The organism is Bacillus sp. EKM208B, from assembly GCF_011800725.1.
Taxonomy (GTDB): Bacteria; Bacillota; Bacilli; order Bacillales; family Bacillaceae; genus Bacillus; species Bacillus velezensis.
Genome location: NZ_JAANHO010000003.1, coordinates 1 through 457,477, shown reverse-complemented (window position 1 = coordinate 457,477; position 457,477 = coordinate 1). Strand labels below are relative to the sequence as shown.

Below are 457,477 nucleotides of genomic sequence, written 5' to 3'. Positions count from 1 at the left end.
GACGGTAAGATACACCCAAATAATCACAGACCGTTACGTGCTTCTCTTTATAAACCCCTTCATAAGCCGTCTGCAAAATAAAATCAGCAAGCCGGTTTTCAAGCGGGAACGCCAGACTTTGTGAATATTTCGAAGCCATAAGCGTTGCCTTAGCACTTAAAAACTTAGCCAATTCACGCAGGAATTTCGCATCCTGCAGCAATTGCGCGCGGCAGCGGTAAATAGGCAGAGCAAAACAAACAGTCTTCGCTGAGGCTTGAATTCCTTTTGTGTAATACACTTCATGTAATAGTTCCATCTCTCCGATGTAATCATTTTTGTTGATAAAATTAATTAAAGAAACTTTCCCGTTTTGATGGGTTACATATATTTTCGCTTTTCCTTCAATCACGTAAAACAGGAAGTCAGGCCTCCTGCCCTCTTGAATCATCCATTCGTCCCGCTCATATTCGCGCACTTCCATAAACTTTTCAGCGGGGAAAGAGAATAAATGCGCGATTGAGTGTTTTTCTAACTGATGCCGCTTTTTCTCGCCTTTATAAATTTCCATCGTCCACCCCAAAAATATGAGATATCTCATATTGTCTTTATGTCTTTACATGATAACATGCCAATTAAAGGAGGAACGGGAATGAAAGCATATCGCTGGATGAGTCTGCATTTTTTTAGTTTTTTTATGACATGGGGTGTTTTTCTGCCCTATTGGACGGGATGGATGGTGCATATAAAAGGGGTTTCCGTATCCGAAGCCAGTTTCATTATGAGCCTGGGCTTGGCGGCAAGAGGGATTTCCACATTATTTTTCTTCCCTTATTTATCAGGAAAATTCAGCAGCAAAGCCTTATTAAACGGCGCCAGAATCGGGACGCTTCTCGCACTTTTATGTTATATTTCCGCTGATTCTTTTCAAAGCCTGCTTCTTGTCACATTAGTGCTGCATGTGTTTTACCCTGCTTTAATGCCTGCTTTAGACAGCGCTTGCGGCGTCCTTGTACAGCATAACGAATTAAAGGCTTATGGGACAAGCCGCCAGTGGGGGTCCGCGGGTTTTGTTTCAGCCGGCGTCATCCTGTCCGTCTTTACAGGTATATTCGGAGATCAAGCGATTTTATGGGCACTGCTTTTGGGCACCCTGATATTCGCATGTCTCAGCTTTATGCATGCGCCAGCTGTTCTTTCAAAACGGCCGGAAACAGACCGCGCAAGAAAAGAGGGTATGTTTGCCTTATTCCGCATCAAATATTTCGGTCTGGTGCTCGCAATCGTTATCTTACTGCAAGCGGCACATGCATCTTACTACAATTACGGTTATCTCTTTTTGCAGGAAATCGATGCGCCCGCATATGCCATCGGAATCATCATCAACATCGCCGTTATCGCGGAGATTATCTTCTTTGCAATCGCTGACCGATACTTTCATCAATTTACGGCAGGCTCTTTGCTCGCCTTGGCGGCGCTTGGTGCTACCGTACGCTGGATACTCGTATTTGCCTTTCCGCATGTCATCATTTTCTGTATTGCGCAGACGCTGCATGCCTGTTCATTCGCGATGGGACACTATGCATTTATGAAATACTTAATTAAGAATATTTCACCGGCGCAAATCCCGAAAGCCCAAGGCATATATTCAGCGCTTGCTCTCAGCTGGAGCACTGCGGTATTTACTATTTTCGGAGGTTTTTTATATGAAATTGAACCCCGGTATGCCTTTATCGGAATGATTGTTTGTACGATCCCATCCATGCTTCTCGCCCTTTTATACAGAAAACTTGAAATGAAAAAGAGAGTTTTTGCTGGAAACGCTCAAGATATGTAGCCATCGCTTTATAGACGATCACATGTCCCGCTGTCATTTTGACCGATTTGCGAATGCTGTGCGATGTATTTTCTCTATATTTAAAGTATTTCCTTCATATATGATGAATTTAATGCGGGAATTCGTTCAGAAACTTGGACAGAGTCAGTGAATATACTGATACAGTACTGCTTACGCTTATTTCGGGGAACTTTGTTCGTAATAAAATGATTTTCAGCCAACTCATAAGGAGGGACATTGTGTCACAGCCTAATTTGCCTAATATCACCCCTGTCGTTACACTTTCCAGAGACGATACCATTAACCTTCTTCTTTCGTCAATTGCTATGGAAGAGCTGGGAATGGCACATATTCTGAATGCGGAAGGGGAAAAAATCCAATACGCGCTCGGAACGATTCCCGGATTAACAGGGCCCCCGTCAAGTCTTGCGGATATTCTGAACCTGAATGAGAGCGTCCGGGATACGCTTGACAGCTTAATGAAACAGGAGCTTCTTCTCGGTTCAAAATTGGACAGTATCTCAAATATCCCTACACTGGCGGGACCGACTGGTGCTACGGGGCCGACGGGACCAGCCGGAGGGCCCGCAGGACCTACGGGAGCAATCGGCCCGGCCGGAGCGACAGGGCCAACCGGACCGACCGGGCCGACGGGGGTCACCGGTGCGGGTCTTCAAGGGATTGTTGCTTTTAATCCGCTGATTGCTCCCACTTATACACCCGGACAGGTTGTATTGTATAACGGAAGCTCCTATGTCGTGAACACACCTTCGCCGGCAGGGATTCCGGATACGTCTGCCGATTATACGCTTTTAGCTGCCGCAGGATCAACCGGGCCGATCGGACCAACAGGCGCTACAGGAGCCGGATTGACAGGATTGACAGATTTTGATCCCGCTGCTGCACCTTTTTATACAGCGGGGCAGGTTGTATTGTATGAGGGTGCTTCTTATGTCGTAAATATCAATAACCCTTCAGGCATTCCCGGGACATCGCCGGATTATACACTGCTTGCCGCCGCGGGGCCGACAGGGCCGACAGGGGTCACGGGCGCCGGACTGCAAGGCATCGTACCGTTTGATCCCCTCGCCGCCGCTGCCTATACCGCCGGACAGCCAGTTACTTTCAACGGCAGCTCTTACGTCGCAAACGTAAACAGCCCGGCGGGAACCCCTGGAGCCTCAGCTGACTATACACTTTTAGCTGCGGCGGGAATCACCGGCGCTACTGGCGGCACCGGACCGACCGGAAGCACCGGCGCTACTGGCGAAAACGGACCGACCGGAAGCACCGGCGCTACTGGCGGCACCGGACCGACCGGATTTACCGGTGCTACTGGCGTTACCGGACCGACCGGATTTACCGGCGCTACTGGCGGCACCGGACCGACCGGAAGCACCGGCGCTACTGGCGACACCGGACCGACCGGAAGCACCGGCGCTACTGGCGTTACTGGACCGACCGGAAGCACCGGCGCTATTGGCGAAACCGGACCGACCGGATTTACCGGTGCTACTGGCGTTACCGGACCGACTGGAATTACCGGCGCTACTGGCGACACCGGACCGACTGGAAGCACTGGCGCTACTGGCGGCACCGGACCGACCGGAAGCACCGGAACAAGTCTGACAGCAACTTCCGGCTATGCAAGCAATACGGGCGGCGGTGTTGTCGCAGTTATTGTCGGCGGCACGACCATTTCTTTACCGAATGAACAAAACCTTTCGGCGGATATAACGGCTAATGCCGCAAATACCGTATTCACCGTTGCTCCGGCGGGACGTTACTATATCTCCTACCATATTAATTTAACGGCCGGCTTGCTTGTAAGTTCGCGTATTTTAATCAACGGCACTCCTCCTGCAAGTTCGATTATCGCCCCGGTCGCGTCTTTGGCAAACTTTAATAACTCCTTTATTGTGACTTTGCCAGCAGGCAGCACCATCCAGCTTCAGCTGTTCGGATTATTGGGTGCGGCCACATTGCTTGGAGGAAGCGTCGGTGCAGCTTTAAACATTATTCGATTATCTTAATGAAACATGCAAAAAAAAGGATCAGGCGTTTGTCCGCTGATCCTTTTTTAATTGAGACAGAAGCTCTTGCGCGGGTTTAAATTGAGGATTGAACTTCACGGATTTTTTGGCGTAAGCGATGGCCGTCATATCATGGTTTAATTCAGCATGGCATTTCGCCATATAATAAAAAGCTCTGAAATCGGCGGCACCTTTTAAAATTAAGTGATCAGCGTTTTCTCCTTCAACCTGCGTTCCGTTTTCAAATGCTTTGATTGCCGCTCTGTACTTTTCCAAATGATATAATACAAGGCCTTTATAATAATGAAGATTGCTGTAATCAGGATATAGCTTGAGCACTTTTTCAATCCCTTGTTCGGCTTCTTCATACCGTTTGAGCTCAAGCAATATTGTATATTTCAAATAATACAGGAGAGACGGAGGCATTCGTTTTTCGCTTAAAAATTGAAAAATTGAGCCGTTGACAAGATGTAATGCTTTTTCATAGTCTTTTATTCTGTAGCATTCACTTGCCAAATGATAGACAAGCCACGGATCAGGGTTTTCCTCTGAAAGCTCTTCATTTAAAATGCTGATATTCCGTTTATGTTTTTGCTTGATCTTTTCTTCCTGCTCCAAGTAGCCGTAGTGATGAATCACACATGGGAGCGTGAAAAAAGCATTGTTTTCTTCCTCATTGGAAGCCGAGATATTCTCGTGAATTCTGCCTTGATACAGAAGGCCGTTATGATTGCGGAACAGTCTCGGCTGCATGCTTTCAAACGCTTCGTTTTCATCGAGCTGCTTCCCCGTATAATTGATGATTTTCAAAAGGCCCCGGCTCGGTAATCCGTCATGAAGCAGCGAAGTTAAAAAGCGGCCCGTCTCCTGATCGAGCTCTTCATCCGCGTCAAGCATTAAAATCCAATCCCCTTCGGCATGCTGCAGGGCGTAATTTCTGGCCTTTGCGAAATCATTCTCCCATTCGAAATCAAACACTCTTGCCTGAAAGCTTTTGCAGATATCTTTTGTATTATCTTGTGATCCGGTGTCTGCGATGACGATCTCATCAACGATGTCTTGTACACTTGATAAACAACGGGAGATGTATCTCTCCTCGTTTTTCACAATCATGCAAAGAGTCAGTTTACATTCAGCATTTCCGCTCATTTTCTCACCTTTCCCGATTTTGGAGTTGTTGATTGAACCAAGGCCGTTCAGGAGTGCCGTTCATCGTTATGATGACAGGCCGCACCCATCTGACGGCAGGTTCGGCAGTTGATTCTGCATCCCATTCCTGAAGCTGCCTGACAGCCCGCTTCGTAATGGGATGCGCCCGGAATTCGCGCGGGCTTTCAAAAATGAATTTTTTCGTTCGTTCCGTCACTGTCTTCATTTCATGAAAGTGCCGCTCATACATCTGCTTCTGCTCTTCTTCCAGGCTGACCATTAAAAACAGACGGCCGCCAGTTTCCATCTGCCAGCGGCACAATGCGGAGAACAGCCTGATTTCTTCTTTGTAATCTGAATCCCTTCTTTTATCCACGGTCACAGATAATATATTTAACAGCGCAATCGTGAGGCAATGCATGGCTTCAAAAGATGTCTGTTTCGCTTTTGAGATGCTTGGATACGGCATATGCTTCACCCGTCTCTTTTTTTATGAACGCTCCCCGCCTTTTTTCTTCCAACCGCAGTCCTCACAATCCCCGCACTCACAGCAGCCAATGCGGCCGTAAAACAGGCCGTCACACGGATCTTCAGGATGCGGATTCGGAAAGCACGGGTCGCATGGATCTTCCGGATCTTCCGGATCATCCGGATCACTGGGATCGTCCGGATTCCACGGGTCATCAGGATCGCCCGGATCACTCGGATTACTTGGGTCGTCCGGATTCCACGGGTCATCAGGATCGCCCGGATTACTCGGATTGCTTGGGTCGTCCGGGTCCATACAGGCTTCAGAATCCTGTAAGAAGATAATGTCCTCAAGCTTCGTCTGCAAAAGGAGTTGTGATTTCATGACGGTGCGCAGGAGCCGTTCAGTGCTTCTATTGATTGATGACAATTCCTCCAAGGAGGGATCGCCGGAAGCGCCGAGAAACATTTGAATCCTTTCCGCTTCCGCCTGCAGAATATGGGATAGTCCGATTTCTTCCATAGCCACGGATGAAAGAAGGAGGTTCAGGGTCTCACATCTGGAGAGTGTAATGTCGGGGGTGATGTTCGGTATGTTTGGAAGAGACATCGATTTCTCCCTCTTTTCTCTTGGTGTCATTATGCAAAAGTGCTATATCGTATTCTTATTCCGGGAGAGAAGAGATCATTACTGATGTTTTCGTTAATAAAATATCCCGGATATAAAATCCGGGATATTCGTTCGTTGATTTATTTTAATTCAAGTTTGACGTCTACATTTCCTCTTGTTGCTTTTGAATACGGACAGAACTCGTGAGCGGCGTGCACTAGCTTCTCCGCCGTTTCTTTGTCAAGATCTTTTGTATCAATGACGAGCGTTACGCCGATTTTGTAACCTCCGTCACTCTCATCTTTTAAAAGGCTGACCTGTCCTTCAATTTCAGAGGTCATGTCGATTTTTTGTTTTTGGGCGGCAAGCTCAAGCGCTCCCCCGAAGCAGGCAGCATACCCTGCCGCAAAGAGCTGTTCAGGGTTTGTGCCGGTTTCTCCGTCTTTTTTTGCATTCGGCATGATGATGTCAAAATCCAGCACCCCGTCTTCGGATTTAATATGTCCTGCTCGTCCGCCGACTGCGGTCGCTTTTGAAGTAAATAATGCCATTATTATCAGCCTCCTCATTGTACTTACTGTATATATTGCCCCTGCTCATATTTTTAAACATGAGGAATAGGAAATGGACCGTTTTTCGGCTACAATAGGGGTAACGTTAACAAACAAAGAGTTGGTGAAAGAAGTAATGGCAGAAAAAGATTTTGAACATATGAAACTGGAGAATCAGCTTTGTTTTTTGCTGTACGCAAGCTCAAGGGAAATGACGAAACGGTACAAACCGCTGCTTGATAAGCTCAACGTAACTTATCCCCAGTATTTGGCGCTGCTTTTATTATGGGAGCACGAAGAACTGAATGTGAAACGGATGGGTGAGCTTTTGTACCTGGATTCCGGAACGCTGACACCGATGCTGAAACGGATGGAGCAGCACGGAATCATCATGAGAAAGCGGTCGGCTGAAGACGAGCGATCCGTGACGATCAGGCTCACAGATGAAGGACGGGCCTTGCAGAAAACAGCGGCGGATATTCCCATTGCCATGCTGGAACAGACGGGACGGTCAAAAGAGGAATTAAAGCAGTTAAAGCAGTCGCTTTATGAGGTTTTGAATACGCTGCACGGCAAAAAATAAGGATGCCCCAAATGGGCATCCTTATTTTTATTCTGCTGCCAGAAGCTTCACTTCAATATTTCCCGCTGTCGCTTTTGAATACGGGCAGACACCGTGCGCTTTTTGAATAAGGGCTTCAAGCTCCTGTTTATCAATGCCGGATGCTTTGACCTCAAGCGTAACGCCTAGTTTATATCCTTGGTCTGCTTCATCTTTCAGCAGACTGACATGCGCAGTGACCTCTGTTTCAATACTCAGACGCTCTTTTCTCGCTACGAGCTGAAGAGCGCTGTCAAAGCAGGCTGAATATCCTGCGGCAAACAGCTGCTCAGGGTTTGTGGCATGTTCGAGCTTTTTTGCTCTTGGCGTTCCCGGCATGGCAACATCAAGATTCAGCACTCCGTCAGAAGACGTGACTTTCCCTTCACGTCCGCCGGCGGCTGATACGGTTGCAGTAAATAATGGTTTTGTCATGTGAATTCACCTCTATTATATTGTGTGCAATTTAATCTTACACAATATAATAGAAACCGTCAATCTTTCCGCATAAAAAAAGCCTACCCTTTTTGAAGGATAAGCTTAAAAGATTATACGCGGATTTGTCCGTTTCCTTTGATGATGATTTTTGTAGATGTTAACGCCGGAAGCCCCATTGGCCCTCTCGCGTGAAGCTTTTGCGTGCTGATGCCGATTTCGGCTCCGTATCCGAATTCAAAACCGTCCGTAAACCGGGTTGAAGCATTATGATACACGGCGGCGGCGTCAACGGCGGTCTGGAAGTAAGCCGCATGCTCGGCGTTCTCCGTCAGAATGGCTTCTGAATGGTTTGTGCCGTACTGCTGAATGTGGCGGACCGCCTCCTGTACGTCCTGCACCGTTTTCACACTGAGAATCGGCGCCAGGTACTCCGCTCCCCAATCGGCTTCTTCTGCTTGTTTCGCTTGAGGCTCCAGTCTGCAAATCACCTGGTCTCCTCGGAGCTCCACCCCTTTTTCTGTCAGCTGATTCAGCAGCTTTCGTCCGTGTTCTTCGGCCCATTTTTCATGAATCAAAAGAGATTCAATCGCGTTGCAGACCGAAGGACGCTGTGTTTTGGCATTGATGACGACCTCGCTTGCCATTTGAGGATCTGCTGACTCATCTATGTACACGTGGCAATTGCCCGCTCCGGTTTCTAAAACGGGTACGGTTGATTCCCTGACCACAAGATCAATTAAATTTTTACCGCCGCGCGGGATCAATACATCCAGCCCGTCATTTAATGTAAAGAGCTGTTTGGCGGTTTCTTTGCTTGTATCTTCTATGAGCTGAACGGCATCAATCGGAAGCTTTGACAGCCCCAGTGCGCGTTTCATCACACTGACAAGCGCTATGTTGCTGTGGATGGCGGAAGAACTTCCTCTGAGCACAACCGCGTTTCCGGTTTTCAGGCAGAGTGTGGCCGCGTCTACGGTAACGTTCGGTCTGGCCTCATAGATCATGCCCACTACTCCGAGGGGCACGCGGATTTTTTCAATAGATAATCCATTCTCTTTTTGAATGGTCTCCAGCGATTCACCGACGGGATCTTCAAGACCGATTAATAGTTCCACGGCGTCCGCGATATCGAGCAGGCGTTTTTCATCAAGAGTCAGCCTGTCAATAATGTCAGGTGTCAGTCCTCTGTTCCGTCCCGCTTCAATATCTTTCTGATTCTCTGTTAAAATCAGCCGGCGTTCATTTCTGAGTCCGTCTGCAATACATTGGAGCGCTTCGTTTTTTTCAGCCGTCGTTTTCATGACCATTTCGGCAGCCGCTTCTTTTGCCAAAGCCGCTTTTTGCAATACTTCACTCATTTGTGTTCCCCCTCGTCAAATAAATTCACCCAATCATCTCTGTGAATCACTTCCACCTGCTTCGTTCCTGAAAGCTGGTCGCTCCGCTTCCCTTTGGCTTCTAAAATTTCATCGGATGAGTACTGCGTCTGCCCTTTGCCGATAATGCCGCCGGGCCCTCTGACTTCCACTACAGCCCCTTTCGGAAAACTGCCGCAGACATCGGCGACACCGGCCGGGAGGAGACTTGACCCGTTATGGATCATCGCCTGCTCCGCTCCCCCATCAATGATGATTTCCCCTGATATCGGAGAATGAAACATGATCCATTGCCGTGTATTATTCACTGAGGACAGGTCTTTATCGCCGATATAAGTGCCGTCGCCTTTTCCGTCTAAAATTCCCATCAGTTTTTCCCGTCCGGAGCCGGTTCCGATAAATACCTTCACCCCGAGCGACAATGCGGTCTGGGCGGCGAGAAGTTTTGACTTCATGCCTCCGGTGCCGACCTTTGAGCCTGCTGATCCGGCATACCCGAGCAATTCTGGCGTAATGTCATTCAGATAGTCGAACCGATTTGCGTCCGGGTTTTCATTCGGATTGGCATCGTACAGCCCGTTAATGTCTGTGAGAATCATTAATTGGTCTGCATGAATCAACCCGCTCACAAGCGCCGACAGCATGTCGTTATCACCGAACGTCAGCTCTTCGACTGATGTGGAATCATTCTCGTTAATAATCGGCACGACGCCACGCTCCAACAGTTCCATTACAGTGGCATAGGCATTTCTGTACCGCTCTCTTTTTGAGAAATCATTTCTTGTTAATAAAATTTGTGCCGGCGTCAGACCGTATCTTTTTAAATGGTCCATATATTGCTGCATTAAAAGCGTCTGGCCGACTGCGGCAGCGGCCTGCTTTCCTTTTATCGTAACGGGTCGCGACGGATAGCCGAGAGCGGAAAAACCCGCTGCCACCGCGCCTGAGGTAATGAGGATCACTTCATGCCCGTTTTCTTTTAATAAAGAAATGGCTTCCGTATGTTCCTTGATTTTTGCTTCATCAATACTTCCGTTACTGTTGGTGAGCGAGCTGCTCCCGATTTTCACAACAATTCTTTGTTTTTTCATCATTTCTCCTCCGTGGCAATCAATCCAAACCGGCTCTCGTCAATAAAAAAAGCCCATTCCGTCCTGAAAAATAAGGACGAAATGGGCTTTCCGTGGTACCACCTTGTTTGAACGCGTTTTTCACGCGTCCCGCTTTCCTGTAACGCCAGGTTATCGCGCCTGAGTTTTCCCCTCAGGACTCCAAGGCAGGTTCGGCAGGTTTCATGCGGCAAAATGTTTCAGCGGGCCATTTTGCTCTCTGTCACAGAAAGTTCTGCGTACTGATCCTCTTCAACGCTCAATGATTTTTTTATATTATGCAAAGAAAACAGGTTCTTGTCAAGACATTTTCATCCATAAAAAACAGTCCGCCTCCCCGGCGGACCGTCATTAATTAAATACAATCGTTTTGTTTCCGTGAACGATGACACGGTCTTCCAGATGCCATTTTACGGCTCTTGCCAACACGCTCCGCTCAATCGTTCTGCCGATATTCTTCAGATCCTCTGCGTGATCTCTGTGATCGACTCGTTCAATATCCTGTTCAATAATCGGCCCTTCGTCAAGATCGTCCGTCACATAGTGAGAAGTCGCGCCGATTAATTTCACTCCGCGCTCATAAGCCCGTTTATACGGATTAGCGCCGATAAAGGCCGGCAGAAATGAATGGTGGATGTTAATAATCCGATTCGGATGGGCAGATACAAAATCAGACGTCAAAATCTGCATGTAGCGGGCAAGAACGATCACATCAATCTTATACTGCTCCAGCAGCTCAAGCTGGCGCCGCTCCACTTCGGCGCGGATGTCTTTGTTAGCTTTCATGTAATGGAACGGAATATTCAGCGGTTCGACCACTTCTTTGGCCTCTTCGTGGTTGCTGATGACGACCGCAATTTCGGCCATCATATTGCCGCTTTGCCATTCCCAAATCAGTTCATGAAGGCAGTGCAGCTCCTTCGATACAAAGATCGCCACTCGCTTCAGCTCACTTGCCAGAGACAGGCTCCATGTCATGCCGAATGTCTGAGCGATTGAGGCGAACGCCTGCTGTAAGTCCTCTTTTTTCTCACGAATGCCCTTGCAGTCGAATTCGATCCTAAGAAAAAACCGTCCGCCTTCAGGGTCAGTCGTGTATTGATTTGATTCAATAATGTTTGCGCCATGTTCAAACAAAAACGCCGACACGGCCGATACAATTCCCGGCTGGTCGGGGCAGCTGACGAGCAGGCGCCCTTTTTCCTCATTCCCGCGGCGGTATTCTTTCAGCCGCTGTGTCATATATGAATTCATCTGTTTTAATCCCTCGTATCTTCATAATTCGTAACTTACTAATAGATTATACTGAAGATTTGATAAAAATCAATTTACGAAAGAATTTTCAGCCCTACGGCAGCGCATAAAATAAGCGCAATGAAAAAGATGCGCTTCGCATCCTTCTGCTCGCCGTAGAAAAGAATGCCGGCTAATGCTCCGCCCGCTGTGCCGATACCGGTCCAGATCGCATAGGCCGTGCCCATCGCGATCGTCTCCATCGCATAAGAAAGCAGGGAAAAAGAAGCCGCAAATCCGGCGATAATGAAAAGAATCCACTTGACTTTCTTTTCTTTTTGAAATTGATTCATTAAAATGACCCCGAGCATTTCACAAAGACCCGCGGCTATCAGGCTGATCCAATGCATTACGCCTTCTCCTCCTTCGTCTCAGGCTTATCCTGTGTGACCAGCTTTAATCCGATGACACCGATCAGCAAAACGCCGATCAGCACGATTTTCACCGGATCGGCCTGTTCTTTGAAAAGCAGGATTTCACTGAGCACGGTGCCCGCTGTCCCGAGCCCGGTAAAGACCGCATATACCGTTCCTACGGGCAGGCTGTCTGTCGCCTTGATTAATAGATAAAAACTGATAATGATTCCCGTAATCGTGCCGCTCCACGCCAGTGCCGAATCAGCATGTTTCAGGCCGGTGACCCACACCACTTCAAATACGGCCGCTATGACCACTAAACCCCATTTCATGTTCTTCACCCTTTCTGTATCCGGACAATACAAAAAAGCCCGGATAGTCGTCTCACATGAGATTGACTCTCCCGGGCTTTTTTCCCTCCGTGTGCATATGCGGGATATGTCCGCATATGTGTCTTCTCTCGGACCAGGCCATGTATGAACATGCGGAACCCTAGAAAACATGTCTGTTCGTATCATACTACATTTCGCCGAAACGTTCAACGTCAGATGTGATGTCAAAAACCGTCAGCTGCCTCTCCCATTTGGTAACGGTCTCACCGGGCACCATGCCGATTTTTTCCGCGACACGGACGGAGGCAGCGTTTTCCGGATCAATCAGCGCCGCTATGCGTCCGTATTGCTGCGTATGAAAACCGTAGTCCAGACAGGCGTTCGCCGCCTCTGTCGCATAGCCGCAGCCCCAGCGGCGGCGGGCAAACATATAGCCGATTTCCATCAAAGTGTTTCCGTTTACCGTCTGCGGAACGATTCCGCATTGACCGAGAAATGCGCCCGTCTCTTTATCCTCTGCGATCCAAAGACTGACGCCGTATCCTGCGGTCAATCGTTTGTTCCAGGCAATCCATTCCTTCGTTTCCCGTCTGCTTTTGAGAGAAGGATAATATTTCATGACCTCTCTGTCGGTAAACAGCCCGTACAAATTTTCTTCATCGTCATCCCGCATAGTCCGCAGACGGATACGCCCGGTTGTCAGGATGGTGCCGGAAGACTTATGTTTCATCATGCACGCCACGTCTCCTTTCCCTGTTATAGATTATGGATCCGGCAGGAAAAGTCCTTTCTCAGCATAAAAAAACCGCTTTTTTAAAAAGCGGTTTGACGATTACCAAGGTTTATCTGTTCCGAGCGCCTCGGCCAGGGCCTTGCTATGTTTTAAGCGGTTTTTTCGTTCTCCGGCGCGCTGAACTGCCGTATTGTGAAGCATGACTTCTTCCTCGGTTTCCGGCACGATCCGCGGAACGGGTACCGATTTCCCGTTTGAATCAAGCGCGACAAAGGTCAGAAACGACGTTGCCGCAAGCTCGCGTTCGCCCGTCATCAGATGCTCTTTAATGACTTTGACAAACACCTCCATAGACGATGTGCCGACCCATGTGACGTAAGATTCAAGGCATACGGAATCCTGTTGGCCGATGGGGCGCAAAAAATCTACAGAATCCATTGAGGCCGTGACTGTTTCACACCGGCAGTGGCGGGCCGCGGAAATTGAAGCGATATCATCAATGTAGCTCATCAGCTTTCCGCCAAACAGCGTATTGTGATTATTCGTATCAAGCGGAAAAACCCTGCTTGTTTTAACAACCCTTGTTTCTTTGCAAAATCTTGATTCTGGCAACTTCATATTATTTAAACTCCCCTTTGGTGTCTGGTCGTTTTGACTCATTCATCTGTACCCTATTAAACAATACTTTGACCGTTTTGTCTAAAATTTTAAATATTAAGTTGGTTAGATATTCTCTCAGAAATGTTTCATTATTCACCACATCCGGGAATAATAAACGCACATTGAATACCGATAGGAGGATATCACATGGACGTATCCATTCCCAAATCCACGCGGAAACCGGCTTGCCGCAGTGAGTTTGATGCTTTGCAGACAGTCATCTTATGCCGGCCGGAACACATGGCCATCAAGGATATTATTAACGGAACGCAGAAACATTTCAAACAAGAAAATATTAACATACCCGTTGCCCTCAAACAGCATAGTGAGTTTATTGACATTTTAAGATCTCATCAGATTGAAGTCGTCCTGCTGCCTGCCGATTCCGCATTGCCTGAGCAGGTATTCACCCGGGATATCGGATTTGTCTTAGGCGAGACGGCGTTTATTTCAAACATGGCGGCTTCAGTCCGGCAGGGAGAAGAAACAGTGTTTCAAGACCTGCTTGACAATAAGAAAATCCCTTATACGCGACTGAAAAAAGCGAACATTGAAGGCGGCGACATCTTGATCGCAGACGGCACCGTTTACGCCGGGCTGAGCAAGCGCACGGATAAAGCGGCTGTCCGGGAGCTGCAGGAGGCGCTGCCGGAGATGACGGTTGTGCCGATCCCTCTCAAGGAGGATTTCTTACATTTGGACTGTGTATTTAATATGATCTCGGAAACGGAAGCGCTATACTGCAAAAATGGCTTGCGGCAGAAAGAAATTGATCTTCTCACCGAACGTTTTGAGATGATAGAAGTGCCTGAAGAAGAGCAATTCACGCTCGGCCCGAATATCCTGTCAATCGGCAATCAGACAATTATCAGCCTGCCGCAGCACCGTCATACGAACCGCGAGCTCAGAAAAAGAGGTTATACGGTCATTGAAACCGAGTTTTCCGAAATTATTAAATCAGGCGGTTCCTTCCGCTGCTGCACCTTGCCGCTTGTCAGAACATCTTAAACATTTACAAGGCAGTTTCCTTCAAGATACGTTAATATAGAGAAGACAAGACTCTAAAGGGGGAAACCGAATGGCTAAGTACATAGGATACGCGGGAACATATACAAAAGGCGGAAGCGAAGGCATTTATTGTTTTGAACTTGATACAGAAGCGAAACGGCTCAGCCGGCCGAAGCTGGCAGCAAAGCTCGGCAACCCGACATACGTCACTCCGAATTCTGATAACAGCATGCTGTATTCCATTGAAAAGACAGACGGAAAAGGCGGCGTCGCAGCCTATCAGATTCATCAGAACAGCGGGGAATTAACTTTTGTGAACCATCAGCTGATTGAAGGCCCGTCTCCATGCCACGTCAGCATTGATGATAAACATGAATATGTGTTAACCGCTAATTACCACAGCGGAAAAGTGCACGCCTTTCCCGTCAATGAGGACGGAAGTCTGCGGGAGCCGGCTGCCGAAGCCGCTCATACGGGAACAGGTCCTCATGAAAGACAAGAGAAACCGCATACCCATTTCGCAGGCTATACACCTGAGCATAACTACATTGCAGCCGTCGATTTAGGGACGGATACGCTGTATACTTACCAAATGAAAAACGGTTCGCTCACAGAGGTGAAAACTCATTCTTTCGCACCGGGTTCAGGGCCGCGCCACATCGTTTTCCATCCGGCGGAAAAATACGCCTATGTCATGACGGAAATCAGTAATGAAGTCATCGCGCTTGAATACAACCCGACCTTAGGTGAATTCAGAGAGCTGCAGGTCATTTCCGCTTTGCCTGAAGGCTTTACGGACAAATCGCAAGGCAGCGCGATCCGCATATCTAAAGACGGCAGATTTCTTTATGCCGCCAACCGCGGACATGACAGCATCGCCATCTATAAGATCAACCAATATTCCGGTGAATTGTCTCTGATTGAATGGGTGCCGACAGAAGGAAACTGGCCGCGTGATTTCGCGTTTGACCCTTCCGAGACATTCCTTGTCGCGTCAAACGAAGAAACGGGAAATCTGGTTTTGTTTGAACGTGATCCGGAAACAGGCAAATTGACTCTGCTTCAATCTGACATTCCGGTTCCGTATCCGGTCTGCGTGTCATTTCTGCATCAGGTTTAATCAAAAAAGAAAGCTGACTTTATATTGTCAGCTTTCTTTTTTGTATAAATGGCAGGCGACAAAACGCCCCGCCTTCACTTCTTCAAGCTCAGGCGTTATCTTACCGCAGAGCTCCATCGCTTCAGGACACCGCGTCCTGAATACACAGCCGCTCGGCGGGTTAAGGGGGCTCGGGAGCTCCCCTTTCAGAATAATCCGTTCACGCTTGTCCTCAAGAAGCGGATCAGGAATCGGGATTGAGGATAAAAGCGCCTTCGTATAAGGATGAAGCGGTTCCCGGTAAAGCGCAGCGCTTTCTGTAATTTCCATCATGCGGCCCAAATACATCACGCCGATCCGGTCGCTGATATGCTTGACCATTGATAAATCGTGGGCGATAAATAAAAATGTCAGCCCTTTCTCTTTCTGAAGCCTTTTTAAAAGGTTGACGACCTGAGCCTGTACCGACACATCCAGCGCTGAAATCGGCTCATCCGCCACGATAAATTCGGGATGCAGAGAGAGCGCTCTGGCAATCCCGATTCTCTGCCTCTGTCCGCCGCTGAATTCGTGAGGATACCGGCTGCCGAAATCCGGATGGAGCCCGACAGCTTCAAGCAGTTCATCCGCCATCATCAGACGGGCTTTTCTTGTATTGTAAAGATTGTGGATTTCCATCGGCTCCATAATAATTTCCCTTACGGTCAGGCGCGGATTTAACGAGGCGTAAGGGTCTTGGAAAATCATCTGCAGCTTGCGGAAGAAGACAGACCGCTGTTCTGCCGCGGCACGGTGTATATCCGTCCCTTCATATGATACCGAACCGGCCGTCGGGTCATACAGACGGAGAATAACCCTTCCGAGCGTCGATTTACCGCATCCCGATTCTCCGACAAGTCCGAATGTTTCCCCTCTTTTAATGTGAAAACTGACACCGTCGACTGCTTTTACGGCTTTCTTTCTTCCTGCGTCAAAATGCATTTTCAGCCCGCTGACTTCAAGGAGCGGAGATGCCGTCATTTTCTATTCCCCCTTTTCGCTTATACAGCGGCGTACGGTACATAATTCTTTTTCATAGACGGTTCCTTCTAAAGACAGCACTTCGATTGTTTTTCCCGTTTTCGGGGAGTGCAGCATTCGGCCGTCTCCCAGCGCCAAACCGACATGGTGGATCGCGCCTTTTCCTTCTTCATAGGCGAAAAACAAAAGGTCAGCCGGCCGGATATCGTTTACCGCCGCGCCGCACCCGGCTTTTGCTTGGTCCTTTGCATCACGGGGAAGGGTATAGCCGTTTGCTTTAAATATCGAATACATAAACCCGGAACAGTCAAACCCGAAACCGCTCAGTCCTCCCCATAAATACGGAAGCCCGAGAAACATCATGCCCGTTTCGATGACATCGGCCGCCCGTCCTTCCGTATGCCGGCACTCGTCTGCGTCAGCTTCATTTACGAACCGTTCTCCGAGGGGCGTCACCACCCGGAAAAAACCTTTTTCACGTCCTGGAGCCGGAAGACGCGTTAAGAAACTTACTTCCAAGTCCGGTTCGCCGTTTGTGTGATATAAAAAAGCTGTCGGTTTGGTAATCCATACGGCGGGGGAAGATGTATGAAAGCCGTCTTTTGAAAGCTGGCTTTTTTTCATCCAGCCCGGATATCCGCGCGCGTCCTTGTTTGAAGGCTGGCCGGGAACGGCGACAAAAGCCCATTCCCCTTCCTCTTTGAGAATGATCACTTCTTCTCCGAAAAGCACTTGCGTTTGGACAAGGTTGTCTGTGCATAATTGCAGCCGCTCTTCATATCCCATAGACACTAACCATTTTCTGATCTGCGGCGGGTTTTCGAGCATCGGCGCATCATCCGAACGGGGAGATGACGGCAGCGTCCATACGTTGGCTGCCGCCGCTGTAACGGCTGCTCTCATCCTTTCGCCTCCTCTTGTATCGACACACCGGTAATGCCGAGACCCGGTTCATCGGGAATCGTAATCTGACTGCCGCTGTATGTGATGCCGCCTTGAATCAAATCATCTTTCAGCATAAGCGGCGCATCAAAATCAAACCTTGTCACATTCCGTTTGCCCGCGGCAAAATGAGCCGCGGCGGTGATGCCGAGCTTGGTCTCAATCATGCTGCCGACCATGCATTCCACGCCGCACGTTTCGGCCATCGCATTGATTGTTTCCGCCTGCTTTATGCCGCCCGCTTTCATCAGCTTAATATTGATTAAATCGGCGCTTCTCGTCTGCAGCACGTGAAAGGCCTGACGGGGGGTAAAGACGCTCTCATCCGCCATAATCGGCGTGTCTACGGCATCTGTGACCTGCTTCAGCCCGGCGATATCGTCTTTATGAACAGGCTGCTCGACCAGCTCAATGCCCAGGCCGGCGTCTTCCATCTTTCGGATCGCAGTCACGGCTTCTTTCGGCGTCCAGCCTTGGTTGGCGTCCAATCTCAGTTTGACGTTTCCGCCGACACGTGATCTGATCGCCTGAATCCGGGCAACATCGTCCGATATGTCACCTATGCCGACTTTTATTTTTAAAATATGAAATCCTTTGTTCACATAACGGTCTGCATCCCCCGCCATCTCCTCAGGAGAATTGACGCTGACGGTAAAATCTGTTTCCAGTGTATTCCGATAGCCTCCGAGAAGCCGGTAAAGCGGCTGTCCGTGCATTTGCGCCCATCCGTCATATACAGCCATATCCACCGCGGCTTTTGCGCTTTGATTTCTTTCCAACAGCCGGCTGATATCATACAGAACAGCTTCCGTGCCGAAAAGGCTCCGCCCCAAGAGAACGGGCTTCAGCACATCGTGGACGGCGCTTTCAATACCGGCCGTGCTGTCGCCTGTAATGACAACCGTCGGCGGCGCCTCCCCCCAGCCGGTCAGACCGTTGTCAAAAGTGAGCTTCACAATGACCGATTCAGCATTGTAAACCGTGCGCAAAGCGGTCTTAAACGGCTTTTTCAGCGGCACGGACATCCGTCCCGTTTGAATATCTGTAATCTTCACGCCTGATCACTCCCTTCCGGAAACCCCCGATTCAATCGTTACCGCTTTGGCCGCCGTATCCATAACCGCGCGGACTCCGATCGGAACGGCGAAGCTCGGTGAACAATGGCCGATTTTAAAGCCTTTAAGCGCGGGCTTCCCTGATTTGACAATGTAATCATTCAGCACTTGCTCTAAGGTAAGGGACTTTTCTTTGTTTTTCGGTTCGCATTGGTGAAAGTCACAGACCAGGATTCCGGCTGCATCTGACAGTTTTCCTGCCATCTTTAATTGATTCAGCATTTTGTCGATTTGATACGGCTCCTCATCAATATCCTCGATAAACAGCAATTTGTCTTTCGTATCGATTTCAAACGGCGTGCCGAGCGTGGACGTAATGAGCGACAGATTGCCGCCCGCAAGCTCTCCCTCGGCCCTTCCGCCTGTCAGCACCTCTAAGGGAGAAATGTCCTCCGTATAGGTGAATTCCGTTTCTGCAAAAAGCTGATGATACGACGCTTTTGTCAGGGGATCAGCGTCTTCAAGCCCGACATCCGTGCTCAGCATCGGGCCGTGAAATGTGACGAGCCCCGTATTTTGATGAATGGCGGTATGTAAAAACGTAATATCGCTGTATCCCCAGAAAATTTTCGGATTGCGGCGGATTAAGCCGAAATCGATGTCGGCGGCAATGCGGCCCGTGCCGAATCCTCCGCACGCGCATATCACCGCTTTGACATTCTGATCACTAAACATGTCATGGAGATCATCGAGACGCGCCCGGTCCTCTCCCGCCAAATAGCCGTGACGAGTCTTCAGCGCCCGGCCGAGTTTCACTTGAAGGCCAAGCTCATTCTCTAAAAAACGCAGCGCGGTTTGCAGCGTCCCGCTCTCAGGCGGGCTTGCGGGCGCAATCACACCGACCGTGTCGCCTTTTTGCAGTGCTTTCGGTTTATGGTTCATGACTTTTTCAATCTCCTTTCCGGATTGAAAAGTGAAACACGCCGCTCCTTTAATGGATAAAGAGCGGCATATGTTTCCGCTGTAAGATCAGGACTTTTCCGCCCATTTCAGATCAATGTAACCGACGGGGTGCCGGACAATGCCCTTCACGCCGCTGTTCTGCAGATGCACCTGATTGTAAAAGTAAATCGGAATGATCGGAGCCTCATTCATGAGCAGCTTTTCCGCTTTATGCATGAGCGCAAAACGTTTTTTGGCATCGGCCTCCTGTTTTGCCTGCTTGATGCAGCCGTCGTATGCCGCGCTGCCCCAGCCGGTGCGGTTCATGGAATTACCCGTTTGAAAAGCCTCAAGAAAACTGATCGGATCTGCGTAATCCGGTAAAAATGAGCTTTGAGAGAACTGGAACTTCAGTCCTTTCTGCTCTTCTAAAAAGACGTTCCATTCCATATTGGCGAGCTTAACGTCTATACCGAGCACACTTTTGAGCTTCTGCTGAACCGCTTCCGCTATTTTCTTATGCTCCGGTTTTGTGCTGTATGTCAATGTAACGGCGGGCAGCTTGTCATAATGCTCTTCCGCCATGCCTTTTTCCAGCAGTTTTTTGGCTTCTGATTCATCCGGATTTAATAAACTGCCGCCCGCTTCGCGGAAATCTTTCCCGTCAGGCTGAGTAAATCCCGGGGATACAAAGGCATGTGCCGGCTTTTCACTGTTTTTGGTCACATAATCCGTGATTTCTTTCTGATCAATCGCTGCGGCGAACGCTTTTCTGATCTTCTCATTTTGAAACGGCTCCATTTTTACGTTAAAACGATAGAAATAGAGTCCGGCCTGATCCCACGTGCGGACATTTTTTCCTCCCATCAGCTGCTCGCTCAGCTCTGCCGGCACAAAGGCGGTATCCAAATCCCCCGACTGGAACATCTGATAGTCGGTATTCCGGTCACTGACCATCGCCCAGGTGACTTTATCCAGTTTCACCGTCTTTTTATCCCAATACGTCTCGTTTTTGACCATCGTCATGCTGTCGTCATGCTTCCATTCCGTCAGTTTGAACGGCCCGTTGCCGACAAAGGTTTTTGCTTCAGTGAACCATTTCGGATCAGCCTTGGCGACCTTCTCATTAATCGGGAAATACGCCGGATTGGACACGACGCTCAGAAAATAATCCTGCGGTGCCGCCAATGTGACGACAAGCGTTTTTTTATCTTTTGCCGTGATTTTCACGTCTTCTTTTTTGCCTTTTCCGCTGTTAAATTCTTCCCCGCCTTTGATCATATAGCCGAGAAATGCGGAAGATGCGCCCGTTTTCGGATCGAGCATCCGTTTCCAGGCGTACACGAAGTCTTCCGCCGTAACGGGATCGCCATTTGTCCATTCGGCGTTATCACGGATATTGAAGGTATATGTCAGCTTATCAGCGGACACCTTCCAGCTTTCCGCCATGGCCGGTTCGGGTTTATTATCTTTTCCGAGCCTCGTCAATCCTTCCATGATGTTATTCAGCGGCTGCCAGGAAACATTATTAAATCCGATCGGCGGATCAAGTGAGGTCGGCTCATTTTCGTTATTGAGCCGCAGCACCGTTTCACCCCCCTGTTCTTTTGCTTTGCCGGGTTCTGTCCCCGCCTGTTCATTGGCTGTACAGCCCATCAGAGCAAACGAAACAACAGCAATCACACCGATCGCCCATCTCTTTTTCATTTCAATCCCCCTTTTTCCTCTGCTGCCGTCAGCTGCTGCTTCAGCCGCTCTGCACGGTGATCCTGAAGCCAGCAATTAACGATATGGCTTTTGGATTTCACGGTTGTTGCCGGGTATACCTTTTCACAGACGATCATCCTGTCCGGGCAGCGGGCGGCAAACGGGCAGCCCGGCGGCGGATCGAATAAATCAGGCGGCGTCCCGTCAATCGGCGACAGCTCACTATCCTCCATATCCAGCCGCGGCACTGAACGAAGCAGCCCCTTTGTGTATGGATGAGCCGGACGGTAAAAAATATCATGCCTCGTGCCGATTTCGGCGATTTTCCCCGCATACATGACGGCGACTCTGTCGGCGGTCTGAGCGACGACGCCGAGATCGTGTGTGATCAGAATAATAGACACGCCTGTTTTTCTTTGAATCTTCTTAAATAATTCAAGGATTTGTGCTTGAATCGTCACATCAAGAGCCGTTGTCGGTTCATCGGCGATCATAATTTCCGGCTCGCAGATCAGAGCCATCGCGATCACGATCCGCTGCCGCATGCCCCCGCTTAATTGGTGGGGGTACTGCTTCAGGCGGGATTTCGAGTCCGGGATACCGACCAGATCCAGCATGGCGAGAACTTCGGATTCAGCTTGTTTTCTTGTCATGGCGCGGTGTTCCAACAGCGCTTCTGAGAGCTGATCCCCTATGGTCAAAGTCGGATTGAGCGCCGTCATCGGGTCCTGAAAGATCATAGAAATATCGCGCCCCCGGATTCCCCGCATTTCCCGATCCGACATTTGGCAAAGGTCTTTCTGTTTAAATTGTATGCTTCCGGATTCAATCTTTGCCGAATGTTTCGGAAGAAGACCCATCACGGCTTGTGACGTCACGCTTTTTCCGCAGCCCGATTCACCGACGATCGCAAACGTTTCACCTTTATATAAATCGAAGCTGACGCCTCTTACGGCTTTTACAGTGCCTCCGTATGTTGAAAAAGTAACATGCAGATTTTGAACGGAAAGAACTTGCTGCGCCATTTTTCCTACCTCCTCAGTTTCGGGTCTAACGCGTCCTGCAAGCCGTCTCCAAGTACGTTAAACGCGTACATCGTTAAGGAAATGAAAAAAGCGGGAAAAAACAGCCGCCACCAATGGCCTGATAAAATCGCCGGCAGCCCGTCGTTTGCCATGACGCCCCAGCTTGCAAACGGCGCCTGAATGCCGAGTCCGAGAAAACTTAAAAATGATTCCGCAAAAATCGCCGCCGGCACTGTAAGCGTCATTTGGACAATAATGGCTCCCATCGTATTCGGCAGCAGATTTTTCTTAATGATCCGAAATGTTTTCGCTCCAAACGTTTTCGAAGCCAATACGTGTTCATCATGCTTCATCCTCAGCACCTGCCCTCTGACAATCCGCGCCATGCCGACCCATCCCGTCACGGTCAGAGCGACGATAATGGAACTGAGCCCCGGCCCCATCAGCACCATTAACAAAATGACAACGAGCAGATACGGCAATCCGTAGAGAACCTCGATGATTCTCATCATGGCGCTGTCTGTCCGGCCCCCTTTGTATCCGGCGACCCCTCCGTAGATAACGCCGATCAAAAAGTCGATCAGCGCCGCCATCACACCGACAAATAAAGAGATCCTCGCTCCGTACCACGTTCTTGTAAACACGTCCCGGCCAAGTTCATCGGTTCCGAACCAGTGTGAAAAAGAAGGCGGAAGATTCTGCTCGGCGAGCGTCTGCCTTGTCACGCTGTGCGGTGATATCAGCGGACCGAACACAGCCGATAGAAACAGGCAGCATAAAATCACAAGCCCGGCCATCGCCAATTTGTTCTTTTTAAGCCGCCGCCACGCATCCTGAGTGTAAGACAGGCTCGGACGCTTGACCGACTCGGTTTCACCCTTTCTTTCCGCGCCCGGCTGAAACCAGTCATCAGGCACTTCTGTGTGTTTTACCGTTTCTTGCGGGAGATTCATCAGGATCACCCTTTCTTATGAAGTTTTATGCGCGGGTCTAACAGGCCGTATGCCAAATCAACCAGAAACAGCAGGACGATCAGAATCACACTGTAAAATACGGTCGTTCCCATGATGACCGGGTAATCACGCTGATTGATGCTTTCTACGAAATATTTGCCCATTCCCGGTATGGCAAAAATTTTCTCGATGACGAAACTGCCCGTTAAAATACTTGCGGCAAGCGTCCCGAGTACTGTCACAACAGGCATAAGAGCGTTTTTTAATGCGTGTTTGATCACAATTTTGACGGGAGAAAGCCCCTTTGCTTTTGCCGTGCGGATGTAATCCTGAGTCAGCACTTCGGCCATGCTCGATCTTGTCAGCCTCGCGATAATGGCCATGGGACCGACGGCAAGCGCAACAGTCGGCAGGACCATGTGAACGGGACTCGTCCAGGTAGCTGCCGGAAACCATTTCAGATGAACCGCAAATTGCTGAATCAGCAGCGTAGCCATAATAAAATTCGGAATAGAAATCCCGAGCACCGCAAGGCTCATGGCCGCATAATCGAGAAAGCCGCCGCGCCTGAGAGCGGCCATTATGCCGAGCGCGAGCCCGGAAATAACAGCGATGATGATCGCCGTTATCCCAAGCTCAAATGAGACCGGAAACCCGCGTTCAAGCATGGCGTTTACACTGTCTGACGGTTTTTTAATTGAAGGACCGAAATCAAAGGTAAGAATGGATTTTAGATAGATGGCGTATTGAGTGATAAGAGGTTCGTTCAGATGGTAGTAGGATTCGAGATTTCGCTGGACCGCTTCGTTTGTGCCCCGCTCTTCGTTAAAAGGCGAGCCGGGTATCACTTTCATCATGACAAATGTCAGAGTGGTGATGACGAGGACGGTCATAATCATGGCGATAAAACGTTTGATAAAATACCGCAGCAATGCCGTTCACCCCTTTAACAGAATGTTGTTCTCATGGCGAGTTCTGTCATGACGAGCATGGCCTGATAGGCTTCCGGCATGTCTTTTGCCTGAAATTGAACGATTGTCGTTCCCGGGATGATTTCTGTGCCCGGCATTAAATGGGCCCATTCAGCCTGTCCGTAGTTGGCAAATTCAATGCCTAATACAGGTCTTTCAGGCGGAGTCAGCGGTTTGACCTTATCTTTATTTTTGAGCGCATAGGCTGTTTTTTCCGTCAGGAGCCGTCCGGCTTTTTGAGGGGACAGGCATTTGACCGCGGTTCTTGAAATGGTTTGTTTGACGGCGGCAGTCGTTACATTCGGGATCAGCTCCTCCGCTTCTTTTGCGGCGCAATCGTCTCCGGCAGCCATGATGACAGGGACATCGTAAAATCCGGCGAGATAGGCATTTAACCCCAGTTCACCGACCGGCTTATCATTTATGTAAAAGTGGCGGACGCCGAATATCATGCTGTGCGACATGACGCCCGGCATCGACGCTCTCGCATGATAGCCGATAAACATCACACCTGAATACGATTCATCAAGCCCCTGCATCATGGAAAACGGCTTGACATCCCCCGTAATCAGCTCTGCCTCAGGGTGAAGTTTTTCCGCGAGCAGATTATTCATCTTTGAGTGGCTGTCATTCACGGTCACTTCCGTGCATCCGTTATTAAACGCTTCTGCGATGCACCAGTTTGCTTCTTCGGTCATCAGAACTCTGCCGCGCTCATAATTGTGCATGCGGGAATTGACAAATGTTTCATCAGGCAGTCCGGAAATCCCTTCCATATCCACAGATAGATACAGTTTCATGTAATGCCTCCTTTTTTACTTAAAATTTCGATATTAAATTATGAATATTCTAACAAATTATATTAAAAAAGGATGAAACATGCAATATACCATTCTGCTATTATGGGAAAAAACAAACCCTTTTCACCGGGAAAAGGGTTTGCTGATAGAAAAAGTTACATACCGTTTTTGCTTATATGATGACGCTGAAACTGTCTGACCGCACTTCTGTATTCACGATCGGGAATGACCTGATGCCTGATCGGTTCAGGAGCCTGCGGCGAAGGCTCTTCAGCCGCCTGCTTACGGACGGCATGCGGTTTATGCGCCAGCTTATGTCCCATGCCGGTCGCATTCATGACAAATGATAAACACACTAAAAGCAAGCTTAAGATGAAAGCAATAAGAAACAAATCGCTGTATGTTCCCATCAGCAGGTCATGCGGCGATTGTGTGCCGCGCGCGCCCCGAAGCATGCCGGAAACATCTCTTTTCGTAAAATACCCTATTAAAACAGGTGCGCCCATATAAATGAACAGCCTTAAAAACTGAACTGCCGTCATGCGTTTCACCAGTTCCGGAAGCGGTCCGCCTAACGCGGCTCCCATCAGTCCGGCTGCCACAATAAGCCCTGTCCCGGCCGCCAGCATCACGAAAAGCCCCGCAAATAGAATAAGCGGTATATGATGATCTGTCGTTATCCATTGGAAATTCACGAACACCAGTATAACAGAGCCTGTTATGCCGAGCATGCCCGGACCGACTTTATCATATGCTAATGCACTGATGACAGCGGCGATGGCCACGCCTCCCAAAAGGCTCGCATATAGGAATATCAGTTGAGTTTGTGACATATGATATGCGGTCTGAAGCTCCCCGTGAAATGCAGAAAGACTGACCGCTATGGAAATACTGCCCGCAGCGATCATGAAAACACCCAGAATCGGCTTTGGAATCAGCATAAGTTTAATCGAAATCAGCGCATGTTCGTTTCTGTACTGCATGATCAGCAAGATCAGAAGAATGACGATGCTTCCTCCAAATCCCGCCAATGTCTGCCATGATGAAAAGCCCCATTTCGGCAGATGAATAAATGTATAGGCGGTCAGCACGGCTGATACACCCGCTAACAGAAAACCGATGCCGTCAAATGGAGATTTTTCAGCATTTTTATGAGCGTCATCCCGCAGCCACATATAACTGAAAATGAGGCCGAAAAAAGACAGCAGGCCAAAAATGCCGAACAGCCAATGCCAATGGCCGGCGCTTGCCGCCGCCGTGCCTAAAACGGTCCCCATAATGACGGACCCGTAAAATCCGCCGATTAACACAAATAATGCGTAATTCCGGCGCTCAATCGGAAACGAAAGCACCAGCATCGGGATCATAATCATCAGCATAGTGCCCGCCGCAGCTCCCTGTAAAAAACGGCCCGCGGCGAGCGGATAAATATCATTTGTCACAGCAGCAAGGAGCGCTCCGATGACACCCGCGGCCATCGAAATCATATAGACAGGCCGGGAGCCGAATCTTTTTCTTAAATACGGCCCCGCCGGCACGAATAAGGCAAATGCCATATTACCGATAATAATCGGATGAAAAGAGTCAAAGTTTTCCCCGCCGACCGTCTGCCGGACAAGGCTTTGGACAGCCGAAAGTGCGGTATTCGACATCAGCCCCGGCCCGACCGCCAATACAGCGAGCAGAGAAATAATCCAATGATGTTTTTCTTTCATTTGACAACTCCTTTCTGACTATTTGACAAAGTGAAAAAGCTAACAGATTTCCCCCATTAGCTTGACAGAATTTTTCATATCTTTTCATGTGAAGGATTGAACATAATTTCTCATTTATTATTTCAAATCCGATGGAAATTGTCAATATAAAGCGCCTCCGTCCGATTACGCCTTTTTCACAATTTCCCACAATCTTTTCATTATTATCCCACACTTTTTGTTTAAGATGGAGTCAGTAATAATAGGCAAATCATGCTATGATGAAAATAGAGAAACGGAGTGAACATGATGGATAACTATCGTGATGAAAATCGGACAGACCAAAAAGAACAGGAAGTCCTTTTAGTAAAAGAAAACCCGCAGCCGGCCAGATATTCCGCGCCGGACGAGGACAAGAAAAAACGAAGCTTCGGCTGGTTCAGACCGCTTCTCGGCGGAGTGATCGGCGGAGGGCTCGCCCTCGGCATCTATACATTTACGCCGCTTGGAGACCATCAGACTCAAGATACTTCCAATACGGCTCCCGCTCAGGAAACGTCATCGGTAACCGCCAAGCAGACATCTTCTGATTCCGGCAGCAGCAAATCGGCAAACAGCTCATCGGCAAATTCAAGCAGCATTTCGAATATGGTGGAAAACATTTCACCGGCGATCGTCGGAATCACCAATCTGCAGAAGCAGCAAAGCAGTTCCGATTTATTCGGATTCGGATCAAGCTCAGATTCAAACTCAAATTCATCGGGTGAAGATGCGGAAACGGGATCGGGTTCAGGCGTTATTTTTAAGAAAGCAAACGGCAAAGCGTATATCATTACGAATAACCACGTGGTCGAAGGCGCCTCTTCCCTTAAAGTGTCATTATATGACGGCACCGATGTAACAGCTAAACTCGTCGGCAGCGACTCTCTGACAGACTTGGCCGTTTTAGAAATCAGTGATAAACACGTGACAAAAACGGCAAGCTTCGGCAGCTCATCCGCTCTCAGAACGGGTGAATCCGTCATCGCCATCGGTGATCCGCTCGGAAAAGACCTTTCCCGCACCGTCACACAGGGCATCGTGAGCGGCTTAAACAGAACCGTCTCGATCTCTACGTCAGCCGGTGAGTCAAGCATCAACGTCATCCAAACCGATGCCGCCATCAATCCCGGAAACAGCGGCGGACCGCTCTTGAATACAGACGGCAAAATCATCGGCATCAACAGCATGAAAATCAGCGAAAGTGATGTAGAAGGCATCGGCTTTGCCATCCCGAGCAACGATGTAAAACCGATCGCCGAAGAGCTTCTCACGAAAGGACAGGTGGAGCGCCCTTATATCGGCGTGAGCATGATCGACTTGGAACAAGTGCCGCAAAACTATCAGGAAGGCACACTCGGGCTTTTCGGCAAACAGCTGAATAAAGGCGTTTATATTCGCGAAGTGGCGCAGGGCTCACCTGCAGCCAAAGCCGGATTAAAAGCAGAAGACATCATTATCAGCTTAAAAGGGAAAGAAACCGACACGGGCAGCGAACTTCGCAATATTCTCTACAAGAATACGAAAGTCGGCAGCACCGTTGACGTGAAGATTATCAGAAACGGCAAGGAAATGACGAAAAAAATGAAACTGACTCAAAAAGAAGAAACATCTTCTTAACAAAAATCCAAGGCAGCCGCCTTGGATTTTTTATATACGGATGAAACTTTAGGCCTGGATCAGCCGTATGACTTAGTGTACAAAGGAGGATACATACACATGAAACAAACCGGACTTTTGCTGGTCGTTACCGGTCTGATCTTGCTGCAGCTGAGCATTCAGCTTCCTCAGCAAAACGCTGCTTGGGGAATGACGCTTGGTGCAAGCATTTTACTGAACCTTTCGGGAACCGGACTGATCATGCGCTCTCTGCACACGCAGACCGGCCGCAGATGAATAAAAAAAGCCGCGGGACATTCTGTCATCCCGCGGCTTTTATTTCTGATATAAAAACACCCTGTCCGCTGGCCGGACAGGGTGCTTCGGTTAAGACATGTGCTGGTCCCGATAAATCTTTTCGTTTTTAATGCCGTACGCTTTTTGCACGATATAGAGCGGACGGTCTTTTGCTTCGTCATAAATCCTTCCGATATATTCGCCGATCATTCCGAGCATTAATAGAACGATGCCGCTGAATAACAGCTGTATCACAATCAGAGAGGACCAGCCCGTAATGGTGCTGTTCGTAAACAGCTTCATGTATAAAACGATAAACATATAGAGAAAACCCGCTCCGGACATGATCATTCCCGCATAACTTGCCGCCTTAAGCGGTTTATGAGAGAACGTTGTGATCCCGTCCATGGAAAGCTTCAGCATTTTTTTAAGCGGGTATTTCGTTTCCCCCGCAAGCCGCTCATCTCGTTCATATTCTACAGCAGTCTGCTTAAAGCCGACCCAGCTGACGAGCCCTCTGACAAAAGGATTTTTTTCTTTTAATTTTTTCATCTCATCACAGACTTTTCTGTCCAGCAGGCGGAAATCTCCGGTGTCGAGCGGAATATCAATATCAGTCACGTTCCGCAGCAGCCGGTAAAACATAGAGGCCGTCTGTTTCTTGAAAAAGGTTTCTCCCTTTCGTTTCGTTCTGACGGCGTACACCACATCGTAGCCTTCTTTCCACTGCTCAATCATATCAAGGATTAATTCAGGAGGGTCCTGCAAATCGGCGTCAATGACGACGATTGCATTCCCCTCTGCATAATCCATACCCGCTGTGATCGCGATCTGATGTCCGAAGTTTCTGGAAAAATCAATAATTTTCACTCTCGGATCAATCAGACTTTGCTCTCTTAAAATCTCAATACTGCGGTCTTTGCTTCCATCATTGACAAAGATCAATTCATAATGCTCTTTTGTTTGATCCATCACTTCTTTCAGACGCTGATAGGTTGTCTGAATGACGAGTTCCTCGTTATAAACCGGGACGACTATTGAATATTGAATATGTCTGCTCATGTTTTTTCCTCCTATTCATCAGATTGAAGTTTGTATAGTGAAGCTGATTGATTCATTCCGCCCGGCCCGCCGCTCATTCGGCTGTTTTTACCTGCGGCCTTGCTGCTTTTTTTATCAGCTGCATCACTATTTTTCGTTTTCTGATCTGTGTTTGATTGCCATTTATCTGAAGATACTTTCTTTCCGTTTTTCTCAACCCACTGCACAATATCGTTATTTCCGCCTTTGCCCATTCCGGATGCTAAGAAGTATTTTACTTTCCCTTCTTTTACGAGCTTTTTAAATTGGGCCAGCGTAATGGCCGGGTCAGACCCGCTGTATCCGCCGATCGCCATGACCGCTTTTTTCGTTTTAATAATGTAAGGCGCCGCAGTGTTGGAATCGGTTGTTGCAAATAGATAGTCCGCTCCGGCGTTGTGTTTCTCTAAATAGTTGATCAGTTTTGTATTGACAGATGCGTTATCCATTCCCATGCCTTTTCCGCTTGTTGAAGCGAGCTGAGGGCCTGTTTCAGGCAATGAGCTGTTGCCTCCGTACAGAAGCGGTGTGCTCGCCCAATAAATCGGCATGACCATCAAGACGAGAAGGGCTGCAAGTGAAACATAGTAACTGAGCGGTTTTTGGCGCTGTTTGAATACGAACAGAGCGATTGCTGCCACTGCGCCGATAACGCCTACTCCGATGCTCCAGCCTGCGCCGATTTGATCATTGTAGTTTCTGAGGATAAACAGCTCAAATCCGGTTGTCACAAGAATAGCGGCCGGCAATAGCCAAGTTTTCCATCCCGCCTGCTTGCGGTACAGATGAACGAGGGCGACCCATCCCGCACCGACAAGTGCCGCGATCGGAGGCGCCAGCATAATGAGATAATAATGGTGGAAAAATTCTGCGACACTGAAGAATCCGGCAATCGGCACAAGCCACGCTGCCCAAAAGATCGTTTCCTTCTGTTCTGCTGATAATCGTCTTCTTTCTCTCGCCCCGGCGATCAATAAACCGGCCATTCCAAAAATCGCAAACGGCAGGAGCCAGCTGATCTGATCAGATAATTCCGTTTGGAAAAGGCGCAGCGGACCAGGGGTTCCCGTACCGAACATTCCTGAACCTGATTGCATTTTCGAGCCGGTGCCTGCACCGCTTTTTCCTCCGCCGCCGGGACCGCCTCCGCCGCCATCTCCGCCGCTTGGAGGGCCTCCTTGACCGCCGCTTGGCATTTCGCCGCCGCTTGGCATTTTCCCGTTAGATGGAGGTGCCGTCATACTGCCGTTTTGTGATTTGTCTCCGCTTGCTGAACTGCTGCTTGAAGACTGGCCAGGCGGTTTTTGCATTTGTGAAGAACCGCCGGAAGAAGACATCTCTTTCGATGCATTTCCGTCCGGCCCGCCCTGGCCGCCGCCGGAACTTTGCCCTGTCAGCCGCTGAATCCCGTTATATCCGAAGGCCAATTCCAATACGGAGTTTGTCTGGCTGCTTCCGACATATGGCCTTTTGCTGGCAGGAATATTGTCAACAATGAGCGGCCATGACAATGAAACGGCTGCTAAAACGGCTAACGCGCTTACCAATGAAATGATTTTTTTCTTAATCGTGGTGTTTGCCGCAATCATATAGAACAGCAAGAAGGCCGGCAAAATCATATAAGCCTGAAGCATTTTTGTGTTAAAGCCTGCTCCGACGACAAAAAATGCCGCCAAAAGCCAAATCAGTCTGCCTTTTCTGATTGCTTTAAAGAGAAGCCATGTGGCGAACAAGAGGAAAAAGACCAGTAAAGCATCGACATTGTTCGTCCGCGCGACCGCTACTGCGATCGGTGTACACGCCATGACAAATGAGGCGATGCGCGCCGCCGTTTTTCCGAACGTCGGCTTTATTAATAAGTACATGAATAGAACTGAACCTACACCCGCCAATGCCTGAGGCAGGATGACGCTCCACCCGTGCATACCGAATATCAGCGCGCTGATCGTTTGAATCTGGTATGTAACAGGCGGTTTATCTACCGTGATAAACCCGGCTGCGTCAAATGAAGCGTAAAAGAAATTATGAAAGCTTTGAAGCATACTCGTTACCGCCGCGGTGTAATAAGGATTCACCGTATCGTCATTCCAGATGTTGTACATATTCAAGAATGCGGAAGCGAGTAAAATGAGAATTAAGACTGCGTCTATCTCGCGTTTTTTCATTTTCACTTGTGTTTTCACTCCTTTTGTTTAACTTTGAACAAGTGTAACAACCAAATGTGAAAAATTTATTAATAAACAAAGACAATTATTTTGCCGTTTACAAATAGGTAAAAAGAATGACAAAACGGGTAAAAAAGCAAAAAAAAGATGCCCCCGTCAAGCCGGGAGGCATCTGTCATGATTTCTGATTTACTGAATCGGTTTCAGCCGTGCTTCTATTTCAGAACGGCGGTGTTCGAGATAAGGCGGGAGCGCAACCGTTTTGCCCAGCTCTTCAGGTTTTTCATCAACCATAAATCCCGGACCGTCCGTTGACAATTCAAACAGAATTCCGTTCGGCTCCCGGAAGTACAGCGCTTTGAAATAATAACGCTCTACAATGCCTGAGTTGCTGAAACCTTCTTTCGTAATGATGCGGTGCCATAAAGCAAGCTCCTCTTCATTCTGAACGCGAAAGGCCACATGGTGCACGCTGCCTTTTCCAGGACGCTCGCGCGGAAGATCGTTTCTTTCAATGAGATGGACTTCTGTGCGCGCGCCTCCGTTTCCGGATTCGAGCACCGTAACCGTGCCCCGGTCTTCATGCGTTTCTTTCCCGATTTCAGTGAAGCCCAGCACATCGGTTAACACACGCAGCGTCTGTTCTGCATACGGGACGGTCAATTCAACGGGACCAAGACCGCGGAAAGAATATTCTTCCGGTATGCCGCTTTGCTTCACCGCTTCACCGATGTCTTTTCCTTTTTCGTCAGCTGTCAGCACAAGCCGCTGTCCTTCATGATCCTGAAAAGCGAGTGTGTCCCTGCCCGCTATTTTCACGATCTCACTGTGAGAGACCTGATGCTCTTCAAATCGTTTTTTCCAATATTGGAGCGCTTGTGCATCCGGGACACGCAGGCCGATTGAAGAAATACTGTTTGTTCCCGCATGAAACGGCGCAATCCGCGGAATCTCGAAAAACGTCAATTCAGATCCCGGATTGGCTGTTTCATCACCGTAAAACAAATGATACATCGTCGGTTCATCTTGGTTTACGGACTTTTTCACAAGCTTCAGTCCCAGGATGTTCCGATAGAAATCTAAATTTTTCTGCGCATCAGCCGTCAATGCTGATACATGGTGTATTCCATTAACTTTCATTATGTTATCCTCCAGTCAATTATCTCGATTTCGAGATATTTATATATACAATTTATGTTATCCGGATCGTAAAGTCAACCCATCTGCTTCACAGACGGTCTGCAGACTGCCGCTCCCTAAATAACGAACCTTTGATATAAAAAAAACATTAATGTTCGCTTTTAAAACGGTATTTTTTCCTTCTCAAAAGCAGAAACCTTTATCTTTTAGGGAAAACAACAAAATCAGAAAATTTATTTTATTCGTGTTTCAGCAATTAGGGTTTACAATATGGAAAATAGTTTTTTCATCATGACGATTTTACATCTGGAGGGAAAGGATATGCAGATTGAAGAGAACGGACTTAAAAAAGAGATCGGCCTTACCATCGCCCTCTCACTTGTTATCGGCACCATCATCGGTTCCGGCGTATTTATGAAACCAGGCGCCGTGCTTGCCTACTCCGGTGATGCGAAAACTGCGCTTATCGCGTGGCTGTTAGGAGGTATTTTGACGCTTGCAGGCGGATTGACCGTTGCGGAAATCGGCACTCAGATTCCGAAAACGGGCGGACTTTATACATATCTCGAAGAAGTGTACGGCGAATTTTGGGGCTTTTTGTGCGGATGGGTTCAAATTATCATTTACGGCCCCGCCATTATCGGAGCAATCGGCTTGTATTTCGGCTCTTTGATGGCGCACTTGTTCAATTGGGATTCCGGCTGGTCTAAATTGATCGGGATTTCAGCCGTTTTGTTTTTAAGCATCATTAATATTATCGGAACGAAATATGGCGGCATCGTCCAGGGAATTACGACTGTCGGCAAATTGATTCCGATTATCTGCATGATCGTGTTCGGCCTTTGGAAAGGCGATCAGCATATTTTTACAGCCGTTACAAGCAGCATGTCGGACATGAATTTCGGCGCTGCCATACTGGCCACCTTGTTTGCTTATGACGGCTGGATTCTGCTTGCGGCACTCGGCGGCGAGATGAAAAATCCGGAAAAGCTGCTCCCGAGAGCGATGACGGGCGGACTGCTGGTCGTCACCGCCATTTATCTTTTCATTAACTTTGCGCTGCTGCACATTCTTCCTGCGACCGACATCGTCAAACTCGGTGAAAATGCGACCGGCACCGCTGCCGGAATGCTGTTTGGCGACATCGGAGGAAAATTGATCAGCGTCGGAATCATCGTCAGCATCTTCGGCTGTTTAAACGGAAAGATTCTCGCTTTTCCGCGTGTCTCGTTTGCGATGGCGGAACGGAAACAGCTGCCGTTTGCCGGACAGATTTCGCGGGTTCATCCGACGTTCCGCACCCCGTGGATTGCCGTGTCATTTCAGATCGCGCTGGCCATTATTTTTATGATCGCCAGCAATCCCGATAAGCTGTCTGAAATCTCTATTTTCATGATTTATATTTTTTACGTCATGGCCTTTTTCGCCGTGTTTATCCTCAGAAAAAAAAGCGGCGGAAAACCGCGCGCCTACAGCGTGCCTTTGTATCCGATCATTCCTGTTTTGGCCATCGCGGGTTCACTGTTTGTGCTGATCAGCACGATCATTACAGATACACTGAGCTGCGCGCTGTCCCTCTTGATCGGCCTCGCCGGGCTGCCGCTTTATTTTTGGCTGAAAAACGGCAGAAAAAACTGATAAAAACGGTTCCTTTTACGGGAGCCGTTTTTTTTCTGGCAAAATCACGTGCAAAAGTTGACAGCAAATTCACATCTTTTGTTATACTTTTTAAGCAAGATGTCTGAATTCGAAGTATGTTACGTTTTTTTGGCGAAGTGGGTAACATAAGAAAAACAGGATGAGACACGTTTTTACGAAAAAATCAAGAGGCGTTTTTTTCGACTTTATCTGTTTTTTTTCGACAAAAGGCTATATAATAATTTGATGTGTGCATTGTCTCATTCAAACAATGGAGGGTTTTTAATGATAAAAAGAAAAAAAGATAAGTTCTCACTCCTTTTAACAGAAATCGCAAAAAACATAGACGAAACCGCAGAATACTTTGTCAACTTTAAAGTGACGAACCAGACGACTTTAAAGGAATTTGCCGATACGTTAAAAGAGTTTGAAACAAAAGGAGATAATCATGTTCATGTCATGATTAAAGAGCTGAACAAAGCTTTTATCACTCCCATTGAACGTGAAGACATCCTTGAGCTGACAAACAGCCTCGATGACGTGCTTGACGGAATCGAACATTTTTCAGCAATGATGGAGATTTTCTCGATCACTTCTTCCGATGAGCATATCGATAAGTTCAGCGGATACATCAGAGAGTGCGCGAAGGAAATTTTAATCACGATTGAGCTGCTTGCAGAAAACCGATTGAAGGACATTCACCCTCACGCCATTAAAATTAAGGAATACGAGCACAGCTGTGATAACCTGCACCGTAAATCATTAAAAAATCTGTTCGGCACAGAAACCGATCCGATTAAAGTGATTCAGTACCGCGAGATTTACGAAACGCTTGAGGAAATTGCCGACTCTTGCCAAAGCGTTGCCAATAACCTTGAAACCATTATTATGAAAAACGCGTAACGAGGGGTTATAATGGATACTCTATTACTTTTAACGATATTAATTGTCATATGCGCTTTGGTATTTGACTTCATTAACGGATTTCACGATACCGCAAACGCAATCGCCACCTCAGTTTCGACAAAAGCGCTGAAGCCGCGGCACGCAATCGTCATGGCCGCCATCATGAACTTTCTCGGAGCGATGACATTTACCGGTGTGGCGAAAACCATTACAAAGGACATTGTGAATCCTTATACATTAGACAATGGGTCAGTTGTCATTCTGGCGGCTCTACTCGCCGCAATCGCCTGGAACTTGATCACATGGTATTTCGGCATTCCGAGCAGCTCTTCACATGCGATTATCGGAGCGATCGCCGGAGCGGCCATTGCAGCGTCAGGTTTTGCGACGCTTAATTATAAAGGGTTCATTAAAATTATCGAAGCACTTATTTTATCACCGATCATCGCCTTTGTTCTCGGCTTTATCGTATATTCGATCGTGAAGCTGATTTTTAAAGACAGCAATCTGGCGAAAACAAATAAACGCTTCCGCAGAGTGCAGATTTTGACGGCTGCCATTCAGTCCTATACACACGGAACGAACGACGCGCAAAAAGCGATGGGTATCATTACGATGGCGCTTATGACTGCCAATTTACATAAAAGTGATGCCATTCCTTTTTGGGTGCAGCTCTCTTGTGCCCTGGCAATGGGTCTCGGCACATCCATCGGCGGCTGGAAAATCATTAAAACCGTCGGCGGGAAAATTATGAAAATCCGTCCGGTAAACGGCGTATCTGCCGACTTAACCGGCGCAGCCATTATTTTCGGGGCCACGTTTATTCATCTCCCTGTCAGCACGACACACGTCATTTCGTCTTCCATTCTCGGTGTGGGCGCTTCCCACCGCGTAAAAGGCGTAAACTGGGGAACGGCTAAACGGATGCTCATTACATGGGTCATCACCCTGCCGATTGCAGGTACACTCGGCGCCATCGCCTTTTTCATCTTAGATCTGTTTTTCTGATGACATCCGCTTCTTTACAGAAGCGGTTTTTTTTGTGACAGGAAAATGATGTCATGACATAGAATGAACATAGCAGACCATTTTTCAAATTGTGAGGGATGCTCATGCTTTTGTTTTTTCAGATTATGGTGTGGACGATGGCGGCCGCACTCATTTTATATGTGTACGCATCCTGGCGGTATGAGGCAAAGGTAAAAGAAAAAATGTTTGCCATCCGTAAAACGTGGTATTTACTATTTGTACTGGGCTCCATGGTCTATTGGACATATGATCCCGAATCGCTCTTTGCCGCATGGAGACAATATTTGATTGTTGCCGTCTGCTTTGCCCTTATTGATGCGTTTATCTTTTTGAGCGCGTATATCAAAAAGCTCGCCGGCAATGAATTAGAGACGGATACGCGGGAAATTTTAGAAGAAAATAACGAAATGCTTCACTCCTATCTTGAAAAACTGAAAACCTATCAATATCTGTTGAAAAATGAACCGATCCATGTATATTATGGAAGTACAGAAGCTTATGCGGAAGGCATCAGCAGACTGCTGGCCGCTTATGCCGAAAAAATGAATGTCACGGCTTCCTTGTGCGACTATTCCGCACAATCGGATAAGGACCGCTTGACGGAGCATATGCCTGATGCGGCAGACGTTCAGTCCCGTCTTAACCGTAAAGACGTCTACTATGATCAAAAAGGCAGGCTTGTGCTTATTCCGTTTACAGTCCAGAACCGCCATTACGTGATCAAACTCACGTCGGAAAACCTGTTGACGGAATTCGATTATTTGCTTTTCACATCGCTAACGAGCATTTATGATTTAATGCTGCCAATAGAAGAGGAAGGTGACGGTTAAATGGAGCAGGCATTTCAAAACGGGCAGCCGGAACAAAGAGCGAAACCGTTCAAAATGTTTAAAAAACGTTCAATGACAAGTATCGCAAGTTACCAGGTCAGCCCTCATACCGCCAGAATTTTTAAAGAAAACGAGCGGCTGATTGACAAGTATAAACAAAAAAAAGCTTGATTACACTAAGGACAGGAGACACGGCTCTTGTCCTTATTCCTTTTTTTCTTATCTTTCATATAATAAAACCAACAAAGAGATGCGACAGGTGATGATGTGAAGAAAATTGTCAGGCGCGTAAAGTTTGTGGATTACGGACGCTTCGGGCTTTCCGCTTATTCGCTGAGGATGCGGGCGAGGAATCTCGGGCTATTGAACCGGTTAAAAAAGAAAAAAGGCTGAATCCCGCAATGTGAACGGGACTCAGCCTTTTTTGTTAAAGCTGCATCAGAATTTTCGCTTTTACAGCGGGACCGTAGACGCCGTCAGACGTCAGTACGTTTACAGATTGGAAGCGGGCCACGGCATCTGCGGTTTTCGGGCCGTAGATACCGTCAATGCCGTTATTGACAGCTCCTTTTTCAGGATAGAAATAAAGCGCGGCGAGCGCGTTTTGCACCTGGTATACCTTTTCACCGGACGTGTACGGCTCTGTCAGCTGAATCACCTCGTCCGGAAGAGAATACAGTGCTTCAACCGGCGGGCTGACGATCAGTACTTGTCCGACTTTAATCAGGTTCGGGTCAGCGATGTTATTCCATTTCTGCAGATCGGCCACGCTGACGCCGAATTTCCGCGCGATCGCTGACAGCGTATCTCCTTTTTGGACGGTATACGTCTGTCTTTCCCCAGAACCGATTCCCGCTTTAAACTCATCCCATGTATCCAACAGTCTTCTCGGACAAAGCTTTCCTGACCAATGCTTGTGTGCAACGACATTCGCAAGCGGGATGCCGTGCGACGTCATTAATGTGCGGATGAGCCATTGGGCGTTTGCCACGGCCTGTGAAAAGTTGCCGTCTGCGTTTTCACAAATTTCAATACCGATGGATTTACGATTGCCGTCCCCGTTTCCGTCACCGGCATGCCAGCCGTTTTCGTTCAGCGGAAGATGCTGATAAATTTCCGTATCATCGACTGTGAAATGCCAGCTTGTCGGTGTATCGGGATTTTTCACATAGCTTGCGTGACTTTTGGCGTTAGCTCCGACTGCGGTATTGGCTGTATTGTGCACCGTAATGTAAATCGGTGTCATTGCATAGCCTGGGCGGTTATTGTTTCCTGCCGGGATAAAATCCTGTGTGATTTTTACCATATTCTCATCTCTCCTATTTCGATAAATTGTTTATTTTTAATAAAGCCTGCTGTTTTTTCCCTTTTGCTGTAACGTAATTGTTTTTAAACCAGGCGGCGGCAGTCGTTATGATTGTAAAAACGGCCGACCCGGCGGCATACAGCGTATCTGCAAGCTGATTGACCTGGTCCTCCTGAATATTCAGCGGCGATTTGCCGAACATCAGCAAAGTTTGATTCAATAAAGCAAGCAAAAGAAGCACCGTCCTGACGACCGTGCCTTTGTCCGCGAATTTCATATCGGTTTCCCCCCTACTTTTGCAGCAGATTGTACATGATGGCGATGGCTCCGCCAATGACGCCCGTGCAGATTGCTGTCACGATCGCTCCTGTAATGGTCCGCTTAATCCATGTTGTGTTTTCGTCAATTTTATTCAGTTTTTCATTCAGCGTCATGATTTGCTGATCGTGCCGGTCGGATACCCGCTCTAATACGGCCACCCGCTGTTCAAGCACCTTTTGTTCACCTTTGATTCCTGCGAATTCTTTTTGCACCGCTTGTTCATCCAGAAGCACTTCCGCTCCCCCCTCTTACATTGTTCTCACCTCCCTTCGGAAGTTTCATTCTTACGAAAATGCCGTGCCTTTGACAGAAAGGCTCCCGCCGGAAATGCTTTTGATTTCCATGACGATTTCCTTAAAGCCGGCAATATCAAATAACCACACTTCGTCTGTGCCTGATGTACCGGCGGCTGATGTTCCGTCTTCAGACCTGATTCCTCTGATCGGCACATTTCTTCCCGAGATGGATCTCCCCCAAAACGCGATATGGCCCGACTCAGCCGTGCCGGTGATTTCGACGAGAAGTTTTTTCCAAGCGCCCGCTGAGAAGATGCTTCCCTCGCCCGCCTCTGCTGCATTTTCATGAAAAATCACGTCTGTATATGAAAACGCCATATCACCGCCCGTACCGACAGATTGGTATAAAACAAATTCGGACTGCTTTTGATTTCCATTTTCAAAACGGAACCGGTAATATCTTTTTGTCAGACTGACCCACCCCGAAGCGGTCAGCACTCCGCCTTTGACTGCGACAGAATGTGAAGCCGTCCACGAATTGTTATCCTCGCTCTCTTCGATAAAAAGAGTTCCGCTGCGGTCCGAATAAGCCCACCCCTGTGCTCTGTCTATTAAGACGGCTCCTAAACGGTCTTGTCCGAATTGGCTGTATACTTCAATCGCTTCTAGCGGCGTATTGGTAAGAAGCTCTCCCATTCCGGACAAATCAGCAACCGGTGTGACATAATCGTTTTTGTTACCGCGATAAGCTTTTACTGCGCCGGGCCTGCCAAGTTGATCGGCGGGAAATTCAAATGAATGCTTTTTCATCGGCCGTCCTCCTTTTCTGATTTATTAAAAATGACAAATAAAAAAAGCCGTTCGGCTTATGACACAGCATTTTTATAGTTTTCGTATGTTTCACCCGTTATTTCTTGAAATTCCTCAGGCGTGATATACTTCGCGGCCACACCTTCCGCCAGATCTTCGGCAGAACAGTCATCATAGCCCATAGCCTGTTTTACCATTTCTATTGAGGCCCACTTATAAAACAAAGCGTAAACCCAAAAGTTAAGTCTCTTCATTTTTTCATTCTCCTTTTATGTTTAATAATTCTAATTTTAAAGATACTAATTGTTCACCTAAAGCTTTATTCAGCATCTCTGTTTTCTCCCTTGCCACCACTTCGGCAGACAATTGTACACCTAAAGCATTTTGAGCTTGTTCTGCTTGTTTTCTCACAAGTTTTTCATCTGCCAGTTGCTGTCCGATTTCTTTCAACTGTTCCACGATGGGATCCGGCTCCACCACATCCTGATACTTGTTTTTTTGATTTTCCTTATATTCTTTATCAGCAGATTCGTTCCAAATTTTATTTACTTCATCAAACTGCGGTCTCCATAAGCCGTCCGGAGGTTTTATGGTTGTTGAGTTTTGCGGCATTGAACTTGATGTACTGTTTAAGATTTCAGGCCTTTGAAAATAAAAATTCTCATCATACAAAAAGACTTGCATATTCATCCCCCATTACAAAGTGAAATTATTATCTATTGAAATCCCTGTAATATTCCCCTCTATTTTGGCGTATTTTCCGTTAATTCTCAGTTCTCCCGTTGGTTCGGCATAATATTTTGTTATCCCGGTTGTTCCAAAGAGTGGGGCAGCCATTGATTTCTGTGTTGAAGGGTGAGCTTCAGAAGGAAGTACAGCGAAAATGCTGTCGAAATCTGGAGGAACCACTTCACCACGAGTGAATACCTGGTTGCCCCACACTGCATACTGAGGATTTCTTGCGCCAGCCTTATGCCCATTAATTAGTGTTAAATCATACCAGGTCATTTTATTAAATTCTTCTTCAGTAAATAGACGTTTCCACCCCTTAAAAACACCGTCTGTATGAACAGTCGCAATCCATACATTATTATCGTAACTTCTCCAAGCCAAAATCGACTTTCTACCTGACTCACTCTCAATCACATCATAGTTAAAAAAGGAATTATCATTTTCAACCGGATTGTTTTTCAGCTGAGCACCCATTCCATAATAAAATCCCGAGCTCAGTGCCAGTATGTCTGATCCGCTTTCTAAGCGTGTCCGTTTCCCATCATCCTTTGTCAATTTCGCCAACTGGCCGCCGTTCCATTTGTCTCTTTCGATAGGACTTATATGAATTGATGAATCTATCGCATGTGCATCGACCTTTGACTGCGCTCCAGCTATGGATTCAATTGGATACCAATTGATTGCTGTTTGATTAGAGTTATAGTAAAACCACCATGCGTTACCCTTTACGTCTACAGCATAACCATTACCTATTCCCGGCTGCCCCACTAACTGCATACCGCGCAGACTCGTATTTGACGGGTTGTCTGTTACTGCATTGGTTCCGTAAAATGTTACAGAACCAACGTCTTTTAACGAGTCATAAAACGAGCCGGAAGTTAAATTGATTTTTTGGGTGCCATTATCGGCGGTGATTTTAAACAGCTGGCCTGCGTTCCATGTATCCTTCTCAGCTTTCGTTACATGGATATCAGTCTGCTTTGTGTGGGCATCGACTTTTTTTTGGGCGCCTTCCGAAGTTTCTAACTGAACCCAATCAGTCCAGCCGGAAGCTTTAAGGGTTTTTCTCCATGTGCCGCCTTCATAATCCATCGCCAGAGCCTCACCATAAGACTTGAATCCGATATATAAACCTCTGGCGGATAGCGGGGGAGTATGAACTCCCGTGTTATTTGTGTAAAAGAAAAAAGATTGATTAAGCTGATCTACAATTTGATGAAAATCCAAGCCATCTTGTATACTTATTAAATATTTCCCTGAATCATCCGTCAGCTTTGTTAATTGCCCGTTATTCCACTTCTGGCGCTCTTCCTTCGTCACATGCCGGTCCAGATCTTGATTGTGCCGGTCGAAATCTTTTTTTGCTGCCTGCTGGACGTTGTCCACGTTTCCGAGGCCGATTTGGGCCTTTGTCGTTTTGTGCGGGTTGTTCATGTCGTTTTTATGGGCCGCCAGATCCGTGTGGGCGTCTTTTATGCCTTTTTCCCAGCGGTTGACGTCATCTTCGTTAATCGGATCGTCCGGAAGCCAGTCTGTTTTTTCTTCGTAAGCCATCGTTACACCACCTCAAAGGTAAATCTTAAATCAAGCGTTCTGTTATTGCTGAGATCTAAATTTGTTTTTCGTTCTGTGATAACGCTTCCTGTTTCGTCAAGCATCTGCACGGTTTCAATGTGTTTGACGTCTTCTTCCCTGCGTGTCAGAACGGTGACTGCGGCATCTTTTACGGAAATATCCGCAATCGGAGTTTCTTTGCCGTTTAACAGCACTTTTGTGATCCTGTTTTTCAGATCGGCTGCGGCACGCTGTCTGTAAGCGGCTGATATCATGGTAAGACCACCTCGTTATTGTTGAGTGTGACGGAATAACCGACCTTCAGTTCACTGACTTTTCGGTATCTCCGATTGTTGAGAATGACCCGGTCTTTGATTTCCAGTGTTTCGTTTAATGCGGCTCTCAGTGTATACGCCAAATGAGCGGGTTTGATTTTTTCAAGCGTTTCAATCAGCTCGTTCATGTGCTGCAGGTCATCAAGCCCGATATCGGCATAAAAACGATACTGCCCCGGAAACATCCGAACGTAAGCTGACGGATGTTTTAAAAAACGGTTTAGCGCCTGCTCGATCGCTTGATGTGTGATGGGCGGAATATTCGACATCTTCGAAATCAGCCTGAGCCGTCTCATATCCTCCGTGTCACCTGATTCCCGCGGTATTTTTAATATTTTTTCCCAGCGGTCAAGCCCCCACGTCGCCGTCGTGATAAAGAGCTGATCCGTTAAATCGAAAATATCGTTATTCTGCCGCTCAAACTCAGGAACTTCCGCCTCAAGCAGTTGTGCCATCTCCTTTAATCGGGTTAAAAACGGCGGGAGGTACGCCGTCATCTCATCGAGTCTGCTCAAGGATTGTCACCTCTTTGAGTTTAGGGATTTCCACATCACTGAGCACGAGGTTTTCCGCCGCACCGTTCATTTTGATATCGGCGTAGTCACTGACGGATGCCGAGTTATAAACGATGTTGTTTATTTGTGATAAACGGACGGTGTTTTCTTCGAAGGCCATTTTCTTAAATAAATTCAGGACGCCTTTTTCAATCTCCGCTTTTACGTCATCGATCGAGCTGTTCAGCTCAGGCAGCACGGAAGCGGAGATTTCGATTTCCTTCCATACGGCGCTTTCCACCGTTACTGCCGCTCCGATCGGCGCCTGTCCTTCTCCCTGCCCTTCGTCCGGATCAATATAATCCTTTACTTTCTTGATCAGAATATCTGATGCCGGTTCCAAATTCGCATTTGTGATGACAACCTTCACCGTTCCGGCTCCGTTCCAAAGCGGGAAGATTTTCGCCCTGCCGACGCCGTCAACCTCTTCGGCCCATTGTTTATAATGCTGTTTATTTGCGCTGACTGCCTCCCGGCGGACACGGGTAAAATAGCGCGCCCTTAAGCTGTTGTCGTCTTCTTCCTCACGGCCGGGAATTAATATATCGCGCATGACTGCTTTCTCAAGCCCGGGTATCGTATCAAGCGGCAGCAGGTTCTGCCCTGAAATGCCGGCATTGCCCGCTTCACCGGCTGTTTCACATTCAAGCGTTCCATCCCCCGTATATTGAAAATACAGGTTATCAACGAAGAAACGGGAGCCTGGCGGAATGGTGATGCCCGCTGTGAATTCTCCGGCTCTGACCGCTTTTGTGGCAGGTGTTCGTTCAATTCCCGCTTCAGCAGCACGCCTGTCCAGAAATTCTCCCTGAGCCGTATCGGAAAACACGAGCTCCAGCACGGTATCAAGCCAAATATAAGACTTTGCGAGCTCAGCGGCCGCAGGCGCGAGCGCATTGTAAATGACGCTGCCTTCTCTCGTATCAATATCTGCCGTAATGCGCGCCAGCATTCTGTCCATAATGTCGTCAAACGTCTGAGCTTCAAACATCCTCACCCAGCACCTCCTCTATCTCAAGCATGCCCTCATCAGTTTCAACGGTAAAAGAGACGGTGAAGGCATCATCTTTTTTCTCAATCTCAAAATTGGTAACGGCCAAAATACGGTCATCATACAGCAAGGCTTCTTCTATCAGTCTTGGAATCTCCATTTTTTTATAAGCATCCGTCGTGTTCTGATCTGAAAGCACTTCCTGCAGTTCATTTCCGATATCATGACTGAAAACCGAATATGAATACCGTTCTGTGTGAAGAGCGATATAGACGAATTGTCTGATTGCGTCCAGTCCGTTTATCAGTTCATTGGTAATCCGGTTGTTTTCAAAATCAATTCGGTAGGTTTGTGAAGTTTCAACGGCCTCACTCGCATCCTCCAAATCTTCAAATTCGATTTCCGGTGTCAGGGCCATTGCACCCGCTCCTTTTAGATTTGATCATGTAAAAAGCCCTCTTCGGATGATGAAGCGGCTTTAATAGGCTGATATTCTGGTAGATTTCCGTCCGGATGCCGGTTAAATTTTGTCCAGTATAAAGAAAGACTGTCCTCCTGTTAAAGCGGCGGTCATCACCCGATCTCCCGCTTGGAGCTGATCATCTTCTCCGGATCTCAGCCGCTTCGGCACAATAAGTGCATCAGACGGAATCAAAAGTTTGTCGTGATCTTTCAGTTTCAGCTCGAGCGGCGAAACGGAGGTCACTTCGGCCGGCATCAGCTCCAACGGCGCTTCGGCGTCAACCGCTCCAACGGCTAAATGTTTAATGGCATCACTTAATCTCATCAGGATGTCCCCTCCGGAAGTGAATTTTTCTCCGTGACGTCAATCGTCATGGTATGTTTTGTTCCTTGGAATTCATGGCGGTCCGTATCTACATAATAGGTTTTCTTCAGCCCGATTTCCGGAATTGAAATATAGACAGGCAATCCGCTTTCCAACCCAGGAATACCGATCGCCTGTATATTTTTCAGCTCTTTCTTAAGACCTTTTTTCTCAGCCTGCTTCACTTTTGCGCGCTGTTTCAGCTGGGCTTCATTAATGTCGTCAGAAACCGTTTCGGTATACTGCAAAACGCCGAATGTTTTCATGCCCGCGCTGTCTGACGCGGAAGCCTTCACGGTTTTATTGTCTTTTTGCAGCCGCATGACGACACGGGTTGCGGTGTCATCAATTGAGGTGCTGTATTGATACCCTGTGATATTAACTCCTGTTTCCAGCACCCATATGTCAGACGGCTCCGGCCATTCACGCAAGCCGAGCCTGCCTTTTTCTGAATAGAGCTGATAATTGCGCCCCGTCTGGCTTTTTGTCTGCTTTAAAGCTTTTAGCATCATATCGTAAAGGCTTGTATCATTTTTAAAAACGAGTGATTTAATGGTATGGCCTGTGTTGGCAATGGATGTGACGGGAATTTGAAAATCGCTGGCGATCCTTTTTAATATTTGATCGGCGCGCTTGTTGGAAAACACGTAAACGTCCTGGTTTTTCACAAGGTATTGAAGCATATCGTATGCGGTGAAGGCGACGGTATGCTCATCGGGCGTTCTTGCAAAAACAACGCCGCGGAACAGCTCTTTTCCGTTCCATTTGAACAAAACCGTGTCCCCTTCTGATACGCCGTAATACGTCTGGCTGCCCTGCTTTACGACAATCTTCGCTTCGATGGAGCGGGGCGCCTGATATCTGTGTCCTTCCAGCGTGACGCTTTCTGTGACAAGCTCGAGCCACTCCGTTTCTTTTATGACAAATAGTTCAATCATCTTTTCACCCGTTTCATTGCGGTATCTTCAGCTTCTGCCCCGGGAAGATCCAATGCCCCGGCTGCCGGATATTCCGTTTGCTGCGCTTAATCATGGCGGTTTTATTCGCGTTCCAGATTTTCCGCCACTCCGTGTGTTTTCCGTAAAACTTGCCGGCGATGTCCCAAAGCGTATCCCCTTTTTTGACGGTATATGTTTTGGGTGAAGCTTTGGACGGGCGCTTCGCTTTCGTTTTTTTCTTTTGTTTGATTTTTCTTGGCGAAGCGGTTTTATATTCTTTCAGTACGATATCAAAATTCCGGTCGCCGATTTCATTGTCACCTTCGCTGTAATTAAAGCTTTCAATGCTGCATGTGACATTGATTTTTGTCCCTGTAATCAAAAACTGAACGGGTTTTTTCGCTTTCATCCATGCTTCAATGGCTGAAATGGCTTTTTCCGGCGAAGGGATGCTTTGATATTCGGCAATCGGGCTGTACCGTTTCGGAAAAAAAGAAGAGAACGAAATTTCTTTCGCTCCCGGTTCTTCGATAAACGTCACCTCTCCAAGTCCGGTGACTTTCACGGAATCATTCTGCACGCTGTTTGCGATATCAATCGCTTCAGGGAGAACGGGAAGCCGGAGCTTGTCCTTTCCCTGAGACAGCCAAAATTCGTAAACAGATTTAGTCAAAAGCAACGGCCCCCTTTGCTCCGGTATACATGTCTTTTTGCAGTTCATCAATCAGCGCCTGTTTGATTTTGGCGGCGAGGCTGTCGGCGTCCTGTCCGTTATGGAAATGCTGATCGCCGCTGAATTCGATTTTAATCTCTTTTGTTCCCGTTTTTTGAACGGTTTGTCCGCCGCCTTTAACGGCTGCGGAAACCGTGCCGGCTGAAAGCGCCGCCGGTTCCGTCTGTGACGGGTCGGACACTTCCATGCCGAGCGCTTGAGCCGCTTTTTGCAGCAGATAACGGCCGCGGATGCCCCGCTCTTCAGGGATGATCCACTCCCGTTTGTTCCCTTCGCCGACACGGGCGATCTGCTCCTTGGTAATCAGACCCCCATTGGCATAACCGACGTAAGGGCCTCCATGAGCCATACTTTTAATCCCGGGGACATTGCTGATCGAGCCGTATCGGCTTTTAATATAGCCGATAGCGGCAGCGGCGTTGTGAATTGGATTTCTGATATCATTCATGCCCGGCGCTTTGTGATCTTCAAAGGTGCTCGGAATCGTCTGCATAAGCCCCTGTGACGGGTGTCCGGCTTTGGCGTTGCTGTCCCATAGATTAATGGAATTAGGGTTGCCGCCTGACTCATGCTGTGCGATCGTCATTAATCCCGGAAGCCAGCTGATCGGCGTATTGGTTGCTTTCATTGCGGCCAAAAGCCACTCTTTGACGCTTCCTCCCGCTGCACCCATGCCGGAAAAGGCTGCTGCAAGCGAGCCTGCCTGTTTTTCGGCGTATTTTTTCACGTCAACTGAGCCGAGACCTTTGACGACGCCGACTGAAGCAAAGCGTCCGAGACTCATCATGACACGGGAAGGAGAGTGAATATCAAGCTCTTCCCTGAATGCGTCCTCGACTTTTTTGGCCATATCTTTGGCCGCCTGTTTGACTTCGCTTCCTTTTGCAGTCATCCCTGATACAAAGTGTCCGATCAGGCCTGACCCCCAGCCGTTCGCGGAATCTCTTGATTGCACAAACGGTTTATTGATATGTGTGCTTACGTATTGCGACGTTCCCGTATCTTTTGCATTCTGTCCGGCCGAATATCCTTTCACCGTTGCGGCGCCCCATGATGACGATTGATTAACCGCCGATTGATAAGGTGTTTTCACCTTTGTTTTTAAAAATGAATCGGTGCCCGTCGGCGAAGTATTCTGACCTTTGGCATAGCCCGCAACGACTTGCTTTCCGTAACCGGATGAAGACGAAATGAGGGCATTGAACGGCGTTCCGATGTTTTTTTCCTTCCAGCCGTCCATATCCACCGCTTTTTTGCTGATTCCGCTGTCAAAGCCTTCAGTAAACTGTTTGCCGAGTGATGAAGCCGTACCGCCAAGTCCGGATGCCTCTACAGACGCCGCGGCCGATACAGATGCAGAAGAAGAAACACCGCCCGCTCCCGCCGGCACAGCAGAAGACTGAGCCGAAGCCGCGCCCATATCATCGACAACACGCATGCCGAGCTTAGACGCAGCTTGTGAAAGCAGCATCTTCCCGCGGCCGCGATTGTTGTCGACGGGGATGACAAATTCTTTACCGGCTTCACCGATCCAGGAAATGGTCGGCTTTGTAATGTAGCCGCCCGTGGCGTTTTTGTCCGTTTTTTTCTTTTTATCTCCGCCGCCTCCTGTGACAAAGTTCATTATGCCTGAAATCATTTTGCCGCCGGTTTTATCCCAAATCTTTTTCACCCAGTCGAATGCTGCAGAAAAAGCATCTGATATGGCCGTTCCCACTTTTACAAGAGGTTCTTTTATATGTTTCTCAAACCAGCCGCTTAACCCTTTCCATATATCCTTTACCGTATCTAAAGCAGTCTGGAAAGCATCTGATATTCCTTTACCGACATTTTTCACCATGTCTTTCACCGGATTCCAGACAGTATCCATGAACCAGCCGGAAACCGTACTGAAAACCGATTTAATTTTATCCCAAGCTCCTGTGATTTTACTCCAAATGGACGTCGCCACTCCGACGACAGCCGATTTTACGGGGGTCCACACGGTGCTCATAAACCAGCCGGATACTGTGCTGAAGACACCTTGAATCGTCGTCCACGCATTCACGATATTTGACCAGATGCTGGTTGCCACTCCGACGACAGCCGATGAAACCGGCGTCCATACATTCTCCATGAACCAGGATGACACCGTGCTGAAAATCCCTTGAATCGTCGTCCACGCATTCACGATATTTGACCAAATGCTTGTCGCCACTCCGACGACAGCCGTTGAAACCGGCGTCCATACATTTTCCATGAACCAGGATGAAACGCTTCCCCAAGTATCTTGTATTGTTGTCCAAGCACTTTGCGCCGCTTTGGAAATATCATTCCACGTGTCTTTCAAAGCCCCTGAATCAAAGGCCTCTCCCAAGCTGGAACCGCCTAAACTGCCGGCGATGCCGCCTACCGCGCCGCCGATTAATGTGCCCACTCCGGGAACAACGCTGCCGATTGCCGCTCCGGCCGCAGCTCCGGCAAGACCGCCGCCTGCTGAGCCGACCTTCTCTCCTGCATTATCTTTATTGATGCCGGCTAAATCAGTAAGTGATAACAATTCACCTATGCCGGGAATTCCTTTAGCGGCACCTTTTAACCCTTTCAAACCGCCTTTTAGCGCCTTTGAATCTCCTAAGCCTTTCAAAAGCGCGCCGATGCCTTTACCTGCCCCTTTTGTTTTCGGCGTGTTTACGGATGCCTGTTTGCTTTCCTTTACGGAGGAACCTCTTTTCGAGGATTTATTTCGCCCTTCGACTTTACTGCTTTTGCCCCTCGTCACTCCGGTACAGCAGCAGCAGCCCCCCAAAGCCCCGCCGGTTTTTTTGGCTGACTTTCCTGAAGATTTTGGCGCTGTTACCGTGCGCTGCGGACCTTTTGTCAGATCAGGACGCTTCGGGCTGTTGGAGCCGCCGGCAGTAAGGCTGCCCTTACTCTTTTCTTTTTTCGTGCCGCCTCCTAATAATCCGCCGATATTGAGTTTGCCTAATTTTTCAGCGATTCCTGAAAATATTTTTTCTATTAATTCCCCGGCTTTTTCGATGATTTTGTCCGGGCTGAATTTCTCAAATTTCTTGGCAATCTTGCTGACAATTTTATCAACAAATGCCTCGGCTTTTTCGATGATCGCATCAGGACTGAATTTGCCGAACTTTTTATCAATGCCTCCGAACAGTGAGGATGTAAACTGCTCCACTTTTTCCAAAATCTTATCCGGATTGAGAAAATCGAATTTCTCAGAAATCCGGTCAATCGTGTCATTTACAAATTGTTCGGCGCGGTCGATTAGCTTATCAGGACTGAATTTACCGACAACGTCGTCGACTTTCTTCATAAACGAATCAGTAAAATGATCCAGCTCTTTCAATATGGTCTCCGGACTGAATTTGCTGACAACGTCATCTATCTTTTTCATAAATGAATCAGTGAATTTATCCAGTTCTTTCAATATGGCTTCCGGACTGAATTTACTCACGACCCCGTCTACTTTTTTCATAAACGAATCAGCGAATTTGTCCAGCTCTGCTAAGATTGTTGCCGGGCTGAATTTGCTCGCGATTTCGTCCACTTTCCCCATGAATGAGGTCGTGAACTTATCCAGTTCGGTTAATATCGTTGCCGGGCTGAATTTGCTTGCGATTTCGTCCACTTTCCCCATGAATGACGTTGTGAACTTATCTAGCTCTGCTAAAATCGTTGCCGGGCTGAATTTGCTTGCGATTTCATCCACTTTCCCCATGAATGAGGTCGTGAACTTATCCAGTTCGGCTAATATCGTCTCCGGGCTGAATTTGCTCGCGATTTCGTCTACTTTTCCCATGAATGAGGTCGTGAACTTATCCAGCTCTGTTAAAATCGTCTCCGGGCTGAATTTGCTTGCGATTTCATCCGCTTTCTTCATAAAGCTTGCAGCGAATTTATCCAGTTCCGCTATGATTGTTTCCGGATAAAATTTGGATGCGATGTCATTGACTTTTTTCATGAAGGTGTCTGCAATGGAGTCAAGCATTGAAAAATCGTTTTTCGGCGAAGCAGGAGCAGCAGATGCAGAAGCTTTTCCGACGTCCGGCATATTCTTTTGCATTGCAGCCAGCTGTGCTGTCACCTTTTCGTTTAACGATAATTGAATGACATTGTTTTTTCCCGTCAGCGAATCAATGCCCGCTGAAATTCGGCCGACTGTTGTCATGACGTGATCTATGACGCGTATAGTGACAGAGTACCCGTTCTTTAACGCAGATTGCATATAGCGTTTGATGCGTTCCATGGCAGGGGTCACTTCGTCTGACGCATACAGTGAAACGGTAAATCCTTTAAAACCGGCAGCCAGATCCCGCAATCTCTCAAATGCCGCTGTCGCGCTGTCTTTTGCTCCTATTTTAATGGTTAAAGACGCAGGCAGACCCGCTAATTGGGTTTGCACCTTTTGAATGACGGCACTGGCTCCGTCTTCAGCTGAAATAGAGATCATTTGTGCGCCCAGCTTTCTTTTCATAGAGCGCTGGATGCGGTCAATTGTTCTTAAAACAGATTTACTCTCTTTGCGTATATCAATTTCACTTTGGCGTTTTGTCATTTTCCTGTATTTCTCAAGCGCTCTGAAGCCATTTTGGATTTTCCTTATTTTCTTTGAAACCCGATCTTCCAATTCAAAACGGGCGGTCAGCTTTGCCATGATGTCGCTCCCCCTTTCTTCGCTTGTTTTTCAAGAATGTCCAGCTTGTAACCGATTAAACCGTACAACAGCGCCTTAAAATGTCTCGGTGCTTCATATAACTCTTTCAGTTCTGATGGAGAATAATGAAGCTCATGCATCGCGTAATAGAGATACACGGCTTCCTTATTCCCATCTTTTATCAGTTTTTTGCTTCTTGCTCCAGATCTTCTAATTCATCTTCAAAACCGTTGATCTCAATCGCTTTATTCAGCCAATTTGCATACTCACCGCCGACTGAAAGAACGCGTTTTGCCACCTCGACCGGATCTGCCGTTTTGTAAGCGTCGCGGAGCTCCTTAGAACGGAAATCAGGGTAAATCGTAGATTCAACCGCGATCCGCGCATAAAAGCGCTGGCTGTCTAAGTCTTTTACGCGGCCTCTGCCCTTCACATTTTTATATGTCGTGCTTTCCTTCTCCAGTTCGTCAATGCGCTCAGTCGTAATGGCTTTAAAAATAAAAGGCACGATGTTTCCTTTTTTATCGACAAAACGCTTTGAAAGCGGAACCCGAATCTCCTCAGCCTCGACTGTTTTACCCGGCATAAAGAATGACAGATCATATACTTGTTCGTTTTTTTCGCTCATGATGAAAACTCCCTTACTTTTTTTTATAAAAAACAGGCCTGTAAAAAGGCCTGTTTCACTCATACCGATCTTAATTAAAACGTTTCAGAAAGCTTTTCCGGCACATCGAAATCTTCAAAGGTAAACGGCACTTCTTCTTCGAGTGCTTCTGAGTCTACGTCCAGTCCGGCGATTTTTGCAGAATCAAAGTTGACGTCATACAGAGTGACGCGTTCTGTTCCGCGGCCCGATGATTTGTCATCAAGAACGGCTTGCAGCGTAAAATACGGGTCGCTGCCTTTTTTGACATAATCCATCATAAGAACGGCGAATTTGGATGTGACCTTGTAGAATGTTGCCGTGCCCGTTCCGTTGGCGCCTGTTGTTTTATGTCCCGTCATGCGGCGGCCCATGATGTTTACTTCTGATTTGTTTTTTTCCACGTTTGCTTCAAACGTTTTAATATGCGCCATCTCTTCTCCGTCAAGAAATAAACGGCCTTCTTTTCCTGAAATCGTGTTTTGCGCTTTTAATGCCATCTTAGTTTACCTCCACGTTAAAGTAGAATTTTTCTGCCGCATCCACAGGCTGTACGGCGAGATCGATTAAAAAGCCGTCGCGGTCTTCATTCAGCCCGATTGTAATGTCTTTGTCTGAATCAAAATTTGCGATGCCGCCCGCATCCTGAAGCGTAGTCAAATATTGAATGATCATCGTTTTGACGAATTGAAGGCCGTCATTTGTCGCAGGAAGATCGCTGCCCGTGCCTTTTTTCGATTTAATTAAGGCTTTCAGTTCACGTGTCAAATCGTTATTCACCGCATCAAGCACACGGACGATTTTGTTTTTCGCGAACTTTTTGTTTTTCTCTGCCGTAAATGTCACCAATGAGTTGATATCTTTTTCAACGCTGACTGACTTATCACGGGCATCATAAGAGAAAAGGAATTCACCTTTAGAAAGACGTTCGATCACTTCATCATGAGTCAGGCGGTGCAGCACATCGACGGCGCCTTCGTATTCAACGAATGTTAAGGATTGATTAAATGCGGCGCTGGCACTTGCGCCTGCCACCCAGGCGGTCGCATCTTCAGCTTTAATCTCGGTTCCGTCTTCCAGCAGCACACCTTCAGTAACATTGATAATGCCTTCATAATCCCCGCTGTAATGGGCGGTCACCCCTTGCACTTTCTGTCCCTGCGCATCGCGAAGGCGTTTAATGAATGCGGCAAATGTCGCTTTCAGCTGATCGTTTTCCGCGACAGGAAGAGCGATGACATCAAAATTCTCCGTTTCAGCCGCAGCTAAAAAATCCGTATAGTCTGAGTTGACCGGTGCTTTATCAGTTCCTCCCGCAAGACGGATGCCTGCCTGCGGGTTTAACGTTTCCCCGGATTCTTCCTCAGTGCCTGTCAGCGGGATGGAAGCCGACAGTTCGCCGGTTCCCGTGAATGTGACATAGCCGTTTGCTTTTAATTCTTCGGCTTTTTTCACCGTTTGTTTGTCAACTTCCGCTTCATCCATGTAAGTGGTCACATCGAAAGCGGTCTGATCAAGGACGTTTTCACTGATGCGGATGATGATGTCATTTCCTTTTGACCCGCCGTACAAAGCGGTTGCTTTAACACCTTGCGAAAGATCGGCGCTCGCTCTGATTCCCTCTGTCAGACGGTACATCAAAACGGTTTTTGCTTTCTTTTTCGCCTCACGAAGCAGAATCAGTGACGGATCTTCAATACTGAGCCCCACTTTTTTATTCAAATCTTCAATGCTTGAAATGGAAACGAATGTTTTCGCTTCCCCCCAGCCGGATGCGACGGGAAGGGCGACAATCCCGCGTTCACCGATCGATACCCGCTCCTGGGCGGTTGTTTTAAAGTTAAAATAGATTCCGGCACGTTCTTTTTCTTTTCCTTGCGTAAATGTTCCGCCGTTCATTATTGCATGACCTCCTTGGTTAAAAATGCTTCAATGTAAGACTTGGCTTGCGCTTTCGTCATTTGTTTTTGCTTCACGCCGAATAAAGCCCCCTGGAGAATCTCAGGTTTTACGCCGAAAAGCTCCTTCGCGTGCTTTGTTAAATCCGCCGTGTCATAAAGAACCGCTCGTTCCGCCGCTGCGGCGTTTTTCTTTTTATGTTGTTTCACTTTTGTTTCACCCCGCTGTTAATGTCCACATCCCGCAGTGCGGGAGATGTTTGTTTCTGATAGTAGTAGCGGCTCGTCCAGCGGATTGTGATCACTGCCTCGCCTTTGTCTCCGACTCTTGTTTCGATACGGCTGATGCGGACGAAATCACCGGTATCCTCCCCTGATTCCGTTAGCAGCGGAATCAGCTGTCTTGATTCTCTCACCGCATCGGCGATCCGGTCGGCTGCATAGAGCGCCTGCACCGAGTCGGCATGGAACAGCTTCACATTCAGACTGTACGTTTTCTTATAAGTGGAGACTGTGTCATTTTCGTCAAAAACAAATGGGGGCGGAATGTATAGTGACGGCACCTGAAATTGTTCAGGCAGTTCATTTTCATATACGGGCACGCCGCACTGCTGATACAAAAAAGCGGCGATTGAACCGGTTTCGCGATTCATCCGATATCTCCCCCCAACGTGTTAAGCCACTGATTGAAACGCTTGTCCAGCGATTCGGCGAAGAGTGTTTCATACAAAAGAAGGGCTTTGTCCCAAAATCCATTCCCGCTGATCCACTGTTTTTTGAGCGCCATTCCGGTTGAAGCTGACGGATCATAGATGAACCGGGAGCCTTGAAAATACCCGGGCACCCATCTGACATTTTCATCTGAGACGGTCCAATGTCCGTCATTTATGAATGAGGCGTACTCTGCATTGGTGCCGATTTCAAGGGTCAGTCCCCCGTTTTCAATGATCCATATATGATCCTGCGCTCCTTTTCGGAAAGAAGACAGCAGGTTTTCTGTATCAATCCCTCCCGAATGAATAAGCTCCTCCCGTACCAAGTCGAGAAAATCCTTCCCTGACTGCTCCAGCCATTCGCATGCCTGACGGGCAAATTCTCCGGATGATGCCTTTTGCAGCGACCGATTCCATTGTTCAAGGTTTTTTATGCTCATAGTCTGTCATCTCTCACAGCGATAACCTCCCAATGGTGCTGTCTTGCTTTCTTCGGCATTTCCAGAATATACGCCTGTCCTTCCCAAATGATTTTGTCATTGACACGCACAATGGCCTCTTTCGGAAAATGAACGAGAAACCGCTGATATACCTTATGATCAGGATCAAGCTGAATAAGCTGCTGCTGTTTTTCAACAAACAGACACGGCACGTCTTCAGCATCGGGAACTTCCCGATAAGAAAAGACAGGCTGGAGCTTTTCGGCGGGAATCCCGAAGCGTCCGGCCTTCGGAACTGACACCGTCTCATGATAAATATCGCATCTGTCAGTGAGCAGCCGTTCGTAGCTCATAATGGTCTCACCTTTGCGTTTGCAGAAACCGGGGAATAACCCGGCGCGATATATTCACAGAGAAGATGGCGCACAGCCGGTTTTCTGATCCCGCCTTCACCTGCCACCGTATAGGAATAGTCACCTATCTTTTCAGATTGATAGGCGGAAGCGGCCGCTTCATTCTGGTTGATCAGCGCAAAATATTGAGAAAGCTTTAATAACGCAAGCTTAATCTTTTCGGGAAGCGGTGAGTAAATAGGGTCAGTGAACGAATGCCCCGCCATTCTGGCCGCTTCCGCCTCCGCCTCCAGAATGTCCTGTATAAGAAGCGGCTCCGGCCTGTTTTTGACTTGATCATAAACTGAATATGAAACAACGTCAGACGGCTGAATTAACATAACTGCCACCCCCGTCTTATTCTTTAACGTTTACGATTTTGGCGCTTGCATCTTCTTCTTCAAATTTGCTGTCAAGTTTAGCCGTCAGTACGATAATAAATTTGCGGCTGCGAATATCTTTATCTACTTCGATTCGGATATTCCGTGAAAAACCGAGAATGATATTTTTCGGGTGAGTCAAAATGATGTCAGACGCATCGTACTGGGAGTCACCTTCTCCGACCGAGTACGGCTGCAGATTGGACACTCCTTTGACCGGAACGCCGAATGCTGAAGACAAACCGCCCTGCACCGCAAGATCCCCCAGATTGGTCTGACGATCAGCCACACGGTCTTTCCATTCAATCTCCATGCCTTGAGATGTGTAAAATCTGAATTCCTGAGGCAGGCGCAAATATTTTGCCGGAATGGCTTTTAAGCCCTTTTTAAATGTGGCTCTGGACAGCTCTTCCCCGTTTCCGTCAATGACGTGAGATACAGTCTGCTTACGGATTCCGTCAAGCTGTGCCAAGTACGGATCAGAAGAAGATGTATCGCCGTTTACGACAAGCTCCTCAATATCGACTGCCGCCCGCTCCGCCAAAATCTGCATGATCGTCTGCTGCAGGCCGTCTTTTTCAATATTGTTTTCAAGCGTGTCATAGGTGATATTAATTTCCGCAATGACTTCTTTCGTATTCAGCTGCACCGTACTTGTTGCCGGGACGGTCAGCTGATCGTCAGTTAAGGCTTTTCCTTCCTCAGCGGCACGCAGAATACGCTGGCCGAAACCGATTTTTTCAAATTTCTGCGAGTCATTTTCCATTTGAATCACACGCGATTCGCTGAAAATGGTCGGCGTGTTCTGCACCATGCGGATAAATGCTGAAGCTTGTGCGGGGTTCATTAAACCGCCGCTTTTTAAAGCGGAAAGTGACATTTCCGCCTTTCTGATGATATCTTGATTTCTCACTCTACAGTTCCTCCTTCTGACTGGGCTTAAAGCAGTCCGCTCCAAATGGATTTTTTAACAGGCTCTTGGCCGCCCGTCTCTTCTTCCGGCTGTTTTGATGCGCCTCTTACTTTTTCAAGCGCTTCAATGCGTTTAATAATCGGCGCGAGCATGTCGTCGACAAGCGTTTTCAGCTTTTCTTCATCAGACGGCGCAGCCGCCCCGTCTTTGTCTTCCGTGTTTTGGTCCAAACTTTCAAGGCGCTTTAAAAGCGGGTGCAGCGCGTGTTCAATTGATTCTCTTACGTCTTCTTTTCTCATCTTGTTCAAGTCCTCTCCCTTGCGGTTTCTTGATTTGCGGTCACGGTCGAGAAATTGCTTGACCGCGCCGAATAAGCCGGCTTGCTTTTCTGCCGGCTCTTCGTAAACGTCAGCGGTTCCCGCCATGCTGTAGCCCGTAATGATACCGGCTTTAATCTGATCCCATACTTCATCGGAAGCTTTGGTGACAAGCACCCAAGATCCTTTCCGGATCACAGCATTCCCGATTTCAAAGTCATCCGGGGCAACGTACGACTCCACCACCTCGCCGGTCCCGCCTTCAAAATTATGATTTGTATCGATGTTGCGGGCGTCCGCCAAAAAACCGTGAGCGGCCTTTTCAATTTCTTCAGCCGTCATATAATCGCCATGTGCATCCGGGACATCCGGCTCGTAAACGATGCCGTAAACAAGCTTCTGCTCATCCGATTCGCTTTTTGTAAACACCTGCACCTTTTTTTCAAATGACGGAAGGCCTCCGGCTGATTTTGTAAAAAAGAATTCCGTTTGGTTCGCCGCCTTATCGACATAGCTCACAAAACTGATGACGGCATTTCTCAATTCTCTCGGCACGAGATGTTTTCACCCCCTTTCAGGATTGCTCCTTTTTCCCTTTCAGCACCGGCCGGCTGTAGTACTCTTCAGGCCATTCCTCAAGCGTCTTCCCGAGCACTCTTCCGGCCAGATCACGGAGGTCATTAGGAGAGACCGCGCCGGCGGAAATAAATGGCGTAAGCACCTTCGCAATTTCAAGCGGATCGCGAAAATCAGGCCCTTTTAATGTGAGCTGTACATCGTGGAGACCCAGTTCAGGCAAAAATAACGTGTTGAGCTTATTAATCAGCGTTTTCCGCTCCGGCTGAAACACCTGCTCCTCCGTTATTTTCCGTGCCGTATCGGCGGTGGCTTTGTTGTATTCCTGCGCCTCGCCCGTGTAAAGCGGCGGGAGACGGAAAGCGGAACGGAGTTTATTTCTGCTCTTGTCGTCATATTCAAGAAACAGCGCATCATCCTGCAGAATTTCCGCAAGTGATTTAATTTCCACAGACACGGGCGTAATGTCTTCGCCTCCGTGAAGGTCTTTTTCCTTCGCAATGCCTTCCGCCTCAATCAGCAGAAATTTGTGGGCGTTTTCCACCCCTTCCAGGTCATTCATGTAATCCTGGAGCTCTTTGTACGAGGTTTCTGACAGCATGCCGTTTTCAACCGTAATGGCGGCCGGCACGTGACGGCCCTGCTTGAAATACATAAAATTCAGTTCTTCCGCTTTCCGGGCGCCGTACAGATTGACAATATTGCCGACCCAGCGCGGAATTCCGTAAGTGCCGCTGCCGATTTTTAAGTGAATGGCTTCATTTGCCCGGTATTCTTCAGACAGGGTCTTTACGTATTCGCCGGTTCTCATGTCCATCATGCGGGGATCGCCGTATTCTTTAAAAAACACTTTTCGTCCGTTCAGCATCTGAACATATTTACGGAACCGTTTTTGCCTTTTAATCGTTTTGGATGCGCCGTTTTCTTCATATGAAAATGTGACTTCAACGGGATCAGTCACACCGCAGACTCGCATATGTTTCACATCCAGATATTCAATCCCCGCCGGTTTTCCCGCCCCGTCCCGAAGCACTTCGAGAAAACCGTTGCCCGTTTTTTCGCGGTCTTCTATCGCATATCCGAGGATCGTCTCGGCCGATTCATCAAAATGAAGACATTTGTAAAAGCTCTCCAGCTTCATCCAGTTTTTTTCGGCCCGCGCCTTTTTTGTCGGAGAGCAATCTGAGCTATTTACATCAAAGGTATATTCCACATCAAACCCAAAACCCGTAATATTGACCCGATACGCGTCAATGCACTGCTGAAGAATCGTCGAATATTCGGCGATTGTTTTCAGTTCAATGAGATTATAGGGCGGTGAAATGATGTCTTCGCCGTACAGATCGGCAAATTGATCTTCATTCATCTGCCTTGCCTGCGGCGCGGCCATTTTTGATTTAAAGACGGTGGCTCTAACGTTTTGATAGTTCGGCAACACCTACCTCCTCCTTTCCCGATTCGGACGTCTCCGTTTTTGTGATGCATCTTTCAGATCCGCCGCGTCATAGTCATCCAGCGCATACCAAATGGCTGAAAGTGTGTGGGGATCAATTGAAAACTCATCTTCCGACAGAACGCCGTTTTTGTTTTTTGCGTACGTTAAGTTCTGCAATTCGCGGATCGTATGTTGACAGCTGTCTGAGCAATAGATATGTTTGAACCGTTTCAGCTTTTTTGTATACTGAAGTCTTGAGCCCGGAAACTTTTTGGCCGCAACCATGCAAAAGCCCTGCCTGCGGAAATATTGGATGCTTTTCGGCTCAGCCGAATCCGCTTTGATCAGCTCTTTTTGATCCGCCAATTCCTGAAGCTCCTCAGCTGTCTGATCATCGGTCATTTTGTTTTTGTAATACTCCCAGAAAATATAAAGGTCTTTTTGATCCGGATCGACGGCAAGCCGGATGACCGCATTGTATGACTCTTCAAAACCGAAATCCATGCCCGTCCGAAACAGGGGGCGTCTGATGGAAGCAATCCGCTCCGTTACTTCGTTGTGCTCCATGACCTGAAACTGCGGAAACACGCGGATGCCGTTAACGCCGAACTGTCCTTTGCGGGCGATCCGGTATAAATCGGGATCGTAATGCCGTAAGCTGTCCAGCTGCTTAATATAGCTTTTCGGCAAAAACAGATTATCGCACGCTGTGGAATGGTGGTAATACGTATCTCCCTTAACGACGGTGCCTTTTTCATACAGCGTCTGATCATCCAATACGAGCCGTTTTTTTTGGTCATCACGGAAAAAATGCCGGTACGTCCAATTGGAGGTGCCGACGGGATTTGTGGTGCATATCATATGAAGCGAAAGCTCGGGATGGCGCAGACGGCCGATCAGCTCCTTAAAGCCTTCATACTTCACTTCAGAGCATTCTTCAATCCAAATCAGTGAAATATGATGAATGGATTTCAATTTGGCCGGGTTGTCCATCCCTTTAAACATAATCCGGCTTCCGTTTGAAAATCTCAGCTGCATCGGCGAAGACACGGCCTTTACGGCATGTTCCAGCTCAAGCTCCCCGATAATATCTTCAAACAAGGCAAAAGTAGAATCTCTGTGCGTATCGAAAACTTCCCGCACGACAAGCGCCGTCCGCTTTTCACGAAGCAGCTTCAGGATGATTTTCAGCGCGGTATGATAGCTTTTTGACGAGCCGTAGCCTCCGACGAGAAATTGGTACGTTTCATTCCAATTGAACAAATAATCTTCAAAGCGCGGGTTGACCGCTTTTTCAATCATGACCGTTCCTCTTTCCGCGTAATGACAATGTCAATCGGCTTTTGGCTGTCTTCTGTTTTTTCCATCTTCTGCTGTGCCAGCTTTAATTTTTCATTTTCGATTTTTTGTTTAAATTGATCGGGGAAAAGATCAAAGTACAAGGACAGCTTTTCAAGAGCCTTCATCTTGTCGGCAAGCTTTATTGCAATGCCCTCTTTTCCGAGTTTTGCTTCCGTGACGATGGTTCCGTCCAGAAGGTGCGAATCTTTAACGTCAACGTAGCTGATCTCCTGCATAATCGGATTATCATTTTCGTCAAAGAGCGGCCCTGATTTTCCGAAGGCCTGAACCTCTTTTTTTCCGAAGGTTACATAATCGGTAATGTCGGCGAAAGCGATTTTCACATAGACTTGAAGAACGTCCATCGCTTCGACAAACACTTTATTGACCATTTCCTTTTTCATGCGGCTGATTTCTTTGGCGACTTTTCCGTTTTTCAACAGCCTGCTTCCCGTCACATGCGCGCTTTCCGGTGAATACCCGGCTTTTATCGCAGATTGGGTGGCGTTAAAGCTTTTCACATAATAAAGACAAAACAGCCGCTGGCGTTCGTTTAACTCATCACCTTCGCCCGGGTTGTTTTTTCCGCCGCTTTCCGCGTTCTTATGGAGCGCCTCGTCCCAGCGCCCTTCTTTTTTCCATCTGCCGATCGTTCTTGCGGATACGCCTGATTTGCCGGCAAGGGCGCGATTTGTGATGCGGCCTTTATGAGACTGATAGATTGTAAATGCCTGTTCTCTTTTTGCGTTTTTCATGCTACGGCATCACCGCCACCTCCGACATGATTGTCTATAATAAAAAGCGGCTTCTAATCGGGCCGCTTTTTGTGATCGTCTGTTCACTTCTAGGTGGCAAACGTATGACAACTTATGAAGCAGGCGATTGATTTCTTTGTTCCTGCTGTTTTTGAATTTTTAGAAGCGCCCGTTTGACCGTCGTCTGTACGGTTGATTTCTTTACATTCAGCAAGGCGGCGATCCGTTCATATGAAAAGCATTCCGCTTTGTGGAGCAGCAGCATTTCTTTTTCTCTATCCGTTAAAACGGCTAATGCGTCCCGCAGTCTGATTCTGTCTTCTTCAGTCACATTCCCGGAAGGTTCAAACATCAGCGCCTGTGAATAGGTTTCTATAATTCTCGGATCTTTAATCAGCATTCTCTGATAAGCGTCTCTGCGGTCTATCGCTCTTCTTATGCCGGGCTGCCGGCCTTTTTCAAGCCATTCGATGACATATTCCACATCTGTAATGATTGTTCTGATGATTTTTTTATCTTTCAGTTCTTCTGAAGTAAGCACCGTTTCATCGGCTTCCTCCAGCTGCTTGTACCACTTTTTCGTCTCTTTCAGCGTGCGTTTATATTCAAATAGTAAGTCTTCCATGTAGATCCTCCTCTTTTTCGGAACAAAAAAAGGACACCAACCAATGCGCAGCATGTGCGCGATTGATCAGTGTCCGCAGGCTTTCCGTCTTGGACGTATTCTGTTTTTAATTCAATTTAAAGCCGATTTCATATTCGATCCGGGCCAGATCCCCTTTTCGCGTTTCGACAAGCGTTTTGCCGTGCTCCGGCGCTTCGGCGAGCCATGCTTCCTTCTTCAGTCCGTCTACAATAATCACCCGAACCTTGCCTTCTTCCAGCTGGCTTTTTAATGTTGTATGTTCAATGTCAGTCAGTTTTTTAGGATTCATGTTTTACGTCCTCCGTCTTTTTCAGGATGTTTACTTCATGTATGAGGCTTTCGAGCTGATTTATAAACGCTTCTTTTTCTTCAGAACTTTCTCCCCGGAGCAGGCGGAGAGCCGTTTCGGCCGCCTCAAAAAGTTCCGGGGCTTTCGCCATCAATGCCGCGTTGATCTGCTGAGAGTATGAACTTAAGTTGAAAACGGCCGCGATGAGCCTTCCGTTTGAATAAGGGAACTTCTCTTTATCCGCTTCGCTGTAAGCGGAATAAATGTAAATGGGTTTTTCTTCTCCGCTGTGTACGGCCCGCCATGGAGCGGGGCTGTGTTTTTCTTGCAATGGTTATCCTCACTTTCCATCAGCCTCATGCCATGCTTCAATTTGCTTTTCTATCCGTTTCGCCCTGAACAGCAGGCAAAAAAGCCATTTAATATATTTGCACACGTGCATCAAGCCTCACTTTTGCGTCTTGAACCATTCGCTCAAGACGTTTAATGACCGGCGTTAAATCAGTGCCTGTTTTGCAGTTCGGGCAAGGGTGAAAGACAGCGCCGAAACCCGTTTCCGTCACAATGACCTTCTTCGGCCCGCACAGCTTACACATTATCTCGCCCCCTCTAATCTGTGGTTTACGTCAAATGAATTGCCATTAATGATGACTAAATAATCGCTGCACATCTCATAAATTCTTGTGCCCAAGGCTTCATCAACCTGCACCAGTCCGTCACAGGCCAGCTCGCTCGAGATAAGAACCGGCTTATGATTTAAATAGCGGTAATTCACGACGGCGTACATTTGTTCAATCTGCCAATCGGTCGCCCGGGGTTTTCCGTTCAGCGGTTTGAACAGATCGTCAATAAAAAGCACATCCGCCTGTTTCATACGGCCAAGCTTTGCATCAAGCAGATCAAAATCATTTTTTAAATCCGTAAAGCCCTCCACAAAAGGAAAATACAGCACCGGTGTCTGCTTCTGTCTCATGACATAATTGCTGAGAGCGGTCAAAAGATGGGTTTTTCCCGATCCCGGACGCCCTAAAAGGGCAATGCTGTTTTTCCGGCAGTTTTTAATCTTGTCGAAGTTTTCAACATATTCAAGGGCGCACTCATATGCGTCGACGACTGCCTGAGGCTTGCCCCGCGTGATAAATCCTTTGAAATCCAGCTTCCGAAAGGCGCCTGTAATCTCACTTGCGCTGAGGATGCGCTCTGCTTTTCGTTCGGCGGCGCAGCGGCACTTCACCCACACATCCATTCCCAGCTGGTTTTTGAGATAACCGCCCTGATCTTTACAGAGCGGACAGTCAAAGCGGCTTTCGTCTGATTCTTCCGGTCTGTCCGCCAGTAATGGACGTTTTCCGTTTTTCAGGTCGGCCAGTATCTGCTCGATCGTTCGTTTTGTCATGTATCGTATTCCTCTCTTTTTTTGTTGTGATTGTCCTTCCCGCAATTCGTGCATTCAAGCGGTCTTCCATATACTTGGCGCAATAGCTGAAAGCCTTGATCGTTTCAGCTGAAGAGGTGCGCCGCTGTTCAAAAGCGGTAAAGCATTCGCCGAGCCATTTGATTGCTTCTTGTGCTGACGCACCGAGGGAAACAATACGGGCGATGGCCTGATAATCCCGGGGCGAGGGGTATACGCTCCGCCCCTCCTGTGCAGACCTTAATCTGATAAAATGGGCGGCAATGTCGTTAATCGCTTCTTCAGCAGTATGATTTTTTGTTATATCTATTTCTCTCCGGACATTTTTGTCCCGGTGATCCGCCGATATTGTCCGGTCTGTGACTTCCGGACGGGTCAATGTCTTTTTCGGCGTGAATCTTTTCGAGTGCTTTACGGAGACGATGAGTCCGTAAGGGGCGCGGACGGTTTTGATATATTCATGCTGTTCCAAGCTCTCGAGCCACCGTCTGACGGTTTTTTCGCTGACGGCAAATACGTCGGCCATTTCTTTTGCTTTTACGGGTTTATGACCGAGGACGATCCCCCACTTTACGCCGTCTTTTACGTGTTCCTTTGTCGTTGAGCTGATGAACCATAAAAACAGCCATATGGCGGACCCTATTTTTTCATAATGTTCTGAATTCAATAATCCGGAATAGATGAAAAACGGGTAGCTTTTACGATTCATATTGGACGTCTCCGTTTTTCTTCAGACTTATATAGCGTTCATACTGCAATCGGTTATCAAATCGGAAGACCGGAAGTCCGCAAGCGGTAAAAGATATCGAACCGCCTGCTTTCCCTAAACATCTCTGGTCAGCCGGATTGCTGCTGAAACGGATGATTATCGGCTGCATCTCTCACCCTCCTGATCAATTTCTTATCGTGTTTTGATACATTTTGTATCCTTATGATGTTGATTATATACGATACATTTCGTATCATCAAGACCTTTTTGATACTTTTTTTATCATCTCTTTATTTTGATACATTTTGTATCTATAATCATAAGTAACTTAGGGTGTTGAAAAAAGAGAGGTCATTCGGATGATAGGCGGAAGATTAAAGAGTCTCAGAGGAAAGAAAACGCAGGAAGAAGTCGCAAATCATATCGGTGTCTCGCGCGCCAGATATTCTCATTATGAAAACGGCCGATCTGAACCCGATTACGACACGCTGCAAAAGCTTGCGGATTATTTCAAAGTGTCGACTGATTATTTGTTAACCGGAAAAGAACCTTCAGATGAAGACATGTTTGCCGATCCCGACCTGCAGATAGCATATCGGGACATGCAGGACTTTTCGCCGGAAAGCAAGCAGCAGGCCATTGAATTCATTAATTATTTAAAAGAAAAAGAGAAAAACCGCAGGCCGAAACATAAATAATCCGCTCTTTTCCTTTAAACTGCTTAACGTTCAGCCGATATAAAAGCTGAATGTTTATTTTTAAAAGAAAAGGGAATTGATTCAAAGTCCGATCAGGGCTTTTCTTTCTCGCTAAAAAAGAACATATGTTCGAAAGGGTGTATTCAATTGGGCGATTTTTTAACACATCTTGAGGAATACGTCAAAAACTTATATTGCCGCATGGGAATGACCGCCCCTCTCCATATTGATATGCAGATGATTGCCAAGGAGCTTGACATTTGGATTCATTTTGAAGATACGCACAGTATGATGCTGAAGCGGGACGGCATGTACAGCATCGTCCTGAATCAAAAAAAGTCACCCGAAGAGCAATGGCAGGATTTTGCGCACGAACTGTGCCATGTGCTGAAGCATACCGGCAACCATTTTCATATGAACAAGCTGTTCAGGGAACTGCAGGAATTTCAGGCCAACCATTTTATGTACCACTTCTGTGTGCCGACCTTTATGCTGTTAAACATGGAGCTTCCCCAGCGGAGAAGCCATGCCGTTATTTTAATCGCAGCCGCTTTCCGGGTGACGGCATCATTTGCGGAAAAAAGGCTGGAGCTGTTTGAACGGCGTAAAGCAGGTATTCAATTTCAGAAGCGGCTCGCTTGTCTGTTATCCGACAAGCGGCCGAATGGGTATTATGAAAGCGGACAGACACACTTGCATGCCGCTGAAGAAAAAACGCCGTATTTTATTGAAAACTAGCGGCACTCTGCGGGCAGAGTGTCAGCATTTTGACATCGGAAGAAGTGTATTGTGAAGCCACATTGGCGCCGGTTTAAGATGAGGCGCAGATGCGAACGCGACCGGGACCGAAATATACCTGAACTCGCCCCGTCCGTCAAAGGCTTCACCGCGGGCCCATCTTCCTTGTGAACTCTCATCTCCTCTGGAAAAGTTAAACAGGTCATACGACACTTCCTGCTTTTCGAGTTCACGCGGAAACGTCGCAGGCACGACAATGTCCCGTTCTCTTTCTTCCAGCTCTTTTATCGCCGCGTACCACATATTTTGATGATACGTATCTCTTGCAATTAAAAAGGACAGCATATCCCTGACACCCGGATCGTCAGTCATCGCATACAGCCGGGTCACCTGAAGGCGTCCCTGGGATTCCGCATTTAAATTTGCCCGAAAATCTGCAAGTAAATTCCCGCTGGAAATAATGTATTTCGCATTCCAAGGGTATCCTTCAGCGTCAGCCGCCATTGCGCCTAAACCTGCAACAATGGCGTGCTGCGGATTCATTCCCCCCATAACAGCCGCGACGGCCGGGTCACTTTTATAGGCATTTTCCTGCACATCAGCCGGCGCATCGTCCAAAAGCCTTGAAATCATCGTCGCAAGCATTTCCACATGTCCGATCTCTTCCGTTCCGACATCATGCAGCAAATCTCTATATTTTTCATCGGCACGGCAGTTAAAGCCTTGAAACAAATATTGCATCATGACGCTGATCTCACCGTACTGCCCTCCAAGTACTTCTTGAAGCTTTTTCGCGTAAGCCGGATCAGGACAAGACGGCTTTGCGCGGTATTGAAGCTCTTTAATATGATAAAACATACTATTCCCCCATTCTTTCAAACAATCTTAGTGTATGAAAGAATGGGCAGGCGGTGCGAGTCCGTTTTCTTTACTCATAAAAACCGGCCTTCACGGCTTCTACATACCGAAAAAACAGATCGGTTGGCGTATATTTTTCTCCCCGGCAGCCAAAATTGCTGAAAAGCGCGTGTCTCTGCGCCGTGCTCACTTCCAATTGCAGCCCCATTTTCCTTTTTGTCCGATTGACAATGTTGCCGGGATTTACACCTGCCAGCCGATCATTCTTCTCTGTCAGCTCGGCATCAAATCCCGCTTCACGCAGCAGATCACAAATCAGTCTTGCTTTTTCCAGATCCGCGCCCCCGACGAGTGTATTTGCCTTTTTCAGATCATGATACCCGTGAAAAGCCAATCCGTAATGATGGGCGGTCACTTTTTCTAAAGCCAGGGGTTCGTCAAAGCGTGTGCTTGTCAAGTGGAGAGAACGGTTATTGCACCGCTTCGTCCCTTCAAATAAGTAAATTGAGCTTTGGTCAGAAAATGCCCGCACCAGCTCACTGACACCCGGTTCAATTCTCCCGCCGTGGGGAGCGAGGACGATACATTTACTTCCCTCTTTTTCTTCATAAATAATTCTGTATTCCGATTCAGCAGCAGAAAGGGCTGCGAAATTGTCATATCTATCTTTCATGTGTAACATGCTCTCCTTTTCCAGTCAGCATCAGTTTACTCTACTCATCTGGGAATGGAAACCTTTTTATAGTATGATTTGATAGAATACGTATCAGGGGGGATATATCATGGGGTTCATCAATGGATTGCTGGGCAATGCGTCGACAATATCGACGGCTGAAGCAAAAGCAGAACTGGCTCGTATTCTGCTGGAAGGTGAGAATGTCAACGCCGCATTTAAGCTCGTCCGAGATATCATTGTCTTTACGGATAAGCGTCTTATTCTTGTTGATAAACAGGGACTCACGGGGAAGAAAACGGAGATTCAATCCATTCCGTACAAGAGCATTTCCAGATTCAGCGTAGAAACCGCCGGCCGCTTTGACCTTGATTCAGAGCTGAAAATTTGGATTTCAGGAGCGGAACTTCCCGCTGTCTCAAAGCAGTTTAAAAAAGATGAAAGCATTTATGATATTCAAAAGGCCCTTGCCGCAGTTTGTATGTAAGAAGAAACGGAAGCCCGGGGAGCTTCCGTTTTATTGATTACAGTTTTTCTTCAATTTTCGCCTTCGTTTTCGGGCCGTAAATTCCGTCTGCCGTTAATCCGCTGACGGATTGAAAACGCTTTACGGCATTTGCCGTTTTCGGACCGTAAACGCCGTCCGCCCCATGATTTTTTGCTCCTTTATCGGGATAAAAATAAAGAGCGGATAAAGCGTTTTGCACTTGTTTTACGTTTGTCCCTTTCGTCAGCGGTTTCGTCACTTTGATCACACCGGATGGAAGCGGATAGGAAGACACAGCCTGACTTTTTGAAGAAGAACCCGTCTGAGCGAGCTTGATCACTTGTCCGACTGTAATGTGATTCGGATCGGTGATATGGTTGATGCTTTGCAGCGATTTTACGCTGACACCGTGCGATGCGGCGATTTCCGATAAGGTGTCGCCTTTTTTCACATGGTATTCAGAGGCGGAAGAAGAAATAGAGGCTTTTTTCGCCGGCATACTTCCGCTTAATTTCTTTGCAATCTTCGCCTTCACTTCATCCCAGCGGCCTTCAGACAAAATGCGGTGCGGGCAGTACTTTCCGTTCCAGTCCTGATGCTTTCTGATTCTGTCAATCCCCCAGCCCCGTTCTTTCAAAAGCTGCGCCGCGAACGCAATCGCCAGTTCTTCTGCGGCTCTGTACCGTTCGCCGCCTGACTTGCTGTAACAGATTTCTATAGCAATCGACTTTCGGTTTCCGGTACCGTTCGTGCCGTCTCCCGAATGCCAGGCATTCCGGTCCAACGGAATTCCCTGGATCACTTCTTTGTCATCAACCGCAAAATGATAGCTCGTTGATTCGCTGTTTCCCGTCATATAGCTGATTTCATTAGCGGCGGATGCGTCGTTTGCCGTGTTATGAATGGTAATATACTCCGGCGTCATCGGATTCGGACATTTTAACGCATATTTATCAGCCGATACGAGCCGTTTTTTCACTTCAATCCCCACTCTTCATCTCTCCTTATGCCTTTTTCATCAATAGGTGGCATTCGTAGGACAGATAACTTGAGCATATAGACCCTGCATTCGGATAAAAATGGAATGGATACGCATGCAAAAAATAAGACCCTTCCAAAGAAGGGTCTTTATGTTATGTTTGGTTGCGCGCGGCAATATGGAATGTGCCGTCCGCTTGGTTTTCCAAATGGCTTTCATGGCCGATCACCTGTGTAAAGCTGAACCCGACAGCAACAAGCAGCAATCCTGACAACAGTTTAGATTTCATATAGACAATCTCCTCTCTGGATTTGTTTTTGGGCGTGCACCATTTTTTCATAAAACGTGAGCGCTTTTTCAGGCTGTCCGTGTTTCATGTAAAATTTGGCAGCATCATGCGCCAATTCTTCCACATACGGATACAGCATGTGTTCTTCCAGAAAATCAAACGTGTGCCTGACGGATGCGTTATCCATTTCCTTGCCGTATAACGCATGTAAAAATTGGAACAGATTCACAAACAATTCATCATTGTATTCGCGGGCGATACTGAGCCCGAGGCGGTATTGCTTCTCTGCTTCGGCTGTAGTGTTCTGTTTATAAAGAACCTGTGTTAATGAGTAAATAGAATGCGGAAGATTATCGAACTTTTCTGACCTGCAAATGGAAACGGATGTCTCAAAATATTCGGCTGCTTTAGAGAGGTCTCCCATTTTTTCGTAACAGTTTCCGAGATTATATAAGGCTGAACTGATAAGACGGGGATTGCCTTCTTGTTTTGCAAGATCTAAAGCAAGTTCTAAGTGGGGCAATGCTCTTTCTGGATACTGCATGTCATCATAATTCCCTGCAATAACGAATTCACATTGGATTCTGCGGACGTTGTACGTCTCATACGATTGGTACGTTTCAAGGGCTTGAACGGCATAACTCATGGAGACGTAGGTTTGTTTCAGGTTGTAAAATATCTCGGCCATTTTAAAAGCAAACTCAGCTTTCTCGATGTCATCAGAAACGAGTGCAAGGTTTTTTTCAGCCCGTTTGTAATACATCATGGCGTTTAGGAACATTTTCTGTTTAAATTCGTACATTCCTCGAAAAAAATTAAAGTAGTAATCAAGCAGTCCTGTCAGTTTATACTGGTTGCCTTCAATGTCTTCCAATAATTCTGAAAACTCAGGCTGAGAAGGGTCCTCCTTTAAGGGCTTGATGTAATCCAGCATGACACGGTGTCTGAATTCCATTAATGAATAATACAGCAGCAGATCCTGATCTTCTTCCATATCCTCGATCTCTCTCTCTACTTCACGTTTGACGCGCTCCGCCTCAAGGACGTGAAACTGCCGGATATGGGTATACCATTCATTAATTTTGAGCCCGACAAAAGAGGACGGAATAGTCTGCTTCATCCTCAATAAATCCCCCCTTTTGGAATGACCGAGATATGTCATATTTTATCATATTTGCTAGAAAAAGAAGAACGCAAAAAGACCGCAATTGTCGAATTTCGGATATCCGCAACGATTTATCTCCGTCACAAGCTTATTGCTTGTTTCTTCCGTGCCGTTGATATAGCATATCCTTGCAGCTTTTATTCTGTATTAAATGGGGGTTTTCACATGACAGCACAAAATCAATTGGTCAGCCACTTTCTGTCACATCGAAACGTGACGATTGAACTGGCGGAAAAAATCAGCCGCGAGCATTACGACTACAAACCGGCAGAGACATCAATGTCCGCTCAGGAACTTGTAAAACACATCGTTTATTCTTTTCTTATGTTTGCAAACGTCATTAACGACGGAAACGGATCAGCCATCCAGAACAAACCGAAAGAAGAAGCGGAAACAGACCTCGTCAAACTGGCGGAAGCATGTACTGAAAAAACGACAGACATCCTGTCACAGCTGACTGAAGAGCAGCTGAACCGCGAAATTGACCTGACCGCCTCTTTCGGCAGAAAAGTGACCGGCGCTGCTCTCCTTCAGCTTGCCATGGAGCATGAAATTCATCATAAAGGCAACCTTTTCGTGTATGTCAGAGAAATGGGCCACACGGAACTTCCGTTTTATCAGCAAAAATCATAATCCGGCCATCCGCCGGTCTGCGACATAACAGCAGGCTGGCGGATTTTTTTGTACTGTATAAAATTTTCCGAAAATTTAATTGATTACCGCCTCTTAATCATATATAATCTGATAAAAATAGTAGGATTATTCAGGAGGCACACAGATGACTGTAAGCATTGTGTTTATGGGTTTCTTTGTCGGAACGCTTGTCGGATTGACGGGTGTGGGAGGAGCGGCGCTTTTGACTCCTTTACTGATCGTTTTGGGGATCAACCCCTCAATCGCCGTCGGCACTGACCTTTTATATAACTCCATCACCAAACTGTTCGGTGTCGTTTCTCATTGGAAGCAGCGCACCGTTCAATTTAAACTTGTCGGCTACTTGGCGCTCGGGAGCATTCCCAGCGCAACAGCCGCCATCGGTGTTCTTCACTTGTTTCCCGCTTTTCACCAGCATCAGGAGCAGATTATCAAACAGGCGCTCGGCTACGTGCTGACCCTTGTCGCCATTTCCATTATCGCCCGCCTTTTTTTCGATAAAAAACTGCGGCCGAACCGCTGGCAGCAAAAAACGCTTGAAGAAAAGCGGACACTCATGATATTGATCGGCGTCATTTTCGGCTTCATCGTCGGCCTGACATCTATTGGGTCCGGCTCGTTATTTGCGATCGCCATGCTATACCTGTTCAGAATGAAAACGGCAGAAGTGGTGGGAACGGATATCGCACATGCCTTTCTGCTCGTAACTGCTGCCGGTCTGTTAAACGCAAGCTTCGGAAGCGTCGATTACCTGCTTGTATTGAATCTGTTGATCGGCTCTGTGCCGGGTGTGCTTCTCGGCAGCTTCTTTTCGCCGAAATTCTCACCGCGCCCGCTGCAGTTTGTGATGGCGGCGATTATTTTAATCAGCGGAATAAAATTAATATAAAAAAGGCGGTCTGTTGTCAGATCGCCTTTTCCCTTATAACGTCACACCGGACTTAAAGATTGCAAGCTCCCGAAAATCGTTTTTTTCGTTATTGACGCATTCTCCGCTTGCAACTTTAATAATGTATTGAATAAAATCTCTTACAATGTGATCTTCTGTTGTTTGGTCTTCCGCCAATCTGCCCGCGTTGTAATCAATCCAATGAGGCTTTGATTGAAATAAATCGGTATTTGTTGATACTTTCACAGTCGGGACAAATGTGCCGAACGGCGTGCCTCTTCCGGTTGTAAACAAAACGATGTGACAGCCCGCCGCGGCGAGCGCTGAAGAAGCGATTAAATCATTGCCGGGCGCACTGAGCAGTGTCAATCCCTTTGTTTTCAGGGTTTCACCGTATGTCAGCACATCAGAAACCGGTGCAAGACCGGCTTTTTGGGTGCAGCCGAGCGACTTGTCTTCGAGCGTTGAAATGCCGCCTTCCTTATTCCCTGGTGACGGGTTTTCATAAATCGGCTGCTCGTGCTTCATAAAATATTGCTTGAAATCATTGATCAATCGGATTGTTTTATGAAACACTTCTTCGCTCGCCGCACGCTGCATGAGAATCGTCTCAGCGCCGAACATCTCAGGCACCTCCGTTAAGACCGTGCTCCCTCCCTGTGCAATCAAGTAATCTGAAAATCTCCCTAATAAAGGGTTTGCGGTGATGCCGGAAAAACCGTCCGACCCGCCGCACTTCAATCCGATGCTCAATTCTGACAGCGGAATCTCCTCACGTTTATCTCCCTTTGCCGCAAGGTGTATCTCTTTAAGTAGCGCAGTCCCTGCTTCAATTTCATCTGTGACAGCCTGTGATTCGAGAAATTTCACCCGATCTCCGTTCACTTCAGAAAGCGTTTCCTTAATCGCCGCCAGCTCATTATTTTCACAGCCGAGCCCTAAAACCAGCACACCGCCCGCATTTGGATGACGGATGGCGTTTATCAGCATTTGTTTCGTATTCTCATGATCATCGCCAAGCTGGGAGCAGCCGTATTGGTGCTTTAAAACCAGCACATTGTCAAAGGGCGCAATGTCTTTCGCCTCTTTTACGAAGCACTGCAGGATTTTCTCAGCGACGCCGTTTACGCAGCCGACTGTAGGCACGATCCACAGTTCATTCCGGACGCCGGATGTACCGTTTTCTCTTTTGTAGCCTTTAAATGTCCGGTTCTCATTTGTAAAAGGATTGTCCTCGAAGCGCGGTGAATACGTGTATTCTTGCACATCGGATAAATTCGTTTGCAGATTATGGGTATGAATATGCTCGCCGGCCGAAATCCGCCTTGTCGCACGCCCGATCGAAAAACCGTATTTAATGATGCTGCCGTTTTCTTCAATGGTTTGCAGCGCGATTTTATGCCCCCGCTTTACAGGGTCCTTCACTTCAATCGTCAGTCCGTCTGTATGCAGCCGCTCCCCTTTGTTAAAATGGCGCATGGCGAGAAGCACGTTATCGTTTTTATGGATTTTTATGACCTCTTTCATTTTACTTCCCCCTTTTTGCCTCAGCATTCATGTAACGCATGCTTCATACCCCGCTTATGAATGACAGACAGAAAATAAGCCGTTCGTTCAGTCAGCCCCGGAAGATGATTCAGGTTCTTCCCCCACAGTCGCTCTTCTCCTAATATAGAAGATGCCGCTTGAAACATATCATCTTTGCAACGGGACCGCGCCATTTGAAAACGGTTAAGAACCTCCTCGCCGTCAGCCGGTTTGTTCGGTCCGTTCCAGTATGAATAGATCATGGAGCTGAACGAAAATACCAGCTTCTCAGGTAGCCGGCCCTCCTGTTCGATATAAGCCTTCAGCGTCGGCAGGTTTCTTGTTTTGAATTTCGCGGCGGCGTTAAGGGTAATGCTTTGCAGATAATGTTGGATATAAGGGTTTTTAAACCGCTGTAACACATCTGCCGCGTATTGGGTGACACCCTCCATTTGCAGCACAGGGAGGATTTCTTCATTGATCAGCTCTTCGATGAATCTGCCCGTCACCTCGTGCTCAGCCGCTTCCCGGACGGTTTGCAGTCCGTATAGTAAAGCCACTGGCGCCAATGCCGTGTGAGCGCCGTTTAAGATTCTCACCTTTTTTGTCCTGTAAGGCGTAAGGTCAGACGTGATCAGTGCGTTCAGCCCGGCCTCAGCAAAAGGAAGCTCATTCTGAAGCTGTTCCGGCCCTTCTATCACCCACAAATAATAATGCTCACCGACCACAAGCAGACGGTCTTCGTATCCGAGAAAATCGGTAAGTTCTTCCGCGGTATCAATAGGAAATCCGGGAACAATCCGATCCACGAGAGTATTGCAGAAGATGTTCGCGTCATGAATCCATTGAGTAAAATCAGGCTCCAGCTCCCACAGCCCGGCATATTGAAGCACGGCAGCCTTCAGTTTCCGTCCGTTTTCTTCGACCAGTTCACATGGAAGCACAATGCACCCTTTCTCGGCGTCACCCGTAAATGCCTTATAGCGGAAATAAAGGAACGCCGCTAATTTCCCGGGGAATGTTTTTTGAGGCCTATCTTCAAGCCGGTCGCCTTTCTCAAACGTAATTCCCGCTTCCGTCGTATTGGAAATGATAAAACGAAGCTCCTCTTGTGCTGCCAGCCGTTTAAAGGAATCATAGTCAGAAAAAAGATCAATGCCGCGGCTGATAGATTTGACGATCATGTGTTCTTCAGCCGGTTTTCCGTCCTTTATCCCCTGCAAAAAAAGCGTAAACAAACCGTCCTGCTCGTTTAAACGTTTGATTTTCTCAGAGCCTCTCGGCTGTACAGCGACAACGCTTCCATTAAAATCCGTCAATTGATTCATTTGATCGATCTGCCAGTCTGCGAAGGCCCGCAAAAAGTTGCCTTCGCCGAACTGAAGGACTTTTTCAGGATATTGAATGTATTCACCGCACATCTTTTTATTCAGCTGACGCAAGCTGTCCGCCTCCTTCTGCATTTATGCACACGCTAACATTTTTCTGTACGAAAACCCGGATAATCAGACGGGCCGTTATGTGAGTTTTTTAATTGAATCTCTTATCATCACCTCGGTGTTTTCGTATATTTTTTCCGCCGCCGTATCCGGGTCGGCGATTAGCGCCAAAATCTTCTCTGCGCCGAGTATGCTGATGTTTTCAACCGGGCGTTTTACTGTCGAAAGCCTCGGCGTCATGTATTGGGAAATGCCGATGTCATCAAACCCGATAACGGATATATCTTCCGGAACGTTCAGGCCTTTGGCGAAAATGGCATTCATCGCCCCGATCGCCATATCATCGTTTGAACAAAAAACAGCCGTAGGCGGTGATTGAAGCGCCAAGAGTTTTTCCATCGCCTGACTGCCGCTTTCCATATCATAGCGGCCTTTTACACTGTATTCATGCTTAATCGGGATAGAATGATCAATTAAAGATGTCAAATAGCCTTCTTTCCGCTGAGAAGTTGACCTGAATCCTTCCTTTCCCTCAATGATCGCAATATCTCTGTGTCCGTTTGCGATCAGGCAGTCGACCGCCTGTCTGGAGCCTTCTTTATCGTTTGACAGGATATTCGTGATGCTCCGGTCATCAATGTCCCGGTTCAGCACGACGAGCGGGATGTTTTTCTCGCGGATATGATAAATAAATGAATTATCACTGTCGCTTTGGCTCATTAAAATGATTCCGTCATATCTCATGGGCGTAATGGTTTCAAAGCTTTTCAGGTCGTCAATCGCGCGGACGAACAAATTGTATTCCTCACTGATTGTGCGGTTTACACCTTTGATGGTATCGGAAAAAAAGCTGTGTGAGGTTCCGTTTGTGATGCTTGTAAAAAACAGTCCGATCGTATGGGACTTTTGCATGGCAAGGCTTTTTGCATTTACATTCGGTGTGTAATTCAGCTGTGAAGCGAGCTCTAATATTTTCTGTTTTGTATGCTCTTTAATGTAGGGGCTGCCGTTAAGTGCCCGGGATACGGTGGTGTGGGATACGTTGGCGAGTTTTGCGATATCTTTTATGGTTACCATCGTTTTTCCTTTCTTTCTGTATGCTGTCATTTATTTCTATTGTACCATTAACGGACAGTCCATAAAATCACTAAAGTTGAGGTTTTGCATGATGTAAGTCCTGAACGAGCTCGGCATGCTGCCGGTCCGTCAGTTTATACATCAAACCGATAATCAGCATGGCGCACGCTAAAGCGAAAGCTGGGTACAGCAGCAGAAGCCCTTTAATCCCGATTAACGTGCCTTTTGTCTGAGATGCATTCGGGATATAGCCGATAACGCTCAGCCCGATGCCTGAAAGAAAACCTGATAAAGATTGGGCGAGTTTTCTGGAGAAGTTGAAAAGCGAATATGTCGTCGCCTCCTTCCGTTCACCCGTCTTCCATTCTCCGTAATCAATAATGTCCGACACAAGCGCCCACGTAATGCCGTTTGGTATGCTGATCCCGATAAAAGCAATGCTCGCTAACGCCGTAAAGATATATACATTTGACGGGAGACAGAAATTCAGCGCATCAGCCGCGGCGCTGACGGCAAAACCGATCATCACCGTTTGCTTTTTTCCGAAGCGTTTGACGAGTTTCGGCATAAACAAAACACCTAAAAATGAAGAACCGATGATGATAAAACTCATGTAGGACATCAGCTCCGCATTGTTGAGATTGTACTGGGCGAAGTAAACAAGCATAGCGGATTTAATGTTATATGCCGATATTGAGAAAATCGTCATGAAAACGACGGTCAGAAGCGGTTTGTTGCCGATAAAGCATTTGAAAACCGACATGACGGACAGCTTTTCTTTCGGCGCTTCACGGACGATAATTCTTTCTTTGCAGTTTCGGTAGCAGATCATAAATCCCGCGATTCCGATTACGGCCATCATTCCCATGACTGCCGGGTAGCCGATATGAACGTTATCAAAATGAACGAGAATCGGGATGACGATGACACTTGTAATGAGCAGCGCGCCGAGGGAGCCGATCTGGCGGAATGCAGAAAGCGCCGTTCTGTCCTCCGCATCCTGTGTAATGGCCGCGCCGAGGGAGCCGTACGGAATATTGACGAAAGAATAAGCGACCCCCCACAGCATGTAAGAAGCATAGGCGTACACAAGCTTCCAGGTGACGCTCACGTCCGGTGACACAAAAATCAATACGGTCATGATCGCAAGAATAATACTTCCGAATAATAAGTACGGCCTGAATTTCCCCCGGGGTCCGATCTTTTTTCTGTAGTCAATGGCCGAGCCGACAATCGGATCAGTCACAGCCGCAAACAGCTTGCTGACCAAAAAAATACTGCCGGCGAACGCTGCCGGAATGCCTGCGACATCTGTGAAAAACTTCAGCAAATAGATCTGCCCGAGATCAAACATAAATCCGTTCCCAAAATCTCCAAAACCATAGGATACTTTTTCTTTCAGACTCAGCTTATGCTCCTTCACTTTTGCGGCAGGTGCTGTCACGACAGGCACATTACTCATAGGCCACCTCTTTCATTCCATTTTTTAAAAGCGGAAATATTCCTCAGCATTCCGGTAACAAATCCCCTCGACAATCTTTCCTAAAAGCTCCATATCGTAAGGCGCTTCGCCTTGTTCCGCCCAGCCGCCGATCAGCGTGCAGACAAGCCGCCTGAAGTATTCATGGCGGGGATAGGACAGGAAACTTCTTGAATCCGTCAGCATCCCGATAAAACGGCTGAACAGGCCCATGTTTGATAACGCTTTCATTTGCTGGAGCATTCCATCTTTCGTGTCATTGAACCACCAGGCTGTGCCGAATTGAATTTTCCCCGGTGTTTTCCCATCCTGAAAGCTGTTGATCATGCTGGCGATAATATAGTTGTCATTCGGATTCAAAGAATACAAAATCGTTTTAGGCAACTGCCGCTTTTTTTCGGCGGAATCTAACAGCCGGGCAAGCGGTTTTGCGATACGTTCATCATTAATTGAGTCATATCCTGTATCAGGACCGAGGCTGCTGAACTTATTTGTATTGGTATTTCTTAACGCGTTAATATGGAACTGCATCGCCCAGTCCAGTTCGGCGTAAAGACCGCAAAGATATTGCAGCGTCCGTGTTTTGAATTTCTTTTCATCTTCAAAAGACACATGCTCTCCGCTTAATCCGGCTGCAAAAATCCGGGCCGCTTCCTCTTCGGTCGTCTCGGCATAAACCATTTGATCTAACGCATGATCCGACACTCTTCCCCCGGCATTGTGAAAAAAGCGGACGCGGGATTCTAACGCATCTAAATACGATTGGTAGGTGGTGACAGCTATTCCGGAAGCACTCTCCAGCGAACGGACCCAATCGGCAAAACCCGGTCTGCTGATGTCCAGTCCTTTGTCAGGCCGAAATCCGGGCAGCACTTGAACCGGAAAATCACTTTCTTTCAACAGTTCGTGGTATGTCAGCGCATCGGCAGGATCGTCGGTTGTGCAAATGACTTTGACATTTGATTTCAGAATGAGATCTCTTGCGCCAAACCCGTCTCCCTGCAGGAGCTCATTCGTTTTTTTCCAAATGGCCGCGGCCGTTTTTTCATTCAATACGTCATAAATGCCGAACCAGCGCTGCAGCTCTAAATGCGTCCAGCTGTACAGCGGATTGCCTATCGCCATCGGCACCGTTTTTGCCCAGGCGAAAAACTTCTCTTCATCTGAAGCGTTTCCGGTAATGCAGCGCTCTTCAATGCCGTTGGCCCTCATAATCCGCCACTTGTAGTGGTCACCGTAAAGCCATGCCTCCGTAATGGTTGCGAAGGTTTTATTTTCATAGATTTCCTTTGGGCTTAAGTGACAGTGATAATCAATGATCGGCATGTTTTCAGCGTATTCCCGGTACAGCTTTACGGCCGTTTTACTATCCAGTAAAAAATCATCACCCATAAAAGCTTTCACACTTTCATCCTCCCTCTTAAAAATGTTAACGTTAACAAAATGGTTCTTTTTTATTTTATCTTCCTCTTTCTCACATATCAATCATTTTTATTTTATTTTTCAGAAAATTGTATCCGTTAACATTTTCATACAAAAAAAGACACTGCCGAGAAAGTCCGGCAATGTCTTCTGTGTGATCTTAAGGATTAGTAAGCGAGGCTGAATAATCCTTTGATATGTGTTAAATAACGTACGTTACTTGCTTCTTTCATTAAAGATGCCGGAAGACCTTTCAGCGGAGTAGAGTTCGCTCCGATGATGGCAACCGCGTCTTTACGTCCGAGGCTTGCAAGCGTACCAGAGTTTACAGGCTTGAATGTTTCAAGCGTTTTTCCTTCTAAGTAAGCGAACAGGTTGTAACCGACAAGTTCACCCATCTGCCAAGCGATTTGCGCTGTCGGCGGGTACGGACGGCCGTCCGGCGCAAAGTATACAGCGCTGTCTCCGACAACGAATACATCTTCGTGAGAAGTAGATTGTAAGAAATCGTTAACCGTCGCACGGCCGCGGTTCACTTCAAGGCCGGATTCGCCGACTAACGGGTTGCCTTGTACGCCGCCTGTCCATACAAATGTGTTGGCAACGACTTTTGAACCGTCTTTCAGATCAATAACGTTTCCTTCAACATTTGTAACAGGAAGACCTGTTAAGAACTCAACGCCGCGTTTTTCAAGACTTTTTGTCGCGCGTTCGATAAGGTCATCAGGAAGAACAGGAAGAATTTTCGGACCTGCTTCTACTAATTTCAGTTTGATTTCTTTCGGATCTACGCCGTATTTTTTCGTAAGGTTCGGCATGATGTCAGCAAGCTCACCGACAAGCTCGACGCCTGTTAAGCCGCCGCCGCCGATAAGGATCGTTGCATCAGCTTCGTTTTTCGTTTTAGCGTATTCACGCACACGGTCTTCCACGTGTTTGTATACTTTGTTGGCATCAGCAGCAGATTTCAGCACCATGCTGTTTTCTTCGAGTCCAGGAATGCCGAAATAAGCCGTAACAGAACCAAGTCCGACAACAAGCGCGTCATAAGTCAGCTTAGAACCGTCAGAAAGGGCAACTTCTTTCTTATCAACTGAGAAAGAATTGACTTCTGCGATTTTAATGTCGACGTCTTTTCCTTTCAGAAGTTTTTCAAGCGGCATAGCAACAGCCTGTTCAGACACGTTGCCTGCTGCAAGGCGGTGCAGTTCCGTAATGATTTGGTGAGTCGGGTATTTGTTCACAACGGTTACGCGTGCTTCATCTTTACTGTAATGTTTGCGAACGGTTAAAGCAGAAAGAACTCCGCCGTAACCAGCGCCTAAAATGACAATATGTTTTGACATCGTATATCCTCCGTCCTTTATATCAATTTGAATCTGAGATTATTTTTGTTTTTCGTTCATGATTTCAAGATAGCTGTTAGCAAAACGGAACAGCTTTTGAGCTTGAGGATCTTTCAGCATGCGCAGCAGGCCGAAAAGTCCGATCGTTTCATTGCTTGCATCCGCGCGGTCTTTTGCTTCGATCGCAGTAGCCGCCACTTCTTTCGCTGTTTCTTTCACCGGCTCAAGAATTTCTGTAAGCGCACCCACTGTATCGCTCTTCAATACTTCGTCTGTCGCTACAGACTGTGCAAAATCATAAGACTTCGTTAAAATATTTACTAACTCAGTCAGTTTTGGAAGCTGATCCACTAAAACAGTCAGTGATTCTTGAACTTCAGGTTTTAGCAGCTGATCAATAAGATCGCGTTGGCCTTGGCTGACAGATGCATTTGTTTGATCGATTGTTTCTGGCATATCCGATTCTCCTTTACTATAAGCAGTATGCTGATTTTTTTGGAAAGGGTAGCCTTTCCCCCTTCATGCAGAAAAGCATGAAAAAGCAAGATTGTGAATTCATGCACAATCATTTACAAAAATAAATGTTTACTACCCAGTTTTTCACTTTGCCATATCCAGTATTATTTTTATATCAACAAAAACAATTGAATAAGTCAAAATTTCTTTTTCCTCTCTGAAAATAGCAAACATAAAAAACCCCAATTTGATTTACTCTTATATAATAACACTTTTTGAACAAAATTTGAACGTGAATTGTTTCGTTTATGAAATTATTTATATGGCGGGGGTGTAATAACGTTTCTTTTAGGCTATTTTTTTACAGACCATCCGCTTTTCCCCTGTCATTTTTCCCACAATTTTAAAAGCGGGCCCGATTTTCCCGTAAAGGGGTCGCATTCCGGGAGCGGGACACGGCTGATTTCTTCTGAAGTTCTATCATTTTTCTCCGTTTTTGTATCGTACTGCCGGCCGCCCGGATAAGCCCCGATCACGGTAAAATCAGAACTGCCCGACAGTTTTTTATGTCCGGTGCCGGCCGGAATGACCGCTGCGTCTCCCATTTGAAGAACGGCGTCCGCTCCTTGTTCCCCGCCGAACCTCAAAACCGCGTTTCCTTTTACCGCGACAAGAACTTCGTGCGTGGTGCTGTGAAAATGGTGATACGGAAATACTCCGCCCGTCCAGCTGTTCGACCAATCGTGCCGGCGGAGGACGGACTCTGCTTTTTGTACCGTTTCTTCATTAAATACCGCTTTATAAATAACAAGCGGAAGATTCGGGTTATTCGGAATGCGGCCGTCATCTTCGAAATAAAGCACTTGAATATCCTCTTTCTGCACTGTTTTCACCTCCGTATATGTCTGTTTCCCATTCATCATTTGTTAAAACGCTATTTTCTCATATTCCATTGCGAAGCCTGCCGGTGAATAGTATAGTATAAAAAAATATGTGTCAAAATGAGGGATTTAATGAAAGCCATCGTGATCGGAATATTGGCATCTCTGTTTTTTGCAGTCACCTTTATTTTAAACAGGGCGATGGAGCTTTCCGGCGGAAGCTGGATGTGGAGCTCTTCCCTGCGTTTTCTTTTTATGGTTCCGTTTTTATTTTTGATCGTTTATGCGAAAGGAAAATGGGCGCCGCTCTGGCATGAAATCCGGAAAAAACCGTTTTTTTGGCTGAAGTGGAGTTTTACCGGGTTCGTGCTGTTTTATGCCCCGATTACGTTTGCGGCGGCATATGGGCCGGGCTGGCTGATCGCCGGCACGTGGCAGATTACAATTGTCGCGGGTGTGCTTCTGTCGCCGTTTTTCTACGAAACAAAACATTCACCGGCGGGCCCGGTTTCCGCCAGACAAAAGATCCCGCTGATTTCGCTGGTTACTTCCGTCATCATCCTGATCGGAGCCGGTCTGATTCAGCTTCAGCATGCGGGTTCTCTGTCCGGCCGCACGATACTATTCAGCGTGGTGCCGGTCGTCATCGCCGCTTTTGCCTATCCGCTCGGCAACCGCAAAATGCTGGAACAATACGGCGGAAAACTCGATACGTTTCAGCGGGTGCTCGGCATGACGCTCACAAGCCTTCCGTTTTGGCTTTTGATCGCCGCTTTCGGCTGGCATAGAGACGGGCTTCCGTCAATGGGACAGACATTCCAATCCTTTATCGTCGCACTCAGTTCTGGCGTTATCGCAACAGTATTATTTTTCCGCGCCACCGATATGGTGAGGAATGAGCCGCAGAAGCTCGCTGCTGTTGAGGCGACGCAGTCCGGAGAGGTTCTTTTTGCACTGATCGGCGAAATCGTCTTTTTATCCGCGGCGTTTCCGTCACTTCTTTCATTTGCCGGACTGTTCATTATTATTGCGGGAATGGTCATGCATACATTCGCTTCCCGGCAGACAGACCAGAAAACGGCTGAGCAAACGTCAGCCAATCTCACCGGTTCCTGATTTTTTTACGAAAGGTGTCATCCTGTATGAAAGAAGAAATTCCGGCAATATCTTTTCTGTCAGCCGGCAAACGCTTTGAACAAAACAATACGTCTTTTGATGTCCTAAGCCGTGTAACCGGACATATTCAAAAAGGTTCTATCACGGCGTTGATAGGGCCTTCCGGCGCGGGAAAAAGCACATTGCTGTCACTGTGCAATCTGATGAATACACCTGATGAAGGGGAAGTGCTTGTATTCGGAAAAGAAATAAGACACTGGGACATCAGAGAGCTCAGAAAAACCGCGGGCCTTGCATTTCAATCAGCTCCCGTCATGGACGGCACGGTGCGGGACAACCTTCTGCTCGCAGAAAAACTCCACGGGGCGCAGCACTATACCCCTGAAGAGCTCGCAGATTTTACAGACCTTCCGCGCGGGCTTCTGGATCGAAATGCAAAAGAATTATCCGGAGGTCAGCGGCAGAAGCTCTCATTAGCGCGAACTCTCGCCGGACTGCCGTCCATCCTGCTGCTTGATGAAATTACATCGGCGCTGGACCCGTCATCCGTTCTCACCATTGAGAAACTGATTACGAAACTCCATCGGCAAAAACAGCTGACGATCCTGTGGATCACCCATAACCTTGAACAAGCGGAACGGTTATCCGATACGGTATGGTTTATGGCTGAGGGACGGCTTTTAGAGACCGCGGAAACGAAAACGTTCTTTAAGGAACCGAAACACGAAAAGGCCCGGGCGCTTTTACAAGGGAGCGGGTGCTGATATGGATTACCTTTCTCTGTTACTAACAAGTATATTTGTCATTATCGCTTTATTCCTGTCTAAATCTTTTAAAGCCGGCGTCGAAAAGGATATGATCGTCGCAACCGTCAGGGCCGTCATTCAGCTGCTTATCATCGGCTATGTGCTGTCGCTGATTTTTCGCGGTGATCACCCGATATTTATCATATTAATGGTGCTTCTCATGCTCACGGCCGCTTCGCACAATGTCTCCAAACGGAAAAAAATGCGGATCGGCTCATTTTGGCGCGTTTTTCTGACACTGGCGATCGTGGAAGTTGTGACGCAGGGACTTTTACTGACCCTGCATATCATTCCGTTCACTTCAAGATATGTCATTCCGATAAGCGGCATGGTCATCGGAAACTCCATGGTGCTCTCAAGCCTGTTTTTAAACAAGCTCAGTTCGGAAGCGGATCTGCGGAAAGAAGAAATCCAGCTGATTCTCTCTCTCGGAGGAACGCCTAAGCAGGCCGTCCGGCAGATATTGACGTCCAGTATGAAGCTCAGTATGATCCCGACGCTTGAAAGCCAGAAAACATTGGGTCTGGTTCAGCTTCCCGGCATGATGACGGGGCAGATTTTAGCGGGGGCTGATCCGATACAGGCGGTGCGCTTTCAGCTGCTGATCGTTTTTACAACGATGGCCTCCGCTCTTCTTACATGTATCATACTCAGCGCCTTGACATATCCTTCCCTTTTCACGAAACACTGGCAATTAAAAAAATTCAGCAGGGAAGCGTAGGCTTTTTCCCTGCTGAATGATGGTTTATGACAAGGTCAGAGATTCATAGTAACGGGATAATTCAATAATCATCGCTCCCATCCGCTCAATGTCCGGAGCAAGGACCCTCTTTACCCCTTCATCCCGGATCGCTTCAGCCGTCACTTTGCCGACTGCGGCGGCAAGCACATGTTTTTCGAATGCCTGCTGCAATTCTTTTGTGAACCCTTTTTCTTTTGCATAATCAAAGAGAGAGCGCACTTGAATGGCTGTCGTAAAACATACGGCATCGACCTCTCCGTTTAACAGCTCTCCCAGCAGTTTATCGACCGTCTCCCTTTCAGGCGGAATATGCTTATACGGCAGAACAGGGAAAACCTCCGCTCCGTTTTTCTCAAGGAACTCCGTTAAGACCGGCGCTTTTTCGCCATGAAGCTGTATCATGACTTTTTTATCTTTAAAGTCAAATCGTTCCAAGGAGCGGATCAGCCCTCTTGTTGTACCGTCTTCATCTGAGGCATGCGGCGTGATGCCGAGCTTTTTTAAGGCCGCATATGTTTTATAGCCTCTGCAGCCGATTTTCGCTTCATGAACGGCCGCTAAAAATTCTTCTTTCAGACCGATTTTTTCCGATACCGACAATAACGTTTCCGTACCGATGCCTGTGGTGAATATCACCCAGTCGGCTTTTTGCCCGGCAAATGTTCTTACGTCGGGTTCAATTTGATCCTCCGCCAGGTATACGGTTCCTTGGAGGGAACGGACGACTGCCGTTCCGCCCTGCTTTTCTATTAATTTTGTGATCTCTTCTGTTTTCCGCGAACCGCCGATGGCAATCCGTTTCCCGTTCAATCCTTTTCCCATCGCTGTTTTCTTCTTCCCTTCAGATGCCGGGCGCCCTATGGCAGGCCGTCATTTATTTCTATTATTGTTACGCAATCAGCCGGGAAAATCAAGCTATGCTCCCGTTGAATCCCCCGTGCAGTTGCTGTATCATTAACCGGGCAGAACGATTTGATTCGCGGAGGGACTTTCAATCATGGAAACAAAAAAAGAGTTCGAGACAAAAGGATACGATACTTCGGTCATTTATGAGTTCAATGAATATCCTGATGTTCACAGCGGCCGATGTGACAATTGCGACTACACGCTGTTTAAAAGTTCAGTGAAGGGCGGAAAATTTTTGAGGGAATGCCGGAGATGCGGCATGAAGAAAAACATATAACAAAACAGGCAGCCGTCTTCCGGTGCGCTGCCTGTTTCTCAATCAATTTTCGACGGCCGCCGTTTTCAAAAATTCTTCAATGGCGCAAACAGCCTGTTTGGGGCCGCCGGTTTCTTCTATTTTCTGCTGCATGCTTTTCACGCGGCTGAGGATGTTCTTATCGCCGTATACGTTCTGAACGTCTTTTTGCAAACGGGCCGCAGTGACTTCTTTCGGCGGCAGATGCACGCCAAGCCCCAATTCATCCACACGCTTTGCGGTGACCTCTTGTTCGTGCATTTGCGGAACGACAACGAGCGGGACACCCGCATTCATCGCCTCCATTGTACTGTTCATCCCGCCGTGAGATACGAACAGCTTTGCTTTCTCCAGCACATCAAGCTGAGGAACGTGCTGGCGGATGATAAAGTGATCGGGGACATCCGAAAAACTTTCCGGATCAATTGTTGTGCCGACTGACATAATAACCCGCCAGTCCGAGTCCCGAAACGCGTCAATACACATCCGGTAAAATTCAGGCCAGGCGTTAAACGCCGTTCCCAGTGAGATGAGCATAAGCGGACGGTCATCGGCTGCATCAATTTCCAGACTTCCCGTATTTGTGCGTTCTCCAAGAGACGGACCCACAAAACAGAATCGTTCATCAAAGGTTTCCTGTTTCGGCTGAAAGTCCCTTGGCATAAAGACAATATTCAGTTTTTCAGGCATAAAAAATTCTTCCATTGTCATCCGTTTCAATTGTTCATTTTCAATCTGCTCCTGATATTCTTCTATCGCCTGTTTGGCCGCTTCCAGTGTTTCTTCGTCTCTTCCTAATTGAAAATACTCATTCATTGCATAGCTCGGGCAGAACTTTACGGCCGGGATGCCGCCATTATCCGCAAACAATTTTCCGGCAAGAGCTAAAAAATCAAACAGGACGATGTCAGGAAGGTCGTCTTTGTACAGCTCTTCCAACTGCGGAAGCACTTCAACCGCTTCTTCCAGAAACATCACAAACGCGTCATTTTTATTTACCCGTTCTTTTATCGTCTCCGGGTCCGCCTTTATGCTTGTGCGGTATAAAACGGGAATGGCGCCCGTTTTGGCAACGGAAGCTTCAAATTCCTCAGTCGTAGCGAATGTCACTTTATACCCGCGATTGACAAGTTCCTCGGCTACAGGCAGCGTGGGATTGACATGACCGTGAGCGGCCACATTAATAATGGCGATGTGTGTTTTTCTCATCTTTTTTCTTCTCCCTCACTTTCGTTTATCTCCGCTTCTAAAGACTCCAGCCCGTACATGACACTGTTTCGGATCGGCTCAATCCCGACGGGCTCAAGGTGTGAAAAGGTTTTTACAATTCCTTTCAGCGCGGCTTCCGCTTCAAGTCTGGCAAGCGGTGCGCCTAAGCAGAAGTGTACGCCGAATCCGAAGGAAAGGTGCGGATTCGATTGGCGATGAATATCAAATACGCCCGCCTTCTCAAATTTGTTTTCATCACGGTTGGCAGATGCAACGTAGCAGAGAACGATCTCCCCGCTTTTCAAGCGGCGTCCGCGCAGTTCAGTGTCGTGCCGGACCGTCCTTCTGACAAACGGAGCGGGAGCGCGAAAACGCAGCGTTTCTTCCACCGTTTGCGCGATGAGAGAAGGGTCCTGTCTCAGCTCTTCATAAAGGCCGGGCGTTTCTAATATGCTGTAAACCGCATTTGAAATGAGATTAGTCGTTGTTTCATTTCCCGCCACTAAAAGCAGGTTGCAAAACGGGATCAGATCTTCTGCCGTGAGCTTCTCTCCCTCTTCTTCCTCTTTTATCAAAATAGAAATAATGTCTTGGCCGGGCTTTTTTCGTTTGCTTTCTATTATTTCCGCAAAAAACGCCGCCAGCTCCGCCTCACATTGGTCACGTTCCTGCTGATTTTTCTCCGCCGCTTCAGGACTCGCATCTTTCGGCATGCTGACGAGAATGTCCGACCATTTTTTAAACTGATCCATACGTTCGGACGGAACGCCTAATAATTCTGAAATCACCATGACCGGCAAAGGGTAAGAGAGATCTTTAACGATATCAATCCGCCCTTTGTTCTTTGCCTGTTTCAGGAGATGATCGGTAATGTCTTTAATTCTCGGCTCCCATTCCTTCAAGACGCGGGGAGTGAAAGCGCGATTGACGGCAGATCTGATTTGGGTATGCTTCGGCGGGTCCATATTCAGCATGGACTTTGCAATCGAGCTTTTCACATCAGTCATGAGGCTTGAGAACGTCTCTTTATCACTGATGACTTTTTTGACATCATCGTATAAAAACACACTCCAAACCTTCGTTTCTTCATCAAAGTGTATAGGGCTTTCCCGTCTCATTTTTTCGTACCAAGGAAAAGGGTTGTATACGTCCAGGCCGTTTTTTCCTTTCATCAGGGTTCTTTGGATGGCTTGTCTCGTGCTCCTCAGCTTACTCATGTTTCATCACTCCTGATTGTTTCATATTTGAATAGTTGACGTACCTTGAATTTTATCCTAGCACATATTTTCAATTTTTTTCTATTCATAACCTGAACTATTAACATAACACAACAAAAGTCATAAATCCGGAGGTGAAATTTCTCCCAAGAAAACAGCAGAAGCGCACAAAAAACCCGAGCCTTCGGCCAGGCTCGGGAGATATGTTCACTCATTCGTCTGCGGTTTCTGGTGCTGCTTTTGGTCTTCAGGAGGCTGCGTATTTCTTTCCATATCGTCCGTATCAGCGCCCATGCCTTTCAGGAAAGAAAACAGCAGAGTGACGGCCTTGTTGATTTCCGGGTCTTTTAAAGCGCGGACGATATCAAAATACCCCGTCTTCCTGCCGCTGTCTTTTTCCTCGACGGCCTTTGTGACGCCCGCATTGATTTTAACGATAAACGGCTCAAGCTGTTTTACATCGAGCATGCCGAGAACGCCGCTTAACAGCAGGAGATTTTTCAGCATATTGGCCGTTTCCGGAGTATTCGCCTTCTTCACGAGGATATCCATCACTTTGTCTCCCTGGCCGAAGAGCCCGCGCAGAAGCGCCAAAACGCCGCGCTCGTTCATGTGCTGAAGAATGTGCAGAGATTCCAAAATCGCGTCTTTATTTCGTAAAAGAGCCGTCTCGATCTCTTCTAAGTCCTTTTTTCGTTTGTCTTCTTCTGTGACGGTCTGTTTTCGGATGCCGCTGATTGCTTTAGCCATTTTGCTGTTTCCCCCTTTTTACGGCGTCTCCCGGAAATACATAATCTTTACGCGCCCATTTCCGCTCAACCCGGACACCGATCTGCGGCTGCGGGTTTCCGTAACGGAAATTGATTTTCGGAAGCGGATTAACGCCTTCTTTTTTCAAAATCTCCATCTTCGCTGATGTTTCTTTATAAGCCGGTGTATCGGTATCCTTATCCGCATAGCTGCTTGTCAAAAGGTTAATGGCGGCGTCTTTTGAATCGTTCATCGGGAGATAGACTTGTTTGCCTTTTACCCTGTCTGTGATGACGCATTTGACTTTCACATTTCCGTACGGTGATGTTAGACGGACAAGCGTTCCGTCTTCCAGCCCTCTTTCTTCGGCGAGTTCGGGCGAGACCTCAAGGAACACACTCGGTGTTTTTTCGGATATTCCTTTTGATCGGTAAGTCAGATTTCCTTCGTGAAAATGCTCGAGCAGCCGCCCGTTATTCACATGGATATCATATTCTTCACCAAATTCTTTCGGCTCGGTCCACTGAACGGGATATAAAATCGCTTTGCCGTCTGAAAACGGGAACTTATCCGTAAATAAAAGCGGTGAATCGGTTCCGTCCGCTGCAACCGGCCATTGCAGTGAATTGTAGCCTTCGAGACGTTCGTAAGTGACGCCTGCATAGAGCGGCGAAAGCATTGCCGCTTCTTCCATAATGTCTGCCGGATGTTCATAGTGCCAATCAGCGCCCAGACGGTTGGCGATGTCCGTAATGATCTGCCAATCAGGCTTTGAATCTCCCAGCGGTTCAAACACTTCGTAAAGGCGCTGCACCCTTCGTTCCGTATTCGTAAACGTCCCTTCTTTTTCAAGGCTCGGGCTTGCCGGAAGCACGACATCGGCGAACTCGGCCGTACGCGAAAGAAAGATATCCTGCACAACGAAGAAATCCAGCTTTTCAAATGCGGCATGAACATGGTTAATATTGGAGTCGACAAGCCCCATTTCTTCTCCTTTTAAGTACATGGACTTCAGTTTTCCTGAGTGGATGCCTTCGATCATTTCATGATTTGTCATTCCGATTTCTTTCGGCAGGTCTGTTCCCCAGCCCTGTTCATACTTTTTGCGGGCTTTTTCATCCGTTACTTTTTCATAGCCGGGGAAGCTGTCAGGCATACTGCCGAAATCACTGGCTCCCTGCACGTTATTATGGCCACGAAGCGGATATGAGCCTGCGCCGGGCTTGCCGTAATTTCCGGTCACAAGGAGCATGTTGGAAATGGCCGTGCTCGTATCACTTCCTCCGATATGCTGGGTGACCCCCATCGCCCACAGTGCGCACACGCTGCCGGCTTCATGAATCATCCGGGCCACTTTGATTAGGGTATCCTTGTCCACACCGGTATGTTTTTCCGCATATTCCATTGTATAAGGTTCAAGACTTTTCACGAATTCATCTAATCCGTTCACTCTCTCATTCAGAAATGCAGTATCCGCCAAATCGTGATCAAGCAGATATTTCGATACGGCATTCAGCCAGACAATATCTGATCCGGCACGCGGCTGGAAAAACACATCGGAGCGCTCGGCCATTTCATGTTTTCGCAAGTCAGCGACGACGAGCTTCTGTCCGTGCAGCTTATGAGAACGTTTAATGCGTGTGGACAGGACGGGGTGAGACTCAGACGTATTTGAACCGATTATCAGAACGAGCTCAGCTTTTTCTATATCTGTAATCGACCCTGAATCACCGCCGTATCCGACCGTTCTGAACAATCCGGCCGTGGCGGGAGACTGGCAGTAGCGTGAGCAGTTGTCGACATTATTTGTGCCGATCACAGCTCTTGCAAGCTTCTGCATCACGTATGATTCTTCATTCGTGCATTTGGAAGATGTGATAAAGGCAAGTGCATCCGGGCCGAAATGTTCTTTTATATCGGTAAATTTATCAGCGATCAGCTGCAGCGCTTCATCCCATTCCGCCTCCCGAAACGAGTCTCCTTCCCGGATAAGCGGTTTGGTAAGGCGCTTTTCACTATTGACGAAATCCCAGCCGAATTTCCCTTTCACACACGTCGAAATGCCATTTGCGGGCGCCTCGGCCTGAGGCTCAACCTTTAAAATGTCTCTTCCTTTCGTCCATATATCAAAACTGCAGCCGACACCGCAGTAAGTGCATACGGTTTTCGTTTTTTTGATTCTTTCATCCCTCATGGCCGATTCCATGTCCGATATGGCCAAAATCGATCCGTACCCGGTTTCGACCCCTTTTGTGATGTCAATCATCGGCCGAAGCGTCTCTTGGTTAATGCCTGTTAAATACCCCGCTTCGCCTTCCATGCCTTTTTCCATCATGGCATTGCACGGACATACCGTCGAGCAATGTCCGCAGGAAACACATGATGATTCATTGATCGGCACATCCTGATCCCAAATGACCCGCGGGCGTTTCCGCTCCCAATCAATGCTTAAGGTTTCGGTTACCTGTACGTCCTGACAGGCTTCGACGCAGCGGCCGCATAGGATGCACTGGTCGGGATCATATCGGTAAAACGGATTTGATTCATCTTTAGGATACGGTTTTTGATCGAACGGAATGCTTTGATGATTGATTTTCATTTCCTTTACGGTATTATGTACTTCGCAGCTCCCATTGTTGTAATCACAGACCGTGCAGTACAATTCATGGTTGTGCAAAATGTTGTCCATGCCGATAATCTGCGCTTTTTTTACATCGGACGAAAGCGTATCGATGACATCTCCGTCCTTTATTTGCGCGGAACACGAACGCACCAGTTCCCCGTTAACATTGACGATACAGGTATCGCACGTTTCAATCGGCCCGAGACTCGGATGATAACACACGTGCGGCACGTCAATTGAACTATTGTTCAAAAGCTGCAAAACGGTTTGGCCGTCCGGCGCTTCCATTTCAACCCCATTGATTGTAACTTTCTTTGTATCAGCCATTTTCTTTTCCCCTTTCTGTCCCCCTCTATACATCCTCTATGATTCCCAACCGGCCTTTCACTAAAACATCTCGTTTATCTCAGGAAACATACGGGTATGAGCGGTAAAAAGGAGGCGTTCACATATGTTGAAGAAAAAAACACTCGCCACGGGATTATCGGCAGTGATGCTCACGGGATGCGCATTCGGCGCAGAAGCATTTTCAGATACACAGCCCGTCCATGCCGCAGCCGCTTCAAAAACGGAAAACCAACGTGCACAAGAACTGGTGAACAGCCTTTACCAATCGGCGTTTAAAGGGGAAATGCCGCAACATGTGAAAGGCCTGAAAATCAACCAAAGCACAAGACTGGACGTTTACAATAAAATCGGCAAGCCGGAACAAAAAGCAGACAGCCGCAACCCATTTGATTTATACAGCTGGAACATGGGAAACCCCGGTTATGGATTTTCCTATCATAAAAACGGAAAAATCTCGGAAATACGCTATTTCGGAACAGGGGTCGAGCGGCGCTTAAACCTCGGAAGCGTCACACCTGACGTCTTAAGCAAACAAATCGGCAGCGCTGACAAAATCCTGACAGTGCCAAAAACGGGCGAAACAGATTACGTCTACCATACGGGGCAGTATGAGCTCCGCTTCGTCATCGGCAGTGACCAAAAAGCAGACCACGTCAACCTAAAAGCCAGATAACGCAAAAAAAGCGGCCTCCCGGGCCGTTTTTTTCATAGACAGCTTCTCCGTCGTTCCTTACAATACATGGGAGTACAAAAAAAAGGGGAACAATGTGAAGTGATTAGACATCCATTGACATACGGAATATGTACCGTTTTTATCATCGCCCTCGGTTTGCTGTCCAGAACCGCATACATCACCGCCCTATTGCCCGGCATCATAAACGCTTATTTAGGAGATGCCTTGTGGGCGGCAATGATTTTTACAGGATTCGGGCTTTTCTTTCGGCACATCCGGACGGAAACAGCCGCATTTTTGAGCCTCTCGTTTTGCTGTCTGATTGAATGCAGCCAGCTGTATCATGCGCCTTGGATTGACGCAATCAGAAGCAGCACGCTCGGCGGGCTGATCCTCGGCTGGCAATTTGTCTGGAGTGACATTTTTGCCTATACTCTCGGGGTATGCGCTGCCGCACTTTTAGAATGGGCCGTAAAAAGAAACCGCCAGTCCCCTTCATAATCGGAGCACGCCGCCGATATGAAGGGATAAGGAGGTGGAAGCTATGGATATCCCTGCGTTATCAATCGCTATGCACCAGGCATCTCTGGCGCAGAATGTAAATATCGCTTTAACAAAAACGGTCATGCAGCATGCACAGGCTGCGGCGGAAGAAACAGTGAAAATGCTGCCGTCCCAGCACCCGACTGCCGGACATTCAATTGATGTGAAAGTGTAAAAAAAGATGCCGGATGATAACCGGCGTCTTTTTTTTTGCCCGTTGTACGTACACCATACCGGGCATACAGGAATAAGGTAAACGGAACCAACATTTGAAAAGGAGGTTTTCCTCTTGTACGATCCTTTCTATCATGAATACACAGCTGAGAGCCACGAACGGGTGCCATATCATTATCCGCGGCCGCCTTATTATTTCCCCAGACCATATCCATACTATCCGCGGCCGCCTTATTATTTCCCCAGACCGTATCCATACTATCCGCGGCCGTATATCCCGTTCTATCCTTGGTATTAATGTTTGAAAAGAAATGACTGCAGACAGGAGGCTTCTCCTGTCTGCTATTCAACTTTGACCGACAGAATATACGGGAGAGCTTGAACTTTTTCCATTACCGCCGCTTTCCCGCTTTTGCTTTTCACCCTTCCCTTCACTTCAAGCACCGCCTTATTCAATTCATAGGACGTAATAAGAATTCCTTTTTCCTCAAGAGAAGTTAAAATATCATGCATGACGGCTTTCTCCTCAATCCTGAAACTGACAGACAAAGAATGCGCCGCCGGTTTAAACAGAAAATTTAACAGTTCAAGCCCGATTAACGCCAAAATCGTGCCGCTGATGCCGATGACATACATACCCGCCCCGATCGTCAGCCCGATCCCCGACGTAGCCCAAATCCCCGCGGCCGTCGTAAGCCCCCGCACGACATGCCGCTGCAAAATAATCGTGCCGGCTCCTAAAAATCCGACGCCGCTGACGACCTGCGCCGCCACCCGGCTCGGATCAAAGGACGTATGGCTGTTGGATAACAAATCAAAAAAGCCGTATTTGGAAACGATCATCATCAAGGCGCTGCCGACGGCCACTAAAAAATGCGTCCTCAAACCGGCTTCCTTCGCCCTGAATTCTCTCTCCAATCCAATAAGAGCCCCAAGCAGACCCGCAACCGCCAGACGAATCACAAAATCAAGTTCCATCCGTCTCTCTCCTTTCCTTATCTTCTTACCCGCTTTTTATCCCCCGTATCTTTTTCAATCAGCACAGGACTGCCCAGCTGAAAAAAACTGCATTTGAATATATACTTTGGTTCTTTATCATATTGTCAGTGCTCTTATTTATATGCGGAAGGTATCAAGCTGAAGTTTCCGAAATAAGGGAAATAACTTATTGAGAGTATATTCAACAAGTTTATTCGTTGAAGCTGCGGCCGCTTGTCTCTTCCAATCTTCTAAAAACAGAACGAATGCCGCTCCCTCATGCTCAAAAATTGCTTTCAATCCGCAAAAATATATCGTATTATAAGATATAATCTTAATAAACGATAGAAGGTGGATGATGATGTCAAACGAAATCATGCGATTAAATGACCTCTGGACAGATATTTACTACCGGCTCCGTAATCAGCACCATGAAAAAATCACTCACCAAGGTGTACGGATTCTGCAAGTCATTCAAAAAGAGAAGGCAGTCGGAATAAAAGACATTGCCGAAGCGATTCAAGTATCACATAATACCGCTTCGGAACATATAAAGCGGTTACTGCAGAAAAAGTACGTTTATAAAACCAGAAGTGTTGAGGATGAGCGGAAAGTCATTTTAAAACTTACCAGTTTGGGGGCGGATGTCCTTTACCGGCATTCCGGTCTTGATGAAGAAAAGCTTAAACAGCTTCTTTTTGACAGCATGAATCATGAAGAACGAACACTTGTCTTAAAAGCATTCAGTTTGATGAAGGAGCGTGCTGAAGATGTTTACGATCGTTAAAATCATTGTCTCCGCTGCTATTATTGGGATTATCACTGAAATATCAAGAAGAAGCCCGAGTTATGGAGGTATTATAGCGGCATTACCAATTGTCAGTATGCTGAGCATGGTTTGGCTGTACATCCAAGGCGAAACGAAGGAGACATTAAGTCATTTTGCATTCAGCGTGGCTTCCGGCATCCCCTCCACAGTCATTATGCTGGTCATTATCGGCATCGCCCTTCGCCATTCACTGTCTTTCATTGCCGCATCAGGGCTTGGACTTACAGGATGGCTGGTTTTCTTGTATGCTCAGGATTTTATCGTAAAACATATAAACAGTCAGCAATAAGCACCTTAGCGCTTCTTTGTAAATACGAGGAATTAAAAAAACAGGGATACCCCTGTCTTAAAAGTGACTCCGATTAAAAAGCGAAGCCCCTTTCTTCACGAAGCAGACACCGCCGAACACAAAAACATCCCGTGTTGCGAACGGAGTCCGCAGCCTGTACAGCCATATCGGCATAAAAAACCGGCTGATCTCTCAAACAGAATGTCCGGCAATCACCTCAAAAAACGAGGTGAAATCTGTCAGTATCCCGTCACCCGCCAGCTGTTTTTCTTCAAATAACGCGCGGTTTTTTCCGAGCGGGTCAATGGCCATAATCTTGCCTGCACCTGCTTTTTTCGCCGCTGTGAGCCCCGAAAAGGCATCTTCAATGACTAAGCAATCTTCAGGTCTGAGGCCTAACTTTTCCGATGCGATGAGAAAAATATCCGGCGCCGGTTTTCCGGGGAAGCTCCCGTCATCAAACGTGACTTTGTCAAAATCAAACCACCGATCCAACTGAAAGACGTCAAAGTAAAACTCGACATTTTCCTTTACCGTAGCCGTGGCAATGGTCATTGGCGTTTCTGATTTTTTCAGATGGTTCAATACGCCGGTCAGTCCCTTCGTCAGCTTTAACTCATCTTTGTTTTCAAGGCATAATTCTCTGTAGTAGGCTTCTTTTTCAAAAGACAGCTTCTCGATTTCTTCATTTGTTAAATCGCCGGAAATAAAATACGTCAGGATTTCACTGTTTGTTCTCCCATGAATGTTAACGAAAATGTCTTCATCAGAAATGGTTTTCGGCGCGTATTTTTTCACCATGAAAAACCATGCTTTTTCGTGCAGATGCGAATCTTGAAACATCGTGCCGTTGAAATCAAAAATAACCCCTTTCATCGAACCGCCCGCCTTTTTTATTTTTTTGCGATTTTGACATCTACATATTGCTCGTAATGAATTTGAACATCTTTCATCACTTTATCATCCGTAATCAGATAATCCATATCATGCAAGTTATAGAACACGTAAAAATCTTCCCGGTTGAATTTTTTATTATCCGCCAGCAAAAATTTCGTCCGCGAATTATTCAGCGCGATTTGATGGGCTTCCCCTTCTTCAATGCTGTAAGAAGAAATCTCATCATTATGTATGCCATTGGCGCTGATGAAGGCTTTCGTAAAATTGAATTTCTGCAGATTGCCGTTCACGATGGGCCCGACGAAGGCACCGGTATTTTTTCGGAAATCGCCGCCAATCAGGATGGTATCCGCAGTGTCACCATGCTTTAAAATATCAAATACGGGATAGTTGTTTGTGATAATCCTGATTCGCTTATGCAGCAGGTGTTTGGCTAAAAGTTCAATCGTCGTGCCGGGCCCTAAAAAAACGGTATCGCCGTCATTTACATATGAAGCTGCGAGTTCCGCGATTTTCTCCTTCTCATCCATTTGAACACCCAGTTTTTCATTATGCGATAATTCGTGATCAATGGAATAAGATATGCTCTGTGCGCCTCCGTGAATACGTACGATTTTTCCGGCCTTATCCAGCTCGTCCAGATCTCTTCTCACTGTCATATCAGAAACATCCAGTTCATCGATAATATCACTCACCGTAATAAACCCCCGAGAGTTTACGATATCGATGATTTTTAAAAGACGCTCTTTTTTTAACATGTTCAATCATCCCCTCAACTTTACACACAATCTAACACATTGCGGCAATCCGGTCAACAAAAACAAACACTAACAAACAACATAATTAACATATAAAACAACGAAAAACTTATATAATCCCTATAAAAACAGATGTTATTTCTTTATGAAGCTATTGACAACAAAAATGTATGCGTTTACTATTAAACAAAAGATAACAATTATGAACATTAACAAACTCCAATTCACACATTGGCGAAGGAGGATTCAGTAATGCTCAAATTACCTCATGACTTTATTTTCGGCGGGGCGACTGCGGCATATCAAGCAGAAGGCGCCACAAAAGAAGGCGGCAAAGGGCCTGTAGCCTGGGATGAATTTCTTGAAAAACAGGGAAGATTCAGCCCTGATCCGGCAAGTGATTTTTACCGTCAGTTTCCGGAAGATATTAAACTATGTGAAAAATTCGGAATAAACGGCATCCGCCTTTCTATAGCCTGGACGAGAATTTTCCCTGACGGCACGGGCAAAATCAATCAGGAAGGTGTTGATTACTATCATCGTATTTTCTCAGAGTGCCATAAACGCAACGTCACCCCTTTTGTCACGCTGCATCATTTCGATACACCGAAAGGATTATTTGATCAGGGAGATTTCCTCAACCGCGCTGCAATAGAAGCGTTTGTCAGCTATGCGGAATTTTGCTTTAAAGAATTCAGCGAAATCAGATATTGGAGCACGTTTAACGAAATTTATCCCACAGCCACCAACCAGTATTTACTTGGGGTTTTTCCGCCATCTGTTAAAAGTGATATCACAAAAGTCATTCAATGCCTCCATCACATGATGGTAGCGCATGCGATGACCGTCAACCTTTTTAAAGACGGCGGCTATCCGGGAGAAATCGGTGTCGTTCACTCATTAGAAACAAAATATCCCGCCAGCGACTCAGAAGATGACCGCCACGCCTGTTTTCTGGATGACGCGTTATCAGTGAGATTCCTCCTCGACGCCACCTACCTCGGCTATTATTCTGAGGAAACCATGCGGGCTCTGGATGAAATCTGTGAGGCAAACGGCGCTTCCTACGAGTTTTCAGACAGTGACTTTGACGTGATGAAAAAAGCTTCAACGCGCAATGATTATCTCGGCATCAATCATTATCAATGCCATTTCGTCAAAGCGTACGACGGAGAAACCGTTATTCACCATAACGGAACGGGCGATAAGGGCACTTCGGTCTATAAAGTAAAAGGAATCGGCGAAAGAATTTACAAAGAAGGCCTGAAGCGGACTGATTGGGACTGGCTCATTTATCCTGAAGGCATGTATGACATGCTGATGCGCATCAAACGGGACTATCCGCAATATAACAAAATTTACATTACCGAAAACGGCATGGGCTATAAAGATGAGTTTGAAGACGGCATCATTATGGATAAGGCAAGAATCGACTATTTAAAAGTCTATTTAGAAGCCGTCAGTAAAGCGATTAGCGACGGGGTCAACGTAAAGGGATATTTCTTATGGTCCTTAATGGATTTATTTTCATGGACCAACGGCTACAACAAACGTTACGGTCTTTTTTACGTCGACTTCGACACCCAAAAACGGTATCCGAAAGAATCGGCCTACTGGTACAAACTTGTAAGTGAAACAAAAACAATCATTTAACGATCATACATGGTGAAAAGAGTCTCTTTTCATCATGTGTGCCGTCTTTAGGAGGTTTTTTTCATGACAAAGGAAGAATTGCAGATGCTCGGTTTTGAAATCGTCGCCTATGCCGGCGACGCCAGAAGCACTTTATTGAAAGTCCTGAAAGAAGTCCGTGCCGGAAACTTCGAAAACACGGAAGCAGCATTGAAAAGCGCCGATGAAAATTTAACCCTCGCCCACAATGCGCAAACGAAAATGTTAGCTGAAGAAGCTGACGGCAAGGACATGGAATTAGGATTTATTTTCGTTCACGGTCAGGACCACTTGATGACAACCCTTTTGCTCCGTGATCTTATTCAGGATTTTATAGAACTCTACCGAAGCCGCCGATAAGGAGTGGAAAAATGAACGGTATCATCAAGCAAATCGAAAAGGGAAAACCGTTTTTTGAAAAAATCTCAAGAAACATTTATTTAGGCGCGATCCGCGACGGCTTCTTAACTGCCATGCCTGTTATTTTATTCGCCAGCATTTTCATCCTCACCGCCGCTGTGCCGGAAGTGTTGGGCTTCACTTGGCCTAAAAGTGTTTCTGAATGGCTTTGGAAAGTTTATAACTATTCAATGGGCGCCCTCGGTCTGATCGTTGCGGCAACAAGTGCGAAATGCCTGAGTGAATCAATGAACCGAAAAATGCCTAAAAACAAAGGGATCAACCCCGTTTCAGCGATGCTTGCTTCAGTCGTCGGGTTTCTCATTTTAAGCGTCACTCAAATCGATGGCGGATTCTCGACGGAATACCTCGGCACAAAAGGTCTTTTAGCCGCTTTTGTATCCGCTTTCATAACAGTGAACGTTTACAGATTCTGCGTGCTGAAAAATATTACGATTAAAATGCCTAAAGAAGTACCGGGTACCATTTCACAAACATTTAAAGATGTTTTTCCGTTCGCTTTTTCCGTTTTGGCCATGGTGATCGTTGATTTATTGATCAGGAACACGCTGAACGTATCGTTTGCGGAGGCTCTCTCCTCTCTCTTATCGCCGTTTTTTACCGCCGCAGACGGTTATCTTGGGATTTGTATCATTTGGGGAATGATGGCGCTGTTCTGGTTTGTCGGCGTTCACGGGCCTTCTATTGTGGAACCTGCCATCGCAGCTATTATTTACGCAAATGTGGAGGCGAATCTTCAGCTTCATAATGCCGGCGAGCAAGCGTCCAACGTGCTGACCGTCGGACTCGGGAACTTCGTCGGCACAATGGGAGGGACCGGCGCAACCCTTGTTGTTCCGTTTATCTTTCTTCTTTTCGCGAAATCCAAGCAATTGAAAGCAGTCGGAAAAGCATCCGCGATTCCGGTGTCTTTCGCAGTAAACGAACCTCTTCTCTTTGCTGCGCCGATTATTTTAAATCCTTATTTTTTCATTCCGTTTGTTGTAACGCCGATGGTGAATGTCTGTCTGTTTAAATTTTTCGTGGATGTCATCGGAATGAACAGTTTTATGTATGTTCTTCCGTGGGCCACTCCGGCGCCCGCCGGCTTGATTCTCGGAACCGGCATGGGGCTCTCGGCTTTTGTGCTGACGGTTGTATTAATCATCGTCGATTTCCTGATATACCTGCCATTCTGTAAAGCTTATGACAAAGTATTAGCGGCGAAAGAAGCCCAACACACCGAACCTGAAAGCGCGCCGCAAACATTACAGCCCGCCATGGCCGGCGCCTCCGAAGACGCGTCCTCCGTCATCAGCACAAATCTTCAGGAATCCTCATCCGCCTTGGAACACAGCACCAATGTGTTAGTGCTGTGCGCCGGAGCGGGAACGAGCGCCATGCTTGCGAACGCACTGACAGAAGGAGCCGAAGAATACAACGTGCCGATTACCGCCTCAGCAGGCGCCTACGGTTCCCATTACGACATCATGAAAGACTTCGATATGATCATTTTGGCTCCGCAAGTCGGCTCTTATTACGATGACATTAAAGAAGATGCGGACCGCCTGCATGTGAAACTCATCGCAACGAAAGGAGCGGAATATATCAGCCTCACCAGAAATTCACAAAAAGCCATTCAGTTCATACTGGAGCATACCTCAAAATAGAATCGGGGGTTTATCATGGATGCAAAACTTTTGAAATTAAGATTCGAAGACGTTTTCAAGAGAAGTAACGGAGAACTGTTTTTCGCACCCGGCCGGATCAACCTGATCGGGGAACATACGGATTATATAGGCGGCCACGTTCTCCCCTGCGCGATTACGATCGGAACATATGCCGTATGCGCAAAACGCGGAGATCATCAGATCCGGTTATACTCAGAAAACTTTCCTGACAGCGGCATTGTCTGCCTTGATCTTTCCGCCACAGCATACAAAAAAGAAGACGGCTGGGCCAATTATCCGAAGGGGATGATCCATTACCTTCTTAAAGCCGGCGGCCAAATAGACAGCGGAATGGATATTCTTTTTCACGGTACGATTCCAAACGGAGCCGGTTTAAGCTCCTCCGCTTCTATTGAAATGTTAACCGGCTCCATTTTAAGAAAGTTATTCAGCCTGGATGTTTCCGATACTGAACTGGCGCTTATCGGAAAAAGAGTCGAAAATGAATTTATCGGCGTGAATTCAGGCATTATGGATCAATTCGCAGTGCAAAAAGGCAAAAAGAACATGGCCATTCTGTTAAACTGCGATAAGCTTGAGCACGAAATGATTCCGGCTGCTTTTAACGGATATAAAATCGTCATTATGAATACGAACAAGCGCCGGGAGCTGGCGGCTTCAAAATATAATGAACGCCGCAGCGAATGCGACGAGGCTCTCTCGGAACTGCGGCAATATCGGAATATCGCATCACTTGCGGAATTGACGGCAGAAGAATTCAACGAACTCGAATCCCTTCTCTCCTGTGAAACGTTGCGTAAAAGAGCCCGGCACGCGGTCAATGAAAACGAGCGGACCCTCTCAGCCGCGGAAGCTCTCAAATCGAATGATTTGAAAACGTTCGGCGAGCTGATGAATGCGTCCCACCGTTCGTTACGCGATGATTATGAAGTGACCGGTGACGAATTAGACGCGCTCGCTGAAGCAGCCTGGAAAGAAGGAGCACTCGGAGCGCGGATGACGGGCGCGGGGTTCGGCGGCTGCGCCATAGCCATTGTGGAAAGTGAAGAAACCGCCGGCTTTATCCGGGCCGTTTCATCTCACTACCGCAGCAGGACAGGTCTTGAGGCTTCTTTCTACATCGCGGATATAAGCGATGGCGCGGCTGAATGGAGGGAAAACTAAATCATGGCGATTCTCGTTCTCGGCGGAGCCGGCTATATCGGTTCTCATGCGGTTGATCAATTATTAAACAAAGGATTTAAAACGATAGCTGTGGATCATCTGCAGACAGGCCACCGGAAAGCTGTTCATGAAAAAGCAGTTTTTTACTATGGAGATATCCGTGACAAACCGTTTCTTCGCTCTGTGTTCGCGAAGGAGAACGTAACAGGCGTTCTCCATTTTGCCGCTCAATCCCTTGTCGGCGAATCAATGAAAGACCCTCTTTCATATTTCAATAATAATGTGTACGGTACACAAATTACGCTGGAGGTCATGCAGGAATTCGGGGTGAAACACATTGTGTTTTCTTCATCCGCCGCTGTATACGGCGAACCTGAAAAAGTGCCCATCACAGAAGACATGCCGGAAAAGCCGGAAAGCGCATACGGCGAATCAAAACTCATGGCAGAAAAAATGCTGAAGTGGTGTGAAACCGCCTGCGGCATAAAATATGTCTCGCTTCGGTATTTTAACGTTGCCGGCGCGAAAACGGACGGTTCCATCGGAGAAGATCATCATCCGGAAACCCATCTTATCCCTATCCTTTTACAAACCGCGCTCGGTCAGCGCGAGGAGGTTTTTATATTCGGCACTGACTATGATACAAAAGACGGCACGTGCATCCGCGATTATGTTCATGTTTCCGATTTAATCGATGCCCATATTCTCGCTCTGGAATATTTGCAAAACGGCGGAGACAGCGGCATTTTCAATTTAGGATCAAGCAGCGGGTTTTCCGTATCAGAAATGGCGGAAGCGGCCCGGCAAGTGACCGAAAGAGACATAAAAGTAAGAGCGGCCGCAAGAAGACCCGGTGATCCAAGCACCCTCATCGCTTCCAGCGATAAAGCACGGAACATTCTGGGCTGGAACCCGAAACAAACGGACATATCGGAAATCATTGCGTCAGCATGGAATTGGCATCGGCATCATCCAAACGGATACAAGGACAAATGAAATGGAGGCGGCGGTCATTGACGTTTTTGAATCAGTGGCAGGGTTTCTGAAAGAAAGCACTGTCTTAGGCGACATAAATGAAACAGATGTGATTTACACAAGAAACAGACTTCTCGATCTGCTCGGACTGACGGATTATGCAGAACCGAAACATATCAAGAAACAAAACAGGCTTCACTATTTGGACGAAATGGTGAAAGACGCGGTAAAACGGTCAATCATAAACGATACGCCGGCTGAAAGAGACATGCTGGGAAGCAGAATCATGGACGTGATCACACCGGCCCCTTCTCTGATCAATGCCGCATTCAGCGAATTGTTATCAGATTGCCCGAAAAAAGCAACAGATTATTTTTATAGATTGAGTCAAAACAACGACTATATTAAGACGCGGGCCATCCGAAAAAATATCGTATACCGCTCACCAACACCTTTTGGAGAATTGGACATCACCATTAATTTATCAAAGCCCGAAAAAGACCCTAAAGACATCGCCGCGGTAAAAAACAGTCCGGAAAACCGGTATCCGACATGCCTGCTCTGTATGGAAAACGAGGGGTATGCCGGAACACCGCATTACCCTGCCCGTTCAAATCACCGCATCATCAGGCTTGACTTAGCGGGAGAACAGTGGGGTTTTCAATACTCTCCTTATGCGTATTACAGCGAGCATGCTATCTTTCTTTCAAGCGTGCACAAGCCGATGAAAATCAGCTGCGACAGCTTCAGAAGGCTTCTGGCCATTACGGAAATTTTCCCGCATTATTTCGCGGGATCAAACGCTGACCTGCCGATCGTAGGAGGTTCCATTCTTTCACACGATCATTATCAAGGCGGCGCCCATGAGTTTCCGATGGCAAAAGCGGGTTCCCTCTACCCTTTTCATATGCGTCATTTTCCAGACGTTCAGGCCGAAGCCGTGAAGTGGCCGGTATCAGTGATCCGCCTTCGCGCAAAAGATCCGGATTTGCTGACAGATGCCGCTGCGTATGTTTTTGAAAAGTGGCGGGAATATTCAGACGAAACCGTCAGCATCATCGCAAAGACAAATGAACCCCATAATACCGTCACCCCAATTGCCAGACGCAGGGGAACGGATTTTGAAATCGATCTCGCTCTCAGAAACAACCGCACCTCCGAAGATTATCCGGATGGCATTTTTCACCCGCATCAAGATGTCCATCACATCAAAAAAGAAAATATCGGTCTGATTGAAGTGATGGGACTCGCCGTTTTACCTCCCCGCCTGAAAGATGAGCTGGCAGAAGTGAAAAAGTATTTACTGAATGAACCTCATGACATCAAAGACATTCATCTTCCGTGGGCTGAAAATATCAAAGCGGATAAAGACGTGACACCGGAAAATGCAGCCGCTGTTTTACAAAAAGAAACAGCGAATGTATTTTTACGCGCGCTGACCGATGCAGGCGTTTTTAAAATGACACCCGAAGGAATTCAGGCGTTTCAGCGTTTCACGACATTATTGGAGAATGGCAGCTGAAACATTCAGAGTGAAATCAATCAACAATCTTTTTTATCAGGAGGTATTGTGATGTTCAAAAACCGATTGAAACGTGTATTTGTAAACGCAATCTGTCTTTCTCTCATTTTCACTGCTTTTACATTCTTTGAGAAGTCTCCTAAAGCAAAAGCGGATGCCCCGTTTGCCTATGGCGCTGATATAGGATGGCTGAAACAAATGGAGGACGAAGGTGTGCGCTGGCTGGATGACGGCGGAAAACAGAAAGATGCCTTGCAGATTCTTAAAGATCACGGAATAAATGCCGTGAGACTGAGAGTGTTTGTGAATCCGCCAAGCAGCTATTATTGGCTGAAAGACGGCACAACATGGACCATGCTCGGCTATAGTGACAAAGCGGGCGTACTTGCGGCGGCCAAAAGGGCAAAAGCGTTAGGAATGAAGGTAATGGTTGACTTCCATTACAGTGATGTGTTCGCTGATCCCGGCCACCAGATCAAGCCGAACCAATGGACCGGCTATTCAAGCAGCCAGCTGCAGGCAGCCGTGTATAACCATACGTACGATGTCATGAAAGAACTTAAAAATCACGGCATCTCCCCTGATTGGGTGCAAGTAGGGAATGAAATGAATTCAGGAATTTTACTGCCCGACGGCAGCACGAACGATTTCAGCAAATTGACCGCCTTACTGAACAAAGGCTATGACGCCGTGAAATCCGTCAGCCCGGCCACCAAGGTCATCAGCCATTTGGCACACGGCACGGACAACAGCCTATTCAGATGGTGGTTTGATCAATTCTTTAAAAACGGAGGAAAAACCGACATCATCGGCGTTTCATTCTATCCCTATTGGGAAGGTAAGCCGTACTGGGAGCTCACCGGCCAATTATCATCTAATTTGAATGACATCGCCTCACGCTACAACAAGGAAGTCATGGTGGTTGAACTGGGCGGAGATGAAAATAATCCGAAAGATTCCTACTGGACCATAAAAGACACCATAAAACTGGTGAAAGCGGTTCCGAACGGCAAAGGAACCGGCGTATTTTACTGGGAGCCCGAGGCTCACTCCAGCGTTCTGTCAGACGCGTATCCATTAGGCGCAACCGCCAAAGTGTCTAAAAACGTCTTGAAATACACAACCGCAATCGACGCTTTTCATGACACCGCAACAGGAAAATGATTGATGCGAATCTCAAGCAGGCTCATTTCGCAGCCTGCTTTTTTATAAGGCTGTAGTGTTGGCCTGTTATGAAAAAGAGCAAGTAACGAATACGGAAAGAAAAATACCCGAAAAACCACGTTTCGGTTAAAAAGCCGCTTTTTAAATAGAATACTTCTTCTGTTCCCCCTCCTTCTTATTTCTGCGCACTATCTCTCAGTTCCTAAATAATAACTTTACGATTGTTGAAAAAGAAACAAAAATTTTATAATATTGTGTAAGCACCACCGAGCAGGAGGACGGGACATGGACAAAAAAGAACAGCTCCTCACGGATTTCAGGGACTTTTTTAACAAGATGGTGTGGCTGAATAGGCTGAAGATGGAAGAAAGCCTTAAGGGGCATAAACCTTCTGAAGTGCATTGCATCGAATTCATCGAAAAAATTGAAGACGCCAATGTGACAAAACTTGCGGAGTCTCTTTATATGACAAGAGGCGCCATAAGTAAATTAACGAAGAAGCTTATCAATAAAGGCCTTATCGAAAGCTATCAGAAGCCGCTTAACAAGAAAGAAATCTATTTCAGGCTTACCGAGCAAGGAAAAGTCATTTATAAAGTTCACGAGGAATTGCACAAAGAGTTTCAAGAACGCGACAAAATCGTGTTTGAACAAGTAACTGATGAACAATTTGACACAATGCTGAACTTCGTGGAAACATACAGCAGGCATTTAGATTCAGAAATAAAGAAACTTGGTGCAGACATGAAATCGGAATAAATATGAATAAAACCATAGGCAGCCCTGCTCCATGAAAACGGGCTGCCTTTTTATATCCCTCTTATTGTTGACAAAGAAACAAAATCACTCTATTATTTTGTTGACAAGGAAACAAAGACAGCGATTTTGAGAGGAGAATAATATGTCAACACATAAAAGAAAGGAACTTCGGCTGCCAAAAGAAGTTCTCACAGCCGCCTGGGCTATTGCACTGGGAGCAATCGCTCCAATGCTTGACTCTACGATGGTAAACATCGCCATCGACAAACTGACCAAAGACTTCAACACGACATTGGATACCATTCAGTGGTCCGTTACAGGCTATGTCTTAGCACTTGCAATTGCAGTACCCGTATCCGGCTGGCTTATGAATAAATATAACGGTAAGAAAATCTTCATCGGCTCAGTCATCGCCTTTGGTGTCATTTCTGTTTTTGCGGGAATGAGCCGTGACGTTTCCAGCTTCATCGTCTTCCGTTTGCTTCAAGGATTCAGCGCCGGTATTATGACTCCGCTTATGTCAACACTCTTGGTTAAAACGGCAGGTCCGGAAAACCTGGGAAAAGTGATGGCAATCGTCAGCACCCCTATGATCTTCGGCCCGATCTTAGGACCTGTCATCGGAGGCTTCATCGTCCAAGGCGCTTCATGGCATTGGATTTTTTACATCAACGTGTTCATCGTTTTGATTGCCGCACCGCTTATGATGAAAACCATTCCAGACTTTGAACCATTCAACAAAGATCGTAAACTCGATATTTTCGGGATTATCAATTTGTCATTAATGAGCGCGGCATTGATTTACGGTATTACGAAAGCGGCGGATCATGCATCATTTAACAATAGCGACACCATTTTATGGGCGGGCATCGGTCTTGTTTCAGCAGCCATTTATCTTGTATATAATCTGATCAAGAAAAACCAAACCGTGCTGCCTATGAATTTGTTTGCAAACAAAAGCTTCTTAGCATCTTCGATCGGGTTGTTCTTAGCGAATGTTGCCATCATGGGGCCGATGTTAATACTTCCGCTGTTTTTTCAAAACATTCGTCAGTTCACGGCAGTCGGAGCAGCACTCGCTTTAATCCCTCAAGGAATCGGAATGCTCGTGACTCGTCCGCTGATCGGAAAAATGATTGATAAGATCGGTGCGAAATACGTGGTTACGGTCAGTCTTGTTCTTTCGCTGATCGGATCTATCCCGCTTATTTTTATCACCGATAACACAAGTATGATTTGGATTTCCGTCGTATTATTTATCCGCGGCACCAGTTTTGGAGGAATTATGCTCCCATTAATGAGTGACGCTTATACAGGCCTTGACAGCAAACAGCTTCCGGAAGCGGGTGTCGGTATTCATATGATTGAAAACCTCGGTTCCAGCTTTGGGTCAGCTGTGATCGCAACCGTTACCGCAACTGTCATACAAGGATTGCAGCCGACGATTCCGAACAGTTTAAAAGGCTACCATGCCGGGTTCTTAGTATCCGTCATCATCCTTGCGGCCATCTTCATTCCAAGTCTGTTCCTTACCCATAAAAAGACTGCGATATAAAGAACTTTTTAAAGTAAAAAAACCTTGCGCAGCAAGGGTTTTAGTGAACGAAACTGATGATTGTTGTTGACAGAGTCGGCCAACAATAGACAAAGCCTTTTACTCATTCACATTGCTTTTCATTAACCATTCTACTTCCGTTAATTCTTGTTTTTGAACGTCTTTTGTATGTTTTTTCGTAAAATGGACTTTAACAGCTTCTTCGTTTTCCCAAATCTCCCAAAGCATGATTTTGCGTTCTGATGGTTCGAGCGGATGAGCATGGAACTGAATACAGCCTTCTTCTTTGTTCGTTTCTTCCTCAAGTTTTTTGAATTCCTTCATTATTTCATTAAGGTCTTTATCACTGATAATATTTAAGCATGCCGTTATGTAATGCATCGAAACTCCCCCTCTTCCCATCTTTTTATGGCTTTACATTATAACATTTATCGAAAAACGAAACCGGCATACCGCATTCTCAACATATAAAAAACCGTCCATAAAAAATGAACGGCAATGTTTATTTAAGGGCATTAAGAGCGACTTTTGCAGCCTCAGCGATAAGAGCATTATTATAATTGGCATCTTCCGTAAACCGGTTTGACAGGATTGCCAAAACAATTGGGGCTCTGTCAGGCGGCCAAACGATCGCAATGTCGTTTCGTGTGCCGTAGCTTCCGGCTCCAGATTTATCGCCGACTTCCCATCCTGAAGGAGCGCCTGCCCGAATCAGTTCGTCGCCGGTAGCGTTGCCCTGCATCCAATCCGTTAAGATCGTGCGCTTGTCAGTCGTTAGAGTGTTACCCAAAGCGAAAGTCTTAAGATCAGTTGCCAGTGCTTTTGCGGTGCTTGTGTCACGACGATCCCCGGGAATCGCCGAGTTTAGATCCGTCTCGAATCGATCAGCTTTTGTTACATGATCCCCGATCTGTTTCAATGACTTTTCAAAACCTTTAGGGCCGCCAAGCTGCTGCAGCAATAGGTTCCCGGCGGTATTATCGCTGTAACGGACAGCGGCTTCTGAGATTTCTTTCAGGCTCATGCCTGTATCCAGATGTTTTTCTGTGATTGGAGAATATGTAACTAAATCGTCTTTGCTGTAGCGGATGATGGCATTAAGTTTTTCATTTGAGCTTTTCTTCAGAACAGCAGCCGCGGCCAGAACTTTATAGGTTGATGCGTAAGCAAACCGTTCATTCGGCCGATAGGCGATTGTCTTGTTTGAACCTGTATCAATCGCATAAACCCCAAGCCTGGCATCAAATTTTTTCTCAAGCTGAACAAATTTCTGATTCGTTATACAGCTTGTCATTTTTGTGTCTTCTATAGACTTCGCTTCAGCATGCGCTGAGCCGAATAAAGGATTGAAACCGGTAAAGCTTAAACATAAAAGTCCAATGCATATTCCAAATTGTATTCCCGCTTTATTTTTCACGTTCATCAGGCCTCCTCATTAAAATGATTTTGTATACATCTTCTAATTAACATTACAAACAGGATGAAAGTCAATATATTTCCTGTGAGATGTTGTCCATGACAGTTAGGAAATCAGCTGAAAATTTAATTGAAAACACCCCTGAATCTCTTTAATGGATAGTATTTCTTCCGGCAGATATTTCGAGAAAAACCCGTGTGATACAGCGTTTGGTTTCTTGCCGGAGCCGCCCTGCGGCACCAGATTCGTATCATTCAGCCCGCCGCCGCTGTGCTTCTTGTATACGCCGGCCGTGTATGTCGCGGCATTCGTAAAACACCCAGCCGCTCTACCCGAATTCATTTTGCCAGCCGGACCATACGGCGGAAGCAGGCGGCGCAACGGCCGCCGCTCCCATAAGTAACACAACTGATAAATGATTGACTGAATCGTTTTTTCACCGTCATTGCTTCCCCTGCTTTTTATATTCTGCGATTTCCTTAGGGGTAGCCTTCCGCACTCCGTCTGCGTCTGTCCTGTTTGCCACTTGAACGCCTTCCATGTTTTTTATCTCGCTGACTATTCCCAAATGCTCTAAATACACATGATCACCAATCTTGAAACGATTCTGTTTGGCCCGCTCCTCGGTCATGCTCCTGTATTCAGTCGCGGCTTTCATTTTTAATTCAGCCAGACACATTTGACAAAGTGTTACTGTTACAGAATTGCCGTTAAAATCAGTAAACGAAACCGATCTGACAGATTCCTTTTCCGGGTGCATCGTGCATGTTTTCTTCATAGGTGATAGCCGTGTAAATTCAATCATTCCGCTTCCTCCTCAAAAAAAGTCTTTTCGTCCCCTGACATAACTCCGGATGAATGGGAAGTTCCATACACCCGCATTCGAACTGTCACGACACCGCCATCTGACGGATATTCATACATCCTTCATAGCTGTAAGCCTATATTCCTTTATATTCCCAATGCTTGCCGCACTTCCCTGTTAAGATGAAGTTTCTAAAGCTGTTGACCAGTTGCCCATGTTGGTTCCATGCGGAAAGCCGTTTGGGCATCCATATCCCAATTCATATGGGTAAATTTCAGCCCTCTCATATGTGTGTATGCTTTTTAAAGGAGGTGCATCACATGATGTTCTAACAACCGATTCAACCTGAACAAAGTGATTTAGTCGACAAAAAGATTGTCGAGAGAAAAATGAACGGTGAATCTAAAAACAATTGATCTTTCTGAATATGAATTGCTGGTCAACGCATATTCCAAATTAATAAGATAAATAAAAATAGACCCCCTCAAAGTTAATGGTGAGGGGGTCTTGAGTATGCGGCCGATATTTCTTTATTGAACTCCAAACGAAGAGATGCAAAAATGGATTGAAGAGGTGATGATTTTGCCGCCATGTTAATGTACAAATATTTAATTAATACTGTATCAGTTTATTCAATATGTTAATTTTACTTTGATCTTTATTACTCTTCTTTGTTCTTCTATATCCATCTAATAAAGACATATTATAAACCTTGAGGTAATCATCAATAGTCAGCAAATGATATTTCGCTCCGTCATCTTCAAAAACCCCTAGGTTATGATAGTCTACATCTGCAAATGGTTTTAAATCCTCAATGTAAGCAATGCCTATTTTAGTATTCGTTTTCCTAAATTCATGCTCATGTAAATCAACCAATTTATATCCTTGCAGTTCCATAATTTTTTTAAGTTTTTCCCACTTTTCCTCTAAAAATATTAAAGGAATAAGGATGTCAATATCTTCTGGTGAAAAGTTCAACCCAGTTACCTTTTCAAGACCTAAAGAGCCATATAATAATGGAGTAATGTCTAACTCTTTATTAAGAGTTTTAGCTATATTTATAAATTCATTATACAATTTCATTTTATATCCTCAATTTTTGGCTATTTAGAATCAACTGCTCCTTGGAGTCCACTTTAAAAGGATTCTTTTATCTCAATGGGTCTCCTGAAGCTATATGCCAATGCAGATGCTTTGAATCCTGATAATCTCCTAAGTTTGTAAGCACCCTGCAAGAACCACTTTCTTTTGTCACCTTCGCCGCAACCTTTTTGATCACACCCAGCAACTCGAGTAAAAGTTCATTGTAGTCTTCTTCCAAAGTGATTAAAGAAGAGATATGTTTTTTAGGAATAGCAACAATATGCACCGGCCAAAAAGGTCTTGTATGATGATACGCCAATACATTCTCGGTTTCTAAAACTTTATTTACTTTTGTTTTTCCGCTTAATACTTCATCGCAATAAAAATCTTCTGTCATCATTAATCCCCCCCTTACTTTTTAGCGTTGATCTTCATAGTCAATATACAAATTCACTCAATGCTCTGCTTTATTTTTCACCTTTATCATTAAAATAAGAGAACCACAATAAACTTATGAACCCAGCAGCTCCTATAATTGTAGATATAATGTAAGTCCAATTAAGTAAATCCATAAGCTTTCTCCTCTAAGGAAAATTCAGATCCCTCTAAATAAAATTAATTAAATACAATGAGGAATAGCTCCTCATTGTACAAAGTTAATTCCACCTTTAAACGCCATGTTTTAGATTGTAATAAACCTCTTCTCGGATATCTTTTACAAATTTGTCGCAGATTTCTCTAGCAAAATTCCTTAAACACTTAGCAAAGTAAAGTATATTTTGCACGTGGTCATAACAATTAGTCATGACTAATATAGTTGCTAAAGAAATTAACAATTCTTTGTAGTTTATGCTTCCTGCTAATCCTTTGTAAATTACATGTTGATTATCAGTAAACACTGGATTATCCTCACATAAAATAAAATCGCATTTTGCAGCAACATCTTCACGTTCTTCATAAATCAATTCTTTTATTAATTCTGCAAGTTCCTTTACAGACAAATTAGAGTAACTGACTTTAAGAAGATTGAAAGAATCAACACCTATTTAACCGTGTAGGCCTTCCCGCCTAATATATAAAAATGTATTTTTTATATTAACTCCTTAAAACAATTATTTTGATTTTCACCATAGCTCTCCATCTTCAAGTTTTAAATTGAACACGTCTAAAAAGAGGTTTAATAAATATTCACACTCCTTTTCACCACCACAAAATTCTGGTGATAAAGCTACAGTTATCATGTCCCAATTCCACATTTTCTCTTTCATGTTTAATAATTGAGTCCTTATGGCTTCTTCAGGTAATAACAAAGAATTTGAGTTATAATCTAAATAGTTTTTATTAAAATAATCTAAGTCCAAATCAAGAATCAAACTTGTACCTTCTGTTTCCTTGTACCAATTTTCTCTCAAAACTTGTTCATAATGATTGTATGTATATGCTCGTCGGAAATTTTCAGATTGTTCAATATATACTGTATCATCGCTAATTGTAAAACAACCTTTTAATGTGCCATTTTTTTGTGCTGGTATTATAAATTCTACAATATTTAATTGGTTAGCGATTTCAACTGCCTGACTTTCCTCTTTTATATCCGAAGTATCTATTGGATTGTTACAGTAATCTAAATGCGAATCAATTGAATTAGGGATGCCCCAGGTTGTATGTATCCCCTTAATCTTCCTATTTCCCAAGCTGCAAAAGCGAAATTATGGTCTCTTGAAATAAAAATTCTTTTGTTTGGAAAACAAATACGTAAATTATCATGTAACATTTTTTCAATCATTTTTTAACCTCTTCTGCTATTTTAAATTATACCTTTTTAAATCTTCTAAGACTCTATAATGATAATCAGGATCCTCTTCTAAAACATCATAAATGATCTTTGTTTTGATGAAATCCTCTGCCCAAGACATATCAATTGTATCTTGCGAACTCACTAATAAAATTTTTTTAATATTTTTAAAGAAAGTAATATCCTTTAATAACTCTTCTCTAAGCTTCTGTTTTGTCAGAGGCATAAGAGGGTAAATAATTGCAAAATCCAAATCACTTGGTGTCTTATCCCATGTGCTTCTAGTAACAGTGTCAATATAAACTGTACTTCCGTTCAAATTATAAGGGACTCCTGTTTTTAAAGTTCCAGTTGCCTTCATAAACACCTTTGCATTATCTAAGCTGCTAGTTCTAAGTAAAATTCTTGATCCAACAAAATTCTCAGTTATGGTTTTAAACACAAGTTCATGTTTCTTAAACATGTTTGTTCCAGTCATTAAAGCAACTTTTTCATTTGATTCAATAAAAGATAGAATTTTTTCAATTGCTTGATCTTTGTTATTGCTCATACTTTTCACCTTCATTTTTAATTTTTAAAACGTAACACAATTAACAATGCAGATTACCATAAAACAACTATGTTAATTTAGCGATTAATAGTATAGTAATATCAAACGCTAGATGCACTATGTATCCAATAAAAAAGTTTCCTGACCGGAAAAACAAAAAAACTTGCATTAATGTAAAAGGTAAGCTGATTAAAAAAACGCATTGAAGAACATTACCGTTATATACTGCCATATGCGCTAGGCCAAAAATTAAACTGGCAGGGATTAAAGATATTATAACGACAATTTCATTGTTAAGTTTCAGTTTTAAAAACAATAAAAAGAAAAAGTAATACACAGAAAAGAACAGAATTTGCTCTGCTATAAGACTAATCGATAAACTATAAATAGTGATACCGATTGGATCCTCAACTGCAGGATTTGCACTTGGCTTTATTCCTTTTAGTAAGAGGCCTATGTTTACCGATAGTATAATCTCCGTTAATACTCCCAAAATTATATAAATCAATATTCTTGAAAATTTCACTTTAAAGAATAAAGCTCGGTAATTGCCTTTAAAAACATAGATAAAACTTAGAAGCAAGGGAAACGTCTGAAATATAGGCAACACCAAATTTGCTATTAAGATATTCCCTTGAGATATTCTCAGTATAAAATTGCCAACATGCTCAAAATAAATTACATAGGTGATCCATGTTAATGATACAGAAAAAAGCAAAAGAAGCTTCAAAAAACCTACTTTGTTTAATAATTGCTCAGTTTCAATTAATGTCCTCTTAATCGAGTTTATATTGTACTTAATAAATTCTCTAAATGAATCAGTATTTTTTTGATAAGAAGTTGAAGTTTGATTTACTTTCAATTTACACGTTCCCCTCAGATCCGCTCTATTAGTGTTCCTCTCTCATCTTTTTGTTTAGCTTGAACCCAATTAAGACATTGACTATCGCAGCTGGAAAATATAAAATTCCTGCATCCATTATTCCTAACTCGGTACCTGCCCCCACTGTAAACTACATTTCTGCATTTCTATGTTTCTTGACTTCAAGCTAAGTAATGCTAGAAGGCCAGCAAAACCCATAAGCCGTGCAATACCAGGAATAAAGAAATCTGTTAGGACTCCAAATAATTGCCCTACCTAATTGATAGCACAATCCCTAAAAAGCTGGACAATAAAACTAAATTTTAAATGGCATTTCACCCCTTTTCAAAGCCGCTTCGATTCAACATAATCAAACCGCTTCTGATACAGACCTTCAAGTATAGCAGCCCATTCAACCCACCCTTCAGCAACAATGCTTTTCTACGATTTGAATTTCCCTAACCTCACATTGCACATTACACTTTGTTTTGAGCTCACTTGCTATCTCAATGACTTCATACATTGTTTGCAATTTAGAAGCGCCGTGGAGCTCGCTAGATGTCAAATAACCGTCCTCATCTAACTTAAATGAAATGATTTGAAGTATTCCTTGTTTTCAAACTGCAGTACATAAAGATAATCAATCAAAGGCATTAATCAACCTCTTTAAATAAATTTGTAATCCTCATTACTAATGGCAGCAAACCAATTAACATGAAGAAGGCATTGGCGTTAAGCTTACTTTTGAAAAACAGGCTGGCCAAATTCCTTTCCATGCCCGCTGCTGTTTCTTTATCCATGAGTTCTTTAAACTCTTCATCATAGACCTGATCAACAAAAATAAACTTAATGCCAGTAAATAATCCAACTCCAAGCCAAATAATTAAAAAATAAGCTAATCCAATCATTTGTTCCCTCCCTATATCAAACGGAATTAGGTATTCTTGAGTATGTTGAATAAATTATGGGTGATCTTGTGGAAGAGAAATACGAAACAAACGGGTAGGATACTTCAATCGTTTATGGTTACAAAGAGTATCCTAATGTAAAATATGGTCACTGCGATAATCGCGATTACACTTTGTTCAAAAGCTCTGTGAAGAGTGGAATATTCTTACGTGAATGCCAGCGTTGCGGTATGAAAAAGAGCATTTAGTTTAATGCTCTTTAGCCTGTCTAATCTTCTTCTGTACCAACCTCATATACTTTAATTACTGAAACTGTAGTTGATTTTTCATTTATCTTTAGTGTTTCGGTTCCAACCTTTACCCCTTTAGCCGCTATAAAAACGGATTTCTTCGCAGATGGATTATTTTCGAGTTTATTTCTTATTTCCCAGGTTAAATCCTTAACAGCGCGTCCAACAGTGTTTATACCTGTATAACATTTTATAATGTCTCTATTTGCACCCCTCAAGAAAAAATAAGGATTTTCTAAAGATTTGAGGTTCTTCCATTCTGACATCCAAAGATATCCTAATACATAGAATGCGTTATCTACCTTTTTATTTTGTATATCAATTAAAAGTTTATCGTATGATTTAGTATTATAGAGAACGCACTGATCTTTTAATTCACTATATGTTTTCACTTGTGTTTCTTTGTCAAACTCTTTAAGCTCATTTCGTAATGCAAATAGAGATCTAACGCTAGCCAATTTTTCAATATTAGGTTTTATGGTAAATTTATTTGTTCTATTTAATTTTATTGAAGAATTTTTTTGATCTGTATAGGGGGAGAGACCATCTACATTGGGGCTCTCTAATTCGAATAATGGAACTCTCCATTCGACCCCGTGATATTTGATTCTCTTTTTGTTAGCAGTTTTAATGTTAACGTATTCATTTATATAGTCGCAATTTACATGGTTATTAAGCTCACCTTTTGGGAGCTTACGAAGGAAAAAATATGGTTTGGGATTCTTTCCACGTCCTTTATTATGACTTAACTTAGCCTTACAATTAGAAGTTGGACAATAAAAAATTTCACTTCTATCCTTCATTTCTTTAGTAACTTCTGTTGCCTTAATCGGTTCCAATTTACCCTTTGATCCTTTAACTAAAGCTTTATAAATAGCAGTCCCTCTCCCCATAAAACAAGCCTCCATTTAATTTTTCGCTCACTTTCATACGAATAGGCATAAGAAAAGTTTCAATTCTCTATAAACACTTCTTTTATTAGCAACATAACTTCCACTTACTTATCCCATCCCGTTAAGAAAAGAAGCTGTTAATATTAGAGATTAAATTTTGTAATTCATCTTTTGCATTCTCACTTAATTGAAAATAAAATGAAGCTGCAGCAATTGCTGTGGCAATAATAGAGAATATCACCGTCGTGATTGTGAGAAAAAAAGTGAAAGCTCTTAATGAATTATTTGTTTTAATTTCTAATAATTTAGTTGCTTCGTCTATCATCTTAGCGAAATATTGTGAGTGGTTAAATGTTTTTTCAACTAGATAGCTTGTATTATCAACAATCATATCAGTTACTGCCTTTTCTCTATATTGGGGTCTAGAAGGCTCAAATTCATTTGTCTTTTTTAATGTGGATTTAACGTTATCAAAATAGTTATCACCAATTTCATTTTTGAAACGTTTAAGTATTTGCAAATCTCGTTCTAACTCATGCCTTACATTTATTAGTCTATTATAATTTGGATTTTCTTTTTTTATAGATAAAAAGGTTTTATTCTGTTGAATAGCTACTTTTTTACTTACATCAAAAGCATATTCTCTAATAGCTAATATCGGAAGTAGCCTTTTAGTGAATTCTAGTAATGAATACACAATTTGAAAATCATTATAATGGTACATAGATTGCTTTTGTATTTCCGTGTTGCAAGTAACTTTCAAGGAGCAATCTAAAAAGTGAGGGCTTGTCTCCTCTGAGAATAACTGCAAATATCCATCCTTAGATACATCATAAAAATTATCCATGCCAACAGAACGCCAAAAATCATTATTTAAGCCTTTTTTCTCTCCCTTAATTTCACAAGAAAGTTGCTTTAATTTATAAACCTCAATGCTTGGTGGAATTATTCTGTTATTTGTGAAATACAAATCAAAATATCTGCTGATTTCGTTCATTGTTATCCATTTTAATTCGATTATTAAGTCTTCTAACATTTGATTCTTGATGATTGATTCAGCTAATCCTTTTGCACCCCAAAATTTAAAAAATTTCTTGAGAGACGGAGTGAAAACACTGCTTCCTTTTATGTTCTTCGTTACTAAGCTTTTATATTCATTTAGAAATTCATCCGAAGGCTTTATTAAAAATTGTAAAATAACGGATGAAGAAGTAACATGTGAAGCTTCCACATATATATTATCAACAAACCTTGATAGGCTTGGTTCTATTCCAATATCAATAAAACCAAAGTTACTCCAACGCCCACTATGAATACTTTGTTTTACTTCACTGCAAAAATTATCGATCCGTTCAAATTGTCCATATTCATGTTTTGAAGGAAATTTTTTTATAAGTTTCTTTAGTCCTTTGTTTAAATTATCTAGATTCTCAGTTGGTATATATTCCGCTACATATAAAGATAGTAAATCCAACTCAATGTTATTCGGTTTTTCATTTCTCCAAAAATTTCTGTCCCACCCTTCAATACTTTTCCTTGCATTTTTCAAGACTCGAGGAATGTACTTTGATTTAATGCTCCAATCCTCTTCTAAACGTATTTTTTTAATATACGGTACAAGTAAGTCAGTAAATTTTTTATTGAATTTATCTTTATAACTTAATCTCTTACTACTATATGGGTTTTTTATTTTTATCATGTGGCTCCCTCTTAAAATGTTGATTTTAAATAAAAGTACGATTTTATGTAGACCTAGAAAATTTGTAAGTATTTACTGTTCTTGTAACCTTAGCATAATTCGATCACTTTAAGTGTTCAATATCTTTTTAATCTTTTTTGTAAATCAACAGCTCATGCAGCTCAATGTCTAAATATGTACAGACTTTATCAAGCAGATCCCTTGGATACCGCTCCATTTCATCATGATAAAGCTTCCTAACTGTGTTAAAACCATGGTCAATATCATTGGACAGCTTTCGAATACTGATATTCCTTTCGTCTATTATCGGCTTTAAATTTGATTTAATCAATTTAACTACCCCACATTCATTATGTATGATCACTTTAAATTATCATCATATGCATAAAAAAGGTCAAGGATATACCTTGACAATGTACTAAACTTACCAGTCAAATGAATCTTCATGTTCAAATCCATAAATACCTTTAATCCACACATCTCCACAGCCTGGATTCTTTGTAATCTTTAACACATGATTGCGATTGGCATCTCCTTCTACTCGATCTGCAGCAGTATAGTCGGCATAGTTCCCTACAAACTGCTTTTCACTACGTGGGAATACCCAGCCAGCAAGAGTTATCCTACTGATTTTCATATTTAGAGTACACCCCTCAGCATTGCTAATTGTGAATTTGTAGAAGAGCCAAGTGCGATCATAAGTCCGATCAAAATAATCTGCCATTGAAAAACTCTCTGAATCCTCACTCATGTGAAAATTCACGTTTTTGTAGTCTAATGTAAGCTTCGCCTCAGCACTTGGTGTGTTAAAACTCAATATAAAACCAATGCAAATCACAACCAAAAAGATTAGCTTTTTCATTTCCTCTCCCCCTTTTTCCAAAATTATACTATATTTGAAATAAAGGTGAAAGAACAGGCAGAAGCTTCTTGATTTCCCTATATTCTCTATGATATAGCTAGATATACACGTATCTATGAATATCTACATGTATTTATAAGTATCTATACCTCCCTGTACCACACAAATATACCTTATTGAGAACAAAAATATTAATTTTAGTTCATTTTTAAGAACAAATCTTCCATTTTTATGATATAATCATCACTGCTTATAAGCAACCTTACTGCTTATTCGCCATATGGTATAGGAAAGAGGTTCTTTTAATGAACGTAAAACATTCTAACTGTTTCTTTGTTATCAGGCTGTTTGCTGCTCTTTGTGTGTTGATTGGTCATGCTACAAGAGATCTAAATATTTCTGTCTTTGGTTATACCCCAGAGAGCAAAGCAATATTTCACACCGGCATATCAATCTTCTTTTTTCTAAGTGCATTTTTTCTTTTCACTTCCTATGAAAGATCCAGGCTTAAAGGGAATAATGTAACTGATTTTTATTGGAGCAGAATCACCATCAGAATCGCACCCGCTATATACACCTATGCTATCGTCTCCACCATCCTGTTAATTGTTCTAGGAGCTCTTTCATTAACAGTATTCACTACTAAAGAGTACTGGACATGGCTTCACTGAACCGGTTAAACGATATCAGTATGGGAATTTTCATATGGCACATGGTGATTATCAACATCTTCTTGTAGGCCGAAATTGATAAAACATTGTCTGATTACCCGCTGTTGACAATTGCTGTTACTGCTGCCATCGCATTTCTTTATACAGAATAGTGAAAAAATCCGGTCTTAAATTACGCAATATAAAGACAAACAAGCCAGTCAAAACGAAGATTGCCAGATGATGGAAAAGAGCTGTTCTTATGTAGGCAGCCCGAATCCCGTTTAGCATGAAATGGCGTTTTTATTCTGAGTGCTCAGCTACTTAACCCGCAACTTCCTGTACAAGAATAGAGTCCCAAAGCCAAAAGATCAGAGCAAATAATACGCTGAATAAATATATCTCATAACTCGCTAGTATAGACCCTATTGGATTATAAGGTTCAAAGAGAACGGCCATGATTAGCCATGTAACAAATGAAGATACTGTGTATATTAAGAGATATTTTAAATTGAACCTTCTAGGTTTTCGGTTTAAGATAAGCTGCAATGGCAATTCAAAAATTAAATAACATGTCAACATGATCCCGCTAATTATAAGATAAGGGACATATTCAGCTTGATTCAGGATGATAACATATACCAGTGTGGCACATATGACCGACAGAATAAGGACAGCTAGGTATCTTACCACCATCAAATCTATCTCCCCCCTTGCGATTAAATTTCGTAATAATAAGGATTTGACCCAAGGATAGATTCGGCCCTTATTTTCACACCATTCAACAAATCCCTTTGATTGTTCTTCTTTAAACAACAGCCAGTAATTCAACAAATCTTGATAATAATTAAGTTGTTCGTTATTGCTTTTTCTTGTTTGGTGACATTCAAGCTTGTTGTTCAACTGCCGGGACTTGGTAAAAGTGTTTGATCTTCTTTAATATCGCCTAGATATAAATCTTCGGATATGTGATGAAATGAATACCACAAGGTGTTCAAATGAATATCAATTAACGTTAATAAAGATAATTGTTCATTACTCCCACCTAGTCTAAGTGCATTATTCAAGTAATCAACACGGTTTTCAGTATTTAAAAACACACCATACCACCTGTATGGTCTTGGATCTTCGGGGTTACTCTTCATCCATGCTTCAAGCAGAGGCTTTAAAAGAGCCATTTCCAAAGGGTGAACAAGTATATGGTGAATATCATCTGATGTTTCTAATAAAGCAAATAGCCAACAAGCAAAATTCTGTTGTGCATGATTATCCCACGTCTTGGCTTCATCGATAAAGGAAGATAATGCTTTAAGGGATTCTTTACGTAATCCTTTTTCTTTGAGAAAGCAAAACTTTTCAAATAATGGGTATTCATCTAATCTGTCATTTTTCAAAATATTAGTTAAGATATTTATCATTGTTCACATCTCTCTTTGTTAGAGTAAAGACGTGTTTAAACTTAAACCATCTGAAACACGGCATACAATGCAACTTCAGCTACAAGCAAATAAATCATATATCTAGCATAATTGAATACATCTTCATCAGTATTTTTCTCTTTTTTAAAAGTCCATGCAAATAAACCTAATACAGTTGCCACTAATGCGATTTCAATTATTGTTAATATTTACATACCTTCCTCCTAAAAAAGAACAGGGTAAATAGACTTATGTTAACTTTCATTCAATTAAGTCTCTTCAGTCAGGATTTATCTTATAAAAACTTTCCACTTCTTCATGTTCATCACCTTCAATGAGTTCAAAGCTGCCCGGTACATTATACATTATTTTCCGTTAATATATCAATTCCGGTTAATAAATCACCTGCATCTTGAATTACGCCATTTTCATCTTTTACACCCTACAATTCATTATCTAAAAATACGTTCCAACCTTTTAACTGGCTTAATATTTCCAATTCATTCAAACGATGCCGAGTAATTCCTGCACTCCGGTTTCCCATCCATAAGCTCTCTTCTCAAATGGTTAAATTACAAGAACAAAGAAGCGGGTCAAATGATTCATTTTACCATTTTAGATAGTACATTGACCTTATTCCTCATTCCTCCATGGTAAAATCTTGTTGAAGTATTTCGAATGAAAGGATTATGGTCATGAAAGTTTTCGAAGCAAACAGCTTGTTGACCGCTGCCAAACAGCGCGCGGGTGAATACAAAGAACTGCGCGGCCAGATGGTCAATCTAAAAAAAGCGTTTCAAGGCATGGCTGACCTCGATGACAGCGACTTCTCAGGCCGGGGCGCAAATAACATTAAAGCTTTTTTCAAGGACCACGCCGGCGTCACAGACAGCTGGCTTGATCTGATCGACATGAAAATCGCATTTCTCACAAGACTTCCCGGCAAGGTCGAAGACGCCGGACTTTCCAATTCGCATGTGGAGGAATCATTTCTGGAGCACGAGCTCACCCACGCCCTCAGTAAATCAAAGGCAATTATGGAAGAGCAGAAAAAAGACATGCGCTCCATCCTCGGAGAAATTGAAGACATCATCTCGCTTGATCTATTTTCAACGGAAAGCACGGATCAGAATCTCTCTTCAGCTGACAAAAAAAGAAGCGAAACGATACATAAACTCGGCAAGCTTGATCACGATCTAACGAAAGAATACGCAGAAACCGAAGCGAACGAACAGTTCATCCAAGCTGACTTCCAGAAACTTCAAAACGCCACGGGCAAAGGAAAAGGTGCCACGCCGCTTCACTACAACGCTAAGGCGTACCGTGAAAGCGACATACATAAGAAAAAAGGCGATATCGCAAGACATTCGGATGCCTATTTGACGATTAAAAAGGAAGAAGCGAAAGAGCGTGAAATCAAGGATCTGAAGAAAAAGCTGGCTGATGGCGTAACCGACCCGGATGAATACTTAGAAATCGCCAAAAAGGTTGGCTATGAGAATCTCACCCCTGAACAGCTTGAATTTGTTTCATTTCTGGAACAGCGTAAAGCTTTCATGGATAACGGAAAAGAAGCATTGCAAATCATAGGTGATGGCGCCAAAGGTCTGCTTGTTGGTGTATACGATCTTGCCAAAGATACCGGTGAAGGAGCACTTCAACTCGGACGGAATATCGGTTGGACAATTGACAACTTAAACAAAGATCCTCAAAAAGTTCTGGATACTGTTCTGGAATACGACTATCTAGGTGTCTTTCAAAGTATGGTTGACACATTGAAGGATGATTGGGATAAAAAGATGATTCACGGGGATGCATATACACGGGTGCACTATGTTACTTACTTGGGCGGAAGTCTTCTGTTATTGAAAGGCGGAAAGTCCTCTGTCTCAACAGGCTCAAAAGATCTTGCTAAAGTTGGTGGCACAATTAAGAAAGGCGGAAAGTCTGTAAAACAGTTTTACAAATCTCCTGTCAATCGGTATACTCCTGCATTAGAAGGAATCCTTCAAGATGCTGAGAATACTATTAATGTGAAGAATACACCACTCCTAAAAAGAATAGCCGATTCCACTAAAGGTAGTGTACTCTTTAAATCAATCAATGGTAAGTCATCAAAAAACAAGACAGTTAAAAAAGGCCTTTCCAAAAAATCAAGAGAAGTTGCGCTTCCAAAGGTAGACACATATGAACAAGCTAGAAATGAGGCGCTAAATCTAATTGGTGATTTAGGAATAGATTCAAAACCTTTTATAGGTACTTTATCTAAAAGCGCAGGCTTTGGTAAAGTTACTGGCCGAATGTCTGGAGATAATAAAGTCCTTTGGAGATTAGATTATGACCCCGAAAAGGGACCTCATATAAATGTTGAGGATTATAGAAATGGAAAAGGAGATAAGGCAAAGAAATATTATATACCTTTTAACGGAAACGAAGATACTTATAAATCCCTTTTAAAACATTTAAATAAATAGGAAGTGTTAATATGACCTTATACGAAGAATGTCTAGAAGCTCTTGGAGATAACAAAGAAGTCCTCACTATTTCTGAGACACGTAAATATCATGAGCAACTTGGCGAAAGTTTCCCCTTCACATCATGGGGAAGAATTAAATGGGATGAAGTAACTTATCACAGATCTATTGATTACGCTGAAGATATTGATGAATGGTTAGTTGAGAATAAAATAGATAATAAAACTGTTATTCTCCTTTGGGCTTACGGTGATTATCCAGCTGTAAAAACCAGCTTAGACAACGCCTTAAACGTAATTGATGATGTAACTGCTGTAGGTTCAGATACCTTCATGTTCAGCGAATCTGGTTATGTTATTGAATTTTTCCATGATGGAGATGTAACAATAGGAAAAGCAATATGAAAATATTAGCCCTTCTTAGTTAAGAGAATCAATATGAATTTAGAGAAAAAAATGAAAGATATATTAATTAAAAGAAAAAAACTTAATCTTAATGATGACTATGGCATTCAAAAAAGTTGGGATGAAATAATTGAAGTGCTCTCAGAAAACGAAGAAAATACAATCAGCTATCTAGAAAATTGTAATAAAGCAGATTTATATTGGGTCAGTGAGGTATTTGAAGATTTAGCTGAAAGTTTGCAAAGTAAAGAACTTATTGATTGTTTAAGAAAATTAGATGAAAAATACTCTGGCCTAGAAATGACAAATGATATTGATATAGCAGAAAGTTATATAGAATAATATACGTACCATCTCTTATATTTGAAGATAACGATTCTTGGTGGTGGTAAGCAATGATTGAAATTAAAGTTTCTGATCCTGTATTTAGATTTCTCGGTGGACATTTCCACCAAGATATAGAGTCTCCGGAAAATGCACTTGATGAATATTTAAATGAAGCATCACAAAAACTAAAAGAAAGAGATTTAATAACACTAACTGAGTTTGTAAATAGTGATCATTCAGAAGAAGACAAGAATGAATTTATAGAGGAAGCAGCGGATGGTATATACTTTCCTGAAGACGATATAACTCCATTAGAATGGCTTAAGCAAGTCACTGAACAAATTAAAAAACATCTTAAAACAACATAGTTAGAAAAAGAGCCCTCTTATAAGAAGGGCTTCTTTTATAATTTCAATTTCACTTCTAGCTCCGCTTTCGTTTTTAGTCCGTAAATGCCGTATGTCTTCAAAACAAACATGGACTGAATCGTTCGACCGCATTTTTGATGACAGATAAATTGAAGTGGTATAAACTGCAGAAAAAGAGTGTAATAAAAAAACCCATAATAATGGACTTAATAATGCTAACATGCTACTAATATCTTCTCTTCCAAGAGGTTTATATAAAGGACTTAATTTATATTCTCCCAATTACATTTTATGGGATTTTTACCATCTCTCTGATGAACAAAAAGTCGATAAACCATATTGGCTGTATTAGATGTAGAAATGTATATTAATAAAGATGGCTCAATAGCTACTGCATATCCTTTATATAAAAAACCAAGGGAATGATTGATTTTATTATGGAATATTCATTTGAATGTAAAAGAGACCATTTAGGATACTTACGAGTAGTTCTCCCCGCAGAGTTAGAATACTTTTCTGATTTCATTGAAGACATTGTTTCGGTAGATGAAGCTGATGAATACTTGAAAATGATTCAAGACGTATTGGATGGTTCCTCTGAAGAATATGAGATTCAACTAAATACCACCGTTGCATATATAAAAGAAGATCAAACGGTCATAGAACACCTTTATACAGAAAATGAAAACGATAGAAACTCCATGGAGACAGAAAAATTCAAAAAACTTATACTCGACTGGAGAGACAAGATCCCCCAAAGGTATAAGAGTGATGATTAAAACTTTAGGTCCCTTGAAATTCAAGGGACCTTTTTATTACCTTAATCCCGCTTCAAGTTTCACTTTGTTTTCGATCCGCAGTTACTATCTGGAGAACTCATAAGGAACGGTCTGACAAATTTTCGATTTTCAGTGCATAATAGCTATCAATGCCATTTCCTTGCCCTTCTTACTGGAATAATGTAAGCCTCTAGAGCCGTTTCAATAAAAAGTAAAAAACCCTTGCTACGCAAGGGTTTTGGCTATGATTCCGACTGGGCTCGAACCAGCGACCTCTACCCTGTCAAGGTAGTGATTATCTTCTGATACGAACAGACGTTTTATTTTGAAACCTTATTTTATAAGGTTTGCTGACCCGTCTTTCTGATAAAAAATCTTCTGTTTTGGCTAAAAATGAACAAGTTGGTCCCCAATTCGTCCCCAACTGTCCCCAAATCAGATTTATCGACAACAGAACCTACATTCGTATACCATCCTTGCAGGAGTTGAATCGCAATGACCGATTTTGAACGGAAAGTGTACCGGATCATAGTGAACATGCATCTGTATGGAAAGAATCCATCTTTGAATGATTTGGAAAGGAAAATTGATGAATTTAAATAAACACACCAAACGGCGTGTTTATGCAGTGAAAAATTTAATTAGAGTTGTAATAGCAGCTGAGGATCCAATTACGCCTTGTAAAAATTTCAACATTTTCAAACCTTTAGCCGAATCTTTAGAATCAATTGATTCTTTCAATATCTGAGCGTTAAATTCCGCTTGTTCTTTTTCAGTCTCATCTTTAATCTCACTAATGCTTTTTAATAATTCTTGATAAGCACTAGATACTTCAGGATTTGAGATAGTTATAGTTTGTGTAACATGTTCACTTTGAATGACAGCACCAGGTCCGAAATCATTTCCTATCATATTATCAATCTTATTTACTTTTTTATTCATGTTGTAATTGCCTCCAATATATATAAACTTTTCTATATTCACTCCAGCATGAAAGAGTTCCGAAAGATTTACACTCTTATTTTCAACAACCCCTAAATTAATAGAAGGTCCCTTTTCACCTTCGGAATTACCCTCTTTTTTTTTATATAATCTCTGTATTCAGGTGTAAAATCAAAATATACCCATACTCTATCTAAGCTCGGTATATATTCTGTATGACAAATGTGGCATGTCCTAAATTCATCTTTGATTTGGTGAGGTGAGTCAATTGCGAAATCACTATCTCCATTTGGGCATTCCACGTCATAATGAACCTTTATTTTTGTGGGCACTAGACTAAGTAAGTATTCTGTTACTTGTTTAAGACTTAAGTCTATCCCTTGCGTCGCCGCTGCAGAAATAATATAGTGCGGGGAGAAGTACCTTTTGTCTTCTCTAACCATATTTTCTAAAATTTCATCAATAATGAAAAGCAATGTCTGCACCTCACTTTAATTACTGCTAAGCCAAGCTCTCTTCAGCTTCACTAGCTGGTGGACTTGGGGGAATTTCAACCTTTTCATCTTCTTCTATCAAGTCATCTTCTTCTATCAAGTCATCTTCTTCTATCAAGTCATCTTCATCATTGTTAACGTCGGCTTCTACACCAACTGGATATCTTAATTCAATAATTTTATCTAATATATAGGATATGACTTCTTCCCCAACTTTAGACCTTATCCAAAGACCCTCGTCCGTAACTTCATAAGATATTGTATCAGAATATCCAAAACTATACCGATAGTCAAAACGTAATGTTTTTTTCTTCATCGGCTGATTGTTAAATTCAGATTTATACTGCTCATCTGCCTGTAAATCTTCAACTTGTGTTTTGGCAGTTACCTCTTTTGTTGCATATGGCCCTTCAGTCATTTTGTGTTTTGCAGCTCTTAACCTTGCATTAAGAGATCGCGCCAATTGATTCGCCTGTTCCTCATTCAATTTAGTAGCCTTTTCCCAAGCAATATCACCAGGAGCTTTCCCCATAATTTCAACTACAGAATTCAAAAACATAGAATTACGATCTTGAGCAGCTCTAACCTCGACTGCAAATGGAGAAAAATGAATTATAACATATTCGACCATTTGTGGGCTACGTGAAACAATTTGAAAGTTTTCTAGATACCTTCTTGCATGTCCTAAGAATGAAAAAGCCAAAACTAATTTATCATTAAGATCATGAGCACTGATAAGTTTCGGTTTTTTGTCTAATGTTGGCCGGATCCCTTGATTGAAAATGTCTGCTGTATACTTCTCTCGAAGTTTTTCTTTAAAGTAGTCTTTTTGATGCCACTCTGCCTCTACACCTTTCATAGCAATATTTAGATTCACAGCTGTACTACCAGCAAACTTAAATTGGTTAGCTAGTTGTGAGCCCAGATCTGGGTGATTGGCTAAAGCTTCAGCCATATCTTCAGCAGAGTTTAATTTTGAATCGATTTTTTTTTCTTTTATTACTTCCTTTAAGGCACCCGAAGGTACTTCCATAACTAGTATATCTTTTAGATTCAATTTTTAGACCCTCTTCCCAATATTTTCTTTTCTTGAAAATATTCTTTTTCGGGTACTTTGTCAATGTTTTTTGGAAAAATATTCGAACTTATAATTCGTTTTACTTAAGTGGCAAACGTATGACAAACAAAAACCCTCCTCGTCTCGAGAAGGGCTGTCATCATACGGCCGGTATTTCTTCCGGCCGGCTTCTAATTCTTTTTTAAGGGCTGTACATGTTCAAGCAAAAACAATGTAACTGTTCCAACCTTTTTTAACTGGATTGAGCTTTCCAGAAGTGACAAGGATGCTTAAACGCTGCCGAATGATTCCAAGCAACTCCCCCACTTCCACCGCATTCTTGGATAAACTTAATTTTTTCGCTTTCTTCGTTTTTCTGACCAAATCATAATAAGACCTTTGAATAGTGTGAGGATCACAGCCAGATATAAAATTACACTCGCTATCATTCCCGAAAGCGATAAGTTTTTAGAGTCAATAGCGACAAGGCCAAATAACATTATTAGAAGCATGGCCATTTCTGATGTACTGTACTTGCTGAGATAATCTTTCATTCGAAAGTGGATGAGTTACAGTATACCGCAATACGTTTTTGCGGCATACCGCAATTACTTTTAATGTATACTGAGTGTATATTCGAGGAAACAGGGGGTTTCCCCCCTTGAAAACCTTGAAACCTGCAGTTGCGCTTCTAGCTTTGCCGGCGGAAGCGCTTTTTCTTTTTCTCTCCTCGCTGCTTCTTTTCATTTTGGAAGATATCATAAAGCTGTTTGCATATTGTGACAATCCCCGCAATGGAAAGTACCCAGTTTCTAAACTCATCCACTTAACCACCTCCTAACACAAGAATTATACCATTTTTATCCGAAACACCAATATATTTCATAAAAAAAGCACCCTAAAGAGATAGATGTCCGATAGCCATTTTTACCCAACCATTTCAAATCTGCTTTCTCTTATCTCTATTCAAGAGCAACACAAGGAATAAAGACGCAGACCAAATGATTCATTTTTTCCTTTTCAATCGTACAGCAATCATTTTCTTCATTCTTCCATGGTAATATTTTGTTGAAGCTTCTTAAAAGAAAGGATATGGTCATGAAAGTTTTTGAAGCAAACAGCTTGCTGACCGCTGCCAAACAGCGTGCGAATGAATACAAAGAACTGCGCGGCCAGATGGTCAATCTAAAAAAAGCGTTTCAAGGTATGGCTGACCTCGGTGACAGCGACTTTTCAGGCCGGGGCGCTGACAATATCAAAGCATTTTTCCAGGATCACGCCGGCGTCACAGACAGCTGGCTTGATCTGATCGATATGAAAATCGCATTTCTCACAAGCCTTCCCGGCAAGGTCGAAGATGCCGGACTTTCCAATTCGCATGTGGAGGAATCATTTCTGGAGCACGAGCTCACCCATGCCCTCAGTAAATCAAAGGCGATTATGGAAGCGCAGAAAAAGGACATGCGCTCCATCCTAGGAGAGATCGAAGACATCATCTCGCTTGATCTGTTTTCAACCGAAAACACGGATCAGAAGCTCTCTTCAGCTGATAAAAAAAGAAGCGAAACAATACATAAGCTCGGCAAGCTTGATCACGATCTAACGAAAGAATACGCAGAAACCGAAGCGAACGAACAGTTCATCCAAGCCGACTTTGAGCAGCTCCAAAACGCCACAGGTAAAGGAAAAAACGCCACGCCGCTTCACTACAATGCCAAGGCGTACCGAGAAAGCGACATCCATAAGAAAAAAGGTGATATCGCAAGACATTCGGATGCTTATTTGACGATTAAAAAGGAAGAGGCGAAAGAGCGTGAAATCAAGGATCTGAAGAAAAAGCTGGCTGATGGTGTAACCGACCCGGATGAATACTTAGAAATCGCCAAAAAGGTTGGCTATGAGAATCTCACCCCTGAACAGCTTGAATTTGTTTCATTTCTGGAACAGCGTAAAGCTTTCATGGATAATGGAAAAGAAGCATTGCAAATCATAGGTGATGGCGCCAAAGGTCTGCTTGTTGGTGTATACGATCTTGCCAAGGATACCGGTGAAGGAGCACTTCAACTCGGACAGAATATCGGTTGGACAATTGACAACTTAAACAAAGATCCTCAAAAAGTTCTGGATACTGTTCTGGAATACGACTATCTAGGTGTCTTTCAAAGTATGGTTGACACATTGAAGGATGATTGGGATAAAAAGATGATTCACGGGGATGCATATACACGAATGCACTATGTTACTTACTTGGGCGGAAGTCTTCTGTTATTGAAAGGCGGAAAGTCCTCTGTCTCAACAGGCTCAAAAGATCTTGCTAAAGTTGGGAAGGCGGCTAGCGAAAAGATTAAAAATGGCAATCCATCTGTCAAGCCTTATGCCAATAGATATACCCCTGCATTAGAAGGGATTTTACAAGACGTCGGGAATACTATTAATGTTAAAAATACGCCGCTTTTAAAGAGATTAGTTCAATCAAAGGATGATTTGTTTACTAAAGCCGCACCTTATACTTACAGAGATGAATATGGAAACCTCAAAACAGTTAACTTAAAAATGGGCCATCTTAAAAACCAAAAACATCCTAAAACTGGAGTTCCATATAATAAAGACGGTTTCCCAATTTTCAAAGCAAAATTTGATACGAAGATTGATTCTAAACTCTATAAGGAAAGCGATTATTTACAATTTAAAGATGCAACCTTAAAATTAAAAGAAGAAATTGAAAAAGATCCTTTACTTAGAAATCAATTCAATGACCTTCAAATCGAAATGATAAAAGCTGGTGAAACACCAGACGGATATACTTGGCATCATCACCAAGATTCAGGGAGAATGCAATTAGTTGACCAGAAGGTGCATCGGCAAACAGGCCATACAGGAGGTCGGCACCTTTGGGGTGGTGGAAGTAAGAACAGATAGGAGTTGGTCAATATGACAGAGTGGAGATTTGCCGAAGAACCCATCGGGGAAACAACTGTTAAAAAAATCGAAAAGGCTTTAGATATTAAGTTTCCAAACGACTACATTTCAACTATATTAAACAACAATGGAGCACGTCCAAGTAAAAAGATTTTTGACTATGAAAATACAAAAGGCGCGGTTTTTAATCGATTACATGGTCTAACTGAGGATAGTTCAAGTTTTATTTTAGAGGTTTTGGAAGATTATCAGGATGGAAGAATGCTTTCAGGGATAGTCCCTTTCGCCTGTGATCCTTTCGGTAATGAAATCTGTTTCGATTATCGTCAGAATAAAGAAAATCCCTCCGTGGTTTTCTGGGATCATGAAATTGCTTATGAAGACCCTGCTGGAGCTTTGAGTCATATATCTGATTCATTTACCGATTTGGTTAATAAACTATACGATGAATAAAAAGATAAATCCCTTCTCATAACGAGAAGGGATTCTCTTATGTTAGTAGAGCTTCAAGCTTCGCTTTTGTTTTCGGCCCATAAATGCCATCAGCAGTCAGGCCATACATGGACTGGAATCGTTTGACTGCGTTTGCTGTCTTCGCGCCATATGCGCCATCAATTCCAAAGTTCTTTGCGCTCTTATCGGGGTAATAATGAAGAGCCACCAGCGCCGTTTGAATCTGTTTTACGGCCTCTCCTCGGGTCAACGGGCTTGTGACTTTAAAAATACCCGCTGGCAGGCTGAATTTTGATTTTTGAGTGGATTTAGGCTTTGACGATGATGCTTTCTTCTTGTTGCCACTTTTCAGCTCGTTATCGCTTTTGATATAGGAGACATTCACATATCCGTGGAATGTCTGGCCTTTTGAATTGGTGTATTCAACATATCCCCATCCGTTGACAGTTGATCCAAGCTGATATTTTACAACTGTGCCATTCGGCAGGTTAAGCACCATGGAAGAAGAGGCGCTCCGTTGTGTACGTAAAACAAGGCCATCGCTTGAAACCACCGTGTTTTTAATGAATCTTCCTGTGTCTGTATGGGTAACATCTGGATTTGATACCACAGGCCCCGTTACAACCACGCCGACCATTCGCTTTTTAACACGGGTCTTAAAATCGGTAAACCCTTGAGAGTTGCTTACCCACGGCGCCGGACAGATTTTATGTGTAATGTCGTAGTGGCGCACAATGTCATTGATTGGATCGAGTTTATACATTTTGCACAGCTCGGCACAAACTTGTTCTGCGCGGACAATGGTATCAGGATGAAAAGTTCCGTCCTTTTCGATGCAAAGCTCCACGCCTATAGACAAGAAATTCGCATTCGGCTTCAGCGCCGCGACACCCCGGTAAGGCTGCCCATTGACGAATTGCTGAACGTCATTCGCATGATAGGCCACCTCATTCAACGGAATGATGCAAATAGCCTCTGTACGATCGACAAAGATCTGTGCAGAGGCAAACGTCTGTTTTTTCTCAGGTAGATTTCTGTTCTGTGCGGGGAGCGTTTGACCAAAATATCTATAATGATTGGCAGCTGTCGCGCCGGGGTTTGCCGTGTAATGTACGGCCAGTTTCTTCACGCCGTTGTTTTTGATTCCCGGTCGCGTCCATTTATTAATATCAATATATTGGTTTCTAAATGCTGACATATAAATCTCTCCTATTCTGTTTTTGGATTAAAAAAGCAGCCGGATTAACCAGCTGCCTGATCGTCTTTTTCTTTTGTCTGATCGTTGTCGTTTTCGATTACGTGCAGGCGCTCCGTTATGACGGCCGGAATTTTAACGCCGATCTGCGCCAAATTTTCCGTGATGGACAGGCCCTCATTTGCGATATAAAAAAGAACGGTTCCAAAGGTCAGAACACCGTTCAAATTTGTTATCGTATCAATAATGTTTGCGACGATGACCACCATAAAACTGAGCATCTTCCGGACATATCCAAACCACGCGCTACGGCTCCGGAGCTGCTTCATTTTCCACGCTTTGATAATGCCGGTGATGACATCCAAGATGCTGAGGATTAGAAGCAAGTCAAGATATTTCACCTCCCCGAAAAGATATGTTCTTGCGATCTGTAAGCTTTCAAAATTCATCCACACATGTATTCCCTCCATTTTGATCACCTCCTTCGAGGCAAAATAAAAACACCTATTCAGTTACAGGTGCTGGTTCACTATGGCCTTCATTTGCTGACTGAACAGCATTTAATTGTTCTTGAAGTTCCTCGCGCTTCTTTTCCGCAAATGTATATAAAGCCTTGTATTCAGCGCGCTCCTTATTCTTTTGACTCAATTCTTCCTGTAGTGAAATGGATTTGTAGATTTCAATCTGCAGCTGTTCCTGAAGCTGCTCTCTTGTCATTTCTTGCATTCTGTTCCCCTCCCTATTCTTGATCCGGATACGCATTACCGCGCTCTTTTGCTGTAATTTCATCATATTCCGCTTGTGTGATGCGGCCTTTATCAACGGCTTTTCTCATTTCAACAGTCAAAACAGTTCCGTTTTTCCAGCAATCCTCAAAAAACCCGAAAAGAGCACTTCGGTTCTCCAATGGGCTCCCCCCGTTTCCTTTTATTGATTCATTAAGAGATTGCAAACCCGCTGAAGGTCATGGACTTGCTCCTGCAACTTTTCCTCTGTAGTCTTTTCCTTTTCTCTATCTTTTGCTTCAATATTTAATACCACGGGCTCAAGCTTCATCTTTGCCATCCTCCTTATTTTGAACGTAGATTGTTATAAGCCCCTCTCGGTTGCCTTGTGGATCAACGACAATTTGAACTGGAATCATAATAAGCTTTTTGCTCCCACTGTACCCTTGGTAATAACCATCAGGCTCTACATAGGTTTTTGTGAGCAAATAGCTTATCTCATCAGACTTTATATCATGAAGGACATATAATTGATACGCTACTTTGGTTGTATCGTCCGGCTGCAGATCGAACGAAACAGCCTCCATGGGATATGTCTTGTCTCCTTTTTTTATAGAGCCGGCAGTTATTTCGATTCCCGCGCTGGTTTCTTCTATTTCGATGCCGTCCGCATAATAAAGACTCATGTTAAAATCCCTTTTTTCAATCATAAAAATTACTCCCTTATTGTGATTCGTAAAAAATAACAATTTGAACTTTTATCGTTTTTCCCGCAACTCCGGCAGTAGTCCCGGTCCCTCTCACTCCAATATCAACAGAACTGGCACTTATATTTTCTAATCCTACCGTAACCGCATTAGAATATGCGCCAATCGCTGTACCTACCGCTGCAAAAACGTTCTCAGGCGCATAATAAAAACTATCAACAAAAGGAATGCGATTGTAGCGCGCGTACGCAGTTGCCCCTCCGTCAGGCGGCAGTTTAATGTCCCAAGTAAAGCAGTAAACCATCAAACCGTATTGCAGGCCTCCATGCTCGTCTTCTAATTCTGTAGAAACATTGCCACCCATCAATTTGAATTCGCAATTTTTTGCATTCCCTGCTACAACTTTGGTTCCCAATGGTAGCGTTAAATCTGATGCGTCAACAATCGTTTTTTGGCCTGATTTCAGTCGAATGACCCCGGGGACATCAATATCTAAATTATTCGGTTTAAAGCGATAAATAGTAGCTGATCCTTCAAAAAGGGCCTGATAACGGTTATATGTGAACGGCTCTCCTATATTTTTAGGATTGGTAGTAGCAGTAAGAAGAAAGGCGTCTTCTTCAACAGCTGCCTGTCTTTCCATTTTCATATTAAAATGGCTTATAACTTGTCCAACATCTCCTATTTCTGAATACATTGAAATAGTTGGAACCGTTTCATATGCGGTTTGCTCGCCTGCGCCACGGAGCTCAATTTTGCCATCACCAATTGAGACTGTTCTGTAGATTTCATTAGAGGAATCACCAGGATCGTAAAACCTTCCTTGTTCCTGCGTTATTTTCGCAGAACTAACAACCAATTTGTTGTAATCATAATGAGAGTCTCTGGTGAATTGGTAAATCTTATCACCTTCGATATAGTATTCGGCATCTTCTGATTGTGTCAGCGCCTCGAAACGGGCCCCTTTTATGTCCACACCCTCTATCGTGATACCTTTTAACGTCCCGACGTTTATTTTGTCCGCTGAAAGGTCTTTGATCTTGGCGTTTGTTATTGAACCGTCAATGATGTGTACCGAATCAATTATTGCTTCTTTTAGATGCGCCTTTGCGATAGCCGCATTTTGAATAGCCGCTGTCCCGATAGCCGCTTCAGCTACTTTCGCACTTGTTATGGCTGCATTTTTTATATGAGCTGTTTCTATTACCGCCTTTTGGATGTGGTCGCCATCAATAACACCATCAACCAGCTGAGTATCAAACGGGCTATAACCATAATCAGAAATAACATCGCCTTTGCGCACCTGTACTTTACGAATAACAAAGCTACAGGGCTCAGTGTTTCCGTTTCGATTATATCCGCCGATTCCAATTGTGTAATCAGAGCCGGTTTCCGGAGCAGTAAATTTGATATTAACCCTTATAAATTGGTCAGACGGAAAAGCAGAAATATCTTTCTGTTCATTGCTGCTAATCTGTATGAAAGTGCTGCCTTTTTTCAAATGAATATAACTTATGTCGGTGGTATTATTCCGTTTTATTTCAAATGACAGTGTATATTGTTGATCTTTGACCAATGCCATTCTTTGAATATTAACAGGCGAGGACCTGTTCCCGCATATTCCGAAAGCTATTCTAGTTGTTCCATTGATGATCTGAGAAACAGTCATTTCATTAAATTCTTTTTCCTCAACACTGTGGCTGGTGTCCGTATAATCATAGAACCATTTAGATTTTAAAAGAGAGCCAGGTAAGATATTAGCATCATCAAAGTTTCTTGAAAGTTTATCAGCATCAACGGCCAGCTGGGCCAGTTTTTCCTTTGTGATCGCTCCGAAAACAATGTCATCAGTCAAAATGCGCTGAGTGGTCGCGGAAAACTGATCCGTGAATTCGCTCGCTGTGCCTCGTGTGTTGATTGAGCGCAAGCGATAATACCAAACTTCATTTACTCCCGTAAAATGCTCATATCCGCCTGTTTTGCCTCTGAAAATACGATTCTCTTTTAATGGAGTGAATCCATTTACTTGTGAAGCATATACCTCATAGGCTGCAATATAACTGGACGGATCATAATCCCATGTCAGGGCCACATTCTGAAACATTGCCTTGATCACTACATTCGACGGAACTGGCGGGGCTTTGTCAGGGAAACTGCCATCCGTAACCTCGCCGGCATCCGGTTTACTTTCCCAAGTACCGCGATTTTTTTCAATTACGCTTTCAATTTGATCAATCCGGCCATCTTTTTGTAATGCTGATAAAAATTGACCGATCTCTACGACGCAAGTATTTTCTGGGTCGGTAATATCGTATTCCATTGAAATAACGCGCTGCGATGTCTCGATTGGAATAGCGAAGTTTCGATCAATTGCGATCGTTGTATCTCCCAATTCCACATGTTCGTGTTCGTGGCCCGGCACGCTCTCAAGCAGTTGCACGGACAGCTCATAATTGATTTCTGTCTTACATGCAGTTGTAATCAAATGATTATATGTGGCCTTTAAAAGCTCTTCCGGCTCCGTTATGTCTTCATCATTGAATTGGCCTTCCCGATGGATCAACTTTCCATCTTTAAGGCGGCCCAATCGTTCTAATAAATCCGGATCGCCAACCCATTCCTGGCCTAAAGGCTTATCGACCGGGTCGCCTTTTGTTTTTTTCCATTCTACTTCAGAGAAATCAATAAAACGGGAATAACCGCCCGTCTCCTCTCCTTCCTCATCAGTAGATGCTATGGATGCTCCGTAACCCCAAAGGGCTGTCACCGGGTAACTGATAACGGTCCGCCGGATATTCGTTGTATCCTTATCACTCTCAAAGCGCTTCCCGCTGTCTTTACCGCGACGGGGAAGTATTTTTATGATTCGTTTAACGACCTGATTTCCATCAAATTCTATAGTGTCCTGAAGCTCTCCGCCCCATATGTTAATCACGTCAGCGATACAATCCAACGCTGTTTTTTTATAGAAGGTAGTCGAATTCACTCCAAGCTCCGCCGTTACTTCCGCCACCCATCTTGACCGAGAAAGGACGTTGTCCAGTACAAACTGAGCAGTTTTATTGGTAGGGCGAAAATCTTTTACAAAGGTTTCAGCAAGCTCCATCATGGCAGCTTCACAGGTAACCTGAGTGTTAATCTCTCCTTCTTCACTTGTATCATCCAGTTCCTTGATGACAAACAGACGCATTACACCGTCCTTATCCTTGAATACCACTTGATTCTCTTCGAATAGGAAGCGCGCGTCAGGGTGGGAGGCATCGGCTACAAAAGAAAAAGAAGAGCCCTTGTTGAGCTCTTCCTTGTATTTTGCATCCCAGAACGTACAGGTTTCTCGTCCGTGGCTGGACAGCACTGTCAATAATTTATCATCTGGTGAAAGTATATAAATGTCAGCCATGACCGGACCTCCTTACAAATATGCCTCATTAAATTTGATACTGCTCTTATGACTGAACTTGATTTTAACTGGCGTCCTGGGCGGCAGCAGAAACCAATCTGATTTAATTTGAAGTGCTGTCATGATTAAATTACCGCTGCAAGTGACCTTTCTTTTTGCTGAATCAATTACAAGTGTGTCACCAGCGATGAAATCGTACAGCAGCTTGATCGTTTTCGATACAGACCCATCATCATTAAGAAGAGCCACCTCATATGAAGTGGCTTTCTCTTCAAAGACGCATTCGATTGTCGGGTCTACGGCCGCATATCCCGGATTAATGATAGTCTGAATACCTGAATTAAATTCAAAATCCTTCGCCGGGCCGTATTTTTTTGGGTCAGGACAGATAAAAGTCAATGTTGCAGTCTGAAAGCCTCCCTGTTCTTCGCCTTCTGAAATGCTTTCAAAGACAGCGTTATAGAATCTGTCGGGCTCATCATGAAAAATTAACGGTTTAGGCTCTTCAGTGTGCAGAATAAAAGTCAATTCCTCCTGCTTTTTCTTCAACTCTTCTTCACTGCTGAAGGCAAAAAGAACCTCAATGGTTATGACTCTTACAGGGATTCTTGTGTTCCGCAGGAAACCGCCGGGGCGATTCCCGATAGTGGCTGTATTCACTTCTCTTCCTGTCACTCCCCGGCCGCCCGTGGTCTTCACATAAAAGAAGGGTGATATATCAATACCATCAAACGTGATTTTCCATTGGTTAGGCAGTAGTTCCTGATAATTGATCAATTAAATCTCGTCCTCCTTGCGTTCGACCTTTTCTGAGCGTCTGTGACAGGTTTTTCTACGCCTTGACCGACCTTCTTGCTGTCCAGCTCAACAACAATCATTCTGTCAGGCAATTCAAGGTTCCGGATGTCCGCGCTCAATTCTTTTCTAACCGTGCCGAGTTCGCTGCTAGAAATGGATGTGTCATATGCAAAATTCAGATCCTCCTGCTGAATAGTCATGGCATCACTGACGGCTCCCATAGCTTTTTGAACAGTGCCGATACCATTCTGAATCCCCACAGCGATACCAGCAGGAACCATGATCCCCACCTGATCCCGCATCAGTCTGGATGGGGAGTGGATTTTCAATTTTTTCTTAATGGTTTTCTCAATTGTCGATGCGATGGAGTTTGCTTCTTTCGCCAACTCGCCCTTCATGTTCTTCATTCCAGAAATAATGCCGGCCATTGTATTTGATCCGATGGCTTTACCGCTTTTCTTCAGAGAACCCAGCTGTTTTACATCCACTGTAAGCTCCCCAATTTTGCGGAGATAGTCATTTTTCAGAAGTGCCAGTTCTTTATTTGCGGCCGACCGTAATTCATTTATTTTCTTGGTCGTCGCGTTCTTCAACCCGGTTAATTCTTGGGTAGCCTGGTCACTGGCCAGCTTGTGCTTTTCTTTCCACAGACTGACATACTCATTTAGCTCCGAATCTGTCATGCGGGCTATTGCATTAATCTGATCAGCTGACCCGACACCCATTTCTTTCAATTCGTCTGTGAACGCCTTCGGTGCCCGGCTTGCTATTTTTGTGATGTCAGTGTTGAACGTTTTGATCTTGTCCAGCTGCTTTTTAAGATTTGAAGTCAGCTTGGAGCCGTTCACATTTTGACTTGAGACATCGTCAAATAGACCGATGGCGTTATAAATCGCGTCAGTTCGGTCTTGCAACTCCTTTTTATAGGCATCGTTGGCCGCCTTAATATCGGCAGTCAGTTTATCATTCACTTTTTTGAATTTTGAGAGATAAGTATTGTTTGCAGAAAGAATGCCCTTGTTAAGTTTGTCAGCCGCTTTCTTTTCGGCTTCCTTCTGCTTTCTGGCCTTATCAGTCATAGCTTTTTGAGTCTGATAGATTTCCCGTTGAACCTTTATTTGCTGGTCAGAATTCAGCTTGTTCTTCTTCTTGATTTTCTCAAGCGTTTTGATATAGGTATTCCCGCTGATTTTTCCTGTATCGTATTTTGCCTCAGCTTTCTTAATCTGATCTGATACTTTCTTGGTATACGCCAGTTTCGCCTTCGCTTCCTTGCGCTGCTGCTCTTTCAATAGCTTCTTCTGTTTATCAGAGGCGTTTTTGGATGCCTGATATATCTCGCGCTGTATTTTTCGGTTTTGCTCGCTGGTAAGCTTGTTTTGCTTCTGAATCTTCTGCAATGTTTTGATATACGTATCCGCGCCCATTTTCTTGGTGTCATACTTCACTTCAGCGTTCTTAATTTTGTTGGATACCTTTACCTCAGCCGCCTTCTGAGCTGCTTTTGCTGCTTTTGCCGCGGCCGCTTTTACTTTGGCCTGTGATTTATCAATACCAGCCGCCATACCGGTGCCGACGTGATAACCGACCTGGTCACGCATTACCCTTGACGGAGAATGGATTCCCAGAAGTTTTTTCATGCCGTTGGGAATAGCATTTGCCATTGATTTTACTTTGCTCGCTAATGCTCCCGCCATGCCGCTGATACCTTTTATTAAGCCTTGGATGATGTTCTTACCGATCTGCCACAAGTTAATGCCGCGGAAAAACTTCATGACACCGTTCCATATGCTTGTAATTGTTGATTTTGCTGATTTCATTATGCCGGAAATAGCATTTTTCATACTATTGAATAGGCTTTTAGCTGTACTCACGAGCCCTTTCCAGAGCCCTGTCACAAAACCTTTAACGGCGTTCCACACGCTTGTGAAAACACTTTTGGTGCCATTCAGCATGCCGCTAAAAAATGACTTCAATCCATTCCAAATGCTCTTGGCAGTAGAAGATACAGCTTTCCATACTGTGGTAACAACAGTTTTTATCGCATTCCAAACGGTGCTGAAGATTTTCTTTTGCGTATTTAGCCAACTGGTGAAGAATGTTTTCAATCCATTCCAGATTGATTTTCCAACTGATACAACGCCCTTCCAGATCGAAGTAGCAATTGTTTTGATACCGTTCCAAATGCTTGTGAATGCTGTTTTCATTCCATTCCAAACAGATGAAAAGAACGTTTTCAAACCATTCCAGACAGACTTCCCGACTGACACAATGCCTTTCCAAGTTGAAGTGGCGAATGACTTAATGCCGTTCCAAACCGTTGTGAACGCGGTTTTCATCCCATTCCAGAGTGATGAAAAGAATGTTTTCAGGCCGTTCCAAATGCTTTTAGCTGCCGATACAATTCCATTCCAAACAGTAGAGAAGAACGACTTTATTCCGTTCCATGTTGATGTTGCTATCGTCTTTATACCTGTCCAGACAGTAGACAACCAACTGGAAATAGCCCCCCATGCCGCAATTGTAGCCGATTTTACCGTGTCCCAATTCGCAATGATCAAGGCTACCAGACCGATGACAGCCGCCGTAATCCATCCGATAGGCCCCATTGCGATGACCCATGATGCCGCCATACGTGCCGCCTGCGCTGCCGCTTGTGCCGCAAGCACGACGAGTTGCCGGCCGAATAAAACCATTTGCTTACCGCCTGCAACCAACAAAGATATAAAATTGCTGATCTGCGCCGCCGTCCAAGCCGCTGCCATGCGGGTTGCCTGTGCTATGGATTGCGCTGCGAGCACGGTCATTTTGGCAATGAAAAGACCCATCTGCTTAATCCCGTTTGTCAGCATTGTGATAAAAGAGGTGATCTTCATTGCTGTCCATGCGGTTGCTGTACGGGCAGCACTTGCGATTGATTGAGCAGCCATTACAGTCATATTCTTGATCCATAAACCCATTTGAACAATGCCGCGCTTCAGAGCAGAAACAAACGCTGATATTTTCATGGCTGTCCACGATGCCGCCATTTTCACAGCATTAGCTGTTGCGCTTGCTGCCATCGTTGTATACTTCGCAATGAATTGACCCATCGTGACAATTGCTGATTTTAATTGGGTAATCAATCCCACAGTTCTGATCCCTGAAACCGCCGAACCAAAGCTCCGCAAATATTGAGCTGCAGTCATAAAATCTTTAAGCCCATTTGTGACAGCACTGACCGCTACTATCGCTGGAACAATAGCTCTTAAAGCACCAATTAATGAAATACCAGCTGCTATAAATTTCCCGATTGCCGGGTTTGCCTCCATCGCAGCATTAGTAAATTTCAAAAACCCGTTTACATTCTCCAAAATCGTTTTACCGAGTGGAGCCATGCCAACAAGCAAGTTGATGATAGTCTTCGCGATCTGCCCCAATGTGCTCCATACTGTAGGGCCGTTGGTTTTGATATAGTCAATGAACGATTGAAATTCTTTTGTTTTCGTAACGCTGCCTGCCCACTCATTGAACCGCTTGGTCAGATCTACGAGTGATGTCATCATGTCTTGAGACATAGGAGCGAATCCAGTAAACAGCTTTGTCAGGCCGCCCGAAAAGTTTCTGATGATCTGTAGCAGTTTCGGGCCGTTGGTTTTTGTATACTCCACGAAAGCCTGAAATTTCTTTGAAGAACCCAAGTTCGCTGACCATTTCACCCATGATTGGGTCATTCCTTCGATGGATTTTGTCATGCTCTTTCCGGTCGGTCCGAATGCTACGATCAGATTAAAAACTGTCCGTAAGACATTCCCGGCAGATCGGCCGAATGAAGCAAACGCCTTCGGAGCTTCTTTGTTCAGATAGGAAATGAATCTCTGCATGTCCGGAGCTTTAAAAGCTTTGTCCATGCTTTTCGCCAGTCCCACGCCCTCTTTCGCCAGTCCGTCAAACATTGGAATGAGTGAGTTGAGAGCGAGTTTAAACGTATTTAGAGACATACCGAATGTTTTCAAGATCGGCTTTTGAACCATCGTACCGATGTCCCGCCAGTTGTCTTTAAAGTCTTCGAGGTTCTTTAATGCCTCTCTCTCTTCTTTTCCAAGAGATTTTTGCAGATTATTGATCTGTTTCATGATCTTAGCGCGCTCTTTTGCGCTTGTTGCATTGTCCAGCTTCTCCTGCAGCTTGGAAAGGTCTTCGGATGCTTTGAATACACCGCTTATCGAAGTAATAGCAAGGGCGCCGAATGCCGCCGCGCCTGTTCCCGCTGTTGCAAATGCACTGGTTAACCCCATTACTCCGCCGGCTGCCACCCCGAGCATAGGACCCAATGAGCCGATTACCCCGACAATACTTGCAAGGGCTGGCGAGATTGCAGGGAGTAGGGACGTTAGTGCCCCGGCAATTGAATGACCGATGACTGTTGAAACTGAGTTTGTGATCTTGGCAAGTCTGTTCATTGACGTTTCAAACCGATCAATTCGAGCCTCTATACTGATCCATACTCTTCTCGGTAAGGACGCCAGAGCAGCGCGAGCCGTTGCCACAGAGCGCATAAGTGCAGCCGTGTTTCCGTTTATGACCGTGGTAATTCTGTTTGGCAGTGAAGCCAAAGCTGAACGGACTGCCGAAACCCCGCGCATGATAGGCGACGTGGCCGCATTAAAAGTGGTAGTTACGTTATGAGATACTGATGCTATGGCTGACCGCGCAACAGCGACAGCACGCCCTAAAGGAGTGGGATTTCCGTCTATCGTCGTTGTGATTCTGTTCGCCACTGCCGATAGCCCTGCTTTAGCGCGTGCCAATGCGGAAGATAACGGCCGCACATTCCCCATTAATTGCGTGGTGACAGTTTGGGGAATCTGTCTTAATCTTTGCTTCGCCCAATTGATGGCCCGAGTTAAAGGGTCTGAATCCGCATCTAAATCAACTCGCGTGCGTTGATGTCGATGAACAAAGTTATCTATTTGTTGCGCCGCCTGCCGTACTCTTGCCTGAAAGCTGGCAATCTCGGCGTCAACCTCGACTGTGTGATGATCAGCCATCCGGCGCATTATATCGTTGACACGATCCATACTGCGATTAAATTTTCTTGTCTGTGCTTCAACTATTGCTGTCAGTCTTTCGATCATTCCCTCACCCCATTCCTTGTCCGAATTTTGCAAAGTGGTTGCGGATTGCATCATTAAACCGCTGAACCCCTTTGGCTCGTTTGCCGAGCTCGTTTACATCTGACTTGCGCCATTTGTCGTTATCGCCAGTGATATTGCGCTCCAATTGACGTCTGGCCTTATCCGCATCATACATCTTCTTTTCTTTGGGGCGCTTCTCATTCATGGCATAACGGTGAAACATGGCGTTTTTTGCCATAAGCTCCAATTCATCTATTTTTCGCAATTTGGCCCCTTTGAGCAGAAGCTTGTATTCATTAGGAGTCCATGACATGATTAAATCCACATCATAAACCCCGAGCCAATGTGCGGAGTTCGTAATTATTTGGTCATAGTCGATCCCGTTCTCTCTTTGTATGCCTCTTTCATCATCTTCAAGACTTCCTTGCCGTTCTCTTCGTCCTCCAGCCGTTTCGCTTCCATTTCCGGTGTTTCGTTCGGAGCCGGTTTCTTCCCTTTGTTCATCTTCTCCATCATCTTCCAACGCTGACGGATTACGCCTTTGAAAAAACCCGCCGAGTCCAGCGTTGTGAATGCTTCATTGATCATCTTGTCAATTGCGTCGCCTGTTTCGTCTTCATCAATGATTTTAATAATTGCTTCTTCAATAGCCTCAGTTGATGGCTTTTCTTTCTTCAAGTAAGCGAGTGCACAATCCCAAAAAGCAGAAAGATAGGAAGCCTCTTCGTTGAGCAAGCTCATGTAAATATTCATTGTGCCGCCTTTGCCCTTTTCGTCAGCAGTGGAATATTTTTCGTTTGCCAATCTGTCAAAAGCAAAGTCGCAGCGTGATTTGTATTCTTTATCTCCGATAGTTAAGTAAGCCATTTATAAAACCTCCGATTATTGTTGTATGTTAAAAAAAGAGCCCGGGAAGCCCGGACCCTATAATTCCTTTTCTGTTCGTATCGTAAAATTGGCCGATCGTTCCGATTCCCCGGCCGAGTTCACTGCCGACACGTTAAAAATGTAGGCGGTATCCGGCTTCAGGTTAGGATTCGACGTGTACGAATTCTTTGAGACAGTCGCTATTTTTGCATAAAATCTGTAAATGTTGTAAGATGTCGCCCCTTTCACCGCATCCCATGAAAAACTCACCTGATTTGAAGTGGCGCTTTTCGCAGTTATATTGCGGGGTACGTTAGGGCGTAACCGCTTGTGTTTGCGTAACAATCTCGGTCATTGAGGACTCGCCCGCATCGTTCACAGCAGAGACGTTGACCGTCAGTTTCGTGTCGGCCGCAATTCCTGTCAAGGTGTGGGATGTGCCTGTGACAGTTGCGTCCAGCTGCTTGCTCGCTCCCCTATATACCTTATATGAAGTTGCCCCATCTACCGCATCCCATTTCACGGTCACGCTGTCAGCCGTAGCCGTGAACGATAGATTTTGGGGCGCCTTAGGGCGTAGTTGTTTTTTTGGCATTCTCGCCAAACTGCATGAACTCTTTGGCACCCGCAGAAGATCTGATCTCGTCAATTAATTCTTGAGGCAGAGGATCAAGTTCACCTTTACGGGTCTTACCGAGAACAGGCAATGTTGTTGAAACCTCAATAAACCCATCTTGCGGTGCACTTTTCTCTAAGTTCTCGATGATTGCATGTCCATATTCAGAATCATGCTTATCGTTTTTGTTTTTATTCAGGTTTACTTTCCATACCTGAACTGTCTCTTCGTTGTCATAAGCATCTTCAATCGCCGTTTGACCCGGATCAGAGACAGCAGCATAATATGTCAGTTCGATGCTCTCAGATTTAGGGCCGTACCCAACAATTCGGCCAGACTTTGTTGATTCATCTTTTGTATCTTGTTCTTTCGTATGACTGCCTTCTGTTTGGAATGCGATAAACAGACCTTCAGTTGAAGTAGCATTCATCGGTTGAACAAAGTAAACCTCATCAATACCATTCAATAAATCTGCCATTTTGTTCATCCTTTCAATTGTTTATTGTGAAGCGCATTCTGAGAATGCCGTGACGCGTGTACCCGTCAATATCGGTGATCACCTGCATGCTGCGCATCTCAGAACGGCATAAAGAAAAGCCCTCTACTGTTAGGGGCCTGCTTGTTAACGCTTGAAGCATGAGACTCAGAATCTCCATCGCTTCTTTTTTTCCGTTGTAACCTGACCAGCAGTGTAAAACCACATTGATTTCTTCACCGCTGGATGTCTTGGTTTTAAATGGGGATACATCATCATCGCCCATTGTCACATAAGGTTTTTGCTGATCTTTCGGGACTGCATCAAAGACGCCCGTGACGCGCCCGTTCAGCTCTTCGTCTGTTGATAACCTCTTAAATAGAGCAGCCTGCAACGGCCACAGGGCAGATCGCATGATGACAGCTCCTTTCTATCACATTTGACTGGCAAAATACCGCATGCCTTCGTCCACCGCTGGATTCCAGAACGGCTGTGCCCGCATTCCCCGCGTGACCACCCATCTATTAAGCTTGGTGTCATAATAAACCCACGGCGTTTGCCGGCCGCCGCCTTCCTCTGCGTAAATCCCTGTTCCGTATTCCACATATACGGCATAATCGGCACCAACAGAAATAACGGCCCGTAAGCCGCCCTCTTGGTAGTCGATTTCAATTGAATTTTTCAGGTTCCCCCCGTCTATTGCGGCGGTCGGAGCATTCAGAACAGCATGGCTGTAAATCAGCTCGGCCGTGTCTGTGACCAGTTGTTTAATATCGTCTATGACCCGGTTTCTGAACTCGCTCGTGGCTCTTTGCATCTGCCTGACCCATCTGCCGCTTACCTCAGCCATTGCCCTTCAGCACCCCCGTAACCTGACATTTCAAATTCATAATCTCATGCATGCCGCCCTGGTCGATCGGATCTGATTTGAGAGTCAGCACCTTGTTTTCGTAGATGATCCGCATTGTCTTCTCAATATCATTGCGATACGGGAAATACACATTGCAATCAACCGGATTCTGAAGCTGCTGAGCCTGATAATATTCCCGGGACGTAATCCCCCCGACAAAGGCCTCTGTTGTGAGATAATCGGTGAATTTTTCAACATAGCCCCCGCCGCCGTCCGGCACCTTTTCCAACCGCTGAAACGTTATGACGTGCGGGAATTCCTCATATATCATTTAACTCTCAGCCTTCGATATGGCGTAAGGTGTTTTGTGATGTACCGAGGAAATTCTGTATTGTACGAATAGGACACATCCCCCATGCTTCTTCCCGAGAGTCCAGAAGGATTCATGTTATATTCCGCAGCCTTCGCAACAAAAAGCTTCACGCCAGCTGGTAAAGCCTCCGGATCGAAAGTGTTGCTACAAAAATCACTGGCAGACTCAATCAAAATAGGGACTATTTCAGACAAATATTCGTCATGCCTATCTGTCTTAATCTCTGTCATTCGCTTTACTTGTGCGATGTCCACTGAATCACCTACTCTTCACCTAAGACAATCTTGATCAGTTCGTCTTTAGGCGCTTTAGGGTCAAAATCATATTCATTCTCTTTCAAGAAAGCAATAATCTCATCTTTGTTTACCTTCTGCAGTTGAGCCTCAGTCATATCAAGAAGATCGGCAGCTGGCTTCTCGGCCTCTTCCACTCTCTTAAAACCAATGTGAGAATAAACCACCTCAAAAGCCTTTTCAGTGCATTCAATAGTTTTGGAACCGTTAGATGCTTTCATATCACGCGCCGCCTCCTTCCAGTGCTTTTATCCGATTCTCTAAATCAGAAAGCTTTGCTGTCACATCGTCACCGAGTTTGGCTAAAGTAACTGCCTTTGCACCGATGTTGGCATTTTGTACACTACCAGTGCCGATGTTACGATTTTGGACAGAACCATCACCGATATTGATGTTTTTCACTTCTCCGTCGCCGATCATTTCCGAAGTGATAGTTTTAGGAGCAGGCGCAGACCCCGATAACCCGGTCACCTTCGCACCCTCTTTTATTTCGAGCTCGCCGCCGATCACCAATTTGTCGCCGTTATTAGTGCTATAGTTTTTAGATGTGTACCCCATAAGCTTACGCCTCCGTTGCTGGTGTAATAGCAGCAAAAGCATCATCGGTCAGTGTCATGAATCCGACTTGCTGAGTTACACGGAGAGCAACCATATCTCTCTCATACAAGTTGATCGGGTTTCCGTCTGCATCGACAATCGTTGTCAATGTTGCATCCTCTGAGATTTTGTATTCCATGCCTTGAGGGATTCCGTAACGTGTGTAATTCCAGTCAGCCGCAAGTAAAGCCGCTTTTTCGTAATCCCATGACTTAGAATCCGCATATCCAATCGGAAGGCCAAGAGCCTGCTGTGTGGCGCCGCCTGTCGCATCGTTGAAGATCGGAAGACCATTACCATCCTTTGTGCCGCGGAGCTTTTGACGGAATCGGCGTGTTGTTGTAAAGCCGTTTACATCTTTGTCTGCGTCTTCAACAAGAGCCATGACCCCATTTAACTCATCATATAGATTGCCAAGTGAGTTTAACGCAATTGTGTTACCAGATTCCTTGATTTTTTCAAATACAGATACGCCTTTTGCAAACGGTGAATCTACACCGAATAACGCAGCCTGATCAAATTTGATCGCAAAGGCTTCAGCGATAGCAGGGCGCATTTGTGTGAAGAAATCTGTTACAGAGTAGCGCAAGAATTCTTTAGAAACAGGGATGATGACACCCAATTTCTTTGAAATCATTTTTGCTGTTAACCATTGAGCCTTAGAAGTTTGGATTCTCTCACCTTCTCCAACCCAGTAAGCTCCCGGTCCTGAAGCCAAGTACGTGAATTCCTTCACCGGCTTACTCATTTCTTCATATTTTGCTAGTTTCGTGACAGCAGATTGGGTCATAAACTCTTTTAAAACCAGCGTTCCTTGTTCAGTTGGAACCTTCCCGTTTACTGAGTCTTGCATTAATGCATTGTTCGGATTAAATGTTGGCATTAAAGATAGCCCTCCTTATTTTCTAATACTTGCTTCAGCTGCAAGCGAGCTGATGTCTAAATCTTGATTTGTCGGTTCATTGCTACCGGACTGGACATCACGGCCATTCTCTTGAAACTTGGATTCAATAGCCTTTTGAAGTGCGGCATTGTACTTCTCTTCGAATGCTCCGAGGTTCTTCATCGTTGATTCTTCATCCTCACCGATAAAGAATTCCACTACATCTGCTGGCAGTTGCTTTTCAGAAGCATAAGAAACAGCTTTGTTTAAAAGCTTTTCACGTTGTGCCGCTGTCTTTTGATCTTCCAGCTCCTTTTCGAGCTTCCTGATCCGCTTCTGCTCTTCTGTTTCTTCCGGATAAAGCTCTTTTACCTTTGCATCAACCAGAGCATCGAGGTTGTTCGCCTTCCACGTATCAAGACCTTTTGTAAAATGAGAATCCAACCGAGGCTGAATGAGACGTTTTCCTTCTTCTGTATCTAAAAACCCATTCACCTTGTCAGCAGACACGGCAGAAAGTTCATTCAGATACGCCTTTACATCTTCGTTTTCTTTATTTTCTTCGAGAAATTTTTTCACATCTTCTAAAGTTGGCATTACGCTTCTTCCTCCTTCGCCCTCTACAGTGCGCGCCTGTTATGAGTGCATGAAAAATAAGCCTTTTAACGTCATGCTCAGGACAAAATAAAAAGCCGCTGTTTAACCGCTGCCCTTTTCCTCAATAGATTTGTACCACTCTTCATAGGTTTGATATGGGAGTGTCTGGCCTGCCCCGCTGCCGCCTTCCCTCGCCCTTCTCGTATCCGGCAGGACGCCGTTTACTTTGAAAGCTATCGTACAACGGCAGTTAATATCATCCTTGGCATTATTCATGTGCCCCGGAGCCGGCCCGACGCCGCCGTAAATTGATTTGAACAGTCCATTGCGTCCTATTGTCTTCCCGTCCAGCTTCCTGTGCCCGGCTCGTGTTTTAAGATCAAGGGTAGCATTCCACATCTTTTTAAGATTGCTCCGTTTTGAGGCCTTTTCAGCGCTTTCCATCCTCGCCGAGACTTGTACCCTATGAGCTTCTGTTCTCGCCACGTCACGGGCTTTCCTGCGGGCAAATTCGGTCGCTCTTTCAATGCGGCGGGCGATCTTTGAATAATCCTCCCCCGCTTGTAGGCCCTGTGCGACGGAAATTTGAATCTGCCGGACATAATCGTCTCGATGCCGCCTGTAAATCGCTGACAAAGTCAATTCAGCTATAGGGTTTAGAATGGCCTGCCGAATGACTTCGGCTGTCGGGATGCTAAAACCCAAGTTAACCACGGATTCCATTTCAAATAGATAAGCAGAACGCATATAATTCTCTAAAAACTGCTTGGCTGCTAATGCCTCAACAATAGTCAGAATGGTCTTGAAAGCCTTGTGAGATTCCTCGGCCATCCTCTCCATTTCCTTGTTCAGACGATTGTATTTGTTGGCATCGGCTAAAGTAAGCTGGCCGTCCTTACTGTATTTCGCATACAGCCGAGCAATTTGTGCATTGATCTCCTTTAAGCGAGACGCAAAAACGACATCAATCTTCTGAGCATCCTCAGTGATCATGTCGTCCAGGTACTTATCAATATCATTCTGGTTCATCTTCATCACCGCCCGCGTCTGTTTCCACATCCGTTAAAGGCGGCATGTTGAGCCTGTATTCCTCTTCTTCCTCTTCCATCTTCTTCAGCTCATACTGGACATCATCAACAAACGACAGCAGAGACAGGCGTGTTTCTTCGCTTACCAAACCTTTAAGCTGTCCCGTCGTGTTTGCTTCTTCCAGTACATTTGCCGGAAGGTTTCGCTTAAATCCAAACCAAACTTTTTTATAATCTTCTGCTGCCGCTTGCCTTTTAGTGCCCCATGCGGAAAAAATCAGTTTATATTGATAACGCAGAGCAGCCGTCATCTTCCGTTCCATCGTGATGCATTTGTTTTCAAGCGACATCAATTTATATTTCATCGCAACCCCTGAAACATTCCCGCCAAAAGATTCATCGGAGAAATTGACTGATTTCGCAAAGCGCAGTATATTCTCTTCTAACCTATCAAGATGGTTTTCTATGATGGCATCGTTTATATCCTTTGTCAGATAGCTTACGTCATCTTTTTCGTCATACAATTCAAGGACTCCGCTCTTTTTGAGCTGGTCAAGCGTCTCTTCATCAGCACCAAGCCCTTTTAAAATCAGATATGCCAGCCGGTATTGTTCAATCTCATTCGATGCATCGGACAATGTGCGGTCATACGCATCAATTAACGAAAGAACCTTTTCTGCATCTCCCTTTAACTCCTTGTTATTTGCTAAACCAAATAAGGGGCAGCCATCAAAAAGATGCAAGACCTTTTTATCAAAAGTGAAGGCTGAGCTGTCTTTCGTACTGAAATAATAGACATATTTCTGATCATAGAATTCTGCTTTGATCTTTCCGCCGTACACCATGTAATATCGCAAAGCGTAAGCAGGTTCATGGATGCTTCCATCAGTAATAAAGGCGCATTCCCATGGATCAATATTTTTTATACGCTCGTTTCCAGAACGGTCAACGTAAGCGAGGCGGGCGCCGTATCCGCAAATAGAGGCCATCTTCCCCCACTCGCTGTCTTCGTCAGCAATGTTATTTTCCATATTAAAATTTTCGATCAACTGTTTTACAGGTATTGCAGTGCTTGCCGCATCGCTCTCATCAAACTCATATGCAATAGGGTGGCCGAACAAATAGCCCACCTTTGTATCAATGATTTCAGAGTCAAACGAGTTGTTAAGCCTATTGTTTACTTTGTGATCAATACGTTTTAATTTTCCTGTTTCAAAATCCTCGTATTCAATGGCTTCTCTGGATAAGATCGGAACGCCTTGAACCTCAGCCTCGTACCGTTCATAAAGCTTTTTCATTCTGTCATGATCCGGCTTATGTTCCTGAATGATCTTGTCAATCAATTCAGGCGTTATGCCGGACTGTTCAATCATGTCTATAAAATGATTCATCAGCTCACCCCTCTCCGTCTTTTCGGTTTATTATGCGAATACAGAGCGTACCGGAGTGAGTCCAGCACGTCGTCCCATTCCTTAACCGGTTCGCCTGTCTTCTGATTCCAGACGTACATAAAGATTTCTTTTTTGAACCGGTCAACTTTGTCTTCAACAACAAAAAGCTGTTCTTGTTTGAACAGCCGCGCTACTTCTTCTATACCGGATACGACAGCTTTATCAGCGTTAATAGCCCGAAGTTTTTCACGCCGGAAACGAACAACGTGTTCTGGTCGTGCCGTATCACAATAGAAATTAATGTTTCCGTACCGCTCTTTTACGCCTTTCGCTACCTTCACCCAGTAATCAATTTCCTCATGTTGCTTGGCATATTCTTCGAGCAAATAAAAACACCCCTGGTCATCTTGTCCGATTACAACAATAGAACCCGGGTGCTCATATCCCCAGTCAACGCCTGCAAAATACTTCTTAAAATTGACACGCCTGTTTTCCAATTCCTCAGAGCTGATATAGTGTATATCCTTATTGAAATCCTTGTATATAACTCCTTCAGGCGCCACCCAATAACCATGTATATCCCGATCTGTAAACATACCGCTCGGCGTCGATGCCACGATGCTCTCCACATATTCTGGATCGAGAAAATTGTTATCGAACAGCGAGAAATGAAATGACCGGATGTTCAGCCGGCCGCTTTTCAATACCTGCCCGTCTTTGTCGATATAATCCGTTTTGACGGTGTGCATCGGGTTTTCGGGGTTTGTATCCATCATGACCACAGCGCCTTTATACGAGCACCGGGAAATGACTTCTTTCACGAATGAATCGTGCAGGGCAGTCGCTTCATTTAGGAATGCGCCGGCTGACGTGAACCCCCGCGCTTTTTTCCATGAATCAGCATTGGCACCGTCAAAGCAATATACACGGTTTCCGAATATCTCAACAGCATTCGACTTGTCGAGCCTTAATTCTTTACCCAGAATCAATTCCATATCGTTCAAGACATTTCGTTTTATAGCTGCCTGAGTAGCCCCGCCGATGATGAAGGATAAACCCATATTCTGATACTTACTGACGTGAGCAAGGAACGTCAAAAGGAGCACGAACGTTTTCCCTGCCCTCTTTGCGCCGCTACAAATTAGAATTTTGGGTTGCTCTTTTATAAAGCTGTCCCAAACTTCCTTTTGCTTTTTATTCAGTTCCATCGGCATTCACCATTTTCCTCAACATTGCAGCAATATCATTTTCTTGGGTGTTTCCGTCGCCGCCGTTAACAGCCTTCTTCGTCTTCTCGATATTTAAGCGCATTTGCTCCAATTTAAGGCGCCGTTCATCTTGCTCATGCGCCAGCTGGTCAAACTGCTTAATCAGACTCCGGAGCTCGCCCATTGCCCGAGATTGAGCGTTCAAGAATGTTGCATGACGATCCCAAGCGAATTGAAACTCCCATTCTTGCTCATCACCAAATGCGCCCGGCTTCTCTTTTTTCAAAACCTTAGTCATGTCATCTTTATCCTGCACAAACATAATGCGTTGCGCCCGTAGAATGGCCGCGTATTGGATCTGAATCTGATCCCATATCATATCAGCAGGGGAACGTTCCTGAATCTCTTCCATGATTTCAAGCGTTTCCTCTGGCAAATACTTTGAGAAGAATCCATGTGTTACAGCGTTTTGATTTCTTGCCGGAGCCGCCCCGCCGCTATTTCCTAATGCGTTTTTGTTGCCGGGTTGCCCGCCTATTCTTGTGTGCACACTTTTTTCAGGGGGTGCACCCTTTTTCCTTTCCCATCCATGCCGCTGCTTCCACGATTTGATGGTGTTCACTGACACCCCGTATTTTTCGGCAAGGTCCTTGTATTTCATGCCTTTGACGTAATCCTTATACGCCTGAATGTGCTTTTCAGCCATCTACATTCACCGCCGCCCCCTTCTGATTCGTGTTTGTTTCGGAAAAGATATTCCCTCTAAACCGACGCCGCACTCAGACCGTTAACCGCCAATAGTTTTCCCGAGATTTACCGGAATCGGTTTACAGAGAACATAAAAAAGCACCCCACAAGGGATGCCTTCAATTAAAATTCAAATTTGTCAGTAGCAAAAAACTTCACGTTTCCACAACTGATACAATTTACACCATAACAAGCTATTGCTTCACCGGGCACACCCGAAGGCATTTGCATCAGTACCGGATTATCGTAAATTGCAAGACGTCTATTATTACAACAATCCAAATTTACTCCTAGCCCCTCTAACTTTTCAATCATTACTCTTTTTCTTTGTTCATTAAGCTTTATTGTCATTTTATCACCTCCCACCTTATTATCGGTTAAGGAGTATGATAAAGGAACTATTTGCAAAATTTGTCGAACGAAAGCGCCCTTCATAAATAGGTGGCAACCGTAAGACGAAAAAACACCCTTTTGACAGGGTGCTCATTTCCGCCTATGTTTTTGGAAATCCAAAATATCCTCTTTCAGAAAAAGCCTGTCCCGAGGCATTTCTTTCATCGGCTCCAGTTCCCCGGTCTTTACTAACTGGTTCAGATACTGACGGGTGAACCCCAATATCTCAAGCGCCTCACTTGTATTGAGTATCTCTTCATTCAGGAATTTCTTGATTGCGTCACGCTCTTTAGGCTTGTACATTTTTAAATCATCCTTTTTTCTCGCGATATTTCAAGTAAAGGGAAAATGCTTTCTCAACGATCGAAACAACAAATAAAATGATCAGGCTAATGTCGAGAGCCGTTTTTAATGGTCCCGCTGCCACATCCTGACGGAAAAACAGCATATACGCCAGGGCGAGAAGAACAACAATATCAGTAGTGGACTGTACACTTTTCATTTTTTTGAAAGTGGCTGGCTTTCAGGTATTTTTCTTTAGTCGCCGCATTTGCTATACTTGGAGCAAGGGAGAAGCGCTACCTTCTCCCTCGGCTCAAAATCATCTGCGCTTTCTTGGACGTCTGCGTTTTTTGATTTTGGGCTTTTTTGTTTTAAGCTTTTCCCTGATGATGAGGACTTTCTCAACAACTGTGAGAGTTGTGAGGATAATCCCCAGTACCAATGCGATTTCAGCCACTTTCTTTCCCTCCTTTCTATACTTTAATTATACCTCGTTTATTTACTCACGTCAAGTAATTTCATGGGCTTTTTTCATTATTTCTCCAATAGAAAAGAGCCTATTCACGCTAAACAGAATAGGCTGTGATCTGCTCTATTTTTCATTTTCAGTCGGGAACGTTCAATGTTCTTCTGCACGGTTCCTTTTTTAATCCCCAATAACTGCGCTATCTCTTCGAATGACATGTTTTGCACAGCGTGCATCATGAAAATGTCTTTTTCTCTTTCGGTAAGCACGGATAGGGCATCAGCGATTCTTTCCTTATCCCAATCACTTACCTCTCCCTCAGCCTCTTGAACGATTGCGTATTCTTCCGGCAGCGCATCAATTAAGCGCGGACCAGCAAGAATCGTCCTTTGATATGCATCTCTTCTGTCAGCACCTCGGCGGGCGCCAGGCTGTCTTCCGTTCTGCAGCCATTCAAGAGTGAATTCAATATCGCTGATCATGCTACTGATAATCTTTTTGTCGTTGATCTGTTCAGCCGTCAGATTGACTTCAGCCGTATCTTTGTAGAGCCGGTACATTTTTCTTGTTTCTCTTAATGCTCGTTTGTATTCAATGATTAAATCCTGCATTCTGATTCCTCCCTTATTTGCGCTTAAATGCGCCGCCCTTGCCGCGTCTGAGTGTTTGCATGTTCGTGTTCATCATTTGTTGCCAGAAACGATCTTAGCGCTCCTGCGTGTTTTTATTGGGCTTTTTCTTTTCCTGCTTCATGTAATCCCTCCATTCAAATAAAAAACGGACACCAATCAAAGCACAGTGATTCTGTGCAATGATCAGTGTCCGCAGGCTTTCCGTCTTGGACTATATCAAGTTTTGTCTTTTATAAACATTTTTTTATCACATAGTTCGTCTAATTTTATTATTTTTGTTTCCGTGCATAATTTAGGATTTGGTTTATTTCCTAACAAAATAAGTTCCTTGCTGACAGCATGTAAAATATACCAACAGTCATCACTCTCTTCATTTGTTGAAGGATTTTGTTGACGTTCTTGTTCGGATCTATCTATAACAATATATTTATCTTTTGACCATTCGACTAATCTGGAAACAGGCCTCATTAAAAATGGAACTGGTAAAGAAAAAATAAAAGGAATACCCAGAATATAAATTAGTTTAATTAACTGGTTCTCGCCTTTGATACTTCCGATTATACAACCATCAAGCGCAACATAGAACAATATTAAACATGTTACAAAAACAATAACAACGCTAAACCTTATCCATTTTGGTTTGAAAAAATTCGTAAATCCCCAGTCCATGTCCTCAAATTCTATGATAAACAATATGATTGCGAATATTATTTCTCCAATCGTAGCAGTTATTGTACCAACAGTAGTAGATGTATTGAAATTAACTGTCCATTCTGGTAAATTACTCAAACTTAATATAGTAAGAAAAACCACTGTCCAAAATACTGTCTGCCAAAAGTGCCGCCAAATCATTATAGTAAACAATTTCTCTTTAGAAAAAAGCTTCTTTTCAAATATATTGGCAGTTAAAGTAGTTATTGGCCTAAATGTTACAACTAACCCGTAAACTAAGATACCTGCAGCAGCTATATAACCTGGTATCCCAATACTCTTAAACAAACCAACAACATCCATAACATTTCCTCCTCTTCTAATAGTCTCTTTTTAGAATCGGCAAATTATGGATTTCATTTAGTTCTTTTAGGGAAATCAATTTATATCGGATTTATTTATCTTCCCGTTCCTTTATATACTTATCAATATCTTGAAAAAACGCCGCGGCCGTGAATGCAATGATTGCGCCTATTAATGTGATGTTCGCTTTCATGTCCGGCCTATATTCGTACTGGAAATAAAACCAGAATCCTAACCCCATCAGCATAAAAATTATTCTCAGCGCCATTGAATCCCCCTATTTAATATATAGTTTTCACTTTACACCTTGTGGGCGGGCATTTTATTTATGTTGTGTTCGGCGTATCGTCGATTAACGGTGAGCGTGCCATCCCTTAACCCCCGATCAAATTCGGCAGCACAGAGACAGCGAAGAAGAAAAGCCCCACGCATGCTCCAACCAGCCAGATATTTGTTTTATCTCGTTTAGCGATAATGGTATCGCCAATCATTTTCAGATCGTCAGACCGAGCGACAAGTGTCGGGATGTAGTCCGGGTGAACTTTTAAAAGCTCTGCCGCCTGCTCGACGGTCATTGCTTCGTCCTTCGTGGCCTTCACGTTCCGTTGGAGAACTACTTGTAATGGCATCATTCTGCAGCACCATCCAATTCGTTTTGGGCAACTGTTATCGCGAAATTCAGATTAGTAACGATCTTTTCTAATGCCTGTTTGTATCGTTTTCTATCTCCGCTTAGATGCTGAATATCCTTTTGTGCCTGTCGGAATTGATGAACCGTTACTTCCTGCTGACGCTTGTTTTCCTCAATGATTGCCTGCTGCTTAACAGACAGCTCAGCTTGCTCAATAAGCCAAGCAATTTCCTTCTGAGGAATGTATGTCAGTTTTTTTAGACGTTCAATTCTCTCTTTCATGCCGTTCCTCCCCCGCAGGGGAAACCCCCGCTATTTGAATTTATGGCCGATCTCGTAATCACAACGAGCCAGGCCGCCTTTTATTGTTTGAATGATTGTTTTACCGTGTTCCGGGGCGTCCATTAAATGAGCAGTCCCTTCAGTGCCATCTAAAACGATGATCCGGACTTTCCCCGGCTCGATGCTTTGCTGAATAGTTGTTTCATGATTTTTTATTTCTGTTGGCTTGTTCACTCTGGCCGCCCCCTGTGCTATGATAGAAGTACCAGTTCATATCAAAGGCACTGAGGCGCAGCTTCGGTGCTTTTTTACGTTTTACGACGGCAGCCGCATCGTTAATCCGGCAGATGGCTTTAATTCCTCACGGTAGATGATTGGATGCTTTTCGACGTATGCCGCCAACTGCTCCGGCGTCATTTTCCACTCCTTAACTGGACCAGACTTGTATGGATCAATTTTTTCTTGCATGTTGTTGACCTCCTGATTATTTGATTTAGGATCTCTACAAAAGCTACCTGTCATGACACAATCTCAGTTATAATGACTTCCACCCGTGGCTCTTCACTGTAAAACTTACTGACCTTCAAATCGACTACCTGACTATCATCCTTGTATATCAGATGATTTAAAGCGTCTTTGACACCTTTTACATAGTTATCGACGTCCGGCTTTGTTACAGGGCGTAACAGCCCTTTCTCAGCGTTCTCCTTTTTCCTCTTGGATCCGGATACAGCTTTCGGCATCGGTCTGAATACTCTGACATCCATTGCCACAGGTCCCGTAATAACTTGTTTTGGCCGATACTGTGACGCCACCAGTGCAACATATTGTTTAAAATTCTTTGATTTCAAAGGATCATGCATTTTAACCTTGCCATTTATAACAGATCCCCTCGGCCTCCCCTGTGCAACAGGCTCGCCGTAAACTATAAACTGAATGGAATCCAACCGTCATTACCTCCCGTCAATTTGTTCCCAGTGCTGAATCTGCTTTTCCTTGTACGGCGCTGTGAGGATAATGGCCGGCAGCAGGATAACCGCTTTAAGCACTGTGCATCAGCTCCATTTGTTTGATTTTTTCCTCAAGCACCCGGATCGCCGGGGTAAGGTCCTGGCCGGCCGTTTGCTCGGCGGGCCCGAACAGATACATACCGCTGGTTGCTGTGAAGTTCGCTTTTTCCGTCATTCCCAATCTCCTAACCTATGGTTTAATTGCATCCGGTCGCCCTTGATGGTCACTGTGTAATCTCTGCACATTTGATGAATGCGGGAGCCCAGCGCCTCGTCGATGTCCAAAATTTCGACCGTATCAAGCTCGGAAGAGATTAGCAGAGGCTTGTGATTCAAGTACCGGTAATTCACAACCGATTGAATTTGTTCCACTTGCCAATCCGTCGCCCGCGGCTCCCCCTTCACTGGTTTGAATAAGTCATCAATGAACAGGACCTCGGCTTTCCGCATGGCGTCGAGCTTTGTTTCCAGCTGGTCAAAGTCATTTCGCAGATCGCCCATTCCCTCTACGTACGGGAAATACATGCAGTAAATTGATTTTTTCTTGATCAGATTGTTCATGATCGCCGTTAACAGATGCGTTTTTCCGCTACCCGGCTGCCCGAGCAAAGCGATACTGTTTGAACGTTTTCCCATGATGCTGAGAAAATCCTTATAGTATTCCACTGCGCACTCATAAGCGTCCTTGATCATGTCCGGCTTCCCGTTCTTAATGAAGTTTCCAAAAAGGAGCTTTTCGAATTCCTCCGTGATGCCGCTGGCCTTAATAAGCCGGGCGATCTTTTTCCGCTTCACACACTCGCATTGCTTGGAAAATGTGGTTTTCCATTCCCGGGCCTTATCCGGCAAGCATACTTTCCCAGCCAGGTAATCCTCTTCTCTGACCATTTGATCGGGGGCCAGGCTCTCCATTGTTTTATGCTCTTTTCTCAGCTGACGCTCGGTGTCTTGGTGAATCCGGTAAACGATAATGCCCTTATCCTTGCAGTCAGAGCACTCATATTCAGCCTTTTCTTCTGAGGCGGCCTGTCCCGTTGAAGATGCTGCTGACCGATCCCGGAGCTTTGTTAGAATGGCCTTCATTGCCGCGTCCATATCTTGCGTTTTGCGAGCTTCCATACTGCTGTTTCCCCTTTCGTCTCTGGCTAAATGGGTTTGAGAGGATTGCTTCAATGTAATTCAAATTGACGTTGTTGCCCTTGCTTCTGAAAGCCTGTTTCATTGCCTCCATGACTTTCTCTTCGCCGTAATCATCCACCATATACCCGAGCCGCTGAACCTCCATCGTGCCAATGGTGCGGGCTGTTTTGTTTTCGAATAGTTCAAATGCGTTTTTCATTTTTTCGTCAACCTCCTGCTGTCCTAAAGGTATTGGAGCCGGGTCTATCTTCTTGTTGTAATTTCCAAGCTGTATGTACTCGGCATAATTCAACACCGTCACAATGAAACCGCGTTTTTGCGGCAGCCGGTCCAGCTTCAAATACTCTTGCTTTACCATCCGTTCTAACGAGTATTTGATCTGATCAGAAGACCAGTTGAAACGCTTGGCTAAATCTACAAGCTTAACGATTGTCTGCCCGAGCTTTAGTTCTTGATCTGCCCTGTACTCAGCCCGTTTGAATAAATAATCGTATATTGTCTCGTCTCGTGAATCTTTAAATGGCAGCCGGGGCAGGACCACATACCCCAAACCTTGCATATCCATGCCGCTCACCTACTTCCTTTCACACAGTGCTGTCAGAGCCTTGAAATCTATTTCTACTAATCTCAGAGACGGCTCATTTGTCTTTAAGTAGTCAGTCGTGTACCGGGTATACAAGTCCTTTCTCATGTCGCGCTGAACCGTTTTGACCAGCCAGAGATAACAATGCGGAATAGGAATCCTGATCAGCTCCCTTTTCATCAGCTCACCAACTCCGAAAAATGGATGATGCTGTTCAGTTGATTAGTGGCCCGGCAATACTTGCATTTTCCGCATCGCTCCGGCTTCTCTCCGCCGTGTTTCACTTGCAAAATCCGGTCCATCCGCTGCCCAATCTCTTCAAGCTCTACTTCCATCCTGCCTTCATCAATATTGATGACAGCTTTATCAGGTGGATCTTCTTTTGAAACCCCTACGATCAGGGGCTCAAGCCATTCGCTCCGTCCAGTCATCCGTTTTTCAATCTCTGCGTAAAGCGCCATCTGAGCGATGTATCCGTATGACTCAACAAAAGAGCAATATCCTATTTCCGGGTCCCAAACTTTCTCCCGCAATGACCGCGCTGTTTTCAGATCGGAGAAACGGCCGCCAGCTGGGTTGTATACGTCCAGCTTTCCTTTCCACGGAACACCGAACAATTCAGCAGTTACGATGACTTCCTTTTCTCCTTGAAGAACAAACATACAGAGAGCATCATTTTGAATCGCCTCAATCATCAGATCAGCTAACTGATACTGCTTGTACAGCTGGCCTTTTTGTGTAAAAAGTGATGGGGTGTTCTTTTTAAATTCATCAAAAGCCTGTTCACCCTCAAGCCAGGCATGAACGTATTGGCCGAAGAGGAGCGCCTCCGACGCGGGCGGCGTCCATTCTCCGTTCAGCTTTGCCATCGTGGCAGCCTCGCACTGCAAAAAGCTTTTATATTGAGAATTTGACATGTAGTGTCTATCAATCTCGTTAGAGTAATAATTCTTCTTGTTCAGCGCCGGTATCCGCATTAGCAGGATCACCCGCCTTTTCTTTACTATCAGCAGGCTTGTCAGCTTGCTCTTTCAGCTTTTTGAATTCTTCCTCAGCCTTTGATTTAGTCGCGCTAGTGGCCTTCACATTGAAGTAATCCTCTTTCTTTGCCATCCCATCACGCAGGGCCGTGTAAATACGACCAATTTTCAGGAAATCTTGCTCAGTGAAGGCATCAACATTGCTGCCGATGTACTCCTGAATCATTTCCTTAGTGATGCCAAACTCTTTTTTAAAAAGGGAGAAGGCACTTCTGAGTCGGTCTTCCAGTGGTTCCTTATGTCCACTAATCAATGTTTTTTGACACATATCTACCGCCGCATCAACGATGTCGCCCGGAATCACTCCAAGTATGCAAGCACGAACCCGGCGGGCTCCTTGATTGGCAACCATTTCGTAAATATCCCTTGGATCATCAAGTTTGGTAATGGCGCCCCGTGCCTTCCGTTCATGCTTCACAGTGAAAATTTTGGTTTGCCGGGTATTCGTTTCAAGATCCCAAGCGTAAGCCATGACAGATGATTCACCGGCCTTTTGTTCCAACTCCATAATTCCGTAATCAATGTTCCCCCAGTTCTGAGCCAAGGCCTCAGCCAGCCGGATGGATGGGCCGGAAACCTTTGTGCCGCCGCGCGGATATTCATATACCGCATTCTCAGCCAATAGCCTCCGCTCGCATGCTTTTTTAATCCGGTCAAAAGCCGCGTATACGTCCCGTGGGAATTTCTTTGCGATAACCATTGCCGCTTGTACTTCTTGAGCCTGTCGGCTTACCATCGCTTCCGTAGTCACGCCAGTAGCCTGCTGGGGCGTCGGCATGTAATCTGAGTAATCCACCTGTGATAATCCATTCATTGTGCTTCTGCCACCTTTCTTTTATATGCTTCCGTTCCAAGCCGCTGCCATTCCCGATAGTGATCCATTGAAGGGAAACTAAACTGCGCTTTACCATTTTTGGAGAATACAATTGAACCGCCGACCTGTCTTAACCGTTGCTGATCCTCCACACGCTCACTAAATGCGACTTTAACTGCTTTAGCCATTATTTAGCACCTGCTTTCTTTTCGTACATTTGTATAATTTGATGTGCTTCGTGTTCCGATAGCAAACCGCCACCATTAAAGCGCTTAACCACTTTTCGTTTCGCTTTACTGAGTGGAGCCAAACCATGTTTTTTGAAAAGCTCTGCTATATATCCCTTTTGTTTTGGTGTTATGAAACGAGGACTATAAACCCGATCATCTGCTCGTAAATATGCATCCAAGTTAGCTCTTAACTGCTCACCCTGTTTAACAGCCATATGAAGAGACATGTTTTCTTTATAGACCTCCTTCATATGATCTAATTGCTTTTTTAAAATCTCGTTTTCTTGCTTTAATTGAGATTCAGACATCACCAACAACCTCCATTGTTTTTTATGGGGCGTTTTGGTATAATAGGAATACAATCAATTATCAAAACGCCTTACCTAGTCCACTCTGCCAAGTGGGCTTTTTTATTGCTCATTTTTAAATTCAAAACCAAGATGCTCCTTCAGATACCGCTCAAGGTTTTCCCTCAAGATGATTTCACCTTCAGCACTATCTATCACGTAATCATCGAAAGCCGTTACTTCATCCCCAAAGTAATCCTTTTGCGTGTCCGGCTCAGTCAGCTTGTCATACCAGTTGTTCAGAACCATTGGGTTTTCAACGTTCATCCAAAACACCTACTTATCACTGCTAAATTAATGCCGCGCTGTTGCATTTTTATTGCTGTGTGATACAACCGCCCTTTATTCGCCAGTCGGCTGATGTCCTCTGTAAGAACCTTGATGCTCCCTGCAAGACTGATAGCTTCTTCATAATCACCATCCCGCAACGCCTCCGAAAGCATGATAGAGAGCCTTTCCGCCGACTCGATTTTCCTTTTTACTGAATCCGCATCCGATTTAAGAAACTGATTAATTTTCATACCAGCACCGCCTGCCTTTCCTCTGTTTTTGCCATTGCAACCTGACTCATTAGCGCTTTCCGCGTCCACCTTTCGGCCAGTTCCTTCATGTTCAGTCCATGACTACGGGCCAGCGAATATATCAGCGTTTTATTTGCCGGGATCAGATCAAAAATCTGCTTTATATCGGCCATGGGCAGTTCTTCAGGTTGTCGGCCTGGCCTATCGTTTGCCAACCAGCGCGCTAAATGCCTTGTTGCTTGCAATGCTTCTTCAAGCTGGTGAATCATATTGATTACCGCCGCGCTTGCACTCTCGTTAAGTGCTGGATCAATTGGCGCCGCCGTCGTCGGGTGCAATTTGAAGAGGTAATGTACCAGATCAATATGTTCGTATGCCTCGCACGCCTCAAACCACTTAATGCATAAATCCGGGGTAAGCTTACTGAATCCATTTTCAACGTCCGAAACATACCGCTGATCCTTTCCCCCTATCAAATTACCGATCTGATACTGTGCAAGTCCTGCCGCTTTGCGGACACTACGCATGATCCGGGGTAGATTATGCAAATTGTATGGGTTGTTCTCCATATGTTTGCCTCCTGATATATCCAGTTGTTCACTGGTAAAATTTAATTAATGAAGGAACTAGCTTGCTTGCTGTTTTCTCAGCTTGTCGATGATAAAGGCCTGTCCCTTTGGCGTAATGCGGATAGTCAGCCATGATTTAGATGAACCGTTTACTTGTCGCACTCCCTGTGCTATTTCAAAATAACCACGGTCGATATATTCCTGGTATGGCTCGTTCTTGTTTGCCAAGATCATCTTCCACTCGCGTAGCTTTTGGAACAGCCGTTTTTCTCCAATGCTGATACCCTTTTTAGATGCAAGCTTCGCCAGTTCCCTCACAAGTAATGATTTTTCAGATGCCATACAACTCTCTGCAAAGTTGATCAGTGGCTGCTGAATCTTCAGTGTGTGCTGAAGTCGTTGCCGCTCTTCCTCTTCGGTGATCCATCGCTTTGCCCGGCTGATCGGATCATCAATCATGTAAGAGGGCTGATTGAGCCTTTGAAGCTCATTTTCCATTCGGTTAAATTCTGCAATGTATTTTTCTTTAAACAGTGCAGCCTTTGCACCCGTGTAACCAAAAACCAAGAATGTGAGTCCATCACGTTTTATGAGATATTTTTTGTATGTGCGGTTTCGGTCATCCCGATAGTCAACCTCCGCAAAATTGTGGAGATTAAATTCTTTGCTGGAATCAAGGTTTCTGATGTCCCGCAGGACCGTGTCATGCCGTTTCCCGAAGACTTCAGCGACAGTCAGGCTGTCCGTTACAACTTGATTACCTTCAATGAAAACGAGTTGATTCACCCTATCGCCTCCTTCATAATCGCTTGTTCCTGAGCTTCAATCCATGCATCAATGTTATGTTTGGTAAAGAAAATGCGATTCCGGACTCGGAAGTGTGGAATTTGTTTTTCTCGGACCATCGTGTAAATTGTGTCATGATGAACGCCAAGGTAATCAGCTGTTTCCTGCACAGTTAATGTATTGCGTGTCATACTCGGCCTCCTAAGCTGTATTTGTATGAGATTCTTGTCCTTTTTGATTTAAAAAAAGCTCTTTAATATCACAATCCAATATCTCAGCGACTTTAAAAGCATCTTCCATTTTAGGAGTGGAATATCCATTTTCCCAATTGGAAACAGTGGATTTTTTATACATAAGCTTTTCGGCTAAATTCTCTTGAGTTAAGCCTTTAGCTTTTCTGGCATTCACAAGTTTATAGTTTTTCATTCGCTCACCTCCTGTATAAGATTCTTGTACTTTATGTTTTCATTATAAGTATAAGAATCTTGTATGTCAACAAAAAGTATGAATTTCTTATACAAATATTAATTCACTTCTCATTTGTTGTACAATTACCTTGTACTTCGATATGGAGGAAAATCCAAATGTTGTCTAAAAGATTAAAGATTTGCCGAAAACAAAAAAAACTTACTCAAACTGAGTTAGCTGAGAAAGTCAAAACCACCAAGGGAACTATAAGCAATTATGAGAACGGACACAGTACACCTTCAAACGAAATGTTACGTGACCTTGCTGACGCTCTCGATACAACTACTGATTATCTTTTAGGTAGAGTTGATAATCATTCGAGTGTTATTAAAGAAACATCAGAGTTTGAACAAGCGTTCGGAGATGATGATTTACAACTTGCGTTTAGAGAAGCTCGTGATTTCTCAGAAGAAAGTCAAAAACAGGCAATTGATTTTATAAAGTACCTTAAAGAGAAAGAAGAACGCGAAGGCCGAAAGCCTAAAAAGTAACATACTGGGTGAAACCTTTATTTATATTATTTATTATGTTATTTCTGTTTACTAATAAGATCGGGATTGGATCGGAATTAAATCTGAACTGGATCGGAAAAGAATTTTTCACCAGTAGGTTGAAGCCAGTTATATCAAGGGATATAGAATTCTTTCTCATCCGGATTGCATTTGGATTCAAACGGGATCGGATCAGAAAAAAAGTAGGAAGTTCAACTTGATTACTATAAAGGGGAAATTCAATTTGTCTTTTTTGTCAGAGAATGGTGAAGTGTATAACTGTCAATTCAAAAAACACATGAAGGCTTCTAAAAACTTTGTAAAAACTTATAAAATGATGCTTAGTGAGCTAAACGAAACCGTATTGGAAATTGCAAGAGGTAGCTTGAATAGACCTAAAGTTGTCAGCATGCCTACTGGTATATTTGCCGTAACAGATGATTATGTTTATTTCTTCTATCTTAAAAAGGATGCACTGATTACAGAGAAATGGCCTTACGATTCTATTTTGAAAATGTCTGTTACTAAAAAAGCTCTTGCTGGTTATCGGATAGATTGCACAACTTCAGATGGAGAATTCAGTATCACTAACATAACAGAAGGAAATCCAGAGGCAGTAAGTAAATATGTAGAATCCAAAATTACTGGTAATGAAGAAAAATTCAATCTGGAAAAAGAAAAGGTCAGCCAAGAACAAAAGAAAATTGAAGAAGAATCGAAAAAGCACATCAAAGAGTATTATTTTAAATCTGCAAAAACAACAATCACACTTGATGGAAACTATATAAGAGTAGCAAGAAAAGGCGCTGTTAACACTATCACACGAGGATATAGTGGGGAGAAATCTTATAGAATCAGCGAACTGTCCGGTCTTCAAATAAAAAAACCAGGATTAGTAACCTCTGGCTATTTTCAATTTTTAACACCAGCTGCCAATGAAACAAGTGGACTCTGGGACGCAATACAAGACGATAACTCCTTCACTTTTGGTCCAAATGAATTGCCGATGGTATTAGAAATTCAAAATTACATAGAAGAGCATCAGTCTATGCCTGCTCCAACAACTGCACCACCAGCTCCTGCCCCTACTGTATCTGCAGCTGATGAATTGAAAAAATATAAAGAGTTGTTGGATATGGATGCTATCACTCAAGAAGAATATGAAATTAAAAAGAAACAGCTATTGAATTTATGACAGCCCTTTTTCCTCGGGCTTTTCTTTCACACCAAAAACAGAACATATATTCTCTCCATGGTGGTGTTTTTAATGTCAATCCAGTTATCGTATCTTGAAGAAGAAGTGAAAAAAATCTATTACAAATTAAATATTGAGACTCCTGAAGACATTGATTTAGAAAGGATCGCCGCGGCATTTCGTATCTGGCTGCATTATGAGCAAAGAGAAAGCTGCATGTTTCAAATTAACGGTGAGTATAGTGTCGTTCTTGATGCTCGAGCCTCTCCACAAGAACAGTGGCAAGACTTTGTTCATGAGCTATGCCACGTCTTAAAACATACTGGAAACCAATTTCACATGAATAGAATGTTCAGGCAGCTTCAGGAATACCAGGCGAACAGTTTTATGTATCACTTCTGCGTACCAACGTTCATGCTCATAAAAATGCAGCTGCCCCGTCTTAAATCAGAGGCCATTAAATTAATAGGAGATACATTCAATGTGACATATTCCTTGGCCGCTAAACGGCTAGAAATATACAACAGAAAACAGTTTTCAATTCTCTGGCATAAAAATCTTCATCAAATAAGTAAATTGAATGTTAGGAGGTAGCCAAATGGCTAGTATAGAGCCCCGTGGAAAAAACTCTTTTAGACTAATTGTTGAGAATGGTTACGATGCCAAAGGTAAAAGGGATAGAAGAAAGAAAACAATTCGTATAGAAGATCCAAAGCTATTAAAGACTAAACGGAAATTACAAGAGTATCTTGAGGACCAGCTGCACCGTTTCAGAATTGAAGTAGAAGCCGGCGAGTATATTGCTCCAGAAAAATCTACTTTTGATTCATTTGCAGAAAAATGGATTGAAAAGAAACTCTTTAATAAGAATGGTAAACCATACTCTTATACAACATCTGTAAAATATTCAAATCACTTAAAAAATCACATTCTTCCGGCATTAGGTCATAAAAAAATAGACAAAATAAAAAGCCTTCATATTGTTGATTTTATAGATGATTTATCTAAAGATGGGGCTAGAAAAGATGGAAAGCCTGGCGGATTAGGTGATCAAACAATCAAAGATATATTTAAAATCTTACAAGCATTATTTAAAACTGCCACAGAGGAATGGAAATTGATAAAAGACGACCCTATTGAGGGATTGAGTTCGCCAGAAGCTGAGAATAAAGAAATGAACTTTCTTGAATCTGACGAAGCAGCTGAATGTATTAAAGTGTTGTATGAAATAGATATTAAATGGCGCTTATATTATCTTGCAGCTCTGATCGGGGGGCTTCGTAGAGGGGAAGCTCTTGCCTGTGAATGGCACTTGGATGTAGATTGGGACAAAGGTGGAATATACGTAAATAGATCAATTTCTAAAACAATTAACGGAGAGCCTCATGTCAAAAGCCCAAAGTCAAAAAGTTCTCAACGATTCGTCAAAATGCCTGATTTTTATATGAATGAGTTGGCTAAATTTTATCGCATATGGAAAAAAGAAAAATTGTTGCTTGGCGACGCATGGGAAGGCGGAGAACATCAATATGTGTTTCACAGTGGTAAAGGAAAACCTTACTACTATACAACCCCTACCGCAAAATGGACTAAAATAAAAAAGAAGTACGGTCTAAAAGATATTCGTCTTCATGATTTGCGGCATACTATGGTGGCTCTCCTTATGGAAGCTGGCGAAAGTCTCAGTGCTATTCAACGAAGAGCTGGACATGCCAGTGCTCGAACAACTAGTGATATTTATGGTCATGTTACCGAGAAACTCGAAAATAGCACAGTAAAACACTTTAACCAGTTCGATCCTAGAAACTAGCACAAAAACAGAGTTGATTTTGAATTCCCCTTCAAAATCAGCTCAAAAAAATAATTTCGTCCCCAATTCGTCCCCAACTCGATGAATGATGACAAAATCAATAAATAACCAAAGTAAAAAACCCTTGCTTAGCAAGGGTTTTGGCTATGATTCCGACTGGGCTCGAACCAGCGACCTCTACCCTGTCAAGGTAGCGCTCTCCCAGCTGAGCTACGGAATCATGATATGTATGTGTTGCTGGGTATGTTGTTGTCTCTCTGACATTTATAATTATATATCCTGATTTCTCATTCGTCAACACTTTTTTTATCTAAAATAAAAAAAAGGGCGCGTCGCAAAATTGACGGCGCCCTTTTCGTTTATGATCTCACTTGGGCGGGGGTTATTTTTTTCAATGCCTGTTCGAAGTCCCGTTCTAAATCTTCGGCGTTTTCGACTCCGACGCTCAGGCGCAGAAGGCCGTCTGTGATGCCGCGTTTCTCCCTCTCTGCTTTCGGCATGGCGGCATGCGACATGGCTGCAGGGTATGAGAGAATGGACTCGACGGCGCCGAGGCTGACGGCAAATACCGGAAGCGATACGTTTTCGACCAGCTTTTTGACGGCTTCTTTGCTTTCCAATTCAAAGGACAGGACGGCGCCCGCTCCGCTCGCTTGACGTTTATGGGTATCGGCTCCCGGGTGTCCGGCAAGGCCGGGATAGTAAACGTTTTTGACGGCGGGATGCCCGTCAAAATAGGCAGCCAGCCGCTCAGCCGTCCGGCTCGCTTTTTCCAGTCTGACCTGCAATGTTTTTAAGCCGCGCAGCACGAGCCAGCAATCTTGCACGCCAAGGACGGCGCCGAACGAGTTTTGCAGCTTATACAGCTGATTGCCGAGCTCTTCATCTTTTACGGCGGCAAGGCCTGACAGCACGTCACTGTGTCCGCTCAGGAATTTTGTTGCGCTGTGAAGCACAATATCAACGCCGAGATCAAGCGGACGCTGCAGTGCAGGTGTCATGAATGTATTATCCAGAAAGGTCAGACAGCCGTTTTCTTTTGCAAGCTGGACAACCGCTTTAATATCAGTAATTCCAAGTGTCGGATTTGACGGTGTTTCCATATAAATGACCTTTGTGTTCGGCTGGATATTCCGCGCCACTTCGTTGATATCCGTCATATCAACAAAGGTATGTTCGATTCCGAAACGGGACAGAACCTCAGTCACCATGCGGAATGTTCCGCCGTACACATCCTCCGTGACGAGGACATGGTCGCCTTGGGATAAGAGCAGAAATGCCGTCGAAATCGCCGCCATACCGGAGCTGAAAGCAAAACCTCTCGTTCCGCCTTCAAGACCTGCGATCGTTTCCTCAAGCGCTGTTCTTGTCGGTGTGCCCGAGCGGCTGTAGTCATATGTCCCGAATTCTTCAAATGAAGACTGATGGAATGTGGAAGCATGCTGGATCGGGACGCTGACGGCTCCGGTGGCTCCGTCTGTTTTAAATGGATTGTGCACGAGCTGGGTTTCCAGCGTCCAATTTTGATTACTCATATGACACGGCCTCCTCTTTTACTTGCTGTAATGCCTGCTTGACATCCCGCTTCAAATCTTCTGCATGTTCAATGCCCACTGAAAATCTCAGCAGACGGTTGCAGACGCCGTTTGCGATACGGATGTCTTCCGGAATGTCCATGTGCGTCTGCGTCGCGGGATATGTAATAAAGCTTTCCACCCCGCCGAGACTTTCTGCGAAACAGATCGTTTTCAGCGCCTTTAAAAACGGATTGACCCATTCCTCTTTTTGCAGCCGGAAAGACAGCATCCCGCCTTTTCCGGGATATAACACGTCGGCGATTTCTTCTTCCTGTTCTAAAAATTCTGCAAGTTCACGGGCGTTTTCTTCATGACGGCGCATTCTGAGTCCGAGTGTTTTCATCCCTCTCATTAAAAGCCACGAATCAAACGGCGGGAGAACCGCGCCGATCGCATTTTGGTGATTAAACATGATCTCGCCGAGCTCTTCATCCTTAACGACAGCCAGACCGGCAAGGAGATCATTGTGCCCGGCTAAATATTTTGTGGCGCTGTGAATGACGATGTCCGCTCCCAGTTCAAGCGGGCGCTGGAGCACCGGGGTATAAAACGTATTATCCACAATTAAAAGCAGGCCGGCTTCTTTCGTAATCCGGGCAATTTTTTCAATGTCCGCCTCCTGCATTAACGGGTTTGTCGGTGTTTCAACAAATACCGCTTTCGTGTTTTCCGTTATTTTGGAGCGTAAACAGTCTTCATCGCTGAAATCATCGTAAATAAAGCTTAAGCCGTATTTTCTCCATTCGTTTTCAAACAAACGGTACGTGCCTCCGTATAAATCGTAGGATACAATCAATTCATCCCCGCTTTTAAACAATGCCATAATGGTTTGAATGGCTGCCATTCCCGAGCTGAAGGCAAATCCTCTCGCACCGTTTTCCAACACGGCGATGGCGTCTTCGACGAGCTGGCGTGTCGGGTTTTTCGTGCGCACGTAGTCAAAACCTGTAGATTCTCCTATTCCTCTATGGCGGTAAGCGGTGGACAGATAAATCGGCGGACTGACCGTTCCCGTTGCTTCTTCGCTTCTATTTCCGATTTGGGCTAATTTTGTATCAACATGCTGCGTCATCAGTAAGCACCATCCTTTTTCAAAAATAAAAAAGCCCCCTCTTCATAAGAAGAAGGAGCTTTTCTCTTCCTCTTATCTTCCAAGCATGTGAATCGCTTGCTGGATTTAGCACCTTGGCACTTTGCCTTCCCGCGGCAAAGCAAACCGGTTGCTGAGGTTTCAAAGGGCCAGTCCCTCCACCTCTCGTGATAAGAATATTGTTTTGTATTTTCTGATTGTTCTATATTAACGCACAATAAAATGGATTTCAACAACTTTTTATTTATCTGAACTCTCGCAAGAAGCGCATCTGAAGAAAGAAATTTCTAATAATTCATGGTACAATAGGAAAAAACCATCAAGATAAGAAGCGGGCTGGAGGAATGCGAAGTGGCATCAAAAAACGGAATCATTCATGAGAAAAAACTTTTCTCCCATGAGCTTGAAGAGGAAATGACCGTTTTGGTCTACCTGCCCGCCACCTTCTCCCCCCTGTATAAATATCATACGGTCATCGCTCAGGACGGCCATGATTATTTCAGATTAGGGAGAATCGGGCGGCAGGCGGAAGAGCTTATGTCAAAAGGGGAAATTGACCGCTGCATCATTATCGGCGTCCCTTATAAAAATGTGCGGGAGCGAAGAAACACATACCATCCAGAAGGCTCTAAGTTCGCCTCATATAAGCGGTTTATCGCAAATGAGCTCGTTCCTTTTATCGACAAAGAATACCCGACTTATCAAGTCGGAAACGGCCGCACCATGATCGGGGATTCCCTCGGCGGAACCGTTTCGCTCATGACGGCGATTGACTATCCGAACATGTTTGGAAACGTCATCATGCAGTCTCCGTATGTTGACGGGCACGTGCTGGATGCCGTCCGGCAGTCGGAGGATCTCAAACAGATTTCCGTTTATCATCAAATCGGAGAAAAAGAAACCGGCGTTCACACGACGGACGGCCAGGTTCTTGATTTCACCGCGCCGAACGAAGAGCTCAAACAGCTGCTGGAAAGCAAACAGTCCGAATACACGTATGAAACCTTCGACGGGGATCATAAATGGACCTACTGGCAGCCGCTCATCACGCCGGCGCTGAAAAAAATGCTGTAACCATTCATTTAAGGAGGGAACTTTCATGAAATACGGTATTGTTTTATTTCCATCAAAAAAATTACAGGATCTCGCAAATTCGTACCGGAAACGCTACGACCCGAGCTATGCGCTCATTCCGCCGCATCTGACGGTAAGAGATCCGTTTGAAGCGACAGAACAGGAAATCGAGCAGGTCGTATCACAGCTGAGACAGACGGCGAAAGAGTCGCATCCGCTCGTTCTGAAAATCACAAAATACAGCTCGTTTTCTCCTGTGAATAATGTGATATATATGAAAGCAGAGCCGACGGAGGAATTAAAATCCCTGAGTGAGAAATGCTACTCAGGAGCATTATCCGGCGAGCCGGAATACAGCTTCGTTCCGCATGTCACGGTCGGCCAGAAGCTGTCGTCAGATGAACATTCCGACGTACTCGGACAGCTGAAAATGCAGGACATTTCCCACGAAGAAGTCATCGACCGTTTTCACCTGCTCTATCAGCTGGATAACGGCTCATGGACTGTGTACGAAACATTTTTATTAGGCGGAGGAGAATAACTGCTTGGAATCCATCATCGCAAAAACTGAAAAACAGCTGAACGACGCTTTTTTCGTCAGAAAAGAGGTCTTTGTTAAAGAACAGCACGTTCCGGAAGAAGAAGAGATTGATCAATTCGAGGACACGTCAGAACATATAGTCATATATGACGGCGGCCAGCCGGTCGGAGCCGGCAGATGGCGCATGAAAGACGGGCATGGAAAATTAGAACGCATCTGCGTGATGAAAAGCCATCGTTCTTTAGGCGTCGGAGCCGTCATTATGCAGGCGCTTGAAAAAGCGGCGGCAGCCAAGGGCGCCGACAGCTTTCTCTTACATGCGCAGACGCAGGCGGTTCCGTTTTACGAAAAACAAGGCTACCGCGTCACATCCGGCGAAGAATTTCTCGATGCGGGCATCCCCCATCTGGAAATGATAAAGGAACACAAACGATAAAATCAAAAGCACCCCTGTTTATAGCAGGAGTGCTTTTTTTATGAAAATAATACTATTTCATGAATTTTATTGCATTTTATGGAAGGTTAATGTATGTTTAGTATACGAAGTATTACAATTCATACAAAAAATACAATTCATATTTCGGAGGGATAAACATGACGGCACCAAAAGGAAAACACATATTCGGGACTGTTAAAGTGGGTACAAAAGGACAGATTGTCATTCCTAAAGAAGCAAGAGATGTTTTCGATATAAATCCGGGGGACTCACTGCTTATGCTCGGGGATGACCAGCAAGGTATCGCACTTGTAAAACAAGAACTCTTTTTCGAATTTGCAAAAGATATTTTAAACGCTAAGCAAATCGATGAAGATAGCGAGGATGAGTAAATGCACGCGATTGAGCTGAAGCAATTAACGAAACATTATAAAGAAACCGCCGCCGTTGACCGTCTTGAGTTCTCAGTTGAGAAAGGGGAAGTTTTCGCTTTACTCGGTGAGAACGGAGCCGGAAAAACGACATTAATCAGTATGCTTTGCGGACTTCTTTCTCCGGATGACGGTGATGCATCAGTGCTTGGACACAGTATTTTGACTGATTTGGATAAAATAAAACCGAAATTGAATATGTCCCCGCAGGAAACAGCCATCGCTCCTCATCTAACCGTACGGGAAAACTTAGAGTTTATAGCCGGAGTCTACGGAATTCCGAAAAAAGAAGCAAAAAAAAGAACAGATGAGATGCTCGAATTGTTTCAATTAAAAGAGAAAGAAAGAGCAAAAACAAAAACATTATCAGGAGGAATGCAGCGCCGCCTCAGCATCGCAATGGGAATGATCACCAAGCCGGATATTTATTTCTTAGATGAGCCGACATTAGGGCTGGACGTCCGTTCACGCCGCGAGTTGTGGAAAAATCTTGAGGCATTAAAGGGAGACATGACGATTATATTAACGACACACTATTTAGAAGAGGCTGAAGCCCTGGCAGATCGTATTTGCATTTTAGAAAATGGGACTTTAAAAGCACTGGGCACGGCGGAGGCTCTGAAAATGCAAACTCATTCAGCCACATTTGAAGATGCCTTTTTAGCGATTTGTGACGGGGAGGCGGGTCTTTATGCTTGATTTCGCCATTCGCAACCGCAAAGAAATTTTTCGTGACCCCCTGTCTATTATCCTTGGAATCGCACTGCCTGTTATTCTATTGTTTCTGTTTACGGCGATTGAAAAAAATGCGCCGCTTGATACCTTTAAAATTCAGCACTTAGCACCCGGACTCATTGTTTTCGGTTTCGCTTTCCTTACGATGTTCTCTGCATTGCTGATCGCAAAAGACAAACAGACCGCCCTTTTGACCCGTTTGTTTGCTTCCCCTTTAAAAACAGCCGATTATGTCATCGGTTATGCACTGCCGATGCTGCCGTTAGCCATTTTACAAATCGTCATTTGTTTTATCGCAGCAGCGGCTGCCGGTTTATCCGCCGAGTGGATGAATCTTCTCGCAGGTATCGCTGTCTTGCTGCCGATTGCGATGATGTCCGTTTTCTTCGGTTTATGTTTAGGGGCTGTGTTTACGGACAAACAAATTTCAGGTATCGGAACGATTTATATTACACTCGTGCAATTTCTGGGCGGGGCTTGGATGGAGGTGAGCCTGCTCGGTGACACATTCAAACATATCGCTTATGTCTTACCGTTTATTCACTCGATCGAGCTGGCCCAGGAAGTCATATCCGGAGATTATTCTTCATTTCATCAGCATATTTGGCCGATAGCGGGATATATCGTTTTGGCGCTTGCACTTGCTTTCCTCAGTTTTATGAAAATCAGGAAGAAATAAAAAAAGCCGGCACTCCGTAATGGGAGCGCCGGTCTTCTTTATTACGTTTCTTTCAGAAGGCTTATCGTATGCGGCAGCAGACGGTCATCCCCCGGACTGCCATGGCCCGGGACGACAATGCTGATGTCCTGATATCTTTTCATGACTTTGCGGACGGCGCGCGGCCACTGATCCGGATAAAAGCCCGGAGTAGGCACGATTTCCTTTGTTTCTAAAGCCTTGATTAAGCATCCGCCGAATAAGAGCTTATCCTCAGGCAGCCAGACGGTCATATTGTCTTCCGTATGCCCTTTTCCCGGATAAAACGTTTCAATTTTCATATCGCCAAACTGCAGCTTTGTCACGTTTTTCAAATCTCCGAGCGGCCGGTCATATCCCTGCTGTCGGGCGAAGTCGGCGGTCAGTTTCGTGCTGTGCACCTTTACACCGTATTTGTACAGGGTGTTCAGACCGCCGATACGATCATCATGGGCGTGTGTCACAATGGCATCGGTCATCCTTTTGCCGGGAAACCGCTTTTTTATTTGTGTCATTAATTGCTCTGTGAGACTGTCATTCCACGGAGTATCAATCAGTACGATTCCTTTGGAAGTCTCAAGAAGCAATCCGTTCGCAGGGACGGGACTTCCGTCTGCCGTACCGGTGCTTGTATGCATCCAGACATGCGGCGCCAGCTGTGTGAGAGTGACATCTTTTGCTGCGGAGCCATCCGCCGCGTGTGCCGGTTTCATTCCGGCAGTAAAGAGGCCGAATAGAAATAACCCCGCAATTAATAATGAAAGCTTTCTCAAATTGAATCATTCCTTTCCGTATCTTTCATAATATACGACTCAAAAAAACCCGGATATATCCGGGCTTTTTCACACGTATTGATTTATTAACCGGCCTTTTCCCATGATTTGCGGCAGACGGGAAAGAGAGCGCTTACGTTTTTCCTCAAGTACTTTCTTTTCTGCGGCTGCGGTGTTTTCCTGGCGGCGTTCCACCTCTCTGTACACCCTGTCATTGGCGAGGGCGGCTGCTTTCGTAATGCCGGCGTAATCAGGCTTATAACCCGCTGCCCGGTTTGCGTATTGAGAATACTGCTGGTTTTGAATCCGTCCTGCATAAATCATATGTACCCCTCCCCTTCGCTTTTCATTTCCCTTAATCTTACTTTTTGAAACGCTGTTCTTTTGTTATGATATTCTTTGTCTATCAAATGGATGAACACCTTTTAATGGGAGGACCCCTTTTTGAAATGCGCCCGACTGAATAACCGAACGATACATTTACATAAATATTCTAGAGAACATTACCAATTCCTTTTTGAAGAAGCTCAGAAAGGAAATATTTTTTGCGCACATTGTGAGCAGCCCGTCTTGATGCGGCTTTCGATTTTAGAGCAGCCGGCATTTTATCACCGGCAAAAGGGAGACTTCACCGCCTGTGAAAAAGCATGCGCGGCCGAGGAACCGCAAGCGGAGAAAGAAAAAGAAGAGTATAAGGAAGCCGGCATGTTCCGCCTGCCGAAAGGAAAAGCGATTTCAGAGAATCAGAAACCGATCGTCTCAGAATGGAAAAGCCCGAAAAAAGTGCCTGCGGCCGAACCGTTTTCACCAACATCCGAGGCGGCTGACATATCTTTGTTCCCCGGCATCGGCCTGAACCGTGAACAGATGAAGGCAGTTACTGAAACGGACGGGCCTTTGTTAGTGCTTGCCGGAGCGGGAAGCGGAAAAACAAGGGTGCTGACAGCACGCGCCGCCCATATGATTGAACACCTCGGCATTTCACCTGAGAATATGCTGCTTGTGACCTTTACGACAAAAGCCGTCGCCGAAATGAAAGAGCGAATGGCAAATGAGTACGGTCTGGCAGCCGGAAAAGTCTCCCGTCTCGTGACCGGAACATTCCACAGCTTTTTCTATAAAATACTCTATCATTATGATTCTTCAAAATGGAACGGCAGCCAGCTTTTAAAAATGGAGTGGCAAAAAGAGCAATATGTGAAAAAGGCGCTCTATGAAGAAAATTTGGATGAAAAAGAGTTTCCCGTCGACCAGGCGCTTCAGCTTATCGGCTGCTGGAAAAACACGTATCTCCCCCATGAGACCATTCCGCTTGCGGACGACTGGGAGAAAAAAGTGTACAGGCTCTACGAACATTACGAACGGCAAAAGCGGGAAAAACGGCAATTTGATTTTGATGACATGGCCCAAGGCTGTTATGAACTGTTTCAAAGCCGGCCTGATATTCTCGCACAGTACCAAAACAGATTTTCTCATATTTTGATTGATGAGTTTCAAGATATCAATCCTGTCCAGTACAACATTATGCAAATGATCGCAAGCCCTGAGAATAACCTGTGCTGCGTGGGTGATGACGACCAATCCATTTATGCATTCCGCGGCAGCAGCCCGTCTTTCATTTTAGATTTTCAAAAGGATTATCCGGCAGCAAAGACCATTTATTTAACGGCAAATTACCGATCGCCGCATCCGATCGTCTCAAGCGCTCATGCCGTCGTAAAGAAAAATAAAAAACGGTATGAAAAAACACTTTCTGCCGTCAAAGACGGCGTTCACAATCCCGTGCTGTTTTATCCTTACGATGAAGAAGAAGAAGCGACCATGATCGTTTCGGATATGAAAGAGAAAATTCAAAACGGGGCGAGTCCTGACGATTTTGCCGTGCTTTACCGGACAAACAGCGCCGGACGGGCCATTTATGAAAGACTGCACCAATCATCGATTCCTTATCATGCCGACAGGGGTGTGCAGACGTTCTACAGCCGCAGAATCGTACGCCAGATCCTCGCCTACTTATATGCGAGTCAGAATGAAGATGATCCGGATGCGGTGAAAGACCTGCTGCCCGCCTTATTTTTAAAGCAATCCGCCCTGCAAACGTTAAAGGCGCTGTCAATCACGGAAGATTGCACGATGGTTAAGGCACTGACGAAACTGCCTGACCTGAAGCCTTTTCAAATAGGGAAGATCAAGCAGATCGTTCCGTTTTTCGCAAGCATCCGGACAATGAAGCCGGTTGAAGCCATCACCTTTGCAGAAAGCAAAATGGGTTTTTCCGAGTATTTAAAAAAACGGGGCAATGAGGGGAACAAACTGGAAAAAGGCTCTGATGATCTCAGGGATGTCAAAGTGGCCGCCAAAAAATTCAAAACCATTCCCGATTTTCTTGCGCATGTCGATCATATGCGCGCCGCTGAGAATCTGAAAACCGATGAAAACGGCGTCGAACTGCTGACCATTCACCGCTCTAAAGGTCTTGAATTCAATACGGTCTATATTTTAGGCGCGGCTGACGGCTCGATCCCCCATGACTTCGCGCTTGAGACGGCGAGACAGGGCGATCCCGCTCCGCTCGAAGAAGAAAGACGGCTTCTGTATGTCGCAATGACAAGGGCCATGCAGCATTTATATGTATCTTGTCCCGCGTACAGGCGGGGAAAAACAGCGCGCAGCTCAAGATTTCTCGAGCCCCTTCTTCGGACGGACAGACGGAGCGCACTCAGGATATAAAGAACCCGGCAGATCGCTGCCGGGTTCTTCTCACATAAAAAGGCCTTTTTAGCAAGGCCGGCTGATGCCTATTTATTGTTCAGCATTTTAGAAATGGTGCCAAAATCAAGTTTCTCTTTACCGCTTGTAATAGATTGAACGATTTTGTCTTCCAATTCTTTCGGAACACGCTTGTTAGCCAGCTGGGACACCTTCTGAATGACGCCTCTCACCGTGTTTTCATCTTTGAAATTGGCATTTTGCAATGATCCTGCAAGGTTCATGACATCCTTCATGCTGACGCCTGTTTTCTTCTCAATATTTTTGAAAAATTGATTATCCATGGTGTGCCTCCTTTTGTGGAGTAATACGATATTGTATGAATAAAGAGCGGAACATGTGCCCGTAAGACAAGGAAAAAATTCCGAGTGCCCCGTCTCTATACTCCTTCATACATCAGGGAAGCACGGGACTGAACGGTCCCGCGCTTATCCAAGGTCTTGCTAAGGTTTAGCCAAAAAAGGATGCACCGACAATGATCAGAAGGATGAACAATACGACAACAAGAACAAATGTTGAGCCGTATCCGCCTCCGACATAGCCGCCTCCGTATCCGCCGCAGCCGCCATAACCGCCGTAGCCGCCGCCGAATCCGCCATATCCGAATCCCATATCTAAGCACCTCCTTTACTCTCTATACTCTATGTGAGCCGACTTGTTTGGCTTGGATAAATGCATAGGGCCGGTGCGGATTTCATTCATTTTAGTGAGAATGCTCATTTTTCTTCAGTTTTGCTTCTGTTTCGGCGGCAAACACATCTATCCATTCCTCAAAGCGCGATCCTGCTTCATCAAACTCAGACAGCTGTTTTTCAATAGATAAGATATATTTGTCATGCTCCCGCTGGTTTTGATTGTGCCGGCGGTATTTACCGTTTATGAATGATTCAAATATATTCATAACATCCCCTCCTTCTATGATCTATGCCGAACAGAGGCCGGCGTTCGGCAAAAAACAAAAAAAACCGGAAGTTCCGGTTTTTTAGAAAACGGCTATTTCGGTTTTTTCTTTTGGCCGCAGCCGCAGCCTTTTTTCTTAATTTTTTTTTCGTAAGGCTGATGCACAGTTGACTTGTATGGAGAATGTTGGGAAGGTTTGCTTGATTGATTCATGGTGATCCTTCCTTTCCTTATGTCATATATGCCAGTTTATGCCGAAAGTGACGGTAAGTTGCTGGTGGAACCGCCTTATTCCTGCAGAAGACGAGAAACCGCAGCTTCAATGATCCCGGCCGCGCCGGCGATGGCTAACAGCAAAATCAGCCATTGCGCAGCCTCGGGTACCACAATCTGGGCCGCAATTAAAAAGGCGGCGCACCACACGCCCGTACACCAGTAGCAGCTGAGAAGTTCACCGATAAATGCCCTGATGCCTTTTCCTTTTATGACAATGTAGGTTTCTGTCGTGCCGTCTGGTGCGGTTTCTGTTTTTTCCTCGTGAAAAAGGCTCCGAAGCGGCGCCATAATGGTGTCAAATACGAAAAGCCTGGCCAGCCGGAAAACGGCAAACGATAACAGAATAAATGAAAGCCAATTGATAACCACCTGTTCACTCCTTTTCAAAACTTGACCTCTTTATACATATGCGAAAACCCTGATCTTCATGAATCGCACCTTGTCCGATAAAAAAATAGGTGCGATTTAGTTGTTTTTCTTATTCCGCTCGGCGTTTCATTTGCATTATATAAAGTATGAATGAGAAAGGAGTGAAGGTTATGTCGTTTGAAGAAAAAGTCGAAACACTGCAGCCGCAAATATTCGAACAATTATCCAACGAATTCGAGCAGAAGATCGAAGTGATTGATTGCGAAAATGTCACAATAGATACAACACTTATAACGGCCGCTCTTTCAATACAAGCTTCAGTTACTGCGGCGATTATCCTTGCGACACAGCTCGCGATCGCAGATGAAGACACAGCCGACCAAATGGCAACCGAACTGCTGATCCTCGATGATTGCCAAATAAAAAAGCGAACCCTCATTCAAGTCATTAACAGCCGCAATGTCAAAATCACACTGACAGCAGACGATATCATGGCCTTTGTACAAACTTTATTTCAATTATTAAATATACTTTTTGCTGAACTAGACATCCTTTAACCTTTCTTTTCAAATATTTAAATAGAGGTGAGAACAAATGGCAGATAACGAAAAATTAAAAAAAGAACTCGAAAGTCTACCAGAAGTGGATCCGCTTTTAAAAGTGCTTGTCAGCAATGTCTTCAAAAAACACGGCGTGACAAAGGATAAAATGCGGGATATCCCTGATGAAGAAAAAGAAATGCTGATCGCATTAGTCAAAGACATGCAGGCGAAATCAGAAGCTTTTCTTGAAAGCCAGAAACAGAAAAAAGAGCAGGAAAAAGCGCAAGAACAGCAGACAAATCCGCAAACCCGCAGAGAACAATTAATCGAACAGCTCCGGCAAAGACGCCAAAATCCCGGTCAATAACTAAAAAATAGTGATTTTTATCAGGATAGATGCCTGAGTCAAAGTAAGGGGCCGGCTCATTTAATATTAGTAAAAGAAAAGGAGGAATAGATATGGAAAGCAGACCATACTCTTGGGTTGCACTTGATCCTGAATGCGAACATCCGCGAGAAGAAAAAGAAGAAAAAGAAGGCAGAAGATGCAGTGTTTGCTGTAACGGAAACGGATTCGGCGAAGATAATGCCTTCATCGACCAGGACCTGGCTCAAGCGAATCTCAACAAACAAGTTTCTGAAGAAGCGATTATTATCAGAGACTCTTGTGATATTAACGTAACGTCAACAGACGTTCAAGCAGTCGCTTCAGTCATGACAGCTCTTAATGCAGCAGTCGTAACAGCCACTCTCACTTCAATCGCTGACGGAGTCATCGCTGAATTGGTCGCACAAGACTTATTGCAGCTAACAGCTAACAAACAAATCAACCGTCAAAAACTGCTCATCGAAAACTCCCGCGGCGTAAACGTGACAACAGTAGATGCCGATATCGCAGTGTTGATCTCAACAGCGACAAATACACTGGTTGCCATCTTAGTCATCACCCTGATCCTCTAAAAAGAAAAAGCAGAGCTAAAAATGCTCTGCTTTTTCTTATTTTCTCCGCATATGATGAATATATAGACGTTCACCCACACCAAGTGAGGCTCGCGTACATATGTTGTTAAAGACAAAAGTCAAATACCCTAAAAGAAGGAGCTGAAATCCATGAGCTGCGGAAAACACCATGGCCGAGATGAAAGTTGTGTATGCGATGCAGTCGAGAAGATTTTAGCAGAACAAGAGGCTGTTGAAGAACAATGCCCGACTGGATGCTATACCAATCTGTTAAGCCCGACGGTTACCGGTAAAGATACCATCCCGTTTCTCTTGTTTGATAAAAAAGGCGGTTTGTTCTCCACATTCGGGAACGTCGGAGGATTTGCGGATGACAGCCAGTGCTTCGAGTCTATTTTCTTCCGGGCAGAAAGAGTTTGTGATTGCTGCGCAACGCTTTCAGTATTGCGCCCCGTAGATGTGCACGGCGACACCCTCAGCGTCTGCCATCCTTGTGACCCGGATTTCTTCGGTTTAGAAAAAACAGATTTTTGCATTGAAGTTGATCTGAGCTGCTTCAGCGCCATTCAATGCCTTTCACCGGAGCTTGTTGACCGGCCTGCGCCGCACAAAGAGAAAAAGCATCACGGATAGTCATTGATTCGCATCTTTCCTAAAGAAGAATCCCCTTCCAACCTTCTATTACAGATGCAATCATCAGCCCGCCCGGACTTCCGGGCGGCTGACTCTCCGATATCGTTTAATCCGGTATATAAAACGTGAAGTCAGGAGGGATATTATGAGCAAGCATACAACATACTGTGTGCGTGAAGCGGTAGAAAATATTGAAGACCTGCAAAATGCGGTTGAGGAAGATTGCCCGGCCGGATGCTATTCCAACCTTTTATCGCCGGGTTTTTCATTAGGCGATACAGTGCCGTTTGTGCTTTTCACTTCTAAATCATCACCGTTTACCGCATTCGGAAATGTCGGCGAGCTGGATAACGGTCCGTGTTTTAACACCGTTTTTTTCAGAGTTGAAAGGGTCTGTGACGGCTGTGCCACATTAAGCCTGCTTATTGCTTTTGACGAGCATAAGCACATTCTTGATTTTACAGATAAAGACACTCTCTGCGATGTATTCCGTTTAGAAAAAACGAACTATTGCGTTGAAGTCGATCTCCATAGCTTCTGCGCCATCAATTGCCTGAACCCGAGACTGATCAACCGCACACATTCTTAAATCAAAAGCATAAAAATAAGCTGCCGGATTAAGAATTCAGGCAGCTTTTTGTATGGTTAAAATCCAAGCGGATGCAGCGAGGTAATATCGTCTATTGCGAGTTCTGCCGGCGCTCCGTTGCTTGTCGTCCGCAGGAAGATCGCATTATTTTTTCTGCCGACGATTACGCCTCTGTAGGTTTTCCCGTTGGCTTCTATCAGACAAAGGGTCCGCGGCATATTATGCGGCAGCTTCGTTAAGAAATCAATTTTTTCAAGAATGGACATTCTGCTCATCGGCTTTTTCACGCGCTTTGGCGGAACCTTTTCCTCTGGGGCGGCATTGTGAACCGCTTCAGGCTCTTTTTCAGCGGTATCAGGCTCTTTTTTAGCGGCGTCAGGCTTGGCAGTGTCCTGCTCCGCTTGCGCCGGAACTTCTTGAACGGCTTCTTCTGTGCGGCTGTGCTGTTCAGGCACTTGCTTTTCTGGTTCGACAGCCACTGCTCCTTCAGGCTGAGTTTTACATTCTTCCTCCCGCTTTTCATGCATCGGCTCTTCTTCCGGCGGCTGAGGCGCTTTCCTTTTTTTGATTAATATGTCCTGCATTGATGATTGCGTGTCTGAATAATCCGCCTGAACAATATACATGAGCGGTTTTTTTTCCGCGTTTCTGTTTTGTTTTGACATCTTCATCCCTCCGATTCTGTCATGTTTTATTTATATGACGGAATGATTAAAATCAGAAGAAAGAAAAAAGCAATCCCTGAAAGGGACTGCTTGTTATTTAACGAGCGGTAATATGGAATCCTGAATCAACGTGAAGATTTTCGCCCGTGATGCCTCTTGACAGGTCACTGAACAAGAATGCAGCCGTGTCGCCCACTTCTTCAGGTGTTGTCGTGCGGCGCAGCGGCGCGCGCTCTTCAATTTCTTTCAGGATAGAGTTGAAATCACTGATTCCTTTTGCAGACAGCGTACGGATCGGTCCTGCTGAAATGCTGTTGACGCGGATGTTTTCTTTTCCTAAGTCAGCGGCTAAATATCTGACGCTCGCATCAAGAGACGCTTTTGCCACACCCATTACGTTATAGTTTGAAACGACGCGCTCTCCGCCGAGGTAAGTGAGTGTAACGATGCTTCCGCCTTCAGTCATAATCGGACGCGCCGCTTTTGCGACCGCTGTCAGAGAGTAAGAACTGATGTTATGCGCAAGCAGGAATCCTTCGCGGTTCGTATTTAAATATTCGCCGACAAGCTCTTCTTTGTTTGCGAACGCGATGCAGTGCGCGATGCCGTGAATCACGCCGACCTGCTCTTTAATGCTCGCAAAGCAAGTTTCGATCTCAGCGTCATTTGTCACATCACACGGAAGGATGATGGAATCATTTCTTTCTAATGTAGCCGCAAGGTCATGAACTGATTTTTCCAAGCGCTCTCCCGCGTAAGTGAAAATGAGGCGCGCTCCGGCTTCATGCAGCGAACGGGCGATCCCCCATGCGATACTGCGTTTATTGGCAACGCCCATCACAACGATGTTGCGGCCTTCAAGTGAGAAATTCATATGTATAAAGCCTCCTGTAATCGTCTTAAAGACATAGTTTTAGTACCTGATCTTAATTTTTATCATATCATAACCTTGTCCAGATTGAAAGCATGGGAAAAAGACCGCGGATGTTGAAGCGGTCTCTTTTTTATCTCGTCTGCAGACTGTTCCTTTTAAAGGCAAAATGATTGGTCGGGCCGTGTCCCTCTCCGATGCCGAGCGTATGTTCCACGGCTTCCCGCACAAAATTGACGGCTGTCTCAAACGCAGTCTGAATGTTTTTCCCCTTTGCCGTTTCCGCCGTCAGCGCGGCTGCGAACGTGCAGCCTGTTCCGTGGGTGTGTTTGGTGTCAATATAAGCGTGGCTGATTTGGGTAAAAGACGAACCGTCAAATAATAAATCAACGATTCTCCCCTGTTCAGGCTGGTGTCCGCCTTTTATGATGACATGCTTTGCACCAAGCTTGCAAAGGCATTCGGCCGCTTTTTTCCGGTCCTCAAACGTTCGGATTTCCATTCCCGTCAATACCTCAGCTTCCGGAACATTCGGCGTCACCGCATAGCTGCGCGGAATTAACAGCTCTTTTAACGCGGCCTGAGATTCCTCACGCAGCAGGGAAGCGCCTCCTTTGGCAATCATGACGGGGTCGGTGATGACATGATCAAGCCCGTACTGATCCGTTTTTTCCGCAATTTCCGCAATCATTTCCGCGCTCCACAGCATTCCCGTTTTTACAGCGTCAGGCCGCAAATCTTCCGCCACCGCGTCAATCTGGCTGCCCAGCGCTTCCCGGGTGAGCGGATAAATGCCGTGAACGCCCAAAGTGTTCTGGGCGGTTACCGCTGTAATGGCTGACATCCCGAAAACGCCGAGCTCCTGAAAGGTTTTGAGATCCGCCTGTATACCGGCGCCGCCTCCTGAATCTGATCCGGCAATCGTCAATGCTTTGCATATGCTCATGATGTTTTTCTCTCCTTTCGCATTATCCGATCCATTTATGATAAAAGGATTTCGCTCTGCTGATATCACTTGTGCCGTGTATTAATGCTCTGCCGTCACGAAACAGAACCATCTTGAACTTGTCTGTGCAAAACGAAATTAAATACGGGTTGGCTGAAACATCAAGCCCTGTCCGTCTGAGCTGTCCCGCAAGTTTTTGCAGATCAAACTGTTCGGAGATCCCCGTTCTGATCTGCACCGTGTTTCGCCCGCACAGAACCGCCGCTTTTGTCTGATTTTCATAGGATAAAAACGGATAATCGTTTGTGCCGCAGCTTGGGCAATCAGCCGACTTAAGACGGGCGACGTTTATTTCTGACCGTTCATTTTTCCATAAATCAAAGGAACGGAGAACATGCTCGATAGATCCGCCCGTTAACAGCTTCAGCGCATCTGCTGCCTGAAAAACGGCCGTCTGCAATGCAGCCGGGATGATGATTCCTGCCGTATCGCATGTCATACCGCCTAGAGGCAATGTCTCAAGCAGACAGTGAAGGCACGGCGTGACACCGGGAATGACGGTAAAAGAGAGCCCGTAGCTGCCGACACAGGCGCCGTACAGAAAGGGAATCCCTTTCTGCACAGCCGCATCATTCACAATCAGCCTCGTTTCAAAGTTGTCGGCGGCATCCACGATGAGGGAGGCGTCACGAATCAATCCGGGTGCGTTTTCCGCAGTGACATCCATGACAAATCCCTCGACTTCTACATCACTATTAATAGATCGAAGCCGTTTTTCAGCCGCCGCGGCTTTCGGCATTTCCTGTCTGACATCGTCTTCGGTATAAAGCTGCTGGCGCTGGAGATTACTCCACTCCACATAATCTCTGTCAGCGATCGTTACCTTCCCGACTCCTGCTCTGACAAGCATCTCCGCACTTGCCGTCCCAAGCGCACCCGCGCCGATAATCACGGCATGAGACGACCGGAGCTTCTCTTGGCCGGAGGGACCGATCGGCTGAAACAGCTCCTGTCTGGAATATCTGTCCGTCATACCGGAAGACCGTCTCGCGGACTGCTTGCAGTTCCGTAATCTTTCACCGGAATTCTCCCGGCTTCATAAGAAAGGCGGCCCGCTTCTACGGCAAGCTTCATCGCCCGGGCCATCTTGACCGGATCATCAGCGCCTGACACAGCGGTATTTAACAGCACGCCGTCAGCCCCGAGCTCCATCGCGTAGGCGGCGTCTTTTGAAGATCCGACGCCGGCATCGACAATAACCGGCACCTTCGCCTGTTCAATGATAAAGGATAGATTCAGCGGATTTAAAATTCCCTGACCGGAACCGATCGGGGAAGCGCCCGGCATAATGGCATGCACTCCGAGCTCCTCAAGACGTCTTGCGAGCACGACATCGTCTGACGTATACGGAAGCACGATAAATCCCTCTTCGAGCAGCTGTTCTGATGCTTTCAGCGTTTCAACCGGATCAGGCAAAAGTGACCGGCTGCATCCGATGACTTCTACTTTTATCATGTCACAAAGCCCTGAAGCTTTGGCAAGCCTTGCGATTCGGACCGCCTCTTCAGCCGTTGCGGCACCGGCCGTATTCGGCAGAAGCGTGTATTTAGACAAATCAAGCTGTTCGAGAAAGTTAGGCTGAGACTCTTCAAAGATGTTCATCCGCCGCACCGCAAAGGTTAAAATATCTGATTCCGAGACAGCCACCGCCTCTTTCTGAATCTCAAAACTCGGATATTTTCCCGTTCCTAACAGCAATCTTGACTGAAACTGTTTTCCGCCTATTGTTAACATCCTCATCCGCCTCCTACAAAATGGACAATTTCTATGACATCGCGGTCACACAAACTTGTATTTTCATAATTCTTTTTTTCAATGATTTCTTTATTTCTCTCCACAACTACGATTCTTTGATCAAGCTGGTACGATTCAAGCAAATCCTGAACCGTCCCCTCATTTCGATTCCAATCAATTTGTTTTCCGTTCAGCTGAAGGATCATATATGAACAGCCTCCTTGCGATCAATTCGAAACGCTTCTTCCCATTCCTGTTTGACTTGTTGCCCCAAGATTATATCCCGCACCATTTCAGCCGTTGCCGGCGCCAATAGGATGCCGTTCCGAAAATGGCCGGCGGCGAAGATGATGCCGCTGTCTTCAGGATGCCGCCCGATAAACGGCTTTCCGTCTCTTGTTCCCGGCCTGAGACCCGCCCAAAACCGGTCTATTTTCATATGTTCGATGGCGGGAAGCATGGTTTTCGCTTTTGCAATGACGGCCTCAATTCCTCCGATGTCAGGCGTATCGCTCCAGTCGCCCTGTTTCATCGTGGCGCCGATGACAAGCCGGCCGCTTTTTCTCGGGACGACATAACAATGATCATGGTAAAGGGTTTTGGTCAGCGGGGTATCGTCATTCCACACGGAAAGGCATTCTCCCTTCACAGGAAAAAAAGGCTGTCCCAAGCCGAGCTGGCTGAAAAACCGGCCGCTCCATACACCGCTTGCAACTGCGACTTTGTCAGCATAGACATCCCCGCCGGACGTTGTGATGCAATATTCTCCGTTCACCCGTTTTACGGAGGTGACTTGTGTATGCTCATATATGTCAGCGCCATAGCGCCGCGCTCCTTTTGCATACGCTTTGCAGACATAGTACGGTTCGACATGGACATCGTCTTTTATAAAACTTGCGCCGAGAATGTCTTCTGAAGCGTAAGGCTCTTTTTCAAGGGCATCTTCCGCTGAAAGCCAGGTGACGGAAGGCAGATCATCCATCTTCCGTAGACGGGCGATATCTTCTTCGGTATACGCCAGTTTAAGCATTCCGCCGTTATGGCGCCTGATGTCAATGCCGCAAGCTTCCTCAAGCTCTTGCCCCGCCGCTTCATACAGCCTTTGACTGTGCATGGCAAAATCAAAAAACGCATCCCGGTTTTCACATTCCGCATGAGCGCCCAGCATTCCCGCGGCAGCGCTTGTCGTTTTTCGGCCGACTTCTCCGGCTTCAAACAAGACAACGTTCTGCTGCGTCTTCGCCAGCTCATAAGAAATGGCGCACCCGATAATTCCGCCGCCGATCACCGCTGTATCATAGTGCTTCTTCATAATCGGCCTCCCTTACCGCGCGTGCATACCGTTTTGCCGCCTCCTCAGGATTTTCAGCTGAGAAAATACCTGACATGACGGCAATTCCGTCCGGTTTCGCCTGCTTTGTGTGTCCGATCGTCTGCATTGTCATTCCGCCGATTGCGATGACGGGGATGGAAAGCGTGCGTTTGATCTCTGAAAGCAGGCTGATGCCTCTTGCTTCAAGTCCTTGTTTACATTCGGTTTCAAATACATGGCCGAACACCACATAATCCGCATCTTCCTTTTCAGCTTGGATGGCTTCTTTCAGCGAATGAACCGAACGTCCGATATGAAGATGGGGAAATCTGCTTCGCACCTGCTTTACGGAAAAGCTGCGGGACGGAAGCTGAACACGGTGTATGTTGGCAAAAAGCGCGATATCCGCCCTGTCATTGATAATCAATTTGTCCTTATCCGCACCGCCCTTTTTCAAAAGGGACAAAAGCTGCATGATCTCTCCCGCTGTTTTATCCCGCTCACGGATATGGATAAAGCTTACTTCGCGCTGAATCGAAAGAATATCCTCGGCAAGCTCGGCAACGGGTTTGCGATTATCAGTTACCGCGTGCAGCTCCAAAAGATTCCACCTCTTTTCCGCCCTTCTCGGACCAGCCTTCTTTTTGATAGGCCATTCCCCAAAATTGATATTCATAATAGCTTGAAATCACAAAATTCTCTTTCATTTTCGCGCGGATGTCCTCTGTGCTGTTTTCAGCAATCTCGTCAAAACGGCTGATCTGTTCTTCGACTTGCTGTCTGAACCAGTCTCCGCCGTATGTACCGATCCATTTTTCATAAATCGGATGCTCCGGTTTGCACTCTTTTAAGTGTTCGCCGACTTCATAATAAAGCCAATAACAGGGCAGAAGCGCAGCTAATATTTCTCCAAAATTGCCGCTCATCACCGATCTGTACATATGAGACGTATAAGAATAGGCGGTCGGTGCCGGTTTAAATGCCGCACGCTCTTCTTCCGTAATCCCTAAAAGCTCCGTAAACTCGCGGTGCAGCGCCATTTCCGCTTCATATGTCCCTTGAGCGTGGCCCGCCATCCTGCCCGTCGTAAACAAGTCTTCGGCATATGCGGCGCCGAACGCCTGAACTTTTGCAAAATGCGTCAAATAGTAGGAATCTTGCAGCACGTAATAGCTGAAACGGTCTATCGGCAGGCTTCCGTCACCGATTCCCGTTACAAACGGATGAACAAAACTTCCCTCCCACCATTCGGCAGCCGCCAGTCTGCATTCTTCAGAAAATGTCATCATGTCTTCCCCCCCTGATAAAATAAAAAAACCACTTTCCCGCATCGGAAAAGTGGTTTGGAATTTAAATGGATAAAAGGAACCCCAAAAAAATACCGCTCCACTTCCCTACGCAGGTCTGAACCTGTTCAAGTTATGAGGGTCTAAAAGTCTCACTTTTATCTCAGCCCTTATGAAGGACACCCCTAGTGGTCATACGATTAATGATTTAATTGTTATGCCTTCTATATTATCACGAATTGCAATTTGGTCAAGCTTCAAGGATTTTTCTCAGTTCCGACACGTAGTTGCGCGAGCCCGTGACGATGAGGCGGTCTCCTGTTTTCAGCCGCGTGTCTCCGTGCGGAACGATGCTGTCCACACCTCTGAAAATCCGGACGAAAATCACATCTCCCATCAGCGGAAATTCCCGCAGAATGATGCCGTTATACGCCGGGTTTTCCAGATTGATCTGATATAACGAAGACTCCTCATTCGTCAGGAGGCTCATCACACCCGGCGCCTCAATTAATGCGCGCAAGAGCGTCTTTGTAGACAGAAGGATAGAAAAAATACTGATGCCCTCTTCTTTCAGTTTTGTTTCATGCTCAACCGAGCCGACGCTTGCGATGATACGCTCAGTCCCTTTCTCTTTCGCTATTAAGGCGATTTCAGCGTTCACATCTTCATTTCCCGTCGCCACGACAAGAATATCCGTTTTGAAAATACCGTGCGACTCAAGCGTGCCGGGCTCGTAATCAGAAATCGTGTCAACCGAAAAAACCGATTCCGCAAGCGTTTCCCCGGCATTTTCCTGATACACATGGACGACCCGTACTTCATATTCCTCCTCAGGCAGTTCCAGCGTAACCGGAAGTGTCATTTGGTTGGCGCCGATAAATGTAATGCGCTTTTTTTCCTGCGGCGCACTTTGCCGTTTGTATAATTTCTTAAAGCCGATCGGCGTGATGATGCTGGCAATAACCGCAACTAAAGTCAGCGCGCCGGACATATTGGCGCTGATAATGTGGAGCCTTTCTCCGATCGTAGCCGCCGCGATAACAAGCGACAGCGTGGACGTCAGCAAAAAGCCCGAAGCAAACACGGTTCTTTTGTCATACCATTTCTTTAAGTAAAACACCGGGAACATTTTGCTGATAAACAGCGCAAGCAGAAGCAGCGGAATCATCGTTAATGTTTTCGGATCTTGGAAAAGCGTCCAAATGTCCAATTTCACCCCGACCATGACGAAAAAGATCGGAATTAAAAACCCGTAGCCGAATGAATCCAGCTGTTCCACCATTTCTTTATTCGGAGACAGAAGCGATACCAGAACGCCTGCCAAAAACGCGCCGAGAATATTTTCCGCCCCGAGAGATTCCGATAAAGCGACAAGCACGATAATCAGTGTGAAAATGGCTCTCGTGCCGATCTGCACGGTGCCTTTAGACATCGACTGCACAAATGAACGGTGTTTAAAGATCCTGCCGAAGAAATACAGCACGACCCCCGCGGCAAAAAGAATCAACAGAAGCCACATATTTCCGCTGTCTTCTCCGTAAAGAGAAGAGAAAAAAGCGAGCAGAATCATCGTAGCCAAGTCCGCGATAACGGCGACAAGCAGGATAATCTGGCCGATATTGGAGTTCATGATCCGTTCTTCCTTTAAAGTCGGGACCACTACACCGAGTGATATCGTCGAAATAATAAGCGTCATTAAAAATGCGTTTTGTATAAAACCGGCTAATACAAAGGCATAGGACAGCAGCAATGATAAAATAAAGATGCCGAAAAAGATAATCAGTGCGGCAGAAAACGTGTTGGGCGCTTCCTTGCCATTCGGAAGGAATTGTTTTTTCTTCCCTTTCTCAAATGAAGAAAAATCAATTTCCAAGCCGCTTAAAAACATTAAAAAGATAAAGCCGAGAACAGACAGCGTCTCCAGCCACGTGTCTCCCTGAACGACAAGATTCAGGCCGCTTTTTCCGATAATAAGCCCCATGATGATCTCCGCGACGACGACCGGGATGCTGAGCTTAAACCGATGTAAAAGGAGCGGTGTCAAAAAAGCGACGATCAGAACGACGACTAAAGATGCGACTGATGTGTGTTCCATTCGTAAATACCTCCTTAAAACAAGGGTTATAAAAGCCCGCTTAAAGCGGGCGAAACCTTACTTTTTTTTAAAAACATAACGCATATTCTAACAAGGCTGACCGCGAAAAAAAAGTGATAAGGCTTTATTTCTTTAATTCTTTTTTTAATTTGTGCAAAAACAGCGTAATTAGGTATAGGAATTAGCCCCATAATAAATAAAAAACCGTTAATAAGGAGGCTGACACGAATGGCTTATGACATCATCAGCGATATACACGGATGTTATGACGAAATGATCGCGTTAATGCAAAAGCTCGGATATGAAGTCAAAGACGGAACGCCCGTTCATTCTGAAGGCAGGACGCTTGTCTTTGCGGGGGATTTAACGGACAGAGGCCCAAAATCCGTAGAAGTGATGCGTTTTGTGGCAAAAGCATATGAAAAAGGAGCCATCCGTTATGTCCCGGGAAATCATTGCAACAAACTGTATCGTTACTTAAAAGGAAACCCCGTAAAAGTGATGCACGGACTGGAAACGACGGCAGCCGAACTGAAAGAGCTGTCTCCCGCCGACAGAACGGAAGTCTCCAGACAATTCATCCGATTATATGAGTCAGCGCCGCTTTATGACATTTTACATAATGGCGATCTCGTTGTCGCCCACGCCGGCATAAAAGCTGACGATATCGGTAAATACTCGCGTAAGGTAAAAGAATTTGTTCTGTACGGCGATATCACGGGTGAAACGTATCCCGACGGCAGACCCGTCAGAAGAGACTGGGCCGCCGCTTACGAAGGCAAGGCATGGATTGTTTACGGCCATACCCCGGTAAAACGCCCCCGGATCGTCAACCGTACAATCAACATTGATACAGGATGCGTCTTCGGGAATCAACTGACAGGCTTTCGCTTTCCGGAGCATGAAACCGTCTCTGTGGAAAGCTCAATGCCTTATGATGCTTCACGATTTCGCGAGGATCACGGAAGGCAGGCATGAAAAAAAGCCCGAAACCGGTAAACGGTTCGGGCTTTACATGTGTTCAATTAATGTTCTCATATCGTCAGGCACCGGAGCGTGAAAAACGAGCGTTTCTCCGGTCATGGGGTGTACGAATGAAAGCCGCTCACTGTGAAGAGCCTGCCGCGCAATTCCCTCATTTTTTCCGCCGTACAGTGTATCACCGACTAACGGATGGCCGAGGTAGCTCATGTGCACCCGGATTTGATGCGTCCGCCCTGTTTCCAGCCGCAGGGCTGCAAGCGTAAACGCATGTCCCGCTTTTTCCGTTTGAAAATGCGTCACCGCTCGTTGTCCCTCCGGCGTTACCATCCGCTCAATAATACTGTCGTGTTTTCTTCCGATGGGCGCGTCCACCGTCCCTTCCTTCTGCGGCATGATGCCGTGTACGACAGCGAGATACCGCCTGCTGACAAGCCCCTTCTTCTGCGCTGCTGACAAAAGAGAATGGGAAAGCCGATGTTTGGCGATCAGCATCGCCCCCGATGTATCCCTGTCAAGGCGGGTGACAAGATGAACCGTTGATGGCACGCCGCTTTTTCGGTAGTGGCTGATCACTCCGTTAGCGATGCTTTCCGACGGGTGTTCTCTTGATGGAATTGAGGAGACATACGGCTGTTTATTGACCACAAGCACATGGTCATCTTCATAAAGAATATCAAGCGGAACCGGCTCAGGCAAAAGCGTTTCACTCACATGCTCCTTCGGAAATTCAATCTTAAGCACGTCTCCGTCCGCTAACACGGTGCGGACGGTTACATGCTCTCCGTTCACAAGCAGGTCTCCCCCGCCGAATTTAATGTCAGCGAGTAGCCGCTTTGAAATGCCGAGCTGCGCCGTATATTCTTTTATCGTCATGCCGGCTTCCCGGGCAGTCATGTTCTTTTGGATAAAAAAGTTGTCCAATCCGTTTCCTCTTTCTATTCGCCTTTTCCGATAAAGGAGTCCTGCACCCTTTTCCAAAACGGAAAAGGGCGGAATCTTGCAAATCTGACTTTTTCATTTGCCACACGGCATAGAATGGACTTGACATCCTTATGCAACAAGGTTAAATGATCAATTGTGACTTGAAAGTCGACGTCGTTTCTCGGTTTGATGACACAGTTATGATGATCGGGAAGCAAAAGCGGCGAGCCGACAGTCCTGAACACTCTGTTGTTAATGGATGCCATTTCCGCAAGCTGAATCGCTCTGATGGAAGGGTGGATGATTGCGCCGCCTAACGCCTTATTATAAGCCGTGCTTCCGGAAGGCGTGGACAGACATAAACCGTCTCCCCTGAACGTTTCAAACAGCTGGCCTTTAATTTCCACGTCAGCGACGAGACTGCCTTCTATGCTTTTGATCGTACATTCGTTCAAAGCCAGATACCGCTCCTCACGCTCTTCATCATGATAAGTGACAATCACCTCAAGAAGGGGATACTCCACGGTATGATACGGCGTTTTGGCGATGGCCAGAACGAGCTTTTCTATCTCCTGCGGAACCCAATCGGCATAAAAACCCAAATGCCCCGTGTGAACTCCGACAAACGCCGTTTTATCGAGACGGTCGCTGTACCTGTGAAATGCGTAAAGAAGCGTTCCGTCACCGCCGACGGAAATAACGATTTCCGGCTCTTTTTCATCCAAGGTCATATCAAAATCGAGTAAATACGCCTGTATTTTGCTTTTCAGTGTATCTGAAACCTCGTCTCCTTTTGAAGAAACGGCAAATTTCATGCCATTCCCCTCCTTTCCTACTGGCGGTCTCCCGCTTTTTTCTTTCGCGAGAACGCGGCTTGGGCTTCCTGGATTTCTCCGCGGATTTCTGACATTTCTTCATCGAGCCGGGATGCGGCTTCTGAGGCCCGCTGCAGCCTCAGCTTTACTTTTTCGGGAATGTTCCCGCTGTATTTGTAATTCAGTGAATGCTCAATGGTTGCCCAAAAGTTCATGGCAAGCGTCCGAATCTGTATTTCCACAAGAACGTGCTTTTCTCCGGACGTTGTTTGTAAAGGATATAAAACGACAAGGTGGTAAGACCGATATCCGCTTTCCTTATGCTCTGCTATGTAATCCCGCTTATCGACAACGGTAAAATCTTTTCTGGCAAACAGCATATTTTTGACGATCTGGATATCATCGACAAATTGGCACATAATACGCAGCCCCGCGATATCCTGCATCGTTTCAATCTGATGAAGCGGTATGCTTTTTCGTCTCGCTTTTTCAAGTATGCTCGCCACCGGCTTCACGCGGCCTGTCACAAACTCAATCGGTGAGTGGTCATCTTCATACTCATAAAGGGTTCTGACGCCTTTCAGCTTCACCTTTAATTCTTCAACAGCCTGGCGGTATGGCGCTAGAAATTGCTCCCATTGTTTGTCATCCATCGTACATCCCCCAATTCCGAACCTGTTCTAAAGAAATACGCTTTTCACTTTTTCTTCCATATCTCCGTAGTTTGCATTATCTTTAATATTTTCAAGAAGATAATCGAGTTCTTCATGCAGCCCTGAAAGTTCAACCATTTTTCCGCCGGCCTCAAGGACCGCCGGTTTTCTTTGGTCTAAGGCTTTTTTCAGATCCGGCCAGATATGTTCTTTTATAATGACATATTCAAAAGAGTCAGCTGATTCAAGTATGTATACAAAAGCAAAGTGATCGGAATCAACAAGCATTTGACCTGAGGCTTTGCGTTCCGCTCCGCTTAAGTCCTCTCCGCATTTCAAGCGGAGCGCGTCTTCTGTTAATGATGCATTTTGGATTTCAATTCTCTTTTGCATAATGTTCTCCTTTTTTAACAAAGTACAGCATTTATTTTATCATATCAAGGTCGATATTGATAAACGTAACCTCTAAAGAGATAATGGGAATTATACAATTTTTCGTCCTGAAAGGAAGACTGTCATGACCCAAGAAATAGAAATTGAATTCAAAAACCTGCTGACAAAATCAGAATTTCTGAAGCTGAGTGAAGCACTCTGCATGAAAGAACATGATTTTAAACAGCAGGTCAATCATTATTTCGACACGAAAGATTTTTCCCTGAAACAAAAAAAATCAGCACTCCGCATCCGAGAAAAAGACGGCGCGTTCGTCCTGACTTTAAAAGAGCCTGCCGCGGTCGGTCTGCTGGAAACCCACCAAGAGCTTTCGGCACCTGATCTTGACGTTTTCAAGATCCCGGAAGGCCCCGTCAAACGTCAGCTGGAAGGTCTCGGAATCGACTCAGAACACATTTGCTATTTCGGGACGCTGTCGACCGCACGCGCGGAAAAAGAATCAGAAAAAGGCTTAATCATTTTAGATCACAGCCGATATTTAGAGAAAGAAGACTTTGAATTGGAATTCGAAGCTGCTGACTGGGATGAAGGAAAACGGGGGTTTGAACAATTGCTCAAGCAATTCGGCATCCCAGAGCGGATCACGAAAAATAAAATCCAGCGTTTTTATGAACAGAAACAAAAAAAGGTGGAATGACACAGTGAATATAACGAATTGGGCGGCCCTTCTCCAGCTGCAATCAATGGCGCTGCAATCAATCTCTCATACAAGCACGGCTTCAGGCGGACAATCTTCAGAAAGCCCGCTTGCCAATTTCAGCGCGCTGCTCAGCCAGTATACGGACACAGCCGTCCGGCAGCAGCCGGAATCAGGAATTTTAAACGGCGTGCGGACCGCTCACGCTTCTTATTCACCGAGAATTCCCGTTTCATCCGGTTACGCGGCAGCTTCACAGACCGCTTCCCCAAGCATAAAGTCTGCGAATGCGGCTTCTGACATCAGCACCGGAAACTTTTCAATAGACAGCGCCATTCAGAAAGCGGCCGAAAAATACGGAGTGGACGAAAAGCTGATCCGCGCGGTTATTAAACAGGAATCAGGCTTTAATCCGAAAGCGGTCAGCGGTGCGGGGGCAATGGGACTGATGCAGCTCATGCCTTCCACGGCAGAATCACTCGGGGTGTCAAACCCGCTTGATCCCGTCCAGAACGCTGAGGGCGGCACGAAGTACTTAAAGCAGATGCTCACGAAATACGACGGAAATGTATCTCTCGCGTTAGCCGCCTACAACGCAGGCCCCGGCAACGTAGATCGGTACGGAGGCATTCCGCCGTTTAAGGAAACACAGCAATATGTCAAAAACATAACCAAACAGTATTACGCGTAAACCAGAGAGGCTTCCTTCGCCCTCTGGTTTTTTTGCGGAGTGAAATCTTACACATGAATGAAGGCGATGTGATATGATATGAAATACAAGCGCCTGACAGAAAGGCACTTTGTTTGTAGAAATAAAATGTTATTGCTAAAATATACAGTAACTGAAGATAGTAAAACTGAAAGATAAATTCGCAATGGGAATTATGATTCCTATTAGCCATATAAAGGAGTAGTCAACATGGGACAATCGTTTAACGCACCATATGAAGCGATTGGAGAGGAACTTCTATCGCAACTTGTTGATACTTTTTATGAGCGTGTCTCGTCTCATCCCTTGCTGAAGCCGATATTTCCAAGTGATTTGACTGAAACGGCCAGAAAACAAAAGCAATTTTTAACCCAGTATTTGGGCGGACCTCCTCTTTATACTGAAGAGCACGGACATCCCATGCTCAAGGCAAGGCATCTCCCCTTTCCGATTACGGACGAGAGGGCTGATGCGTGGCTAAGCTGTATGAGCAAAGCGATGGATGATGTCGGGCTGGAGGGCGATATTCGTGAATTTCTGTACGGGCGTCTGGAACTGACGGCCAGGCATATGGTAAACCAGTCAGAAGCGGAGGATCGATCATATTGACGAATTATCAGCATGAGCAATACTTCGCCCATTGCCACGGACATCCAAAAAAACCGCTCGAAATTTACATGTTTGTCGACCCTTTATGTCCTGAATGCTGGTCGCTGGAGCCCGCCATAAAAAAATTAAAAATCAAATACGGACGTTTTTTTACGCTGCGGATCATTGTTTCCGCGAGCATTACATCGCTGAATAAGCAAAAGCGGAAAAAACACCTTCTTGCCGAAGCTTGGGAAAAAATTGCGAACCGTTCCGGGATGCCCTGTGACGGAAGCCTTTGGCTTGAGCAGGATCAGCCTCTTTCATCGCCCTACCTTGCCGCACTCGCTTTAAAAGCGGCTGAACTGCAGGGAAGAAAAGCGGGCATTCTGTTTCTCCGCAGCATGCAGGAAAGCCTGTTTGTTTCCAAGCAGAATATTACAGATGAAGACGTTCTTTTAGAAATTGCCGAAAAGACGAAATTGGATGTTGAAGAATTCAAGCGCGACCTCCATTCGCAAAGCGCGGTAAAAGCGCTTCAGTGCGATATGAAAATCGCGGCGGAAATGGACGTCACCGTCAACCCGACATTGACGTTCTTTAACAGCCTGCATGATGATGAAGGGCTGAAGGTCCCCGGCAACTATTCTTATGACGTATACGAAGAGATCTTATTCGAAATGCTCGGGGATGAACCGAAGCCTTCTGAAACGCCGCCTTTGGAATGTTTCATTGAATATTTCCGGTTTGTCGCATCGAAAGAAATCGCACTCGTTTATGATTTGAGTCTAGAAGAAGTTGAAAAAGAAATGAAAAAACTGGCATTCGCCAAAAAGGTCGCCAGAGTGGAAGCAAAGCACGGTCTGTTTTGGAAATCTCTGGCCGGCACCCAGGAGGATGTCACCTGTTGTGATCATTAAAAAAAGCTGATTCCTTACGGAGCCGGCTTTTTTTGTGCAAATAAAGAAACCGCGCCGGGATAAGCGCGGTTTCATATGTCTTAACGACAACAAAGGGGATGGGAGAAATTTTTCACGGTCAAACAAAGGGGTAATGTTTGTTTGTGATCAATTTCACATCCTTATCATATCAAATCTTGTCGAGTTTTGACAAGCCATAAGATTAATGTTCATATTTTTGTCACAAAACATAACTGACTGCTTGTTTTCATAGAATATATCAATGAAAAACAAGGAGGGAAATCAATGCTCCGCACCGTATTGATCATCGGAATGATTGTGTTTTTCTTCTTTTTAAATCTGCTGGCCATGATGCACATGCTGCCGATTTACATTACATCTCCCCTGCTGTTTCTGTCCATATTGTTTGCCTTGTACCGGCTGAACCATAGAAAAACGTTTAAAGGGTTTTAGAAAAAGCCTGCGCAACTTATGCACAGGCTTTTTTGAATTACGAAGGGTTCACTTTCGAAAGAAGCTCTTCCATTTCGTTCAGCTTCTCTTCAAACATTTTGCAGGCCGCCTCGATCGGTTCAGGCGATGTCATATCGACTCCCGCTTTTTTCAGTATGTCGATCGGATATTCCGAGCTTCCCGCTTTTAAGAATTCGGTATAGCGCTCCACCGCAGGCTTGCCTTCTTTTAAGATCTGGCTGCTCAGCGCTTGGGCCGCACTGTAGCCTGTTGCATATTGATACACATAATAATTGTAATAGAAATGCGGAATTCTTGACCATTCCAGACTGATTTCTTTATCAATCACCATGTTGTCACCGAAATACTTTTTATTCAGATCATAATAAAGTTCGTTCAGCAGTTCAGGCGTCAGCGGCTCGCCTTCCTGCGCTTTCGTATGAATCAGATGCTCAAATTCAGCGAACATCGTCTGTCTGAACACTGTGCCTCTGAATCCTTCAAGCATGTGGTTGAGCAGGTACAGACGCTGTTTTTCATCCTTTAAGCTGTTCAGCATATATTCACCGAGCAGCGCTTCATTGGTCGTTGAAGCGACTTCAGCGACAAAAATGCTGTAGTTACCGTATGGATACGGCTGATATTTTCTCGTATAGTAGCTGTGCACGGAATGGCCGAACTCGTGAACGAGCGTAAACAGATTATTGACATTATCATGCCAGTTCATCAAGATGTACGGATTCGTGCCGTATGTACCGGACGAATAAGCACCGCTGCGTTTTCCTTTGTTTTCGTATACATCGACCCAGCGGTTTTCAAGTCCTTCTTTTAAAATAGACGCGTATTCCTCGCCCAGCGGAGCAAGTCCTTTGAGCATATAATCTTTCGCTTCCTCATATGTGACCTTCATTCCCGAATCTTTTACGAGCGGTGTGTACAGGTCATAAATATGGACTTCATCAAGGCCGAGCACCTTTTTCCGCAGGTCAATGTAACGGTGTAATAACGGAAGATGTTTATTGATCGTTTTAATCAGGTTATCGTAAACTTCTTCAGGGATGCTGTTATTGGATAAAGCCGCTTCCCGTGCTGATTTATATTTTTTCACACGGGCGTAAAAATTATCTTTTTTCACAGTGCCGCTGAGTGTAGTCGCCATCGTGTTTTTATACTGTCCGTATGTTTTATATACGGCTTCAAATGCGTTTTTGCGGACTTCACGATTGCTGCTTTCCAGGAAATTAATAAAGTTGCCGTGTGTGATTTGAGTTTCCTTGCCGTTTTCATCTTTAATCGACGGAAATGTAATATCGGCGTTATTTAAAACGCTGAATGTATTGGAAGGCGACGACAGCGCTTCTGAGGCTTCCGCAAGCAGGGCCTCTTCTTGTTCGCTCAGCACGTGCGGACGCTGTTTTGTAATTTCTTCAATTGCATGGGAGTAAAGCTTAAGCTCTTCTTTTTCGAGAATAAACTGGTGCAGCTTGTCCTCCTGAATCGCCAGAATTTCCGGTTCAATGTAAGCAGTCGCGCTTGCAGCCTGAGAATACAGGCTTGCGGCTTTGTCGTTCAGCCCTTGGTAGAAAGAATTTCCCGTATCCTGGTCTGAGCGCATATGCGCGTATGCATAAAGTTTCCCAAGGCGGTTCGTCACTTCATCCTGTGCCGTAAGCGCCGCGTATAAATTATCAGCCGAATGAGCAAGCGTTCCTTTAAAAGAAGATAAATTCGGGATTAATTCTTTAACTGCTTGAAATTCTTTATTCCAGGCCTCATCACTAGGAAAAATATCCTCTAGTCTCCATGTATGCTCTGCCTTTACTTCACTTCTGTCAGGCAGCTGTGCTGCTTTATTTTCCTCAGTCATGGTGATCCCCCTCGTTTTCTTTACTTCAAGCCAATTGAAAAAACGATTGTTTCTCCAAAAACTTGTGTTGTGATTATCTTCCGGCTTTTCACTGCCTTTTGTCAAATCATATGCGGCATATAAGACCGAGCATACCAATAATACAGTGAAAAAACGAAAACAAAATGCTTGTACGCCCCTCACATTCGCCACCACCTTGACGTTAGGGTGAACGAAATGAAGCATTCTCATTCCCCAAAAAAGAGCAGATCCCGCCGGCGCAGCTCTTCTGCCGTTTGAGGGCGCTTCCATGGAGATGAGGGCATATATACTTCATTCTCAATTTCCCTTAAAAAATCCTGCAAGCATAAGAAATCAGCATATTGTTTTACCGCCATTCCGATAAGGCTATCTTGTGAACCATACCTCATCCGGATCTCCTTACCCCTGATTTTTTGCCGTAAATCATGAACCATGCCGGATAATCGGATTGGCGCGCCTTTTTTAGAAAGTTCCGCAAGCCGCAAGTATAAATGGCCCTGCCACACAAAAACGGGACTTGCAAACACAAAGCCCGCTGAAACGGGAATAAACACTTCAGAGGGGAGAAATGGAAATGCAACCTGGTGTCTTTCGTAAAAAAGACGCCGGATAAGACCGGCATCTTCAGATAAAAACCGCCCGCTTTTGTTGCGGAAGCCGGCTACGGCACGTCCCCACGAGGGAAGTCTGACGCTGTACGGCCCCTCGGGATGACAAATGTCTTTCAGATTTGCTTTGTGAAGAGGGATTGCGGTTAAGCCGGCATAAGAATAGCCGGTGTAAAACGGAGTGATGGAATGCAGCCTGTAAAAGGAGCGGGCGTCGGGGCAGTAAAACAGTAAGGAGGAAAATGAATGGACTTCAAAGAACTGCCAGTGAAAAGCAGAAAGCCGGAAAAATTGCGCGGCTATCCGTTTTAACCGTTTTGCCCCGATGATCCAGACCGGCCGGTACCCGGCGTTTTTCAGGCCTGCCGTCCGGCTCTTTAAAGAGTCCGCCGAAAGGTTCGCACATTGAAATTCAAAAGCCAGCCTCTCGTCTCCGCTTACTGCCGTCAAGTCAGGCCGCTGTCCAGCGGAAGTCAGATACGGTTCCAGGCTGACACTGCACCCTTGTGTCTTTAGCCAGAGAAAAAGCTGCCTTTTTCCTTCCAGATGGTATTCGCTTTCGGGTTCGGATTCCCCCGGACACAGCCTGCTTTTTTTATGAGCGAAGTGCGGCAGTTTCTCCCGTCCCAGTTTGATATCAAGCTCACTTTTGCAAACAGGGCAGAACCAGCTTTTCTTTCTCAGCTCCGCCGCTTTTTCCTTTGAATAGCTTCCGGCCAGCTGAATGAGCCGTCCGTCGGCAGTCACAGCACTGAACATGTTGCATCTTCTCCTTTCCTGAATCTTGTTGTATTCAGCAGGAAGAAGGCATAATCCTGTTTGCGGATGAGAGCCCGTTATACGGTTTTCAGCCGTTCATCGTGTCATTCAGAACAAAAAAAACCGATTTCTGCTGAGAGAAATCGGTTTGTTATGATGCAAAGTGTTTTTTTATTGTATATAACGCATGATCAGCGATCACCAATTTGCCGTATTCTTCAAGACGGTGAATGCTGACTGATGATTCGTGCGCGTACTCCAACAGGATGCTTAGCTGATTTTCAACCTCTTCATCAGTTTGCTCATAAAAATCTGCATATAAATAATATCGGTCTTCAAACGAATACAGGGTCGTTTTGATTCCGTTAAGATTCAATTTTGATAGCGAGATGAGATCCTCAAAATCATCGAACCGCAAAGTGAACTGAAGCTTTTGCTCCTTATCTTCCCGGCTCTCGGCCTGCTCTTCTTTCTGGAAATCATCAAGTAAAGCATCGAGATTTTCATCTGCCGGCTCTTGTTTTTTATCTTCCGGGATCGGCAGTTCGAGTTTTTGTCCGTCCTTGGAAAGCTGGGCTTTTGTTACGATTATTTCCAGTCCTTTGTCCAATGCCTGAACCTGAATCCAAAGAGGACCCTCGACAGCGAATTCTTCTTCATCATGCACTTCATCCATGACTTCCCAGAACAGTTCTTCACTGCGCTCGCGATTGTACCAGATTTCTTCTCTGTCAAAACCGCGATCTTCAATATCACCATAAGACATATAAAATTTTACAGTATGCTCATTAATTCTTTCTATTTCCATTTTGCCAACCTTCCCTTCTTTATAAGATGTTGAAGGGACATCTAAGCTCCCGATGAATAGTACTTTACTACACTTTACCCATTCCGTCCACATCTTAACCTTATAGAGGACAGCGCAAATTCTTTATATTTCTATTTTATGATAAAACAGTTATAAAAGAAATAAAAAAGCATTTTCACACCGAAAAACAGGCTTTCTCCCGGTTCCCATCATAAATAGCACACTGCTTCATATATTAGCTGTACAAGCAATCGATCTATAAGCGAGGTGTTATCATGCCGCACGATTACCTGCTGTCCCTTCTGCTTATTATCGGGATTGACCTTATTCTCGGCGGTGACAATGCCGTCGTCATCGCGATGGCCAGCCGGAATCTGGCTCATAAACAAAGACAGCAAGCGATCATCTTCGGAACGTTTATCGCGGTCGTCTTGAGAATCGTTCTGACGAGCGCTGCGGTCTATTTATTGAATGTTCCTTTTTTACAATGCGCAGGCGGGGTATTTTTATTGTATCTCGGCTATCAGCTTCTGATTGAGAAGAAAGATGCGCAGCATGTGAAAAGCAGTTCTTCTCTTTGGAAAGCCATCCGCACAATCGTTCTGGCTGATATCTTTATGTCGCTTGACAATGTCATCGCAGTAGCCGGCGCTTCTCACGGTGAGCTGACACTTGTAGTGATCGGCCTCTTCATCTCGGTGCCGATTATCATTTGGGGCAGCAAGCTCGTTCATGCCGCCATGGACAAAATGCCTTTATTGATGTACGCCGGGAGCGGTCTTCTCGCATTTACCGGCGGTGAAATGATTGCCGGAGACAGCAAGCTGTCATTTTTCATGGCAGAACACGGCATTATACAAATGATGCTGCCGATTTTGACCGTCGTATTTGTTATCCTCGCCAGTATGATTTACCAGCAGACTGAAAAATAAAAAAGCCCAAACCGCGATGGTTTTGGGCTTTTTCCATGCTTATCGTAAGCTTATATCAGTTGGCAAGACGCTGTGCTTCTCTTAATTGGAAAGAACGCACTTTTCTTGGCAGGAATCGTCTGATTTCATCTTCGTTATAGCCGACTTGCAGACGTTTTTCATCAATGATGATAGGACGGCGGAGCAGTCCCGGATGCTCATTGATCAAAGTATATAAGTCTTGAAGCGGCATAGATTCAACATTTACGTTCAGTTTCTGGAATACTTTAGAACGGGTAGAGATAATTTCATCCGTACCGTCTTCAGTCATACGCAGAATCTGCTTGATCTCATCAATTGATAACGGCTCGGAGAAAATGTTTCTCTCTACAAACGGAATCTCGTGCTCTTCAAGCCAAGCTCTTGCTTTTCTGCATGACGTACAGCTAGGTGATGTGTATAATGTAACCATTAATCTTCACTCCTCTAATTAGTAGGATGAACATGTTTGTATTCTCAAATTGAAATGACTTTAAAAAAGGAATCTTTATAGGTATTATACTATAAAAAAGTAAGTGTGAACAGTCTCCTGAGAAAAAAATGTGTCAATCCGGCAAATTTACGGCTGGCGGATTTTTCCCCATTCTCAATTAGCTCAGCTGATCGAAAATGTTTTTTCGTTTTTTCTCATCAATGACTTTGAGAACTTCATCCGTTTTTTCGTATGATTCTCCGTACCATTTTTCATCTTTATAAGTGTGAATGTTTTCATATGTCTGTTTCATCGCTTCAAACATTTCTTCTTCTGATTCCGTCTTAGGTGACCAGTACAGAATCTCCATTTTGTTCACTTCATTCGTAGCCAATGACCGGCGCCGATACCCGATTGACTGCGCGTGCTTGAAATGCTCTCTTTGATAAAAACGCAAGCGTTTCTGTGTATCCGTGTCATCCTCGTCAACAGGCTCCACCTCAAGCAGAATCGGCTTGTTTTTCTTTTTCAGCCTGCCGATCAGCTTGCTTCCGAGGCCTTGTCCTCTGGATTTCTTTGACACAAACAGGTAATCAATAAAGATGAAAGAGTCAAATTCCGCATACATCAGCACGTGGTACTGCCCCTCTTCTTTATGATAAACATCGCTTTGCTCCTTTAACAGAGCTTCCATATGCGCTTTTGATTTCATTTCTTCAATCGGAAAATATTCACTCAGCTTTTCGTACCAGTTCATTCATTTGCTCCTTATGGGTTCGTTGTCTTCACACTTTTAGATATACCCCATTTCCGATTGTTTAAACAATCTTACATCTATTAAGACGTGTGATCCTTTAACATGGTTTCAATTTTTTTAAAATGGTGTGTAATCGACGTTTTTGGTATAACGGTTTGCCGCGTCCCACAGCAAAAATTCGTCAATTCCTTCATCATGCAGCGCTTTAACCTGTTCTTCCACCTGGCGTTTTCCGTACTTTTGATAATTTCCGCTGCCGAGATATGATGCCGTGAAGTCCTGAAGCCACGGACGCGATACAGGCGGGTGTTTCAGCTTAGACAGTTTTTTATTTTCCACCTTCGCGTATTCTTTGACGACATTGTAAGGCTCAAGATCCGGTTTATCAATGCCGAAATAGCTTGTCCAATGGCTCGGATAAATCATGGATGAAATGACATCGACCTGTTCTGAAATCTTGCTGAAATTCTGGCCGATCCCCGGCGCTTCCGGCAGCGTGGCAGAATAGCCGAAAATATCAACCGACACATCCGCGCCGTACGGCTTGAGTTTTTTCTTCGCATAACCGACAAAATCGGTGACGGCGTGAACGCGTTTTTGCACATTGCTGTCTGCTGTTTTTCCGTAATCTCCGTGTCCGTATGTCAGTTCGTCATCACGTTTTTCAAATCCTTCAGGAAAACGGACATAATCAAACTGAATTTCTTGAAAACCCATCTTTACGGCTTGTTTTGCAATCTTTACATTGTAATCCCATACTTCTTTCATAAACGGATTAACGAACGATTCGCCGCGGCCGTTTTTCCAGACACTTCCGTTTTTTTCTTTAAAAGACCATTCCGGCTTTTCGTTCGCGAGTTCGCTGTCTTTAAATACGACAATACGCGCGATCGGATAGATCTTTTTTTCCTCCAGCTTTTTCATCATCTTTTTTGGATCTTTGATGTACGGCTTGGCGATTTTGGCATACTCAGAATGGCCGTCCGGCTTAAAGGTGAGGTTTCCGTTGTCGTCCTTGACATCAATCACCATTGTATTGAGCTCCGTTTTGTCCACAAAGTCTGTCAGCTCCCCGAATTTGCTTCCTCCAGCCGAATGCCCTGTGACGTAAATGCCCCGCACCTTATCAGGATGTGTAAAATGCAGCCCTGACGGATAAGCGAACCGTGCATTTGATTTCGGCAGTTCTTTTTCAGCCAGCGCTATTTTTACAAGCGGCTGCTCCTCTTTCGCAGCGGCGTGGGCCGGATAAGCGGCTGCACTGATAAACAGTCCCGCACAAATGGCGCACAAAATGGTTTTCATACTGATCTCCCCCTTTTTTTCCATTATAGAAAAACGGGAGCAGGCTTAATAAACTTGAATGTGCGCAAAAAAATCCTCCAAGACTGAGTCTTGGAGGATGATACTTTTATAGATAGGTTTTAAATTCAGCTTCTGTGCACATGACAAAATGTCCCGGTTTCACTTCTCTGAATTCCATTTTTTCTCCTTCCTGGAGCTGATGAACTGCCGGATCGTATTTCTTTCGCATGCGATTTCTTTCATAGTCCGGATCAGGAAGCGGGATAGCGGACAGCAATGATTTCGTATATGGATGAAGCGGGTTTTCGTAAAGCTCATCCGCCGGCGCAAGCTCCACCAATTTTCCGAAATACATGACGCCGATGCGGTCGCTGATGTATTTGACCATTGATAAATCATGGGCGATAAACAGGTAAGTGAGCCCTTTTTCTTTCTGCAATTCTTTCATTAAATTGACGACTTGCGCCTGAATGGAGACGTCAAGCGCCGAAATCGGTTCGTCCGCGATGATAAACTCCGGATCAACCGCCAGCGCTCTGGCGATTCCGATACGCTGGCGCTGTCCGCCCGAAAATTCATGCGGGTAGCGGTTGGCGTGCTCTTTATTTAAACCGACCGTTTCCAGCAGTTCGTGAACCCGCTGCATCCGCTCTTTTTTCGTTTTTGCCAGGCGGTGAATATCTATTCCCTCGGCAATAATGTCGGCGACTGTCATTCTCGGATTTAAAGATGCGTACGGATCCTGGAAAATCATCTGCATTTTCCGGTTAAATTCCAGCAGCTTCTTGCGGGATTTTTTCCCGTGGACATTTTCCCCGTTAAAGAGAACTTCCCCGCCGGTTGCCTCATACAGCCGGATAATACTGCGGCCCGTCGTTGATTTACCGCAGCCCGATTCTCCGACAAGGCCGAGCGTTTCGCCTTTATAAATATCAAATGACAAATCATCTACGGCTTTTACCGTTCCTTTCTGCGTGAAAAAATGCTGTTTTAAATGTTTGATTTCGAGAAGTTTCTCAGTCATTTTTTTCACCTTCCTTCATTAAAACAGGATGCTGATACGTATTCGGAAGCTGACGGATTTTAGCCTTCACCGCTTCAGGGGGCTCGACCTTAGGCGCCTCAGGATGCAGAAGCCACGATTTCACAAAATGCGTATCAGACACTTTATACATCGGCGGTTCCTGTTCAAAGTCAATTTTCATCGCATATGAGCTGCGGAGCGCAAATGCATCCCCTTTCGGAGGATTCGTCAGATCAGGCGGCGTGCCCGGGATGGCCGTCAGTTTTTCCTGATCGGTGCTGTCCAGGCTGGGCATTGAGGCAAGCAGCCCCCACGTATACGGATGGCGCGGATCATAAAAGATTTCATCCACCGTGCCCGATTCGACGACCTGACCTGCGTACATGACGGCGACCCGGTCGGCGACATTGGCGACAACGCCAAGATCATGCGTGATAAAAATGATAGACGTATCAATTTTCTTTTGCAGATCTTTCATCAGCTCAAGGATCTGTGCCTGAATCGTCACATCAAGCGCTGTTGTCGGTTCATCGGCAATTAACAGTTTCGGATTTGCCGCAAGCGCCATCGCGATGACGACACGCTGTCTCATCCCGCCTGAAAATTCATGGGGGAATTGGCCGATCCGTTTTTCGGGCATCGGAATCCCGACGAGATCAAGCAGCTCTATGGCGCGCTTTTTCGCCGCTTCACTTGAGATTTTTTCATGTTTGAAAAGCACTTCCGTAATTTGTTTGCCGACTCTCATCGTCGGGTTCAGGGAGGTCATCGGGTCTTGGAAAATCATTCCGATGTCCTTTCCTCTGATGGCCTGCATTTCTTTTTCAGACATCGGCACGATATCGCGTCCGTCAAAAAGAATCTGTCCTCTTTTAAAGTAGCCCGGCGGCATCGGAATCAGCTTCATAATCGCTTGGGAGGTCACACTTTTTCCGGAACCCGACTCCCCCACGATCGCCAGCGTCTCTCCTTTATTCAAATGGAAATTCACGCCGCGGATTGCCTGTACCTCTCCGCCGTATGTTTTAAATGAAATGGCTAAGTCTTTTACTTCTAGCAAACGTGTCACTCATATCACTCCTTATTTGCGTAACTTAGGATCCAGCGCGTCTCTTAACCCGTCGCCGACAACGTTAAAGCCGAACATCGCCAGGCAGATAAAGCCGGCAGGGAAGAACAGACGCCAAGGGTAATAGGTTAATGCAGGCAATCCGTCTGAGGCCATCGTTCCCCAGCTCGCAAGCGGCGCAGGTACGCCGAGGCCCAAATAACTTAAAAACGCTTCTGTAAAAATCGCCGTCGGAACCGTCAGTGTCATCGTTACGAGGATAGAGCCCATCGCGTTCGGGACGATATGCTTAAACAAAAGCCGGCCGGTTTTGGCGCCGAGTGTCTGTGAAGCAAGCACATACTCCTGATTCTTTAATTGCAGCACCTGTCCGCGGACGATTCTCGCCATATTGATCCAGCCCGTGATTGTCATGGCGACGATAATGGTGAGCAATCCTTTCGGCAGGACAACCATCAGCAAAATAACCATTAATAATGAAGGAACAGCCCACAGAATGTCGGCGATGCGCATCATCACTTCATCTGTGCGTCCGCCGCGGAATCCGGAAATGCTGCCCCAGATTACGCCGATTAATAAATCAAGCACGGCAGCTGCGACACCGATAAAGATGGAAATCCGCGCGCCCACCCATGTCCGGACGAATATATCCCTTCCAAGGTCATCCGTGCCGAACCAATGATCTTTCGACGGCGCTTTATCCGCATTTAATAGATTGGTAGTCGCATAATCATACCTTGAAAAGACAGGCGCAAAAATCGCCATCAGAATAATAAGAACGATCAGTACGAACCCGACCATCGCAAGCTTATTGCTGCGGAAGCGGAGCATGGCGTCTTTCCAGAGGGAAAGGCTTTTTTTATTTATTTTTTCGGCATCGCCGGCATTAGCTGAAGCTGGTTCAAACATGTTTTTAGGAATGTTCTGCATGGTCTAGGCTCCTTTCTTTGCTTTGGAAAGCTTGATTCTCGGATCGATTAATCCGTACAGCACGTCTACAATTAATACGCATAAAAGCAGGAGCACGCTGAAGAACACGGTAACTCCCATAATGACCGTATAATCACGGTTTGTAATGCTGTTTACAAAATGCGCGCCTAAACCGGGAATTCCGAAAATGGATTCAATGATGAAACTTCCCGTTAAAATGGATGCCGCCATCGGCCCCATATATGTCACGACCGGCAAAAGCGCGTTTCGAAGCGCATGGCGCACGGTGACTGACGGACGGGAAAGTCCTTTAGCTTTTGCAGTCCGTATGTAATCGCTGTTTAACACTTCAATCATGCTTGAACGGGAGAGTCTGGCAATGAACGCCATCGGCATGGAAGCGAGCGCAATAGAGGGCAGAAAGGTGTATGCCCAGGATTCCCACCCTGCGACCGGGAACAGTTCTAATTTAATTGAGAAAATATATTGCAAAATCGTCGCCAATATAAAGCTCGGAACTGAGATCCCAAAGATCGTTAAAATCGCAATGGTATAATCCTGCCATTTATTATGGTACAGGGCAGCAAGCACCCCGAAAAGCACACCGAACGCTAAAGCGAGGAGAATAGCTTCTGCACCGAGAGTGAATGAGACGGGGAAGCCTGAATTGATTAAATCATTAACACTTTGGCCTTTATATTTAAAAGAAGGTCCGAAGTCCCACATCGCCACAGATTTTAAGTAGCTGGCATATTGAACGAAAAGAGGCTTGTCCAGGCCATAGTGTTCGTTTAAGTTTGCCTCAATTTCAGGCGGCAGCTTTCTTTCGCCGGAAAATGGTCCGCCCGGCGCTGCCTGCATTAAGAAGAATGTGGCGGTCACAATCACAAACAATGTGATGATCATGTAAATGAATCGTTTACCGATATATTTCAGCAAGGTGAACACCTCCATGTTTTTTACAATTTTATACGTAATCAGTAAGAAAGGTATATGGGGACATCCTCCCCATATACCTTGGGTCTTTTGTTTTCAGAACCGTCTTTTATTCAAAAGAAGCGTTTCTGAAGTAAACTTCGCCTGTTCCGGTCAAGATTACATTTTTGAGGTTTTTATCCTGCACCCAAGGATCCGTATAGAAATAAACTGGCGCGACCGGCATTGCGTCAATAAAGATCTTTTCTGCTTTTTTCAGCTCTTCGATACGTTTATCCGGATCCGTTTCAAGCTGAGATTGGTTCAGCAGCTTTTTAAACTCAGGATCTTCCCATCCGGTATCATTGTTTCCGCCTTCTTTATCACGGAACAATTCAAGGAAGTTGATCGGATCGTTGAAATCGCCGAGCCAGCCCATACGCCCGATTTGGTAGTTCTGGCTGTGCAGCTTGTCGATGTAAACATTCCATTCGGAGTTATCAAGCTCAACTTTGACGCCTAAGTTCTTTTTCCACATTTCCTGTACGGCCTGCGCGATTTTCGCATGCGCGTCATCCGTATTGTAGGACAGTTTGATCGCCGGAAGGTCAGAGGCATTCTTGACGCCTAATTCCTTCAGTCCTTTATTTAAGAATTCTTTAGCTGATTTGACGTCATTGTCTTTGAAATAACCTTTTGTGTTATCCTTGAATCCCTTCATTGACGGCGGCACCGCAGCCATGGCCGGGATTTGTTCGCCCTGCGTTACATTTTTCACGATGGACGAGCGGTCGATCGCATAAGCAAGGGCTTTACGGATGTTGACATTGTTCAGCGGTTTCGCTTCTGTGTTGAATTTGTACCAATACACGCCTGCGATCGGTTCAACGTGAAGAGATCCGTCTTTTTTCAATGTCGGCAATGATTCAGTCGGAAGCTGGCCGAGCGGCATCCCTGCCCAGTCAAGCTCACCGGCCTGGAATTTTTTCAGTTCGGTGTTGTTATTGTTAATCATCACCATGTTGATTTTCTTCAATTTCACAGCGTCTTTATCCCAATATTGATCGTTCTTTTCGAGCGTGATGGAACCGCTGTGTTTCCAGGCCGTCATTTTGAACGGGCCGTTTGACACGTAATTTTCGCCTGCGTTTGTGTTCCAGTTTTTATGTTTTTCAGCAATTTTCTTGTTGACCGGCATATACGTATAGAATGAAGTTAATTGCGTGAAATAAGGTGTCGGGTTATTCAGTTCAACCTTTAATGTTTTGTCATTTACGGCTTTTACGCCTACATCATCAATCTTGCCTTTTCCTGTATTGGCAGCTTCAGCGCCTTTGATGTAGTAGAGCTGATAAGCGTATTGTGATTCGTTGTTCGGGTCAAGCGCCCATTTCCACGCATATTCAAAATCCTGCGCCGTCACAGGGTCGCCGTTAGACCATTTCGCACCGTCACGAATCGTAAATGTATAGGTCTTTCCGTCTTTGCTTGTTTCAATTTTAGATGCCATTCCTTCTTCAGGCTCACCTTTGGAGTTTACGCGTGTCAATCCTTCAAAAGTCTGTCGGATTACGCCTCCTGACACGGAATCATTCGCTAAACCCGGATGCAGTGAGAACGGCTCGGTTTTAATATTGATATTAAGTGAAGTCTGTCCTTTGGTGTCTTTTTTACCGCCGCCTGATCCGCCGCTGAATCCGCCGCACGCACTTAATACAAGCGAGAAGATAAGCATCAAACCTACAATAGACCAACGCTTTTTCATGCACTAACCCCCTAATCAAATTTTTCAGCCTTTACTACTAAATACTCAGAAATATCAGACAAAATAACTTAATATTTTTCTAAACTTTAATTGTGTTCCGTCTTTTCTGATTATTTTATGTAAAGAAGCTGTAACAATAGAGTGAACAAGTTCATTATAATGAAATGAATAATTTATTGCAATACTATTTTCTCAATTTAAAATATTTAAATTTGGTCAGTTTTTCTGTCAAAAAGGTGATACACTTCTATAGTTTAAAGCATGACCTAACTAAATTTTTTTATTGCAATTTCCAGTTCATATTGCTTTTTACATATAATATTCGTTATACGAAATGTTGATATACGTTATCATTTAAGCATTTTCAGTTCTTTTTGAGGATTTCCAGCCCTTAAGCAAACTGGAAATAAGCTTGTATTCCTCTGATGACATTTGGCTATAATTGATTTATAATAGATCAATCAAATACATTTGTTGTGATTGCGATGATGAAGAGTAGTACACATTTTCATCCGTTTGAAGAGAGTCTGCGGTGCTGGGAGCAGGTAACGGGCGATGTGGAATGGACTTCTGAGCAGCTGACCGAACGTTAGTAGGCCCAGCCGGAGCAGCCTCCGTTACCAACGTCTCGAGCGATTCCATTGTAATGGAATAATCAGGGTGGCACCACGGTTCATTCGTCCCTTTTTTCTACGGGAAGAATGGGCTTTTTTTATTATGTTTTAAGAAATGAGGTAAGAAATATGAAGAAAACGATTTTTTCAGGCATTCAGCCGAGCGGTTCCGTTACCCTCGGCAACTACATCGGCGCAATGAAACAATTTGTCGATTTGCAGCATGACTACAACGGCTACTTCTGTATTGTCGATCAGCATGCGATTACGGTACCGCAGGATCGGCTTGAGCTGCGGAAGAACATCCGCAATCTCGCGGCTCTTTACCTGGCCGTCGGACTTGATCCCGAGAAAGCGACCCTCTTTATCCAGTCGGAGGTTCCCGCGCATGCCCAGGCGGGGTGGATGCTCCAATGCGTCGCATATATCGGCGAGCTTGAGCGGATGACGCAATTTAAAGATAAGTCAAAGGGCAAAGAAGCCGTCGTGTCAGGACTGTTAACCTACCCGCCGCTGATGGCCGGCGATATTTTACTGTACGGAACGGATCTTGTTCCGGTCGGAGAAGATCAAAAACAGCATCTTGAACTGACCCGCAACCTGGCGGAACGCTTCAATAAAAAATACAATGACATCTTCACGATTCCTGAGGTGAAAATTCCTGAATCAGGCGCGCGCATCATGTCACTGGCTGATCCGCTCAAAAAAATGAGCAAATCAGATCCGAACCAAAAGGCATACATCACGCTGCTTGATGAGCCGAAGCAGCTCGAAAAGAAAATCAAGAGCGCCGTGACTGATTCTGAAGGCATTGTAAAGTATGATAAAGAAAACAAACCGGGCGTTTCTAATCTTTTGACGATCTATTCTATTTTAGAAAACACATCAATTGAAGAATTAGAAGCTAAATATGAAGGCAAAGGGTACGGTGAATTCAAAAGCGATTTAGCCGAAGTCGTTATCGGCGCATTGACACCGATCCAAGAGCGCTACCGTGAATTAATTGAGAGCGACGAACTTGACCGCATTCTCGACGAAGGAGCGGCGCGCGCAAACAAAACGGCCGGCAAAATGGTGAAGAAAATGGAAAACGCCATGGGTCTCGGACGGAAAAGAAGATAAAGAAAAGAGGCGGGAGAATCCCCGCCTCTTTTTTAGTTCACTTTTGATTCCTGCTCCATTTCCCAAAGCTTTTCGAAAAACGGCTGCCCTTTAATCAAATTTTCACAGAACGCAAGATGTTTATCTGACCAGCCTTCAATTGTTTCATTGTAAAGCATGTCCCAGATCTCTTCAAAGCTCATCCGTTTGATCTGCTCATACATATGCGGATTCCATTCCGTGTACCAATACACAATTTCCGCACGGTTTTTCAGCCCTTTCAGCTGGTCGAGCGCCATAAACATCAGCTGCTTGATCTGCCGCTCTTTTCTCGTCAGCCCTCTGACGTGCTCCGGCGCCAATGACAAAATGTGATATTCCTTTGAAGACTCCAATTGCGCCGGCTCAAAACGAAACGATTCCGGTTCTACATCCTTTACCATTTCATAAACAAGCTGCTCCTGTCTCGGAATCAGGCGGCTCTTTCTGACCGGAATGGTATACCCGATCGTATCCACGGCAATGATGCCGATCCCGTCTGTCACGACAAAACAATACTCCAGCTTTGTCCGCTCATGATTTTTTCGCACGTATGACTTTTGGTGGACTTGGTCAAGCAGCTCTTTCGGAAGCTCTGATAAGTCGTTTTCTATGTAATGAAATAATACCGACGGCACTCTGAGCAGCGGCGTCTGATCCAAAAGCTCAACCGTGTCTTCCTTCCGCCATTCGTGAAAATGGCATACATTGTAGCCGTTCTCTTCCCCTTCAAACCAATTGACCCATACATCATGAAGAAATAACATATTCGACCCCTCACTTTATAAAAACTGTTGTCCACAGTATAGGCAAGGGATAGATAAATTATTCCATTTCAATATGAGATTTCCGCATTACGGAGCTGGATTTCCGACTGCATCGCAACAAAAAAATCTCCCGTTCCGTCCGGGAGATCATTTCACATTTTTCGGATCAAGCGCATCACGCAGCCCGTCTCCGACAAAGTTGAAGCACAATACGGTAAGAAGAATGAACAGTCCCGGAAATAACGGGTACCACCAAGCCTGGATCATAAGCGTAAAGTTCTGTGCATCCTGAAGCATATTGCCCCAGCTTGCGATCGGCGGCTGAATCCCGAAACCGAGATAACTTAATGTAGATTCCGCCAAAATAACCGTTCCCACCTTTAATGTCGCTGAGACAATGATCGGTCCGAGCGCATTCGGCAATATATGAGAAAAGATGATGTGATGATTTTTTGTACCGATCGTCTTTGCAGCTAATACAAACTCTCTGGAACGAAGCGATAAAAATTCCCCCCGGACAAGGCGTGCCGTTGTTGTCCAGCCTGTAAGGGAGAAAATTAAAATTAATTTATCCATTCCGGGCTGAAAAATCGTAACAAGTGTAATAAGCAAAAATATATCAGGTATGGATAATACGATATCAACGGTTCTCATGAGAACGGCATCGACAATCCCTTTAAAATATCCGGCAACGGCTCCGACAACTGTCCCGATTGTAATCGCGCCGATCACAGAAGCGAATCCGACAAGCAAGGAGACGCGCGCCCCGTACAGAACCCTCGTAAAGATGTCTCTTCCGAATTTATCAGTTCCCATTAGATGTTTTAAGCTCGGCGGCTTCAAACGATTGACAAGAGATTGACTCTCCGGAGAGTAAGGAGCGATTACCGAAGCGAATAAGGCTGACAAGATGATGATGGTTAATATAACGGCTCCGATTACAGCTAGTTTATTTTGAAAAAACTTTTCGAAAAAAATCTTCGTCATTGTTTCCGGTTTGGATTGAATATTTTCCTTTAATTTTACTTCGTTGGGGGGTGTGCCGGTATTGGGCTGTAACATTTGACCTCTCACCTCTCTTTGTTAATATTCAATGCGGGGATCAACCAGCGCATATAAGATGTCCGCAATTAAATTCCCCACCACAACCAAAACAGCTGAAATGACCGTCATGGCCATGATAACCGGATAATCCCGCGAAAAGGCTGAATCAATAAACAATTTGCCGAGACCCGGCCAAGTGAAAATCTGTTCTACCACTACCGCTCCCCCGATAAATGACGGTATCATCAGACCAAAAATAGTGATGACAGGAAGAAGTCCGTTTCTCAAACCGTGTTTAAAAATCACTTTATTATCTCGGAATCCTTTCGCACGCGCCGTTCGTATATAATCCTGTTTTAACACATCAAGCATACTGGATCTTGTGTATCTCGTTATCCCTGCCATGTCTGCCGTGGCGAGCACAAAAGCAGGCAGAATCAAGTGATGCAATCGGTCAAATATGTTAAAGTCAGCATTCAAAGTGCTTACTCCGCCAGTGGGAAACCACCCCAGATTTACAGATAAAACCATGATTAAAATCAAACCGAACCAAAAATTCGGAATGGCAAGCCCTAAAAATGAAGTAACAGTTATCCCGTAATCCAATTTTGAATAAGGACGTTTCGCTGACAGAACACCAAATGGAATAGAAATAAGAAGAGCGACAAGGGTTGAGAAAAGCATAAGCACAATCGTATTCGGTAAGCGGGATAAGATAAGTTCAGAAACTGGAGTGCCTTTCTTGACGATAGAAGTCCCGAAATCCCCTTGCAGCATATTCCCCAGCCATTTCACATATTGAACAGGTTCCGGATCATTCAACCCGTATTTTTCAATGAATTTTGCCCTGTCCGCTTGACTGATTGTAGGGTCCATCATAAGTGACATCGGGTCTCCCGGCGCTGCTTTCATGATGGCAAACGACAAAATTGTAATGCCTAAGAGAATCGGCAAGGACATTAATGTTCGCCGTAAAATATATGTAACCATGTTCTTGTCCCCTTTTTAAATAGGATAAGAGAGGAAAGGAACCTCCTTCCCTCTCCAGGGCTTTTGCTATTTTTGATCCAGCCACCATTTTTCGATATTGTACAAGTCATTTTTAGGGTGGAATACATAGCCTTGTAAATTATTCGGCATCGCTCTGTGGTAATTGTAATAGAATAAGAAGCTGTACGGCTGATCTTCAGCAATCAATTTGTATATCTCTTCATATTTCTTTTGGTATTCTTTTCTGTCAGTAATTGACTTCGCTTCTTCAAGCAGCTTGTCGACTTTCGGGTTTTTATACCAGATATTATTCAGCCCGTTTTTCGATTGGCTTGAATGGAAGATAGAGAATTGATCCGGGAACGTTGCAAGACTCCATCCGAGAAGAAGAGCGTCATAATCCCAATTAGGGGCACTTGTCTGTTCGATTAACGCACTGAATTCAACAATTCGCGGTTTAGCCTCGATTCCCACTTCTTTTAATTGCTGCTGAACGACAACAGCTAAATCTTCACGAATTTTATTGCCCTGATTCGTTTTAATTTCAAATGAGAATTTTTTCCCGTCTTTATCAAGGTAGCCGTCACCGTCATGGTCTTCCCATCCGGCTTCTTTTAGCAGCTGCTTTGCTTTTTTCGGATTATAATCAAATGTCGGCACTTTAGACTTCGGATAATTCCATGACAGCGGACTCTCAGGAACATCCGCTACCTTACCGTCTCCGTTCAGCACTTGATCCACCATTGCCTGCCTGTCAAGAGCGTAAGTCAATGCCTGACGCACTTTTTTGTCCTTAAAGATCTCTTTTTTCTCATTCCAGCCGATATAGCTGTAGTTTAAGCCAAGGTCAGATTTGACCTTCACGTTTCCAAACGTTTTAACCGTATCAAAATCTGTGCCCGGCACAACGAAGAAATCAATATCCCCCGCTTTTAACTGAGCCACAGCAGCGTTAGAATCAGGTATTGTTTTTACTGTCACTGTATCAAGGTAAGGTCTGCCGCCAAAGTAATCATCATTTGCTTCCAGTTTGACATACTCGCCCTTTTTCCACTCAACAAACTTAAACGGACCGGAACCGATTGGATTTTTACGGTTAAATTCATTCTCTCCCAGATCTGCAACCGGCACCTTACCCAATATATGTTTAGGCAAAATGCCGTAACTGTCGAGAACGACATTATAGAAATAGGCATCTTTTTTCTTCATTTTAAACTGAATTTCATATTTTCCTTTTTTCGTTACGGATTTAAGGGACTCAAAACCCGAGCCACGCTCACCGTTGTAATCTTTGTTAAGAGGGATGCTGTAGGTGAAAACAACATCATCGGCCGTCAGCTCTTTTCCATCATGGAATTTAACGCCTTTTTTCAGTTTTACATCATACGTTAATCCCCCGTCAGCTTCTGTTACTTTTTCAGCCAGCGACGGCTTGACGTTTAATTTCTCATCAGTTTCCAATAATGTGCTGTAAAGCATGCCTTCAATATCAGAACTTGCAACATCGGTAGAATAAAGTGGATTAAAAAGTGTGGGTTCCCCGGTTGACCCGACAACCAAATCTCCGCCTTTTTGCGGTTTTCCTGCCGGTTTGGATTCGGTGCTTGTGGATTTTGAACCGGAGCAGGCTGACAGGAAGATGGCGAGCGCCATAAAAACACTTAGCATCATCAGTGCGCTTTTACGTAATTTCATATCAATTCCCCCTTTGTGATATATATGCAGCAAACTGGTTATGTAATCCGGCATACCCCCTCTCGATGCTTGTCATTTCAGGCATATAAATGGCAGGCGACGTAATGGCCGGGAGCGGCTTCTTCAAATGCCGGAATTTGTTCCTTGCAGATCGGTTTGGCCATCGGGCACCGCGTGTGGAACACGCAGCCTTTCGGCGGGTTTGCCGGGCTTGGCAGTTCTCCTTTCAGGATGATTCGTTCCCGCTTGACGGCGTCTTTTTTTCTCGTGACGGGCACTGAAGACAAAAGCGCCTGCGTATAAGGGTGAAGCGGATTGCCGTACAGCTCGTGTTTTTCAGTCAGCTCCATCATTTTTCCCAGATACATGACGCCGACTCTGTCGCTGATATGGCGGACAACACTCAAATCATGAGAAATAAACAAATAGGTCAGGTTGAATTCTTCCTGCAGTTCTTCCATCAGATTGATGACCTGGGCCTGAATGGAGACATCGAGTGCGGAAACGGGTTCATCCGCAATAATCAGCTCGGGATTCAATGTCAGAGCCCGCGCAATCCCGATCCGCTGGCGCTGCCCCCCGGAAAATTCGTGCGGATAGCGGTTTGCAAAGCTCGGATGAAGGCCGACTTTCGCCAGCAGCTCCTCCACTCGCTCGTTCCGCTCGCTCATGCTGTACATATGGTGAGTCTGGAACGGTTCTTTAATAATGGAACGCAGCGTTTTCCTCGGGTTAAGGGATGCGAAGGGATCTTGGAAGACCATCTGGATGTTTTTGCGGACGCTTTTTCTCAGCTTTTCTTCAGATAAGCCGGAAATATCCTGCCCCTTAAAAAGAATCCGGCCGTCTGTCGGCTTGTATAAACGGATCATCGTCCTTCCCGCCGTTGATTTGCCGCATCCTGATTCACCGACGATGCCGAGCGTCTCCCCGCGCTTCAGTGAAAAAGAAACACCGTCAACAGCCTTTATATCACCGACTTTCCTTTGAAAAAAACCGGAGCGGATCGGGAAATATTTTTTTACGTCTTTCAGCTCTAAAATCGTTTCTTGGCCTGCAGCTGTCATTTTGATTGGGCACCCTCTTCCTCATATAAAAAACATCTTACAGAACGGCCGCTTTCATGCGTTATCAGCTCCGGCTGCCCTGTTTTGCATTTGTCCATCGCTTTTGAACACCTCGGGGCGAATCGGCAGCCTTCCGGAAGATTATCCGGTGTCGGGACACTGCCTTTGATCGCTTTTAATGTATCAATCTCTCCATCTATCACCGGTATGGAGTTTAACAGCCCTTCGGTATACGGATGAAGAGGGTTTAAAAATAAGTCCTCCACACTCGCGCTCTCTACGACTTGTCCGCAGTACATCACGATCACCCTGTCGGCGGCTTCGGAAACCACACCTAAATCGTGAGTGATCAGCAGAATGGAAGTATCGAATTTTTTGCAGAGGTCTTTCATCAGCTCCAATACTTGGGCTTGTATCGTCACATCAAGCGCCGTCGTCGGCTCATCAGCGATCAGAAGCTTCGGATTGCAGCTGAGCGCGATGGCGATCATCACCCTCTGTCTCATCCCTCCGGAAAGACGGTGCGGATATTCTTTCATCACTTGTTCCGCTCTGGAGAATCCGACGAGTTCCAGAAGCTCAACGGCTTTTTTGGACGCTTCTCTTTTATTCATTTTTTTATGGTATTCAAGCACTTCGGTAATTTGTTCGCCGATGGTCAGCACCGGATTCAGGGAAGTCATGGGCTCCTGAAAGATCATAGAGACGTCATTTCCGCGGATTTTGCAATATTCGTTTTCGGTGAAGGAGGCCAGGTCTCTGCCTTCAAGCTTAATCGAGCCGTCCATAATTTTTCCGCCCGAGCCTTGGACAAGTCCCATAATAGAAAGCGAGGTGATGCTTTTGCCCGAGCCGGATTCTCCTACAAGAGCGACGGTTTCGCCTTTATTAATGTGAAAATCAACCCCGTCGACTGCGGGGATCGGCTGTTTCTTTCTGAAAAAATAGGTCTTTAAATTATTCACTTCTAATAGTGTGCTCATGATACGCCCCTTTCTCATTCCGCTGAAGCAGAGGGAAACATACGTTTCGCTATCACAAAATATAGAATAGTCGAAAAATTTTATAGTTGTATATTATTACATCATTATTACAAAAGCAAGAATTTTTTAGGATAAATGTAATATCCTTAAATAATTTCCATTCTTTTAATCTATTAAAGCGTTGCCTCCAGAAAGGTTTTTGAAGGGATGGCCAATGCTTCTTTTACTGTTTTTTGATGGTCGGTTAAATATTTTTTTACTATATTGAATCCGACGGCATAGCCGAGCATTGAGGGGAAGTATCCTTTTCCGTATAACAGCTGGGAAAACATTCTGCTGTCTCTCGTTAAGCGGAGGTTCGGCTTGACTCTTTTTTCAAACAGAAAATCAAGCTGCTCAGGCGTATAGTAGGACGTCCATTCCGCCGTAAGACTTGAGCCGAACCGCTCATATACAGCATATTCTGCCAGCCCCTCCATCATGATTGTATCAAGAAATGTCTCATCTTTTTCGTCCTTTGTCACATGTTCTAACCGGCAGACGTGATTATATTCATGTGTCATAAGGGCGGATACAGCTGAATTGGAACTATCCGACGATAGAAAGAGGAACATTTTGTCCCGAAAGGCCAGACCGGATTTTGATCCGAATTGCTGACGGATTTTCCGGTTTCGTTCATCGACGGGCAAAACTACGATCGGCACGTCCGGCCCGTTCCACTTCTCCTTTAAATAGGCTTCCTCCTTTTGAATATGGCTGTAGCATCCTTTTTCTTTCAGTCGTTTACTGGTCCTAACGCCGTCCTTCAGATGGCGGAACATGCCGTGGTTTTGCAGCATCCCGAGTATCGGCTTCCACTCTTTCTTATCGGCCCCTGAAAAAAGCGGCAAAAGATGCTGGGCCAGATCATTTACGGATGCCGCCTTTTCCATCCATTGATATGTCTGCTTGACGCTCATACCGTTCGCCTCCTCTTGTTGTTATCATATGCACGCACAAAAAAACCGGCCACCTTTTTCAGGCAGCCGGTCAAAAACTGTATTATTGATATTTTTTAAAGATCAAAGTGGCATTATGTCCGCCGAAGCCGAGCGAGTTGCTGAGAACGACGTTGACATCCTGCTCGCGCGCTTTGTCCGGTACATAATCTAAATCACACTCTTCATCAGGTGTTTCGATGTTAATCGTCGGCGGGATAATGCTGTCTTTAATGGCCATGACGGAGAAGATTGCTTCAATTCCTCCGGCAGCGCCTAACAAATGACCCGTCATTGATTTTGTCGAACTGACGGCAAGCTTGTACGCATGATCACCGAAAACGGTCTTAATGGCTTTTGTCTCGTATTTATCATTGTAGTACGTGCTTGTGCCGTGAGCGTTGATGTAATCAATTTCTTCAGGCTTGATGCCCGCATCTTTGATTGCTTCCTGCATCGCTCTCGCACCGCCTTCCCCGTCTTGGGCAGGCGCGGTAATGTGGTAGGCGTCACCCGTTGAGCCGTAGCCGACAATTTCCCCGTAGATTTTCGCACCGCGGGCAAGCGCGTGCTCAAGCTCTTCAAGCACGACGATCCCCGCGCCTTCTCCCATGACAAAGCCGTCACGGTTTTTATCAAACGGGCGGCTTGCCGTTTTCGGATCAGGATTTGTAGAAAGGGCTTTGTTTGCACTGAAGCCCGCAAATGACATTCTTGTCAGCGGCGCTTCCGTTCCGCCCGTAATCATCGCATCGGCATCGCCGCGCTGAATGACTTTAAACGCGTCACCGATAGAGTTCGTTCCCGTCGCACATGCCGTCACCGTACAGGAGTTGACTCCTTTTGCTCCGAGAGCGATTGAGATTTGGCCTGTCGCCATATCCGGAATCATCATCGGAACAAAGAACGGGCTGACCCTTCTCGGCCCTTTAGTCAGGAAGATTTCGAATTGGGATTCAAGCGTTTCAAGGCCGCCGATTCCGGACCCGACCCAAACGCCGACTCTCGGCGCGATCTCGTCTGTGATGTTCAGACCGGCATCTTGAACGGCCATTTTCGCGGCTACGACAGCGTATTGCGTGAAGCGGTCCATTTTTCGCGCTTCTTTTTTATCCATGTAATTTTCAATATTGAAATCTTTCAGTTCAGCAGCTACTTTCGCCGGATACTCGTCCGATTCCACACGTGTGATCGGTCCGATTCCGGATACGCCGCCGATTGCATTTTTCCAGCTTGTTTCGGCGTCGTTTCCAAGCGGAGACAGGGCTCCAAGCCCTGTAACGACTACTCTTTTTTTACTCATCTTGTGTGCACCTCACCTTTTTTTATCGTCCCCAGCGTATTGCTATGGCGCCCCATGTCAATCCTCCGCCGAAACCGACCATGACGATGACGTCGCCGTCTTTAATTTTGCCTGCTTCCAGTTCCTCTACTAATGAAATCGGAATGGATGCTGCGGATGTGTTTCCATATTTATGGACTGTTTTAGACATCTTTTCAACCGGAAGCTCCAAACGTTCCCGTGCCGCTTCCATGATGCGGATGTTTGCCTGATGCGGAATCAAAAAGTCTACGTCCTCTTTGGAGAGGCCGGCTTTTTCAATGACATTTACACTCGATTCACCCATTTGCCGGACGGCGAATTTGAATACTTCTCTTCCATGCATGATTGTATGCCCTTTTTCATCTAAGTACAAGTGCTGACCGCCTGTACCGTCTGCTCCGAGCTCAAATGACAGTATGCCTCTGTCGTCGCTGACCGGTCCGATGACCGCCGCTCCGGCTCCGTCTCCGAACAGCACAGCCGTATTGCGGTCGTCCCAGTCGGTAATGCTTGAGAGCTTTTCCACGCCGACCACGAGGACATGTTTGTATGTTTGCGATTCAATGAATTGTTTGGCGGTTACGATACCGTACATAAAACCCGCACATGCGGCGCTGATATCCATCGCGCACGCTTTTTTGGCCCCGAGCTTCTCTTGTATCATACAGGAAACGGTAGGGAAGGACTGGTCAGGAGTAACCGTCGCCACGAGGATCATATCAAGCTCCTCAGCGGAAATGCCGGCCTGATCAAGCGCTTTTTGCGCAGCCTCAGCGGCCATGCCGGATGAATACATATCTTCCGCGGCGATTCTTCTTTCTTCTATACCTGTTCTCGTACGAATCCACTCGTCCGATGTATCTACCATTTGTTCAAGATCATGATTTGTCAGCACTTTTTCCGGGATGTAACGGCCGACGCCAAGAATTCCAGCTTTCATTGGAAAAGACTCCTTTTTTATAATGAATTTAAAACTAATTAGTTATGATCAATTATTAGTATCAGGTACTAATTCTACCCTATTTTTTTTCTGTTGGCAATATATTCGTCTAAACTATCGGACGCTGCTCCTCATAGAATAAAAGGAAGACGAAAGGAGGCTTCACTATGGATATTTTCTCCAAAATGATGTTCGGCGATTCCAGAGACCGGGATAAAGAACCGGAAGAAACCCCTGAGCAGCCTCAGGCTGAAAACGAAGAAGAGATCGATTACAACCACGTGATGAATCAGCTGGGGTCCATCATGAACTCTCTGGATCAATTAAAGCCCGTATTTAAAGACTTCGCGCCGATGGTGTCCGCTATAAAGAAAAAAATCATGTGAAAAGCCACTTCATGAAAAGTGGCTCTCTTTATTTATTCAGCTCCCCGGCATCAGATCTGCCAAGCTCATACGCTTCCGCCATGACCGATGTAAACAGGTCCATAAACGGCTGAATCATTTCCATAGACAGATCTATGCCGGATTTCTCAAGCTCCGCCTTTGCTTCCGGCAGGTATTTCATCGCGATCTGCATAAATTCAAGAGACTTTTCATGCTGCATGTGTATCCACCTCTATTCATTTGACGGCAGTTCATTTGTTCTGTTATACGTTTTGACAAGGTCTGAGATTTTGTCTTGAAATGCTTTGTCCACCAGAGGGCTGAACGTCCCCATTTCAACGACTCCTTCCCTGAAATCAAAGTTGTGATCTCCGCTCTTGAGCGTACCTTTATTATATTGCTCGGCAATTAATGTATAGGCTTTATCTACGTTTTGCACCGTGCTTGTCAGCACCGTGTTTTTGCCGAGATTCGATTGCTCGGCGACATAGCCGATGGCGTAAAGCCCGTCTTTTTTGATTTGCTGAATGACAGGAACATTATACCCGTCTCCGGCCGGATATACAACATCCGTGCCTTCCGCTTTTAACTTCTCGTAAAGATGCAGCGCTTCATTGCCGTTATCCCAGTGGTCCGTAAATTCAGTATTGACGGTGATATCAGGCTTTTCATATTTCGCCCCTTTGATAAAGCCGTCTACTTCAGGCTGCCACAGAAAGGAGGCGATGACACCTACCTCATTGGTTTTTGACATATGGGCGGCCGTCATTCCCCCGAAAAAGCCCATTGCTTCTCCCATCAGGTGAACGCTTGTGACATTATCGCTTTTCGCCGTTCCGTTTGCGACGACGAATTCCATATCGGGATAATCCTTGCTGATCATATTGAAAATTTCCTCGTATTCATTTCCGTGCCCGTATAAAAGATTGACTCCTTTTTTATGAAAATCATCTATCGCTTTTAAAATATCTTCATCGGATCTGATATTTTCTTTATAATAAACGTCAACGTTAAATTCAGATTGTATCGCTAATAAACCTTTGTAACCTTTTGTGCCCCATACCAAGTCACTGATGGTATCGGGAAAAAGCATTCCGACCTTCTCAATTTTTCCTTTAAACGGAGTTTGTGCGCATCCGCTCAATAAAAGGAGGACAGAAAAGGTCATGACAAGCCTGGTGATCAAGCCATGTTCAACCCCTTTTCAAACTCATAACATGTATAAATTGATATACGTTTATTGTAGCGGTAATGCACATAACATGGAAGGTATTTCTTAAAAAATGTCGAATATTGATGAAAATTGTCTTTTCCACTCTTTAATTTTTTCTTCCGCTTCCTTTTTTTGTGTTTTTTCTTTTATTTCCAGGGTAATAATCTGGTTTTCGTCTTCTGTACCGTCAGCCTCAAGCTGATTCATCAGCCCGCAGACTGCGTCTTCTAAATAGATCCTGCTTTCGCCATTTTCTTTTGCTTCCGTCCACGGACCGTAGAGGGGAGGAAGGATAATCGCTTTTGCCGTATCCCGCTGACCGTTTTTTTCCCAGTCTCCGTGATCCTCACTGTAAACAATCCAATATAAAGGCTCAGCCCTTTCTTCAGGCAGACACCCGCTCCCGTATTGAACGCAGATACGATCGTATTCCTTTTCACCGATTTCATCTATTATTTGAAAAAGCCCGTTTCTCGCGAGCCACATTAAACGTTCTTCTAAATACAGCTGCCTCGTTTTGTCCTCCGGTTCTGCCAAAATGACATCAACATGCACACCCTCATCCATCAACCGTTCGCACAATGAAAGGCCGAGAAATTCATCTGCTCCAATGATCAGCGCTGTCTTCATCACATCTGCCGCCTTTCCGGTTATTCATTCGCACACAAGCCAAACAGCCCTCTGAAAAGAGATGGCTGTTGTATTCTATTCATTACAGGTCTTTTTCATGACTGCGGAAAAACCGGCAGATGGCTCTGTACATGCGCGCAGGGTTTTCAAGCAGGTGATACGTGATATCAGTCTTGCTTCCGGTCTTTTCCCGGGCTTCTTTATACGCGTTCGCATGCAGGGTGTACGGGTACGGCGCTCCGGTCGTTCTTTGCCATATATGTACCGGCGCGCGGGTGCGGCAGCCGGTAATGGTCTGATAGCTCAGTGAGCTTGCCTCTTTTTCAGAAACACCGAAGCTTTGTGCCGTTTCCCTCAGAAACTGCTTATAAAAAAACTTATTTTCTTTCTCTGATTCAAAATGGGCTTGAAGATCAAGACAAGGATCTAACATTGCGGCTGAACGGATATGCTCCGGTGAAGACTGCAGCAATTGATCGGCGATGAGGGCGCCCATGCCTTCTGCGAGCAAGTGTATTTTCGGATTGAGGGTTTCTTGTTTCAGCACATAATGAATCAGCTGTCTGGCGTAAAGGACGGCTTTTTCCGAACCCCAATGCCGTCCGTATAAATTGCTGTTGAAAATGGTGTACCCTCTGTCAAGCATCGTATTTAACAGCTGGTTTCTCCCTTCATGTTCGAGCCAAAAGCTTGAGTCCCGGCTGACAAAGTGGGTTCTGTCCCCCAGAATAAAGATACAGAAGCCGTTCGGCCGATACGGCAGATGGATGACGTTCAGCTCAGATCCGAATTGGAAGAATCTTTCCGTTATCCCCATGTCTGCCCGCCTCCTTTTACTCCTAATCTCTCTATTGGCTATCATATGTAAGAAGAATGAAAACGGATCGGATAAACTCCTATTTGCTGCTATGTTTTGGCTATTATCCCGAGCACGGGAACCGAATTTTCCGTCAGACGGCCGGACAGGCGGGCACATGTCAGGTTCAGGCGCGCTTTTTGATGAGAAAATGACCTTCCGCCCGCGCTTTATGTATGGTATGATACAACGTAGAATAAAATGAAGGACGAGGTGGAAACGTGCGGTTTATTATCGGTTTTATTTGGACGTTCCTTTTAACACATATGGCCTGTTATTTGGTCGCCTCCATGAACAGCGCGGCGTACAATTTCAAGCAATCATCCGTTATTGCCGTAGTTATTGCAGTGCTTGTCTTTGTTCTTGCGGAGATCATGCCTGTCAAACAGGATGCAAGCCAGCATTAAATAAAAAACCTGCTATTCAGCAGGTTTTTTTGTGTTCACGGTTTTCGTTGATACGTCCACAATCTGTTGTGGTTTGAAGTTTCAGGGAACATTTCTCCCACTGTGAGCTTGATTTTCTGCGGATTTTTAACCATGCTTCCCGTTTCGCCGATTTCAACGTACACACCGTTATTCGGCGCTTTTTGTCCCGGGCGGAATTGATGCTGCTGTCCCACGTCATTTCCTCCTTTTTCTTTTTTATGTAGTATGCGCTTGTATGCGGAGAAATATCAAAAACCGCTGAATGAGATTCAGCGGTTTTTTTGTTCATCCTGTTTGTAAAGAAGAGCTTTCAGGAGCGCTTTTTGCGCGTGAAGCCGGTTTTCCGCCTGCTGGAATACCGCAGAGTTCGGGCCGTCGATAATCTCGGACGTGACCTCTTCCTCCCGATGCGCGGGCAGGCAATGCAAAAATGTATAGTCAGGTTTGGCGAGACTGACGAGTGAGGCGTTGACTTGATACGGGGCAAACACGTTCAGCCGCTGCTGCGTCTCTTCCTCCTGCCCCATGCTCGTGAAGACGTCGGAGTAAATCACGTCTGCATCCTGCACCGCTTCCTGCGGATTTTCGGTAAGGGTGATTTTCGCTCCGGAAACAGCCGCCGCTTCTCTCGCGGCATTCACCGCCTCTTCCTCTACTTCATAGCCTTTCGGCGAAGCAATCGCAATGTCACAGCCCATTTTTGCGCAGCCGATCATAAGTGAATGCGCCACATTATTTCCGTCACCGATATAGGCGGCTTTTACTCCTTTTAATTTTCCTTTTATTTCTTGTATCGTTAACAGATCCGCGAGTGCCTGACACGGGTGATACCGGTCGGTCAGCCCGTTTATGACGGGAATGTCTGCATGCTCGGCAAGCTCTTCGACTTTTTCATGTTCAAAGGTGCGGATCATAATGGCATCAACGAAGCCGGACAGCACCTTCGCCGTATCCGCGACCGTCTCCCCCCGCCCAAGCTGCAGGTCGCTGCTTGAAAGAAATAGTCCCGTTCCCCCGAGCTGGGCCATTCCCGCTTCAAAAGACACACGCGTGCGGGTTGAAGATTTTTCAAAAATCATCGCCAATGTTTTCCCTTGGAAAATCGGCTGTATCGGATGTTGTTTTAATAATGAAGCTTCTGTCAGAAGCGCATTGATGTCTGACGGGCTGACATCTTTTAAGGAAAGAAAATCTTTTCCGTACAAATGGGTTAATGTGTGTTCCGCTTTTATTGTGTGCATGATGCCACTTCCTTTTGATAAAGATCTTTGAGCGATACAGGCTGAGGTTTGCCGGAGCCGCTTTCTAAAAATGCCTTTACGGTTTCCGGTTCAGTAAAGACCGTCACACCGTGCGTCATGGCTTCGATCCGTTGTTTACGCGCTTCTTCAGAGTGATTGAAATTGATATGGACCGCTTTATCCTTTCGCTCTGCCCATGCCGGGAACGCATCTTTGCATACCGTAAATCCCGCCTCTTGAGCCTGACGTTCCAATTCCGCATCACAGCCTTCCAGATAGATGCAGCCTTTTTTCTCCCAGACGTGCGCGTAGATTTTTTTCAGGGCGCTTTCTGCGTCAAACGCGACACACATGCCTTCTCCGGTCGACTTCATTTCCGGCCCGGGCTTTACGTCCACATCCTGAATGGCGTGAGAAGAAAAAACCGGGAATTTCACTGCCGTTCCGTGCTGATTTTGAACCTCGGGCTTGATGTCTTTAAGGGAAGCGCCGGCCAGCAATCTGGCGGCAAGCGGGATCATCGGCACCCCCATCACCTTAGACACGACAGGAACCGTGCGGCTTGCCCGCGGATTCACTTCAAGAACGAGAATATCTCCTTTGTCATCAATGACAAACTGAATGTTCATGATGCCTTTAAAAGCCAGTTTTACCGCGATTTTTTCGGCGGCCTCTTTTATATTACGCTGCATATCAGGTGTGACAGACGGACCCGGAAGAATCGCAAAACTGTCGCCCGAATGGACGCCGGCGCGTTCAATGTGCTCTGTATAAGTCGGCACGAATACTTCATGTCCGTCGGAAATCAGATCGATCTCCAATTCTTTTCCTGTAATGTACTGATCGATCAAAATCGGATACGGCATGCCCGCTTCATTTTCCAGCAGTTCTGACATTTGCGCTTCTGAATCAACGATGATCATGCCCATCCCACCGATGACATAAGACGGACGGATCAGCACGGGGTAGCCGATTCGGCTTGCTTTTTCCGTTGCTTCTTCTTTTGAATAAGCGGTTTCGCCTTTGGCATGTTTCAGGTCAAGATCATCAAGCAGCTGATAAAACAGATCCCGATCCTCCAGCGCATCAAGGGTTTCAAAGGATGTTCCGAGCAGCGGAATGCCCGCTTTTTCCAGCGGTTCAGCGGCATTGATCGCGGTCTGTCCCCCAAATTGGACGATGGCAAAATCAATGTTTTCATGTTCCGCCACGTTCAAAATATGTTCTGTCGTCAGCGGTTCAAAATAAAGCCGGTCGGCGATTTCATAATCCGTGCTTACTGTTTCCGGATTGTTATTGATCATAATCGTTTCATACCCCAGCTTTTGCAGGGTCAGAACGCCGTGGACGGCGCTGTAATCAAATTCCACTCCCTGACCGATGCGGATCGGGCCGGAGCCGATGATGAGGGCGCGTTTTTTCTCTTTTCGGCTGATATCTCCGTCGCTTTCCCCGAGGTAGGTGGAGTAGAAATAATTCGTCTTGGCATCAAATTCAGCGGCGCATGTATCTACGATTTTAAACGACGGGACGATGCCTGATTTCTTTCTGAGAGCACGGATGTCTTCTTCCGTTTTTCCCGTGAGAGATGCGATCATGACATCCGTGAAGCCCTTTACCTTCGCCTGCTTTAAAAGCGGGACAGACAGATGATCCCCTTCTTCCATCAGCTTGTTTTCCAATGTGATGATATTTCGGAATACATGGAGAAAAAACGGATCAATTTTCGTTTTGGCATGGATGTCTTCTATCGTTTCACCGCGGCTTAACAGTTCCATGACGACGAAAAATCTCCGGTCATCCGGCGTTACCGCTAATTCCCACAGCTGATTGATCGTACAGCCGCCGAGTTCAGGCAGGCGGGTGCCGATCGTTTTCAGCTCAAGGGAGGCCGCCGCTTTTTGAATGGCCGCTTCCATATTTCTTTCGATCGCCATGACCTCTCCCGTCGCTTTCATCTTCGTTCCGAGCGTGCGGTCGGCATGTTTAAATTTATCAAACGGCCAGCGCGGGAATTTGACGATGACATAATCAAGCGCCGGTTCAAAGCTTGCATAAGTAGAGCCCGTCAGCGGATTTTTCAGTTCGTCGAGCGTATAGCCGACGGCAAGTTTCGCCGCCATTTTGGCAATCGGGTAGCCGGTCGCTTTTGACGCGAGGGCCGATGAACGGCTGACACGCGGGTTCACTTCAATGACATAGTACTGTTTGCTGAACGGATCCAGCGCAAATTGAATGTTGCAGCCGCCGACCACATCCAGCGCCGAAATAATCGCCAGGCTTGCTGAACGCAGCATCTGATATTCTTCATCCGTTAACGTCTGGGACGGTGCGACGACGATGGAGTCTCCTGTATGCACGCCGACGGGATCGATGTTTTCCATATTGCAGACGGTGATGCATGTATGATTGCTGTCGCGCATGACCTCATATTCGATTTCTTTAAAACCGGCGATGCTTTTTTCGACGAGGCATTGGCTGATCGGGCTTGCTAACAGCGCCTGTTTAATAAGCGTCTGAAACGCTTCTTTCGTTTTCGCGATTCCGCCTCCCTTTCCGCCTAACGTGTACGCCGGTCTCAGAATGACCGGAAATCCGATAGACTCAGCGAAACGGAGGGCGTCTTCTTCGTTGTCGACGATTTCGCTTTCCGGAACGGGCTGATCGAGCTCTTTCATCAGGGCGCGGAACTGCTCCCGGTCTTCGCCTTTTTGAATGGTTTCCACCGATGTTCCCAAGAGCTTGACGTGATGCTTCTTCAGCACGCCTGCTTCTTCAAGCTTAACGGCTAAATTCAATGCCGTCTGGCCGCCCAAATTGGCAAGCAGACCGTCCGGTTTTTCTTTTTCAATAATGGCCTCGATGCTGTCGGTTGTGAGCGGTTCAAAATATATTTCATCGGCAAACGCCTCATCCGTCATAATCGTTGCCGGGTTGTTGTTGACTAGAATAACGCGGTATCCTTCTTCTTTCAGAGCCATGCAGCCCTGCGTTCCTGAATAATCAAATTCTGCCGCCTGGCCGATGATGATGGGGCCGGAGCCGATGACTAATATGCTGGAAATGGTTGTATCTTTAGGCATGAGCGATTTCTCTCCTTGCTGGTATCACTTTCTCTAGAAATTCATCAAATATCCACTCGCTCTCAGCCGGGCCGGGATGAGCTTCAGGGTGGAACTGGACGCTTAATACGGGAAGGCGCTTATGAATGAGCCCTTCCACCGATGTGTCATTGACATGGTGAAATCTGATGGACAGCTCGTTTTCGTCAATTGATGCTTCATCGACGACATAGCTGTGGTTCTGGCTTGTCATAAACACCCGTTTCGTTTTCCGGTCAATGACGGGATGGTTGGCACCCCTGTGGCCGAACGGCAGCTTATACGTATTTCCTCCGAAAGCCAGGGCAATCAGCTGATGCCCGAGGCAAATGCCGAGTGCGGGGAAATCACTGAGTAATGATGTAATCCGGTTCATGTACGGCGCAATCGCTTTCGGGTCGCCCGGGCCGTTTGAGAGCACGATTCCGTCAGGCTGAATGTCGTAAACGGCGTTCATCTGCTGATACGGAATGACCGTTACTTTACAGCCGCGCTTTACAAGTGACGAGGCGATTGATTTTTTATAACCGAAATCAATGAGCGCGATATGCCGGTCTCCGTTCCCCATTGACGTGATGTCTTCAGACTGCGCCAGCTCCGCCGGGTTTTCTGTTCCGGATGCTGCGGGAATTTCTCCTGTTGTTGACACGGCAGCGTTCATCGTGCCGCCGGAGCGGATGGTTTTGACGACGGCCCGTGTGTCCACTTCGGTTAAGAGCGGGATGTTCCATTTATTTAAATACTCTCTCAAGCTTGAAACTGCTTCATGGTGAGAAAAATGTTCACACGCTTCATAGACGACAACAGCCTTGACTTGAGGAATCTTACTTTCAAGGTCTTTTTCATTAATTCCGTAGTTTCCGATCAGCGGATACGTAAAGACGATGATCTGGCCCTTATATGACGGGTCTGTAAGCACTTCCTGATAACCCGTCATTCCGGTGAAAAAAACCGCTTCGCCAACACAGCGGGCCTCTTTTTCAAGTTCACCGCCGAATGATGTTCCGTCTTCCAATACTAAATAGCCTTTCATCTAAAGCCCACCTCTTGATGAATAATTAATTAAAAATATGAATTTTTATACTCTTATATCGAAAAAAAATTACCGTTTCACTGCCGAATGCGCTTCGATCGCTGCTTTCAGCATACTGACGGCCGACAGCATTTCTTCTTCAGAAACTGTAAGCGGCGGGAGCAGCCTGATGACATTCGGTCCGGCCGGAAGCACGAGAAGTCCGCGTTCCTGCAAATCTCCGATAATGCCGGACACGGGACCTGCGCATTCAATGCCGATTAATAACCCTTTTCCGCGGATTTCTTTTACAAAAGGCCCTGTCAGTTCACGGTTCAGCTGCGCTTTTAAAAATGATCCTTTGTCTGCCGCCTCCTGGAGAAAGTCCGGCTGAAACACAATGTCCAAGGTTGCTTTCACAGCTGCCATGGCAAGCTTATTGCCGCCGAAAGTCGTACCATGCGTACCCGGCGTAAAGGCGTCTCCAAGCTTCTTTTTGCCGATCACGGCTCCGACGGGAAAACCGTTTCCAAGCCCTTTCGCAGCAGTGATGATGTCCGGAGAGATGCCGAAATGCTCATAGCCGAATGCCTTGCCCGTCCGGCCGATTCCGGTTTGAATCTCGTCTGCGATAAGCAGCGCCTGTTTGTCTTTGCAAAATGTCTGTAAGGCTTCGATGAATTCCGGATCGGCGGGATTGACTCCCCCTTCTCCCTGCACCGTCTCAAGCATGACGGCGGCGATATCATCCTCTTTTGAAAGCGTACTGAATGCCGACGGATCATTGAACGGAAGATAGTGAAAGCCTTGAAGCATCGGTCCGAAACCGGTCTTGATTTTGTCTTGTCCGGTGGCGGCCATCCCCGCATAGGTCCGTCCGTGAAAGGATTGATGAAATGTTACGATTTTTGTCTTTCCCGTTGCTTTACGGGCAAGCTTAATGGCGCCTTCATTCGCTTCGGCCCCGCTGTTGCAGAAAAAAACGAGATCCCCCGCGCTAAGTTCGGCAAGCTTTGCCGCGGCTTTTTCCTGAAGATCATTTTCAAACAGATTGGAAACGTGCCATACGCTGTCAAGCTGTTCTTTCACCGCTTCTGTGACCTCATCATGACAATGGCCGAGATTGGAAACGGCGATGCCCTGAATAAAATCGAGATACGTTTTTCCGTTTTCATCCTCTGCGATTGTCCCTTTCGCTTTTTTGATATCGATGGGCCAGCGGCTGTAGGTTTGAAATAAACTGCTCATGACACGCTCTCCTTTTCTTTGACGATTTTTGTTCCTTGGAAGGCTTGATCGGTGAAAAACGCTCCTTTTCCGTTTACGATCATCACTTCCTCGACATCTTCACTCAGTGCCGATAATGCCGAGTTTACCTTCGGAATCATCCCTCCTGAAATCACGCCGTCATCGATGAGGACCTGAATCTCTTGCGGCGTCAAAGTATCCAGCCTGTTCTCTCCGTCCATAATTCCTTCGACATCCGTGACAAATAAAAGTTTGTCGGCGTGTAAGGCTGAAGCGACGGCCGATGCCGCGGCGTCTGCGTTGACGTTCAGCGTTTCGAAATCACTTGTCATGGAAAGCGGAGCGATAACGGGAATGATGCCTGCTTTCATTAATGCGTGTATGATTGACGGATCGGTTTTTTGTATTTCGCCGACTTCTCCGTATTTGTCTTGATTAAGATAGGATGCTTGAAGGAGACCGCCGTCCTTTCCTGATATTCCCGCGGCTTTCAGCCCGTTTTTCGCGAGTTCGGTTACGAAAAATTTATTGATCGTCCCTGACAAGACCATTTCCGCTGTTTCCAGCACCGGTTTGGTCGTTTTCCGCTGTCCATCGACAAATTCCGTTTCAATCTGCAATGTTTTCAGCATTCTTGAAATGTCCGGGCCGCCTCCATGCACGACGGCAATGTTCCAGCCCGATTGCATAAGCTCTTTTACATTTTGAAAAAAATCGGCGGATAACTCGCGGATTACGCTTCCGCCGCACTTAAAAACGATGGTTTTCTTCATGCCGCTCCCCTTTGTTATGTGCGATAGCTCGCATTGATTTTGATATAATCATAGGTTAAGTCACATCCCCATGCCCGGCCGCTGCCGGAGCCTTCCTGCAGGCGGACTGCAATCGTAATTTCATCACCTGATAAGTACTCCTTGGCATCAGTTTCCGAAAACGGCTGAGGTTCGTTGTGTTTAAACAGACACTGGCCGCCGAGGAAAACTTCCACTTGTTCGGCCGTTACGCTTGCCGCACTGTGCCCGATTGCGCCGATGATGCGCCCCCAATTGGCGTCTGTGCCGTAAACGGCGGTCTTCACAAGGCTTGAGCCGACGATTTTTTTGGCGATAATATTCGCCTCAAGGTTATTTTTCGCGCCTTCGACTCTGGCTTCAATTAATTTCGTCGCTCCTTCACCGTCTCTGGCAATATCTTTGGCAAGGTCTTCGCATACAAGCTTTAATCCCTTTTTAAAAGCCGGCCAGTCAGGGTGCTGCTCCGTCAGGCAATCATTCCCCGCGCAGCCGTTCGCCATCACAAGCACCATGTCATTCGTCGATGTTTCTCCGTCAACGGTGATTTGGTTAAATGAAACATCCGTAATCTCTCTGAGCACGTTTTTGAGCGCCTGTTCTTCCACGGCCGCGTCCGTTGTGACAAAGCCGAGCATTGTCGCCATGTTGGGGTGGATCATGCCGGAGCCTTTCGCCGCTCCGCCGATCGTGATGATGTCTCCGCCGATCACCAGTTCATAACACGTCTGTTTCGTCACTGTATCCGTCGTCAAAATGGCTTCTTCAAATGCTCCGGACACGGACGGCGCTTGACCGAGCTGTTCAATGCCCGCTTGAATTTTTTTCATATCTAAAAGCTCGCCGATCACCCCGGTTGACGAAACCGCAACAAGCTCCGGCTCAATGCCGAGCTGGCTCGCGAAGCCGTCCCGCATTTCATAGGCGTCCTTTAATCCTTGGTCTCCCGTACAGGCGTTGGCAATCGCGCTGTTGACGATAACCGCCTGAAGCACACCCTCTTTTTTCAAGCTGGCTTGCGTCACTTTCAGCGGCGCTGCCTGAAAATGGCTCTGCGTATATACCGCTGCACTGACTGCAGGCGCTTCACTGATAATCGCTCCGAGATCTTTTTTTGAATAGCGCAGACCGCAGTGCACGCCCTTTGCCTCAAACCCTTTCGGCGAGGATACGCCGCCTTTTATTTTCGTGATTTCCTCACTCAGCTGAATCATATTTTTGAATCCCTCTTTCGTTCTATGGATAGACTGGCGTCATCGTAAGTCCCGTTTCTTCCTGCCAGCCATTCATGATATTTAAATTTTGAACCGCCTGCCCTGCGGCGCCTTTCATCAGATTATCTATGACAGAAACGATGGTGGCACGGTTTGTTCTTTCATCCACGGTGACACTGATATCACAAAAATTGCTGCCGTATACCTCTTTCGTCGCCGGAAATTCACCTTCCGGCCTGATTCTGACAAAATATGAATCTTTGTAGAATTCGGAATACAATTCTCTTACCTGTGCAGCAGACATACCCGGGGGAGCCTCCGTATACATCGTCGCCATAATGCCCCTTGTCATCGGCGCCAAATGAGCGGAAAACGTGATCGGGCCTGTGCCGGGCTGCCAAGCCGCTAATTGCTGTTCAATTTCCGGAGTATGCTGATGCTCATTAACCTTATAAATTTTGAAATTATCATTCAGCTCAGAATAATGAGTGCCCATGGATGCTTTTCGGCCGGCGCCGGATACGCCTGTTTTCGCATCAACAATCAGAAATGAATCTTGTAAAAGCTTATTCTTCGCCAGCGGGGCGAGCCCGAGCAGCACAGCCGTCGGAAAACATCCCGGATTGGCAATCAGCTTTGCAGTCTGAATCTCTTCTTTTTGCAGTTCAGCTAAACCGTAAACCGCGCTTTGAATCGTTCCTTTCGGAGCGGCCTTCCGCTTATACCACTTTTCATACACGGCCGGGTTTTGAATCCGCAGATCGCCGGATAGATCAATGACCGGGATGCCCGCCTCCGCCAGCTTGGGCGACCACTCTCCGGAGACGCCGGGCGGCGCGGCTATGAACATGACATCAATTTCGTTTCGGATCGTTTCTATATGAAGCGGCTGAAGTGATTGTGACGCTATATTCCTCAAATGCGGATATGAAGCGGCATATTCTTTTCCTTCGTCACTCGATGAATATAATATACAATCCTCTGCATAAGGGTGATGGTTAAGAATCCTGACAAGCTCAGCGCCTCCATAACCAGTAGCGCCTATAATACCTATTTTCAACGGGTTCACCTTCTTGGTTTTTGTGAAATTATTTAACATTATAACATGAATAAAAATTAATTCAATTGTATATTTAATATTTTTTCATTCATTTTCCATCTGTTTTCGCTGACAAAAAAACCCCCTCTCGTTCGAGGGAGTTCCATAAGAAAAACAGGCTGATCGGATCAGCCTGTTTTCTTCAGCATCATCAGCCCGCTTATAAAAAACAGCACGGAGCTGGCGTAAAAAATAATATAAACCGTAAAGAAATCAGCGAGAAACCCGCCGAGAATAATGGCGGCAGCTGAAAATACGGCCGTCCAGAAATGATAGCTGCCGACTTTTTTTCCCCGCTCCCCGCCGTCGGTGTAATCGGCGATCATGATTTTCTCGCCGTGTTTTTGCATCGCGCCGAACAGGCCCAAAAGCACCTGCACAACATAAACCTGGTGCACGCCGGTAATGTGCGGGAGCGTCAGAAGAAGCACCGCCATCCCCCACGAATTTGCCATAAGGAACCAGCGGGGGTCCAGTCTTGCCGACAGCCGGCCGAGCAGCGGATGAATCAATGCGCCGCTCAGGCCGAACAAGCCGTATGAGAGACCGAATTGCGTGTAGCTGGAACCGATGTTTTTAATAAATAAAATATAAAACGGAAAGATCAGGCTGCCGGCAAAAAAGACACTGCTCTGAGACAGGATCAGCCATTTTAAATGGTTGTGTTTCATGATTTGTACCTCTGATAAAAATAATTCATAAACAAGTCATCCGGATCATATTTGTGTTTTTTCTGAAAGAACATATCGCTTTTCGGATATGCCTCGCGCATCTGCTCTTTCGTTTGGTACAGCATATACGGGAGATAATAACTGCCGCGGTGGCGCAATGCCGTATCCGTCATTTTTCTGACAATCCGCGCCGCACTCGCCTGGCCGTCTTTTGAAAACCCTTCATTGATTAAAAGGACGAGTGAAAACATGTCTTCCTTTGCGTATGACAGATCGGCTTTTTCATTTTTTTGCACGTAGCGGATCGTAATATTTACGAGATTGAGATCTTCATGTGACAGCGTCTTGCGTAAATCATGAATGTACGGCGCAAATTCGCCGACGGGCACGAAGTATTCTTGTAGCACGTCGGTGTTGTCCGTGTTTTCATATTCCAAAAATTTCGATTCTGACCGCATGACATTGTTCCTGGAGACTTTCACGCCGTTTTGGCTGAGAAAATAAGACTGCTGGGTTGACCAGAACCAATTTCTCCCCCAGTCATACCGGCGGGAGAGGCCGAGCGCGAATTTCGTCAGCGCCGGATGCTCATCTTCTTTCAGTTCATTGTGCTGCTTTAATTCTTTCTGATTGTCTGAGAGCGTGTAATCAGTCACATACATGTCATGCAAAAAGCCTTTATCCCCTGTTGCGATCCGTGCGAGATGCATGCGCACGGCGGGGTTGCGCTGAACATGCTGCGTAAAATATTCACTGTATGTATCAGCGTTCATGCGTTTCGTTTTCATTTCATAAAGTTCATCATCCGTCAGCTCAATATCCGCGTCAAGGATGACGCCGAACAGGCCGTAGCCGCCGATGACGGCTGAAAACAGGTCATCTTTCGGAGTAACGGTGATGACTTTGCCGTCCGCCTTTAAAAGATGAAACGATTTGACCGTATCAATCAGCGAACCGTACCGGATATCCCGGCCGTGGGCGTTGGCGCTCAGTGAGCCGCCGATCGTAAAAATGTTTTGCGATTGCATGACTTTTACCGCGAGCCCGTACGGATTGACATAGCGCTGAATATCATTCCACGTCGCTCCCGCCTGCACTCTGATGATTTTTTTCTTTCGGTCGAGACCGAGTATTTTGTTGTAGCCCGTCATGTCGAGAACGATACCGTCTTCATAATACGTCTGGCCGCCCATTGAGTGCTGGGCGCCTGCGATTGAGATCTTCAGATGCTTTCTCTTTGCTTCCTTAATGGTTTCGATCAATGTTTCTTTCTCTTTTCCTTTGACCGTCTGCTTAATTTTCACGGGCATGAGACGGCTGACATCCGTCATTGTCCCTGCCTGCTGCTCCGGCTCTTTGTGAAAAGCGGAAACAGCGAACAGCGCCGTATAAACAAGAATGCTAAGGATAATGAGAAGTAATTTTTTCTTCATGGGTTCCTCCCTCGCATGCAGCCGGTCTATTATATCATGCCTTACGTCCGTTTTTTTCCTTTTTAACCCGATACCGGAAAACACACGGCATAAAAAATCCACAGAAATCCTTAAAATGATTTTTTAGTCAGTATATAATCGATATATATGCAGATGTATTACCAAAGGGATTGTTTAAAACAAACATGTTAAATGAGGTGGGGAAAATAAACATAAAAGGAATCAATCATCTTCTTTTTTCTGTTTCAAATTTGGAAAAATCTATAGAATTTTATGAAAAAGTATTTCATGCACAACTCCTGGTTAAAGGGCAAAAGACAGCATATTTTGATCTGAACGGGCTTTGGCTTGCACTTAACTTAGAGGCGGATATACCAAGAAATGAAATACATAAATCTTATACGCATATGGCCTTTACAATTGATCCAAAAGATTTTGATGCAATACATCAAAGATTAAAAAATCTAAATGTAAATATATTAAATGGGCGTCCAAGAGATAAACAAGATCAAAAGTCAATTTATTTTACTGATCCCGATGGGCATAAATTTGAATTCCACACAGGCACACTCCAAGACAGACTGTCCTATTACAAAAAAGATAAACCTCATATGAAATTTTATATATAAAGGTTTGTTTGCGATCCAAAACAAACCCTCACTGTCGCTTATATGCAGACAAAAGAAAAGCACCTCCAAACTTTAGGATGTACCTAAAATCCGAGGTGCATTTTCTTATTACTGAATCCCTAATGCGATTTTTGCGTAGCGTGACATTTTGTCTCTTGTCCACGGCGGATTCCAGACGATGTGGACCTCCGTCTCTTTTACATCCGGAATGTCGGCGAGCGCTTTTTTCACCTCGTCGACGATGATCGGAGCGAGCGGGCACCCCATTGATGTCAGTGTCATCGTAACGTGCGTCAGGCCGTCGTCATCCATATCAACGTCGTATACAAGGCCGAGATTGACGATATCGACGCCGAGCTCAGGGTCAACAACCTGCTCCAAGGCGCCCATGATGTTTTCTTTTAATGCTTCTTCCACGTTCCATCACTCCTTTTTCCTCAGTATAACGTAAAAGCGGGTTTTGTTAACACCTTTGTGCTTTATAAATGCTTATCGAACCAGGCGACGGTTTCTAAAACGGCGTATCTCGGGACTTTATGGTCAGCCCGTTCGTCTTTCAGAAACTGAAGATGGTCAGGCCGGCTGCTGTAATGAGGTTTAATCGTTTCATAAAAGCCGCGGGTCGGTGCATACGGAACGACTTTGTCTTGAACGCCGTGCCAGAACAGCAGCGGGCGGCTCCGGAGTTTTTCCGGTTCCAGACTGAGATCAAACGGTTTGAGCCGCGCAAACAGTTCATCGACCTGTTCTTTTGTGACGTCAATGTCGATGTCCTGCTTTTGAATGTGGTCAATCTGCTGCTGAAAAAACGCCGTATAGTTCGGGCTTCCCATCAGGCTGACGCCGGCTTTGACCCAATCATACGCGGCCATCGCGCCGAATGTCGTAATTCCGCCCATTGACGTGCCCGCAAGACCGATCCGCCCGTCTTCAATCAGACCGCGCGCTTCAAAATCCTTTTTCAGCACGTCAAGCTCCTCGATTTCATTTAATACAATGTCCCAAAAATGGACGGCGAGCTCTTCTGCTGACAGCTGTTCAGCGCGTTCACCGTGGTAAAGAGCTTCCGGCAGCACCGCCCTGAAGCCCTTTTCAGCAAGCAGGTAAGCGAAATGAAGATTATGCTCCTTCGCGCTTGTAAAACCGTGAATAAAGAAAACAAGGGGAGCGGGACGGTCCCGATTTTCTTCTTTTACAATATGTAAAAACGGAATGCCTGATACGGTTTGATGATCAATAAGAATCACGTTGACTCCCTCCTTAGGATAACCATAATCATAAGTGTAACATGTAGACAATAAAGATGGTAAAAAGCTACACTGTACATAAGAGAAAAACAGCAAATTACATGACAAAAGGAGTTATTTATGGAGACAAAACCTTACCTCATCGCTTTAGATCTGGATGGAACCTTATTAAAAGATGATAAAACCATTTCCCCTGAAACGGCGCGGACGATTCAGACGCTGAAAGAAGCGGGTCATCATGTCTGCATCTCAACCGGCCGCCCTTTCCGTTCCAGTTCGATGTATTATGACGAGCTCGGGCTGACAACGCCGATTGTCAATTTTAACGGGGCATTTGTCCACCACCCGAAAGACGAGTCATGGGGACGATACCACACGTCCTTATCTGTCGATGTGGTCAGACAGCTTGCCGAACTTACAGAGACCTATCAAATACATAATGTGCTCGCTGAGATCATTGATGATGTGTACTTCCATTATCATGATGAGCATTTAATTGAGGCGTTTCATATGAATACGGCGAATGTCACATTCGGCGATCTGCGCGAAACAGTCCAAGAAGATGTGACGTCCGTATTGATACATGCAAAGGAAGAGGACGTCGCGGACATACGCGCGCATTTATCCGATGTGCACGCCGAGGTCATTGACCACAGAAGATGGGCGGCTCCTTGGCATGTGATTGAAATTATTAAACACGGGATGAATAAAGCGGTCGGCCTGAAGAAAATCAGCGACTATTACCAAGTGCCGAGAGAACGGATCATCGCGTTCGGCGACGAAGACAACGATCTTGAAATGCTCCGATTTGCCGGGTGCGGCGTAGCGATGGGAAACGGCACGGATGAAGTCAAACAGGCCGCCGACCGCGTCACGGGATCAAATGAAGCGGACGGAATCGCCGAATTTTTAAAATCCTATTTCTCCCTGTGAGGTTTTGCCGCTCATAACACAAAGCCTTCCGCCCATACTAAAACAGACGACTCATCTCGTCTAAATATGGAAGGGGGACATTGCAATGGGTAAACGAAACAAATCAAAACGGTTTATTCAGCAAGGCAAGGACTCTGTCAGTCTTCATGACGCAAGATTTCCATATCGGTCTACATTAGAGGAAGCACAGCATGATGCAGCAAAAGATTCGGCTGAAAGGCAGGTTGACTTTTAATGAGAAACGAACTGTTTTCTCAAGCCAAGTCATTTGTCCAGCAGGCCGTCATGATTGCTAACGGTTTCGAGGACGGCGATCAGGAAAAAGCCGTCTCACGCGCCAAAAACGCCGTGTCTTCCGCGTACGCCAATTCGACGGATGCAGAACGTCAGCAGCTGCACCAATTTCAGGATCAGCTGGAGAAATTGCAATAAAAAAAGGCGCCCCGTTTAGACGAGGGCGCCGCTTTTTCATTTCACTTCAAATGTTTTTACCGTTTTCAGTCTTTTTCCGATCTGATCGGACTTCCCTAAAAACGTTACCGTCACCGTGTATGTTCCCGGACCGGGCACGTTTTTCCACACATCTGAAAAGTCATACGTTTCATTCGGCATTAAGGTCACGGTCTGAAACGCCTGAGTAAACATTTTGTCTTTTGAATAGCGGTACAGTTCTTTGTGATGTTGGTCATGTACGGTCAATTCGAATTTCTGCCCTGAGCTGAATGTGAAATCGATCGGGCTGCCGCTCTTGTTTTTTAAAGACATTTGAAATTCGATCTGCTGATCCGTCTGCACAGGGTTTACGGCTAATTCCGCTTGCTGTTCATTCATCTCTCCGGATACCTCCTCAGCGGGCTCCTTCTGCCCGGATTGACTGCTGCATCCGATCAATAAAATGACCGGTAATAACAGGCCAAACAGCCACTTCATTCTATCCGCTCCTATCAGTCTTTTCTGAAGAAACCAAAGATCCCCGTCGTTTGCACGATGTTTGTGAAGGCTTTCGGGTCGACTTCTTTCACGATTTTCTCAAGGTCATACAATTCGTACCGCGTGATGACGATGATCATCATTTCTTTCTGTTCGTTTGTGTAAGCGCCTTTTGCCGGCACCGTCGTAATGCCGCGGACCATTTTCCCGTAAATCGCTTCTTTGATTTCATCGGCTTTTTTCGTAACGATCATGGCGGTCAGTTTCATGTGGCGGGTGTGAATGGCGTCAATCACCCTTGTTGTGACATACAGAGCGACAAGGGTATATAATGCTTTCTCCCATCCTTGCAATAATCCTGCCGTCAAAATGATAATCCCGTTCAAAATGAAGAAATATGTGCCGACCGGTTTATCCTTCCATTTGGCCAGCACCATCGACACGATATCAAGACCGCCTGTCGAAGCGCCGAATTTCAGCGTTAAACCGATGCCGATAGCTGAGATGACTCCTCCGAATACGGTATTCAGAAGAATATCGTGCGACAGTCTCATTTCCGGGAGAATTCCCATAAAGACGGACGTCATCGCTACGCTTAATATGCTGTATACGGTGAATGATCTGCCGACTTTCAGCCACCCTAACACACCGATGGGAATGTTTAAGAGGAACATGAGAACTCCTGTCGAAATATAAAAGGGGGCGTATTGATCAACGACGCTTGACAGCAGCTGGGCGACACCGGTAAAACCGCTGGCATATACATTCGCCGGTATCAGGAATAAATTCAGTCCCGCCGCATACAGAAACGCGCCGATGACGACGATTGCTAATTTTTTTGCTTGTTCTAGTACCATGGCTTGCTCCTCCGCTCATTTTCATTATTAGCTTTTCCCTTAAAACAAAGTTTTGAACACTATTTTGCCACATTTATATGATATAGTTGGCATCACTCTCACCATTCGGAAAGAAGGGAATTATGATGACAGTTCACCTTATTGCTGACAGCGCCTCTGACCTGCCGAAATCTTATATTGAAGAAAACCGGATCGGGTTCATTCCGCTGCACGTAACACTTGACGGAAACGAATATGAGGACGCGGTCACCATTCAGGCGGATCATATATTTCAAGCGATGCGGGACGGGAAAGTTCCGAAAACATCCCAGGCATCACCGGATACGATAAAAAAAGTATTTTTACAATACGCGGAACTGGGAGAACCGGCGATATACGTCGCCTTTTCCTCAGGTCTTTCCGGCACCTATCAGACGGCCGTAATGATGGCCAATGAAGTAAAAGAGGAATTTCCCGATTTTGATTTACGGATTGTAGATTCCAAATGCGCTTCATTGGGCTGCGGCCTCGCGGTGATGCACGCGCAAACACTCTGTGTTAACGGGAATACAATACAAGAAATCGAAACGTCTGTAAAGAGCTTTTGCGCACGGATGAAACATATATTTACGGTCGATGATGTCGCTTATCTCGCGCGGGGCGGCAGAATTTCAAAAACGTCCGCTTTTGTCGGGGAGCTTTTGAACATCAAACCGATTCTGCATGTGGATGACGGCAGGCTCGTGCCGCTCGAAAAATTGCGCGGACAAAAGAAACTGTTTAAACGGATTATAGAAATGATGAAGGAAGAAGGCGGCGATTGGGCGGATCAAACCGTGGGAATCAGCTATGCAGATAATGAAGAGACGGCGCTTCGGATGAAGGAAATGATTGAAGAAGCGTTCCATCCGAAAGAGATCATTCTTCATTCAATCGGCTCTGCGATCGGCGCCCACTCCGGGCCGGGCACGCTCGCGATTTTTTTCCTGAAGCCATAATTTCAATGCGGGCGGGCATCCTAACGGACAGAAGGGAGGCTTTGCCGCATGAAAGATGATGACAAAAAACCGTTGGACAATAACGCCGTAAATCAGAAAAAGAACCGGCTTGCCGAAAAAAACCGGCAGGCGGGAAAAAACCAGAATTCCAAAAAACCGGACCATCTGTAAAAGCAAAACAGCCCTCTTGTCTTAGAAGAAAGAGGGCTGTTTTTTGTTCTATATGCGTCTAACATCACTTATCACGAATCCGCTTTCAGGCAATGCCGGCATTCTGGACAGGCTGAAGCTTAAATCTTGGGACGGAACATCGTACTCTATTTCATTGGCAAGAAACGCAAGGGAAGTTTTCATGACTTCCACGGTCATTCCCTCACCCGGACAGCGGTGGCCGTTAGCCGGATCACCTCCGCCCTGGGGAATGAAATCAAATTTATTTTCCTCCCGCCCCTGAAAACGTTCCGGGCGAAATTCATTCGGATCCTCCCAAAGCCGGGAATCATGGTTTGTCCCATATAGGTCAAGCATGACGGATGCACCCTTTTTAAACTCACAGTTCTTCCATACGAAATCTTTTTTCACAACGGCTCCTAAAAACGGGGCAAACGGGTAATACCGCCGAACTTCATGTGCAAATCTTTCGGCCTCCTGATCATCTCTCGATCTCAGTTTGCCCCGATATTCAGGGTAATCATGCAATGCAAGAGCTGAAAACGTAATGAAGTAAGAAATGGCGGCAATCGGGCGCAGAACATTAATAAGCTCAACAGAAGCCATGTGAGAATCAAGTCTGTTCCCGTCAAGTTCTGTATGAAAAGCCATTTCATACAAGGCTGAGCCCTCCGGCGTTTGCAGCTTGCCGGACCGCACATCCTCAATGACCTCCTCTATCCATTTCTCCGTTTTCAGCCTCGCCCTTCTGCCTTTCCAATGACGCGGTCCGACAGCGCCGAATGCGTCTACCATATCGGTGAAATCCTCCGCCCGCTCTTTCACTTCTGAGTCTTTCAGCGGGACGCCGGCCCACTCACAGGCAGCCCGGCACAGCACTTTCTTCGCTTCATCAAAAAGGACAATTCGGTTTGAACCCTCCCACATTTCCGCAGATGCTTTCCACTGTTTTGCCACCGCTTCCGCAAGCCGTTTTTGCCGGGGCGGCGTCATCAGCGACATAAATAGAAGCTTCCTGTGCTTATGCCGTTCACCGTCCATTGCCTGGATTGCCCCTGTTCCGAATAACGTTTTCTGCACCCGTTTGGGGAGGGCCTGCTGCCGCTGAAATCGTTCTGTGTCATAAAAAAGCTTTGCGGCTTCCGCTCCGCTCATACAAATGAATGTCTTCCCTAATAAACGGGCGCGAAACACATCTGAGCGATAAGTCTCCGCTCGTTTTTTCACAAATACATAACCATCGCGTAATAAAGCCAGACTATTATCAAGACCCTTTTCATGCGGAATTTGTTCATCCATCCCGATTCCTCCCTTCTTTTTTCACCTTTCACGAAAAAGAATAAATATAAACACATGTATATTCAGTATTTGTGTTTCATTCAGAAGTTACTCATGTCAGGCTGCAAAAATCAGGGGCGGGGCAAAAGCCCGTTACAAAGTAAACCGGCGGACCTGATCGTTTAACCGCTCTGTCAGGCTCACCAGATTATTGACGCTTTCCGCCATTTTATGAAAAGAAGACAGCTGCTCAAGCGCGGAGGCAGAAATCTCTTCGCTTCCTGCAGCCGTTTCCTGAACGACGGCGCTGATGCTTTCGGCATGATGCAGCACTTGCTCACCAAGCTGTTTCGATTCGATGATCCGTCCGTCCAATTGAGTAAGCTCCGCTTTAATATGGGCGGCTTTTTGTTCAATATGGACGAATGATTCTGATGTTTTCTCCATCAGCTCCTGCTGTCTGTCCGCTAAAGCGACGCCGGTCGTGACAGCTCCGGTAATAGATGTGATGCCGTCTTCAATTTGCTTTACCATATCGAAAATCTGCGCTGTCGCTTTGGCTGATCCGTCTGCGAGCTTCCGTATCTCCTCGGCAACGACGGCAAATCCTTTTCCGGACTCGCCTGCTCTGGCCGCCTCGATTGCGGCGTTTAATGACAGCAGATTGGTCTGGCCCGCAATGTCAGAAACGGTCTGCGCCATCATACTGATGCCTGCCGCATGTTCTATGAAGAGATCGGCGGCTTCGGAAATCTCTTTTGATGTCTCATTGCTTTTATCAATGGCTTGCTTGGTCTCGGCTAAAGCACCGCGCCCCGCAGCCACCGCCGCAATCGTCTCTTCGCTGCTTCTCGTCGTTTGTTTTGAACGTTCGGCGTTCGCCTTTGAATGTTCATCCATTTGTTCAATGAATTGCACCGCATGCTGCAGATCTTCTGAAATGGTTTGGGAGCCTTGCGCCATTTCTTCCGTTGACACGGACACCTGCTCGGTCATGTCCTTCAGCGTCTGGTTTTCCTTCGTCAAACCTTCCGCAAACGTCTCGACTTCACGGCCGACCTCTCCGATCGCCTGAATTAAGGTGCGGAGCTGTTCAGCCATCATTCCGAATGAGTCATTCAGCTCTTTCAGTTCGTCCTTCCCTTTATAATCAAGCATTTCAACAGCAAGGTTCCCTCCCGCAATACGACGGGCATTTTCAGCCATACGGCGTATCGGCCCTGCAATTCTCTTCGTCAGCCTGATGGAAGATATGACGGTAACAGTAAGTATCACGATGGTCAGCACGGCTGCGCTGTAAACGATAAACTGAATCTGGTCAGCCGTCTGCTTCTGCATGTCTTCATAGTGATCCCGGCTTTTCAGATTCAGCATATAAATATCATTCAGAAGACCGTTGATGCGGGCCGCCGTCCTTGTCGCTTCAGCCGGGCTTTTCGAATCAAGAGCAGCGTCCGCCTCCGCCTGCCACGATTCGTATTTTTTGGCGAGTTTGTCATAAGCGGCTTTGTCCGCATCGTCCGTCATCGTTTTTTTGAGCGCCGCCAGTTTGTCTGAGCTGCTTTTCATATAGCTTCGCACATCTTCTTTCTGGGCGTCTGCGAGCGTATAGGAATAGCCGGTGATGCTTTCTTTTAACGTATTAAGGTCAGCTTTTGCTTCCTGGACGTTTAACAGCGCGTCCACTTCATCTTCATTTGAAGCCTGAATCTTCATCATGTTTACGATGGTAAAGCCGATGACGGCGGCGAAGCAAATCATCGTAACGGCTGCGTTAACGAGCAGCCTTGTCCGTAATGTCACTTCAGATCGCCTCCTTTTTCAATCAGGCTGTTTTTCATATCCGTGATCTTTTTCGCCAGCCCGCCTGCGTTTTTGACAACTCTGATCTTGGCTAATTCCATGCCGTTTTCCTTCAGTCCGTAAACGATCTCACCGCTTTTGATCTCCTTGTTGTCTTTTAAATCTTTCGCCAATTCATAGATGACATGGTCGACATTTTTCACTAAAGAAGAAATAACGGCGTGCTCGGCGGTGTAATATTGATCGCTGTCAACACCGATGGCGTATACTTTTTGCGCCTCCGCTTCTTTCAGTGCGCCGACACCCGTGAAGCCGGCCGCCGTAAACAGGACATCGGCTTTTTTTCGGATCATGTTTTGGGCGATGCGCTTCCCGAGCTTATCATCATCAAACGTACCGCTGATGTCCGACAGCACGCGGATTTTCGGTTTGACTGATTCCGCGCCTTTCAGATAGCCTTTTTTAAACCGTTTAATGACGTCGGCATCTGAACCGCCGATAAATCCGATCGTGCCGGTTTTGCTCGTCATAGCCGCCAGCGCTCCGGCTAAGAAGCTTCCTTCATCCTCTTTAAACGTGACGGAGGTGACATTATCCAGGTCTGATACGGAATCAATCAGCACAAACCGCTGCTTCGGATATTTTTTGGCGACCTTTTCTAAATCCGCCTGCATGCTGTAACCGAGCCCCACAACAAGATCATTGCCTTCCCGGACAAGCTGGGTCAGTCCTTTTTCGTATGTACCGGTATCTTTTATTTCCCGGTAATCAAATGTGATGCCGAGCTCGTCTCTCGCTTTCATCAAACCTTGAAAGCCTGAATCATTAAATGATTGGTCGCCGAGGCCGTTGTCTGTCAGCATGATGCCGATTGTTTTCGTTTTTTCGGCCGCCGTTTCCTCAGATTTGCCGGCACATCCCGCCGTGCTGAGCGCAAGCAGCAGTACAGCCGCAAATATCGCCATTTTTCTCATTGAAACTCTCCTTTTGTTTTTTCTATAGTTATATATCGGTTCGGATGTCAGAATATTTTATTTCAATAAAATATGTATGTTCGGCAGGGTGTTAAACAAATGAGGAATATAGCAGCTTTTGAGAAAATAAAAAACATCGGTTTTGGTTCACCGATGTTTTTGCAGAACATTTATTGTTTTTCGTATGTCCAGCCGTCTTCCTGATAGACCTTGCCGTTTTTCATCAGATGCCCGAGCGCCCGCTTAAAGGCGGCTTTGCTTAAATGAAACCGTTCGCGGATATCGTCAGGATGGCTTTTGTCTCCGTAAGGCATCGCGCCGTTTCTTGATCTCAGATAGGTCAGAATTTCTTCCGCGTCAACCGAAAGCGCATCCTGCTTTCTCGGCAGCAGGGACATGTTGACGGAGCCGTCTTCCTTTACCTCGATGACACGCCCTGTCACGCGGCTGCCGAGTCTCGGCTCTTCTTTTCTTTCTGAAGGGTGAATAAACGCGCGGATGCCTTCATCGGTAATCAGAAAAGAGCCTGATGCGATCAGTCTGTACACCGTGCCTGTCAGGTCTTTATTCATGACGTCTTCCTCTGCATCCGTAAATAATTCACTGATGATATCCTCAGGCGCCGGTTTGGCAAACATGCGCCCGCGGCTTGTCACCTTCAGCATGCAATACAGTCTGTCTCCTTTTTGCGGCCAGACGGATTTGTACGGAGGCAGGTGCTCCGTTGCGACGAGCGCGTCTTTTGACAGACCGACGTCGACGAATACGCCCATATCTTCCACAGCGTCCGTCACTTCCACCCATCCGTAGTCATAAAAGCTGATGAGCGGCTTTTTCATCGTCGCCGCGAGTCTTTCCTGATGATCGACGTAAATAAATACGTCCACTTCATCTCTGTCTTCGATATCCTCTGTGATTTCACTGTTATGTAAAAGAACCGTATCCTCGCCGTCAGTTAAAAAATAACCGAAATCGGTTTGGTGATCTATACTAAGCGTGAGCTGCTGCCCTGGTCTCATGTTATCGTCCTTCCTGATTCGCCCGTATGAGGCTGATGTTTTTCTCATTTTTTCCAATATGCATAAATTCATGCTTTATGCTGTTGGACATTTCTCTTTATTCTACTATAATCAACTCATAAGTGAAATGTTATAGGAGGTTTTCTCATGGCAAAAGAAAGTTCTTTTGATATTGTATCCAAAGTTGAATTTCCCGAAGTGCAGAATGCGATTCAGATGACGCTGAAAGAAATCGGCACGCGCTATGACTTTAAAGGATCGAAAAGCGATGTGAAGTTAGAAAAGGAAGAACTTGTCCTGATTTCTGATGACGAGTTTAAACTGAATCAGCTCAAAGATGTGCTGAGCGGCAAGCTGATCAAACGGGACGTGCCGACGAAAAACATTGAATACGGCAAAATCGAAAATGCAACTGGAGGCACGGTGCGCCAGCGCGCGAAGCTTGTACAGGGCATTGATAAAGACAATGCCAAAAAAATCAACGCGGTGATTAAAAACTCCGGCTTGAAGGTCAAGTCGCAGATTCAGGACGACCAAGTGCGCGTCACCGGAAAAAATAAAGATGATCTGCAGCAGATTATTGCAGCCGTCCGCGGAGCAGACCTGCCGATTGACGTTCAATTTATTAATTTTAGATAAATTATGTGATTCCTATTGATTATTGTCTCTATTTTCGGTAAATTTGGAGAAAGGGATTTTCACAGTTAAGTTTTGGAAACCCATGACAATTACATGAACGTTCTTATCAAGAGAAGCCGAGGGACTGGCCCGACGACGCTTCAGCAACCGGTGTAGTGGTTTACCCAAACCATGACCAAGGTGCTAAATCCAGCAAGCTAAAAACAGCTTGGAAGATAAGAAGAGAGACAAATGATTACAAAGTCTTCTTCTTAAGAAGACTTTTTTTATTTCTCTTTTTTCCTTGCTGAATGTGATGAAGGAGGCAAACAATGGGACTATTACAAGACTTAGAAGAACGGATTTTAATCGGGGACGGCGCGATGGGCACTCTCCTCTATTCCTACGGCATTGACAGATGTTTTGAGGAACTGAACGTATCAAAGCCCGAAGAAATCAAGCGGATACATAAGGCTTACGTGGAAGCCGGGGCAGACATCATCCAGACAAATACGTACGGCGCGAATTTTATTAAGCTCTCAAGATACGGACTTGAGGATGAAACGAAAAAAATCAATCAGGAGGCGGTCAGAATCGCGCGCGCTTCCTCAGACGGCGCTTATGTATTGGGAACGATGGGCGGCATCCGCACCTTTAACAAAAACGCCTACAGCCTGGAGGAGATTAAACGCAGCTTTCGGGAGCAGCTTTATTTATTGCTGCACGAAGAGCCGGACGGTCTGCTTCTGGAAACATACTATGATTTAGAAGAGGCGCGTGAAGTGCTGAAGATCGCGAGAAAAGAAACGGAACTTCCGATTATGCTGAACGTATCCATGCACGAACAGGGCGTTCTGCAGGACGGAACGCCGCTTCGGGAAGCCCTCAGGTCCATTGCCGATCTCGGCGCTGACATAACGGGAATCAATTGCCGGCTCGGCCCGTACCACATGATTGAAGCGCTCACCGAAGTGCCGATTTTCCGTGACGCTTATTTATCGGTCTATCCGAACAGCAGCCTTCCGTCTTTAGAAGAAGGCCGGCTTGTTTATGATACGGACGATGCCTATTTCCGGGAGAGCGCCGTACAGTTCCGCACTCAGGGCGCGCGCATTATCGGCGGCTGCTGCGGTACGACGCCAAACCATATCAGAGCCATGGCTGAAGCGGTCCGCGGACTTTCTCCCGTCACTGATAAAGAAGTGAAAATCAGACGGGAAGAGGAAGTCATCTCAGTCCGTAATGAACGGACCGAGCCTGGTTTAAACGAAATCGCCGCTCAAAAACGGTCAATTATCGTAGAGCTTGATCCGCCGAAGAAATTGAATTTTGACAAATTTCTGCAAGCGGCGGCTGAATTAAAAGAAACCGGCATAGAAGCGCTGACGCTCGCCGACAATTCATTGGCGACACCGCGGATCAGTAATGCCGCGTGCGGTTCATTGCTGAAAGAGCGCCTTGATATCCGTTCTCTCGTTCACATTACATGCAGAGACCGCAACATCATCGGCCTTCAGTCACATTTAATGGGGCTGGATACGCTCGGGCTCACCGACATTTTAGCCATCACGGGTGATCCTTCAAAAATCGGTGACTTTCCGGGGGCTACCTCCGTCTATGATTTAACGTCCTTTGATTTGATCAGGCTGATTAAACAATTCAACGAGGGCATTTCTTTATCAGGGAAACCGCTCGGCAAGAAAACGAACTTTTCCGTAGCCGGAGCATTTAATCCGAATGTCCGCCATCTTGATAAAGCAGTCAAACGGCTGGAGAAAAAAATCGAGTGCGGAGCTGACTACTTCGTGTCCCAGCCTGTCTACTCGGAGCAGCAGCTCATTGACATTCATCATGAAACGAAGCATCTCAAAACACCGGTGTATATCGGAATCATGCCGTTAACGAGCAGCCGCAACGCAGAGTTCATTCATCATGAAATCCCGGGCATTAAGCTGTCAGACAGCATCCGCGAAAAAATGGCGCTCGCCGGCGAAGACAAGCGAAAGCAGAAAGCCGAAGGCCTCGCCATCGCCAAGTCGCTTCTCGACACGGCGTGCGAACTGTTTAACGGAATTTATTTAATCACCCCGTTTCTCCGTTCTGATTTGACGTCAGAGCTTGCAGCTTATATTAAGCAAAAGGATGAAAAGCGGGCTGATGTATATTTGCATTGACGCGGAAGAGGCCGCCTGATATGACAGGCGGCTTTTTCATGGTACGATACAGAAAAAGAATCAAGCAAAGGAGGATTTTTTCATGGTTGAAGTAAAACCCATCACCGCAGAAGACACATACGCGATCAGACACAGCGTGCTGCGCCCCCATCAGACGATTGAGGATTGTAAATATGATCAGGACAGCGTCAAAGGAGCCTTTCATCTCGGAGGTTTTTACGACGGAACATTGATCAGCATCGCTTCTTTCTACCCGCAGAACCAGCAGGCTTTACAGGCAGCGCCCGCCTACCAGCTGCGCGGCATGGCGACGCTTGAGGAATACCGGACGCAAAAAGCGGGAAGCACGTTAATCGCCTATGCGGAACGGAAACTGGCAGATATGGGGGCGGCGCTTGTCTGGTGCAACGCCAGATGTCACGTAAAGGGATATTACGAAAAGCTCGGCTGGAAAAGCACGGGCAGCCCCTTTGACATACCCGGCATCGGCCCGCATGTGATCATGTATAAAGAACTCGCCTGAAACAGACAAAAGCCCTCTTATCAGGGCTTTGTTTTTATCTTTCAGTGGGCGGATGACGTTCAAACGGAATGAAGCTTTTATAAGCGCCGCTATTGACGCGATCCCGCTTTGATATTACCCTTTGTTCAGTAAGCAACACGCCATTCGGCAAGGGTGGCAGGGTCGAAAGCGATATCTGCCAATTGCCGGTTTCAGCTATTATGTTTAGAAAAGGGAGTACGAGATGAATACGATCCAAAAACCGAAAATCCCGAAAGAATTGCCGGTGCTTTCTTTTACTGAAGCGCTTCAGGACGACCTCATAAAAGAAGTCGTCATAGAAAACGCCGTGATAAACGGCAAACTGGACGGCCTGCGCGCCGAAAAAGTCATTTTCAGAAACACCGTTTTTACGGATGTCTCTTTCAGACATATGGAATGTACGGATGTCCTGTTTGACAAATGTGATGTCTCAAACGCTGATTTCAGCGGAAGCATCATCCATAGAACGGCGTTTCAGCATTCAAAACTTCTCGGCTTGAATCTGGCGGATTCCGCCATGCGTCATGTACGGTTTGAAGACTGCCTCGCACATTACAGCTCCTTCAGCTATTCCAATATGAAGCATGTACGGTTTGACACGTGCGGCCTATCAGAAAGTGAGTGGAATGATGCCGTTCTTGAATACACAGATCTTGACGTCTGTGATTTGAACGGCGCAAACTTCATCGGCACGTCTCTTTTTAATATGGATATCAGCACGTGCACATTTGATCATCTGCACGTCTCGCTTGATAAGCTGAAAGGATGCCGCATCTCTCCGTCTCATGCCGTGACATTCGCAGAAGCGCTCGGAGCCATTGTGACGTGATCTTTTATTAAACGAAACGGCGGGCGGCATCCTGAATAAATGCTCGGCATTGGTGATGTGGGGTGCTGCTTTTTATTTTGCGGCGCTTTTGTTTCGATAAAAGGAATTCGGCCAGGTCATGTTGAATGTACGGAAGGAAGAGGGGGAATTGGAATGTCAGACATTTTAAAGCTGTATCACTACCACAGATGGGCAAATGAGCAGGTTATTCAGCATCTGAAGACCCTGCCCGCGGCAAGCTTACAGCAGAAACTGGATAGTGTTTTTCCGACTGTGAACGCCGTGCTTGTGCATATATACCGGGCTGATTACATTTGGCTTCACGTGCTTTACGGAGAAACTTACGAACAAATCGTCTCGCAGTTTGATCAATTTGAAAAGCTTGACGGAGATTTTGAGGCGATTGAACATAGAATGACTGAACTGGACAAAGAATACAGCGAATTTTTAAGAGAATTGGAGAACACGGAAGGCCCGATCTCCATTTCTCATCCGCGCATGGGAACGCTCCGGACGACATATGCCGATGTGATCCGGCATGTTGTGAATCACGGCACATACCATCGCGGCAATATAAGCGCGATGCTTCACCAAATGGGCTATAAAAGCGTGCCGACTGACTACATTTTTTTCTCATACGAATCATAAAAAAGCAAAGGCCTCCCGGGCCTTTGCTTTTTCACTTCGAATCTATCATAGTCCGGCATAGCCGAAGGCGCCCGGGGTAAGCTTTACAGGCCTTCCGGTTTTAAACGATTCCGTCGCGGCGATCCCGATTTCTAAGTTAATCGTGGCATCGACGTCTGTCACAATCGGCGTTTCCCCTTTTTTCACACATTCGGCAAAGTGCTCAAGCTCCAGACGGTAAGCGTCTTTAAAGCGGGCTTGAAAATCCGGAATAATTTCGTAGCTGCTGCCTGACTCCGTTAAAATGGTGACATGGCTTTTCCGCAGCGTTCCGACCAAGATGCTTCCCGCCGTCCCGATAATTTCGGCGCGGATATCATGCCCGTACGGAGAATTTCGGCTTGCCTCCACATCGCCGGCCGCGCCCGAATCAAATTCAAGATACGTTAATGCCTGATCAACGTCGCCGCACTCCTCCATGAACGGGTGCTTTAAAATTCTCCCGTGCCCGCAGACGGACGTAACTTCGGCATTCATGAGATATCTCGCGATGTCGTAATCATGAATCGAACAGTCAATGAAAAGCCCTCCGCTATGTTTGATAAATTCCGCGGGCGGTGCGCCTTGATCTCTTGTAAATCCTTTATAATAAATGGGCCTGCCGATTTCCCCGGCGTCGATTCTTCTTTTCGCGTCGGCGTATGCCGGATCAAACCGCCTCATAAAACCGACCTGGCAGATGACGCCCGTTTCTTCGATTTTTTTCATGACTTCTTTAGATTCCTCAAGACTCAGGGTGAGCGGCTTTTCAACAAAGATGTGCTTGCCGTTTTCAGCAGCCTTCATGATCATTTCCGCATGTGTGCTTGTCGGTGTGACAATGATGACGGCGTCAATCGTGTGATCTTCCAACAGGTCATACGGATTCTCCGTCCATTTGGCGATTCCTAATTCTTTCGCACACGCTTCCGCCTTTCCCTTCATCGGGTCACAGACGGCCGCAAGCTCGGCTCCCCGCACTTCGCTGACTAAATGCTTCGCATGAAAATACCCTAATCGTCCTAATCCCAGCACCGCACATCTGACTTGATCTGTCATCTATCACCGCTCCTTTTTTCTTGAGGCCGCATGCCGCAATGGCGCAAGCGGTTTCCCTTATTAAACAGAAATCATCATTTTGAAAGCGCTTTATTTATAACCCAAGCTGTTTGCTTTCTTTTCTGTAATCCGCAGTATATGCGCAAGCGCTTTCTCAAATCTGTTTTAATTTTACAATGCTTTTCTCTCGTTTGACAATGTTTTTCACAGAAAAAAACGCGCCTTATCGCTGAGGGCGCGTTTTTGCCGGTGCCGTAGAATGCCTGATGACGAGTTCCGGAGATAAAATGATTTTGCTTTTTGTTTTTTTCTTCCCTTGAATCTCATCAATGAGAAGTTCAACGACACGCCGTCCCATTTCGCGTATGGGCTGAGAAATCGTCGTGAGCGGCGGTGCCGTCATTTCAGCGAGAATGGTATTGTCAAAGCCGATGACCGACAAGTCTTCCGGCACCCGAATGCCCCGGGAGCGCGCCGCCTGTATCGCCGCGCATGACAAGACGTCATTAAAGGCGAAAACGGCGGTCGGAAGGTCTCTGTCAAACAGCTCGCCCGCTGCCTGTTTTCCGCTTTCCAGCGAATATTCCGTCGGTATGATCAGCGATTCATCTAGTGTCATCCCCGCTTCCCGCATCGCTTTTCGAAAGCCTTTGATTCTGTCTCTTTCACCCGTCGTCGAACCGTTGCCGACGATACAGGCAATTCTTTTATGGCCTAAAGATATGAGATGCTCAGCCGCCGTATAGCCGCCGAGAAAGTCATCGATAATGACGACGTCCATCGGCGCGAGCGGTTTATCCTGCGTAATCATCGCAAGCGGGATGCCCGATTTCACCATATCATCAAGCGCTGTGACGCTGTCATCATGATCAAGTCCCGTCGCGAAAATAATGCCGTCCGCCTGCTTCTGCCGCAGCATCGAAAAATACTTCGTTTCTTTTTCAGGCTGATAATCGGTGCTACAGATAATGATATGAAACCCAAGTACACCGGCACTGTCTTCAATGCTTTTCGCCAGTTCCCCAAAAAACGGGTTTGAAATATCCGGGGTGATCAGGCCGATCATATTCGTCTTTTTGCCCGTCAAAGCGGATGCGTGAACATTCGGATGATAGTCCATCTCCTCCATGACACGGAGCACCATCCGGCGGGTTTTGTCACTGATCCTCCCCGTATTGTTGATGACCCGCGAGACCGTCGAGATAGAGACGCCCGCTTTTTCGGCCACGTCGTAAATTGTCATTTTCATGCTTACCGATCCCTCTTTTTGTTCTCTGGTATTAGGTCAGTCCGTTTTCCGGCTTACGAATTTGCGGTATTCAAGCGGCGAAATGCCTTCAATCTGTTTAAACAGTTTGGAAAAATAGGTTGGGTCCTCCATGCCGATGGCGTCCGCGATCGCCCCCATTTTGTCATTGGTTGCGGACAAAAGACGTTTCGCCTCCGTCATTCTGACTTTGTTCGTATACTGGCCGGGCGTGACGCCGAGCACCTGCTGCATGCAGCGGGTCACGTAGTCTTGGTTGTAATGAAGAGCCGAAGAGAGCGCTTTGATGGTTGTTTTCTCCTGATAGTGCTCCTGCAGGTACCGGGCGGCCTCCCATGCGACTCTTTCCTTTGCGGACGGGATTTGGAACGCTTCTTTCTGAAGATGGAGCAGCAGCTCTTCAAACAGAATCTGCTTTCTGAGCGGCAGATCGGAGTTCTCTGCGCTGTCATCGGTCAGCACACTGAATTGCCCGGCCATAAACTGCGGGCGTCTCACCTTCCCTTTTTGCGGCAGGGACAGGCGGTAGCGGGACGGCTCTTCAAAGCTCCCTTTTTTTCGCCTCAGCTCCGACCAGTTGTTCCCGGTTGTTTCCGTCACCTCATAATCCGCTCCTTCAAAATGAAGCCACGAATAGGATGTCGTTTCTTCACTGCCTTTTGTCCCGTAATGTTCAAGCCCGGGAGAAAGCAGAATATATTCTCCCGCTTCAACGGAAAAGGCGTTTTCGTCTTCTGTAATGTAGAGGACGCCTTCTTTCACATACAGCAGATCAAACACCGGGAAGACCCGTCTCACATGGGTTTCGCCTTTTTTGAACACTCCTTCTCCCGCAGCGATAAAGACCGGGAACGGAGGAACTGTGAACTCGAGAAAGGACATATTTTCGGCCCTCCTTTTTAAGTCGGATTTTTGCAAGAAGTTTCGTTTCTCTCCCTTTTTATTATAAGAAAATGGAGGTACACTTTTAAACGTTGATTTTGTCAGGAAAGGGGTTAAAAGAAATGAAACAAGCGATTTTAAAACGGGCTGCGTTCAAACAATCCTCTGATCACAAACTCTCATTATACGCGCTGACTTGGCCGATATTTATTGAGGTTTCATTATATATGTTTATGGGAAACGCCGACACTCTTATGCTTAGCCAATACTCTGACAACAGTGTGGCGGCCGTGGGTGTCAGCAATCAGATTTTAAATTTAATTATCGTGATGTTCAGCTTTATCGCTACGGGTACGACAATTGTGATTTCACAGTTTTTAGGATCTAAACAGAAAAAAGAGGCGCAGGAAGTGGCTTATGTATCAATAGGAGCGAACTTTGTCATCAGTCTCGCCATCAGCGCCGCCATATTTTTTGCGGCCGTTCCGCTGCTTCATGTGATGGGTCTTTCCAATGAATTGATGCCGGATGCCAAAGTCTTTTTGCAGGTGGTCGGCGGGCTGTCCTTCATTCAGGCTTTGATTATGACATTCAGTGCCATTTTAAAAAGCTACGGTCATACGAAGGATACGATGTTCGTTACGATCGGGATGAATATTTTAAATATTGCCGGAAACTTTCTTGTCATTTTCGGGCCGCTCGGCCTTCCGGTGTTAGGCGTCGCCGGTGTTGCGATGTCAACGTCCTTTGCGCGGATCATCGGACTGATCGCGATGGTTGTGATCGTCAAAAAACGCATCGGACTCGGTCTGACATGGCAAAAGATTTTTCACGTCCATAAAGAGCACTTGCGGAAACTCCTGAAAATCGGGATTCCGTCTGCCGGCGAACAGCTGTCTTACAACATTTCACAAATGGTTGTCACTTATTTTATCGCCATTATGGGCGCTCAGGCGCTTACAACAAAGGTTTATACGCAAAACATCACCATGTTTATCCTGCTGTTCGGAACGGCGATCAGCCAGGGCACACAGATTTTGATCGGCAGATATATCGGCGCCAAACGGTTTGACGACGCTTATGACCGCTGCATGAAAAGTCTGTACTGGGCGCTTGGCATTGCCGCTTTGACATCCGTGATCATGACCTTGTTTTCAAAGCAGCTGATCGGAATTTTCACAAGCAGCCCTGACATTATTGCGACGGCGAGCATGCTGATCGCCATGACGATCATTCTTGAGCCCGGCCGTTCATTTAATGTCATTATCATCAACTCGCTGCGGGCTGCCGGAGATGCAAAATTCCCCGTTTACATGGCGATGATTTCCATGTGGGGTATCGGACTGCCTCTCGCTTATCTGTTCGGCATCCATTTCGGATTAGGGCTTATGGGCATCTGGATTTCATTTATCGCGGATGAATGGGTCAGAGGCATTCTTATGTACAGAAGATGGCGGTCGCGGATTTGGATTCAAAAAGGGATTGCATAAACGCCCGAAGCTTCGTTAAGAAGCCGGGCGTTTTTTTATGCTTGCGAAAGCTGTTTTCTCATGTCACCGAGCTCTGACCGGTAATGTGCCAGCAAACCGGTAACGGCGGGCCTTGAGTATAACGGAAACAGCTCCAGCGCTTCAGACGCCTCCTCGAAATACGCCTCGGCCTCGAATGCGATGTACTCCCATACATTCATAAAAGCTTTGTTGACGGTATGGCTCTCCAGCTCTTCTTCCGTATAGCCGAATTGCTTCATTACCTGGCGCGGGAGACGCTTTTTCGCCCGCTCATCCGTATGGACCCCCAGAAGCACCCGGGTCAGCTGAATGGCTGCTCCTAATGAAACGGCTGCATGGCGGAGTTTCTCTTGGTTCCGGCGCGCGCAAACCGGCAGCAGCAGCAGGCCGAGGGCTCCGCCTGTTTGGCCCGCGTACATCAGCAGGTCATCAAACTCTTGATAAGTTACTTTTTCTCTGTCAGAGATTTGGCCGGCGATAAACTCACGTAACGGCTCTTCTTCAAGCGCAAATTGCTGCCGCACATCGGCGAGCGCTTCCCACAAAAAGCCGTCGGCGCCTGTCCCGTTCAGAAAGTCTTGTGCCGCCTGTTCAAATCCCTCAAGTTCCTGCACATCAAGCCGATCAGCTTCGTGAAACAAAGCAAGCACCGCCCATGCGGCCCGCCTGTTTTTTGGCGGCAGGGATGAGAAAGTCCGTTTATATAAAGGAAAGTGCGCCTCGGCAAGCTGGGCGCATGTTTCGTATTCGGTCATGGTATCACTCCTCTGTTTTTTAGTGTACCATATGTTTCACAATAAAAAGACCGATATCCTTCAGCGGAAACCGGTCGCGGCACTGTTATTCTTCTATATCGATACGGTACGCCTCAAACCATGTATGGATCTGGGCAAGATGGGCGATCAGCTGCGGGCCTTTCATCAACTGGCCGAACCACGGAACCTGAAAAGATGAACCTTCTGTCTCCAGCAGCATTTCCAGCTTCTTTCTGTCAAGCAGGGTGTGAAGCACGGAATCTTTCTGTTGTAAAATCGTTTTCAGCCATTCTGTGACCCCCTGCGTGTATTTCGGGTGATGCGTTTTCGGATAAGGGCTTTTTTTGCGGTACAAAATATCTTCAGGAAGCAGTCCTTCAAGCGCTTTCCGCAAGATGCCTTTTTCCCGGCTGCCATGCATTTTCATTTCCCAAGGAATATTCCAAACGTATTCCACAAGTCTGTGGTCGGCGAACGGCACCCTTACTTCAAGACTTGCGCCCATGCTCATGCGGTCTTTGCGGTCGAGCAGATTTGTCATAAACCAAAGCATATTTAAGTAGAACAGCTGCCGTCTCGCTTTATCTGTTCCCGTCTCACCGTCTAACAGCGGCGTTTCCGCAATGGTTTCTTCATATCTCGCATTCACGTATTCTCTAAGGTTCAGCCGTTTTTGCCACTTTTCATCCAAGAGCGTGATCCTCTCCTCAGTCGACCTCATCCAAGGAAATCCGTCTTCTTCTGCCGCGGTGTGAAACCACGGATATCCGCCGAAAATTTCGTCCGCACATTCTCCGGAAAGGCTCACGACAAAATCTTTTTTAATTTCCCGGCAGAACCATAATAGCGAGGAATCAACATCAGCCATGCCCGGCAGGTCTCTGACGAGAACGGATTCCTCCAGATGTTCAACCAGCTGATCCTGCGTAATCACGCACTTATGATGCTGTGTGCCGAATGCATTTGTCATTTTATCGATCCACGGGCCGTCATCATTCGGCTGAAACGCGCTCGCTTTAAAAAATTTGCTGTTCTCCTCATAATCAATTGAATAAGTATGAAGGGGATCTCTGCCTTGTTTCTCAAAATGAGCGGCGGCTATCGCGGTTATCGCGCTCGAATCAAGCCCCCCTGATAAAAACGTGCAAACCGGCACGTCAGATACGAGCTGGCGTGTCACTGCATCCTGAAATAAGTACCGAATGTGAGCCGCGGTTTCATCGAAGCTGTCTGTATGCTTTTCGCTCTTTACATTCCAATAACGCCATATGGACAAACCGTCCTTTGAGAAAGTGAACGCATGGGCGGGACGCACCTCGTGAATTCCTTTAAACACCCCGCAGCCCGGAGTTCTGGACGGCCCGAGTCCGAATACTTCCGCAAGTCCGCCGCTGTCTGTGCGGGCTTTCACATCAGGATGAGCAAGGATGGCTTTCAATTCCGACCCAAACAGAAAGGAAGAGCCGTGTTCTTTATAAAAAAACGGTTTGACGCCGAGCCGGTCTCTTGCCCCGAACAGCCGCTTGCGCTTTTCATCCCAGATGGCAAAAGCGAAAATACCGTTCAAGCGGTCCACGCACTCCTCCCGCCACTCAATATAGCTGTGCAGCAGCACTTCTGTATCAGAGGTCCTCTCAAAACGGTGGCCCCTCGCCTGAAGCTCCTTCCGCAATTCCTCCGTGTTATACAGCTCGCCATTATAAATGATCGTGTACGTTTCCTCTTGATGCGTGCAGGCCATCGGCTGGCGGCCGCCTTCAATGTCAACGACCGAAAGTCTTTTATGTCCGAATAAAACATGGGGCTCTCCCCAGACGTTTGAATCATCAGGCCCTCGTTTTGAAAGAGTGTCTATCATATTGTTCATAATATGTTTCTCTTGGACGAGCTGCTTTTGAAAATCGACCCAACCCGCAATTCCACACATGTGATATCAGCTCCAATCCCGTTTCTGTCGGTATCAAATTCGTTTCTATCAGCACTTTACCCAGTTTATGCAAAGAAACGCAGATAGTTGATTTGTCCCACTAAGAGTTGTATGAGACAAGCCCGATTTGGAAAGAACGGAAGAGAAGAAACAAACAAAGGAGACCGGCACGGTTATGAAACGAAAACAGCTTTTCTCAGAAAAAAACAAATGGGGGCGCGGCACCCTGTTGATAGAGGACGGCATCTGCCTCGTCGAAAACGATGAAGGCGATATCCTGCTTGCAGACAGTCTAGGAAACGCAGACGTATTGATGAAACGCGGCGGCAGATGGCAGCCGGCACGGATTTGCGGCGGTGCGGCCGAAATCGGCGCAGACACCATCCCCCTGCTCGGCGGGGAAGAAATCCGTTATGAAAAGGCGGTCAAACGGCCGCTGTTAACCTTGCTCGATTCGCTGGACGATGAAACGTTTCTGCTGTTTCTCAGCCATCTTCACGGGTTCGGCCTGTCTGTATATGATTGCGTATTTTCCTACAATCAGGCGCTGTTTTCCGGTGAAGGCGTTTCGTTTTATCACTTCTCGGCGGATGACGCACAATGCGCCCTGCAGCATCACCGCGGCAGCTCGGGTAAACACGACAGATTTGAATGGACGGCATCTGACGGGCGGCGCTCCATTATGTATTCAGCGGCAAAACAAGACGGCACCGCGTAACAAACAGGCGGCACTTTTAAATAGGTGCCGCCTGATGTATTTAGCTTTGTTTTCACGCTGATTGACGCCCGGCGTTTGCTTTTACCCTTTACAGCCGTAGCTTTTTCGGTAACAAGAGTGATTGACGCTGGCACAGTTGCGCAAAATGTATGCGCAACTAAAAAAACCCGGATGCATCCGGGTTTTTAAAGCGACTGATTAAAATACGTGAAAGCCGATCGGCAAGTGAAGGCCGAGCAGCACTGTCAGGACGAGCACGATAATAAATCCGATCCACAGTCCGCCGGTTGATTTGTCTTTTTTCTTGCGGATGACGAGCATTTCCATCAGTCCGATGGTAATGATGCCGAGCAGCATTTTTCCGGCATACTCTCCGTTCCAATTCGCAAAACGGACGAAAAGCTCAGCTCCGGTCAGAATAATAATAATGTAGAATAAGCGCAGAATCATATGCGTAATTTTTGCGCCCTTCGCTTTTCCGGCACCGTACAGCCCGTAGCTGACAAACACCAGGATAAGCGCAACGACCCATGAAGTAATATGCCAATGTGTCATTATGTTCAATTCCCCCTATCAGATCAATCTGCCTCACTTATGGTACCACAACAAGCCGCTCGGAGCATTATCAATCGTGCGAAAGACACACAATTATCCGATTTGGTTCGACAGCGTGCCGATCGGTTCAATTGTAATGTCAATGCGGTCCCCCGGCTTTAAAAATTTCGGCGGCTTAAACCCTTTTCCGACACCGGACGGCGTCCCCGTCGCTATAATGTCACCGGCTTCAAGCGTCATCCCTTTTGACAGCGTCTCGATTAATTCAGCTATCGGAAAAATCATGTCACCCGTTGATCCTGATTGGCGCAGTTCTCCGTTCACCCGCGTTTCAACTTTCAGGCTTTGCGGATCACTGACGGCCGACTTATGTACAATGACCGGGCCCATCGGGCATGTCGTATCCAGGCTTTTGCCGATAAAAAACTGTTTATGTTTTTTCTGCAGATCGCGCGCTGTTATATCATTTACAATGGTATAGCCGAATATATGATCAAGCGCATGTTCTTTGGAGATGTGCGATCCGCTTTTTGATATGATTACCGCAAGCTCCCCTTCATAATCAAGCTGCTCCGTTACGTCCAAGTGGCTGTGCACTGTTTCTCCGTGTCCTGTAACGGCAGCGGGGGCTTTCGTAAAAACCATGGGATGCTCCGGTATATCAGCCTCACTCCCCATTTCAACGGCATGATCACGATAATTTTTCCCGATGCAGATCACGTTCTTTGAAGGTCTCGGAATAGGCGCGCAAAGCTTTACGTCAGACAGCGCATACATAAATGAACCCGACTCGTCATTCGGTTTTTTCGCCCATTCCGCAAGCTGTCCGGCATGCGCGACAAACTTATCTCCTTTTTGAATGCACTCGATCAGCGAACCCGGAATCGTCTCAAGTTCAAACAATTTTTTTTCAGCCTTTTGCAGATCTAAGATTTTGTCATCATCAATGATCAGACCGACAAATGTTCGGCTGTTCAGTTCCCCTGTCGCAAATTTCATGTTAATCCCCCATCATTTTTAAATCTGGCATTCCTTTATGTATTCTTCCTCCGGGCGGGAAATTCCTCTTTTAAACAGGCTGAAAATAAGTGTAAAAGAGTATCAAAAATTGTCACTTTTTTAGTCATATTGACGAAATAAAACCTTCTTGGACAAAATGGGTTATACTATTATCATCCTATGTTTTCCAAAATAATCGAGAATTGGAGATCACACGATGAACAAAATTGAAGAAAAAAGATTAACTTTATTCGAGACAGCGCAAAAATTCGGAATCAATGCGACGGAGACCATCAGGTGCAGCCAGGAGCTGGACAGCCTTTTAAACGGGTGCCGGGGCGGGCTCATCCAACAAACGAAAGACAGCGGGCTGAACCCGTCCGTACAGATTGAGCACGGCCGCACCGCAGGAAAAAAAGAGGCTTTCTCATAAACGTGATGTGTATATAAATCTGTATCATTTATGTATAAGGCCCGGCATGCGTATAGCGCCGGTGTTTTTACGTCTAAAGTTTTTTCCGCTCACAAAAATGTGCATTTGTCATAAGCTATTTTAGGCAGGCAGCCCAGATAAGCTCCTGGAGTGCAGTCATGAAAATCTTCACGAAAAGGATGTGCTCGTATGCCCGCAATTGTCGGAGCGTTTAAAATTAATGCCGTCGGTACGAGCGGAGTCGTTCATATAGGCGACTGCATCACCATTTCTCCAAAAGCAGAGGTTAAGACATTTGCCGGAGCGGGCAGTTTCAATACCGGAGACAATCTCACACTGACGAATTACAGAAATTCAACGAATGTGTACGATAATGATGTAATCGATCAGCCGATGGCAGGAAACGCATAAAGGAGGCGCCGTATGAATTTTTACGTCAATCAGTCGATCCATATCAATTACATGCGTGTAGAATCTGTCAGCAATTCCTCCATACTGCAAATCGGAAGCGCCGGTTCAATTAAATCTCTTTCCAATCTGTACAATACAGGGAGTTATGTTGAGCCGGCGCCGCCTGTCACCGCGGGGCAGCAGACTGTAACAACAGGGGGAGGTCCCGGCACCTCATCATTTGTACCGCTCCAGCCGCCAAGCCGGTAGTTTTAATGAAGGAAACGAGACGCGAGGTGAATGTCATGTATGATCAATCCGTTTCATCCTACCTGCAGAATTTAAATTCTTTCGTCCAGCAGCAGGCGCAGCAGATTCAGGAGCTCGAACGGCAGCTGAAAGAATTCCAAAATGAAATTTCAACGCTGAAGCAGCAGCCTTCTACAAGAATCGATCGGCTCGAGTATAAATTTGATCAGCTGAAAATTGAACGGCTGGAAGGAACGCTGAATATCGGATTGAATCCGACTGATCCGAATGCCGTGCAAAACTTCGAAGTCGGCCAGACATCTCCGCAGGTCGGAATGATGCAGCAGGAACAGGCGGGCCAGCAAATGCAGCAAATCCGCCAAAACGTCGATATGTACCTGAATGAAGAAATCCCCGCGCTTTTAGAGAAGCTCGAAACTCAGTATGAGAGCAGGCTGGACGAAGCGAACAAATATCATATTATTGAAGATATCAGAAAGCAGATGGACAGCCGGATTCAGTATTATCTGTCCCATGTCCCGAAAGAAGAAAATACGGCGCCCGCGCAATATGCCGAGCAGATTGCCGAACATGTGAAGCGTGATATTGTCAGGGCCGTCGAGCACTTTATTAAGCACATACCTGGTGAAATGAAAGGTGATGATCCGTCATGATTTTTACAGTGATTAACCGGAATATTGAAGTCGGCGACATCCGGTCTACCGGTGTATCCAGTTCTTCCTTATTATTAATCGGCGACACCGATTCCGTCTATCTGTCTTCCATCTTTGACACGCCTCCGGAATCTCTTATTATCGGGCCTTATGTGCCGCTGGCGCCGGAATAATGTTAAAGCGCATTTCACGCCTCCGGAACGCCAAAATCAATTCAGTCGGAATTGCGAGTGTCTTTCAAGCAGGCGATACGAATGAAATCAATATGCGGGTCAAAGTATTGGCCGATCAGCGTAGTCTTGCTGTATACAGAGATGATGAAGGCTCATTTAACAAAAAAGAATACCAGATCTTTCGGCAGCCGGCCGTCATGCCGTTACCGGAAACGGGAGTCCAAAGCGCATTCTGCCATGAAAACCCTTCAATTCGGGTAAGGAATGTGAAAGTTCAAGGGGTATCGTCAGCGTCCGTGGTTCAAATCGGATCGACGTCGATCGTTCTGGGAGATTCGCGGCTGAAACATATTAGGCAGATCTTCACATCAAGCTCACAATCACAGCAGCCCTGACATATAATGACGGTGAGACTTCTATAAAGGGTGTCGTTTATGCCAGCAATTACCGGACCTATAGCTATCAATTCCATATCGGGCGGAGTCGTAAACTTTGGTGATTCCTTTTACCTTTCTCCAAAAAGCTCTTCTAAATCTGCGCTCGGTTCGGGAGCAGGCAATACCGGAGATTTCCTGTTATTAAACAACGTTGTCAATGCGACAAACTATATAGACCCCGATGTCAGCGATCAAAATGTGGTCGGAAACGCCTAAAAAGCAGCCGCTCTTTCAGAAGAGGGCTGCTTTTGGTTCAGCGTTATGTTCGTTCATTTGCTTTTTTTGTTTTTACAAGCTTTTTTGGCGGCTGTTTTCTGATCCATTTCACAAACCGCGCGAGTTTCGGGTCACGCCGCAGCTCTTCTATTCCCGCGAGCCTTGCCGCAAGCTCCTGATTCGTATAGAGCGCGTGAACCTGTTTATGACAAGGGATGCAGAGCATTGCGGTCGGAAGGAATGTCCCGCCTTCTTCCTTAGGCGTTAAGTGGTGCTCCGTCAGCCGCACATGATGGCGGCCGCATAATTCACATGTGCCCTCGGCAGAATCGGCCATAATTCCTTCTCCTTTCTACATGATCTCCAATGTGACCCGGGTGCCTTTCCCGCCCGGTTCGGACGGATGAACGATTAATTTTTTCGGCAGACGCGCTCTCAGCTCCTGCACATGGCTGATCACTCCGACGGATAAGTTGTCCGATTGCAGCTTTTCGAGCGCTGTGACAACGGTGTCTAAGAGCCCTTGGTCAAGAGTCCCGAATCCTTCATCTAAGAAAAAGAATTGCAGCGGGTATTGCCCCCGCAGCTGAATCTGGGCGGACAAGGCAAGCGCAAGCGACAGCGATGTCAGAAACGTCTCCCCGCCGGAAAGGCTTGATACGGGCCTTTTGACGCCTCCGTTCGCGTCATCACGCATGACGAAACCGCCTTCTGAATCGACTAATATGGCATACCGCTGCCTTGTCAGCGCTCCGAGACGGGCAGAGGCGTCCCGAGCCACGCTTTCCAGCTGTTCTTCCGCTAAAAATTCGACGAATGTATTGCCTTTACATACAGACTGGAGCTTATCAAGCCTGTCAATCTGTGTCTGCCAGCTTTTCAGTTCGGCTTCAATCTCTTTAAAGCGCTTATGCTGTTTTTGCATAACCGCGTAGGCTTTTGCCTGTGCTCCTTTTTCCTCCATGGCGGCGCCTGACTCAGCCTCTGCCTGCTTCAGCAGAGAAACGGATACTGTCCATTCTTCCTCTGATATCCGGCGGTCGGCTAATTTATCAGTAACACGGCTGATATTTGCCGATAGCTGTTTTGAGGTGTCCAGGAACTCATCAATTTCTTTTTTCATTTCCTCTGCACGCCCTTGCGGAAGCAGACTTTTTTTGACTTGGTCCGGCTCGGTAAATCCGGTGTCTTTTGACCTCAAGCGCCAGTCGTTTTGCGCTTTCTCAAGGGAGGTCTCAGCATCCCTGAGTGACATGAGACTCCCGGATTCCCGGCCTTTTGCGTCATTCAGTGATTGCTGCGCCTGCTTCAGCGCATCGAATAGGGACTGCTCTTTCGATTTTAACAGCTGTAATTCCTGCCGCACCGCTTCAAGCTTTGCGGAAATTGATGTTTCTTCAGCTGCTGTTCCGAGCTCTTGTTCATATCCGTCAATCACCTGCTGCAGGCGCTCAGACGCATAGTGAAGCTCGAGCCGTTCCCGTTCAAGCCGATGCTTCATCTCCTGCAGGCGTTCTTTCTCCTCTTCATGTTCCTTGAGGAATGCGATGCTTGTTTCAATGCGCTTCTCACATTCTTCTGCCTGCCTGTCCTTCTCATCTATCGAAGCCTGCCAGGCGTCAATCCGGTTTGGCGGAATATCACCGCAGACTTCGTTGTACTGATTCAATCGGCTTTCTGACAGCGATTCAAGCTCTTCTAATGAATGTCTGAGACGGTCGGCTTCTTTTTCCTCGTAGCGGATTCGTTCGGCAAGTTGCTCAGCTTGTTTCACCGTCTGCTGATGCGCGCTGATCAGTCTTGTGACCTTCTCTTTTACCGACAGCATATCCTGTTTCATTTGTTTCCATTCCAAGCGGACGGCGCTGAACGCTTCATCAAGCGGGCGTCCGCTGATGGAAGAAGCGGCTTCCAGCTCCGGAACCCGGGCGCTTTGCAGAAACGGACATTCTTCGGTAAAACGCCCCGACTGCTCTTCTAATGCAACCTTGGCTGTCAGCACTTCCTGAGAAAGAGCCGCCGCCTCAGAAAGCAGCGCTTCAACCTGCTGCAACTGTTCCTGTACAGCCGTATCAGGCGAGAATGTTTCATGAGCGGAACGCGGGCGGTCATGCTGCGTGGAGCCGCATACAGGACAAGGCTTTCCTTCGATTAGTTTTTCCGATAATTCTTTTGTTAATGCAGCCGTTCTCGCTTCCTCTGAGCGCCTGCGGAGATCGGCTTGCGTTTTGTCAGCCCGTTCGGCTGCGGCTTTCAGTGAACGTTCCGTTTCACAGACCATATGGTAAACGGTTTGAAGCGTTTGATAAGCGTGCGTAATGTCTTCCTCTTCCGTTTTCGCCTTCGCTGTGAGCGACTCGCTTTCTCCGTTCAGCTTCTCCACGTTTTTCAGCTGCGTTGTCAGATTGGCCCGCTCTTTCGTGATTTGTTCCTGTGTCTGCTGAAAGCCCGCCGCCAGCTGTGCCGCGGTCTGGCATTTTTTCCGTTCATCGGCGGTCACTTGAACTGCTTTCAGCTCTTCTTTCAGCTCATTCTGCCTGTTTTGGCCGCGGGTCAGGCGGTCTTTCACTGCGGCCAGCTGTTTCGAGGCGGCTTCGTATTCTTCCTCTTTTTTGCTGTGTTCCGCATTTGTTTTTTCCGCTTCTTTTTTCGCTTCAAGCAGTTTTTGTTCAATGGCTGAAAGTCTTTGATACAGCTCTTCTTCCTTGACAAGCTTCGGCTCCTGTTCGGCCTTATGGGCCCGCCATGCTTCATAGGCTTCATTTTGCCGGGTAAATGAAACGGTTTCCGCCTCTGATTTCCGTTTGGCCAGTTCGTGCTCCTGTTCGGCGCGCTGCTTCCGGCGGACGGCTTCTGTGTAACGGTCTGCGTACGGCTCAAGGGCGAGAGCTGTTTCCGCCTCTTTAAGACGCTCAGTCAATTCCGTGATGTACGGGCGTCTTTCCTCAAGCTTTTTCTCCCGGCGCTCATATTCATCTCTTTCTGTCTGCAGGTTCCAAATTTCCTGGTGATTCTCAAAACGCTCTTTTGCCCGGACCCGTTTCTTCTCAGCTGCTTCAAGCCGTTCGTTCGCTTCGTGAAACTGCTGTTCAGCCTGCTTCAGCGCATCTTCTCCTGCGTCTCCGAGGCCGGATTGTTCGGCCAGCATTTCATTTTTTTTCGCTGCCGCTTCCTGCGCCCGCCGCCGCAATTTTTTGACAAGCCTGTCCCCGTACTGTTCCAGATTAAACAGGCGCTGGAGCATATGTCTTCTTTCCGCGCCTTTAAGCGACAGAAACTCGGCAAACTTTCCTTGCGGCAGAACGACGGCTCTTGTAAAGTCGTCAATGGTCAGGCCAAGAAGCTCCTCTACCTTTTTGTTCACTTCATTCGCTTTATCGGCCAGCACTGTTTGTTCGTCTTTGATTTCAATCAGCCGGCAGAGGGCGGTTTTTACTTTCGTTTCATCCGTTCTCTTAAAAACGCGCTCGACCTTGTAGGAAACCCGGTGGCCGGATTGAAGCGCGAATGTAAATGAGACGGCGAGCTGATCTTCGGCATGATTCAGGATGCCGTGCGTATTATTTGCGGCGCGCTCCACTTTTCCGTATAAAGCGAGTGTCATGGCATCAAGGATCGACGATTTTCCGCTTCCGGTCGGCCCGAAAATCCCGAACACCCCGGCTCCTGACAGTCCGGCAAAATCAATGGTCTGTTCCTCCCTGAAGCTGTGGAGCCCTTTTATCGTTAACAGAATCGGCTTCATGTCGCATCCTCCTCATCATCTGCTGACGCAAGCTCTAAAAACAGCTTGACCATCTCCTCATCCGGCACGCCGCCGCCCGTTTGTTTTTCATAAAACTTCTTAAATCGATCCTCAATTGATGTGTGTTTCACTTCAATCCGGTCATTGCCGGTCTCTTTTTCTTCAAAAACCGGCCTGATATGGATAAAGCCGGGATGCGCCTTTCTCAGCCGATGAATTTCCTCGAGAGAAAGCTGATCCGTCAAATGGATATCAAGATCAATCCACGCATTCCGGTCACGCCCTTCATCAAGCCAGCCGTGAACCTCGCTCAGCCCCTGCGCTTTCCATTTGACGAGCGGTTTACCGGAAGACAGAAAAATCTCTTCCCACTTCGCTTCTCCGCCGGGCTTCGCTTCTACCACCGTCACCGATTTGGCATAACCGGCTTCTGAAAAGCTGTATGCGAGCGGAGAGCCTGAATAACGGGCAGCCGTCTTGGCGCGCTTGATCGTTTGCGGACGGTGGAGATGGCCGAGAGCCACGTAAGCCGCATCAGCCGGCAGGCTGTCAGCGGCAACTGTGTAAGCGCCCCCGACTTCAATCGGACGCTCTGAATCGGTCTGATTTCCCCCCGCGACATAAATGTGGCTCGCCGCAATTTTCACGGCATCGTCCCGGCACAGTCCGCACATGTGAGCAAACGCCTCTCTGATTTTCACATCGTAATGATCGCGAAGAAGCTTTTCCTCAAACGTATCAGAAAGCACTTCGTTTAATCTCGCCTCTGACGGATATGCCAGCGCGGCTACGGCTAACAGCTCGTCCGCCGACGGCACCTCAATATGCACGGGTTCTGTCCGCGGATAGCCGATTAAATGAATGCCGCGCTCATTTGTTAACGGAGAAGCCGCCGCCAGCCTGTCGGGATTGTCATGGTTTCCGGCAATGACGACAACCGGGCGCTTTCCGCCGTCAGAAAGCGCGGAAAGACTTTCGTAATACAATTGTTCAGCGAGCGCAGGCGGGTTGACCGTATCAAATACATCCCCCGCCATAACGACCGCATCAATATTTTCTTCCTTGACAATGGTATTCAGCTCTTCCAATACCTCGGCCTGCTCGCTCAGCCGGCTTCTGCCTTCCAGCGTTTTGCCGAGGTGCCAGTCAGCTGTATGTAAAATGCGCATACCGCATTCACCTCACTTTTTGATAGAAAAAAAGATCCGCTCCAAAAAGGAGCTTCGGATCTTGTTACAGTGTAAGAACGTGACCTCCATCGAAGAAATAGAGCGCACGCCCTTTCACTTTCGTTTTTGTAATTTGTTCAACCGCTTTTGTATACAATTCGATTTGTGTTTCATACCTTTTTTGCAGAATCGGAGCCGCGCCTTCAAATCCGTTCCGGAATTTCCCCTCTATCCGATCTGTTTTATAGTCCAGCAAATAGAGACCGTCCGCCGTTTCGTAGAGGCAGTCAATAATCCCCTGCACGAGCAGCGGTTCACCGGCCGTTTCGGCATCCTTGTACACCTCGCCGGCCGGAAGCGCCATACTGAACGGCACTTCCCGATCAATCCGCAGCGCCCCGAGAAGATCTTTACCGATTTCAGTTCCGAAAAACTGAACAATTTCTTCTATATCAATAACTTCCTGCTGCTCTTCTGTCAGCAGCTCTTTTTCGTAAAGCATCCGGACCGTCCGCTCCGCTTCTTCGGCAGTCGGCACGTGCGTCAGCGGTATGTGCTGCATCACCGTATGCATCGCCGTTCCTTTTTCGGCGGCTGTCAGCCCTTTTTTCATCATAAAACCGGGACGCCTGTATAAAAGCGTGTCTCCTGACGGTTTGATGAGAGAGCGGCCGCTGTATTCATCCTCGTATTCTTGCTTTCTCTTCAGCTCAGAAACTGACTGCTTCGTTCTGATAGCCGTCAGCTCTCGGTACGGATATTCCCATTCAAGCAGACGGCGCGCCTGATCATCAAATGAAAACGAACCAGGAATCGGCTCGCCCTGCTGTATTGCTTTGAGACGTTTGCTCTTTTCTTCAGCACGTTCTTTTGGATTCTCTTCCAGCAATTCACTTTGCTGCAGCATCCGGATGTGAAAACGCGATGGGTCGCGCGCGATATCCTCAGACGATGAAAGTCCCGGCGTCCTGTGCGCCTCCATGTCACGGTGGCGGATGAGCGCCGGCCCGATAAAGTCCAAATAAGATGACGCCTGATAGCGGTCGAATTCAGAAAGAAGCCAATCAGCCCGGTCTGCTTGCGCCTGCCATTTGGCCAGCTGTTTTTCCCGGTTTTTGCAGGAACCGATGAGAAACAGCTTTTCCTTCGCTCTGGTCAGCGCCACATACAATACGCGCAATTCTTCGGATAAGAGCTCTCTGCGCATCTTTTTCTTCATCGCCACAAGCGGCAGAGTCGGATAGCTGATTCTGAGTTCCGGATGAATGTACTTCGTGCCAAAACCGAGCTCTTTATCAAGCAGGTATGATTTGTTGAGATCCATCATATTAAAACTTCTGCCGAGTCCGGCGGTGAAAACGACGGGGAATTCAAGTCCTTTGCTGCTGTGGATCGTCATCAGCCGAACGACATCCTCCTGCTCGCTGAGCGCCCGGGCCGTCCCCAGATCATCGCCGCGCTCCTGCATCCGTTCAATGAACCGCAAAAAGCGGAATAACCCGCGGAACGCCGTCGCTTCGTACGAGCGCGCCCGGTCATACAAGACGCGCAGATTGGCCTGGCGCTGCTTTCCGCCGGGCATGCCGCCTGCATAGTCAAAATATCCGGTATCGCGGTATACTTCCCAAATCAGCTCAGACACCGAATGATTCGTCGAAAATGACCGCCACTTTTGCAGACTGTCATAAAAGGTTCTCAGTTTTTGATACAGGTCATCATGCCTGTCACCGTTCGCTATATATGCTTTCAGCGCTTCATAAAACGGCGCTTTTTTCTTTTCAAGGCGTATCAGCGCAAGTTCATTTTCGTCACATCCGACGATGGGCGAGCGCAGCACGGAAGCAAGCGGAATATCCTGATACGGATTATCAATCACCTTCAAGACTGAAAGCGCCGCAGCCACCTCCACGGCTTCAAAGTAACCCGACGTCAAATTGGCGTACACCGGAATGCCCTGGTTTTTCAGCTCTTCCATTAATTGCGGCGCCCACGGCATGGAGCGCAGCAAAATCACGATATCCCGGTACTGGATATTCCGGTGTGTTTTTGTTTTGCCGTCATATACCTTAAACGGAGATGAGACAAGCTTTCGGATCTCCCCGGCTATCGCTTTCGCTTCCCAGTGCACGGTTTCAAAGTCTTCGGCATCCTCGGCGCTGTCTGCGTCATCAGCGCTGTCAATCAGCAGCAGTTCCGTTTTGGCCGCGTCATTCGGCGGATACGATGCTCCGAGCTTCAATGCCGCCTGTTCATCGTAGTCCACTTCGCCGATTTTTCCGCCCATCAGCTGCTTAAACAAGAAATTCGTACTGTCCAAAATATCGGAGCGGCTGCGGAAATTTTGGTTCAGATCAATTTTCTGCCCCGCGCCTTCCCCGCTTTCTGTAAACCTTTTATATTTCCCGAGAAACAGCAGCGGCTCGGCAAGTCTGAAACGGTAGATCGATTGTTTGACGTCGCCTACCATAAACAGATTTCCCGCCTCTTCATCCCCGCTTTTAACAAGCTGCAGGATAGACTCCTGCACAAGATTGGTATCTTGATATTCATCAACCAGAACTTCATGAAACTGGTCTTGATAATAAACGGCCGCTTCGCTCGGCACCCGCCGGCCTTCTTCATCAACCGCAGTTAAAATCGCCAGGCAGTAATGTTCCAAATCTGAGAAATCAATAATTGATTTTTCTTGTTTCGCCGCTTCAAATCGTTTTCCGTACGATATCACGAGCTGAACGAGCGTTTCGATGACAGGCTTCATATCTGTTAAACTCTTTAAGTGATCTTGCGGACTTCTTGTAAAGTAATCTGTCTTTACCTTTTCGATCAGTTTCTTCGCGCCGTTTCGCAAATCGGTCGCTTCGTCCAAAAGCGCTTTGTCAAATTCATCACCCTTTACCGCCTTCGCCCGCTTAAATGAGACTGCGGGAACCCGTTCATACAGCGCATCGAAGTCATGCCGGCAGCTGATCAGCTCTTCTATCTGCTGAAGGTCATCCAGAAAATTATCAGCGCGCGGGGCCGGCCCGCCGGGCGCTTTTGTCAGTTCAAGCGCCTTCTCAAGCTTTTGTTTTGCCCCGAAGAGCGCCATTTCAACATCTTCTCTCACATACTGGTAAAACGGAAGCTCTTCCATTTTGCTTTCTTCCGTCACGTCATACAAGCGGACAAAGCTTTGCAGCCACGCTTCCGGGTCAGGATGCGACCGGGAATACTCGTACACCCGTTTGACAAGGTCTTGAAGATCCAGATCATGCCTGTCTGTCGTATATCTGTCCGCAAGCTCAAAAAACGCCTGATTCCCTTTTGCGTATTCATCTTCAAACAGCTCATCAAGCACTTCGTCTCCGAGCAATTCGCCTTCCGTCTGGTCAGCCATCCGAAAACCGGGGTCAAGATCAATCATATAATAATATTTTTTAAGCACTTGCAGACAGAAAGAGTGAAGCGTCGAAATGCTCGCCCGATTTAATAGAGAGAGCTGCCGTCTGATATGCAGAGATCCCGGATTTTTGGCGAGCTCTTTTTCTAATGCTTCCGCGATCCGATGCTTCATCTCCGCTGCTGAGGCGTTTGTAAAGGTCACCACAAGGAGCCTGTCAACATCAACCGGATCTTCTTCCGCGGTTATCTTTCTGATCATCCGTTCCACGAGCACGGCCGTTTTACCTGATCCGGCTGCGGCAGCGACCAGAATATCGCGGCCGGAAGAAACGATGGCGCTCCATTGGTCATCCGTCCATATGCTGTCTTTCGGTTTAGGAATTTGCATCATCATCCGCCTCCTTCTTCAGCCAATCCAGTATGGTGCCGTCTTTTTCCGCTTTCAGGCTGCGGTATTCATTTTCCTTAAGCGACTCATCAAACTGGCACACCGATTGAAACGCACAATACGTACAAGGCGTCTTATCTTTCAGCTTATACGGGGTAATGGACACAAGCCCGTCCGTTATCGCTTCGCCCGCCTGTTCAAATGTCCGCCGCACATGGTCTGTCAGCAGATGAAAGTCCTGTTCGCTGACCGCGGCTGAGTCGGATCTTAAAGACCCGTCCTTTTTCAAACCGGCATTGACGATATTTGAACGCCCTTCCTCCAACGTCGTGTCCATCAGGCTGATCGCCTCCCGGTCACCGAGGAGAAGGCCTTTCATTTTAAATTTCTTAAAAATTTCCTGCTCGATTTCATCAAGCCCCATCGGCAGACTGGCCTGAATCATCGGATCATGAATATGGAAATACAAAACGCCTGCCGGGGTCGCTTTCATGCCGAGCCAATCCGCGGAATGTGTAATCGATAAGTCAAGATATGTGAGCATTTGCAGAGCGAGCCCGTAATACACCTCAGCCAGATCAAGCCCTCTGTCGCTTGATTTATAATCAACGATTCTCAGCAGCAGGCCTTTTGAGCTTTCCGCTTTATCCACGCGGTCGATCCGTCCGACGAGTTCCATCGTACAGCCGTTTTTCAGCGTGAAAGTGAGCGGAGGCAGCGGCCCGCTTCCGCCGAAACCGAGTTCAAGACCGACCGGGACGAAACCGCTCGCCTTCGCATGCTCGCTTAATATGCCTGAAACACGCGTGACGATCTTCTGCAGTTTTTCCTTCACATAAAAGTGTCTGTTTGAGCTGAGCAGAATCTCTTTTTGCAGCTTTGGCGCAAGCCGTTCCACCGCTTCATAGGAGAAATTCCGGCACTGATCTTTCGTCAGATCGCGCCATTCCAGCTTCTGCTCACGAAGCCGGTCTGAAATCAGCTTCAGGCTGGAGTGAAACAGCTGGCCGATATCCGGGGCTTCCAGCTTGAAAAACTGCCGCTCTTTTAATTGAAGCCCGTGTGATGCAAAATGGGAAAACTGGCAGGCATTAAACGCCTCCATCCGGGAGACGCTTCCTTTAATATGCTCGCCGTAAAGCTGGCGCGAAACAGGCCGTTCAAGACGCTTCGCCTCATTGCGGAAAAACAGGCTTGAAAACAGCTTTTTCGAACGCCGGTGATCAGACTCTTTCATCAGCACATTGTATGCGCTCCACCATACGTCACTGATCTCGTACTCTCTTGTCCACAGCCTGAGCTGACTTGCCGTATATGTCTGAGCCACCTGTTTATTGACGAGATACTGGAGCTGCTCTTCTTCGCTTACCTGCTCGGGATCAGCCGCTGACAGCTTTTCCTGATGATCGGGAAACAGCTCGCCAAGCCTGTTTACAACGATTGACGGCAGGAGCGTTTTTCCTTCCGCATCGGCAATCGGGTATGACACATAAAGACGGTCAGACGGACTCGACAGCGCCATATAGATGAGAAAATGCTCATCAAGCAGCCGCTCACGCCCCGCGGAAGACAGCTCCACTCCGACCGCTTTCAGCCACTCCCGGTCATCATCAGACAGCACGCCGTTTTCATCCGGGCGCGCCGGAAGAATGCCGTCATTGGCCCCGATGACGAATGTGCAGGACGTGCCGTACATTCTTGAGAGATCCATATTCCCTACAAATACTTGGTCAAGCGCAGGAGGAATTAAAGAAAAATGAAGCGATTCCGTTCCCGTTTCAAGCATTTGCTGGAACAGCGCCAAAGATATTTCATCTTCACCCATCATACCGGCAAACTCCTCGAGAAGCTGGATAACGGCATCCCACGCCTGGCCGTGCTGCTGCGCTTCGATCATGTTTCCGGCCTCTTCGGCCCGCTGCCTTTTTCGGTCCAGCTTCAGGGGAACATCGGTATCTTCCAAAAAGAGATAAAGAGCCTCCGCCATGCTTTGAACCGTTTTCGCCTTTTTCATCCGGTTTTGAAGCCGGACAAGGGGCGCGGCCATCCACTCTTTCGTCTCATTCAGCATTTGCTCCATCTCTATTTCCTGATCTGTCTGCGCGAAATCCTCATCGAGCGATACGAAGCGCCTGTATACAAACCGCTCGCCGCTCGTCCAGCGCTCCCCTTTAATGCCGTAGGCGATACAGTAGTTTTCAAGCTGATCAACCTGCTCTCTTATTTTCTGCTCCGGCTGATCAAGCGGGAATAACAGTTCGGTTTTCGCACAGCGGAACACCGCTTCATATCTCCAGTTCCCCTTCACGACATCCAGGCTTGAACGGATGAATTCAATAAGCGGGTGATGCTGCATAGAAGCTTTTCCGTCAATAAAATAAGGAAGCCCGTAATCGGCAAACACTTCCTTCAGCAAATCTTTATAATCTTCCGGCTGACGGATGAGAATCGCCATATCTTTGTACCGGTATCCTCCGTCCCGGACAAGCGATTGAATTTCCCGGGCAATACCTTCAAGCTCAGCTCTTCTGTTTTGCGCCTGCATGACGGTAAAAGCTTCCTGTCCGCCGGTATACGCCGCGGCGGGACGCACATCGTACTGCGACTCTATACAGGCAAGCTCCGGCACAAGCCGATGCCGCTTCGTGCCATGCAGTTCCTTGCAGGAAATATCGGCATTCAATTCCTTTGCCGTCTGATAAAGCTTATAGTATGTGCTTCCCGTCATTCTGAACAGATCGAGCTCATCCGGTGCCTGTTCCGCCGAAGGGCTGTCCGCCGTCAGCGAGAATGTGACATGTTCAGCATGCATGATCAGCTGCTCCAGCACCCTTAATTCCTGCGGCGTAAATTGATAGAATCCGTCGACGTAAACACGGGCGCCTTTTACAACGTCCGCCAAAGGAATCTGCTGAGCGAGCAGCGTCAAATAATCCTCTGAATGCAAATAGTGTCCGGCGAGGCTTCTTTCCATCTGCTGATATAAAATGCCTAAATCATGAAGTTTTTCAGACAGCATCCGCTCTCCGCGATATTCTGACGCCGTTCCGCTTTCCGCCATGCGGCGGACGTCTTCAGGCTCAATACAGTACCGCTTAAACTCTGTCAGCATCCGTTCCACCTGCTCAGTGAACCCGGTTTTGTCACTCGCTTTTTGATACACTTTAAACTCGTGCTTATATTCTTCAATCAGTTTCCTTAAAAGCATCTGCACACCCGTCGTCGTCACAAACGGGCGGTTCATGCCCCCGGTATGCTGAAGCACGCGCCACGCCAAACGCGAAAAACTGAACACTTGAGCGCGTATCATGCCGCCGATATCCGGCGTTTTAGCAAGCTCATATTCCATTAAAAACGTCATTTGATCCGGGACTAGAAAAATGATCGGTTTCCCGAACGGCTCCCGGCGCAGTTCATCTTGAATGCTGTCGATAATCAGCCTCGTTTTCCCACTCCCCGATCTGCCTACTAAAAACTCAACACCCAAATTAGAAGACCCCTCTCTTTTTATCTTTCTACATTTTATCGAAAGTTGACGAAAATGACCAATCTCATCTGCTGGTAAAAACGGGATGACTGTTTTAAAAAGTATCGCTTCTGACCAAAATAAAGAAAAAAGGACTAATGATGATGTCAGAATATCCCGAAGTGATTGTACGGACGGCTCTGTCGTTCAGCATTCTGTTTATCGGCGCCCGGATACTCGGTAAACAAACCATTTCACAGATGACGCTTTTTGATTTCATTGCGGCCATCTCGCTCGGCGCCATCACGGCAAATCTGTCGTTTAATACAAAGCTGCCGATTCATTATAATGTCATTGCCTACATTATTTTCGTGGCAATCATTTACCTTGTCGCATATCTTTCTATGAAAAACAGGGCCCTTAGGGGTTTCTTTGCAGGCAAACCGACCATTATCATTCAAAACGGTAAAATACTTGAGCATAATATGAAAACGATGCGTTATACCATCGACTACTTGAACCAGCAGCTGCGTGTAAATGACGTATTTGACATTTCTCAGGTTCAGACTGCCATCATTGAAACAAACGGCAGCATGTCAGTGGAGGTCAAACCGGAATTTGCGCCCGTTACAAGACAGGATCTCGGCATCTTTGCCGGACATGAAAAGAACTTTGCCGTTGAGCTGATTATGGACGGCCGGCTGGTGATGAAGAATCTGGAAGAAAACCACGTATCGGAAAAATGGCTGAGAGAAGAATTGGACAAGAGAAACCTCAAACCGGAAGACGTCGTATACGCTGTGCGCGGAAGCAACGGCCGGCTTTTTGTCGACACATACGACGACCATATTACATCGCCGCTGGATCAAGAATAAAAATGACATCCGCACATGTCACGGGCTGCCGCCGTATAATACCCTATAAACATCCGGGGGTGAGTCCAATGCACGAGAATTTTTTTCATTATACAGCCATCTGCAGTGACGATTCTGTGCTTATCAAGGATCTGGTAAAATCCATAAACGGTGAATACAGCGCTGTGATTTGCTACTCAATATTAGCCGAAAAAGCGCCGACCGCAGAAATCAGAAGACGAATCGAACATATCAGAGAAGAAGAAGTGCGCCACCTGCACGCTTTCTCTTCACTGTATACGTCAATTACCGGAAAACAGTTGACGCCGAAACAGACGGAGCATTGTCCGCACACATACAGAGAAGGACTGAGGGCGGCGTTTTATGATGAGCAGAAAACGAATGATTTTTATTTGCAGGCTTCCGATAGAGCGGTGCATCCGGAAGCGAAGCGGTTATTTGCCCGCACGGCATTTGACGAGCAGCGTCATGCCGTCTGGTTTTTATACGATATGGCCCACTCTCCTTTCCACCATACAGGGGGAACGGTATCAAACGCGCCGAACACAAGCTACACCGAGGTAAATACCGGAAAATAACGGTTCAGGCAGATCACGCTCCCCCGCCGGGAGTCTTCAGACCGCAGACAAACCCCGTTCTTTCAGCATGAGAGAATGGGGTTTACTTTTCGAGCCGTTTTTATACTCCCTCTAAACAATGGATAACTTCTTCATTGTATAATCAGCGAAAACCCTTTATAATAAAATAAACCAACTGGTCGGTTTTAAACGAACCGAACCCCGCTTTGCCGGGACAACGATATGAATGAGGCGGAAAGGATCTGTGTGAAGTGACAAATACAAAAGGCGGTGCCGGAAAGAGTGAAAAGACGAAGAACAGGCTCGTATCCGCTTCGCGTGACTTATTTGCAAAAAAAGGATATTCAGAAACATCGATTCGGGATATTTTAGAGGCGGCCGAAATCAGTAAAGGCAATCTATATCACCATTTTAAAGGAAAAGAGTTTCTGTTTCTTCATATCATGGAACAGGATCACCGCGTGATGATCGAGACGTGGAGGGAAATGGAAGCTGATCTGAAAGATGCTGCCGAAAAACTGGCGGGCTTTGCGGAGCTGCTCAGCCGGATGAGCATCAATTACCCGCTTATGAGAGCAAGTGAAGAGTTTTATGCGAGTGCGTTTACGTCAGAGGAGGTCGTAAAGCGGCTCAACAAAATTGATATTGAATATGACGATGTGATGAGGGAGATCTTAGAAGAGGGAAATCAAGACGGCAGCTGGTCCATTCATCATGTCGAATCAAAAGTGAAAATCCTGCTATCCGTCTTCTACGGTTTAGATGTGTTATATAAAAACGATACCATTCAGCAAAGAATCGAATTGCAAAAAGAAGCCATCTCCGCGTTTATTCACGGGTCGATCAGCGCTGATAAACAGAATGACAGCTGACAAAGGAGAAACAACATGCAAAAACCGATCAGAGAACAAAAGGCTGTACTCATCATCTTATTAAGCAACATATTTATTGCGTTTTTAGGCATCGGATTGATCATTCCCGTTATGCCGCTGTTTATGAATGTGATGCACTTGACGGGCAGCACAATGGGATACCTTGTCGCTGCCTTCGCCGTCGCGCAATTAATTGCATCCCCCATTGCGGGGAGATGGGTTGACCGCTTCGGCAGAAAAATCATGATTCTCGCCGGACTGTTTTTGTTCGCATTATCCGAACTGACCTTCGGATTGGGCACACATGTCTCCATTTTATATTTCGCAAGGGTGCTGGGGGGCATCAGTGCCGCTTTTATCATGCCCGCTGTTACAGCGTATGTCGCAGATATTACGACGGTGCAGGAAAGATCGAAGGCGATGGGCTATGTATCTGCCGCCATCAGCACAGGGTTTATCATTGGGCCCGGCATAGGAGGATTTATTGCCGATCACGGCGTTCGAATGCCGTTTTTCTTTGCGGCGGGAATTGCATTTATCGCAGTGATTTCCTCTGTCTTTATGCTGAAAGAGCCGTTAACTAAAGAAGAACGCGCAAAGCAGATGGAAAGCGTCAAAGAATCAACCTTCTTAAAAGATTTGAAAAAGTCGATTCATCCAAGCTACTTGATCGCCTTCATCATCGTCTTTGTTTTGGCATTCGGGCTGTCGGCGTACGAAACGGTATTCAGCTTATTTACAAACCATAAATTCGGCTTCACGCCAAAGGATATCGCCATTATTATTACGTTCAGCTCCATTGTGGCGGTCCTCATTCAAGTGCTCGCGTTCGGCAGACTTGTCAACTTCCTCGGGGAGAAAAAAGTCATTCAGCTTTGTCTGATCATCGGCGCTGTGCTGGCTTTCGTTTCTACGGTGATGTCAGGATTTTTGCCCGTGCTCGCTGTCACCTGCATCATTTTCCTTGCGTTTGATTTACTGCGCCCGGCACTGACTACTTATTTATCGAAAATCGCAGGAAATCAGCAGGGGTTTGTTGCCGGTATGAACTCAACATACACGAGTTTGGGCACCATTTTCGGCCCGGCTCTGGGCGGTATTTTATTTGATATGAATATTCACTTCCCGTTTCTGTTCGCAGGTGTGGTTTTATTTCTCGGTCTGGGATTGACCTTTGTGTGGAAAGGAAAAGCGGGCGAGGTTTCGGAGTAGGGTGCACTCACCCATCTCCGGAGCCTTTTTTTATGTTTGTGATAAGAAAAATGAATGGATTATGAGAAATAATTCATTATTTATTTATCTCAAAATCTATACTATAGTAATAGTAAGGTTAACGAGCTTAACAATTTAATATGAATGTTTCAGGAAGAAGGGTTTTCATTGAAGAAAGACAAACATCTCCTTACGGATATCTGGTTTATTCTCATCAGTGCGGCAGGGGGGTTTCTTCTTTCGCTTACAGGGATGTCGATCGCCTGGATGCTCGGAACGCTGGCCGCCGGCTGCATCCTCTCCATGACGAGGCCCCGCTGGCTGTTCATGGCGCCTGACAGAAGAGGGATTCACCGCAGATGGCTTGCAGCGGGACAAATGATCCTCGGCATCGAACTCGGCCAGAAACTGAACCTGTCCGTTCTGTCGGTTTTACGGGAGCATTGGCTTCCGGTAGGGTTCATGCTGATTTTCTCTATCGTGATGGCGCTTGTTTCCGGATATGTGCTCTTTCGGTTCAGCCGGACGGACATGATGACAAGCTTTGTAGGCACGGCGCCGGGCGGTTTATCCGCCATGCCCGGTATCGCCCAGGAAGTCGGCGCAAACACCGCGATTGTAAGCCTTATTCAGCTGACGCGCGTCCTTTTGGTCGTCATGACAATACCGTTTCTCGTCATTTTCTTATTTACCAAACAAAACGGTACGGCTCAGACATCAGCCGGAGCTGTTTCGGCAGGAGCTTCACATCCGGGCCTTATTCCCGTCTTGTTAACGGCCGGATTTATTTTGGCTGCCTGGCTTGCAAGCAAAGGCGCAAAACGGCTGAAATTTCCCGCCCCTTGGCTGCTCGGCAGCATGATCGGCGTTGCTGCTGCGGAAATCGGCGTGTCCGCCTTGGCGGGCAAAGACATGCTGGCCTGGTGGCCGCCGGAAGCGAACCAGCTGTCACAAATTTTTCTCGGCGCCACAATCGGATCAAAAATGTACAAAAGCATGTTCACCGGCGTGACGAGAGTGCTGACCGTCGGATTTATTTCTTCCGTCGGATTAATCGCCGCCATGATTCTGAGCGCGGTTGCGGTTTCTAAATTAACGGGCATCTCCATGATTACATCTGTTCTCGCCTTTTCTCCCGGCGGGATCGCCGAGATGGCGGCGACTTCGATCACCCTGCACGAAGACTCGACTTTCGTCGTCGCGGTTCAGGTCATCCGGATCGTTCTCGTCATCGCCATGCTTCCGCCCTTCTATCGGCTGCTGCACCACCTTTCTCAGCTGAAACGGGCACACGGCGAAAGAGGCCGGGCAGAAAGAGGAACATGATCCGAATAAAAAAACACGCATCCATATGCGTGTTTTTTATTTGAACAGCTCTCCGCCGCCATTTACAGACCGCCAGTTTGCTGAAAGATCACGGAACAGCCGTTCAGCAAATAACAGTTCTTCATCTGTATAGCGGTCTAAAAACGCCAAGAGCCGCTTTTTTATCAATTCATGATATTCATGATGAAGGGAATGCAGCTCTTTCCCGGCAGGAGTCAGCCGGAAATAGACTTCTTTTTTATTGTCGCTCAGCCGGGTTCTGCGCAGAAAGCCGGCTTCCAAAAACTTCGCGCAGCTTCTCGACACGGTCGGCTTTGTCGTCTTCATTTTTTCCGCTATTGACGTGACATTGATCGGTTCATGATCTCCGATACACGACAAAATGTGAATTTCCGTCAAGGTCAGCTGTAATTTTTTCCCGTTTTCTTCACGGAGTTCGTCCATCCGTCCGGCCAACGACGCCCTGATGTCCTCCTGACACCTCTCCTGCTCGTGAAAAATATCTGTCAGCCCTTCAAGAATCATGTGTTTTGCATGGTCTGGCTGTCTTCTGTCCAACTGCTGAGTCACCCTTCCGTATTGATTGTTTCTTTTACTATAACGTTTTGTTACACAAGAAACAATCACATAGGCGCATAAAAGGGTATCAGATGAACCCCCATCTCTCCAAACCGGCCAGAACGGCTTCTTCCGCTTCACGTCCCGAGCCGCCGGCTGCCCATGCCGCGTGGCCGTCCGGCCGGATTAAAACGGTGTGGACGTCATCCCAATCGGCACGTGTTTCAGCAAGATCCGCCCTGACAGCTGCCACGCTGTCCGTATCAATACCGGCGGGAATGCTCCCTCTTAATGACAGAAGCACAAAGGCGCCCTTATGAAGAAAATCATACAGCCGGGCCGGCCGCCCGTCATGAAGGGTCAATTCGATATCCGGCAGGCGTTTTCCGTTCAGGGTATGCGGCGGCAGCTCCGCATCCGGTTCATAATGCAGATCAAGCGCGGATACTTTTCCCGCCAATAAACGGTTGGACTCCTGAAAATCCAGCAAAGCGGTCATCGTTTCTCTTAATGCCATACCCGACTCGGTAAAATCCATGAGCTTTATCTGGGTTTTTATATTGTGCAACACTTCTTTTCCTGTGCTGTGCCTTTCCTGATGATAGCTGTCCAGAAGATGAGGCGCCGCTTTTCCCTTCATTTGCGCCGCCAGCTTCCAGCCGAGGTTGAAGGCATCCTGAAGCCCCGTGTTCAGGCCTTGGCCGCCTGCGGGAAAATGAATGTGCGCCGCATCACCGGCCACAAAAACCCGGCCGGAGCGGTATTGTTCGGCCTGACGCTCGGCATTGCCGAACCGCGACATCCATACCGGATCACTCAATCCGAAATCAGTGCCGCATATCCGCTGCAGGTCTTCTTTCAGCTCATTTTCAGTGACCGGCTCTTCCTTCCGCTTTTGCGGAGCGTGCGGAGAAATGATCAGGACGCGGAAAAGTCCGTCCGTAAGAGGGACAATCACAACCGATCCCTCCAGGCGGCACGTTGACAAAAAGGAAGATTCGGGCGGATGTTTCAAAGCGGCATCACAGAGGGTTCCTGTTAAGTCGGCATCAGTGCCCGAAAAAGCGATGCCCGCCTGTTTCCTGACAATGCTCCCCGCTCCGTCTGTACCCGCTGCATAAAAGCTGTGAAGAGTGCGGATACCGCTTTCGTCCCGGAACACCGTCTCCACTCCGTCATCCGTCTGGATGACAGCCACCGCTTCCGCCCCGCGGATGATGTCTGCGCCGAGACTTGATGCATACTCCTCCAAAATCCGCTCCGTTTCTGCCTGAGGCAGCATTAACGAATAATTCTGCTTCGTATCCAGCCGAGAAAAATCCAGCCGTGTATCCAGCATGGAAAAATGGCCGGAAGACACCTTCGTCCCTTTTTCCAAAAAGCGTTCCAATATGCCCCTCATGGCAAAAAGCTCAAGTGTGCGCGGATGCATGATAAGCGCTTTGGAATATGGCACCGTCTTCTTCAATCGTTCAATGACAGTCGTTTTCACTCCGGCCAGCGCCAGTTCTGATGCAAGCATAAGCCCGACCGGACCTCCCCCGATAATGGCAGTCTGTGTTTTCATCTCATCAGTCCTCTTTCATATTTTTTGTTACACACGTAACAATATCACCAAAAATAAAACGCTTCTTTTTTGTTTCGCGCGTAACAATTTTCATTATAGTCTTTCCTCTGCTTTTTGACAATCATTTCCGAAAAAAAAGACGCCGTTCACTTGGCGTCTGATTCACTGATGACTCCGACAATGTCTTTATCCTTAATCGGACCGAAATGACGGCTGTCGAGGCTGTATATGCGGTTGTCGCCAATAACAAAGTATTGTCCCTTCGGTATACTTTTGCGCCCGGTCGTTTCCTTCAGCGTATAATCACCGGTCACATGGCTCCCGGCGGACAATGATGACTTTAACGGTTTTAAAAACGGTTCCGCCACCCGTTTTCCATTCACATACAGCTGATCCTCCCTGTATGCAATTGACTCGCCTGGGAGCCCGATGACTCGTTTGATCAGCACTTTGCGGTGCGGGCCTTTAAACAGAACAATATCGAAACGGCGGATCGTTTTGTAACGATGGGAAAACTTGTTGACCATCAGCTCATTTCCTTGTTTAAAGGTCGGATTCATGCTGATTCCTTCGACTTTATAATCAATAAAAATGGCATTCTTTAATTGTATGGCCAAAACAACGATAAGCACGCCGGCTATAAACCAAAATCGTTTTTTCAAGATTCCTGTCTCCCTCCGTCTTTCTCATGCTGACTGATTCTCGTCTGTAAACGCCGTTCGATATGCTTTCCGGCATACCACAGCACCGCGATCACCGTTATGGCGCCCGCCATCCTGAAAGGCTGTGTCATGAGTGCGTGAAGATCATACCCGATAAAGCTGATCATAAAGATCATGACCATTTTCCCCATAGCGGCTGCTGATATAAACTGCAGCGCCCTCACCCGTGACAGACCGGCAACGATATGAACCGCAGCGGACGGCGTAAAGGGGAAGCAAAGTAAAATAAACAGCGGACCGAAACCGTGCCGCTCAACCCAGAGCATCATCCGCCTTATGGTCTGATGCCTGCGGATGAAACCGAAAGCTCTTTTCTGTCCGAAACGGCGGACGGCATAAAACATCAGTATCGATCCTGCCGCAGACCCGAGCCACGACAGAAAAAAACCTTCCCACAAACCAAATGCATTCGTATTCGCCACCACAAATACAACGAGCGGCAAAAACGGAAGAAACGCTTCAATAAAAGGCAGTGCAGCCGCAGCCGCCGGGCCGAAAGCTCTATAGCTTTGGAACCATTCCGTCAGCTGTTCCTCAGTCAAATATGATAAAAAATGCTCCAACGTTTATACTCCTTAACGAGTTTGTCTATCCATATTCTACACATTATCTCCAAAAAACGAAAATGTTTACGAGATTTTCCGCCTTGAAATATCGTGTAAGCGAGTATAAAATAAGAACAAACGTTCTCTTTTTTAAGAAAGAAGGAGTATTTATGCCTGACATCCGGAGCGGCACCCGCGATCTCATCGAAAAAGGGCTGTTTCTGCCCATGGCGGCTGCCATCCTGAACCGGGACCTCGAAGCGCTTGATTCGTGCCCGTTCAAATTAAAACAACCCTATAAACAGCTTATCGGCTGCTCTTTAAAATTAGCACAAAAGGATTTGAGTGATGTTCGAAAAGAGTTAAGAAAGCGTAAAATTAAACTATACGAAGCGGAAAGAGACGAAGCATTTACGCTTTATATATGCACCATTAACGGCTATGAAGAAAAACACCGTTATTTCAACCCGAGAATACGGGAACAGGTAACCGCCTTATTGGAATATTACCTGTCTCTTGCGACCATTTAAAAAGCAGCCGGGACTGCTTTTCCTTTTCAGTCAATAAATTTCAGACTATTCGCACTATACATTCGACATGATTTTCTTTATAATCGGGACACGCTGTTTCCAATGAAAAGGAGGAATGTTATGAAACTGATTCATGTTCTCGCCGCCCTGCCCTTTTTCGGAATTCTCGCCGGCATTCCATTTGCCAACCGGGTGACGCCTTATGTTTTCGGAATGCCTTTCATTCTCGCGTATGTCGTCATCTGGGCGGTGCTGACTTCCGTTCTGATGGCCGCTGTTTACAAATTGGACAAAGAAAACAAGGCGGGTGAGGCGGAATGAACGCAGCATTTCCCGTAATGGCCGTCGTGCTCCTGTTTTGTGTATATCTCGGAATCCGGGCCCGAAAAGGAAAAAATATGGACCTTGAACAATGGACAGTGGGCGGACGCGGCTTCGGCACGATGTTTGTCTTTTTATTAATGGCGGGAGAAATATACACGACCTTTACATTCCTCGGCGGAAGCGGATGGGCTTACGGAAAAGGAGGCCCCGCCTTTTATATTATCGCGTACGGCTGCCTTGCCTACATTTTGTCATATTGGCTTCTGCCAGCCGTGTGGACTTACGCCAAACAACACAAACTGATGTCGCAATCAGATTTTTTTATTTCAAAATACAACAGCCCGCTCCTCGGCATTCTCGTATCGCTCGTCGGCATCGCATCCCTCATCCCCTATCTCGTCCTGCAGCTGAAAGGGCTCGGATTAATTGTTTCAGCAACGTCATACGGACAGATTCCGCCCTCAGCCGCTGTCTGGATCGGCGCTGTCTCCATCACGATTTATGTGATGATATCAGGAATCCACGGTTCAGCGTGGATATCCGTCGTTAAAGATATCATGATTTTAGGCATCGTCCTGTATTTAGGCATTTATTTGCCCATTCATTACTATGGCGGGTTTACGGAAATGTTCAAACAAATTGACGCCGCAAAACCCGGTTTTCTCACGCTACCGGAAACCGGACAGAGCGTTTCCTGGTTCAGCTCAACGGTTTTGCTGACCGCCCTCGGCTTTTATATGTGGCCCCATACATTTGCCGCTTCCTATTCGGCGGAGCATCCGCGGGTGTTTCGGAAAAACGCAATCATCATGCCTCTTTATCAGCTCGTCCTGCTGTTTGTCATCTTTACCGGATTTGCGGCGATTCTGCAGGTGCCCGGTTTAAAAGGGGCGGATACGGATCTCGCCTTATTAAAGCTGTCTGTGAAAACCTTTGATCCCTGGTTTGTCGGACTGATCGGATCGGCGGGCATTCTGACGGCGCTTGTACCCGGTTCAATGATATTAATGGCCTCAAGCACGCTGTTCGCCAAAAATGTGTACAAAGCCATTCTGCCCGGCACGACTGACGAAAAAGTCTCACGGCTCGCAAAATACGCCGTACCCGTCATCGCGCTGATATCCGTATATTTTACGCTGAAAGGCGGAAATACCATCGTCACCTTGCTTTTAATGGGCTACAGCCTTGTCACCCAGCTTTTCCCCGCCCTCTTATTCAGCCTGCCGAAGCGGCGTTTCATCACAAGCCACGGCGCTTTTGCCGGCATAACGGCCGGGGTCGGAACGGTAGCCTTCATTACGCTGACCGAATCAACCATCGGAACCCTCTTTCCGTTTCTTCCGCAGATCGTTAAGGATATGAATACAGGCATCATCGCACTGGTTCTGAACATTGCCGTCATGTTTGCAGTCAGCGCCGCAGTCAGAAAAAAACAAATCAGCGCAGCCGAAAAGGCGGCTTAAATGGTAAGATAGCGGTAAGATACACGAAAGGGGAAAAACGCATGATCATGACAACGACCGAAACTGTCGCCGGAAAACAGATTACAGAAGTGAAAGGCTTGGTGACAAGCAGTATCGTCCAGTCCAGACACATCGGCAAAGACTTGCTTGCAGGCTTAAAATCTGTCGTCGGCGGCGAATTGAAAAGCTATACTGAAATGCTGGAAGACTCCAAAAAAGCGGTGAAAGAGCGCCTGATCAGAGAGGCGGAGCAGCTCGGAGCGAACGCCATCGTCGGCCTGCGGTTCGAACTGACCGCAGGACAGAACACATCCGAATTAATCGGATACGGAACCGCCGTCACCGCCGAATCCATTTAAAAAAACAAGCCTCTTTAAAGAGGCTTGTTTTTTTATTTCTCACATGCAATATAGTCTTTATCTCGGTCAAGTCTTTTATTTGCATTGTAAAGCGCTTTTGATACATACGGCTTGTACTTTGTTCTGCCGCCCTTGTTTTTCACTTTCGACGATTTGGCCACACCGCCCTTATACACCTTATTCAGCGCCTTGCAGTTTTGATACGTTTTTACCTTTGTTTTCGCTTCTGCCGTCTGCCCCGCTCCGTATGAACAACCGAACACCAGACCGAAAGACAAAAGCACAGCTGCCGTCTTTTTCATTTCTATCCTATCCCCTTTCCTGAATCATGCTGTATTGCTGAACATATCATAGTTCAAATAATCTCCATTTACAAGATAAATAGGAAAATAGTTTTAATTTACGTCCGCCCGTATATCTTTTATGGAATTTTTCCCAAAACCTTTTATAATATGAATTGATAGCGCTATCTGACTATGATGATAGGAGGAGAAATGATGATGAAAAAAGGGCTTCTTGCGGGTGTGCTCACTACAGCCGTTCTATTCGGCGCATGTACGGCGGATATTCCGGGGGTGATCAGTCCCAATACGGCGGAAGCGGCGTCCCAGCTCAGCAAAGGAATCGGCGGAAGGGCCTACCTGAACAGCACGGGCTCAGTTCTCGTCACGAAAATTCAGCTTCCAAGCTCGATTCAGGTGTCAAATGGGACAGCCTATATTTACTCAGGATTTACCGGAGGCACAGAGGCTGATATCGGGCTTCAGTACAGTGACACCTATCATGTATGGAAACCGATCATGAAAGTCGGTTCAAAGGGGCAAGGCCAGGTCCGGTATCTGGAAGGAGAAAGCCAATTCACCTATACGAAAGGCTTCCGGCCCGGCAGCACCGTACAGCTGACCATTTACAAAAATCTGAACGGCAATACCCGCGCCACATATTGGGGCACGAATAATGACGGATACACCGGCCGCATCATCTCAGAACTCGCCCAAACAAATGTAGGCTCTGTCTCAAAATGGAAAGCGCTCGCCACCGTCGCGGTCACATCAGAGGATCAGCGCCCTTACATCAAATCAAACTTCTCAACAGCCTTTACGAACATCTCGATCGACAATAAAGCAGTCACCCCTGTGATTGATACACAGGATTTTGCCAAATTGACAGTGTCAGGCAGCAGCGTCAGCATGTCTGTCGTCAAATAAAGAATGTTGAACGCACGATTTCTGACATCGTGCGTTTCGTGAGGGTCTGCCGGATACGCAAATCCCTTATTTTTCGGATGACGTTTAATAAACAAACTCTGTTACATTCAAAATGTCGATTTCTATATAACAATTAGAGGAACCTCATTTGTTGAGGTTCCCCGTTATTCTCCAACTCACGCACCGGTTAACTTCACATACTGTCAGCCGGCTCAGGGCTGTCCAATTTTAGTTAGAATATAGCTTTAACAGGTCTTGTGCTGGAAAACGATCTGCATCGTTCGCCTCAACAAAATATGCCAACTGCCATTTTTGTGTTTTGATAGCTTGTTTGCTAGTGGGATTTTCCCATTCAGGGTAAACTCTAATTGCCATTTTTCCTTTTGCAGCGGCTGTTTTAAGGATATTTTGCTTTACAAGAACTTCTTTTGGAAAAACAAATTGTCCAAAATGATTATTACCGGCAAAAGTATTGATAACCAATAAATCAGCAGTTTTTTCATATGAAAAGGCTTGGTTTTTACCATCTCCATCTTTTTCCCAAAAAGCAACAAACTGTCCTATCTTGTTAGGCGTTATTTTTGCGACTCTGAATCGAACTGACTTTGAATGCAGTTGAAACATACCGGCCCCATACTCTGAGTTTTGAGCTTCTTCTTGAATATCATGTATCGTTAAGTGATTTGGTTCATAAAAAATTTTATTTACATATGTTAACGCCTTATAAAATTCATTCACTGCTTCGTACTCCTTATTTTTTATAGTACGTCATCCATTGCTTCTTGATTAAAATGGGCTGATCATGTGTTTCCAATAAAAAAACAGCCCTCCTCAGGGTTGTTTTTTTAACATTTCTTTCATTATTTCCGCCAAAATGCTGAGCAGTCCGCCTTATCCTGAATATTGAATTGAATCATGCGTTCAAGCAGCTCATAATGTACCGGTTCAGTCGATTGAATTCTGAACAAACGGGAAGTAGCGCTGTAGCCGGCACGGGCAATGTCGTCGGCAAAATGCGCAATTCCCGCTTCTTCGGGGGAAACACTTACATGATGCTTTGCTGCCGCAAAGCCGATAATAAAGGTGCCGTGATCCGTAAACATCGGCGTGTTCCACTTGATCTGCGCTTCTAAGTTCGGAAATTGGTCAGCCGTCCACGAGAGGATTTCCTCCATTCGCAGACGATGATCAGGGCTGTCGATACTTGATAAATAGTCTTTGAAAACGTCCATGTCTTCCTCCTTCAACATCACGTCCGCTAGCGCCAAAACCCCGGATTTTCAGCTTTTTCCTTGATGTTAAATTCGATGATCTTCTTAAGCAGATCATAGTGCACCGGATCAGTCCATCGAATTCTGAACAGGCGCGAAGAAGCGCTGTACCCGGCTTGAGCGATGTCATCGGCAAAATGCTCCATCGTCTCTTTTTCAGGTAAAATGCTCAAATGATTTTTTGCCGCGGCAAACATAATGATATAGGTGCCGTGATCGGTAAATGTCGGTTTGTTCCACTTGATCTGCGCTTCTAAGTTCGGAAATTGGCCAGCCGTCCACGACAAAATTTCCTCTGCTTTGAGACGGTGATCCGGGTTATCGATTCCTGATACATATTTTGCAAACACATCCATGCCCATCTCTCCTAAAATGAAATATCATTACTCTTTACATCATCATAGCCAACAGACGGACACGATACAACTCTGCCCGGGCATGTAAATCGAAAAAAGCCCTCCCCAAAAGGAGAGGACCCGTCCCTTCACATCACAGCTTTCTCTAATATCTCTCCCCCAGCTCCCGCAAAATAAAGTCGTAGATCATTCTTGTCCGCTCTTCCTTCGGATACAGCATGAATTCCTGCCGCTTCGGGATATGGCTGCCCATCCTGTCCTGAAAAGTGGTTCTGAGATAGGCGGTTCTGTAAACCTGATTTTCAAAAGAATGATAGGATACTTCCAGTTCCATCGTTTTGCCGTTTGAGAACGTGACCGCTGTATCATCAAATGCCGTCGGTTGAAAATCTTTAACGTGCACATGCGATATCCAGCCGCATTGAGGCCTTGCAGAAGAAAGTGTAGGGAATAAAAAGATGTGATTTGAAGGGTCCACCATAATCGGCGGCTTGTGAGAAATTTTAATCGCTTCATATGTTCCCGCTTTTCTCCCGGCATAGCTGGAGCCAAAGTAGCGGCAGCTTCTGTCGATGATGTGAATCGGCTTCATGCTGACATACAGAATGCAGTCTTTTTCAATGACCTTCGACCCCATTTTACCGTCTATTTCCTCAGGCAAAACAGCGATGGTTGAACGATTTACTTCGTAGCTTTCTAAGGGTGCGTGTGTTTTCTGGCACATGATGTGCAGCCTCCAATCCTTTTCTTGAAAATTTATACTAATAATCTATCATCTGTCATTGGAAAACGACAGGTTTTTTTCGAATATAGCTAAAAATCACCTTTTAAAGATGTAATTTAGTCTTAAATTACTATTTAAATATTATTTTTCTTTTTCATTTCACCTCATTATACAATGATCATTTTTGTTTTTTCGTCAATTTGCAGGATATGTCGATATATTTCCAAGTATTAGTTGTCTAAAGATTATAAAAATTAATTGATTTTTCCGGCCGTTATCCATATACTATAAAAAAGGCATTGGGGGGATTCTTTATGAAAGAGAAAAAGTCGTACACTGAGCTCATGAAGTCCCGCAACACGCAAAAAGCAAACGAATTCGATGTGACAATGGCCGATATTTACATTCAAATGGTGCTTGATGAATCCTTGTATAAACGCCGGATCGCCATGCTGACAATGCAGATTAATAAGGCGCTTGATGATAAAAATAAAGAAGCGTTCCTCACGCTTTCAAAAGAATATGCCGCACTCAAACAGAGTGAATAAGCCAATCCATATGGATTGGCTTTTTTTACATTATCCGTTTACGATGGTGCCGCCGTTCACATGAATCGTCTGTCCCGTGACATAGGAAGAATCATCGCTTGCTAGGTACAAATAGCTCGGCGCCACTTCAACAGGCTCTCCCGGGCGCTGCATCGGCACGTCTGAGCCGAAGACTTCCACTTCCTTCGCCGAGAAGCTCGCCGGGATCAGCGGCGTCCAGATCGGCCCCGGCGCCACTGCGTTTACCCTGATGCCCTGAGTGACAAGAGATTGGGAAAGAGATCTTGTAAACGTGACGATCGCCCCTTTTGTCGCTGAATAGTCAATCAATGTTTTATGGCCTTTATAGGCGGTAATGGAGGCCGTATTAATAATTGAACTTCCTTTTTTCAGGTGAGGGAGCGAGGCTTTCGTTAAGTAAAACATTGAAAAAATATTCGTCTGAAACGTTCTGATGAGCTGGTGGCTCGTGATTTTCTCAATCCCCGGCTGCACGTGCTGCTCCCCCGCGTTGTTGACCAGGATGTCAATGGAAGGAAAGGCTTGGCCCGCCTGGCGGATGACATCGTTGCAGAAGGCTTCGTCGCCGACATCCCCTGCGATCAGCAGACACTTCGCCCCCTCTTTTTCTACATATTGCTTCGTCTCTTCGGCATCCTGATGCTCATCAAAGTAAACGATGACCACATTAGCGCCTTCCTTCGCGAATAAAACGGATACGGCGCGGCCGATCCCGCTGTCTCCGCCCGTGATGATCGCCGTTTTCCCTTCAAGTTTTTTCGCCGCTTTCGGTTTGTCAAAAACGGGGCGCGGGTCCATTACATATTCAAAGCCCGGCTGCCGGTTTTGATGCTGCGGCGGCAAGGTTTTCTTCTTCTGATTAGCCATTTTGATCACTCCTTTACATTAATTACTATATTATGAGTAATTTGAGCAACTTATACGAATTTCATGTATGAACAGAGTCTTATTGGAAAAATTAAGAATATACAACAGAGGAGGTAAATCTGAATTGACTACTTTTTCAAACGAGGAACCGGCTTCCTATTGGAAAGCGACAGCTGACATTCCTTCCTTTCCCGCCCTCACTGAAGATACGGAATGTGACGTTGCGGTTATCGGCGGAGGAATTACGGGCCTGACAACGGCATATGAACTGACGAAAAGAGGTTTCCGTGTCGCTGTCATTGAAGCAGACCGGATTTTAAACGGGACGACCGCGGGCACGACCGCAAAAATCACCGCCCAGCATGATTTCATCTATGCCGATCTTATTCAGCAGATCGGACAGACCAGCGCAAGGCTGTATTTCGAAGCCCATCTCCGCGCCATGGAAGACATGAAGCAGATCATCAAGGACCTTTCGATTGACTGCAGACTGATTGAACAAGACGCATATCTTTACACCAATACAGAATCAGGCGCCAAAAAAATCCGCAGTGAGCAGGAAGCTTATACCAAGCTCGGTATTGAACACGAGCTTGTGAAAGAACTTCCCGTCCCTGTTGATTGCAGGCTCGGCCTCGCCATGAAGAATCAGGCGCAATTCCATCCGCTTTTATATGGCGCGGCGCTCGTCAAAGAGATCGTTAAAAACGGGGCGCGGATTTTTGAACAGACGGCTGCGATCGACATAAAAAAAGAACCGCAGCCGGAAGTGGTCACGAAAAACAGACACGGCATCAAGTGCAGCTACATTGTCTGCTCTTCCCACTTTCCTTTTTATGACGGAGGCGGGCTTTACGCCGCCAGAATGTATGCCAGCAGATCCTACGTACTCGCGGTAAAACCGAAACAAGCGTATCCGGACGGGATGTATCTCAGCATAGACAAGCCGTCCAGATCACTGCGATACACCGATTTGAACGGTGAAAAACTGGTTCTTGTCGGCGGCGAAAGCCACAAAACAGGCCAAGGAAAAGAAATGTCCGAGCATTACGAAGCACTGAAACAATTTGCGGAAGACACAATCGGAGTTGAAAGCATCCCATATCATTGGTCTGCACAAGACCTTGTCACCATTGACAAAATTCCGTTCATCGGTCCCATCTCGGGCGATGAAGAACATATTTTGGCGGCGACCGGTTTTAAAAAATGGGGCATGACAAGCTCAGCGCTCGCCGCGAAGCTTTTGGCTGATCATATTCAAAACAAAAAGAACCCGTTTTCCGGCCTGTTTATTCCGTCACGCTTCCACGCAGATCCGGGACTGAAAAAACTGATTTCTTATAATGCCGACGTGGCCAAACACCTTATCTCGGGCAAACTTGAGAGGCCGGACGCTTCACCTGAGACTCTTCGGCCCGGGGAGGGAAAAATCGTAACGGTAAACGGCAAACGGGCCGGCGCCTATAAAGATGAAAAAGGCTGTCTGCATCTTGTCGATACGACATGCACCCATTTGGGCTGTGAGGTCGAATGGAATGACGGCGAACGGACGTGGGACTGTCCTTGTCACGGGTCCCGGTTCACACCTGACGGCGGGGTTGCCGAAGGTCCCGCCATCAAGCCGCTGAAGCGCCTCAGCCAAGATTGACTAAACCATTCTGTACGAATGGTTTTATTTTTTTCCGCATTAAAATATTTTTATCAGATTCCTTCATTCAAGTTCCTTCCATACCGATAAAAAGAAAAAGAGAATATCTGGGGGAACTTATATTGTTATTTAAAAAAGACCGCAAAAAAGAAACAGCTTATTTTTCAGAAGCCGATGGAAAAAAACGCATCGCGCTTTCAAATCAATATGCAGATGTCCAAAAACAGCTAAAAATGGTCAGGCTCGGAAACGAAGAACTTCATGTGCTTGAAGAGCTGCAGCCGTTAATTAAAGAACATATCTCAACAATCGTCGATTCCTTTTACCGAAACCTGGATCACGAAAAGTCATTAATGACGATCATTAACGACCACAGCACGGTGGAGCGCCTGAAAAAAACATTACGGCGTCATATCCATGAGATGTTCGCCGGCACGATTGATGATGAATTCATTGAAAAAAGACAGCGCATTGCTTCCATCCACTTGCGGATCGGCCTTGAACCGAAATGGTATATGGGAGCGTTTCAGGATCTGCTTCTGTCGATGATGAACATATATGAAGCAGCAATTCCGGATTTGCATGAGCTTTTAAAAGCGATCAAAGCGACGACGAAAATATTGAATCTTGAACAGCAGCTCGTCCTTGAAGCATTCCAGAGCGAATATAACTGCCAGCGTGACGAACAAGAGGAAAAGAAAGCCCGTCTTCATCAAAAAATCCAGGAAACATCCGGATCACTCGCTGATTTGTTTTCAGAAACGAGCAGAGCCGTGCAGGAGCTGGTCGATAAATCCGAGGGCATTTCCGAGGCGTCAAAAGCCGGCACCGTCACTTCCGTACATGTCGAAGAAAAATCAATCGGCGGGAAAAAAGAGCTTGAAAGCCAGCAGAAGCAGATGAATAAAATCGACGCCAGCCTTCTGCAGATTGAAGAAGAAATGGACAAGCTGAATGACATCGCCCAGCAGATCGAAAAAATCTTCGGCATCGTGACGGGGATCGCCGAGCAAACGAATCTCCTGTCGCTCAACGCTTCAATAGAATCCGCGAGAGCCGGAGAGCACGGCAAAGGGTTCGCCGTTGTGGCGACGGAGGTAAGAAAGCTTTCAGAGGATACGAAAAAAACCGTTTCCACCGTATCAGAGCTCGTGAACAACACCAATACACAAATCAACATCGTGTCCAAACATATTAAAGATGTCAACGGACTTGTAAGTGAAACGAAAGAAAAAATGACGCAGATCAACCGTCTGTTTGATGACATCGTCCAAAGCATGAAAACGAGCAAAGACCAGACAGGCAAAATCGACGTTGATTTGCAGGCCTTTCTCGGCGGCCTTCAAGAAGTCAGCCGCGCCGTTTCCCACGTTGCATCATCCGTTGATTCACTTGTTATCCTTACAGAAGAATAAAGATAAACCGACCGGCCTTTTTCATAAAGGGCCGGTCTTTTTAATGTTAACTTAAAATATAATAGAGTTGACATATATAAAGACTCGCTTTATTGTATAAACATATTTTGATAAGCTGGAGGAATACATAATGAAATTGACAGAAATGATGCATATTGCCGTGTTTACCGCTATTATGGGACTTTTGGGGCTGCTCCCGCCGCTTTTCTTATCTTTTACGCCGGTTCCGATTACGCTCCAGACGATCGGTGTGCTCTTATCGGGAAGCATCCTAAAACCGAAAGCGGCGTTTTTAAGCCAATTGCTTTTTTTGCTGATTGTGGCATGCGGAGCGCCTCTCCTTTCAGGCGGCAGAGGCGGGTTCGGGGTTTTTTTCGGGCCGAGCGCCGGATATCTCATCGCATATCCGCTGGCGGCATTACTTCTGAGCCTCAGCATCCAAGGCCTTCGCTCAGCTGCTGTCCCCCATTTGTTTATCAGACAGTTCTTGTTCGGCGTGCTGTTTTTGTATGTCATCGGCATTCCCGTTCAGGCTTTTATAATGCACATTGATATCTTGACTGCCGTAAAGCTCAGCCTCATCTATGTGCCCGGAGATCTGCTTAAAGCGGCCGCAGCCTCATTCGCAGCCGTAAGAATCAGAAAAACTCTTCAAGCAAGCCGGCTTTTGCCGACGAAAGGAAGCTGATTTTAGTCGTCATGATTACATCATCATATTCAGATACAGCCGGACAAGCGCCGGAACAGATCGCAATTCAGACAGAAACAGAACAGATCAACTATCAAACTTGGAACAGGCTGGTAAACCAAACCGCAAACTGGCTTGGCAGCCTTATAGATAAGCCCGAAAACATTGCAATATTACTGCCGAACGGCATCCCATTTTTACAACTTTTCGCAGGCGCGGCGCATGCCGGCTGCACGGCGGTTCCGTTAGATCCCCGCTCTGCAGCGGCGGAACTCGCGGACCAGCTGAACATCAGCAAAACCGACCTCGTCATCTGTGACCGCCGGCTGAGCGGCAGACTGGACGGCGTCAAAACGCCTGTCATCCTGTGGGATGAATGCAGGCCTTTGATCGAGGCGGAAAAAACGGAAGGCGCTTTTATCGAAAACGCCGGCCTGCCCTTTTATACCGGATTCACCTCGGGATCGACCGGTAAGCCGAAAGCCTTCACCCGCTCTCACCGTTCGTGGCTGGAGAGCTTTTCTTGTACGAAACGTGAATTCGGCATTTCCCCTGATGACAAAGTGTTGGTACCGGGCACGCTTCGCTCGTCACATTTTTTATACGGCGCCGTCAGCACTTTGTTTATCGGCGGAACCGTCATCCTTCAAAGAAAATTCAATCCGGCCGGAATGAAAGACCGGCTCAGACAAGCTGACGTTCTATATACCGTTCCGACAATGACGGACGCCCTGCTCTCACTAGAGGCGTTTCCGGATACACCGCTCAAGGTGATTTCTTCCGGTGCAGACTGGCCCGCTTCGTCTAAACAAGCGCTGTCAGAGCGCTATCCCCATTTGCGGTTGTACGATTTTTACGGAACGTCCGAGCTGAGTTTCGTGGCGTTCTTATCGCCTGAAGACAGCGCCCGAAAGCCTGACGCGGCGGGCCGCCCGTTTGAAAATGTTACAATCGAAATCCGCCGGCCCGGCGGAGAACGCTGCATGCCGGGCGAAACGGGGAAGATTTTTGTGAACAGCCCGATGAAATTTTCCGGATACATCAACGGCGCAAAATCTGATGATTCCGGCTGGATGACGGTTGATGACATGGGATATATCGATCGTGAAGGCTATCTTTATATCGAAGGACGTGAAAACGGGATGATCGTATCAGGCGGCCTGAATGTATTCCCTGAAGAGATAGAACGTGTGCTCAACCGCTGTCCGGGCGTCAGAAAAGCGGCAGTCATCGGCATTCCTGATGATTATTGGGGCAGCATCGCCGTTGCGGTGATCGACGGACATGCAAATGTAAAGGAACTGAAGAAACAGTGCCGCGAGCAGCTGGCGGCATATAAAATCCCGAAAAAGTGGCTGTTTTCAGAAATACCGGAAACAGCCGGCGGAAAGATCGCCCGTGCCGCCGTACAAAAGCAGGCAAAGGACATGATGGAATGGAAGCTGTAATTACGGATGCGAAACGGACGATTTTCGCCCGGGAAAACGGCCTGTTAAAAGACTGTCTCCCAGAAGATTTGGCAGCTCCGCTGATTCGCCATTTGAGCCGGAACATGCCCGAAGGCATTGATGAAGTCCTGATCGGAAACGCGACGGGCCGCGACGGGAATCTCGCCCGGCTGTCAGCCTTGGCCGCCGGACTTCCTTTGAGCGTGTCCGGTACGACCATCGACAGACAGTGCGGCTCCGGACTGGACGCCGTGAGGGTCGCGTGCCACTTTGTTAAAGCCGGCGCGGGGAGCACGTACATCGCGGGAGGAGCGGAGAGCAGCAGCCGTTCCCCTTTCTCATCCCGGGCGCGCTTTTCTCCTGAACACATCGGCGATCCTGATATGGGCATAGCAGCCGAGTATACGGCACAGGCTTACGGCGTAACGAGAAAGATGCAGGACGAATATGCCCTTCTCAGCTATGAACGGAGCGTCAAAGCGCACGAAGACGGCTTGTACCGCCGGGAAATTCTTCCCTGTCACGGATTCGCCGCTGACGAAAACATGCTGAAAAAGCGGAACATGGAGCCTCTCATCTCCCGTGCCAAACCCGTCTTTCAGTCCGGAGGCTCTGTCACCGCCGCCAACAGCTGCGGAATTTCTGATGGGGCGGCGGCAGTTTGTGTGATGGAAGAACAAAAAGCGCGGTCTCTCGGTTTAAAGCCAAGATTGCGTTTTATCGGAAGCGCGGTAAGCGGCGTCCATCCGCATTATCCGTCAGCAGCCCCGGTTTATGCCGTCAAAAAGCTTTTGAAGGAACGGAACCTGTCACCGGATGATATTGATATATACGAAATCAACGAGGCGTTTGCCGTCAAAATATGCGTTTTTTCACAGCAGCTTCAAGTGCCGTATTCTAAAATAAATGTCCGGGGCGGCGCTCTGGCCGTCGGGCATCCGTACGGGGCTTCCGGGGCGGCGCTTGTCACCCGGCTTTTTTATGAAGCAAAAAGACGCCCGGATGCCCGCTACGCAGCAGCAGCGATCGGCAGCGGAGGCGGAGTCGGACTGGCGCTTCTCTTTGAAGTGTTAACGTAACGGCAGTATAATAGATGATATCGATAAAAAATGATCGGAGTGGAGACTTTATGACTGCCGTTTGTTTAGTAAGACATGGAGAGACTGATTGGAATGCCCAAAAGAAGCTTCAAGGCAAATCGGATATTCCGTTAAATGCGACGGGAGAGCGTCAGGCGAAAGAAACAGGAGAGTACTTAAAGGGGTCCGAATGGGATGTCATCGTCTCAAGCCCGATGAAACGGGCCAGAAAAACAGCTGACATTATTAACGGGTTTTTGAATCTTCCCATTGTTGTCATGGAAGATTTCAGAGAACGGAGCTACGGTGATGCGGAAGGAATGTCCTTACCGGAACGGTCGAAGCGCTACCCGGATAAAAACTACCCGAATATGGAGACAGCAGAAGAGCTGACAGACAGAATGCTTGCCGGTTTAGTGAAAGTTCAGGAGCGGTTTCCTGAGCAAAAAGTACTGATCGTCGCTCACGGCGCAGCCATTCACGCCCTCTTGTCCGCCATTTCTGACGGTGATACCGACATACAAAACGCAAAGCTTGTCAATGCGTGCCTGAGCAATATCGAACGAATTGAAAATAAGTGGCGCGTCAAAGATTACAATATAAGCAACCACCTATCAGAATCATAACAAAAAGGCCCGAATTCAGTTTTGGGCCTTTTTGGCGAGCATTTTTTTCTGAAGATCATGTAATATGGCGTCCGCACCGTCAATGCTCCGGCGCTCCGTCCATACCGCCCTGTCCGCGCGGTAAACGTGTCCGTTTTTTACGGCTGTCAGCTGTTTCCAAAGGTGATTTTTTTCGAGTTCTTTCTCACCGTCCAACAGTACGATGTAATCAGGATCGATATGCAAAAGCTGCCCGGGCGTCATTTTGATAGAGTCTGATTTCCCGCCGGAATCCGTCTGGACCGCATATGTAAACCCTGCGAGCGTCAAAAGCCGGGATGTGAAAAACCGGTCATCCTTTACGGAAATGCTGTCATTTGCAGCGTCAATTAATAAAATCGTGCCGCCTTCTGCATCCAGCTTTCTTTTGATGTCATTCAGCTTTTCTTCCTGGGCCGACAATTGTTTCTCTATGATGCCATCTTTACCGACCGCCTTTTCAATAGTAAGGGCAGCGTCAACCGCATCCTGATAATCCGCAGCTTCATTTTGTAAAGCGATTGTCGGAGCGATCTTTGTCAGCTCATCGTATATCCCCTTGTGAAGGCTTGAGTCAGCAATGATGAGATCGGGTTTTAACGAAGTGATCTTTTTCAAATCGGGATGTGACGGGGGTCCGACAGACGGCCTGCCGTCGTTTCGCTCTGCCCGGTCATCCGCCGCAGCCGCCGGCTTTATGCCGAGATCATGGAGGGTATCAATAAAGCCCTCATTCAATACGGCGATGCGATGCGGGTGCGCAGCCACATGCGCCGTCCCTAGATCATGCCTGACGGCGGTTTCATGTTCCTGTTCTGAGCATCCCGTTATGAAGAGAACGGATAAGATCATCAGCATACTGAAAATTGGTTTCATCTGTTCCCCCTCTTTCATTTTTCCGCAATTATATCATTGACAATATAAGTATCAATGATATTCATTATCATTATTTTTATAAAATGGTTTCACAGCTTTTCTCCGTCAAGAAAGCCGAAGACTGATTCATGCCGGCCGCTTTATTTCATTCCGCTTTCGTTTCCATCAGACTTCTGCATTCAACAAAAGGTGACATTTATCCTGTTTTTGCCGCAGCTTCCAAAAATGGAATCAAACCGTTCGACCCAGCAAACAAGAGAGCGATCGCGGCTGTGTACAAATACTCATGTCCTTCCATCGGTTTTTTCCATTAAAATTTAAATATTTCGGGTTCCTATTAAACGAAAGAGAGATGATATACCTAAATAGAAATAAAACAAACTGAAAAAAATTGGGTCTACTAAAATATTATTCCATGCTATACAATTAATCCACAGAATAATCTGTCTATTGGTTGTTCTGCAAATGAAAAAAAGGAGAGGATAAAGAGTGAGAGGCAAAAAGGTATGGATCAGTTTGCTGTTTGCTTTAGCGTTAATCTTTACGATGGCGTTCGGCAGCACGTCTCCTGCCCAGGCGGCAGGGAAATCAAACGGGGAAAAGAAATACATTGTCGGATTTAAACAGACAATGAGCACGATGAGCGCCGCTAAGAAAAAAGATGTCATTTCTGAAAAAGGCGGGAAAGTGCAAAAGCAATTCAAATATGTAGACGCAGCTTCAGCTACATTAAATGAAAAAGCCGTAAAAGAGCTGAAAAAAGACCCTAGCGTCGCTTACGTTGAAGAAGATCACGTTGCACAGGCGTACGCGCAGTCCGTGCCTTACGGCGTATCACAGATTAAAGCCCCTGCTCTGCACTCTCAAGGCTTCACCGGATCAAATGTTAAAGTAGCGGTTATCGACAGCGGTATCGATTCTTCTCATCCTGATTTAAAGGTAGCAGGCGGAGCCAGCATGGTTCCTTCTGAAACAAATCCTTTCCAAGACAACAACTCTCACGGAACTCACGTTGCCGGTACAGTTGCGGCTCTTAATAACTCAGTCGGTGTATTAGGCGTTGCGCCAAGCGCATCTCTTTACGCTGTAAAAGTTCTCGGCGCTGACGGTTCCGGCCAGTACAGCTGGATCATTAACGGAATTGAGTGGGCGATCGCAAACAATATGGACGTTATTAACATGAGCCTCGGCGGACCTTCTGGTTCTGCAGCGTTAAAAGCGGCAGTTGACAAAGCCGTTGCTTCCGGCATCGTAGTCGTAGCGGCAGCCGGTAACGAAGGCACTTCCGGCAGCTCAAGCACAGTGGGCTACCCTGGTAAATACCCTTCTGTCATTGCGGTAGGGGCAGTTAACAGCAGCAACCAAAGAGCATCTTTCTCAAGCGTAGGTTCTGAGCTTGATGTCATGGCACCAGGCGTCTCTATCCAAAGCACGCTTCCTGGAAACAAATACGGCGCGTACAATGGTACGTCAATGGCATCTCCGCACGTTGCCGGAGCGGCTGCTTTGATTCTTTCTAAGCACCCGAACTGGACAAACACTCAAGTCCGCAGCAGTTTAGAAAACACCACTACAAAACTTGGTGATGCTTTCTACTACGGAAAAGGGCTGATCAACGTACAGGCGGCAGCTCAGTAAAACATAAAAAACCGGCGTCGGCCATGGCCCCGCCGGTTTTTTTATTATTTTTCTTCCTCCGCATGTTCAATCCGCTCCATGATCGACGGGTGGCTCCCTCTGAAGATTTTGACGAGAAACGGCGGGTTGACCCGGCTCAGTCCCGTATCGGCCAAGTCCTGAAACGTCTCAATCGCCGCTTCCCGGTTTCCGGTCAGCTCGATGCCGTAACGGTCGGCGGCGTTTTCCTGATACCTGGAGACGGCATTCGTAATCGGATCAGAAGCAAAACTGAGAACGGATATGAGGAGCAATAACAGCGGGAGGGCGGCCAGATCTTCAGGCCCCTTTATATGAAGCATTCGGCCGAAGAATTTGGACAGCCGCTTATAAAGCTTGTCAATGATATAGAACCCGGCTAATGACAGCAGGAGATACCCGGCCAGTCCGATGTACACGTGCTTCATCACATAGTGCCCCATCTCATGCCCCATAATGAACAAAATTTCCCGATCCTTCAGTTTGTTAAGCGTCGTATCCCACAAAACGATTCGCTTATTCGAACCGATTCCCGTCACATACGCATTCAGCGCATTCGTTTTCTCCGACATATTTACTTCATAAACATGGCTGGCCGGAATGTCGGCCTTGTCGGCAAGCGACAAAATTTTGCTTTCCAGCTCCTTGTCTTTCAGCGGATAGAAATCATTGTATAAAGGATCAATCACGACCGGCTGCAGGAAAAACAAAAACAGGGTAAACGGCACAGTAAGACACCAAGCGTAAAACCACCATTTTTTTGTATGCTTTGTGATCAGCCAGTAAAACACAAGCACACACACGGCAAACAGCGGAAAGCTGATCCAGAAATCAATGACATGGTCTCTTATCCAGCTTGCTGCTGTCTGCGTCGAAATATGATACGCAAGCGAAACCCGATATCCGATCCACTCAAGCGGAAGCGAAGCCGCCGTAACGATGAGTGAAATCACAAATACGAAGCTTACGATTTGCAGCACCCGAAAGCGCACCGCTGCTTCCAGCCAATGCTTTATTTTTTTGGCAAGCCCCGTAATGAGCAGCAGAAAAAATAAAAACCAATCTAACGGCGCTCCGATGAAAAATAAAAAATCCTTTACATTTGAAAAGTTTTCAGCGGCTGCCAGGCGGCCCGGGTCCATAAACGAGGACGGATCGGCTTTTGTTCCCTTTACGGCCTCCGGGACGGCGGAGTCTCCTGTCATAAAGAAATACCAATAGAAAAAAAGGCCGTACAGCACATAGGCAAGTCCCGCTGCCGCTATCCATTTGCGCATGGAAGTCTCCCTCCTTAGCCTTATGACTTACTCCTATTGTAAGCATAAATGCAAATAAATAGAACCAAGCCTCCGAAACGGATGTTAATCTTTTCACAACAGAAAAGAATGGAACAACAGGAAGCGGGAAAGACTAAAAGACGGAGTGATGAATATGAAAAAAATAATCGCGTTTATTGTAGTAATCGCCCTTTTGGTTATTGCTTTCTTCTATGTATACAGCCGGACCGGCGATGTGTTTCCATCAAGCAACGCAGATCTGATTATTCTGTCTGAGCACGGAAAAAAAGAAATCAAAATTAAAGACAGGCAGAATGTAAAAGATATGCTCGATATCTTGAACCAAGGAAAACAAGTCAAACTGACCAAAAGCGTGTCTCCCGATTACGACGGAACGGTCAAATACCATGAAGACCGTTTTGATTCATTCAGCATGTGGCTAGAAGGCGGCAATTATATGATGTACAAGTATAAAAACACGTATTACAAACTGACCCGGCATGATACGAAGCTTGTGCAAAGCATCATTAAGGAAGAATCACAGAGCTGACCGGATCAGCATGTAAAAGCGAAGCCCCCCGGCTTCGCTTTTCGTCCGTCATTTCGGAAGCATGTCCCGGACCGCCCGTCTCAGCAGCTTCCCGGTCGCGTTCTTCGGAATTTCATCAAGAAAAACCACTTCCGCCGGCCGTTTATATTTTGCCAAATGTGTTTCACAGTAATCAAAAACCGCCTGCTCTGTCAGCTCACCGTCCCCAGGCACTATATAAGCATGCACCGCTTCCCCCGTTTTGGCGTCAGGAACGCCGATGACCACGGCTTCTTTAATGCCCTCATGGCTGTAGAGCACTTCTTCTACTTCGCGCGGATAGACGTTGTATCCGCCGACGAGAATCATATCTTTTTTTCTGTCGACGATATAAAAATAACCGTCTTCATCGCGTTTCGCCAAATCACCCGTGTACAGCCAGCCGTCTTTCAGCGCGTGCTCCGTCTCCTCGGGCATCTTGTAATAGCCTTTCATCACATTCGGCCCTTTCACGATCAATTCTCCCACTTGATGGTCGGGCAATTCGCGTCCGAGTGTATCGACGACTTTATTTTCGACATGTAAAATATTCGTCCCGATCGACCCGGGCTTTCTCCCCCGGTCAAACGGATTAAAACACGTAACCGGAGACGCTTCAGAAAGTCCGTACCCCTCCAGAATGGTGACGTCAAAGGTTTGTTCAAACGTCTGCAACAGAGCGACCGGCATGGAGGCGCCGCCTGAAATGCACAGTCTGACGGACGCAAAATCCTCCGCCTTGCCGTGCTCGTATTGATACAGATAGTTATACATCGTCGGAACGCCGGCAAAAATGGTTGCCTGACGGCTTTTAATCAGTTTAAACACAGAAGCCGGGCTGAATTGCGGCTCGATTAAGACACACGCTCCGCTCATCAGAGGCGCATTCATACAAACGGTTAAACAAAAAACGTGAAACATCGGCAATGCCGCCACAATTTTGTCTTTCTCATTCATTCCTAAGTATCCGGCGACATCATTTGCATTGGAGAAAAGATTCTGATGGGTGAGCATGGCGCCTTTCGGTTTTCCGGTCGTCCCTGAGGTGTATAAAATGACGGCAGTATCATCTTTTGACAATGTCGGATAAGTTCTGCTGCGCTCCGCCGGGCGAAGCATTTTTGTAAACGTTGTCATTTTTAAGCGCAATTGAGGGTCTTCTGTCGATGGAGCGTTCTCTGCTGTCTGGCTGATAATGATATGCTCCAGCAGCGGCAGCGAGCCGTGCAGGCTTTCAAATACGGGAATTAAAAGATCGATGCCGGCGATCGCTTTGACATCGCCGTTTTTCAGCATGTATGCGATTTCTGAAGGTGTATATGCCGGATTAACAGGTATAACGACAATTCCCGCTTTTAACGCGCCGAAAAACGCAATAACAAAATCAGGCGTATTTCCGAGCAGCAGCGCGAGATGATCCCCTTTTTTCAGTCCCCTGTCCTCCAAGCCGTTTGCAAATGCTTTGATTTTACCTGCCAGCTCCTCATACGTCATGTACTGATCTTGAAACAGACAAGCTGGTTTTTCCGGTTTCTGCGATGCCGTTTCTTCCAATTTGGAAACCAGATTCATTTTCCCACCCCTTTAAAAATGTAATGAATGAATGGTCATTCATTTATCCGGAATAAACGTTCACTTTTATTATAGAAAAATATAGAAAAACACTCAAGGGCAAAAAGCCCCGAGTGCCGTAAAACCGGAAACTATAATTGTTTCAGCGCTTCACTGACCGGCGTGCCGCCCGCCGTCAGATCGAATGCTTTTTCATACGTATTCGGTTCATCAAGGGATGCGATAACGGTCTTGGCGACATCGTCTCTTGAAATGGAGCCTCTTTCTAAATCGGCCGCGGCTTTGATATTTCCCGTGCCGGGATCATTTAATAACCCGCCCGGCCGGATAATCGTATACGTCAGACCGCTCGCTTCAAGAATTTTATCCGCATAATGCTTTGCGGCGTAATACGGCTTCAGCGCTTCATTCCAATTGCCGCGGTTATGAGCCTGAAGGGCGCTTACCATAATGAACCGCTTGATGCCGGCTTTCTTTGCCGCTTCTATCGCTTTCGCCGCTCCATCAAGATCAATCAAAAGCGTCTTATCGTATCCGGTGCTTCCTCCTGATCCGGCGGTAAACACAATCGCGTCACAGCCTTCAGCAGCTTTCGCGATGTCTTCCGGGCTTCCTTCCAAATCTGCAAGAACGGCTTCTGTTCCCGCGGCTTGAAGCGCTTCTTTCTGCTCTTGTTTCCGGACCATCGCCCGCAGCGTATGCGTGCCGTCTTTTTGAAACAGCCCGGTCAGCCGCTGTCCGATCTGTCCGTTTGCTCCGATGAGAAATACTTTCATCATGATCCCTCCCTATACATTATGGTTCTATCATTTCACAAAAACGGGCGCTGATTCAAATCATGCGTTCGGCAAATGCTCTAATAAATCAGCTCGAGGAAATCTTCCAGCTCTATTTTACCGAAATACTGTTTCAGATCGATTCCGGCCAGCGCCTCCCTGATAGCGGTTCGGTCATACTGTTTTCCGGTCAGTGCCTGTTCGACTTCACTCACATCTTTCGCACCGAAGAAATCACCGAAAATTTTGCAGTCCTGAATGATTCCTTTTTTCACTTCAAGACGCAGATCAATCGATCCGACCGGATAACGTTTCGAATGCTGAAGATTAAATGCGGGCGACCTTCCGAAATTCCAGTCCCAGTTTTGATAGCGCTCTTCGGAAATCTTCCGGATCGCTTTCCAGTCTTCATCGGTCAGTTTATATTCCGGCACTTCGGAAAGATCATTTGTATTAAAAATATGGTGAAGCAGGTGCTTTTTGAATTCGTCCGCCGTCATTTTGTCATCAAGAAACTCGCTGATGTTGGCGACACGGCTTCTGATTGACTTAATGCCTTTTGATTCGATTTTGTCCTTTTTCACTTTCAAGGCTGATACAACATGATCAATGGCGGAATCTAGCATTAATGTTCCGTGGCTGAAAATACGCCCTTTCGTCGAAAATTGAGCGTTGCCGGAAATTTTTCTGCCGTCCGCGACGATGTCGTTTCGGCCGCTTAATTCAGCTTCCACACCGAGCTGGCGCAGCGCTTGAATAACGGGTTCGGTGAATTTTTTAAAATTGTGAAAGCTGTCGCCGTCATCCTTGGTGATAAAACTGAAATTCAGATTCCCGAGGTCATGGTAAACCGCACCGCCTCCTGACAGCCTGCGGACGACGATGATTCCGTTATCTTCTACGTATTTCGTATTGATTTCTTCTATTGTGTTTTGGTTCTTCCCAATGATAATCGACGGCTGATTGACATAAAACAGCAGGTATGTCTGTTCAGGGTCGAGATGCTTCACGCAATATTCCTCGATCGCGAGGTTGATCCTCGGGTCGGTTATGTTTTGATTGTCGATAAATAACATGGTGCTCCTCCTTTATTTCTCCCACTTCAATCCGGAAGCGGCGATTGTCACTTCGCCCCCGAACACGGATTCCGCTTCTTCTTTCAGCTTCCGGTGCTCGCCGAAATGAGGCAGATGCGTGAGAATCAGCTCCCCCGCTCCGGCCTCCTTCGCGATACGTCCGGCTTCCAAACTGTTCATATGGCCGGCTGACGTGCCGTCCTGGTCTGCGTAAAAATTGCACTCACAGATCAGCAGATCGGCATTTTCCGCAAACGGGATAAACGCGTCCTGGTAGCTTGAATCAGCCGTATACACAACAGAAGCTGAACCGTCAGTAATCCGCATCGCATAACAGGTGACCGGATGCACCGTTTTCAGAAAGGTAATGGTGAACGGCCCGGCAGAAAGCGGGCGGTCCGGCTGATAGGCCACTCCTTTTGTATGCGTTTTATATGTAAGACGCTCAAACTGTTCTATATCAGCATCATGCCCGTAAATCGGCAGTGCATGCGTCCCTTTTCCGAGAAAGGAGCCGACCTGTTTGGCAAATTGAAGCGGCCCGATATCAGCGATGTGATCATGATGATAATGGGACAAAATGACGGCATCAAGCTCTTCTGCCGGAACATAGGCAAACAGCTTTGATAATACGGCGCTTCCGCAATCGACGAGCAGAGAATAGCCGCCGGACTGAAACAGATAGCCTGAAGTTGCTTCGTTTGCGGCCGGAAACCCGCCGCAGCATCCAATAACTGTAACTTTCATATAATCCTCCGAATGTTTATGATAAAAAGTTCCTTTCCTCCAATATACCTATTTTTCGTACAAATTGCATGTTTTAAACATTGTGCCAAAACAGCCGTTGATTTTCTCAAACTGTTATAATACAATGTAAAGACAAAACAATGAAAGAGGGATGGGTATGTTGGAAAAGATGTCGGATTTTTTCAGAAATTTACCCGGTAAGAAATGCGAAGAATGCGGAAATGAGATTGTTGAGCAGTATGAGTGTCACATTAATTTGTGCAATGACTGCTTGAAAATTAAGGATATGTGACAATAGGGCGCCGCACAATTCTAAGTTGTGCGGCGCCCGTTTTTTTCGTCCGTCATCATACTTTCTGAATAGGGCGTTATTCACCATTATTAGCAATTATCTGTACGTTTTAAAATATTCAGTATTTTCAATCTATATTTTTCTATAGACGGATTGTTTTCTTTTCTATTATAATTTGTTCTAATAGCTATCTTTTTAGATACTTATTGCACTTTTTTCTTCGGGAGGTAATCTATGAAAAAATTACGCTTTGGACTAGCGACGCAAATTTTCGTCGGACTCATACTAGGGGTTGTAGTCGGTGTCATCTGGTACGGCAATCCCGCCATTCCAACATATTTACAGCCTATCGGCGATTTGTTTTTACGCTTAATCAAAATGATAGTGATTCCAATTGTCGTCTCCAGCTTAATCATCGGCGTTGCCGGCGCGGGAAGCGGAAAACAAGTCGGAAAATTAGGCTTCAAAACGATTTTGTATTTTGAGATCATTACCACTTTTGCCATTATTCTCGGGCTGGCTTTGGCGAATCTGTTTCATCCGGGAACAGGCGTTAATATACATGAAGCTCAAAAGACAGATATCAGTCAATATGTTGAAACAGAAAAAGAACAAAATAACAAATCTATCGCAGACACATTCCTGCATATCGTACCGACAAACTTCTTCCAATCATTAGCCGAAGGAGATCTGCTTGCCATTATCTGCTTTACCGTGCTGTTTGCACTCGGCATCTCGGCAATCGGTGAAAAAGGAAAGCCTGTCTTGGCCTTCTTTGAAGGTGTTTCTCATGCGATGTTCCATGTTGTGAACCTGGTCATGAAAGTTGCGCCGTTTGGTGTTTTTGCGTTGATTGGTGTTACCGTTTCCAAATTTGGGCTCAGTTCCCTGCTTTCACTCGGTAAACTGGTCGGTTTAGTATATGTAGCTTTGGCTTTCTTTCTCATTGTTGTATTCGGAATCGTCGGAAAGCTTGCCGGAGTAAACATTTTCAAATTCCTCGCCTATATGAAGGATGAAATTTTATTAGCGTTCAGTACGTCAAGCTCCGAAACCGTACTCCCCCGCGTTATGGAAAAAATGGAGAAAATCGGCTGTCCGAAAGGTATTGTTTCCTTTGTTGTGCCGATCGGATATACCTTTAACTTAGACGGATCTGTGCTGTACCAATCTATCGCCGCTTTATTCCTCGCTCAGGTATACCACATTGACTTGTCCATTTGGCAGCAGATTACCCTTGTGCTTGTCTTGATGGTCACTTCCAAAGGAATGGCTGCCGTGCCCGGGACTTCTTTCGTCGTCCTGCTTGCGACATTAGGCGCATTCAACATTCCTGCAGAAGGCCTTGCATTCATCGCCGGGGTTGACCGGATTATGGACATGGCCCGTACGGTCGTCAATCTGACCGGAAACGCGCTGGCATCCGTTGTGATGTCAAAATGGGAAGGCCAGTATGATCCCGTTAAAGGCGCGAAGGTCATGAGCCTCGCCAAAACAGAACAAAACACAACCATCTCAGGTTAAAATAAACTCTGCACGGAATGATTTCCGCGCAGGGTTTTTTATGCCATCGGCGATAGAACGTACCGATGCAAAAGCTTCGCCGTATTAAGAAGCGATAATTCATGCGTGCGTTCAAAAGCGTGTGAAGCGTCAATTCCCGGGCCGATCAGCCCGTGGACGATGTCATGGCCCGAACGGATGGCTGCTGAGGCATCAGAACCGTAATACGGATAAATATCAAGCTGATAATCAATGCCATAGCGCTCCGCAAGCCCGGCCAGATGTTTTCTGAGCTGATAATGGTACGGGCCGCTCGCATCCTTCACGCAAATGGAGACGGTATATTCATCCGTAGACTGGCCGTCGCCGATCGCTCCCATATCAACAGCCAAGTATTCGACGGTCTCAGGAGGAATGTTGGAATTGCCGCCGTAGCCGATTTCTTCATTATTAGAAATCAGAAAATGCGTCGTATACGGAAGTTCGATTTTCTCTTCCGTGATGCGGCGGATTAAATTCAAGAGCAGAGCCACGCTCGCTTTGTCATCAAGATGACGGGACTTAATAAAGCCGCTCGGCGTAATCTGCACGCGCGGGTCAAATGAGATGAAATCGCCGACCCTGATGCCGAGATCGGACGTCTCTTCCTTCGTCCGGACAGGCTCATCAAGGCGGACTTCCATATTCTCCTGATTCCGCTCTGCCTTGCCGGCGTCCTTGTAGACGTGCACTGAAGTCTGATGCATTAAGATGGTGCCTGTATAGGTTTTGCCGGAAGAAGTTTGGATCTCGCAATATTCCCCTTCAATCGAGTTATATCGGAAGCCGCCGATCAAATCAATCTTCAGCCGGCCGTCCGCCTTTATCTCCTTTACCATCGCGCCGAGCGTATCGACATGCGCCGTCAGCAATCTGTGTTTCTTGTCATCACGGCCGGGAATTGTGACAAAAAGACCGCCTTTGCGGTTCCTGTAAGAGGAGACGCCCCATTCTTTTAAAAGACTTTCTGTATAGGCGATAACCTCGTATGTATTGCCCGTCGGACTCGGAATCGACACCAATTCTTTAATCAGTTCCATCGTATGTTTCATATTTTCCACAGGTCATTCCTCCTATCAATTTTATTCTTCTTAAAATATACTCTTTTGATCCATAACCCGTCCAATCTTTTCCTTCTCTTTTTTCATAGAATGAAGGGAGCATGAGCATAGGAGGGAAATGTATGATCAGCCGTAAACCGCACAAGCGGAAAAGATTTCATAATGATTGGTTTGAGGATTGGTTTGAGGATAATTGGTCTGGTGCAGCCTTCTGGGGCTGTAAAAAAGAAAAAGATCACTGTAAAAAGAAAAAAGAAGACCCTTGTAAAAAGAAGAAAGATAAAAAGAAGCATCATCATTCATGCTGCCGCTGCCGTCATTGGTAATCGTTCACACAAGCCCGTTTTACAAATAGATTCTCATGCTCCCCAAACAGCGGATGCTGCTTGGGTTTTTTTATTAAAATTAGTACCAAGTAATAATATCAGGTGTTATAATCTGATATAAAGGAGTGATTTTTTCATGTCAAAATCTAAAATTACAGCAATCGGTACATATGCTCCGGCACGCCGATTAACAAACGCGGATTTGGAGCGCATCGTCGATACATCTGATGAATGGATCGTCCAGCGCACCGGTATGAAGGAAAGACGCATTGCCGGCGAACATGAATTCACATCGGATTTGTGTGTGGAAGCGGTGAAAAACCTTGCAGAACGATACAGCGGAACTCTTGATGATGTCGATATGATCCTTGTCGCCACAACGACGGCGGACTATGCGTTTCCAAGCACCGCGGCACGCGTGCAGGCTTACTTCGGCTGGCCGCAAACGGGGGCGCTTGATATTAACGCCACATGCGCCGGACTCACTTACGGCCTTCAGCTCGCAGACGCATTAATTACCGCCGGTTCCCATCAAAAAGTGATTGTCATTGCCGGTGAAACATTATCAAAGGTAACGGATTATACTGACCGGACGACCTGTGTTCTTTTTGGAGACGCTGCTGGCGCCCTATTGGTGGAACGCGATGAATCAGCGCCGGGCTTTTTGGCAGCCGTGCAAGGAACAGCGGGAGGCAGCGCGGACGTGCTGTATCGCACGGGACTGAGCGCAGAATTAAACGGCGAGCCGCTTAAAGGCGGAGGAAACATGGTGCAAAACGGGCGCGAAGTATATAAATGGGCGGCCAGAACCGTGCCTGAGGAATGCAATGCCCTTTTAGAAAAAGCCGGCTTTTCAAAAGACGATCTGGATTGGTTCGTTCCTCACAGCGCCAACATGCGGATGATCGAATCCATCTGTGAAAAACTGCCCTTCCCGCTTGAACGGACATTGACAAGCGTTGAATATTACGGCAACACTTCATCGGTTTCTATTATTCTCGCTTTGGATGAAGCTGTGAAAGCGAAAAAACTGTCGGAAGGCCAGACGCTGGTATTATTCGGGTTCGGCGGAGGATTGACGTATACCGGACTGTTGGTGAGATGGGGATTTTAATAGTACGACGATCGAAATCTAAAAAAAAGAGGCCCTGAGCATCTGCTCAGAGCCTCTTTTTCTTATGCTGTTATTTCTTCTTCCGTTTTGTGTTCTTTTTTGCTTTGCACCGTAAAATACACGATGGTCAGCGCGATCATGACAACGGCGATGCCCAACAGAATGGATGCCTGCTGCCACATATAGCCGTAATCGCCATTTGAAATGACGGCGCGGAACCCGTTGATGCTGTAAGTCATCGGCAGTGCCCCGTGAATCACTTGATAGAATCCCGGCAGGAGTTCAAGCGGGAAGGTTCCTCCGCTTGCCCCGAGCTGGAGCACCAAAATGATGACAGCGATAAAGCGTCCCGGATTCCCCATCGTTGTCGCCAATAATTGAATCATGGACAGGAACGCGATGCTGGTAATCATCGTAAAGAGATAGAACCTCCAAGTGCTCTCCACATCAAGCCCGATTCCTTTCAACAGAACCGTGGCGACAATAACGGATTGAATCAGTCCGACGAGCAGAATAACGCTGAATTTGCTGAGGAACCATTCAAAACCGTTTCTCGGACGCCCTGAAGCTTCACTCAGAGGGAACACGACCGTCAGCATCAAGCCGCCGACATACAAGCCCATAGAGAGAATATAAGGCGTCAGTCCGGTACCGTAGTTAGGCACGGAATGAATCGCGTTATCGTCCGTTTTTACCGGATCGGCAAACATGCTGTACGTTTTGTCATCTGTCTTAATGTCCCCGGTTTGATCGGCCGCATCTTTCAGCTGGCTGGACAATTGTCCGGTGCCGTCTAAAAGCTTGCTTAAACCGGTGCCGAGAGACGCTTGACCCTGCTCAATTTTGGACGAGCCGTCATGGATTTTGTTTTGCGCATCCAGGAGTTTCGTTAAGCCGCCTGATACTTGGCCGCTCCCTGACACTAACGCTTCTGATCCTGATTTGAGCTGTCCGAACTTGCTGTTGTATTCGCCGATGCCGGCCGTCAGTTTATTTTGGCTTTCAAAGACGGTCTGCGCTCCGCTGTACAATTTATCAGTTCCCGCTGTCAGCTGGTTAATCGCGTCTTGTACCGCCGCTGCGCCGTTATACAGTTTCGATGTGGACTGAGGCAGTGCTTTCAGCTGATCAGCCTTCGCTTTTACATCTTTGAGCGCGCTTTTTATGACTGACATATCCGGAAGCTGAATATCTCCGCCGGACGGAAGCTGGCTGACGATATTGTCTAAATCCGGAAGGTCGGCCTTCGGAAGCTTCTCATTCAGTAGCTGAACAAGTTTCGCTTTTTGCTCATCCGTTAAGAAATCACTGTCCTTAATCACCTTTTTGACCGCGTCATCCCGGGCATCCAGGTTGTTTTTCAGATCAGAAAGCTTCTTCTTAAACTGCTGCAGGTCCTTTTCAGTCTGCTCGAGCTGCCCAACCGCGTTTTCAATGTCTGACAGGTTGACTGAATTGATCGCATCTTCAAATGCCGCCGCTTTTTGCGACACTTCCTGCGCCTTGCTGTTTAACGCGCTTAATCCATTCGTTAAATCCGGAAGCTTTTGCTGGAGCTGCTTTTGTGCGTCAAGGCTCGTTTTCAGCCCGCTGGCCACTTGGCCTCCTCCTGAAGCAATCTGTCCTGATTTATCTTGAATTTCGGCGCTTGCGCTCTGAAGTTTTGCGATAGAGCTGTCAAGCGTTTGAATTCCGCTTGTCACTTTCGCCGCTCCGTCTGCAAGCTGCTGCGTTTTATCGCTGATGGTGGCGGTGCTTTCAGTAAGCTTCGCTAAATTTTCCTTCAGCTTGGCGCTGCCGTCTTTCGCGTTTTTCGTGCCGTCGTCTATTTTCTTGGCTCCGCTGCTGGCTTTGCCGAGCCCTTTGGCAATATCTTTAAAGTTATCAAAAATGACTTTTGCGTATTGCTCTGTCACTTCTTTCGACACGGAGGCTTTCAGTTTGTCGATCGCCTTTTCCCCGATTGTCGCGCCGACATAGTTTGATCCGGCATTCGTATGATATTTCAGATCCAGCTTCTTCGGATTTTTATCCATTACCGTGCTGGCGTTTTTCGAAAAATCTTCAGGAATCTCGACCAATAAATAATATTTAGCATTTAATAAGTCCTTTAACGATTGATCAAGATCGCTTGAAAAATGCCAATCAAAATTATCATTTTTCTTTAACTCTTTCACAAGATCGTCACCGATCTGAAGATGTTTCCCTTCGTAGTCCGCCCCTTTATCCTGGTTGACAACGACAACCGGCAGCTGATCCACCGTGCCGTACGGGTCCCAGTACGCCTTCAAAAACACTCCGCTGTAGATCAGCGGAACGAATAATATGGCAATGATGGGGATTAACAGTTTCTTGTTCGTTACAATGTCTTTCCACTGGCTTTTTATTGTATTCAACCCTGTTGCCTCCTTCCGCAAACTGACTCATTTGACAAAACGGTCACGGCACCTAAAAAGTGAAGGATCATCTATTATTTAGATAATCCTTGACCAACATACATTTCCAGCAATTCGGCGATCGTCTCTTTTTCAAGAGGCGGATGGTTTTTTTCCCAGTCAAATATCAGCGCGATGTAGAGCTTGAGCATCACAAAAGCGGTCAGTTCCGGATCACACGGTTTAATGCTTCCGTTTTCAATGGCTGTTTCTATCTTTTCTTTAATGTATGACAGAATGGCCCGCTCCATTTTCGCAATGACATCCTGAACGGCTATTGTACCAATCTCGGCGTTCTCCTGAAAAATTTTAATAGTCAGCTGGTGTGTTTTTCTGAATTCCAAAATCGCGACAAGCGCCCGGTGGACATTTTCGTGAAATGAAAGCTCCGGTTTCATCGCTTCGTCTGCGTGTTCCTTCATTTCTCTTAAAATAGTGGTGAAAATATCATCAAACAGTTCTTCTTTGTTTTTGAAAAACGTGTAGATGGTTCCCTTCCCCACATTTGCAAGCTTTGCCACCAGATCCATTGTCGTTGCTTTGTAGCCGAATTGTGTAAAAGACTTCGTTGCCGCTTCCAGAATGAGCTTTTTCCGATCGACGGACATGTTTCCCACCTCGTTAAATTGACCGTTTGAACGTTTTAGTCATTTTGTACATAAGATAACTTATCACAGTCGCAAAGAAGATTCAAATGTTTTTTCTCTTTACTGGTGTTCCCTTTACAGAACGGGAACATGCAAAAAAACCTCCGTTTTACGATAACGGAGGCTGGTACGTTTCAAATAAATAAGCCAGTGAATCATATACGGCGGCTTTTCCCTGGTCGATACAGTCGGGGATGCCCACCCCTTCGAATGACGCGCCCGTCGCGTATACGCCCGGATAGGAAGCTTTCAGCGCATCTCTGAACTCTTTGATGCGCTCCTTATGGCCAACATGGTATTGCGGCATGCTTTCGTTCCAGCGGGTCACACAGGTCATTTCCGGTTCGCCATTCATTTTCATTACTTTTTTCAAATCTTCCATTACGATTTTAATGATCTCGTTATCTGAAAGATCTACGATGGATTCATCTCCGGCCTTTCCGACGTACGCCCTGAGAAGCGTTTTGCCCTCCGGCGCCGCGTGCGGCCATTTTTTATTCGTCCATGTGCAGGCCGTGATGGAGAAGTCGCTGTTTCTTGAGATTACGAATCCCGTACCTTCATGCTCCATCTTGACGGCTCCCTCAGGAAAACCTAAGGCGACGTTGGCAACGGACGTAGAATGCATGTCTTTGAGACATGAAACCGCCGGCAGATCAGAAAGCATTTTCGCCGCGGCTTTATGCGGGGCTGTTACTATGCATCCTTCCGCATAGAGCACTTTGCCGTTATCAAGCGTCACGGAATATCCTTTCTCCTCGCGGCCGATATGGGTGACTTTCGTTCCTTTCATCACCTTTGTCAGCGTAAGCTGCTTTTCCAGCTCCTCCACCAACGTTTGAAGCCCTGTCGTCAGCGTTAAAAACTGGCCCTGCTTTTTGGCCGTCAGCTGCTGTCCCGAAGGCTGCGGACGTGATTTTTTCATACCGAGAATCAGGCTTCTGTGCTTTTGCTCAGTCTGATAGAATTGCGGAAACGTAGACATGAGGCTCAGCTTATCAATATCTCCGGCATAAATCCCTGATAATAGCGGTTCTATTAAATTCTCAACAACTTCGTCACCGACGCGTCTGCGGAAAAATTCACCCAGAGACTGATCTTCCTTCGGTTTGCTCGCAGGCAGGACAAAGTCAAGCGCCGCCCGCGCTTTTCCGGGAACAGAAAATAAACCGGTGGAGATGAACGGAGCGATTTTGGTCGGAATGCCCATCACCGCGCCCTTCGGCATCGGATGAAGCGTCTCGTTGACGAGCACGTAAGACTGGCCGGTCGCATTGTTGACGAGCAGATGCTCAAGCCCCAAATCCTTGACGAGCTGCGGCGCGCTTTTTTTCCTTTCCAAAAAAGAATCCGGGCCCCGCTCAATGATGTAGCCGTCTTTATGCGCCGTCTGAATTTTGCCGCCGGCTCTCGGGCCTGCTTCGATCAAGGTGACCTCAAGCGGCAGCTGTTTTTCTTTGATTTCTTTTTCCATGTAGAAGGCGGCGGCTAATCCCGTTATGCCGCCGCCGATGATGACCAGATGTTTTTTATCGCCACTCATTTTTATCGCCTTCTTTACCGTTTAATTCTACTTGTCCAGCTCTTTCAGCACGACCGCTGCAAGCGCGTCGATAAATTCAGGCTGTGCGTTCGGCATGGCCGGACGATAGTAGCTTGCGCCGACTTCTTCAGTCACAGCTTTGCATTCATAATCATTATCGTAAAGCACCTCTAAATGATCGGCAACGAAGCCTGCGGGCACGTATACAAATGCTTTATAAGGATGCTTTTGATACAGCTCGCGCGTAAGATCCTGCACATCCGGCCCGAGCCACGGATCAGGGGTGTTCCCTTCGCTTTGCCAGCCGACTGCGTAATCGGTAATTCCGGCGCCTTCGGCAATCAGTTTTGCGGATTCCTCCAGCTGGTCAGGATACGGATCGCCGTATTCTTTAATTTTTTCAGGAAGGCTGTGCGCTGAGACGATCAGCATCGCGTCATCCCGTTCTTCTTTCGGCATTGATTCATACGTTTTCTTCACCTGGCCGACCCAATAATCAACGAATTTCGGTTCATCATACCAGCTTTCAACGGACTTGATGGTCAAGCCGCCGAGCTTCTCCGCTTCTTCTTTCGCGCGTTTGTTGTATGACTGGACGCTGAATGTTGAAAAATGAGGGGCGAGCACAAGGCTGACAGCTTCTGTAATGCCGTCTTTATGCATGTCCGCCACCGCGTCTTCAATAAACGGTTCAATATGTTTTAATCCGATATACACTTTGAATGTTACATCATCCTGGATTTCATTTAAACGCTGTGCGAGCTTCTCCGCCTGCTCCTGCGTGATTTTCGCCAGCGGAGAAATGCCTCCGATCGCTTCATATCTGTCTTTTAAATCTTGAAGCATATGAGGCTCCGGCTTTCTTCCGCGTCTGATATGCGTATAATAACGTTCTATGTCCTCTTCTTTGTAAGGCGTTCCGTAAGCCATGACAAGAAGTCCCATTTTCTTTTTGCTGCTCATTTTGTTAAACACCTCTTTTGATGGTCTGTCTACCTTGATTTTGACAGGAAAATCTACTTATAACCAACGATCTGCTCAGGAAGATTGTTCCGTTTTTTTGGCAGCGGAATATTCATGTACAAACGCCGTCAGCTTTTTCAGCGTTTCCGGATTGACATCAGGGAATACGCCGTGCCCTAAATTGAAAATAAACCCGTCCGCTTTCATGCCTTGATCAAGTATCGCTTTCGCTTTTTTCTCGATGACTTCCCAAGGCGCAAGAAGAAGCGACGGATCAAGATTGCCCTGAACCGTTTTTGTAATGCCTTGTTTTCTGGCGTCATCTATGCCGAGTCTCCAATCAAGACCGACGACATCAAGAGGAAGGTCATGCCAATCCCCGGCCAGATGGCTTGCGCCTACGCCGAACATGATCAGCGGAACTTGCTCTGCAGAAAGCTCCCGGAAAATTCTGTCCATCACCGGTTTTATAAACTGCCGGTAATCTTCGCGGTTCAGCGCGCCGACCCATGAATCAAAAATCTGAATGGCTTTTGCGCCGGCGTTAATCTGCGCTTTTGCATAAACGATAATCATGTCCGCGAGCTTGTCCATCAGCATTTGCCACGCTTGCGGCATACTGTGCATAAACGCTTTTGTTTTGTTGTAATTTTTAGAAGGCCCGCCTTCAATCATATAACTGGCCAGCGTAAAAGGCGCTCCCGAAAAACCGATGAGCGGAACATTCAGCTGTTCGTTTACGAGTAATCGGATCGTTTCCAGCACGTAAGGAACATCCTGTTCAGGATTCAGTTCGCCGAGCTTTTCAATATCCGCAGCAGAGCGCACCGGCTGATCGATCACCGGGCCGATTCCGTTTTTTATTTCAACATCCACTCCGATATAAGGAAGCGGCGTCATAATGTCTTTATATAAAATGGCAGCGTCCACTCCGTACTGCTCGACCGGGAGCCTCGTCACATACGCGCACAGCTCGGGCTGATGCGTAATTTCGACTAAGCCGTACTTTTCCTTCAGCTTGCGGTATTCCGGCTGCGACCTCCCCGCCTGTCTCATGTACCAGACAGGGACGTGATTTGTCTTTTCTCCCCGTGCCGCTTTTAAAAACGTATCATTAAACGCTTCTCGTTTACTCATCTGAATTTCCACCTTTCCTCCTGCAACCATACGTTCGTGTTCTTCGCCCATTACACTATACCTTGTTTTTTCAAAAGCGTATAGAATTGAGGCTTAATGTTCAAAAAATCGCCGAATTCATGATTAAGAAGAAAAAAGCTTCGGCTGAACGTATTCCGTTCCCTCTCCTTCTTGATCCGTCTGTGAATTATATGGAACGACTTTGTATGAAGCCCCTGAAAACAGATTGGCGTACGGTATGTCAAAGCTGCCTTTTCCTTTCACAGAATCCAGAAGCTTGTCTTTTCCGTCTTTCTTCTCATATATTCGGTAAACAACCCGATCATCCTTTTGAATATCCCATTTTAATTGAACCGTAATCAGTCCCATCGCCTTAAATGTATAACGGGCCGACAGGGACTTTACCGCCTCCAGCTCAATCGGGCTGCCCAGTTCCTTCACATTTTCAGGCTTTTTGAATGTCTCCCCGTTTTCTCCCGCTTTTGTGACGATATCTTTAAAGAGTCTGACCGGGTATTGGCTTCCGCCTTTCAGGTAATGGGTTTTATCCGTTTTGTCATAGCCCATCCAGACGGCTCCCGTCAGTCCGGGAGTGTATCCCGCAAACCAGGCGTCCTTTGTCGCGCCGGGGACGCCGGGAAATGTGGTCGTGCCGGTTTTCCCCGCCAGGTCACCTTGATAGCTGCCTTGTGAAGCGGTTCCTTCTTTTACGACCTGCTGAAGCATTCTCGTCATATTCCATGCCGTCTGTCCGCTGAAGACGCGCGTTTTGCCGTTTTTAGGCTTGGACAACGTTTCTCCGTCTTCGTCCGTGATTTTCTCTATAAAAAATGGCTTCGTATACATTCCGCTTGCCGCAAAGGTATGATAAGCTCCGGCAAGCTGAAGCGGGGTGACGCCTTCAGACAGACCGCCCAGCGCAATCGCGAGTCCGTTGTCAGAAATGTTCATACCGTTTTTCTCAAGATACGATTTTCCCGTATCTACGCCGATCTGCTTCAATGTCCAGACAGCGGGCGCATTTATGCTGTAAGTGATCGCATCCTGCATCGTCACTTCCCCCTTGTACTGTCCGTCATAATTTTTCGGTTCATACCCGTCGTAGGACGTGAGTTTGTCTTGGAGAAGCGAATACGGTTTGAACTTGTCTTCCTGCATGGCGGGCCCGTATACGGCAATCGGCTTAAACGTTGAGCCCGGCTGCCGCTTCGCCGTAACCCTGTTGTATCCTTTTGTCACGTAGTCGCGTCCGCCGACCGCCGCGCGCACGCCTCCGGTTTTATTATCAATAAAGACGGCGCTTCCCTCTGCCGCTTGATCCGTCCCCGGAAAATAGCCGCTTTCCTTCATGAGGGTGTATGCCGTTTTCTGCAGCTTGGAATCAAGTGACGTCCGGATCGTATAGCCGCCTTGAAGCAGCTGTTCACCCGACATCGAATAACGGGATTCCGCCTCCTTGATGACAAGATCGATATAACTGTCAAACCAAGGCGTTTCTGATGTTTTCTTGACATTAAGCCCCAATGTCCGGCCCTGGGCTCTGACGGCTTCCTTGGCGCTGATATAGCCTTGGTCGTTCATCATTGCAAGAATCGTATCGCGGCGTTCTTTATTTTTATCCGGATGCTGAATCGGCGAATAAAGAGATGGCGCCTTCGGAATCGCTGCCAGAACGGCTCCTTCCGCAACGGTTAAATCTTTTACTTCTTTATTAAAGTAGTAGTGGGACGCGGCTTGAATGCCGTAAACGCCATGGCCGAAATAAAGCTGGTTCAGGTACATTTCAAGCAGCTTGTCCTTGCTGTAATCACGCTCAAGATTGATGGCGATAATGACTTCCTTCGTCTTGCGCAAAAATGTTTTATCATGAGTCAGAAAAATGTTTTTCGCCAGCTGCTGGGTGATCGTGCTTCCGCCTTCCACCTTGCCGCCTGCTAAAACATCCCGGAACACCGCCCGGCCGACAGACTTCACATCAATGCCGTGATGTTCGTAAAACCGTTTATCTTCAACGGCGATAAAGGCATCTCTCACATCTTCCGGAACCTGCTGAATGGATACCGGCTCGCGATTTTCCGTATAGAGGCTCGCGATTTCATCACCGTTTTGATCGACGATTTTTGAAGATGCGTGCAGTATTAATTTCTTTTCATCGATGACATAATGGCCGAGAAATATAATGATAATGTATCCGATTAACGCGAGAAAAGCGGTTGCCGCCGCAATTACAGCCGGAATAAAGAATCTTTTTTTCTTTTTCAGCATAAGTCACCTCGCCTTTCTTAACTTGTAGTATGGGAAATATTGTTTCGAATTATGTCAGAATGAGTCGCCAATAGAAACTTATACCACTCTTTTGATATACTAGCAAGCAGGAGGTGGCTGATATGAAGGTTTATATTACATACGGGACAGCCGATTTTTTAAAGACGATTGCAAAGAAACACCCGAGTGAGAATATGGTGCTGATGCAAGGTGAGGATAATGCGGTTTTAATTCATGAAACAAATGGAGAAACCGTTTTTCAGGCGCCCCATTCCTATGAAAGCATCGACAGCGTCGGGGAAATCAAAAATCCGGGCTACGCCGTCCTCAACAACATCGCCGTTACCCAGGAAGGCCGTCCGCTGTTTGAAAACCGGTTTAAAAACCGCGCCGGCAAAGTGGAAAATGAACCCGGTTTTCAAGCCATCCGCGTATTAAGACCGCTCGAAGGCGATACGTATGTCATTTTGACCCTGTGGAAAGAGGAAAAAGCCTTTCAGGATTGGCAGCAGTCAAACTCTTATCAGGAAGCTCATAAAAAACGCGGAACATCTGCCGGCATCGACACGACGTCTATTTTCTCCCGGCCGTCTTATGTAACCGCTTATTACGCAATAGACTAAAAAACCGCCGGAGATTCTCCGGCTTTTTTAATGTCCCGATTTTACGCTTCGTTCTTTGCACCTTCCGCCCGCCTATGAATAACCTGTAGCAATCCTATTTATAAACGGAGTGGTTCAATTGGGGATCGGCGTCTACTCGGTACATCTGCTTTATGTTGCTTTTATCGCGGCCATTATCGTTTTTATGCTTCTCAGAAAAGATACAACCTTTATTTCACTCGCCGGCATTTTTGTGATTGCGCTATGGACGACGCATTCATTCTCCGCTTCGGTCAGCAGCCTGTTTCACAGCTTCACGTATGCCGCCGGAGAATTGCTGCCGACAATTTTTATCATTTGTTTTATCGTGGCGATGAGCGGCCTTTTGACCGAAACCGGTATTAATGAAGCGATGATTTCTCCGTTTGCAAAGCTGATGAAAGGGCCGGCTGTCGCGTATTGGGTTATCGGCTGTCTGATGTTTGCCATCTCTCTTTTTTTCTGGCCGTCACCAGGGGTGGCGCTGATCGGCGCTGTGCTGCTTCCCGCAGCGATCCGGGCGGGCCTTTCTCCGATCGCCGCGGCTATGGCGATGAACCTGTTCGGCCACGGATTCGCTTTATCTGGGGATTACGTCATTCAGGCGGCCCCGAAATTAACGGCCGATGCCGCGGGCATTCCCGTGGGCGATGTCATGCAGGCAAGTATTCCGCTCGTTTTGATCATGGGGTTAACGACGACAATCACCGCTTTCTTCCTCATCATGCGGGATCGAAAAAAAACGAAGGCCCCCCTCTCCTTGGACAGCTCCGGTTCTTTGGACACAAGTATGTATCTGGCGAAAAAACTCAGGGTGATCCTGGCGGTTTTCATTCCGCTTGTTTTTCTTGCCGATATTATCTGCATGATCGTATACCGTCTGCAGGGAAACGAGGCGACGGCACTCGTCGGAGGAACCGCGATCGGCATTCTCCTGATCGTTCATTTCATTGTATATAAAGAGCGGCATTTAGAAAAGATCACCGAGTATTTTATCGGCGGTTTTCAATTCGGCTTTAAAGTATTCGGCCCCGTCATTCCGATCGCGGCCTTCTTTTATCTCGGTGACGCGGGGTTTAAAAGTATTTTGAACACCCCGCTGCCGAAAGGATCTGCGGGGATCGTCAATGACCTCGGATTGGCCCTGTCCCATTCTTTTCCGATGTCCGGAGAATTCGCCGGCATCGCCCTGGCAGCAGTCGGTGCGATTACCGGGCTCGACGGGTCAGGGTTTTCCGGTATATCTCTTGCAGGCTCGATGGCAAAGCTGTTTTCTGCCGCGCTTCATACGGACCCGGCCGTTTTAACGGCGCTGGGCCAGATTTCAGCGATCTGGGTCGGGGGCGGAACATTGGTCCCTTGGGCACTGATCCCCGCTGCGGCTATTTGTAAAGTTGATCCGTTTGAGCTTGCCAGGAAAAACTTTATCCCGGTTGCGGCCGGGCTAGTCGTCACAACGATCGCCGCCATCATCATTCTCCCGTAGCAAAAGGATTGAAATCTTCTGACATTTTCTATACAATCATGGGAAAAGCAGACGAGGGGGGCATCGCTTTTGACGTTAACGACACTTCAAAAAAGCTTAAACGCTCAGCTTGACGGGCTGTATGAGGAAATGGTTGAAATCAGGCGTCACCTTCACATGAATCCCGAGCCATCGTTTAAGGAGAAAAAAACACCGGCGTTCATCGCCTCATTTTATGAAAAGCTCGGCGTTCCCATCCGGACGAATGTCGGGGGCAACGGTGTCACAGCCTATATTGAAGGCAGTGAACCGGGACCGGCCGTGGCACTCAGAGCTGATTTTGACGCTCTGCCGATACAGGATGAAAAAGATGTGCCCTATGCTTCACAAATTCCCGGCGTCATGCACGCCTGCGGGCATGACGGCCATACCGCGGCTCTGCTTGCTGTCGGAAAAGTGCTGTACCGCAACCGGGAAAAACTGAAAGGGTCATTTGTGATGATCCATCAGCACGCTGAGGAATTATCTCCCGGCGGAGCACAAGCAATGATTGAGGATGGCTGCCTCGAACATGTCGATGCCATTTTCGGCACTCACCTTTGGGCGACTGAACCCGTCGGAACGGTCTTATGCCGCCCGGGCCCAGTGATGGCCGCCGCTGACGGCTTTACGATTAAAGTCATCGGCAAAGGCGGCCACGGCGCGATTCCTCACGATACGAAGGACGCCGTTTTAATCGGCTCACAAATCGTCACGGCTCTTCAGCATATCGTCAGCCGGCGGGTAAATCCGGTGCAGCCGGCCGTCATCTCAGCCGGCTCGTTCACCGCTGAAAATCCGTTTAATGCGATTGCCGATCAGGCAGTCATATCAGGCACCGTCCGCTCGTTTGACGAAAGTGTGCGCAGCCTGCTCGAAGCAGAAATAGAAGCCGTCGTAAAAGGAATCTGTTCCATGCACTCCGCTTCCTATGAATATCATTTCAAGCGCGGTTACCCCGCCGTCGTTAATCATCCTGAGGAAGCGGCGCACGCGGCGGCAGCCGCAGCGGAAACAGAGGGCGTCACGAAGGTCGTTGAAGGAGAGCCGCAGATGGCCGGAGAGGATTTTTCCTATTATCTGCAGCATACAAAAGGCGCATTTTTCTTTACGGGCGCCGCTTTAGAAAACGCGGAAACCATTTATCCTCATCACCACCCGAAATTTGATTTTAATGAAAAAGCGATGCTGACGGCCGCCAAGGTGCTTATCGGCGCCGCGGTAAGCTACCCCCGCTGACATAAAAACATAAAAAGCAGCCGGTACATTACGTACCGGCTGCTTTGATTCTTAAATGAAAAACGTGCCTTGCCGTCTCACCGAGCTGTGACAGCAGTTTATAATTGGCTGCTCCGCCCACGGCGGCTCCGACCACCGGCAAAAGCTGAAACAATTTCACCACGTCCAGATAATCGCGGTATTCCTGCTGAAAAACTCTCCAATCGACATCATGCTTTTTCGAATCCCATTGTTCAATCATTGAGTATATGCGTTTCCGCTGTTCACCGCTTGAGAAAGCCAGCTGAAAAATAAACAGCAAAAACAATCGCTCATCCCTGTCTTTCACATCATAGCCGTAAATGGAGGCAAGATCGAACAGACATTTCATTTTAATGGATAGCAGCAAAGGAAAATCAGCCATCCCTAAAAAAATTCCGCCGGCCCCCGTACCGATACCTTCAGCTGCCGCGACCTTTTGGTACGATACGATGGTTTGTCTGGCAAGGGCATCTTTTTCAGCAAGCGTCATACCGTGTGTATCCCGCTTGCTTTTCACCAGATTTGAACCAGCCATTGTTGCTTCGGTCATTTTTTTAATGCTTTCTGTGATGACGGCATGAATTTTATCGGGAATCCGCTCATTGATTTTCGCCTGCATTCCTTTAGAAAAACGTTCAAGCATAGAATCTTTGCGCAAAAAACGCGCTTTCCATTGCAGTGCTTCCTGTATCAGCTGCTGATCGTCGGTCATCTGTGTCTCCTTCTTTCATTGAGGTTTCAAAAACCCGATTGATTACAGCTTGCCGTACTTTTTCAATCTTCCGCCCATATACGAAGGCATGATTACAAAAATCAGAACGGCTGAAGCAACAGCCGCATACAGCGCCCCGCTGACTCCCGCGGCATAAGCTGACGCTGCACAGAACAGCAGCGCCTGCACGGTTAATGCCGATTTCATCAGCGAAAAGAAACTTTGCAGCTTCGCTTTCTGATTGACCGGGTAAAGCTCCTGCAGAGAAAGATGATGAAAATGCCCGAACAGCGGCAGAAGCTGTATCCCCGTTATAAAGACGGTAAATACGGTTAACGCCGCCGTTATCCACGGATTGGCGGAAACGAGCATAATAATCAGGATAAAAATAATCGTGAGCCTGACCTGAATGCCGAGATAATCATTTGAACGCAGAAAGGCCCGCGCATACATATAGGAGAACGTTTTCCGCTGTTCAAACGGAATCATTCTGAGCAAAAAGTCGAGATACGCCCGGCGTTTTGCCTGTTTCTTCAGGTGAGGCACATCGGTAAACAGATTGGCGATTCTGTAAAACCGCTGCTTCCTTCTTAATTCATATTCAATATGGGCTTCCCATTTTAATGATTTATGTTTTGCGGCCGATATGAAATACACATAAAGGCCGGCCATCACAACATAGACGGCGGCAGCGTACACATAAAACGACTGTAAGACGAAGTATAAAAGCAGCATATTGCAGATAAAGCGTATAACCGCATCCATCATTTTCATGCTTCTGTCATTCATAAACGTCATCCGCCACTCCATGGCCTGATTCCACGCTTTTACCGCCAGCATCTGAATAAATACGGCGGCATACGACGCAAGCGACGCCCCCGGACTTACAGCGAAAAACAGAGGCATGCATACAAGCGACAGGGCAATAAGCGGAAACAGCTGTGACAGATAGCTGTACTTAAATGAATGCTTAAAGTATGTCCCCATTTTCGGTTCAAGCGGCAGCAGAAACACGAGGTCCGCTTCCTTTAACAGCGTCCGGACGTATGAACCGGTCAGCACAAATGAAAAGAGCACCGCCATCACCCAAAATGACGGAAAATGAACGGGAATGTCTTTGACCCACTTGCTGTACCAGCTTGCCGCTCCGGCAATAAAAAAGATCAGCACAATGACGAGATGATCATTGAGCATATATTTCATATACATTCTGGTTTCCTTTATATGCTCTTCAAGCCGGGACTGCCAAATAGTAGACATATTATTCATGGCCGGCGTCTTCCTTCGTCAGTTCGATATACAAGTCATCAAGAGCTGCGTCTTTCATGCCGAACTGCTCTCTCAGTTCTTCCAGTGTGCCGCTTGCCCGCACTTCGCCGTTATGTAAAATAATGAAAGCGTCACAGTAGCGCTCTGCCGTAGCCAGGATATGCGTTGACATCAGCACGCTTGATCCGGCTTTTTTCGCGGCGTCCATCCGCTCCAGCAATGCATTGATCGCAAGCGGGTCAAGGCCGAGAAACGGCTCGTCAATGATATAAAGCGAAGGCTCCGCGAGAAACGCGCACATGATCATGACCTTCTGCTTCATCCCTTTGGAAAAGTGAGCGGGAAACCATTTCAGCCTTTTTTCCATTCTGAATTCTTTCAGAAGCGGAGGAAGCCTTTTTTCAAGCGTTTCTTTGGAAAGGCCATACGCCATGGCCGTCAGCTCCAGATGCTCTTTGAGCGTCAGTTCTTCATACAGCACCGGCGTTTCGGGGATGTACGTAAATTGCGAGCGGTAGCTTTCCTTATCCTCCGAAAACGTCTTGCCGTTCAGCTCGATCGAGCCTTTATGCGGGTCCATTAATCCGATAATATGCCGGATCGTCGTGCTTTTGCCCGCGCCGTTTAATCCGATGAGTCCGACAATCTGGTTCGGCTCAAGGGTGAATGAAACATTTTTTAAGACCGGGTTCCTCGTATAACCGCCGGTTAAGTCTTTTACCGATAGCAGAGACATAATTTCTCCCCTTCTGATTCGTTTTTCTTCATAGTACCAAAAATAAAGTCTGATTTGAAACGATTCCCTTTTTTTCTCACGTGAAAATCGTGCATAGTTATCGTTTTGGCGGACATCATAATGTATGTAGAAGGAAACAGCTTTAATCAACTGAAAATGAGGTGTTTATAAAAGACGTCTTAGAACAGTTGGATGAAAATCAACATGTCCTGTGCTTACAATTTCTTCACACACTGCTTTGATGATGTTCTTCATTCATGATGAAATAATCAAATGAGGTGTTTGTCCCAGGAATGATTAAGCAGACTCATAAGTCTTCATTTTAAAAACAAATGAGGTGCTTACAAAAGGCATATTCAATTTTCTGTGATAAAGCTTCGTACTTCTGCATCAGGGTGAACGCGCAGCCGTTCATCCTGTTTTTTGTTTTGGCCGTTTTTGTGGTACGATGAGAATATACATATATTTCTTTTCAGGGAGGAAACCCATCTATGCACAAAGCGGACGATTGTATTTTCTGCAAAATCATTGCCGGTGACATTCCGTCTTCAAAAGTATACGAAAATGAACACGTCGCGGCGTTTCTTGATATCAGCCAGGTCACAAAGGGCCACACGCTCGTGATTCCGAAAACACATATCGAAAACGTGTACGAGTTTACGCCTGAGCTTTCTAAAGAATATTTTGAAGCGGTGCCGAAAATCGCACGCGCCATCCGCGATGAATTCGAGCCGATCGGGCTGAATATTCTCAATAACAACGGTGAAAAAGCGGGCCAATCGGTGTTCCATTTTCACATGCATATCATTCCGCGTTACGGAAAAGGCGACGGTTTCGGGGCTGTCTGGAAGCCCCACGCCGAAGACTATACGCCTGACGATCTTCAGGAGATCGCTTCAACCGTCAGAAAACGGCTTGCCTCATCTTAAAGATGAGGTTTTTTTGCGTCCGGAAACACAAAATACATAAAATTATATTTTTTCATATCAAAAAAATCAAAAAATTGTGATAGGATAATTGTATTATTTCTTACACTAAAGCGGAAAACAGGGAGAGATCGTAAACATGGAACGTACAACGAATTTCAATGCAGGACCCGCAGCCCTTCCACTGGATGTGCTGCAAAAAGCACAAAAAGAATTTGTCAACTTCAATGATACCGGCATGTCCGTCATGGAGCTGTCCCACCGGAGCACGGAATATGATGCGGTGCACCAAAAAGCCAAAAGCCTTCTGAAAGAACTGATGGATATTCCCGACGATTATGATATTTTATTTCTTCAAGGCGGCGCAAGCCTTCAATTCTCCATGCTGCCGATGAACTTTTTAACACCGGAAAAAACGGCGCACTTCATCGTAACAGGCGCATGGTCTGAAAAAGCACTCGCCGAGGCGAAACTGTTCGGAAACACATCCGTCACGGCAACAAGCGCAGATTCAAACCACAACCACATACCGGAAGCGGACCTCTCAGGAATCAAAGACGGCGCCTACCTGCATATTACGTCAAACAACACGATTTTCGGAACGCAGTGGAAAGAGTTCCCGAATTCACCGATCCCGCTCGTAGCCGACATGTCAAGCGACATCCTGAGCAGAAAAATTGATGTCAAAACGTTTGATGTTATCTATGGCGGAGCCCAGAAAAACCTCGGGCCATCCGGCGTCACGGTCGTCATCATGAAAAAATCATGGCTTGAAAACGAAAACGCCAACGTCCCTAAAATTTTGAAATACTCCACTCACACAAAAGCCGATTCACTGTATAATACGCCGCCTACATTTGCGATTTATATGCTGAGCCTCGTCCTTGAATGGCTGGCTGAAAACGGCGGTGTCGAAGCGGCTGAACGGCGCAATCAGGAAAAGGCCGATGTCCTGTACGGCACAATCGACGCAAGCGGCGGGTTTTACGCGGGGCATGCCGCAAAAGACAGCCGTTCTCACATGAACGTCACGTTCACCCTCCGCGACAGCAGTCTCACGAAAAAATTCGTTGAAGAAGCGAAAGCGGCTAAAATGATCGGACTCGGAGGCCACCGCTCAGTCGGAGGCTGCAGGGCGTCTATCTACAACGCCGTCAGCCTGGCTGATTGTGAAAAACTGGCTCAGTTTATGAGAAAGTTCCAGCAGGAAAACGAATAAATTTCTTCTAACATAACGGTTCCTTTGATATACTGTTTGCATATCAATTTTTCCGGCCATCGCAATAAATGACGAGCATATTATTGGATGGCGAAAAAGCTTAGCAGAGGAGAGCTTAGTATGAAAACAAAAGAATTAGTCATTATGGCCCTGTTTGCGGCAATCGGAGCGGTGCTTCATTCCATTATGCCGCCGGTATTATTCGGAATGAAACCCGATATGATGCTTGTGATGATGTTTATGGGTATTCTGTTATTCCCCCGTGTGCAGAACGTACTGATGATCGGGATTGTAACGGGAATCATTTCCGCACTCACGACATCTTTTCCGGGCGGACAGCTTCCGAATATCATTGAAAAACCGGTAACGGCGTTTCTGTTTCTCGCGCTGGCGCTTTTGGTGAAAAAGAGCGTGAAAACAGCGGCCGCCGCCGTCATTACGATAGCCGGCACCTTCATCTCCGGTTTGCTCTTTTTGGCGCTGGCCCTTCTGATTGTCGGCCTGCCGGGCGGATTCACCGCCTTGGTGCTCGCGGTCGTCCTTCCGGCGGCTGCGCTGAACGCGATCGCCATTATCATTATGCATCAGATTGTGCAAACGATCTTAAAACGGTCCAATATGATTGAAACGGTGAAATAACCGCATACCGAAACCTCTTCCGGCCGGAAGAGGTTTTTTAATGTGTTTCAGCATGTTTTATACGAGAAGTTTTGTGAAAAAGATAAGGAACAATGCGAGGGCGGTTCCTGCTGAGCAGACGATGGCCTTTTGGCGGACGACCCGCTTCGGCGGATAAGAAGCGGCCTGGCCGAGCAGTTTCAGGTAATAAACGGCGCCCGCCGCAAAGACAAGAGCCATACAAGATAAAACAATCATAAAGACAGACAACCTTCTCCCTCCTTTTCCCTTAAAAAATATGCTAAAATAAAGCAAGCTATGTATAGAAGTTTATTCTTCTGAACAAAAATGATAAAAGTTATGAGAAAAAAAACGGGGTGATTCAAATGGCTGACGGACGTTCCCTTTTAACAGGCCTTTTCGTAGGCGGATTGATCGGAGGCGCAGCGGTGTTACTCTCGGCTCCTTCATCCGGAAAAGAGCTGCGGGGCAAAATCAAAGAGAATTGCAATTCAATTGAGGACACAATCAAACGGTTAAAAAAAGACGGAATGGCGCTTAAGGACCAGCTTGTCCAAACGGCGAAAGAAAGCGCAGAAGTCATTAAAGACGTAGGCGGAGAGCTTCAGACCAGCATTAAAAGGTGGCAGGAGGAAATCAAGCCGCACCAGCAGGATCTCCAAAAGGAAATCGCTGATATCGAAGAGAAAATCAGACAGCTGGAGAAAACCTTACAAAACTAATATCCTATACAACCAAAAAAAGTGCGGACCTATTGCGTTCCGCACTTTTTTTTGCGGTTTAAAGCCTTTCCCAGCAAAGGATTAAGAATTTATTATAAAATTCTTAAATTTTCATCTTTATTAATCTTTATTTTATTGGCATAATAGAGGAAAAGAAAATGTGAAGCAGGTGATCTGTATTGAATCGTGTTGAACCGCCTTACGATCTAAAAGAAGCTTTAATCTATACCCAAAAAATGGCGCAGCTGTCCAAAGCGCTCTGGAAATCTATCGAGAAAGACTGGCAGAATTGGCTGAAGCCCTACGACCTTAATATTAATGAGCATCATATATTATGGATTGCCTATCAGCTTAAAGGAGCTTCTATTTCAGAAATCGCCAAATTCGGCGTTATGCACGTATCAACTGCATTTAACTTTTCAAAAAAGCTTGAAGAACGGGGATATCTGAAATTTTCCAAGCGGCTGAATGATAAACGGAACACGTACATTCAGTTAACTGATGAAGGGGAAAATGTATTCGAAAGCCTGCTTGAGGAGTTTGATCCGTCGAGGAACGCGGTGTTTAAAGGCTCACAGCCGATCTACCACTTATTCGGGAAGTTTCCTGAGGTTGAAGAATTAACCTGTGTCATCCGCCACATTTACGGCGAAGATTTTATGGAGATATTCGAGAAATCATTGACAAACATAAACAATGATTTTGAAAGTGAAGACGGAAGGCTGAAGAAAAAAACGGACGAATCGGCTGTCCATGAAACGGCTGAAGAGCTGGAACCGATCAACAGTTAATCAAAGTGCTTCATAATCTCAATAAACTCTTCCATCAGCGCTGTATAAAGCCCCTGCTCATACAAAGCAAAAATCGTTTCATGAACATCTAATTTTTCGTTCAGCTGTCCCGCAAAAAGCGCAAGGAGCTTGTCAAACGTCACAAAGCCTTGCGCTTTTTGCGACTCCAGCTCGTCCTCCAATTCGCGGCAGATCCGCCCGACCTCTTCTCCTTCTTCTTCGGTCAGCCCTTTTTCAATCATCATCGCATAAAAAGGGTACTTATCCATATCCACCGTTTTCACCAGCAATTGTATGTAATATTCTAAACGCCCGATACGCTGATCCATTGAATCCATCCGTTTCACTTCTTTCTATCTTTAATCTTATTTTAGCTGATAATGAATGGAGAAGAAAGGTTAAACCGTACATTTCCATGTTTCACCGAGCTCTTCTGTTCTTCTCTTTCCAGGTTTATTTTTTTCTTTAAAAAAGGATTGATTTTTTCTCCTGAAGAGAGTAAATTATTTTGAGATTGTATTCCATCTTTGTACGGAAGGATGACTCTGATGAATTGCTGGAAAACCATTAATCTGATCAAAGATTATGGTGCGGTTCGTTTATTATTGACTGCTGTAGGTTTTATGATCCTGTTTTTTATATGCAACTTCTTGGCATTCGGGCTGCTGCGTCCGAATATCAGTTTAAGTGACGGGCACGTGTTTGCTTTTTGTGTTCTGCTCGTTGTTACTTTATTTGTACATAAAGTCATACATGTCCTGCCGATGATCTGTAAAAAAAGAAAAAAGGAAATGAAAATGTACTTCTTGCGGATGCCGACATGGAAAGGCATACCGAAAACGACGATGCTGATTTCTACGATCAGCCCGTTTTTATTCATTACGCCGTTATTGTTTTATGCCGGACTGGCATTTCCGAGACACGCTCATTACTTTTATATGATTTCGAGCATTCATGCGGGGTATTGCCTGCCTGATCTTCTGTTTGCGCTCCATCTGGTCAAAGCGCCCAAATCATGTTTGATTGACCAGGAATCCGACGGTTTTGATATTTTAGTAAAAAAAGTGCCGGAGTCTTGATGTCCCGCTGATTTTTCAGGTTACATTCTATCTTTTTTAATAAATATTTGGTAATGTAATATGGGAGCAGTTCAGAGAGAGAGGGGGAATCTCCCATCATTTTATTCTATTTTATCGTGGCTGCCCTGTTTATTCTTTATTTCATAAACAGGCTCACAAATACATTATGCCTTGTCAGAGAGATTCCTGAAGACCGGCAGGATAAGGTATTCCGTTTTATTAATGTATCTATTTTAATTTTACTGATCTCTTCATTCGTCGAGATCTCCTTTACTGTGTAAACAGGCAAAAAAATATGGCTGACGGAGGTCTGACCCCCGACAGCCATATTTTTTTCTTAATAAAGCCAAGAAGCGCCGATGATGATCAATAAGATGAACAGAACAACCAATAATGCAAAACCGCCTGCAAATACTTCACCCATCTCCAAAAGCACCTCCTACAAAACGTTTTATTTTTCCAATTACATCATATGCAATTTACTTCTGAAACGATTAGGCGCCCGGGTAAGAAAACGGACCGCTTTTAGAAAAAGCGATCCGTTTCGCTTAACAAATGTAAGCTGCACCTACGATGATAAGCAATATGAACAGTACTACGAGCAGCGCGAAACCGTTTGAATATCCTCCGCCCATGGTTCATTACCTCCTTTTCATGATCAATATATTTGTATGTATCAGGAAAAAGTTTGACTAGACGAATGCCCTTTATTTAAAATCTTTTTACAGAAAGCCACAATATGTTATGATACGCATATGCAATTTAATTTGGATGATTAGGAGTGTTTAAAGGAATGAAGAAAATCGCGATAGCAGCTATTACGGCAACGAGCGTCCTGGCTCTCAGCGCTTGCAGCAGCGGCGACAACGACGTAATCGCCAAGACAGATGCCGGAAATGTAACAAAAGGCGAGCTCTACACGAACATGAAAAAAACCGCGGGTGCAAGTGTGCTGACACAGCTCGTACAAGAAAAAGTATTAGCAAAAAAATACAAAGTAACGGATAAAGAAATCGATAACAAGCTGAAAGAGTACAAAACGCAGCTCGGCGATCAGTACAGCGCCCTTAAACAGCAGTACGGCGAAGATTACCTGAAAGATCAGGTGAAGTACGAACTGCTTGCACAAAAAGCGGCGAAAGACAACATCAAAGTGACTGACGCTGATACGAAAGAATATTACGACGGCTTAAAAGGTAAAATCCGTGCGAGCCACATCCTTGTCGCTGACAAAAAGACAGCTGACGAAGTGGAGAAAAAGCTGAAAAAAGGCGAGAAGTTTGAAACGCTTGCGAAAGAATACTCAACTGACACATCAAAAGACAGCGGCGGCGACCTTGGCTGGTTCGATAAAAAGTCAATGGATGAAACATTCAGCAAAGCTGCATTCGGCCTGAAAGTCGGACAAGTCAGCGATCCGGTCAAAACAAAATTCGGTTATCATATCATCAAAAAGACGGAAGAACGCGGCAAATATGATGACATGAAAAAAGAACTGAAAGAAGAAGTTCTTAAACAGAAATTAAACGACAACTCAGCTGTACAGGCGGCAATTCAAAAAGTCATGAAAAAAGCTGACGTAAAAGTTGAAGACAAAGACTTAAAAGACACGTTTAACACTTCAACATCTTCTGAATCTAAATAAAAAAACTGTGCGGGCTCTCGGCGAGCCGCACAGTTTTTTTATGCGATGGAATGATTGGAGTTTTCTTCCGCACCCCCGTTTTCACTTGCGGGCGCAGCCATACGGCGCTCGCGTTCCTGTTCCATCCGTTCAATATACACCCTTCCTTCTTTTTCAATAAACGACTGGTCAAGCTTTTCCTCTTCTTTAGCTGTTGTGAAAAGCTTATATGCGCTGAAAATAATTCCGATAATGCAAAGGTATACCCACCAAGGAAAAAATAGCACGTCGGTTTCCTCCTTTTTTCATCCAGAGTCTTTATTCTAAGCTATGCTTGATAAAGACAAGTTATGAGAGCTGAACGTAAAAAAGACCGATCATAGAGAATCGGCCTTTTTTATCTTATTGATGGAAAGTCGGTTTGTAGAAAGAACGGTTTTCAAGCGCAAATACACGCTCTGTGTATTCGCCCGGCTTCACCCGTTCCAGCGCTCTGTCCATCATGATCATTTTTGCATCCAGATTATCAATGTAGTGCAGAATTTCCGCTTCTTTCACCATCGGCGGTTTCGGGCTTCCCCATTCCGCTTTTCCGTGATGGCTTAAAATCAAATGTTTCAGAATCAGCACTTCTTCAGCGTCAATCTGAAGCTCTTCGGCTGCTTTTGAAAGCTCTGTCACCATGATCGAAATGTGCCCGAGCAGATTCCCTTCCACGGTGTACGTTGTGGAGACGGGGCCTGAAAGCTCTTTTACTTTGCCGAGATCATGCAGAATGACTCCGGCATACAGTAAATCCCGGTCAAGAGACGGATACAGATCGGCAATCGCTTTTGCCAGGTTCAGCATGGACACTACATGATACGCGAGCCCGGAGACGAACTCATGGTGGTTTTTAGCCGCAGCCGGGTAATCCATAAACTCAGCCGCATATTTTTTGACCAGATGTCTTGTGATCCGCTGGATGTTTGGATTTTTCATTTCAAAAATGTATTGAGTGACGGTTTCCATCATTTCATTTTTCGGAATTGGCGCCGTTTCCAGAAAATCATCAATGCTGACATTTTCGTTCTCGCCGGCCGGCCGGATGTTTCTCAGCTTAAGCTGGTTTCGTCCGCGATAGTGATGGACATCTCCGATCACCTTCACGATCGTCTGCGCCGCGTACGTTACTTCATCAGTCGGCTTGGCATCCCACAGCTTCGCTTCGATATCTCCCGATTGGTCCTGCAGCATTAACGTCAGGAATGGTTTTCCGTTGCTTGCGATTCCTTTAGTCGAAGATTTAATCAGAAAGTATTGATCGACCTGCTCGCCGACCTCGTGCAGCATAATACCTTTTGCCATTCTATTAAAAGCTCCCTCCATATCTTACATAATACCAGTATAGCACATACCTCTTTTTTGAAAATAAACTCTTTTATGACAGGAGCCGCATGACTTGTCCGCTGTGAAAAGACCGGCTGACATGCTCATGGCAGGTGAAATAAAGTATCTGCCGCCCGCCTTCTGAAAGCTGATTCAGCACATCAAACAGCCGCTGCAGCCGCTGCCTGTCAAAATGGACAAAACTGTCATCAAGTAAAAACGGCAGTGATACCGCAGACTCCCTCTCTGACGCAAGGGCAAAACGAATCGCCGCATAAAGCTGCTCGCATGCCGCCTGTGACAGTTCGCCTGCAGAAAACACCGTTCCGTCTTTCCGCATGACCATAATAGAATCATCAGCCTCGGAAAAATACAATTTGTGATAGCGTCCGTCCGTAAGCGGTCCGTATAATGCACCGGCGGTTTCTAACAGACGGGGAAGCGTCACTTTTTTATGCCGCTCCATTTTTTCCCTGATAATGTGTCTGACCGTCTGTAATGCGGCCCACTCTTTAGCGGTTTTTTTCACGCGCTCCTTCTGCATTTCTGTCTGATGTTTTAAATCGGATACAAGCCCCGAGGACTCCAGCTGCTCTTGCTTCACCGTTAATAAAGCGGTTTGCTCACGGAGCTGGGCGCTTTTTTCCTCAAGCGTTTTTTTCTCTGTTTCCTTCTGAACGACTGTATGTTCAAGTTCGGACACTGTGCGGCTCATGTACGGCTCCAGCTGTTTTCCGCCTATGCCGGACAAGTGCGTTTTGATTTCGCGCAGCTGCCGCTCTTTTTCCCGGCGGCTTTCATTCAGCCTGGCGAGTTCACAAAAGTGTTCGCGTTTTTTTGCGCCTGCCGCCATGAAAAGCTGTTTGACCTGCTGTTCGTAGTAATGAACTTCTTCATTTAATTCACGCATTTGCTCTTGTGCATGCAGCAGATCCGTTTCGAGCGCCTGCTTTCGTTTTGCTTCCTCACGGGCCCGTTCCGCCTGCGCCAGCAAAACGTGCAGTCTTTCTTTTACGGACAGCTCCCTTCCGTCTGAAGGACTCAGCTTTTTGACCCGGTCCTCAAAAGCTCTTTGCAGCTTTTGCAGCCTGCCCGCTTCAATGGTCAGCTCATGCTTGTTAAGGATTTCTTTTTTGACATCTTTCATCACATGATATGCGTCAAGAAGATGGGAAGGACTTCCTGAAAACCCCAGTTCCTTCATAAAAAGTTCCGCCTGTTTTTCAAACGGCGCCATTTCCGCCTCCCATTCTTCATATTGGCGGATGACTCTTTCATATGCCGCTTCTTTCTGTTCAAGCACGGCTTGATCCGCAATCAGCTGCTGCCGGTGCCGGCCGTCACGCCAAAGCTCTTCCTGCAGAAGATCAGCCGCTTCTTTGGAGATCGCCGGCTTCTTTTTCTTGTGTCCGGGCCCTCCTCTTTCTGACGGCAACGGCTTTTGCATGCCGGACAGCATATACAGCAGCAGAGCGCCGGTAAAAAGGGCGGCGGGCAGCCATTCCTTTAACATAGCGAAAATCGCAATGAACAGAATGCCCGCACCGAGAAAGAGCTTTTTTTGTTTGGCGCGCTGTTTTTCCAGATGCTGAACATGTGCCTGCCATTCGTTTCCTTCTGTATCAGCCGTTTGCTTATATAATTGTAAAGCGGCTTCTTTTTCTTTCCTGACAGCGGGGTCCAAAATGTTTTCCGCCGTCACGGCATGTTTTCGTTCGGCTTCTTCCAGCTCCAGCCGCGCTTGTTCGAACATCGCATCAAGCTGTGCCTTTCTTTCTCTTGCCTGTCCGGCGCTCTGCACGGCTTCCTGCAGCCGCCATTCATATTCATAATCGGTGTTCAGTGAAAGAATGCCGTCTTCCTCATGTCTTCCGAGCTGCTGCAATCCTGACGAAACGCGGGCAGATGTCTGCCGGATCTGTGATTGGATGGCGGCAAGCTGTTCGCCGCGCGATTCGTACATATGCTGCTCGCCGGAAAGCTCCTGCAGCTGCCGCTCTTTTTGCAGCAAGTCCTCATTTGGAGCGAGCAGCTCAGCCTGCCGCCGGAGTTCATCCGCTTTTGCCCGAAGCCCCTCAAGACGGGCCGCTTTCGGATGGAGATGCGATTCGTATTTTTCAAGCTGATGCATTCCGTCCTTCGGGAATTGCTTCAATGCTTCCGGATAAGAAGAAAGTTCGCTTTCCAAGGCTGTTTTTTTGTCTGCGAGCGGCTTTGCTTCTATCGCTGATTTTACTGTTTTGATTTCTTCAGTTATGTCTTTCAATCGTGCTTCGGCATCCTGCAAACGGCCGCCGGCGCTTTTTTTCTCTTCCAGAAGGCTGTGATAGCCCGCTTCCGCAGCTTCCGCCTGTTTCAGCTGGGCGCTGAACCGCTTTAATGTATCCAACTCCTGATTTAAGCGGGGGTTCCGCCCGTTCGGCTTATACATCCTGTCAAGTTCTTTTGCCAGCCGCCCGTCAAGCTTTGCCGCCGCTTCCGACCCGAATAAGCTCGAATACAGGAGAAACTCGCCGATTTTGTCCCGGTTAAAAGCTTGAATCTCCTGCAGTCCGAATACATCGAACGAATAGATCGCTTCGTACAGCGCCCGGTCTGTATCGGAGAGAAGCTGTTTGAGCCATTCTCCGTCCTTGATTTCGCCTGAAGCCATATACACTCTGACTTTTTCGGCAGCGCCTTTTGTCCGTTCGATTTTGACAGCACCGTGATCGACATGCTTCAATTCCACAGTGCCGCCGTAAACCCCGCCATTTTTCGGTTCGTATTTTTTTGATTTCGGAAAACCGAACAGCACGCTTTTGATAAAGGACATCAATGTCGTTTTCCCCGCTTCATTTAACCCGTAGATCACTTGCACGGAAGAATCTGACAGCTGAAAACTTCGGTCGGAAAATTTTCCGTATTGGTAAATATGCATCGCCGTTATTTTCATCGCTGAAGCTCCTTCATCTGGCGTCTTAAAACGGCTTGAGCCTGCCGCTTAATATCCAGTATCTCTTCATCTGTAAATGAAGCCATCTGACGCCGGTATACGGGATGACGCTCAAGGGCTTCAAATACACCGCTCATGTCCGCGCATTGTTCTATGTCCTGAAGGAGCCCTTTAAAAAACGGATCGGGCGGCACGGTGTCTGTTTCATCCGTCCGATCCTCAAGCGCAAGCGGCCAGACGAAACATTCCTCTTCGGCCTCTTCCTCCTGTAAAGCGGAAAGAAGCTCCTCCGCGATGCCTGCGGGCGCCTCCGTCCAAAAGCGGGGCGCCGCGCCGCGAAGCACCAGCCTGACACATGCCGGGCGGCCCGCCGCGCGCAAGCCGGAGAATGTATCCGATGCGGCTTTCAGAAGTGAAGTCATATGTTCAGCTCCGGAGATATCAAGATCAATTTCCTCCCATAACACATCATGCGCTTCTTTGAATTCCCAAGACATCTCACCGTTTGCCGCCCGGACGAGATAATATCCCTTAGGCCCGGTTTCTTTTAAATGCCGTGCTTGAATATTCCCGGGGTAAATGGCGGCGGGATGCCGGGCGGACAGAACCTGCCGTTTATGAATGTGTCCGAGCGCCCAGTAATCCATGCCGCTTTTTTCAAGGTCTTCTTTCGTAAACGGGCAGTACGGGTCATGCCCTTCCGCTCCTGATAACATGCCGTGGAGCATGCCGATATGATAAGGCGCGCCGGTCATTTTCCGGTAACGGGCTGCCTGATTGACCATTACGCTTCTTTCTTGATAGCTGCATCCGTATATGCTTGCCGCAAGCTCTCCGTTTTTAAAGAAAGATTTTTCCTCCGGTGTATCCGAGGTGAAGATATGTACATTTTCCGGCCATTCAATCGGCGTCCACTTACCGCCCAAATGATCATGGTTGCCGAATATGACGAACACTTGGATATCCGCTTCCTGTAATCTCGTAAACTGTTTTCTCAAAAACAGCTGGGCTTTTAAACTTCTGTTGGCTTCGTCAAACAGATCCCCCGAAAGCAGCACGAAATCTGCCTGCTCCCGGAGTGCCCCGTCCGTCAGACGGCGGACGCTGTGAAATGTGCTTTCTTTAATACGCGCATATACCGGTTCAGGCAGATTCGAAATGCCGTAAAACGGGCTGTCCAGATGCAGGTCAGCGGCATGAAAAAACGTCAGATCAGTCATCTCGCCCTCCCCTTTCTGCAAATTGAATTACCCTTATTTTAGCACCGTTTTTATACGAATGCACGTTCTGCAAAATAAAAAAACAGCCCGGCTGTTCCGGGCTGTTTTCTCTTATTTTTTGGAGATGCGCAACGCTTGTTTAATCGCTTTGAATCCGCTGGCGTTTCCGTAAATCAATACGCCGCCTTTGTAAATTTTCGCGCCGACCGCCGCAAAGATCACGATAGTGACCAGTGTCAGGGCGATTCCGGCCGCAGCCTGCCAAAACGGGATATCGAGCATCCCGACGCGTAAAAACATAATCATCGGCGTGAAAAACGGAATGTAAGATGTAACGGTAATAAAACCGGCGTCAGGATTGCCGATGCCGAACATGGCGATCATAAAACCTGCCACGACTAAAAAAACCATCGGCTGAATCGTCTGCTGTACGTCCTCTATCCGGCTGACAACACTGCCGAGAAACGCGGCAAGCGTCGCGTAAAGAAAATAGCCGAGCAAATAGAAAATGACGGCATAGACTATCGTCGAGACTGGAACATCCGTAAAATTGAGAAATGCACTGATCGGCGACGACGCCTCATTTTGAGGGTTCAGCTTCAGTGAGAGATAACCCGCTGCAATCAGCACCGCAAACTGTGTGATCCCCACGAGCGCGATACCGAACAGCTTGGCAAACATCTGCTGAATCGGCGGCATGCTTGAAATTAAAATTTCCATGACGCGGGACGATTTTTCCGTCGCCACTTCCATCGCAATCATGCTTGCGTACATGATAACTGAGAAGTAGATGACAAACAGCATGATGTATACAAGCCCCATTACCTGACCGAGCTCTTCCTCAGACTTCGCCCCTTTTTCCAGCGCGTCTTTGCTGACTTCCGGCGGAGTGTAGAGGCTGCTGACTTTTTCTGCCGAAATGCCAAGCTTGGCGGTTTCGACAGCGGTTTTTGTCTGGGTTAAAGCCTGCTTGAGCAGTTTATACGCTGATTCATCGGAAATGGTCAGCGCCTTGTATGCTCCTGTTATCGTTCCTTTTTGATCTTGTCTGATGATAAACAGTCCGTCCCATTCACCGTCTTTGACACGCTTTACGGCATCTTTTTCGGACTCCTTCGTCTCCATTGCCTGGAGATCATTGTCTGTATCCGCCGCTTTAAGCTGTTTTGCAAACGCCGGGTACAGCCCGCCCGTTTCATCAATCACCGCGATTTGCTGCTTGCCGTCATCCGATTGAAACACGGATATAATCGATTGCAGGTTGGTCACCGCTAATACTAATAAAACGGTAATGGCGGTCGAAATAATGAATGACTTTGCCGCGATTTTGTTTTTATATGTATGAAACAGCATAATCCAAAATTTATTCATAAACGGCCCCCACCTTTTCTATAAAAATATCATGCAGTGACGGCTCTTCCAATTCGAACTTCCGTATAAAACCTTTCCCTTGCAGGGCCCGGAAAATATCCTGAGAAACCGGTTCATTCGCGACCTGCAGTCTGATCCCGTCATTTGTTTCCTTCCATTTCACGACGCCTTCATGCGTTTTTAAAAAGCTGAGGTCATCATCTGAATGAACGGTGACATTTTTTTTGCCGAAAGACCGCTTAATGTCTTTCAGATTGCCTTGAACGACGGGTTTTCCCTTCTGGAGAATGCACAAATTCTCGCAAAGCTCTTCCACATGCTCCATTCGGTGGCTTGAAAAAACGATAGAAACGCCGCTGTTTTTCAAAGAAATAACCGCTTCTTTCAGCAGCTCGACATTCACCGGATCAAGACCGCTGAAAGGTTCATCGAGAATCAGCAGTTCAGGCTTATGCAGGACGGCCGAAATGAACTGGATTTTCTGCTGGTTTCCTTTCGACAGCTCTTCGACTTTCTTATTCTTGTAATCTGTAATGCCGAACCGCTCCAGCCATGTCATGAGCTCTTTTTCCGCCTCTTTTTTGCCCATTCCTTTTAATCTCGCCAGATAGACAAGCTGGTCACTCACCTTCACTTTCGGATACAGCCCCCGCTCTTCCGGGAGATAGCCGATTTTTTCACTGATAGAATAATTGACCGGCTTCCCTTTCCAGGTGATATGCCCGTCAGTCAGGCTTAAAAGACCTAAAATCATCCGAAAGGTCGTCGTTTTTCCCGCGCCGTTTGCGCCGAGCAGCCCGAACATTTCCCTTTCAGGTATTTGCAGGTTCAAATTGTCAACAGCGGTAAAGCTGCCGAATGTTTTCGTTACGTTTTCAATTGTAAGCACAAATCCAACTCCTTCCTTGACCCATTATATACTAATAATGGGTAAAAATTAATGGAGGATTTTAAATTCTTTATCAGAATATCATTCTATAAAGGGGGTGACATGATGGGACAATATGTATTGACCGCATTCCATGCGTCGGGAGAAACGCTGCTGAATGAACGGATCGAAGCGGATAATGAGGCGGAGGCGAAGGCCGCCGGAGAGGCTTTATTGAAGGAAAAAAAGCTTGAGAACAGTACTCATCGCTTGGTAAATGAAGCCGGAAAGCTGATTTTATTCCACAGATAACAGAAGCTTTCCGGCTTCTGTATTTTACCGGTTAAATTGCGGCGTCCGTTTTTCTAAAAAGGCGCGGATGCCCTCTTTATGATCATCCGTTTTTCTCATATTTTCCTGGGCCTTTCGTTCAAGAGACAAAACGTCTTTTAACCGGCTGATATGGAGGCTCTGATAAATAGCCTTCGTTTCAATCATCGCTGACAGCGGCGCATGCAGCAATCGGTCGATATACGGTTGTGCCCCCTCCGCAGGGCCGCCGCTGAACAGCCCGTCGGCAAGCTTGAGCCGCACCGCTTTTTCAGCAGGCAATTTTTCACCGCTCCAAATCAGTTTTTTCGCTTCGATCTCACCGACGCGTCTCATTAATAAATAATGGCCTCCTCCATCGGGAACCAATCCGATGCCGATGAAATTCATCGCGAGGCGGGCGTTTTCTTCGGCGAGCACCACATCGGCGCACAGCGCGAAACTCAGCCCGAGCCCCGCCGCGGCTCCGTGGATGGCGGCAATCACAATTTTTTTCATATCATAGAGGGTCAGCGTAATGGATTCGATCATTTTCATGAGCCGTTCATATTCTCCTGAATCATGATCAGACGTCATCATCTGAATATCACCGCCCGCGGAAAATCCCCGGCCTTCCCCCCGTAAAAGCACGATAAGCGCCTCACTGTCGGCTGCCATCACGCATGCATTTTCCAATTCCCGGAGCATTTGTTCATTCAGCGCATTGTAACTGTCAGGCCGGTTCAGCACAATCTCCGCGATCTTTCCCTTTTCTTCATAACGAATATACTGCATGTTTACATCCCCCTTGAATCCGCTTACATATTTTGTTCAAATGATATATTCCTTCCCCCGAAGCGAAACTCCTTTATTTTTCAAGGTCAACAGATACCGAAAAATGCATATCATTTGAAACTGAACATACATTTTTATATAGTGAAATTGATATACAAAACAAAAGGGGGGAAAAACGCCGATAATGAAATATGTGATACTCAGCTTGTTACTGAGCTTTTTTATGGTGCTGTTCCCCCCTTCGGATGTCGCTCTTCCTTCCCAATTGGTGACAGAAACAGACAGCCATGTACAAATTTCGGTTTACCCGCAGGAAACGGATTCGGCAAAGACGCCGGTTCAAACCAAAACCGCTCCGCAAGGCCTGTCAAAAGGATACGGTGCGTTATCCCGGATGATCTCCCTGTTATCTGTCAAACCTCTTGATCAATTCATTGATTCCACCATGGAAAGGACATGCGCCATTCCGATACAATACCAGTCAAATTACCTCCGGCATCAGACCATTTCTCATTGCCAATCTGTATTTACGGTGTAAAAACAGTATATTCCGGAGGGATTTTTTATGAATATTAAAGAAAACGATCTGCCCGGCATCGGGAAAAAATTCGAAATCGAAACGAGAAATCATGAAAAAATGACGATCATCATTCATGATGACGGCAGGCGGGAAATTTACAGATTTGATGACCGCGACCCTGATGAGCTTCTGGCAAGCATTTCACTTGATGATGCGGAAGCAAGACAGATTGCCGCGATTATCGGCGGGATGGTGTATAAACCGCAGGCGCTTGAATCGATTGAAATGGCGTTCAACGATCTGATTATCGAATGGTTTAAAGTTGAAAAAGGGGCAAAAGCGGCAGGGCGGACGCTCGGCGAACTGGATGTGCGCCAGAACTATGACGTGACGGTCATCGCTATCATTAAGCATAACCAGAAAAAGCTTTTAAACCCGGGCGCTGATTCGCTCCTTGAAGCAAACGATACACTCGTCCTCTCAGGTGAAAGAAAGCATCTGAAGAAACTGATCCAAGACTTCCTCTCCAGAGACGGAGTGTGATCTGTTTATGGACCATCTCGTATTTGAAGTCGGTACGGCGTTAGTTCTTGTGGCCATTGCGAGTGTCATCGCCAATAAAATTAAATTCTCGATCATCCCCTTCCTGATCATTTTAGGAATGCTTGTCGGGCCGCACGCGCCCCAAGCGGGCATCATTGACCTGACGTTTATCGAAAGCCGGGAAGTGATTGAATTTTTCGGACGGATGGGCGTCCTGTTCCTCCTCTTTTACCTCGGGCTTGAATTCTCGGTCGGAAAATTAGTCAAATCCGGACGTTCAATTGCCGCCGGCGGAACGATTTATATTCTGATTAATTTCAGTTTAGGGCTGATCTACGGCTTTATCACGGGCTTTTCCTTTTTGGAAGTGCTTGTATTGGCGGGTGTCATCACGATATCATCAAGCGCCATTGTCGCAAAGGTGCTTGTCGACTTAAAGCGCACGGCCAATCCGGAAACGGAGCTGATTCTCGGCATCATTATGTTTGAGGATATCTTTCTGGCGGTTTACTTGTCCGTCGTCTCCGGGCTTGTTCTGGGAGACGCGACGTCTGTCGGAGGCGCGCTGATGTCAATCGTGATCGCTTTCGGATATATGCTGCTGTTTTTCATTGCCGCCCGAAAATTGCCGCCTCTGCTGAACAAGCTGCTTGATATCCGTTCAAACGAGGTATTTGTCATCGTTATTTTCGCAGCGCTCTTTTTCATTGCCGGCTTTTCCGAAACGATTCATGTCGCTGAAGCGATCGGCGCGCTCTTGCTCGGACTCGTGTTTTCGGAGACCGCCCATTCTGACAGGATTGAGCATCTTGTCGTGCCGTTCCGTGACTTTTTCGGGGCCATGTTTTTCTTCAGCTTCGGTCTCAGCATTGATCCGTTTTCACTCGGAGATGCGGTATGGCTTGCCCTCGGCGCCGTTCTGCTGACGATTGCCGGAAACTTTATCGCCGGCATGATCGCCGGACGCCGGGCGGGGCTTTCTCATAAAGCATCGTCCAATATCGGGCTGACCATTGTGTCACGCGGCGAATTCTCCATTATCGTCGCAAATCTCGGCATCGCCGGCGGCCTGTCCGCTTCACTTAAACCTTTCGCCGCCTTATATGTTTTGATACTGGCCATCTTCGGCCCTTTGCTCACGAAAGAATCGAAGCGGATATATCTCCTGTTGAACAGCGTGTTCAAATGGAAGACGCCTGAAAAGAAACCGCAGAAATCATAAAAAAAACTGACCTCTTCATAAGGGGTCAGTTTTTTTGAGCGGGAAGAAATTGCTGAAAAGCCGTTTTTTTATTAATGGAGAAATGCTCTTTCCCCAGAATGGTATTGATGATTTTTTGGTTTCTGTAAACAGACAGCTTCAAATTCGTAGCGCCTGTTCCGTGAGCATGATCAAGATTCGTTAATGTGAAAAAATGATGCCGCCTGTCGTCCTTAAAGACAAGACGGGAATCGGCCGTCACTTTAAACCGTTTCTCATCCTCCCATTCGATATCGGGGGCAATTGCCGTAAACCATTCCGGAATATGGGGTTTAAAGCCGGTCGCCAATATCACTTTTTCTGAATCGGCCGTAAAGGTTTCATCCATCTGCCATTGATGAAAGCTCAGTACGCAGCGCCCGTTTTGCTTTTCAATTTTTTCAAGCTCCGCCATCGGCTGAATATACACGTCAGGCGAACCTCCGCTGATCGATCTGTGATACAGGGCATCGTAAATGGCGGCAAGTGTGTCAGAATCAATGCCGTGGCGCAGTCCGTCCAGCTCAGGGAGCGTGTTCAGCCGTTCTTTAAAAGGCAGGCGGTTAAAATATTCCACATAATCAGGTGTAAACATTTCCTGCCCGAGCTTGGCGGTTTCCAATTCTCGAAATCCGGCGGAGCGTGTCACCCATTGCAGCCGGCTGCGGCGGTATTGTTCATCGTGCAATAAGTCAGAAAAGATCTCCGCGGCGCTCTGTCCGGAGCCGACCACCGTAATTGATTCGGCGCCGGCGAGCTCGTCTTTCCGAAACAAATATTCCGTGCTGACCATCGTGTCCTGACGCGCTTCGCCAGCAATCTCTGCGGGAATAAGCGGTTCAGACCCCGTCCCCATGACGAAATGCTTGGTTTGATAGACACTGATGCTTCCGTCCTCAATGTTCTTGACGCTGACGTCATAATGTCCGCCGGCATTTTTCACGCCGATTACCTCTGAGCCGAAACGGCATGATTTGATTTCTGAAGCCGCCCAGCTCAAATAGTCGTTAAATTCCCGTCTCGGAATATCAAATTCATTAAACGTATAAAACCGGTACAGCCGGTCATGTTCATGGAGAAAGTTTAAAAACGTGTAGCGGCTTTTCGGATCGGCGAGCGTGACCAGGTCCGCCAGAAACGCCACCTGTAAATCCGTCCCTTTAATTAATAGACCGGGATGCCACGCAAATTCTTTCTTTTTATCGAAAAAAAGAGCGTCTGTTCCGGGTATATCCTCTAATAATGCGGCAAGCCCTAAATTAAACGGCCCGATTCCCGCTCCAATGACATCATACATAATTACACCTCTTACGAATAACAGTCTGATGGTCTTTTCCCGTTTTTACAGACGGTTAAACATAAAAAAACGGCACGCTGATTCCGTGCCGTTTTTGATATTATAATGCAGATTTAAAGAACATCTCATCTAAGTATTTGATTTTCTCTTCTGTATAATGCTCGAATCGGTCATTATATGATTTCGGATCTTTCGGATTGGCGAAGTGCGTGATTTTTCCGGTTTCCGGATGAATGAATTTGCTTGCCGCGCCGCAGCCGATACCGATAATCGTCTGCACTTCTTCCATAATCATAATGTTGTAGATGCTTTCCTGACCAGGGAAGGAGTAGCCGACATTTTCAAGGTTTCCGAGAATGTTTTTCTGCCGGTACAAGTAGTACGGCGTATACCCGTGCTCTTTTGTCCAGCGGACGGCGTCATCCATCATGCGGGACACTTCCTGTCTGTCGGCAACTTTATACTTATGCTTGTTTCTCGTCATTTCTGACGCCCGTTTAAAAGAAAGCGTATGAACGGTCAAAGATTCAGGCATCAGCTTTTCCGTTTCTTCAAGACTGTGCCTGAACTCAGCCGTCCCTTCTCCCGGCAGGCCGATGATCAGGTCCATGTTGATGTTATTCATGCCGTGTTTGCGGGAAAGATGATATTTTTCGATGGTTTCTTCAACTGTATGGTGTCTGCCGATGGCCTTAAGCGTTTCGTTTTCATAAGATTGCGGGTTAATGCTGATTCTGTCAATCTTATACTTATTTAAAACGGCCAGCTTTTCCTCCGTAATCGTGTCGGGACGGCCCGCTTCAACGGTAATCTCCCTGATATTTGCGACATCCGGGAAAGAGCGGACCATTTCTTCATATAAAAGATCCATTTCTTCAGCGGTAATGCTTGTCGGCGTGCCGCCGCCGAAATAAATGGTCGTCACTTTGATATCATGCTGTTTCAGCCATTCTCCGATTTTCTGCATTTCATAGTGAAGCCCCCATAAAAAGGAGCCGACTCTTCCCGCCTGTCCTTGAATGGCATAAGCCGGAAATGTGCAGTAGGCGCATTTCGTCGGGCAGAACGGGATGCCGATATATATGCTGACTTCATCTTTGACCCGGTACAGATCGGGAACCGCCGCAAGCTGGCGGTCGACAATCTCCTGCATCAGATTGATTTTTTCATCATGGATCAGATAATCTTTTTTCAGATCGGCGTGCGCCTCTTCTTTTGTCAGGCCGCTCTGCAGCTTTTTATGAAGAAGTTTAGTAGGTCTGATGCCGGTTAAAATTCCCCATTTTTGTGTCATGCCCGTATGCGATTGAAGAAGATTTAAGTAGACGTATGACAGCGTGTTTTTCACCTGTTTAAATACTTCTTTTTCGCTCCATCCGGCAAGAAGCGGTTTCGTATGATGTTCCTTTTCGCCGGTTCCTTTGATTTCTCCGGATACCGACACGCTGTCTGCATCTTGAGAAATGGCAAGTGAGATGACGAGATCAGAGGGTTCCTCCGTTTCGCCGTACGCAAGAACACACTCTTCAAAAAATAAATTCGCGATGTTTTGCAGCGGACGATGCAGCCTGTCATCCGTGATGCCGTCTATTTTTATTTGCAATGTGATCACCTTATTTTTCAGATTCAAAACTTTCTTTAGTGTACAGAAAGAACAGGCTAAAATCAATCCGCGAAAAAGCCGCAGACCGGCGTTTCGCGTCTGCGGCTCTTGATTACGGCCGTTTCATATGGAACTTATCGAGAAAGCCTTTGCGGTGCTGCATGCGGAAATATTCCTTAATCATATAGGCGACTCCCTGTTCATCATTTGACCTTGTCACCCAGTCCGCTTTTCTTTTTAATTCATTTGAAGCATTCCCCATCGCGACGCCAAGACCGGCCAGCTCGATCATCGGCAGATCATCTTCCTGATGGCCGATAGCCACAACCTCTTCCATTGAAAGCCCGAGTTCAGCGGCGACCATCGAAAGTCCGCTTTCTTTTGAAACCCCTTTAGGCACGATGTTCAGTTTTTCTCCGTTGACGCGGATCACATCGACGGCCGGGAATGCTTTCATTATCGTATCCGTTATATCAGCCTGCAGGCCATCTTCGGCATGCACTTCAATGACGGGCGCTGAAACCGGCTCATCAAGGAGCAGGTCACTTAATGATTCGACAAACTGCACCGGATAAAAAATCGGGTCAGACGGATGAATCATTGTTTTCCCGACCAGATTGGAGTTCACTTTCTTCTTGTTTCCGATCGAATATTTTTCGTGAAGAAGCCGGATATTGCATGGATAGCTTTCCAGCACCTGAACGATATTAAACGTGTGATCTTCTGATATTTTCTTTTCAAAAAACGGCTCATCTATTTTTTCAGAAATGTATGCGCCGCTGTGGGTAATCAATTTTGCATTCAGCTTTAATATTTTCGCCACTTTTTGAGCGGAGCGAAAATGGCGGTTTGTGACCAGTGTGACGTAAATTCCTTTTTTCTTGACGTATTCGATGGCATCCTTTGTCGTCTGATGAAGTTTGCCGTTGGAGCGAAGAAGCGCTCCGTCTATATTTAACGCCAGCATTTGTTTTGACACAGAGAAGTCCCCCTCCTTGATGACTGTACTTGTCATTAGGATATGACCCTGTCTCTTTGTTTAGAACAACCTTTTCTCCGCAGCAAAAAAGCCTGCCTCAAGCAGACTTTGAACTGTCGTTTTGTTGGGATACGATCGATTTGCTGCCTTCTCCCCAATGTGTATTTCTATTTACGAAATATATCAGGAACCCCTTATTTGACCGTTGATGCGCTCGTTTCACTTACTCTCTGTTGCTACCCCTTAACATACCAGGCAGTATAGGCGACCGTATCCTTAGATCATCTGTAAGTGTAGGCGCTTTCAGAGTTATTATCTCAATTATATTGTTAAAAAACAAGGGTTTTTTTAACTAAAAAAATCAGAGGAAATATCTATGCTGAATGTATGATAAAGTTGAAAGGGAACATACATTCTCATATAATAAAAGAAAAAAAGCGGTGACTGTCATGTCTCTATTAAAAGATATTTATAACGAAGAATTTGCAGAAGCACTTCTGAACAGAATCAAATCGGCGTATCCGGCTTTTGAGCGGGACAAGTGCCGGGCGCTGATGTTTCAGGAAGATTGGCCCGGACTGACGTTAAAACAGCGGATGCGCCGGATCACAGACTTTTTATATGAAACACTGCCGAAGGATTACATACGGGCGCTTGACGTCTTATATGGGACAGCTCCCCGCTTCTCAGGGCTCGCCGGGATTATTTTTCCCGATTATGTCCAACAGTACGGAACGGATCACTGGGACGAATCTATGAAGGCGCTTCAGTATTTCACTCGTTTTTCCACTTCCGAATTTGCGGTCCGCCCGTATATCAGGCTTGACCGGGAGCGGATGTTCAAAGAGTTCCTTTCCTGGACGGAGCATCCGGACGAACATGTCAGAAGGCTTGCCAGCGAAGGCTCAAGACCGCGCCTGCCATGGGGAATCTCCATTCCGGCTCTTCTTGACGATCCTTCCCCGATTCTCCCTGTTCTGGACCGCTTGATGCAGGATGACTCGTTATATGTCAGAAAAAGCGTGGCGAATAACCTGAATGACATCTCCAAAACACATCCGGATCTTCTGCTACAGATCGCAGCCGAGCGGTTCGGAAGCTGTCCGCACACGAACTGGATTTTGAAGCACGCCTGCAGGACACTGTTAAAAAGAGGAGACAAACAGGCGCTTGCGGTTTTCGGGTTTGAAGACGCCTCCCGGATTTCATTGGAACGTTTTACACTGAATTCGGAAACGGCCGCCATCGGAACAAGCATACATTTTTCTTTTCAGATCCGCTCATCCGCCCGGCAAAAAGTCAGGGTTGAATACGCGATTGATTTTGTAAAGAAAAGGGGGCACCGCAGCCGCAAGGTGTTTAAGATGTCGGAGTCCGCCATGGATAACGGGGACGTAAAAACCTTCAGCAAACATCATTCCCTTAAAGATTTAACCACCCGCAAGCATTATCGGGGAATTCACACTCTGTCTATCATCATTAACGGAACGGTAAAAGGTTCGCTTGATTTTTCTGTTGAATAAAAAAACCCCTCCATTTCATAGATGGAGGGGTTTGGAGCTTATTCCGGGCTGCCGTAAAGCTCTTCAAGAGGTTTCATAATGATTTTGTTTAACTCGCCGATCAGCATGCTCATGCGCTGTTCCGCTTCCATCAGCTGAGAAATCAATTCATGCTGCTGTACGAGAGCAACCGTTTTTTGTGCCTGCTCTACCTCTTCCTGAGTGATTTCTTCACCTGACATCTGTTTCTGCTGAAGCTGCAGCTGTACATTGCGGAAGTTATCAAACATGCGTTTTGCCGATTCATCTGCGTTTACTTGATCATAAAGCCCTCTCAGACGGCTGTATTCATCACTGTTTCGCAAAGCTTTTTCAAGATCATATGCTGCATCATAAAAATGAACTGCCATAGTAACCGCTCCTTTCTTCCTTTCGGACATACCACTCCACTATAACAGACTGCGGAGCGACTTTCATCATCGGCGTATGTTTTCCTTAGAAAAGAATGACAAACAAAGCCTGAATTGCTCCGATTATCCCGCCGAGCAAACCGCCTAAATACGTTATCATCTTAAATTCTCTCTTGGAAATCGACAGCACCATTTCCTCCAGCCGTTCAACGGGAAACTGATCAACCTGCTCTTTGACCACTTCCTCAAGACGCAGCCGTTTCAGTACATCCTCCAAATGAGCGGCAATACTGCCGAGTGCCGCATCAAGCAGCTTCGGCGCGTACGTTCCCGTAATCTCCCCTTCATAACGGGAGATGATGTCACCGAGCCGGCATTCGAAAAAGGGCGCGGTTTGAAGTGCGGCCAAAGCCCGCTTTTTCATGCTGAACAGCAGATCTTTCGCATTCCACTTTTCATCGGCCTCATAAAGTGTATAAGATTTGAGCTTGCCCCATTCTTGAGAAAGCAGATCAGCCAGAAGCTTTTTCGTTTCCTCATTGCGCAAAAACTTTAACAGCTCAGGCAGCACACGGTCTGCCAAGCTTGAATTGCCGAGGAACATCTGCACCATGCTGCCGAGCATCCCCCGGGAATTCAAAAAGTCGTCAATCATATTTCCGAGCCTGTCTTTCCCTTCTTCGCTCTCAAAATAATCAATGCTCCGCTTCAGGATATAATCTGCGGCCATCGGGACTTTTTCATCCAGCTTTTCCTGAAGCTCATCAGGAAGCCAGTCTTTTATGGCGCGGTGCTCATATTTCCGGTACAGTTCCGAAAGCTTTTCATCGGTAAAACGGTCAATCCAGGCATCCGTTTTTTCCTGCGGATTCCGGATGCCCGCGGCGGCCAAAGCTTCGTGCACCGTCATCTCGGAAGCGGCCATTTTTTGCGTGAATTGTTCGGCGAAAAGAAGCGCCTGGTTTTTAACGGTATCTGATAAAAGCCGTTTTTTTATTCCTTCCGGGGTTAAAAGGTGGTTCGTCACCATGAGCCCCATTTGTTTTGCCAATTCATCCCGCCTTTTCGGGATCAGCCCCGGCGTAAACGGAACCCGTTTTCCGAACAGGTAATACGGCCGGTACGGACGAAATAACATCTGAATGGCAAGATGATTCGTCACCGCGCCGATCGCGGCTCCGATCACAATCATAAATAGAAACGTTCCTGCTATGCCCATTCCTTTTCTTCTGCCTCCATCTAATGTTCTATTTTCTTGATGATATATCTATTCGTATTATAGAGGCTGGCGTGCATGCGGGCAAATGAAGAACCTGAATTGTTGTTTGTGAGGAATAAGGCAAGATGCTGTTTCGTACTCTTTACAGTAGATCATCTTTTATGATGCGCCTTAGCATATTTATTGGATGGAAGGGCCGTTCCATCAGCGGCTTTTTGAATAAAGGGGGAGTAATAATATGACAACACTCGGTTTTATGTCTGTATCCCGCCGGCACGAAGAAGATTACGCCGGGGAATTGGCTGAAAGAGCGCCTCAATATAATGTGCGCTTAGCCCGCTTTACACCGTTTGATATATTTCCGGATTCTTTGCGCGTAAAAGCGCTCGTCTATCACCCGCAAAGCGGAAAGTGGAACGAAACGGAAATCGATATTCCCGAATATATTTACGACCGCTGTTTTTACGGAAAATCCGCTGAAGCGCAAAAAGCCAAACCGATCGTCGAATGGCTGAAAAAATATCGGAAAACGGAATTTATCGGCCGGGGGCTTCCTGATAAATGGACGGTCACGGATGCGCTCCAAAAACATCATCTGATCAGTCCCTATATTCCTGAAACGGCCGAAGTCAGCCGCTATGAACAGGTGCAATCATACTTAGCCAAGGAAAAAGCATGTATACTTAAGCCCGCTTTCGGCGCGGGAGGCAGAGGCATCATCCTGCTTGAAACAGGCAAAAAATCAATTACGGCCACTTACTATATCGGAAAAAACAAACAAACAAAATCATTTTCCAATCACGTGTCTTTTAAGTCTTGGTGCAAAAAAGTGCTGCAGCACCGCTATTTGCTTCAATCCTACTTAAATATCCAGGATAAAGAGCGGCATCCGTGCGACATCCGCATTTTCATGCGCAAAACTGAGTCAGGCGTTTGGGAAACGGTCGGAAAAGCGGTCAGAAGGGGTTATCAGAACGGTCTTTTATCTCATTTCCCCGGAGGATCTGAACCGATTAAGTTTGACACATGGTTTGAGGAAATTCCGAGAAAGCAGCAGGCCGTTTTATTGGATGATGTCTTTTCGATCACCCAATCCGTCCCTTATTTCCTTGACGAACGGTTCGGGCCGCTGTTTGAGCTGGGGCTCGATATTTGTTATGCCAAAGACGGACGCATCTGGCTTTTGGATGTCAATTCAAAGCCGGGGCGGAAAGCTATTTTAAGCGTGGCTCCGGAGGCGAAAGAGGATTTGTATACGAGTCCGCTGAGACGCTTCCGCGAACTTCAGTCACAGGAAAGCCGGAAAGGAGTATTACCGCGTGAATCATAAAGGGATGATTGTCGGCATCGATAAAAAAAGCAAAAATACGCTGTTTCTCCCCTCCTCCATGAAACGGGAAGGGCTTTTATCCGCTGCCTTCGGGACCAAGGTTGTCAAATGCCGTGTAGCCTTTTCTCAATCACTTGAAAAAAGCGCGCTCCTTTCTGAAGATTTATTTGAGGAGCTGTTGATACCGCATAAAAGCCGGGCTGACTTTCTCATACACGGCCAGACGGTGCACATCGGTCCGCTGATCGGCGTTTTCACAGCCGGGTTCACATCATCGCCGACCCGCCCGTTAAGAGACCGCACAGACTTCTTTTCCAAGATGCTCTCTCTTCATGAACAGGCGAACGGATATTGTTTTGTTTTCGGTGCTCATCAGATCAACTGGGAAGAAGGCACCGTCCAAGCGCTGATTTATAAAGAAAACAGCTGGAAACGGACGGCCGTCCCGCTTCCGAATGTCGTATATGACAGACTCCCGAGCCGAAAAACGGAAGAAGTTCCGCTTTTACAACAGACAAAACAAAGGCTGATGAATGTCTATCAGATTCCGTGGTTTAATCCGCAATTCTTTAATAAATGGGACATTCATAAGCTTCTGGAAAAAAACAGTCTCACCGCTTCACTTCTGCCAAAATCTGTCCTGCACCCGAATGCGGAAGCGTTAGAAACGTTATGCAGCACGTTTGACACCGTCTATATCAAACCTGCAGACGGCGCACTCGGAACGGGGATTTACAAGGTGGAAAAAACAGATGCCGGCTTATCTGTCAAACACACGAATGAGGAAAAAACGGTGGTGACGGCAGAGTATTCAGATGCGGCATCCTTCATGACATCATTTAAAGAAAACAATGACCCGTCCGCATTTTTAATTCAGCAAGGCATTGACCTGATCCGGCTGGATGGGCGCCCCGTCGATTTCAGGGTGCACACGAATAAAAACGCCGAGGGGAAGTGGACAGTGACGGCCATTGCGGCAAAAATTTCCGGTGAAAACAGCATCACGACGCATCTGGCAACCGGCGGAGAAGTCAGGACGTTAGCTGAATTATACGGCGATCCGCGCGAGAGAGTCGGCATGATGCGGAAACTTTCAAAAGCCGCCTTGGCGGTCAGCCGCGTGTTAAATGAGCACATTGAAGGTTTTATCGGCGAAATCGGTTTTGACCTCGGCATCGATCATTCAGGGAAAGTTTGGATGTTTGAAGCCAATTCCCGCCCCGGGCGCAGCATTTTTTCCCATCCGAAGCTGAGATCGGTCGATTACCTGACAAAACGGAGAAATTTTGAATATGCGTCGTATTTATCAGAACGGTCCATCACCGCCCCTGAAAAACTTTGGCGGTGAGGCTGTCTTTTTTTTGGTTTACCCGGGACAGGCAATGAACGATGAGCTACAATGAACAAGATCAACATTTCCCATAAGGAGCGTGAACGTCATGATTTCGCACTTCAGCTGGAAACCGTTATTCAAAAAAGAGAAACTGCCCGGATGGCGGATTTCATTTTACTGGCAGGGTACGCATTACGAAGGGATTTACCATAAGTCCGGAGACATTGAATGGGGACACACACATCCGGGAAAAGAAGAGCCGGCTCTCGTAAAAGAGCTGCATGAATTAATGCTTTATCACATATATGACTGAAAGCTAAAAGCTCAGCCGCACCAGGCTGGGCTTTTCTTTTTCCTTCCGCTATTTACCACACCGTTTTCCGAATGAGATGCCGTTTGATTCACCATAATACGTAGTACAAAGCGGCAAACAGCATTGGGTGAAGCCGAGCTGGCAATGGTTTTCATTCCGAAAATCATCGGCTGGTGCAATTCCAGCAAACCCAACCATACTACTTTATAAAGGAGATCATACAAATGGCAAACAACAACTCTTCAAACCAACTAGTAGTACCCGGCGCTGCTCAAGCAATCGACCAAATGAAATACGAAATTGCTTCTGAGTTCGGCGTAAACCTTGGCGGAGAAACAACTTCTCGTGCAAACGGTTCTGTCGGAGGAGAAATCACGAAACGTTTAGTATCTTTCGCACAGCAGAACATGGGCGGCCAAGGCGTACAATAACTCAATAAATGGCTTACAGAAGGCGCGGGATACCGCGTCTTCTTTTATGCCGTCACTCTTTTTTCCTATTCCACATACCCTAGGAAAAAAGGAGGGAAAACATGTCATTCATTGCCTCAGTCAATTGGGAGCTGTTTCAGTTCGTAAGTGTTTCTTTGGTCAATGAATATGTTGCCCACCATTTCCCGTTTATTCACAGGTATTCTTTTCCCCGCTGCTTTGAATGATATAATGAGCGGCGAGGAGGTTTTTTACATGAACATCGCTTTACTCGGAGCAACGGGAAGAGTCGGACAGGCTTTTATAAAAGAAGCGCAGAAACATGGACACATGGAGATATTCGCTCTTGTCAGATCAGCCGGAACAGTCCTTCCCATTCCTGAAAAACATATCATAACAGGGAATGCGAGGCGGCGGGAAGATGTAAGCCGATTGATTTCCAAAGCGGACACAGTCGTGAGCTGTCTCGGCACGGACGGTGACGATACCCTTTCAGCCGCTATGACCCATATCATAGACGGCATGAAACGGCATCATGTTCAGCGTCTGATTACGATCGGCACCGCGGGTATCCTTCAATCACGGCTTATGCCTGATCAATACCGTTTTGAATCGGCAGAATCAAAACGAAAATCAACAAGAGCCGCAAAAGAACACGCCCGCGTATACGAGATGCTGCTGGCAGAGGATCTTGACTGGACGATCATCTGTCCCACCTATCTTCCTGACGGAGATGCTGCCGGAGTTTACCGGTTCGAACAGGATCGCCTTCCTGAAGACGGCGCTGAAATCACCGTCGGAGACACGGCGCATTTTCTGTACCGTGAGCTGATCAGCCCGCAGTTTGTCAGAAAACGGGTGGGACTGGCTTACTGAATGAAAAAAAGGGCGAATCTTTAGATTCACCCTTTCCGATTACACCGCGGACTTCGCCGTTCCTTTCTGCAATTCATACATTTGATGGTACTGCCCCTTTTGCGCCATTAATTCGTCATGGCTTCCCTTTTCAATGATGCGGCCCTTTTCCAGCACGAGAATCTGGTCTGCGTGCCTGATCGTGGAAAGCCGATGGGCGATAATAAATGTCGTGCGCCCTTCTTGAACGACTTGCAGCGCTTTTTGAATGACTGCTTCTGTTTCGGTGTCAATGTGCGCCGTCGCCTCATCCAAAATTAAAATGGCCGGATCGAACACAAGCGCTCTTGCAAAAGAAATCAGCTGACGCTGGCCTGAGGACAGTGTGCCGCCTTTTTCAGTGACGGGCTCTCTGATGCCCTTCGGCAAAGATTGCAGAAGGCTTGCGGCACCGACTTGGCGAAGCGCTTCTTCCGCCTGCTCCAAAGAAATACGCTGATCATCGAGCGTTACATTGGAGCCGATCGTGCCCGAGAAAAGATACGGGTCTTGCAGCACAATGCCCATATGCGACCTCAGCTCCTGCCTCGACATGCCGTATATGCTCTGACCATCCAGCAGAATATCCCCTTTTTGAGCATCATAAAAACGGAACAGAAGATTCAGGATGGAGCTTTTGCCGGACCCCGTATGGCCGACGAGGGCGACCGTCTCCCCTTTTTCAGCTGTAAAGCTGATGTGTTTCAGCACCTCTTCTCCCTTTCGATATCCAAAAGAAACATCGCGGAATTCCACAGTTCCTTCCGCCTTTCTGTCTGCGGGAGCGCCTTCTTCTTCCGTTTCCTCCTCCTGTAAAAGCTCGAATACCCTGGCGGCAGAGACACGGGCCAATTCAAGCTTCGAAAATTGGTTGACAATCCCCGTAACCGGCTGGAACAAACGGTTTAAATAATCAACAAACGCGTATAAAACGCCGATCGAAACAATTCCGGCCGCACTCAGACTCGCACCTCCGAAATACCAGATCAGCCCGACAAACGCCAGATTGCGCAACACATTGACAAGACTGTGGGACATGAGGGAATTTAAGGACAGCATTTTGTTTTTGTAGCGGAAATGAGATTCATTCAATTCTTCAAATTCCTTCATCGTTTCCTTCTCTCGGCGGAACGCCTGAATAATCGGCATTCCTTGAATGGATTCGTTCATTTTCGCATTGATGTCACTGTTAATGGAACGGATTTTTTGGTTGAAGACGGATGCGTATTTGCGGTACACAACCGACCAGATCATTAAAATCGGGATAATCAGCAGGCAAACGGCGGCCAGCCTGACATCAAGCATAAACAGCGCCGTAAAAATGCCGAGCATATAAACGCCGCTTGTGATAAATGTCGACAGCACCGTTACATATAAATCCCTGACCGCTTCTGTGTCATTCGTAATGCGGGCCACGACTTTTCCTGCAGGCAGATTATCAAAGTAGCGGATCGGCATTTTCTGAATGTGTGAAAATACATCCTGCCTCATGCGCTGTATGATCCGATTCGCTCCCATCTGCAGCAGATAATGCTGGCCGTAATGAAAACATACGGAAAACATGAGCAGTCCCGCGTAAATGGCGGTCAGCGTCAGCAATCCTTTTATTTCGGGACGGTAAAATTGAAAAATCTCCTGTCTTGATAACGTAATGGCGGGATATGACCTGCTTTCTTTACCGTTTGATATTGTCAGCCGGCCGTCAGACACCGAACGGTTTCCGTCAAAACTGACGGGACGGTCAACAAAATAGTAGCCCGCACCGACTTGATAAATGTGCGCCTCTCCGGTTTTGTCCGCCCCCGGTTTGAGCCGGTCCTCCCTGACATAATCATACCCCCGGAACCTGACGGCGCCCGGATCGTCCGCAGAGGCTTTAACCCATGTTTTTTCAATGCCGAGAATGTGGTCGTCAATCATTTTTTTTCCGATAAACGGGCCGGTCAGCTCAGTGCCGACCGCAATAATGAGCAGGACGACCGCCCATATCAGCAGCTTCTTATATTGAAGCGCGTAATTCCATAATCTTCTCCCGGTCTTCATGCGCCCGTCCCCCCTTCTTCAAGAGAGGACAGCTGCTGCCTCTCATATTGTTTTCGATACCAGCCGTTCTGCGCCAATAGCTCCCGGTGCGTGCCTCTTTCAGATACCCGGCCTTCATCCATGACGAGAATGAGATCTGCGTGTTCAACTGCCGAGAGCCGGTGGGTGGTGATAATCGTTGTTTTATGCCGCCGTTTTTTACGGATGCTGTCAATGATAGCGGCTTCCGTTTTCGCGTCTACGGCAGAAAGCGAATCATCTAATATGAGAATGTCCGGATCGGTCAAAAGCGCTCTCGCAATTGAGATGCGCTGCTTTTGTCCGCCCGAGAGCGCTACGCCCTTCTCGCCGACAAGCGTCTCAAGCCCGTCGGAAAGCATACCGATATCGTTTTCAAAATGCGCATCTTTCAGCGCGCTGCCGATTTCCTCTTCGTTTGCATACTGCCGTCCGTAAAGCAGATTCTCTTTTACAGTCTTTGAAAATAAAATATGATCCTGCGGCACATAGCCGATCCACCCGCGGAGCTCCTCAAGCGGAATCTCCTGAATCGGAACGCCTGTAAACGTGATTGCTCCCGCACCGGGCGGATATTCACGCAACAGCTGCTTAATGATCGTCGTCTTTCCGCTTCCCGTCTTCCCGACGATGCCGAGTGTCTGCCCTTTCTCAACGGAAAATGACACATCGGAAACCGCCGGTCCAGCTCCGATCGGATATGTGAAAGTCACATGTTCAAAAGCAAGACGCCCGGGCTCCTTGATGCCGGCGGGGTGCTTGGGTCCTGTCACGTCAGGCTCATAGGAAAGCGTCTCATTGACACGATCCAAGGAGGCATTTCCGCGCTGCATGATATTGATTAATTCTCCGATCGCAAACATCGGCCAGATCATCATTCCGAGGTACACGTTAAACGATACCAGCTCTCCCAGCGTCAGCCGGTTTTGAAAAACGAGATAAGCGCCGTAGCCGAGACCGATGAGATAGCTGAGGCCGACGAGAAGCTTCACAGTCGGTTCAAAAAGTGAATCGATAAACGCCACTTTCATATTTTTCTCATATACATCCGCCGTCATATCACCGAACCGGCTGACATCATTTTTTTCCTGCACGAATGCCCGGATGACCCGGACGCCGGATACCGACTCCAGCACCTTGTCATTTAATGATCCGAAAGCATCCTGCGCTTCCGTAAACCGCTCATGGATCTTTTTTCCGTACAGGCTGACCGCAGCCGCCATTATCGGCAGCGGAATAATCGCGGCAAATGTCAGCTTCCAGCTGATGAGAAGCCCCATTGTCAAAAATATCGTCAGCATATACATCGTCGAATCAATGAGCGTTAAGACCCCGAAGCCCGTCGTCATACTGACGGCCTGCAAGTCATTTGTCCCCCGCGCCATTAAATCGCCCGTTCTGTATTTCTCGTAAAACGGCGGTGACATTTGAAGAAGCCTTCCCATCAGCTTTGAACGGAGAATCTTCTCCATGACATTCGCCCCGCCGAAAAGCTGATACATCCAAAAATAAGACAGTAAATAGACGGCTGCCGTTAATGCGAGAAAAACACATATGTAAAACAGCATCCCGCTTTTTGTAAACACGCCCGCCTTCATATCGTCTATCGCGTTACCGAGAAGTTTAGGCGGAAACATTTCAATGACATTCACAATCAATAACAGAACAATCGCTGTCGTATAGCGCAGCCAATAGGCTTTAAAAAACCACGCGAGCTTTTTTAATACAGTAAACAAATACCGTCATCCCCTTTCATCAATCAGCCGCCCTCAAGCTTTTCCGGATTGTTTTTCATTGTTTTCGCTAATACCGCCACATGCATCACACCTGTCTTTCTTTCATTTTTTTGTATAAAAAAAGACATGAAGCCTCAGCTCCATGCCTCTTATTATTATAAATAAGGTACAGACCCGCCGTTTATGCGCGACTGCCCCGTTTTTAAGCAAATGTTCAGAAAACGGAAGCTGTATGGGAGTCACGCCGGTATTCAGCTGAAGATGAGTTGACAAGCTTTAGTTTTGACATGATCCATACCTCCTTTTTCCCTATATTGTTCCTTCATCATATAAACAAATCCTTTTTTTGTCAATGCAGGTTTTACATTTCTGCCATACGGGTATTGTAAAACAAACCTTTTTTACTGAAAGGATGAGGCTGATGTTTCACGCGGACCGGTTGATAGCAGCTTTTGACGGAAGTGATGATAGTAAAAAAGCGCTCCAAAAAGCCATAGACCTTTCAAAAACGTTTCACGCGGATTTAACGGTCGTACATTCCCACAATGCAAAAGATACCCGGACGATTGTTGATCCCCCGAGGCCGGGAGCCGGGGCAACGTATATCGGCGGCGGGATTGCAAGCGTTCCTGACCCGCTCCAGGCGGAAAGAATCTCCCCTGATCCGTTGATTTATGAAGACCGTACGGAAGAAATTGTTGCGGAAGCGAGAATGCTGATGAACGACAGCCAGATTGACGGGGATATCGACATTTTAGAAGGTGATCCCGCTGATGCCATTATCGAGCATGCCGACCGTATATCGGCGGATTTGATCGTCATGGGGAGCCGGGACCAGAACAGGCTGAAAAAACTTTTATTCGGAAGCGTCAGTGAAAAACTGTCATCGAAATCCGATATTCCCGTGCTGATCGTAAAATAATTCTTTCTGTAAAGCAGCTTAATCAAAAGCTGCTTTTTTTACAGCTCCCGGCTGTTTCTTCTTTTTTTCGGCATCACAAAAAAACTCGCCATGATCAAAAAATCGATGCACAATACGACAGACCAGCCCTTTAACAGTACGCTGAGCGCTTCGGTGCGGGAAGCGTCCTGAATGAGAAATACCGTTCCGGCTAAAAGAACGCCGCCGATGACAAACGCTAATACATGTCTCCCCCACCCTTTTGCATAATGTTTGGCATAATCCAGCCCGTACCGCTTGACCGGTTTTGCCCCTTCCTTGACCACATAATAGCGGAACCGCTCATCCGCCCATTGAATCATGCTTTTCCCGAAGGCGACAGACACTCCGATATAAATGGCCGCCACCGCATGCGCCATAGTCGCCGCCGCCCCTCTGTATAAATCAGCTGCGGCCGCCAGAAACAGTACGGCATCCAATAAAGGAATGAGAGCGAAAAAAAACATTCCGAGCTTTTGCCGCCTGAATATATAGCGCGCCGCCAATCCGAAGATGACAGCCGCCCAAAACGCAGCCTCACAAATGACAATCAACCAAGCAATCGCGTTCAATCCGGTTCCCCCTTATCGTTTTCTAAAATGCATTGTATCACTGCTTTTTATTTAATACAACTGTATTACAAAATTGCAAGAAAAAATATTTCCTGTTACACTGGAACCATGCCTAAAATAATCGATCATGAAAAAAGAAGAAAACAAATAGCCGAAGCCACTTGGCGGACGATTTTGGAGCGGGGAATGGAAGGAGCGACAGTGAGAAACATCGCCCAGGAAGCGGGTCTTTCTTTAGGCGCGCTGAGGCACTATTTCACCACACAGGATGAGCTTTTAGGGTATGCGATGACACTCGTAAAAGAAAAAGCGGCCGCCAGAATTAACGAAGTTGCCATGAAAGATCTGCCGCCGAAAGAAAAAGCGGTGCGTCTGATGCTTGAAATCATCCCGACAGATGAAGAAACGATGGCTGAAATGGAGGTATGGTTCGCTTTCACAGCTTATGCCAGACATAAGGGAGAAGAGTTTCATCCCCAGCAGGACGGGATCTTGGCATATATCCGCGGCCTGATTGACTGGCTGGATGAAAATAAGCTTCTGAAACCGAATCTTGATAAAGAGATCGAAGCGGAGAAAATGTACGCCATCGCCGACGGATTGGCGCTGCATGCCATGCTTGAACCTGATCGTCTTTCAAAAGAGAAGATCTCCCGTGTGCTCGTTCAGCATATCGAATCTCTTTTTATCTGACTGAAGCAAAAAGGCCGGATGTGTTCCGGCCTTTTTTTCAGCTTATGACTGAACGCCGAGCTCCTGCTGAATGTGCGACTGAAAAGCCTCCTGAATCGTTTTGGCTACAGGTCCCGGCGCGCCGCTTCCGACCGGTTTTCCGTCAAGGGTTACGATCGGGATTAATTCAGCCGTCGTTGACGAGATGAAAATTTCATCCGCATCCCTGAGTTCGTCTTCGGTAAGGGCCTTCTCCCGCACCTCAATCCCGTTTTCTTTCATCAGCTCTAACAGTTTCATCCGCGTAATGCCGTTTAAAATCAGCTCATTTGCAGGATGCGTCCGGACAGTGCCGTTTATGACGGCGTATACATTGGAAGAGGTTCCTTCCGTAACCGCTCCGTCCCTTATCAGCACCGCTTCATAAGCGCCTGCTTCATAGGCTTTTTGTTTAATCATCACATTATACAGTAAATTCAGACTCTTAATGTCACACCTCAGCCAGCGTTTGTCTTCCGCCGTTATGGCCTGCGCTCCGGCTTTTTGTTCATTTTCCGGTTTTTTCACTGAAAAGGTGTATGCCGTCGTCTGCGGTTCCAATCCTTCGTCATACTGGTGCTTCCGCGGCGCCTTCCCTCTCGTCGTCTGTATATAGACCCCGCCGTCAATGAGTTTGTTTTCCTGTACGAGCTTTTGCAGATCCCATTCTATGTCCTCTGCGGAGAACGGCAGGGTGATGCCGATTTCTGCGGCGCTTCTGAAAAGACGGACGATATGCTCACGCAGACCGAATAAGGCGCCGTTATACACTCTGATGACCTCATACACACCGTCACCGAATTGATATCCGCGGTCCTCAATATCAACTGCCGCTTCTTCACGATCAATCAACTGGCCGTTTACTAATGTCTTCATGTAAACCCTCCTAATCGTTATCTGCCGTGATGTACATTCTCAGCTGTTATTGTCAACTATTCTATCATACTGAACGAGCCGGCTGCGGAGTTTATTTTTTTCTTAAAATCTTATTATTCGACATCTTTTCTATGTCTTTTCCAGTTTTGTTCCTGTATACTTGATTCGACATACATATGCTGTTAACTTATGGCACTTCGCAAGCCTCCGCTGTTATCGGCATTATGCAGAAACTTATGCTACTGGAGAGATTGTTATGCGCAACACAAAAGAAGGTGCTTCCCCTTCTCTGTTTTCATTGGCTTTTAAACTTACAAGTTTAGCAGTTTTGTGCGGACTGCTTCTGGTAATCGTCATAATGGGATATTCCGCTTCCGCCGCAAAAAACAAACAGGTCACCGTGACCGCAAACGGGCAGCTTCGGGATGAAGCAGAAAGCCTGCGGCTGAAAAATGATTCTCCCGACGTCTTAATGAAACATTTGCAGAAAGAGCGTGACCCAGGGAAAAAAACGGTATATTTAACCTTCGACGACGGGCCGTCTCCATATACTGAACAGCTGTTGAATGTATTGAAGGCAAATGGCGCAAAGGCCACTTTTTTTATGCTTGAACCGCGGATGAAAGCCTATAAGCATTCCGTGCAAAGAGCGAAGCAGGAAGGAATCGCGCTCGGCCTGCACGGCGTGACGCACGATAATCACCTGTTTTATCAAACACCGACATCACCGCTGAACGAAATGCAGCAGGGACGCGATACGCTCGAGGCAATCACCGGAGTAAAAACGGATCTTGTCCGCACGCCATACGGCAGTAAACCGTCATTGACGGCTGCCCAGATTAAGAATCTCGAAAAAGGCGGATTCGTGTACTGGGACTGGACGATAGACAGTGAAGACTGGAAGTACAAAAACGCACGGTACGTGCCGGAAGTATTGAATCAGCTCGCATATTTGGAAAGCGTTCATACGAGCAGGCCGCATGTCATTTTAATGCACGATCTGCCTGCGACGGTGCACGCTTTGCCTAGCCTGATCCAAAAACTGAAAGCCCAGGGCTACTCCTTTGATGTTCTGACGGATCAAATGATTCCCGTCCATGAATAAGAAAAGCCGGATCTGTATATGATCCGGCTTTTTTATGTCGCGGCGCTGATCCGTTTTGCAAATTCACCGATCTTCTCATGGATGACAAGATCAAATAAATGGTCGCAATATGTCGGCTCAAGGTTAATGATCACCTGCTTCAAACCGGGAATCCGGCCCGCATCCTCAGGGACAAACCTTGCCGGCGCCACTTCAAGCGAAGTGCCGATCACAAGAAGAAGATCAGCTTTATCAAGCTTTTCATAAAGGGTTTCAAAATGCTGAACGAGATCGCCGAACAGCACGACATCCGTTTTTAATACGGTGCCGCATACCGCATGATCACCGATTTCCGCCGTACATTCCGGCACTTCGTCCTTCAGCAGATGAGAAAGCCCGTAGCGCGCTCCGCAGCGGGGGCATGCGGCGGTCTGAATTGAACCGTGAAGCTCATAGACACTGCTGCTTCCCGCTTTCTTATGCAGCCCGTCAATATTCTGCGTGAAAATGTCTACCTGCTTTCCCCGCTTTTCAAGATCCGCCAAATACGTATGGCCGGCATTCGGCTCATAGCCTCCGCTCATTTTCATCTGAAAGAGCTGTTTGAATTTAGGCCAGAATTCACGCGGACGGCGTTCAAAGTATTCCCTGCTCATCGCTTCCATTCTGGAGGTGTCTTCGGTCCATATACCGCCCGCCGAACGAAAATCAGGAATGCCGGATTCCGTGCTCATTCCCGCTCCCGTCAGCACCACGATACGTTCCGCCTGATTGATCAATGTCATAAACGCTTCCACTCTTCCACCGCCTTTTCTTTTTATCATATCATGAAAAAAGAACGGCGCCTGTTATGCCCGTTCTTTTTCTCCGGAATGATCCTTCACATGAACCGGATCATCATGGCTCTTCTGTTTTACGAATACATTCTGGCCCGGATAGGCGAACTCCACGCCTTCCTCAGCAAAAATATCAATAATCCGGCGGTTGATATCCTGCCGCACGTCCAAGCTTTCCGCCCAGACGATGGTCTTTGTGTAAAAGTTGAAAAACAGATTATAATAGCTGTCCGCAAACACGTCAAAGTTAACCATAATCGTATCATCATGCACGCCTTCATGTTCACGAAGCATTTCTCTGAGCCTTGTGATGCACCGCTCTAAACGATCAATCGGCGTCGCATAAGAAACACGAACAGAAAACGTGACCTGGCGCTTCGTCATCCTCGTCCAGTTTGTGATGGCTTCCATGGACAGCGTTGAATTGGGCACAGTAACAAGCGCCCCCTGCGCCGTGCGGAACCTTGTGCTTCGGAATGTGATATCTTCAACGCCCCCCGTTACAGATGACGTCTCGACCCAGTCGCCGATCGTAAACGGCTTTTCCGTAATGATGATAATGCCGCCGAAAAAATTGCTGATCGTATCTTTAGCCGCGAGCGCAAAGGCCAATCCGCCAAGTCCGAGTCCGGCCACGAACCCGTTTACATCATAATTGAATTCCTGCGCGATCACACTGACGCTGAGCGCCAGAATGACAAAGCGCAGCACCTTGGATAAAAACGGCGCCAAAATGTCATCCATATCAAGCTCAAAACGCTGATTGACTTTATGAAATAAAAACGAAGACGCCGATGTCAGATTGCAAAGCCCCCAGGCGATCAGCGCAACGATCAGAGAGCGGTACATTTTTTTGATAATGTCCATCTGCCCGTCTAAAAACGGCGAATACTCAATCGCCAAAAACAGACCCAGCGCCACGAAAAACCATCTGGCCGGCTTGTCAAACGCTACGGCAATCTGTTTGAATATGTCGGTTTTCGGCTTGTTCGCCAATTTGTAAACGAGCTGAAAAAAGTATTTGACAAACAGTTTTCTCAAAACGAGAAAAGCCGCTAAAATTCCGATGCTGATACTGATCTGCGAAATATGGTCAAGCGTAAAAAAGCTCTGAAATTGTGTCATCATGGCATGCTCCTTTGTCTTGTCGAAAATCTATTATACTAAAACATTCGGACATCAGCTTCTTTTAATGTCTTTAGGCAGCCTGAAAAACCCCGGCATCAGAGCACAGCCGGGGTTTTCACACATTCGTTCATCTTTCAGCCAGATACAACAGGGTCAGGCACTATTTCTTCTTTGATTGTGTCTGTTTCAGGAGAGTCGCTTTTTGGATTTCGGCATCGGTTTCGGCCTTAATTCTTTCTTCCACTTTCAATCTCCCTTTTCCCATGATCTCGCCTCCTTTTTGCCATTATAAATCATCACTGCGGATTGTAAACCGAAAAAAGCACTATCTTTATTCCAAAAAAATACTGTTTTGCACATTCACCAGTTTGAATCGCTGTGCATATACGAATCTGATATAATAACAGAAATGCCCATGAGGGGAGCTGACAAGCTTGTATACCATCGCTCATCGCGGCGCATCCGGTTACGCGCCCGAAAATACATTTGCGGCATTTGATATCGCTGCCGAAATGAACGCTGATTTCATTGAGCTTGACGTCCAGCTCACAAAAGACGGCCAGATTGTCGTCATCCATGATGACAAAGTCGACCGGACGACGGACGGCTCCGGTTTTGTAAAAGATTTTACGCTGAAGAAGCTGCAGTCTCTGGACGCCGGCAGCTGGTATGGGGCTGAGTTTAAAGGGGAGCGGATTCCCCTGCTCGAAGAGGTCTTGAAGCGTTATCATTCTGAAATCGGATTTTTAATTGAACTGAAAGGGCACGTTTCTCAAGTCGGTCTTGAAAAAGCAGTCGGCCAGCTGTTAAGCAGGTTTTCCTTTTCCATCCACCCTATCGTTCAATCATTCAGCCTCAAGTCGATTCAGACCTTTCACGACATGTATCCGTCCGTTCCGACTGCAATTATTGCAAGACCCAGCTTCGGGATGTTTTCCAAAAGCCAGCTGGCCGCCTACAAATCAGCCGTACATTATGTCAATATTAAATATACCCGCCTGAATCGGTTCTTGATTTCAACCGCTCACAGACACGGCCTGAAAGTATTTGCCTGGACGGTCAGAAATCAAAAGACGGCCCAAAAGCTGCAAATGATGGCAGTTGACGGCATTGTAACTGATTTTCCGGATTTTATTTCTAAGGATGGCTGATATGAAACAATACATCGCAATTTTTATCGGAGGCGCGCTTGGCGCTTTGCTCCGCTTTGAAATAAGCGCGCACATTCACAGGGGTTTTTTCCCGGCGGCCACTTTCCTCGAAAACGCGGCGGGAAGCCTTTTACTCGGTCTTATTACGGGTTATTTCATCATTCGGGCTAAACGCCCTCTTTTGACCGCCTTTTTAGGAACCGGTTTTTGCGGAGGTTTCACGACGATGTCAACCTTCGCAAAAGAAACCATTTTTCTGCTGCAATCGTCTCCCGCAGCGGCTTTTTGTTATGCTGCCGCGACATTAATCTCTGGCATTGCCCTTGCATACGCCGGCATTTTCTGGGGACGGCGGATTGCCCTTCACGCAGCGGGAAGGGGGCATGATACGCCATGACGATTGTCCTGATGCTTATCGCAGCGGGTATCGGAGCGGTATTACGGTCTCTGCTGGGTAAAGCAATTTCAGAAAGAACAAAAGGTTTTCCGATTCCGCTTGGAATGGCTGCGGTCAACCTGCTCGGCTCCTTCGGCCTCGGCATGTTCACCGGCCTGGGCCTGGATAATCCTTCTGCCGGCATCATCATCGCGACGGGCTTTTTCGGTGCGTTTACGACCTTTTCCACGTTTAGTATTGAAGCCGTGCAGCTGATGATGAACAACCGCATAAAGGAAAGCCTGCTCTACATCGCTGTTTCAGCAGCCGGAAGCCTTTTGGCGTTCTGGTGCGGCTTTGTTATGATATCCATTTAAAAAAACCTTGAGCTTATTTTTCGCTCAAGGTTGCGTTATGAAGCATGACCGTTTCAGGCACGGGCAGCTGGCGGTTTATTGTTCTCTGACCGCCCGGGCGGCCCTGTTCTTCTTTGAGTTCAAGCTGTTTAATAAACCGGCCGTCCATTTCTAATATGAGGGCAGTGTATCCCCCGATTTGTATCGACTCACCCGCACAGATGTCAATATTCCGTTTCAGCACAAGACCGCCGATCGTGTCGACTTCCTCTTCAATCCCTGCGCCGAGAAGATGATTCACCTGATCAATCCGAACCTTTCCGTCCAGCACATAATGGCGTTCGGACAGCTTTTGAATCTGCGGCTGTTCGTCTTCATCAAATTCGTCTCTGATATCGCCGACGATTTCTTCAAGGATGTCTTCGGTCGTCACAAGACCGGACGTTCCGCCGTATTCATCAGACAATATCGCCAAATGAATCCGTTCTCTCTGCATTTTTATCAGCAGGTCGTGTATCGGGATCGTCTCGATGACTTCAATCACCGGGCGGACGTAAGACGTGATGGATACTTCCGCTTTTTCATCTTCTGTCATAAACAGCAGATCTGAAAAGAGATGCTTCGTATTGATCATGCCGATGACACTGTCTTTGTCCCCGTCCGTTACGGGCCAGCGCGTATATTTGTCTTTCAGCATCATATCAAGCATTTCCGGCACGTCCATATCAGTGGAAACAGCCGCGATTTCTTTTCTCGGGATCATGATTTCCTTGGCGATCCGATTATCAAAATCAAAAATTTTATTCACAAATGTATATTCAGACGGATTGATTTCTCCGTTTTTTAAACTTTCTGACAGCAGGATCCGCAACTCTTCTTCAGAGTGGGAGCCTTCATGCTCAGATGCCGGCTTTAATCCGGCCAAACCGGTCAGAATTCTCGCGGAGCCGTTCAGCACCCAAATAAACGGGAACATGAACACGTAAAATAACCGAAGCGGTCCGGCAATCCATAACGTCAGCTTTTCCGCTTTTTGAATCGCAACCGTTTTAGGCGCAAGCTCACCGACGACGACATGTAGAAACGTAATCAGCCCGTACGCCGCAGCAAAAGCAATCACATGCTCAGCAGAATCCGGCAGCCCCATACCCTGAAACACAGGATGAAGCATCCGCTCAAATGCAGGCTCTCCCAGTACGCCGAGCCCGATGGATGTGAGTGTAATGCCAAGCTGCGAGGCGGATAAATACTCATCAAGATCCGTAATGATACGCTTTGCGAGCACCGCCCGTCTGTTCCCTTCTGAAATGAGCTGATCAATTCTGGATCTTCTCACTCTGACGATCGCAAATTCACTCGCCACGAAAAATGCCGTTAACGCAATGAGCACACCGATTAAAATCAAACTGTCAATATCGTCCATTTCACCTTATCCCGAATTGAAGGATAAGGACGTCACCTCCTGATTTCATCGTTTTTTCTTAAGCGAGAGGAACGAAATGGGTGATTGACTATACAGAGGGCCCCATCCTGCCACCTCCTAAGTCAAAGCATGATTGTCATTTGTATAGTTTATTGTATCACAACTCCATTCTTTCATCATTTTCAGATTTTTTTATCATATAAAAAACAGCCTTCAAAAAGAAGGCTGCCGTTATCTGCTTCGGAAATGATTTTCTAAACAAAGCGCCGTATTAATCCCCCCGAATCCCATGCTTAAGCTTAACGCATGGTGTACGGTATGGATGCTCGGCCCGTCGGTCACCCACTGAAAAGAATCGTCAATCGGCTCCGTTAAGTTTCGGATCGGATGAAGCTTGTTTTCCCGCATTTGCAAGAGAGCAGCAATGATTTCCACCGTTCCGGCCGCACTCAGACCGTGTCCGGTAATCGATTTTGTCGCATTAATCCGCGCGTGCGACAGGCCGCTTTCAGAAAGCGCCCGGCATTCAGTCTTATCACCGATCGGCGAACCGGTGCCGTGCGGGTTGATGTAATCGATCTCTTTTGCTGAAAGACCGGCCCGCTCCAGCGCCTGGCGGATCACCGTCATTTCGCCCTCTGCTGAAGGATTCGGGTTGCGGTTTGCATCGGAAGCCATCCCCCAGCCCTTTAAGCCGGCCCACGAACGCGCGCCCCTCTGTTCGGCAGATTCAGCGCGTTCCAGCACAATCGCCCCGCACGCCTCTCCGAATATAAACCCGTCCGTATGCCGGTCAAACGGGCGGCAGGCGGCTTCAGGCCGTTCAGCGTATGTATCAGTGCCCATCGCTCCCAAAGAACGGAGAGCATGACACTCCATGTACGACAGATCGGCCAGCGCCCCGATCACGATACATCGGTCAAACAGGCCTCCTTTGATTCCTTGAGCAGCCTGGATAACCGCCGCCTGGCCGCTTGCCGACGCGCCGCCGACCGTAAAGGCCGGCCCTTTTATCCCGAATTGCTCCGTACAAAGCCCCGACAAATCACTATCCATAAAAGAAAGCCCGTATGTCGGATTTACAAATTGCGGCGTTTCACCGTTTTTCTCAAAGACCTGCAGCAATTCGCGCTGCGTCATATTCGAGCCGCCGATGATCAGACCGGTGCGGCTGTGGTCAGCGCCGTCTAATTGAGCGTCATGCCACGCTTCATATAAAGCGATAAGCGCCGTCTTTCCTGATAATGCGGCCCTTCGGTACAAGCGCTTGGACAGCGCGTCCGGCGGCGTTAATTCGCTAAGCTCCGCGCCGATAAACGAACTGCCTTTCTGCCGGCCGGGCCGTTTCATCACATCAAAGGCGTGCCGCCCCTCCATGAGCGCATCGAGAAACGCCTCCTTGCCTTGTCCGACCGCGGTTAAGACTCCGATTCCTGTAATGCTGATGTCTGACGTGCCATTATTTCTCCTCGACATTTGTCCGTTCTCCCATCTTTATGTATTGGAAGCTATGAAGAAAAATCTTGATACAGTGCTTTGAAAATATCGCGCGACTGTCTGATCTGTTCTGAAGGCACGCTGAAAGATAATCGGAAATAGCCGCTTTTTCCAAATCCGCTGCCGGGTACGATCAATAGTTTGTATTTCTGTGCGGCATGCATGCAGAACGCCACCTCGTCTTCAATCGGTGATTTCGGAAAGACGAAAAAGCCTCCTTTCGGCATTTCAAATTCGAAGCCGGCTTCTGTGAGGATGTCCACCATAAGGTCTCTCCGCTTTCTGTAAGGTTCAGCGTCAATCGAAAGATCATCCATTTTCGCCACGGCGCGCTGCATCATGACCGGAGCGTTCACAAAGCCGAGCGTCCGGTTGCAGAAAACGAACGCATCCGTCAGAAGATCGCCCTCAGGCATTTGGGCGTCTGCCGCGATATACCCGAGCCTTTCCCCCGCAATGCCGAGATCTTTACTGAACGAACTGACTAAAATCACGCGGTGATACGCCTGAAACGGATTCGCCTGCTCTTCTCCGTAGATCAGCTGGCTGTACGGTTCATCAAATAAAATAAATATGCTTTGGCCGTTCCGCTCTTCGGTTTCTTTTAATAAGGCGCCTAATTCGTTAAGGTTTTTCTGGCTGAGCACAGTCCCCGTCGGATTATGCGGCGTATTAACGATCAGTCCTTTCGTACGGGGGGTGATCGCACCTTTAACCGCTTCAATATCAATCTCAAATGAGTCAGTCAGCGGGCAGATGACGGGTCTGCCGCGGTAATTTTCAACATACGCTTTATATTCTGCAAAATAAGGCGAAAGAAGGATGACTTCTTCCTCCGGGTTTAAAATGCTCTTCAGCGCGACATTCAGCGCCCCGCCGGCTCCGACCGTCATGACTGTATGCCTGGCGGAAATTTCTGTCTGAAACCGCTCTGATAAAAAGTGCGCAACCTTTTCTCTCGCCTCCGGAAGCCCTTGGTTTTGTATGTATCCGTGCCGTCCTGTTTCAGCCGCTTCGCAAAGCGCCTTCTTAAATGTTTCAGGCGGCTCCGCAACCGGATTTCCTATCGAAAAGTCAAACACCTTATCGGCGCCGAACTCTTTTTTCAGCCGCGCGCCTTCATCAAACAGTTTGCGTATCCATGAACCTTTCTCCAGATTCTTTGTCACTTCCCTTGATAAACCGGCCACTGTCATCTGTCCCTTCTGTCTTTTTCTTCCGTTTCTATTTACAATGATTATGAAAGATTTACCTGGCGCAGTCAACGCTTTTTCAGACAGCCCGCCGCGCCGTTTCAGGAGAAAGACGGAAAACAATAAACTTGTGCAAACTCCCCTTCATATATTAAACTATTCTCATAACTATAACGTGATGGTTGGGGAGGGATTTAGATGGGGCTGAGACTTATCGCATCAGTGAATTAGCAGAGCTTGCCGGTGTAACGAAACGCACGGTGGATTACTACACAAACCTCGGGCTTTTAAAGCCTGACAGGTCTTGTTCGAACTATCGTTACTACGATACACTTGCACTTAATCGGTTAAAGTTTATAGTCGCTTGTAAAAAGCAGCGATTGGCCCTGTCTGATATAAAAGATCGACTGGAGAACCAGTTTCCCTCTTCAGCCCTGCCTGACGATATTGGAAATCTGGCATCGGAAATTGATCACATGAATCAAAACATCTCCGTGATCTTGAATCGGTTTGAAAAGCTTGAACCAGAGGAGCGCGCCCAGCTGAAAAAAAGGCTGGCTCCAGAAAAGCTTGCAGTGCTTCAATCATTTATGCTGCTGTTAAGTTAAACCATTATCTTACTAACAGGAGGTGTTACCTTCATCTTCCCAAAAGGAGTGAAGGTTCTAATTGGACATTGTGAATTTGATTTTAGTCGCGGTTTTAATCGCGCTGACGGCATTTTTCGTAGCATCTGAGTTTGCGATAATCAGAATCAGAGGCTCACGGGTTGACCAGCTTATAGCAGAAGGAAATAAAGCCGCAATCGGTGTCAAAAAAGTGACCACGCATTTAGATGAGTATTTATCGGCGTGCCAGCTCGGCATAACATTGACTTCCATCGGTCTTGGTGTCTTAGGCGAATCAACGATTGAACGCTTGCTTCATCCGCTTTTCACAAAGATAAACGTACCAAGCTCATTATCGCATATTATTTCATTTATTCTCGCCTATGCGATCATTACATTCTTACACGTGGTCGTGGGAGAATTGGCGCCGAAAACAGTCGCCATCCAGAAAGCGGAAGCCGTTTCAATGCTGTTTTCGAAACCGCTCATTTGGTTTTACCGCATCATGTTCCCGTTTATCTGGCTTCTGAACAACTCCGCCCGTCTTTTAACGAAGGCGTTCGGTCTGGAGACGGTGTCTGAAAATGAGCTTGCCCACTCTGAAGAAGAGCTGCGCATTATTTTATCGGAAAGCTATAAAAGCGGTGAAATCAACCAGTCTGAATTTAAATATGTGAACAAAATCTTTGAATTTGACGACAGACTTGCAAAAGAAATCATGATTCCGCGTACGGAAATCGTCAGTCTGCCGCATGATATCAAAATCTCTGAAATGATGGACATCATTCAGATTGAAAAATATACCCGGTACCCTGTCGAAGAGGGTGACAAAGATAATATTATCGGCGTTATTAACATTAAAGAAGTGCTGACCGCCTGCATAAGCGGCGAAGTATCAGTCGACTCGCCGATTACCGATTTTGTCAATCCGATCATCCATGTGATTGAGTCGGCACCGATTCACGATCTGCTTGTAAAAATGCAGAAGGAACGGGTTCATATGGCGATTCTGTCGGATGAATACGGCGGAACCGCGGGGCTTGTCACCGTTGAAGACATTATTGAAGAAATCGTCGGGGAAATCCGTGATGAATTTGATATTGATGAAATCAACGAAATCCGTAAACTCGGCGACGGCCATTACATGCTTGACGGCAAGGTCCTGATTGATCAAGTGAACGAACTCCTCGGCATCCATTTGGAAAATGACGAGGTCGACACCATCGGCGGCTGGTTCCTTACCCAGAAATACGACGTCGAACAATACGACTCGATTATCGAAGAAGGCTGCGAATTTATCATTAATGAAATTGACGGCCACCACGTCGCATATATCGAAGTGAAAAAACTGGCGTTTGATGAACTGCTGGAAACCGCCGAACAAAAAGAAGCATAACAAAAAAGCTTGCGCGTCTGATACAGACGGCAAGCTTTTTTTCATTTACAATTGTTCAAGTTTTTTCTCAAGCTCTTTAATTCTGGCATTCAGCTCTTCTGTCATGGCCGCCAGCCTCTCCTTCGGCGCAAGATCGGAAAAGTCCTCCAAAAAAATCGGCTCGCCTATGATAAGCCGCATTTTTCCCTTTTTAAACAGCGCTTTTCCCGTAGACGGCCCTTTATATGCGGCCGGAACGAGCGGCGCTTTCCCCATTTGGGCGATGGTCACGGCCCCTCTTTTCAGCGGGACGTCTTCAGAAGTTCTCGTACCGCTCGGAAAAATCCCGACAATCTTTCCTTCCTTCAGAAGCTTAATCGGCGTTTTAATGCTGCTCGGACCCGGATTTTCACGGTCAACCGGGAACGCGTGAATCTTCTTCAAAAAACTTCCGATCCACTTTTTCTGAAACAGCTCTTTTTTCGCCATATAATGAATCTGATGGGGCAATATCCCGACACCGAGCGTGAGGACGTCCACCCAGCCCGCATGCGTGCACGCGATAACAAATCCTTTATCAGACGGAAGATTCTCTTTATTGTACACTTTCACTCCTCCGCGCAGAGATAGAATGCATTTGATGGCATTTGCACAAAACTTATACATAACGCACTTCCTTTGTTGTAATGATCAAAAGTGTTCTCTCTCTCTCTATTATAACAATATTTTTTATTACCTGGTACTAATAATTATATTTTTCCTCCGCCGATCTCTATCTTTTATGACGGATTTTGGGTACTATAGAGAAATGGTGTTTGATGAGGTGAAAATGAATTTAAGCCGTTTGCATGGAACGTGCAACTTTAAACCTTTCTTATGCGTGTATAACATAGAGGGGAGAAAAGGCAGTGACGATCGATGAAATTTACCAAATGTATATGAATGATGTTTACCGGTTCCTGCTCTCCATGACAAAAGACAAGCATCTCGCTGAAGATTTGCTGCAGGAAACCTTTATGAGGGCATACATACACATTCACTCCTACGACCACAGCAAAGTAAAGCCATGGCTTTTTCAAGTGGCGAGAAATGCGTTTATAGATTATGTCAGAAAACATAAAAAGGAAGTGACCATTTCCGATGACTTAATTGGGAGCCTTTTTCAGACGGCTGTTCAAAGCCCGGCTCATCAGATTGAAATCAAGGAAGTGCTGACAGGGTATATGTCCGAACTTCCCGACAATTATCGGGAGGCCTTAACACTGTATTATTTAAAAGAACTGAATTACAAAGAAGCATCCCATATTATGAATATTTCAGAGGCTAATTTTAAAAGTGTTTTATTTCGTGCCAGACAGCGGCTGAAAGCACTTTATAATAGAGGTGTTAATGATGAATGAAGAATTTAAAAAGCGTTTTTACCAATACAAAAATGGAGAAATGAGCGACCGGGAAATGGCCGCCTTTGAAGAAGAGCTGGAAAAGCTGGAAGTCTATCAGGAATTGATTGAAAGCGAAATGCAGGACGATCGGGAATGGGACGTCGGCATCAGCCCGGAAAAACAGAAGGCCATTTTATCATACGGAAAACGCAAATCGTATTTGCGGATTTCAGTTCTCGCCGTCATCTCCACTTTGATGATTTTGCCGCTTTGCACTTTGGGAAGCTACCTCTATTACGGTCTGGGAGGAAAGGAAAGCACCGGCAATCAATTAATGGAGACCGCGGCAGTGACGGTGGCGACCACAATGCCGAACGTCCTCGTCGATACCTCCGGACTGAAAAGCCAGGTGAAGCTGTTTGGAATGAATACGGAATTTCCGCTGCAAAAGCAGATCGGCACAAAAACGAAATCCGTCGGCGGAGAACGGATTGAAATGTTTTTAGATACGGTCAAATCGCCTGCCGTTAACTACTATGATCTAGACGCGGCACAGGCAAAGCATTATTTCGCCCATCCTTCCGGCTTAAAGGAACGCACGATTGAAAAAGCCGGTCAGACATTAAAAAAATTGCCTGAAGGAAGCGTGGCGGAGGTCTATCTTTCTTATGACCGGGCCTACCCTTCTTCTCAAGTATATTCAACTTTTAAAAAATACGATGTGAAGTTTTTATGGAATGCGGTCGAAACGGAGAAAAATCTGAAAGACAGTCCTTATGCCGAGCCGTTAGGATTTCCCGGGAAAGATTCTAAGATGGTGTCCTCTTTCGAAACGCAAGGACAGACAGACCGTGAACAATTTATCAATGCCCTTGAATTTATGTCCCGCCATAAAAAATGGGCGCATGCAATATCGAAACGAAAAGACATGAATCTTGGCAGCCGAATCGACTATGTTGAACATCACGGAATGAACGTATACGGCTCTGTCGTGACGGGGCCGACAAAAGAAATCGAACGTCTGCTGAAAAACAAAACAGTAAAAGCAGCAAACATCGGTGAGGTGGAATTATGGAATTGGTAAGAATTTTTAAAGAGCATAATGTTTTCGGCTGGATATCAGTCGGTACCGCGATTTTGTCGCTGCTGCTTTTGAACGTGGCAATCATCAGCAATGTGACTTTCTATTCTTATCAGATGCTGCCGTTTGCGATGGCCGCCGTGCCGTTCGGCATCATTGAGCTGTTTATTAAAAAAGGACGGACGGGCCCGGGACTGCTCGGTGTCATTCTCAATCTGTTCGTCATTGTCTGTGTATATACGATCGTTGCGGTTGATACGAATCTGCAATTCGGTTTTTAAACATAAAAACAGGCCCTTTTACGGGGCCTGTTTTTTTAAAATGAAAGAACGCCGATTAAATGCAGCAATACGACGATGATAGCCAGCGGCACGAGATATTTCAAAAGGAAATACCACACCTGAAAGAAACGATAGCCGATGGCTGAACCGCTTTTCATCTCGGCAAACAGCTCCTGCTTCGGTATTTTCAGCGGGACGAAGATTGATATTAATAAAGCGCCGAGCGGAATCAGCACATTGCTGACGGTGAAATCCGCAAGATCAAAAAACGTTTTTCCGAACAAATGAACATCACCGAGAACACCGTATGATAAACAGGACGGAATTCCGACTAAGAAAATGAGCAGACCGCTTGTCCACGACAGCTTCTTTCTTTTCGTTTCATCACCTTTCCCCACAGTCGCCACGATAATTTCCACCATTGAAAAGGCCGAAGTCAGTGCGGCGAAGAAAAAGACCGCCAGAAAGCTGATAAAAAACAGCGAGCCGAACGGCAGCCGGTCAAACACAGCCGGCAGCACGGTAAACAGCAGTGTAGGCCCTTCATCCGGTTTAAAGCCGAATGAAAAAACCGCCGGGAAAATGGCCAGTCCCGCAAACAGCGTAACGAGCACATTCATCATAACAATGGAACCCGCCGAACCCGGAAGATTTTGGGTTTTCGGCAGATACGAACTGTATGTCACCATGACCGAAACACCGAGCGTTAATGTAAAAAACGCCTGTCCTAAAGCATATAGGATGGATTCCGGCGTCAAATCTTCAAAGTGCGGAACCAATAAAAATTTAATCCCCTCAACGGCATGATCGAGCGTGACTGATCGCAGCACTAGCAATAGAAACAGCACGAATAAAATCGGCATCAGCACCGCACTGACACGTTCAATCCCTTTCTGCACGCCTTTTGCCACGACCGCTACCGTCATGATCATAAATACAAGCTGCGCAACGAGAGTCTGGATCGGATTTTCAATGACCGTTCCGAACACCGTGCCGTACTGCTCCTGAGTGAGCCCGGATAAAGAACCCGTAACGGCTTTTAACACATAAAGCAAAATCCATCCGCCGACAACACTGTAAAAAGACAAAACTAAAAAACAGGCCGCCACACCCACATAACCCGTAAGGTGCCATACCGACTTCGGCGCGGCTTGTTTGTAGGCATCAATCGCATTTGTCTGGCTCCGTCTTCCGAAAATAAATTCACCGAGCAAAAGCGGATAGCCTAAAAGCACGGTAAAGAGGACGAATACAAGAAAAAAAGCGCCTCCTCCGTTCGTACCCGCTACGTAAGGGAACTTCCAAATGGCTCCCAGGCCGATCGCCGAACCGGCAGCGGCCATAATAAATCCTATTTTTGAGGCCCATTGAACCCTTTTTTGGTCAGACACGACTTTCCACTTCCCTTCCGCCCTATATTATCCCTTATTCACTGCGATAACTTAAGCCCATTTCAATATGTTTCATTATTCCGAAAAATAAAAAGGAGCGGCGGGTGCCGCTCCTTACAAATCCCCGTTTAATTTCGAATGCTTTCTCGAATATAAGAAATAAATCACCAGACCGATGATCAGCCAGATAAAGAAACGGAATATGGTGGTGGCGCCGAGGTTAATAATCAAAAACACGCAGAACAGAATGGACAATATCGGAATAAAGGGAACCCCCGGACATTTAAAAGCCCTCGGCAGATCAGGCTGTTTCTTTCTCAATACGATAACCGCCACTGAAATCAGGACAAACGCGGCAAGCGTGCCGATGTTCACCAGCTTCGCCAGTTCATCAAGCGGGACGAGCGAACCGAGTAATGCTGACAGGATGCCGAACACCCATGTCACCACGTGCGGCGTTTTATGTTTCGGATGGACTTTTGAAAGCGCCCCCGGCACCAAACCGTCACGGGACATGGCAAACATCACCCTCGTCTGGCCGTACAGCATGACGAGCATCACCGTTGTCATTCCCAACACTGCGCCGATATCAATAATCCCGGCCACCCAATTCTGACCGGCCATCTGCAGGACGAGAGACACGGGATGGTCAACGCCTTCAAAGCGGGCAAACGGAACGACGCCCGTCATAATCGCCGATACGGTCACATACAGCACGGTGCAGACGATTAATGAAAAGATAATTCCTTTCGGCAGATCCTTCGCCGGATTTTTCGTTTCTTCAGCGGCGGAAGAGACGGCGTCAAAACCGATAAAAGAGAAGAAAACGAGCGCCGCGGCACTGAAAACACCGCCGAACCCCATCGGTATAAACGGCTGCCAGTTGTGAGGTTTGACATATACGGCCGCAACGGCGATAAACAATAGAACAACCAGAACCTTCAAAATGACCATAATATTATTGACCCGCTTCGATTCCCTAATGCCTAAGTAGAGGAGGAATGTAATCGCAAGCACGATAACAAATGCGGGGAGATTAAAGAATGTGACCGTGCCTTTTATTGACCCCGGCGCGGCCGTTAATGCGGTCGGAAGATGAATGCCGAAGCCCGCCAAGAATGATTGAAAATAGCCGGACCATCCGACCGAAACCGCGCTGACGGCGAGCATATATTCCAAGATTAAATCCCATCCGATAATAAACGCGAGAAGTTCACCCAGTGTCGCATAAGTAAACGTGTAGACGGAACCGGAAACCGGGACGCTTGAAGCAAATTCGGCATATGACAGAGCCGCAAATAAACACGCAAGAGCGGCGATGACAAATGAAACGGTCAGCCCCGGCCCCGCCGTGACAGCGCCTGTTCCGGTTAATACAAAAATCCCCGTTCCGATGATGGCCCCTATCCCCAGAAGGGTCAAATCAAAGGCCCCTAACTCTCTTTTCAGCGACTTTTCCCCGCCCGTTGCGGCAAGCAGGTCCTGAATGCTTTTCTTTCTGAATACGCTCCCCTTCATCTGCTTCACTCCTTGTAAACCAATATATGTTAGAATATTCAGATAACAATAGCGATAATGACTAAATTCTTATTTTTCGCATGAAATGTTTCAGCACATCATTCCTTTCTCCTACATCATATTATAGCGAAAAATATAAAAATGAAAATAACTTTTTTGAAAATTCTATATATTATTTTTAGTTTTCATGAAACAGAACTCAGCGGATTTTCCACTGTGAAATATTAACATTAGTGATTCAGCTTGCGACTTTTATTTTTTTTAAAATCGTATTCATATGTACGTTCAAATAAAAATCCCGCCCTTTTTAAAAGCGCGGGATAAGACTTGCGTATTATGTTGAAATAAATCTGCCGCCATTTACGTGAATGGTTTGCCCCGTTATATAGGAAGATTCGTCTGAAGCCAGAAGCACGTAAGCTCCGGCGTGTTCCGCAGGCTGTCCCGGTCTTCCCATCGGAGTGTCCAAACCGTGCTTTTCCACCTTTTCTTCAGTAAACGTTGCCGGAATCAGGGCGGTCCAGATCGGGCCAGGGGCCACCGCATTTACTCTGATCCCCTGATCGGCCAATGACATCGCCATTGAACGAGTAAAGGAAACGATACCGCCTTTCGTGCACGAATAGTCGATCAATGATGTGTCTCCCTGATAAGCGGTAATCGACGTTGTATTAATGATGGCGCTCCCTCTTTTGAGATGAGGCAGCACGGCTTTTGTCATATGAAACATGGAAAACATGTTTGTACGGAATGTCTTCTCCAGCTGTTCAGCCGTAATATCAAGAATCCCGTTTTGCGGATGCTGCTCAGCCGCATTATTAACGAGAATATCTATTTTTCCGTAGTGATCTAAGACTTGCCGGACCGCCTTCTGACAATGCGCCTCATCACCGACGTCCCCCGGAATTAACAGGCATTCGGCCTGGTATTCTTCCGCACGCTTTTTCGTTCTCTCGGCATCGGCATGTTCGTCTAGGTACAGGATGGCAAGATCCGCCCCTTCCTTCGCGTAAGCGATCGCAGCCGCTGCGCCGATGCCGCTGTCTCCGCCCGTGATGACGGCGACTTTTCCTTTTAATCTGCCCGACCCTTTTACATCCGGGTCCTCCAAGAGCGGCTTCGGCTCCATGTCTGACTCAATGCCGGGCTGGCGGTTTTGCACCTGCGGCTTTTGTCCTTCCGTCTGTCTGTCCATCGGATTCATATTCTCACACTCCTGCAATTGGTATTACTGAGACGATACCACGCAGTGTGGGGAGTTAAACGGACAAATATGCCGGTGATTAAAGCTGCTGAGCCGTTTCGGGAAAAGCGCCGGTGTATTTGGCAGACGGCCTGTAAATCATGTTGTCAGCGGACTGTTCAAGCACGTGTGCGCACCAGCCTGCCATTCTGCTTGCTGAAAAGGTCGGCGTAAATAAATCATTGTCGACATCAATGGCCTGCATCACAGCCGCTGCGTAAAACTCCACATTCGTATACAGCTTCCGTCCGGGCTTATATTGCTCTAACAGGCGGATGGCTTCCTTCTCCACATAAAGCGCCAAGTCAAGCGACGGATCATTTCCCGCCACTTCTTCAGCCTTTATGCGCAGCGCTTCCGCCCGCGGGTCTTTTGTTTTGTACACCCTGTGCCCGAAGCCCATCAGGCGTTCTCCCCTCATAAGCTTCGCTGTCAAAAACGCTTCTGCATTTTCTTTTTCTCCGATGTCTTCAAGCATTTTCGTGACGCCTGAAGGCGCGCCTCCGTGCAGCGGTCCTTTCATCGTACCCAGTGCGGCAGTGACGGCAGACACTAAGTCCGATTCAGTCGAAACGGTGACTCTCGCTGAAAAAGTCGATGCATTCATGCCGTGCTCCATCGCCAGAATCATATACGTCTCAAGCGCTTTCTTTTGGGCTGCGGACGGCTGCCTGCCTGTCAGCATATACAAATAGTTTTCAACGTGTCCGTATCGCGCCTCAGGTGACAACGCTTCCTTCCCTTGTTTACGGCGGTATCTGTACGCAATAATCGTCGGTGTGACGGCAATCAGTTTAATCGCTTCTTCCGGCTTGGGCGGATATGTAAATGAATCTGTGCCCAAACCTGAAACAGCCGTTCTCAGCACCGCCATGTCGTCCATTTCATCCGGAAGCGTTTCCAGTAAGCCGATCAAATGTTTCGGAAGCCCGCGCTCGGCTGCAAGTTCTTCCTGAAACGCAAGCAATTGCCGCTCATCAGGAAGCGCCCCGTTCAAAATGAGATACGCCGCTTCTTCAAAACTGGATTGCAGCGCGATATCCTTCGCATCATAGCCGCGATATATTAAATGCCCCTTTTCTCCGTCAATGTGGCTGATCGCCGTTTCTGCACAAGTAATCCCTTTCAATCCACGATAAATCAATTTCATTCCCCCTTATCCTCTTTCTGTTATTATAGTAAATATAATATTTAAAAAATAATGAATATTTTTAAGGGAATTAATTAAAACTTTTAATCAGAGGAGTGCATCTATGGATTTTAAATGGCTTCACACCTTCGTCACCGCGGCAAAATATGAGAATTTCAGAAAAACGGCGGAAACGCTTTTTTTATCTCAGCCGACCGTCACCGTTCATATAAAATTATTAGAGAAAGAAATCAGCTGCAAGCTGTTTCAGCGAAGCGGCCGGAAAATACAATTGACGGAAGAAGGAAAAGCATACGTGCCGTTTGCCATGAGGCTTTTGGAAGACTATGAAAACAGCATGGCGGAGCTGCACAGGGTGCGCCAGGGCTACTCGCACACGCTGACACTCGCTGTTTCGCCGCTTATCGCCGACACCGTTCTCCCGTCTGTCATGAAGCGTTATACAGAGGACAATAAAGAAACCGAAATGACGGTCACCATTTTCGAATCGGAAGAAATCGCCTCTCAAATCAGAAACGGCTCAGCCGATATCGGACTGAGCTGCTTAAAGGTGCAATCATCTTCCCTCACTTGCCGCCCCCTGTACAATGACCCCGTTGTCCTCGTCGCGCCGCCCGGCCGAAAACCCGGGACAGGGAAGGCGGATGAAGTGAAAGACCTGTTCGGACAATATCTGCTTTTGACCCATAACCACCCTGACTATTGGGATGATTTGCTCCGCCAGGTCAGAATACAGTTCCCTTTCGTCAGGACAATGAAGGTGACACAGACGCATATTACGAAACGATTTATTAAAGAGGGGCTGGGTGTCTCATTTCTGCCGCTGTCAGCGGTACGGGCCGAACTCGCCGCAGGCAGCATGATTGAAATTCCGTGCGAATTCGCCCAGATGCCGAGCGCGGGCGCGTACGCCATCGCCCTCTATGAAAATGAAAAAAAGAAAACCTTTTTAGATTTTTTATCACATTTTCATTTTAGGTGAAACAAATGGAGCTCTGTCCCGTCTAAATAAAAAACCCGTTCTGATGAACGGGTTTCTATCGCTGCTAGAATCTTTTCGCGCCAAGGTAGCGAGGTTTCCAGTAGCTGTTATTCAGATCACTTGTTGTGACGCCGTCAGAACCGGCATGGATGAACTTGTTGTTTCCGATGTACACACCCATGTGTGAAGGGCCGGCCTGATATGTTGTAAAGAAGACGAAGTCTCCTCTTGACGGGCTGGACACGCTCTTCATTGAGCTCCAGTATCCCGCAGTGCTTGTTCTGCCGACACTCGTCTGTTTGTTTAACAGGTACCAGATAAATCCGCTGCAGTCAAAGCCGGAAGTCGTTGTTCCGCCCCATACATACGGCGTGCCGATTAAAGATTGCGCATCAGAAATCAGCTTGTTTACATTCAGGCTCGTCTGTGCAGCATTATGGCTGGATGAAGGCTGCTTTGATGACGAAGATCCTGAAGACGTTGAACCGGAAGTTGATCCCTTTACTTTAAGAACTTGTCCGATGCGGATCAGGTCCGTTTTTAAACCGTTTAAACTTTTTAATTGGTTTACCGTCATTTTATATTTATTCGCAATTTTCCAAAGGCTGTCGCCTTTTACGACTTTATATGTAGACGATGATGACTTGCTGCCCGAATTTGAACCTGAAGATGATTTACCGTTGATCGAAAGCGTCTGGCCGATGTAAATGATATCCGATTTTAATTTGTTCTCAGATTTAATGGAATTAATTGACGTTCCGTACCGATTTGAAAGTCCCCATAATGTATCGCCTTTTTTTACCTTAATCGTTTGCGCAGATGCCGCGCCCGCAAACAAAGTCGTCCCCAAAACCACTGCCGTTGTTGCTGTAACAAGTTGCTTTTTCATGTTTTCCTCCCCGAATGATTCTATCTATTTTATGTGTCTCTTTTTTTAAGTTTTTATCTGTTTCCTATTATAAGGTTCAATTTCCACTAGAAATAGACTTGACTTCCCGTGACAAATTTCTTACTAATTCGTTTTTAAAAAAAGTTTTTAAGGGTATTAAATATTTCAATTTGATTTCAAACGTGACGAAAAATGAGTCAATTTGTCATGTTTTTTTCCTGTGATCCTCGTATTTTGGAAAAACAAAGCAGTTTATTTTCCAAATAACCCCTTGTTAAAAAAATCCTCGTCTTTTTCAAAAAAGTGAATGGTTTTCACTCTTTCTTGAAAACATAAGTTACACCGGAATTTACATTTCTAACAATGTTTCACCTGAAATTTACAGGAGGAACAGGCGCTCTTTACAAACATCCCCTACCATTAGACATGCAGACAAGATTAAAGGAGGACGAGTGAGAATGAGTCTATTTAAACAGGTTCGATCAAAACTTCTGCCGGCGGCAGCCGTATCCGTGCTGACAGCCGGTCTGATTGCGGGCGCGGGGCTTCAGCACTCCGAACAGGCTGCGGCAAAAAAACAGCCTGACAAAAACGAAATCAGAAACGTCATCTTCATGGTCGGCGACGGAATGGGCGCTCCCTATATGAACGCCTACCGTTCGGTCATTAACAAAGGAAAACCTTCGGATGGCATGAAACTGACGGCATTCGACCCCAATCTCACCGGTATGATGATGACTTACCCTGACGATCCTGATTCCAATATTACCGATTCCGCGGCGGCAGGCACGGCAATGGCCACAGGCGTGAAAACGTATAACGCGGCGATCGGAGTCGATAAAAAAGGAAAGCGGGTAAAATCCGTCCTCGAAGAAGCGAAACAAAGAGGCAAATCCACCGGACTTGTCGCAACTTCGGAGATTGCCCACGCCACTCCTGCGGCATTCGGAGCCCATAACAAATCCAGAAAAAATATGGATGACATCGCAAGCAGCTACTTTGATGACCGCATCAACGGAAAACAGAAAGTCGATGTGCTCCTCGGAGGCGGCAAATCAAACTTTATCCGTAAAGACCGCAATGTAACAAAGGATTTCAAAAAAGCGGGATACAGCTACGTTACATCAAAACAGGAGCTCAAAAAGGATCGTAACAAGAAGATTCTCGGCCTGTTTGCCGATGGAGGACTCGACAAAGCAATCGACCGCTCAAACGCCGTCCCTTCATTAGAAGACATGACAACGGCAGCGATCGACAGGCTGAACAAGAATAAAAAAGGGTTTTTCTTAATGGTCGAAGGCAGCCAAATTGACTGGGCGGGACATGACAATGATATAGTCGGCGCAATGAGCGAAATGAAGGATTTTGAAAAAGCGTATAAAGCAGCGATCGCATTTGCCAAAAAGGACAAACATACGCTTGTCGTTGCCACGGCCGATCATACCACCGGCGGATTGACGATCGGCGCGAATGACGATAAAAACTGGCATGTTGAACCGGTTCTTGCCGCCAAAAAAACCCCGGCATTTATGGCTGACCAAATCAAAGCGGGCAAACCCGTATCTTCCGTGCTTGCGCGTTATACAGACCTGAAATGGTCAAAAGCTGAAATCAAACAGATCGAAACGGCCGCAAAACAGGATGCTGACAAGAGCGTCTACAAAGCGATCATTAAGCTCTTTAATGCGAAAACCAACAGCGGCTGGACAACCGGCGATCATACGGGCGAAGAAGTTCCCGTTTATGCATACGGTCCGGGAAGAGAGTCATTTACGGGGCTTTTAAACAACACGGACCAGGCCAAAAAGATCTTTCACATCCTGAAACACGGAAAATAAAAAAGGATGCGGGGGTTTCCCCGCATCCTTTCTTCTTTTACAGATATCTCCGGTGCACTCCTTTGCCGTCATACGAAAACATCACTTCTCTGTCTTCAAGAACAGATTCGATGTGCACGCTCCTGCCCCACAGCTGGTACAGATACGGCAGCACTTTCTCCAAATATTTCAGATCAAGCTCAATTCCCTCATACCAATGTTTAATATAAAGCTCATTATTCTTCAGGTAATCCCCGTCATTGACGGTCAGATAAGGAAATCCCCCGTTGACCCGCATGTTCACGAGCTGGTCGCGCACGGCCTTCCATTCTTTGTCGATCACTTTATAGTCCCTGCCCTGCTTTTGGAATAAATACAAATCCTCACGCATCACGAGATCTTTCGTCAAATAATTGCGGATAAATGATATATCCGATTCAATTTCCCTGACCTCAAACATTTTCTCGCGGCCGGAACCGGGCTTTACTCCTGTTTTTTTCATTTCATCTGTCGGGTTGTCATAACGCTCTTCGATGTCTTCAAAAATTTTTAGCCCTAAATAATACGGGTTGATTCCCGTTTTTGACGGCTGAACGACGCCTGCGTTCAGCTTCGCAAATTCGATGGCTTCATCTGAAGTCAGGTCAAGCTCGCGGATAATCCGCTGATGCCAATAAGATGCCCAGCCTTCGTTCATGATTTTCGTTTCCAGCTGCGGCCAGAAATACAGCATTTCTTCTCTCATCATGGTTAAAATGTCACGCTGCCACGGTTCAAGCTCCCGCGAATGTTCTTCGATAAACAGCAGAATATCTTTTTCCGGCCGGGGCGGAAACGGTTTTTTCCCTTTTTTCTTTTTCACCTGCTTCGGCTTATCCATTCCCCATAAATCATCGTAAGGCGATGGCGCGGTTTCTTCTTCGTCCTCCTCTTCGTCATCGACGCTCCACAGCAGCTTCGGCCTGACGAGCGACGGATCGATATGCTCCTGAATCGCCAGAATGGCATCTAAAAAGGACTCCACCTCTTTTATCCCGTGCATTCTTTCATAATGCTTAATCCGCTCCGCCGCAGCCGCCATACTCTCAACCATGTCCCGATTCGTATTTTGAAAGCGGCAGTTATTTTTGAAAAAATCACAATGGGCAAGAACATGGGCTACAATTAATTTATTTTGGATCAGCGAATTGCTGTCCAGCAAAAAAGCGTAGCAAGGGTTGGAATTAATGACAAGTTCATAAATTTTGCTCAAACCGAGATCATAATGGAGTTTCATCTTGTGAAATTGTTTGCCGAAACTCCAGTGGCTGAATCTCGTCGGCATGCCGTACGCTCCGAATGTATAAATAATTTCAGCCGGGCAAATTTCATATCTCATCGGGTAGAAATCAAGGCCGAAACCCTTGGCAATGTCGGTTATTTCCTCAATTGCCCGCTGTAAACCTTTTGTCTCCTCCGCGTTCAACCGAATCCCCCCTACTTGGACTTATTTATAATGTATGACCCCTCCTCTCAAAAGATGAAATAACAGACCGGTTTCCGGCTGAAAACTTTCGGCACATCCGCCCCGTTTGCTTTATATGTAAGTGGGTAAAACACACACCATACCCCAAAAAGAAAAGGAGCGATTCTACTTGAATACAGCAGACATGCTTACGACGTATCTCAGCAAACTCCCGAATCTGATCATTGCACTGCTCGTCCTGCTTATCGGCTGGGGCATTGCCAAAATCATTGAAAAAGCCGTATACAAAGGCCTGCAAAAAACAAAAATCGACGACAGGCTGTTCGCCGAAAAAAAGCCGGCGCGCTATTCCTCAGAAAAAGTCATCAGTAAAGTCATTTATTTTATCGCATTAATCATCGTTTTTATTCTATTCTTTAACATTCTGCATCTGACAACCGTGGCTTCGCCTTTTGTCAGCATGCTGTCAGCGATAACGGCGGCTGTGCCGAGCATTTTAAAAGCCGGCCTGATTCTGCTGTTGGGCTGGGCGGCCGCTTCGCTTTTCAGCTATCTCGTCAAAAAAGCGGGCATGAAACTTGCTGAAAACGGCCGGCTCAGAAAATGGACAATGGTTTCTGAAGAAGCGGAGATGAGCAGATCCGTTACGGCCGCTTCACGAATCGTTTTTTACTTCGTCTTGCTCTTGTTCCTGCCCGGCGTCTTGGCCGCTCTCCAAATCAGCGGAGTATCAGGGCCGTTTACAAATATGATCCAAAGCGTTTTGTCCTTTATACCGAAATTATTCGCCGCGGCGCTGATTGTTTTAATCGGCTGGCTTGTTGCCCGTCTCGTCCGTGATATCGTCACAAACTTTCTGGCGAGTATCGGCACGGAAAGGCTTGCCGCACGTATGGGGCTTTCTATTTATCTGAAGGATACAAGCCTGTCGGCAATCATCGGAACGATTGTCTACGTGCTGATTTTCATTCCGGTGATCATCTCTGCGCTTGACCGGCTTGATGTGGCGGGTATTTCTGAACCGGCGTCAGCCATGCTGCACACGGTCTTCACAATGCTCCCTAATATCATCATCGGTATTGTGCTGATCATCGCCGGCATCTGGATCGGAAAATGGGTCAACAGCATTGTATCCGGGCTCTTGCACCGGGGCGGTTTCGACTCTCTTCTCGGTAAAATGGGCTTTGAACAGGCGGGTACCCCGAAGCTGACGCTTTCTCAGACGGTCGGCATGATTGTTCAGATCATCATCGTCCTGCTCTTTACGGCAGAGGCGCTGCAGCTTGTCCATCTCGAATTTCTCGTTGTTATCGCAACCGGTATTATCGCTTACCTGCCTAATGTTCTGGCCGCTGTATTTATTCTCGGAATCGGGCTTTTAGCCGGACAGCTCGTCAGCAGGCTGCTTGCCGGCATGCTGAGCGGAAAGGAATTCAGATTCCTGGCGCCGCTTGCGAAATATACCATTATCACTCTTTCAATCTTTATGGCGCTGGATCAGCTCGGTGTCGCCGACACGATCGTAAATGCCGCGTTTATTCTGATTCTGGGCGGTTTCGCGCTTGCCTTCGGACTTTCATTCGGTCTTGGCGGAAAAGAATTCGCCTCCCGTTATCTCGCAAAATTGGATCGCAAAATTGAAAAACATCAATCGGCTGACGATCGTAAGCCGCCGATGTCTTAACGAAAAAAACGTGTGCTCAGAAGGAGCGCACGTTTTTTTTGAGTTAAAGGGGCAAATTCCTTTTTTTTCATTTTAGATTCATATATGATAGACTGTAACAGAAGCAAAATCTCTTTTTTCGAGGTCATTCTATGAAATTAACGAACTATACTGATTATTCTTTACGCGTTTTGATTTTTTTGGCTTCCAGACATTCCGACGAACTTTCCAACATAAAAGAAATCGCAGATACTTATTCCATCTCTAAAAACCACCTCATGAAAGTCATTTACCGCCTCGGACAGCTCGGATATGTCGAAACGATCCGGGGCCGGGGAGGCGGAATCCGATTAGGAATGACACCGGAAGACATAAACATTGGAGAAGTCGTTCGAAATACAGAAGACGACTTTAACATCGTAGAATGCTTTGACTCCAAAAAAAATCTCTGTATCATATCTCCCGCCTGCAACTTAAAGAACCTTCTGAATGAAGCCCTGCAAGCTTACCTGGCCGTTTTAGACAAATATACGTTAAGGGATCTGGTCAAAAACAAAGAGGAGATTATGAGACTGCTCAGAAGCTGAAGGAATGTCCGCATTCCTTCTTTTTTTATGCCGGCATAAGAAAAAAGGACTATTTCTATTAATATGATAAACGATTGCAGACAAGTGCCGATATAAAGATTATCATTACTGATATCCTCACCTTGCGGCTGCAACGAATGGGGATAGTAAAATCATCGCAGGAAAAGGGAGATTCATTATGAAAAAAAAGGTAGCGGTCGGTTTGACTGCATCTGCGATCGTCGGGTCTGCGTTAGCTGTAACACCGGCAGAAGCACAAACGATTAAGGTTAAAAGCGGAGATTCATTATGGAAGCTTGCCCAAAACTACAATACAAGCGTGGATGCCATTACATCAGCGAATCATCTAAAATCCAACGTTCTTTCTATCGGGCAGACGCTCAACATTCCTAACGGCAAATCAGATTCCGGCAGCAAAAAGCCATCTTCAAAGAACAGCGGCACGACTAAAAGCGTTTATACAGTGAAAAGCGGAGACTCGCTGTGGCTGATCGCATCTGATTTTAAAATGTCCGTACAGGAACTGAAAAAATTGAACGGTCTGACAAGCGACTTAATCCGCGCCGGACAGAAGCTGCAAGTGACGGGGAAAGTTTCCTCAAGCACCGATCAGAAAAAAACCGCTCCTGGCAGCAGCTCAAACAGCAGCAAAAATCAGTCATCATCTTCCGGGACGTATAAAGTAAAACTCGGCGATTCCCTATGGAAGATCGCAAACAGCGTCAATATGACCATTGCGGAACTCAAAGTATTAAACAACTTAAAAACGGATACGATCTACGTAAACCAAGTCCTGAAAACAAAAGGAACGTCTTCTTCGGGAAACACGCCGTCAAAAGACAATTCAAACCAAAATAAAAACCAGACGCAAACGTCCTCTTATACAGTAAAAAGCGGAGACTCACTCTGGAAAATCGCAAACGCATACAATATGACGGTTCAGCAAATCAGAAGCATCAACAAACTGACGTCAGACATGCTGCGGGTCGGACAAGTGCTTAAGCTGACCAAAACGTCATCTTCCGGCTCTTCGACTTCACCGTCAACTCCGAACCAGTCCGGAGATACAGGGAAAACCACTACATATACCGTGAAAAGCGGGGATTCTTTATGGGTGATCGCCCAAAAGTTCAATGTGACCGCCCAGCAGATCCGCGAGAAAAACAATCTGAAAACAGATGTTCTTCAAATCGGACAAAAGCTGACGATTACCGGGCAGCAGACAAACACAACACCGAATCAGTCCGGCAACACAGGCGGCACAGGTTCAACAAGCGCGAAGATTAATGTAATGATCGATGCCGCAAAAGCTCAGCTGGGCGTACCGTATGTATGGGGCGGGACAACGCCGAGAGGCTTTGACTGCAGCGGTTTCATTTATTACGTTCTCAATAAGGTCACTTCTGTATCCAGACTTTCAGCCGCAGGCTACTGGAATACGATGACATCAGTCAGCCAGCCGGCGGTCGGTGACTTTGTCTTTTTCTCAACTTATAAAGCCGGACCTTCCCACGTCGGTATTTATCTCGGGAACGGCCAGTTTATTAATGCCAACGATTCGGGTGTCGTTATTTCCAGCATGAACAATTCCTATTGGAAACAGCGCTACCTCGGCGCAAAACGTTTCTTCTGATATCTGACAAGCTGTACGGCCTCAATTAGGCTGTGCAGCTTTTTTTACAGTCTGAAAATATTAATGCTGATCACGTGTTTTGTTACGGGATGGAAATACACTTCAGCACGGGATGAAAACGTTTCTTTTGCTGTTTGCACCGTTACGCGAAACACATCTTTCGTCTGTTCCCGGTTCACTTTTGTACGGCCCATGTACGAATAATCGGTAAGCTCGGCCCCCTTGTATTCACGTTCAAGCTGGTTCCATGCGAGCTGCTCCCATTTTTCAACTGATGGATCGAGGTGTTCTGTATGCCCTTTTTCAGCGATCGAGGCAATGAGAATGCCGCAAAACAAGAGGGCAAGCGCAAATGGAAGGGATTTCATCTTTATGTTCTCCTGAGTCGTTTTTTGTCAATCTTAGCGTGTCCAAAGAAGAGACGGATATGCGGTTTTATTTTATGTCTCCCTCATATTGCTATGCCGCAGTGATAAGGACACCAACTTTTCCCCCGTTGCATCCGGGCTTCGACGGCATAAACTAACGGAGAACTTCTCATTGAAAGGAGAAGCGTTAGATGGATCATGCCGATTATGACAAAGCCTTGTATTACACACACCGATCTCAATGGGACAATTTGTTAATATTGATGGTTCGTACAAAAGATGATTTATTATCAAAGCGTATTGAGCACTTTCTGCACGCGTATCATTTCGAATATGATCATGCGGTGCTTGAAAAAGAGCTGTATTCTCTTCTCGGGTATATTGATCATGCGACAGAGCTCGCTTATGAAGATCAATTAGCCATGCTGACATAAAACAATCCCGGCGTCAGACGCCGGGATTTCTTGTGTTTGTGAACATATTCAATTCTTCAATCATGTCTTTCAGGCTGACCGCCATATCCTCAGATACGGTCCGGCGATCCATGTCGATGTGAATCGGGTCTAAGACCAGCTGTTTCGGGATGACATTTGCATAGACGCCCCGCATGACCGTCCGCATATTCGCCAGCGCGTTCATGCCTCCTTTTCCTCCGCCCGCCGCGGCAATGATTGCCACCGGTTTGTATGCCCAGTGATCGCTGCTTAAAAAATCGATGGCGTTTTTTAAAGCGCCGCTCATGCCGCTGTGATACTCGGGAGATAATAAGACGACGGCCGCCGACTTTTTCACCTGCCGCCTTAACGCTTGCACTGAAGGCAGCTCGTTCTGTTCTTCTTCACCGTTATAAAGCGGCAGTTCACTTTCGCTCAAATCAATAAAATCGGTATGAAACCGATCTCTGATATAAGAAGCGGCAATTCTAGTCCGCCCGTTTTTTCTCGGTGTTCCGCTGATCACTAATATGCTCATAATTTTACCGCCTTTCCAAAAACATTATATTTTACCGCATACAATGCCGCCTGCGTCCGATCGGAAAGATTCAGCTTTGACAGCAGGTTGGATACGTGGGTCTTCACTGTTTTTTCAGAAATACACAGTGCCGCCGCAATTTCCTTATTGCTTTTCCCTTTGGCTATTTCTTGAAGAACATCTTTTTCACGGGGGGTCAGCTGATAATATTTTTCCTTATCCTGATCATCCTGAACCATATGGGTCAGCACGTGAGGCACAATATCCGCCGACAGCCGGTAACGTCCGGAATACACTTCCCGGAGCGTTTTCACTAAGTCATCGGGCTGAGCGTCTTTCAGCTGATATGCTTTTGCGCCGGCTTTAAGAGCGGGAATGACATGCTCCTGATCAGAATAGCTCGTCAAAACGACGATACTGATGTCCGGAAATCGTTCAGCCGCAATTTTTGCCGCTTCTATGCCGTCCATATCAGGCATTGATAAATCCATCAGAATGATGTCCGGCTCCGTCTTTTCAGCTTGCTGAAGCGCTTCAGCACCGGTGGATGCCTCACCGGCAACTTCAATGTCTTCCTGAGTGGCAAAGAAATAGCGCAGTCCTTTGCGGACAACGTGATGATCATCAGCAATCACAATTTTCATCAATCAGACCTCCTATCCCGAAACGGAAGCCGAACGGAGACAATCGTTCCGGCGCCAAGCTCGGATTGCAGTGTAAAGCGGCCTCCGATCGCTTCAGCCCGCGGGCCACGCCGAGCGATGGGAGCACAGCGTGCGCATCAGCGCTGAAGCCCGCTCCACGGTCGCTGATGTGAAGCTCAGCGCAATCCGGCTTTTTAACGGCAGAAATGATAACCCGGTCCGTTCCCGCATGCTTTTTACAGTTATTCAAGGCTTCCTGGGCGATCCGCCAAAGCGCGTGTTCCTGTTCATCTGTAAGCTCCAGCTCATCCTCCATTTCACAAACGGCTTCCAGGCCGATGAGAGCGGCATAGCTTTTGATCGACGCATACAGCCCTTTCGTCAAACTTTCCGGCTTCAGCTGCCAAATAAGCGCCCTCATTTCTGTTAGCGCATCCTGAGACAGCTCTTGAATAAACGTAATCATCTGCCGGAGCCGATCATCATCTGTAAAGCTCTTTGCGGCTTTTGCCGTTAAGCTGACAGAAAACAGCATCTGATTGACGGAATCATGCAGCTCTTGCGCAAGTCTGCTTCGTTCCATCAACAGGGCGTTCTGCTGCTCAAATTCGGCCAATTTCATCCGCTGAATCGCCGTTCCGATTTGAAATGCAACCGCTTCAAGCAGATGCAGTTCTTCTTCGTTGAAAAATGTCTTTTCACTTGCGGCGACGTTTAATAAACCGAACTTCCGGCCGCCGTCCTCAAGCGGTACGGTCGCATGATGGGTAATGCCCTCCGTATCGCGGCAGTTCGTCGTCTGTTCCGCAAATTCAATCCGTTTACAATTCATTATGTTTACGGCTTTTGTCAATCCGCCATTGCTGAATTTGGTCAGACAATAGCATTCCCCGCTGCACATGAGTGCATTTTCCCGCTGACCGAGAGCCGGCGGTAAATAAGCGGATGCGGCGAGCGTATAAGACCCGTCCGGCTCAATCAGAAAAATCCACCCTGTCTGCAGCCCGGTCAAGCTGAGCAGTTCGCGGAGCACTTTATCAAGCGCTTCCTTTAAATCGTGGCTTTGGTTTAAGGTTTCCGCAATCGCTTTTAACGTTTTTAACGTTTCTACCGTCGTTTTCGTCAATTTCCCTCACTCCGGCCAATCAGAATTATCCATATTATATCAATTCTTTTCTGTATATTCCTTTGTTTTCAGCATGAATTTTCCTCATACTTTCGGATGAGGCGTATAAAAAAACCGCCGGATGTCGCTTCCGGCGGTTTGTTGTTTATTTCGTTTTTTCCACTATGCCATCCACCGTTTTCATGACGGCTTCAGATAATGCGGCAAGACGCTGTTCGCTGTCTTGTAAAGAAGTTCCCTTCACGGCGAAATAGAACTTCACTTTCGGCTCCGTTCCTGATGGACGAAGGCAGAACCAAGAGCCGTCTTCAAGGAAATATTTCAGGACATTTGACTTCGGAAGATCAATATCTTCTTCACGATGATCGGCAAATACAGTCCGTTTTCCCGTTGAATAGTCCTCAGCCTGTGTGATTTGTTTTCCGGCCATCTGCTTCGGCGGATCGTTTCGGAAGGAAGTCAGGATAGCGGAAATCTGCTCTGCTCCCTGTTTTCCTTTTAACGTCAATGACTTCAAGCCTTCACGATAATAACCGTATTCTTTAAAAATGGACAGCAGCGCGTCATAAAGCGACATGCCCTGCTTTTTATAAAAGGCGCATACCTCGACGGCTAACAGCGCAGCCTGGATCGCGTCTTTGTCACGCGCGAAATCGCCGATTAAGTAGCCGTAGCTTTCTTCATACCCGAACTGGAACGTGTATTGGCCTGTTTTTTCATATTCTTTGATCTTTTCACCGATAAATTTGAAGCCTGTCAGCGTGTCAATCGTATCTAACCCGAACGATGAAGCGACGGCGCGGCCCAATTCGCTCGTGACAATCGTTTTCATGACGACACCGTTTTCAGGAAGGGTGCCCTGTTTTTTCTTCTCGGAAAGCAGGTAATGCAATAAAAGCGCGCCTGTCTGGTTTCCCGTCAGCACTGTGTACTTGCCTTCGCTGTTTTTTACGGCAATGCCGAGACGGTCGGCATCCGGGTCCGTAGCGACGAGAATATCGGCATTTTGTTCTTCTCCGAGTTTAATGGCATATTCGAATGCCGCGTGCTCTTCCGGATTCGGCGATTTGACGGTTGAAAAATCCGGGTCCGGCAGCTCTTGCTCCTTTACGACGGTGACGTTTTTGTAACCGAGTGCTTCAAGACCGCGGCGCACCGGTTTATTTGCCGTGCCGTGCAGCGGAGTGAACACGACGCTGACATCCACTTCATCCGAAAGCTCGGGATGTACGGAGATGGAAGTCAGTTTTTCAGTATACGGTTTATCAATTTCTTCACCGATTATTTTAATCAAACCTTTTTCTTTCAGCGACTGTTCATCTTCAACTTGAATCGTTAATTCATTTTCTATGGCATTCACTTCCGCAATGACGATGTCCGCTTCTTTCGGCGGCAGCTGTGCGCCGTCATCGCCATACACTTTATATCCGTTATATTCAGGCGGGTTATGGCTGGCCGTCACGACGATACCGGCATAAGCGTTCAGCTTTCTCACCGCAAAAGACAGCTCAGGCGTCGGGCGGAGCTCATCAAATACGTATGTTTGAATGCCTTGGGAAGCAAGGGTTTTTGCAGCTTCCATCGCAAACTCAGGAGATTTATGACGGGAGTCGTATGCGATCGCAACCCCTCTTTTTTTCGCGTCTTCTCCCTGTTTTTCGATATACGCCGCAAGTCCGGCGGATGCTTTGCGGACCGTGTAAATATTCATCCTGTTCGTACCCGGCCCGATTTCTCCTCTCATGCCTCCTGTTCCGAACTCAAGATTTTTGTAGAAAAAATCTTCCAGCAGCTGCTCGTTTCCTTCTGCGTCCGCCAATAATTTTTTCAATTCTGAATCTAATTGTTCGGCCTGATTCCAGCGTTCGTAGCTCTTACTCCAACTCATGTTCGTCCTCCTATAATTTCAGCTTATGACCATATTTTAATATGAATCGGCTGCCCGTGTCACTTGATAACCTAACCAAATGCTTTATGTAAGAAGATAAAAGAAGGGCTCATGCCTTTTCGGCACAGCCCTCCGGTTATTATTGTTCGAGCGGAACAACCGCGTCGTGCAGCAGCGTATTTAACCACTCAGTGTGTTTTTCTTTCGTTTCGTCATTCCATTGGAATCGGTCGCTCATGTAATCAATCACGGCCGTTTTATACGTTTGCACCCATTTGATGTCGAAGAACAGTCTTCCCGTTCTGCGGACGAAGAAATCGGCAGGTGTCGCAGCCATTTCTTCTTCGATGCTGTAAGCCGCTTCAGCCAGAATGTGAACCGGAATCTGGCGTTTTTCCGCTTCGTCTTTCAGACCTTCAATCCGGCTGAATACATTTTCAACGTTAGAGCCGTATCTGATGGCTAACTGCTTAGCGGTTTCCTGTGATAAACCGATTTTCAAGCCGTCTTTTGTCTTTGCTTCCACAAATGACTCGAAGTTTTTAGAGCCGCCGACATGTCCGCCGGAAATCGGCATCGTCTTCGTCTTGCAGCCGCCGAAGTCCTGGCCGCCCTCTTCTTTCAAGCGGTCGCGGACAAGATCGACAATGTGCTCAGCCATTTTACGGTAGCCCGTCAGTTTTCCTCCGGCGATCGTAATCAGGCCTGATTGAGATGTCCAGATTTCATCTTTACGGGAGATCTCAGACGGGTCTTTCCCTTCTTCGTGAATAAGCGGTCTGAGGCCGGCCCAGCTTGATTCAATATCGTCCGCCGTAATGTTCAGTTCCGGGAACATATAATTGATGGAGCTGACGACATAATCGCGATCCTGCACCGTCATGCGCGGATGCTCAAGTTTTTGTTTGTAAACCGTATCGGTCGTACCCACGTATGTTTTTCCTTCACGCGGAATGGCGAACACCATCCGGCCGTCCGGCGTATCAAAGTACACCGCCTGTTTAAGCGGGAATACGGATTGGTCGAATACGAGATGGACCCCTTTTGTGTGCTGAAGATGTTTTCCGCTTTTACTGTGGTCTTTTTCTCTCAGCTCGTCGACCCACGGACCTGTCGCATTGACGATTTTTTTGGCGTAAACTTTGTATTCCTTGCCTGACAGCAGATCCTCAATTAAAACGCCGACAACTTTTCCTTTTTCATAAAGCAGTTCTTTCACTTTAGAATAGTTGACAGGCTCCGCACCGAATTTAACGGCTTCTTTCATGACTTCAATCGTCAGTCTCGCATCGTCCGTCCGGTACTCTACATAATAGCCTCCGCCTTTTAAGCCGTCTTTTTTGACGAGCGGCTCTTTTTGCAGCGTTTCTTTAGCAGACAGCATGCTTCTGCGCTCTGATTTTTTTACTCCCGCTAAATAGTCATACACACGCAGGCCGATGGAAGTAGAGAATGAACCGAACGTGCCGCCTTTATGAAACGGCAGCAGCATCCATTCCGGCGTCGTGACGTGCGGGCCGTTTTCGTACACGATGGCACGTTCCTTACCGACTTCTGCAACCATTTTGACTTCAAATTGCTTCAGATAACGCAAACCGCCGTGGACAAGCTTTGTGGATCGGCTTGATGTGCCGGCCGCGAAATCCTGCATTTCGCTCAAAGCGACTTTCATTCCCCTTGAAGCTGCGTCAAGCGCCGTACCGGCACCCGTAATACCTCCGCCTATAATAAACAGATCGTATGTTTTTTTAGTCATGTCTTCCAGCATATGATCCCGTTCCAAACTTGAAAATTGGTGATTCATCATTACGTTTCCTCCTTGTTGTCACGGTATAGAAAAAGAGACCACAACAGCCAAAGCGCATGTCATCACTTTGGTGCTGTGGTCTCTCCTCATCTCAGGACCGTTCCTATTAACTTGTTTTCAGTATACCACATTTTTATCTTATTTAAAAGCCATAGCTGCATTTACTGCTTTTTTCCATCCGCCGTACAATTCATCGCGTTTTTCATCTTCCATTTCCGGTTTGAATTGCTTATCAAGGTTCCACTGATCGGCGATTTCAGTGCTGTCCTTCCAGTATCCGACAGCGATTCCGGCCAAATACGCGGCACCGAGCGCCGTCGTTTCATTAATTTCCGGACGTTCGACCGGCACATCAAGCAAGTCGCTTTGGAACTGCATGAGGAAGTTATTTTTTACCGCTCCGCCGTCTACACGCAATGTTTTTAAAGAGATGCCTGAATCAGCCTCCATAGCATCAAGCACATCTTTCGCCTGATAAGCGAGAGATTCAAGCGTGGCCCGGATAAAATGCTCCTTCGTCGTTCCGCGTGTCAGGCCGAAAACTGAGCCGCGCACGTCACTGTCCCAGTACGGTGTGCCTAATCCGACGAAAGCGGGCACGACATAAACACCGTCAGCGGAATCCACACGCTCTGCGTATGTCTCGCTTTCTTTTGAATCCTGGAACATCCGCATGCCGTCTCTCAGCCATTGGATGGCAGAACCTGCGACAAAGATGCTTCCTTCCAGTGCATACTCGACTTTTCCGTCTAATCCCCAGGCAATTGTCGTCAGAAGGCCGTGATCAGAAGTGATGGCTTTTTCTCCGGTATTCATCAGCATAAAGCAGCCTGTGCCGTATGTGTTTTTCCCCATGCCTTCTTCAAAGCACGCCTGGCCGAACAGCGCTGACTGCTGGTCTCCGGCCGCTCCCGCAATCGGAATGTTTTTACCGAAGAAATGATAATCAACCGTTTTCGCGTACACATGAGAAGACGGTTTCACTTCCGGCAGCATTGATTTCGGCACGCCTAAAATATCAAGCAGCTCGTCATCCCATTTTAATTCATGAATATTAAACATCAGCGTTCTTGAAGCGTTGGAATAATCCGTTACGTGCGCCGCCCCTCCGGACATTTTCCAGATGAGCCATGAATCAATCGTTCCGAACAGAAGATTTCCGTTTTCCGCTTTTTCCCGCGCGCCTTCTACATTGTCAAGAATCCATTTGACTTTCGTTCCTGAGAAATAAGGGTCGATCAAAAGTCCCGTTTTTTCTCTGAATGTATCATTATATCCTTTTTCACGAAGCTCTTCGCAAATGCCGGATGTTTGTCTCGATTGCCACACAATCGCATTGTATACCGGCTTTCCGGTATCTTTATCCCATACGACCGTCGTTTCCCTTTGGTTCGTGATGCCGATGCCGGCAATTTGATCAGCGCTGATTCCGGACTCGGAGATCACAGTCGCGATAACGGCGAGCACCGATCCCCAGATTTCGTTCGCATTGTGCTCCACCCAGCCCGGCTGAGGGAAATGCTGTGTGAATTCCTTTTGAGCGGAATGCACGATTTTTCCTTCTTTATTAAAAAGAATCGCTCTTGAACTTGTTGTGCCTTGGTCAATTGATAAAATATAGGTCTCCATGATGCCGCTCTCCTTTTTAAATATATTCAGAATTTGATAATATTTTCCGTGATTGAGATTTCTTGGTATAAATATAGAGTATGAAAAGCACTACAACCATTATAACGCTTACAAACCAAAAGCTAGGTGTCACATTTCCTTTAAACGCGGCATTGTAAAATACGCCGCCGAACGCACCGCCCATGATCGGACCGACTACGGGAATCCAGGCATATTTCCAATTTGACGGCCCTTTTTTCGGAATCGGCAGAAAGGCGTGAGCGATTCTCGGCCCCAAATCCCGCGCAGGGTTGATCGCATATCCGGTCGTCCCTCCAAGAGAAATCCCGATGGCAACGATGAGGAATCCGACAATCAGCGGGTTCAGCCCTTTTGTAAATTCATTCGCTCCGATTGCCAAAATGCCGAGCACAAGCACAAACGTACCAATGACTTCACTTATCATATTCCCAAATGTATGAGGAATACTCGGGCCGGTCGAGAAAACGCCCAGTTTAGCGGCCGGATCATCCGTCGCCTTCCAATGCGGCAGATAATGAAGGTACACAACAACCGCACCGATCATTGCTCCGATCATCTGCCCCGCAATATAAACAGGGACCTCTTTCCAAGGAAAGCTGCCTTCAAGCGCAAGGCCTATCGTTAAAGCCGGATTCAAGTGGGCGCCGCTGATACTGCCGACGGCATATGCCGCCATGGCTACTCCCAATCCCCAGCCGAATACAATAACAATCCATCCGGATTGGTATGAAAGCGATTTCTTTAAATTGACTCCCGCACAAACGCCGCCGCCGAAAATAACAAGCAGCATTGTACCGATTACTTCTCCCCAAAATGCTGTCATCATCATTCCTCCTAAATGACAAAATAGCAGGTTTGACAGAGTTATAGAGAATAAAAAACCCACAACAAACCGCTTTACGCTTTATTGCTTCCGTAAAGAGCTGTTGTGGGTCTCCGGGTCTCCATCACATAGTATTAACCTAGGTCTATTGTAACAATGGGTGTAAGCGGTGTCAATCTTTTTTTGTCATAGAATGTTCATATTTAGCCCATAGTTCGGTGTCTGAAGTCGTCACGGCTGTGGCTCCTGCCTGCAAGGCGTTTTCAACGTCCTGCTCCGTGCGGATGAAGCCGCCGGCAAAAATCGGAATCCCCGTCATTTCTTTAATTTCTCTGATTAAAGTCGGAACGATGCCCGGGAGAACCTCGATAAAGTCAGGCTTATGCTTTCCGACGAATTCCATGCTTTTCTCCATGGCGCTCGTATCCAAGAGAAACAGACGCTGGATCGCGTATATTTTCTTTTGTTTCGCTTTGACGATGACTGATGATCTCGTCGAAATGATGCCCGCGGGCCGGATATCCTGACAAATAAACTCCGCACCGTATTCGTCATGCTTAATGCCGTGAATTAAATCGACGTGAACCATCAGAAGTTTTCCGTGTTTTTTTGCTTCATTCACGACACCTTTTAATTGACCGAGGTGGATATCTAAAATGACGCCGTATAAGAACGGACTTTCTAAAAATGCATCGAATTGCTTCATGTTCCGGATTGCCGGTAGAATCTGCTGGTTGTGAAAACTCATGTTTTACTCCTTTACATTAAAAATCAATGCTCAGCACGCTTTCCTTGACGGTCGAAATGATGAAAGAGAGCTCCTCGTCCGACAGGCAAAAAGGCGGAGACAGCTGAATGACATTATTATATCCCGCTACAGTATCGCCATTTTTCCCGACAAGCAGGCCTTTTTCTCTGCAGGCGGTGATGACGTGCTGCACAAGGGCGGCATCAGCGGGTTCCTTCGTGACTTTGTCCTTGACGAGCTCAATGCCGGCAAGAAGGCCCTTGCCCCGTACATCTCCGACCGCCGGATGTTCTCTGAGCGGCTCAAGCTCACGGAGCAGCCTTTCTCCAAGCTCACGGGAGCGGGCGATCAGATTTTCGTCCTCCATCAATTGCAGGTTTTTCAAGGCCAGGGCGCAGGCTGCCGGATTGCCTCCGAATGTATTCACGTGCCGGAAGCGGCCGTACGGCTCACCGCCCGAATACGCCTCAAAAATCTCCCGTTTTACTGCCGTTGCCGACAGCGGCAGGTAAGCGCTCGTAATGCCTTTTGCCATTGTGACGATGTCCGGTGAAACGCCGTAATGCTGAAATCCGAACGGCTCTCCCGTGCGGTCGAAACCGCAAATGACTTCATCACTGATCAGAAGCGCGCCGTGGCGGCGGCAAATGTCCTCTACCTTTGCCATATACCCGTCCGGAGGCATCAGTATCCCTCCCCCTGTAATAATCGGTTCCATAATAACGCCGGCAATCGTTTCGCTTAACTCCCACGTCATGATCCGGTCGATTTCATGCGCGCTTTCCAATGTGACGGCATCTCCGGGATTCCGATAAAGATCAGGCGGCGCCGCATGCAAAAACCCTTGTGAGAGCGGCTCATATTTATATTTTCTCTGCGCCTGGCCGGTAGCGGCGAGCGCCCCCATCGTATTGCCGTGATAGCCTCTGTACCGGGAGATGAATTTGAAGCGGCTGTGATCGCCGTTTTCAATGTGGTATTGGCGGGCAATTTTGAACGCGGTTTCATTTGCTTCCGATCCGCTGTTGGAAAAGAAGATCACATAATCGCCGCCGAGCCATTCATTCAGTTTTTCCGCAAGCTCAATCGCGGGTTGATGGCTTTGGGTCAGCGGATAATAAGGAAGCTCCTTCAATTGGCTGTAAGCCGCATCGGCAAGCTCCTTTCTCCCGTATCCGATATTGACGCACCACAGGCCTGACATGCCGTCCAAATACCGTCTGCCGTCAATGTCCGTAACCCAGGCGCCTTCCCCTTTTTGGACGATTATGCTGTCATCCGGCTCCGCCCCTTTCATTGCGTGCCAAATCAGCTCTTTATCCTTTTGTTTGAGTGACTGATTTTTTTGTACATGTTCCACACCGCTCATCTCCCTTTCAATATCATTGCACTGTATCGAAAGCTGCCCGGCTTCTGACGCCGATTCTCTTGGTGAAGTTTTCCTCTTAATAAGAATATAAAGGCGCGGCATGGGCGAGTCAATAAAGCGGCGGCAATTAAAAAAACGCTTTCTCCCAGAAAGCGAAAGGGCTACAAGAGCATATCCCGAAACCGGGGCCGGCGCAAGTGTTTTTATAAAAAACCCGCCCCTTAAGCGGAGCGGGCGTTTTTTTATTTCAGGTGCGTAATCCGGTAAATATCTTTGCGCCGGTCTTTCAGCTGGCGCACGGTTCCGTTTTCACGCTGCCTTCTTAAGATTTCAAGGTCCACGTCCCCGATCACGACCATTTCGATATTCGGATTCGTTTCACCGACGATTCCGTCTCTGGCGAATTCAAAATCAGACGGAGCAAAAATGGCTGACTGCGCGTATTGAATATCCATATTTTCTGTTTGCGGAAGGTTTCCGACCGTACCTGAGATGACGGTGTAAATTTGGTTTTCAACCGCTCTCGCCTGAGAGCAGTATCTTACGCGCAAGTAGCCTTGGCGGTCTTCAGTGCAGAACGGCGTAAAGATAATTTTCGCTCCTTGATCCGCGGCAATTCTCGCAAGCTCCGGAAATTCGATATCGTAACAGATCTGAATGGCGATCTTTCCGCAGTCCGTATCAAATACGCGCACCCTGTCTCCGGCGCTGATGCCCCACCATTTCCGCTCATTCGGCGTAATGTGAAGCTTATATTGTTTTTCAATCGTGCCGTCACGTCTGAATAAGTAGGCGATGTTATAAATTTTCCCCTCTTCTTCAACGAAGTGGGAGCCGCCGATGATGTTGACATTATATTTCACCGCGAGATCTGTAAAGAGGCTGATATAGTCCTCGGTATATTCGGTAATCCTCTGAATGGCCAGACTCGGAGAACGCTCCTCGAGAAATGACATGAGCTGCGTCGTGAAAATCTCCGGGAACACCGCGAAATCAGATCTCGCATCGGAAGCCACATCGACATAATATTCAACCTGATTGGCAAATTCCTCGAAGGAGTAAATCTTTTTCATTTCATATTGAATGACGCAAATGCGCACCGGAAATGCCGATTTGTAATAGCGCTTCGACTGCGGCAAGTAATCGACATTGTTCCATTGCATTAATGTCGCATATTTAATGGACGCGGTGTCATCCGGGAGATAATTCGGATTGATCCGCATGAGCGTAAATCCGTTCATCAGCTGGAAAGAAAGCACCGGATCATAAATCTGATGGCGCGTCACCTGTTCGACATAGGCTCTCGCCGTCATTTCTTCCGCATACTTATGATAATTCGGAATCCGCCCGCCGATAATGATGCTTTTCAGATTCAATCGTCTCGCCAAGTCTTTTCTCGCCTCATACAGCCGGTGTCCGATCTTCATCCGTCTGTATTCCGGGTGAACCATTACCTCAATCCCGTACAGATTCAATCCGTCCGGGTTGTGGTTCGTGATATAACCGTCGTCTGTAATGTCCTGCCACGTGTGGCGGTCATCATATTCATCGAAATTTATGATCAGGCTTGAGCATGAACCGATAATTTCTCCTTCATACTCGGCGCAAAACTGACCTTCCGGAAAGTGCGCGAGATGGCTGATTAAATGCTCAGGCTCCCACGGCTCCATCCCTGGAAAACAATCCTTTTGCAGCTCAATTATTTTGTTGATATCTTTCTCTTCCATATTCCGTATGACCATTTTCTTTTCAAAACGGGTCAGATCAAGTTTCTCAGACAATGCTGCTTCCCCCTGCCGGTTCGTTTTGATCGTTCAATCGCTGTAAGAGTAATTCAAGTTCCATTTCCGCCATCGATTCCAGTCTGTGATCGTATTCTTCAAATAACAGGGCGCTTGTTACCTTATTCGGGACGATGACACATTTCATTCCGGCACGTTTGGCTGCGATTGAGCCGTTGACCGAATCCTCAAAGGCCAGACATTCAGATGGTTCAACGCCTAAATGTTCCGCAGCTTTCAGATAGAGCTCCGGATTCGGCTTCACTTCTTCTACGTCGTCAGCCGTCTGAATCACTTCAAATTCATCAAACAGGCCTAATTCCTTCAGATGGCCCGATACCCATTTAAAATCTGAGCTGGACGCGAGCCCCACTTTCAATCCTAATTCTTTTGCCGCGGCTAAATAAGCCTCCACCCCGGGACGCGCCGTTTCCGTCTTCATCCGCTGTTCGAAGCGCCCGCGCCTGATCGCCGTCAGTTCATCATGATCGAGCTTTCTTCCCAGCTGCTCCTCTAAATATGCGAACGGCTTAAACCCCGCGGCCGTTCCGATCACCTTTCCCCAGACGGATAAAGGCAATGTTGAACCGTGTTCTTCAAACATTTCCTGCAGCACTTCATATTCATGGGTTTCTGTATCTAAAATTAACCCGTCAAAATCAAAGATTAATGCTTTTATCAATGGTTACAGCTCCTTTAGCTAAAACGTACTGACCTATGTATACACTATACCGTGAATTTCTTTCGCGTTCAAAATGTAACATTCTGACGGAAAGAAGAGCCTGCATGAGTGCAAGCTCTCTTCATCCGTTACTGTGTGTTTTGACTGGAAATATTGGAAAGAGCTGCTCCCGCAGACTCATTTGAACGCTGATCGACCGCTAAGTCTCCAAGCGCAACGATCCCGACCAGATGATTTTGATCGACAATGGGAAGGCGGCGGATTTGGTGTTGGGCCATCAGATGTGACGCCTCTTCAAGACTCATTTCCGGGTTTCCGGATACAACTGCAGAAGACATCACGTGTGAAACAGGTGTTTGGCCGTCGCGGCCTTGAGCCGTTGTTCTCAATGCGATATCACGGTCTGTCAGCATTCCTTTTAATTCCCCTCCGTCAACGACGGGAATTGCTCCGACATTATGCTGGTGCATCAGCGCAGCCGCTTCCTGAATCGTTTGATTGGGAGAAACGGTAGCCACGTGGGTAGTCATTGATTGTTTGATTGAACTCATTGTAAAGCACCCCTTTCGACATTTATTATGCTCGGGGATTTGTCTCATTATAAAGGGAGTTAGAGGAAAGAAATTGTGGTATCATGTCAAAGAAGCAAAAAAGAGCCTGTTAAAAGGCTCTTTATACCCGTCAGATCAGCCTTCTGTGACCGCAGGCTTCTGATCCGGCCCCTGTCTCGAAATCATCATAGGTAAAGGGAAAATTCATTCCGCATTCATTCAGCAAAGCGCAATTTTTATCAAACAGCGCCCGCTCTTTGACGTCATATACCGGGTGCGGCTTTGACAGCATGATATGTACCGTTTGCAGACAAGCCATAATTTGAAACGCTTCTTTTAAAGTTCCTTGGTAACGTTGGTTTTGTAATGATAATACGCCCCTTTTTTTAAAGCGCTGAATTTCCAGTTCGGAGAAATAAAGAGGAAAGACATTTTGAAACAATTCAGAGGAAAGCTCTTGTATCGCGCTTTCTTGTCCGTCAGTCGCTGCGTTCACAATTCTCACATCAATCACCTTTCTTGCCATGTGAATATCCTTAATCTTTATCAAGAATAGCATAGAAAAAAACGCGAAAGCTAAGGTAAGTGTTTCCTATTGAAACAGCCGCTTTCCGCTTGAAAAGGAGCTTTATGATATGAAACAAAATGACCGCGGTCTGGAACTCCTGATTACGGAAAAGCACGCCGGACAATGGCTGTTTTCAGTCCTGAAATCTGAATTCCAGGCGTCAAAACCCGTAATTACGGAATGGATGAACCAAGAAAGCATTCAGGTGAATCGGACATCCCCGAAAAACAATATCATACTGAAGACCGGAGATCGCTTATTCATTGATCTTCAGGAAAAAACGGGTTCTTCGGTGACTCCGGAATACGGAGAGCCGGACATTTTATTTGAGGACAATCATATGCTGATTGCAAATAAGCCGGCGGGAATGCCGACTCATCCAAATGAAGAGGGTCAGACCGGCACCCTCAGCAACCTGATCGCTTACCATTTTCAAATTAACGGCGAGCAGGCGAAAGTGCGCCACGTTCACCGTCTTGACCGTGACACGTCAGGCGCGGTCGTTTTCGCGAAACACCGCCTGGCCCATGCAATCCTTGACCGTCAGCTCGAAACCAAAACATTAAAACGCACCTATATCGCCGCGGCGGAAGGAAAAATCACGCCGAAAAAAGGCACGGTTGACTCGCCGATCGGCCGCGACAGGTCACATTCCGTCAGACGGCGCGTCTCACCCGGCGGACAAGCCGCCGTCACCCATTACAAAGTGAAAGGCTATCATCCCGGTGCGCAGCTTACATTGGCAGAGCTTGAACTGGAGACCGGGAGAACACATCAAATCAGGGTGCATATGGCAAGCATCGGCCATCCGTTGGCGGGCGATGACCTGTACGGCGGAAGCAGGACGCTGTTTCACAGGCAGGCGCTTCACGCCAAAAAAGTCAGTGTCGTCCATCCGATCTCAGGAGAAGAAATCGTTGCCGAGGCGCCGATGCCGGCTGATCTGGCTCATTTTACCGAAACGTATTTTTCTTAAACCGGGTCGGCATATATAATATATCGTTTCGGCGCATTTCCAATGTAAGAAAACGGATAGCAAGTGGTCAGGATCAGTTCCTCCCGCTTGTGCTGAAGGGTGATGACAGATGTATCATTCCGGCTGACGATTTTTGTACGGCTGATTTTATAAGAAAACGTGCCGTAAGACAAAATCACGTTCAGTCTGTCTCCTTTTTTCAGTTCGCCGGTCCGGCGGAACACCGTGTCCCTGTGGCCGGATAACACAATTTGGCCGTGATCGCCCGGATAATAGCTGTCCTTATAATGTCCGACGCCTTTTGCTAAATCATCTGCGTCAGTCCCTTCGACGATCGGGAGCTCAGCGTCGATTTCAGGGATTTCTAAAATGCCGCTTGCCTCACCCGTTTCGGGGTGAAATTCTTTTTTGCGCTGTGCCAGCACGGCGCTTTTTGTTTCGTTCTTTTCCAAGACAGGTTCTGTTGCTTGTTTTGCTTCTTCAAGCGATTGGTTCGTTTTCATATGTGAATCAATGATCTTCCAGCTTCCGTAACATGTGATGATGATACCGGCGATGATGACGAGAAGCGGAATATGTTTCAGTTTGTTCATCGTGTGCGGATTCCCCTTTTCTTTCTGAAAAGCCAATATACGCCGGCACCCGTGATCACCAGGCCGGCCAATGCCGTCTGATGGCTGCCCGCTGAAGTATCAGGCAATGGGCGGCCTTTTTGTGTGCCGCTTTCAGTCTGTTTTGTGCTTTGTTCCGAATTTGCGGCAGACGCCGGACGGGATTCAGGAATTGACTGCACTGTATCAGATGCTGTTTCTTTTACGACAGGACGTTTAGGTTTTTTGGTTTGATCAGGCTGTTCTGCTGCATCCGGTTTTTTAGCGGGTTTTTCCGCTTGAGGTTTTTCTCCTTTATCAGGCCTGGTGCCGCCCGGTGTTTCCCCGCTTCCCGGCTGATTGCCGGTGTCATCAGGTGTTTTTGCGGCTGATGCCGTGCGGATGCGGCCATCGGTTTGATAAGAAATCGGTGCGGAAAAGCTTTTGACATAGTCTACTGTCGCTTCCAAATCCTCAGGCCCCGTCACCGGATTCTTGCCGAGTTTCCCGATCGGACCGTATTTTGCCCCCGCTGCCGTCGCCATAAATTGATTGACTGTTACTGTATATCCTTTTTCGGGCTGTATGTCTGTCCCGTCCGCCATTTTCAAATCAACCGCTTGTCCGGTTTCCGTGTTCCATGTATAGGAAAATCCGCTGATGCTGTAATCCGGACCGTACACCGGAGAAATTTGCGCATTAATAATCTCCCGCAAATCTTTTCCTTTGATTTCAAGCTTCGTCAGCACATTGCCGAACGGCTGTACATTATAAAGGTCTCCCCATGTGATCGGCCCTTTTTTTATGCCGTCCCGGATGCCTCCCCCATTCATAAGCGCAAAATCGGATTTCATCTTCGCTTTCATACCGTCGGCAATCAGATTTCCGAGCGCCGTGTCGCCGTCATTTGAATACCCGCCCGTTATATCATGGGCCGCTTCCCCGACCGTTTCGCTGATAATCGGTTTCACTTTCTCTTCATATTTGCTTAATATGCCTGCCGCAGCCAGGTCAGGCTTGATTTTACTTTGATCGATATATTGGATTTCCGCTGATTTTTTCACGATATCCTTCGACTCTTTATCAAGTTCAAGATCGGCGATTCCGATTGCTTTTCCGTATTCAAATGCCTGCACAATCAGCTTGCCGTTGATTTCTCCGTTTACGACTTTATGATTGTGCGCGGCGAAAATCACATCAATCTCTGAGTCTGTTCCGCTTGCAAGCTTTGCGGATTCTCCAGTGATTGCTGAGCCATTTTGTTCAGCAGACATATGGGCGAGTACGGCGATTGCTTTAATTCCTTTTTTCTTCAAGTCAGCGGCGGCGTCATTGACGGCCTTTACCTCATCCGTAAACGTAATATTTTTAATTCCGTCCGGGATGACCATGCCTGCCGCCGATCTGGTTACAACCCCGATAAATGCGACCGGAATTCCGGAAACGTATTTGATTTCATACGGCGGCAGAAAGGACTCCCCTGACTTCAGTTTACAGTTTGCGCAGACGAGCGGGAAATTTTGGCCGTCATAACCGCTTGTCCCCTTACCGTCCGGATGATCTCCTCCATTGATGATCCGTTTAAGCTCATCCGTTCCTTCATCGAATTCGTGATTGCCGACAGTTCCGACATCAAAACCGATGTCTTCCATCAATTCTACTGTCGGTTCATCCTGAAAAAGGGCTGACACGGGAGAGCTGCCCCCGATCATATCGCCCGCATGCACGACAAAGGCGTGTTCTTTCTCGGCTTTCGCCTTTTTAATGTACGCGGCGGCGTAGTCCATCCGCCCGAAAGTGCCATCCGGTTTACCGTCTCCGTTAAGGTCAAGCTCATATTGCTGATCAATTTTTCCGTGCAGATCATTCATGCTGATGATTCTGAGCGGGACACGGCCCGAGTCTTCAGTCTGCCGTTCTTTATACGCTTTATCCGTTCCAGCTTCATTCAGTGATCCGGCTTGTCCGATTGCTTCCGCATCTTTCACGCTGAACATCATAAAACAAACCGTCAGCAAACAGCACGAAAGACGCATACCCCTTTTTTTCTTCATTCATTTCCCCCCTGTCTTCTAAGAAATACGTTAGCTTATTTTCTTAAAAATCACATCATTTTTTTGTAAAGATTGTCTTCGCTGGCGCAAAATAGTAAATAATCCCCACGTAACGAAATAGGTCTTGATGTATAACGGATCGGCTTTTTTCACATCTTAATGATGATTTGACATGAAGGAGGAAAACAACCAGTGGAACAGCAGCAGAATCAGCAGCAGCCGCCAGTAAATCAGGGGATCCCGGGTTCACCGCAAGTGAATCACGGAGGACATGAGCTTTTCGATATGCATGAAGTGCTGGCCGGAACAGTCGGCGTTTTGGATCAATTTATGATGCTCAGACAGTTTATACAGGATCAGCAGCTGGCCGACATCCTTGACCGCCAGTATCAATTCATTCTCGGACTCTATAATCTGACGGCAGAATGCTTTAAGACCGGCCAAAAGCCTTCTCAGGAAACGTCGACATATATGATGAAGGAACAGAACCAGGCCGTCTACGGTATAAAACCGACTCAGCCGAAAAAACCGAATCAATCATTAAATGATGTCAAAGATCTCGGGATCAGCGGCCATATGCTCGGCCTGATAAAAGCTCAAGCTTCTCTCTTGACGATGAGCTCGCTTGAAATGACCAATCCCGTCACAAGAAGAGTGCTCTCCGCCCAAATTCAGCAATATGTCGAAATGGCGTTTGAAATCTTCTTATACCAAAACAAACACGGTTATTATCAGGTTCCTCAGCTCAATGCACAAGATATGCAGACCATGCTGAATTCATTTGCACCGGCCCAGGGACAGCCGCAAATGCCTCCGATTAAAGGACAAATGGGACAGCAGCAGCAAAACCTCCATTGATTAAAAAACGGCGTTGGAAACCTGACTCTCCAATGCCGTTTTCTTTTTTTCATATGCTTTTGTGAAATCATGTTCAAATCGTTTCAGGCTTTCTTTCGTAGCCGCTTCAAAGCCTTTTTCAAAATCCTGTGTTTCGGCGGTTTTGTTGATAATGGTTAAGATAATGCCTTCTCCGAATGTTTCGGTTAAGTCCTTTATCATATAGAAGCTTTGCAAATAGACATCCGTTTCATATTCCATACGCGATTTCTGCCATTTTCGGTCGGTCGTTAATTGATCAAACGGCACGACGGAAAATGCAATCGGATCAATGACTACATCATAATGCGCGACCCACTCGCTCAGCCCCTCATGAAACCAAAGCGGAAATACAGACGTATCCGTCCCCAATTGCCGCGTTTTTTGATGAAACGCGTAGTGTGTGTATTCATGTATAATCAATTGCTTATACATGAAAACGGCCAGCTCATCTTTTTTCAAAAGCTGTTTTTTCTCTTCAGGCAAAAGCCCCATCATCTGCTCCTGTTCTGAATAAAAACCGACTACATTTTTCAATCCTGAATATTGCTCCATTTCAGCTTCATCCGAAAAAAAAATGAGTTCAAGCGGCGCTGCACCTTTATAGCCGACAATGATTTGATTGATACGCTTTGCGTGGTCCAGCGTAAGCTTGGTCAGATCCAAGAGCGGCTTTTCATCCGCCGTATAGTAAATCGCTGTATGTTTGTAAATTTCTTTATTCATGTGTTCAGTCACTTGTTCCTTCGTCGGAACAGAGCGGCTGTTTTGGCCTGACAGGACGTACATCATACTTACTGAAACGGCTGAACTGACAGCCAATATGACAAGGACTCCGCACAGGATCAGAGTGAATGCCGCCCGTTTCCCCATGCCGTCACGCAAACAAGCTCCCCTCCCCGATCCTTCAATTTTCATCTCATTCTTTACTTTATGCTCAGGAGCGCTGGGTCGTGACGGCAGATAAAATAAAAAAGCCGCAGCAAATGCGGCTTTTCCATTCATTTATTTATTGGGGTTTGGGAATACACGCTGCACCATTTGGCCGAATTCATCAAACAGACCGGATACAGGATGTCCGTTTTGGATTCGTTTTCCGTAGCCTTGCATACGTTCAACGAAGTCCGGGTTCGCTGATACATATACAGTCCGGACATGTTTATCGGCTGATTTCACCTTATCGGTAATTTTATTTTTTAAATGGTTGGCGATGGCGCCTTTTTGCCCGTTTGTCAGAACAACGGCAACATATGCGCTGTTTCCGGCAACGATCACAGTCGCATTTTTAACTTCTTTTAAATCAGTCACCTTGTCGGCGGCTTTATCAGCCACTCTCAGGTTACGATTGTCATTGTGATCGGTGTTTTGGTTATGACGGTTCACTGTATTCATATTTGTCGCACCGTCGTTAGGCGTGTTGCGGTAATTTACATTCTGGGTGCGGTTGTCATTTCGTTTTCCTTCTCCCTGGTTCCCCATACTGCACCCTGCGGTAATCAGCATCGGCAGAAGAAGGGCAGAGATAACTGCTTGCTTTTTTATCATGTGAATTCCTCCTTTCTCACTTTACGTATAGGTTTTTCTATTCGGCGGGATTTATGCACGCCGTTTGCATTCTGAGCGGTTTGGATAAATATCAGAAGGAAAGGGAAAGGTAAGCGTAATCAATTGAATGAGGAGGGATTTAACTTGTTCAGAAAAAAAAGCGGCATCAGCCCGACAGCGCTGCTGATCGGATCATCGATTCTGATTGCAGCTTTATCACCCGAAATCCGCCGGAAAATCTCCGGAATGGTTTCAGGCAGTATGCAGCATAAAGATGGCACACATTCCATGCAGCCTGCTGACCTGATTCAACAGGCGTTCGGCGGGGAATCCGGCGGACAGCAGCACACGGACAAAGCCCGGCATTCACAAAACGGCTCATTGCAGCCTGCCGAGCTGATCAAACAGGCGTTCGGCGGGGATTCCGGCGGACAGCAGCACACGGACAAAGCCCGGCATTCACAAAACGGCTCCACGCAGCCTGCCGAGCTGATCAAACAGGCGTTCGGCGGGGATTCCGGCGGACAGCAGCATGAGCAGACTTCCCGCAATCACTCCGGCTCATCCCATACAGACGGACAGGCAGACCGCAGTAAAGAAACTTCGCCGAAGCCTCACTATACCGAGCCGATTCACTTCGAAGAAAGCGCGGTAAATGTTTTAAATGACAGCACCGTGATGAATATGCTGGAAGAAATTGAACCCGGAAATCATTAGAAACGAAAAAATCCTTCATTCGTTCAACGATGAAGGATTTTTCGTTTTAGCGCTCTATCTATTATTTTTCTATAAGAGAATGAACCATCGATCTGCTGTTAAGCTTCTTCAGCTTCAATGACGATTGAGGAATCATTGTACACCGCGGTATCGGTTTCCTTCGTCATTTTACTTGTTAACAGCCCTGCGGTCATACTGCCGCTCACATTTAAGGCGGTACGCCCCATGTCAATTAACGGCTCAATTGAAATGAGCAGCCCGGCAAGCGCGACAGGCATGTTCAAAGCGGATAGGACGAGCAGAGCCGCAAATGTCGCGCCGCCTCCCACGCCTGCTACACCGAATGAACTGATTGCCACGATGGCGATGACGGAGATGATGAATCCCGGTTCAAACGGGTTTTGCCCTACTGTCGGCGCAATCATCATCGCGAGCATCGCCGGGTAAATGCCGGCACAGCCGTTTTGACCGATCGATAAACCGAATGAACCGGCGAAGTTCGCAATTCCTTCAGGGACGCCCATGCTTTTTTGCGTTTTAATATTGAGCGGCAAAGCCCCTGCGCTTGAACGGGACGTAAACGCAAACACCATGACAGGAAATGCTTTTTTCACGTATGTGATCGGATTTAAACCGCTGAACGTAATCAGCAGCAGGTGAATGATAAACATGACGATAAGCGCGGCGTATGAAGCGATCACAAACATCCCCAGTTTCGCAATGCTGTCGATGTCGCTTGTCGCGATCGTCTTTGTCATAATCGCCAATACCCCGTAAGGCGTCAATCTTAAAATTAACGTCACGACGCGCATAATAATCGCGTATACCGCATCGACAATTCCGCTGAACGTCGCAGCGTGCTCCGGCTGCTTCCGTTTCACGCCCAGAAAAGCGATGCCGAGGAAAGCGGCGAAAATAACGACTCCGATGGTGGAAGTCGGTCTGGCCCCCGTGAAATCAAGAAACGGATTTCCCGGCAGAAGCTCAACGATTTGCTGAGGCAGCGTTTTGGCCGTCATATCCTCAGATTTTTGCTGCAGCTCCTGGCCTCTTGATAACTCGGTGCTTCCCTGGTCGATATGAACGGCTTTCAGATCAAAGGAAAGCGCCGAAACAATTCCGACTGCCGCAGCAATTGCTGTTGTAGCGATCAAAATCCCAATGATCAGTCCGCTGATTTTCCCGATGTTATGGGTCAGTTTCAGCTTCGTAAATGCGCCGAGAATAGAAATAAAGACTAGCGGCATGACGATCATCTGAAGCAATTTGACATAACCGCCGCCGGCAATATTAAACCAATCGGCCGTTTGTGTCACGGTATGTGAAGCCGGCCCGTAAATCAATTGCAGTGCAAAACCGAATACAATGCCTAGTCCGAGCGCGGTAAAGACACGTTTAGAAAAGGAAACGTGTTTTTTTTGCATGACAAACAAACCTGCTATAAGCAAAAGCATAATAAAAACATGTAAGACTATAAATAAATTCTCCAAAACAGGTAAACACTCCCTTGCTCATTATCCTTTAACACTATATTATATGAATTCCGATCGGTCAAGTAAGAATTGACAAAATATGTATTTTTATAGACTTTTCTCTTTTCTTTCCACCCTTTCTCTAGTAACTTATATAAGGGTGATTGTTATGCTGAAGGAACTGTTTCTTAATTTGACAATTTTAATTACATTTAATTATCTGTTCACCCTTCTTTTTAAAGAGTCGCTTTCGTATAAAGAAGACCGTCTGATGTTTCAATTACTGAAGGGGACGGTCTGCGGGCTTTTAGGGGTTTTTCTGATTGCTTTCGGCTTTTCTTACTCCGATTCCATCATTGATCTCAGAAATATCCCCATTATCATCGCCGCTCTTTACGGAGGCTGGGTGTCTACGGCAGCCGCCTTTGCGATTATCGTCGCAGGCCGTATCCTGATCAATTTCAATGCCAGCGCCATTTTTTCCATCGCCGCCATCGGGGTTATTGCGATACTTTCTGCGGCCGTCCTCAGAGGAAAAAAGCCGGATCACAAAATGGCGTTCGTTATGCTGCTTTTTTCAAATGTTATTTTCACCCTGACGCTGCTGTTTCTTATGCCCGAACAGCCTGCCGGGGCCCTCGTTTATTATTGGCTCATTTCCGTCTTGGGCGGAATGCTGTCGCTGTATATTATTAAACACGAAGCCGATGCCCGCCTTTTGTTCAAGCAATACAAGTTTCAAGCGAATTATGATTTTCTGACGGGGATTTTTAATAAGAGAAAATTCGAGGAAGTCTCGCGCGTTCTGTACGATCGGGCGTCTCAATCCCCCTCGTCTCAGCTCGCGCTTATTTATTTGGATATTGATCACTTTAAGCAGATCAATGATCAATACGGCCATTATGAAGGGGATCAAGTGCTGAAGGAACTGGGGGCGCGCCTGAGGTTCTTACTCAGCAGTTCTGATCCGTCAGCCCGCATCGGCGGGGAAGAATTTGCCGTGCTTATGCCCAATTGCACGTATACGAAAGGGCTTCACCTCGCAGAGGAAATCAGGCACACGATTGACGCGAACCCGATTCTGCTGACGAGCGGAGATACAATTCCCGTGACCGTTTCCCTCGGCATCGCGCATTATCCGACAAATACATCGGATCCTCATACATTGCCCCTGATCGCAGACCGGATGCTGTACAAAGCGAAAACATCAGGGCGCAATCAAGTGTGCAGCACTGAAAAAAAAGAATGATCGCCCGAAGCGGAAATCATTCTTTCTTTTCAGTGAGAAAGCCGCCCCTCAGGAAAACAGGAATCAGGCTGCCCTCATATTCTTTTTCAATAAACGCCGCGGTATCATCTGATTGATACAAAGACAGGAGTTTTTGCATCCGTTCATCATCTTTATCCTCAGCTCTGACGGCGATCAGATGAATATACGCTTCCTTCATTTGCGCCGATCGGATCAGCGCGTCCTTCTCCGCATGAAATCCTGCTCTTTTCGCCTCGCTTTGACTGAGAACTGCTGCGTCAGCATGTTCCGCCGCCTGATATGCGTTCTTTTTTGTTTCCGTTTTTAAGGTCAGATGCTTCGGGTTGTCCTTGATCATATCAGTTGAACCCGTACCGGTGAATCCCTTTTTCAATGTCATCAGTCCGGCCTCCTGCATGAGAAAAAGCGCCCTGCCGAAGGCCGCCGCTTCATCAGGCACGGCAATGACCGCTCCGTCAGGTATATCCTTCAGCCGTTTATGCTGCTTGGAATACACCCCCAGCGATGCCGCATATGTCGTTCCTAAAGGAGCCAGCTTCTTTTTCACATGAGGCGGCAAAGATTGAAAATAAGAAACGGATTGGAACGCATTGGCGTCGAGATCCCCGCCGGCAAGCGCCAAATCGGCCTCGGCATAATCCGAAAACGTTACCAAAGAAAGCTGCAATCCTTCCTCACCGGCTTTTTTCGCGACAAACTCCCAGATCGATTGATCAGATTCATTGATTCCGATAGTAATTGTCCGGTTCCCGTCAGGATAATGGCATGAAGTAAGTAACATGATCAAAATGAAAAGAAACAGACTGTTTATAAGCCGCAGGTTCAAGTTGACCTACTCCCTATCTATTTTTATGTACAGAGGCTGCACCATGGTATTCGGGCTCATGATTACATACAATACCGATTAAAAAAAGGGTTGTCAATTGCTTCCTTAAGAGGCGCAAAGCGGTTTTTATCAGCTGAAAATGGGCTGTTCTAGTCTCAAATCAGATTTCCGTATCAGAGCGTTCTCCTCTTAAAACATGTTATTTCGAAAAAAGTTACATTTAGCAGTTGTTTTTTCTTCGAATTACTGGTAGAGTAAAGGTAATTATTTTTGTTCGAACTATCTTTAAGAAGAAAGTTTTGTAAGAGTTTTCGTCTTGGAAGTTTGTTTTAGAGCAAGAATAGTGAATTTAAGCGTTATGTCGCTTTAGGAGGAAATTTCATGTTAGAAGGTAAAGTAAAATGGTTCAACTCTGAAAAAGGATTCGGATTCATCGAAGTAGAAGGTCAAGACGATGTATTCGTTCACTTCTCTGCTATTCAAGGCGAAGGCTTCAAAACTTTAGAAGAAGGCCAATCTGTTTCTTTCGAAATCGTTGAAGGAAACCGCGGACCACAAGCTGCTAACGTAACAAAAGCATAAATTGTTTAAAAAACCTGCCGGTTTACGCCGGCAGGTTTTTTTCATCTAAAACGAAAAGCTGTTTTGCAAAGGCAAAACAGCTTTTTTATATCAGGTGGCAATATCGCGTTTTAAGAAGACGCCGAATGCGAGCGCCAGAAAAATAACGAAGTAAATCACAAGCATCACAACCGAAAATGTCATCGTCATCCCCTCTACTAAAGGAGTCCCGTTCATATATTGCGACAAATCCGTGTTCGCAAATAAAATATATTTGGTCCATTCAAATTTCGCAGCAAGAAATACCGTCGCCGTGTTCCCCATAACCAATAGAAAAATAGAAAATCCGACTGCTAATGAGCTGTTCCGGAATACCGCAGACAGCATAAACGCCATCGTCGCAAGCATAAAAGCGGAGACAGATTCATAGACATATGTTTTAGCGAGGAAAGCGATGATATTTTGCTCAAAAACATGGCCGTCTTTGTATACGAGATGAACATCAGCCGCAGTATCTCCGCCTGTACCGAAAAAGACCAATCCCAACAGAGCGGAGCCGGCAAATAAAATCACAAGCATCAGCAGTCCGAACAGCAGCACCGTCATATATTTAGATAGCAAAATCTGAAAACGGCTGAGCGGACGGATAGCCAGCAGCTTGATCGTCCCCCAGTTGAACTCATTCGCCACGATGCCTGCGGCAATGATAATCGTAAACAGCCCGGTCAAAACAGTCATCATCGAAGAATCAGCTACGTATGACCACACTGTGTACCCTGTATCCTCGGGGATGTTATGATCCATACGGTATTGATTTATCGCGACATTCTGTTTCAGGTTATCAATGAGCGTCTGGTTTCCGGTTTCCTTCATCTGCTGTTTCATTTCTTTGTTTTCAGCTTGGAGCTCCTGTTTCCAATTCGGATTGGCTTCGTTCGAGGTGAAATGGTTTGACAGAAGCGCAAAACCGATCATCGAAACGCCTAAAATTACAATCATAGCCCACGTGCCGACGCGGCTGAAAATTTTTATCCATTCATTATAGATCAGCTTAAACATATTGAACCTCCTCTTTCGTCCCGCCGGTAATCTCCAAGAAACGGTCTTCCAAAGATTTTGTCATGATTTTCACTTCATATAAGCGGATGTTTTCACGGACGAGCAGAGATATCACATCAGGCACTTCCTGTTTTGACAGCTTGATCTCAATACCGTTTGTCTTCTTCACACAGTCAAACTGACTCAGAACGGCAAGAGCCTCTTCTCTTTGTTCAATATGGAAGAAGTATGTATCTTTATCCTCTTTTCCTTCATCCCTTACTTTTTGAATATCGACAAGCTCCCCTTTTTGCAGAATGCCGATTCGGTCGCACATTAACTCCATTTCTGACAGCAGATGGCTAGAGACGATGACAGCCATTCCTTTTTCACGTGTCAGCTTTTTCAGATGGTCCCTGATTTCCCTGATGCCCGCGGGATCAAGGCCGTTTGTCGGTTCATCCAGAATCAGCACCTTAGGATTATGCAGCAGGCTTTGGGCGAGGCCGAGACGCTGTCTCATTCCGAGAGAGTAGGTTTTTACTTTGTCATGTATTCTGTCCTGCAACCCGACGAGCTCGATGACCTCATCTATTTTTTCTTTCGTAACGCCTTTTACCATCCTTGCGTACTGCTGTAAATTTTTATAACCGCTCAGGAATTTGTACAGCTCCGGGTTTTCCACGATGGCTCCGACGTGCCTGACCGCTTTTGCATAGTTTTTCGTAATGGATTCCCCGCAGATTACGATGTCTCCCTGAGACAGTTTCATTAATCCGACCATCATTCTGATCGTAGTGGTTTTCCCCGCTCCGTTCGGCCCTAAAAATCCAAACACTTCGCCCGCCCGGACGGAGAAGCTCAAATCATGAATAATCGTTCGTCCTTTAATCGTTTTCTTTACCTGTTGCAGTTCTAATACCGTTTCCAATTAGAATCCCCCTTCTATTTCGTTCGCCTGCATGACGCTTCTGTACCATTGCAGCACGGACATTCCTTCCTGTTCCCGGATTTCTTCGACCTCGCGCCGTTCAGCGATTTTCCCTTTTATGAAAACCATCACTTCGTCTAACAGCGTCTCAATCTCGCCGATCTCATGCGTGGCAATGACGACGATCTGGCTGTCAAAATCAATATAAGATACGAGACTGTTGACAATCGACTCTCTGACCGCCGGATCAAGACCTGAAAACGGCTCATCCAGCAGAATGACGGATGCTTTTCTCGACAGGGCCAAAACGATTTTCAGCCTGCCCCGGCTGCCTTTGGAGAGCTCTTTTATCTTCTGCTTCGCTGAAAGATTCATTTCCGTTAATAGGTTATGTGCTTTTTCCAGCTGAAAATCCGGGAATTGCGTATGATAAAATGTGAGCATATCACCGACGGTCGTCCGGGCGGAAAACATATCATGTTCGGTTAAATAAGCCGTACGAAACAGCATGTTCCTGCTTACTGCGCAGTCTCCGATCCGGACGGCGCCCGATGTCGGGAACGCAAGCCCGGCAAGCATTTTAAGCGTTGTTGATTTCCCGCTTCCGTTCGGCCCTAACATTCCGTAGATTTTACCCGGAGACAATGAAAATGATACATCGCTGACCGCGAGCCTGCGGCCGTATTTTTTTGTTACGCGTTCAAAATCAAGATTCATCGTTTGCTTCCCCCGCATATCGTTTGATCCCGTCGAGCATTTCCTCAGGAGATAACCCCAGCTCCGCCATTTCCTGAATAAAGCGTTTGAAAACGTCTTTTGTCAGCCTGTCTTTCAGCTCCGCTTTCAGATCGGATCTTTCCGCTATAAAGGTTCCCTGTCCTCTTCTCGTCTCCACGATCCCCAGCCTTTCCATTTCACTGTACGTTCTTTGTATCGTGTTCGGATTCACTTTCATCTGTACGGCCATCTCCCTTACGGACGGCAGTTTGTCCCCCGGTGAAAGCTCACTTCGGATCAGCCGGTAATATACACGATCGGCAATCTGCAGATAAATCGGCTTGGATGACTGAAATTCATTCTCCATCATTACACCTCAACCTTTCGATTCAGCAGCATAGAGGCCAGCGCGAGACAGAGCGCCGCAAGCACGATCACTGCCAGGAAACTGAAAAGCGAAATGTGGACGGCTTTCAGCTCCATCGTCCATCCGGTCAATTTTGTATAATGAAAATCAAAATTCGCATACACTTTTACCGGCCATAAATCATGTTGAGATGAAGTGAAAGGCGTAATGATTTTATCGTCAATATAGGTCCAGACAAACGCAAGCACGATGCAGATCACCCAACGGAGGACGGGAACATGTTTTAATGAGTGAAAAACAGTCCAAAATACGGCCACGATCACAGATAAGTACGCTGAACTGATCAGCAGGTAAGCATTCAGTCCGGTTAATGTGCCGGCCAGGGGAATGGTGTGTTCCAGCGCTCCTTTTGCAGAAAGCATCCGGTACATCCAAATGCCGTAACCGGTCAGCGCCAGCTGCCCGATCAACTGATACAGCAGTGAGGCCGTCAGCTTGGAAGCCAGCAGATAAAATCCTCCATTCGGATTGTAAAGCCACAGCTGGTTTTTTCCTTCTTTATGAAGGTGATAGTACATAAAAAGCGGCGCTACAAGAAATTGAAAAAACCCCATTGCCGCAAAAAAGCCGAAAATGACGAGCGGTTCTTTCTGACGGGCAGCGATGACGTGGGCTGCAAACGCCAAGCAAATCATGCCGAAAAGCCACACCGCGAGCCAAATCCATGAAACCTTCGCATCTTTTTTCAGCAAACCTAAAAACGATGTCATTCTTGCTCTCTCCATTCGGATCAAGTGTATGAGTAACATAGTACACTAGATCATCACGTATTACAATATCTTCAATAAAAAAAAGACAAATCCGCTCTTACGCAGATTTGCCTTTTCAATTACTTCTTTTTGTTTTTTAAGGAGAGCAGCGCATCACGATAGCTGCTATCCTGCATTTTGCCGCCGCTATCAGGATCGTTTGTTTCCCGATCCGTCTCAGAAGTCTTAAACTTCTGAAGCGCCTGACGGTACACATCATCGCCCATTGTATTCTTTTTCTCACGGGGAGATTCAGATTTCACAACGACGGGAGCATGCTCGGCTGAGCGCTCCTCGGCCGGATCATGCTTTTCCGGCTGTTCGGCTGTAGTGCCGATCGCTTCTCTCTTTTCTTCTTTGACATCCTGTCCTGCAGAAGTGCTGCGGACATTGAATGTGATAAGAAGTGCAATCACAATGACAGCAGCAATAACCGCTATAATAATGGCCATATAACCCTCTCCTTACTGTCGTCCGGCAGTTAGATTACCTGTGACTTGGCTGACACGTCTGCCAAGCGCACGGCCTAATTGAAGGCCTTCTTCCGTCATCAGCACATCGCTGTCAACCGGGCATGTGACGCCTGCGCCGTAGTAAGAGCCGTACAGCGCGTTTTCAGGAACGTTGCCGGGAAGTCCGACAACAATCATGCCTTGGTGAAACATAGGAGTGATCAGATTGTGCATTGTCATTTCTAATCCGCCATGTGTTGTCGCCGTCGTACAGAATACGGCGCCGACTTTATCAATCAGCTCGCCTTCAGCCCACAGATAGCCGAGTCTGTCGATCCACGCTTTTAAGCCTGAACTGATGGTGCCAAAGTGTCCCGGGCATCCCCAGATAATGGCATCCATGTCTTTCAGCTTGCGGATGTCTGCTTGATCGACATGGTCGATCAGGACTTCAGCCTCAGCGTTTTCTCGCGCTCCTTCGGCAATGGCTTCAGCAAGGTGTTTTGTGTGTTCGCCTTCACTATCGTACACTACGTAAATTTTCATTCAGGAAACCTCCCATTCAGATGATTAAGATTCCTTCACTTCTTTAGGGGCCGGAAGCAATGACAGCTCCTCTTTTTTCTTCGCCCGCTGTTTGTCTTTCCGTACGTCACGCAAGAACAGACTCAGGACTACGCCGATAACCGCAAAGATCGTCGCCCACATAAACGCGTCATTAATCCCCATAACGTTGGAATTAAGTGAAGCTGTTTTGTAGAGATATGAATAAACGGTTTGTTTCGCCGCATCAAGCGACATGTTCATGTTGACCATTAAATTCGAAACCGCGCTTTGGAACGACTGCATGAAGCTTGGATCAGCCGTGCTCGTTTTATCCGCAATCTGCGAATAGTGCATTGTCGTACGGTTCGTATAAATCGTTGTGATCAAACTTGTTCCGATTGAACCGCTGATCTGGCGGAGCGTGTTGCTCATCGCCGTGCCGTGGCTGTTCAAGCGTGCCGGAAGCTGGTTCATTCCGGCTGTCATAACAGGCATCATTAACAGTGACATACCGAATGCGCGGATGGCATAGACAAGCATAATGTGCGTGTAAGGTGTGTCAATTGTCAATTTTGTGTACTGGAATGTCGTTGCGACCGTGATGACCAGCCCGATAATCGCAAGCGGTCTCGGACCGATTTTGTCAAACAGAATACCGGAAATCGGCGACATGATCAGCATGACAATCGCGCCCGGCAATAGCAAGAGACCCGATTGCAGCGCCGTAAAGCCGACTAAGTTCTGCAGGTAAATCGGAAGCAGGAACATTCCTGTGTAAAGCGCAACGGTAATAATGATGTTAATCACACTGGAAAGTGAGAAAATATCATATTTAAATACCCGGAAGTCGAGCATCGGTTTTTCAGAGCGCAATTGCTGAATGACAAACGCGGCAATCGCGATGACACCGACAATGACGGTAGAAAGCACGATCGGATCTCCCCAGCCGTCGCTGCCCGCTTCACTGACTCCGTAAAGCAATGAGGCAAATCCGACAATGGATAGAATCGCACCCAAGCTGTCGAGTTTGATTTTTTGCGGTTCCACCAAGTTCTTAAAGAGGAAAAACGCTATGATAATAACGATTGCCCCGATCGGAACAAGACCGTAGAACATAATGCGCCATGTGTAATGCTCGATGATCCAGCCGGAAAGAGTCGGTCCGACCGCCGGAGCAAACATCATCGCAAGACCGAAAATCCCCATTCCTTTCCCCCTGCTTTCAGGCGGGAAGATAAGCAGAATGGTTGTCATGACCAGCGGCTGCAGGATACCGCCGCCGACCGCCTGAATTAACCGGCCGATCAGCATGGTTGAGAAGTTAGGCGCGATTCCGCAGACTAACGTTCCCGCTGTAAAACAGAACATGGCTACGAGAAAGAGGCTTCTCTGTCCGAACCGGGTAATTAAGAACGCAGATAACGGAATCAAAACACCGTTGACCAGCATGTATCCGGTCGTAAGCCACTGAATCGTCGTCGCACTCACACCGAACTCGGTCATTAAGTGCGGCATCGCCACGTTAAGAAGCGTTTGGTTCAAGATCGCCAGGAATAACCCGGCCATAAGCACAATAAGCAATGTTTTAGGACTTTTTACTTGATTATCTGATTTAGCCACCTAAGACAACCTCCCTTCATGGTTTGATGACTGATCTGTATTATTCAGAGATTTTTACAGATGCGTTCATACCAGGAAGCACCTTGTCAGATGGGTTGCTGAGTGAAATTTTAACAGGAACTTTTTGCGTTACTTTTGTGTAGTTGCCGCTTGAGTTTGAAGAAGGCAGCATATCAAATGTTGAATTTGTCGCATAACCGATTTCTTCTACTGTTCCGTCAAATGTTGTATTAGGGTCGCCGTCAACAATTACGTCTACTTTGTTTCCTACTTCAATGTCTCTAATGTCTGTTTCTTTAATGTTTGCAGTGATGTAAAGATGTTTCATGTCAATTTCCTGGGCAATTGTCGTACCGGCTTGCACCATTTGGCCGTTTTTCACTTCGTTTTTCACGATTGTTCCATCCATGATGGCTTTTACGTCAGCATTTTGCTGTCCTTTGATTTTTGCAACAACGTCGTTTTTGCTTACTTCTTTCCCCTCATCAAGGTTCCAGTCAGTTACTTTACCCGCAGCAGGAGCTGTGATAGCAGCCATATCGCCGGCAACTTTTGCTTCATCGGTTTTTACATAGTGTGTGCTTTGATAATAGTAGTAAGCACCTCCGCCTATAATTGCAAGAACAACAATCAAACCGATAATGTTGGTCAGAATTAAACGTCCTCTGTTCATTTTGTTTTCTCCTTTCGTTTCTTCCTCTATCATTTTGTGGAATGATGATAAAAATATGTGGGGATTTTTTTATTTTCCGTTTTTCACTGCACAGCCGTTTGCAAGCTTCGTTAAACTTTCCGCAAGCTTGCGCAGGTACTGCAGTTCAGCGGTATTGAGCTGCCGGTATAAGACCGCCGCTTTTTCGGCATATTGAACAGCAGCTTTCTTTAGAAGTTCTTCCCCCTCTTCGGTTAACTGAATCATAACAACACGCCGGTCGTCGTGATAGTCGCTCCGAACCATTAGGCGGCGCTTATACAGAATATCGGTCATTCTCGTGACAGACGCCGGTTTCAGATCAAGCGACAAAGCCAGCCTTGAAAGCTGCGTGCTTTTGCTCTTATGTATTTTGAACATCAGCAGATACTGCAGTACTGTAATATCAAAAGGTTCAAGAACTGTCTCCAGAATCATTTTCTGCTTTTTGTAAATCGATCTGGAAGTATCAAACAGTTGTTCAAAACTGAGCAAAGCGAGCTCTGATTCAATCACCGTATTTTCACCTCATTCCCTTAATAATAGTTCACAAGATAAAATATTAATAAATGAAAGAAGGTTTGTAAAGAGAAAAGTTTCATTTTTTAAGGATTTTTTTTATGCCGTTTTTTCTCTTTATTTTTAATTTAAAAAAGCCGAGTGAAGAACCGCGGCCGCACGATTCTTCACTCGGCTTTATATTTAATACGATGCTTTGCTTACACCGGCTTCCTCATTTTTAAAAAAGCTTTTCAGCGCTTGAAATACGTCTGATTTCTGTTTCAGGATGTAGTATTTAAATTTATCATCTTTGACATTTTTATAGGCGGACATGAGGGTGGAATGCCTGTTATATTGATTGACCTCACCGTAACAGAACAGATTCGATTTTTTCATGATGTCATTGACGAGCTTTACGCACCGGGCGTTATCCGAAGTCAGGTTATCTCCGTCTGAAAAATGAAACGGATAGATGTTGTAGCGGGCGGGGTCATATTTTTCATCAATTAATTCAAGAGACTTCCGATAAACGGAGGAACAGATGGTGCCCCCGCTCTCGCCTTTCGAGAAAAAATCTTCTTCCGACACAACCTTCGCTTCCGTATGGTGGGCGATAAATTCGATATCAACCGTTTCATACTTTGTCCGTAAAAATCGTGTCATCCAAAAAAAGAAGCTCCTCGCCATATACTTTTCCCATACGCCCATCGAACCGCTTGTATCCATCATGGCTAAAACGACAGCTTTCGATTCCGGCTTCGTCACATCATTCCATGTTTTGTATTTCAGATCTTCCGGATAAATAGGGTAAAACGACGGCTTGCCTGTCATGGCGTTTCGTTTATAGGCCGACAGCATCGTCCTTTTCTTATCGATATTCCCTGTCAGCCCGGTTTTCCGGATATCATTGAACTCGATATCGGTATGGACGATATTGTCCCTTTCCTTTTGCTGCAGATTCGGCAGTTCTAATTCCTGAAACAGCGCTTCTTCCAGATCCATCAATGAAACTTCCGCTTCATAATAATCCTCGCCTGCCTGATCGCCGGCTCCCTGGCCTTTTCCGGCACCCTGCTTTTTATCTGCGCCGTCTCTTGCGACGACATCGCCGACTTCGCTGTCGCCGTCGCCTTGGCCGACATGTTTATTTTTATCATAGTTATAACGGATTTTATATTCATCAAGCGAACGAATCGGGATTTTCACGACATCTTTTCCGTTGGACATAATAATGCTTTCCTCAGTGACAAGGTCCGGAAGGTTGTTTTTTATCGCTTCCTGTACTTTCTTTTGGTGGCGCTGCTGGTCGTCAAAGCCTTTGCGATGGAGGGACCAGTCTTCCTCTGAAATCAAAAAATTTCCGCTGTCATTACGGGACATGAATTCCCCTCCTTAACCGTTATGGTCGTTTTACATGTGTATTCCGGCTTGGTCCTGTTTATGAAACAAGTCCGGCGAAAAGATTTATTTTTATCTTATGCCGGCCGGACTCTCCAATTGACAAACAATTGCGAAAAACAGACAAAAGAACCCGTCCTTTTACAGACGGGCCTCTCAATGAAATCAAACATCAGCGGTTTAACAAGCTTCCGACATACTTCAGCAGTTCATTAGCGCTAGTCGAATTATAGCCGTGTTCATCTATTAATCTTGCCACTACCTCATTGACCTTTTTCAGCTGCTGCTCATCCGGCGTTTTGGTGGAGGTCGTAATTTTCACCACATCTTTTAAGTCTGCGAACAGCTTTTTCTGAATCGCTTCGCGGAGTCTTTCGTGCGAATTATAGTCAAAGCGTTTTCCTTTTCTTGCATATGCGGATATGCGGATTAAGATTTCTTCGCGGAACGCTTTTTTCGCGTTTTCTGAAATGCCGATCTGCTCTTCAATGGATCTCATCAGTTTTTCGTCAGGATTCATTTCTTCTCCCGTCAGCGGGTCGCGGAGCTTATTTTTATTGCAGTACGCTTCCACATTATCTAAATAATTGTCCATGAGAGTTTTCGCGGATTCTTCATATGAATAGACGAACGCCTTCTGCACTTCCTTTTTGGCGATATCATCGTACTCTTTCCTGGCGGCGGAAATAAAATTCATATACCGCTCTTTGTCCTCGGCGGAGATGGACGGATGCTGGTCGAGTCCTTCTTTTAAGGAACGCAGCACGTCAAGCGAATTGATCGATTCCATATTTTTTCTGATAATCGTTGAGGAAATGCGGTTGATGACATAGCGCGGGTCAATTCCGCTCATTCCTTCATCATGGAATTCCTTCTTCATATCCTCCAGATCAACGGAATTGTAACCTTCAACGCTTTCTCCGTCATAGAGCCTCATTTTTTTGACGAGATCAATATCAGAGCGGTTCGGTTCCTTCAGCCTGGTCAAAATAGAAAACATCGCTGCCACTTTTAATGTATGGGGGGCGATGTGTACGTCAGAAACATCACTTTCAGAAATCATTTTTTCATAAATCCGTTCTTCCTCTGACACCTTTAAATTATAAGGAACAGGCATCACGATGATCCTGGAGTGAAGGGCTTCATTTTTCTTATTGGCAATAAACGAGCGGTACTCCGTTTCGTTCGTATGCGCAACAACCAATTCGTCGGCTGAGATGAGCGCAAACCGTCCGGCTTTGAAATTGCCTTCCTGCGTGAGTGACAGAAGGTGCCACAGAAATTTTTCATCGCATTTCAGCATTTCCTGAAACTCCATCATTCCGCGGTTCGCTTTATTTAATTCACCGTCAAACCGATAAGCGCGCGGATCTGATTCCGAGCCGTATTCGGCAATCGTTGAAAAATCAATACTCCCCGTCAAGTCGGCGATATCCTGTGATTTCGGGTCAGACGGGCTGAAGGTTCCGATTCCGGTACGTTTATCCTCCGAGAAGAATATACGTTCAACCTTTACATCCTCAATTCTGCCGCCGTATTCTTCTTCAAGCCGCATGACATTAAGCGGAGAAAGGCTGCCCTCAATTCTGATGCCGTATTCTCTGTAGAAGTCGTCGCGCAGATGATGGGGAATGAGATGGAGAGGATCTTCATGCATCGGGCAGCCTTTAATGGCGTAAACAGCGCCGTTGTCTGTCAATGAGTAGGCTTCAAGCCCTTTTTTCAGCATGGTGACAAGAGTTGACTTTCCGCCGCTGACGGGTCCCATCAATAGTAAAATCCGTTTTCTTACATCGAGCCGCTTGGCAGCCGGGTGAAAGTATTCCTCCACGAGCCGTTCCAGAGATTCCTCAAGGCCGAACAGCTCCCTCGAGAAAAAGCTGTATGTCTTTTTACCGTCATCCTCCTCGATTCCGCTGTCTTTTATCATATTAAAAACGCGAGAATGAGCAGACTGCGCGACCAATGGATTTTCTTTTATGATCTCCAAATAATCAGCGAACGTCCCTTCCCATTTGAGACGCTGCTCTTCCTCTCTGTACTTTTCAATTTTCTTTAATATATCCATAAGAACCTCCTCTATCATGGTTAATGCACTAGAAATAAGGTACTTTGTTACAATCTATGCGGTGACGTGATAATACATGCTTTTCGTTTCTTAAAAATAAAGACGTTATAAGGCCGTCATTGACAAGGGTCCGGTGCACCGTTCATAATGAAAGAAATACAGTTTCATCCAGACTCGGACATCAAATGGAAAAGCAAAGAGGAGGAGAAATGATGAAAACGATCATTTTACTTGGGGTCATTCTCACTTTTTTAGTATCCATTTTTACGGCGGGTTACGACAGCAAACCTGAAAACAAATAACGGCAAAAGGGTGCTCTTCATAAAGAGCACCCTTTCCTGTACAACATAACAATGTTTCATATTTGAATATGTTCTTGGACTGTTGATTTTTCATGAGATTTGCAGCTTGTTTGATACTCGATTTTTCCGATTTTGCAGCCCGGGCCGATTTCCACATGCTTTCCTCTGACGATGTCCGCTTCCGTGTATTCGAGGTAAATTGCGTCTCCTTCGATCAATTCAGCAGAAAGCGTGCCGGGTTTCCGTTTAAGAAAACCGGGTTTCCGTCTGACGTTGATCGATGTGCCGCCGATTTCTTTCACGCGGCTTCGGTCATAACGCAAATGGATGTTTACGTCCCCCGCGTTTAACAATCCCGCCACATTGATACATCCTGTTACATGAAGCAGCTCCGTCTCGCAATCGCCGCCGACGGTGAGACTGCCTTTTATATGACACTGCTCTCCCGCGGCCCCGCCGCCAATTTCAGCAAGTCCTTTCAGCCTCATCGTGGCGAAACGCATGGAGCCGCCGACTTTCAATGTGCCCATCACATTTGCTGAACGTGCTGATAAATCTCCTGCAACTTCATGCTCTCCGAAAATTTTCAGCCTGTTGATCTCGGCATCTCCGAGAAAAAGTCCCGTACCGAATATCCGGCAGCGTTCGCTTTGAAGTCCTTCGCCGACAGTTCCTTCCCCTTTAATGCTTACATTTTGGTAGGAGCCGCCGGAGGCGTGTCCGGCTCCGTACATTTTTAAATGACTCAATTTTTTTGTCGTTTCCATCGCAGTTCCTCCTATCGTTTCACGACTTTGTTAACCAAAGCGGAAGGATCACATGTAAAATCGCCGCTGTATTCCACAGTCCCAATGGTGCAGCCTGCGCCGATCCGCACATGATTTCCGCGGACTGTCTTCGCGTTCGTGTCCGCCAATTCAATGATGTCACCTTCAATCAGCTCCGCTGTCAGCACCGGGGCCGGCATCAGCTTAAAACGCGTAAGCACACTCTTTCTGCTCATCACTTTCAAATGGCGGCAGCCGATCTCTTTCACATGGCTTTCTCCCGCCGCCAGCTTAATACTGACTTCATCGGCATTCAGCAGGCCGCCGATCTTGCATTTGCCTTCCGAACGGAACGTCTCTGTCTCGCAATCGCCTTCAATCCCGGCTTTCCCGGATATGAAAATATCATCAGCTTTCACACCGCCGCCGAAAGATGAAAATCCCGCGACGTTCAGCCGCTCCGTTTTGACATCACCTTTAATGACACCCGTTCCGTTGATACGGATGGATTCAGCTTCGGCACTGCCGGAAATTTCCCCCGAACCGCTGATCGTCAGCGTTTGCGTCTTGACATGTCCGTCTGTTTTTCCGCTGCCGTTAAACAAAAAGCTCGCGCACTCCACATCACCTGACACCGTGCCGCTTCCGTTGATCTCCACTGTATGAAAACGGCCTCCTTTTGAACTTCCTGAACCGTTGATGATTAATTTATCTGTTACTTCCATTGATGGTCCTCCTGCATCCATTTCGTTTTTAATTCTTCCGATGCCGCAGCAAGCGCCACCCGTTCAACCACTTTGACAGTCGGTTCAAATAAAATATGTTCCGCGTCTGCGATGAAGCACGTCGTTACGCCAAGCTTTCGGAGCATGACAAGCTCCGTATTTGCTTTCAGTTCGGAAGCCTCATACGTTTTCAGCACCCCTGCCGCCAATTTTCCTTCCTCAAGGCTGATATTGCCCGATCGCAAAAGCCCTTCAAGCACATATAAAGACAGCAGCGCGCGGGACGTGAATGTCACGCCGTCTTCGCCATAAACTTGCAGCGCGGCCTTTGAAATCAGCCCCTTTTGAAGCAGCTCCGCAGACGTTATATTGACATCAGTCATTTGCGGAGACAGCATTTCTCTCATTTCATCCAGAGACAGATTTTCTTTCATTTTCTGTATTTTTGAGATACGTTTTAATATTTCCGCTCTCGGAAAAAAAGTTTCCTGGCCTGTAAATGTTGATTTTCGGATAAACCATTCTTCAGGAATTAAATTTTTCCGTTTCCAGCGGTACAGCTGCCCGTATGAAATTGATGTTTCTTCCAGCAATTCTTTTTTAGAAATCAGTTGTTCCTCCATGAATCCAGCTCCTTCGATGAATGTATTGTAACATAACACTGTTACGTTGTTAAGCCTGGAAATATAAAAATGCCGTAAACCGCTGCTGTCCGTCTTTTTTATTCAATAAAAAAACGCCCGGATGCGGGCGTTTTTTTCTCACGTCAAATCTCTGTAATTTTGCTGGCGCAGCGCTTCATATACAAGAATCGCGGCCGTGTTGGACAGGTTTAATGATCTCACATGCTCGGTCATAGGAAGACGCAGGCAGCGGTCCATATTGTTTTCGATCAATTCTTTCGGAAGTCCGCTCGTTTCTCTGCCGAATACGAAGAAAAAGTCTTCCTCCGTATTTGAGTAATCAAATGATGTGTGCGGCTTTTGGCCGAATTTTGTAATGAAGAAAAACTTTCCGTTCTCATATGCCTCAAATAACTCTTCCAATGAATCATGATATACGACGTTGACGAACTCCCAATAATCGAGTCCGGCGCGCTTCAGCATTTTATCATCGGTCGAGAATCCGAGCGGGCGGATCAAATGAAGCGTTGTGTCTGTTGCCGCACAAGTACGTGCGATATTTCCCGTATTGGCCGGGATTTCGGGTTGATATAAAACGACATGTAATGCCACGATGTTCACCTCTGTTTTTTATTCCGCCCACCATTATATCATTAATTACTCTTTTGTCGTATCATCCGTAATATGAAAAAACGCATATCTGATGGAAGGAGTATACGCCGTTGAATCCTCATATGACCAATATCTCATTCTGCTGTCATACGTTTGGGCATTGACAAGCGGCATATTGCTTTTATCTTTCGCGACCACGATCGCCGTATGATTAAAACGGCCGTCTCCTTCAAAATCATAGCAAATGATATCTCCGGGCATCAGTTCTTCAGCTCTTGATACTTGCACCGCGCGAAGCCCTGCCTTGGATTGGGCCAGATACATCTTCATCGAATGCGCGACCGTCCAGCTGTAGCTCCACGAGCTTGCCTTCATCCACCAGCCTGAGCCTCTGTTCGGATGCCCCCGCATCGGCGCTTTTCCGGCATGTAAACATTGGGAAATAAAATTGGTGCAGTTGTCGCTGAAATTTTTATAAGCGGGATTTCGTTTATTCCAAAACTTCTCCGCGTACTGCACGGCAGCCAGACGGTCGTATTGAAACGCCCGCCCGAAATCTTCCCTTTCACTCCGCTCATATTCAATTACGCTGTTTCCGTCAGAAAATCCCGCCGGTTTTTTCTTTACTTCCCGGTCTTTAATCAAAAGCTGATCATAGAGAAATGCAGTCCGTTCCTCAATCTGCTCTTCTAAGTAAAGGTGTCCGTCATGCTCCTTGCACAAATATTCGAAATGAATCGTGTACATGACGCATAACGTGCCGTCGTCCTCAAGGCTGCTTTTGACGATGACGGCTTTTGCCTTCGCTTTCACGATATCAACTTTCCGTTTTTTAAACAGCTCTTTTTTTCTCGTCAGGACCTCAAGATCGCCGGCCTGCCCATTCTGCCTCATCTCAGTTCCGTTGATTAAATAATGAAGCCGGGCCTCCGCTAAATCTTCAATAATATGCTTCAAGCGCTCCACCCACCATACGATTTTATAAAGAAAAAACACTTGAACTCCGGCCAAGTGCTTTTTCTCTATACATATGTCAGGACCGGCCGGTTTTAGTCTTATCAGAAACCGATAACAGCTCCAGTCCCTTTTCAATTTCCCGTATGGCGTCCTCATCCTGCTCCTTTTGAAGCGCTTTTTCTAATTCCTCCGCATAATCAGGATCACCGATTTTCCCGATGGCCCAGGCGGCCGTACCCCTGATGACGGGGCGCGGATCTTGGTGCATCAAGGCCGTTAATTCCGGAAGAGACGAGGCATCTTTAAAATGAGCCAAAGCTAAAATCGCATTCCGCTGTATCGGCTTCTTGCCGCGCCATGATCCCGATACATGTCCGAATTTTTCTTTGAATTCGCGGTTGCTTATGGTCAAAAGCGGCTTTAACAGCGGCTTTGCGATTTCCGGATCAGGCTCCATCTGCGGATGAAGATGAAAATCTTTCCCCTTATTAATCGGACAGACCGTCTGGCACGTGTCACAGCCATACAGACGGTTTCCGATTTTCGTGCGGAACTCATCCGGCAAAAATCCCTTTGTCTGGGTCAGGAACGAAATACAGCGCTGGGCGTTAAGCTGTCCGGGATTGACGAGCGCGCCGGTCGGACACGCGTCTAAACATTTTGTGCAAGTACCGCACATATCTTCAATCGGCACATCCGGTTCAAAGGGCAGATTGGTGATCATTTCAGCCAGATAGACGTAAGAGCCGTATTCAGGCGTGGTGATCATGCAGTTTTTGGCGCTGAAGCCGATTCCCGCCCGTTCAGCCACGGCCCTGTCGGACAATTCTCCTGTATCCACCATTGACTTTGTGCGGATATCCTCATGTTTGCTTTGGAGAAAATTTTCCAGCAGATCAAGCTTTTCCCGCAGCACATCATGATAATCCTTCCCCCAGGAAGCTCTGCAAAAAATGCCGCGCCGCCCGTCTCTCGTGCTCCTCGGCGCATCTTTCATTTTGGAAGGATAAGCAAGGGCGATGGCGACGATTGATTTGGCTTTCGGGAGAAGCAAAGACGGAGTAACCCGTTTTTCAATATCCGGCTCTTCAAAACCGGATAAATAGCCGAGTGATTCCTGAAGAATCAGCCGGTCCCGCAGACTGTCGAACGTATCAGCCGTCGTAAACCCGATTTTGTCAACTCCGATGCTTTTGGCGTATTCGATTAATTCCTCTTTCAGTTTATGAATATTCATTTTTTGCACAGCCTCCTTTCTTTGTGATCAGGCTCCCGCACAGGTATAATAGAGTTTTATCATCCCGAAATGGAGTGAACACACTTGAACATCAGTTTAGATCCACTTATTGCTGAACGGGTGCCGGGGATCAAAGCGGCAGCCGTCTTATATGAACAGATCGAAGTCGGGCCTGCTCCGCAAATGCTGAAAGGCCGCCTCCGTTTATTTCAAGAATCTCTTTACTTTGATTATGCTGACGGCGGTATAGATGAGCAGCCTTTTGTTAAAGAGTGGGCGCGTATGATGGAACAGCTCAGTCCCGCCTTTTCAGGACAAAAAACGCCGATGGAGCTTATGCTCGGCGATATTTCCCGGGAACGATTCATTGAAAGTGTGAATTCAGCCCATGATACCATACTTTTTTTCTCCTTGAAATATTCATTGCCTATCATGGCGTATGACGCCGCAGAAATAGATGAACCGATTTCGATTACGATCGGAGAAAAAGAAAGCGTACTGTCCTTCTCCGGACCGGACGGCGTTTTCGGCGATTTCACCGGACATATCAATACATGCCCTGTCACGCCCGGCACAAAAGAAATGCTGCAGCTGATCTTTTTCCCGCCTTCATTTCATGCCGACGCGGCGGATGAGCTGCTATCATCCTTAACCAAAATGTTTGAACAAATTCACGGAGGCACGCATACCGTCTCTTGGCTTTCATAAAAAGACACGCCTTTCGTGTCTTTTTTCACATAAAAAAACGCAATACTTCGTTTATCAGAGAAACGAAACACTGCGTTAATAACGTATGTATGGAGCGGGTGATGAGAATCGAACTCACGACATCAGCTTGGAAGGCTGAGGTTTTACCACTAAACTACACCCGCATCAAAATTCTTTTTTGTCAGTACCGCTTTGACGTTTCTAATATTACATGTTTATTTTTTTTTCGTCAAGGGAATGTTAAAAAATTTGTCGAAAAAAATTCTTTTTTTGTCCACATGTTAAGTTGGGTTTACATTTTGTTAAGAACCTCATACAATATGAAAAAGAAGAAAACTTGAGGTATGCGTGATGATGAAAAATAAAGTAAAAGAGCTGAGAGCCAGATTCGGCTATTCTCAGGAAACGCTCGGAAAAGAAGCCGGAGCCACCAGACAGACGATTGCAGCGATTGAAAAAGGAGATTATGTGCCTTCACTTTTATTGGCGCTTAACATCTGCCGGGCTTTCTCCCTGCCGATGGAGGAAGTTTTCTGGCTGGAGGAGGAGAAAAAATGAGTTTGAAAAGAAAAGCGTGTTTTCACCTTGCACTCTACGGATTGGCCTGCTGGACGCTTATTTCCTTTATGGAAGCGGCGCCGCGGATCGCCCAGTTTTTCCAAACGGAGGGGAGCGGTTCATTTGAGCTGAACATCACGCCGTTTCTGCTGTTTACCGTTTGTGCCGCATTGTATGTCTATGCCGAAAAGAAAAAACGAAACGGCAAAAAGCACAGGCTTGTGCCCGATGAATTTGAGGAACAGGATGAAAGAGAACGGATGATGACGGCTAAAGCTTGCCGTTCCTCGTATATTGCCGTTTACTTCTCATTGCCGGCCGCAGCCGTTCTGCTTTTGTTTTATCCGCTGATTCAGCCGCATCTTCCCTTTTTTCCGATTCTTTTAATTTTCATTCTGATGATGATTCAGCATTTGGCTTATGTTTTCACTTTTCATAAGCACGGCAAAAACTCCGGTTCATGACAGATCCGGAGTTTTTTACATTACCAGCTCGCTTTTTTCACCCCGGGAATCCGGCCTTTATGGGCCAGCTCCCTGAATGCGATTCTGGACAATTTAAATTTTCTCATATATCCGCGGGGCCGCCCCGTCACCGTACAGCGGTTATGAAGCCTGGCCGGAGCAGAATCACGCGGCAGTTTGCTCAGCGCTTCCCAGTCTCCTTTTGCCTTTAATTCTCTTCGGATGTCCGCATATTGTTCAACAAGCTTCTGCCGCTTGAGCTCTTTGATCACTTTTGATTTTTTGGCCATTTCAGCACTCCTCCCAAATCGTAATTATTACGTTTTGTATCATATCATCCATATGAGTATCGTGCAAGCTAAGCGCTTAAAAAGGCGGGTGAATACCCGCCTTCACTGCCGGCATTTCCCCGGAAATGAATCCGCAGAAAGCGCCCGCCGTCAATTATCCGCCTTGCGACGTCATCAGACTGTCGCTTTATTTCCTCTTGCAAAATGGTCGTTTCCCATTGCTTCACCCAGTCTGCGCTCAAGCTTTTTAGTCCGTTCATTCTGAAACGGCAGAAGCGGAAACACGAGTTCAGCCAGATAATAAGCTTCTTCCAGATGCGGATAGCCTGAAAAGATAAACGACTCAATGCCGAGTGCCTGATACTCTAAAATTCGAGCAGCGACGGTCTGCGGACCACCGACAAGCGCCGTGCCCGCTCCGCCTCTGACCAGTCCAATGCCGGCCCAGAGATTCGGGCTGATCTCAAGCTTCGTCCGGTCGCCGTTATGAAGATCGGCCATCCGTTTTTGTCCCGAAGAATCAGCGCGCCGGAGCGCAGCCTGCGCTTTCGCAATCGTCTCTTCGTCTAAATGGCTGATTAATCGTTCTGCCGCTTTCCATGCCTCTTTCTCAGTCTCCCGGACAATCACGTGAAGCCTGATGCCAAAACGCATTGTCCTTCCTTTCTTGGCAGCCTGTTTTTTAACGGTTTCAATCTTTTCTTTTACCTGCTCCGGCGGCTCTCCCCATGTTAAATAGACATCTGTATGTTTCGCCGCAGCCTCAATTCCCGCCTGTGATGAACCGCCGAAATATAATGGCGGATGCGGAGACTGTTTTGGCGCAAACAGCAGATTGCTGTTTTCCACTTTGATATGGTCCCCTTCATATGTCACCGTTTCGCCCCGCATGAGTCCGCGCCAGACGGTTAAAAATTCTTCAGTCGCCTTATAACGTTCATCGTGGCTGATAAACATGCCGTCTCCCGCCAGTTCATAAGGATCTCCGCCCGCTACGACATTTACGAGCAAACGGCCGTCTGACAGCCGGTCCATTGTCGACGCCATTCTCGCGGCGACAGACGGCTGCATCAGTCCCGGACGGACCGCCACTAAAAATTTCAAGTCACTCGTTTCCCCCGCTAAAGCGGCAGCCGTCAGCCACGGGTCTTCACATGATCTCCCCGTCGGCAGCAGAACCCCCGTATACCCGAGTCTGTCCGCCGCCTGTGCCACTTGCTTAAAATAAAGATGATCCGCCGTTCTCCCTCCCGTTTGCGTCCCTAAATACCGGCCGTCACCATGCGTCGGAATAAACCAAAGAATCTCCATATGAATCTCTCCTTTTTTAATAGGTTACCCTTCATAACTGTTCCGCCATTTTAATAGTTTCCGTTCGAGCATTCTGACCAATGCATCTGTCAGCTTGCCGACAGCCGCAAAAATGATAATGCCGACAAACACCTTATTTGTCTGTGAAAATTGTCTGGCATCCATAATCATATAACCGACGCCCTCGCTCGAGCCCATCAGTTCCGCCACCACAAGACCGAGCCACGCAATGCCCAGAGAGAGCCTGATGCCGAGCAGGATATTCGGCAGAGATGCCGGAAGAATTAATTTCGTCATCTGCTGATACCAGCTAAATTCCAGCACCCGCGCGACGTCAAACAGCTTCGCGTCCACACTGCGGATTCCGAGAAACGTATTAATGTACACGGGGAAAAAAGCCCCCAATGCGATCAGCAGAATTTTTGATGTCTCATCAAATCCGAACCACAAAATGAACAGAGGAGTCACGGCCAAGTGCGGAACCGTTCTGAGCATTTGCAGGGACGGATCAAGATATGCTTCGGTCCGCTTTGAGAAACCGACCAGCAGCCCGAAAACAAGTCCGAGGCCCGCTCCAAGCAGAAATCCGGCAGCCGCCCGGTATAAGCTGATCTCTAAATGACCCCAAAGCTCACCTGAAAGAAGAAGTTCCTGAAACGTCTGCAAGATAACGACAGGCGACGGGAGCACCGTGGCCGAGACGATACCCAGACTTGCGATAAACTGCCATACTGCGATGACCGCAGCCGGGAGTACAACCCCCTTCATCCATTGGTATGAATACTTCCGGGATCTTGCCAGAGCTTTCTTTTCTGATTGGCTTATTGCGCCGGCAGCCGTTGATGCTTCTGCTTTCATTACTTGCCATCCCCCGTTTCAAGCGCTTTTTTAATAAATGAATTGTCGACAACGTCTTTTACATGAATTTTCTTATGAATCGCTTTTGTTTGATATTGAAAATCAGCGGTTTCCTGCTGGGCTTTGACAATATCATCATTGATCGGTTCATTGAGAGGCTCAGTATTGTTAAGCACGTTTCTGACGACTTTCGGATCAAGATGTTTGATTTTCGCATATAAGGAGGCAGCTTCATTTTTGTGTTCCTTTTGCCATGTAACTGCTTTATTGAACACTTTCAGAAAACGGACAACCTCATCCGGGTGTTCTTTGGAAAATCCCGTTCTGACTAACGTGAAACCGGGAGAATATAAATCTGTGCTTTCTCCGTTCGCCAATATTTCCGCCCCGTGCTGCAGCGTTTCAATCGACAAATACGGCTCCCAAATGGACCATGCGTCAACTGATTTGTTTTCAAAAGCGGAAACCGCCTCATCAGGCTGAAGCTGGATGATGGTGACGTCATCGGCGGAAAGCCCCGCTTTATCTAAAGCTTTATAGAGAAAATCAAAGCCGCTGCTGCCTTTGGCTACGGCGATTTTTTTACCTTTCAATTCTTTCAGGCTCTGAATGCCGCTGCCCTTGTTTACGAGAATACCGTTTGCCTTTAACCCGTCCTGAGACAGCCCGATCTCTTTAAAATCAATTCCTGCCGCCTGACCGGAAATGACCGGTGAATTGCCGACCTGGGAAAAATCAAGCTTATCGGCGGCAAGACCTTCAAATTGCGGAGGACCGCTTTGGAATTCGACCCATTTTACTTTTATTCCGTCTTTTTTGAAGGCCTCTTCAAACCAGCCTTTTTCCTTGGCAATGAGAAGCGGGCTTAAACTCTGCTGGATGCCGATCCGGATTTCTTTCACCGTTTTCCCGCTCCCTCCTGTCCCGTCTGCACTGCATCCGGCTGACATCATGACTGCTGCGGCTAAAAGAATGATGATTTTTTTCACTTCGCTTCGTCCCTTCTATATCCCGGACCCATCCGCAAACCGGAGGTCTTCCGTTTTCTCAAACTCAGAAAGCACCTTCTGCCGGACAGCCTGAAAATCCGCTGACGTCCGATTGCGCGGATGCGGAAGCTGAATCGGCATCAGACTGTGCAGCCGGCCGGGCTTTGCTCTGAGGATCGCCAGCTTATCGCCTAAATAGACGGATTCATCAATATCATGCGTGACCAGAATCATCGTCGTTTTTTTCTCGCGCCATATATCAAGCAGCACATCCTGCAAATGTTTTCTCGTAAAAGCGTCAAGCGCCCCGAACGGTTCATCTAAAAGCAGCACCTCCGGCTCGCGCAAAAGGGCTCTGGCGATGGCAACCCGCTGCGACATGCCGCCGGATAATTCGCGCGGATAAGCGTTCTCCGCTCCCTGCAGCCTGACAACCTCAATCAGATCATCCACTTTTTTCCGAACGGCCGGGTCGTTCATATTGAGATCGGCAGCGATGTTTTGTTTTACCGTCAGCCAGGGAAACAGCCGGTGCTCCTGAAAGATAAATCCCTGCCGGATGCCCGGTCCCGACACATTGCAGCCGTTTATTGTGACAGAGCCTTTATAATCGGTATCAAGACCGGCAATCAATTTTAAAAGCGTGCTTTTGCCGCATCCGCTCGGCCCGATGACAGTCAAAAATTCTCCCGATGCAATTGACAGCTCAATATCATTCAGCACCGGTGTTTTCCGGCCTTCATGCTCAAAAGCTTTTTCTTGTATGCTGATGGTTACAGCCATCTGTCTTCCCCTCTCTTTCTGCCGCGTGCGATCGAAAAACAAAAAGGCCCCCATCTCCGATTGCTTACAGAGATGGGAGCCTTCGGCGGTCCGATCGGCAACCCGTTTGTTTTTAAATTTGAATATCATGTTAATTCAAATTATTCCGATTTGTCAACTGTTTTTTATAAGGATTAAAATACGCCCTCCGGCATAACCCTGCCAGAGAGCGCATCGGCTGTACCACGTATTTACTTCCTTTTCTTTCCGGGCGATTTTCAATAATGTTCGCGCATTGTTGCCGAATATGTTTTCTATATCTTCTTCCCGCATATTGATTTCCCGGCAGGTCCTCACCTGCTCCTGAAGATATCTGTATACATATCCTCTCGGAAATCCGTTCGAATCCGTCCCGAAGATGATCCGTTCAGCACCGATTAATTCAGATGTCTTTCGAAACAGAATTTCCAAATCAAGCGGGTACGGCATCCACCTCATCCACTGATTTGAGCCGGACGTATCAATATACACATTCGGGCAGCTCCAGCACAGCTGAAGCAGTTCCTGATAATATCCGGCGCCGAAATGCGGAATGATGAACGGGATATCAGCATACTCTCTCGCGACGCGATAGATGGAGAGCGGGTTGATGTTGCGATGGCTGACAATACCCCCCGCTCTCCCTAAAAGCCCGAAGTGAATTAATACAGGCAGCTTTTTGTCAGCCAGATACGTCCACAGCTTTTTCAGCGACGGATCATGAAAATCGATGTCTGTCAGCGGTCCGAACAGTTTATATCCTTTCAGACCGAGCTCTTCTACCGCTCTTTTCAGCTCTTCATACGCATTCTCCCGCTCCAAAGGATGATATGCAAATCCGGTAAATCTCGCGGGATTGGCTTGAATAAACGCCGCCATCCGGTCATTGCTCTCTGCTGTTAAAAAATTCAGCACGTCAATGCCGTACTTATCTAATTCATTCTCCCATCTTGTCATCAAAGCGATTTCGCCGTCATCGCCATCAACATCATGCGGATCAGGAAAATCCCAAGTCAGATTCATTCTTTCTGACCGCTCCCGGTTGTAATCGGAAAATGTCTTATCGTTTTTGCCGAAATAAAGGCTGTACGGCAGATGACCGTGAATATCGACAGGTTTAAAATGCTGCCGGAAAAGCATACAATCGCCGCCTCCCTTACCGCCTGACAATAAAAAAAGGCCCTTATCCAGTGAAGAATAAGAGCCTCTTGTGTCCAAGTCAGCGGTTTCTATTTTTTCTCATCTTAAACCCATTATTCCCGTCAGTCAAGTAGGCTTTCAAATCCAACAAACCCTTTTTTCGATAATAAAAATAATTATTTTATAATCATTATAAAATAATATTGACTTTTTACTGATAGGTGATATTATGTTTTTATAAATCTAAAGAGGTGATCACATGAGTTCAAATAAATTGACAACCAGCTGGGGCGCTCCTGTCGGAGATAACCAAAACTCAATGACGGCCGGCGATCGCGGTCCTGCTTTAATACAAGACGTCCATCTGCTTGAGAAATTGGCGCACTTTAACAGAGAACGCGTTCCGGAGCGTGTCGTTCACGCAAAAGGCGCGGGCGCACACGGTTATTTTGAAGTCACAAATGACGTTACAAAATATACGAAAGCCGCATTTCTGTCAGAAGTCGGTAAACGCACGCCGCTCTTCATCCGTTTCTCAACCGTTGCGGGCGAACTGGGCTCTAGTGACACAGTGCGCGACCCGCGCGGATTTGCCGTTAAGTTTTATACAGAAGAAGGAAACTACGACATCGTCGGAAACAATACACCCGTGTTCTTCATCCGCGATGCCATCAAGTTCCCTGACTTTATCCATACACAAAAAAGAGATCCGAGAACACATCTGAAAAATCCGACGGCCGTTTGGGATTTCTGGTCTCTGTCACCGGAATCCTTGCACCAGGTAACCATTCTGATGTCAGACCGGGGCATTCCGGCGACTCTTCGCCATATGCACGGATTCGGAAGCCATACATTTAAATGGACAAATGATAAAGGCGAAGGCGTCTGGATCAAATATCACTTTAAAACAGAGCAAGGCGTGAAAAACCTTGATGTTAATACAGCCGCAAAAATCGCGGGCGAAAATCCCGATTACCATACGGAAGATTTGTTCAATGCGATTGAAAACGGCGATTTCCCCGCATGGAAATTATATGTTCAAATCATGCCGTTAGAAGACGCAAACACATATCGCTTTGATCCGTTTGACGTCACAAAAGTATGGTCTCAAAAAGACTATCCGCTCATTGAAGTCGGCCGCATGGTTCTGAACCGCAATCCGGAAAATTACTTTGCGGAAGTAGAACAGGCGACGTTCTCTCCCGGCACATTAGTCCCCGGCGTCGACGTCTCACCTGACAAAATGCTTCAAGGCCGGTTGTTCGCATACCATGACGCGCACCGCTACCGTGTCGGCGCGAACCATCAGGCGCTGCCGATCAACCGTTCCCGCAATGAAGTGAAAAACTATCAGCGTGACGGACAAATGCGTTTTGATGATAACGGCGGCCGCTCCGTCTATTACGAGCCTAACAGCTTCGGCGGCCCGAAAGAGTCACCTGAAGATAAACAGGCGGCATATCCTGTATCAGGTTTCGCTGACAGTGTAAGCTATAACCATCATGATCATTACACACAAGCCGGCGACCTGTACCGCCTGATGAGCGAGGAAGAGCGCGCGCGCCTTGTCGCCAATATCGTCAGTGCGATGAAACCTGTGGAAAAAGAAGAAATTAAGCTGCGCCAGATCGGCCACTTCTACAAGGCTGATCCTGAATACGGCAGACGCGTTGCCGAAGGACTCGGACTGCCATCACCAAAATAGCATCAAAAAACCTGCCGGTCTGCCCGGCAGGTTTTTCCTGTTTATTATCAATAAAACCGTTTTTTTCTCAATTACACGAAGTGGCATGCCGCAAAATGATGAAGCCCTTTTTCTGACAGCGCCGGACTTTTCTCAGCACATATCTTCTTGGCTGCCGGGCATCTCGTTCGGAATTTACAGCCTGAAGGCGGATCAGAGGGGCTCGGTATATCACCCTTTAAAATTATCCGCTCCCTTTTCGCTCCGGGATCAGGAACAGGCACGGCTGATAACAGCGCTTTCGTATAAGGGTGAAGCGGCCGTGAAAAGAGCTCCTCCTTTGACGCGTATTCCACAATCGTCCCTAAATACATAATGGCGACCTTCGTACATAAGTGCTCCACCACGCTTAAATCATGAGAAATGAACAAATATGACAGCCCGTGCTGTTTTTGAAGGCTGCTGAACAAATTGATCATCTGCGCCTGGATGGAGACATCTAACGCCGCCACGGGTTCATCCATAATGATAAATTGCGGCTTGAGCGCCATCGCTCTTGCAATCACGATCCGCTGCCGCTGCCCTCCGGAAAATTCATGCGGATATCGGTCGATAAAGTTTGCGGAAAGTCCGCAGGCTTCAAGAACCTCCGCCGCTTTATCACGCGCATTCCGCTTCACCGCCAATTGATGCTCGATCATCGCTTCACCGATGGCTTCTCCGATCCGGCGCCGGGGATTTAAAGAACTGAACGGATCTTGAAAGATGAGCTGCGCTTCTGATCTGAAAGTTTTGAGCTCGCGCCGGCTCATCCGAAACACATCACGCCCCTGAAAAAACACCTCTCCCCCTGTTTTCTCATGAAGCCTCAAAATGGTCTTGCCGATTGATGACTTTCCGCTGCCCGATTCTCCCGCTAAGCCGAACACTTCTCCTTTTCCTATCGTAAAACTGACACCGTCGACCGCTTTTACGGGATTTTTGCGGGTCTTTCTCATCCCCCCATGCTCCTCGTAATATTTTTTCAGCCCCTTGACCTCCAGCAACGCATCACTCATCTGCTTTCTCCTCTCTGTAAAGCCAGCACGCCGCCTGATGCCCCTTCCCGAATTCAGTAAAATGCGGGCTCGATCTCCGGCATATTTCCGTGCTGTGTTCACATCGCTCCGCAAAATAACAAGACGATCCCGACAGGTCCGCAAGCTCGGGGACCTGCCCCGGAATGGTGTACAGCATCTCCCTTCTTTGACCGATAACCGGCTTGGCCGCGAGCAGCCCTTTCGTATACGGATGCTTCGGATCAGAAAACAGCTTTGCAACCGGTCCTTCCTCCACAATTTTTCCCGCATACATGACAATCACATAATCAGCCATTTCGGCAACCACGCCAAGGTCATGAGTAATGAATAAAATAGACGTGCGAAATTGCTTTTTCATATCCCGCAATAAATCCAACATCTGCGCCTGAATGGTTACGTCAAGCGCTGTCGTCGGCTCGTCGGCAATGATCAATTTCGGTTCGCAGCTTAGCGCGACAGCCGTCATGATGCGCTGCAGCATGCCGCCGCTCAGCTCATGAGGATATCGGTGCATAACCTGCTCGGCATGCGGGATCTCCACTAACGTGATCAGTTCAACGGCCTTCCGCCATGCCTCTTTCTTACTCAGCAATAAATGTTCGCGAATCGGTTCGGCCAGCTGCTCACCGATTGTAAACACCGGATTCAAAGATGTCATCGGTTCCTGAAATATCATCCCGATTTCGCTGCCGCGGATTTTCTGCATGTCTTTTGGTTTCAATTCCAACAGGTTCCGTCCGGAAAAATGCACCGCTCCCCGTTCGATTCTCCCCGTCTCGGGAAGAAGCTGCATAATGGACAATGACGCCATGCTTTTCCCGCAGCCGGACTCCCCTACAATACAAACCGTTTCCTCCTCATGTATCGTAAAGCTGACATCGTCCACGGCCTTTACCGCCCCCTCCTCTGTATAAAAAGCCGTTTCCAAATGCCTTACTTCTAAAAGCGGTTTTTTCATTTCATTTTCACCTGCCGTTTTACCTTAGGATCAAAAGCGTCTCTTAAACCGTCTCCAAGCAGATGAATCGCCACAACGGTCAGAAAAATGGCCGTTCCCGGCGGAATCCACAGCCATGGGCGGAGTGTAAAATCCATAAAATGATTCGCCGCTTCCATCATGTTTCCCCAAGAAGGTGTGGGCGGAGCAACGCCAAGCCCGAGAAAACTCAGCGCCGATTCACTCAGCATCGCTCCCGCCACATGCAAAGTCGCCGCTACCAGTAATAACGGCAATGTATTGGGAAGCAAATGATAGAGGATTTTCCGTTTATCACTAAGCCCCAAAACTTCCGCGGCCATCATAAACGGCTGCTCCTTCAGCGACAAAATCTGTCCGCGTACAAGCCGCGCCAAACCGGGCCATCCGATCAGGCTTAACATCATCATAATCAGGTACATTCTGTATTCAGAAGGCACTTTCCACTCCGACATCACCGCAGCCAAAATCAAAAGCAGCGGCAGGCCCGGGATGGACATGAGCATATCAGCAATTCGCATAATGATCATATCTGCGGCTCCCCGATAAAATCCGGCCGCAGCCCCGAGTAAAGAACCGATGACAAGCGACAGCACCATTGAAGCAAGCCCCACAGTCAGAGAAATCTGCCCCGCCAGCATCAGCCTCGTCAGCACATCTCTCCCGTACTGGTCGGTTCCCAGCCAATGATGGATTCCCGGCTGCTGATTGGCATTTGAAATATCCGTCCGATCTGTTATGTACGGAGAAAAAGACGGCCCGATAAAGCACAATAAAAACATAAAACATAAGAAAAGAAGACTGATGACCGTCAGCTTATGCTGCAGCAGGCGGCGGTACGTCTGCTTCCAAAGAGAAGGCGGCACCCCTTTTTGTTTTTTCATTCCGAACACCCCCTATTTCAGCCTGACCCGCGGATCAACCGCAGCATAAGCGATATCCGCCAAGAAGTTCCCCGCAATCGTTAAACAAGACAAAAACAAGGTAAACGCCATCAAAACCGGATAATCACGATAATGCACAGATTCCAGCTGAATACGTCCGACACCCGGCCACCCGAAAATCTGTTCAATAATGATAGCTCCGGAAAACAGTCCCGGCAGTTCAAAAGCAAGCAGGGTGATGGCCGGAATGAGCGCGTTTTTCAACGCATGTTTCCAGATGACGGTGCGCTCTTTCAATCCCTTCGCTCTCGCCGTTCTGATATAATCCTGTCTGATCACGTCCAGCATGCCGGAGCGGAAATACCTTGTCAGCGAGCCGATGCCGAGCATAGATAAAATCACGACCGGAAGAATCATATGTCTGGCGGCTTCAAGCACGTACGAAAAACCTGTACTCGTGCTTCCGGTATCAATCATCCCGCCGACGGGCAATAATTTCAAATCCACCCCAAACCACTTAATAAACAGAAGGCTGATAAAAAAAGACGGGAACGCCATGGAAGCAAACACAAGAAACGTCACGATCCCGTCAAACCATGAGTATTTCCTGACAGCGGATATGACACCCGTTATCATCGCGGCTGACCATGTGACAAGCAACGCCAAAAACGCGACAAAAAACGAATTCCAGACATATTTCCGAAGCAGTGACAGGACGTTCTCCTGATATTTCAAAGAAAACCCAAAATCTCCGCTGAGCACATTTCCGAGCCACGTCACATAACGCTGCCAAATCGGCTGATCCAGCCCGTAAAGCGCTTTTAACTCCTTCGCTCTTTCAGGAGTCAGGTTTACATTGGAATCGATATAGTCGCCCGGCAGCATGGCGAATAAGAAAAAAATAATAAAGGACGTACCGAATAAGATCACAAGCATTTGAATGAATCGTTCAGCGGCATACCGTTTCATAAAAAGCCCCTCCTTTCCGCTGAAAGGGCAAAATTCCCAGGATGCACCGGGTTTTTGCCCAACCGTTCTATTGAATTGAGACATTTGAGAGACTTGAACTGATTCCAGAATAATTGTCAGGCTCAAGCCCTTTTATTTTTCCGCTGACCGCCCTTGCGCTCTGACGGTAATGAATCAGAATGTAAGGCGGGTTTTCCCCGAGCTCCCGGTACAGCTGGTGATAAATCTCTTTTCTTTTGCTGATATCAAGCGTGCCGGCTCCTTTCTCTATCAGCCGGTCCGCTTTCGGATTGGAATATCCCGTTACATTATTGGGATGGCCGGAAGCCAGCTTTTCCACCGTGTCATTCGGATCAAGAATCTGCGAGGTGGAAACGGCGGCAAGGTCGTATTGTTTGTCATTTATTTTCGCTACTTCTGTATTAAAATCCATGACTTCCGGTTTTAATGAGATTCCGATGTCCGCGTAATTTTCTTTCGCGATCGGGATGAAATCATCATCCGCTTTAGACGTGTAATAGCTGATTTCAAGCTTTTTGCCGTTTTTTTCACGTACACCGTCTTTGCCCGTTTTCCAGCCCGCTTCATCGAGAAGCTTTTTGGCTTTTTCAGGGTTAAACGCGTACCGATTGACACCTTTGTCATCATAAGCCCACGAAACCGGAGACACCGGAACATTCGCGACCTCTCCGTAGCGTTTAAAGCGGACATCGACGATTTTTTGACGGTCAAGTCCGTAAATAAGCGCCTGGGACACTTTCTTATCTTGAAAAGGCGGACGCTTGTGATTGACGTACACAAGCCCGTAATCATTCACGACAGATACGCTTATATTGGCAAAACCGAGACTTTTTAAATGCTGAACCGTATCATCATCAGGTGAGAAAGAAGCGTAATCAAGGTCACCCGTTTCAAACAGCTGAAGAGAAGTTGACGGATCGATAATTTTATAAATCAGCTTTTCCGTTTTCGGTTTTCCGGCATAATAGTGTTCATTAGCCTGATAACGTATTTCCTGTCCCGGAAGGTATTCTGTAAATTGATAAGGTCCCGCTCCGAGCGGTTTGGCATAAAGCTCTTTTAAATAGTCCAGTTTGCCGAATTGATATTTCTTCCCGTAGTAGGCTTCTGACAGCACCTGCCCGCCTAAAAGAAGCAGCGACTTCGCACTGACTTTCTCAGTCGTAATTTGAATGGTTCTGTCATCAAGGACGCGTATGCCCTCTATCGTCTTTGCCTTTCCTTCTTTGTAAGCCTTACCGCCTTTAATATAGGCCGTGGTGATATCTTCATAGCCCGCGTATGCAGGATCATGCAGCAGTGTTAAAGTGAATGCGGCATCCTTTGCGGTCAATGGTGAACCGTCGCTGAAAACGAGATTTTTTCTTAAACGGAACGTGTATGTAAGCTGATCTTTGGAAATTTTCCAGCTTTCCGCAAGAGCCGGGGCAGGCTTCCCCGTTTTATCCAGTTTGACTAACGGTTCAAAAATAGGATCTGTCGCATTTCCGTCCCAGCCGTTTTCGTAAAAGTACGGCAGAAACACGCCGCCCGGCGCGGAAATCCCAGCAACAAAAGTGTCAGTTCTGGCTTTCGATTTAGCGGGAATCGCCGCCGGATGAGAAGCTTTAAATTCCTTTGTCTTGACTTGGGCGATACGTGTTTCTTCCTTTTTATCAGCCGCAGATGACGGTTCTTCTCCGGCACTCCCTAACGCGCACCCTGATAACATGATGGATACCGACAGCGCGAGTACCGTTGTTTTTATCCTCCATTTTCTCTCCTTCATCTTTATCGAACCCCCGCATGCTTTTCATCTATCTTTATATAAATCTGCTCCATCTGTTCCTTATTTCTCATAATCTCCCGTTTGTTTTTCTCTACAAGCAGTTCGAAATTCAATGTGTGTTTTCTGTACTTTTTTCGTTTTTTGCTCTTTTTGCGCACATGTGATACCTTTTTTAACGCCACTTTTCATCCCTCCGCTTTTCATTTCATTCAATGACTTTCACGCAAAAAAGGCCCTTATCTGTTTAAAAGATAAGAGCCTTCGGTGATCCGATCAGCCATCGTTTGGAAATATGTAATGATTATGTTAATTCATATAATCCCTACCTGTCAACTATAATTTAAAATATCGTTTCCTTCCGGGGGTTTTCCTCATACACTCTCTCATTTTTCCGCATATGCTAGAAAACATAGCAGAGTACAAGTGAAAGTGAGTGAGAATGTGGAAAAGACAACATTGACCGGTCGCATCGTCAAAAAAGATGACCCGGACTATAATGCTGCAAGAACCAATATCAATTTAAGCCTGCAAAGATATCCAGACATCATTGTGTTTTGTCAAAATAAACATGACGCCCTCAATGCGCTGAGATGGGCGCGTGAGAACAATGTGCCTTTCCGTATCAGAGGCGGAAGACACAGCTACGAAAATTTTTCCCTGTTAAATAACGGACTAGTCATTGATCTCAGTGAAATGAAGAAAATAAGAGTAAATGAGGATACACGGCTGGTCTCGATTGAAGCGGGAGCCGAATTGGGAGAAGTCTACCGGACACTCTGGCGGTACGGCTTGACCCTTCCGGCGGGAACCATTGCGAATGTGGGAATCACGGGGCTGACGCTCGGGGGAGGAATCGGATATTTAACAAGGACAGCCGGACTTACTTGCGATCGTCTCCTCCAGCTCGAAATGATCATAGCGGACGAAAAAGCGGGTGCTGACTTGGTCACAGTCAACCGTTCAAAGCACTCTGATCTATTTTGGGCGTCTCAGGGAGGAGGGGGAGGCAACTTCGGCATTGTCACATCCATGATGTTTAAAGCCGTGCCGATCTCGTGCGTGTCTGTTTTTTCTGTCACTTGGGGCTGGGATGATTTTGAGGAAGTATTTAACACGTGGCAGCGCTGGGCTCCATTTACAGACAACCGGCTTACCTCATCCATTCAGTTTTGGCCTAAGGAAGTCAACCGCATAGAAGCGCTCGGTCAATTTACCGGGACAAAGGATGAGCTGAAAGAACTGCTGGCTCCGTTAATGAAAGCGGGAAAACCGGCAAGCGGCATGGTCAAGACAGTGCCATTTATTAAAGCGGCAGCCTTTTTTAACAGCCCGGGAGGCAATCAGCCGCAAAAGATGAAGCGGTCAGGATCCTTTATTGAAAAATCATTATCTTCACGCGCGATTTCCACTTTAAAGCGCTATTTAGAGCACGCTCCGAACGAAAACGCCAGTGTCTGGCAGCAATCTCTCGGCGGGGCGGCCGGACGGATCGCTCCGGACCAAACGGCATTCTACTATCGCAACGCAATCATTGCCCAAGAATATATTACAACTTGGACATCTGCTGAAGAAGAAAGACAAAATGTCCGCTGGATCGAAGGACTGAGAACGTCTCTATCAAGAGAAACGATGGGAGATTACGTGAATTGGCCTGATAGAGAAATCAGAAACTGGCTGCAAACATATTACGGAGAAAATGTTCACCGCCTCCGTCAAGTCAAAACGAAATACGATCCGGAAAATATATTCCGATTTGAGCAGAGCATTCCGCCGCTTCGCCGTTCACCGTTTTTCTAAAAAAGATGAAGATGGGCAAACTCCATCTTCATCTTTTCTTTTATTGATATAAGCGGCTTCCCTTCTCCGCAAACTCTTTTGCTTTTTCTTTCAGCCCTTCATTGACGGCCTCGTCTTCAGTAAGTCCGTTTTCCTTCGCATAATCACGAATATCCTGAGAAATTCTCATGCTGCAGAACTTCGGACCGCACATCGAACAGAAGTGAGCCGTTTTTGCGCCTTCAGCCGGCAGCGTTTCATCATGATATTCGATTGCTCTTTCAGGATCAAGCGACAAATGAAATTGATCACGCCACCGGAATTCAAACCGCGCCTTAGACAGAGCATCGTCACGGATCTGTGCACCCGGATGCCCTTTAGCAAGGTCTGCGGCATGTGCCGCGATTTTGTACGTAATGACGCCTTCTCTTACATCATCACGATTCGGCAGCCCCAAATGCTCCTTCGGCGTGACATAGCAAAGCATCGCCGTCCCATACCAGCCGATCATCGCCGCGCCGATTGCTGAAGTAATGTGGTCATAACCCGGAGCGATATCCGTCGTTAATGGCCCGAGCGTGTAAAAAGGGGCCTCTTTACAAATTTCCAGCTGCTTGTCCATGTTTTCCTTAATTTTATGCATCGGCACATGACCCGGTCCTTCGATCATCACTTGCACATCATGCTTCCACGCAATCTCCGTCAATTCTCCGAGAGTCTCCAATTCCGCAAACTGCGCTTCATCATTGGCATCCGCAATTGAACCGGGGCGAAGCCCGTCACCAAGAGAAAAAGCGATATCATAGGTCTTCATGATTTCACAAATTTCTTCAAAATGCGTGTACAGAAAGCTTTCCTGATGATGAGCCAGGCACCATTGCGCCATAATCGCCCCGCCGCGGGAAACGATTCCCGTCGTGCGTTTGGCCGTTAACGGGACGTAACGAAGCAGTACGCCGGCATGGATGGTGAAATAATCCACGCCCTGCTCCGCCTGCTCAATCAATGTGTCACGATAAATGTCCCACGTTAAATCCTCGGCAATGCCATTCACTTTTTCAAGCGCCTGATAAATCGGCACCGTCCCCACAGGCACGGGGCAGTTGCGGATAATCCATTCACGCGTCGTATGAATGTCTTTTCCCGTGGATAAGTCCATCATCGTATCGGCGCCCCAGCGAATCGCCCACGTCATTTTTTCGACTTCTTCTTCGATAGAAGATGTAACAGCCGAGTTGCCGATATTTGCATTAATTTTCACATGAAAATTCCGGCCGATAATCATCGGCTCGCTTTCCGGGTGGTTGACGTTAGAAGGAATAATCGCCCGTCCGCTCGCCACCTCTTCCCTGACAAATTCGGGAGACACATGCTCGCGAATTGCGATAAACTCCATTTCCGGCGTAATGATGCCTTTTCTCGCATAATGCAATTGTGTTACATTTTTCCCCGGCTTGGCCCGAAGCGGTTTCCGCTGTAGGCCGGGGTATTCGGCGGCACGGCCCTCTTTTTTATAGCCGTTGTCTTCAGGTCTCACGGTCCGGCCGTTATATTCCTCTACATCTCCGCGCCCGGTAATCCACTTTGTGCGGAGCGCCCCCAGCCCTTCATGAATATCAATTTGTACATCCGGGTCTGTATACGGCCCGCTCGTATCATAAACACGGACCGGCTCATTCTCCTCTTCCCCGAATGCCCCCGTAGTCGCACTCAGGCTGATTTCCCGCATCGGCACTCGTATATCGGGCGAAGAACCTTCTGCATAAACCTTTTTACTGCCGGAAAAACTCGACATAATGGAAATGTTCGCTTGCTGTACTGATTGATTTTGCATACAAATCTCTCCTTTATCATTTGAATAACAGAACCAAGCTCAGCACCAGCACAAAAAAACCGGGTTCAAAGAAGAACCCGGTTTTGCAGTCAGAAAGAAACTATTATTGTTTTCTTCAACAATAATAAAACCTTTACTTCCCCACGCTGGTACGAACCAGATCAGGTCCAAAGGGTTAAGAAGCCGCCGCTTCTCTCTCAGCCCGCTCAGACGGGCACCCCCAGTAACTATTGATTTCGCTCTCATCGTAACATAAGTTGTGTACAAAAAAAAGCATATTATCAAAATTCAGATAACGGGACAGTCATAAGCTCTGCTTCCCGAACGCCTTCTTCGGTATTAAAAACCCGATAACCCTTTGCGGTTTCCCGGGAAGAGACAGCCCGGATCAGCTGACCGTCTTTATAATGAAGCGCAGCGCCGTCATCAGCGGCATAGCCCTCCCTGAGTTTCTTTTCTGAAATCAGACGGTGATACACCGGCCGGCGCTCCGCTTCTCCGTCATAGTGCGGACAAAAGCTGCCCGGCAAAAATCCTAAAGCTCTTAACTCTCTCAAATCTCCAGCTGAATCCGTCAATCCTTCTTCATACCAGCAAATCGCCCCGGCGCTGAGACCCGCCAACATGATGCCGTTTTCCCAAGCCTCACGAAGAATAAGGTCAAGCCCCCACTCTTTCCATAATACAAGCATATTGCGCGTATTTCCGCCGCCGACATATATAATATCTTTCTTCATGAGAAAGGATCTGAGATCAGAACCCGGCGGTTTAAATAGCGACAAGTGATCCGGCTCACACCGCAGCTTTTGAAAGGCCTGATAAAACCTGCCGATATAATTTTCCGAATCTCCGCTTGCCGTCGGCAAAAAACAAACTTTCGGCTTTGACCGCGCCGACTGTTCTAAAATATACTGATCCAGCACAAGATGATCCGGCTCCATGGAAAATCCCCCGCCGCCCATTGCAATAATCTGCTTCAATGTCATCGCCTCTTTTTTCCTCTAGTATAACAGCTCATAAAAAGGCGTTATCCCATTTTCGGATAACGCCTTCAAAAAGTATTTGTTATCTGAAAAATGAAAACGCACCGTATAACACAACGGAGATCCCTGCGGCGATAAGCGCCGGAACAAGCTTCGAACGGGCATACTTCACAACATCGATCCCCAACACCGTACAGGTTGTCACCGTATTATCACTGAGAGGAGAAGCAAACGCTCCAAATGTTCCGCTCGCAAACACGGCCCCGATCGCTAATAATAAGCTGGTATGTGACTGAACCGCCAGCGTTACGCCGAGCGGCATTAATAGCCCCCAAGTCCCCCAAGATGACCCGATAAAATAGGATATAACAGCCCCCAGTATAAAAAGAGACGGCGCAATAAACATATGAGGGATCCATGACGTTAAATGAGAAGTAACATATTTCGAGAATCCCAGATCTTCAGATACTGCTGTTACGGCCCAAATCAGCGATAACATAATAATAACGTTGACCAATTCGTTTCCGCCCTTAATAAAATGGGTAACAAGCTCGCCTGCATGAAAACGCTGAAACATAAAAAGAGCAAATGCTGCAATAACCGCTGCCAATAATGCGGTTAACATGACGCCAAGCATATCACTTTTGATAAAAGCATTCAAAAACCCTTGTGCTTTTGAATGACCGTCCCACCAGCTGAGAAAGAGTGTTAATAGCAAAAACAGCCCGATCGGAATGATTAAATTCCAAGGCCGAATCGGTGTTTCCTTAATATAAGCACGGTGCGCCGAATCCAGCTCCTCCTGCTGGTCAGCATGCTCATCACTTTCGAACATTCCCGTATGTCCACCGTGAATATCTGAGATCGTCCCTGTTTCCATGTTGAATGAACCTGAGCCTTTTGAAAGCAACACACCGCTGTTCCGCGGAATCGGTTCCGTATTTTTGTTATGTTTGCGAGCAGAAGTTTGTCCGCTCTTTTCTGTTTTTTCTAAGCTTTCGTCCGCTTTTTGTTTCTTAAAAAAGCAGTAATAAATTCCGACTAATATAATCACAATGGAGAAAAAATTGAAAGGAATACTTTTCACATATACCGTGTAAGCCGGCTGATCTATTCCTGACGTTTTAAGGGCCTGTCCGATAATGGAAACCATGTAGCCGACAAATGCCGTTGCTATCGGAATCAAGGCAATTACAGGGTTTGCCGTAAACTCAATGGCATACGCAATTTTCTGTTTCGACAGGTCCAGACGCTTGCTTAACGCTTTCATGATCGGTGCAATTGTGACGATGCGAAAGTCCGGTTCACTGAACGTGCCAAATGTCGACAGCCATGCAAGCAGCATCGCACCTTTTTTGGTTTTAACTTTTTTACTGATCAAATGGACGAATCCTTTTATCCCGCCGGTCAGCTTTATAATCCCTACAAGGCCGGCAAATGAATATAGAAACACAATGATTCTAATATTATTGGTGACGACAATATTGCTGATTACATATTGAACCATATGTTCAATCCCGCCAAGCAAGCTGGGATGCAAAAGATAGCTTCCGACCAGCAAACCGACAAACAGACCGGACTGCACTTGCTTTGTAATGATTGAAATGGGAATGACCAGAATAAATGGGATAAGACAAGCCCAAGTCCCTTCCACTAAAAACACCTCTTTCAAAGAACTTCTTGTTAGTATCTTTGAAAAAAGCGGATTTATACAATCAGCAGGTATCATGTTTTCACAAGCCTTGGAGGATATTTTCATACAACAAAAAAGGCTTCTACATATTGTAGAAGCCTTTGTATACCGGTGGCCGGGGTCGAACCGGCACTCCAGAAGGAACACGATTTTGAGTCGTGCGCGTCTGCCAATTCCGCCACACCGGCATGTAATGCGTCGTGTTCAACCGACGTATATAAATATAACATGTATTTTATAAACCGTCAACGGTTTTAGCAAAGTTTTTTAAATGGTAATGCAGTATATCCGATACAAACAAGAAACTTATATTGATAGTCATTACGTTTTTATTATATAAAAAAAGTGATCTGCAATATGCAAATCACTCTCATATATGTTTTATAATGTGAAAACTGATGACCAATTTAACATAGTTCGTTCAAAGTTAAATTGGTGCCGAGGGCCGGACTTGAACCGGCACGGTAGTCACCTACCGCAGGATTTTAAGTCCTGTGTGTCTGCCAATTCCACCACCCCGGCAATAGAAAGGCGACACCCGGATTCGAACCGGGGATAAAGGTTTTGCAGACCTCTGCCTTACCACTTGGCTATGCCGCCGTAATTTGGAGCGGAAGACGGGATTCGAACCCGCGACCCCCACCTTGGCAAGGTGATGTTCTACCACTGAACTACTTCCGCAACATGTAAAAGAACTTAATACATCTTATGCTGTTGTTTTTTAAAAAATGCAACTGGGCTAGCTGGATTCGAACCAACGCATGACGGAGTCAAAGTCCGTTGCCTTACCGCTTGGCTATAGCCCAATGATAAAATGGGGCGATTGATGGGAATCGAACCCACGAGTGCCAGAGCCACAATCTGGTGCGTTAACCACTTCGCCACAACCGCCATAATCTGAAGATGAATAAATAATATAGTGGCAGGGGCAGTAGGAATCGAACCCACACCGGAGGTTTTGGAGACCTCTGTTCTACCGTTAAACTATGCCCCTATTTATAAAATGGTGGAGGGGGGCAGATTCGAACTGCCGAACCCTGAGGGAGCGGATTTACAGTCCGCCGCGTTTAGCCACTT

The 457,477-nt window shown here is 46.5% G+C and carries 503 protein-coding genes, 9 tRNA genes, 6 pseudogenes, 5 riboswitches and 2 other annotated features (1 of these 525 cut by a window edge); of the genes and pseudogenes, 166 read left to right on the top strand and 352 right to left on the bottom strand.

Annotated features, from left to right (window positions below; all coding sequences use genetic code 11):
* A protein-coding gene (gene yeiL, locus G9F75_RS07940; protein WP_029973055.1) for a transcriptional regulator YeiL crosses the window boundary here: on the bottom strand, positions 1–550 show its 5' portion. 122 nt of this gene lie to the left of the window's left edge; the window shows 550 of its 672 coding nt (coding positions 1–550); its start codon is at positions 548–550; the stop codon falls past the left edge of the window.
* Between the two features lie 81 nt (positions 551–631).
* Here yeiL and G9F75_RS07935 point away from each other — a divergent pair, with 81 nt between their 5' ends.
* On the top strand, positions 632–1,816 hold the full coding sequence (locus tag G9F75_RS07935) for an MFS transporter (RefSeq protein WP_167409030.1): 1,185 nt from the start codon (positions 632–634) through the stop codon (positions 1,814–1,816).
* A gap of 239 nt (positions 1,817–2,055) precedes the next feature.
* A complete protein-coding gene (locus G9F75_RS07930; RefSeq protein ID WP_167409029.1) occupies positions 2,056–3,849 on the top strand; it encodes a collagen-like protein in 1,794 nt (597 codons plus the stop codon).
* 21 nt (positions 3,850–3,870) lie between these two features.
* On the opposite strand, the gene G9F75_RS07925 is transcribed toward G9F75_RS07930, so the two are convergent.
* The 4 genes from G9F75_RS07925 to ohrB form a co-directional block, all read right to left on the bottom strand.
* Positions 3,871–4,998 carry a glycosyltransferase gene (locus tag G9F75_RS07925; protein ID WP_021493801.1) on the bottom strand — a complete coding sequence of 376 codons (1,128 nt, stop codon included), beginning with the start codon at positions 4,996–4,998 and terminating at the stop codon, positions 3,871–3,873.
* Positions 4,999–5,002: 4 nt separating this feature from the next.
* Positions 5,003–5,467, bottom strand: coding sequence for a hypothetical protein (locus G9F75_RS07920; RefSeq protein ID WP_017417627.1), 465 nt, complete (start codon positions 5,465–5,467; stop codon positions 5,003–5,005).
* A 21-nt stretch (positions 5,468–5,488) separates the two neighbouring features.
* Positions 5,489–6,076 carry an alpha-helical endospore appendage domain-containing protein gene (locus tag G9F75_RS19965; RefSeq protein ID WP_221414859.1) on the bottom strand — a complete coding sequence of 196 codons (588 nt, stop codon included), beginning with the start codon at positions 6,074–6,076 and terminating at the stop codon, positions 5,489–5,491.
* Between the two features lie 140 nt (positions 6,077–6,216).
* On the bottom strand, positions 6,217–6,627 hold the full coding sequence (ohrB, locus tag G9F75_RS07910) for an organic hydroperoxide resistance protein OhrB (RefSeq protein ID WP_003154758.1): 411 nt from the start codon (positions 6,625–6,627) through the stop codon (positions 6,217–6,219).
* 73 nt (positions 6,628–6,700) lie between these two features.
* On the opposite strand from ohrB, the gene G9F75_RS07905 reads away from it, so the two are divergent.
* Positions 6,701–7,210: a MarR family winged helix-turn-helix transcriptional regulator gene (locus G9F75_RS07905; RefSeq protein WP_014417547.1), complete on the top strand. Its 510-nt coding sequence runs from the start codon at positions 6,701–6,703 to the stop codon at positions 7,208–7,210.
* 27 nt (positions 7,211–7,237) lie between these two features.
* Here G9F75_RS07905 and G9F75_RS07900 read toward each other — a convergent pair whose 3' ends face one another.
* From G9F75_RS07900 to G9F75_RS07865, 8 genes are all read right to left on the bottom strand, one after another.
* Positions 7,238–7,663: an organic hydroperoxide resistance protein gene (locus G9F75_RS07900; RefSeq protein ID WP_007610880.1), complete on the bottom strand. Its 426-nt coding sequence runs from the start codon at positions 7,661–7,663 to the stop codon at positions 7,238–7,240.
* Between the two features lie 113 nt (positions 7,664–7,776).
* On the bottom strand, positions 7,777–9,024 hold the full coding sequence (gene proA, locus G9F75_RS07895; protein ID WP_012117384.1) for a glutamate-5-semialdehyde dehydrogenase: 1,248 nt from the start codon (positions 9,022–9,024) through the stop codon (positions 7,777–7,779).
* Positions 9,021–10,133, bottom strand: a complete 1,113-nt coding sequence (gene proB / locus G9F75_RS07890) for a glutamate 5-kinase (protein ID WP_032863785.1) — start codon at positions 10,131–10,133, stop codon at positions 9,021–9,023. The genes proA and proB overlap by 4 nt, the downstream gene beginning before the upstream one ends.
* Before the next feature lie 69 nt (positions 10,134–10,202).
* Positions 10,203–10,416, bottom strand: a binding site (T-box leader).
* Positions 10,417–10,502: 86 nt separating this feature from the next.
* Positions 10,503–11,405 (bottom strand): formyltetrahydrofolate deformylase, encoded by a 903-nt coding sequence (gene purU / locus G9F75_RS07885; RefSeq protein WP_003154764.1) that lies wholly within the window; start codon positions 11,403–11,405, stop codon positions 10,503–10,505.
* A gap of 74 nt (positions 11,406–11,479) precedes the next feature.
* Positions 11,480–11,794 carry a DMT family transporter gene (locus G9F75_RS07880; RefSeq protein WP_007407235.1) on the bottom strand — a complete coding sequence of 105 codons (315 nt, stop codon included), beginning with the start codon at positions 11,792–11,794 and terminating at the stop codon, positions 11,480–11,482.
* Positions 11,794–12,132, bottom strand: a complete 339-nt coding sequence (locus G9F75_RS07875; protein WP_007407236.1) for a DMT family transporter — start codon at positions 12,130–12,132, stop codon at positions 11,794–11,796. The genes G9F75_RS07880 and G9F75_RS07875 overlap by 1 nt, the downstream gene beginning before the upstream one ends.
* Positions 12,133–12,198: 66 nt before the next feature.
* Positions 12,199–12,307: riboswitch (guanidine-I (ykkC/yxkD leader) on the bottom strand.
* A 12-nt stretch (positions 12,308–12,319) separates the two neighbouring features.
* Entirely contained in the window at positions 12,320–12,865 is a 546-nt protein-coding gene (locus G9F75_RS07870) for a GNAT family N-acetyltransferase (RefSeq protein WP_167409028.1), read from the bottom strand.
* A 99-nt stretch (positions 12,866–12,964) separates the two neighbouring features.
* Entirely contained in the window at positions 12,965–13,483 is a 519-nt protein-coding gene (locus G9F75_RS07865; protein ID WP_021493808.1) for an acyl-CoA thioesterase, read from the bottom strand.
* Between the two features lie 189 nt (positions 13,484–13,672).
* Here G9F75_RS07865 and G9F75_RS07860 point away from each other — a divergent pair, with 189 nt between their 5' ends.
* Together G9F75_RS07860 and G9F75_RS07855 are read left to right on the top strand one after the other, a co-directional pair.
* The gene (locus tag G9F75_RS07860; protein ID WP_154817620.1) at positions 13,673–14,533 is read left to right on the top strand and encodes a dimethylarginine dimethylaminohydrolase family protein; all 861 of its coding nucleotides are present in this window, start codon (positions 13,673–13,675) and stop codon (positions 14,531–14,533) included.
* Positions 14,534–14,603: 70 nt separating this feature from the next.
* Positions 14,604–15,653, top strand: a complete 1,050-nt coding sequence (locus tag G9F75_RS07855; protein WP_021493810.1) for a lactonase family protein — start codon at positions 14,604–14,606, stop codon at positions 15,651–15,653.
* 27 nt (positions 15,654–15,680) lie between these two features.
* On the opposite strand, the gene G9F75_RS07850 is transcribed toward G9F75_RS07855, so the two are convergent.
* From G9F75_RS07850 to G9F75_RS07805, 10 genes are all read right to left on the bottom strand, one after another.
* Positions 15,681–16,652 (bottom strand): ABC transporter ATP-binding protein, encoded by a 972-nt coding sequence (locus G9F75_RS07850; protein ID WP_007610864.1) that lies wholly within the window; start codon positions 16,650–16,652, stop codon positions 15,681–15,683.
* A 3-nt stretch (positions 16,653–16,655) separates the two neighbouring features.
* Positions 16,656–17,555 carry a C40 family peptidase gene (locus G9F75_RS07845; RefSeq protein ID WP_022553461.1) on the bottom strand — a complete coding sequence of 300 codons (900 nt, stop codon included), beginning with the start codon at positions 17,553–17,555 and terminating at the stop codon, positions 16,656–16,658.
* Positions 17,552–18,649: a mandelate racemase/muconate lactonizing enzyme family protein gene (locus tag G9F75_RS07840; RefSeq protein WP_021493812.1), complete on the bottom strand. Its 1,098-nt coding sequence runs from the start codon at positions 18,647–18,649 to the stop codon at positions 17,552–17,554. The genes G9F75_RS07845 and G9F75_RS07840 overlap by 4 nt, the downstream gene beginning before the upstream one ends.
* A gap of 6 nt (positions 18,650–18,655) precedes the next feature.
* Positions 18,656–19,591 carry a S66 peptidase family protein gene (locus G9F75_RS07835; protein WP_022553463.1) on the bottom strand — a complete coding sequence of 312 codons (936 nt, stop codon included), beginning with the start codon at positions 19,589–19,591 and terminating at the stop codon, positions 18,656–18,658.
* An 87-nt stretch (positions 19,592–19,678) separates the two neighbouring features.
* Complete coding sequence (locus tag G9F75_RS07830; protein ID WP_154817619.1) at positions 19,679–21,298, bottom strand: peptide ABC transporter substrate-binding protein; 1,620 nt, start codon at positions 21,296–21,298, stop codon at positions 19,679–19,681.
* A complete protein-coding gene (locus G9F75_RS07825; RefSeq protein ID WP_021493815.1) occupies positions 21,295–22,323 on the bottom strand; it encodes an ABC transporter ATP-binding protein in 1,029 nt (342 codons plus the stop codon). Before G9F75_RS07825 ends, G9F75_RS07830 begins: the two co-directional genes overlap by 4 nt.
* Positions 22,324–22,328: 5 nt before the next feature.
* Positions 22,329–23,276: an ABC transporter permease gene (locus tag G9F75_RS07820; RefSeq protein WP_017417615.1), complete on the bottom strand. Its 948-nt coding sequence runs from the start codon at positions 23,274–23,276 to the stop codon at positions 22,329–22,331.
* Positions 23,277–23,281: 5 nt separating this feature from the next.
* The gene (locus G9F75_RS07815) at positions 23,282–24,208 is read right to left on the bottom strand and encodes an ABC transporter permease (protein ID WP_007610853.1); all 927 of its coding nucleotides are present in this window, start codon (positions 24,206–24,208) and stop codon (positions 23,282–23,284) included.
* A 14-nt stretch (positions 24,209–24,222) separates the two neighbouring features.
* A complete protein-coding gene (locus G9F75_RS07810) occupies positions 24,223–25,047 on the bottom strand; it encodes a M55 family metallopeptidase (RefSeq protein ID WP_007407248.1) in 825 nt (274 codons plus the stop codon).
* Positions 25,048–25,202: 155 nt separating this feature from the next.
* The gene (locus G9F75_RS07805) at positions 25,203–26,762 is read right to left on the bottom strand and encodes an MFS transporter (protein ID WP_022553466.1); all 1,560 of its coding nucleotides are present in this window, start codon (positions 26,760–26,762) and stop codon (positions 25,203–25,205) included.
* Positions 26,763–27,050: 288 nt separating this feature from the next.
* On the opposite strand from G9F75_RS07805, the gene htrA reads away from it, so the two are divergent.
* Both htrA and G9F75_RS07795 read left to right on the top strand, forming a co-directional pair.
* On the top strand, positions 27,051–28,400 hold the full coding sequence (htrA, locus tag G9F75_RS07800) for a serine protease HtrA (RefSeq protein WP_029973063.1): 1,350 nt from the start codon (positions 27,051–27,053) through the stop codon (positions 28,398–28,400).
* Positions 28,401–28,499: 99 nt separating this feature from the next.
* Positions 28,500–28,676, top strand: a complete 177-nt coding sequence (locus G9F75_RS07795; protein WP_014417532.1) for a hypothetical protein — start codon at positions 28,500–28,502, stop codon at positions 28,674–28,676.
* Between the two features lie 90 nt (positions 28,677–28,766).
* On the opposite strand, the gene G9F75_RS07790 is transcribed toward G9F75_RS07795, so the two are convergent.
* The 3 genes from G9F75_RS07790 to G9F75_RS07780 all read right to left on the bottom strand — a co-directional run bounded on the left by G9F75_RS07790 (position 28,767) and on the right by G9F75_RS07780 (position 33,061).
* On the bottom strand, positions 28,767–29,738 hold the full coding sequence (locus G9F75_RS07790; protein WP_025649641.1) for a glycosyltransferase family 2 protein: 972 nt from the start codon (positions 29,736–29,738) through the stop codon (positions 28,767–28,769).
* 11 nt (positions 29,739–29,749) lie between these two features.
* Entirely contained in the window at positions 29,750–31,927 is a 2,178-nt protein-coding gene (locus G9F75_RS07785; RefSeq protein ID WP_115940863.1) for an ArnT family glycosyltransferase, read from the bottom strand.
* 183 nt (positions 31,928–32,110) lie between these two features.
* The gene (locus G9F75_RS07780) at positions 32,111–33,061 is read right to left on the bottom strand and encodes a ring-cleaving dioxygenase (protein WP_022553472.1); all 951 of its coding nucleotides are present in this window, start codon (positions 33,059–33,061) and stop codon (positions 32,111–32,113) included.
* Positions 33,062–33,382: 321 nt separating this feature from the next.
* Here G9F75_RS07780 and G9F75_RS07775 point away from each other — a divergent pair, with 321 nt between their 5' ends.
* The 6 genes from G9F75_RS07775 to G9F75_RS20065 all read left to right on the top strand — a co-directional run bounded on the left by G9F75_RS07775 (position 33,383) and on the right by G9F75_RS20065 (position 37,857).
* Entirely contained in the window at positions 33,383–34,699 is a 1,317-nt protein-coding gene (locus G9F75_RS07775; RefSeq protein ID WP_007610842.1) for an APC family permease, read from the top strand.
* Positions 34,700–34,984: 285 nt separating this feature from the next.
* Entirely contained in the window at positions 34,985–35,602 is a 618-nt protein-coding gene (locus G9F75_RS07770) for a DUF47 domain-containing protein (protein ID WP_003154804.1), read from the top strand.
* A gap of 12 nt (positions 35,603–35,614) precedes the next feature.
* Positions 35,615–36,613: an inorganic phosphate transporter gene (locus G9F75_RS07765; protein WP_003154805.1), complete on the top strand. Its 999-nt coding sequence runs from the start codon at positions 35,615–35,617 to the stop codon at positions 36,611–36,613.
* 104 nt (positions 36,614–36,717) lie between these two features.
* Complete coding sequence (locus G9F75_RS07760) at positions 36,718–37,464, top strand: type II toxin-antitoxin system SpoIISA family toxin (RefSeq protein ID WP_007407256.1); 747 nt, start codon at positions 36,718–36,720, stop codon at positions 37,462–37,464.
* Positions 37,465–37,635 carry a type II toxin-antitoxin system SpoIISB family antitoxin gene (locus tag G9F75_RS07755; protein ID WP_003154807.1) on the top strand — a complete coding sequence of 57 codons (171 nt, stop codon included), beginning with the start codon at positions 37,465–37,467 and terminating at the stop codon, positions 37,633–37,635.
* A 96-nt stretch (positions 37,636–37,731) separates the two neighbouring features.
* Positions 37,732–37,857 (top strand): hypothetical protein, encoded by a 126-nt coding sequence (locus tag G9F75_RS20065; protein ID WP_003154809.1) that lies wholly within the window; start codon positions 37,732–37,734, stop codon positions 37,855–37,857.
* A gap of 34 nt (positions 37,858–37,891) precedes the next feature.
* On the opposite strand, the gene G9F75_RS07750 is transcribed toward G9F75_RS20065, so the two are convergent.
* The 36 genes from G9F75_RS07750 to G9F75_RS07575 form a co-directional block, all read right to left on the bottom strand.
* A complete protein-coding gene (locus G9F75_RS07750; protein ID WP_103526958.1) occupies positions 37,892–38,770 on the bottom strand; it encodes an N-acetylmuramoyl-L-alanine amidase in 879 nt (292 codons plus the stop codon).
* Positions 38,771–38,783: 13 nt separating this feature from the next.
* Positions 38,784–39,047 (bottom strand): phage holin, encoded by a 264-nt coding sequence (locus tag G9F75_RS07745; RefSeq protein WP_057079949.1) that lies wholly within the window; start codon positions 39,045–39,047, stop codon positions 38,784–38,786.
* 13 nt (positions 39,048–39,060) lie between these two features.
* Positions 39,061–39,324 carry a hemolysin XhlA family protein gene (locus G9F75_RS07740; protein WP_021493821.1) on the bottom strand — a complete coding sequence of 88 codons (264 nt, stop codon included), beginning with the start codon at positions 39,322–39,324 and terminating at the stop codon, positions 39,061–39,063.
* A 51-nt stretch (positions 39,325–39,375) separates the two neighbouring features.
* Entirely contained in the window at positions 39,376–40,137 is a 762-nt protein-coding gene (locus G9F75_RS07735) for a phage portal protein (protein ID WP_094295696.1), read from the bottom strand.
* Positions 40,138–40,193: 56 nt separating this feature from the next.
* On the bottom strand, positions 40,194–40,391 hold the full coding sequence (locus G9F75_RS07730; protein WP_007610833.1) for an XkdX family protein: 198 nt from the start codon (positions 40,389–40,391) through the stop codon (positions 40,194–40,196).
* Between the two features lie 4 nt (positions 40,392–40,395).
* Positions 40,396–40,821, bottom strand: coding sequence for an XkdW family protein (locus G9F75_RS07725; protein WP_021493823.1), 426 nt, complete (start codon positions 40,819–40,821; stop codon positions 40,396–40,398).
* 12 nt (positions 40,822–40,833) lie between these two features.
* The gene (locus tag G9F75_RS07720; RefSeq protein ID WP_029973066.1) at positions 40,834–42,423 is read right to left on the bottom strand and encodes a hypothetical protein; all 1,590 of its coding nucleotides are present in this window, start codon (positions 42,421–42,423) and stop codon (positions 40,834–40,836) included.
* 2 nt (positions 42,424–42,425) lie between these two features.
* Positions 42,426–42,698: a hypothetical protein gene (locus tag G9F75_RS07715; RefSeq protein WP_003154822.1), complete on the bottom strand. Its 273-nt coding sequence runs from the start codon at positions 42,696–42,698 to the stop codon at positions 42,426–42,428.
* Positions 42,695–43,273 carry a putative phage tail protein gene (locus G9F75_RS07710; RefSeq protein WP_021493825.1) on the bottom strand — a complete coding sequence of 193 codons (579 nt, stop codon included), beginning with the start codon at positions 43,271–43,273 and terminating at the stop codon, positions 42,695–42,697. The genes G9F75_RS07715 and G9F75_RS07710 overlap by 4 nt, the downstream gene beginning before the upstream one ends.
* Positions 43,257–44,303 (bottom strand): baseplate J/gp47 family protein, encoded by a 1,047-nt coding sequence (locus G9F75_RS07705; RefSeq protein ID WP_095271611.1) that lies wholly within the window; start codon positions 44,301–44,303, stop codon positions 43,257–43,259. Before G9F75_RS07705 ends, G9F75_RS07710 begins: the two co-directional genes overlap by 17 nt.
* The gene (locus G9F75_RS07700) at positions 44,296–44,721 is read right to left on the bottom strand and encodes a DUF2634 domain-containing protein (RefSeq protein ID WP_020955689.1); all 426 of its coding nucleotides are present in this window, start codon (positions 44,719–44,721) and stop codon (positions 44,296–44,298) included. The genes G9F75_RS07705 and G9F75_RS07700 overlap by 8 nt, the downstream gene beginning before the upstream one ends.
* Before the next feature lie 102 nt (positions 44,722–44,823).
* Positions 44,824–45,090: a DUF2577 family protein gene (locus tag G9F75_RS07695; protein WP_167409027.1), complete on the bottom strand. Its 267-nt coding sequence runs from the start codon at positions 45,088–45,090 to the stop codon at positions 44,824–44,826.
* A complete protein-coding gene (locus G9F75_RS07690; RefSeq protein WP_072177383.1) occupies positions 45,090–46,067 on the bottom strand; it encodes an XkdQ/YqbQ family protein in 978 nt (325 codons plus the stop codon). The genes G9F75_RS07695 and G9F75_RS07690 overlap by 1 nt, the downstream gene beginning before the upstream one ends.
* A 13-nt stretch (positions 46,068–46,080) precedes the next feature.
* Positions 46,081–46,740 carry a LysM peptidoglycan-binding domain-containing protein gene (locus tag G9F75_RS07685; protein WP_007610816.1) on the bottom strand — a complete coding sequence of 220 codons (660 nt, stop codon included), beginning with the start codon at positions 46,738–46,740 and terminating at the stop codon, positions 46,081–46,083.
* A complete protein-coding gene (locus tag G9F75_RS07680) occupies positions 46,733–51,454 on the bottom strand; it encodes a transglycosylase SLT domain-containing protein (protein WP_167409026.1) in 4,722 nt (1,573 codons plus the stop codon). Before G9F75_RS07680 ends, G9F75_RS07685 begins: the two co-directional genes overlap by 8 nt.
* Complete coding sequence (locus G9F75_RS07675) at positions 51,442–51,594, bottom strand: hypothetical protein (RefSeq protein ID WP_015239684.1); 153 nt, start codon at positions 51,592–51,594, stop codon at positions 51,442–51,444. Before G9F75_RS07675 ends, G9F75_RS07680 begins: the two co-directional genes overlap by 13 nt.
* A gap of 41 nt (positions 51,595–51,635) precedes the next feature.
* Positions 51,636–52,082 (bottom strand): phage tail assembly chaperone, encoded by a 447-nt coding sequence (locus G9F75_RS07670; protein WP_003154836.1) that lies wholly within the window; start codon positions 52,080–52,082, stop codon positions 51,636–51,638.
* A 74-nt stretch (positions 52,083–52,156) separates the two neighbouring features.
* Positions 52,157–52,600, bottom strand: coding sequence for a phage tail tube protein (locus tag G9F75_RS07665; protein WP_003154837.1), 444 nt, complete (start codon positions 52,598–52,600; stop codon positions 52,157–52,159).
* A gap of 1 nt (position 52,601) precedes the next feature.
* The gene (locus G9F75_RS07660) at positions 52,602–53,999 is read right to left on the bottom strand and encodes a phage tail sheath family protein (protein ID WP_007610810.1); all 1,398 of its coding nucleotides are present in this window, start codon (positions 53,997–53,999) and stop codon (positions 52,602–52,604) included.
* Positions 53,999–54,208: a YqzN/YkzM domain-containing protein gene (locus tag G9F75_RS07655; RefSeq protein WP_007610809.1), complete on the bottom strand. Its 210-nt coding sequence runs from the start codon at positions 54,206–54,208 to the stop codon at positions 53,999–54,001. The genes G9F75_RS07660 and G9F75_RS07655 overlap by 1 nt, the downstream gene beginning before the upstream one ends.
* The gene (locus tag G9F75_RS07650) at positions 54,205–54,651 is read right to left on the bottom strand and encodes a hypothetical protein (protein ID WP_029973074.1); all 447 of its coding nucleotides are present in this window, start codon (positions 54,649–54,651) and stop codon (positions 54,205–54,207) included. The genes G9F75_RS07655 and G9F75_RS07650 overlap by 4 nt, the downstream gene beginning before the upstream one ends.
* Complete coding sequence (locus G9F75_RS07645; RefSeq protein ID WP_021494024.1) at positions 54,648–55,151, bottom strand: HK97 gp10 family phage protein; 504 nt, start codon at positions 55,149–55,151, stop codon at positions 54,648–54,650. The genes G9F75_RS07650 and G9F75_RS07645 overlap by 4 nt, the downstream gene beginning before the upstream one ends.
* Complete coding sequence (locus tag G9F75_RS07640) at positions 55,148–55,504, bottom strand: DUF3599 family protein (protein ID WP_021494025.1); 357 nt, start codon at positions 55,502–55,504, stop codon at positions 55,148–55,150. Before G9F75_RS07640 ends, G9F75_RS07645 begins: the two co-directional genes overlap by 4 nt.
* A complete protein-coding gene (gene yqbG, locus G9F75_RS07635; protein WP_021494026.1) occupies positions 55,501–55,884 on the bottom strand; it encodes a protein YqbG in 384 nt (127 codons plus the stop codon). Before yqbG ends, G9F75_RS07640 begins: the two co-directional genes overlap by 4 nt.
* 16 nt (positions 55,885–55,900) lie before the next feature.
* Positions 55,901–56,836 (bottom strand): phage major capsid protein, encoded by a 936-nt coding sequence (locus tag G9F75_RS07630; protein WP_007407274.1) that lies wholly within the window; start codon positions 56,834–56,836, stop codon positions 55,901–55,903.
* A gap of 26 nt (positions 56,837–56,862) precedes the next feature.
* Positions 56,863–57,708 carry an XkdF-like putative serine protease domain-containing protein gene (locus G9F75_RS07625; RefSeq protein WP_094295692.1) on the bottom strand — a complete coding sequence of 282 codons (846 nt, stop codon included), beginning with the start codon at positions 57,706–57,708 and terminating at the stop codon, positions 56,863–56,865.
* 19 nt (positions 57,709–57,727) lie between these two features.
* Entirely contained in the window at positions 57,728–59,119 is a 1,392-nt protein-coding gene (locus tag G9F75_RS07620; protein ID WP_095061438.1) for a phage portal protein, read from the bottom strand.
* A gap of 48 nt (positions 59,120–59,167) precedes the next feature.
* Positions 59,168–60,466 (bottom strand): PBSX family phage terminase large subunit, encoded by a 1,299-nt coding sequence (locus G9F75_RS07615; RefSeq protein WP_167409025.1) that lies wholly within the window; start codon positions 60,464–60,466, stop codon positions 59,168–59,170.
* Positions 60,463–61,260, bottom strand: a complete 798-nt coding sequence (locus G9F75_RS07610; RefSeq protein WP_072177407.1) for a terminase small subunit — start codon at positions 61,258–61,260, stop codon at positions 60,463–60,465. The genes G9F75_RS07615 and G9F75_RS07610 overlap by 4 nt, the downstream gene beginning before the upstream one ends.
* A 112-nt stretch (positions 61,261–61,372) precedes the next feature.
* Complete coding sequence (locus tag G9F75_RS07605) at positions 61,373–61,885, bottom strand: sigma-70 family RNA polymerase sigma factor (RefSeq protein ID WP_007407279.1); 513 nt, start codon at positions 61,883–61,885, stop codon at positions 61,373–61,375.
* Positions 61,886–61,991: 106 nt separating this feature from the next.
* Positions 61,992–62,195 (bottom strand): XtrA/YqaO family protein, encoded by a 204-nt coding sequence (locus G9F75_RS07600; RefSeq protein ID WP_007610788.1) that lies wholly within the window; start codon positions 62,193–62,195, stop codon positions 61,992–61,994.
* Positions 62,185–62,526 (bottom strand): hypothetical protein, encoded by a 342-nt coding sequence (locus G9F75_RS07595; RefSeq protein WP_014417522.1) that lies wholly within the window; start codon positions 62,524–62,526, stop codon positions 62,185–62,187. Before G9F75_RS07595 ends, G9F75_RS07600 begins: the two co-directional genes overlap by 11 nt.
* An 88-nt stretch (positions 62,527–62,614) precedes the next feature.
* The gene (locus G9F75_RS07590) at positions 62,615–62,791 is read right to left on the bottom strand and encodes a hypothetical protein (protein ID WP_014417521.1); all 177 of its coding nucleotides are present in this window, start codon (positions 62,789–62,791) and stop codon (positions 62,615–62,617) included.
* Entirely contained in the window at positions 62,791–63,591 is an 801-nt protein-coding gene (locus tag G9F75_RS07585; RefSeq protein ID WP_014417520.1) for an ATP-binding protein, read from the bottom strand. The genes G9F75_RS07590 and G9F75_RS07585 overlap by 1 nt, the downstream gene beginning before the upstream one ends.
* Positions 63,491–64,318 carry a phage portal protein gene (locus tag G9F75_RS07580; RefSeq protein ID WP_014417519.1) on the bottom strand — a complete coding sequence of 276 codons (828 nt, stop codon included), beginning with the start codon at positions 64,316–64,318 and terminating at the stop codon, positions 63,491–63,493. The genes G9F75_RS07585 and G9F75_RS07580 overlap by 101 nt, the downstream gene beginning before the upstream one ends.
* The gene (locus G9F75_RS07575; protein WP_014417518.1) at positions 64,308–64,487 is read right to left on the bottom strand and encodes a hypothetical protein; all 180 of its coding nucleotides are present in this window, start codon (positions 64,485–64,487) and stop codon (positions 64,308–64,310) included. The genes G9F75_RS07580 and G9F75_RS07575 overlap by 11 nt, the downstream gene beginning before the upstream one ends.
* A gap of 190 nt (positions 64,488–64,677) precedes the next feature.
* Here G9F75_RS07575 and xre point away from each other — a divergent pair, with 190 nt between their 5' ends.
* On the top strand, positions 64,678–65,016 hold the full coding sequence (gene xre, locus G9F75_RS07570; protein ID WP_003154871.1) for an HTH-type transcriptional regulator Xre: 339 nt from the start codon (positions 64,678–64,680) through the stop codon (positions 65,014–65,016).
* Positions 65,017–65,163: 147 nt separating this feature from the next.
* A complete protein-coding gene (locus tag G9F75_RS07565; protein WP_021494032.1) occupies positions 65,164–65,754 on the top strand; it encodes an ImmA/IrrE family metallo-endopeptidase in 591 nt (196 codons plus the stop codon).
* 21 nt (positions 65,755–65,775) lie between these two features.
* Here the strand turns inward: G9F75_RS07565 and G9F75_RS07560 are convergent, their stop codons facing one another.
* Together G9F75_RS07560 and G9F75_RS07555 are read right to left on the bottom strand one after the other, a co-directional pair.
* Positions 65,776–66,612 (bottom strand): manganese catalase, encoded by an 837-nt coding sequence (locus tag G9F75_RS07560; protein ID WP_021494033.1) that lies wholly within the window; start codon positions 66,610–66,612, stop codon positions 65,776–65,778.
* A 70-nt stretch (positions 66,613–66,682) separates the two neighbouring features.
* A complete protein-coding gene (locus tag G9F75_RS07555) occupies positions 66,683–67,285 on the bottom strand; it encodes a poly-gamma-glutamate hydrolase family protein (RefSeq protein WP_109566877.1) in 603 nt (200 codons plus the stop codon).
* A 109-nt stretch (positions 67,286–67,394) separates the two neighbouring features.
* Between G9F75_RS07555 and G9F75_RS07550 the strand changes: the two genes are divergently transcribed.
* Positions 67,395–67,772 carry a PH domain-containing protein gene (locus G9F75_RS07550; protein ID WP_007610770.1) on the top strand — a complete coding sequence of 126 codons (378 nt, stop codon included), beginning with the start codon at positions 67,395–67,397 and terminating at the stop codon, positions 67,770–67,772.
* Between the two features lie 37 nt (positions 67,773–67,809).
* On the opposite strand, the gene G9F75_RS07545 is transcribed toward G9F75_RS07550, so the two are convergent.
* The 3 genes from G9F75_RS07545 to G9F75_RS07535 form a co-directional block, all read right to left on the bottom strand.
* A complete protein-coding gene (locus G9F75_RS07545) occupies positions 67,810–68,763 on the bottom strand; it encodes an N-acetylmuramoyl-L-alanine amidase (protein WP_094295690.1) in 954 nt (317 codons plus the stop codon).
* Between the two features lie 142 nt (positions 68,764–68,905).
* A complete protein-coding gene (locus G9F75_RS07540) occupies positions 68,906–69,040 on the bottom strand; it encodes a PhrA family phosphatase inhibitor (protein ID WP_003154881.1) in 135 nt (44 codons plus the stop codon).
* Entirely contained in the window at positions 69,030–70,166 is a 1,137-nt protein-coding gene (locus G9F75_RS07535; RefSeq protein ID WP_087920760.1) for a Rap family tetratricopeptide repeat protein, read from the bottom strand. The genes G9F75_RS07540 and G9F75_RS07535 overlap by 11 nt, the downstream gene beginning before the upstream one ends.
* 204 nt (positions 70,167–70,370) lie before the next feature.
* On the opposite strand from G9F75_RS07535, the gene G9F75_RS07530 reads away from it, so the two are divergent.
* Both G9F75_RS07530 and G9F75_RS07525 read left to right on the top strand, forming a co-directional pair.
* Positions 70,371–70,838: a DinB family protein gene (locus G9F75_RS07530; RefSeq protein WP_021494037.1), complete on the top strand. Its 468-nt coding sequence runs from the start codon at positions 70,371–70,373 to the stop codon at positions 70,836–70,838.
* A 145-nt stretch (positions 70,839–70,983) separates the two neighbouring features.
* Entirely contained in the window at positions 70,984–71,748 is a 765-nt protein-coding gene (locus G9F75_RS07525; RefSeq protein WP_007610763.1) for a sulfite exporter TauE/SafE family protein, read from the top strand.
* A 33-nt stretch (positions 71,749–71,781) separates the two neighbouring features.
* Here G9F75_RS07525 and G9F75_RS07520 read toward each other — a convergent pair whose 3' ends face one another.
* The 8 genes from G9F75_RS07520 to G9F75_RS07485 all read right to left on the bottom strand — a co-directional run bounded on the left by G9F75_RS07520 (position 71,782) and on the right by G9F75_RS07485 (position 81,379).
* Positions 71,782–73,275 carry a UxaA family hydrolase gene (locus tag G9F75_RS07520; RefSeq protein ID WP_121984190.1) on the bottom strand — a complete coding sequence of 498 codons (1,494 nt, stop codon included), beginning with the start codon at positions 73,273–73,275 and terminating at the stop codon, positions 71,782–71,784.
* Positions 73,276–73,295: 20 nt separating this feature from the next.
* Positions 73,296–74,717 (bottom strand): tagaturonate reductase, encoded by a 1,422-nt coding sequence (locus tag G9F75_RS07515; protein WP_121984189.1) that lies wholly within the window; start codon positions 74,715–74,717, stop codon positions 73,296–73,298.
* A 75-nt stretch (positions 74,718–74,792) separates the two neighbouring features.
* Complete coding sequence (locus tag G9F75_RS07510) at positions 74,793–75,791, bottom strand: LacI family DNA-binding transcriptional regulator (RefSeq protein ID WP_007407297.1); 999 nt, start codon at positions 75,789–75,791, stop codon at positions 74,793–74,795.
* A gap of 70 nt (positions 75,792–75,861) precedes the next feature.
* Positions 75,862–77,253: an MFS transporter gene (locus G9F75_RS07505; protein WP_072177402.1), complete on the bottom strand. Its 1,392-nt coding sequence runs from the start codon at positions 77,251–77,253 to the stop codon at positions 75,862–75,864.
* Positions 77,254–77,277: 24 nt separating this feature from the next.
* Complete coding sequence (uxaC, locus tag G9F75_RS07500; RefSeq protein ID WP_021494041.1) at positions 77,278–78,675, bottom strand: glucuronate isomerase; 1,398 nt, start codon at positions 78,673–78,675, stop codon at positions 77,278–77,280.
* A gap of 185 nt (positions 78,676–78,860) precedes the next feature.
* Positions 78,861–80,039, bottom strand: coding sequence for an NAD(P)/FAD-dependent oxidoreductase (locus tag G9F75_RS07495; protein WP_014417508.1), 1,179 nt, complete (start codon positions 80,037–80,039; stop codon positions 78,861–78,863).
* Between the two features lie 39 nt (positions 80,040–80,078).
* On the bottom strand, positions 80,079–80,495 hold the full coding sequence (locus G9F75_RS07490) for a DUF1641 domain-containing protein (protein ID WP_003154908.1): 417 nt from the start codon (positions 80,493–80,495) through the stop codon (positions 80,079–80,081).
* A 386-nt stretch (positions 80,496–80,881) separates the two neighbouring features.
* Positions 80,882–81,379 carry a cupin domain-containing protein gene (locus G9F75_RS07485; RefSeq protein ID WP_014417507.1) on the bottom strand — a complete coding sequence of 166 codons (498 nt, stop codon included), beginning with the start codon at positions 81,377–81,379 and terminating at the stop codon, positions 80,882–80,884.
* 129 nt (positions 81,380–81,508) lie between these two features.
* Here G9F75_RS07485 and G9F75_RS07480 point away from each other — a divergent pair, with 129 nt between their 5' ends.
* From G9F75_RS07480 to G9F75_RS07470, 3 genes are read left to right on the top strand one after another with little or no spacing between them, the layout of a single operon-like run.
* Positions 81,509–82,492, top strand: a complete 984-nt coding sequence (locus tag G9F75_RS07480) for a DMT family transporter (protein WP_095061417.1) — start codon at positions 81,509–81,511, stop codon at positions 82,490–82,492.
* Between the two features lie 26 nt (positions 82,493–82,518).
* Positions 82,519–83,256, top strand: a complete 738-nt coding sequence (locus G9F75_RS07475; protein WP_095061419.1) for an ABC transporter ATP-binding protein — start codon at positions 82,519–82,521, stop codon at positions 83,254–83,256.
* Position 83,257: 1 nt separating this feature from the next.
* Positions 83,258–84,019 (top strand): ABC transporter permease, encoded by a 762-nt coding sequence (locus G9F75_RS07470; RefSeq protein ID WP_121984188.1) that lies wholly within the window; start codon positions 83,258–83,260, stop codon positions 84,017–84,019.
* Positions 84,020–84,043: 24 nt separating this feature from the next.
* Here G9F75_RS07470 and G9F75_RS07465 read toward each other — a convergent pair whose 3' ends face one another.
* Complete coding sequence (locus tag G9F75_RS07465) at positions 84,044–84,862, bottom strand: uroporphyrinogen-III synthase (protein ID WP_014417502.1); 819 nt, start codon at positions 84,860–84,862, stop codon at positions 84,044–84,046.
* A gap of 175 nt (positions 84,863–85,037) precedes the next feature.
* On the opposite strand from G9F75_RS07465, the gene G9F75_RS07460 reads away from it, so the two are divergent.
* Positions 85,038–85,223 carry a DUF8096 family protein gene (locus G9F75_RS07460; protein ID WP_003154919.1) on the top strand — a complete coding sequence of 62 codons (186 nt, stop codon included), beginning with the start codon at positions 85,038–85,040 and terminating at the stop codon, positions 85,221–85,223.
* A 42-nt stretch (positions 85,224–85,265) separates the two neighbouring features.
* Here the strand turns inward: G9F75_RS07460 and G9F75_RS07455 are convergent, their stop codons facing one another.
* From G9F75_RS07455 to fdhF, 4 genes are all read right to left on the bottom strand, one after another.
* Positions 85,266–86,450 (bottom strand): macrolide family glycosyltransferase, encoded by a 1,185-nt coding sequence (locus tag G9F75_RS07455; protein WP_121984187.1) that lies wholly within the window; start codon positions 86,448–86,450, stop codon positions 85,266–85,268.
* Positions 86,447–87,667, bottom strand: coding sequence for a cytochrome P450 (locus G9F75_RS07450; RefSeq protein ID WP_022553508.1), 1,221 nt, complete (start codon positions 87,665–87,667; stop codon positions 86,447–86,449). Before G9F75_RS07450 ends, G9F75_RS07455 begins: the two co-directional genes overlap by 4 nt.
* A gap of 207 nt (positions 87,668–87,874) precedes the next feature.
* Complete coding sequence (locus G9F75_RS07445) at positions 87,875–88,417, bottom strand: helical membrane plugin domain-containing protein (protein ID WP_012117344.1); 543 nt, start codon at positions 88,415–88,417, stop codon at positions 87,875–87,877.
* A complete protein-coding gene (gene fdhF, locus G9F75_RS07440) occupies positions 88,410–91,367 on the bottom strand; it encodes a formate dehydrogenase subunit alpha (RefSeq protein ID WP_021494049.1) in 2,958 nt (985 codons plus the stop codon). The genes G9F75_RS07445 and fdhF overlap by 8 nt, the downstream gene beginning before the upstream one ends.
* A 124-nt stretch (positions 91,368–91,491) precedes the next feature.
* Here fdhF and G9F75_RS07435 point away from each other — a divergent pair, with 124 nt between their 5' ends.
* From G9F75_RS07435 to G9F75_RS07420, 4 genes are all read left to right on the top strand, one after another.
* Positions 91,492–92,061 carry a YjgB family protein gene (locus G9F75_RS07435; RefSeq protein ID WP_167409024.1) on the top strand — a complete coding sequence of 190 codons (570 nt, stop codon included), beginning with the start codon at positions 91,492–91,494 and terminating at the stop codon, positions 92,059–92,061.
* 99 nt (positions 92,062–92,160) lie between these two features.
* Positions 92,161–92,562: a ribosomal maturation YjgA family protein gene (locus G9F75_RS07430; RefSeq protein ID WP_014417497.1), complete on the top strand. Its 402-nt coding sequence runs from the start codon at positions 92,161–92,163 to the stop codon at positions 92,560–92,562.
* Positions 92,563–92,605: 43 nt separating this feature from the next.
* The gene (locus G9F75_RS07425; protein WP_012117340.1) at positions 92,606–92,779 is read left to right on the top strand and encodes a YjfB family protein; all 174 of its coding nucleotides are present in this window, start codon (positions 92,606–92,608) and stop codon (positions 92,777–92,779) included.
* A 114-nt stretch (positions 92,780–92,893) separates the two neighbouring features.
* Complete coding sequence (locus G9F75_RS07420; RefSeq protein ID WP_072177299.1) at positions 92,894–93,076, top strand: hypothetical protein; 183 nt, start codon at positions 92,894–92,896, stop codon at positions 93,074–93,076.
* Positions 93,077–93,359: 283 nt separating this feature from the next.
* Here the strand turns inward: G9F75_RS07420 and G9F75_RS20295 are convergent.
* Positions 93,360–93,756: pseudogene (locus tag G9F75_RS20295) on the bottom strand (MgtC/SapB family protein); the annotation flags it as partial.
* 361 nt (positions 93,757–94,117) lie between these two features.
* Between G9F75_RS20295 and G9F75_RS07410 the strand changes: the two are divergent.
* Together G9F75_RS07410 and G9F75_RS07405 are read left to right on the top strand one after the other, a co-directional pair.
* A complete protein-coding gene (locus G9F75_RS07410) occupies positions 94,118–94,543 on the top strand; it encodes a MarR family winged helix-turn-helix transcriptional regulator (protein WP_038461364.1) in 426 nt (141 codons plus the stop codon).
* On the top strand, positions 94,527–94,874 hold the full coding sequence (locus G9F75_RS07405) for a DUF3147 family protein (protein ID WP_007407319.1): 348 nt from the start codon (positions 94,527–94,529) through the stop codon (positions 94,872–94,874). The genes G9F75_RS07410 and G9F75_RS07405 overlap by 17 nt, the downstream gene beginning before the upstream one ends.
* 192 nt (positions 94,875–95,066) lie before the next feature.
* Here G9F75_RS07405 and G9F75_RS07400 read toward each other — a convergent pair whose 3' ends face one another.
* A complete protein-coding gene (locus G9F75_RS07400; protein WP_167409023.1) occupies positions 95,067–95,750 on the bottom strand; it encodes an HAD family hydrolase in 684 nt (227 codons plus the stop codon).
* Positions 95,751–95,767: 17 nt separating this feature from the next.
* Positions 95,768–96,529, bottom strand: coding sequence for a DeoR/GlpR family DNA-binding transcription regulator (locus tag G9F75_RS07395; protein WP_022553515.1), 762 nt, complete (start codon positions 96,527–96,529; stop codon positions 95,768–95,770).
* A 252-nt stretch (positions 96,530–96,781) separates the two neighbouring features.
* Between G9F75_RS07395 and lacG the strand changes: the two genes are divergently transcribed.
* The 9 genes from lacG (at position 96,782) to G9F75_RS07350 (ending at position 107,429) form a co-directional block, all read left to right on the top strand.
* Positions 96,782–98,182 carry a 6-phospho-beta-galactosidase gene (gene lacG, locus G9F75_RS07390; protein WP_167409022.1) on the top strand — a complete coding sequence of 467 codons (1,401 nt, stop codon included), beginning with the start codon at positions 96,782–96,784 and terminating at the stop codon, positions 98,180–98,182.
* A 63-nt stretch (positions 98,183–98,245) separates the two neighbouring features.
* A complete protein-coding gene (locus G9F75_RS07385) occupies positions 98,246–98,560 on the top strand; it encodes a PTS sugar transporter subunit IIA (protein WP_007407323.1) in 315 nt (104 codons plus the stop codon).
* An 11-nt stretch (positions 98,561–98,571) separates the two neighbouring features.
* Positions 98,572–100,269, top strand: coding sequence for a PTS lactose transporter subunit IIBC (locus G9F75_RS07380; protein WP_167409021.1), 1,698 nt, complete (start codon positions 98,572–98,574; stop codon positions 100,267–100,269).
* Positions 100,270–100,284: 15 nt separating this feature from the next.
* Positions 100,285–101,454 carry a galactokinase gene (locus G9F75_RS07375; protein ID WP_071181711.1) on the top strand — a complete coding sequence of 390 codons (1,170 nt, stop codon included), beginning with the start codon at positions 100,285–100,287 and terminating at the stop codon, positions 101,452–101,454.
* Positions 101,455–101,457: 3 nt separating this feature from the next.
* A complete protein-coding gene (galE, locus tag G9F75_RS07370) occupies positions 101,458–102,450 on the top strand; it encodes a UDP-glucose 4-epimerase GalE (RefSeq protein WP_103526972.1) in 993 nt (330 codons plus the stop codon).
* A gap of 1 nt (position 102,451) precedes the next feature.
* Positions 102,452–103,951, top strand: coding sequence for a UDP-glucose--hexose-1-phosphate uridylyltransferase (galT, locus tag G9F75_RS07365; protein ID WP_103526973.1), 1,500 nt, complete (start codon positions 102,452–102,454; stop codon positions 103,949–103,951).
* 51 nt (positions 103,952–104,002) lie between these two features.
* Complete coding sequence (locus G9F75_RS07360; RefSeq protein ID WP_167409020.1) at positions 104,003–105,115, top strand: glycoside hydrolase family 53 protein; 1,113 nt, start codon at positions 104,003–104,005, stop codon at positions 105,113–105,115.
* A 285-nt stretch (positions 105,116–105,400) separates the two neighbouring features.
* Positions 105,401–105,874, top strand: a complete 474-nt coding sequence (locus G9F75_RS07355) for a MarR family transcriptional regulator (protein ID WP_022553522.1) — start codon at positions 105,401–105,403, stop codon at positions 105,872–105,874.
* A 142-nt stretch (positions 105,875–106,016) separates the two neighbouring features.
* Positions 106,017–107,429, top strand: coding sequence for an MDR family MFS transporter (locus G9F75_RS07350; RefSeq protein ID WP_167409019.1), 1,413 nt, complete (start codon positions 106,017–106,019; stop codon positions 107,427–107,429).
* Positions 107,430–107,528: 99 nt separating this feature from the next.
* Here G9F75_RS07350 and G9F75_RS07345 read toward each other — a convergent pair whose 3' ends face one another.
* The 13 genes and pseudogenes from G9F75_RS07345 to G9F75_RS07285 all read right to left on the bottom strand — a co-directional run bounded on the left by G9F75_RS07345 (position 107,529) and on the right by G9F75_RS07285 (position 114,849).
* Positions 107,529–107,810 (bottom strand): putative quinol monooxygenase, encoded by a 282-nt coding sequence (locus tag G9F75_RS07345; RefSeq protein ID WP_022553524.1) that lies wholly within the window; start codon positions 107,808–107,810, stop codon positions 107,529–107,531.
* 121 nt (positions 107,811–107,931) lie between these two features.
* Positions 107,932–108,852, bottom strand: a complete 921-nt coding sequence (gene bla / locus G9F75_RS07340; RefSeq protein ID WP_154817881.1) for a class A beta-lactamase — start codon at positions 108,850–108,852, stop codon at positions 107,932–107,934.
* A 99-nt stretch (positions 108,853–108,951) separates the two neighbouring features.
* Positions 108,952–109,227 carry a hypothetical protein gene (locus G9F75_RS07335; protein ID WP_167408953.1) on the bottom strand — a complete coding sequence of 92 codons (276 nt, stop codon included), beginning with the start codon at positions 109,225–109,227 and terminating at the stop codon, positions 108,952–108,954.
* A 61-nt stretch (positions 109,228–109,288) separates the two neighbouring features.
* Positions 109,289–109,651: a hypothetical protein gene (locus G9F75_RS07330; protein ID WP_025649610.1), complete on the bottom strand. Its 363-nt coding sequence runs from the start codon at positions 109,649–109,651 to the stop codon at positions 109,289–109,291.
* 612 nt (positions 109,652–110,263) lie between these two features.
* Complete coding sequence (locus tag G9F75_RS07325; RefSeq protein ID WP_014417483.1) at positions 110,264–110,734, bottom strand: hypothetical protein; 471 nt, start codon at positions 110,732–110,734, stop codon at positions 110,264–110,266.
* A gap of 67 nt (positions 110,735–110,801) precedes the next feature.
* Positions 110,802–111,134, bottom strand: coding sequence for an HIT domain-containing protein (locus tag G9F75_RS07320; RefSeq protein WP_101287878.1), 333 nt, complete (start codon positions 111,132–111,134; stop codon positions 110,802–110,804).
* 268 nt (positions 111,135–111,402) lie between these two features.
* Positions 111,403–111,780 carry a hypothetical protein gene (locus G9F75_RS07315; protein ID WP_162988634.1) on the bottom strand — a complete coding sequence of 126 codons (378 nt, stop codon included), beginning with the start codon at positions 111,778–111,780 and terminating at the stop codon, positions 111,403–111,405.
* Positions 111,781–111,858: 78 nt separating this feature from the next.
* Positions 111,859–112,428 (bottom strand): hypothetical protein, encoded by a 570-nt coding sequence (locus tag G9F75_RS07310; protein WP_260399102.1) that lies wholly within the window; start codon positions 112,426–112,428, stop codon positions 111,859–111,861.
* Positions 112,429–112,536: 108 nt separating this feature from the next.
* Complete coding sequence (locus G9F75_RS07305) at positions 112,537–113,079, bottom strand: hypothetical protein (RefSeq protein WP_103526981.1); 543 nt, start codon at positions 113,077–113,079, stop codon at positions 112,537–112,539.
* A 67-nt stretch (positions 113,080–113,146) separates the two neighbouring features.
* The gene (locus G9F75_RS07300) at positions 113,147–113,941 is read right to left on the bottom strand and encodes a CAAX protease (RefSeq protein ID WP_103526982.1); all 795 of its coding nucleotides are present in this window, start codon (positions 113,939–113,941) and stop codon (positions 113,147–113,149) included.
* 345 nt (positions 113,942–114,286) lie between these two features.
* Positions 114,287–114,382, bottom strand: a pseudogene (locus G9F75_RS07295) (hypothetical protein); the annotation flags it as partial.
* Positions 114,366–114,595, bottom strand: a pseudogene (locus G9F75_RS07290) (hypothetical protein). The pseudogenes G9F75_RS07290 and G9F75_RS07295, both read right to left, overlap by 17 nt.
* Positions 114,595–114,849, bottom strand: coding sequence for a hypothetical protein (locus G9F75_RS07285; RefSeq protein ID WP_103526983.1), 255 nt, complete (start codon positions 114,847–114,849; stop codon positions 114,595–114,597). Before G9F75_RS07285 ends, G9F75_RS07290 begins: the two are co-directional and overlap by 1 nt.
* Positions 114,850–114,956: 107 nt before the next feature.
* On the opposite strand from G9F75_RS07285, the gene G9F75_RS07280 reads away from it, so the two are divergent.
* On the top strand, positions 114,957–115,097 hold the full coding sequence (locus G9F75_RS07280; protein WP_230379021.1) for a DUF8096 family protein: 141 nt from the start codon (positions 114,957–114,959) through the stop codon (positions 115,095–115,097).
* Between the two features lie 20 nt (positions 115,098–115,117).
* Here G9F75_RS07280 and G9F75_RS07275 read toward each other — a convergent pair whose 3' ends face one another.
* From G9F75_RS07275 to G9F75_RS07260, 4 genes are all read right to left on the bottom strand, one after another.
* Positions 115,118–116,032: a hypothetical protein gene (locus G9F75_RS07275; protein ID WP_103526984.1), complete on the bottom strand. Its 915-nt coding sequence runs from the start codon at positions 116,030–116,032 to the stop codon at positions 115,118–115,120.
* A 121-nt stretch (positions 116,033–116,153) separates the two neighbouring features.
* Positions 116,154–117,731: a hypothetical protein gene (locus G9F75_RS07270; protein ID WP_103526985.1), complete on the bottom strand. Its 1,578-nt coding sequence runs from the start codon at positions 117,729–117,731 to the stop codon at positions 116,154–116,156.
* A 127-nt stretch (positions 117,732–117,858) separates the two neighbouring features.
* Positions 117,859–118,062, bottom strand: a complete 204-nt coding sequence (locus G9F75_RS07265) for a helix-turn-helix domain-containing protein (protein ID WP_095272808.1) — start codon at positions 118,060–118,062, stop codon at positions 117,859–117,861.
* A gap of 93 nt (positions 118,063–118,155) precedes the next feature.
* A complete protein-coding gene (locus G9F75_RS07260) occupies positions 118,156–118,593 on the bottom strand; it encodes a hypothetical protein (RefSeq protein WP_103526986.1) in 438 nt (145 codons plus the stop codon).
* A 305-nt stretch (positions 118,594–118,898) separates the two neighbouring features.
* Here G9F75_RS07260 and G9F75_RS20060 point away from each other — a divergent pair, with 305 nt between their 5' ends.
* Entirely contained in the window at positions 118,899–119,264 is a 366-nt protein-coding gene (locus G9F75_RS20060; protein WP_230379018.1) for an acyltransferase family protein, read from the top strand.
* A gap of 303 nt (positions 119,265–119,567) precedes the next feature.
* On the opposite strand, the gene G9F75_RS07250 is transcribed toward G9F75_RS20060, so the two are convergent.
* Positions 119,568–119,939: a UPF0715 family protein gene (locus G9F75_RS07250; RefSeq protein ID WP_103527240.1), complete on the bottom strand. Its 372-nt coding sequence runs from the start codon at positions 119,937–119,939 to the stop codon at positions 119,568–119,570.
* 203 nt (positions 119,940–120,142) lie between these two features.
* Positions 120,143–120,661, bottom strand: a complete 519-nt coding sequence (locus G9F75_RS07245; RefSeq protein WP_230379017.1) for a hypothetical protein — start codon at positions 120,659–120,661, stop codon at positions 120,143–120,145.
* 695 nt (positions 120,662–121,356) lie between these two features.
* Here G9F75_RS07245 and G9F75_RS07240 point away from each other — a divergent pair.
* The 5 genes from G9F75_RS07240 (at position 121,357) to G9F75_RS07220 (ending at position 125,013) form a co-directional block, all read left to right on the top strand.
* Positions 121,357–123,135, top strand: a complete 1,779-nt coding sequence (locus G9F75_RS07240) for a T7SS effector LXG polymorphic toxin (protein ID WP_167409018.1) — start codon at positions 121,357–121,359, stop codon at positions 123,133–123,135.
* 11 nt (positions 123,136–123,146) lie between these two features.
* On the top strand, positions 123,147–123,539 hold the full coding sequence (locus G9F75_RS07235; RefSeq protein WP_021494070.1) for a CDI toxin immunity protein: 393 nt from the start codon (positions 123,147–123,149) through the stop codon (positions 123,537–123,539).
* A 33-nt stretch (positions 123,540–123,572) separates the two neighbouring features.
* Positions 123,573–123,881 (top strand): hypothetical protein, encoded by a 309-nt coding sequence (locus G9F75_RS07230; protein WP_021494071.1) that lies wholly within the window; start codon positions 123,573–123,575, stop codon positions 123,879–123,881.
* Positions 123,882–123,934: 53 nt separating this feature from the next.
* Positions 123,935–124,234 (top strand): contact-dependent growth inhibition system immunity protein, encoded by a 300-nt coding sequence (locus G9F75_RS07225; RefSeq protein WP_167409017.1) that lies wholly within the window; start codon positions 123,935–123,937, stop codon positions 124,232–124,234.
* A 422-nt stretch (positions 124,235–124,656) separates the two neighbouring features.
* On the top strand, positions 124,657–125,013 hold the full coding sequence (locus tag G9F75_RS07220) for a hypothetical protein (protein WP_015388387.1): 357 nt from the start codon (positions 124,657–124,659) through the stop codon (positions 125,011–125,013).
* Between the two features lie 621 nt (positions 125,014–125,634).
* On the opposite strand, the gene G9F75_RS07215 is transcribed toward G9F75_RS07220, so the two are convergent.
* A complete protein-coding gene (locus G9F75_RS07215) occupies positions 125,635–125,955 on the bottom strand; it encodes a hypothetical protein (RefSeq protein WP_167409016.1) in 321 nt (106 codons plus the stop codon).
* A 501-nt stretch (positions 125,956–126,456) separates the two neighbouring features.
* Complete coding sequence (locus G9F75_RS07210) at positions 126,457–127,506, bottom strand: hypothetical protein (protein ID WP_167409015.1); 1,050 nt, start codon at positions 127,504–127,506, stop codon at positions 126,457–126,459.
* A 661-nt stretch (positions 127,507–128,167) separates the two neighbouring features.
* Here G9F75_RS07210 and G9F75_RS07205 point away from each other — a divergent pair.
* The 3 genes from G9F75_RS07205 to G9F75_RS07195 all read left to right on the top strand — a co-directional run bounded on the left by G9F75_RS07205 (position 128,168) and on the right by G9F75_RS07195 (position 130,878).
* Positions 128,168–128,347, top strand: a complete 180-nt coding sequence (locus G9F75_RS07205; protein ID WP_167409014.1) for a hypothetical protein — start codon at positions 128,168–128,170, stop codon at positions 128,345–128,347.
* A gap of 257 nt (positions 128,348–128,604) precedes the next feature.
* Entirely contained in the window at positions 128,605–130,425 is a 1,821-nt protein-coding gene (locus G9F75_RS07200; protein WP_167409013.1) for a T7SS effector LXG polymorphic toxin, read from the top strand.
* Positions 130,426–130,437: 12 nt separating this feature from the next.
* Complete coding sequence (locus tag G9F75_RS07195; protein WP_167409012.1) at positions 130,438–130,878, top strand: SMI1/KNR4 family protein; 441 nt, start codon at positions 130,438–130,440, stop codon at positions 130,876–130,878.
* Positions 130,879–130,915: 37 nt separating this feature from the next.
* Here G9F75_RS07195 and G9F75_RS07190 read toward each other — a convergent pair whose 3' ends face one another.
* The 51 genes and pseudogenes from G9F75_RS07190 to G9F75_RS06940 form a co-directional block, all read right to left on the bottom strand.
* Positions 130,916–132,076, bottom strand: coding sequence for an N-acetylmuramoyl-L-alanine amidase (locus G9F75_RS07190; protein ID WP_167409011.1), 1,161 nt, complete (start codon positions 132,074–132,076; stop codon positions 130,916–130,918).
* Between the two features lie 44 nt (positions 132,077–132,120).
* Positions 132,121–132,543 (bottom strand): phage holin family protein, encoded by a 423-nt coding sequence (locus G9F75_RS07185; RefSeq protein WP_167409010.1) that lies wholly within the window; start codon positions 132,541–132,543, stop codon positions 132,121–132,123.
* Between the two features lie 34 nt (positions 132,544–132,577).
* Positions 132,578–132,799: a hypothetical protein gene (locus G9F75_RS07180; RefSeq protein ID WP_167409009.1), complete on the bottom strand. Its 222-nt coding sequence runs from the start codon at positions 132,797–132,799 to the stop codon at positions 132,578–132,580.
* Between the two features lie 13 nt (positions 132,800–132,812).
* Positions 132,813–132,980, bottom strand: coding sequence for an XkdX family protein (locus G9F75_RS07175; protein WP_167409008.1), 168 nt, complete (start codon positions 132,978–132,980; stop codon positions 132,813–132,815).
* A 20-nt stretch (positions 132,981–133,000) separates the two neighbouring features.
* On the bottom strand, positions 133,001–133,129 hold the full coding sequence (locus G9F75_RS20055; RefSeq protein ID WP_256053920.1) for a hypothetical protein: 129 nt from the start codon (positions 133,127–133,129) through the stop codon (positions 133,001–133,003).
* The gene (locus G9F75_RS07170) at positions 133,119–133,508 is read right to left on the bottom strand and encodes a hypothetical protein (RefSeq protein WP_053574167.1); all 390 of its coding nucleotides are present in this window, start codon (positions 133,506–133,508) and stop codon (positions 133,119–133,121) included. Before G9F75_RS07170 ends, G9F75_RS20055 begins: the two co-directional genes overlap by 11 nt.
* 13 nt (positions 133,509–133,521) lie before the next feature.
* Positions 133,522–136,905 carry a phage tail protein gene (locus tag G9F75_RS07165; RefSeq protein WP_088612284.1) on the bottom strand — a complete coding sequence of 1,128 codons (3,384 nt, stop codon included), beginning with the start codon at positions 136,903–136,905 and terminating at the stop codon, positions 133,522–133,524.
* 12 nt (positions 136,906–136,917) lie between these two features.
* Entirely contained in the window at positions 136,918–137,682 is a 765-nt protein-coding gene (locus G9F75_RS07160; protein WP_167409007.1) for a distal tail protein Dit, read from the bottom strand.
* Positions 137,679–142,820, bottom strand: a complete 5,142-nt coding sequence (locus tag G9F75_RS07155; RefSeq protein ID WP_053574169.1) for a hypothetical protein — start codon at positions 142,818–142,820, stop codon at positions 137,679–137,681. The genes G9F75_RS07160 and G9F75_RS07155 overlap by 4 nt, the downstream gene beginning before the upstream one ends.
* 4 nt (positions 142,821–142,824) lie before the next feature.
* A complete protein-coding gene (locus G9F75_RS07150; RefSeq protein ID WP_041481949.1) occupies positions 142,825–143,133 on the bottom strand; it encodes a hypothetical protein in 309 nt (102 codons plus the stop codon).
* A 47-nt stretch (positions 143,134–143,180) separates the two neighbouring features.
* Positions 143,181–143,687, bottom strand: coding sequence for a tail assembly chaperone (locus G9F75_RS07145; RefSeq protein WP_053574170.1), 507 nt, complete (start codon positions 143,685–143,687; stop codon positions 143,181–143,183).
* A 57-nt stretch (positions 143,688–143,744) separates the two neighbouring features.
* Complete coding sequence (locus G9F75_RS07140) at positions 143,745–144,032, bottom strand: fibronectin type III domain-containing protein (RefSeq protein ID WP_223609737.1); 288 nt, start codon at positions 144,030–144,032, stop codon at positions 143,745–143,747.
* Positions 144,001–144,282, bottom strand: coding sequence for a fibronectin type III domain-containing protein (locus G9F75_RS07135; protein ID WP_031378544.1), 282 nt, complete (start codon positions 144,280–144,282; stop codon positions 144,001–144,003). The genes G9F75_RS07140 and G9F75_RS07135 overlap by 32 nt, the downstream gene beginning before the upstream one ends.
* Positions 144,257–144,781 (bottom strand): phage major tail protein, TP901-1 family, encoded by a 525-nt coding sequence (locus G9F75_RS07130; protein WP_017417511.1) that lies wholly within the window; start codon positions 144,779–144,781, stop codon positions 144,257–144,259. Before G9F75_RS07130 ends, G9F75_RS07135 begins: the two co-directional genes overlap by 26 nt.
* A gap of 13 nt (positions 144,782–144,794) precedes the next feature.
* Positions 144,795–145,193, bottom strand: coding sequence for a DUF3168 domain-containing protein (locus G9F75_RS07125; RefSeq protein ID WP_053574172.1), 399 nt, complete (start codon positions 145,191–145,193; stop codon positions 144,795–144,797).
* An 18-nt stretch (positions 145,194–145,211) separates the two neighbouring features.
* On the bottom strand, positions 145,212–145,628 hold the full coding sequence (locus tag G9F75_RS07120; RefSeq protein ID WP_007408589.1) for an HK97 gp10 family phage protein: 417 nt from the start codon (positions 145,626–145,628) through the stop codon (positions 145,212–145,214).
* The gene (locus G9F75_RS07115; RefSeq protein WP_053574173.1) at positions 145,621–145,959 is read right to left on the bottom strand and encodes a phage head closure protein; all 339 of its coding nucleotides are present in this window, start codon (positions 145,957–145,959) and stop codon (positions 145,621–145,623) included. The genes G9F75_RS07120 and G9F75_RS07115 overlap by 8 nt, the downstream gene beginning before the upstream one ends.
* Positions 145,956–146,255 carry a phage head-tail connector protein gene (locus G9F75_RS07110; RefSeq protein ID WP_015388403.1) on the bottom strand — a complete coding sequence of 100 codons (300 nt, stop codon included), beginning with the start codon at positions 146,253–146,255 and terminating at the stop codon, positions 145,956–145,958. The genes G9F75_RS07115 and G9F75_RS07110 overlap by 4 nt, the downstream gene beginning before the upstream one ends.
* An 8-nt stretch (positions 146,256–146,263) precedes the next feature.
* Positions 146,264–146,515, bottom strand: coding sequence for a hypothetical protein (locus tag G9F75_RS07105; RefSeq protein WP_053574174.1), 252 nt, complete (start codon positions 146,513–146,515; stop codon positions 146,264–146,266).
* A 1-nt stretch (position 146,516) separates the two neighbouring features.
* A complete protein-coding gene (locus G9F75_RS07100; RefSeq protein ID WP_044802082.1) occupies positions 146,517–146,852 on the bottom strand; it encodes a hypothetical protein in 336 nt (111 codons plus the stop codon).
* 4 nt (positions 146,853–146,856) lie between these two features.
* Complete coding sequence (locus G9F75_RS07095) at positions 146,857–147,774, bottom strand: phage major capsid protein (protein WP_053574175.1); 918 nt, start codon at positions 147,772–147,774, stop codon at positions 146,857–146,859.
* Positions 147,775–147,789: 15 nt separating this feature from the next.
* On the bottom strand, positions 147,790–148,371 hold the full coding sequence (locus G9F75_RS07090) for a DUF4355 domain-containing protein (protein WP_167409006.1): 582 nt from the start codon (positions 148,369–148,371) through the stop codon (positions 147,790–147,792).
* Positions 148,372–148,473: 102 nt separating this feature from the next.
* The gene (locus G9F75_RS07085) at positions 148,474–149,400 is read right to left on the bottom strand and encodes a phage minor head protein (protein WP_167409005.1); all 927 of its coding nucleotides are present in this window, start codon (positions 149,398–149,400) and stop codon (positions 148,474–148,476) included.
* Positions 149,387–150,790, bottom strand: coding sequence for a phage portal protein (locus tag G9F75_RS07080; protein WP_167409004.1), 1,404 nt, complete (start codon positions 150,788–150,790; stop codon positions 149,387–149,389). The genes G9F75_RS07085 and G9F75_RS07080 overlap by 14 nt, the downstream gene beginning before the upstream one ends.
* Positions 150,790–151,998: a PBSX family phage terminase large subunit gene (locus G9F75_RS07075; protein WP_167409037.1), complete on the bottom strand. Its 1,209-nt coding sequence runs from the start codon at positions 151,996–151,998 to the stop codon at positions 150,790–150,792. The genes G9F75_RS07080 and G9F75_RS07075 overlap by 1 nt, the downstream gene beginning before the upstream one ends.
* Complete coding sequence (gene terS, locus G9F75_RS07070) at positions 151,985–152,704, bottom strand: phage terminase small subunit (protein ID WP_167409003.1); 720 nt, start codon at positions 152,702–152,704, stop codon at positions 151,985–151,987. Before terS ends, G9F75_RS07075 begins: the two co-directional genes overlap by 14 nt.
* 164 nt (positions 152,705–152,868) lie before the next feature.
* Positions 152,869–153,096, bottom strand: a complete 228-nt coding sequence (locus G9F75_RS07065) for a hypothetical protein (RefSeq protein WP_167409002.1) — start codon at positions 153,094–153,096, stop codon at positions 152,869–152,871.
* A 132-nt stretch (positions 153,097–153,228) separates the two neighbouring features.
* Positions 153,229–153,441 (bottom strand): helix-turn-helix domain-containing protein, encoded by a 213-nt coding sequence (locus tag G9F75_RS07060; RefSeq protein ID WP_003155868.1) that lies wholly within the window; start codon positions 153,439–153,441, stop codon positions 153,229–153,231.
* A 298-nt stretch (positions 153,442–153,739) separates the two neighbouring features.
* Positions 153,740–153,877, bottom strand: coding sequence for a hypothetical protein (locus G9F75_RS07055; RefSeq protein ID WP_014304494.1), 138 nt, complete (start codon positions 153,875–153,877; stop codon positions 153,740–153,742).
* Positions 153,878–153,981: 104 nt separating this feature from the next.
* Positions 153,982–154,497 carry a sigma-70 family RNA polymerase sigma factor gene (locus tag G9F75_RS07050; protein ID WP_167409001.1) on the bottom strand — a complete coding sequence of 172 codons (516 nt, stop codon included), beginning with the start codon at positions 154,495–154,497 and terminating at the stop codon, positions 153,982–153,984.
* A gap of 13 nt (positions 154,498–154,510) precedes the next feature.
* A pseudogene (locus G9F75_RS07045) lies at positions 154,511–154,639 on the bottom strand (hypothetical protein).
* A 95-nt stretch (positions 154,640–154,734) separates the two neighbouring features.
* Positions 154,735–155,532, bottom strand: a complete 798-nt coding sequence (locus tag G9F75_RS07040; protein WP_167409000.1) for a hypothetical protein — start codon at positions 155,530–155,532, stop codon at positions 154,735–154,737.
* Between the two features lie 91 nt (positions 155,533–155,623).
* Positions 155,624–155,800, bottom strand: a complete 177-nt coding sequence (locus G9F75_RS07035; protein ID WP_167408999.1) for a hypothetical protein — start codon at positions 155,798–155,800, stop codon at positions 155,624–155,626.
* A gap of 106 nt (positions 155,801–155,906) precedes the next feature.
* The gene (locus G9F75_RS07030; protein WP_167408998.1) at positions 155,907–156,164 is read right to left on the bottom strand and encodes a hypothetical protein; all 258 of its coding nucleotides are present in this window, start codon (positions 156,162–156,164) and stop codon (positions 155,907–155,909) included.
* Complete coding sequence (locus G9F75_RS07025; RefSeq protein WP_167408997.1) at positions 156,161–156,445, bottom strand: hypothetical protein; 285 nt, start codon at positions 156,443–156,445, stop codon at positions 156,161–156,163. Before G9F75_RS07025 ends, G9F75_RS07030 begins: the two co-directional genes overlap by 4 nt.
* Positions 156,446–156,475: 30 nt before the next feature.
* Positions 156,476–156,679, bottom strand: a complete 204-nt coding sequence (locus tag G9F75_RS07020) for an XtrA/YqaO family protein (RefSeq protein WP_003155894.1) — start codon at positions 156,677–156,679, stop codon at positions 156,476–156,478.
* Positions 156,680–156,760: 81 nt separating this feature from the next.
* Positions 156,761–156,913, bottom strand: a complete 153-nt coding sequence (locus G9F75_RS07015) for a hypothetical protein (RefSeq protein WP_167408996.1) — start codon at positions 156,911–156,913, stop codon at positions 156,761–156,763.
* A gap of 50 nt (positions 156,914–156,963) precedes the next feature.
* The gene (locus G9F75_RS07010; RefSeq protein ID WP_167408995.1) at positions 156,964–157,392 is read right to left on the bottom strand and encodes a RusA family crossover junction endodeoxyribonuclease; all 429 of its coding nucleotides are present in this window, start codon (positions 157,390–157,392) and stop codon (positions 156,964–156,966) included.
* Between the two features lie 94 nt (positions 157,393–157,486).
* Positions 157,487–157,630 carry a hypothetical protein gene (locus G9F75_RS07005; protein WP_167408994.1) on the bottom strand — a complete coding sequence of 48 codons (144 nt, stop codon included), beginning with the start codon at positions 157,628–157,630 and terminating at the stop codon, positions 157,487–157,489.
* Positions 157,627–158,574 carry an ATP-binding protein gene (locus G9F75_RS07000; protein WP_167408993.1) on the bottom strand — a complete coding sequence of 316 codons (948 nt, stop codon included), beginning with the start codon at positions 158,572–158,574 and terminating at the stop codon, positions 157,627–157,629. The genes G9F75_RS07005 and G9F75_RS07000 overlap by 4 nt, the downstream gene beginning before the upstream one ends.
* Positions 158,459–159,160, bottom strand: coding sequence for a DnaD domain protein (locus G9F75_RS06995; RefSeq protein ID WP_167408992.1), 702 nt, complete (start codon positions 159,158–159,160; stop codon positions 158,459–158,461). Before G9F75_RS06995 ends, G9F75_RS07000 begins: the two co-directional genes overlap by 116 nt.
* 197 nt (positions 159,161–159,357) lie before the next feature.
* Positions 159,358–160,155, bottom strand: coding sequence for a PD-(D/E)XK nuclease-like domain-containing protein (locus G9F75_RS06985; RefSeq protein WP_311689453.1), 798 nt, complete (start codon positions 160,153–160,155; stop codon positions 159,358–159,360).
* The gene (locus tag G9F75_RS06980) at positions 160,115–161,032 is read right to left on the bottom strand and encodes a hypothetical protein (RefSeq protein ID WP_048367984.1); all 918 of its coding nucleotides are present in this window, start codon (positions 161,030–161,032) and stop codon (positions 160,115–160,117) included. Before G9F75_RS06980 ends, G9F75_RS06985 begins: the two co-directional genes overlap by 41 nt.
* Positions 161,029–161,220 carry a hypothetical protein gene (locus G9F75_RS06975; protein ID WP_015388426.1) on the bottom strand — a complete coding sequence of 64 codons (192 nt, stop codon included), beginning with the start codon at positions 161,218–161,220 and terminating at the stop codon, positions 161,029–161,031. Before G9F75_RS06975 ends, G9F75_RS06980 begins: the two co-directional genes overlap by 4 nt.
* Positions 161,220–161,570, bottom strand: coding sequence for a hypothetical protein (locus tag G9F75_RS06970; RefSeq protein WP_015388427.1), 351 nt, complete (start codon positions 161,568–161,570; stop codon positions 161,220–161,222). Before G9F75_RS06970 ends, G9F75_RS06975 begins: the two co-directional genes overlap by 1 nt.
* Before the next feature lie 102 nt (positions 161,571–161,672).
* Complete coding sequence (locus tag G9F75_RS06965; protein WP_167408991.1) at positions 161,673–161,876, bottom strand: YqaI family protein; 204 nt, start codon at positions 161,874–161,876, stop codon at positions 161,673–161,675.
* Positions 161,873–162,130, bottom strand: coding sequence for a YqaH family protein (locus G9F75_RS06960; RefSeq protein ID WP_167408990.1), 258 nt, complete (start codon positions 162,128–162,130; stop codon positions 161,873–161,875). Before G9F75_RS06960 ends, G9F75_RS06965 begins: the two co-directional genes overlap by 4 nt.
* Positions 162,127–162,699 (bottom strand): helix-turn-helix domain-containing protein, encoded by a 573-nt coding sequence (locus G9F75_RS06955; RefSeq protein WP_167408989.1) that lies wholly within the window; start codon positions 162,697–162,699, stop codon positions 162,127–162,129. The genes G9F75_RS06960 and G9F75_RS06955 overlap by 4 nt, the downstream gene beginning before the upstream one ends.
* 57 nt (positions 162,700–162,756) lie before the next feature.
* Positions 162,757–163,485, bottom strand: coding sequence for a Rha family transcriptional regulator (locus tag G9F75_RS06950; protein ID WP_167408988.1), 729 nt, complete (start codon positions 163,483–163,485; stop codon positions 162,757–162,759).
* On the bottom strand, positions 163,482–163,676 hold the full coding sequence (locus G9F75_RS06945) for a helix-turn-helix domain-containing protein (protein ID WP_007408621.1): 195 nt from the start codon (positions 163,674–163,676) through the stop codon (positions 163,482–163,484). Before G9F75_RS06945 ends, G9F75_RS06950 begins: the two co-directional genes overlap by 4 nt.
* A 10-nt stretch (positions 163,677–163,686) precedes the next feature.
* Positions 163,687–163,911 carry a helix-turn-helix transcriptional regulator gene (locus G9F75_RS06940; RefSeq protein ID WP_167408987.1) on the bottom strand — a complete coding sequence of 75 codons (225 nt, stop codon included), beginning with the start codon at positions 163,909–163,911 and terminating at the stop codon, positions 163,687–163,689.
* A 158-nt stretch (positions 163,912–164,069) separates the two neighbouring features.
* Between G9F75_RS06940 and G9F75_RS06935 the strand changes: the two genes are divergently transcribed.
* From G9F75_RS06935 to G9F75_RS06920, 4 genes are all read left to right on the top strand, one after another.
* Positions 164,070–164,444 (top strand): helix-turn-helix domain-containing protein, encoded by a 375-nt coding sequence (locus G9F75_RS06935; protein WP_015239592.1) that lies wholly within the window; start codon positions 164,070–164,072, stop codon positions 164,442–164,444.
* 217 nt (positions 164,445–164,661) lie between these two features.
* Positions 164,662–165,639 carry an SHOCT domain-containing protein gene (locus G9F75_RS06930; protein ID WP_007408625.1) on the top strand — a complete coding sequence of 326 codons (978 nt, stop codon included), beginning with the start codon at positions 164,662–164,664 and terminating at the stop codon, positions 165,637–165,639.
* Between the two features lie 72 nt (positions 165,640–165,711).
* The gene (locus G9F75_RS06925) at positions 165,712–166,233 is read left to right on the top strand and encodes an ImmA/IrrE family metallo-endopeptidase (protein WP_167408986.1); all 522 of its coding nucleotides are present in this window, start codon (positions 165,712–165,714) and stop codon (positions 166,231–166,233) included.
* 4 nt (positions 166,234–166,237) lie between these two features.
* Positions 166,238–167,449, top strand: a complete 1,212-nt coding sequence (locus G9F75_RS06920) for a tyrosine-type recombinase/integrase (protein ID WP_167408985.1) — start codon at positions 166,238–166,240, stop codon at positions 167,447–167,449.
* Positions 167,450–167,596: 147 nt separating this feature from the next.
* Here the strand turns inward: G9F75_RS06920 and G9F75_RS06915 are convergent.
* The 3 genes from G9F75_RS06915 to G9F75_RS06905 form a co-directional block, all read right to left on the bottom strand.
* Positions 167,597–167,669: transfer RNA gene (locus G9F75_RS06915), tRNA-Val, on the bottom strand.
* A gap of 139 nt (positions 167,670–167,808) precedes the next feature.
* On the bottom strand, positions 167,809–168,984 hold the full coding sequence (gene metC, locus G9F75_RS06910; RefSeq protein ID WP_065180637.1) for a cystathionine beta-lyase: 1,176 nt from the start codon (positions 168,982–168,984) through the stop codon (positions 167,809–167,811).
* Complete coding sequence (locus G9F75_RS06905; protein WP_167408984.1) at positions 168,977–170,098, bottom strand: methionine biosynthesis PLP-dependent protein; 1,122 nt, start codon at positions 170,096–170,098, stop codon at positions 168,977–168,979. The genes metC and G9F75_RS06905 overlap by 8 nt, the downstream gene beginning before the upstream one ends.
* Positions 170,099–170,167: 69 nt before the next feature.
* Positions 170,168–170,293, bottom strand: a riboswitch (SAM riboswitch).
* 174 nt (positions 170,294–170,467) lie between these two features.
* On the opposite strand from G9F75_RS06905, the gene G9F75_RS06900 reads away from it, so the two are divergent.
* The 6 genes from G9F75_RS06900 (at position 170,468) to G9F75_RS06875 (ending at position 174,012) form a co-directional block, all read left to right on the top strand.
* A complete protein-coding gene (locus G9F75_RS06900; protein ID WP_021494999.1) occupies positions 170,468–171,190 on the top strand; it encodes an esterase family protein in 723 nt (240 codons plus the stop codon).
* A 25-nt stretch (positions 171,191–171,215) separates the two neighbouring features.
* A complete protein-coding gene (locus tag G9F75_RS06895) occupies positions 171,216–171,731 on the top strand; it encodes a YjcG family protein (protein ID WP_003154969.1) in 516 nt (171 codons plus the stop codon).
* A gap of 4 nt (positions 171,732–171,735) precedes the next feature.
* A complete protein-coding gene (locus G9F75_RS06890; protein ID WP_167408983.1) occupies positions 171,736–172,167 on the top strand; it encodes a GNAT family N-acetyltransferase in 432 nt (143 codons plus the stop codon).
* A 158-nt stretch (positions 172,168–172,325) separates the two neighbouring features.
* Positions 172,326–172,559 (top strand): AbrB/MazE/SpoVT family DNA-binding domain-containing protein, encoded by a 234-nt coding sequence (locus tag G9F75_RS06885; RefSeq protein ID WP_007409078.1) that lies wholly within the window; start codon positions 172,326–172,328, stop codon positions 172,557–172,559.
* The gene (locus G9F75_RS06880) at positions 172,560–173,297 is read left to right on the top strand and encodes an ABC transporter ATP-binding protein (RefSeq protein ID WP_014417443.1); all 738 of its coding nucleotides are present in this window, start codon (positions 172,560–172,562) and stop codon (positions 173,295–173,297) included.
* A complete protein-coding gene (locus G9F75_RS06875; protein ID WP_103526989.1) occupies positions 173,290–174,012 on the top strand; it encodes an ABC transporter permease in 723 nt (240 codons plus the stop codon). The genes G9F75_RS06880 and G9F75_RS06875 overlap by 8 nt, the downstream gene beginning before the upstream one ends.
* Before the next feature lie 41 nt (positions 174,013–174,053).
* Here the strand turns inward: G9F75_RS06875 and bla (G9F75_RS06870) are convergent, their stop codons facing one another.
* Both bla (G9F75_RS06870) and G9F75_RS06865 read right to left on the bottom strand, forming a co-directional pair.
* Entirely contained in the window at positions 174,054–174,803 is a 750-nt protein-coding gene (bla, locus tag G9F75_RS06870; protein ID WP_017417467.1) for a subclass B1 metallo-beta-lactamase, read from the bottom strand.
* 69 nt (positions 174,804–174,872) lie between these two features.
* A complete protein-coding gene (locus G9F75_RS06865) occupies positions 174,873–175,127 on the bottom strand; it encodes a hypothetical protein (RefSeq protein WP_014417440.1) in 255 nt (84 codons plus the stop codon).
* Positions 175,128–175,247: 120 nt separating this feature from the next.
* Between G9F75_RS06865 and G9F75_RS06860 the strand changes: the two genes are divergently transcribed.
* Complete coding sequence (locus G9F75_RS06860; RefSeq protein WP_103526990.1) at positions 175,248–177,533, top strand: ATP-dependent helicase; 2,286 nt, start codon at positions 175,248–175,250, stop codon at positions 177,531–177,533.
* A 68-nt stretch (positions 177,534–177,601) separates the two neighbouring features.
* Here the strand turns inward: G9F75_RS06860 and spoVIF are convergent, their stop codons facing one another.
* From spoVIF to G9F75_RS06840, 4 genes are all read right to left on the bottom strand, one after another.
* Positions 177,602–177,856, bottom strand: coding sequence for a sporulation-specific transcription regulator SpoVIF (gene spoVIF, locus G9F75_RS06855; RefSeq protein WP_003154986.1), 255 nt, complete (start codon positions 177,854–177,856; stop codon positions 177,602–177,604).
* Between the two features lie 166 nt (positions 177,857–178,022).
* Complete coding sequence (locus tag G9F75_RS06850; protein WP_007610678.1) at positions 178,023–178,184, bottom strand: YjcZ family sporulation protein; 162 nt, start codon at positions 178,182–178,184, stop codon at positions 178,023–178,025.
* A gap of 91 nt (positions 178,185–178,275) precedes the next feature.
* Complete coding sequence (locus G9F75_RS06845) at positions 178,276–178,473, bottom strand: hypothetical protein (RefSeq protein WP_012117306.1); 198 nt, start codon at positions 178,471–178,473, stop codon at positions 178,276–178,278.
* 287 nt (positions 178,474–178,760) lie between these two features.
* Positions 178,761–179,117: a DUF1360 domain-containing protein gene (locus G9F75_RS06840; RefSeq protein WP_014417437.1), complete on the bottom strand. Its 357-nt coding sequence runs from the start codon at positions 179,115–179,117 to the stop codon at positions 178,761–178,763.
* Positions 179,118–179,287: 170 nt separating this feature from the next.
* On the opposite strand from G9F75_RS06840, the gene G9F75_RS06835 reads away from it, so the two are divergent.
* The 5 genes from G9F75_RS06835 (at position 179,288) to cotZ (ending at position 181,841) form a co-directional block, all read left to right on the top strand.
* The gene (locus G9F75_RS06835) at positions 179,288–179,674 is read left to right on the top strand and encodes a spore coat protein (protein ID WP_022553545.1); all 387 of its coding nucleotides are present in this window, start codon (positions 179,288–179,290) and stop codon (positions 179,672–179,674) included.
* 37 nt (positions 179,675–179,711) lie between these two features.
* On the top strand, positions 179,712–180,026 hold the full coding sequence (locus G9F75_RS06830) for a hypothetical protein (protein WP_014417435.1): 315 nt from the start codon (positions 179,712–179,714) through the stop codon (positions 180,024–180,026).
* Positions 180,027–180,118: 92 nt separating this feature from the next.
* The gene (gene cotX, locus G9F75_RS06825; RefSeq protein WP_014417434.1) at positions 180,119–180,619 is read left to right on the top strand and encodes a spore coat protein CotX; all 501 of its coding nucleotides are present in this window, start codon (positions 180,119–180,121) and stop codon (positions 180,617–180,619) included.
* 150 nt (positions 180,620–180,769) lie between these two features.
* On the top strand, positions 180,770–181,252 hold the full coding sequence (locus G9F75_RS06820; RefSeq protein WP_029973132.1) for a CotY/CotZ family spore coat protein: 483 nt from the start codon (positions 180,770–180,772) through the stop codon (positions 181,250–181,252).
* Between the two features lie 145 nt (positions 181,253–181,397).
* Positions 181,398–181,841: a spore coat protein CotZ gene (cotZ, locus tag G9F75_RS06815; RefSeq protein WP_128496574.1), complete on the top strand. Its 444-nt coding sequence runs from the start codon at positions 181,398–181,400 to the stop codon at positions 181,839–181,841.
* A gap of 56 nt (positions 181,842–181,897) precedes the next feature.
* On the opposite strand, the gene G9F75_RS06810 is transcribed toward cotZ, so the two are convergent.
* From G9F75_RS06810 to G9F75_RS06765, 10 genes are all read right to left on the bottom strand, one after another.
* Complete coding sequence (locus G9F75_RS06810) at positions 181,898–182,506, bottom strand: CotO family spore coat protein (protein WP_014417433.1); 609 nt, start codon at positions 182,504–182,506, stop codon at positions 181,898–181,900.
* A 97-nt stretch (positions 182,507–182,603) separates the two neighbouring features.
* Positions 182,604–183,380 carry an enoyl-ACP reductase FabI gene (gene fabI / locus G9F75_RS06805; RefSeq protein ID WP_003155001.1) on the bottom strand — a complete coding sequence of 259 codons (777 nt, stop codon included), beginning with the start codon at positions 183,378–183,380 and terminating at the stop codon, positions 182,604–182,606.
* Between the two features lie 130 nt (positions 183,381–183,510).
* Positions 183,511–184,323, bottom strand: coding sequence for a bifunctional hydroxymethylpyrimidine kinase/phosphomethylpyrimidine kinase (gene thiD, locus G9F75_RS06800; RefSeq protein WP_014417432.1), 813 nt, complete (start codon positions 184,321–184,323; stop codon positions 183,511–183,513).
* A gap of 22 nt (positions 184,324–184,345) precedes the next feature.
* Positions 184,346–185,356 carry a thiazole biosynthesis adenylyltransferase ThiF gene (thiF, locus tag G9F75_RS06795; RefSeq protein WP_103526992.1) on the bottom strand — a complete coding sequence of 337 codons (1,011 nt, stop codon included), beginning with the start codon at positions 185,354–185,356 and terminating at the stop codon, positions 184,346–184,348.
* Positions 185,353–186,123 carry a thiazole synthase gene (gene thiG, locus G9F75_RS06790; protein WP_007610655.1) on the bottom strand — a complete coding sequence of 257 codons (771 nt, stop codon included), beginning with the start codon at positions 186,121–186,123 and terminating at the stop codon, positions 185,353–185,355. The genes thiF and thiG overlap by 4 nt, the downstream gene beginning before the upstream one ends.
* On the bottom strand, positions 186,120–186,323 hold the full coding sequence (gene thiS / locus G9F75_RS06785) for a sulfur carrier protein ThiS (RefSeq protein WP_007409096.1): 204 nt from the start codon (positions 186,321–186,323) through the stop codon (positions 186,120–186,122). The genes thiG and thiS overlap by 4 nt, the downstream gene beginning before the upstream one ends.
* Positions 186,320–187,429 (bottom strand): glycine oxidase ThiO, encoded by a 1,110-nt coding sequence (thiO, locus tag G9F75_RS06780; protein WP_167408982.1) that lies wholly within the window; start codon positions 187,427–187,429, stop codon positions 186,320–186,322. Before thiO ends, thiS begins: the two co-directional genes overlap by 4 nt.
* Positions 187,413–188,030 carry a thiazole tautomerase TenI gene (tenI, locus tag G9F75_RS06775; RefSeq protein ID WP_014721002.1) on the bottom strand — a complete coding sequence of 206 codons (618 nt, stop codon included), beginning with the start codon at positions 188,028–188,030 and terminating at the stop codon, positions 187,413–187,415. The genes thiO and tenI overlap by 17 nt, the downstream gene beginning before the upstream one ends.
* Complete coding sequence (gene tenA, locus G9F75_RS06770) at positions 188,008–188,715, bottom strand: thiaminase II (protein ID WP_031304449.1); 708 nt, start codon at positions 188,713–188,715, stop codon at positions 188,008–188,010. The genes tenI and tenA overlap by 23 nt, the downstream gene beginning before the upstream one ends.
* Before the next feature lie 88 nt (positions 188,716–188,803).
* A riboswitch (TPP riboswitch) is annotated at positions 188,804–188,912 on the bottom strand.
* 53 nt (positions 188,913–188,965) lie between these two features.
* A complete protein-coding gene (locus tag G9F75_RS06765) occupies positions 188,966–190,810 on the bottom strand; it encodes a monovalent cation:proton antiporter family protein (protein ID WP_007610641.1) in 1,845 nt (614 codons plus the stop codon).
* Between the two features lie 228 nt (positions 190,811–191,038).
* Between G9F75_RS06765 and prpE the strand changes: the two genes are divergently transcribed.
* A complete protein-coding gene (gene prpE, locus G9F75_RS06760) occupies positions 191,039–191,788 on the top strand; it encodes a bis(5'-nucleosyl)-tetraphosphatase PrpE (protein ID WP_103526996.1) in 750 nt (249 codons plus the stop codon).
* A 33-nt stretch (positions 191,789–191,821) separates the two neighbouring features.
* Here the strand turns inward: prpE and G9F75_RS06755 are convergent, their stop codons facing one another.
* The 4 genes from G9F75_RS06755 to G9F75_RS06740 are packed head-to-tail and all read right to left on the bottom strand — an operon-like array spanning position 191,822 to position 194,576.
* Positions 191,822–192,715 carry an RluA family pseudouridine synthase gene (locus G9F75_RS06755; RefSeq protein ID WP_167408981.1) on the bottom strand — a complete coding sequence of 298 codons (894 nt, stop codon included), beginning with the start codon at positions 192,713–192,715 and terminating at the stop codon, positions 191,822–191,824.
* 14 nt (positions 192,716–192,729) lie between these two features.
* Positions 192,730–193,530, bottom strand: coding sequence for an NAD kinase (locus tag G9F75_RS06750; protein ID WP_003155018.1), 801 nt, complete (start codon positions 193,528–193,530; stop codon positions 192,730–192,732).
* Positions 193,531–193,547: 17 nt separating this feature from the next.
* Positions 193,548–194,183 carry a GTP diphosphokinase gene (gene yjbM, locus G9F75_RS06745; protein ID WP_003155019.1) on the bottom strand — a complete coding sequence of 212 codons (636 nt, stop codon included), beginning with the start codon at positions 194,181–194,183 and terminating at the stop codon, positions 193,548–193,550.
* A gap of 27 nt (positions 194,184–194,210) precedes the next feature.
* Entirely contained in the window at positions 194,211–194,576 is a 366-nt protein-coding gene (locus tag G9F75_RS06740) for a UPF0738 family protein (RefSeq protein ID WP_032874472.1), read from the bottom strand.
* A 124-nt stretch (positions 194,577–194,700) separates the two neighbouring features.
* Between G9F75_RS06740 and G9F75_RS06735 the strand changes: the two genes are divergently transcribed.
* The 5 genes from G9F75_RS06735 to G9F75_RS06715 all read left to right on the top strand — a co-directional run bounded on the left by G9F75_RS06735 (position 194,701) and on the right by G9F75_RS06715 (position 197,943).
* Positions 194,701–195,273 (top strand): CYTH domain-containing protein, encoded by a 573-nt coding sequence (locus tag G9F75_RS06735; protein ID WP_128496568.1) that lies wholly within the window; start codon positions 194,701–194,703, stop codon positions 195,271–195,273.
* 4 nt (positions 195,274–195,277) lie between these two features.
* On the top strand, positions 195,278–195,964 hold the full coding sequence (locus tag G9F75_RS06730) for a lytic transglycosylase domain-containing protein (protein WP_100261698.1): 687 nt from the start codon (positions 195,278–195,280) through the stop codon (positions 195,962–195,964).
* A 228-nt stretch (positions 195,965–196,192) separates the two neighbouring features.
* Positions 196,193–196,591: a globin domain-containing protein gene (locus tag G9F75_RS06725; RefSeq protein WP_100261697.1), complete on the top strand. Its 399-nt coding sequence runs from the start codon at positions 196,193–196,195 to the stop codon at positions 196,589–196,591.
* Positions 196,588–197,490 (top strand): protease adaptor protein SpxH, encoded by a 903-nt coding sequence (spxH, locus tag G9F75_RS06720; RefSeq protein WP_003155024.1) that lies wholly within the window; start codon positions 196,588–196,590, stop codon positions 197,488–197,490. The genes G9F75_RS06725 and spxH overlap by 4 nt, the downstream gene beginning before the upstream one ends.
* Positions 197,491–197,775: 285 nt before the next feature.
* A complete protein-coding gene (locus G9F75_RS06715; RefSeq protein WP_003155026.1) occupies positions 197,776–197,943 on the top strand; it encodes a hypothetical protein in 168 nt (55 codons plus the stop codon).
* 37 nt (positions 197,944–197,980) lie between these two features.
* On the opposite strand, the gene pepF is transcribed toward G9F75_RS06715, so the two are convergent.
* From pepF to mecA, 3 genes are all read right to left on the bottom strand, one after another.
* On the bottom strand, positions 197,981–199,810 hold the full coding sequence (gene pepF, locus G9F75_RS06710) for an oligoendopeptidase F (RefSeq protein WP_003155028.1): 1,830 nt from the start codon (positions 199,808–199,810) through the stop codon (positions 197,981–197,983).
* A 227-nt stretch (positions 199,811–200,037) separates the two neighbouring features.
* Positions 200,038–201,198 (bottom strand): competence protein CoiA family protein, encoded by a 1,161-nt coding sequence (locus G9F75_RS06705; RefSeq protein WP_167408980.1) that lies wholly within the window; start codon positions 201,196–201,198, stop codon positions 200,038–200,040.
* A gap of 151 nt (positions 201,199–201,349) precedes the next feature.
* Positions 201,350–202,006, bottom strand: coding sequence for an adaptor protein MecA (gene mecA / locus G9F75_RS06700; RefSeq protein ID WP_003155032.1), 657 nt, complete (start codon positions 202,004–202,006; stop codon positions 201,350–201,352).
* 275 nt (positions 202,007–202,281) lie between these two features.
* Here mecA and G9F75_RS06695 point away from each other — a divergent pair, with 275 nt between their 5' ends.
* Positions 202,282–202,938 (top strand): TerC family protein, encoded by a 657-nt coding sequence (locus G9F75_RS06695; RefSeq protein ID WP_014417421.1) that lies wholly within the window; start codon positions 202,282–202,284, stop codon positions 202,936–202,938.
* Positions 202,939–202,993: 55 nt separating this feature from the next.
* On the opposite strand, the gene spx is transcribed toward G9F75_RS06695, so the two are convergent.
* The 8 genes from spx to G9F75_RS06655 form a co-directional block, all read right to left on the bottom strand.
* Positions 202,994–203,389 (bottom strand): transcriptional regulator Spx, encoded by a 396-nt coding sequence (spx, locus tag G9F75_RS06690; RefSeq protein ID WP_003155034.1) that lies wholly within the window; start codon positions 203,387–203,389, stop codon positions 202,994–202,996.
* Positions 203,390–203,567: 178 nt separating this feature from the next.
* Entirely contained in the window at positions 203,568–204,146 is a 579-nt protein-coding gene (locus G9F75_RS06685; RefSeq protein WP_007409110.1) for a GNAT family N-acetyltransferase, read from the bottom strand.
* Positions 204,147–204,263: 117 nt separating this feature from the next.
* Complete coding sequence (locus tag G9F75_RS06680; protein WP_029973145.1) at positions 204,264–205,451, bottom strand: putative glycoside hydrolase; 1,188 nt, start codon at positions 205,449–205,451, stop codon at positions 204,264–204,266.
* A gap of 106 nt (positions 205,452–205,557) precedes the next feature.
* Positions 205,558–206,475 (bottom strand): oligopeptide ABC transporter ATP-binding protein OppF, encoded by a 918-nt coding sequence (oppF, locus tag G9F75_RS06675; protein ID WP_017417453.1) that lies wholly within the window; start codon positions 206,473–206,475, stop codon positions 205,558–205,560.
* On the bottom strand, positions 206,468–207,544 hold the full coding sequence (locus G9F75_RS06670; protein WP_167408979.1) for an ABC transporter ATP-binding protein: 1,077 nt from the start codon (positions 207,542–207,544) through the stop codon (positions 206,468–206,470). Before G9F75_RS06670 ends, oppF begins: the two co-directional genes overlap by 8 nt.
* A gap of 12 nt (positions 207,545–207,556) precedes the next feature.
* Entirely contained in the window at positions 207,557–208,474 is a 918-nt protein-coding gene (oppC, locus tag G9F75_RS06665; protein ID WP_007409113.1) for an oligopeptide ABC transporter permease OppC, read from the bottom strand.
* Between the two features lie 3 nt (positions 208,475–208,477).
* Positions 208,478–209,413 carry an ABC transporter permease gene (locus G9F75_RS06660; RefSeq protein WP_014417417.1) on the bottom strand — a complete coding sequence of 312 codons (936 nt, stop codon included), beginning with the start codon at positions 209,411–209,413 and terminating at the stop codon, positions 208,478–208,480.
* 106 nt (positions 209,414–209,519) lie between these two features.
* A complete protein-coding gene (locus G9F75_RS06655) occupies positions 209,520–211,154 on the bottom strand; it encodes a peptide ABC transporter substrate-binding protein (RefSeq protein WP_014417416.1) in 1,635 nt (544 codons plus the stop codon).
* A gap of 476 nt (positions 211,155–211,630) precedes the next feature.
* Positions 211,631–211,842: a binding site (T-box leader), on the top strand.
* Positions 211,843–211,897: 55 nt separating this feature from the next.
* On the opposite strand from G9F75_RS06655, the gene trpS reads away from it, so the two are divergent.
* The gene (gene trpS / locus G9F75_RS06650) at positions 211,898–212,890 is read left to right on the top strand and encodes a tryptophan--tRNA ligase (protein WP_060675049.1); all 993 of its coding nucleotides are present in this window, start codon (positions 211,898–211,900) and stop codon (positions 212,888–212,890) included.
* 32 nt (positions 212,891–212,922) lie between these two features.
* On the opposite strand, the gene G9F75_RS06645 is transcribed toward trpS, so the two are convergent.
* The 9 genes from G9F75_RS06645 to G9F75_RS06605 form a co-directional block, all read right to left on the bottom strand.
* A complete protein-coding gene (locus G9F75_RS06645; RefSeq protein ID WP_167408978.1) occupies positions 212,923–213,675 on the bottom strand; it encodes a YjbA family protein in 753 nt (250 codons plus the stop codon).
* Positions 213,676–213,822: 147 nt separating this feature from the next.
* A complete protein-coding gene (gene opp4C / locus G9F75_RS06640) occupies positions 213,823–214,737 on the bottom strand; it encodes an oligopeptide ABC transporter permease (RefSeq protein ID WP_021494980.1) in 915 nt (304 codons plus the stop codon).
* Between the two features lie 21 nt (positions 214,738–214,758).
* Positions 214,759–215,709, bottom strand: a complete 951-nt coding sequence (locus tag G9F75_RS06635; protein ID WP_003155051.1) for an ABC transporter permease — start codon at positions 215,707–215,709, stop codon at positions 214,759–214,761.
* Positions 215,710–215,775: 66 nt separating this feature from the next.
* Positions 215,776–217,404 (bottom strand): peptide-binding protein, encoded by a 1,629-nt coding sequence (locus G9F75_RS06630; RefSeq protein WP_029973146.1) that lies wholly within the window; start codon positions 217,402–217,404, stop codon positions 215,776–215,778.
* A gap of 77 nt (positions 217,405–217,481) precedes the next feature.
* Entirely contained in the window at positions 217,482–218,471 is a 990-nt protein-coding gene (locus G9F75_RS06625; protein WP_014417412.1) for an ABC transporter ATP-binding protein, read from the bottom strand.
* The gene (locus G9F75_RS06620; protein ID WP_025284553.1) at positions 218,468–219,454 is read right to left on the bottom strand and encodes an ABC transporter ATP-binding protein; all 987 of its coding nucleotides are present in this window, start codon (positions 219,452–219,454) and stop codon (positions 218,468–218,470) included. The genes G9F75_RS06625 and G9F75_RS06620 overlap by 4 nt, the downstream gene beginning before the upstream one ends.
* Before the next feature lie 173 nt (positions 219,455–219,627).
* Positions 219,628–220,413: a DUF2268 domain-containing putative Zn-dependent protease gene (locus G9F75_RS06615; RefSeq protein WP_095060850.1), complete on the bottom strand. Its 786-nt coding sequence runs from the start codon at positions 220,411–220,413 to the stop codon at positions 219,628–219,630.
* A gap of 82 nt (positions 220,414–220,495) precedes the next feature.
* Entirely contained in the window at positions 220,496–221,734 is a 1,239-nt protein-coding gene (fabF, locus tag G9F75_RS06610) for a beta-ketoacyl-ACP synthase II (RefSeq protein WP_021494977.1), read from the bottom strand.
* A 22-nt stretch (positions 221,735–221,756) separates the two neighbouring features.
* Positions 221,757–222,695, bottom strand: a complete 939-nt coding sequence (locus tag G9F75_RS06605; protein ID WP_007409122.1) for a beta-ketoacyl-ACP synthase III — start codon at positions 222,693–222,695, stop codon at positions 221,757–221,759.
* Positions 222,696–222,862: 167 nt separating this feature from the next.
* Between G9F75_RS06605 and G9F75_RS06600 the strand changes: the two genes are divergently transcribed.
* Complete coding sequence (locus tag G9F75_RS06600; RefSeq protein WP_007610579.1) at positions 222,863–223,081, top strand: hypothetical protein; 219 nt, start codon at positions 222,863–222,865, stop codon at positions 223,079–223,081.
* A 28-nt stretch (positions 223,082–223,109) separates the two neighbouring features.
* Here the strand turns inward: G9F75_RS06600 and G9F75_RS06595 are convergent, their stop codons facing one another.
* From G9F75_RS06595 to G9F75_RS06580, 4 genes are all read right to left on the bottom strand, one after another.
* Positions 223,110–223,301: a ComZ family protein gene (locus tag G9F75_RS06595; protein WP_003155061.1), complete on the bottom strand. Its 192-nt coding sequence runs from the start codon at positions 223,299–223,301 to the stop codon at positions 223,110–223,112.
* Positions 223,302–223,313: 12 nt separating this feature from the next.
* Positions 223,314–224,267, bottom strand: a complete 954-nt coding sequence (locus tag G9F75_RS06590) for a BMP family ABC transporter substrate-binding protein (RefSeq protein ID WP_072177123.1) — start codon at positions 224,265–224,267, stop codon at positions 223,314–223,316.
* A gap of 90 nt (positions 224,268–224,357) precedes the next feature.
* Positions 224,358–224,924 (bottom strand): Rossmann-fold NAD(P)-binding domain-containing protein, encoded by a 567-nt coding sequence (locus G9F75_RS06585; RefSeq protein ID WP_021494976.1) that lies wholly within the window; start codon positions 224,922–224,924, stop codon positions 224,358–224,360.
* An 82-nt stretch (positions 224,925–225,006) separates the two neighbouring features.
* Positions 225,007–225,741: a lipase family protein gene (locus tag G9F75_RS06580; protein ID WP_014417405.1), complete on the bottom strand. Its 735-nt coding sequence runs from the start codon at positions 225,739–225,741 to the stop codon at positions 225,007–225,009.
* Positions 225,742–226,001: 260 nt separating this feature from the next.
* On the opposite strand from G9F75_RS06580, the gene G9F75_RS06575 reads away from it, so the two are divergent.
* Positions 226,002–226,187 (top strand): YjzD family protein, encoded by a 186-nt coding sequence (locus G9F75_RS06575; protein WP_007409129.1) that lies wholly within the window; start codon positions 226,002–226,004, stop codon positions 226,185–226,187.
* 35 nt (positions 226,188–226,222) lie between these two features.
* On the opposite strand, the gene G9F75_RS06570 is transcribed toward G9F75_RS06575, so the two are convergent.
* The 10 genes from G9F75_RS06570 to G9F75_RS06525 form a co-directional block, all read right to left on the bottom strand.
* Positions 226,223–226,402: a YjzC family protein gene (locus tag G9F75_RS06570; protein WP_003155070.1), complete on the bottom strand. Its 180-nt coding sequence runs from the start codon at positions 226,400–226,402 to the stop codon at positions 226,223–226,225.
* A gap of 75 nt (positions 226,403–226,477) precedes the next feature.
* Complete coding sequence (gene argF, locus G9F75_RS06565) at positions 226,478–227,449, bottom strand: ornithine carbamoyltransferase (RefSeq protein ID WP_021494974.1); 972 nt, start codon at positions 227,447–227,449, stop codon at positions 226,478–226,480.
* Positions 227,437–230,532 carry a carbamoyl-phosphate synthase (glutamine-hydrolyzing) large subunit gene (locus tag G9F75_RS06560; protein ID WP_167408977.1) on the bottom strand — a complete coding sequence of 1,032 codons (3,096 nt, stop codon included), beginning with the start codon at positions 230,530–230,532 and terminating at the stop codon, positions 227,437–227,439. The genes argF and G9F75_RS06560 overlap by 13 nt, the downstream gene beginning before the upstream one ends.
* On the bottom strand, positions 230,525–231,583 hold the full coding sequence (locus G9F75_RS06555) for a carbamoyl phosphate synthase small subunit (protein WP_022553567.1): 1,059 nt from the start codon (positions 231,581–231,583) through the stop codon (positions 230,525–230,527). The genes G9F75_RS06560 and G9F75_RS06555 overlap by 8 nt, the downstream gene beginning before the upstream one ends.
* A 69-nt stretch (positions 231,584–231,652) precedes the next feature.
* Entirely contained in the window at positions 231,653–232,810 is a 1,158-nt protein-coding gene (locus G9F75_RS06550; protein WP_128496562.1) for an acetylornithine transaminase, read from the bottom strand.
* Positions 232,807–233,583 (bottom strand): acetylglutamate kinase, encoded by a 777-nt coding sequence (gene argB, locus G9F75_RS06545; protein WP_021494971.1) that lies wholly within the window; start codon positions 233,581–233,583, stop codon positions 232,807–232,809. The genes G9F75_RS06550 and argB overlap by 4 nt, the downstream gene beginning before the upstream one ends.
* Positions 233,584–233,597: 14 nt before the next feature.
* Complete coding sequence (argJ, locus tag G9F75_RS06540; RefSeq protein WP_167408976.1) at positions 233,598–234,815, bottom strand: bifunctional ornithine acetyltransferase/N-acetylglutamate synthase; 1,218 nt, start codon at positions 234,813–234,815, stop codon at positions 233,598–233,600.
* Between the two features lie 22 nt (positions 234,816–234,837).
* On the bottom strand, positions 234,838–235,875 hold the full coding sequence (argC, locus tag G9F75_RS06535; RefSeq protein ID WP_014417398.1) for an N-acetyl-gamma-glutamyl-phosphate reductase: 1,038 nt from the start codon (positions 235,873–235,875) through the stop codon (positions 234,838–234,840).
* Positions 235,876–236,042: 167 nt separating this feature from the next.
* Positions 236,043–236,585, bottom strand: a complete 543-nt coding sequence (locus G9F75_RS06530) for an MFS transporter (protein WP_003155082.1) — start codon at positions 236,583–236,585, stop codon at positions 236,043–236,045.
* The gene (locus G9F75_RS06525; protein ID WP_110124637.1) at positions 236,582–238,018 is read right to left on the bottom strand and encodes an FAD-binding oxidoreductase; all 1,437 of its coding nucleotides are present in this window, start codon (positions 238,016–238,018) and stop codon (positions 236,582–236,584) included. Before G9F75_RS06525 ends, G9F75_RS06530 begins: the two co-directional genes overlap by 4 nt.
* Positions 238,019–238,203: 185 nt before the next feature.
* Between G9F75_RS06525 and fosM the strand changes: the two genes are divergently transcribed.
* A complete protein-coding gene (gene fosM, locus G9F75_RS06520; RefSeq protein WP_007409139.1) occupies positions 238,204–238,647 on the top strand; it encodes a FosM family fosfomycin resistance protein in 444 nt (147 codons plus the stop codon).
* A 108-nt stretch (positions 238,648–238,755) separates the two neighbouring features.
* Here the strand turns inward: fosM and G9F75_RS06515 are convergent, their stop codons facing one another.
* Complete coding sequence (locus tag G9F75_RS06515) at positions 238,756–239,064, bottom strand: metal-sulfur cluster assembly factor (protein ID WP_003155088.1); 309 nt, start codon at positions 239,062–239,064, stop codon at positions 238,756–238,758.
* A 62-nt stretch (positions 239,065–239,126) separates the two neighbouring features.
* Positions 239,127–239,894 (bottom strand): prolyl oligopeptidase family serine peptidase, encoded by a 768-nt coding sequence (locus tag G9F75_RS06510; protein ID WP_007409140.1) that lies wholly within the window; start codon positions 239,892–239,894, stop codon positions 239,127–239,129.
* A gap of 120 nt (positions 239,895–240,014) precedes the next feature.
* On the opposite strand from G9F75_RS06510, the gene G9F75_RS06505 reads away from it, so the two are divergent.
* The 3 genes from G9F75_RS06505 to G9F75_RS06495 all read left to right on the top strand — a co-directional run bounded on the left by G9F75_RS06505 (position 240,015) and on the right by G9F75_RS06495 (position 241,259).
* The gene (locus G9F75_RS06505) at positions 240,015–240,827 is read left to right on the top strand and encodes a Cof-type HAD-IIB family hydrolase (RefSeq protein ID WP_007610550.1); all 813 of its coding nucleotides are present in this window, start codon (positions 240,015–240,017) and stop codon (positions 240,825–240,827) included.
* An 85-nt stretch (positions 240,828–240,912) separates the two neighbouring features.
* A complete protein-coding gene (locus tag G9F75_RS06500; protein ID WP_003155094.1) occupies positions 240,913–241,062 on the top strand; it encodes a hypothetical protein in 150 nt (49 codons plus the stop codon).
* On the top strand, positions 241,062–241,259 hold the full coding sequence (locus tag G9F75_RS06495; RefSeq protein WP_003155097.1) for a DUF3813 domain-containing protein: 198 nt from the start codon (positions 241,062–241,064) through the stop codon (positions 241,257–241,259). The genes G9F75_RS06500 and G9F75_RS06495 overlap by 1 nt, the downstream gene beginning before the upstream one ends.
* Before the next feature lie 36 nt (positions 241,260–241,295).
* On the opposite strand, the gene G9F75_RS06490 is transcribed toward G9F75_RS06495, so the two are convergent.
* Together G9F75_RS06490 and G9F75_RS06485 are read right to left on the bottom strand one after the other, a co-directional pair.
* Entirely contained in the window at positions 241,296–241,757 is a 462-nt protein-coding gene (locus G9F75_RS06490) for a BsuPI-related putative proteinase inhibitor (protein WP_007409142.1), read from the bottom strand.
* 14 nt (positions 241,758–241,771) lie between these two features.
* Positions 241,772–242,614 (bottom strand): YitT family protein, encoded by an 843-nt coding sequence (locus G9F75_RS06485; protein WP_007610547.1) that lies wholly within the window; start codon positions 242,612–242,614, stop codon positions 241,772–241,774.
* A 125-nt stretch (positions 242,615–242,739) separates the two neighbouring features.
* Here G9F75_RS06485 and G9F75_RS06480 point away from each other — a divergent pair, with 125 nt between their 5' ends.
* Both G9F75_RS06480 and G9F75_RS06475 read left to right on the top strand, forming a co-directional pair.
* On the top strand, positions 242,740–243,591 hold the full coding sequence (locus G9F75_RS06480; RefSeq protein WP_167409035.1) for a DegV family protein: 852 nt from the start codon (positions 242,740–242,742) through the stop codon (positions 243,589–243,591).
* Between the two features lie 48 nt (positions 243,592–243,639).
* Complete coding sequence (locus tag G9F75_RS06475) at positions 243,640–243,762, top strand: hypothetical protein (RefSeq protein ID WP_003155105.1); 123 nt, start codon at positions 243,640–243,642, stop codon at positions 243,760–243,762.
* A 48-nt stretch (positions 243,763–243,810) separates the two neighbouring features.
* Here the strand turns inward: G9F75_RS06475 and cypC are convergent, their stop codons facing one another.
* The 4 genes from cypC to G9F75_RS06455 form a co-directional block, all read right to left on the bottom strand.
* Entirely contained in the window at positions 243,811–245,061 is a 1,251-nt protein-coding gene (gene cypC, locus G9F75_RS06470; RefSeq protein WP_167408975.1) for a CYP152 family fatty-acid peroxygenase CypC, read from the bottom strand.
* Between the two features lie 132 nt (positions 245,062–245,193).
* Complete coding sequence (locus G9F75_RS06465; RefSeq protein ID WP_072177115.1) at positions 245,194–246,843, bottom strand: methyl-accepting chemotaxis protein; 1,650 nt, start codon at positions 246,841–246,843, stop codon at positions 245,194–245,196.
* The gene (locus G9F75_RS06460) at positions 246,840–247,817 is read right to left on the bottom strand and encodes a BMP family lipoprotein (protein ID WP_072177114.1); all 978 of its coding nucleotides are present in this window, start codon (positions 247,815–247,817) and stop codon (positions 246,840–246,842) included. Before G9F75_RS06460 ends, G9F75_RS06465 begins: the two co-directional genes overlap by 4 nt.
* Before the next feature lie 170 nt (positions 247,818–247,987).
* Entirely contained in the window at positions 247,988–248,884 is an 897-nt protein-coding gene (locus G9F75_RS06455; RefSeq protein WP_170936341.1) for a CvfB family protein, read from the bottom strand.
* Positions 248,885–248,983: 99 nt separating this feature from the next.
* Here G9F75_RS06455 and G9F75_RS06450 point away from each other — a divergent pair, with 99 nt between their 5' ends.
* From G9F75_RS06450 to G9F75_RS06430, 5 genes are all read left to right on the top strand, one after another.
* Positions 248,984–249,475 carry a YajQ family cyclic di-GMP-binding protein gene (locus G9F75_RS06450; RefSeq protein WP_014417389.1) on the top strand — a complete coding sequence of 164 codons (492 nt, stop codon included), beginning with the start codon at positions 248,984–248,986 and terminating at the stop codon, positions 249,473–249,475.
* Between the two features lie 100 nt (positions 249,476–249,575).
* A riboswitch (SAM riboswitch) is annotated at positions 249,576–249,697 on the top strand.
* An 89-nt stretch (positions 249,698–249,786) separates the two neighbouring features.
* Entirely contained in the window at positions 249,787–251,628 is a 1,842-nt protein-coding gene (locus G9F75_RS06445) for a bifunctional homocysteine S-methyltransferase/methylenetetrahydrofolate reductase (protein WP_014417388.1), read from the top strand.
* Positions 251,629–251,710: 82 nt separating this feature from the next.
* Entirely contained in the window at positions 251,711–252,151 is a 441-nt protein-coding gene (locus G9F75_RS06440) for a GNAT family N-acetyltransferase (protein ID WP_007409151.1), read from the top strand.
* Between the two features lie 223 nt (positions 252,152–252,374).
* A complete protein-coding gene (locus G9F75_RS06435) occupies positions 252,375–253,001 on the top strand; it encodes a pentapeptide repeat-containing protein (protein ID WP_088056528.1) in 627 nt (208 codons plus the stop codon).
* A 153-nt stretch (positions 253,002–253,154) separates the two neighbouring features.
* The gene (locus G9F75_RS06430; RefSeq protein ID WP_022553575.1) at positions 253,155–253,649 is read left to right on the top strand and encodes a DinB family protein; all 495 of its coding nucleotides are present in this window, start codon (positions 253,155–253,157) and stop codon (positions 253,647–253,649) included.
* 45 nt (positions 253,650–253,694) lie between these two features.
* On the opposite strand, the gene iolX is transcribed toward G9F75_RS06430, so the two are convergent.
* The 3 genes from iolX to G9F75_RS06415 form a co-directional block, all read right to left on the bottom strand.
* Positions 253,695–254,726 (bottom strand): scyllo-inositol 2-dehydrogenase, encoded by a 1,032-nt coding sequence (iolX, locus tag G9F75_RS06425; RefSeq protein WP_017417427.1) that lies wholly within the window; start codon positions 254,724–254,726, stop codon positions 253,695–253,697.
* Between the two features lie 223 nt (positions 254,727–254,949).
* Entirely contained in the window at positions 254,950–255,975 is a 1,026-nt protein-coding gene (locus G9F75_RS06420; protein WP_121984153.1) for a LacI family DNA-binding transcriptional regulator, read from the bottom strand.
* 36 nt (positions 255,976–256,011) lie between these two features.
* On the bottom strand, positions 256,012–256,875 hold the full coding sequence (locus tag G9F75_RS06415) for an AraC family transcriptional regulator (protein WP_044053084.1): 864 nt from the start codon (positions 256,873–256,875) through the stop codon (positions 256,012–256,014).
* A gap of 122 nt (positions 256,876–256,997) precedes the next feature.
* Here G9F75_RS06415 and G9F75_RS06410 point away from each other — a divergent pair, with 122 nt between their 5' ends.
* Positions 256,998–258,365, top strand: coding sequence for an MATE family efflux transporter (locus G9F75_RS06410; protein WP_022553576.1), 1,368 nt, complete (start codon positions 256,998–257,000; stop codon positions 258,363–258,365).
* Positions 258,366–258,400: 35 nt separating this feature from the next.
* Here the strand turns inward: G9F75_RS06410 and G9F75_RS06405 are convergent, their stop codons facing one another.
* A complete protein-coding gene (locus G9F75_RS06405) occupies positions 258,401–259,141 on the bottom strand; it encodes a squalene/phytoene synthase family protein (RefSeq protein ID WP_095060880.1) in 741 nt (246 codons plus the stop codon).
* Between the two features lie 85 nt (positions 259,142–259,226).
* Positions 259,227–261,068, bottom strand: a complete 1,842-nt coding sequence (gene asnB, locus G9F75_RS06400) for an asparagine synthase (glutamine-hydrolyzing) (protein WP_025284535.1) — start codon at positions 261,066–261,068, stop codon at positions 259,227–259,229.
* A 175-nt stretch (positions 261,069–261,243) separates the two neighbouring features.
* On the opposite strand from asnB, the gene G9F75_RS06395 reads away from it, so the two are divergent.
* On the top strand, positions 261,244–261,786 hold the full coding sequence (locus G9F75_RS06395; protein WP_167408974.1) for a DUF2777 family protein: 543 nt from the start codon (positions 261,244–261,246) through the stop codon (positions 261,784–261,786).
* A gap of 198 nt (positions 261,787–261,984) precedes the next feature.
* Here G9F75_RS06395 and G9F75_RS06390 read toward each other — a convergent pair whose 3' ends face one another.
* Together G9F75_RS06390 and G9F75_RS06385 are read right to left on the bottom strand one after the other, a co-directional pair.
* The gene (locus G9F75_RS06390) at positions 261,985–262,341 is read right to left on the bottom strand and encodes a YisL family protein (RefSeq protein ID WP_061862054.1); all 357 of its coding nucleotides are present in this window, start codon (positions 262,339–262,341) and stop codon (positions 261,985–261,987) included.
* A 93-nt stretch (positions 262,342–262,434) separates the two neighbouring features.
* Positions 262,435–263,340, bottom strand: a complete 906-nt coding sequence (locus G9F75_RS06385) for a fumarylacetoacetate hydrolase family protein (RefSeq protein ID WP_088056535.1) — start codon at positions 263,338–263,340, stop codon at positions 262,435–262,437.
* 217 nt (positions 263,341–263,557) lie between these two features.
* On the opposite strand from G9F75_RS06385, the gene G9F75_RS06380 reads away from it, so the two are divergent.
* The 7 genes from G9F75_RS06380 (at position 263,558) to G9F75_RS06350 (ending at position 265,912) form a co-directional block, all read left to right on the top strand.
* The gene (locus G9F75_RS06380; RefSeq protein WP_014417374.1) at positions 263,558–263,773 is read left to right on the top strand and encodes an aspartyl-phosphate phosphatase Spo0E family protein; all 216 of its coding nucleotides are present in this window, start codon (positions 263,558–263,560) and stop codon (positions 263,771–263,773) included.
* Positions 263,774–263,962: 189 nt separating this feature from the next.
* Complete coding sequence (locus tag G9F75_RS06375) at positions 263,963–264,184, top strand: spore germination protein (protein ID WP_003155135.1); 222 nt, start codon at positions 263,963–263,965, stop codon at positions 264,182–264,184.
* A 12-nt stretch (positions 264,185–264,196) separates the two neighbouring features.
* Complete coding sequence (locus tag G9F75_RS06370; RefSeq protein ID WP_007409164.1) at positions 264,197–264,433, top strand: spore germination protein GerPB; 237 nt, start codon at positions 264,197–264,199, stop codon at positions 264,431–264,433.
* A 35-nt stretch (positions 264,434–264,468) separates the two neighbouring features.
* Positions 264,469–265,086, top strand: coding sequence for a spore germination protein GerPC (gerPC, locus tag G9F75_RS06365; protein ID WP_014417373.1), 618 nt, complete (start codon positions 264,469–264,471; stop codon positions 265,084–265,086).
* Entirely contained in the window at positions 265,083–265,259 is a 177-nt protein-coding gene (locus G9F75_RS06360; protein WP_003155141.1) for a hypothetical protein, read from the top strand. The genes gerPC and G9F75_RS06360 overlap by 4 nt, the downstream gene beginning before the upstream one ends.
* Positions 265,259–265,654, top strand: coding sequence for a spore germination protein GerPE (locus G9F75_RS06355; RefSeq protein WP_014417372.1), 396 nt, complete (start codon positions 265,259–265,261; stop codon positions 265,652–265,654). The genes G9F75_RS06360 and G9F75_RS06355 overlap by 1 nt, the downstream gene beginning before the upstream one ends.
* 39 nt (positions 265,655–265,693) lie before the next feature.
* Positions 265,694–265,912 carry a spore germination protein gene (locus G9F75_RS06350; protein ID WP_003155143.1) on the top strand — a complete coding sequence of 73 codons (219 nt, stop codon included), beginning with the start codon at positions 265,694–265,696 and terminating at the stop codon, positions 265,910–265,912.
* A gap of 43 nt (positions 265,913–265,955) precedes the next feature.
* Here G9F75_RS06350 and G9F75_RS06345 read toward each other — a convergent pair whose 3' ends face one another.
* The 5 genes from G9F75_RS06345 to addB all read right to left on the bottom strand — a co-directional run bounded on the left by G9F75_RS06345 (position 265,956) and on the right by addB (position 278,082).
* Positions 265,956–266,249, bottom strand: coding sequence for a hypothetical protein (locus tag G9F75_RS06345; RefSeq protein ID WP_017417418.1), 294 nt, complete (start codon positions 266,247–266,249; stop codon positions 265,956–265,958).
* A 15-nt stretch (positions 266,250–266,264) separates the two neighbouring features.
* Positions 266,265–269,657, bottom strand: a complete 3,393-nt coding sequence (sbcC, locus tag G9F75_RS06340; protein ID WP_128496552.1) for an exonuclease subunit SbcC — start codon at positions 269,655–269,657, stop codon at positions 266,265–266,267.
* Positions 269,654–270,826 carry an exonuclease subunit SbcD gene (gene sbcD / locus G9F75_RS06335; RefSeq protein WP_115940933.1) on the bottom strand — a complete coding sequence of 391 codons (1,173 nt, stop codon included), beginning with the start codon at positions 270,824–270,826 and terminating at the stop codon, positions 269,654–269,656. Before sbcD ends, sbcC begins: the two co-directional genes overlap by 4 nt.
* A gap of 64 nt (positions 270,827–270,890) precedes the next feature.
* The gene (addA, locus tag G9F75_RS06330; protein WP_103527242.1) at positions 270,891–274,595 is read right to left on the bottom strand and encodes a helicase-exonuclease AddAB subunit AddA; all 3,705 of its coding nucleotides are present in this window, start codon (positions 274,593–274,595) and stop codon (positions 270,891–270,893) included.
* Complete coding sequence (gene addB / locus G9F75_RS06325) at positions 274,582–278,082, bottom strand: helicase-exonuclease AddAB subunit AddB (RefSeq protein WP_021494951.1); 3,501 nt, start codon at positions 278,080–278,082, stop codon at positions 274,582–274,584. The genes addA and addB overlap by 14 nt, the downstream gene beginning before the upstream one ends.
* A gap of 140 nt (positions 278,083–278,222) precedes the next feature.
* On the opposite strand from addB, the gene G9F75_RS06320 reads away from it, so the two are divergent.
* The 5 genes from G9F75_RS06320 (at position 278,223) to G9F75_RS06300 (ending at position 282,924) form a co-directional block, all read left to right on the top strand.
* Positions 278,223–278,936 (top strand): DUF421 domain-containing protein, encoded by a 714-nt coding sequence (locus tag G9F75_RS06320; RefSeq protein WP_017417413.1) that lies wholly within the window; start codon positions 278,223–278,225, stop codon positions 278,934–278,936.
* Positions 278,937–279,004: 68 nt separating this feature from the next.
* Entirely contained in the window at positions 279,005–279,514 is a 510-nt protein-coding gene (locus G9F75_RS06315; protein WP_007610501.1) for a ferritin-like domain-containing protein, read from the top strand.
* 251 nt (positions 279,515–279,765) lie between these two features.
* Entirely contained in the window at positions 279,766–280,386 is a 621-nt protein-coding gene (locus tag G9F75_RS06310) for a TetR/AcrR family transcriptional regulator (RefSeq protein WP_021494950.1), read from the top strand.
* A gap of 15 nt (positions 280,387–280,401) precedes the next feature.
* Complete coding sequence (locus G9F75_RS06305; RefSeq protein ID WP_014417364.1) at positions 280,402–281,598, top strand: MFS transporter; 1,197 nt, start codon at positions 280,402–280,404, stop codon at positions 281,596–281,598.
* Positions 281,599–281,766: 168 nt separating this feature from the next.
* Positions 281,767–282,924, top strand: a complete 1,158-nt coding sequence (locus G9F75_RS06300) for an AbrB family transcriptional regulator (RefSeq protein WP_022553582.1) — start codon at positions 281,767–281,769, stop codon at positions 282,922–282,924.
* A gap of 36 nt (positions 282,925–282,960) precedes the next feature.
* On the opposite strand, the gene G9F75_RS06295 is transcribed toward G9F75_RS06300, so the two are convergent.
* The 4 genes from G9F75_RS06295 to G9F75_RS06280 form a co-directional block, all read right to left on the bottom strand.
* A complete protein-coding gene (locus G9F75_RS06295) occupies positions 282,961–283,482 on the bottom strand; it encodes a MarR family transcriptional regulator (protein ID WP_012117244.1) in 522 nt (173 codons plus the stop codon).
* Between the two features lie 88 nt (positions 283,483–283,570).
* On the bottom strand, positions 283,571–285,049 hold the full coding sequence (locus tag G9F75_RS06290; protein WP_121984147.1) for a monooxygenase: 1,479 nt from the start codon (positions 285,047–285,049) through the stop codon (positions 283,571–283,573).
* A gap of 146 nt (positions 285,050–285,195) precedes the next feature.
* On the bottom strand, positions 285,196–285,711 hold the full coding sequence (gene lepB / locus G9F75_RS06285; RefSeq protein ID WP_003155158.1) for a signal peptidase I: 516 nt from the start codon (positions 285,709–285,711) through the stop codon (positions 285,196–285,198).
* The gene (locus tag G9F75_RS06280; protein ID WP_094032923.1) at positions 285,708–286,334 is read right to left on the bottom strand and encodes a TVP38/TMEM64 family protein; all 627 of its coding nucleotides are present in this window, start codon (positions 286,332–286,334) and stop codon (positions 285,708–285,710) included. The genes lepB and G9F75_RS06280 overlap by 4 nt, the downstream gene beginning before the upstream one ends.
* Positions 286,335–286,486: 152 nt before the next feature.
* On the opposite strand from G9F75_RS06280, the gene G9F75_RS06275 reads away from it, so the two are divergent.
* The 4 genes from G9F75_RS06275 (at position 286,487) to G9F75_RS06260 (ending at position 288,992) form a co-directional block, all read left to right on the top strand.
* The gene (locus G9F75_RS06275; protein WP_017417407.1) at positions 286,487–286,846 is read left to right on the top strand and encodes a YhjD family protein; all 360 of its coding nucleotides are present in this window, start codon (positions 286,487–286,489) and stop codon (positions 286,844–286,846) included.
* Between the two features lie 120 nt (positions 286,847–286,966).
* A complete protein-coding gene (locus G9F75_RS06270; protein ID WP_007409181.1) occupies positions 286,967–287,167 on the top strand; it encodes a DUF3311 domain-containing protein in 201 nt (66 codons plus the stop codon).
* Positions 287,164–288,633 carry a sodium:solute symporter family protein gene (locus G9F75_RS06265; RefSeq protein WP_021494946.1) on the top strand — a complete coding sequence of 490 codons (1,470 nt, stop codon included), beginning with the start codon at positions 287,164–287,166 and terminating at the stop codon, positions 288,631–288,633. The genes G9F75_RS06270 and G9F75_RS06265 overlap by 4 nt, the downstream gene beginning before the upstream one ends.
* A gap of 41 nt (positions 288,634–288,674) precedes the next feature.
* Complete coding sequence (locus tag G9F75_RS06260; RefSeq protein ID WP_003155166.1) at positions 288,675–288,992, top strand: YbjQ family protein; 318 nt, start codon at positions 288,675–288,677, stop codon at positions 288,990–288,992.
* Positions 288,993–289,024: 32 nt separating this feature from the next.
* Here G9F75_RS06260 and G9F75_RS06255 read toward each other — a convergent pair whose 3' ends face one another.
* A complete protein-coding gene (locus tag G9F75_RS06255; protein ID WP_003155168.1) occupies positions 289,025–289,294 on the bottom strand; it encodes an excalibur calcium-binding domain-containing protein in 270 nt (89 codons plus the stop codon).
* Positions 289,295–289,489: 195 nt separating this feature from the next.
* On the opposite strand from G9F75_RS06255, the gene G9F75_RS06250 reads away from it, so the two are divergent.
* On the top strand, positions 289,490–290,200 hold the full coding sequence (locus G9F75_RS06250) for a YrpD family protein (RefSeq protein ID WP_021494945.1): 711 nt from the start codon (positions 289,490–289,492) through the stop codon (positions 290,198–290,200).
* 228 nt (positions 290,201–290,428) lie between these two features.
* Here the strand turns inward: G9F75_RS06250 and G9F75_RS06245 are convergent, their stop codons facing one another.
* From G9F75_RS06245 to G9F75_RS06230, 4 genes are all read right to left on the bottom strand, one after another.
* Positions 290,429–290,938 (bottom strand): MepB family protein, encoded by a 510-nt coding sequence (locus G9F75_RS06245; protein ID WP_021494944.1) that lies wholly within the window; start codon positions 290,936–290,938, stop codon positions 290,429–290,431.
* 122 nt (positions 290,939–291,060) lie between these two features.
* Complete coding sequence (locus G9F75_RS06240; RefSeq protein ID WP_100261684.1) at positions 291,061–291,432, bottom strand: iron chaperone; 372 nt, start codon at positions 291,430–291,432, stop codon at positions 291,061–291,063.
* Positions 291,433–291,458: 26 nt separating this feature from the next.
* Entirely contained in the window at positions 291,459–291,827 is a 369-nt protein-coding gene (locus G9F75_RS06235; protein WP_012117235.1) for an iron chaperone, read from the bottom strand.
* Positions 291,828–291,972: 145 nt separating this feature from the next.
* Positions 291,973–292,551 (bottom strand): competence protein ComK, encoded by a 579-nt coding sequence (locus tag G9F75_RS06230; protein WP_003155179.1) that lies wholly within the window; start codon positions 292,549–292,551, stop codon positions 291,973–291,975.
* A gap of 314 nt (positions 292,552–292,865) precedes the next feature.
* Between G9F75_RS06230 and G9F75_RS06225 the strand changes: the two genes are divergently transcribed.
* On the top strand, positions 292,866–293,099 hold the full coding sequence (locus G9F75_RS06225) for an IDEAL domain-containing protein (RefSeq protein ID WP_007610478.1): 234 nt from the start codon (positions 292,866–292,868) through the stop codon (positions 293,097–293,099).
* Between the two features lie 30 nt (positions 293,100–293,129).
* Here the strand turns inward: G9F75_RS06225 and G9F75_RS06220 are convergent, their stop codons facing one another.
* Entirely contained in the window at positions 293,130–293,987 is an 858-nt protein-coding gene (locus G9F75_RS06220) for an SDR family oxidoreductase (RefSeq protein WP_072177103.1), read from the bottom strand.
* A 124-nt stretch (positions 293,988–294,111) separates the two neighbouring features.
* Here G9F75_RS06220 and G9F75_RS06215 point away from each other — a divergent pair, with 124 nt between their 5' ends.
* The 7 genes and pseudogenes from G9F75_RS06215 (at position 294,112) to G9F75_RS06190 (ending at position 300,891) form a co-directional block, all read left to right on the top strand.
* Complete coding sequence (locus G9F75_RS06215; RefSeq protein ID WP_014417355.1) at positions 294,112–295,635, top strand: FAD-dependent oxidoreductase; 1,524 nt, start codon at positions 294,112–294,114, stop codon at positions 295,633–295,635.
* Positions 295,632–296,291: pseudogene (locus tag G9F75_RS20290) on the top strand (protoglobin domain-containing protein); the annotation flags it as partial. The gene G9F75_RS06215 and the pseudogene G9F75_RS20290, both read left to right, overlap by 4 nt.
* 243 nt (positions 296,292–296,534) lie before the next feature.
* Complete coding sequence (locus G9F75_RS20285) at positions 296,535–297,050, top strand: methyl-accepting chemotaxis protein (RefSeq protein ID WP_369719112.1); 516 nt, start codon at positions 296,535–296,537, stop codon at positions 297,048–297,050.
* Between the two features lie 130 nt (positions 297,051–297,180).
* Positions 297,181–297,738 carry a biotin transporter BioY gene (locus G9F75_RS06205; protein WP_014304743.1) on the top strand — a complete coding sequence of 186 codons (558 nt, stop codon included), beginning with the start codon at positions 297,181–297,183 and terminating at the stop codon, positions 297,736–297,738.
* Between the two features lie 11 nt (positions 297,739–297,749).
* Positions 297,750–299,186, top strand: coding sequence for an acyl-CoA synthetase (locus G9F75_RS06200; RefSeq protein WP_053285071.1), 1,437 nt, complete (start codon positions 297,750–297,752; stop codon positions 299,184–299,186).
* Positions 299,174–300,265: an acetyl-CoA C-acyltransferase gene (locus G9F75_RS06195; protein WP_167408973.1), complete on the top strand. Its 1,092-nt coding sequence runs from the start codon at positions 299,174–299,176 to the stop codon at positions 300,263–300,265. The genes G9F75_RS06200 and G9F75_RS06195 overlap by 13 nt, the downstream gene beginning before the upstream one ends.
* A 50-nt stretch (positions 300,266–300,315) precedes the next feature.
* Entirely contained in the window at positions 300,316–300,891 is a 576-nt protein-coding gene (locus tag G9F75_RS06190; protein WP_103527012.1) for a histidine phosphatase family protein, read from the top strand.
* Positions 300,892–300,906: 15 nt separating this feature from the next.
* Here G9F75_RS06190 and G9F75_RS06185 read toward each other — a convergent pair whose 3' ends face one another.
* Entirely contained in the window at positions 300,907–301,785 is an 879-nt protein-coding gene (locus G9F75_RS06185) for an ABC transporter substrate-binding protein (RefSeq protein ID WP_061862039.1), read from the bottom strand.
* Between the two features lie 489 nt (positions 301,786–302,274).
* Here G9F75_RS06185 and G9F75_RS06175 point away from each other — a divergent pair, with 489 nt between their 5' ends.
* A complete protein-coding gene (locus G9F75_RS06175; RefSeq protein ID WP_014417349.1) occupies positions 302,275–303,423 on the top strand; it encodes a S8 family peptidase in 1,149 nt (382 codons plus the stop codon).
* A gap of 44 nt (positions 303,424–303,467) precedes the next feature.
* Here G9F75_RS06175 and G9F75_RS06170 read toward each other — a convergent pair whose 3' ends face one another.
* Complete coding sequence (locus G9F75_RS06170; protein WP_003155197.1) at positions 303,468–304,718, bottom strand: M48 family metallopeptidase; 1,251 nt, start codon at positions 304,716–304,718, stop codon at positions 303,468–303,470.
* A 154-nt stretch (positions 304,719–304,872) separates the two neighbouring features.
* Between G9F75_RS06170 and G9F75_RS06165 the strand changes: the two genes are divergently transcribed.
* Positions 304,873–305,268, top strand: coding sequence for a YhfM domain-containing protein (locus tag G9F75_RS06165; RefSeq protein ID WP_007409201.1), 396 nt, complete (start codon positions 304,873–304,875; stop codon positions 305,266–305,268).
* Between the two features lie 48 nt (positions 305,269–305,316).
* Here the strand turns inward: G9F75_RS06165 and G9F75_RS06160 are convergent, their stop codons facing one another.
* From G9F75_RS06160 to G9F75_RS06145, 4 genes are all read right to left on the bottom strand, one after another.
* The gene (locus tag G9F75_RS06160) at positions 305,317–306,858 is read right to left on the bottom strand and encodes a fatty acid--CoA ligase family protein (protein ID WP_007409202.1); all 1,542 of its coding nucleotides are present in this window, start codon (positions 306,856–306,858) and stop codon (positions 305,317–305,319) included.
* 131 nt (positions 306,859–306,989) lie between these two features.
* Complete coding sequence (locus G9F75_RS06155; RefSeq protein WP_017417391.1) at positions 306,990–307,634, bottom strand: SDR family oxidoreductase; 645 nt, start codon at positions 307,632–307,634, stop codon at positions 306,990–306,992.
* An 80-nt stretch (positions 307,635–307,714) separates the two neighbouring features.
* Positions 307,715–308,710 (bottom strand): lipoate--protein ligase, encoded by a 996-nt coding sequence (lplA, locus tag G9F75_RS06150; protein ID WP_003155205.1) that lies wholly within the window; start codon positions 308,708–308,710, stop codon positions 307,715–307,717.
* 12 nt (positions 308,711–308,722) lie between these two features.
* Positions 308,723–309,457 (bottom strand): MBL fold metallo-hydrolase, encoded by a 735-nt coding sequence (locus G9F75_RS06145; protein ID WP_017417389.1) that lies wholly within the window; start codon positions 309,455–309,457, stop codon positions 308,723–308,725.
* A 151-nt stretch (positions 309,458–309,608) separates the two neighbouring features.
* On the opposite strand from G9F75_RS06145, the gene yhfH reads away from it, so the two are divergent.
* Both yhfH and G9F75_RS06135 read left to right on the top strand, forming a co-directional pair.
* Positions 309,609–309,749, top strand: a complete 141-nt coding sequence (gene yhfH / locus G9F75_RS06140) for a protein YhfH (protein ID WP_012117221.1) — start codon at positions 309,609–309,611, stop codon at positions 309,747–309,749.
* Between the two features lie 234 nt (positions 309,750–309,983).
* Complete coding sequence (locus G9F75_RS06135; RefSeq protein ID WP_003155211.1) at positions 309,984–311,273, top strand: glutamate/proton symporter GltT; 1,290 nt, start codon at positions 309,984–309,986, stop codon at positions 311,271–311,273.
* Positions 311,274–311,311: 38 nt separating this feature from the next.
* Here the strand turns inward: G9F75_RS06135 and G9F75_RS06130 are convergent, their stop codons facing one another.
* Entirely contained in the window at positions 311,312–312,343 is a 1,032-nt protein-coding gene (locus G9F75_RS06130) for a M42 family metallopeptidase (protein ID WP_204283013.1), read from the bottom strand.
* A 131-nt stretch (positions 312,344–312,474) separates the two neighbouring features.
* Here G9F75_RS06130 and G9F75_RS06125 point away from each other — a divergent pair, with 131 nt between their 5' ends.
* Positions 312,475–312,678, top strand: a complete 204-nt coding sequence (locus tag G9F75_RS06125) for a hypothetical protein (RefSeq protein ID WP_021494937.1) — start codon at positions 312,475–312,477, stop codon at positions 312,676–312,678.
* A gap of 136 nt (positions 312,679–312,814) precedes the next feature.
* The gene (fabHB, locus tag G9F75_RS06120; protein ID WP_014417343.1) at positions 312,815–313,792 is read left to right on the top strand and encodes a beta-ketoacyl-ACP synthase III FabHB; all 978 of its coding nucleotides are present in this window, start codon (positions 312,815–312,817) and stop codon (positions 313,790–313,792) included.
* Positions 313,793–313,854: 62 nt separating this feature from the next.
* Here fabHB and G9F75_RS06115 read toward each other — a convergent pair whose 3' ends face one another.
* From G9F75_RS06115 to G9F75_RS06090, 6 genes are all read right to left on the bottom strand, one after another.
* Positions 313,855–316,188, bottom strand: a complete 2,334-nt coding sequence (locus tag G9F75_RS06115) for a YhgE/Pip domain-containing protein (protein WP_021494936.1) — start codon at positions 316,186–316,188, stop codon at positions 313,855–313,857.
* A gap of 74 nt (positions 316,189–316,262) precedes the next feature.
* A complete protein-coding gene (locus tag G9F75_RS06110) occupies positions 316,263–316,835 on the bottom strand; it encodes a TetR/AcrR family transcriptional regulator (protein ID WP_003155219.1) in 573 nt (190 codons plus the stop codon).
* A gap of 148 nt (positions 316,836–316,983) precedes the next feature.
* The gene (gene hemY / locus G9F75_RS06105; RefSeq protein ID WP_014417341.1) at positions 316,984–318,417 is read right to left on the bottom strand and encodes a protoporphyrinogen oxidase; all 1,434 of its coding nucleotides are present in this window, start codon (positions 318,415–318,417) and stop codon (positions 316,984–316,986) included.
* 27 nt (positions 318,418–318,444) lie between these two features.
* Positions 318,445–319,380, bottom strand: a complete 936-nt coding sequence (hemH, locus tag G9F75_RS06100) for a ferrochelatase (RefSeq protein ID WP_003155221.1) — start codon at positions 319,378–319,380, stop codon at positions 318,445–318,447.
* 75 nt (positions 319,381–319,455) lie between these two features.
* On the bottom strand, positions 319,456–320,517 hold the full coding sequence (gene hemE, locus G9F75_RS06095) for a uroporphyrinogen decarboxylase (protein ID WP_014417339.1): 1,062 nt from the start codon (positions 320,515–320,517) through the stop codon (positions 319,456–319,458).
* Positions 320,518–320,640: 123 nt separating this feature from the next.
* On the bottom strand, positions 320,641–322,782 hold the full coding sequence (locus G9F75_RS06090) for a transglycosylase domain-containing protein (RefSeq protein WP_167408972.1): 2,142 nt from the start codon (positions 322,780–322,782) through the stop codon (positions 320,641–320,643).
* A gap of 122 nt (positions 322,783–322,904) precedes the next feature.
* Between G9F75_RS06090 and hmoB the strand changes: the two genes are divergently transcribed.
* The 3 genes from hmoB to G9F75_RS06075 all read left to right on the top strand — a co-directional run bounded on the left by hmoB (position 322,905) and on the right by G9F75_RS06075 (position 326,166).
* Complete coding sequence (gene hmoB, locus G9F75_RS06085) at positions 322,905–323,405, top strand: heme-degrading oxygenase HmoB (RefSeq protein WP_014417337.1); 501 nt, start codon at positions 322,905–322,907, stop codon at positions 323,403–323,405.
* A 118-nt stretch (positions 323,406–323,523) separates the two neighbouring features.
* Positions 323,524–324,909: a membrane protein gene (locus G9F75_RS06080; protein ID WP_021494933.1), complete on the top strand. Its 1,386-nt coding sequence runs from the start codon at positions 323,524–323,526 to the stop codon at positions 324,907–324,909.
* A gap of 69 nt (positions 324,910–324,978) precedes the next feature.
* Positions 324,979–326,166, top strand: coding sequence for a M20 family metallopeptidase (locus tag G9F75_RS06075; protein ID WP_095060911.1), 1,188 nt, complete (start codon positions 324,979–324,981; stop codon positions 326,164–326,166).
* Between the two features lie 28 nt (positions 326,167–326,194).
* Here the strand turns inward: G9F75_RS06075 and G9F75_RS06070 are convergent, their stop codons facing one another.
* Genes G9F75_RS06070 through ecsA form a run of 3 tightly spaced genes read right to left on the bottom strand, consistent with a single transcriptional unit; the run spans position 326,195 to position 328,904 of the window.
* A complete protein-coding gene (locus G9F75_RS06070) occupies positions 326,195–326,899 on the bottom strand; it encodes an EcsC family protein (protein ID WP_095060912.1) in 705 nt (234 codons plus the stop codon).
* Between the two features lie 42 nt (positions 326,900–326,941).
* Positions 326,942–328,168, bottom strand: a complete 1,227-nt coding sequence (locus G9F75_RS06065; protein ID WP_095060913.1) for an ABC transporter permease — start codon at positions 328,166–328,168, stop codon at positions 326,942–326,944.
* The gene (ecsA, locus tag G9F75_RS06060) at positions 328,161–328,904 is read right to left on the bottom strand and encodes an ABC transporter ATP-binding protein EcsA (RefSeq protein WP_003155231.1); all 744 of its coding nucleotides are present in this window, start codon (positions 328,902–328,904) and stop codon (positions 328,161–328,163) included. Before ecsA ends, G9F75_RS06065 begins: the two co-directional genes overlap by 8 nt.
* Positions 328,905–329,395: 491 nt before the next feature.
* Here ecsA and G9F75_RS06055 point away from each other — a divergent pair, with 491 nt between their 5' ends.
* The 3 genes from G9F75_RS06055 to G9F75_RS06045 all read left to right on the top strand — a co-directional run bounded on the left by G9F75_RS06055 (position 329,396) and on the right by G9F75_RS06045 (position 331,688).
* Entirely contained in the window at positions 329,396–329,833 is a 438-nt protein-coding gene (locus tag G9F75_RS06055) for an HIT family protein (protein ID WP_021494930.1), read from the top strand.
* Between the two features lie 136 nt (positions 329,834–329,969).
* Positions 329,970–331,049, top strand: coding sequence for a 3-phosphoserine/phosphohydroxythreonine transaminase (serC, locus tag G9F75_RS06050; RefSeq protein ID WP_014417332.1), 1,080 nt, complete (start codon positions 329,970–329,972; stop codon positions 331,047–331,049).
* 120 nt (positions 331,050–331,169) lie between these two features.
* A complete protein-coding gene (locus G9F75_RS06045) occupies positions 331,170–331,688 on the top strand; it encodes a tryptophan transporter (protein ID WP_021494929.1) in 519 nt (172 codons plus the stop codon).
* 57 nt (positions 331,689–331,745) lie between these two features.
* Here G9F75_RS06045 and yhzF read toward each other — a convergent pair whose 3' ends face one another.
* On the bottom strand, positions 331,746–331,937 hold the full coding sequence (yhzF, locus tag G9F75_RS06040; RefSeq protein WP_007409223.1) for a membrane protein YhzF: 192 nt from the start codon (positions 331,935–331,937) through the stop codon (positions 331,746–331,748).
* A gap of 116 nt (positions 331,938–332,053) precedes the next feature.
* On the opposite strand from yhzF, the gene G9F75_RS06035 reads away from it, so the two are divergent.
* Entirely contained in the window at positions 332,054–332,410 is a 357-nt protein-coding gene (locus tag G9F75_RS06035) for a YtxH domain-containing protein (RefSeq protein ID WP_014417330.1), read from the top strand.
* 179 nt (positions 332,411–332,589) lie between these two features.
* A complete protein-coding gene (locus G9F75_RS06030) occupies positions 332,590–333,201 on the top strand; it encodes an HTH-type transcriptional regulator Hpr (RefSeq protein ID WP_021494928.1) in 612 nt (203 codons plus the stop codon).
* Here G9F75_RS06030 and G9F75_RS06025 read toward each other — a convergent pair.
* Positions 333,198–333,539 (bottom strand): YhaI family protein, encoded by a 342-nt coding sequence (locus G9F75_RS06025; RefSeq protein WP_003155243.1) that lies wholly within the window; start codon positions 333,537–333,539, stop codon positions 333,198–333,200. The two genes, G9F75_RS06030 and G9F75_RS06025, sit on opposite strands and share 4 nt — an antisense overlap.
* Positions 333,540–333,749: 210 nt before the next feature.
* Here G9F75_RS06025 and G9F75_RS06020 point away from each other — a divergent pair, with 210 nt between their 5' ends.
* Positions 333,750–334,280 carry a DUF3267 domain-containing protein gene (locus tag G9F75_RS06020; protein WP_007409225.1) on the top strand — a complete coding sequence of 177 codons (531 nt, stop codon included), beginning with the start codon at positions 333,750–333,752 and terminating at the stop codon, positions 334,278–334,280.
* A 98-nt stretch (positions 334,281–334,378) separates the two neighbouring features.
* Positions 334,379–334,561 carry a hypothetical protein gene (locus G9F75_RS06015; protein ID WP_024085081.1) on the top strand — a complete coding sequence of 61 codons (183 nt, stop codon included), beginning with the start codon at positions 334,379–334,381 and terminating at the stop codon, positions 334,559–334,561.
* 56 nt (positions 334,562–334,617) lie between these two features.
* Here G9F75_RS06015 and yhzE2 read toward each other — a convergent pair whose 3' ends face one another.
* The gene (gene yhzE2 / locus G9F75_RS06010; RefSeq protein WP_003155248.1) at positions 334,618–334,704 is read right to left on the bottom strand and encodes a sporulation protein YhzE2; all 87 of its coding nucleotides are present in this window, start codon (positions 334,702–334,704) and stop codon (positions 334,618–334,620) included.
* Between the two features lie 124 nt (positions 334,705–334,828).
* Complete coding sequence (yhzE1, locus tag G9F75_RS06005; RefSeq protein ID WP_017417375.1) at positions 334,829–334,915, bottom strand: sporulation protein YhzE1; 87 nt, start codon at positions 334,913–334,915, stop codon at positions 334,829–334,831.
* A 158-nt stretch (positions 334,916–335,073) separates the two neighbouring features.
* On the opposite strand from yhzE1, the gene G9F75_RS06000 reads away from it, so the two are divergent.
* Complete coding sequence (locus tag G9F75_RS06000) at positions 335,074–335,925, top strand: peptidylprolyl isomerase (protein WP_021494927.1); 852 nt, start codon at positions 335,074–335,076, stop codon at positions 335,923–335,925.
* A 38-nt stretch (positions 335,926–335,963) separates the two neighbouring features.
* Here G9F75_RS06000 and G9F75_RS05995 read toward each other — a convergent pair whose 3' ends face one another.
* The 6 genes from G9F75_RS05995 to G9F75_RS05970 all read right to left on the bottom strand — a co-directional run bounded on the left by G9F75_RS05995 (position 335,964) and on the right by G9F75_RS05970 (position 343,687).
* A complete protein-coding gene (locus tag G9F75_RS05995) occupies positions 335,964–336,191 on the bottom strand; it encodes a sporulation YhaL family protein (RefSeq protein ID WP_137987995.1) in 228 nt (75 codons plus the stop codon).
* 115 nt (positions 336,192–336,306) lie between these two features.
* The gene (gene yhaM / locus G9F75_RS05990) at positions 336,307–337,251 is read right to left on the bottom strand and encodes a 3'-5' exoribonuclease YhaM (protein ID WP_003155251.1); all 945 of its coding nucleotides are present in this window, start codon (positions 337,249–337,251) and stop codon (positions 336,307–336,309) included.
* A gap of 73 nt (positions 337,252–337,324) precedes the next feature.
* Positions 337,325–340,207 (bottom strand): ATP-binding protein, encoded by a 2,883-nt coding sequence (locus G9F75_RS05985; RefSeq protein WP_021494926.1) that lies wholly within the window; start codon positions 340,205–340,207, stop codon positions 337,325–337,327.
* Positions 340,204–341,427, bottom strand: a complete 1,224-nt coding sequence (locus G9F75_RS05980; RefSeq protein ID WP_137987996.1) for a metallophosphoesterase family protein — start codon at positions 341,425–341,427, stop codon at positions 340,204–340,206. Before G9F75_RS05980 ends, G9F75_RS05985 begins: the two co-directional genes overlap by 4 nt.
* Before the next feature lie 111 nt (positions 341,428–341,538).
* Positions 341,539–342,798 (bottom strand): ABC transporter permease, encoded by a 1,260-nt coding sequence (locus G9F75_RS05975; protein WP_021494924.1) that lies wholly within the window; start codon positions 342,796–342,798, stop codon positions 341,539–341,541.
* Entirely contained in the window at positions 342,791–343,687 is an 897-nt protein-coding gene (locus G9F75_RS05970) for an ABC transporter ATP-binding protein (protein ID WP_021494923.1), read from the bottom strand. Before G9F75_RS05970 ends, G9F75_RS05975 begins: the two co-directional genes overlap by 8 nt.
* A 105-nt stretch (positions 343,688–343,792) precedes the next feature.
* Between G9F75_RS05970 and G9F75_RS05965 the strand changes: the two genes are divergently transcribed.
* A complete protein-coding gene (locus G9F75_RS05965; RefSeq protein WP_015239502.1) occupies positions 343,793–343,978 on the top strand; it encodes a YhzD family protein in 186 nt (61 codons plus the stop codon).
* A 24-nt stretch (positions 343,979–344,002) separates the two neighbouring features.
* On the opposite strand, the gene G9F75_RS05960 is transcribed toward G9F75_RS05965, so the two are convergent.
* Complete coding sequence (locus G9F75_RS05960; protein ID WP_007409232.1) at positions 344,003–344,770, bottom strand: enoyl-CoA hydratase; 768 nt, start codon at positions 344,768–344,770, stop codon at positions 344,003–344,005.
* A 184-nt stretch (positions 344,771–344,954) separates the two neighbouring features.
* On the opposite strand from G9F75_RS05960, the gene G9F75_RS05955 reads away from it, so the two are divergent.
* Genes G9F75_RS05955 through G9F75_RS05945 form a run of 3 tightly spaced genes read left to right on the top strand, consistent with a single transcriptional unit; the run spans position 344,955 to position 347,055 of the window.
* Positions 344,955–345,308, top strand: a complete 354-nt coding sequence (locus G9F75_RS05955) for a hypothetical protein (RefSeq protein WP_014417322.1) — start codon at positions 344,955–344,957, stop codon at positions 345,306–345,308.
* Positions 345,309–345,335: 27 nt separating this feature from the next.
* Positions 345,336–345,833, top strand: a complete 498-nt coding sequence (locus G9F75_RS05950; protein WP_012117200.1) for a cation:proton antiporter regulatory subunit — start codon at positions 345,336–345,338, stop codon at positions 345,831–345,833.
* Positions 345,834–345,840: 7 nt separating this feature from the next.
* The gene (locus tag G9F75_RS05945; protein WP_003155266.1) at positions 345,841–347,055 is read left to right on the top strand and encodes a cation:proton antiporter; all 1,215 of its coding nucleotides are present in this window, start codon (positions 345,841–345,843) and stop codon (positions 347,053–347,055) included.
* Positions 347,056–347,080: 25 nt separating this feature from the next.
* Here G9F75_RS05945 and G9F75_RS05940 read toward each other — a convergent pair whose 3' ends face one another.
* The 3 genes from G9F75_RS05940 to G9F75_RS05930 all read right to left on the bottom strand — a co-directional run bounded on the left by G9F75_RS05940 (position 347,081) and on the right by G9F75_RS05930 (position 350,952).
* Positions 347,081–348,370: a lysine N(6)-hydroxylase/L-ornithine N(5)-oxygenase family protein gene (locus G9F75_RS05940; protein ID WP_021494922.1), complete on the bottom strand. Its 1,290-nt coding sequence runs from the start codon at positions 348,368–348,370 to the stop codon at positions 347,081–347,083.
* A 100-nt stretch (positions 348,371–348,470) separates the two neighbouring features.
* Positions 348,471–349,973 carry a coproporphyrinogen III oxidase gene (locus G9F75_RS05935; RefSeq protein WP_021494921.1) on the bottom strand — a complete coding sequence of 501 codons (1,503 nt, stop codon included), beginning with the start codon at positions 349,971–349,973 and terminating at the stop codon, positions 348,471–348,473.
* Positions 349,974–350,085: 112 nt separating this feature from the next.
* On the bottom strand, positions 350,086–350,952 hold the full coding sequence (locus G9F75_RS05930; protein ID WP_012117197.1) for a Cof-type HAD-IIB family hydrolase: 867 nt from the start codon (positions 350,950–350,952) through the stop codon (positions 350,086–350,088).
* A gap of 383 nt (positions 350,953–351,335) precedes the next feature.
* Between G9F75_RS05930 and G9F75_RS05925 the strand changes: the two genes are divergently transcribed.
* Positions 351,336–352,475 (top strand): DNA alkylation repair protein, encoded by a 1,140-nt coding sequence (locus G9F75_RS05925; protein WP_021494920.1) that lies wholly within the window; start codon positions 351,336–351,338, stop codon positions 352,473–352,475.
* 38 nt (positions 352,476–352,513) lie between these two features.
* Here the strand turns inward: G9F75_RS05925 and G9F75_RS05920 are convergent, their stop codons facing one another.
* Positions 352,514–352,864: a YlbF/YmcA family competence regulator gene (locus tag G9F75_RS05920; protein WP_014720937.1), complete on the bottom strand. Its 351-nt coding sequence runs from the start codon at positions 352,862–352,864 to the stop codon at positions 352,514–352,516.
* Between the two features lie 85 nt (positions 352,865–352,949).
* Positions 352,950–354,083 (bottom strand): DUF445 domain-containing protein, encoded by a 1,134-nt coding sequence (locus tag G9F75_RS05915; protein ID WP_014417318.1) that lies wholly within the window; start codon positions 354,081–354,083, stop codon positions 352,950–352,952.
* 238 nt (positions 354,084–354,321) lie between these two features.
* Between G9F75_RS05915 and G9F75_RS05910 the strand changes: the two genes are divergently transcribed.
* The 6 genes from G9F75_RS05910 to G9F75_RS05890 all read left to right on the top strand — a co-directional run bounded on the left by G9F75_RS05910 (position 354,322) and on the right by G9F75_RS05890 (position 358,366).
* Positions 354,322–355,413: a YheC/YheD family endospore coat-associated protein gene (locus tag G9F75_RS05910; protein WP_014417317.1), complete on the top strand. Its 1,092-nt coding sequence runs from the start codon at positions 354,322–354,324 to the stop codon at positions 355,411–355,413.
* Complete coding sequence (locus G9F75_RS05905; protein WP_021494919.1) at positions 355,403–356,761, top strand: YheC/YheD family endospore coat-associated protein; 1,359 nt, start codon at positions 355,403–355,405, stop codon at positions 356,759–356,761. The genes G9F75_RS05910 and G9F75_RS05905 overlap by 11 nt, the downstream gene beginning before the upstream one ends.
* 82 nt (positions 356,762–356,843) lie before the next feature.
* Complete coding sequence (locus G9F75_RS05900; protein WP_012117190.1) at positions 356,844–357,059, top strand: YheE family protein; 216 nt, start codon at positions 356,844–356,846, stop codon at positions 357,057–357,059.
* A 224-nt stretch (positions 357,060–357,283) separates the two neighbouring features.
* A complete protein-coding gene (locus G9F75_RS05895; protein ID WP_007610368.1) occupies positions 357,284–357,490 on the top strand; it encodes an alpha/beta-type small acid-soluble spore protein in 207 nt (68 codons plus the stop codon).
* A gap of 101 nt (positions 357,491–357,591) precedes the next feature.
* Positions 357,592–357,717, top strand: a complete 126-nt coding sequence (locus G9F75_RS20050) for a hypothetical protein (protein WP_007610363.1) — start codon at positions 357,592–357,594, stop codon at positions 357,715–357,717.
* A gap of 28 nt (positions 357,718–357,745) precedes the next feature.
* Entirely contained in the window at positions 357,746–358,366 is a 621-nt protein-coding gene (locus G9F75_RS05890) for an NAD(P)-dependent oxidoreductase (protein ID WP_014417314.1), read from the top strand.
* A gap of 39 nt (positions 358,367–358,405) precedes the next feature.
* On the opposite strand, the gene bmrD is transcribed toward G9F75_RS05890, so the two are convergent.
* Together bmrD and bmrC are read right to left on the bottom strand one after the other, a co-directional pair.
* A complete protein-coding gene (gene bmrD, locus G9F75_RS05885) occupies positions 358,406–360,427 on the bottom strand; it encodes a multidrug resistance ABC transporter ATP-binding protein/permease BmrD (RefSeq protein WP_167408971.1) in 2,022 nt (673 codons plus the stop codon).
* Complete coding sequence (gene bmrC / locus G9F75_RS05880) at positions 360,424–362,181, bottom strand: multidrug ABC transporter ATP-binding protein BmrC (RefSeq protein WP_167408970.1); 1,758 nt, start codon at positions 362,179–362,181, stop codon at positions 360,424–360,426. The genes bmrD and bmrC overlap by 4 nt, the downstream gene beginning before the upstream one ends.
* 421 nt (positions 362,182–362,602) lie before the next feature.
* Between bmrC and G9F75_RS05875 the strand changes: the two genes are divergently transcribed.
* The gene (locus G9F75_RS05875) at positions 362,603–363,103 is read left to right on the top strand and encodes a universal stress protein (protein WP_061862023.1); all 501 of its coding nucleotides are present in this window, start codon (positions 362,603–362,605) and stop codon (positions 363,101–363,103) included.
* 38 nt (positions 363,104–363,141) lie between these two features.
* On the opposite strand, the gene G9F75_RS05870 is transcribed toward G9F75_RS05875, so the two are convergent.
* Positions 363,142–363,693, bottom strand: a complete 552-nt coding sequence (locus tag G9F75_RS05870; RefSeq protein WP_014417310.1) for a hypothetical protein — start codon at positions 363,691–363,693, stop codon at positions 363,142–363,144.
* Between the two features lie 108 nt (positions 363,694–363,801).
* Here G9F75_RS05870 and G9F75_RS05865 point away from each other — a divergent pair, with 108 nt between their 5' ends.
* On the top strand, positions 363,802–364,386 hold the full coding sequence (locus G9F75_RS05865; RefSeq protein WP_014720932.1) for a TetR/AcrR family transcriptional regulator: 585 nt from the start codon (positions 363,802–363,804) through the stop codon (positions 364,384–364,386).
* A gap of 42 nt (positions 364,387–364,428) precedes the next feature.
* On the opposite strand, the gene dat is transcribed toward G9F75_RS05865, so the two are convergent.
* On the bottom strand, positions 364,429–365,280 hold the full coding sequence (gene dat / locus G9F75_RS05860) for a D-amino-acid transaminase (RefSeq protein WP_014417308.1): 852 nt from the start codon (positions 365,278–365,280) through the stop codon (positions 364,429–364,431).
* Positions 365,281–365,536: 256 nt separating this feature from the next.
* Here dat and G9F75_RS05855 point away from each other — a divergent pair, with 256 nt between their 5' ends.
* Positions 365,537–366,385 carry a polysaccharide deacetylase family protein gene (locus G9F75_RS05855; protein ID WP_014417307.1) on the top strand — a complete coding sequence of 283 codons (849 nt, stop codon included), beginning with the start codon at positions 365,537–365,539 and terminating at the stop codon, positions 366,383–366,385.
* A gap of 32 nt (positions 366,386–366,417) precedes the next feature.
* Here the strand turns inward: G9F75_RS05855 and G9F75_RS05850 are convergent, their stop codons facing one another.
* The 3 genes from G9F75_RS05850 to G9F75_RS05840 all read right to left on the bottom strand — a co-directional run bounded on the left by G9F75_RS05850 (position 366,418) and on the right by G9F75_RS05840 (position 368,593).
* Entirely contained in the window at positions 366,418–367,149 is a 732-nt protein-coding gene (locus G9F75_RS05850; protein WP_370531147.1) for an NAD-dependent protein deacylase, read from the bottom strand.
* Between the two features lie 63 nt (positions 367,150–367,212).
* On the bottom strand, positions 367,213–368,328 hold the full coding sequence (locus G9F75_RS05845; RefSeq protein WP_017417359.1) for a mechanosensitive ion channel family protein: 1,116 nt from the start codon (positions 368,326–368,328) through the stop codon (positions 367,213–367,215).
* Positions 368,329–368,488: 160 nt separating this feature from the next.
* Entirely contained in the window at positions 368,489–368,593 is a 105-nt protein-coding gene (locus G9F75_RS05840; RefSeq protein WP_003155299.1) for a YhdX family protein, read from the bottom strand.
* Between the two features lie 169 nt (positions 368,594–368,762).
* On the opposite strand from G9F75_RS05840, the gene G9F75_RS05835 reads away from it, so the two are divergent.
* Genes G9F75_RS05835 through crcB form a run of 3 tightly spaced genes read left to right on the top strand, consistent with a single transcriptional unit; the run spans position 368,763 to position 370,232 of the window.
* Positions 368,763–369,479: a glycerophosphodiester phosphodiesterase gene (locus G9F75_RS05835; RefSeq protein ID WP_017417358.1), complete on the top strand. Its 717-nt coding sequence runs from the start codon at positions 368,763–368,765 to the stop codon at positions 369,477–369,479.
* A gap of 1 nt (position 369,480) precedes the next feature.
* Positions 369,481–369,876 carry a fluoride efflux transporter FluC gene (locus G9F75_RS05830; protein ID WP_021494915.1) on the top strand — a complete coding sequence of 132 codons (396 nt, stop codon included), beginning with the start codon at positions 369,481–369,483 and terminating at the stop codon, positions 369,874–369,876.
* Entirely contained in the window at positions 369,873–370,232 is a 360-nt protein-coding gene (gene crcB, locus G9F75_RS05825; RefSeq protein ID WP_017417357.1) for a fluoride efflux transporter CrcB, read from the top strand. The genes G9F75_RS05830 and crcB overlap by 4 nt, the downstream gene beginning before the upstream one ends.
* A 13-nt stretch (positions 370,233–370,245) precedes the next feature.
* On the opposite strand, the gene G9F75_RS05820 is transcribed toward crcB, so the two are convergent.
* The 3 genes from G9F75_RS05820 to G9F75_RS05810 all read right to left on the bottom strand — a co-directional run bounded on the left by G9F75_RS05820 (position 370,246) and on the right by G9F75_RS05810 (position 374,327).
* Entirely contained in the window at positions 370,246–371,634 is a 1,389-nt protein-coding gene (locus G9F75_RS05820) for a hemolysin family protein (RefSeq protein ID WP_021494914.1), read from the bottom strand.
* A 231-nt stretch (positions 371,635–371,865) separates the two neighbouring features.
* Positions 371,866–373,110: a beta-ketoacyl synthase N-terminal-like domain-containing protein gene (locus tag G9F75_RS05815; protein WP_014417300.1), complete on the bottom strand. Its 1,245-nt coding sequence runs from the start codon at positions 373,108–373,110 to the stop codon at positions 371,866–371,868.
* 32 nt (positions 373,111–373,142) lie between these two features.
* A complete protein-coding gene (locus tag G9F75_RS05810) occupies positions 373,143–374,327 on the bottom strand; it encodes a pyridoxal phosphate-dependent aminotransferase (RefSeq protein WP_167408969.1) in 1,185 nt (394 codons plus the stop codon).
* Between the two features lie 179 nt (positions 374,328–374,506).
* On the opposite strand from G9F75_RS05810, the gene cueR reads away from it, so the two are divergent.
* Together cueR and G9F75_RS05800 are read left to right on the top strand one after the other, a co-directional pair.
* Positions 374,507–374,932, top strand: a complete 426-nt coding sequence (gene cueR / locus G9F75_RS05805) for a Cu(I)-responsive transcriptional regulator (RefSeq protein WP_007409263.1) — start codon at positions 374,507–374,509, stop codon at positions 374,930–374,932.
* A 61-nt stretch (positions 374,933–374,993) separates the two neighbouring features.
* Positions 374,994–376,328 (top strand): hemolysin family protein, encoded by a 1,335-nt coding sequence (locus G9F75_RS05800; protein ID WP_007409264.1) that lies wholly within the window; start codon positions 374,994–374,996, stop codon positions 376,326–376,328.
* Positions 376,329–376,373: 45 nt separating this feature from the next.
* On the opposite strand, the gene G9F75_RS05795 is transcribed toward G9F75_RS05800, so the two are convergent.
* Positions 376,374–376,973 (bottom strand): lysophospholipid acyltransferase family protein, encoded by a 600-nt coding sequence (locus G9F75_RS05795; RefSeq protein WP_007610331.1) that lies wholly within the window; start codon positions 376,971–376,973, stop codon positions 376,374–376,376.
* Positions 376,974–377,215: 242 nt separating this feature from the next.
* On the opposite strand from G9F75_RS05795, the gene sigM reads away from it, so the two are divergent.
* Genes sigM through G9F75_RS05780 form a run of 3 tightly spaced genes read left to right on the top strand, consistent with a single transcriptional unit; the run spans position 377,216 to position 379,051 of the window.
* Positions 377,216–377,707: an RNA polymerase sigma factor SigM gene (gene sigM / locus G9F75_RS05790; RefSeq protein ID WP_003155312.1), complete on the top strand. Its 492-nt coding sequence runs from the start codon at positions 377,216–377,218 to the stop codon at positions 377,705–377,707.
* Entirely contained in the window at positions 377,697–378,773 is a 1,077-nt protein-coding gene (locus G9F75_RS05785; protein WP_087920756.1) for an anti-sigma factor, read from the top strand. Before sigM ends, G9F75_RS05785 begins: the two co-directional genes overlap by 11 nt.
* Positions 378,761–379,051: an anti-sigma-M factor gene (locus G9F75_RS05780; RefSeq protein WP_003155315.1), complete on the top strand. Its 291-nt coding sequence runs from the start codon at positions 378,761–378,763 to the stop codon at positions 379,049–379,051. The genes G9F75_RS05785 and G9F75_RS05780 overlap by 13 nt, the downstream gene beginning before the upstream one ends.
* 35 nt (positions 379,052–379,086) lie before the next feature.
* Here the strand turns inward: G9F75_RS05780 and G9F75_RS05775 are convergent, their stop codons facing one another.
* From G9F75_RS05775 to G9F75_RS05760, 4 genes are all read right to left on the bottom strand, one after another.
* Positions 379,087–380,442, bottom strand: a complete 1,356-nt coding sequence (locus G9F75_RS05775; protein WP_014417298.1) for a sodium-dependent transporter — start codon at positions 380,440–380,442, stop codon at positions 379,087–379,089.
* A 114-nt stretch (positions 380,443–380,556) separates the two neighbouring features.
* Positions 380,557–381,960 (bottom strand): branched-chain amino acid transporter BcaP, encoded by a 1,404-nt coding sequence (gene bcaP / locus G9F75_RS05770; RefSeq protein WP_014417297.1) that lies wholly within the window; start codon positions 381,958–381,960, stop codon positions 380,557–380,559.
* 334 nt (positions 381,961–382,294) lie between these two features.
* Positions 382,295–383,164: an SDR family oxidoreductase gene (locus G9F75_RS05765; protein WP_021494913.1), complete on the bottom strand. Its 870-nt coding sequence runs from the start codon at positions 383,162–383,164 to the stop codon at positions 382,295–382,297.
* A 79-nt stretch (positions 383,165–383,243) separates the two neighbouring features.
* Positions 383,244–384,347, bottom strand: coding sequence for a citrate synthase/methylcitrate synthase (locus G9F75_RS05760; RefSeq protein WP_042893802.1), 1,104 nt, complete (start codon positions 384,345–384,347; stop codon positions 383,244–383,246).
* Between the two features lie 109 nt (positions 384,348–384,456).
* On the opposite strand from G9F75_RS05760, the gene G9F75_RS05755 reads away from it, so the two are divergent.
* Positions 384,457–385,335 (top strand): transcriptional regulator CitR, encoded by an 879-nt coding sequence (locus tag G9F75_RS05755; protein WP_025649531.1) that lies wholly within the window; start codon positions 384,457–384,459, stop codon positions 385,333–385,335.
* A 64-nt stretch (positions 385,336–385,399) separates the two neighbouring features.
* Here the strand turns inward: G9F75_RS05755 and G9F75_RS05750 are convergent, their stop codons facing one another.
* Entirely contained in the window at positions 385,400–386,224 is an 825-nt protein-coding gene (locus G9F75_RS05750; protein ID WP_014417294.1) for a C40 family peptidase, read from the bottom strand.
* 458 nt (positions 386,225–386,682) lie between these two features.
* Between G9F75_RS05750 and G9F75_RS05745 the strand changes: the two genes are divergently transcribed.
* Positions 386,683–388,062, top strand: coding sequence for an alkaline phosphatase PhoA (locus G9F75_RS05745; protein WP_167408968.1), 1,380 nt, complete (start codon positions 386,683–386,685; stop codon positions 388,060–388,062).
* 37 nt (positions 388,063–388,099) lie between these two features.
* Here G9F75_RS05745 and G9F75_RS05740 read toward each other — a convergent pair whose 3' ends face one another.
* Positions 388,100–389,506 (bottom strand): SpoVR family protein, encoded by a 1,407-nt coding sequence (locus tag G9F75_RS05740; RefSeq protein ID WP_159353954.1) that lies wholly within the window; start codon positions 389,504–389,506, stop codon positions 388,100–388,102.
* Positions 389,507–389,675: 169 nt separating this feature from the next.
* Here G9F75_RS05740 and G9F75_RS05735 point away from each other — a divergent pair, with 169 nt between their 5' ends.
* The 3 genes from G9F75_RS05735 to lytF all read left to right on the top strand — a co-directional run bounded on the left by G9F75_RS05735 (position 389,676) and on the right by lytF (position 393,389).
* Positions 389,676–391,190 carry a mechanosensitive ion channel gene (locus G9F75_RS05735; protein ID WP_021494910.1) on the top strand — a complete coding sequence of 505 codons (1,515 nt, stop codon included), beginning with the start codon at positions 389,676–389,678 and terminating at the stop codon, positions 391,188–391,190.
* A 131-nt stretch (positions 391,191–391,321) separates the two neighbouring features.
* Positions 391,322–391,756 carry a nitric oxide-sensing transcriptional repressor NsrR gene (nsrR, locus tag G9F75_RS05730; protein ID WP_007610306.1) on the top strand — a complete coding sequence of 145 codons (435 nt, stop codon included), beginning with the start codon at positions 391,322–391,324 and terminating at the stop codon, positions 391,754–391,756.
* 178 nt (positions 391,757–391,934) lie between these two features.
* The gene (gene lytF, locus G9F75_RS05725) at positions 391,935–393,389 is read left to right on the top strand and encodes a peptidoglycan endopeptidase LytF (RefSeq protein WP_167408967.1); all 1,455 of its coding nucleotides are present in this window, start codon (positions 391,935–391,937) and stop codon (positions 393,387–393,389) included.
* 44 nt (positions 393,390–393,433) lie between these two features.
* On the opposite strand, the gene G9F75_RS05720 is transcribed toward lytF, so the two are convergent.
* On the bottom strand, positions 393,434–393,757 hold the full coding sequence (locus G9F75_RS05720; RefSeq protein WP_003155332.1) for a DUF3889 domain-containing protein: 324 nt from the start codon (positions 393,755–393,757) through the stop codon (positions 393,434–393,436).
* A gap of 191 nt (positions 393,758–393,948) precedes the next feature.
* On the opposite strand from G9F75_RS05720, the gene G9F75_RS05715 reads away from it, so the two are divergent.
* The gene (locus G9F75_RS05715; protein WP_003155335.1) at positions 393,949–394,191 is read left to right on the top strand and encodes a YhdB family protein; all 243 of its coding nucleotides are present in this window, start codon (positions 393,949–393,951) and stop codon (positions 394,189–394,191) included.
* A gap of 13 nt (positions 394,192–394,204) precedes the next feature.
* On the opposite strand, the gene G9F75_RS05710 is transcribed toward G9F75_RS05715, so the two are convergent.
* The 13 genes and pseudogenes from G9F75_RS05710 to G9F75_RS05650 all read right to left on the bottom strand — a co-directional run bounded on the left by G9F75_RS05710 (position 394,205) and on the right by G9F75_RS05650 (position 408,324).
* Positions 394,205–394,729, bottom strand: a complete 525-nt coding sequence (locus G9F75_RS05710; protein WP_167408966.1) for an NADPH-dependent FMN reductase — start codon at positions 394,727–394,729, stop codon at positions 394,205–394,207.
* Complete coding sequence (locus G9F75_RS05705; RefSeq protein WP_128496532.1) at positions 394,726–395,373, bottom strand: response regulator; 648 nt, start codon at positions 395,371–395,373, stop codon at positions 394,726–394,728. Before G9F75_RS05705 ends, G9F75_RS05710 begins: the two co-directional genes overlap by 4 nt.
* Positions 395,373–396,499 (bottom strand): annotated as a pseudogene (locus G9F75_RS05700) (GAF domain-containing sensor histidine kinase). Before G9F75_RS05700 ends, G9F75_RS05705 begins: the two are co-directional and overlap by 1 nt.
* 145 nt (positions 396,500–396,644) lie before the next feature.
* Positions 396,645–398,387 (bottom strand): phospho-sugar mutase, encoded by a 1,743-nt coding sequence (locus tag G9F75_RS05695; protein WP_021494906.1) that lies wholly within the window; start codon positions 398,385–398,387, stop codon positions 396,645–396,647.
* Positions 398,388–398,526: 139 nt separating this feature from the next.
* Entirely contained in the window at positions 398,527–400,194 is a 1,668-nt protein-coding gene (glpD, locus tag G9F75_RS05690) for a glycerol-3-phosphate dehydrogenase (RefSeq protein WP_003155341.1), read from the bottom strand.
* Positions 400,195–400,332: 138 nt separating this feature from the next.
* Entirely contained in the window at positions 400,333–401,823 is a 1,491-nt protein-coding gene (gene glpK, locus G9F75_RS05685) for a glycerol kinase GlpK (RefSeq protein ID WP_007610291.1), read from the bottom strand.
* Between the two features lie 16 nt (positions 401,824–401,839).
* A complete protein-coding gene (locus G9F75_RS05680) occupies positions 401,840–402,667 on the bottom strand; it encodes an MIP/aquaporin family protein (protein WP_021494903.1) in 828 nt (275 codons plus the stop codon).
* A 172-nt stretch (positions 402,668–402,839) separates the two neighbouring features.
* Positions 402,840–403,415 (bottom strand): glycerol-3-phosphate responsive antiterminator, encoded by a 576-nt coding sequence (locus G9F75_RS05675; RefSeq protein ID WP_007610287.1) that lies wholly within the window; start codon positions 403,413–403,415, stop codon positions 402,840–402,842.
* Positions 403,416–403,431: 16 nt separating this feature from the next.
* Positions 403,432–404,784 carry an aspartate aminotransferase family protein gene (locus G9F75_RS05670; protein WP_167408965.1) on the bottom strand — a complete coding sequence of 451 codons (1,353 nt, stop codon included), beginning with the start codon at positions 404,782–404,784 and terminating at the stop codon, positions 403,432–403,434.
* Between the two features lie 242 nt (positions 404,785–405,026).
* Positions 405,027–406,565 carry a bifunctional GNAT family N-acetyltransferase/carbon-nitrogen hydrolase family protein gene (locus G9F75_RS05665; protein WP_007408451.1) on the bottom strand — a complete coding sequence of 513 codons (1,539 nt, stop codon included), beginning with the start codon at positions 406,563–406,565 and terminating at the stop codon, positions 405,027–405,029.
* Positions 406,558–407,247 carry an HAD family hydrolase gene (locus G9F75_RS05660; RefSeq protein ID WP_003155347.1) on the bottom strand — a complete coding sequence of 230 codons (690 nt, stop codon included), beginning with the start codon at positions 407,245–407,247 and terminating at the stop codon, positions 406,558–406,560. Before G9F75_RS05660 ends, G9F75_RS05665 begins: the two co-directional genes overlap by 8 nt.
* Positions 407,248–407,375: 128 nt before the next feature.
* Positions 407,376–407,798: a CBS domain-containing protein gene (locus G9F75_RS05655; RefSeq protein ID WP_007408449.1), complete on the bottom strand. Its 423-nt coding sequence runs from the start codon at positions 407,796–407,798 to the stop codon at positions 407,376–407,378.
* Positions 407,799–407,928: 130 nt separating this feature from the next.
* On the bottom strand, positions 407,929–408,324 hold the full coding sequence (locus G9F75_RS05650) for a DUF5365 family protein (RefSeq protein ID WP_007408448.1): 396 nt from the start codon (positions 408,322–408,324) through the stop codon (positions 407,929–407,931).
* Positions 408,325–408,433: 109 nt separating this feature from the next.
* Here G9F75_RS05650 and G9F75_RS05645 point away from each other — a divergent pair, with 109 nt between their 5' ends.
* On the top strand, positions 408,434–409,342 hold the full coding sequence (locus G9F75_RS05645; RefSeq protein ID WP_014417281.1) for an RluA family pseudouridine synthase: 909 nt from the start codon (positions 408,434–408,436) through the stop codon (positions 409,340–409,342).
* Here G9F75_RS05645 and G9F75_RS05640 read toward each other — a convergent pair.
* Together G9F75_RS05640 and G9F75_RS05635 are read right to left on the bottom strand one after the other, a co-directional pair.
* Positions 409,339–409,935: a class D sortase gene (locus G9F75_RS05640; protein ID WP_167408964.1), complete on the bottom strand. Its 597-nt coding sequence runs from the start codon at positions 409,933–409,935 to the stop codon at positions 409,339–409,341. The two genes, G9F75_RS05645 and G9F75_RS05640, sit on opposite strands and share 4 nt — an antisense overlap.
* On the bottom strand, positions 409,932–411,986 hold the full coding sequence (locus G9F75_RS05635) for a bifunctional metallophosphatase/5'-nucleotidase (protein WP_167408963.1): 2,055 nt from the start codon (positions 411,984–411,986) through the stop codon (positions 409,932–409,934). Before G9F75_RS05635 ends, G9F75_RS05640 begins: the two co-directional genes overlap by 4 nt.
* Before the next feature lie 192 nt (positions 411,987–412,178).
* Here G9F75_RS05635 and G9F75_RS05630 point away from each other — a divergent pair, with 192 nt between their 5' ends.
* Positions 412,179–412,844: a spore coat protein gene (locus G9F75_RS05630; RefSeq protein WP_007610275.1), complete on the top strand. Its 666-nt coding sequence runs from the start codon at positions 412,179–412,181 to the stop codon at positions 412,842–412,844.
* Here G9F75_RS05630 and G9F75_RS05625 read toward each other — a convergent pair whose 3' ends face one another.
* Together G9F75_RS05625 and G9F75_RS05620 are read right to left on the bottom strand one after the other, a co-directional pair.
* Positions 412,845–413,747, bottom strand: a complete 903-nt coding sequence (locus G9F75_RS05625; RefSeq protein ID WP_025649518.1) for a hypothetical protein — start codon at positions 413,745–413,747, stop codon at positions 412,845–412,847.
* 120 nt (positions 413,748–413,867) lie between these two features.
* The gene (locus G9F75_RS05620) at positions 413,868–414,407 is read right to left on the bottom strand and encodes a YhcN/YlaJ family sporulation lipoprotein (RefSeq protein WP_003155362.1); all 540 of its coding nucleotides are present in this window, start codon (positions 414,405–414,407) and stop codon (positions 413,868–413,870) included.
* Between the two features lie 144 nt (positions 414,408–414,551).
* On the opposite strand from G9F75_RS05620, the gene G9F75_RS05615 reads away from it, so the two are divergent.
* Entirely contained in the window at positions 414,552–415,124 is a 573-nt protein-coding gene (locus G9F75_RS05615) for a hypothetical protein (RefSeq protein ID WP_029973224.1), read from the top strand.
* Positions 415,125–415,222: 98 nt separating this feature from the next.
* Here the strand turns inward: G9F75_RS05615 and G9F75_RS05610 are convergent, their stop codons facing one another.
* Positions 415,223–416,614, bottom strand: a complete 1,392-nt coding sequence (locus tag G9F75_RS05610) for an L-cystine transporter (RefSeq protein WP_167408962.1) — start codon at positions 416,612–416,614, stop codon at positions 415,223–415,225.
* Between the two features lie 151 nt (positions 416,615–416,765).
* Here G9F75_RS05610 and G9F75_RS05605 point away from each other — a divergent pair, with 151 nt between their 5' ends.
* Positions 416,766–417,845 (top strand): GGDEF domain-containing protein, encoded by a 1,080-nt coding sequence (locus G9F75_RS05605; protein ID WP_167408961.1) that lies wholly within the window; start codon positions 416,766–416,768, stop codon positions 417,843–417,845.
* Positions 417,846–417,861: 16 nt separating this feature from the next.
* Here G9F75_RS05605 and G9F75_RS05600 read toward each other — a convergent pair whose 3' ends face one another.
* Positions 417,862–418,692 (bottom strand): MetQ/NlpA family ABC transporter substrate-binding protein, encoded by an 831-nt coding sequence (locus G9F75_RS05600; RefSeq protein ID WP_021494896.1) that lies wholly within the window; start codon positions 418,690–418,692, stop codon positions 417,862–417,864.
* Between the two features lie 381 nt (positions 418,693–419,073).
* Here G9F75_RS05600 and cspB point away from each other — a divergent pair, with 381 nt between their 5' ends.
* Positions 419,074–419,274: a cold shock-like protein CspB gene (gene cspB / locus G9F75_RS05595; protein WP_003155376.1), complete on the top strand. Its 201-nt coding sequence runs from the start codon at positions 419,074–419,076 to the stop codon at positions 419,272–419,274.
* A gap of 90 nt (positions 419,275–419,364) precedes the next feature.
* Here the strand turns inward: cspB and G9F75_RS05590 are convergent, their stop codons facing one another.
* The 18 genes from G9F75_RS05590 to queG form a co-directional block, all read right to left on the bottom strand.
* A complete protein-coding gene (locus G9F75_RS05590) occupies positions 419,365–420,312 on the bottom strand; it encodes an ABC transporter permease (protein ID WP_014417273.1) in 948 nt (315 codons plus the stop codon).
* Entirely contained in the window at positions 420,305–421,222 is a 918-nt protein-coding gene (locus G9F75_RS05585; RefSeq protein WP_012117151.1) for an ABC transporter ATP-binding protein, read from the bottom strand. Before G9F75_RS05585 ends, G9F75_RS05590 begins: the two co-directional genes overlap by 8 nt.
* Complete coding sequence (locus tag G9F75_RS05580) at positions 421,223–421,939, bottom strand: ATP-binding cassette domain-containing protein (protein WP_072177648.1); 717 nt, start codon at positions 421,937–421,939, stop codon at positions 421,223–421,225.
* On the bottom strand, positions 421,929–422,306 hold the full coding sequence (locus tag G9F75_RS05575; RefSeq protein ID WP_014417271.1) for a GntR family transcriptional regulator: 378 nt from the start codon (positions 422,304–422,306) through the stop codon (positions 421,929–421,931). Before G9F75_RS05575 ends, G9F75_RS05580 begins: the two co-directional genes overlap by 11 nt.
* A gap of 2 nt (positions 422,307–422,308) precedes the next feature.
* Complete coding sequence (locus tag G9F75_RS05570; protein WP_167408960.1) at positions 422,309–423,076, bottom strand: hypothetical protein; 768 nt, start codon at positions 423,074–423,076, stop codon at positions 422,309–422,311.
* Between the two features lie 119 nt (positions 423,077–423,195).
* On the bottom strand, positions 423,196–423,567 hold the full coding sequence (locus G9F75_RS05565) for a hypothetical protein (protein WP_014417269.1): 372 nt from the start codon (positions 423,565–423,567) through the stop codon (positions 423,196–423,198).
* Between the two features lie 12 nt (positions 423,568–423,579).
* On the bottom strand, positions 423,580–424,113 hold the full coding sequence (locus G9F75_RS05560; protein ID WP_003155386.1) for an NAD(P)H-dependent oxidoreductase: 534 nt from the start codon (positions 424,111–424,113) through the stop codon (positions 423,580–423,582).
* A 24-nt stretch (positions 424,114–424,137) separates the two neighbouring features.
* A complete protein-coding gene (locus tag G9F75_RS05555) occupies positions 424,138–425,733 on the bottom strand; it encodes an MFS transporter (RefSeq protein WP_003155387.1) in 1,596 nt (531 codons plus the stop codon).
* A 40-nt stretch (positions 425,734–425,773) separates the two neighbouring features.
* Positions 425,774–426,439 (bottom strand): HlyD family secretion protein, encoded by a 666-nt coding sequence (locus G9F75_RS05550; protein WP_007610259.1) that lies wholly within the window; start codon positions 426,437–426,439, stop codon positions 425,774–425,776.
* 36 nt (positions 426,440–426,475) lie between these two features.
* A complete protein-coding gene (locus G9F75_RS05545; RefSeq protein ID WP_003155389.1) occupies positions 426,476–426,940 on the bottom strand; it encodes a MarR family transcriptional regulator in 465 nt (154 codons plus the stop codon).
* A 186-nt stretch (positions 426,941–427,126) separates the two neighbouring features.
* A complete protein-coding gene (gene yhbH / locus G9F75_RS05540) occupies positions 427,127–428,305 on the bottom strand; it encodes a sporulation protein YhbH (protein WP_017417325.1) in 1,179 nt (392 codons plus the stop codon).
* A gap of 190 nt (positions 428,306–428,495) precedes the next feature.
* Positions 428,496–430,391: a serine/threonine protein kinase PrkA gene (gene prkA / locus G9F75_RS05535; protein ID WP_003155391.1), complete on the bottom strand. Its 1,896-nt coding sequence runs from the start codon at positions 430,389–430,391 to the stop codon at positions 428,496–428,498.
* A 358-nt stretch (positions 430,392–430,749) separates the two neighbouring features.
* Positions 430,750–431,460, bottom strand: coding sequence for a hypothetical protein (locus G9F75_RS05530; protein ID WP_109566805.1), 711 nt, complete (start codon positions 431,458–431,460; stop codon positions 430,750–430,752).
* An 11-nt stretch (positions 431,461–431,471) separates the two neighbouring features.
* Positions 431,472–432,185 carry a polymer-forming cytoskeletal protein gene (locus tag G9F75_RS05525; protein ID WP_014417266.1) on the bottom strand — a complete coding sequence of 238 codons (714 nt, stop codon included), beginning with the start codon at positions 432,183–432,185 and terminating at the stop codon, positions 431,472–431,474.
* Positions 432,176–432,808: a YhbD family protein gene (locus G9F75_RS05520; protein ID WP_007408428.1), complete on the bottom strand. Its 633-nt coding sequence runs from the start codon at positions 432,806–432,808 to the stop codon at positions 432,176–432,178. Before G9F75_RS05520 ends, G9F75_RS05525 begins: the two co-directional genes overlap by 10 nt.
* Before the next feature lie 138 nt (positions 432,809–432,946).
* The gene (trmL, locus tag G9F75_RS05515) at positions 432,947–433,429 is read right to left on the bottom strand and encodes a tRNA (uridine(34)/cytosine(34)/5-carboxymethylaminomethyluridine(34)-2'-O)-methyltransferase TrmL (protein ID WP_007610253.1); all 483 of its coding nucleotides are present in this window, start codon (positions 433,427–433,429) and stop codon (positions 432,947–432,949) included.
* Positions 433,430–433,465: 36 nt separating this feature from the next.
* Entirely contained in the window at positions 433,466–434,377 is a 912-nt protein-coding gene (locus tag G9F75_RS05510) for an amidase domain-containing protein (RefSeq protein ID WP_031304428.1), read from the bottom strand.
* 76 nt (positions 434,378–434,453) lie between these two features.
* The gene (gene queG / locus G9F75_RS05505) at positions 434,454–435,614 is read right to left on the bottom strand and encodes a tRNA epoxyqueuosine(34) reductase QueG (RefSeq protein ID WP_029973233.1); all 1,161 of its coding nucleotides are present in this window, start codon (positions 435,612–435,614) and stop codon (positions 434,454–434,456) included.
* 84 nt (positions 435,615–435,698) lie between these two features.
* On the opposite strand from queG, the gene G9F75_RS05500 reads away from it, so the two are divergent.
* Positions 435,699–436,322 carry a hypothetical protein gene (locus tag G9F75_RS05500; protein ID WP_167408959.1) on the top strand — a complete coding sequence of 208 codons (624 nt, stop codon included), beginning with the start codon at positions 435,699–435,701 and terminating at the stop codon, positions 436,320–436,322.
* Positions 436,323–436,412: 90 nt separating this feature from the next.
* Here the strand turns inward: G9F75_RS05500 and G9F75_RS05495 are convergent.
* Positions 436,413–436,486: transfer RNA gene (locus G9F75_RS05495), tRNA-Gly, on the bottom strand.
* A 190-nt stretch (positions 436,487–436,676) separates the two neighbouring features.
* On the opposite strand from G9F75_RS05495, the gene G9F75_RS05490 reads away from it, so the two are divergent.
* Together G9F75_RS05490 and G9F75_RS05485 are read left to right on the top strand one after the other, a co-directional pair.
* Complete coding sequence (locus G9F75_RS05490; RefSeq protein WP_003155407.1) at positions 436,677–436,880, top strand: helix-turn-helix transcriptional regulator; 204 nt, start codon at positions 436,677–436,679, stop codon at positions 436,878–436,880.
* Complete coding sequence (locus G9F75_RS05485) at positions 436,877–437,344, top strand: hypothetical protein (protein ID WP_167408958.1); 468 nt, start codon at positions 436,877–436,879, stop codon at positions 437,342–437,344. The genes G9F75_RS05490 and G9F75_RS05485 overlap by 4 nt, the downstream gene beginning before the upstream one ends.
* Positions 437,345–437,364: 20 nt before the next feature.
* On the opposite strand, the gene rpsN is transcribed toward G9F75_RS05485, so the two are convergent.
* The 6 genes from rpsN to G9F75_RS05455 form a co-directional block, all read right to left on the bottom strand.
* Positions 437,365–437,634, bottom strand: coding sequence for a 30S ribosomal protein S14 (rpsN, locus tag G9F75_RS05480; protein WP_007610245.1), 270 nt, complete (start codon positions 437,632–437,634; stop codon positions 437,365–437,367).
* Positions 437,635–437,808: 174 nt separating this feature from the next.
* Complete coding sequence (gene ssuD / locus G9F75_RS05475) at positions 437,809–438,945, bottom strand: FMNH2-dependent alkanesulfonate monooxygenase (RefSeq protein WP_167408957.1); 1,137 nt, start codon at positions 438,943–438,945, stop codon at positions 437,809–437,811.
* 24 nt (positions 438,946–438,969) lie between these two features.
* Entirely contained in the window at positions 438,970–439,803 is an 834-nt protein-coding gene (locus tag G9F75_RS05470; protein ID WP_021494885.1) for an ABC transporter permease, read from the bottom strand.
* Entirely contained in the window at positions 439,803–440,792 is a 990-nt protein-coding gene (locus tag G9F75_RS05465; RefSeq protein WP_025650307.1) for an aliphatic sulfonate ABC transporter substrate-binding protein, read from the bottom strand. Before G9F75_RS05465 ends, G9F75_RS05470 begins: the two co-directional genes overlap by 1 nt.
* A gap of 15 nt (positions 440,793–440,807) precedes the next feature.
* On the bottom strand, positions 440,808–441,575 hold the full coding sequence (locus G9F75_RS05460) for an ABC transporter ATP-binding protein (protein WP_167408956.1): 768 nt from the start codon (positions 441,573–441,575) through the stop codon (positions 440,808–440,810).
* 153 nt (positions 441,576–441,728) lie between these two features.
* On the bottom strand, positions 441,729–442,733 hold the full coding sequence (locus G9F75_RS05455; protein WP_167408955.1) for an amidohydrolase family protein: 1,005 nt from the start codon (positions 442,731–442,733) through the stop codon (positions 441,729–441,731).
* Positions 442,734–442,992: 259 nt separating this feature from the next.
* Here G9F75_RS05455 and katA point away from each other — a divergent pair, with 259 nt between their 5' ends.
* Positions 442,993–444,438 (top strand): catalase KatA, encoded by a 1,446-nt coding sequence (gene katA / locus G9F75_RS05450; RefSeq protein WP_003155420.1) that lies wholly within the window; start codon positions 442,993–442,995, stop codon positions 444,436–444,438.
* Positions 444,439–444,509: 71 nt separating this feature from the next.
* Here katA and G9F75_RS05445 read toward each other — a convergent pair whose 3' ends face one another.
* The 6 genes from G9F75_RS05445 to G9F75_RS05420 all read right to left on the bottom strand — a co-directional run bounded on the left by G9F75_RS05445 (position 444,510) and on the right by G9F75_RS05420 (position 450,296).
* Positions 444,510–445,475: an ABC transporter ATP-binding protein gene (locus G9F75_RS05445; RefSeq protein ID WP_014417253.1), complete on the bottom strand. Its 966-nt coding sequence runs from the start codon at positions 445,473–445,475 to the stop codon at positions 444,510–444,512.
* Entirely contained in the window at positions 445,468–446,454 is a 987-nt protein-coding gene (locus tag G9F75_RS05440) for an ABC transporter ATP-binding protein (RefSeq protein WP_022552802.1), read from the bottom strand. The genes G9F75_RS05445 and G9F75_RS05440 overlap by 8 nt, the downstream gene beginning before the upstream one ends.
* Positions 446,451–447,356, bottom strand: a complete 906-nt coding sequence (gene opp4C / locus G9F75_RS05435) for an oligopeptide ABC transporter permease (protein WP_014417251.1) — start codon at positions 447,354–447,356, stop codon at positions 446,451–446,453. The genes G9F75_RS05440 and opp4C (G9F75_RS05435) overlap by 4 nt, the downstream gene beginning before the upstream one ends.
* A 12-nt stretch (positions 447,357–447,368) precedes the next feature.
* Entirely contained in the window at positions 447,369–448,325 is a 957-nt protein-coding gene (locus tag G9F75_RS05430; protein WP_017417310.1) for an ABC transporter permease, read from the bottom strand.
* A 67-nt stretch (positions 448,326–448,392) separates the two neighbouring features.
* Entirely contained in the window at positions 448,393–450,114 is a 1,722-nt protein-coding gene (locus G9F75_RS05425; protein ID WP_021494878.1) for an ABC transporter substrate-binding protein, read from the bottom strand.
* 2 nt (positions 450,115–450,116) lie between these two features.
* On the bottom strand, positions 450,117–450,296 hold the full coding sequence (locus tag G9F75_RS05420; RefSeq protein WP_021494877.1) for an FbpB family small basic protein: 180 nt from the start codon (positions 450,294–450,296) through the stop codon (positions 450,117–450,119).
* 259 nt (positions 450,297–450,555) lie between these two features.
* On the opposite strand from G9F75_RS05420, the gene G9F75_RS05415 reads away from it, so the two are divergent.
* Positions 450,556–451,911 (top strand): FAD-binding oxidoreductase, encoded by a 1,356-nt coding sequence (locus tag G9F75_RS05415; RefSeq protein ID WP_060674912.1) that lies wholly within the window; start codon positions 450,556–450,558, stop codon positions 451,909–451,911.
* 40 nt (positions 451,912–451,951) lie between these two features.
* On the opposite strand, the gene thiC is transcribed toward G9F75_RS05415, so the two are convergent.
* The 10 genes from thiC to G9F75_RS05365 form a co-directional block, all read right to left on the bottom strand.
* A complete protein-coding gene (thiC, locus tag G9F75_RS05410; RefSeq protein ID WP_167408954.1) occupies positions 451,952–453,724 on the bottom strand; it encodes a phosphomethylpyrimidine synthase ThiC in 1,773 nt (590 codons plus the stop codon).
* A 121-nt stretch (positions 453,725–453,845) separates the two neighbouring features.
* Positions 453,846–453,956: riboswitch (TPP riboswitch) on the bottom strand.
* Positions 453,957–454,005: 49 nt separating this feature from the next.
* Positions 454,006–454,704 carry a Type 1 glutamine amidotransferase-like domain-containing protein gene (locus G9F75_RS05405; RefSeq protein ID WP_021494874.1) on the bottom strand — a complete coding sequence of 233 codons (699 nt, stop codon included), beginning with the start codon at positions 454,702–454,704 and terminating at the stop codon, positions 454,006–454,008.
* 85 nt (positions 454,705–454,789) lie between these two features.
* The gene (locus tag G9F75_RS05400) at positions 454,790–456,361 is read right to left on the bottom strand and encodes a Na+/H+ antiporter NhaC family protein (protein WP_021494873.1); all 1,572 of its coding nucleotides are present in this window, start codon (positions 456,359–456,361) and stop codon (positions 454,790–454,792) included.
* Between the two features lie 145 nt (positions 456,362–456,506).
* Positions 456,507–456,588: transfer RNA gene (locus tag G9F75_RS05395), tRNA-Leu, on the bottom strand.
* 245 nt (positions 456,589–456,833) lie between these two features.
* Positions 456,834–456,922 (bottom strand) — tRNA-Leu (locus tag G9F75_RS05390).
* Between the two features lie 7 nt (positions 456,923–456,929).
* Positions 456,930–457,000 (bottom strand) — tRNA-Cys (locus G9F75_RS05385).
* A gap of 6 nt (positions 457,001–457,006) precedes the next feature.
* Positions 457,007–457,081: transfer RNA gene (locus G9F75_RS05380), tRNA-Gly, on the bottom strand.
* Between the two features lie 53 nt (positions 457,082–457,134).
* A tRNA-Gln gene (locus G9F75_RS05375) sits at positions 457,135–457,206 on the bottom strand.
* A gap of 9 nt (positions 457,207–457,215) precedes the next feature.
* Positions 457,216–457,291, bottom strand: a tRNA-His gene (locus G9F75_RS05370).
* 29 nt (positions 457,292–457,320) lie between these two features.
* A tRNA-Trp gene (locus G9F75_RS05365) sits at positions 457,321–457,394 on the bottom strand.
* Between the last annotated feature and the right edge of the window lie 83 nt (positions 457,395–457,477).

Coding starts and splice junctions, on each gene's coding strand:
- G9F75_RS07155 (WP_053574169.1), bottom strand. CDS start 142,820: ATGATCGAAAGACTGACAGCAATAGTTGAAGCACAGACAAGAAAATTT.
- proB (WP_032863785.1), bottom strand. CDS start 10,133: ATGAAAAAACAAAGAATTGTTGTGAAAATCGGGAGCAGCTCGCTCACC.
- G9F75_RS07075 (WP_167409037.1), bottom strand. CDS start 151,998: ATGGAACTGAATAAAAAGCAAAAGGAAGTTTGGGACAGCTTTATAAAA.
- G9F75_RS05980 (WP_137987996.1), bottom strand. CDS start 341,427: ATGACTGATCTGACGTTTTTTCATGCCGCTGACCTGCATCTGGACAGC.
- G9F75_RS06885 (WP_007409078.1), top strand. CDS start 172,326: ATGACGGCACCAAAAGGAAAACACATATTCGGGACTGTTAAAGTGGGT.
- metC (WP_065180637.1), bottom strand. CDS start 168,984: ATGAGTAATCAAAATTGGACGCTGGAAACCCAGCTCGTGCACAATCCA.
- G9F75_RS06355 (WP_014417372.1), top strand. CDS start 265,259: ATGTTAAAGCGCATTTCACGCCTCCGGAACGCCAAAATCAATTCAGTC.
- G9F75_RS05670 (WP_167408965.1), bottom strand. CDS start 404,784: ATGAGCGGTGTGGAACATGTACAAAAAAATCAGTCACTCAAACAAAAG.
- G9F75_RS07495 (WP_014417508.1), bottom strand. CDS start 80,039: ATGTCAAAACATATTGTCATTTTAGGCGCTGGTTACGGCGGAGTTCTT.
- G9F75_RS06980 (WP_048367984.1), bottom strand. CDS start 161,032: ATGAATGGATTATCACAGGTGGATTACTCAGATTACATGCCGACGCCC.
- G9F75_RS05960 (WP_007409232.1), bottom strand. CDS start 344,770: ATGCAGTATATTCGTTATGAAGAAAAGGGAAAGATCGCGGAGATTGTG.
- G9F75_RS07030 (WP_167408998.1), bottom strand. CDS start 156,164: ATGATGCCATTACAAGTAGTTCTCCAACGGAACGTGAAGGCCACGAAG.
- G9F75_RS05925 (WP_021494920.1), top strand. CDS start 351,336: ATGTATGATAAAGTTGAAAGGGAACATACATTCTCATATAATAAAAGA.
- G9F75_RS06170 (WP_003155197.1), bottom strand. CDS start 304,718: ATGCGCAAATGGATAGCGGCAGCGGGACTTGCCTATGTGCTGTACGGC.
- G9F75_RS06605 (WP_007409122.1), bottom strand. CDS start 222,695: ATGAAAGCTGGAATTCTTGGCGTCGGCCGTTACATCCCGGAAAAAGTG.
- katA (WP_003155420.1), top strand. CDS start 442,993: ATGAGTTCAAATAAATTGACAACCAGCTGGGGCGCTCCTGTCGGAGAT.
- G9F75_RS07610 (WP_072177407.1), bottom strand. CDS start 61,260: ATGAAAAACGCAAAAAGAGAACAGGCATTTACAATCTATCAGTCTCAT.
- G9F75_RS07375 (WP_071181711.1), top strand. CDS start 100,285: ATGGATGCAAAACTTTTGAAATTAAGATTCGAAGACGTTTTCAAGAGA.
- G9F75_RS07120 (WP_007408589.1), bottom strand. CDS start 145,628: ATGGCTGAGGTAAGCGGCAGATGGGTCAGGCAGATGCAAAGAGCCACG.
- G9F75_RS07845 (WP_022553461.1), bottom strand. CDS start 17,555: ATGAGAGCAGCCGTTACAGCGGCGGCAGCCAACGTATGGACGCTGCCG.
- G9F75_RS06320 (WP_017417413.1), top strand. CDS start 278,223: ATGATGTCAGAATATCCCGAAGTGATTGTACGGACGGCTCTGTCGTTC.
- G9F75_RS07550 (WP_007610770.1), top strand. CDS start 67,395: ATGGGGTTCATCAATGGATTGCTGGGCAATGCGTCGACAATATCGACG.
- G9F75_RS06600 (WP_007610579.1), top strand. CDS start 222,863: ATGGATATTTTCTCCAAAATGATGTTCGGCGATTCCAGAGACCGGGAT.
- G9F75_RS07780 (WP_022553472.1), bottom strand. CDS start 33,061: ATGAAAGTTAATGGAATACACCATGTATCAGCATTGACGGCTGATGCG.
- G9F75_RS07735 (WP_094295696.1), bottom strand. CDS start 40,137: ATGAAAAAGCATTCATTTGAATTTCCCGCCGATCAACTTGGCAGGCCC.
- G9F75_RS06850 (WP_007610678.1), bottom strand. CDS start 178,184: ATGGGATTCGGATATGGCGGATTCGGCGGCGGCTACGGCGGTTATGGC.
- G9F75_RS06880 (WP_014417443.1), top strand. CDS start 172,560: ATGCACGCGATTGAGCTGAAGCAATTAACGAAACATTATAAAGAAACC.
- oppF (WP_017417453.1), bottom strand. CDS start 206,475: ATGACTGAGAAACTTCTCGAAATCAAACATTTAAAACAGCATTTTTTC.
- G9F75_RS06045 (WP_021494929.1), top strand. CDS start 331,170: ATGAAAACAAAAGAATTAGTCATTATGGCCCTGTTTGCGGCAATCGGA.
- G9F75_RS06225 (WP_007610478.1), top strand. CDS start 292,866: ATGAAAGAGAAAAAGTCGTACACTGAGCTCATGAAGTCCCGCAACACG.
- galT (WP_103526973.1), top strand. CDS start 102,452: ATGGAGGCGGCGGTCATTGACGTTTTTGAATCAGTGGCAGGGTTTCTG.
- G9F75_RS06620 (WP_025284553.1), bottom strand. CDS start 219,454: ATGAGCACACTATTAGAAGTGAATAATTTAAAGACCTATTTTTTCAGA.
- G9F75_RS06965 (WP_167408991.1), bottom strand. CDS start 161,876: ATGAACGTTGAAAACCCAATGGTTCTGAACAACTGGTATGACAAGCTG.
- G9F75_RS06955 (WP_167408989.1), bottom strand. CDS start 162,699: ATGGAGAACAACCCATACAATTTGCATAATCTACCCCGGATCATGCGT.
- G9F75_RS06830 (WP_014417435.1), top strand. CDS start 179,712: ATGGCAGATAACGAAAAATTAAAAAAAGAACTCGAAAGTCTACCAGAA.
- lytF (WP_167408967.1), top strand. CDS start 391,935: ATGAAAAAAAAGGTAGCGGTCGGTTTGACTGCATCTGCGATCGTCGGG.
- xre (WP_003154871.1), top strand. CDS start 64,678: ATGATAGGCGGAAGATTAAAGAGTCTCAGAGGAAAGAAAACGCAGGAA.
- G9F75_RS06375 (WP_003155135.1), top strand. CDS start 263,963: ATGCCCGCAATTGTCGGAGCGTTTAAAATTAATGCCGTCGGTACGAGC.
- G9F75_RS05820 (WP_021494914.1), bottom strand. CDS start 371,634: ATGGACGATATTGACAGTTTGATTTTAATCGGTGTGCTCATTGCGTTA.
- G9F75_RS06925 (WP_167408986.1), top strand. CDS start 165,712: ATGTCAATCCAGTTATCGTATCTTGAAGAAGAAGTGAAAAAAATCTAT.
- G9F75_RS06160 (WP_007409202.1), bottom strand. CDS start 306,858: ATGAATCTGGTTTCCAAATTGGAAGAAACGGCATCGCAGAAACCGGAA.
- G9F75_RS06940 (WP_167408987.1), bottom strand. CDS start 163,911: ATGAAAAACTATAAACTTGTGAATGCCAGAAAAGCTAAAGGCTTAACT.
- G9F75_RS07005 (WP_167408994.1), bottom strand. CDS start 157,630: ATGACGGAAAAAGCGAACTTCACAGCAACCAGCGGTATGTATCTGTTC.
- G9F75_RS06820 (WP_029973132.1), top strand. CDS start 180,770: ATGAGCTGCGGAAAACACCATGGCCGAGATGAAAGTTGTGTATGCGAT.
- G9F75_RS06205 (WP_014304743.1), top strand. CDS start 297,181: ATGAAATTGACAGAAATGATGCATATTGCCGTGTTTACCGCTATTATG.
- G9F75_RS06230 (WP_003155179.1), bottom strand. CDS start 292,551: ATGTGCCAGAAAACACACGCACCCTTAGAAAGCTACGAAGTAAATCGT.
- G9F75_RS07445 (WP_012117344.1), bottom strand. CDS start 88,417: ATGGCTAAAGCAATCAGCGGCATCCGAAAACAGACCGTCACAGAAGAA.
- G9F75_RS20060 (WP_230379018.1), top strand. CDS start 118,899: ATGAACGTAAAACATTCTAACTGTTTCTTTGTTATCAGGCTGTTTGCT.
- G9F75_RS05455 (WP_167408955.1), bottom strand. CDS start 442,733: ATGCTTTTCCGGCAGCATTTTAAACCTGTCGATATTCACGGTCATCTG.
- G9F75_RS06490 (WP_007409142.1), bottom strand. CDS start 241,757: ATGAAGTGGCTGTTTGGCCTGTTATTACCGGTCATTTTATTGATCGGA.
- serC (WP_014417332.1), top strand. CDS start 329,970: ATGGAACGTACAACGAATTTCAATGCAGGACCCGCAGCCCTTCCACTG.
- G9F75_RS06750 (WP_003155018.1), bottom strand. CDS start 193,530: ATGAAATTTGCCGTTTCTTCAAAAGGAGACGAGGTTTCAGATACACTG.
- fdhF (WP_021494049.1), bottom strand. CDS start 91,367: ATGGCTGATACAAAGAAAGTTACAATCAATGGGGTTGAAATGGAAGCG.
- G9F75_RS05830 (WP_021494915.1), top strand. CDS start 369,481: ATGAAACAATACATCGCAATTTTTATCGGAGGCGCGCTTGGCGCTTTG.
- G9F75_RS07435 (WP_167409024.1), top strand. CDS start 91,492: ATGTTGAAGAAAAAAACACTCGCCACGGGATTATCGGCAGTGATGCTC.
- G9F75_RS07650 (WP_029973074.1), bottom strand. CDS start 54,651: ATGAATCGCGAAACCGGTTCAATCGCCGCTTTTTTGTATCAGCAGTGC.
- yjbM (WP_003155019.1), bottom strand. CDS start 194,183: ATGGATGACAAACAATGGGAGCAATTTCTAGCGCCATACCGCCAGGCT.
- G9F75_RS06190 (WP_103527012.1), top strand. CDS start 300,316: ATGACTGCCGTTTGTTTAGTAAGACATGGAGAGACTGATTGGAATGCC.
- G9F75_RS07750 (WP_103526958.1), bottom strand. CDS start 38,770: ATGGTAAAAATCACACAGGATTTTATCCCGGCAGGAAACAATAACCGC.
- G9F75_RS05745 (WP_167408968.1), top strand. CDS start 386,683: ATGAGTCTATTTAAACAGGTTCGATCAAAACTTCTGCCGGCGGCAGCC.
- G9F75_RS05525 (WP_014417266.1), bottom strand. CDS start 432,185: ATGGAAGTAACAGATAAATTAATCATCAACGGTTCAGGAAGTTCAAAA.
- G9F75_RS06630 (WP_029973146.1), bottom strand. CDS start 217,404: ATGAAATTACGTAAAAGCGCACTGATGATGCTAAGTGTTTTTATGGCG.
- G9F75_RS19965 (WP_221414859.1), bottom strand. CDS start 6,076: ATGTCTCTTCCAAACATACCGAACATCACCCCCGACATTACACTCTCC.
- G9F75_RS07480 (WP_095061417.1), top strand. CDS start 81,509: ATGAAAGCCATCGTGATCGGAATATTGGCATCTCTGTTTTTTGCAGTC.
- G9F75_RS05560 (WP_003155386.1), bottom strand. CDS start 424,113: ATGAAAATTTACGTAGTGTACGATAGTGAAGGCGAACACACAAAACAC.
- G9F75_RS07235 (WP_021494070.1), top strand. CDS start 123,147: ATGACCTTATACGAAGAATGTCTAGAAGCTCTTGGAGATAACAAAGAA.
- G9F75_RS07795 (WP_014417532.1), top strand. CDS start 28,500: ATGAAACAAACCGGACTTTTGCTGGTCGTTACCGGTCTGATCTTGCTG.
- G9F75_RS07405 (WP_007407319.1), top strand. CDS start 94,527: ATGTTTACGATCGTTAAAATCATTGTCTCCGCTGCTATTATTGGGATT.
- G9F75_RS07705 (WP_095271611.1), bottom strand. CDS start 44,303: ATGTTTGAAGCTCAGACGTTTGACGACATTATGGACAGAATGCTGGCG.
- G9F75_RS07380 (WP_167409021.1), top strand. CDS start 98,572: ATGAACGGTATCATCAAGCAAATCGAAAAGGGAAAACCGTTTTTTGAA.
- spx (WP_003155034.1), bottom strand. CDS start 203,389: ATGGTTACATTATACACATCACCTAGCTGTACGTCATGCAGAAAAGCA.
- G9F75_RS06585 (WP_021494976.1), bottom strand. CDS start 224,924: ATGAAGACAGCGCTGATCATTGGAGCAGATGAATTTCTCGGCCTTTCA.
- G9F75_RS07555 (WP_109566877.1), bottom strand. CDS start 67,285: ATGAAAGATAGATATGACAATTTCGCAGCCCTTTCTGCTGCTGAATCG.
- G9F75_RS07530 (WP_021494037.1), top strand. CDS start 70,371: ATGACAGCACAAAATCAATTGGTCAGCCACTTTCTGTCACATCGAAAC.
- galE (WP_103526972.1), top strand. CDS start 101,458: ATGGCGATTCTCGTTCTCGGCGGAGCCGGCTATATCGGTTCTCATGCG.
- G9F75_RS06380 (WP_014417374.1), top strand. CDS start 263,558: ATGAACAAAATTGAAGAAAAAAGATTAACTTTATTCGAGACAGCGCAA.
- G9F75_RS06130 (WP_204283013.1), bottom strand. CDS start 312,343: ATGAAACATACGATGGAACTGATTAAAGAATTGGTGTCGATTCCGAGT.
- G9F75_RS06875 (WP_103526989.1), top strand. CDS start 173,290: ATGCTTGATTTCGCCATTCGCAACCGCAAAGAAATTTTTCGTGACCCC.
- yqbG (WP_021494026.1), bottom strand. CDS start 55,884: ATGTTAATTCAGCCGTCTGACGTTGTTTCATATTCAGTTTATGATCAA.
- thiD (WP_014417432.1), bottom strand. CDS start 184,323: ATGAGCATATGCAAAGCATTGACGATTGCCGGATCAGATTCAGGAGGC.
- G9F75_RS05855 (WP_014417307.1), top strand. CDS start 365,537: ATGCGCAACACAAAAGAAGGTGCTTCCCCTTCTCTGTTTTCATTGGCT.
- thiF (WP_103526992.1), bottom strand. CDS start 185,356: ATGACGGACAGATATTCCAGACAGGAGCTGTTTCAGCCGATCGGTCCC.
- G9F75_RS06165 (WP_007409201.1), top strand. CDS start 304,873: ATGAAAAAAATAATCGCGTTTATTGTAGTAATCGCCCTTTTGGTTATT.
- G9F75_RS07360 (WP_167409020.1), top strand. CDS start 104,003: ATGTTCAAAAACCGATTGAAACGTGTATTTGTAAACGCAATCTGTCTT.
- G9F75_RS07925 (WP_021493801.1), bottom strand. CDS start 4,998: ATGAGCGGAAATGCTGAATGTAAACTGACTCTTTGCATGATTGTGAAA.
- oppC (WP_007409113.1), bottom strand. CDS start 208,474: ATGCAGAACATTCCTAAAAACATGTTTGAACCAGCTTCAGCTAATGCC.
- G9F75_RS07455 (WP_121984187.1), bottom strand. CDS start 86,450: ATGAGAAAAACACACATCGCCATTATTAATGTGGCCGCTCACGGTCAT.
- G9F75_RS07285 (WP_103526983.1), bottom strand. CDS start 114,849: ATGATTGGATTAGCTTATTTTTTAATTATTTGGCTTGGAGTTGGATTA.
- thiG (WP_007610655.1), bottom strand. CDS start 186,123: ATGAGGATGTTAACAATAGGCGGAAAACAGTTTCAGTCAAGATTGCTG.
- G9F75_RS06810 (WP_014417433.1), bottom strand. CDS start 182,506: ATGTCAAAACAAAACAGAAACGCGGAAAAAAAACCGCTCATGTATATT.
- G9F75_RS06055 (WP_021494930.1), top strand. CDS start 329,396: ATGCACAAAGCGGACGATTGTATTTTCTGCAAAATCATTGCCGGTGAC.
- G9F75_RS06625 (WP_014417412.1), bottom strand. CDS start 218,471: ATGACAGCTGCAGGCCAAGAAACGATTTTAGAGCTGAAAGACGTAAAA.
- G9F75_RS07585 (WP_014417520.1), bottom strand. CDS start 63,591: ATGACAAAACGAACGATCGAGCAGATACTGGCCGACCTGAAAAACGGA.
- G9F75_RS07475 (WP_095061419.1), top strand. CDS start 82,519: ATGAAAGAAGAAATTCCGGCAATATCTTTTCTGTCAGCCGGCAAACGC.
- G9F75_RS07035 (WP_167408999.1), bottom strand. CDS start 155,800: ATGGCGCTGAGAATAATTTTTATGCTGATGGGGTTAGGATTCTGGTTT.
- G9F75_RS06200 (WP_053285071.1), top strand. CDS start 297,750: ATGATTACATCATCATATTCAGATACAGCCGGACAAGCGCCGGAACAG.
- G9F75_RS07125 (WP_053574172.1), bottom strand. CDS start 145,193: ATGCGATCTGCCCTGTGGCCGTTGCAGGCTGCTCTATTTAAGAGGTTA.
- G9F75_RS06305 (WP_014417364.1), top strand. CDS start 280,402: ATGCAAAAACCGATCAGAGAACAAAAGGCTGTACTCATCATCTTATTA.
- G9F75_RS06765 (WP_007610641.1), bottom strand. CDS start 190,810: ATGGAACACACATCAGTCGCATCTTTAGTCGTCGTTCTGATCGTCGCT.
- G9F75_RS06420 (WP_121984153.1), bottom strand. CDS start 255,975: ATGAAAATGACAATTTACGACGTGGCCGAAAAAGCGGGCGTCTCTATC.
- G9F75_RS07760 (WP_007407256.1), top strand. CDS start 36,718: ATGCTTTTGTTTTTTCAGATTATGGTGTGGACGATGGCGGCCGCACTC.
- G9F75_RS05895 (WP_007610368.1), top strand. CDS start 357,284: ATGGCAAACAACAACTCTTCAAACCAACTAGTAGTACCCGGCGCTGCT.
- G9F75_RS05550 (WP_007610259.1), bottom strand. CDS start 426,439: ATGATAGAGGAAGAAACGAAAGGAGAAAACAAAATGAACAGAGGACGT.
- G9F75_RS05645 (WP_014417281.1), top strand. CDS start 408,434: ATGAAACAAAATGACCGCGGTCTGGAACTCCTGATTACGGAAAAGCAC.
- G9F75_RS05440 (WP_022552802.1), bottom strand. CDS start 446,454: ATGAAAAAACCGCTTTTAGAAGTAAGGCATTTGGAAACGGCTTTTTAT.
- G9F75_RS07865 (WP_021493808.1), bottom strand. CDS start 13,483: ATGAAGTTGCCAGAATCAAGATTTTGCAAAGAAACAAGGGTTGTTAAA.
- sbcC (WP_128496552.1), bottom strand. CDS start 269,657: ATGAAGCCGATTCTGTTAACGATAAAAGGGCTCCACAGCTTCAGGGAG.
- G9F75_RS07245 (WP_230379017.1), bottom strand. CDS start 120,661: ATGATAAATATCTTAACTAATATTTTGAAAAATGACAGATTAGATGAA.
- G9F75_RS07345 (WP_022553524.1), bottom strand. CDS start 107,810: ATGCATTACATAACGGCATGCTTAAATATTATCAGTGATAAAGACCTT.
- G9F75_RS06995 (WP_167408992.1), bottom strand. CDS start 159,160: ATGGATATGCAAGGTTTGGGGTATGTGGTCCTGCCCCGGCTGCCATTT.
- G9F75_RS07185 (WP_167409010.1), bottom strand. CDS start 132,543: ATGGAGGGAATACATGTGTGGATGAATTTTGAAAGCTTACAGATCGCA.
- G9F75_RS07460 (WP_003154919.1), top strand. CDS start 85,038: ATGGAAACAAAAAAAGAGTTCGAGACAAAAGGATACGATACTTCGGTC.
- G9F75_RS07680 (WP_167409026.1), bottom strand. CDS start 51,454: ATGGCAAAGCTGACCGCCCGTTTTGAATTGGAAGATCGGGTTTCAAAG.
- G9F75_RS07830 (WP_154817619.1), bottom strand. CDS start 21,298: ATGAAAAAGAGATGGGCGATCGGTGTGATTGCTGTTGTTTCGTTTGCT.
- G9F75_RS05460 (WP_167408956.1), bottom strand. CDS start 441,575: ATGGCTGTAACCATCAGCATACAAGAAAAAGCTTTTGAGCATGAAGGC.
- argB (WP_021494971.1), bottom strand. CDS start 233,583: ATGAAGAAAACCATCGTTTTTAAGTGCGGCGGAAGCGTAATCCGCGAG.
- G9F75_RS06390 (WP_061862054.1), bottom strand. CDS start 262,341: ATGACACATTGGCATATTACTTCATGGGTCGTTGCGCTTATCCTGGTG.
- G9F75_RS05530 (WP_109566805.1), bottom strand. CDS start 431,460: ATGGAAACGACAAAAAAATTGAGTCATTTAAAAATGTACGGAGCCGGA.
- G9F75_RS07085 (WP_167409005.1), bottom strand. CDS start 149,400: ATGAACCAGAATGATATTGATAAGTACCTGGACGACATGATCACTGAG.
- G9F75_RS05975 (WP_021494924.1), bottom strand. CDS start 342,798: ATGAATAAATTTTGGATTATGCTGTTTCATACATATAAAAACAAAATC.
- G9F75_RS07855 (WP_021493810.1), top strand. CDS start 14,604: ATGGCTAAGTACATAGGATACGCGGGAACATATACAAAAGGCGGAAGC.
- G9F75_RS07350 (WP_167409019.1), top strand. CDS start 106,017: ATGTCAACACATAAAAGAAAGGAACTTCGGCTGCCAAAAGAAGTTCTC.
- G9F75_RS07640 (WP_021494025.1), bottom strand. CDS start 55,504: ATGAGCTACGAACGGCTGCTCACTGACAGATGCGATATTTATCATGAG.
- cotX (WP_014417434.1), top strand. CDS start 180,119: ATGGAAAGCAGACCATACTCTTGGGTTGCACTTGATCCTGAATGCGAA.
- G9F75_RS06735 (WP_128496568.1), top strand. CDS start 194,701: ATGACCCAAGAAATAGAAATTGAATTCAAAAACCTGCTGACAAAATCA.
- G9F75_RS05780 (WP_003155315.1), top strand. CDS start 378,761: ATGGAATTGGTAAGAATTTTTAAAGAGCATAATGTTTTCGGCTGGATA.
- G9F75_RS06240 (WP_100261684.1), bottom strand. CDS start 291,432: ATGGACGTTTTCAAAGACTATTTATCAAGTATCGACAGCCCTGATCAT.
- hmoB (WP_014417337.1), top strand. CDS start 322,905: ATGAAGGTTTATATTACATACGGGACAGCCGATTTTTTAAAGACGATT.
- G9F75_RS06125 (WP_021494937.1), top strand. CDS start 312,475: ATGATCAGCCGTAAACCGCACAAGCGGAAAAGATTTCATAATGATTGG.
- G9F75_RS05605 (WP_167408961.1), top strand. CDS start 416,766: ATGCTGAAGGAACTGTTTCTTAATTTGACAATTTTAATTACATTTAAT.
- G9F75_RS05785 (WP_087920756.1), top strand. CDS start 377,697: ATGATGAATGAAGAATTTAAAAAGCGTTTTTACCAATACAAAAATGGA.
- cypC (WP_167408975.1), bottom strand. CDS start 245,061: ATGGATGAACAAATTCCGCATGAAAAGGGTCTTGATAATAGTCTGGCT.
- G9F75_RS07675 (WP_015239684.1), bottom strand. CDS start 51,594: ATGCATGAGCTTCATTATTCTCCATCAGAACTGAAAGAGTTATATGAA.
- G9F75_RS05490 (WP_003155407.1), top strand. CDS start 436,677: ATGAAAAATAAAGTAAAAGAGCTGAGAGCCAGATTCGGCTATTCTCAG.
- G9F75_RS06435 (WP_088056528.1), top strand. CDS start 252,375: ATGAATACGATCCAAAAACCGAAAATCCCGAAAGAATTGCCGGTGCTT.
- G9F75_RS07170 (WP_053574167.1), bottom strand. CDS start 133,508: ATGATTGAAAAAAGGGATTTTAACATGAGTCTTTATTATGCGGACGGC.
- G9F75_RS07820 (WP_017417615.1), bottom strand. CDS start 23,276: ATGAATCTCCCGCAAGAAACGGTAAAACACACAGAAGTGCCTGATGAC.
- G9F75_RS07025 (WP_167408997.1), bottom strand. CDS start 156,445: ATGAAAGAGAGAATTGAACGTCTAAAAAAACTGACATACATTCCTCAG.
- G9F75_RS06455 (WP_170936341.1), bottom strand. CDS start 248,884: ATGAGAAAAACATCAGCCTCATACGGGCGAATCAGGAAGGACGATAAC.
- fabF (WP_021494977.1), bottom strand. CDS start 221,734: ATGAGTAAAAAAAGAGTAGTCGTTACAGGGCTTGGAGCCCTGTCTCCG.
- ssuD (WP_167408957.1), bottom strand. CDS start 438,945: ATGGAGATTCTTTGGTTTATTCCGACGCATGGTGACGGCCGGTATTTA.
- G9F75_RS05590 (WP_014417273.1), bottom strand. CDS start 420,312: ATGTTTAAGCTGATCTATAATGAATGGATAAAAATTTTCAGCCGCGTC.
- G9F75_RS07230 (WP_021494071.1), top strand. CDS start 123,573: ATGAATTTAGAGAAAAAAATGAAAGATATATTAATTAAAAGAAAAAAA.
- bcaP (WP_014417297.1), bottom strand. CDS start 381,960: ATGAAGGGGAGCGTATTCAGAAAGAAAAGCATTCAGGACCTGCTTGCC.
- G9F75_RS06345 (WP_017417418.1), bottom strand. CDS start 266,249: ATGGCCGATTCTGCCGAGGGCACATGTGAATTATGCGGCCGCCATCAT.
- G9F75_RS05710 (WP_167408966.1), bottom strand. CDS start 394,729: ATGAGCATATTAGTGATCAGCGGAACACCGAGAAAAAACGGGCGGACT.
- argJ (WP_167408976.1), bottom strand. CDS start 234,815: ATGATTCAGCTGAGTGAGGAAATCACGAAAATAAAAGGCGGCGTATCC.
- yhzE2 (WP_003155248.1), bottom strand. CDS start 334,704: ATGGGTGAAGTATTTGCAGGCGGTTTTGCATTATTGGTTGTTCTGTTC.
- G9F75_RS06495 (WP_003155097.1), top strand. CDS start 241,062: ATGAGAAACGAACTGTTTTCTCAAGCCAAGTCATTTGTCCAGCAGGCC.
- G9F75_RS07330 (WP_025649610.1), bottom strand. CDS start 109,651: ATGATTGAATTTACACGGCTATCACCTATGAAGAAAACATGCACGATG.
- G9F75_RS20050 (WP_007610363.1), top strand. CDS start 357,592: ATGTCATTCATTGCCTCAGTCAATTGGGAGCTGTTTCAGTTCGTAAGT.
- G9F75_RS06220 (WP_072177103.1), bottom strand. CDS start 293,987: ATGGCTAATCAGAAGAAGAAAACCTTGCCGCCGCAGCATCAAAACCGG.
- G9F75_RS07130 (WP_017417511.1), bottom strand. CDS start 144,781: ATGGCAGATTTATTGAATGGTATTGATGAGGTTTACTTTGTTCAACCG.
- G9F75_RS05920 (WP_014720937.1), bottom strand. CDS start 352,864: ATGGCAGTTCATTTTTATGATGCAGCATATGATCTTGAAAAAGCTTTG.
- G9F75_RS06000 (WP_021494927.1), top strand. CDS start 335,074: ATGAAGAAAATCGCGATAGCAGCTATTACGGCAACGAGCGTCCTGGCT.
- G9F75_RS07620 (WP_095061438.1), bottom strand. CDS start 59,119: ATGGCCGCGCCGCAGGCAAGGCAGATGAATGAAGATCAATTTGCCGAT.
- G9F75_RS06960 (WP_167408990.1), bottom strand. CDS start 162,130: ATGAAAATTAATCAGTTTCTTAAATCGGATGCGGATTCAGTAAAAAGG.
- G9F75_RS07105 (WP_053574174.1), bottom strand. CDS start 146,515: ATGAAAGCATCTAACGGTTCCAAAACTATTGAATGCACTGAAAAGGCT.
- G9F75_RS05875 (WP_061862023.1), top strand. CDS start 362,603: ATGTTTCACGCGGACCGGTTGATAGCAGCTTTTGACGGAAGTGATGAT.
- G9F75_RS05445 (WP_014417253.1), bottom strand. CDS start 445,475: ATGAGTGATGCGTTGCTGGAGGTCAAGGGGCTGAAAAAATATTACGAG.
- G9F75_RS06715 (WP_003155026.1), top strand. CDS start 197,776: ATGCTCCGCACCGTATTGATCATCGGAATGATTGTGTTTTTCTTCTTT.
- G9F75_RS07605 (WP_007407279.1), bottom strand. CDS start 61,885: ATGGAAGACTTACTATTTGAATATAAACGCACGCTGAAAGAGACGAAA.
- fabHB (WP_014417343.1), top strand. CDS start 312,815: ATGTCAAAATCTAAAATTACAGCAATCGGTACATATGCTCCGGCACGC.
- opp4C (WP_014417251.1), bottom strand. CDS start 447,356: ATGAAAAAACAAAAAGGGGTGCCGCCTTCTCTTTGGAAGCAGACGTAC.
- hemY (WP_014417341.1), bottom strand. CDS start 318,417: ATGAGTGGCGATAAAAAACATCTGGTCATCATCGGCGGCGGCATAACG.
- G9F75_RS07670 (WP_003154836.1), bottom strand. CDS start 52,082: ATGAGCGAAAAAAACGAACAAGTATATGATCTGTCATTCTTTATGCCG.
- G9F75_RS05520 (WP_007408428.1), bottom strand. CDS start 432,808: ATGGAGGAACAACTGATTTCTAAAAAAGAATTGCTGGAAGAAACATCA.
- G9F75_RS07645 (WP_021494024.1), bottom strand. CDS start 55,151: ATGAGCATAAAAAACCTTGAACAATGGAATCGGTCGCTGCAAAAGGCA.
- thiC (WP_167408954.1), bottom strand. CDS start 453,724: ATGCAAAATCAATCAGTACAGCAAGCGAACATTTCCATTATGTCGAGT.
- G9F75_RS06685 (WP_007409110.1), bottom strand. CDS start 204,146: ATGAACTGGTACGAAAAGCTGAGTGAATATTTTCCGATTGAAGAAATG.
- G9F75_RS07875 (WP_007407236.1), bottom strand. CDS start 12,132: ATGAAATGGGGTTTAGTGGTCATAGCGGCCGTATTTGAAGTGGTGTGG.
- G9F75_RS07560 (WP_021494033.1), bottom strand. CDS start 66,612: ATGTTTTATCATATTAAAGAGCTTCAATACCGCGCAAAGCCGTCTTGT.
- G9F75_RS05470 (WP_021494885.1), bottom strand. CDS start 439,803: ATGAAAGCAGAAGCATCAACGGCTGCCGGCGCAATAAGCCAATCAGAA.
- queG (WP_029973233.1), bottom strand. CDS start 435,614: ATGAATATTCATAAACTGAAAGAGGAATTAATCGAATACGCCAAAAGC.
- G9F75_RS06155 (WP_017417391.1), bottom strand. CDS start 307,634: ATGAAAGTATTTCTCATCGGAGCAAACGGACAGATCGGACAGCGGCTG.
- G9F75_RS06025 (WP_003155243.1), bottom strand. CDS start 333,539: ATGGATTCAATGGATCAGCGTATCGGGCGTTTAGAATATTACATACAA.
- G9F75_RS06065 (WP_095060913.1), bottom strand. CDS start 328,168: ATGAATAATATGTCTACTATTTGGCAGTCCCGGCTTGAAGAGCATATA.
- G9F75_RS06290 (WP_121984147.1), bottom strand. CDS start 285,049: ATGAAAACACAGACTGCCATTATCGGGGGAGGTCCGGTCGGGCTTATG.
- bmrD (WP_167408971.1), bottom strand. CDS start 360,427: ATGAAGACCGGGAGAAGATTATGGAATTACGCGCTTCAATATAAGAAG.
- G9F75_RS05945 (WP_003155266.1), top strand. CDS start 345,841: ATGGACCATCTCGTATTTGAAGTCGGTACGGCGTTAGTTCTTGTGGCC.
- G9F75_RS07165 (WP_088612284.1), bottom strand. CDS start 136,905: ATGGCTGACATTTATATACTTTCACCAGATGATAAATTATTGACAGTG.
- G9F75_RS05565 (WP_014417269.1), bottom strand. CDS start 423,567: ATGGCCATTATTATAGCGGTTATTGCTGCTGTCATTGTGATTGCACTT.
- G9F75_RS07060 (WP_003155868.1), bottom strand. CDS start 153,441: ATGTACAAGCCTAAAGAGCGTGACGCAATCAAGAAATTCCTGAATGAA.
- G9F75_RS07305 (WP_103526981.1), bottom strand. CDS start 113,079: ATGAGCAATAACAAAGATCAAGCAATTGAAAAAATTCTATCTTTTATT.
- spoVIF (WP_003154986.1), bottom strand. CDS start 177,856: ATGGATAATCAATTTTTCAAAAATATTGAGAAGAAAACAGGCGTCAGC.
- G9F75_RS07505 (WP_072177402.1), bottom strand. CDS start 77,253: ATGAGTAATGTGCCTGTCGTGACAGCACCTGCCGCAAAAGTGAAGGAG.
- G9F75_RS07715 (WP_003154822.1), bottom strand. CDS start 42,698: ATGATATCAGCCGCTTACAGACAGCGTGCCGCAGCCGATCTGAAAAAC.
- tenA (WP_031304449.1), bottom strand. CDS start 188,715: ATGACATTTTCTGAAGAATGCAGACTGGCGGCTGCCGAATGGTGGGAG.
- G9F75_RS05485 (WP_167408958.1), top strand. CDS start 436,877: ATGAGTTTGAAAAGAAAAGCGTGTTTTCACCTTGCACTCTACGGATTG.
- G9F75_RS05705 (WP_128496532.1), bottom strand. CDS start 395,373: ATGAAAATTGTGATTGCTGATGATCATCACGTTGTCCGCAAAGGACTG.
- G9F75_RS07220 (WP_015388387.1), top strand. CDS start 124,657: ATGATTGATTTTATTATGGAATATTCATTTGAATGTAAAAGAGACCAT.
- G9F75_RS07870 (WP_167409028.1), bottom strand. CDS start 12,865: ATGATGAAACATAAGTCTTCCGGCACCATCCTGACAACCGGGCGTATC.
- G9F75_RS06725 (WP_100261697.1), top strand. CDS start 196,193: ATGGGACAATCGTTTAACGCACCATATGAAGCGATTGGAGAGGAACTT.
- G9F75_RS05940 (WP_021494922.1), bottom strand. CDS start 348,370: ATGTATGATGTCATTGGAGCGGGAATCGGGCCGTTTAATTTAGGGCTT.
- G9F75_RS07090 (WP_167409006.1), bottom strand. CDS start 148,371: ATGCCAACTTTAGAAGATGTGAAAAAATTTCTCGAAGAAAATAAAGAA.
- G9F75_RS06505 (WP_007610550.1), top strand. CDS start 240,015: ATGGAGACAAAACCTTACCTCATCGCTTTAGATCTGGATGGAACCTTA.
- G9F75_RS06265 (WP_021494946.1), top strand. CDS start 287,164: ATGAACGCAGCATTTCCCGTAATGGCCGTCGTGCTCCTGTTTTGTGTA.
- glpD (WP_003155341.1), bottom strand. CDS start 400,194: ATGATGAATCACCAATTTTCAAGTTTGGAACGGGATCATATGCTGGAA.
- G9F75_RS05720 (WP_003155332.1), bottom strand. CDS start 393,757: ATGAAATCCCTTCCATTTGCGCTTGCCCTCTTGTTTTGCGGCATTCTC.
- G9F75_RS06845 (WP_012117306.1), bottom strand. CDS start 178,473: ATGAATATATTTGAATCATTCATAAACGGTAAATACCGCCGGCACAAT.
- asnB (WP_025284535.1), bottom strand. CDS start 261,068: ATGTGTGGAATTGCGGGTTGGGTCGATTTTCAAAAGCAGCTCGTCCAA.
- G9F75_RS06450 (WP_014417389.1), top strand. CDS start 248,984: ATGGCAAAAGAAAGTTCTTTTGATATTGTATCCAAAGTTGAATTTCCC.
- G9F75_RS07320 (WP_101287878.1), bottom strand. CDS start 111,134: ATGATGACAGAAGATTTTTATTGCGATGAAGTATTAAGCGGAAAAACA.
- rpsN (WP_007610245.1), bottom strand. CDS start 437,634: ATGGCCAAAAAATCAAAAGTGATCAAAGAGCTCAAGCGGCAGAAGCTT.
- G9F75_RS06580 (WP_014417405.1), bottom strand. CDS start 225,741: ATGGGGATAACGGAAAGATTCTTCCAATTCGGATCTGAGCTGAACGTC.
- hemH (WP_003155221.1), bottom strand. CDS start 319,380: ATGAGCAGCAAAAAGAAAATGGGACTTCTTGTCATGGCTTACGGAACG.
- G9F75_RS06440 (WP_007409151.1), top strand. CDS start 251,711: ATGGTTGAAGTAAAACCCATCACCGCAGAAGACACATACGCGATCAGA.
- G9F75_RS07000 (WP_167408993.1), bottom strand. CDS start 158,574: ATGGAAGCTCGCAAAACGCAAGATATGGACGCGGCAATGAAGGCCATT.
- yhfH (WP_012117221.1), top strand. CDS start 309,609: ATGGGTATGTTGGAAAAGATGTCGGATTTTTTCAGAAATTTACCCGGT.
- G9F75_RS07190 (WP_167409011.1), bottom strand. CDS start 132,076: ATGTCAGCATTTAGAAACCAATATATTGATATTAATAAATGGACGCGA.
- G9F75_RS07665 (WP_003154837.1), bottom strand. CDS start 52,600: ATGGCATTAAAAGCGCAAAACACGATTTCAGGAAAAGAAGGCCGTTTA.
- crcB (WP_017417357.1), top strand. CDS start 369,873: ATGACGATTGTCCTGATGCTTATCGCAGCGGGTATCGGAGCGGTATTA.
- G9F75_RS07100 (WP_044802082.1), bottom strand. CDS start 146,852: ATGGGGTACACATCTAAAAACTATAGCACTAATAACGGCGACAAATTG.
- G9F75_RS06945 (WP_007408621.1), bottom strand. CDS start 163,676: ATGACACGCAATACATTAACTGTGCAGGAAACAGCTGATTACCTTGGC.
- G9F75_RS06560 (WP_167408977.1), bottom strand. CDS start 230,532: ATGCCTAAAGATACAACCATTTCCAGCATATTAGTCATCGGCTCCGGC.
- G9F75_RS07180 (WP_167409009.1), bottom strand. CDS start 132,799: ATGCAAGAAATGACAAGAGAGCAGCTTCAGGAACAGCTGCAGATTGAA.
- G9F75_RS07465 (WP_014417502.1), bottom strand. CDS start 84,862: ATGGGAAAAGGATTGAACGGGAAACGGATTGCCATCGGCGGTTCGCGG.
- G9F75_RS07115 (WP_053574173.1), bottom strand. CDS start 145,959: ATGATATATGAGGAATTCCCGCACGTCATAACGTTTCAGCGGTTGGAA.
- terS (WP_167409003.1), bottom strand. CDS start 152,704: ATGGCTGAAAAGCACATTCAGGCGTATAAGGATTACGTCAAAGGCATG.
- G9F75_RS07065 (WP_167409002.1), bottom strand. CDS start 153,096: ATGACAATAAAGCTTAATGAACAAAGAAAAAGAGTAATGATTGAAAAG.
- G9F75_RS07275 (WP_103526984.1), bottom strand. CDS start 116,032: ATGGGGAGAGGGACTGCTATTTATAAAGCTTTAGTTAAAGGATCAAAG.
- G9F75_RS07015 (WP_167408996.1), bottom strand. CDS start 156,913: ATGCAAGAAAAAATTGATCCATACAAGTCTGGTCCAGTTAAGGAGTGG.
- G9F75_RS05865 (WP_014720932.1), top strand. CDS start 363,802: ATGCCTAAAATAATCGATCATGAAAAAAGAAGAAAACAAATAGCCGAA.
- G9F75_RS06185 (WP_061862039.1), bottom strand. CDS start 301,785: ATGAAACCAATTTTCAGTATGCTGATGATCTTATCCGTTCTCTTCATA.
- G9F75_RS05620 (WP_003155362.1), bottom strand. CDS start 414,407: ATGATAAAAAAGCAAGCAGTTATCTCTGCCCTTCTTCTGCCGATGCTG.
- dat (WP_014417308.1), bottom strand. CDS start 365,280: ATGAAGACATTAGTAAACGGCCAGTTGATTGATCGTGAAGAAGCGGCA.
- ecsA (WP_003155231.1), bottom strand. CDS start 328,904: ATGTCTCTGCTATCGGTAAAAGACTTAACCGGCGGTTATACGAGGAAC.
- G9F75_RS06315 (WP_007610501.1), top strand. CDS start 279,005: ATGCACGAGAATTTTTTTCATTATACAGCCATCTGCAGTGACGATTCT.
- cotZ (WP_128496574.1), top strand. CDS start 181,398: ATGAGCAAGCATACAACATACTGTGTGCGTGAAGCGGTAGAAAATATT.
- G9F75_RS06920 (WP_167408985.1), top strand. CDS start 166,238: ATGGCTAGTATAGAGCCCCGTGGAAAAAACTCTTTTAGACTAATTGTT.
- yhzE1 (WP_017417375.1), bottom strand. CDS start 334,915: ATGGGCGGAGGATATTCAAACGGTTTCGCGCTGCTCGTAGTACTGTTC.
- G9F75_RS06475 (WP_003155105.1), top strand. CDS start 243,640: ATGAAAGATGATGACAAAAAACCGTTGGACAATAACGCCGTAAATCAG.
- G9F75_RS06705 (WP_167408980.1), bottom strand. CDS start 201,198: ATGTTCAGTGCTGTGACTGCCGACGGACGGCTCATTCAGCTGGCCGGA.
- G9F75_RS06645 (WP_167408978.1), bottom strand. CDS start 213,675: ATGTTATTTCTTCATGATGTATGGGTCAATTGGTTTGAAGGGGAAGAG.
- G9F75_RS07720 (WP_029973066.1), bottom strand. CDS start 42,423: ATGGCTTACGAAGAAAAAACAGACTGGCTTCCGGACGATCCGATTAAC.
- G9F75_RS05810 (WP_167408969.1), bottom strand. CDS start 374,327: ATGACAGTGGCCGGTTTATCAAGGGAAGTGACAAAGAATCTGGAGAAA.
- G9F75_RS07825 (WP_021493815.1), bottom strand. CDS start 22,323: ATGGCGCAGCAAGTTCTTTCCGTTCAAAATCTGCATGTTACTTTTTCA.
- G9F75_RS06680 (WP_029973145.1), bottom strand. CDS start 205,451: ATGAAAACCATTTTGTGCGCCATTTGTGCGGGACTGTTTATCAGTGCA.
- G9F75_RS07195 (WP_167409012.1), top strand. CDS start 130,438: ATGACAGAGTGGAGATTTGCCGAAGAACCCATCGGGGAAACAACTGTT.
- G9F75_RS07450 (WP_022553508.1), bottom strand. CDS start 87,667: ATGAGTAAGCTGAGGAGCACGAGACAAGCCATCCAAAGAACCCTGATG.
- G9F75_RS05640 (WP_167408964.1), bottom strand. CDS start 409,935: ATGAACAAACTGAAACATATTCCGCTTCTCGTCATCATCGCCGGTATC.
- G9F75_RS06145 (WP_017417389.1), bottom strand. CDS start 309,457: ATGAAAGTTACAGTTATTGGATGCTGCGGCGGGTTTCCGGCCGCAAAC.
- G9F75_RS07775 (WP_007610842.1), top strand. CDS start 33,383: ATGCAGATTGAAGAGAACGGACTTAAAAAAGAGATCGGCCTTACCATC.
- thiS (WP_007409096.1), bottom strand. CDS start 186,323: ATGATCCTTCAGCTGAACGGAAAACAAATTGATTGGAATCGAAATGAG.
- G9F75_RS06550 (WP_128496562.1), bottom strand. CDS start 232,810: ATGAGCAGTTTATTTCAAACCTACAGCCGCTGGCCCATCGATATCAAA.
- G9F75_RS07425 (WP_012117340.1), top strand. CDS start 92,606: ATGGATATCCCTGCGTTATCAATCGCTATGCACCAGGCATCTCTGGCG.
- G9F75_RS06110 (WP_003155219.1), bottom strand. CDS start 316,835: ATGTCCGTCGATCGGAAAAAGCTCATTCTGGAAGCGGCAACGAAGTCT.
- G9F75_RS06090 (WP_167408972.1), bottom strand. CDS start 322,782: ATGCTGAAAAAGAAAAAAAGATTCTTTATTCCGGCTGTAATTGCGGCG.
- G9F75_RS07590 (WP_014417521.1), bottom strand. CDS start 62,791: ATGTGTAAGCTGTGCGGGCCGAAGAAGGTCATTGTGACGGAAACGGGT.
- G9F75_RS07240 (WP_167409018.1), top strand. CDS start 121,357: ATGAAAGTTTTCGAAGCAAACAGCTTGTTGACCGCTGCCAAACAGCGC.
- G9F75_RS06350 (WP_003155143.1), top strand. CDS start 265,694: ATGCCAGCAATTACCGGACCTATAGCTATCAATTCCATATCGGGCGGA.
- iolX (WP_017417427.1), bottom strand. CDS start 254,726: ATGACAGATCAAGTCAGATGTGCGGTGCTGGGATTAGGACGATTAGGG.
- G9F75_RS06895 (WP_003154969.1), top strand. CDS start 171,216: ATGAAATACGGTATTGTTTTATTTCCATCAAAAAAATTACAGGATCTC.
- G9F75_RS07050 (WP_167409001.1), bottom strand. CDS start 154,497: ATGCAGGATTTAATCATTGAATACAAACGAGCATTAAGAGAAACAAGA.
- G9F75_RS20285 (WP_369719112.1), top strand. CDS start 296,535: ATGAATAAAATCGACGCCAGCCTTCTGCAGATTGAAGAAGAAATGGAC.
- G9F75_RS07080 (WP_167409004.1), bottom strand. CDS start 150,790: ATGAATCATTTTATAGACATGATTGAACAGTCCGGCATAACGCCTGAA.
- G9F75_RS07325 (WP_014417483.1), bottom strand. CDS start 110,734: ATGAAATTGTATAATGAATTTATAAATATAGCTAAAACTCTTAATAAA.
- G9F75_RS05815 (WP_014417300.1), bottom strand. CDS start 373,110: ATGTCGAGGAGAAATAATGGCACGTCAGACATCAGCATTACAGGAATC.
- G9F75_RS06485 (WP_007610547.1), bottom strand. CDS start 242,614: ATGGTACTAGAACAAGCAAAAAAATTAGCAATCGTCGTCATCGGCGCG.
- pepF (WP_003155028.1), bottom strand. CDS start 199,810: ATGACTGAGGAAAATAAAGCAGCACAGCTGCCTGACAGAAGTGAAGTA.
- G9F75_RS05915 (WP_014417318.1), bottom strand. CDS start 354,083: ATGGGCATAGCAGGAACGTTTCTATTTATGATTGTGATCGGAGCCGCG.
- G9F75_RS06480 (WP_167409035.1), top strand. CDS start 242,740: ATGACAGTTCACCTTATTGCTGACAGCGCCTCTGACCTGCCGAAATCT.
- G9F75_RS06430 (WP_022553575.1), top strand. CDS start 253,155: ATGTCAGACATTTTAAAGCTGTATCACTACCACAGATGGGCAAATGAG.
- G9F75_RS05680 (WP_021494903.1), bottom strand. CDS start 402,667: ATGACAGCATTTTGGGGAGAAGTAATCGGTACAATGCTGCTTGTTATT.
- G9F75_RS05695 (WP_021494906.1), bottom strand. CDS start 398,387: ATGAGTTGGAGTAAGAGCTACGAACGCTGGAATCAGGCCGAACAATTA.
- G9F75_RS06255 (WP_003155168.1), bottom strand. CDS start 289,294: ATGAAAAAGACGGCAGCTGTGCTTTTGTCTTTCGGTCTGGTGTTCGGT.
- ohrB (WP_003154758.1), bottom strand. CDS start 6,627: ATGGCATTATTTACTTCAAAAGCGACCGCAGTCGGCGGACGAGCAGGA.
- G9F75_RS07850 (WP_007610864.1), bottom strand. CDS start 16,652: ATGACGGCATCTCCGCTCCTTGAAGTCAGCGGGCTGAAAATGCATTTT.
- lplA (WP_003155205.1), bottom strand. CDS start 308,710: ATGTTATTTATCGACAATCAAAACATAACCGACCCGAGGATCAACCTC.
- G9F75_RS07900 (WP_007610880.1), bottom strand. CDS start 7,663: ATGACAAAACCATTATTTACTGCAACCGTATCAGCCGCCGGCGGACGT.
- thiO (WP_167408982.1), bottom strand. CDS start 187,429: ATGAAGAAGCACTATGATACAGCGGTGATCGGCGGCGGAATTATCGGG.
- G9F75_RS06360 (WP_003155141.1), top strand. CDS start 265,083: ATGATTTTTACAGTGATTAACCGGAATATTGAAGTCGGCGACATCCGG.
- G9F75_RS07600 (WP_007610788.1), bottom strand. CDS start 62,195: ATGAATCCTAAAAAACTGACTGACATTGAACATACAACATTAAAAAGC.
- G9F75_RS07880 (WP_007407235.1), bottom strand. CDS start 11,794: ATGCATTGGATCAGCCTGATAGCCGCGGGTCTTTGTGAAATGCTCGGG.
- G9F75_RS05750 (WP_014417294.1), bottom strand. CDS start 386,224: ATGAAAAAGCAACTTGTTACAGCAACAACGGCAGTGGTTTTGGGGACG.
- G9F75_RS07510 (WP_007407297.1), bottom strand. CDS start 75,791: ATGGTAACCATAAAAGATATCGCAAAACTCGCCAACGTATCCCACACC.
- prkA (WP_003155391.1), bottom strand. CDS start 430,391: ATGGATATATTAAAGAAAATTGAAAAGTACAGAGAGGAAGAGCAGCGT.
- G9F75_RS05425 (WP_021494878.1), bottom strand. CDS start 450,114: ATGAAGGAGAGAAAATGGAGGATAAAAACAACGGTACTCGCGCTGTCG.
- G9F75_RS05890 (WP_014417314.1), top strand. CDS start 357,746: ATGAACATCGCTTTACTCGGAGCAACGGGAAGAGTCGGACAGGCTTTT.
- argF (WP_021494974.1), bottom strand. CDS start 227,449: ATGCACACAATAAAAGCGGAACACACATTAACCCATTTGTACGGAAAA.
- G9F75_RS05570 (WP_167408960.1), bottom strand. CDS start 423,076: ATGACATCGTTTTTAGGTTTGCTGAAAAAAGATGCGAAGGTTTCATGG.
- G9F75_RS07385 (WP_007407323.1), top strand. CDS start 98,246: ATGACAAAGGAAGAATTGCAGATGCTCGGTTTTGAAATCGTCGCCTAT.
- G9F75_RS06530 (WP_003155082.1), bottom strand. CDS start 236,585: ATGAAACACAACCATTTAAAATGGCTGATCCTGTCTCAGAGCAGTGTC.
- G9F75_RS07700 (WP_020955689.1), bottom strand. CDS start 44,721: ATGGCCCTGACACCGGAAATCGAATTTGAAGATTTGGAGGATGCGAGT.
- G9F75_RS07470 (WP_121984188.1), top strand. CDS start 83,258: ATGGATTACCTTTCTCTGTTACTAACAAGTATATTTGTCATTATCGCT.
- G9F75_RS05655 (WP_007408449.1), bottom strand. CDS start 407,798: ATGAGTTCAATCAAACAATCAATGACTACCCACGTGGCTACCGTTTCT.
- G9F75_RS05795 (WP_007610331.1), bottom strand. CDS start 376,973: ATGTATAAGTTTTGTGCAAATGCCATCAAATGCATTCTATCTCTGCGC.
- yhbH (WP_017417325.1), bottom strand. CDS start 428,305: ATGTCCCGTAATGACAGCGGAAATTTTTTGATTTCAGAGGAAGACTGG.
- trpS (WP_060675049.1), top strand. CDS start 211,898: ATGAAGAAAACGATTTTTTCAGGCATTCAGCCGAGCGGTTCCGTTACC.
- G9F75_RS05955 (WP_014417322.1), top strand. CDS start 344,955: ATGAAATATGTGATACTCAGCTTGTTACTGAGCTTTTTTATGGTGCTG.
- G9F75_RS06905 (WP_167408984.1), bottom strand. CDS start 170,098: ATGACGCAGCATGTTGATACAAAATTAGCCCAAATCGGAAATAGAAGC.
- G9F75_RS06370 (WP_007409164.1), top strand. CDS start 264,197: ATGAATTTTTACGTCAATCAGTCGATCCATATCAATTACATGCGTGTA.
- G9F75_RS06595 (WP_003155061.1), bottom strand. CDS start 223,301: ATGCAGCATGAAAAGTCTCTTGAATTTATGCAGATCGCGATGAAATAC.
- G9F75_RS06740 (WP_032874472.1), bottom strand. CDS start 194,576: ATGCAAAAGAGAATTGAAATCCAAAATGCATCATTAACAGAAGACGCG.
- G9F75_RS05755 (WP_025649531.1), top strand. CDS start 384,457: ATGGATTTTAAATGGCTTCACACCTTCGTCACCGCGGCAAAATATGAG.
- G9F75_RS07040 (WP_167409000.1), bottom strand. CDS start 155,532: ATGGATGTTGTTGGTTTGTTTAAGAGTATTGGGATACCAGGTTATATA.
- G9F75_RS05675 (WP_007610287.1), bottom strand. CDS start 403,415: ATGAGTTTTCACAACCAGCAGATTCTACCGGCAATCCGGAACATGAAG.
- G9F75_RS06250 (WP_021494945.1), top strand. CDS start 289,490: ATGATGAAAAAAGGGCTTCTTGCGGGTGTGCTCACTACAGCCGTTCTA.
- G9F75_RS07355 (WP_022553522.1), top strand. CDS start 105,401: ATGGACAAAAAAGAACAGCTCCTCACGGATTTCAGGGACTTTTTTAAC.
- G9F75_RS05985 (WP_021494926.1), bottom strand. CDS start 340,207: ATGAAAATAACGGCGATGCATATTTACCAATACGGAAAATTTTCCGAC.
- G9F75_RS06935 (WP_015239592.1), top strand. CDS start 164,070: ATGTTGTCTAAAAGATTAAAGATTTGCCGAAAACAAAAAAAACTTACT.
- G9F75_RS07660 (WP_007610810.1), bottom strand. CDS start 53,999: ATGAACGGCGGAACATTTACGCAAGGAAAAGAAAAAGAACGTGCCGGA.
- G9F75_RS05715 (WP_003155335.1), top strand. CDS start 393,949: ATGGATCATGCCGATTATGACAAAGCCTTGTATTACACACACCGATCT.
- G9F75_RS07575 (WP_014417518.1), bottom strand. CDS start 64,487: ATGCAGCCGATAATCATCCGTTTCAGCAGCAATCCGGCTGACCAGAGA.
- G9F75_RS06655 (WP_014417416.1), bottom strand. CDS start 211,154: ATGAAAAAGCGTTGGTCTATTGTAGGTTTGATGCTTATCTTCTCGCTT.
- G9F75_RS06410 (WP_022553576.1), top strand. CDS start 256,998: ATGAAACAAGCGATTTTAAAACGGGCTGCGTTCAAACAATCCTCTGAT.
- G9F75_RS07755 (WP_003154807.1), top strand. CDS start 37,465: ATGGAGCAGGCATTTCAAAACGGGCAGCCGGAACAAAGAGCGAAACCG.
- G9F75_RS07490 (WP_003154908.1), bottom strand. CDS start 80,495: ATGCCAGAAACAATCGATCAAACAAATGCATCTGTCAGCCAAGGCCAA.
- G9F75_RS05650 (WP_007408448.1), bottom strand. CDS start 408,324: ATGGCAAGAAAGGTGATTGATGTGAGAATTGTGAACGCAGCGACTGAC.
- G9F75_RS07935 (WP_167409030.1), top strand. CDS start 632: ATGAAAGCATATCGCTGGATGAGTCTGCATTTTTTTAGTTTTTTTATG.
- prpE (WP_103526996.1), top strand. CDS start 191,039: ATGGCTTATGACATCATCAGCGATATACACGGATGTTATGACGAAATG.
- G9F75_RS07905 (WP_014417547.1), top strand. CDS start 6,701: ATGGACCGTTTTTCGGCTACAATAGGGGTAACGTTAACAAACAAAGAG.
- htrA (WP_029973063.1), top strand. CDS start 27,051: ATGGATAACTATCGTGATGAAAATCGGACAGACCAAAAAGAACAGGAA.
- G9F75_RS07810 (WP_007407248.1), bottom strand. CDS start 25,047: ATGAAACTGTATCTATCTGTGGATATGGAAGGGATTTCCGGACTGCCT.
- opp4C (WP_021494980.1), bottom strand. CDS start 214,737: ATGTTACAGCCCAATACCGGCACACCCCCCAACGAAGTAAAATTAAAG.
- G9F75_RS06460 (WP_072177114.1), bottom strand. CDS start 247,817: ATGAGAAAAATGGCGATATTTGCGGCTGTACTGCTGCTTGCGCTCAGC.
- G9F75_RS07225 (WP_167409017.1), top strand. CDS start 123,935: ATGATTGAAATTAAAGTTTCTGATCCTGTATTTAGATTTCTCGGTGGA.
- hemE (WP_014417339.1), bottom strand. CDS start 320,517: ATGAGTAAACGAGAAGCGTTTAATGATACGTTTTTAAAAGCGGCACGG.
- G9F75_RS07395 (WP_022553515.1), bottom strand. CDS start 96,529: ATGTTAAAAAAAGAGCGTCTTTTAAAAATCATCGATATCGTAAACTCT.
- G9F75_RS06235 (WP_012117235.1), bottom strand. CDS start 291,827: ATGGATGTGTTTGCAAAATATGTATCAGGAATCGATAACCCGGATCAC.
- addA (WP_103527242.1), bottom strand. CDS start 274,595: ATGCAAATTCCTAAACCGAAAGACAGCATATGGACGGATGACCAATGG.
- G9F75_RS06395 (WP_167408974.1), top strand. CDS start 261,244: ATGAAACGAAAACAGCTTTTCTCAGAAAAAAACAAATGGGGGCGCGGC.
- G9F75_RS07860 (WP_154817620.1), top strand. CDS start 13,673: ATGGACGTATCCATTCCCAAATCCACGCGGAAACCGGCTTGCCGCAGT.
- G9F75_RS05765 (WP_021494913.1), bottom strand. CDS start 383,164: ATGAATCCGATGGACAGACAGACGGAAGGACAAAAGCCGCAGGTGCAA.
- G9F75_RS06270 (WP_007409181.1), top strand. CDS start 286,967: ATGAAACTGATTCATGTTCTCGCCGCCCTGCCCTTTTTCGGAATTCTC.
- G9F75_RS05840 (WP_003155299.1), bottom strand. CDS start 368,593: ATGGGAAAAGGGAGATTGAAAGTGGAAGAAAGAATTAAGGCCGAAACC.
- G9F75_RS07520 (WP_121984190.1), bottom strand. CDS start 73,275: ATGAAAGAGGTCATAAAAATCCATAAAAACGATAACGTGCTTCTCGCC.
- G9F75_RS20055 (WP_256053920.1), bottom strand. CDS start 133,129: ATGAAGCTTGAGCCCGTGGTATTAAATATTGAAGCAAAAGATAGAGAA.
- gerPC (WP_014417373.1), top strand. CDS start 264,469: ATGTATGATCAATCCGTTTCATCCTACCTGCAGAATTTAAATTCTTTC.
- G9F75_RS07540 (WP_003154881.1), bottom strand. CDS start 69,040: ATGAAATCTAAACTGTTGTCAGGATTGCTGCTTGTTGCTGTCGGGTTC.
- G9F75_RS06635 (WP_003155051.1), bottom strand. CDS start 215,709: ATGGTTACATATATTTTACGGCGAACATTAATGTCCTTGCCGATTCTC.
- G9F75_RS06035 (WP_014417330.1), top strand. CDS start 332,054: ATGGCTGACGGACGTTCCCTTTTAACAGGCCTTTTCGTAGGCGGATTG.
- G9F75_RS07765 (WP_003154805.1), top strand. CDS start 35,615: ATGGATACTCTATTACTTTTAACGATATTAATTGTCATATGCGCTTTG.
- G9F75_RS07270 (WP_103526985.1), bottom strand. CDS start 117,731: ATGATAAAAATAAAAAACCCATATAGTAGTAAGAGATTAAGTTATAAA.
- sbcD (WP_115940933.1), bottom strand. CDS start 270,826: ATGCGCATTTTACATACAGCTGACTGGCACCTCGGCAAAACGCTGGAA.
- cspB (WP_003155376.1), top strand. CDS start 419,074: ATGTTAGAAGGTAAAGTAAAATGGTTCAACTCTGAAAAAGGATTCGGA.
- G9F75_RS06445 (WP_014417388.1), top strand. CDS start 249,787: ATGGGACTATTACAAGACTTAGAAGAACGGATTTTAATCGGGGACGGC.
- G9F75_RS06385 (WP_088056535.1), bottom strand. CDS start 263,340: ATGAAATTTGCGACAGGGGAACTGAACAGCCGAACATTTGTCGGTCTG.
- purU (WP_003154764.1), bottom strand. CDS start 11,405: ATGAATTCATATATGACACAGCGGCTGAAAGAATACCGCCGCGGGAAT.
- G9F75_RS07745 (WP_057079949.1), bottom strand. CDS start 39,047: ATGAAATTCGCGGACAAAGGCACGGTCGTCAGGACGGTGCTTCTTTTG.
- G9F75_RS07400 (WP_167409023.1), bottom strand. CDS start 95,750: ATGAAAGGGGTTATTTTTGATTTCAACGGCACGATGTTTCAAGATTCG.
- G9F75_RS05575 (WP_014417271.1), bottom strand. CDS start 422,306: ATGGAGAATGAATTTCAGTCATCCAAGCCGATTTATCTGCAGATTGCC.
- G9F75_RS05910 (WP_014417317.1), top strand. CDS start 354,322: ATGACAACACTCGGTTTTATGTCTGTATCCCGCCGGCACGAAGAAGAT.
- lacG (WP_167409022.1), top strand. CDS start 96,782: ATGCTCAAATTACCTCATGACTTTATTTTCGGCGGGGCGACTGCGGCA.
- G9F75_RS05965 (WP_015239502.1), top strand. CDS start 343,793: ATGGGACAATATGTATTGACCGCATTCCATGCGTCGGGAGAAACGCTG.
- G9F75_RS05430 (WP_017417310.1), bottom strand. CDS start 448,325: ATGAAACGGTATGCCGCTGAACGATTCATTCAAATGCTTGTGATCTTA.
- G9F75_RS07150 (WP_041481949.1), bottom strand. CDS start 143,133: ATGTCATGGACTCCTAATGAATACAAGCTTCTGCTCAAAGGGGCCAAA.
- G9F75_RS05580 (WP_072177648.1), bottom strand. CDS start 421,939: ATGAATCTTGATTTTGAACGCGTAACAAAAAAATACGGCCGCAGGCTC.
- G9F75_RS06415 (WP_044053084.1), bottom strand. CDS start 256,875: ATGTCCTTTCTCGAGTTCACAGTTCCTCCGTTCCCGGTCTTTATCGCT.
- G9F75_RS07095 (WP_053574175.1), bottom strand. CDS start 147,774: ATGCCAACATTTAATCCGAACAATGCATTAATGCAAGACTCAGTAAAC.
- G9F75_RS07525 (WP_007610763.1), top strand. CDS start 70,984: ATGACTGTAAGCATTGTGTTTATGGGTTTCTTTGTCGGAACGCTTGTC.
- G9F75_RS07145 (WP_053574170.1), bottom strand. CDS start 143,687: ATGGCTTACTTAACTATCGGAGATAAAGAATACAAATCACGCTGCGAC.
- G9F75_RS06070 (WP_095060912.1), bottom strand. CDS start 326,899: ATGACCGACGATCAGCAGCTGATACAGGAAGCACTGCAATGGAAAGCG.
- G9F75_RS05635 (WP_167408963.1), bottom strand. CDS start 411,986: ATGAAGAAAAAAAGGGGTATGCGTCTTTCGTGCTGTTTGCTGACGGTT.
- G9F75_RS07805 (WP_022553466.1), bottom strand. CDS start 26,762: ATGAAAGAAAAACATCATTGGATTATTTCTCTGCTCGCTGTATTGGCG.
- G9F75_RS06135 (WP_003155211.1), top strand. CDS start 309,984: ATGAAAAAATTACGCTTTGGACTAGCGACGCAAATTTTCGTCGGACTC.
- yhaM (WP_003155251.1), bottom strand. CDS start 337,251: ATGGCAAAAGGTATTATGCTGCACGAGGTCGGCGAGCAGGTCGATCAA.
- G9F75_RS06405 (WP_095060880.1), bottom strand. CDS start 259,141: ATGACCGAATACGAAACATGCGCCCAGCTTGCCGAGGCGCACTTTCCT.
- G9F75_RS07260 (WP_103526986.1), bottom strand. CDS start 118,593: ATGAAAAAGCTAATCTTTTTGGTTGTGATTTGCATTGGTTTTATATTG.
- mecA (WP_003155032.1), bottom strand. CDS start 202,006: ATGGAAATAGAAAGAATTAATGAGCATACTGTAAAATTTTATATGTCT.
- G9F75_RS05950 (WP_012117200.1), top strand. CDS start 345,336: ATGAATATTAAAGAAAACGATCTGCCCGGCATCGGGAAAAAATTCGAA.
- G9F75_RS06260 (WP_003155166.1), top strand. CDS start 288,675: ATGATCATGACAACGACCGAAACTGTCGCCGGAAAACAGATTACAGAA.
- G9F75_RS07695 (WP_167409027.1), bottom strand. CDS start 45,090: ATGAGATTAAGTGATGCCATTAAACATTTAGCCGTTGGAGCGGTTGAC.
- G9F75_RS07770 (WP_003154804.1), top strand. CDS start 34,985: ATGATAAAAAGAAAAAAAGATAAGTTCTCACTCCTTTTAACAGAAATC.
- nsrR (WP_007610306.1), top strand. CDS start 391,322: ATGAAATTAACGAACTATACTGATTATTCTTTACGCGTTTTGATTTTT.
- G9F75_RS06275 (WP_017417407.1), top strand. CDS start 286,487: ATGCCTGACATCCGGAGCGGCACCCGCGATCTCATCGAAAAAGGGCTG.
- G9F75_RS06195 (WP_167408973.1), top strand. CDS start 299,174: ATGGAAGCTGTAATTACGGATGCGAAACGGACGATTTTCGCCCGGGAA.
- G9F75_RS06970 (WP_015388427.1), bottom strand. CDS start 161,570: ATGTCTGAATCTCAATTAAAGCAAGAAAACGAGATTTTAAAAAAGCAA.
- G9F75_RS07135 (WP_031378544.1), bottom strand. CDS start 144,282: ATGCCAAAAAAACAACTACGCCCTAAGGCGCCCCAAAATCTATCGTTC.
- G9F75_RS07215 (WP_167409016.1), bottom strand. CDS start 125,955: ATGAATAAAAAAGTAAATAAGATTGATAATATGATAGGAAATGATTTC.
- G9F75_RS07920 (WP_017417627.1), bottom strand. CDS start 5,467: ATGCCGTATCCAAGCATCTCAAAAGCGAAACAGACATCTTTTGAAGCC.
- G9F75_RS07200 (WP_167409013.1), top strand. CDS start 128,605: ATGAAAGTTTTTGAAGCAAACAGCTTGCTGACCGCTGCCAAACAGCGT.
- G9F75_RS07615 (WP_167409025.1), bottom strand. CDS start 60,466: ATGATTGAAAAAGCGGTCAACCCGCGCTTTGAAGATTATTTGTTCAAT.
- G9F75_RS07730 (WP_007610833.1), bottom strand. CDS start 40,391: ATGAAGAGACTTAACTTTTGGGTTTACGCTTTGTTTTATAAGTGGGCC.
- fabI (WP_003155001.1), bottom strand. CDS start 183,380: ATGAATTTCTCACTTGAAGGCCGCAACATCGTTGTGATGGGCGTTGCC.
- G9F75_RS06615 (WP_095060850.1), bottom strand. CDS start 220,413: ATGAGCGTCAAGCAGACATATCAATGGATGGAAAAGGCGGCATCCGTA.
- bla (WP_154817881.1), bottom strand. CDS start 108,852: ATGAACGTGAAAAATAAAGCGGGAATACAATTTGGAATATGCATTGGA.
- G9F75_RS07725 (WP_021493823.1), bottom strand. CDS start 40,821: ATGCAAGTCTTTTTGTATGATGAGAATTTTTATTTTCAAAGGCCTGAA.
- G9F75_RS06500 (WP_003155094.1), top strand. CDS start 240,913: ATGGGTAAACGAAACAAATCAAAACGGTTTATTCAGCAAGGCAAGGAC.
- proA (WP_012117384.1), bottom strand. CDS start 9,024: ATGAGTGAAGTATTGCAAAAAGCGGCTTTGGCAAAAGAAGCGGCTGCC.
- G9F75_RS06020 (WP_007409225.1), top strand. CDS start 333,750: ATGAATTGCTGGAAAACCATTAATCTGATCAAAGATTATGGTGCGGTT.
- fosM (WP_007409139.1), top strand. CDS start 238,204: ATGTTAAATGAGGTGGGGAAAATAAACATAAAAGGAATCAATCATCTT.
- glpK (WP_007610291.1), bottom strand. CDS start 401,823: ATGGAGACCTATATTTTATCAATTGACCAAGGCACAACAAGTTCAAGA.
- G9F75_RS05845 (WP_017417359.1), bottom strand. CDS start 368,328: ATGATGACACAATTTCAGAGCTTTTTTACGCTTGACCATATTTCGCAG.
- G9F75_RS06865 (WP_014417440.1), bottom strand. CDS start 175,127: ATGATTTATGCAGGACGGATTCAAAACCAGCAGTATTCTCAATACGCA.
- G9F75_RS07250 (WP_103527240.1), bottom strand. CDS start 119,939: ATGGTGGTAAGATACCTAGCTGTCCTTATTCTGTCGGTCATATGTGCC.
- G9F75_RS06975 (WP_015388426.1), bottom strand. CDS start 161,220: ATGGCTAAAGCAGTTAAAGTCGCATTTAGTGAGCGTGTGGAGGATCAG.
- G9F75_RS06695 (WP_014417421.1), top strand. CDS start 202,282: ATGCCGCACGATTACCTGCTGTCCCTTCTGCTTATTATCGGGATTGAC.
- G9F75_RS06555 (WP_022553567.1), bottom strand. CDS start 231,583: ATGAAAGGCTATTTAGTATTGGAAGACGGAACATCATTCGGCGGTGAA.
- G9F75_RS06985 (WP_311689453.1), bottom strand. CDS start 160,155: ATGCGGATACCGGCGCTGAACAAGAAGAATTATTACTCTAACGAGATT.
- G9F75_RS07790 (WP_025649641.1), bottom strand. CDS start 29,738: ATGAGCAGACATATTCAATATTCAATAGTCGTCCCGGTTTATAACGAG.
- G9F75_RS07690 (WP_072177383.1), bottom strand. CDS start 46,067: ATGATTGAACTATTTGTCATAAAAGAAACGGAGTGGCTCGAGCTTGTC.
- G9F75_RS07410 (WP_038461364.1), top strand. CDS start 94,118: ATGTCAAACGAAATCATGCGATTAAATGACCTCTGGACAGATATTTAC.
- G9F75_RS06835 (WP_022553545.1), top strand. CDS start 179,288: ATGTCGTTTGAAGAAAAAGTCGAAACACTGCAGCCGCAAATATTCGAA.
- G9F75_RS07835 (WP_022553463.1), bottom strand. CDS start 19,591: ATGAACCATAAACCGAAAGCACTGCAAAAAGGCGACACGGTCGGTGTG.
- G9F75_RS05850 (WP_370531147.1), bottom strand. CDS start 367,149: ATGACATTGATCAATCAGGCGGAACGTATCGTGGTGCTGACGGGAGCG.
- G9F75_RS07580 (WP_014417519.1), bottom strand. CDS start 64,318: ATGAATCGTAAAAGCTACCCGTTTTTCATCTATTCCGGATTATTGAAT.
- G9F75_RS06525 (WP_110124637.1), bottom strand. CDS start 238,018: ATGAAGAAAAAATTACTTCTCATTATCCTTAGCATTCTTGTTTATACG.